The following is a 456,062-nucleotide window of genomic DNA, read 5'->3' on the forward strand; positions in this document are numbered from 1 at the left end:
GTGCGCCGAGGGCGGAGCACAGGACTGCGGCGGCAACGGCGATTTTTTTTAGATTATTCACAAGTAACTCCCAACGTTGATAAGAGATTTTCTCTACGGCATCAAAGACACATCTTGCTACACGTGCTATTGCTAGATATAGACCACACTTCCAGGTGCGCATTCTTGTGATAAATGCACTGCTGTTGGACTAGAGAATACGATTGCAGGTTCAGGTGGTCGGTGCGCTGGCGCACAAAGCATTGCGGTATATCAATAGCGTTGCAGATTCACGACAAAGATTTTGGTGTTGAAAAAAACTAATGTTATTGGTGAAACTTTTACAAGCACGGTCATTTCCTGGCACCGCGGCGACAGGCAATCGTACGACTTGTCACCTGCATGCCACTGTATATTAGCAACAATGATGAGCTTGATAACTAATAATACATTGATGTTGTATTCCTGCCGCGTTCTGTTGTTTTTCCGGGCTTCCGCCAGGCAACTTTTGCGCGCCGCAGCCAGCTCCGCCACTTTTCCTCAAGGAGTCATCCGTGCCTGACCTGTCCCGTGTTCTTACTTCCCCGCTGTCCGGCAAGCTGGGCCCGCTGTGCCTGCTGCTGTCGCTGGGCCTGGCGGCGCCAGCCTGGGCCGATAGCGGCGTGTCCCTGTTTTCACCGAGCGGCACGGTCAAGGCCGTGCGCCAGGTGCGGGCCCAGTTCGCCACGCCGATGGTGCCGTTCGGCGACATGGGCTTGCCCGCGCCGTTCGCCATCGATTGCGGCAAGGCCGAGCCGGACGTCGTGGCGGGCGCGGGGCGCTGGGCCGACGAACGCAACTGGAACTTCGATTTCGAGCGCGATTTGCCGGCCGGCGTGGCCTGCAGCTTTACCTTGAAGCCGGGACTCAAGGACCTGGCGGGCCAGACCCTGCAGGGAAGCACGTCCTACCGCTTTTCCACTGGCGGGCCGGCCATCGTCGAGGCCGTACCGTATGACGGCCAGCCCTACATCGATGAAAACCAGATCTTCGTGCTGGGCCTGGATGCCGCACCGAACGAGGCCAGCGTGGCCGCCAACGCGTATTGCCGCGCCGATGGCATCAATGAAAAGATTCCCGTGCGGCGGCTTGTAGGCAAGGAACTGGAGCAGGTATTGACTTTGCGCAAGAGCTTTCTCGACCGCTACCTGACCGTGTACTTCAAGAAGCGGGGCGTCGTGTGGAAAGCGGGCATGCCCGTCGCGAGCAAGGGCGCGCCGCCTTTGCCTGTCACCGTGCTGCAATGCAAGCGCAGCTTCCCCGCCAACGCCAAGGTGTCGCTGGTGTGGGGCGAGGGCATCGCCAGCGCCAGCGGCATCGCCACGGACAAGGCGCAAACCCTGCAGTTCAAGACGCGTCCCGACTTCACGGCCAAGTTCAGCTGCGAGCGCAGCAATCCGAAGGAGCAATGCATTCCCTTCCTGCCCATGCGCGTGCAGTTTTCCGCGCCCGTGAGCGCGGCGCAGGTGCGCGCCATGACCCTGAAGGGCGGCGGCAAGACCTATGCGCCGACGATTTCAAAAGAGGAAGAAAAGGCGGAATTCCTGTATGGCGCCACCTTCAATGGTCCATTTCCCGTGCAGGCCAGTTTTGTGCTGAACTTGCCGCCGGGCTTGAAGGACGATGCGGGCCGCGCCTTGCTCAACCGCGCGCGCTTCCCCATGACGGTGCGCACGGGCGAACAGCCGCCGCTGCTCAAATTCCCGGCCCCGTTCGGCATCATCGAAGCGAAGGGCGACGGCTTGCTGCCCGTCACCGTGCGCAATATCGAGCCCGTGCTGTCGGGCAAGGAAGTCGTGCAAGCCTCGGCCGCCGCCACGGGCGCCACCTTGCGCGTGCCCGACAATGACGACAAGTTCATCATCGAGTGGATGCAGCGCCTGGCCGGCAATGGCGACGGGGGAGAGTACTGGCAGCCGTATGCCCAGTATGCGGGCAACATGAGCAAATCCGTGCTGGCGGGCGCTGCCGGCACGCGCCCCATCAGCCTGCCGCGTCCCGATGGCAGGAAAACCTTTGAAGTGATCGGCATCCCGTTGCAGAAGCCGGGCTTTTATGTGGTCGAGCTGGCCAGCCCCATCCTCGGCAAGGCGTTGCTGGGCAAACCGACGACCGCGTATATCCGCACGGCCGCGCTGGTGACGAACCTGGCCGCCCACTTCAAGCATGGCGCGCAATCGTCGCTCGTGTGGGTGACCTCGCTGGACAAGGGCGCGCCTGTTGCGAAAGCGCAAGTGGCCGTGCGCGACTGCGCCGGCAAGCTGCTGTGGCAAGGCGCCACGGGCGCGGACGGCGTGGCGCACATTCCCGGCGAGCTGGCCAATTCCAGCTGCAAGAACAATGGCCGCTACTTTATCAGTGCGCGCAGCGGCGGCGACATGACGTTCACCCTGTCGGACTGGGTGGGCGGCATCGAAGCCTGGCGTTTCAACCTGCCCACGGATGACACGCGCGCCGACAACACCTTGCTGGCCACCGTATTCGACCGCACCTTGCTGCGCGCCGGCGAAACCGTGCACATGAAGCACTTTATACGCAAGCACACGGGCGAGGGCATGAGCCTGGTCGACAAGAACAACGGCCCCGGCAGCGCCACGTCCATCGTCATCACGCACCAGGGCAGCGACCAGAATTACCAGTTGCCGCTGCGCTGGTCCGCCGGCGGCACGGCGGAAAGCGACTGGCTCATTCCCGCCGACGCCAAGCAGGGAGAGTACAGCGTGACGATGGCGGGCCGTCCTTCCGGCAGTTTCCGCGTTGAAGCCTTCCGCGTGCCGACCATGAAAGCCGTGCTGCAGGGGCCGAAAGCGCCCGCCGTGCAGGCAAAGCAGCTGGCCCTCGATGCGCAAATCACGTATCTGGCCGGCGGCGCCGCCACCAACGCACCCGTCAAGCTGCGCACGGTGCTGCAGGACAAGAGCGTGACGTTTGCCGACTATCCCGATTTCAGCTTCAGCAACGGCGACGTGAAGGAAGGCCTGGTGAAACAGGGCACGGGCTACGACGACGATGAGGGCGAGTGGCAGGACGAGGGCCGTGGCGGCCACTCCGGCGCCGGCGCGGCTGCCGCGCGCACGCAAAGCTTGACTCTGGACAAGGCGGGCGGCGCGCGCATCGTCATCGACCAGTTGCCGCAGCTGTCCACGCCGCGCGACCTGGTGGCGGAAATGGCGTTCCAGGATGCGAATGGCGAGACGGCATCCGTCGCCACGCGCGTGCCGCTGTGGCCATCGAACTACGTGATCGGCATCAAGCCCGATGCCTGGGCCTTGAGCAAGGATGCCTTCAAGTTCACGGTGGCCGTGCTCGGTACCAATGGCAAGCCGGTGGCGAATGCCCCCGTGGCTGTCGACTTCTTCCAGCGCAACAGCTATTCGCACCGCCGGCGCCTGATCGGCGGCTTCTATGCGTATGAAAACAGCAGCGAAGTGGTCAAGCTGGGCCAAGCGTGCTCGGGCAAGACGGACAACAAGGGCCTCTTGACTTGCGACGTGAAGGCGCCCGCCAGCGGCAATCTGGTGTTGCGCGCCCGCACGCAGGACAGTGCCGGCAATGCGGCCGTCGCCAACCGCGAAACCTGGGTGGCCGGCAGCGGCGACTGGTGGTTCAATGCCAGCGACAACGACCGCATCGACGTCTTGCCGGAAAAGAAACGCTATGAGCCGGGCCAGGAAGCGAGCTTGCAGGTGCGCATGCCGTTCCGTTCGGGCAAGGCGCTGATCACGGTCGAGCGCGAAGGCATCCTCGACACCTATGTGCGCCAGTTGAACGGCCGGGAACCGGTGGTGAACATCCCGGTCAAACCGAATTACGCGCCGAATGTGTATGTGTCCGTGTTTGTCGTGCGGGGGCGTGTCGATGGCGTGCAGCCGACTGCGCTGGTCGACTTGGGCAAGCCGGCCTACAAGATGGGCATCGCGCCGCTGAACGTGGGCTGGCAGGCGCATGAACTGAACGTCATGGTGGTGTCCGACAAGGAAGTGTATAAAACGCGCGACAAGGCGGAAGTGTCCGTGCGCGTGCGCCGCGCTGACGGCAAACCGCTGCCGGCCGGTGCCGAAGTGGCGCTGGCGGCCGTCGACACGGGCTTGCTGGAGCTGATGCCCAACGATAGCTGGAAGTTGCTCGATACCATGATGGCGCAGCGCAGCTTGCAGGTGGAAACGGCGACGGCGCAGATGCAGGTGATCGGCAAGCGCCATTTTGGCCGCAAGGCGTTTCCGGCCGGCGGGGGCGGCGGCAAGGGCGCCAGCCGCGAGCTGTTCGACACCCTGCTGTTCTGGAAAGGCACCGTCAAGCTCGACGCCAAGGGCGAAGCGACGGTGCAAGTGCCGCTCAACGATTCCCTGACGGGCTTCCGCATCGTCGCGATTGCCAGTGCCGGCAAGGAATTGTTCGGCACGGGCAGCACGGATATCCGCAGCTCGCAAGACTTGATCTTGATGTCGGGCTTGCCGTCCCTCGTGCGTGAAGGCGACCAGTTGCGCGCGGGCTTTACGGTGCGCAACACCTCGGCCGCATCCTTGAACGTGGAAATCAATGCCACGGCGGCTGGCAAGGCGCTGCCGCGCCAGAGCTTGACCCTGGCGGCGGGAGAAGCGCGCGAAACGGGCTGGGATTACCAGGTGCCGCTTGGCGCGCAAACGGTCGTGTGGGAGATCAGCGCCAAGGCGGGTAGCGGGCTTGGCAACACCTCCGATAAACTGAAAATCACGCAAAAAGTCGGCCAGGCCACGCCCGTGCGCACGTATCAGGCCACCTTGATGCAGATCGACAAGCCCGTCAATATGTCCGTGCAAATGCCGGCCGGCGCCTTGCCGGGCCGGGGCGGCCTGCAGACCAGCTTTGTCGCCAAGCTGGGCGGCGAGCTGCCCGGCGTGCGCGAGTACATGGCCGCCTACCCGTACACTTGCTTCGAGCAAAACACGTCGAAGGCCATCGCCCTGCAAGACCAGGACGCGTGGAACCGGCTGGCCGCCAGTCTGCCCGCCTACCTCGATGGCGATGGCTTGCTGAAATACTTCCCCATCATGGAGCAGGGCAGCGACAGCCTGACGGCCTACGTGCTGTCGGCCACCAGGGAAGCGGGCTATGCGATTCCGGAACAGACGAAGAACCGCATGGAAGCAGCCTTGACGGCCTTCGTGCAGGGCAAGATCGTGCGCCGTTCCGCGCTGGCCACGACCGACCTGGCCGTGCGCAAGCTGGCCGCGCTGGAAGCGCTGTCGCGTTCGAATAAAGTGCCGCCCGATGCGCTGGAGAGCATCAGCATCAGCCCGAACCTGTGGCCGACCTCCGCCGTCATCGACTGGAGCTTGTTGCTGCAACGCACGCCTGGCCTGGCGCGCCGCGATGCGCTGCTGGCCGAGGCGCAGCAGATCTTGCGTTCGCGCCTGAATTTCCAGGGCACCACCATGGGCTTTTCCACCGAGCGCAAGGATAACTGGTGGTGGCTGATGGTGTCCGGCGACGTCAACGCCAACCGTTTATTACTGGCCGTGATAGACGACCCGGCGTGGAAGGACGACATCGGCCGCCTGGTGCGCGGCAGCATGGGGCGCCAGAAGAAGGGCCGCTGGGATACGACGGTGGCCAATGCCTGGGGCACCCTGGCCATCGCCAAATTCTCGGCCAAGTTCGAGTCCACCCCCGTGACGGGCGCCAGTGCCGTCAAACTGGGCGGCGATACGCAAGCGCTCGTGTGGAATGGCGCGGCGAAAGTCGGCCCCGTGCTGCAGGCGTGGCCGACGGGCACGGATACCCTGGGCCTGGCACACAGCGGCATGGGCAAGCCGTGGGCCACCGTGCAAAGTCTGGCGGCCATTCCGCTCAAGGCGCCCGTGTCCAGCGGCTACACGATCAAGAAAACCGTAACGCCGGTGGAACAGAAAACCACAGGCCAATGGTCGAGCGGCGACGTCTACCGCGTGCGCCTGGAGTTGTCGGCGCAGGCGGACATGAGCTGGGTGGTGGTCGACGACCCGATACCGGCCAGCGCCACGGTGCTGGGCAATGGACTGGGGCGCGACTCGCAGCTGCTGACGGCCGGCGAAAAATCCACGGGCTGGGTCTGGCCCACGTTCGAAGAGCGGGCGTTTGACGCTTTCCGAGCGTATTACGCCTTCGTGCCAAAGGGTAACTGGAGCGTGGAATACACGGTGCGCCTGAACAATGCCGGGGATTTCAGCCTGCCGGCCACGCGCATCGAGGCCATGTATTCGCCCGAGATGTTTGGCGAAGCGCCGAACGCGAATGTGAAGGTGGGGCAGTGAAAGGGTTAGTTTTACTGATGGGCGGCCTGCTGTCCGGCCCGGTCTTCGCCGAGGCGGTCCTGACGCCGGCCCAGGTGCAGGCCGCCTACCGCAGTTCGGAAGCGCAGTTGCTGGACCGCAGCGGCGCGCCGCTGCAATCGTTACGCGTGGACATGAAGGTGCGGCGCTTGCCGTGGGTGCCGCTGGCCGATATTTCTCCCGCCGTGCAGCAGGCCGTGCTGCTGGCGGAAGACCAGCGCTTCATGCGCCATGGCGGCGTGGATGTGTCCGCGCTGGCCACGGCCGCCTGGGACAATCTGTTTTCCAAGAAACCCCGCGGCGCCTCGACCATCACCATGCAGCTGGCGGGCCAGCTCGATGCGGACTTGCAGGCGCAAGCGGGCGGCCGCAGCCTGCGCCAGAAATGGGACCAGATGCGCGCCGCCAAGGCGATCGAAGACAGCTGGAGCAAGGCGCAGATTTTCGAAGCGTACCTGAACCTCGTGTCGTTCCGCGGCGAACTGCAAGGTATCGCCTCCGCCTCGTACAGCTTGTTCGGCAAGGCGCCGTCGGGCCTGAACCAGACGGATGGCATCATCCTGGCCAGCCTGGTGCGCTCGCCGAATGCGCCGCCGGCCACCGTCACGCGGCGCGCCTGCGCGCTGGCAAAGGAATGGCGCATGGACAGCAGCTGCCAGCTGATCGGCCAGCGCGTGCAGACGGCCTTGCAGCGCAATGCGCTGTATGCGGAGCTGGCGCCGGCGCCGCAAGTGGCGCAGCAACTGCTGAAGCAGCCGGGCGCCCAGGTCGCCAGCACGCTCGATGGTCCCTTGCAACGCTTCGCACAGGAAAACCTGCGCCAGCAACTGGGATCTTTGCGCGAGCGCAATGTCAACGACGGCGCCATCATCGTGCTCGATAACCGCAGCGGGGAGATCCTCGCCTATGTCGGCAATGCGGGCGGCAGCCATGTCGATGGGGTGACGGCCCTGCGCCAGGCCGGTTCCACCTTGAAACCGTTTTTATATGAACTGGCCATCGAGCGCCGTCTGATGACGGCCGCCTCCGTCATGGACGACTCGCCGCTGGACGTCGCCACGGCGTCCGGCATGTATGCGCCGCAAAACTACGACCGCAATTTCAAGGGCTACGTCAGCGCCCGCACCAGCCTGGCCAGTTCCCTGAACATTCCCGCCGTGCGCACGGTGCTGCTGACGGGACAGGACGGCTTTTACAACCGCCTCAAGGACGTGGGCCTGTCGAGCCTGACGGAGCCGGCCGAATACTACGGCCCCTCGCTGGCGCTGGGCTCATCGGAAGTAACCCTGCTGGAACTGGCCAATGCCTACCGCGCGCTGGCCAATGGCGGGCTGTACAGCACGGCCAGCCTGCAGCCGGGGCAGGCGGGCAAGGACCGGCGCCGCGTGATGGAGCCGGGCGCCGCCTTCATCGTCAGCGACATCCTGGCCGACCGCGCCGCGCGCAGCATGACCTTTGGCTTGCGCAACGAGCTGGGGACGAATTTCTGGAGCGCCGTCAAGACAGGCACGAGCAAGGATATGCGCGACAACTGGTGCATGGGTTACTCGGAGCGCTACACGGTGGGCGTCTGGGTGGGCAACTTCGACGGCAAGCCCATGTGGGACGTCTCGGGCGTGACGGGCGCCGCGCCCGTGTGGCGCGACGTCATGGATTATCTGCACAAGAACGTGCCCAGCCATGAACCGAAAGCGCCGCCCGGCGTGCTGCAGCAAATGGTGGCGTACCAACCCGCACTGGAAGCGCCGCGTCGCGAATGGTTTATTGCCGGCACGGAAAGTCCCGTCATCGCCGTGCTGGGCGACACCGTGAAGCCGCCCGCCATCGTGTATCCGGCCGAGGACAGCATCCTCGCCATCGACCCCGACATCCCGCCCGCCCTGCAGCGCGTGTTCTTCCAGGCGCAAGGCAGCCACGGCTTGCGCTGGGTGCTCGACGGCAAAGATATGGGCGGTGCAGCCGAGAGCATCAGCTGGCGCCCCGTGCCGGGCAAGCATGCGCTGGCCCTCGTCGACGACGTTGGCAAGACGGTGGCGCGGGTGGCGTTCCAGGTGCGGGGGAATGCCTTGGCGCAGCTTGCCGCACAGGAAAAATAATCAGTTCGATGGATAGTTCGCCGGATCGATGGCCGGCGTGACGTAGTGCCGCAGCACATCGCCGCCGTGCGGATGCTGCTGCGTGCGGCGTTTTTCGTCCGATGGCGGGCTGACCAGCACGATGGTCGCCTCGTCCGGATTGCGCAAATTCACCACGGCGCTGACGCCGCCATCGCGGTAGCTGCCCATCACGGCTATGGCCATCTGTACGAACAGGGTGGCCGCGCCCGTGTTGCCCAGGCGCTGGTCCGTGTCTATCCATTGCGCCACGTTGCCGCTGTCTAGTTCCGTGCCGCCATCTTCCGCATGTTTCAGCAAGGTCTTGTGCAGCGCCACCAGCTGCGCCTGATTGCCGCCTGTGGCGGCGACGAGGCGCGCCGGTGCGGCGGGACGGTCGGTTTCCGGCAAGCTGTGCAAGGCTTGCTGCCAGCCCGCCTGCAGGGCGCGTTCGCGCTGGTCGCGCCGCGTGAGCGGCTTGCCGTGTTCATCCGTCAACCTGATAAAAGTGGGCCGGTGGAGGAAGCCGAAGGTGGGCAGGCGGTCCAGCTGCGCCAGCTGTTCCTTGTTGAACGGCAGGGGAAACCAGGGCGTGGGCTGCCACTCTTTCGGCGGGTGATAAGTCTTGTGCTGGAGCCTGTCGAGCATGCTGAAGCTGCCCGTGCCGCGGATGTCGGGGCGCCGGGCGAATTGCGCGGCGACGGGCAGCCATTCGGCGATGCTGGGCTGGCGCCGGGTGATGGCTGTGGGATCAGTTTCCAGGCGTGCCTGTGGCACGGTTCCCATCAAATCATAGTAGGCCAAATACAAGCGCCGCGCCACGCCGTAGGTATTCAAATCGTCGACGCTGTCCTCTGGCGGCGCATCGTCATACGCAAACTTGCGTACGGCATCGATGCGTTCGCGCCGGGCCAGCACGAACAGGGCGGAGGCGTCGGGCATTTCGGGGATGTAGCGGCCGTCTCTTGTGAGCGGTGGCGAGTTGTCCGGGCTGTACAGATCGCGCGTGGGCATGCTGTCTTCCGAATTGAGCACGATGTAGGGCACGTCGGGATGGGCATCGAAAAATGCAAATACATCTTCCAGGATGCGGTCCGGATGTTCACTGAGGCGGCGCGGACCACTGGCGAACAGATGCCAGTGCAGGCCGGATGACGCAGCGCCACCGGCCAGACCTATGGCCGGCGAGTCGGGGCTGTCCAGCATGTGCGAATTAAAGATCGGCGGTTCGGCATTGAAAACGGGCACGCCAAAATACATGGGAATGTCCCTTGCCCCATTTTCCAGCGTGTCACCGCCGCGGCCACCTGCTATCCCAGCTCTCTGCATGGCATCCCAGGTGTATTTTTCCTTGTCCTGTTCACGGATGCTGGCATAGGCATTTCCCTGCTGCAGCACTTCCCACAGCTTGCCTTGGCGATACTTGTCCAGAGTGACGCCGAGACCGATGACTTCCAGCACATATTCCCGCTTGTCCTGTTCGCTGGGCGCCGCCTGTTGCACTTGCGGCTGTGCGACGGCCACAGGCTTGGACGAATGCAGCCAGCGAGAACCGAGCAATGTAGCCGCGACGATGGGCGGGATCAGCAACAGCCATTGCAGGTGGCGCCATATTTTGCTGCTCATCGTGGACTCCTGTAAATAAGTAGGACTGATCAATACAAACCCAAGCAATAGCAGAGTCATCAATGCGAGGGTTACGCAGAAGGGAGAGAGCAAGTTTGGGAAAAATTTTTTCATCGTGGAATGTCATCGCTGGCTTTATGTACAAAAGGAGTGACGACCGATTCGGTACGCCTGCCATTCACTGTTTCACAAACGACGGTAGACGGCAGGCCTGTTTGCAGTGCGGGCACAAAGGCAGGTAAGTCTCCCGAACTGTAGTAATGTGCATTACCTTCAATGATTTGCTTGCGTTGTAGAGGTTCTGCAGCCCAATAGATTGCAAATTTTTTCATGAAATCCTCCCATCTCAGGATGGATTTTCTTATAGGATTTTTTTTGTCGTTTTGCAGCCGCCAATCCGCCACCGCACACAAATACTGATAAAACTGCGGATCGCTGCTCGCCTTCCCGCTGCCAATGGCCACGTCATACGCCGTCACGTTGCGGTGGTTTTCCGCGTTGCCGATGATGGCGCCGTGGAAGGATTTGGGGCTGACCTCGTTCTGCCAGCGCTTGCGCGCCTCATTCGGGGTCTCTTCGCGGTCGACAATCAGCTTGTCGCCACTGCCCGGATGGCGCGAAACGCGGTCTATCCTGCATTGGTCGCCCGCTTCCTTGCCCAGGTTCAGGGCTTTTTCCACCTGCTCGCGCTCGCCCGCGCCGAACATGCCGGCACCGAATTCGGGGATGCGATGCTGCTTCGGCCGCGGGTCGGCGATGATTTCCTGCTTGCGCATCCGCAAACCTTTCGTGCTGGTCACCGCGATGGCTGCATCGATGGGGTCGACTTCTTCGCACGGTCCTTGCTGGTCGCGCGGCAGCCTGGCCTGGTCGGAATCCTTCGGGAATTGCCCAGGGCGGATCTCGCCGCCGTCCAGCACGGCCGCCCTGGGCGCGCGCAGCGCTTCGCCATTGATCGTGCGCAAGCCTTCACGCCGGCCTGGTTCCGTTGAAAAGATATTCCATTTGCCGGGTTTGACGGGCGGCCATGGTGCCTCGGCATGGCTGCCGCGATGGCCACGATTGGCACCGGCCACATGGGCGTGATCGTCCTCGCCTTCCAGGCGCAGGGCGAAGTCGTGCGGCGGCTGGCCCACCAGCACCGGACCGTTGTTCTTTCCAGTCGCATCGGGACGTTGCTTGTTGGTAAAGACACGCTGGTAAAATCCCTTGCCCAGTTCCGCCAGCGGTTGCCGGCGCTGGAATTCCTTTTCCCAGCAGGTGGGGCCGTCGCCCCAGATGCTTTTGTCCGTCTTGCCCTTGGTCTTGGACAGACGATGGCCGTCGATGTAGTCGGGTATGCCTTGCCAGCCGATGCCCTGCATATTGTCCAGCGCTACCGTCATATCTTCGGGGCAGAAGTACAGGTAGACCTTACCCCGGTTGTCGCGGTCCGCTTCCGCCCGCCATGCCGCGCCCGCCATGCCATGGCAGACGGCGTGATCCTTGATCTGCGCAAAGGCGGGACTGGCATGCTTTTTTGCCACCACGCCCTGCACGATCTGCACCAGCGTCTGCAGGCGCGCATGCAGGGTCTGGCGGTTGTCGATGGCATCGTATTGCTCCTCCATCACCGCATCCCGGCCGCCGCCGAAGATGCGGCTAGCTTCCGCCGCGCCGAAGAACATCGTGGTGTCCTCCACCAGGCTGTAGGGAGGATGCGTGAGGATCAAGGTGTCGGCGGGCCGCTTGCCCTCGTCGAGCAGGAAGGCCTGCGCCAGCAGCGAGATCAAACAGCCCTGGCTGTGCGCGACGATGGAGACCACGTCGTTACTGTCGTAATCGCGGATCATGGCGATGAGGGCTGCCAGGCGCTTGGCGGCCAGTACCATGTACATGCGCCCCGGCGCCGTCTTCAACGGGCGCACGGGGTCGCCGCCCACGTCGTAGGGTGAGAACAGCCCCTTGTTCCACATGTCGGGCAGGGTGTTGGTGGCATTGCCGAACGGGCCGCCGTTCTTCGACATGTCCTTGTCCAGACGGTTGCCGTAGCGGTCCGTGTTCTGGCCGTTGACCACTTTGCTCGCGTTGCTGCGTTCGCGAAAGCCCCAGTAAAACGGGATCACCGGGCTGTACGTGGTCTCATCAGGCTGGCGCTTGAAAAACACGTCGTCCGGGTCGGCCAGGGCTTCCTTCTTGTCGGACGCCTGCGGCATGCGGTAGGCGGCTGGCATGAACACGTGGCCGCCGCCATACATGCGTGCATCGAGTCCCTGGCATAAACCCTTTTCCACGGCGCCGAAACTGGTGCCTACGTCGTTGACGCCATGGATGACGATGACGTTGCCGGGCAGCTCAGGGCGGATGCGCACGATGGCGTCGTTTAAGCGGCCGCAATGGAGCAGGGCGGTGCTCTTGCCGCTGGTGTAGGGAAGTTTGGGATACGCCATCGCCGCTCCATGCTGACCAGTCAGGACAGTGTAGAGAGGCGCGATGGCGGATTAGTTGCGCTTACGCAAACTTTGCGGGAAAGAAGGCAGCGATGCCGTAGGTGCAGGCGCTAGCGGCTGGCCGGCTTGCCCTCGGTCAGCTTGCTGTCCGCCAGCCCCGGCGCGCCCCACAACAGGCCCATCCAGATGCAGAACGACAGGCCGCGGTGCAGCGATGCGAAGCACAGGCCGAAAATCAGGCTGCGCGCGAACAGGTTCGTGTTTGGTACGTTGGCACTGTCGAGCAGAAACAGGGTGGCGACGGCGGCGACCGTCATGACGGGCAGCATGAACCACCATTTGCGTTCGATCGGCGACATGATTTCCTAGTAAGAAGTGTGTCACCGATTCTAGCGCAATATTGTCAAGGCATTTATGGTGCGCTGATAATTTTCGTCAATGCGATGCGGTACGCGGGCTGCACGTCGCCAGCCTGGTCAATCTTGTCCGTCATGATCACGCCGAAACCCTGCGCATACCACACGTATTCGCCGCTTTTGCCTTTGCTTTTGCCGCCCACGTCGTGCAGTTCGAACTTGCAGGCGTCGGGGAAGCGGCGCCCGCCCAGTTCCAGGCGTTCCCAGCCCAGGAAGGTGATCGAGAAATCGCGTTGATCGGTGCGCGTGGAGGTGGTGATCTTGTCGGACAGGCCCGCCAGCGGGTAGTGGGTGCTCGTTTGCGTGTCCGTGAATTGCACGCGCACTTCCTGGCCCGGGCGCATTTTGGCGGGGATGGCGGACTGCGGCGCGTAGACGTTCTTGCTGCGCACTGTGCCGTCTTCGTTGTAATGGATCGTGCCCGTCAGGAAGACCTGGCCGTCGCGGATGTCCTGGTAGGACGTGGCCAGCAAGACGCCGCCGTCGAGGATCAGCTGGATGCCCTTGAGTTTCTTGCCTTCGAAGACTTCCTCGACGTTGACTTGCGCGTCGCCATTGTTCTTGCTGAACTTGACACCCGTCGTCAGTTCCATGCACTCACCGACCGTCGGCGCCGCCTGTACGCTCGCGGCCGCCAATACGCCTGCCGCCACCATCGCTTGCCATGCTGCTTTCATTGTCATCCCGGCTATCTTGTAAAGGCGTGATGATAGCGTGCCTTGGAGCAATGTGGCGCAGCGCTGACCCTATTTCGCAGGGGCGATGGGGATGCTGGGCACAGCGGGTGTGGACGCTGGCGGTGCCGTCGGCTTGCCGCGCCGCGTGCGCTTGTCCGTGCGCGTTTTGGCGGGCTTGGCGTCGTGGATCAGCCTGCCCTTGTTGTCGAGCTTATCGGACTGGTCCGATTGCTGGCCTGGATCGTTGGCATTGTTGGTGTGGTTGCCCGTCTGGTTGAGGTTCGTCGTCGACTGGGCTTGCACCCAGGCGCCGCCGATGGTCATCAGGGTGGCGGCCAGCAAGAGAGCGGCGGTTTTCATGGTGCGTCTTCCTGTGCAAGAGAGTGAGAGGGCGGTGGATACCGCTGTCGAGAATGCATTGTCACACGCGGACCCGTGCGCGCAAGTAGGATTACGCCTCATCCTTGTGTGGGCGTATTGCCAATGTTCAAGCCGCTCTTGCGCCGCTCGCGCGCAGGCGCAGGCGCCGGGCGCCCAGGGCATCGCGCATGCTCCATGTCAGCGATATGGCGCCCATGGCCGCCAGCCAGCTGCCGGGGCCGTCCGCAGGCAGCGCATGCACGCCCGATGGCAGGGCAAGCCAGCCGGGCAGCGCCTGCAGCAGCAGGGTGGCGATCACGCCCAGGTTGATGAACAGCAAAACGTGCAGGATCTGCTCGGGCAGGGGCAGGCGGCGCGTGCGGCCTTCCACGACCGTGTCGCGCAGCGAAACGCCGATTTCCGCCAACAGCAGCAATGCCGGCCACCAGGCCAGCCAGCCCTGCCAGGCAAACAGGCCCAGCGAGGGAAACAGCAGGCCGAAGATGGCTTCGCGCAAGCTGTGCAGGCGCTGCTCGGCCGCCGCGCCGGGACGCGACGGCAAGCGCACGAGCAACTCGTGGTTGAGCAGCACGTCGGCCCCACCCAGTAGCCCGTGCAGAAGCAGCATGGCTTGCAGCGCCGTCATGGCCGGGGCGGGCTGCCCGCGCTTAGCGGCCCGGCGGGCGCGGCGGCACCACGCCGGTGTTGCCAGTATTGCCAGTATTGCCGGTGGTGCCAGCGTTGCCCGGCGTGCCCGTATTGCCTGTGGTACCTGTCGTGCCCGGGGGAACCGTGCCACCCGTATTGCCATTCATGTCTTGCGTGCCGCTGCGCGTGGCGTTAGCTGCGGACTGGCCGGCGCTGTCAGGGGCGCCGCCACCCGAATTCGTGCCGCTGGTCGATTGCCCCGTCGTGTCATGGTTGCGCGATTTTTCCGATTTCTTCGCCTGCTTCTTGTCGTGCTTGCGCGGCTTGGCCTTGTCATTCTGGTTCACTTGCGGATTTTGCTGTGTCGCCGTGTCGGTATTGCCCGTGTTATTCGACGTGGTATTGCTATTGCCGGTCGATTGCGCCTGCGCCAGGACGGCTGCGCTGCCCAGCAGCATGGCCGCGAGCATGAATGCGGATGGTTTCATGGGAACTCCTTCGGATGAAGTGGAGTACCGATTCTGCCACGCGCGGGCTGGCCCGTAAGTAGGAATCCGCCGCCACCCGATGTGGGGGGATGGCTGGCCGTGGCGCAGGCCTTAGCGGAACTGCTCCGTCGAGATATCAAATCGCTTGAGCTTGTCGTACAGGGTTTTCTTCGGGATATTCAGCGCGGCGGCCGCGTCGATGACGTTGCCATTGTGTCGGCGCAAGGCTTCCTCGATGATGGAAATCTCGAAGGTGTCCACCTGTTCCGCCAGCGACGCCTCGCGGCAGCCGGCGGGACTCAGGGTGTCGTCGAGCAGGCCCAGCACGAAGCGGTCGGCCACGTTGTGCAGTTCGCGCACATTGCCGGCCCAGCGCTGCGCCATCAGGGATGCGATCAGTTCGCCGCTGACGAGCGCGGCCGGCTGGCCATAGCGCAGGGCCGCCTGCAGCACGAAAAATTCGAACAGCAGGGGGATATCCTCGCGCCGGTTGCGCAGCGCGGGCAGCGTGAGGCTGGCCACGTTCAGCCGGTAATACAGGTCGGGCCGGAATTTCCCCTGCTCGGCCAGCACATTCAAGTCTTCCTTGGCGGCGGCGATGACGCGGAAATTGACGGATATCAATTTGTTGGAACCGAGACGCTCGACTTGCCGCTCCTGCAGCACGCGCAGCAGTTTCACTTGCAGGGCCAGCGGCATGCTTTCGATTTCATCGAGGAACAGGGTGCCGCCGTTCGCGTACTCGATCTTGCCGATGCGCTGGCGCTGCGCCCCCGTAAACGCGCCTTCCTCGTGGCCGAACAGTTCCGATTCGAAGATCGACTCGGGCAGGGCGCCGCAGTTGATCGCCACGAAGGGGTGGTCGCGCCGCTCGCTGAAGTCGTGCAGGCAACGCGCGATCAGTTCCTTGCCGGTGCCCGTTTCGCCGAGGATGATGATGTCGGCCGACTTCGGCGCCAGGTTCAGCACCAGCTGGCGCACCTTGGCCATGGCCGCGCTGCGGCCCACGATGCGCGCCTCGATGCCGACGCGCTGCTCGAGCTGACGGCGCAAGTTCATGTTTTCCAGCACCAGGTGGCGTTTATCCAGGGCGCGGCGGCACACTTCCACCAGCAAGTCGGCGGAAAACGGTTTTTCGATGAAATCGTAGGCGCCACGGCGCATGGCGCCCACGGCCATCGACACGTCGCCATGGCCCGTGACGAGGATCACGGGCAGGCTGGCATCCTGTGCCACGGCGATATCGAGCAGTTTCAAGCCATCCATGCCGGGCAGCTTGATATCGCTCAATAAAATGCCGGCAAATTCTGGCACCAGGTAAGGCAGCGCTTCCTCGGCCGTGGCAACGGCCGTCACTTGCAGTCCCGCCAGTTCCAGCGATTGCCGGGCGCCCTTGCGCACGACGGCGTCGTCTTCCACCAGCAGCACTTGCATGCCTTCAAAATTATTCTCGTGCATTCCCTATTCCTTCGTCTCTATCTTATTCTCCCCCGGGGCACAGCTCAGGGTGATGGTAAATTGTGCGCCGCCCCCTTCCTGCGCGCTGCGGTTGCGCACGGCCAGGGCGCTGCCGGCCGCGCGCAGTATGCCAGCGCTGATCGACAATCCCAAGCCCAGCCCGTGTTCCTTGGTGGTATAGAAGGGATCGAAGATCTTGTCGAGCGAGGCCAGCGGGATGCCGGGGCCATTATCGGTGATATGCAACACGGCGAGGCCGCCTTCGCGCCGTACCTGGAACCAGATTTGCACGGGCTCGCCTTCCGGCACGGCATCCATGGCGTTCGTGATCAGGTTGGTAAATACCTGTTCCAGGCCGATGGCGTTGCACAGCACGATGATGTCGTCCTCAAGCCAGCTTTCATGCAGGGTCAGGCGCTGCGAGCCCTTGCGCGTGCGGATTTGCAGCATGGTTTGCGCAAACGCCTGGCGCACGCTGACGGGCTTGCGCGCATCGTCGCTGCGCCGCGCAAAGCCTTTCAATTGCGAGGTCACGTAGCCGAGGCGCTTGACGAGGTCGGAAATGGTCGACAGGTTGTCGAGCGCGTCGTCGATCTGGCCGCGTGCCAAAAAGACCTTGGCATTGTCGGAAAACGTCTGCAGGGCGGCCAGCGGCTGGTTCAGCTCGTGCGTGACGCCGGCCGCCATCTGGCCGATGGCCGCCAGCTTGCCGCTTTGTACCAGTTCCGCCTGGGCGTAGCGCAAGGTTTGCTCGGCCCGCTCGCGCTCGGCCACTTCCGCCTGCAGGCGGCCGTTCGCGTGCACGAGGTCGGCCGTGCGCTGCTCGACCTTGATTTCCAGCTGTTCATAGGCACGGGCCAGCGTCTGCTGCGCATTGAGCTTGTCGGCGATGCGGCGCCGGCGCTGGCGCGCATACATCAGGGCCAGCAGCAGCAAGGCCCAGCCCAGCGCGGCGGCGATGGCCGTGTTGCGCGCCGCCTCATCGACCTGGTCGAGTTCGGCCAGCACGGTAATTTGCCATTGCAGCGGGCCCAGCGCGCGGTTCACGGCCAGATAGCTCACCTTGTCGGCACTGCCGGACAGGGCGGGGGAGTCATTCGTCTGCGGGCGTTCCAACGTCATCACGCTGGCGCCATCGGCGAACTGGCGCTGCACCTTGTGCGGCAGGATGGGCAGATTTTCTTGCAGGAACTGGCGCTGTTCGCTGATGTCTTTCTTGGCGGCCGGCGACAAAGGCGCCAGGGTCTTGAACTTGAAGGCGGGGGTGGTGGCCAGGATGATCACGCCATTCGCATCCTTGACCCAGATCTGTTCGCCCGCGCCCGGCGTGCGCCACGATTGCTCGATCCAGTCCAGGTTGACCTTGGCGGCGACGATGCCGATGATGCGTCCGTCGCGCTGCACGGGCTGCGAAATGAAGTAGCCGGCTTCGAAGGTGGAAAAGCCGATGCCGTAGAAGCGGCCGATGCCGCCCGCAATGGCGTTCTTGAAATACGGACGGAAGCCGTAGTTGACGCCCACGTAGGAGCTGCGGTCTTGCCAGTTGCTCGAAGCCAGGGTCGTGCCCTTGTCGTCGAGCACGTAGACGGCAAAGGCACCGGCGCGGCGGTTCATGTCGACCAGGTAGGCATTGATCTGCGTGACTTTATCGGCGCTGGGCTGCTCCAGCAATTGCGCCACGGCATCGCTCTGGGCCACGGCCAGGGGCAGGAATTCGTATTTGTTCAGGGCGCCGCCGATGGACGCCGCATACAGTTCCGCGCGCGAATCTAGCGTGCGGTGCAATTCATCGAGCTGGCGCTGCCTGACCCAGGCATACGAGGCCCACGTCAGCACGACCAGCGAGCCCACGGCCAGCAGGGGGCCGAGCGCGGGTCTCAGGGTCCATTTGCCGAATGCCATGGTGCTCCGTCTATTTGGTTAAGCTTGCGTGTACCGCAAAGAAGGAATTGTAGTGTACGGTGGGATTCACCCGAATGGGCGAATCCAAAGTAATGTCTGACATGCAAACTTGCGGTGCCTGACAAAACCGTAGCGAGCGGAAGGGAGAGGTGGCCGAGAAGCGCAACCGTACTTCTAGTACGGTGAGCATCGCAGGCCGCCTATACCGACGCGCAGTAGGTTTGGTCAGACACCACTAATCTGCGGTGCTGGCCATCGTCTCCGCATTATGATGCCTTTGTTGCTCTTCCATCACCATCTCGCCCAGCATGCGTTTCAGGCGGTTGAACTCGGGGTCGCTCGGGTCGCGCGGGCGGGGCAGGTCGATGGCCACGTCGCGCTTGATGGTGCCGGGACGGTAGGTCATGACGATGGTGCGGTCGGCCAGGTAGATCGATTCCTCGATCGAGTGCGTCACAAACACGATGGTGGTGCCGAAGACTTTCCAGATTTTCAGCAACTCATCTTGCAGGTTGCGCCGCGTCAAGGCGTCCAGCGCGCCGAACGGTTCATCCATTAGCATGATCGGCGAATCGAGGGCCAGCACGCGGGCAATCGCCACGCGCTGGCGCATGCCGCCGGACAAGTCTTTCGGGTAGCGGGTACGGAATTCCGTCAAGCCCAGCATACTCAGCAACATGTCGACCCGTTCCTTGATCTCGGCTGGCGTCTTGCCGGCGATTTCCAGGCCGAAAGCGATATTGCTTTCAATCGTCATCCATGGGAACAGCGCGTATTCCTGGAACACCATGCCGCGGTCGGGACCGGGCTCGGTGATCAGCTTGCCGCCGGCCAGGATCTGGCCCGACGTCGGCTGCGAAAAACCGGCGATGGCGTTGAGCAAGGTCGACTTGCCGCAGCCGGACGGCCCCAGCAGGCAGATGAACTCGCCGCTGGCGATTTCCAGGTTGATGTCCTTCAGGGCGATGACGTCCGCGCCGCCCGTGGTGAAGATTTTATTGACTGCATTGATATTGATCGTGGTCATGGCCGTTCCTCTCAGTGTTCCAGGCCGCGGTGCCACTGCAGCAAATGATTATTCAGGGCATTCATTGCCATGTCGATGGCCAGGCCGAACAGGCCGATGGTAAACATGCCGGCGATAATCTTGTCAGACCAGAAATACTCGCGCGCTTCGAGGATGCGGAAACCGAGGCCGCTATTGACGGCGATCATTTCGGCCACGATCACGACGATGAAGGCCGTGCCCATGCCGATGCGCGCGCCGGCCAGGATATACGGCGTGGCGGCCGGCAGGATGACGCGGCGGAACATGGTCATCTGGCTGGCGCCCAGGTTGCGCGCGGCGCGAATATAAATGCCGTCGACCTGGCGTACGCCGGCGATGGTATTCATCAGCACGGGGAAGAAGGAACCGATGCTGATCAGGAAGAAGGCGGGCGGGTTGCCCAGGCCGAACCACAAAATGGCCAGCGGAATGTAGGCGATCGGCGGAATCGGGCGCAGCACCTGCACTAGCGGGTCGAACAGTTTATAGATTGTCTTGTTGGTACCCATCAGCAAGCCAAGCGGCAAGGCCAGGCCGGCGCCGATGGCGAAGCCGCCCAGCACGCGCGACAGGCTGGCCCAGGCGTCGTGCGGCAATTCGCCGGAGAACATCCACACCAGGTAGTTGCCCGCTTCGGGCGTGTACGCTTGCATCGGCATCAGGTATTCATACCACTTCACCAGCACGGCCACGGGCGAGGGCAGGATTTGCGGGTTGATCCAACCGAAGGTCGACATGGCTTGCCAAAGAAGCAATGCAGCAGCGGGCACGGCGGCGCCGTGCGCGAAGCGTTTCATCATTTGCATATTCATTGTGATACTTTCAGATTAGCGTGGCCGTGGTTAGCGTGGGACATAGGACTTCTTGGCTTTTTCCAGCAGGTCCAGCTTGACCCAATCCTTGGCGGCAGGCGCCTTGGCCATGCGGCCCACGCCGAATTTCACCATGTAGTCGGTGGTCAGCTGCACGTGGCTTTGCGTGATGTCTTCCGTGAAGATGGCGTTGTCGATGGCATCGCGGTAATCCTCGGTCGTGATCTGATTCTTGAACATCGATTCGCGCACGTATTTTTCCGCCAGTTTCGGGTCGGCCAAAAACGCCCGCGTGGCGGCGACGAAGCAATCCATGAAGCGCTGGGCCACGGCCGGCTTTTCCTTGTACATCTTTTCCGTCATCACGAGGGCGCGCACGGGCTCGCCCAGCGGCGTGTCATACGGTTTGATGATGGCCGCGCCGTATTTCTTGTGGATCGCCTGCGTCGAGTACGGTTCGGACTGGCTCATGACGTCGATATCCTTGGTCAGCAGCGCCTGGTTCAGGTCAGGGTAGCCCATGTACAGGATCTGCACGTCCTTGCCCGGCTTGTCGGACCAGGTCAGCTTGGCCTTGGTCAATTCGGCAAACAGCAGGATTTCCTGCGGGCCGCCGCGCGTGACGCCGACTTTCTTGCCTTTCAGGCCAGCAATATCCTTGATGTTCAGGTCGGGACGCCCGACGATCTGCACGCCGCCTTTGGCGAAGCCGCCCACCAGGTACACGGGCAAGCCCGTGGCGCGGCCCGTGATGGCCGCTTCCAGCGCGCTGGCGGACACGTCGATTTCGCCGGCGATCATGGCCGGCACGATGTCGAGGCCCTTGGCGAAGATGCGTTCTTCAATTTTCAGGTCGTACTTCGGCGCGATTTCCTTCATGTAGGCGACGGCGCCGTAATGGGCGAATTTCAGGTTGCCCAGACGGACCAGGTCGGCCGCATGGACGGCCAGCGGGAATTGCGCGGCCAGTGCGACGGCCACGGCCAGTGCCTTGGTGTTGAGGAAGGACGAGATGCGGAAGGTGCGTGCCATGCTGTTGTCTCCAAAAAAAGGTAGATGGTTTTTATATTGGGTAAGGCTGCCGCTCTGGTGGCGGTTATGAAAATATAAAAGCATCTTCCGTGCCAGTGGAGCGCATTTTGGCGTTTATTGCAAGTGATTGTTTATAAAGGTTTAATTTGAATCTATTGAAAATGGGAAATGACGAGATTCCGTCTTTCCGCACGGCGAAGGGAAAGACTGTGCGGATTGCCGCATTTTGATTGGCTGGTCCGGTGCCGGCTTGCGGTGCCGCATGCCGGTGAACCTTCAGGGCGCGGCCGACTCCAATCGTAAAAAAACGCGTTGCAAACAGGCTGGCAACGCGTAACTCCCCCGTGGAGTAGGGGCGGCGCCGCAGGTGCGCCTGATCGGTCGCCTTTGGCGGGCCTTATTTCGGCGCCGTGGCGGGCGGCAGGGCCGGCGCGGTGGCCGGATCGGTCAGCGGGGCAGGCGGCGTCGTGCTGCCCGGGCCCGTTTCCGGCGCGGCTGGCGTGACGGGAGGGGGCATCACTTGTGGGGCGGAAGCAGGGTTGGGCGCCGTTTCAGGCAGCGGTGCTTCGGCCGGTTTTTTGCAGGCGGACAAGGTGATCAGGGCGGCGGCGGCCAGCAGAGTAGGCATGTTCATGATGGTTCCTTTGCAAAGTATCAAGATTGGCGCGATGCGGACGGCGGGTGCCGCGCGCGAAGCTTGAATTTATTGCAAGAATGCCGACGCTTCTGTTCGCTATTTCACTTTGTGCGCGCATCGAGGCACAGCGGTTTAAATGTCTTTTATAGATGCCTCAAGAGAAATAATTCAGCAAGGCAATATTTTTCACTTTCTTGCTTCTAATGTTCGTTAACGCACAGACCAGTGCGGAGCAGGATGGCATTCTGTGCCCAGACGCTCAGGATTCGTGGTGTTCTGGTATAAAAATTGCCAAGAACTTAACAATCCGGGCTACCGGCAATCGTTTAAAAGGAGTATTCAAATGCATGCAATGACTCAGTCTCACGTGAAGAGCGAATTAAAGGCAGCGCACCAGGAACTTCGTAGCCCCGAAAAAGGCTCGCAAATGGTCGAACGCGCAGCACCTATCCCCCCGGAACGCATGAATCCTATTTCCATGGCACCGATCGAGCGCGTGCGCTCGACGTCGGCCACCCTGCGCCGCATCGAAAACATGCAAAAACTGATCGGCGAATTGTCGCTGCACGAGATGCTGGCTGACGAAATCGCCTGGTTCCTCAAGTTTTCGCCATCGGGCGCCCGCAAATACATCCGCGACCTGCGTGAAGCGGGCGTGATCGAACTGGCCCGCTACATCGAAGGCACCGCCACCTACCTGGGCAAGGCAGTGTACCAGCTGACGCCGGATCCCGAGCGCGTGCGCGCCTTCCTGGCCGCCATCGTCCAGCCGAAACGCGAAGGCGCGCCACCGCGCAAGGACCGTCCCGGCTTGCGCGAGCAAAGCATGGCCGGCAGCGGCCGCCACTTCCACATCCTGGCCGATGACACGCATTACGCCATCCGCGTCAACCGCGGTCCCGTGACGCGCGATCCGCTGGTCGCCGCCCTGTTTGGCGCGCCACAGCAAAAATCGGCTGAATAAACCTTGCGCCTGGCAGGCCGCTTGACGGCCGGCAGGCGTGGTTTGTGGTTCGTATGATCAGACACATGTCGAAAGCCGGGTGACAACCCGGCTTTTGGCGTTGGGGCAAGCCCTTTGAGCTGGGCGGATTGAAAAGATATTAATCAACCCCATGTGGGCTGGACTGCTGCCCGCAACGCGCGGGTTCACTTGAAGGAGCTTGTCCTTGTCTGCCTACGCCGCCCTGTTATCGTTCCCGCCATTGCGCTGCCTGAAACGGGCCGCCGCATGAACCCGCTGCTATGGATCGCCCTCGTCACGGCCGCCATCGTCTTTTCATTATGGTTCCCCCGCTGGCGCTTGAAGCGGGCCCTGTCCAGGCCCTTGCCGCCCGAAGGCCTGGCCGTGTTGGAAAAGAATATCCCCGTGTATCCGCGCATGCCGGCCCCGCTGCAGCAGCAGTTGCGCCGTCTGGTCGTGCAATTCCTGTACCAGAAGAAATTCGTCGGTTGCGGCGGCCTGGAGATCACGGACGAGATGCGTTACACGATTGCCGGCCAGGCGTGTTTGCTGCTGCTCAATCGCCAGACCCAGGTGTATCCGGAACTCGACACCATCCTCGTGTATCCCACGGAATTCATCGTTACGCGCGATGAAGTGGGGCCGGGCGGCGTCGTCACGCCATCGGCCAATGGTTTATTGGGCGAATCCTGGGGCGATGGCCGCGTGGTGCTGGCCTGGGACCACGTGCAGCGCGGTGCGGCCGACTGGACCGATGGCCACAACGTCGTGCTGCATGAATTCGCCCACCAGCTCGACAGCGAATCGGGCGCCGCTAATGGCGCGCCCTACCTGCCCAGCGTGTCGAGCTACCGCAGCTGGGCCACCGTGTTGTCGCGCGACTTCGACAACCTGCGCCACGATGCCATCTATCAGCAGCACAGCGTGATGGACCACTACGGCGCCACGAATCCCGCCGAATTCTTTGCCGTGGCGACGGAAACCTTCTTTGAAAAGCCATACCAGATGGCCGAGCACCACGAAGAACTGTACGCGCAATTCTTGCAGTACTACAAGGTCGATCCGCGCGACTGGATGGCGCCGCCCGTGGAAGCCGAACACATGGCCTCGCCGTTTCCCAATTACGCGCCCCACTGGTAGGCGGCAGCGCCTTACATGATTTACTCATAAGCAAGGCTGAAAAGATTCCTTTTTGGAAATAATAACGTTGCGGTCTAATGGCGGCATTCGTTATCCACCAGAGGAATCCCATGCAGACCCGCCTTCATTTCGCAGCGCTTCTTTTCACTTCCATCGCTTTCACGCAAGTGGCGCAAGCGGACCAGCTGGCCGCCATCAAGGCGAAGGGCGAACTGGTCTGCGGTACCCTGGGCACGGACGAGCCGAACAGTTTCATCGACGCCAAGTCGCGCCAGCTGGTCGGCTATGAAGTGGACCTGTGCCGCGCCATCGCCCAGGGCCTGGGCGTCAAGCCCGTGATCAAGCAGCTGGCCGTGGCCGCCCGCATTCCCGAACTGCAGCAGGGCCGCATCGATATCCTGACGGCGTCCTTGACGCACAACAAGGAACGCGAAGCGCTCGTCGATTTTTCGCTGTCCACGTTTTACACGGGCCAGCGCGTGCTGGTGAAAAAAAGCAGCCATATTACGACGGTCGCTGGCTTGGCCGGCAAGAAAGTGCTGACCGTCAAGGGCGGCACGCAGGAACCGAATATCCGCAAGGCCGTGCCCGGCGTGGACGTGGTGACGTTCGAGACGGCGGGCCAGGCTTATCTGGGCTTGCAGCAAGGTAAGGGCGTTGGCTATGTCGACGATGAAGTCTCCCTGCTGAACAATTACGCCAAGCTGGGCGCCGCGCAAAAAGACTATATTGTGCTGCCGCAAAACATCAGCCAGGAAGTGTTTGCCTTCGGCATCCGCAAGGGCGAGACGGGCGTGAAAACAGCCGTCGACCAGATGCTGCGCGGACTGGAAAAATCGGGCGAGGCGGAAAAACTGTTCTTCAAATGGTATGGCCCGACGAGCAATGTGAAATTTCAAAAACGGACCTTCAAGATTGAATCGGACAAGATTGACGCCTGAACCCCGGTTGACGCTGCCGCATGTTTGATCTGACCTTTTTGCTGTCCGGCGACTACCGCGACTGGCTCGTTTCCGGCTTGCTGCTGTCCTTGCAACTGATGGGCATTACCTTGCTCTTGTCTTTGCCGCTGGCCTGCGGCGTGGCCATGCTGCGGCTGGCCCCGTCGCGCCTGCTCAATGGCCTGGGCGCCGCGTATGTCGAGCTGATCCGCAACGTGCCCTTGCTGGCCCACTTCCTGTTCTGGTATTTCGGCGCGCCCGAATTGCTGCCCGATGCGTGGAAGGAGCGTTTGTATGCCGGCAATATCGAAGCCGTCAGCGCCGTCACGGCCCTGACTTTATATACGGCCGCCTACATGGCGGAAGACATCCGCAGCGGCATCCGCGCCATACCCGCCCAGCAATTCGAGGCGGGCCGGGCGCTGGGTTTCAGTTTTCTTGCCACCATGCGCCTGTGCATCGTGCCGCAGGCGCTGCGGCTGGCCGCGCCGCCGCTGCTGTCGCAAACCCTGACCCTGTGGCAAAACACCAGCATCGCCACCGTCATCGGCGTGGCCGAGCTGATGTACCAGACGCAGCGCGTGGAAGCGGCCTCGTTCCGCAGCGTCGATGCCTTCGTCTTCGCCAGCGCGGCCTACCTGGCCGTCTCGCTGCTGATCGCCGGCCTGGCGGCCTTGCTGCAAAAGAAGGTGTCCTGATGCTGGAACTCCTCCATGATTACTGGCTGTATTTCCTCGTGGGACGCTATCCCGAGGGGCCGCTGGGCGGCCTGGCGCTGACGGTCGTGCTGGCCAGCCTGGCGCTGGTGCTGAGCCTGCCCTTCGGCCTGCTGCTGGGGCTGGCGCGCCTGAGTCCCTGGCGCCTGCTGCGCTGGCCCGTCGCCTTACTGATCCACGTGGTGCGGGGCATCCCCTTGCTGCTGGTGATTTTCTGGGCGTATTTCTTCCTGCCCAGCATCACGGGACATGAAAGCGGGCAGTTCGGTACCATGCTGGCCGCCCTCGTCATCTTCGACGGCATTTATCTGGCGGAGATTGTGCGCGCCGGCGTGCAAGCCGTGCCGCGCGGGCAGGTGGAGGCGGCCCGCTCGCTGGGCTTGAACTATCTGGACAGCATGCGCTCGGTGGTGCTGCCGCAGGCGCTGCGCCACATGCTGCCCTCGCTGGTCAACCAGTTCGTCTCGACCATCAAGGAAACCTCGCTCGGGTACATCATCGGCCTGGCCGAGGTATCGTTCATCGCGTCGCAAGTGAACGGCCTCGTGCTGACCAAGCCCGTGCAAGTGTATTTCCTGCTGGGCATGACGTATTTTGTCTTGTGTTTCAGCCTGTCGCGCGCCGCCTTCTGGCTCGAGCGGCGCCAGGCGCGTTTCCTGAAAGCGGCAGCATGATTACCTTTGACAACGTCAACAAATACTATGGCGATTATCACGCCTTGCGCGAGATCAATGAACACGTGGCCAAGGGCCAGGTGCTGGTCGTGTGCGGGCCGTCCGGCTCCGGCAAGTCGACCCTGATCCGCACCATCAACCGCCTGGAGCCGATCGCCTCAGGGCGCATCGCGGTGGCGGGCCAGGATATCCACGCGCCGGGGCTGGACGTGAATGCCTTCCGCTCGCATATCGGTTTTGTGTTCCAGCAATTCAACCTGTTTCCCCATTTATCCGTGCTGGACAATTGCGCGCTGGCGCCGCAGCGCTTGCGCGGCCTCACCCGGCGCGAAGCCGAGGAGCGCGCGCTGGCCCTGCTGGAGCGGGTGGGGCTGGCGCACAAGGCGCGCGCCATGCCGGCGGCCTTGTCGGGCGGGCAGCAGCAGCGGGTGGCGATTGCCCGCGCGCTGGCCATGCAGCCGCCGCTGATGCTGTTCGACGAGCCGACCAGCGCGCTGGACCCGGAAATGGTGGGCGAGGTGCTGCACGTGATGCGCGACCTGGCCCACGGCGGCATGACGATGGTGTGCGTGACGCACGAGATGGGTTTCGCGCGCGAAGTGGCGGACCGCGTCTGGTTCATGGACCACGGGCAAGTGCTGGAACGGGCCGCGCCCGAGGAGTTCTTTGCGCGGCCGCAGCATGTGCGCGCACAGCAATTCCTGGCCGATATCCGCAGCCCATATGGGGCACCGGTCTGAGGATTTCTGGGCTGTGTGCGCAAGCGAACGGTATCTTGGCGTTGTCCGGCGCACGCTATCGGAGTGGCGCACGGGGCGCCCGCAGCCGACCAGGAGGGCCGTATCATGTCACGCATCATCGCAGGTCATTTTCAGTTGCAGGAGCAGATAGACGCCGCGCGCGCCGCCCTGAACCAGGCGGGCTTTCCTGACAGCCGCATCAGCGCCTTCTTTGTCAACCAGCCGGGCCAGCATGATTTGCATGCGCTCGGCGGCGACCGCGACGTCTCGCCGGGCGCCAAGGAGACGCCGGAAGGCGTGGTCGAGGGCGTGGCCGTCGGTGCCGCCGTCGGTGCCGGCATCGGCGCGGCCACCACCCTGGCGACGGGGCCGCTGGGGCCGGTGGTGGGCGCGCTGGTGGGCGCCCATGTGGGCTCACTCTACAGTTTCAACAAGATGAAGGAGGCGGGCGAGCCCGAGAAACATGGCGAAAACCACCGCCAGCCGCGCCATCCGGGCATGCTGATCGCCGTGGCGCTGGGCGGCCTCGAAGAGCGCGAACGGGCGCTCGAGACACTGCACCGGCTGGGCGCCGAGCATATCGAGGAAGCGGAAGGCACGATCGCCAATGGCGACTGGCATGACTTCGATCCGCTCAGCATTCCCGTGCTGGTGGCGTGAATCAACGCCTCTGTGGTGCCATATGCATAAATTCCGCGCTGCACGAAATTTAGGTATGATCCTTGTTAGTATGAGTAATTATTGGTAAACAATGCCGACAGGGATAGTTTCCGCGCGCCCGAAGTGACACTGGACCAAGGTGACTGCCCGTAGTACTTGCCTCGCATGCTAACGAGTATGGATAGGAGGGCGCGTCATGACACAGGCATGGTTCATTCTGACACGGGCCGATGGGCGCGACATCTGCGCGCCCTCACCGGCACAGCTGGCCGATGCGCTGGCCGAGGTGTACCGCGGCGGCGCCGTCACGCCGGATGGCAGCCCGGCCGCCGTCTTGTTGCGCTTTGGCTACGACGATGGCTTGATGTATCAGGTCGAAGTCGCTAGCGGAGGCGAAGTCACTTTCGAGGAATGGTCGGACCGCGATTGCGAAATCGCCCTGGCCAGTCCGCGCCACATGTCGGCCCTGCCGCAGGACGACGCGCTGCAGCTGTGGCAGTGGCTGGCGCAGCGCCAGGTGGCAAAGATCCGCAGCCAGCCCTGGCAGGGCGGCTAGCCCTGCCGTCTTTCCAACGGCCTAGTGCGCCATCAGCACGGGGATCGTCATGCTCTGCAGAATCGTGCGCGTGACGCCACCGAGGATGGTTTCGCGCAGGCGCGAATGGCCATACGCTCCCATCACCAGCAGGTCGGCCGACAGGTCGGCGGCCTGCGACAGCAGCGCTTCGCCGATATCGCCGCGCCGCACGCCACCCCCATCGAGCAAATGCAGCCGCGCTTCCACGCCGTGGCGCGCCAGGTAGTGCACCAGTTCCGCGCCCGGCTGTTCGCCGTGCTCGGCCGCATGCACCTGGGCGTCGAAGATGGCCACGTGGACTTGCCCGGCCCGCTGCAGCAGGGGCAGGGCGGCGGTCACGGCGCGGCTTGCTTCCTTGCTGGCGTTCCAGGAAATGAGCACATTGCGCGCCGCTGCCGGCGGCGCCAGCAGGGGCAGCGGCGGCGCATACGGCACGATCAGCACGGGCCGGCCCGAATGCAGCAGCACATAGGCGGGAAAGTCGCGCATCACGGACGGCGATTTATCCTTGGCATTGTATTGGCTGATGACGACCAGGTCCGCATAGCGGGCCAGCAGGCTGATGCCGCCCGCCGCTTCGTCGTCGACGACGCGCTGTTCGAACGAGGCGACGCCTGCCGCGCGCACCTGTTGCTCGAAACCGTCGAGGGCGCGCGTGGCGCGGTCGCGCAGGAAATTCAGATGCAAGCTCAGGTTCGGATCGGCATCGAGGTCGGGCTGGTGCTGGTACAGCAGGCGCGACACGCCCGTCAGCGCCACGCCCGTCAGGTGGCCGCCGCACGCCTGGGCGATGCTGGCCGCCGCTTCGATGCGGGCGGCGCGCCCGGCGCTGTCGTCGATGTGGAGCAATACGGTCTTGTACGTCATGGCCTGTCCTCTCGCTGTGCAGTAGGGGCCATTCTGGCACAGTCCGGGGCGCCGGCCGCGCACGACTGCATCAGGCTGGGCACTTGATCTGGCGCAAGGCTGGCAATAAAAACTGCTCCTACACTTGATGCCACGCAGAACAACCATAACAAGCGGGGAGAGACAGTCATGAAGGAACAAAAGGTAGCGCTGGTCACGGGCGGCATGGGCGGCCTGGGCACGGCCTTGTGCCGGCGCCTGCATGCGGCGGGCTTTGCCGTCGTGGCGGCGCATACGCCGGGCAACACGCGGGTGGAAAGCTGGCTCGACGAGCAGCAGGCGCAGCAGTATTATTTTCACCCGCTGGCCCTTGACGTGACGGACTTTGCTGCCTGCAACGAAGCCGTCGGCAAGGTGCTGGCGCAGTTCGGCCGCATCGATGTGCTGGTCAATAACGCCGGCATCACGCGCGACCAGAGCATGCGCAAGATGGAGTTGCCGCACTGGTCCGAGGTGATGCGGACCAATCTCGACAGCCTGTTCAACATGAGCAAGCAGGTGCTGGAACCCATGCTGGAAAAGAAATGGGGACGCATCATCAATATCTCGTCCGTCAATGGCCAGAAGGGCGCGTTTGGCCAGTGCAACTACGCGGCCGCCAAGGCCGGTGTGCATGGCTTCAGCAAGGCGCTGGCGCTGGAAGTGGCGCGCCACGGCATCACCGTCAACACCGTGTCGCCCGGCTACCTGCGCACGCAGATGGTGACGGCCGTGCCGGCCGATATCCTGGAAACGAAGATCCTGCCGCAAATCCCCCTGGGCCGCCTGGGCGAGCCGGACGAGGTGGCGGCCCTGGTCGCTTACCTGGCGTCCGACGAGGCGGCATTCGTCACGGGGGCAAACATCGCCATCAATGGCGGACAGCACATGAGTTAAGCAAGCGTACAGCTTGCATAGAGGCAATGGCAGTAGAGGAGACCCGTCCACCCAGCCGGCGCATAGACGCTGGCGGAGGACGGCAGGCAGCATGGTCGTCACGTCGGAAAACAGGGGGGCAGGGCAGCGATGCCTTGCCCTTTGTTGTCGTGCCGCCGTTAAGCTAGGGTCATGGTATGGCGCGCCGGGCCTTTTCCAGCCGCGTCTGGCAATCGATGCACAGGCGCGCTTCGGGGCGGGCGTTCAGGCGCGACAGGCCGATGGCTTCGCCGCAGTTGTCGCACAGGCCGTAGCTGCCGTCGGCAAACTTGGCCAGCGCGTGCTTGATGATGGCCAGTTGCGCCTGATTGTGCTCGGCCGCTTCGCTGACGAGGGCGTTCAAGGTGCGCACGCTGGCGTTGTCGGCCGGCGAGGCTTCGATTTCATTGAGCAGCGAGGCGCGCGCGTCCGCTTCGGCCGCTTCGTTCTCTATCTGTTCCAGCAACGCCAGCTTGCGTTGCTCCAGCACGCCTTGCAGGCGCTGTAGCTGGTCTTGCGGCAATCCATTCATGGCTGTCCCCGATAGGAGTCTCTCCTCTATGGTAGTCCAGGATGGGCGCTTCTGCTTGCGCTACTACCCGCGCCGCGTTTGACGCGGCGCAGGCAGGCGCGGGCCGTTCTATGCTGGCTCTTTCAGGCAGTTGACCATCCAGGCCACGCCGAACTGGTCTTTCAGCATGCCGAAGCGTTTGGCCCAAAACGTTTCTTCCATGGGCATCTGGATGGCGCCGTCACGCGCCAGCGCGGCGAAGGCCAGTTCCGCCTCCTCCGGCGTGTCGACGGTCAGGCAGATCGAGCTGCCGCTCATGCCCTTGGCGCCCTCGTCGCAGCCGCCGTCCGAGCCCATCAGCATGGTGGGACCCAGCTGCACGGAGCCGTGCATGATCTTGTCATACCAGTCTTCCTTGACTTGCTCCTGCATCGGCGTGCCGCGATACGGCATCAGGCACAGGTCTGTGCCATGCAGGTGCTGCCGGTAGTATTCCAGCGCTTGCGCGCAGTTTCCATTGAATTGCAAATACGGTTCGATACGCATGTTGGTCTCCTCTGGCAATCGCCCCGCAGGCACGATTGCCAGGCGGGGACGTCCCAGTATAGGCGCTCGCCGGCCGATTTCAATCAGTCCGGCGCCATCTCTTGCAGCCGCTCACGCACCTTGCCCAGCGTGCTGAGGATGCGCTCGGGATTGCCGGCCAGGACGGCACTGCCCAGATGTAACAAACTCGTCGACAGGCTGATCCAGTGCCGCACATCGTCGTTGCGGGCGATGCGCAGGCGCACCGTGTCGAGCAGGCCGCTGAGCTGGCGCTGCGCCGTTTCCAGGCCCATTACCGTATGCCCGGCGGCATCGGCATACAGCTGGTTGGCTTGCTGGCGCAAGGCTACTTCCAGGGCGAAGACGGCTTGTGCCTGGCTGTGGCTGATGCCGTTTTCTCCCTGGCTGGCGCGCTTGCGGATGGTGCGCATGACGGCGCCGTGCAAGGTGACGGCCGCCTGCGACAGGCTGTCGGCCAGTTGCTCGACGCGCATGGCGCTGCTGAGAGCCGCTTCGCGGCGTTCGCTGCCGCTGCTCCTGCCTACCGATCCGTCCATCTTGCCTCCGTGGTGGTGAGGGCGGCGGCCAGCTGTGCGTGGTCGCGCGCCAGTGCCGCCAGTTGCCGGCGCGCCAGCGTGTGGCGCAAGCCAAGCAGCCGGTATTCTTCGGTTTTACTTTGCTGCATGGTTTTCGCCAGCACGGCCAGCAGGCGCTGCTGCGGCGTGTCGGCAAACGCGATTTCCACGTCGAGCAAGCCGAGCACCATGTCGCGCTCGTTGTCGCCGCTTTTGTCGTACAGCGCCAGCAAGCTGTCGAGCGCTGCCAGCAGGGCTTGCAGCGGCGCGTCGCCGTCGTGCAGCACTTGCGCCAGGTGCGCCTGCTGGCTGGCCGCGCCGCCCAGGCGCGACAGTTGCTGCAGCAACAGGGTGTAGGCGCTGACATGGCGGTCGTCGATGCCGCTGCCGGGCCAGGCGCGGATGGCGGCGCCGGCGCCGGCCAGTTCCGGCTGCACGTCGTACGCATCGGCATTCGCCAGCCGGCCCAGCGCCTGCAGATACAGGCGCACGGCCTGCGCCAGGCGCGCGACGTCCGCTTGTGCGGCGCGGCGCTGCGCATCGAGCAGGCGTTCGCGCGCGTCTTCGGCGGGCGACAGATAGGGGCGGGCGCGCTGGTAGCTGTCCACGTGGCGCTGCGACAGTTCGCCGAAGGCCGTCAAGGCATCGGTGCCGGCGGCCAGGGCGCGCACTTGCGCCAGGTCGGTGCGCGCACTGGCGCAGCCGCACAGCGCGACGGCCAGGAAGAGGCTCAGGTACAGGTTATGGCAAAGGGCGCGGCGATGGCGGGCGGGCAGGGCGGACACGTCACCTCTCGACAGGAAATACTGTATGGATAGGTATTGTCGTGCCGGCCTGCGTTGCCCGCCTTGTGCGGGCGCAAGCGCGCTGCGATCAGGCGCCTGTTGTGCCCGTGGTGGTGGTCAATTGTTCGCGCCAGCCCAGTCCGGCCACGGTGTCGCTGGCGGGACGGTATTCGCAGCCGACCCAGCCCACGTAGCCGACCTGGTCGAGCAGCTTGAACAGGTGGCGGTAATTGATCTCGCCCGTACCCGGTTCGTGGCGGCCCGGCGTGTCGGCGATCTGGATGTGGCGGATCAGGGGCAGCAGGGCGCGGATAGTGTTGCTCAGCTCGCCCTCCATGCGCTGCATGTGATAAATGTCGTACTGCAGGAAGATATTGCTGCGCTGGCAGTCGGCGATGACGTCGGCCGCCTGCTGACTATGGTTCAGAAAGTAACCGGGCATGTCAAATCGGTTGATCGGCTCGATCAGCACGTTGATGCCGTGCGGACGGCAGGCGTCGGCCGCAAATTGCAGGTTGCCGATCAGGCTTTGCCGCGCACGCTCCAGGCTCATGCCGGGCGGCACGATGCCGGACATGCAGTGCAGCTGCTTCGCCCCCAGCGCCAGCGCATAGTCGAGCGCCAGCTGCACATTCGTGCGGAATTCCTCGCCTCGGCGCGGATCGCAGGCGATGCCCCGTTCGCCGTGCTCCCAGTCGCCGGGCGGAAAGTTGAACACGGCCAGCTGCAGATGGTGGCGTTCCAGCCGCATGGCGATCTGCCGCGCCTCGACGGCGTAGGGAAACAGAAACTCGACGGCATCGAAGCCCGCTTCCCTGGCGGCGGCAAAGCGGTCGAGGAAAGGCAGTTCGGTAAACATCATGCTGAGGTTGGCAGCGAAGTTCGGCATGGCGGCACGCAGGTGAGGAAGATGGATACTATCCTAGCCCAAATTGCCAATCAGTGGCGTGCATGAAAAATGCGCCCGCCAACCAGGTTGGGGAGCGCATCTCAAGAAAGATAAGCGGGGTCTGAAAGCGTAGCGAGCGGGAGTGATATTGCGTCGAGTAGCGCAGCCGTACTGGAGTACGGCGAGCAACGCAAACGCAATAGCGCCCCGCGCAGTAGCTTTCAGGCCGCGTTTTAGCGGCCGCGGCCGCCGGAGCGGTGGGAGGCCGCCGAACGCGGCGCATTGCCCGAACGGTTGCCGCCGCCACCGCCGCCCGATGGGCCGGCGCTGCGTGGCTTGGCGCCGCTGCCGCCCGTTTTCACGCGCACCACGGCGCCGGCTGGCGCGCGGCTGTTGTTGCGGTGGCCGCCGGTGCCGCTGCGCAATTGCACAGGCTGGGCGCGGGCGTTCAGGTCCGGCTCGAAGCCCGGGATGACTTCGCGCGGCAGGGTTTGCTTGATCAGCTTTTCGATGTCTTTCAACATTTCGTGCTCGTCCACGCAGACCAGCGACACGGCTTCGCCCTTGGCGCCGGCACGGCCCGTGCGGCCGATACGGTGCACATAGTCTTCCGGAATGTTCGGCAAGTCGTAGTTGACGACGTGCGGCAACTGGTCGATGTCGATGCCGCGCGCGGCGATGTCGGTGGCGACCAGCACTTGCAGGGTGCCATCTTTAAATTCCGACAGGGCGCGCGTGCGTGCCGACTGGCTCTTGTTGCCGTGGATGGCCAGGGCGCCGATGCCGTCCGCGCCCAGCTGCTCGACCAGTTTATTCGCGCCATGCTTGGTGCGCGTAAAGACCAGCACTTGCGTCCAGTTGTTCGACTTGATCAGGTAGGACAGCATCGGGTGCTTCTTGTCGCGGTCGACGGGATGGATCTTTTGCTTGATCACTTCCACGGTCGAATTGCGGCGCGCCACTTCGATCATGGCCGGCTTGTTCAGCAAGCCGTCGGCCAGGGCCTTGATCTCTTCCGAGAACGTGGCCGAGAACAGCAGGTTCTGGCGTTTCGGCGGCAGCACGGCCAGCACTTTCTTGATGTCGCGGATGAAGCCCATGTCCAGCATGCGGTCGGCTTCGTCCAGGATCAGGATTTCCACCTTCGACAGGTCGACGGTGCCCTGGCCCATGTGGTCGAGCAAACGGCCCGGCGTGGCGACGAGGATGTCGACGCCATGCTTGAGCTGCTTGATTTGCGGGTTGATGCCGACGCCGCCGAAGATCACGGTGGAGTTCAGCTTGGTGTACTTGCTGTAGGCGCGCACGCTTTCCTCGACCTGCGCGGCGAGTTCGCGCGTCGGTGCCAGGATCAGGGCGCGGATCGGGCGCGTCGAGGTGTTGCTGGTGATGGCAGCGCCATTCGTGTCGGTCGACAGGCGGTGCAGCACGGGCAGGGTAAAGCCGGCCGTCTTGCCGGTACCGGTTTGTGCACCGGCCAGCAAGTCGCCGCCAGCGAGCACGGCGGGAATCGCCTGCGACTGGATCGGGGTCGGCACGGTGTAGCCGTGTTCGGTAACGGCACGTACGATAGCGTCGGACAATCCGAGGGAGGAAAAGGACATGGTAACTTTATTGTGAGATCGGCCTGTCGCCATCGTGAGGCGCCAGTCGCAGGCAATCAGATTAGGGGTCGAAAGACAGCGGCAAGGGGACTGGTCATATGTGCCGCACACGCGAAGTATAACAGCATGGCAAAAAACCGCCGAGTTTGTTTAAAGTATGCAATGCCACAGGTAAAAGAAATACATGGCCACGGTGCGCCTTTGCATACCGTTTTTCATTATTATTGCCTGTAGCACTCCATGCGCGGGACTCGCCGCGCCGCCGGGGTGTTCACTCCCGGAGGACTATCATGCGTATTGCCGATCTTCGCATCGCCACCCGCCTGTATGGCGGTTTTGCCACCATCGTCCTGTTGCTGGCCGCCCTGGTCACCGTCGCCACATTGAACGTCTCGCGGCTGGCCGACGCCAATGCCATCAATACCCACACTTACCAGGTACTCGCTGAAAACAGCGCGATCCTGGAAAGCCTGATCAATATGGAAACGGGGCAGCGCGGCTATGTGATCACGGGTGCGGAGGCCTCGCTGGAACCGTACAAGGCGGGGCAGGCCGCGTTCGGCGCGCACCTGGACAAGGCGCGCGCCCTGACCAGCGACAATCCTGCCCAGCAGGAGCGCCTGGCGAAGCTCGATGCCGCCAAGCAAGCCTGGCTGGCCGGCGCGCTCGAACCCGTGATCGCCCTGCGGCGCGCCGTGGCGCAGGGCACGGCGGCCATCGAGCCCGTGCTGGCGCTGGAAAAGGAGGGCCGGGGCAAGCAGGGCATGGATGCCATGCGCGCATTGCTGGGCGAGATCGGCCAGGCGGAAACGGCGTTGCTGGCGCAGCGCTCGGAAGCGGCGGCGGCCTTGCAGGCGCGCACGCACTGGACCTTGCTGGGCGGCGGCGCGGCGGCGCTGATCCTGGCCGCCCTGATCGCCTGGTGGCTGGCGCGCAACATCAGCGTGCCGCTGCGTTCGGCCATCGACGTGGCCAGGCAGGTGGCGCAGGGCGATCTGACGGTACAGGTGGAAGTGCGCTCGAAGGACGAGACGGGTGAACTGATGCAGGCATTGAAGGACATGACGGCCAGCCTGCTGCGCATCGTCACCGAGGTGCGCGGCGGCACGCAGGCCATCGCCACGGCCTCGCGCCAGATCGCTTCGGGCAACCTCGACCTGTCGGCGCGCACGGAACAGCAGGCCAGTTCGCTGGAAGAGACGGCCTCGTCGATGGAAGAACTGACCAGCACGGTACAGCAGAATGCGCAGAATGCCCATGAAGCCAACGGCCTGGCCGCGTCGGCTTCCGCCGTGGCGGGCAAGGGCGGCAGCGTGGTGGCGCAGGTGGTCGACACCATGGGTTCGATCAACGACTCGTCGCGCAAGATCGTCGACATCATCGCCGTGATCGACGGCATCGCCTTCCAGACGAATATCCTGGCCCTGAACGCGGCCGTCGAGGCGGCCCGGGCGGGCGAGCAGGGGCGCGGCTTTGCCGTCGTCGCCACGGAAGTGCGCAACCTGGCCCAAAGATCAGCCGGCGCAGCGAAGGAAATCAAGGCCCTGATCAACGACTCGGTGGCGCAGGTGGAGAGCGGCGCGCGCCTGGTCGACGAGGCGGGCCACACCATGCACGAGATCGTCGACAGCGTGCACAAGGTCAGCAGCATCGTCGGGCATATCTCGTCTGCCAGCGATGAGCAGCGGGCCGGCATCGAGCAAGTCAACCAGGCGATCAGCGAAATGGATCATGTGACCCAGCAAAACGCTTCATTGGTGGAAGAGGCCGCCGCGGCTGCGGAAGCCATGCAGGAGCAGGCGGCGCGGCTGGCCGATGCGGTGAGCGTGTTCAGGACGGCGCAGGTGGACGCCATCGCGGCGCCGGCACCCCGGCCTGCCGTGCGCCGTCCCGTGCCGCCCAAGGCGGCGCGCGCGCCTGCCCGCCTGAGCGTCAAGCCCGCAGCGCCCCATGCGCCGCAAGTTCCAGCCGGCAAACAGCGTCCGGGGGACGATGAGTGGGACGAGTTTTAGCACGGGCAACCAGTGCATGCGACAGCTGTCGCAAATACCGCTTGCATGCGTGTGACTGTTGTCGCATAATTGTGTCAATAGTCACTCAAAGGATGCACCATGAGCACGCCCTCCGTCACCGAACTGTCGTTATTGAAAGCCTTGTGGAAAGACCACCCGCTGTCCGCGCGCGAATTGCATGCCCGCGTGGAAGAAGAGCTGGGCTGGTCTTTTTCGTCCACGCGCAAGACGCTTGAGCGCATGCTGGACAAGGGCATGCTGCTGCAGCGCAGCGTGCACGGCGTGCTCGTGTATGAAGCGAACGTGGACAAAGTGGCCACCTTGGCCGCGTTCGCCCACGACTTTGGCCGGCGCGTGATGGAAATCGACAGTCCCTTGCCGGTCAGTATGTTTACGGGCAGCAAACTGGTGGACCAGCAGGAGCTGGCGGCGCTGGAGCTGCTGCTGCAGGACTGGCCGCTCGAGGGAAAGGAATAAGCGATGCTGCTGTTTTCTCTCACGCTGTTGCAGGCCAGCGCCGTCTGTCTCGTGACGGGCCCGCTGCTGTGGGCATTGCTGAGCCTGGCGCAACGGCGCTGGCCCGCGCTGGCGGCTCAGCGCAGCGTGTGGCTGGGCGCTCAGCTGGTGCTGGCCGCCGTGTTTGTGCTGCCGCTGCTGCCCGACACGCGCCAGCTGAGCGTGGTGCCCGAGCTAAGCGTGCCCGTGTTCCTGGCCAGCGCGGCGCCCGACGCGCCGATGGCCGTGGCTGCGCCGGTTGCCGGGCTGCCATCCGCTGCTTCCTGGCTGGCCCTGGTGCCGTCCGCCTGGGGCCTGATCTACCTGCTGGGCGTCGCTTGCGCAGCCTGGCGCTGGCAGCGTGGCCACGCCATGTTGCGCGCCTTGCTGCAGCTGGCGCAGCGCCGCCGCCTGCATGGCATGGACGTGCTGGAAGTGGACGCGCCGATCTCTCCGATGCTGGTGGGCGTGTGGCGGCCGCGTTTGCTGTTACCGGCGCATCTGGCGCAATTTACGCCGGAACAGCGGCAACTGGTGATCGCCCATGAGCTGACCCATGCCCGCCGGCGCGACCCCGTGCTCTTGCTGCTGGCCAATCTGCTGCAGGCGCTGCTGTGGTTCAATCCGGCCGCGCGCTGGCTGGCCGGCCAGCTGGCTTGGGCGCAAGAGCTCGGTTGCGACCGCCAGGTTCTGGCCGGCCGCCCCGCGCGCCAGCGCCAGCAATATGCGGCGGCCCTGGTCCGGCAGCTGGGATTGCAGGCGCAGCCGCTGCCGGGGCTGGCTTTCGGCGGCGGCAGCATGGCCGAGCGCCTGCTGCGCATGCGTGACGGGCAGACACGCCCACCTGCGGCCCTGCGGGTGCTGACGGCGCTGCTGCTGTGCGTGATCGGCGCGGCCAGCCTGGCGCTGCAGCCGGCATTGGCGTGGGCCGTGGCAGCCGCACCGGCAACCATGCGCGCTGCGCCGGCGACGGCGCCAGCGCTCTGGCGCAATCCCCTCGATATCATGCGTGTGACCGGCTTCTTTGGCGTGGTGCGCCAGCTGACGCCGCGGGGCCATCGCGGCATCGATCTGGGCGCCAGGCGCGGCACGCCCGTGCATGCGGCGGCCGACGGCATCGCCAGCGTCAGCGAAGATGCGCGCCTCGGCAAGGCCGTGCGCATCGACCATGGCGGCGGCGTCGAGTCGCTGTATGCCCATCTCGACCGGGTCACGCTCACGACCGGCATGGCCGTCACGGCGGGGCAGGCCATCGGCACCGTGGGCGCCACCGGCCTGGCGACGGGGCCGCATCTGCATTTCGAGGTGATCCGCGACGGGCGCTTGCAGGACCCGCAACAGTGGCTGGCCGGTCTCGATGCCAACGCCACCGCGCGCGCCCTGCGCACGCGCAAGGAGCAGTTCGGCCATTAGCGTGAGCTGGCCGCTGGCCGGGTGAGCGCGGGAACGCGCAAGCCGACACCACCACAACCCTTTCAGGATTCTCCATGCGATTGAGTATCGTATTGTGCAGCCTCGTGCTGCCGTTGACGGCGCACGTCCGTGCCGAAGACATTCTCCCTTCCGTGACGGTCCATGCCGGTAAAGTGGAGCAGCGCCGCAACGACACCGTCGCCGCCATCGTCGTCGGCCACGATGAATTGATACGCCAGGGCGACCGCGTGCTGTCCGATGCCCTGAAGCGCCTGCCCGGCATTTCCATCGGCGGGCCGTCCGGCGCGGCTGCGGGCGCCGCTGGCGGGCAAATCCAGATGCGCGGGCTGGGCCAGGGCTATACCTTGATCATGCTCGATGGCGTGCCCGTGGCGCCCGGCTTTTCGCTCGACGCGCTGGACCCGGAACTGGTCGAGCGCGTGGAAATCATGCGCGCCGCCACGGCGGAATTTTCCACCCAGGCGATCGCCGGTTCCATCAATATCGTGCTGAAAAAGTCGGGCGGGCGGCGCGAACGCACGTTCAAGCTGGGCGCGTCCGCCAGCCACGGCATGCCCGCCGGCAGCGCCACCGTGCAGTGGTCGGACAAGGATGGACGCCGTTCGTACGCGCTGGCCGGCACGCTCAGCCATACGGGACGCGAAGCGTTGCTCGACGAGTGGAGCCGCGAATTCGACGCAGCGGGCGCGCCCACGGTGGTGCGCCACGTGCCGCTCACCGAGCGCGTGACGAGCGACGCCATCGAGCTGGCGCCCCGCGTGCAATGGGCGCTGGCGGGGGAGGGCAGCCTGGCCTGGCAAAGCCTGGTCAACGTGCGCCGCCTGGCCAGCCGCCGCCACGCGCAGGAAACGGCTTACCTGGGCGGCACGACCGCCTATCCGGATAACCAGGCCCATTTCAACCAGGACAGCAGCACCGTGCGCAGCGACCTGCACTGGCTGCGCAAGCTCGGCCATGGCGCCAGTCTCGACGTGAAGCTGGGCGCCAGCATCAATCACCGCGCCAATGATTATCAGTTCCTGGGCCGCGGCACGGCGCCGGGACAGGGCATCACGCGCCTGGTCGATTCGGGCCTGGACGAGGTGGGCGTGCAGGCGAGCGGCACCTACCGCCGCGCGCTGGGCGAATACCACACGCTGGCGGCGGGCTGGGATGCCGGGCACCGGCGGCGCACGGATTTTCGCCGCGAACGCCAGCTGGAGCCGGGCGGGCGGCCCGTGCTCAGCGACGAAGACTATGCGGCCACGGTGCGGCGCCTGGCACTGTTCGCGCAGGATGAATGGGAACTGTCCGCGCATTGGTCGCTGTACCTGGGCTTGCGCTGGGAAACCTGGCGCACGGCCAGCGCCACGGGCGGCGGCGAGCCGGTCGACGTGCGCGCGCAGGTATGGAGCCCCTTGCTGCAAAGCCTGTGGAAGTCCGGCGGCAAGCAGCAGGTGCGCCTGGCCGTTACGCGCACCTACAAGGCGCCGCAGATTTTCGAACTGATCCCGCGCCCGTACACGGTCGACAATGGCAACAGTCCCACGAATCCCGACACCCAGGGCAATCCGGCGCTGCGCCCGGAGCTGGCGTGGGGGCTCGATGCCGCCTATGAATACTATCCGGGCGCTGGCGCCATGCTGGGCGCCAGCGCCTCGCTGCGGCGCATCAGCGACGTGATGCTGGAGCGCCTGTACCAGGACAACGGGCGCTGGGTGAGCACGCCCGTCAACCATGGCCATGCCGGCGTGCGCTCGATCGCGCTGGAAGCGAAGCTGCCCTTGACGGCGCTGTGGGCGGGCGCTCCCGCGCTGGACTTGCGGGCCAACGTGGCGCGCAACTGGTCGAGGCTCGATGCCGTGCCCGGCCCCGATAGCCGCCTCGACAGCCAACTGCCGTGGAGCGCCAACGTGGGAGGAGACTACCAGCTGGCCCGCCTGCCCCTGAGCCTGGGCGCTGACCTGAATTACCAGGCGGGCGGGCGCTCGCGCGAGTCCGGCCAGCTGCTGGCCTGGCAGGGTGGCAAGCGCGAACTCGATATGTACGCGCTGTGGAAAGTCAGCGACAGGCTGCGCCTGCGCCTGTCGGGCGCCAACCTGCTGGGGCAGGATTACCGCACGCGCAGCCTGTATGCGGATGGCGCGCGCAGCCTGCTGCGCACGGTCGATACGGGCAGCTACCGCACCTGGCGGCTGATGCTCGAGGGAACCCTGTAGCCAGCTGTAGCCAGCCTAGTCGTCGATCTCGTCGACGGTGTAGCTGACGCCCTGCGCCTCGAGGTAGCCGCGCACGGCGTCCAGGCCGTGCCACGGGTCGGGGCGCAGGTGCTGGCATATATACAGGCCCGCATCCGTCAGCCTGGCGTCGGTGTCGGGCATGGCGGCGCCGGTTGCGCGCGGTGCCTGCGGCAGTGCCGCCAGCAGCTGTTCGAGATGCTGGCGCTGGCGCGGCGCCAGGCTGGCCGCGATCCTGAATTCAAATCCCATGTTTTCTCCTTGATTGACAGGCCGCCGCAGCGGCTATTTTTCATTATCGAAAAAATTGCACATAGCTTGGCATTCTTTCCGTTTTTATTTTCAAAGTATCTCGTCCATACTGCATAGCACTGGCCCGGCACACACAGCGTGACGCAAGGGCAGGAGCAAAAATGCCGTACAAGGACCTCTCTTTTTTCATATTCAATTATTTTCACTAAGGAAAACATCATGCCGATCGCCATCGCCCAAGCCGCCCACAAACTGCTGACTCCAAACGATCATACCCTGATCATGATCGACCACCAGTCGCAGATGGCGTTCGCCACCCGTTCGATCGACCTGGCCTTGCTGCGCAACAATGCGGCCCTGGTGGCCAAGGCGGCGGCGCAATTCAAGGTGCCGACGATTCTGACGACGGTGGCCGCCAAATCGTTCTCCGGCCCTATTTTTGACGAGATCCAGTCCGTCTTCCCCGAGCAGGCGCCGATCGACCGCACCAGCATGAATACCTGGGAAGACGCGCGCATCGCCGACAAGGTCAATGGCTACGGCAAGGGCAAGATCGTGCTGGCAGGCCTGTGGACATCCGTCTGCATCGTGGGCCCTGCGCTGTCGGCGCTGGAGCAAGGCTTCGAGGTGTACGTGATCGCCGACGCCAGCGGCGACGTCTCCGACGAAGCCCATGCGATGGCCATGCAGCGCATGATACAGGCGGGCGCGCAGCCGATGACGTCCGTGCAATACCTGCTGGAACTGCAGCGCGACTGGGCACGCGGCGAGACTTACAACGAGACGGTGGCGACAGCCGTGGCGCACGGCGGCGGCTATGGCCTGGGCTTGATCTACGCCAAATCCATGTTCAACGCCAGCGAAGGCCATTGATTTTCACTGACTCCGGCTCCGCCGCCCGTCGGCAGAGCCGTGTTTTTACATGATTCGGGAGTTCCCATGCACGCAAACACGATCTTGCTCAATGGCCGTTTCCACACGGTCGACAGGACGCAGCCGCTGGCGTCCGCCGTCGCCATCGCCGATGGCAAATTTCTCGCCGTGGGCGACGTCGAAGACGTGATCCGTCATCGCGGTCCCGCCACGCAGCTGATCGACCTGGGTGGCCGCACGGTGATTCCCGGCCTGAACGACTCGCACCTGCACCTGATCCGCGGCGGCTTGAACTACAACCTGGAATTGCGCTGGGAAGGCGTGCCCTCGCTGGCCGATGCCTTGCGCATGTTGAAGGAACAGGCCTTGCGCACGCCGAACCCGCAGTGGGTGCGCGTGGTGGGCGGCTGGACGGAATTCCAGTTCGCGGAAAAGCGCATGCCCACCCTCGATGAAATCAACGCGGCCGCGCCCGACACGCCCGTCTTCATCCTGCACCTGTACGACCGCGCCCTCTTGAACCGCGCCGCCCTGCGCGCCGTCGGCTACGATAAAAATACGCCGAACCCGCCCGGCGGCGAGATCGTGCGCGATGCATCGGGCAATCCCACGGGCTTGCTGATCGCCCGGCCGAACGCCATGATCCTGTATGCGACCCTGGCGAAAGGCCCGACCTTGCCGCGCGAACTGCAAGTCAATTCCACGCGCCAGTTCATGCGCGAACTCAATCGCTTGGGGCTGACCAGCGCCATCGACGCGGGCGGCGGCTTCCAGAATTATCCCGAGGATTACGCGGTCGTCGACGAGCTGGCGCAAAAAGAGCAGCTGACCATCCGCATCGCCTACAACCTGTTCACGCAAAACAAGGGCGCGGAATTGCAGGACTTCCAGAAGTGGACGGGCATGGTGAAACCCGGCGACGGCACCGATTACTATCGCCACAACGGCGCCGGCGAAATGCTGGTGTTTTCCGCCGCCGACTTCGAGGATTTCCTCGAACCGCGCCCCGAGCTGGCGGCCGGCATGGAGGATGAGCTGGAAAAGGTCGTGCGCCACCTGGTCGAGCAGCGCTGGCCCTTCCGCCTGCACGCCACCTATGACGAATCGATCGGCCGCATGCTCGACGTGTTTGAAAAGGTCAACCGCGACACGCCGTTCGGCGGCCTGCACTGGCTGTTCGACCATGCGGAAACCATCAGCCCGAAAAATATCGACCGCGTGAAAGCGCTGGGCGGCGGCCTGGCCATCCAGCACCGCATGGCGTTCCAGGGCGAGTATTTCGTCGAGCGTTATGGCGCGGACGCGGCCAAGGCGACGCCGCCCGTGCAGCGCATGCTGGACGCGGGCGTGCCCGTCGGCGGCGGCACGGATGCGACCAGGGTCGCCAGCTACAACCCGTGGACGGCGCTGTACTGGCTCGTTTCCGGGCGCACCGTGGGCGGCCTGGCCCTGACGGATGCGGCGGGCAGGTTGTCGCGCGACACGGCGCTGGAACTGTGGACGGCGGGCAGCGCCTGGTTCTCCAGCGAGCAGGGCAAGAAGGGACGCATCCGCGAGGGCATGCTGGCCGACCTGGCCGTGCTGTCGGCCGATTACTTTACGGTGCCGGAAGAGGCGATCAAGTCCATCGAATCCGTGCTGACCATGGTGGGCGGCAAGGTCGTCTACGGCCAGGCGGAATTCACGACCCTGGCGCCGCCGCCCATTCCCGTGCTTCCCGAGTGGTCGCCCGTGCGCACGGTGCCCGGTCATAACCGGCCCGCGGCCAGGCCGGCGCAAGCCATGCTGCCGCACCAGTGCACGGGCGCCTGCGGCGTGCATGCGCATGCGCACGACCGGGCGCGCAAGTCGGCCGTGCCGATCAGCGATTTTTCCGGCTTCTGGGGTACGCTCGGTTGCAGCTGCTTCGCCTTCTAGAGGGCGGCCTGGCCTTATTTGGAAATGCGCAGGATGGCCGAGGCGAGCCGCGTGAAACATGGGCTCAGCTCGCTTTCGGTGGCCGCATAGCAGTACAGGCCCACGGGCTCGGCCGGCTTGCGGCAAGCCGCTTTTGCATCGGTCGTGTTGGCCAGGCAGCGCAGCAAGTCTTCGCCCAGCTCGTTGTCCGGCCCTTCCTTGGTTTTCAGCGAGGCGCCCATGCCCAGAGTAAAGACAAAAATGCCTTCCTGGCGCGCTTTTGCCGCCATCGCTTCAACCAGGTTGCGCGAGGCGCGGTGCACATTCGTCCATTGCGCTTGCGCCGTTGCGGTGGAAGAAGTCACGACGCGGGGCGTATTGGTGACGATGGGAAACTCGCGCAGCGCCGCGTCATTATTCGCGTTATACCATGCGGGAAGTCCGGTGATCTGACTGGCGGCGCAATCGCCGTATTGGAGCGAGTCGCTCACTTTCATCCTGTACAGGCCCGCCAATGCCGGGTTTTGCAGTTTCGGAAAGGTGGCGAGGCCGCCTGCGTCCTTGCATTTGTTGTCCTTGTTGGGAAAGTACGCGGAAAACGCCGCCGGCGAGCCATCGGAAAAAAACACGATGACGCGCAGGCTGGAGCGGTTGACCTGCGCGATGTCGTTCAGCTGTTTGCGCGCCTGGAACATGCCGGCGGAAGAATTGGTGCCGCCGACAAACGAGAATTGATCGATCTTTCCATTTTTCATGGTCATGCTGTCGCGGTCGAAACCGCGCTCGACCTGCCTGATCGGGACGTCGATTTGCGCTTCCGAAGCGAAGTGCAGCAGGCCGACCCGGTCGACCGTGGAGTTGAATTTGTTCAGGAAGGACTTGCCTGCCGCCCGCACGGCGTCCGCATTGTTTTCCAGCGAACGCGACGTGTCCATCACCAGCACCATGTCCAGGTCCTTGCGGATGGTTTGCGCGCTGGCCGCCACGTTCAGGGTCTTGAAGCCGAGTATGCCCATCAGCGAGACGGGCAGCGAGGCAGTGGCCGAGACGTCGATGGTGACGGTGCCTCTGTCGAACACCACGCCGACGGGATCGAGGACCGGCGTCGAGAGCAGGAAGTTGTCCGGATAATTAATGTCGAAAAACTCCCTTGCCGCCTGGCGCGCGCTGTCCCGCTGTTCCGCTTCCGAATTGCCCGCGGTAATGCCGCGCGCCGCCGCCAAGCTGGCCGCGTCGACGGCCGCATTGAGCTTGGCCTTGACGAAGTAGCCGAGGGCGGAATCGACGGCCAGGCCCACCGAGGCGATCAGGACGACGGCCGACAGCGCCACCATGATCAGCACTTGGCCGCCTTGCCGCTTGTGTGGAATGCGCATCAGAATACCGTCATCGAAGTGAGGTTGGGGCCCAGCACGGGCGTCGTGCTGTTGCCAAAGTTCAGGGTGCCGAACAGCATGTCGAAATCGTAGAACGTTTCCACGGCGTAGATCAGTTCGCCATCGGCCAGCTGGTTCTGCATCAATGCCACCGTGGGGGCATGCTCGTCCTTGGCGATGCCGGTGCACGTGCCGTTGCTCCAGCTGCCGCATTGCCATACCTGGCTGGCGGGCAGGTAGCCGCTGGCCCTGGCGCCGGCATCCCAGCGGTATTGTTCCAGCACGATATTGCGCAAGCCGTTCTTTGCCGTGTAGCCCATGATCTTGGTGATGTAGATCATGCCGCGCTTGTTCATGTCCAGCGGCGGCGTGCTGGCGGCCAGCGCATTCATGATGGCCTGGCCCGAGCCGCTCAGGTCTGACGTGGAGCGCGAGGCCAGGTTGGCGCCTTCGCGGCTGATGTTGAGCAGGATGGTCTTGGCCTGGATGGCGCGCGACAGGTCGGCCAGCATGAACAGCAGCAGCGCCAGCAGCGGCAGAACGATGGCAAATTCCACGGCGGCGATGCCGCGCGCGGCGCGCGGCGCAGGAGGGCGGGCGCGCATCACAGGCCGCCAAAGCTTTCATTGCGCATGGTGGCGGCCACCACGAAATGCGCCTGGCCGTCGCGGAACAGGGCCCGGATCATCGGCGTGGCAAACGCCCAGCGGCAATCGACGGAGATGACGACGATATCGCCGGCCTGGCCGAACATGGCGGCGCCGACCGCATCGCTGCCGTTGACGGAGATCACGGGGCTGACCTTGTCATACATGCCCATGGAGCTGTCGCGTATTTTTTGTATCACGGCCTGGTAGCGCTGCTGGTTGGCGCTGTCGGGGTCGAGGTCTTTGGCCCCCGTGACGGCATAGCGCGCGCCTTCGCGCACCGCGTGCTGCATGGTCATATTGGCAAAATACGCCATGCTCATTTCAATGATGCCGATTATCAGCATGAGAAAGACCGGCGTTATCAGGGCCAATTCCAGCAAGGTGGCGCCGCCCTGTCCGCTTTGCTTGCGGAGTATAGGGGAATCGGCCTGTTTTAAACGCATGGGATTAATCCGGTTAGGTGCCACGATGAAGAATGTCGGGCGGATGGTATTACGCCATTTGACTGGCGATTATTCTATATCGATTTTCAAGGGCATGTCTTCCCATTAAATTATTACAGGTCAAGATAATCGTAATTAAGCGCCTTATTTCAAGTGTGCGGCCCCCGTCCCTACAGGGCCGGGAGTAATATGCGCGGGTATGAAAACAGGCTTGGTGTCAGGATTGTCCTGCGTGCAGGCAAAGACTTGTTTTGCAAAGTGATGCAATAAAAATGCTGCAATGTAAGCAACAGCAGCGATGGCAGCAGCGATGGCGCGCCGGCGGCGCGCCCGCCCTGGCCGCGCTGCCCATCCATCGGCACTCGCCCGGCGTGCGGCGACCGCTGGCGTGGGTCACGCACCGCGTTTGCGCGTGCCGGCCCAAGGCCTCTTCCTTCGTGCCCCCATGACTTCCTCCCCTGCGCGCGGCAACAGAGGCGCGCGCGGGCGAGGCTGGCAATCCGATTCGGATCAACAACATTCCCCGAAGGGAATGGGTTACACGTTAAGAGGTAAAGCATGTCAACAAAAAATGTCATACGCGTCATGCTGGTGTCGGACCACAAAACCTGGCTGTGGGGCCTGGAGCAGCTGCTCGCCGGCGCCCAGCCGGCAATGCAGGTGGTGGCCAGCGCCACCGAGATCGACGGCGCGCTGCTGCTGGCCCGGACCCTGTGTCCCGACGTCATCGTGCTTGACGCCGATCTGGGCTGCGGCGGCGCCTGCGCCATCGATTATCTGCCGCAGCTGCTCGGCAATGGCGTCTCGCGCGTATTGCTGTTCAGCGGCACGCAGGACCAGGCCGAGTGCGGACGCGCCGTGCGCAGCGGTGTGCGCGCGGTGGTGGGCAAGGAGACGCCCGTCAAGCAAATGATCGACGCCATCGCCCGCCTGCATCAGGGCGAGTTGTGCCTGGCTCCGGCGCTGCTCGACAGCATGCTGGGGGTGCTCAACAAGCCGGAAGCGGCACCCGATCCGGAAGAGCAGCGGATCGCCAGGCTGACGCTGAAGGAGCGCAAGATCGTTGCCATGATGGTGGAGGGAAATGGCGCGCTGAACCGTGCAATAGCCCAGCGCGCTTTTATCTCGGAGCAAACCTTGCGTAATCATCTGACATCGATCTACAGCAAGCTCGATGTCACCAACCGCCTGGAATTATATGTGTACGCCACCCGCAACCGGCTGGCCGAGTCCCTGCCTGCGGAGGGATAGTACATATGTCCTGAATGTGGACAAAAAATTAAGATGGTTTGTACTGCGCATAAAATGACTTTTCTCTGATTCGATTTAATGTTTGTTTATATAAAATACACGCATCAGAAATTGGCAAATAAAAACAAGGTGAATGTTTTTATTTTCAGACTGTATTTTCAGTTTTTATCATGTTTAAAACTTGACCTGAAAGGGAATAATATGAATTTCATTAAAAACTTTATCGCCGAAGAAGATGGCGTGACCGCCATCGAATATGCGCTGATCGCTGCGCTGGTGGCGGCCGCGCTGGTCACGGCCGTCGGCTATTTCACCACCGGCCTCGATGGCGCCTTCAAGGCCATCGGCACCAAGTTGACGGGCGCGGCGATCTAAGACGCCCGCCCACCGCGCTGCACCCCGGCATGCCAGCTGCCCATGCGCACTGGCCTGCCGGCTTCCCGCCCAACGATGCGCATGCCGTCATGCGCTCGGCTTGCATCAGGTACACGATGGACCCTCATTCTTTCTGGACGTTCAGCCCCGCCATAGTCTTGTGGGGGCTGCTGGCCGCCGCTGTCTGGCATGACGTGCGCCGCCGGCGCATTCCCAACCGGCTGGTCTTTTCCGGCGCCTTGCTCGGCGTGCTGCTCAACAGCCTGGCGTTGCCCGGGCTGACGCCGGCCGGGCCGTGGCTGGCCTTGGGCGGCCTGGCCGTCGGCCTGGGCTTGCTGTTGCCCATGTATGCGCTGAAGGCGCTGGGCGCGGGCGACGTCAAGCTGATGGCGATGGTGGGGGCGTTTCTGGGCCCGCGCCCCGCCGTGTTTGCCGTGCTGTGCAGCCTGCTTGCTGGCGGCGTGCTGGCGCTGGCCGTCGCCCTGTGCCAGGGCACGCTGCGCCAGGCCTTGGCCAATGCCCGGCAATTGCTGCTGCAAGGTTGGCTGCGCGCCGCGGCAGGCGAGGCGCCGCTGGTCGGCGCGCCCGCGCTGCCAAGCGGCAGCCTGCCGTACGCGATCGCCATTGCCGCCGGCACCGCCATCAGCCTGGCCCTGGCGGCCGGCGGCCATGCATGACGCGCCGGGCAGCGATATGGCCGCGTGCGCGCGGAAACCCATGTTTCACCAAGAGGATAAATCATGAGAAATAGCCGCGTTGCGATCGTGCTGCTGCTGGCGTTGCTGATGGCGGGCGGCGCCGTGCTGGCGGCCGCCCGCTGGATGTCAGGGCAGGGCGCGCCGGCCAGCCAGACGGTGATGGTCGCGCTGGTCGATATCGGCGTGGGCGCGAAGGTGACGCCGGCCATGCTGCGCGGCATGGACTGGCCGGCGGGCGCCATGCCGCCGGGGGCGTTTGGCGAGGCCGGCGCGCTGGACGGGCGCATCACGCGCAGCGCCGTCAGCAGGGGCGAGCCTGTGCTGGAAAGCAAGCTCGCGCCGCCCGGCGCCACCGGTGGCCTGTCGGCCATCGTCGCTGCCGGCAAGCGCGCCATGACCGTGCGCGTCAACGATGTGGTGGGCGTGGCCGGCTTCGCGCTGCCGGGCAACTTCGTCGACATTCTCGTGCATACGCAGGATGACCGCGCCAGGCCGGCGGGCGGCGGGCCGCTGGCCATTTCCAAGATCGTGCTGGAACGCATCCTGGTGCTGGCCGTGGCGCAGGAATCCGGCCGCGACGACAACAAGCCCAAGGTGGTCAACGCCGTGACCCTGGAACTGACGCCGGAGCAGGTGGAAAAGCTGGACCTGGCGCGCAGCGTGGGCAGCCTGTCGCTGGTGCTGCGCAACCAGGTCGATCCGGCGCCCGCCGATACGGGCGGCGCCACCAAGGAGTCGCTGCTGGAATTGAAGGCGCTGGCGCCCGCGGCGGCGCCCGTGCGCGCGGCGCGGCGCCAGACGGCGCCGGCACGCGCTGCCGCGCGCGACAGCGTCACCGTCATCAAGGGCATGGATACCAGCGTCCAGCAATTTTAAATCAGCAGGCAAGCAAGGATGATTGATGAATACATTTCGTAAGCACGCCTCGAGTGCGGGCATGCGCCTGGCCCTGGCCTTGGGCGGCGCGGCCACAGGCCTGGCCTGGCCCGGCAGTGCCGGCGCGGCGGCGCCTTCCCGGCAGGCCGTCATGACGCCAGTCGCGGCGCCGCCCATGTCGCTGGGCGCCGATATCGCCCGCCTGGGCGCGCCCGTGCGCATCGCCGTGGGCAAGTCCACCTTGCGCAGCCTGAGCCTGCCGGTGTCGCAGATCGCCGTCAACGATCCGCGCGTGGCCGGCGCCAGGATGCTGGGCTCGTCCAGCCAGCTGTTCGTCTGGGGCCTGGCCCCGGGCAGCACCAACCTGATCTTGTGGGACCGGCAGCAGCGCCCCGTGATCGTCGATATTGAAGTCGAGATCGATGTCGAGGGCTTGCAGGCGCAGCTGGCCTATGTCTTCCCCGGCGAACACGCCGTCAAGGCGGGCGCGGCCGGCGGCAGCATCGTGCTGTCGGGGCAGGTCAGCGACAGCGTCAAGGCCAGCCAGATCCTCGAGATGGCGCAAGCCTATGCCCAGCGCGGCGCGGGCGAAGCGGCGGCGCCGGCCGACGGCGCCGCCAGCGCTGCCAATGCCGGCGGCGGCGTCAAGGTCATCAATATGCTGACGGTCGCGGCGCCGCAGCAGGTCATGCTGGAAGTGAAGATCGCCGAAGTGTCGAAGACCCTGGTCGACCAGCTGGGCGCCAGCGTGGGCATCAGCGGCACGCGCGGCAACTGGAGCTACGGCCTGCTGTCGAACCTGCTCAGCGGCCATCCCAGCCAGCTGGGCGCCGTCAACGGCAAGAATGGCAACGGTCTCACGCTCGATGCGCAAAAGCGCGACGGCCTGGTCAAGGTGCTGGCCGAACCGAACATCATGGCCATCAGTGGCCAGGAAGCCAGTTTCCTCGCGGGCGGCAAGATTTTCATTCCGGTCGCGCAAGACAGCACCACCAACAAGATCACGCTGGAGGAAAAGGAATTTGGCATTGCCGTTAAGTTCACGCCCACCGTGCTCGAAGGCGGACGCATCAACCTGAAGGTGGCGCCGGAAGTGTCGGAGCTGAACCGCGAAGGCATCGGCATCACCACCGGCGGGGGCGCCGCCGCCAACGCGGTGCTGCCGGCCTTTACCACGCGGCGCACCACCACGACGGTGCAGTTGTTCGATGGCCAGAGTTTTGCCGTCGGCGGCTTGATCAAGAACAATGTGACGACCAATATCAAGGCCTTGCCCTTCCTGGGCGAGATCCCCGTGCTGGGCGCGCTGTTCCGCAGCAGTGATTTCCAGACGGACCGCACCGAGCTCGTCTTCATCATCACGCCGCACCTGGTCAAGCCGCTCGATAGTGAGATCGTGCTGCCGACCGATGCCTATGTGGCACCCAGCCGCGGCGAGTTCTTCTTGCAAGGAAAAATGGAAGGCGCCGCCGCGCCACGGCCGCGGCAGGACGCGGCCACGCAGACAGCGCCGGCAGGCGCGGACATTCAATAGGAGCACATCATGCAGCATTCCCTCTTTTTCCCCTTGCTGTTGGCCGCGCTGGCCGCCAGCGGCTGCGCCGCCACGCCGAACCTGGACCGCCAGTTCGGCCACAGCGTCGCGCAGCTGCGCCAGCGCCAAATGCTGTCGCCGCAGGCGGGCGCGAACCGCGACCCCGTGGCCGGCATGGACGGCAAGGCCGCCCAAGCCGCCTACGCGGCGTACCAGAAAAGCTTTGCCGCGCCCGCGCCGCAAGCGGCCGCCTTCACCATCGGCGTCGGGGCGCGCAAGTGAAGCTGGCACCGTCACCACAGAACCAGCAAGGCCTATCGTGAAAATCGCCATCAATTCCAGGGATGAAAAAACACTGTCCGCACTGGGCCAGCTGCTGCGCGGCCGCAACCGGCTCGACGAGATCGATGCGGGCGGCGAAACGCTCGAACCGCTGCAGGCGGCGCAGTCGCCGCCCGACGTGCTGATCTTCGACCGTCCATCGAACGACGGCGCCGACCTGGCCGCCATCGAGCGCCTCAGCAACCTGCATCCGCGCATGGCTTTCATCGTGCTGTGCCACCAGCAGCCGCCCGAATTCCTGCTGCAGGCCATGCGCGCGGGCGTGCGCGACGTGCTGCCGTTTCCCGCCGCGCCAGCCAGCCTGTATGCGGCGCTCGAACGCATCGAGGAAAAGCTGGAGCGGCGCGAGCATGGCAACGGCAAGGTGCTGGCCTTCATCTCGTGCAAGGGCGGCAGCGGCGCCACCTTCATCGCCAGCAACCTCGGTTATGCGCTGGCCGCCGGCGGCCAGCAGCGCGTTGCCCTGATCGACATGAACCTGCATTTTGGCGACGCCTCGCTGTTCGTCTCCGAGAACAAGCCGCTGGCCACGCTGTCGGACGTCACGCGCGACATCCACCGGCTCGATTCCTCGTTCCTGGGATCGAGCATGCTGCACATCCTGCCCAACTACAGCGTGCTGGCCGCGCCCGAGGATCCCGCCCACGCCAGCGAAGTGGCGCCCGAACACATCGACGCCATCATCCGGCAGGCCAGGCGCCAGTACGATTTCATCGTGCTCGACGTGGGCCGCAACCTCGACGCCGTCAGCGTGCGCGCGCTGGACCACGCCGACATGATCTTTCCCGTCCTGCAGGCGACCTTGCCCTACATCCGCGACGGCAAGCGCCTGCTGGGCATGTTCCGCTCGCTCGAATACGCCAGTGACAAGGTGCATATCATCGTCAACCGCCACGACAAGGGCGGCGAGATCCGCCTGCGCGACCTGGAAGCGGCGTATGGCACGGCCGTCTACCGCACCGTGCCCAATCACTACGCCTCGGCGGCCGCCTCGGTCAACCAGGGCGTGCCGATTTTACAGCTCGACAAAGCCAGCCCGATCACGCGCTCGCTGCAGGAATTCGCCGCCAGCCTGGCCGGCGGCGCGGCCGGCACGGCGCGCCAGGGCTGGCTGGGCCGCGTCCTGCGGCGCGCCTGATCCACATCCCAGAACAGGAGCATTTCATGGCTAGTTCCCCCATCGCCGCCTTGTCCATCCGCGAACGGCTCGGCAGCGCCAAGATCGCCGCGCTCGCGCCGCAACGCATGGCGGCCATCGACAACCGCGGCTACCGCGACCTCAAGCTGCGCATCCATGGGCTGCTGCTCGAACGGGTCGACCTGGAAAGCATGCAGCGCCTGTCGCAGGAGCGCATCCGCGAAGAATTGCGCGGCCTGGTCGAGCGCTTGCTGGATGAAGAGGCGGTGGTCATCAACGAGGCCGAGCGCAGGAGCCTGACGCGCGACATCCAGCACGAGATGCTGGGCTTCGGCCCGCTGGAAACCCTGCTGTCGGACACCAGTGTGTCGGACATCCTCGTCAACGGCCACCAGCAGGTCTATGTGGAGCGCGGCGGCCGCCTCGAGCTGACCGACGTGTGCTTCGACGATGACGCCCATCTGATGAAAATCATCGACAAGATCGTCTCGCGCGTGGGCCGGCGCATCGACGAATCGAGCCCCATGGTCGATGCGCGCCTGCCCGACGGTTCGCGCGTCAACGCCATCATCCCGCCGCTGGCCATCGACGGCCCCGTGATGTCGATCCGGCGTTTTTCCGTCGATCCGCTGCGCCTGGCCGACCTGGTCGCCTACCGCAGCATGACGGCGGAAATGGCCGAGGTGCTGCAGGGCCTGGGCAAGGCGAAGATGAATATCCTCATTTCCGGCGGTACGGGCAGCGGCAAGACCACCATGCTGAACGTGATTTCCGGCTTTATCGGCCAGACCGAGCGCATCGTCACGGTGGAAGACGCGGCCGAACTGCAGTTGCAGCAGCCGCACGTGGTACGGCTGGAAACGCGTCCGCCGAATATCGAAGGCAAGGGCGAAGTGAGCCAGCGCGCCCTGGTGCGCAATGCGCTGCGCATGCGTCCCGACCGCATCATCCTGGGCGAGGTGCGCGGCGCCGAGGCGCTCGACATGCTGGGCGCCATGAACACGGGCCATGAAGGCTCGATGGCGACCATCCACGCCAACACGCCGCGCGACGCCATCACGCGGCTGGAAAACATGATCAGCATGGCGGCGGCCAACCTGCCCAGCAAGGCCATCCGGCAGCAGATCAGCTCGGCCGTGTCGGTGGTGGTGCAGGTGTCGCGCCTGATCGACGGCAAGCGCAAGGTGACGTCGATCCAGGAAATCACGGGCATGGAAGGGGAGGTCATCACGATGCAGGAAATCTTCAGTTTCCGGCAGACGGGCGTGGCCGAGGGCGGCGCGGTGGTCGGGCATTTCTCGGCCAGCGGCATCCGCCCGCGCTTTCTCGAACGCCTGAACAGCTTCGGCATCGGCGTGCCGGCCTCGCTGTTCGAACCCACCGCGGCGGGGCGCTGACCCGCCATGCTTTCCTACCTTGTCTATCTGTTTATTTTCCTGGCCGTCCTGCTGCTGGTGGCTGGCGCCTGGCTGGCGTGGCAGGCGGCGCGGGGGCCGGGCGCGGCGCGCGTGGCGCGGCGCCTGCAAGCCATGTATACGGCCAGCGATGGCGAACAGGCGCTGTCGATCACCAAGCAGCGCCCGCTGAGCGTCCATCCGTTTCTGCAAGGCGTGCTGGAAGGCTTGCCCGGCGCGGGGCGCATCGAGCAGCTATTGCTGCAGGCGGGCATGCGCTGGCTCGTGGCCGGTTTCCTCGGCTATTGCGCACTCGGCGCGCTGGCCGGCCTGCTGCTGGCCGGCGCGCTGCCGCTGCCCTGGTATGTGCGCCTGGGCCTGGGCGCGGGCGGCGCCATGCTGCCGTATCTGCTGGTGCGCCGCGCCAGGAGCCGGCGGCTGGTGCGCATCGAGCAGCAGCTGCCGGATGCGCTCGACCTGATGGGCCGCGCCATGCGTGCCGGCCATGCGTTTCCCACCGCGCTGAAAATGGTGGGCGAGGAGATGACGGGGCCGCTGGCCGAGGAATTTCGCGCGGTGTTCGACGAAGTCAGTTTCGGCGTCGCGATGGCCGATGCGCTGGGCAACCTGGCCGCGCGCGTGCCCAGCACGGACTTGCGCTATTTCGTCATCGCCGTGCTGATCCAGCGCGAAACGGGCGGCAACCTGACTGAATTGCTGAGCAGCATCAGCGCCATCATCCGCGACCGCCTGAAATTGCTGGGACAGGTGCGCGTGCTGTCGGCCGAAGGGCGCATGTCGGCCTGGGTCCTGGGCCTGCTGCCGTTCGGCGCGGCGCTGATGATGCAAGTGATGAATCCGCAGTTTATCGCCGTGCTGTACACGGATGGGGGCGGGCGCAAGATGGTCGGCGTGGCGCTGGGCTTGCTGATGGTTGGCGTGCTCTGCATCAGAAAAATTATCCATATCCGGGTGTGACATGAAAGAAAAACCACGATGAGCGGCATGAGCGCGGCGCAGCTGGCTTTGCTGGGCCTGCTGTTCCTGATCGTTTTCGCGCTGGCCTTGCTGGTGCTGCGCATATTCGCCGGCAGCGCCGTGCAGGAGCGGCTGCAGGCGCTGGGCGATGCCGGCGCGGCCGGCGATAGCGGGCGCCATGCCAGGCGGCGCTGGCTGGCGCATGCCGTCAGCCTGACGCGCCCGCTGGCCAGGCTGTCGCTGCCGGACGAGGGCTGGGAAAGTTCGCCCATCCGCAGCCGCTTCGTCCATGCCGGCTGGCGCAGCCAGGCCGCGCCCGCGCTGTTTTACGCGGCCAAGACGGCCTTGTTCGTGGGCTTGCCGCTGCTGGCGTATTTCCTGCTGCGCCACGGCGGGCACAATATGCTGTTGTGGCTGGTCGCGGCCGCCGCCCTCGGCTATTACCTGCCCAATGTCTGGCTGTCGCATTGTCTGCAACAGCGCCAGCGCGAAGTGTTCGAAACCTTTCCCGATGCGCTGGACCTGATGACGGTGTGCGTCGAAGCGGGGCTGGCCATGGATGCGGCGCTGGCGCGCGTGGCGCAGGAAATCGGCTTGAAAAGTGCGGTCCTGGCCGAAGAGCTGCAACTGGTGACGCTGGAACTGCGCGCCGGCAGCGCCAAGGACAAGGCCTTGCGCAACCTGGCCCTGCGCACCGGGGTGGAGGATGTCGATGCGCTGGTGACCTTGCTGATCCAGGCCGAACGCTTCGGCACGAGCATCGCCGCGTCGCTGCGCGTGCAGTCCGATCAGCTGCGCACCAAGCGGCGCCAGCGCGCCGAGGAAACGGCGGCCAGGATCGCCCTCAAGCTGCTGTTCCCGCTGATCTTTTTTATCTTCCCGTCGCTGATGGTGGTGCTGATGGGACCGGCGTTCCTGCAGATTTACCGCGTGCTGCTGCCGGCCATGCGGGGCGGCTGAGGGCTGGCCGGGGCCAAAAAAAGCTGCCGGAGTTTCCTCCGGCAGCTTTTTTACATCAGGGCGCGTCTGGCGATCAGGCGAATGGTGCCAGCAGGGGGATCATCTGGCCGAAGATCTTCGGGCTGGCGGCGATGACGTCGCCCTTGTACAGGTAGTCCGATTCGCCGGAAAATTCACCGACGATGCCGCCCGATTCCGTGATCATCAGGGCGCCGGCGGCGATATCCCAAGGCTTCAAGCCTTTTTCGTAGAAGCCGTCCAGGCGGCCGCAAGCGACGTTGGCCAGGTCCAGCGCGGCCGAGCCGGCACTGCGCACGCCCTGGCTGCGTTCGGCCATGATCTGGTACATCTTCAGGTATTCGTCGAGCGCGCGCGGGCCGGCGCCGTGGCCGGTGCCCAGCATGGCGTTCGAAATGCGGTCCAGCTTGGTGACGCGGATGCGTTTTTCGTTCAGGTAGGCGCCGGCGCCCTTGGTGGCCGTGAACAGGTCGTTGCGGACCGGATCGTAGATGACGGCTTGCGTGATGACGCCACGATGCGCGAGGGCGATCGAGATGCAGTATTGCGGGAAGCCGTGGATAAAGTTGGTGGTGCCATCGATCGGGTCGATGATCCACTGATATTCATTCTCGTCGTGCGAGTTGGCGGAAGCTCCCGATTCCTCAGCCAGGAACGCGTGGTCCGGGTAGGCCTTGGACAGCACCTCGATGATGGCTTGTTCGGCCGCCTGGTCGACGTCGGTGACGAAATCGTTATGTTGTTTTTCCGTGACGACGACGCGGTCGAGGTCAAAAGAGGCGCGATTGATGACGGCGGCGCCGCGGCGGGCGGCTTTGATCGCCGTGTTGAGCATTGGGTGCATGTGAGCTTCCGTTAAAAGCACGCGACCGCCCATGGCCGCCTTGCGGCGCCGGTACGATAGAGTGCAAGAATGAATTAAAGAGCGGAGCGGTGCCGAAGTGGTTAAAATCCCGGCCTGGCGTCAGCGTTTTGTGACTCCGTTTCCCGAAATTTCCTGTATCGATACCGCGCAATAGCGCTATTTTAAATGAATCTGCCCGAAATCAACACGTCTCTTTTCACACGCCTGCGATTTATTCTTGTCGAAACTAGTCGCTCTGGCAACATTGGCGCCGTCGCGCGCGCCATGAAAACGATGGGTTTTTCCGATCTGGTGCTGGTCAATCCCCGCTTTCCCGATGCCTTGACGGATGCGGAAGCGGTGGCCTTCGCCAGCGGCGCGCAGGATATTCTGTCCGGCGCGCGCATCGTCGGCTCGATTGCCGAGGCGCTCGAAGGCTGCAATTACGCGGCGGCCGTGTCGGCCCGACTGCGCGAATTCTCGCCGCCCGTCACGGCCCCGCGCGCCATCGCGGCCCAGCTGGCGGCCAGCGAAGACCTGCACGCGGCCGTCATCTTCGGCAACGAGCGCTTTGGCTTGCCCAACGAGATCGTCGAGCAGTGCAATGTGCTGATCAACATTCCCGCCAATCCCGAGTATTCCTCGCTGAACCTGTCGCAGGCGGCGCAGGTCGTCGCCTATGAATGCCGCGTGGCGGCGCTCGGCGATGCCCAAGCGGCCAGCCCCGTCGGCTTCCATGGCGACGCGGCCACCCTGGCGCAGGTCGACGGCATGTATGCGCACCTGGAGCAGGCGCTGGTCGCCATCGACTTCCTCGACGCGGACAACCCGAAAAAGCTGATGCCGCGCTTAAAACGCCTGTTTTCGCGCACGGGGCTGGAAACGGAAGAAGTCAATATCCTGCGCGGCATCGCGCGGCATATCCTGGCGGTCGCCAAAAAAGGCCCATGATCGAGACGCGGCTGCTGCGCCAGTTCATCGCCGTCGCCGAGGAACTCAATTTCCGGCGCGCGGCCGAACGGCTGCACATGGCGCAGCCGCCGTTGTCGCAGGCGATCCTGCGGCTGGAAGAGGCGCTGGGCTACCCCGTATTCGAGCGCACCAACCGCAAGGTCAGCCTGACGCCGGCAGGGGATGCTTTCCTGGCCACAGCGCGCCAGGTGCTGGCCAGCCTGGAAGAGGGCGTGGCCGCCACGCGCCGCGTGGCGCAGGGCATCGAAGGCTACTTGCGCCTCAGTTTCATCCACATTACGCCGTACGCCCACGTGCTGGACGCCTTGCGCGCCTTCCGCGCCGCTTCGCCCGCCGTGCAATTCACCTTGCGCGAAGCGTCGACGCAGCAGCAGGTCGAGTGGCTGGAACGGGGCGAGGTCGATATCGCCGTGCTGCGCGCGCCCGGCCGCAGCACGCCCGGCCTGCGCTTCGAGCGCCTGTCCGGCGAAGATATCGTGATCGCGCTGCCGTTGCATCACTGTTGCGCGGGCCAGGCGCGCGTGGACCTGGCGGACCTGGCCAGGGACGATTTCGTCGCCTCGCCGCGCGAGCTGGGCCAGGGTTTCCACGACCAGCTGGCCAGCCTGTGCCTGCATGCGGGTTTCGTGCCGCGCGTGGTGCAGCAGGCGCGCCGATTGCAAACGGTGCTGGGACTGGTGGCGGCCGGCTTCGGCGTGGCCCTGCTGCCAGCCAGCCTGGCGGCGTCCAAGCCTGCCGGCGTCGTCATGCTGCCGCTGGCAAGCAGCGCGCCCGCGCCGCTGCGCCAGCTCGACCTGTACATGGCGTGGGACCCGCAGCGCACGTCCGCCGTGCGCGAGCGGCTGCTGGCGCAGCTGCGGCTGTTCGCTGCTCAATAAGACTTTGAGCGTCTCGTTTCAAGATAAATAAGATATTTTACAGATGGTGGTGCAGGGGCCAGCATGGCGTTTTTGATTGTCAGGAATGCCATGTCCAACGTTACGCCGCGCCGCCGCGCGCTACCTTCCTCCATTTATTGGCTGTCCTTGTGCAGCTTCGCCTTCGGCTTGTCTGAATTCATCGCCGCCGGCCTGTTGACCCCCATGGCGCGCGACTTGCACGCGAGCGTGGCGGCGGCCGGCGGCGCCATTGCCGCGTATGCGCTGGGAGCGGCCATCGGCGCGCCCGTCCTGACGGCCCTGCTGGCGCGCCGGCCCGTGCGCCAGGTGCTGGTGGCCACCATGCTCGTGCTGGCGGCCGGCAGCATGGCCATGGCGGCCGCGCCGGCGCTGGGTGCGCTGCTCGGTGTGCGCTTTGCCGTCGGCCTCGCGCATGGCGTGTTCATGGCCGTCGCCTCGCATGCGGCCACCAGCCTGGTCGACCCGTCCCGTGCGGGACGGGCGCTGTCCATCGTCTGGCTGGGCCTGACCCTGGCGCTGGCGGGCGGCGTGCCGCTGGGGACGTGGCTGGGCACCGTCTCGTCGTGGCGCTGGGTCTTTTTCACCATCGGCGTGCTGGCCCTGTGCGGCGGCGCCGGCTTGCGCTGCGCCATGCCCGACGTGCGCCAGCCGCTTGCTGCCACGCCGGCCCTGGCCAGCCTGCGCGCCATCCTGCAGCCGCCCCTGCTGCTGGCGGCCGGCGTGGCGGCGCTGGTCAGCATGGCCACCTTCAGCTTTTTCACGTATGTCTCGCCGTTCCTGCTGCAGCTGGGCGGGCTCGACGCTGGCTGGCTCAGCGCCGCCATGCTGTGCTTTGGCGCGTGCGCCATCGGCGGCAACCTGCTGGGCGGCTGGTGCGCGGACCGCCCCCACGCCCTGCGCTTCACCGTGCTGGCCCTGGCCGCACTGGCGCTCAACCTGCTGGGGTTTTATGCGCTGCGCACGCATCCCCTGGCCATGCTGGCCCTGTGCGGCACCCTGGGCTTGCTGTTCTTTGCCCTCGTCACCCTGTCGACCATGCGGCTGCTGCGCCTGGCGCAGCAGCATTGCCCGGGCAGCGATGCGGTGGCGGCGGGCCTGAATATCGCCGCCTTCAATGCGGGCACGGCTGCTGGCGGGGCGCTGGGCGGTGTGCTGATCGTCGCCTTCGGCTTGCCAGGCATCGCCGTCGGCGGCGCGCTGGCGGCGCTGCTGGCCATGCTGCCGCTGTGGTTACAGTCGCGCAAACTAGACGGCTCGCTCTAGTTTTTGCGCGCGGAAGCGCACTTCCTTTGGCGTACACTGGCCTGCAAAAGGCGGTACAAAACAAGGGGAGACATGGGAATGCGACGCAGATCGTTCTTGAAACTGGGCGTGTTGGGCGCCTGTGCGCTGGCCGCCGGCGGCGGCGCCTACCGCCTGGTGCGCGGGCCGGCGCCTCCTGGCCGTTTCGTGCTCGATGGCGAAGCGCGCGCTGCGCTGGCGGCCATCGTGCCGGCCATGCTGGGCAGCGCGCTGCCGCGGGAAGCCCCCGCGCGGGCCGCGGCGCTCGATGGCGCCATCGCCGGCGTGGACACGGCCATCCATGGCTTGCCCTTGGCGGCGCAGCAGGAAGTGCAGGATTTGTTTGGCTTGCTGGCGCTGGCGCCCGCGCGGCGCTTCGTCGCCGGCGTAAAAGATGGCTGGCACGCAGCCGATCCGGCCCAGGTGGCCGCCTTTCTGCAGGCGTGGCGCACGCACCGCCTGGCCACCCTGCAGACGGCCTATCTGGCCCTGCATGACCTGATCCTCGGCGCCTGGTACGCCGATGCCGCCCACTGGGCCGCCATCGGCTATCCGGGGCCGCTGCCCGAACTGAGCGCATAAGGCATCCATGAGCACATCCCCCATTCCTGATCCCATCGCCGCCGGCATTGCTGCAGGCTGGAACGTCACCGACGCCAGCACCCTGGGCACCGACCGTACCTTCGAGGCGGACGTCGTCGTCATCGGCAGCGGCGCCGGCGGCGGCGTGACGGCGGAAATCCTCGCGCTGGCCGGCTTGAAAGTCTTGATCGTCGAAGAGGGCGGCTTAAAGTCCTCGAAGGACTTCAAGATGCGCGAAGCGCAGGCCTATCCCGCGCTGTACCAGGAATCGGCCGCGCGCAAAACGCGCGACAAGGCCATCAATATCCTGCAGGGGCGCACGGTGGGCGGCTCGACCACCGTCAACTGGACTTCGAGTTTTCGAACGCCGCCCGGCACCCTCGAATACTGGCGCCGGCATTTCGGCTTGAGTGCCTACTCGGTGGATGCCATGGCGCCGTGGTTTGCCATGATGGAGAAGCGCCTGCACGTGAGCGACTGGGCCGCGCCGCCCAATGAAAACAACGACTTATTGCGCCGTGGCGCCATGGCGCTGGGCATCCCCACGGCCGCCATCCGGCGCAACGTGAACGGCTGCTGGAACCTCGGCTACTGCGGCATGGGCTGCCCGACCAACGCCAAGCAATCGATGCTGGTGACGACGATTCCGTCGGCGCTGGCGCTGGGCGCGGGGTTGCTCGTGCATGCGCGCGCCGAGCGCTTCAGCTTCCAGGGCGAGCGTATCGACAGCCTGCAAGTCAGCGGGCTGGACGCGGCCGGGCAGGCGCCCACGGGCGTGCGCCTCACCTTGCGCGCGAAACATTTTGTGCTGGCCGGCGGCGCCATCAATTCGCCGGCCCTGCTGCTGCGCTCGCAGGCGCCCGACCCGCACGGCCTGCTGGGCCGGCGCACCTTCTTGCATCCGACCGTGGTGTCGGCGGGCTTGTTCACGCAGCGCGTCGACGCCTATGCGGGGGCGCCGCAGACGATTTATTCCGACCATTTCCTGCACACGGCGCCCATCGACGGCCCCATCGGCTACAAGCTCGAAGCGCCGCCTTTGCACCCGCTGCTGATGGCCACCACCATGGGCGGCTTCGGCGACGAGCATGCGCGCACCATGCGCGACTTCCCCCATGCACACGCCTTGCTGGCGCTGCTGCGCGACGGCTTTCACCATGAGGCGGTCGGCGGCAGCGTCTCCATCGACAGCTTCGGCGCGCCCGTGCTCGACTATCCGCTCACGCCGTTCATCTGGGATGGCGTGCGGCGCGCGCTGCTGTCGATGGCGGAAATCCAGTTCGCCGCCGGCGCCAGGAGCGTGTATCCCGTGCACGAGATGGCCAGCCACTACACGAGCTGGACGCAGGCGAAGCGGGCCATCGGCGACTTGCCGATGCAGGCGCTGCTGACGCGCGTGGTATCGGCCCACGTGATGGGCGGCTGCGCCATGTCGGACGATGCGCGCCTGGGCGTGACGGGCGCCGACGGCCGCTACCACGGCGTGCGCAACCTGTCCGTGCACGACGGCTCGCTGTTTCCCACGTCGATAGGCGCCAATCCGCAACTGACGATCTATGCGCTGGCCGCGCGCCTGGCCAGCGGCCTGGCGCAGCAATTAACGGGCAAGCCGGCGCCAGTTCCCCTTGCAGGCGCTGCATGATCGCGCGCATCCTCAAGTGGCTGATGCTGCTGCAGGTGCTGGCCGTGCTGGGCTTTGCGTACCTGGCCATGCACGCGTGGGGCGTCGCCTCGCCCGCCATGGCCCTGCTGCTGGCGGGCGCCATGCTGCTGGCCGTGCGCGCGCTGATCGTGGCGCGCAATTTCTGGCAGAGCCGGCGCCTGGGCAGCCCCGTACCAGAGCAATATCAGTTGGGTATCGGGGGTGCCGCGCGCCTGTTTTTCGGCGAGCTGCGCGCTACCCTGCGGTCCTCGTCGTGGGACATGCTGCGTCCGCGCCTGCATGCGGCCGACAACATCGCTGGCCAGGGGCTGCCGGTGCTGCTGGTGCACGGCTATGTGTGCAACCGCGGCTACTGGACGCAGCTGAGCCGGCAGCTGGCGCGCGCCGGCATTGCGCACGACGGCGTCGACCTGGAACCGATAGGCGCCGACATCGAAGACTTCGTGCCGCAGGTCGAGCAAGCGATCGAGGCGTTGTGCGCGCGCACGGGCAGCGACCGCGTCATCATCGTCGCCCACAGCATGGGCGGCCTGGTGGCGCGCGCCTGGCTGCGCCGTTACGGCGCGGCCCGCGTGGCGCGCATCCTCACCATCGGCACGCCGCACCACGGCACGGCGCTGGCCAACCTGGCGGCGGGGACGAATGCGCGGCAGATGAGCCGCATCGACGATGCGCCCAGCGGCTGGCTGGCGCAGCTGGCCGCCAGCGAGACGCCGGAGACGCGCGCGCTGATCACGTCGATGTATTCGCATCACGACAATATCGTCGCGCCGCAAGCGTCCGCGCAGTTGCCGGGCGCGCGCAATCTCGCCTTTGGCGGCATCGGCCACGTGGCGCTGGCCAGCGACGCGCGCGTGCTGCGCCAGCTGCTGGCAGAAATCACTATCAAGAACGAAGTCGCCCAGCCCCCTTCGGCCCCCCATTTCGCCTGAGTCCTGTTGTGTTTTGTCTGCATGGCAAGACTGTCTGTTTTGACTCTGCTGTTGCCCCTGTTTAACAACGCAAGGGGCAGATAATGCTGTTTTCCACTGGCGTACTGTATTAAGCTAGCATCGGAAGACAGGCGGTGGAAATTTGTTCTTGAGGCCGCTTGCCCCGTTCCGCAGCCTGACGACGGCCACCTATTTCTCTGGATATATGGCAAGATGTTGTAGGATTGTTATGGTGGCCGCGCAAGCGGAAAGTTGAACGCAGGCAGAAAATGAGTCCATGCAGTTTTTATTGGGGGCGCTAATTGTCCGCACGTATACTGATTATCGAAGATAACGCCACCAATATGGAATTGATGGTGTATTTGCTGCGTGCCTTCGGGTACACGCCGCTGGCCGCCTATGACGGTGAAGAGGGCGTGCGCATGGCGCGCAGCGAATTGCCCGATCTGATCATTTGCGATGTGCATTTGCCCAAGCTCGATGGCTATGGCGTCGTGGCGGAGCTGAAGAAAGACCCGCTGCTGCGCAAGATTCCTGCCTTGGCCGTGACGGCGCTGGCCATGGTGGGCGACCGCGAACGCCTGCTCGAAGCGGGCTTCAACGGCTACATCGGCAAGCCCATCGAACCCGACCTGTTCGTGGCGGAGCTGGAGTCTTTTTTACCCGGGGCGCCGTCGACGCCAGTTAAAAACGACATAGCCACCATCCTGATCGTCGATGATCATGTGCTGAACCGCGAATTCCTCACCGCGCTGCTGGGCTACGGCGGCCACCGCCTGCTGGAGGCGGCCAATGGCGCCGACGCGCTGGAAATCCTGCGCACCGAGCGGCCGGACCTGATCATCTCCGACATCCTCATGCCGAACATGGACGGCTACGAATTCGTCACGCGCGTGCACGCCGATCCCGCGCTGACCGACGTGCCCATCATCTTTTATACGGCCACCTACCGCGAGCAGGAAGCGATCCTGCTGGCGCAGGCATGCGGCGTGCGCTGGGTGCTGCCCAAGCCGTCCGATCCCGAGGTTATCGTGCGCACCGTCAACGAGGCGCTGGGGCTGATGCCGGCGGCGGCCCAGGCGGCGGCGGGGCCGGGCGCGGGCGGCGGGGCGGCGCTTCCCGTCACGGGCAAGCTGGCCGGCATCGAGCATCAGGTCAGCGGCTACCTCGACGAACTCGAATCGAGCAGCCAGCAGATTTCGCAGCTGGCCAGCCAGCGCGAGGGCCAGGCCGCGCTTCCCGAAGACCTGGGCGTCATGACGGAGCGCCTGTCGCGCTCGCTGTCGAGCCTGCAGGCGGTGAGCCTGCGCCTGACGGCCCTGATCGAACTCGGCATCGAACTGGGCGCCGAACGCGATCCGCGCGCCCTGATCGAGGCGGGCTGCAAGGTGGCGCAGAATATCTGCGTCTCCAAGTACGCCTGCATCGGCGTACTGGAAGAGGGTGCCGAAAAGCTCAGCTATTTTTCCTCGTGCGGCGCCGAGAAAAACCTCGAGCGCATCGCCAGCGCGCCGCGCACGGGCATTTTGAACCGCTTGCTGGAACAGCGCCAGCCCTACCGGGTCAATGGCTTGAAGGGCGATCCCGGCGCGCTGGGCCTGCCCGACACGCACCCGCCCGTGCATTCCTTCCTGGGCGTGGCCATCGCTTCGCGCGAACGCAGCCACGGCTGGCTGTACCTGGTCGACAAGCTGGGGGCGAACGAGTTTTCCGAAGTCGACGAGCGCGTCGCCGCGACGGTGGCGGCGCAGATCGCCGTTGCCTACGACAACCTGCTGCTGTACGACGAGATCAAGCGCCATCACGAGCAGCTGACACTGGACATGGCGGCGCGCATCCGCCTCGATGAAGACTTGCGCCGCTTCCGGCTGGCGATGGATGCCACGGCCGACGCGATTTTCCTCGTCGACCGCGCCGGCATGTGCTTCGTCGACGTCAACCAGACGGCTTGCCGCATGCTCGGTTTCGAGCGCGAGGATTTCCTGCGCGTGGGGCCGGGCCGCGCGCACGAGGGCGAATCCCAGCTCGAAGAACTGTACAACAAGCTGCTGGCCGGCGACCAGGGCGGCCCCATGACGGAATTGCAGCTGCAGCGCAAGGACGGCTCGCCGCTGTCGGTGGAAGTGCAGCGGCGCACCCTGCGCTCGGGGCAGAGCTGGATTCTGGTGGCCGTGGCGCGCGACATCACCGAGCGCAAGGATGCCGAGCAGCGTCTGATGAAGCTGGCCCATTTCGATACTTTGACGGGCTTGCCGAACCGCAGCCAGTTTTTCGCTTCGCTGACCCATTCGCTGTCCCAGGCGGCCGAACACCAGTGGGCCGTGGCCGTGCTGTTCATGGATGTCGACCGCTTCAAGAATATCAACGATACTCTGGGCCACACCATCGGCGACGACCTGCTGCGGCAGTTTTCCAGCCGCCTCGTCGATTGCCTGCGCGTGCGCGACACCATCGGCCGCTTTGGCGGCGATGAATTTGCCACCATCCTGGTGCTGCCTGAAGGCGCACAGCATGCCGTGGGCGTGGTCGACAAGATCCGCGAGGCGATGCGCAAGCCCTTCGACTTGCAGGGCCACGAGGTGACGGTGACGGTCAGCATCGGCATTTCCGTGTTCCCCGAGGATGCGGTCGATGCGGACACACTGATTCAATACGCCGACACGGCCATGTACCGCGCCAAGGAAGCGGGGCGCGACGCCTTCCGCTTCTTCACGGCGGAAATGAATGCGCAATCGATGGCGCGGCTGGACATGGAAAATGCCTTGCGGCGCGCCATCGACAACGAGGAATTCGTGCTGTTCTTCCAGCCCAAGGTGAATATCATCTCGGGGCGCATCAGCGGCGCCGAAGCGCTGATCCGCTGGCGCCGTCCGGGCCACGGCATGGTCTCGCCGGCCCTGTTCATCCCCCTGCTGGAAGAAACGGGCCTCATCGTACGCGTCGGTAACTGGGTGCTCGACGAGGCCTGCAAGAAGATCAGCGAGTGGGGCGCCAGCAGCATCGGCCCCGTGCACCTGTCGGTGAACGTGTCGGGCATCCAGTTCTTCGTCGGGGGCCTGGAAGAGGAGGTGCTCAAGGCCATCCGCAAGTACGATATCGCGCCCGACCTGCTGGAACTGGAGCTGACGGAAAGCTCGCTGATGTCGAACGCCGAGGAGACCATCTCCGTGCTGCGCAACCTGAAGGCGCTGGGCATCCAGATTTCCATCGACGATTTCGGCACCGGCTATTCCAGCCTGGCCTACCTGAAGCGCTTCCCCATCGACAAGCTGAAGATCGACATCGCCTTCGTGCGCGAAGTGACGAGCAATCCGGACGACGCGGCCATCGTGCTGGCCATCATCAGCATGGCGCACAGCATGAAACTGGAGGTGATTGCCGAAGGCGTGGAAAACGATGCGCAGCTGGCTTATTTGCGGCGCCACGGCTGCGACGAGATGCAGGGCTATTATTTCAGCCGCCCCGTGCCGCAGGAAGAATTCGAGCAGATGCTGATGGGTGGCAAGCTGCTGCAGGCGCCGCAGGATGATGGCAGCGAAGAGCAGCAAACCTTGCTGATCGTCGACGACGATGTCTTCATGCTCGACGTGCTCAGCGACTTCCTGGCGCAGGACGGTTACCGCATCCTGACGGCGCAGACGGCCGCTGAGGGCTTCGACATCCTGGCGCGCCACAAGGTACAGGTGATCCTGTGCGACCAGTGCATGCCGCTCATGAGCGGCACCGAATTCATGGAGCGGGTCAAGCACCTGTGCCCCGACACCTTCCGCATCATGCTGTCGGCCTTTGCCGACCTGACCCCCATCATGGCGGCCATCAACCGCGGCGCCGTCGACCGCTTCTACACCAAGCCGTGGAAAGGCGCCGTGCTGCGCGAGAATATCCGCGAAGGCTTCCGCCTGCACAAGCTGCTGCATGGCCCCGTGAAAGCGGCGGCTTAGGCGCTGGCCGCGCGCAAGCGACCGGCCGCCGCGTGCGCTGGCGCACCTTGGGGCGCAGTTCGCTATCGAATTAGACTCCCGTCTCTAGTTTTGCTCACTAGAATAAAAATATCCATGAAGTGGCATGGCCTTTCACATGACGGGAGCTGGCGATGGTGAAGAAATTGAAGGAGTTGACCGAAGACAAGGAATTGGCGAGCGCCGTGCGCTCGTCCGCGCAGCAGATCTGGCAAGCGGGCCTGGGCGCCTTCGCCAAGGCGCAGGAAGAGGGCGGACGCGTGTTTTCCAAGCTGGTCAAGGAAGGCACGGAGTTCCAGAAGCGGGCCGAAGACAAGGTGGCCGATGTCAGCGGCAGCGTCAGCAAGCTGGCCGATGGCGTGGGCAAGCAGGCCAGCGGTTCCTGGGACAAGCTGGAACAGGTGTTTGAAGAGCGCGTGGCGCGGGCCCTGGCCACCATCGGCGTGCCCATGCAAAACGACATTGCCGCGCTGCACGCCAAGATCGATGCCTTGAGCGTGCAGGTGGCGGCGCTGTCGGGCAAGGCCGCGCCGGCGGCCAAGCCGAAGGCCGTTGCCAAGCCTGCCGCGAAGACGGCGCCGAAAACGGCACCGAAAGCCGTACCGCAAGCGGCACCGAAGGCGGCCGTCGCCAAGGCCCCGGGCAAGGCACCGGTCAAGACGACCGCCAAGGCGGTGCCGCGCACCGCCGCCAAGTCCGTGACCAAGCCCGTGACCAAGCCCGTGACCAAGCCAGCCGCCAGCAAGCCAGCCGCCAGGCCGGCCGCGAAGAAAAAAGCGCCGCCGGCCTGAGCTGGCGCAGCATTCCTCCAGCCTGCTCGCGCAGGCTTTTTTTTGCCTGCCTTATTCGCCGCCGCCGTGGGGCGCGGTGTTTCATTACGGCTATCTTAGGTGGTATGCTTGAGGCAGAACACAGAGAGATTGCCCGCCATGCTACAAAAAGCACCACGCCGTACCCGCGAACGCATCCTGGAGTTGTCGCTGCGCCTGTTCAATGAGTTTGGTGAGCCGAATATCACGACGACCGTGATTGCGGAAGAGATGAATATTTCGCCGGGAAACCTGTATTACCACTTCCGTAACAAGGACGACATCGTCAACTCGATCTTCGTCCAGTTCGAGGCGGAAATCGAACGCATCCTGACCGTGCCCGACGGGCGCCGCTCGAATATCGAGGATGTCTGGCTGTACCTGCACCTGATGTTCGAACTGATCTGGCGCTACCGCTTTTTCTATCGCGACCTCAACGATTTGTTGTCGCGCAACCGCAAGCTGGAATTGCACTTCAAACTGATCCTGGCGCACAAGATCAAGGTGGCCACGCAGCTGTGCGAAGATTTGCGCAGCGAACAGTCGCTCGAGGCGTCGGACATGGAAGTGGCCGCCATGGCGACGAATATGGTGGTCGTCGCTACCTACTGGCTGTCGTACGAATACGTGCGCAATCCGCGCAAGTACAGCGAGCAGCAATCGATGTCCGATGCGCTGGCGCGCGGCTGCTACCAGGTGCTGTCCCTGATCGGGCCCTATTTGCGCAATGAAACGCATTTGCTGTTTCGCAAACTGTCGGAAGAGTATGTGACCAAACTCAAGAACGACTGATGCGGCTGTTGGCGCCACGTCGTCAATTACAGGAGAGATATATGGCTTGGAAACAATTTCCCTATCCGGACGCAGCATATGTCTACACCCCGCAAACCCTGGAAGCGGCCTGGTCGCGCCTGCATGCGGGCGACGTGGAACCGTTTCCCACGCATCCTGCGCTGGTGCAAGCCTGGCTGGCCTTCCATGCGGGCGACTTCGAGCGCGCCGTGAAGCTGGGCCTGGCCGTCGGCGTGCCCGGTTATGCGGTGGCGCACAAGGCCACTTGCATCTACGCCACGCACCTGGAAGGCAACGACAGCCAGAAACTCGACATGTACGAGGAAGTGGCCGAGCGCTGCGAGCGCCAGCAGAGCGAGCAGCCGGACAATCCGGCCGGCTACTACTGGCATGCCTACAGTCTGGGCCGCTACGCGCTCGGCACTTCCGTCGTCAAGGCGCTGGCGCAGGGCATGGGGGCGCGCGTGCGCAACAGCCTGGACCGCACGATGACGATCGCGCCCATGCATGCGGAAGCGCATATCGCGTTTGGGATTTATCATACGGAAATTATCGACAAGGTCGGCGTCATGATAGGGGGGCTGACCTATGGCGCCAACAAGGAAGACGGCTACCAGCACTTCAAGACGGCGCTGGCCCTGACGCCGTATTCGGCGCTCGCGCACAGCGAATATGCGCGCGCATTGAATATGCTCGATGGAAAGAAAAAGCTGGCGGAAGCGCTGGCCTTGTATGAAAAGGCGGCCGAGTGCGTGGCACTGGACGCCAAGGAACGCCTCGAAGTCGAGGCGGCGATCGATGAATTGAAAGGGTAGGGACGACTGTGATCAAGGCTTTATGTGTGTACTGTGGCGCCAACGCGGGCGTCTCGCCGGACTATGCCGTGGCGGCGCGCGAACTGGCGCGCGTGCTGGTGGCGGAAAATATTTCGCTCGTGTATGGCGGCGGAAAAGTGGGCCTGATGGGCGTGATCGCCGATGAAGTGCTGCGCCTGGGCGGCGAGGTAACGGGCGTGATTCCCACCCAGCTGGTGGAACGCGAAGTGGGCCACATGGGCTTGACGCGCCAGTTCATCGTGAAGGACATGCATGAGCGCAAGGCGATGATGGCCAGCCTGTCCGATGCCTTCATCGCCATGCCCGGCGGTTATGGCACCCTGGAAGAACTGTTCGAGATGCTCACGTGGGCCCAGCTGGGCTTGCATGCCAAGCCCATCGGCCTGCTCAATGTCGACCGTTTCTATGATGGCTTGATTGCTTTCGTGCAAAACGGCAAGGAGCAGGGTTTCATCCGTCCGCAGCACGCGGCGTTCCTCAATGCCGACGCCGATCCTGCAGCGCTGGTGCAGCGCCTGAAGGAGTGCGCGCCGTAATGCCGTTTTCGCCTGGCGGTGCGTATGCCGCCAGGCAACTATTTTCCCTGCCGCTTGCAAGGGCCATGCAGTACGCACTGCATGGCTTTTTTATTTCCGCATGGGAAAATTGATCGGGCCTGATGAGTTAATTAATAAAAATATGGCAAAAAAATTGCAGTGATAGCATGTTTTTTTGAAAATGAAGATGATTTTTAAGCATGGCTGTGGTCTACTGGCATGGTTCAAAGTTAGGAATATCGGACACCGACGAGCGTTGTACAGACTCCCAAAAAAAGGTGCCGGTCCATTTCAAGTTGCCACAACCACGCTACTTCATCATCTCGAAAGGATGCTATTTTGAAACCTATGACCCTCTTGCGAGCGACCGCTGTCGCCGCCATTCTGGCCAGCGCTGGCGGCGCCCACGCACAAACCACCATCATCGGCTTCGATCCGCTGGAACAACCCGGCTACTTCGGTTCCGTGTTCAAGTCCTACTCCGAAGGCGGCTACAACTTCGACAGCAGTTTCGGGCTGCTGAGCTCGGCACACCAGAATAGCCTCGCCTACGCCGGTTCGGCCGGTCTCGGTGCGACGCTCCTGTCGACGACGACCCTGAGCCGTGCCGATGGCGGCGCTTTCTCGCTGAGCTCGATCAGCCTGGCCGACTTCGTGAGCTTGCCCGGTTCCTTTGACGTGACCTTCGTCGGCCACCAGGTGGGCGGCGGCACGGTGAGCCAGACCTTCACCCTCGGCGGCGGCCACACCTTCGCCGACTACACGTTTACGGGTTTCAGCAATCTGTTGTCGGCAACGTGGAAGGAAGGCGCCTTGCATACCTTCCAGGTCGACAATATCGCCGCCAGCGTGAGCGCCGTGCCGGAACCGGCCACCTACGGCATGCTGCTGGGCGGTTTGGGCTTGCTGGGCTTCATGCTTCGCCGCAAGAACGCCGCCTGAGCCTGAGCATGGTGCCGGCCATGCCGGCGCGCCTGTAAAAAAGCCGCCCGTTTTACCGGGCGGCCATGCTGACTAGCCAGCGCACTCGAACAATGCCGCCCAGTGTATGCCGGGCGGCATTTTCACGTGGACTTCATGCGCAGACCGTCATGCGCAGCAGTTCATGACCACAGGCGCTGGCCTGACAGGTCGAGCTGGGTCAGGTACAGGCGCACGTCGAATTCGTACTGGTGGTACTGCGGTTCCATATATGTGCACAGCTTGTAGAAGGCCTTGTCGTGCTGCTTTTCCTTGACGTGCGCCAGTTCGTGCACGGCGATCATGCGCAGGAATTCCAGCGGCACTTCCTTGAACATGGTCGCCACGCGGATTTCATGTTTGGCCTTGAGCTTGCCGCCCTGCACGCGCGAGATCGAGGTATGCAAGCCCAGCGCATGCTGGATCACATGGATCTTGCTGTCGAACGCCACTTTGTTGATGGGCTCGGCATTGCGCAGGAATTCATTCTTCAAGTCCTGCACATATTGGTACAGCGATTTGTCGTTGCGCACATCGTGCGCGTTCGGGTAGCGTTTTAACAACACTTCGCCCAGCTTGTCTTGCGCGATCAGTTGCTGCACTTGCGCTTGCGTTTGTTCGGAATAGGCGCTCAGGTATTTCAGGGATGGCTGCATGCGGGGAAGGGCGGGACGTGGCGCGGAGGTGTCGGTAAGGCGAGAATGTACCATACCGCCGCGCCCCGCGCTGCGCCACCCCTTGCACGGAGCTGCCAGGGCCGCCCCGTGCCTTCGCGCGCCAAGCCGTGCGTTGCCGGGCTAAGCCGCTCGCTCGTCCCGGCAAGTCCCGCAGCCCGGTCAGCCCTTGTCGTCTTCGTCCTTGCCGCCCTGACGGCCCGTGCCGCCGCTGCGCCCCGCCGTGCTGCTGCGGTTTTCATTGGCGCGCTGAGCCGATTGCCGGCTTTCGCCGCCTTTCCTGCCGATTTCCGCCATGTGTTCGCGGTTGCGGCTGACGGCTTCACCGCCTTTCTGCCCGGCACGGCGTGCTTCTTCCGAGTCGAATTCATGCGCCGTGCCTTTTTGATGGGCTGCCTGGCCGCCCTTGCTGGCAATTTCGCGTTGCTGTTCCTCATTCATGGCGGCGAAACCGCGCTTGCTCGTGCCTTTGGCGCTGCCCGATTCGCTGGCTTTCTGGCTGCTGCCAGTGCCTTTGCCCTGTTCATTACCTTGATTGCTAGCCATGTCGCTCTCCTTGCTGTCGAGTGGGGGTCAAGTGGTCTGTGCAGGCGCTCAATGCGCCTGATCGGATTGCCTGCTGTTATCGTGGCTGCGGCCCGCGCCGTCGCGGTGGCCTATGGCGTGCATTTTTTCGATCATTTCACGCTGGCGCTGCGTGGCTTTTTCCGTTTCTTCCGCTGTCTTGCGCACCACTTCGTCAGCGAAGGCCACGGCCGTGCGGCTCGTTTCGGGCAGGTGGTTCTCTGCCGTGCGGTTCATCTCGACATTGGCGTTGGCGACGAGATTGCCGAGCTGCTGCTGGTATTGGTGCAGCTTGTTACTGCTTGGCTGCAACTGGCCAGCGGCCAGCGACATGAACTCGCCCGTGTCGCGCGCGCCCAGCAGTTGCTGGCTGGCGTTGCTCCACTCGTGCAGCAAGTCCTGCGCCAGCCGCAGATGCAGCTCGCTCAATTGCTGCGCCGTATCGAACATCTTGCGCGATAGTTCCGTGGCGAAATTGCACTGGGCCTCGAGATGGGACTTCAGGGCCGGGCTGAGACTGGGGAAAATACTGTTTGTGAACATGTTCTACCTCAATGAAAAGCTGATCCAGAAAACATCCGGTGCACCGGATGCGGCGTATGGTGAAACAAGCAAAGAGATAGACGCCGGATGGCGTGCCAGGTTCCACGCCAGTTACCGGTTTGGCGCGAGAATGGGAGCTGGCAGGCGCAAAAACGCGATGCCTTTGTGTTAGATCAAATGAACGCCAGTTAGCTCGCTGCTGCTGGCAGCCATGCTGTTTGTGTGGAAAATGCCGGCTTACCGGCCCGGCCGTGCGACAATAGCCGGCTCGCGGCAGCGCAGCCGATGGCCGGCGCGCGTGGCTGAGCCGAGCATCGCCTTACTTTTTTACCTATTTCCGCGACCATGACGCATCCCGAATACATCCTGACCCTGTCCTGCCTGGACCAGCGCGGCATCGTGCACCGCGTGTCCGGCTTCCTGGCCGATCACGGCTGCAACATCCTCGATTCCGCCCAGTTCGGCGACCAGGAATCCCAGCTGTTCTTCATGCGCGTGCATTTCGCGCTGGAAGACGGCGCCGTCAGCGACGCCCAGTTGCGCAGCGACTTCGCCGACTTGTCGCAAGTCATGCAGCGCAATGGCCCCTTCCATGGCCAGTTGCACGATGCGCGCGTCAAGCCGCGCGTGATGCTGATGGTGTCGAAGATCGGCCATTGCCTCAACGATTTGCTGTTCCGCTACAAGAGCGGCTTGCTGAACGTGGAAATTCCCGCCATCGTGTCGAATCACATGGAGTTCTACCAGCTGGCGGCCAGCTACAATATTCCCTTCCACCACTTGCCATTGGCGGCCGGTGCGCCGGAAGCGGCCAAGCTGGCGCAGGAAGCGAAGATCCTCGACCTGATGGACACGCACAAGATCGACCTGGTGGTACTGGCGCGCTACATGCAGATCCTGTCGCCCGGCCTGTGCCAGGCGCTCGACGGCCGCGCCATCAATATCCACCACTCCTTCCTGCCCAGCTTCAAGGGCGCCAAGCCGTATGCGCAGGCGCACCACCGCGGCGTCAAGCTGATCGGCGCGACGGCCCACTTCGTCACGGGCGACCTGGACGAAGGCCCGATCATCGAGCAGGACGTCGAGCGCGTCGACCATGCGATGGATGCGGAAACGCTGACGGCCATCGGCCGCGACGTCGAGTGCGTGGTGCTGGCGCGCGCCGTGAAATGGTTCGTCGAGCATCGCATCCTGAAAAATGGCGACAAGACCGTGGTTTTCCGCTGATACCGGCTTCACTATTTACTTTACCGAGACAGAAACACGATGGCCCTCAAAGCAACAATTTTCAAAGCCGATCTGCAGATCGCCGACATGGACCGCAATTACTACCAGGATCATGCGCTGACCCTGGCGCGCCACCCGTCCGAAACGGACGAGCGCATGATGGTGCGCCTGCTGGCGTTCGCCATCCATGCGGACGAGGCGCTGACCTTCACCAAGGGCCTGTTCGATACGGAAGAGCCCGACCTGTGGCAGAAGGATTTGACGGGCGCCATCCAGCTGTGGATCGAAGTGGGCCAGCCGGATGAAAAGCGCATCCTGAAGGCCTGCGGCCGTTCGGAACAGGTCATCGTCTACAGCTATGGCGCAACCAGCCACATCTGGTGGAAGCAGATCGCGAATAAACTGGAACGGGCGAAGAACTTGACCGTGATCAACTTGCCGTCCGAGGCGGCGCAAGACATGAGCAAGCTGGCGCAGCGCACCATGCAGCTGCAATGCACGATCCAGGATGGCCAGATCTGGCTGACCGACAGCGTCAACACGGTCCTGATCGACCGCGAACCGGTGAAGCCGGCACGCTGATGTTGGCTGTCTGAAACGCAAAAAGCCCGGATCGCTCCGGGCTTTTTGCATTGCGCCGCCGCTTTACGGGGCCGCGTCTTCGTCGTTGCTGACGATGACCAGCAACTGCGCCTGCTGCGCGCCAATGCTGCGCGTGCGGTGCGGAATCAGGGCGTTGAAATACACGGAGTCGCCCGTGTGCAACTGCACGGTTTCCTGGGGAAACTCGATTTCAATCGTGCCCTGGTGCACGAACAGGAATTCCTCGCCCGCATGTTCCTTGAAGGCGGAGGCGGCGAAATCGGCCGCCGGATACACCATGAAGGGCAGCATTTTCTTCGGTGCCACGCCGGCGGCGATGCTGGCGAAATGCGGCAGCGGCGGCATCGCGCCCGCGCTGGCCGGATCGCCGGCGCGGGTGATGGTGACGGCCGCCTGCCGGTGGCTGTCGCTGAACAGCTGCTCCACGTCCACCTGCATCGCGTGCGACAGTTTCAGCGCCACGGCGATTGAGGGCACGCTCAGGCCCCGCTCCACCTTGGACAAGTAACTCTTCGTCAAGCCGCTTTTTTCCGCCAGCTGTTCCAGGGTCCAGCCCTTGTGTTTTCTCAGCAGTTTCAGACGCATAGCCATGGTTGCATCGGTCGATTTAAAAAAACTATTGTACCTCATGACACAAAGTGTCCTAAAATACACTCAGTTTCCTTGGATTGGGTTGCGCGGCTGTTGCCGTGCATGCCGGGAAGCGTAGTCAGCATGAGTGAAGGATCAACGATGCAACACAATACTCAGTATGAAGCAGCGGCACCGGGCGCCAGCCTGGCCTTGTCGAAAGACGAACTGGTGGCCATCGCCGAGCGGCGCCTGGCCAGCGTCACGCAGGACAGTGCCTGGTCGGCGCGGCAAACCCTGGCGCTGTCCTGCCGCATCCTGTTCGATGGCGGACATGATTCCGGCCTGGCAGGGCAGATCAGCTGCCGTGGCGGCCAGGACGCCACGTTCTACACGCAACAGCTGGGCCTGGGCTTCGATGAAATCACGGCCAGCAATCTGCTCGAGGTCGACCATGACCTGCGTGTGGTGCACGGCGAGGGTATTCCCAACCCGGCCAACCGTTTCCACAGCTGGATCTACCGCCAGCGCCCGGACGTGGCCTGCATCATCCACACGCATCCAACGCACGTGGCGGCGCTGTCGATGCTGGAGCAGCCGCTGCAGGTGTCGCACATGGATACCTGCCCCCTGTTCGACGATTGCGCCTTCCTGCCCTCGTGGCCGGGTGTGCCGGTAGGAAATGAAGAAGGCGAGATCATCGCCGGCGCCCTGGGCGACAAGCGCGCCATCCTGCTGGCCCATCACGGCCAGCTGGTGGTGGGCCGCACGGTGGAAGAGGCGTGCATGCTGGCCTTGCTGATGGAACGGGCAGCCCGTTTGCAATTGCTGGCCATGGCGGCCGGCACCATCCTGCCCTTGCCCCCGGCCTTGGCGCGCGAGGCGCACGACTGGATTTCCACGGCCCGGCGCGACACGGTGACCTTCGCCTATTACGCGCGGCGCGCCCTGCGCCAGCACGCCGACTGCCTGGCCTGAACCACACACACACTGATTAAAAGGAAGCAACATCATGCAGACACCATTTCACGGCATCATTGCCTACCCTGTCACCCCCTTCACGGCCGATGGCGGCGACGTCGACCTGCCGCGCCTGCAACAACTGATCGAGCGCCTGATCGCCGACGGCGTGCACAGCATCGCCCCGCTGGGCAGCACGGGCGAGAGCGCCTACCTGCAGGACGCGGAGTGGGAAGCCGTCGCCGCCACCTCGCTGGCCGCCGTCGCCAGGCGCGTGCCCACGGTGGTGGGCATTTCCGACCTGACCACGGCGGGCGCCATGCGCCGCGCCCGCTTTGCGGCAAAGCAGGGCGCCGACGCGGTGATGGTCTTGCCCGTGTCGTACTGGAAATTGAGCGAGGAAGAAATTGTGCGCCACGTGGCGCGCATCGGCGACGCCGTGGGCATTCCGATCATGCTGTACAACAATCCGGCCACCAGCGGCATCGATATGTCGCCCGAGCTGATCGTGCGCATCTGGCGCGAGGTGCCGAATGTGACGATGGTCAAGGAAAGCACGGGCGACATCCAGCGCATGCACCGGCTGGCGCAGCTGAGCGGGGGAGCGTTGCCGTTCTACAACGGCAGCAATACCCTGGCCTTCGCCGCGCTGGCGGCCGGCGCCCGCGGCTGGTGCACGGCCGCGCCCAACCTGCATGCGGGATTGCCGCTGGCCCTGTATGCGGCCGTGCAGGCGGGCGACCTGGCGCGGGCGCGTGAACTGTTCTTCCAGCAATTGCCATTGCTGCAATGCCTGATGAAAGGGGGCTTGCCGCCAACCGTCAAGGCGGGGCTGGCGCTGCGGGGCTTTGATGTGGGTACGCCCCGCGCGCCGCTGCAGCCGCTGGACGAGGCGGCCACGCGCGCGCTTGCCGCCGTGCTGGCCAGCCTCACGGCCTAATTCGGCGCGGCACCCAGGCGCTTGATGCTGCTCGAACGCTGCATGCTGCGGCTGATGCGCGGGTCGCCGTAGTAGCTCACTTCGCCCGAACCGCCGATGCTGATGGTCAAGTCATCCTTGGCCCATACCTGCGCCTCGCCCGAGCCGCCGATGCTCACCTGCACGTCGCGCGCGGCCAGCTTGCCCGCCTGGATATTGCCCGAGCCGCCGATGGAGGCCGTCAGCTGCTCGGTCTTGCCGCTGGCCTTGAAGTTGCCGCTGCCGCCGATGGCCACGGACACCTGGCGGCTGTCGAGCTCGCGCGCGTTGATGGAGCCGGAACCGCCCACGTCGAAGCGCAGATTCTCGGCCCGCAAGCCCGTTGCCGTGATGTTGCCCGAGCCGCCCACGCTGACGCGCTCCACCTGGCGCGCCTGGATGACGATGGTCAGGCTGCTCTGGCGGAAATTCGCGTTGCGCTTGGCGGGGCGGATGCGCAGGGTGCCGTTTTCCACGGCTGTCTCGATCAGCGGCAGGATATTGTCGTCGGCTTCGATGGTGACGCTGTCCGTGTTGCCGATACGCAGCTCGACCGTGCCCGGCACGTTCAGCGCCACGCCATGGAAACTGCCCACTTCGCGCGTCTGTTTTTGCAGCTTGCCGCTGCCCTGGATGCTGTTGCCGGAAATCCAGTCCAGCGGCGAGGCCAGCGCCGGCGCGGCCGGCATGGCCAGTGCGCAGGCGGCCAGCAGCAGGGCGGTCGCGGCGCTGACGCGGCGGCGGTGGAAAAGTGTCGGTGTCATTCTTGCTCCCTGTTTTGAATTGGACTGCAGCCATGGTATGCGAGCCTGCTGCGCCTGCGTAGCGCGTTGCGACAGACTGCGCCGGCAGCGGCATGGAATGCAGGAGGATGCGACAGGATGGCATGAGGTATCATGCCGGTATTGGACATACGACGAGGGGCACGCGCCGCTCACACTACTGGAATTACATGCTGATCATCACCATCAAACAGGGCAAGGAAAAGAGCTTGCTGGGCCAATCGTGGATTTACGCGTCCGCGATTGAAAAAGTCGAAGGCAAGCCGCAGGAAAAAATGAAGCCCGGCTCGACGGCCATCGTGCAGAGTTCTTCGAAACAATTTATCGCCCGCGCCGCCTACAATTCGAAGTCGCAGATCCGCGCGCGCATCTGGAGCTTCAAGGAAGACGAACCGGTCGACCACGCGCTGATCAAGCGCAGGGTCAAGGCCGCCATCGAGAAAAAACTGCCAGCCATCAAGAAGGCCGGCGAAAACCAGCTACTGACCCTGATCAAGGGTGAAGACGAGGGCTTGCCGGGCCTGGTGGTGCAACTGTTTGGCGGCGTGCAGGGCTATCTGATCTGCGAATTCAACGCCGGCGGCGTCGACGCGTGGAAAGTGGCCATCGTGCAATCGCTGATGGCGTCCACCGGCTGCGTGAACGTGTATGAGCGCTGCGACGACCTGATGCGCAAGGGCGAAGGCTTGCCCCTGATCGACGGCGCCCTGGCCGGCGAAGAACCGCCCGATGAAGTCATGCTGACGGACAACGGCGTGCGCTATGCGCTGGACCTCAAAACGGGGCACAAGAGCAAGTTCCGCTGAGAACGGCTGTTTGACATGAAAAGAACCGGCGTGTGAACTGACCCCACATAGTTGGACGGTTTAGTTTGCTGGGTTGCCCAGGGCTGAGTTCTGTATTGCACGGGACTCAGCCCTTTTAGCTTGAGCTTGATGCGGTCGTGATTATAGTAGTGGATGTACTTTTTGATGCCGCGTTGTAGTTCATCGACGCTGCCGAACTTGTTCAGATAGAAGAACTCTGTCTTGAGCACAGCGAAGAAGCTTTCCATGGCCGCGTTGTCAAGACAGTTCCCTTTACGCGACATGCTCTGCACCACTTTTTTTTCTTGCAAGGCACGCTGATAAGCCGGCATTCGGTATTGCCAGCCTTGATCCGAATGCACGATGGGCCTCTCATCGTGCTTGAGCTTTTTCAAAGCCTTCCTGAGCATGCTGCCAACCAATGCGAACTCTGGATGCCTTGAGGTCTCAAATGCAATGATTTCGCCGTTGTACAAATCCATGACCGGCGAGAGTTACAGTTTCTCGCCGCGCACCTTGAACTCCGTCACATCGGTCACCCATTTTTGATTGGCGCCATTGGCCTCGAAGCATCGCTTCAGGATATGCGGCGCTGCTTGTCCGACCTCTCCTTTGTACGACCGATACTTTTTGGGCCGCACCAGCGACTTGAGGCCGAGTTTGCGCATCAGGCTTTGAACGGTCTTGTGGTTGACCTTCTCGCCCAATTGTCTGATGGCCAAAGTGATGCGCCGGTAGCCATACCGCCCCTTGTGGCGAGCATAGATGGCAGCGATCTGCTTCTTCAGTCCTGCATATTTGTCACATGCCTGGGCCGCTTTCTGCTGATAATAGAAGGTACTGCGTGGCATGCCAGCGAGCTCAAGCAATGCGCGCAACGGGAAATACTGCCTTAGCTCAGTAACTACTTGCGTTTTTTGCGCATTGTCGTACTCTGCCGCTTCTGCGCTTGAGCTAAGGCTTCTAACTTTTTTAGGTAAGCTACCTCCATGCGCAATTGGTTGACCTCAGCGACCAATTCGTCGTGGGTGCGTTCCGCGGGATCCGGAAGGGATTCGGACGGCTCTGTAGGTGGTAGTAAGGGCATTTGCTTGGGCTTTCCACGTGTGCGTGGCATCAGGGCTTCTAGACCACCGCTATGATAGCAGCGCTCCCAATGACGGATGATGCCGCGATTGCGGATATTGAATACGGCGGCGACCTGCCAGCAAGACAAATCAGCGGACCACATATGCTGCAACACAGAGAGCTTGAACGCTGCACTGTAATGGCTGAACTTTTTTACCAGACCGTCAATGCCATGCGCTGCATGCAATTTAATCCACAATCTCACAGTTGAATGATGAAGATTGTGCTTGTCGGCAATCTGTTTATACCCCGCAGAACCGGACAAATATTGCTCGATAATGCTGAGCTTAAATTGCTCACTGTACTTCGACATGAAAAACCCCAAAAGTTGGTGTCCAACTTTTGGGGTTCAGTTCAGTGAGCCGGTTTTTTATTGGATTACGCAATAAAAACACTGGGAGGGACGTCGAATCGTTGTGCCAGGGCCTTGATTTGCCGCACATTCAGATCCCGCTTGCCGTTGAGCACTTCAGAGACGACGCCTTGGGTGCCGACTTCCGGTACGTCGGACTGTGTCAGTGCATGTTGTTCCATTAACTGGCGCAGCGTGGCCGCAGGCGAAACAGGGGCAGCCGGGAAATGCTCCTGATCGTAATCGGCTATCAACCGGCCGATACTGTCAACCAACCCCGCCAACGGGTGTTTTTCATCGGCCGCCCCCGCGTCCAATAGCTGATGCAATACGCTGACAGCTTGTTCATAAGCGGGCGCATCAGGAATCGCCTGCAGAGGGACCAGTTTGGACAAGGCCTGATAGTGGACAGTGATTTCTGTAATCATCTCACGATGCATCAAGGTTTCCATGCGTCGTACTCCTGTGCGTCAACACTTCCCGGATGAACAGCAATTGGCGATTGAAGTGAATGGCCGCAATGATCCGGTACTTGTTACCGCCAATATTAAAAACATAGTAATCACCGACGCGATCCGTGGCGTTAAATATCGACTTCAGCACGGCGAAATTGGCAAAAGGCCGCGATTCGATGATCTTGCGCCATGCCTGCATGGGCTCGCCCGCCAGGGGATGTTTCCTGGCGAAATCGATCAAAGCCTTGTTGGCGACGATGCGCATATGCCGAAGCGATGCCGTGACGAAGCGATATCATGAGCGCAGATTATCTCAATTTGAGATAATCGTCAAACGGCATTATTCCAGCGGCACGCTGCGGTATTTGTTTACCTCCAGCGCCGACACCGCCGGCGCATCATTGCCCCACGACGCGCGCAGATACGTGACCACGGCCGCCACTTCCGTATCATCCATGACGGGACCGAACGGCGGCATGCCGTAGGGACGCGGGTTGCCTTTTGTCCCGGGCGCGAAGCCGCCGTTGAGCACGAGGCGGATGGCGTTCACGGCCGACTGCGTCGTCAGCGCGCGGTTGCCGGCCAGCGGCGGGTAGCCGGGCGGCACGCCCTTGCCGTCGGTCTGGTGGCAGCTCGCGCACTGCGCCTCATACAGTTTTGCGCCCAGCGCCAGTTGCTGCCGGGCTTGCTCCGACGTGTCGCGCGGCGCCCGTTGCGCGGGCTGTGCCGGGCCGGGCAGGCTTTTCAGGTAGACGGCCATGGCCTGCACGTCGGCGCCGCTCATGTGCTGCAAGCTTTGCCGCACGACTTCCGCCATGGGGCCGAAGACGGTGGCGCGCGGCGAGACGCCCGTTTGCAGCAATTCCACGATATGCGCCGTGTCCCAGTCGCCCAGGCCCGCTTCCGCGTCCGACGTCAGCGACGGCGCATACCAGCCCAGCACGGGGATCAGGCCGCCCGACAGGCCGTCGTCGCTGCCGCCCAGGGTCGTGCGGCTGCTATGGCAGGCGCTGCAGTGGCCCAGGCCTTGCACCAGGTAGGCGCCCCGGTTCCATTCCATGCTTTTGTTTGTGAGCGGCTGGTACACGCCCGGTTTGAAATACAGGGCGCGCCAGGCGGCCAGCGCGATCTGCTGGTTGTAGGGGAAGCGCAGCGCGTGCGGCGCGTTCGCCTGCTTGTGCGGCGGCACGCTTTGGAAATACGCATACAGGGCGTCGCTGTCTTCGCGCTGCACCTTGGTGTAGCTGGTGTAGGGAAAGGCCGGATACAGCAGCCGGCCGTCTTTCGACTTGCCGTTGTGGATGGCGCGCCAGAAATCGTCGGCCGTCCAGCTGCCGATGCCCGTTTCCTTGTCGGCCGTGATGTTGGGCGAGAGCACCTTGCCGAACGGCGTCTGCAGGGCGCGCCCCCCCGCGTAGGGCACGCCGCCGCGCGTCGTGTGGCAGGCCATGCAATCGCCCGCCTTGGCCAGGTAGGCGCCGCGCGCGACCAGCTGTTCCTGGCTCAGGGTGCTGGCAACGGCGGGCGGGCCCATGTCGTCGTCTGGGTACAGTACGAATCTGGCGCCGGCCGCAACGATGGCAACGCCGGCAATCGCGATCATCCATTTTTTCATGGCGCCACCTGCGCGCCGGAGCCCGGCACGCCGCCGCAATGCAGGGGCAAGGGCAGGGCGATGCTGCTGGCGGGGCGCGCGTCGGCGCTGGCCACTTGCGTGCCCAGCCAGGCCGAGACGGCGCCCACGTCCGCGTCCGACAGGCGCTGCGCCACTTGCGCCATGCAGTCGGGGGCGTGGGCGCGGCGGATGCCGTTCTTCCACGCGCCCAGCTGGGCGTTGATATAGTCGCGCGGCAAGCCCAGCAAGCCGGGGATGGCGGGCGCCACGCCGGCCAGCTTCTCGCCGTGGCAGGCGATGCAGGCGGGAATCTTTTTACTGGTATCGCCGTGCAGCACCAGCTGCTTGCCGCGCTCCAGGGCCATCGTGCCGGCGCCGCTGGGCTGGGCCGGCGGCGGGGCGGGGTGCTGCGCCGCAAAATAGTCGGCAATTTCGCGCAGGTAATCGTCCGGCAAGTGCTCGACCATGTAGTTCATCATCGGATACTGGCGCCGTCCCTCGCGAAAGTTCAGCAGCTGGTTGTACAGGTAGCCTGAAGGCTTGCCGGCGATGCGGGGAAAGAAGGCGTCGTGGCGTTCCTTCGGCGCATGGCAGGCCGTGCACGCCTTGATGCGCTGTTCCAGGCTGTCGTGGCCGGCTGGCAGCGCGGCGGGCGCGGCCAGCCCCATGCCGGGCCAGGCGATAGCCAGGGCCAGCACCAGCACGCGGGGAGAATGCAGTAGCATGGGGAGTTGCATGGGGAAATAACCTGTCTCGTCGGTCGATGTGCCGTGCCGGTGTTGCTGCCCGGATGTTGTTACCCTAGCATATACCGGGTGCTGTCACTGTGACAGGATCAGTTGTGCAATAAAACTACGGATCAGTTTGAGGAGCAGGGTTGAAACGATATGAGGAATTGGCGGAAGAAGTCGCCGCCATGATAGCCACGCAGTTGTTGCTGCCTGGCGATAAATTACCGTCCGTACGCCAGCAGCATGCGCGCAGGGGCGTCAGCCCGTCGACGGTGTTCCAGGCGTATTATTTGCTCGAAGCGCGCGGCATGATCGTCTCGCGTCCCCGCTCCGGCTATTACGTGGCGCCGCAGCGCGCCGCGCTGGCGCCCGAGCCGGACAGTTCCCACCCGCTCGACGCCAGCACCACAGTCGATGTCAGCGACCTCGTGTTCGAGGTGCTGGGCGCCGTCGGCGCGCGCGATATCGTGCCGTTCGGTTCGGCCTTTCCCAGCCCGCAGCTGTTCCCCATGGAAAGGCTGGCGCGGGCCGTGTCGGCCAGCATGCGCCGCCTCGACCCGTGGAGCACCGTCACGGATTTGTCCTTGGGCAATGCCGAGCTGCGCCGCCAGATCGCCCTGCGCTATCAGCTTGACGGCGTGCCCGTTTCCAGCGACGACATCGTCATCACGAATGGCGCGCTGGAAGCGCTGAACCTGTGCCTGCAAGCCGTCACGCGGCCCGGCGACACGGTGCTGATCGAGTCGCCCAGCTTCTATGCCTGCCTGCAGGCGCTGCAGCGGCTGGAACTGAAGGCGGTGGAAATTGCCACCAGCCCCCGTGACGGCGTCGACCTGGCGGCGCTGGAAGAGTTGCTGCAACGCCACCGGCCCAAGGCGTGCTGGCTGATGACGAGTTTCCAGAACCCCCTGGGCAGCCTGATGCCGCCGGAAAAGAAGCGCGCGCTGGTCGAACTGCTGGCGCGCCATGGCGTGCCGCTGATCGAGGATGACGTGTATGGCGAGCTGTATTTCGGCAAGCAGCGTCCCGGCCTGACGAAAAGCCACGACAGCGCGGGCCTCGTCATGCATTGCAGCTCGTTTTCCAAGACCCTGGCGCCCGGTTTCCGGCTGGGCTGGGCCGTGGCGGGCCGCTATGCGCGACAGGTCGAGCGCTTGAAACTGACGACGAGCCTGTCGGCGCCCATCCCCCTGCAGATGGCGCTGGCCGACTACCTGGCGCAGGGCGGCTACGACCGCCATTTGCGCCAGCTGCGCTTGACCCTGGCGGCGCAGCAAAACACCATGCTGCAAGCGATCGCCGTGCATTTTCCGCCCGGCACGCGGGTAACGCGGCCGCAGGGCGGCTATTTCGTCTGGGTTGAAATGCCGGCGGGCATCGATGCGCTGGCTTTGCACCGCAGCGCGCTGGCGGCCGGCATCAGCATCGCGCCCGGCCCTATCTTTTCCGCCACGCGCGCGTTTCGCCACTGCATCCGCCTCAATTATGGCCACCCGTGGAGTCCGCAGCTGGAAGAGGCCATCGCCACCCTGGGGCGGCTGGCGCAGAGGGCGGCAAGCGGCACATGAAAAAAAGTCCTTGCGCCAGCAAGTGTTTCATTCCAAAAGGAAATATTGCTGTTATATTGAAGTATCTATAACGAATGATGGGAATGATAATGGATAACACGCAGCCGGAACTGGGTCGTACGCAAGATACGACGCTGGCCATTCTGTCCCACGTTGGCGGCCTGTTCACCAGCTGGGTGGCGCCGCTGATCATTTACTTGATCAAGAAAGACGATGCGGATAAATTCTCGGCCGAGAACGCCCGCGAGGCGCTCAATTTCCAGATCACCCTGATCATCTGGTATTTCGCCTGCTTCATCCTGTCGTTCGTGCTGATCGGCCTGTTCCTGTTCTGGATCGTGGCGCTGGCCAACCTGGTGTGCTCGATCGTCGCGGCAGTCAAGGCCAGCAATGGCGTCACTTACCGCTATCCCCTGACCTTGCGTCTGGTCAAATAAGGCTGGGCCGGCCGCCGGGTGTCAGCCCGGGCGGCCGGGCAGTATCAGGAATGACGCAAAGTCGGGCGCCACCGTGGTGGCAGCCCCTGTTTCGTGCGACCACAGCACGACCACCGGCTCGCCCGATGGACCCGTTTGCGCATAGTCAAAACAATAGTAATCGCCCGTGCCGAACTGGGCAAAGGGCAGCAGGGATGCGGCATCGCCGTCATCCGCATTCTCGAGCCACTCTTGCCAGTCGGTGCGGTAATGGCGTTCTATCGATTCCCACGTCTTGCGCGCATTAGCCGCGTCGTAGACGGGAAAGATGCTCAAGGCGCCCAGCGCGCGGCCATTGTTGACCAATAACCATTGCACGTAGGACGCGGGCAGCCCACGCCCCAGCGCCTGTTCGGCGGCGGTGATCGCGTCAGGCGTGGTGCCGATGGACTTGTTCTTGCTCATGTTGCAGGAAGGCGCGCCGGCTCAGGCGGCGACTGGCGGCGGGCCAGGCGGCGTACTGGCGCGCGGCGCTTTTTGCGGCGCCACCTTGCCGCCTTCGGCGATCCAGCGGCGATACACGCGCAGGGCCACTTGCGCATCGTCGGCCGCGTACAGGATCTGCTTTTCCGTCAGGCGCGACGTGGCCCAGTTGGTGGTGGAGATCTTTTTCGATTTCTGCAGGTGCAGGCCGAAAAATTTGGCCACGGCCGTCTTCGCGCCCAGGTCGTTGCGCTGGCCGCCGCGCAGGGCGACGGACAGGTCGAGCACCTGGGCTGGCGCGATGCCCAGCTTGTTGCGCAGGCGCTTGACGTCGTCGGACAGGCCAAAGCCCACCTTCAGGGTGGTGGTCGATTCGAGGATGGCTTTGAGTTCGGCCAGGGCCGGCGCCGGCGTGCTGCCCACCTGGAACAGGTAGGCGATGTCGTCGGTAGCCAGCTGGATCAGATGCGGTCCCGTGGAGGACTCGCCCTTCACAAAAGTAGGCTTTGATTCCGTATCGAAGCCGATGGCGTCCGCTGCCAGCAGGGCGGCCATGGCCGCCTGTGCATCATCGCTGGTACGTACCAGCTTGACGTGGTCGAGGGCGATGCCTTGATACGGGGGGAGTGGCGGTACGGCAGCTGTGTCCATGAAACCGGATCAGCCTTTGCGCGAGAATTTCGCGGTCAGCTGATTCAGTTTTTCAAGGCGCAAGCGGTTCGCTTCTTCGGCGGCCGCCGCGTCGCGCTCGGCTTTCTTGCGCTCGGCTTCCTTCTTGAAGCGCTGCTGCAAGACTTGCGTGGCGTGGTCGCGGTGCGTTTGCGTCACTTCCGCGCCGGCGGTGCCGTCGAGGTCGTAGCGGATTTTGGCTTTTTCCATCACGCGCAGGTAGCGCAGCGAACCCGTGTGGATGCCCAGCGCCGTGCGCATCAGCTTGCGGTCCAGGTCCGGCAGGCGCGCCAGGATCTGCTTGTCGATACCGATCGACAAGGGCAGGCAATCGCGGAATGGCGGGAATTGCTCCTGGAACTGCTTCAGCAGCGCGCGTGCGGTCAGGCCGGCAGGCGCCGGCGTGGTCGCTGCGGCCGGTGCCGCCGCTGGGGCTGCATCGACTGGCGTGTCAGGAGTGGTGGCTTGCTGGTCTGGCGTGGAGCTGGTCATCGACATCATTGGTTGGGCTATAAAAGGGGAGCATAGCACGCGCCACAGGCAAGTGCATTGTCTTTTTTGGCAACTTGCGCTGCAACAAGCGGGTCCGCCCTACAGCGGACACAGCGCGAAATACGGGAAATGTGTATAATGTCGGCTTGCGCTGATGACTGGACCCCGTTTTTGATGGTCTGGCTCAGGTGTGCAGGGGATAGGAGCAGTGCGGTGCAGGGCCATCATTATTGATATTTTTGATATCAGATATTTTGCTTATCAATTATCCAGATAACTGGCCTTCGTGCATAATCTTGCTCTCCGCTGTGTCTTCACTGAACAACAATAGATTCAAGCCCGTTCTGGTACGGGCTTTTTTTCATTCCGCAATGTACATCGCTTATTTATCTGACCCGGCTTCGGCCCCGCCGCTCCGCATGACGGATGCGCGGGCTTTGAACGTCCCGATAGACAGGCGCCGCTGCCGTTAACACGGCAGCCGCAACAATACGCTCCATCGAGTCCGGTTTCGCAGGCTTAGGTGGAATCATTCACTTCGCGCCGACACCATCTGGTCTCGCATTAAGAGATATCTCATGAAGAATACGCCAAAAACTTTAACGTTGTCCGCCAAGGCGCCACGCCCAGCCGCGGCGCCACTTGCCGTACCCAAAACGACTTTATCTTACTTCATCGATAATGCGCAAGCGAATCCGGAAGCCACCGTCACGACGGCGCCCACCGTCGTCACCGTGGTGAAGAAAAGCCGCTCGCGCCTGGCTGCCGTTCCGCCGGCCGATGCGGCTGCCGAAGCGCCAGCGGCGGCTGTCGAAGCCGTTGCCGAAGTGGCCGAGGTGGCCGACGCCGCACCGGCCAAAACGCCAAGCGTGAAGGTCGCCCCCGGCGCCAAGGCCCCGGCCGCGCCGCGCAAGGTCAGCGAAAGCGCCGCCACGAACAAGGTGGTGACGGCAGCCCGCTCGAAAGTCGTGCGCGCCAAGCCTGAGGCAGCGCCCGTGACCATCATCACCGGCGCGCAAGTGGTCAGCAAGACCACGGACGCCGATGCCCTGGCCGCCATCGACACCTCGAATTACTTCCTGCCGACCGTCAAGGTGCCAGGCCGCCGCGGCCGCAAGCCGAGCGAATTCACGCCGGAAAACGATGAAGTGGCAGCACTGAACGCCGTCGAGCGCGCCGAACTGAAGGCCGTGTCGAAAGCGCGCGACCGCAAGGCCAAGGGCGGCCTGGCGGACGCGCTGGGCGATCCGGAAGCATCGGCAGCGGACCTGGAACGCCGCCGCAAGCAGATCACGGGCTTGATCAACATGGGCAAGGAACGCGGTTTCCTCACCTACGCCGAGATCAATGACCAATTGCCGGAAAACATCATCGATCCGGAAGCGATCGAAGGCATCATCGCCACTTTCAACGACATGGGCATCGCCGTCTACGAGCGTGCCCCTGATGCGGAAAGCCTGTTGTTGACTGACAACGTCGCCACCGTCACCAGCGACGATGAAGTGGAAGCGGCTGCCGCCACTGCCCTGTCGACGGTCGACTCCGACTTCGGCCGCACCACCGACCCCGTGCGCATGTACATGCGTGAAATGGGCGCCGTGGCGCTGCTGACGCGCGAAGGCGAGATCGAGATCGCCAAGCGCATCGAAGGCGGCCTGAAAGACATGATCCAGGCTATTTCCGCCTGCCCCACCACGATCGGCGAAATCGTTGCGCTGTCGCAAAAAATTGCGCGCGATGAAATCAAGGTCGATGAAGTGGTCGACGGCTTTGTGGATTTGAACGAAAGCAATGCCCCGGCGCCGGCCGCCGCTCCCGCCGCCCCCGCCGCCAGCGGTGACGACGAGGAAGAGGAAGAGGAAGCCGAGGAAGAAGACGGCGACGCCAATGGCGGCGCGGCCGGTTTCTCCAGCGAGCAACTGGCCCAGCTGAAAAAGAATGCGTTGGAGAAATTCAACGTCATTTCCACGCAGTACGACAAGATGCGCAAGGCGCCCGAGGGTTACAACTCGAAAGCCTACATCAAGGCGCAGGAAGCCATTTCGCAGGAATTGCTGGGCATCCGCTTCACGGCCAAGGTCGTGGAAAAGCTGTGTGACACCCTGCGCGGCCAGATGGAAGAAGTGCGCCACATCGAGCGCGCCGTGCTGGAACTGTGCGTGAACAAATGCGGCATGCCGCGCGCCCACTTCATCAAAGTGTTCCCGGGCAATGAATGCGACCTGGAATGGGTCGACCGCGAAGTCGACTGCAAGTACCCGTACAGCGCCATCCTCAGCCGTAACGTGCCTGCCGTCAAGGAACTGCAAAAGAAGATGATCGACCTGCAAGCGCGCGTGGCCCTGCCGCTGGCGGACTTGCGCAAGATCAACAAGCAGATGGCTGCCGGCGAAAAGCGCGCGCGTCACGCGAAACGCGAAATGACGGTCGCCAACTTGCGTCTGGTGATTTCGATCGCCAAGAAATACATCAACCGCGGCTTGCAATTCCTCGACCTGATCCAGGAAGGCAACATCGGTCTGCTGAAGGCCGTCGATAAATTCGAATACCGCCGCGGCTACAAGTTCTCGACCTACGCCACCTGGTGGATACGCCAGGCGATCACGCGTTCGATCGCCGACATGGCCCGCACCATCCGCGTGCCGGTGCACATGATCGAAACGATCAACAAGATGAACCGCATCTCGCGCCAGATCATGCAGGAAACGGGTAGCGAGCCGGACCTGGCGACCCTGGCCGTCAAGATGGAAATGCCGGAAAACAAGGTGCGCGAAATCATGAAGATCGCGAAAGAGCCGATTTCCATGGAAACGCCGATGGGCGAAGATGGCGATTCGCAACTGGGCGACTTCATCGAAGACAACACGACGTTGGCGCCGCTGGACGCCGCGCTGCACGCATCGATGCGCAACGTGATCAAGGAAGTACTCGATTCCCTGACGCCGCGCGAAGCGAAAGTGCTGCGCATGCGTTACGGCGTGGAAATGTCGAACGACCACACGCTGGAAGAAGTGGGCAAGCAGTTCGACGTGACGCGCGAGCGCATCCGCCAGATCGAGGCGAAAGCCATGAGCAAGCTGCGTCAGCCTTCGCGTTCGGACAAGCTGAAGACTTTCCTGACGCAAAACTAAGCGGTCAGCAGGCAATAAAAAAAGAGGCGCAAGCCTCTTTTTTTCGTCCCTACCTGTGCCGATTTACAGAAAATGCGTGCGCTGTCCCAGCAGGCCGGCGCGCACGTGCCGGCGCGCGCGGAACAGGGCTGCGCCGCAGGCGGCGGCGATGACGGTCAGGAAGAACCAGTCCAGCGGGTTGCGGCGCGGCGGCGGCGGCGATGCTTGCGAGGGCACGGCGAAGGCCTGGAATTTATGCCCTGTGTAGACGGCGCCCACCACCAGGCCGGCGTCCGTGATCTTGTTGGTCAGGTACAGGCCGTCGTCGCGGCGGCGTACCGTCATCACGCCTTCCTTGTAGACAAAGGTCATCGGTTCAAAACCGTTGATGTTGACGCTGCCGACGACGTGCCCGGCCGCGTTGACGGCCGTGGCGTAGCTGTCGCCCTGGCCGATCAGGGCGCCCAGGTCCAGCATGCGCTTGCCATCCCAGGCAAACGCGTGCCAGCGGCGTTTTTCCGTTTCCGAGGCGCCCACGATCAGGCCCGCGTCATTGATGGCGGTGGCCGAGCTGATGCGCCCGCCGGGCAGGGTGCCGATTTCCTGCATGCCCGCGCCGGGGTGGTAGACGAAGGCGCGGCGGTAGCCATCGCCGCGCTGGGCCGTGCCCACCACCACGCCATGGCTGTTCAGGCCGCTGGCATAGCTGCTGGCGCCGCCCAGGGTGCCCAGGTCTTGCAGGCTGTGGTCGGCTTTTGTCACAAAGGCGTGGAAATCGCCGCCGCTCGTGTCGGCATAGCCGGCCACCTGGCCGCCTTGTGCGATGGCCGTGGCATAGCTGCTGGTACCGCCCAGGGTGCCCAGGTCGCGCATGCCGCCGGCCACGTCGTAGCGGAAGGCGTGCCAGGCACCGCTGGCCGTTTGCGCCGAACCGACCACCGCGCCATGGATATTGATGGCCTTGGTAAAACCTTCATCGCCGCCCAGGGTGCCCAGCTCGCGGAGGCGGCCATGCTGATACGTCACGGCGCGGCGCCGTCCTTCTTCTTCCATGATGATGCCGGCCACCAGGCCAGCCGGGTTCAGGTCGGATGCGATGCTGCCGTTGCCATCCCTTTCTCCAAAGCCCCGTTCGGCATAAATGGTGGCGCTGGCGCTGGAAACGGCGGCCAGCAGGAGCAGGCCGAGCAATGGGGCGGGGAGGCGGGAGAACCGTGTCAGCATGATAGTTTCCTCTAGGAAAAAACTTACTATACTTTTATTTGCCAAAAATGCATATCTAATTTGTTACTGTTTTTGGTAATGTTTGTGTTCGGGCATGGCCGGCATGGCGCGCCTGGCGGCATGGGGCAGGTAGATGGTCAGCACCGTGCCCCGGCCCGCCTGGCTGTCGATGCGCAGTTCGCCGCCCAGCGCGTGGACACGTTCGCGTATGCTTTTCAGGCCGAAGGCGGCCCGCTTGCCGTCGTCGCCCGGCTGCATGCCGATGCCGTTGTCGCTGATGCGCAGGATGATGGAATCCGCATCTTGCTCCAGCGCCACCTCCACTTCGCTGGCCTGGGCGTGGCGCACGATGTTCGACAGCGATTCCTGCAGCACGCGGAAGATGGCCGAGGTCTGGCGCTGATCGAGGCCCAGGTCCGGCACCTCGCTGTCGAGCGTGAGCCGGTAGCGGATGGCGCCGCGGCTTTCCATCTGGCGGAGCAGCCATTCGGCCGCCGGACCCAGTCCCAGTTCGAGGGTGCTGGGATGCAGGTCATTGATGATGGTGCGCACCGAGCGGATGGTGGTGTCGATGGTGTCGAGCACGCGCTGCGCGTGGCGGTGCAGGCGCGGATGGGTCTTGGCCGTGCGTGCGTGCAGCAGCGACACATCGATGCGCAGCACCATCAGGTTCTGGCCCAGGTCGTCATGAATGTCGAGCGCGATGCGCCGGCGTTCCTCTTCCTTGATCGTTTGCTGGTGGTCGCTCAGTTCGCGCAGCTGGGCCAGGGTGCGCTCCAGGTTTTCCTCGTTGCGCTTGCTGTCGGTGATGTCGATGGCCATGGCGATGATCATCTGCGGCCGCCCTTCGGCATCGAAGATGGGTTTCTTGTGTGTCTGCAGCAGGCGATTTTCCTGCAGCTGCGCATTCCATACCAGTTCTTCGCGTATCACCACCTTGCGGCTGGCAAACGCTTCCTGGTCCGCCGCGTGGAAGCCCACGTTCTGGTCGCTGGGAAAATGCTGCAAGTCGCGCCCTTCGGCAATGTCCTGCTGGTGCACGCCCCATTGCTGCTCGCAGGCCTGGTTCATCAGCACGATGCGCGAATCGGCATCTTTCAGGAACAGCGACAGGGGCATCATGGAGATGATGTCCTGCAGCCGTTCTTCGCTGCGCGCCAGGGCCGCTTCCGTTTGCGCGCGCATGGCGATTTCCGCCGATAGCTGGAGATTGACGTCGAGCAGCTGGGCCGTGCGCAGGGCCACGCGGCTTTCCAGTTCCGCATGGGCGACGCTCAATGCATGTTCGGCCCGCTTTTGTTCGGTGATGTCGCTGGCCAGCACGAGCGCGCCCGTCAGCGCGCCCTGCTGGTCGTACAGGCGGCGGCCGCTGATCATCGCCCAGCGTTCCGAACCGTCGCTGTGCCGGTATTGCAGTTCTCCCATGCAGCTATCCGTGGCTGTCTGGCGCAGCGGACACAGGCGCAGCAAGGTCGCCTCATCGTAGAATTCGCTCATTTTATGGCCCAGCAGCTTTTCCGCAGGCATATCGAGCATGTCGCACAGGCGCTGGTTGAGATGCAATATCGTGCCTTGCGCATCCGTTTGCCACATGCCGTCCTGCGCCGTCTCGCTCAGGTGGCGGTAGCGCATGGTGCTGGCATCGAGCTGCAAGCGCGTGCTGGCGAGGTGGGCGCGCAGCTTGCGCATCAGCCACATGGCCGTGCCGGCGGCTGCCGCCAGCAGCAGCAACAGCCAGATATGTTCCCAGGAGTCGAGCTCCTGCCAGGCCGCGCCGGCCAGCCAGCCCAGCACCACCAGGACGAGGGCGGCGCATGCCGTACTCAGCGTTTCAATCGACCATTTGCTCATACGCGTCCCTGGCGTCATCGTTGGCCGCTGCGGTGCACGTGGCGCCGGAGTGGGAAAAGTATTCGACGCTAGTGTAATACCAAATGTTGTTTTATTGAGAATATTTTTCCATTTGGAAAGCAAAAGGGCCGACCCTTGCGGTGCCGGCCCCTGCTTGCCGAAGGCAATGCGGCGCGATCAGCCCGTGTTGCGCAAGCCTGCCGCCACGCCGTTGATCGACAGCTGGATGCCGCGGTGCACCCGTTCATCGACTTTACTGGCGCTGGACAGGGCGCGGTTGCGCTTGATCAATTCCACCTGCAAATGGTTCAGCGGGTCGAGGTAGGCGAAGCGGTTCTGGATCGAGCGGGCCAGCAGCGGATTGCCCGCCAGGCGCTCGGTATTGCCGGTGATCAGCTCCAGGCAGCGCAAGGTGTTGCCATGCTCTTCCGTGATGCGCTTGTAGATGCGTTCGCGCAAGTCCTGGTCCGCCACCAGTTCCGCGTAGCGCGACGCGATGGCCAGGTCCGTCTTGGCCAGCACCATGTCCATGTTCGACAGCAGGGTGGCAAAGAACGGCCATTCGGCGTACATGGCGCGCAGGGTGGCGATCCTGTCATCCTTCGACGCTGGCTCGCCATCGTTGATCCACGCTTCGATGGCGCTGCCGAAGCCGAACCAGCCCGGCAGCAGCAAGCGGCACTGGCCCCAGGAAAAGCCCCAGGGAATGGCGCGCAAGTCTTCGATGCGCTGGTTGGCCTTGCGCGAGGCGGGGCGCGAACCGAGGTTCAGCTCGGCGATTTCCGCAATCGGCGTGGCCGAGAAGAAATACTCCGTAAAGCCCGGCGTTTCATACACGAGGTGGCGGTAGGCGTGATAGGCGAGGTCCGACAGCTGCGCCATCACGGCTTCGAATTGCGCCAGCTGGCCGTTGCGGGCCGGATTGGCTTCCTGCGGCGCCAGGCTCGCTTCCAGGGTGGCGGCGACCAGCAATTCCAGGTTGCGCCGGCCGATTTCCGCGTTGGAAAACTTCGAGGCGATGATTTCGCCCTGCTCCGTCAGGCGGATCTGGCCGTTGACGGTGCCCGGCGGCTGCGCCAGGATGGCTTCGTAGCTGGGTCCGCCGCCACGGCCCACCGTGCCGCCGCGGCCATGGAACAGGCGCAGCTTGACGCCTGCCTTCTGGAAATCCGCCACCAATGCCAGTTCCGCCTTGTACAGTTCCCAGTTCGACGTGAGAAAACCGCCATCCTTGTTCGAATCGGAATAGCCGAGCATGACTTCCTGCAACTGTCCCTGCTTGGCGATCAATTGCTTGACCAGCGGCAAGGCCATGAGCTGGCTCATGATGCCGGCCGCGCGCTGCAGGTCGGGGATGGTCTCGAACAGGGGGATGACCATCAGCTCGCACGTGCTGTCGCCGTCGCCCCCGGCCTGCCAGTCGGTGCGCAGCAAGCCTGTTTCCTTTTGCAGCAGCAGTACTTCCAGCAAGTCGGACACGGTTTCCGTGTGCGAGATGATGTAGTTGCGGATGGCCCGCGCGCCGTAGCGCTGGCGGATGTCGCGCGCCGCGCGCAGGATGGCCAGTTCGGAATCCGTTTCCGTGGCGTAGGCGATGTAGGGCGAGTACAGCAGGCGCGGCTGGGCCAGTTCGCTCAGCAGCAGCGCCTGCTTGTCTTCCTCGGACAGGGTCGTGTAGTCGGCGGCCACGCCGCTTTTCGCGAACAGGTCGGCCAGCACGCGCTCGTGCACGTCGGAAGTCTGGCGCATGTCGAGCGACGCCAGGTGGAAGCCGAAGATGTCGGCCGCGCGCGCCAGGGTCGCCAGGCGCGGGCGCACGAGGGCCGCGCCGTGGTGCGACTCGAGCGAGGCGACGATGGTGCGCAAGTCGGCCACAAAGGCGGCCGCGTCAGGATAGGGGGCGGCCGCGCCCACTTCCTTGCGCAGGATGTTGGTGGCGCCCAGCGCGCGGGCCGTGGCGGCCAGGCGCGCATAGATGCCGATCAGGGCGCGGCGGTACGGTTCGTCGCTGCGGTGCGGCGAGGCGTCCGGCGACTGGTCGGCCAGCGCCTGCAGTTCGGCGCTCACGCCCACCATCAGGGTCGAGACGGACAGTTCCGCGCCCAGCGCGTGCACTTCGTCGAGGTAAAAGTCGAGGATGGTGGTGGCGTGGCGCGCCAGCGCGTGCTGCATGGTGCCCGCGTTGACGTTGGGGTTGCCGTCGCGGTCGCCGCCGATCCAGCTGCCCATCTGCACGTAGGCGGCATTGATCGGCTCGATCGTGCCGTTGCCGTTCGGGTACTCGGCGGCGATGTCTTCCTCGATGTCGTCGTACAGGCCCGGCAGTTCGCGCAGGAAGGTGATGCGGTAGTAGGACAGGGCGTTTTCGATTTCGTCAGCCACCGTCAGCTTCGAGTAGCGCAGCATGCGCGTCTGCCACAGGGTGGCCACGCGCGAGCGCAGCAGCTGCATGTTGGCCTGCCGTTCCTTCGGCGTCTGCGGCAGGTCGCGCTCGGCCAGCAGGCGGGCGATGTCGTGCTCGGCGTCGAGGATGCTCTTGCGCTGCACTTCCGTCGGGTGGGCCGTCAGCACGGGCGCGATCAGGGCGTCCTGGAAAAAGGTGTCGACGGTCTTGCGCGGCACGCCGGCGGCGCGCAGTTTTTTCAGCGCGAAGCTGACGCTGCCCTTTTGCGCCGGCGAGCCGGCCAGCAGGTGGGCGCGGCGGCGGCGGATGTGGTGCTGGTCTTCCGCGATGTTGGCCAGGTGCGAAAAATAGGAAAACGCGCGCACGACGGAAATCGTCTGTTCGCGGCTCAGTTCCTTGAGCATGGCGTCGAGTTCCAGCGCCGCGTCGGCGTCCGCTTCGCGGCGGAAGCGCACGGAAGTCTGGCGTATGGTTTCCACCACATTGAAGACGGCGTCGCCTTCCTGTTCGCGCAGCACGTCGCCCAGCAGGCGGCCCAGCAAGCGGATATCTTCTTTCAGCGGCGCGTCCTTGTCGGAGCCGGCCGCTGGAACTATTTCTGGTGCTACTGCGTCATTGAGCATAATAAAGAACCAAAGTAAGTGTAAAAGCAAGGGAATGTGGATCGCACCGGGCGTTTGGCCGCAGAGGGGAGGGGGCGCATGATAAAATTTGTGGTCTTCAACATGGACGCTAGCCTGACTTGGCCTTCTAGGCTAAGGGATAACGATTATAGCGAGGCCGGGCGCCATTCCGATACAAATTGATATCGGACGGGCGAATTGGCAACGACAACGACAGCCACAGCGAAAGAACTTGTTTTGAAAGCATCCGAATTGACCCAAAATATTCCTTCCCGCCTGGTGATCGCCACGCGCGAGAGCCGCCTTGCCATGTGGCAAGCCGAACACGTGCGTGCGCGCCTGGCCGCCCTGTATCCGCAGTGTAGCGTTGAAATTCTCGGCATGACCACACGCGGCGACCAGATTCTGGACCGCGCCCTGTCCAAGGTAGGCGGCAAGGGCCTGTTCGTCAAGGAACTGGAAGTGGCGATGGAAGAGGGCCGCGCCGACCTGGCCGTGCATTCGCTCAAAGACGTGCCGATGGAGTTGCCGGCAGGCTTTGCCCTGGCCGCCATCCTCGAGCGCGAAGACCCGCGCGACGCGTTCGTGTCCAACGATTACGCCAGCCTGGCCGAGCTGCCGCACGGCGCCGTCGTCGGCACCAGCAGCCTGCGCCGTCAGTCGCTGATCGCCGCGCGCTACCCGCACCTGACGATTCTGCCCCTGCGCGGCAACCTCGACACGCGCTTGGGCAAGCTGGACCGTGGCGATTACGCCGCCATCATCCTGGCCGCCGCCGGCCTGAAACGCCTGGGCCTGGCGTCGCGCATCCGCGCCGTGCTGGCGCCGGAAGACAGCCTGCCTGCCGCCGGCCAGGGCGCCATGGCGATCGAGGTGCGCGCCGGTCGCGCCGACGGCGTCGACATGACGGCCCTGCTGGCGCCGCTGAACCATATTGATACGGCGCAAGCCGTCACGGCCGAGCGCAAGGTGTCGAAGATCTTCGGCGGCAGCTGCCAGATTCCGCTGGCCGCGTTTGCCACTGTCGAAGGCGACAGCATGCGCTTGCGCGCCATGGTCGCCACGCCGGACGGCGCGCGCATGGCCAGCGCCGAGTTCGAAGGCCCGGCCAGCGCGCCGGAGCTGCTGGGCGAACAGGTGGCCGAGCTGCTGCGCGCACAGGATGCCGCCGGCATCCTCGCCTCGTGCGCCATTACGCCCGACAACCATGAAGGCCTGGCGCCGCATGCCTGACACGGTGGTGATCACGCGGCCCGCGGCGCAAGCGGGGCCGCTGGCCGCCAGGATCGCGGCGCTGGGCTGGCCCGTGACCCTGCTGCCGCTGCTGGAAATCCACGCGCTCGACGGCGCAGATGAATGCGCGCAGCTGCAAGCCGTGCTGGCGCGCCTGGCGGAATATGACCTGGTGGCCTTCGTCTCGCCGAACGCCATCGATTGCGTCTTTGCGCACCTGTCCGCCTGGCCGCCAGGCGTGCCGCTGGCCGTCGTGGGCGAGGGCAGCCGGATGGCCTTGGCCGCGCATGGCGTCACGGATGCGAATGCCAGCATCACCAGTCCGCTCGACACGGCGCGCAGCGATTCCGAACATTTATTGCTGGCGCTGGACTTGCCGGCCCTGCGCGGCAAGCGCGTGCTGATCGTGCGCGGCGACGGCGGGCGCGATTACCTGGCCGAGGGCTTGCGCGCCGCTGGCGCCGAAGTCGAGTTCGTCACAGCCTACCGCCGCCAGGTGCCCAAGCTGACGCCGGCCTTGCGGGCGACCCTGGAAAAGCTGTTGCAGCATAATAATGACTGGATCATCACCAGCTCGGAAGCGCTGCGCGGTTTGCTGGCGCTTCTTGAGGAATTGGATGCTGAAAAGACGGCTGTTGTGAAAATGCAACAGCAACATCTGATCGTGCCGCACGCCCGCATTGCACAAACGGCGGCGGCCCTGGGTTTTGCCCGTGTCACCCTGACAGGATCAGGCGACGCAGGAGTGCTCGCCGCGTTACAATCACGACCATGAACGAAATGCCTACACTCTCCGAACCGAATGCAACGCCTGGCAGCGCCGTGAAGACGGCGCCGCAGGCGGCCGACCAACCTGCCGGCCGCGCGCCGACCTTGCTGGAACAGCTGCAAAAGCCCATGAGCATCGCCGTCATCGTGCTGGCCGTGCTGCTGGCGGCGCAAAGCTGGTCGTCCAGCAAGCAGATCCGCAACCTGCGCGAAGAAGTGGCCAAGCGCCTGCAAAAGGGCGATGTCAGCAACGCCGAAACGGGCGTGCTGGCGCGCACCGTGCAAGAAGGCACGAAAGAGCTGGAAATCAAGGTGGGTGCGCTGGAAAACCGCCAGAGCGAAACGCAAAGCCAGCAGCTGGCCCTGGAACAGCTGTATAACGACTTGTCGAAGAACCGCGACGAGTGGGCGCTGACGGAAATCGAGCAAGTGCTGTCGACGGCCAGCCAGCAGCTGCAACTGGCCGGCAACGTGCCCGGCGCGCTGATCGCCCTGCAAAACGCGGACCGCAGCCTGTCGCGTTCCGACAAGCCGCAATTCATCACCATCCGCCGCGCCATCGGGCGCGACATGGAAAAACTCAAGGCCCTGCCCAGCGTCGATTCGACGGGCGTGGCCCTGCGCCTCGACGCCGTGATCGCCCAGGTCGATTCCTTGCCGATGCTGTCCGACGAAACGCCGGCCTTGCCGGCCGCGCCGGAAAAACCGGGCAAGGCCAAGTCCGTGCGCGATGCCAGCGGCAAGCTGGTGGGTCCGCCGGCGCCGGAACCGCTGCTGCAAAAGGTGCGCGACGGCTTCAATACCTGGAGCGGCGACATGTGGGCCGACGTGCGTCAATTGATCCGTATCCGCCGGGTCGATACGCCGGAAGCGCTGATGCTGTCGCCGACGCAATCGTATTTCTTGCGCGAAAACGTCAAGCTGCGCTTGCTCAATGCCCGCATGGCCTTGTTGTCGCGCAATGAAACGGCGTTCCGCAACGACTTGATCGCCGCGCAGGATGCGCTGGCCAAGTATTTCGACACCCGCGCCAAGAGCACGCAGACGGCGCAAGCCCTGCTGCGCCAGGTGCAGGGCAGCAATCTGGCCATCGAAATGCCAACCTTGTCCGACAGCCTGACTGCTGTGCGCAACTACAAAGCGAAGTCCTGAGCCCATGCGTCTATTTCTCTGGTTACTCGCCCTGATGGCCGCGGCGATCGGTATCGCCGTGACGGCCCGTTTCAACCCTGGCAACGTGGTGCTGTTCTATCCGCCATACCGCATCGATTTGTCGCTGAACTTCTTCCTGCTGCTGCAGGTCGTGCTGTTCGTGCTGCTGTACCTGCTGGTGCGCGCCGTGCGCGCCACCGTGCGCATGCCGGCGCAAGTGGCGGCCTACCGCCAGCGCAAGCGTGAGCGCGATGGCAACAAGGGTTTGCGCGAAGCCTTGAAAGCCCTGTTCGAAGGCCGTTTCGGCCATGCCGAGAAGGCCGCCCTGCGCGCCGCCGAACTGGACGAAAACGCCGGCCTGGCCGCGCTGATCGGCGCGCGCGCCGCGCACCGCATGCGCCAGTCCGAACGCCGCGACAGCTGGCTGGCCCGCGTCGAAGGCGACGCCAGCCTGAAGACGGCCCGTCTGATGACGGTGACGGAATTGCTGGTCGACGACCACCAGCCGGAAGCGGCGCTGGCCGCCGTGCGCGAACTCAACGCCAGCGGCACTCGCCATATCCACGCGCTGCAATGGTCGCTGAAAGCCGAGCAGCAGGCGAAGAACTGGCCGGAAGTGCTGCGCCTCGTGCGTTCGCTCGACAAGCACCGCGCCCTGCATCCGGCCCTGTCGTCGCGCCTGCGCGAACTGGCTTACGACCATTTGCTGTCCGACCCGTCGCATGATGCGGAATCGCTGATGCGTGTATGGTCCACCGTGCCCGGCAGCGACCGGGTCAAGCCGTATATCGCCTGCCGCGCCGCCACGGCCCTGAATGCGCGCGGCCTGCATGACGAAGCGCGCCTCGTGTGCGAAGAGTCGCTGGCCGCCGACTGGGACGAGCGCGTCGTGCGCGCCTACCGCGAAGCGGCGGCCCCGAGCGGCACGCCGGCCCTGCTGCTGCAGATCGAGCATTGCGAGCAATGGCTGAAACAGCGTCCGCTCGATGCGGAACTGGCGCTGACCCTCGGTACCTTGTGCCTCAAGCAAAAACTGTGGGGCAAGGCCCAGCGCCACCTGGAGCAGGCTTTGTCGGACGCCAACGAGCCGCAGATGGTGCGCGACGCCCACCTGAAGCTGGCGCAGATGCACGATGCCTTGCAGCAGACGGAACAGGCCGCCGCCCATTACCGGCAGTGCGCGCTGGCCACCATCCTGTAAGCCTTGTAGGCCATTTCTCCAGACGTAAAAAAGCCGTTCAGTGCAGACTGAACGGCTTTTTTTGCGCTGCTACCTTGCTAATTTACTTCTTCGAGCTTTACTTCTTCGGTACGGCGGTGCCTTCGGGCAGAGCATACGCGATCAGGGTATCGCTCATCTTCGTGCCCAGCGAACCGTGGCCGCCGGCCATGACAACGACGAACTGGCGTCCCGACTTGTTCGACACATAGCTCATCGGCGTAGCCTGGCCGCCGGCCGGCAAGCGGGCTTTCCAGATGACCTTGCCGTTGCTGACGTCGTAGCCGCGGATGTAATAGTCGAGCGTGCTGCTGAGGAAGGTCACGCCGCCGCCCGTGGTGACCATGCCGCCCAGGCTGGGCACGCCCAGCGGCAACGGGATCGGCACGGGACCGCTGTCGCGCGTGGTGCCGTTCTTGTGCATCCACACTTTTTTCATGGTGCGCAGGTCGACGGCGGCCACATAGCCCCACGGCGGTGCCTGGCATGGGAAGCCCAGCGGCGACAAAAAGGCCTTGATTTCCACAGCGAACGGGACGCCCGTCTGCGGCTGCAAGCCCATTTCGCCGCCCGTGCCGCCCTTGGCCGTCGTTTCGGCGCGCGGCACGAGTTTTTCCAGGAAGCCCATGTAGTCAGGGTTGACGATCAACAACTGGCGCACGGGGTCGATGGCCGCGCCGCCCCATTCGAAGATGCCGAGCGGGCCCGGCGAGATGACGGCGCCCTTGCCGGCCGTTTGCGGCGTGAACGGGCCTTCATAGCGGCGTTCCTTGAAGATGATGCGGCAAGCGAGCTGGTCGAACGGCGTCGTGCCCCACATGTCCGCTTCGCTGATATTGCGTTCAGGCAAGAAGGTCAGGGCCGAGAACGGCTGCGTGGGCGACAGGGTGTCGCCGGCGGCAGGATTGCTCGTCGGCACGGGTTTTTCCGGCGCCGGCACGACCAGGCTGCCGTCGCGGCGGTCGATCACATAGATGTCGCCCCGTTTCGTCGTGGCGACGACGGACGGCACTTTGCCTTTCGGCGTGTCGATGTCGACCAGCGAAGGCTGGCCGCCGATATCCATGTCCCAGATATCGTGGTGCACGGTCTGGTAGACCCAGTGCACTTTACCGGTCGCCAGGTCCAGCGCGACGATGGCGCTGTTGAATTTCTCGCCGTTCTTGTTGCGGTTGCCGCCCCAGGTATCGGGGGTTTCATTGCCCATCGGGATGTACACCATGCCCAGCTTTTCATCGATGCTGGCCACGCCCCACGAGTTGGGCGAGTTGTTGGTGTAGTTCTTGCCTTCAGGGAAGGGCTTGGTATCTTCCGGCGTGGCCGGGTCCCAGTTCCACATCAGCTTGCCCGTGACGGGATCGTAGCCGCGGATCACGCCCGACGGCTCTTCCGTCGAATGATTGTCCGTCACGCTGGCGGCGATCACGGCCATTTTCTGCGAGACGGCGGGCGGCGAGGTCGGCATCAGGAAACCGCGCTTGATCATCGCCATGTTTTTATACAGGTTGACGACGCCGTTGTTGCCAAAGCTCTTGCACGACTCGCCCGTATCGGCATTGACGGCGATCATGGTGCCGTCCATGGTCGGCGCCAGGATGCGGCGCGGGCATTCCATGCCGGCCGCTTCGGGGGCCGGGTTGTTCTTGGCGCGGCCCGCGTTGACGTCCCAGTAGGCGACGCCGCGGCAGATCATGTGCTGGTAGCTGGCCGCGTCGCGGTTGATCTTCGGATCGTGGCGCCAGATTTCCTTGCCCGTGTCCGGGTTCAGCGCGATGACGATATTGTGCGGCGTGCACAGGTACAGCATGTCATTGACCTTCAGCGGCGTGACTTCGTTGGCGATCTCGCCCGGGTCGTTCGGTCCCTTGAAGTCGCCCGTATGATAGGTCCAGGCTTCTTTCAGGCCGGAAATATTCGCCGGCGTAATCTGCGCGGCCGGGGCATAGCGGTCGCCATAGCCGGAGCGGCCATACGCGGACCAGTCGTTGTGCTCGACGCCGGGCGCCAGGTCGCCGCTGGCGGTGGCGGCCATGTTTTCGGCCGGCACGTCGCCATGCAGGTCATGGTAGTCCTGGAACAGGGCGATGACGCCGGCGATGACGGTCAGGGCCACGGCGGCGGACAGGGCCGTGCGTCCCAATTGCCCCTGTTTCGTGGCGGCGGGTGGCGCCAGGCGGCGGCTGACGAAGGGCAGCAGCAGCCAGACGGCGGCGGCAAACCAGATGTCGAGGCGCGGCAGCAATTGCCACCAGTCGAATTTCACTTCGATGACGGACCAGATGAGGGTGGCGGTCAGCAAGAAGGCGAGGAAAGCTTGCGCGCTGCGCTTGCCCTGGAATACCAGCACGCCGGCGACGAGCATGCCTATGCCGGCCAGCAAGTAGTACCAGGAGCCGCCGAGCGTGGCCAGCCAGATGCCGCCGCCCAGCAGGGCGAGGCCAAACAGAATGAAAATAACGCCGGTGACCTTTAATAAAGGCCCGGGCCGGAAAGAGGGAATCATCATATTCCTTTTTGCAAGGATTTATCGGTGGCGCGTTGAAAGCGCCATATTGAATTCAGGGAAGGCGTCGATTGCAGAATATACAAAGTTTGGAATCACCAGAATGTGACAGTTTATCAGAATTGATGATTGTCTTCTGGTCGCGCCATTTTTTGGCCAGGCCGTCATTTGAATCAAATAAATGCTTCAAATAAGCGCAAAGATTATGCTGGATGAGGGAGTTTCCGGGCTGGCAGGCTTGATGGCCATCGATGGTGAGACGGCCGCGCCATCACGCGCTGACAGTTCGGGGAGAATAAGCCTGACACAGTTGTTATAAGTGGCTGCAATAAATGCAATGCCGGTTATGATAACCATGTCCGCTGGATGGTGATATTGAAATGAAAATATGACGATATTTCAGGTATTAACTCGGGGTCGACCGTAGTAATGCTTAAGTGTTTCTACTTATTATTCCCAATAGCCTGTTTATTCTCTCGGCAGCAGCTTGCGCGTGCCGGACGGCCGTGCTGGCGAGTGTTGCTGGCTGGACGCGCAAAACGCCGGCGCGCCGCTGCTGCATCGCACAAGCTGCCTGTACTTCGCTATAATTGCGCGGTTAAAACACCATCCGCTAATGAGGAACCCCATGAGTTTGAATAACGTCTCTTCCGGCCGCGACCTGCCGAACGATTTCAACGTCGTCATCGAAATCCCGATGAATGCCGATCCGATCAAGTACGAAGTCGACAAGGAAAGCGGCGCGATCTTCGTCGATCGCTTCATGGGTACCGCCATGCATTACCCGTGCAACTACGGCTACGTGCCGAACACCCTGTCGCCGGACGGCGATCCGGTTGACGTGCTGGTCATCACCCCGTTCCCGCTGATCCCGGGCGTGGTCGTGCGCTGCCGTCCTATCGGCGTGCTGAAAATGACCGACGAGTCGGGCGAAGACGCGAAAGTGCTGGCCGTGCCAGTCGACAAGGTCCTGTCGATTTACAGCCACTGGCAAAAGCCGGAAGACTTGAACGAACTGCGTTTGCGCCAGATCCAGCATTTCTTTGAGCACTACAAAGATCTGGAAAAAGGCAAATGGGTCAAGATCGACGGCTGGTATGGCCCTGACGTGGCCAAGGAAGAAATCCTCGGCGGCGTCGCCGCCTACAAGGCAGATGCTGCAAAAGCCTAACAGCATCAGTTAAAAAACGCTCCTCGCCAGTCATGGCCGGGAGCGTTTTTTTATGCGCGAAACGGACTGTGTTCGTTCAACTCATCGAGATAGGCATCGATGCCGCCCCGTTCGCGCTCGAGGAAGCGCTGCACGGCGTCGGCAAAGGCAGGGTGGGCCAGCCAGTGGGCGGACCAGGTCTTTTGCGGCAGGAAGCCGCGCGCCATCTTGTGCTCGCCCTGGGCGCCGCCTTCGAAGGTGGCGATGCCGTTGGCGATGCAAAACTCCAGCGGCTGGTAGTAGGCCGTCTCGAAATGCAGGCAGGGCACGTGTTCGAGCGCGCCCCAGTAGCGGCCATACAGGGTGTCGGCCGTGTGGATCACCAGCGAGGCGGCAATGGCCCGGCCTTCGCGTTCGGCGATCACCAATAGAATGTTCTGCGGCATGGTCGCGCCTATGCGCCGGAAGAAGTCCAGCGACAGATAGGGCGAGGAGCGGTGTTCCGCATAGGTATTGCTGTAGCAGCGGTGGAACAGCTTCCAGTCCGCGTCCGTGGCGTCCATGCCGCGCACCTGGCGCATGGTCACACCCGCTTCCCGCACCTTGCGCCGCTCGGCGCGGATATTCTTGCGTTTCTTGTGTTCCAGGGTGGCGAGAAATTGCTCGAAATCCGTGTAGCCGGGATTGAGCCAGTGAAACTGCACGCCGCTGCGCATCAGGTAGCCGGCCTCGGCCAGCTGGCGCGCCTCGCTTTCCGGCGGGAACAGAATATGGCAGGACGACACGTCGGCCGCCTGCTGCTGGGCCTGCAGGAAGGCCAGCAGGGCGGCGCGCGCTTCGCCATCGCGGGCCAGCAAACGCGTGCCGCTGACGGGCGTAAAGGGAATAGCGGACAGCAGTTTCGGGTAGTATTCGAGGCCATGCTGCTGATAGGCATCGGCCCAGGCCCAGTCGAACACGTATTCGCCATACGAGTGCATTTTCAGGTACAGGGGCAGGGCGGCGGCCAGCGTGTCTCCTTGCCACAGCACCAGGTAATTCGGTTGCCAGCCCGTGTCCGCGCTGGCGCAGCCGGACTCGTGCAGCGCGTGCAAAAAGGCATACGAGAGGAAGGGATTGCTATCCGCCTGGCGCGCCAGCAGTTCAGACCAGGCCGCTTCGCCAATTTCAGCCAGGGTAGTGACGATAGCCGTGCGATAATTCATTGTTGTAGTGTGCATTCATCACTCTCGGGGCGCCACCATCGGCCTGTGTGCCCCTGTCTTGTTTAATAGAACGAAAATATCCATCATCATGACAGTCAAAGTCGCAATTGCTCAAATGAATAGTACGGTCGGCGATCTGGCCGGCAACCGTGCCAAGATCTTCGACCTTTCCCGCCGCGCCTTTGAAGCGGGCGCCGATATCGTGCTCACGCCGGAACTGTCGCTGGTCGGCTATCCACCCGAAGACTTATTGCTGCGCAATGCATTCTACGCAAAAACGCAGCAGGCGTTTGCCGAGCTGGCCCGCGACCTGGCCCAGTTCAAGGATTTGCACGTGGTGGTGGGCCTGCCCCTGCAGGACGAGAAGGGCGTGCGCCACAATGCCGCCTCCGTGCTGCTCAATGGCGAAGTGCTGGGCACCTACCGCAAGCACGACTTGCCGAACACCACCGTGTTCGATGAAAAACGCTACTTTACGTCGTCCGACCAGGCTTTCGTGTTTGGCGTGAAGGGCGTGCGTTTCGGCATCAATATCTGCGAAGACACGTGGTTCGAGCATGCACCGATGCGCGCCCGCGCGGCCGGCGCGCAAGTGCTGCTGGTGCCGAACGGTTCGCCCTACCATATGAACAAGCAGCATCTGCGCTACGAAACCATGCGCAAGAACGTCAGCGCGCAAGGCATGGCCCTCGTGTACGCCAACCTGGTCGGCGGCCAGGACGAGCTGATTTTCGACGGCGATTCGTTTGTCATGGATGCGGCCGGCACGATTTGCGCTCAGCTGCGCCATTTCGAGGAAGACTTGCAACTGGTCGAGTTCGACGGCGCCACGCCCGTGCCGCAGCCGCTGGCCACGCCGTTGACCACCGAGGCGCAGGTGTACCAGGCGCTGGTGCTGGGCGTGCGCGACTATATAGTCAAGAACGGCTTTCCGGGCGTGCTGATCGGCATGTCGGGCGGCGTCGATTCCGCGCTGACCCTGGCCATCGCCGTCGATGCGCTGGGCGCCGACAAGGTGCGCGCCGTGATGATGCCGTCGCAATTTACGGCCGATATCTCGTGGATCGATTCGCGCGACATGGTAAAACGCCTCAATGTGCGCTACGATGAAATTCCGATCAAGCAAACCTTCGACGCCTTCCGCGCTACCTTGGCCGGTGAGTTCGCGGGGCTGGCGGAAGACGCGACGGAAGAAAACATCCAGGCGCGCATCCGCGGCACCCTGCTGATGGCCCTGTCGAACAAGCATGGCAGTATCGTCTTGACGACGGGCAACAAGAGCGAGATGGCGGTCGGCTATTGCACGCTGTACGGCGACATGGCGGGCGGCTTTGCCGTGATCAAGGATATCGCCAAGACGCTCGTGTACCGCCTGTGTGCCTGGCGCAACAGCGTGTCGGACGTGATTCCCGAGCGCATCCTCACGCGGGGACCGTCGGCCGAGCTGCGCGCCGACCAGCTGGACCAGGATTCCCTGCCGCCATATGACGTACTCGACGGCATCATGCAGCTGTACATGGAAGAAAACCGGCCGATCGCCGAGATTATCGAGGCTGGCTACCCGCCGGCCGATGTGGCCCGGGTCACGCGCCTGATCAAGATCAATGAATACAAGCGGCGCCAGTCGCCAGTGGGCATCCGCGTCACGCACCGTGGCTTTGGCCGCGACTGGCGCTACCCGATTACCTCGAAGTTTTACGAGTAAGGCGGGGTTCCGTTAAGCCAGCTAATGAAGAACTGACGATTATCAATAAGGAGAAAGCCATGAAACAGATTACCGCCATCATCAAACCATTCAAGCTCGACGAAGTACGCGAGGCGCTGGCCGATGTGAACGTGACGGGCTTGACCGTGACGGAAGTGAAGGGCTTTGGCCGCCAGAAGGGTCATACCGAGCTGTACCGTGGCGCCGAGTACGTGGTCGACTTCTTGCCGAAAGTCAAAGTCGAAGTGGTGGTGGACGACAGCGTGTCGGAACTGGTGGTCGACGCCATCATCAAGGCAGCCCGCACGGGCAAGATCGGCGACGGCAAGATCTTCGTGCGCGACGTGGAGCAGGTCATCCGCATCCGCACGGGCGAGACGGGTCCGGACGCGGTGTAAATCCAAGCCAACAATGTTGTCGGATTACGGTCCTTCAGACCTAATCCGACCTACGTGATGTATCGCTTATATGGCCGTAGGTCGGGTTAGCGCGCCAGCGCGTAAGCCGACGCTGCTGAGCTAACAAAGCTGTTGGATTGCGCTTCAGCGCCCCAGCCGCATGTCGAATTTCCAGCAGATCAGGCGCAGTATCGTGATGCCGCTGGCGCTGGTCCATAGCGCGAAGTCGTGTTCGGCGCCGAAGTGCATCTGCAGCAGATAAGCCCAGCAGCCGAAAAACGCGCAGATCGCATACGGTTTGCCGTCGCGAAATACCATCGGCACTTCGTTGCAGACAATGTCGCGCATCACGCCGCCGAAAATCCCCGTAATCACTCCCATCATCGACGCAATGAAGATCGGCATGCCGGCGCGCATGGCTTCGGCCACGCCGGCGATGGCGAACATGCCAAGGCCGATGGCGTCGGCGATGACGATCAGGCGTTCCGAGACGATCTGCCGCAGATGCTGGATCAGGGGCGCGGCCGTCAGGGCCAGCACGAAGATCAGAATCGCGTATTCCTGGTGCGAGACCCAGAACAGAGGCCGCTTGTCGAGCAGAATGTCGCGCAAGGTGCCCCCGCCGAACGCCGTGATGAAGGCCACGACGAATACGCCGACCAGGTCCATGCGCTTGCGGCGCGCTTCGATGAAGCCGGAAAACGCGCCCACCAGGATGGCGATGACCTCAATGATCTTGATCAGCGAGCCAGGCGGCAATTGGGGTGGCATCATGGGTGGAGCGCGTGCACGAGACGCTAAGCAGGAAATAATTGTCACAGGTTAACATGACACGGCCCCGAATGGTGACAAACGGGGCCGTGTGCAGGGTGTAACTTGTTACTGAATTGTAATTTCTTGCTATCTATCCTAGCGGATGGGCTGCAGCGCGGAAGAAAGCAATACCACCAGCGCGCCATCGCCCCCTTCGGAGCGGCGCGCCTGGCAGAAGGCGATGACTTCCTCCTTTTGCACGAGCCAGCTGTGCACCATCGATTTCAAGACCGGTTCCTGGCCTTTCGAGCCAAAACCCTTGCCGTGGATTACGCGCACGCAGCGCAGCTTGCGCCGCGTCGCCTGGTTCAGAAAGGCGCCGATGCCGTCGCGCGCCTCGTCGCGGCGCAAGCCGTGCAAGTCCAGCTCATCCTGGATGGGCCAGTGGCCCTTGCGCATCTTCTTGACCACGTCCGGCCCCACGCCGGGGCGGGCGTAGTTCAGGGCCGGATCGTTTTCCAGATAATGGTCGACCTCGAACAAGTCCGACAGCGACTCGCGCAGCACGGCCGCGTCGTCCTCTTCCGGGGACAACTTGCGCGCGGGCTGCTGGGCGCTTGCCGCGCCCGCCTTGGGCAGGCTGGGCACGTAGCGGTCCGACTCGGGCAGGCGCTTGACGCCGCCGATGCTGGCCTTGAACAGATTGCTTTCCACGGCCTGCACCTTGACCTGTTGCGCGCGCTCAGCCGCGGCTTGCGCGCGCGCATCGGCCTGCTCCTTGAGCTGCTTGCTGACCGCTTTCAGGTCGGCAAAGTCTTTCATCGACGCCATGCGACGCTTACTCCTGGCCTTCCAGGTAGCGCTGGGCGTCCAGTGCTGCCATGCAACCCGTACCGGCGCTGGTGATGGCCTGGCGGTAGATATGGTCTTGCACGTCGCCGGCTGCAAATACGCCCGGTGCGCTGGTGGCCGTGGCCATGCCTTCCAGGCCCGTCTTGGTCTTGATGTAGCCGTTGTGCATGTCCAGCTGGCCTTCGAAGATGCCCGTGTTCGGCTTGTGGCCGATGGCGATGAAGACGCCATGCACGCTCAATGCTTCGACCTTGCCGTCGATGGTCGATTTGATGTTCAGGCCCGTTACGCCGCCTTCGTTGCCCGTCACTTCGTCCAGAGTGTGGTTATATTTCAACACGATCTTGCCTTCGGCAACCTTGGCGTTCAGGCGGTCGATCAGGATCGCTTCGGCGCGGAACTTGTCGCGGCGGTGGATCAGCGTGACTTTGTTGGCGATGTTCGACAGGTACAGCGCTTCCTCGACGGCCGTATTGCCGCCGCCGACGACGGCCACTTCCTGGTTGCGGTAGAAGAAGCCATCGCAGGTGGCGCAGGCGGACACGCCCTTGCCCATGAATTCCGCTTCCGACGGCAGGCCCAGGTATTGCGCGGATGCGCCCGTGGCGATGATCAGCGTGTCGCACGTGTATTCGTGGCTGTCGCCCTTCAGGCGGATCGGCTTTTCATTGAGGAAAGTGGTGTGGATATGGTCAAACACGATTTCCGTATTGAAACGCTCGGCATGCTGCAGCAAGCGCTGCATCAAGTCCGGGCCTTGCACGCCCATCGGGTCGCCGGGCCAGTTTTCCACGTCGGTGGTGGTCATCAACTGGCCGCCTTGTTCCACGCCGGTGACCAGCATCGGGTTCAGGTTGGCGCGGGCGGCGTAGACGGCGGCGCTGTAGCCGGCTGGGCCGGAGCCGAGGATCAAAACGCGGGCGTGTTTGGTAGTGGTCATGGGAGGCTTCTCTATGAGTGGGGTCTATCCGAATTGGGGGCATACGCGCGAAGAACAAGGCTGTATTGCGCTTGCGCAAGCAATCCTCGATTATAGACCAAGCCGCCTGTAGCGACGAATCGTGGGGCCGTCCGGGGCATATATGGCTTAGAATACTTCCTTATTATGGGAAATTCCCTTTCAGAAACATTTTTCACCTTGCAGCGCTTCCCAGAATGACTAAACCAGCCCAGGCCAATCAAAATAGCTACACCCGAAAACCGGTCGAACGCCGGCCCTTGCCCAACCGGCTGGTACGGCTGCTGTCCGAGGCGCGCTGGTTCGCGCTGGCCGCGTTTGCCCTGTATTTCGTGCTGATCCTGGCCAGCTTCAACAAGCTCGACCCCGGCTGGTCGCACGCCACCAATGTCGACAAGGTGGCCAACCTGGGCGGCAAGCTCGGCGCCACCTTTTCCGATCTGTTGCTGTATATCTTCGGCTTTTCCGCCTGGTGGTGGTGCGTGTGGCTGTTGCGCACCGTGTGGAATGGCTATCGCCGGCTGAGTAAGCGCTTCCTGCTGGAAGAGGAAGAGGTGGAGCGCGAGCACCATGTCGAGATGCTGATCCGCATCGTCGGCTTTTCCATCATGCTGATCGGCAGCATGGGGCTCGAATACCTGCGCATGGCGAAAAGCCTGCACGTGCAGCTGCCGCGCGACCCGGGCGGCGTGCTGGGGCAGCTGGTGGGGCATTCGGCCCACGTGGCCTTCGGTTTCACCGGCGCTACTTTATTACTGTTGCTGCTGTTCGGCCTCGGTTTCAGCCTGTTCTTCCACGTTTCTTGGTTGCAAGTGGCCGAACGCATCGGCGGCGCGATCGAAGACGCATTTAATTGGTTCGTGCTGCGCTACCAGGACCGCGAAGACCGCCGTCAGGGCGAAGTGGCCGCCGTGCGCCGCGACGAAGTGGTGGTCATCGAACGGGCCAAGCACGTGGAAAAGCACGTGGCCGCGCCGCCCGTCAAAATCGAGCCGCAGGTGGTGACCGTGGTGAAATCCGAGCGCGTGGAAAAGGAACGCCAGGCGCATCTGTTCGAGAACCTGGGCGATGGCAAGCTGCCGCCTTTGTCGCTGCTCGACGAAGCGCCGCCCGTGGTGGAAACGGTGTCCGTGGAAACCCTGGAATTCACGAGCCGCCTGATCGAAAAGAAATTGTCGGACTTTGGCGTGGATGCCAAGGTAGTGGCCGCTTACCCCGGCCCCGTCGTGACGCGCTATGAAATCGAGCCGGCCACGGGCGTGAAGGGCAGCCAGATCGTGGGTCTGGCGCGCGACCTGGCCCGTTCGCTGTCGCTGACGTCGATCAGGGTGGTGGAAACCATTCCCGGCAAGAATTACATGGCGCTGGAATTGCCTAATAGTAAACGCCAGATCGTGCGCCTGACGGAAATCCTCGGCTCCAAGGTCTACAACGATGGCGTGTCCAGCCTGACGATTGCGCTGGGCAAGGATATCGCCGGCAAGCCCGTCGTGGCCGATCTCGCCAAGATGCCCCACTTGCTGGTGGCCGGCACCACCGGTTCCGGCAAGTCCGTCGGCATCAATGCGACGATTTTGTCGCTGCTGTATAAATCCGACCCGCTCGACGTGCGATTGATCCTGATCGATCCGAAGATGCTGGAAATGTCCGTTTACGAAGGCATCCCGCACTTGCTGGCGCCCGTCGTGACGGACATGCGCCAGGCAGGCCATGCGCTGAACTGGGCCGTGAACGAGATGGAGCGCCGCTACAAGCTGATGAGCAAGATGGGCGTACGTAACCTGGCCGGCTATAACGCGAAGATTGCCGACGCGAAAAAGCGCGAAGAACACATCCCGAATCCGTTCAGCCTGACGCCGGATTCGCCGGAGCCGCTGGAAAAACTGCCGACCATCGTCATCATCATCGACGAGCTGGCCGACTTGATGATGGTGGTGGGTAAAAAAGTCGAGGAATTGATCGCGCGTATCGCGCAAAAGGCGCGCGCCGCCGGCTTGCACTTGATTCTGGCCACGCAGCGCCCATCTGTAGACGTGATCACGGGGCTGATCAAGGCGAATATCCCGACGCGTATCGCCTTCCAGGTCTCGTCGAAGATCGACTCGCGCACGATTCTGGACCAGATGGGCGCGGAAACCCTGCTGGGCATGGGCGACATGCTGTACATGCCGCCCGGCACTGGCTTGCCGATGCGCGTGCACGGCGCGTTTGTGTCGGATGAAGAAGTCCACCGCGTTGTCAGCCATCTGAAGCTGCAGGGCGAACCGAATTACATCGAGGGCATCCTCGAAGGCGGCACCCTGGAAGGCGACGGCGCCGAAGGCGGCGCGCCGGGCGAGGGCGGCGGCGAGGCCGATGCCCTGTACGACCAGGCGGTGGCGGTGGTGCTGAAAAACCGCCGCGCCTCAATTTCGCTGGTGCAGCGTCATTTGCGCATCGGCTACAACCGCGCGGCCCGTCTGCTCGAGCAGATGGAGCAGAGCGGGGTGGTATCAACCATGCAATCCAATGGCAACCGGGAAATCCTGGTTCCGGCGGCGAGTAGTGAACAAGGGTAACGGAATGAAGAATACGACTTTCGCAGCAAAAATGATCCTCGGCGCGGCCAGCGTCGCCTGCAGTATGCTGTTCGCGGCCAGCGCCTCGGCCAGTGCCCTGGAACAGTTCAAGAGCTTTGCGGCCGGCACCAAGTCGGCCAAGGGCGAGTTCGTGCAGCGCCAGGTCAAGAAGGCGGACGCCAGCGGCAAGGCGAAAGTGTCGACGCCAGCCAGCGGCACCTTCGAGTTTGCGCGCCCAGGCAAGTTTATCTGGACCTACCTGAAGCCGTACGAGCAACTGCTGCAGGCGGACGGCGACAAGCTGTATATCTACGACAAGGACCTGAGCCAGGTGACGGTCAAGAAGCTGGGCGACGCGCTCGGTTCCTCGCCGGCCGCCATCTTGTTTGGCAGCAACGACCTGGAAAAGAATTTCACCTTGGCCGAAGCGGGCACGCGCGATGGTCTGGAATGGCTGAAAGCGACGCCGAAAGCGAAGGACACGACCTTCGATGAAATCACCATCGGCCTGCGTAACGGCGTGCCGGAGGCGATGGAATTGCGCGACTCGTTCGGGCAGACGTCGGTGCTGGCGTTCAAGAATTTCCAGAAAAATCCGGCGCTGTCCGCGAACCATTTCAAATTCGTGATGCCTAAAGGCGCGGACGTCATTAATAACTGATTGTTGACGTCTTGCTGTTGACCGGCCTCGCAGCGATGCGGGGCCTTTGCATTCTTACCCGGTACATACTATGGCGGATCTTTTTTCCACCGCACCGCGCCAGCCGCTGGCCGAAGCCTTGCGGCCTGCTACCCTTAACGAAGTCATCGGCCAGACGCATCTGCTGGGCGTGGGCAAGCCGCTGCGCCTGGCCTTCGAGGCGGGCAAGGCCCATTCGATGATCTTGTGGGGGCCGCCCGGCGTGGGCAAGACGACCTTGGCGCGCCTGATGGCGAACGCGTTTGACAGCGAATTCATCGCCCTGTCGGCCGTGTTTGCAGGGGTGAAAGATATCCGCGCGGCCATGGACCAGGCCCGCCACAGCCTGGACCAGTTCGGCAAGCACACCTTGCTGTTCGTCGACGAAATCCACAGGTTCAACAAGTCGCAGCAGGATGCCTTGCTGCCTTTCGTGGAGTCGGGCCTCGTGACCTTCATCGGCGCCACCACCGAAAACCCCAGCTTCGAAGTGAACTCGGCGCTGCTGTCGCGCGCGCAAGTGTATGTGTTGAAGTCGCTCAACGAAGACGAGATGAAGCAGTTGCTGGCCAAGGCGCAAAGTTCTGCGCTGACGCACCTGACATTCGACGAAGCGGCGGCCGACACCCTTATCGGCTATGCGGATGGCGATGCGCGCCGCTTTTTGAACTTGCTGGAACAGGCGGAGACGGCGGCCAGCTCGACGGGCACGACCAAGATCGACGCGGCCTTCGTCGACAATGCGCTGACCCTCAATTCGCGCCGCTTCGACAAGGGCGGCGACAATTTCTATGACCAGATTTCGGCCCTGCACAAGTCCGTGCGCGGCTCGAACCCCGACGCGGCCCTGTACTGGTTTTGCCGCATGATCGACGGCGGCGCCGACCCGCGCTATCTGTCGCGGCGCATCGTGCGCATGGCCTGGGAAGACATCGGCCTGGCCGACCCCCGCGCCTTGACGATGGTCAATGACGCGGCGGAAACGTATGAACGCCTCGGTTCGCCAGAAGGCGAGCTGGCCCTGGGCCAGGCCGTGATCTACCTGGCGATCGCCGCGAAAAGCAATGCCGGCTACAACGCTTTTAATACGGCCATGGCCTTCGTCAAGAAAGACAAGTCGAAGGAAGTGCCCGTGCACTTGCGCAATGCGCCGACGAAGCTGATGAAGGAACTCGGCTACGGCCACGCCTACCGCTATGCGCACGACGAGCCCGATGCCTACGCGGCTGGCGAAACGTATTTTCCGGACGGCATGGCGGAACCGGGCTGGTACCAGCCCGTGCCGCGCGGGCTGGAAAGCAAGATTGCCGACAAGCTGGCGTGGCTGCGCGAGCTTGACAGGAAAGCAGGAAAACCGGCCGGCAAGGGCTGAGGCTACAGGCCCAGCAAGGTAAAACCGTCGTCCTGCGGCGCGTAGCCGACCAGCCGGCGCGTCGCGTCGATGGATAGCCGTTTATAACGGTTGTCCGACACCCCATGCACGACGTGGTAGCCGGCTGGCACGTCCGCCGCGATGCAGCGGGCCAGCAGTTGCACCACGTCGCGCTCGCTGATGAAGGCGGCGATGTCGCGCGCACTGTGTTCTTGGCCTGGCGCAAAGCGGGCCACGTTGGCGATGCGCACGGCGATCGCCGTCATGCCATGCTGGTGCGCGAAGGCCGACGCCACGCCTTCGCCGAAGGCCTTGCTGGCGCCATACATGTTCGCCGGACGCGCGGGCATGCTTTCGTGCACTTGCACGTCCAGCTGATAGCCTTCGACGGCTTGCGCGCTGCTGGCGAATACCACTCTGCTCACTCCCTGTGCCTGTGCCGCGCGGAAGATGTTGTGCGTGCCGATGATGTTCGGCTGCAGCAACTGCGCATCGAAATCGGCGCTGGCGTGCGGCACGCCGGCCAGGTGCAGCACCACGTTGATGTCCAGGCAGGCGGCCAGGCAGGCGGCGTAATCGCTGACGTCGAGCTGCATGGACGGGCAGGGCGCTTGCGCCAGCCCGTCCGTGTGCAGGTCGGCCAGGCGCAGGGAGAATTCCCCGTGCCGGCGCTTCCAGAAAACGGTGCCGATGATGCCGGCGGCGCCCGTGACGAGGACGCGCAAAGGTTGTTGAATCATGTATTCCTTGTATTGAGTGTGTGAGGCAATGCCAGGCTCAGCCAGCGCAGGAGGGCGGGGCGCGGGGCGGCCGTCTCATGCACGCGGATGCGTCCGCTGCCCACGGCTTCGACCAGCACCAGGCCGTCATTCGGGATCGTGTAGCGTTCACCGCTGCGCAGCACGCAATCCTCGAACTGGGCGTAGGCCGTGATCCAGGCCGTGCCGGACAGGCATTCGATGACCCTGGCGCGCGCTTTTTCCAGGCGCAAGGGGCGTTCGCTGCGTAATTCGTGGTCGGTTTGCATGGCATCGCTCCTGTTGTGCGGACAGGAACAGCTTAGGCGCTGGGCTTGAACCATGACAGGTGCAGGAAACCGAAATTGTCATGCATACAGTGTGCTTCGTCGTACACTGTGCTTGTCAAAAAAACGGGCAACTGTATCTGTGCGTGCCGCGCGCGCCAGCCGCATACTGAAGGGATGAACATGAATGCGCCTTTGAATCTGTACGAGCACCTGGCCAACGAGCTGGGCGCCTTGATCGACGCGCGCGTGTTCGCGCCCGGCGACCGCCTGCCGTCGATCCGCCACCTGGCGCAGCAAAAGCGCATTTCCGTCAGCACGGTGATGCAAGCCTTGCGCCTGATGGAAGACCGGGGGCAGGTCGATGCGCGGCCCCAGTCCGGCTATTTCGTGCGCCACCGGGCGCCGCGCCGGCCCTGCAGCGCGGACGCGCAGCACTTGAAGGAGCCGGCCTTTGTCGGCATCAACAACCTGTTGATGCGCGTGCTGAAGGAAAACGAGGCGCCCGCTATCGTGCAGCTGGGCACGGCCTGGCCGCCCGACGAGATATTGCCCATCAAGCGCATGCAGCGCACCATCAGCGCGGTGGCGCGGCGCGAGCCGGCGTTATTGAGCAAGGTCAGCTGTTATGACGTCAGCGAAAGCAACTTCCTGCGCCAGGTCGCGCGCCGCGCGCTGGACTGGGGCAAGCTGGACCCGCGCGAGATCGTCGTGACGAATTCCTGCACGGAAGCGATCAGCCTGTGCCTGCGCGCCGTCGCCAAGCCGGGCGACACCATCGCCATTGAGTCGGCCACGTATTTCGTGTTGCTGCAGATGATAGAAAGCCTGGGCATGAAGGCGCTGGAAATCCCCACCGACCCGAAGACGGGGCCGTCGCTCGATGCGCTGGAGCTGGCCCTGCGCGCCGGCCTCGTGCAGGCGTGCCTGTTCGTGCCGAACGCGAACAATCCCCTGGGCTGCGTCATGCCGGAAGCCAACAAGAAGCGCTTGGCGGGCTTGCTGTCGGAATTTAATATTCCGCTGGTGGAAGACGATGTCTATGGCGACCTGTGCTTTGCGCCGCAGCGCCCGTGGCCTGTGAAGGCTTACGACACGAGCGGCAATGTGCTGCTGTGTTCCTCGTTTTCCAAGGCTATCACGCCCGCGTCGCGCGTCGGTTACGTGCTGGCCGGGCGCTACGCGCAGGAAGTGGCCTTGCTGAAAACCGTGTCGAGCGGCGCCACCAGCCATTTCTTCCAGGCCGTGCTGGCCGACTTTCTGGAAGGCAGCAGCTACGACCAGCAGCTGCGCAAGATGCGGCGCACCCTGGTGCAGCGCATCGCGCGCATGTCCGATGCCGTGGCGGCCAGCTTTCCGGCGGACTGCATGCTGTCCGAGCCGCAGGGCGGTTTCGTGCTGTGGGTGCAGATGCCGCCGCAGGTCGATGCGCTGGCCCTGCATGGCCATGCCATTGCCGACGGCGTGGCGTATATGCCGGGCCAGCTGTTCTCGGCCTCGGGCAAGTTCGGCAATTATCTGCGCCTCAATTGCGGCAATGCGTGGACGCCGCGCATCGAGCAGGCGATCGGCCGGCTGGGCCGCCTGGTGCATGAGGCCTTGTAACTATTTTTTGCGTTTCAGTCCCCGTTTTTCACCGTTCGCTCCCTGTTTTTCGCCGCTGGTCGCAAGCCGGTGGCCTTGTTTGCCGCCGTTGGCTAAAGTAACACCATACCAGCAGCAGTCAACGACGAAAACTAACCAGGAGTCACATCATGCACGTACTGAAAAACATGGAAATCGCCTTTATCGCCGCCGCCGTCCTGGCCATCGGCAGCAGCTTCGCCACCGCCGGCGCCAACACGGTGGAGGTGAGCGCCACGTCGACCCTGATCGCGCAGGCCTCCGACAGCACGATGCCCGTCGTCACCGTCAGCGCCCGCCGCCTGACCGCCGCCGAAAAAGCCGCTTTCATTTAAGTATCCGCCGTAAAGCGGGCGCGAGTGCCCGGCCATGCCGCCATGACGATGGCAGAGCGAGTGCAAAACTCATAAAGAACTGAACGGGTCTTGGTACAATGAGTGCTTTCGATACATCGGCACCGCCATCCACCCATGATAGATATCCAACTTCTCCGTAAAGACATCACCAACGTCGCAGAACGCCTGGCGACGCGCAAATTCCAGCTCGACGTGGCAGGTTTTACCGCCCTCGAAGCCGAACGCAAGGCGATCCAGACGCGCACCGAAGAGCTGCAGGGCAAGCGCAACGCGCTGTCCAAGCAAATCGGCATGTTGAAAGGCAAGGGGGAAGACACCTCGGCCGTGATGGCGCAAGTGGCCGGCCTGGGCGATGAGCTGAAAGCCGATGAAGCGGCCCTGACCCTGGTGCAAGCCAAGCTGAGCGAATTCATCATGGCCGTGCCGAACCTGCCGCACGAATCGGCGCCGGTAGGCACGGACGAGTCGGGCAACGTGGAAGTGCGCAAGGTCGGCACGCCGCGCACGTTTGATTTCGAAGTCAAGGATCACGTCGATGTGGGCGCCCCGCTGGGCCTCGATTTCGAAGTGGCCACCAAGCTGACCGGTTCGCGCTTCTCCGTCATGAAGGGCGGCATCGCCCGCCTGCACCGCGCACTGGCGCAATTCATGCTCAACACGCACGTGGACGAGCACGGCTACACGGAATGCTATACGCCGTACATGGTCAACGCCGATTCGCTGCGCGGCACGGGCCAGCTGCCGAAATTCGAAGCCGATCTGTTCTCGGTGAAAAAAGGCGGCGTGGAAGGCGAGGGCGAGACCTTCTACCTGATCCCCACGTCGGAAGTGTCGCTGACCAACATCGCGCGCGATGAAATCCTGGCGCTCGACCAATTGCCCCTGAAAATGACGGCCCACACGCCATGCTTCCGTTCGGAAGCGGGCAGCTATGGCCGCGACACGCGCGGCATGATCCGCCAGCACCAGTTCGACAAGGTGGAAATGGTGCAAGTGGTGCACCCGGACACCTCGTACCAGGTGCTGGAAGAAATGGTCGGCCACGCGGAAACGATCTTGCAACGCCTGGGCCTGCCATACCGCGTGATGTCGCTGTGCACGGGCGACATGGGCTTTACGGCCAGCAAGACCTTCGACCTGGAAGTATGGCTGCCGGCGCAGAACACCTACCGTGAAATCTCGTCCCTGTCGAACACGGAAGCCTTCCAGACACGCCGCATGCAGGCACGTTTCCGCAACGCCGCCGGCAAGCCGGAACTGGCCCACACCCTGAACGGCTCCGGCCTGGCAGTGGGCCGCACCCTGGTGGCTGTGCTGGAAAACTACCAGCAAGCGGACGGCAGCGTCGAAATCCCGCCAGTGCTGCGCCCGTACATGGGCGGCCTGACGCATCTGAAGGCTTAAAAGCTTAGGGCAGCCGGATGAATGGAAGGCGTAAAATAGTCCTTCCATTTTTTCAATCGGCTGCTATAATCTTGCCTTCTCGCAGCAATGCGGGAAAAGACCGCAGCAAATGGAGAGGTGGCAGAGTGGTCGAATGTACTTGACTCGAAATCAAGCGTACGTTAAATCGTACCGTGGGTTCGAATCCCACCCTCTCCGCCAGAACAAATAGAGAAAGCTCCCGCAAGGGAGCTTTTTTTATTTGTGGCGGCGAAGAGGAGTACGCCCCCTGCGGGGCGTACGCGTGGGATTCGAAGCCCCGCGCATATTTGCGCGGGGCTCTCCGAATCGTCCAATTGGTTTTCACGCGTGCGCCAAGGTGGCGTCTACAAAGGCGAGCCGCGCCTTGCGCGAGGCTCCCCGAATCGCCAAATTGTTTTTCGGGTTGGCGTCCAGCATTGGGTTGCAAATCACCAATAAACCCCTACCCAACCCAACAACACCCATGCTAAAATAGCGCCTCGTTCAAACAGGCATGCCCGTTTGAGCGAATAGACCGCAGTAAACGGAGAGGTGGCAGAGTGGTCGAATGTACTTGACTCGAAATCAAGCGTACGTTAAATCGTACCGTGGGTTCGAATCCCACCCTCTCCGCCAGAATACATAAGAGAAGCTCCCCCCAAGGGAGCTTTTTTTATTTGCGCAACGCCAAAAAATCGTCAGCGTCTCAATGCAGGTAGAAAAACCGCCCAAAGCGCGCAGCGCAAGGCGTTTTTTCCTCCATTCAAGCTCTAATTGCCAGCGCCGCCACGAACGCAAGCTAGTGCACCAGCCGCGCCACCGCAAACACGACGCCCGACATGGCAATTATCGTCCCCACGCACGACAGAATGACAGCCGACTTCGCCTCAGCCACATCGGACTTGGTCGCATAATTGGAACGCACCACCGCCATGTCCAGTTTCAAGCCGCTGACATCCGTCTTTAGAACGGCAACATCCGCTTTTACGTCAGCCATATCTTTTGCCAATGTGGTGACTTGCTCGTCCATGACCAAATCCTCCATGCTTTTCATTTCATGCTCCTCGCTTTTTTCACCGCTGTCAAACAGTGTCCCGAGAGTATCGTCGATAGCCTTGCTATTCCTCGCCAAGTGTTGTGCCAGCGCTGTTGCGCGCTGCAGGTCGGCCATTCTCTCGCCAGCTTGGGTCCAAAGTTTGACGCTACTCCTCACCCTGGATCCCACCTTGACCCCGCTCAGCCTATGTTAATCTACCCCCTCCCATCCCGACCCCACCCATAAAAGCAATGAGCCGATTCTGGAGCAACATCGTCAGCGAGCTGACCCCCTACGTCCCCGGCGAGCAGCCGAAACTGCCCGACCTGGTGAAACTCAACACCAACGAAAACCCCTACGGCCCGTCGCCGCAGGTGCTGGCCGCGCTGCGCGAAGCGGCCAACGACAGCCTGCGCCTCTACCCCGATCCCACGGCCAGCGAACTGAAGCAAACCCTGGCCGCCTACCACGGACTCGACAGCGCGCAGGTGTTCGTCGGCAACGGTTCCGATGAAGTGCTGGCGCTGGCCTTCATGGCCTTGCTCAAGCACGACGCACCCCTGCTGTTCCCGGACATCAGCTACAGCTTCTATCCCGTGTATTGCAAGCTGTACGGCATCGATTACCGGACGGTCGCGCTCGACGACACCATGCGCATCCGCCCGGAAGACTATCAAGGGCCGTGCGGCGCCATCATCTTCCCGAATCCCAACGCGCCCACGGGCGTGGACTTGCCGCTGGCCGGCGTGGAAACCTTGCTGCGCGAGCATCCCGACGCCGTGGTCGTGGTCGATGAAGCGTATGTGGATTTCGGCGGCGAGAGCGCCGTGGCCCTGGTCGACCGGTATCCGAACTTGCTGGTGGTGCAGACGTTCTCGAAGTCGCGCTCGCTGGCCGGCTTGCGCGTCGGCTGCGCCTTCGGCCATGCGGACCTGATCGAGGCGCTGGAGCGCGTGAAGAACAGTTTCAACTCGTATCCGCTGGATAGGCTGGCCCTGGCCGGCGCCGTCGCTTCGCTGCAAGACGAAGCGTATTTCCAGCAGACGCGCCAGGCCGTGATCGCCAGCCGCGAACAGCTGGCGGCGGACCTGGCGGCGCTGGGCTTCGAGGTGCTGCCGTCGGTGGCCAACTTTGTCTTTGCCCGCCACCCGCAGCATGATGCGGCGCAACTGGCGGCCGGCTTGCGCGCCAAGTCGGTGATCGTGCGCCATTTCAATGCACCGCGCATCAGCCAGTATTTGCGCATCAGCATCGGCAACCCGGCCGAGTGCGCCGCCTTGATGGCGGCCTTGCGCGCAGTGCTGTGACGCCATGCTGACCTTCGTCCCAGCCAGCAGCGCCGATGGCGAGGCGCTGGCCAGCCTGCGCGTGGCCGCCATGCGCGACAGCCTGGAGCGCATCGGCCGCTATGATCCGCAGCGGGCGCGCCAGCGTTTCCTGTCCACCTACGACCCCGCCTGCACCTGGCAGTTGCGCCACGGCGGCGCGCTGGCCGGCTTCTATGTGTTGCGCCCGCAAGCGGATTATTTGCTGCTCGACCACCTCTACCTGGCGCCGGAATGCCAGCGGCAAGGCATGGGTGCGTCCGTGCTGGCGCGCGTGTTTGCCGAGGCCGATGCGGCCCGCAAGAGCGTGCGCGTGGGCGCCTTGCGCGGCAGCGAGGCGAACCGCTTCTATATGCGTCACGGCTTCGTGCCGGATGGCGAGGAAGAGTTCGACCTGTATTATCGGCGCGCCCCCGCGCCTTGATGCTGCCGGCGGCGACTGTTTGTGCAACAATAATCGGATTCACACATCGACAGGACGGACAAAATGGCAAAAGTGGCATTCATCGGCTTGGGCGTCATGGGTTTCCCCATGGCAGGTCATCTGGCGGCGGGCGGGCACGACGTCACCGTGTACAACCGCAACCCGGCCCGCGCGGCCGCCTGGCTGGAGCAATACAAGGGCAGCAGCGCCGCCACGCCGGCCGCCGCCGCAGCGGGTGCCGAGTTCGTCTTCACCTGCATCGGCAACGATAACGACCTGTATCAAGTGATCCTGGAAGAGGGCGGCTTGCTGTCCACCATGGCGCCGGGCAGCATCCTGATCGACCATACGACGGCGTCCGCCGAAGCGGCGCGCACCATCCATGCTGCGGCGCAAGAGCAGGGCGTCTTCTTCCTCGACGCGCCCGTGTCCGGCGGCCAGGCGGGCGCGGAAAACGGCAAGCTGACGGTGATGGTGGGCGGCGATGCCGAGGCGTATGCAAGGGCCGAGCCCGTCATCGCCCTGTTCGCGCGCGCCGTCACCTACATGGGGCCATCCGGTTCGGGCCAGCTCACAAAAATGGTCAACCAGATCTGCATCGCGGGCCTGGTGCAAGCCTTGAGCGAGGGTATTGCCTTTGCGGAAAACGCGGGCCTCGACGCGGCCCTGGTGGTGGACGTGATTTCCAAGGGCGCGGCGCAGTCGTGGCAGCTGGAAAACCGGGGCAAGACCATGATAGAGCGCAAGTTCGACTTCGGTTTCGCCGTCGACCTGATGCGCAAGGACCTGGGCATCTGCCTGGCCGAAGCCAAGCGCAACGGCAGCGACTTGCCCGTGACGACCTTGACGGACCAGTTCTATGGCGAAGTGCAGCAGGCGGGCGGCAACCGCTACGACACGTCAAGCCTGATCACGCGCTTAAACAAAAAGTAACTTTTTAACTCTAGAGTAAATAGCGGCGCGTCCCTGCCAGGGCCGCGCCGCTTGTCGTTTACGGTGCTGATACCATTAAAACGTCAGTTTCCGGAACATCTGGTTTCGATTTTCATGGAAAAGCATGGACTTCGCTAGCTCATCGTGTATTATTAAAAAACGAGATGAAATGTCCCAATTTTTAAAACATTATGAGCGGACCCGCATGAAAACCAACTCCTCAGCGATAACACGCGTTGTCGACAAGAACATCCCCTACCTGTCTTCCGCCGTTGCCATCTGGCGTCCCCGCGCCGTGCTGCGCAGCTGGCCCGGCGTGGCCATCGCGCTGGTGATTGCCCTGTCGGCTACCTTTATTTCCAGCAATTACGGCGGCCCGCAGCTGCTGTATGCGCTGTTCTTCGGCCTGGCCTTCCACTTCCTCGCGTCCGACCCCACTTGCAAGCCCGGCATCGAGTTTTGCAGCAAGGTGCTGCTGCGCACGGGCGTGGCCCTGCTGGGCGCGCGCATCACCTTCAACCAGATCGCCTCGGTGGGCGTGACGCCGTTATTGATCGTCGTCGGCGGCCTGGTGGCGACTCTGGGCTTCGGCTATATGCTGGCCAAATGGCTGAAACGCCCGATCACGGAAGGGATTTTGTCGGGCGGCTCCGTCGCCATCTGCGGCGCCTCGGCCGCGCTGGCCATCTCGGCCGTGCTGCCGCAAACCAAGGAAAACGAAAAGTTCACCCTGCTGACGGTGGTGGGCGTGACGTCGCTGTCGACGCTGGCCATGATCGTGTATCCGCTGCTGGTCAAGCTGCTGGGCTTTGACCCGACGGAAGCGGGCGTGTTCATCGGCGGCACCATCCATGACGTGGCGCAAGTGGTGGGTGCCGGCTACCTGGTCAGCAACCATACGGGCGACGTCGCCACCTTCGTGAAACTGACGCGCGTCGCCTGCCTCGTGCCCGTCGTGCTGGGCCTGTCGATCATGTTCAAGCGCAAGGACGGCAAGAGCGAAGTCGATGCGCCGCCGCTGGTGCCGTTCTTCCTGATCGGCTTTGTCTGGCTCGTCATCACGAACAGCCTGGGCCTGATTCCGCAGGAAGTGAATGGCTGGATCAACAATGCCTCGCGCGCCTGCCTCGTCATTGCGATTGCCGCTCTGGGCGTGAAAACTTCGTTCCAGTCGCTGGCCTCGCTGGGTTGGCGTCCCGTGATCATGCTGGTGATGGAGACCGTGTGGATCGCCGCCTTCGTCGCCATCGCCGTCCTGCTGACGCGTTAAGCGCATCGGGCCCGCCATGAAAGTCCTCGTTCTCGGCGCCGGCGTGGTCGGCACGGCATCGGCCTGGTATTTGCGCCAGGCGGGCCATGACGTGCGCGTGCTCGAGCGCCAGGCGGGCGCCGCGCAGGAAACCAGTTTCGGCAACGGCGGGCAGATTTCCGTCTCGCACGCGGAACCGTGGGCCAATCCCGCCACCCTGCGCAAGGTCGTTAGCTGGCTGGGCAAGGACGACGCGCCGCTGCTGTTCCGTCCCCGCCTGGACCCGCTGCAATGGCAGTGGGCCTTGCACTACCTGCGCGAATGCCTGCCGTCCAGGGTGGCGCGCAACATGCGCCAGATCGTCGCCCTGGCCGAGTACAGCCGCCAGAGCCTGCAAGCCTTGCGTCGCGAGACGGGGATTACCTATGATCACCTGGAACGGGGCATTTTGCATTTCTATACGGACGAGCAGGAGTTTGATAAATCGCAAGCGGGCGCCGCGCTCCTGCGCGAACTGGGCTGTCCGCGCAATACCGTCAGCGCCGATGAAGTGATTCGATTGGAGCCGGCCTTGCGCCACGCGCGCAGCCGTATCGTGGGAGGCGACTTCACGGCCAGCGACGAGTCGGGCGACGTGCATCTGTTTACCACGGCGCTGGCCGCCCGCGCGGCGGCGGCCGGCGTGGATTTCCAGTACTGCACGACGGTGACGCGGCTGCTGGAAGATGGTGCGAATGGCGCACGCATCACGGGCGTGGAATGCATCGATGCGCAGGGGCGCCACCGGCTGGAATACGCGGACGCCGTGGTGGTGGCCATGGGCAGCTTTTCCGCACCGCTGCTGCAGCCGCTGGGCATCCGGCTGATGTTGTATCCGGGCAAGGGCTACTCGGCCACGTATCCGATTCTTGATTCCGCCGCCGCACCCAGCGTATCGCTGACGGACGACGGCCACAAACTCGTGTTTTCGCGCCTGGGCGAGCGCCTGCGCGTGGCGGGCACGTGCGAGCTGAACGGCTACACGCGCGAACTCAACCCCGTGCGCTGCGCCGCCATCACGCGCCGCGTGCAGGCGCTGTTCCCCGATGCCTGCGATTACGGCGATCCCGTCTACTGGGCCGGCCTGCGCCCCCTGACACCGTCGAACGTCCCCTACATCGGCGCCACGCGCTACCGCCAGCTGTTCCTCAACACGGGCCACGGCACCCTGGGCTGGACCATGGGCTGCGGCGCGGGCAGGGCGATCGCCGACCTCGTGTCGGGACGGCGGCCGGAAGTCGATTTTGCGTTTTGCGGGCAACGCTTGGCACCGCAGTCTGCGGCAGAGGAGTTCCGGGGTCAGACCCGCCGGGTCTGACCCCAGCTTTAACTTAGGAGATCACGATGAGAGACGACGCCACCCCCCGCCCGCCCGCCAGTGGCCTGACCCTGGCCGGCACCACCTACCAGTCGCGCCTGCTGGTGGGCACCGGTAAATACAAGGATTTCGAGGAGACGCGCCTCGCCATCGAGGAAAGCGGCGCCGAGATCGTCACCGTGACCATCCGCAGGGTGAATATCGGCCAGGAAAAGGGCGAGCCGAACCTGCTCGACTTCATCCCGCCGTCGAAATACACGATCCTGCCCAACACGGGCGGCTGCTACAACGCACGCGATGCCGTCTACACTCTGCAACTGGCGCGCGAGCTGCTGGGCGGCCACCAGTTGTGCAAGCTGGAAGTGCTGGGCGATGAAAAGACCCTGTTCCCGAACATGCCGGAAACGTTAAAGGCGGCGGAGCAGCTGGTGCGCGACGGCTTCCAGGTGATGGTGTATTGCAGCGACGACCCCATCCAGGCGCGCATGCTGGAAGACATCGGCTGCATCGCCGTCATGCCGCTGGCGTCATTGATCGGCTCGGGCATGGGCATTCTCAATCCATGGAACTTGTCGCTGATCATCGAGCAAGCCAAGGTGCCCGTGCTGGTCGACGCGGGCGTGGGCACGGCGTCGGACGCGGCCATCGCCATGGAACTCGGTTGCGACGGCATCTTGATGAATACCGCCATCGCGGCGGCGCGCGAACCGATCCGCATGGCGCGCGCCATGAAACTGGCAGTGCAGGGCGGACGCGAGGCCTATCTGGCCGGACGCATGCCCCGGAGAGCGGGCGCCATGAGCGCTTCGCCCTCGTCGCCGATGGCCGGGCTGATCGCCTGAGTGGCCGCATTTACCGCATTTACCGCAGTTTGCAGCACCGTTGTTGATTCTGTTTGAAGCACCCATAAAAACCACAATACCTGGAGATGACATGAAACACACACTCGTAGCGGCAGCCATCCTAGCCTCCTTCTTCGCCGGCAACGCCAGCGCCCAATCGTCCGTCACCGTGTACGGCTTGCTCGACGCGGGCTTCACGTCCGAGCACGGCGGCGCGGACGGTTCCGTCACCAAGCTAGCCACCGGCGTGCAGTCGGGCAGCCGCATCGGCTTCAAGGGCACGGAAGACCTGGGCAACAACTTGAAAGCCAATTTCCTGCTGGAAAATGGCCTCGACGTGGACACGGGCGCCAACCGCCAGGGCGCCTTGTTCGGGCGCAAGGCCTACGTGGGCCTGTCGGGCGGCTTCGGCACCGTGAACCTGGGCTTGCAGCACAACCCGCTGTTCACGGCGCTGGACAATATCGACCCCTTCGAGACGGGCATGACGGGCGCCTCGATCAACCTGATGAGCGTGGCCAGCCTGCGCACGAAAAATTCCATCATGTATGAAACGCCAAAGGTGAACGGCTTGTCGGCCGCCGTCATGTATGGCCTGGGCGAGAAGCCAGACAGCAATACCCTGGGCCGCACCATCGACTTTTCCATCGACTACGCCAACGGTCCGCTCGTGCTGACCCTGGCGCACGACAACCGCAAGGACACGCCATTGAACACGGCGAAAGTGACCTTGCTGGGCGGCACTTACGACTTCGGCCCCGCCAAGCTGCACGCCGCGTATGAGACGGACAAGGACGATGCGGGCACGGATTTCCGCGATTACATGGTGGGCGTGTCCGCCCCTGTGGGCGCGGCCGGCAGCGTGATGGCCTCGTACATCCGCAAGGATGACCGCACGAATGCGCGCCGCGGCGGGCGCCAGCTGGCCATCGGCTACACGTATGCCTTGTCGAAACGCACGAACCTGTACACCTCGTACGGGCGCATCAGCAACGATGGCGCGGGCACCAACTTTGTCGGCGATGCATCGAGCGGCGGCAGCGTGCCCTTGCCGGGCCATAACTCGAGCGCCTTCACGGCCGGCATGCGCCTGAAGTTCTAAGCGCGGCAGCGCAGGTGGCGATGGCGGCTTGTCTGTTGCGGATAAGCCGCCATTGTTGTTTCAGGAGTGGGCCTAAGTCACGGATTCCGGATTCAGGAATGAAACAGTCCGATTTTTCATGAATTTTCATTGACAGCGCATTTCGCAACCGTTAAATTGAACACGTATTTCAAATATCGGAACAAAATATACCGATTTTTCATAAAACCGTAAGGAGACTGAGCCATGACCGATTTGTCCGACCAAAAAGCCGCCGCCGCAGCGGCCACCCCCACCGGCCCGCAAAAGATGACGCCTTCCGAAGCGTTCGTGGAAACCCTGGCCGCCAATGGCGTGACCGACATGTTCGGCATCATGGGCTCGGCCTTCATGGACCCGATGGACATTTTTGCGCCGGCCGGCATCCGGCTGATCCCCGTCGTGCACGAGCAGGGCGCCGGCCACATGGCCGACGGCTATGCCCGCGTCTCGGGCCGCCATGGCGTCGTCATCGGCCAGAACGGCCCCGGCATCAGCAATTGCGTCACGGCGATTGCCGCCGCCTACTGGGCGCACACGCCCGTCGTCATCATCACGCCGGAAACGGGCACGATGAGCATGGGCCTGGGCGGCTTCCAGGAAGCGAACCAGTTGCCGATGTTCGAGGAATTTACCAAATATCAGGGTCATGTGACCAATCCGGCCCGCATGGCGGAATTTACGGGCCGCTGCTTCGACCGCGCCATGTCGGAAATGGGGCCGACGCAACTGAACATCCCGCGCGACTATTTTTATGGCGAAATCAAGGCGGAAATCCCGAAACCGAACCGCCTGGACCGCGGCGCCGGCGGCGAGCAAAGCCTCAACGATGCGGCCGAGCTCTTGGCCAAGGCCAAGTTCCCCGTCATTATCTCGGGCGGCGGCGTCGTCATGGGCGAAGCCATCGAAGAATGCAAGGCCCTGGCCGAACGCCTGGGCGCGCCCGTCGTGAACAGCTACCTGCACAACGACTCGTTTCCCGCCAGCCACCCGCTGTGGTGCGGTCCGCTCGGCTACCAGGGTTCCAAGGCGGCGATGAAACTGATCGCCCAGGCCGACGTCGTCGTCGCTTTAGGCTCGCGCCTGGGACCGTTCGGCACCTTGCCGCAGCACGGCATGGATTACTGGCCGAAGAACGCGAAGATCATCCAGATCGATGCGGACAACAAGATGCTGGGCCTGGTCAAGAAAATCTCCGTGGGCATCTGCGGCGACGCCAAGGCGGCCGCCAAGGCGATTATTGCCCGCCTCGATGGCAAGACGCTGGACTGCGACGCCACGCGCGACGCGCGCTACGCCACCGTGCAAGCCGAGAAGGCCGCGTGGGAAGAGGAATTGACGAACTGGACGCACGAAAAGGATGCGTACAGCCTGGACATGATCGAAGAGCAGAAGAAGGAGCCGGGCAATTATTTGCACCCGCGCCAGGTGCTGCGCGAGCTGGAAAAGGCCATGCCGGAAGACGTGATGGTGTCGACCGACATCGGCAACATCAACTCGGTGGCCAATAGTTACTTGCGCTTCGAAAAGCCGCGCAGCTTCTTTGCGGCGATGAGCTTTGGCAACTGCGGCTATGCGTTCCCGACCATCATCGGCGCGAAAGTGGCGGCGCCGCACCGTCCCGCCGTGTCGTATGCGGGCGACGGCGCCTGGGGCATGAGCTTGATGGAAACGATGACCTGCGTGCGTCACAACATTCCCGTGACGGCCGTGGTGTTCCACAACCGCCAGTGGGGCGCGGAAAAGAAGAACCAGGTCGATTTCTACAACCGCCGCTTCGTTGCCGGCGAGCTCGACAACCAGAGTTTTGCCGAGATTGCGCGCGCCATGGGCGCCGAAGGCATCACGGTCGACAAGCTGGAAGACGTGGGCCCGGCCTTGAAGAAGGCGATCGACATGCAGATGAATGAAGGCAAGACCACCATCATCGAAATCATGTGCACGCGCGAGCTGGGCGACCCGTTCCGCCGCGATGCGCTGAGTAAACCAATTCGTCATCTGGATAAATATAAAGACTACGTTTGATGTAACGGGTGTTGTTGGATTACGCCTTTCAGGCTAATCCAACCTACCCAACCTACGCAATTTACGCGTGGTGCTGGCGTAGGTCGGATTAGCCGGGCAAAGCCCGGCGTAATCCGACACCACCCGGGCAGTAGCCAGGCCCGGCGTCATCCGACACCACCCCGACCGATCCTTGTATGACCCCGGCTTGCCGGGTTTTATGTGCCGGAACCATCTTTATGCTTCCATGGTTCCGGCACTTTTTTTACCGAATTGGAGTCGCCATGAAAGCCCTGCACCGCATCATCGAGCAAGCCCGCGCCGTGCCGAAAAACATCGTGTTGTGCGAGGGCGGCGATGCGCGCGTGCTGCAGGCGGCCGCGCGGGCTGCCGCCGAAGGTCTGGCGCACATCACCCTCGTCGGCCAGCCGGCCGCCATCCTCGCCCTGGCGCACGAGCACGGGCTCGACCTCGATAGCGTGCGCCTGGTCGACCCGGCAACGTCCGACGAGTCGGAACACTATGCCCAGCAATTGTTTGTGCTGCGCCAAGCCAAGGGCATGACAGTGGAGCAGGCGCGCATCGCCGTGCAAGACCCGTTGTGCTACGCCAACCTGATGGTGCGCCTGGGCGACGCCGACGGCTGCGTGGCGGGGGCCGTGCACACGACGGCCGACGTGGTGCGCAGCGCCATCCAGATCATCGGCGTCGATCCCGCCTTCAAGCTCGTGTCGAGCTTTTTCCTGATGATGCTGTGCGAACCGTTCCACAGCCTCAAAGGCGGTTTTATCTTTTCCGACTGCGCCCTCGTCGTCGATCCGAAAGCCGAGGAATTGGCCGACATCGCCATGGCCGCCGCCGACAGCGCGCAAGCCTTGCTGATGGAAGAACCGCGGGTCGCCATGCTGTCGTTTTCCACCAGCGGCAGCGCCCACCATGCGGCCGTCGACAAGGTGCATGCGGCCACGGACCGGGTCAAGGCCCAGCGTCCGCTGCTGGCCATCGATGGCGACGTGCAACTCGACGCGGCCATCGTGGCCGAAATTTCCCAGAGGAAAGTCAAGGATTCCGTCGTCAACGGCCGCGCCAACGTGCTGGTGTTCCCGAACCTGGACGCGGGCAATATCGGCTACAAGCTGGCCGAACGCATGGGCGGCGCCGTCGCCATCGGCCCCTTGCTGCAAGGCTTGAACAAGCCGGCCAACGATTTGTCGCGCGGCTGCAGCGCCGACGACGTCTACAACGTGATTGCGGTCACGGCCGTGCAGGCCCAGGGTGGGAGCTGAGTTGTTCAGCTTGCCCGTGCTGGCGCTGTTGGGCGTGGTGGCGGCCGGCACGTATTTCCAGACCGTGACGGGCTTTGGCCTGGGCATGATCGTCATGGGCGTGGCCAGCGGCCTCGGCCTGGCGCCCGTGCCCGCGCTGGCGGCCCTCGTCAGTTTATTGTCGCTTGCCAATTGCCTCGTGGCCTTGCCGGGCGCCTTGCACCACCTGGACTGGCGCGCCATCCGCGCTGCCAGCATCGGCTTGCTGCCGGCCATGGCGGCCGGCGTCTTGCTGTTGGGATATCTGGACCAGGCATATGCGCCCGTGCTGAAACTGTTGCTGGGCGCGGCCATCGTGTATGGCGGCGTCAGCATCCTGCTGCAGGCGCCGCCGGGACCGGGCGCGGCGGACAAGCGCAGCTTTTTCATCAGCGGCGTGTGCGGCGGCCTGTTCTCGGGCTTGTTTTCGCTGGCGGGACCGCCGCTCGTGTACCAGTTTTATCGCCAGGAAATGAGTCTGACCACCATCCGCTACAGCCTGATCTTTTTGTTTGCCATCAGTGCGGGCGGACGCTCGCTGATGGCGGGCAGCCAGGGCCAGCTCGATGGGAAAGTCTTGCTGCTGTGCGCGCTGGCCTTGCCCGTCGGCGTGCTGGCCACGATGGCCGGCAAGCGCTACCCGCCGCCGATCGCCCAGCGCGGCATGCGCCGCATCGCGTTTGCCGTGCTGACCGCCATCGGCCTGTCGCTGATGGCGGCGGCCGTGCCGCAATTGCTGCGCTAGGCTTTAAAGGTCAGCAAGGGTTTCAGCCGCGCCACCGATTGCAGCAAGCCCGCTTCCTCCTGCGCGGCGATGACGGGACCGATCTTCTTGTACGCCATCGGCGCTTCCTCGACGCGGCGTTCCTCACGCAGGGTCACGCACTGGAACGCCATCTCGTCGCCGCCCACCGTGGGCCGGATGGCGCGCATGGCTTGCCTGCGGATGCTGCGCCCCGCGCCATGCGAGCACGACCACAGCCAGTCGGGATTGCCCATGCCAGTTGCCACATAAGAATAGTCGCCCATGGAGCCGGGGATCAGCGCCAGGTCGCCTTCGCGCGCCGGCGTGGCACCCTTGCGGTGGATATTCATGCCATGCTCGCGCAGGATGACGTTGTGCGGCACGTCCACCACCAGGCGCGATTGATCCTGCGCAAACACTTGCGACAGGCTGTCGCGCACCAGCTCGGCCAGCACCATGCGGTTGACCCAGGCATAGCGCGAGGCCACGCCCATGGCGCCCATGTATTCGCCGGCCAGTTCGCCCGTCAAGCCGTACAGGCCCGACTGCGGGTGGCGCACGCCTTTCGGCCACGCCTCTTTGGCGCGGTCCATCCAGCGGCTGCCGACAAAAAAGCCCACGTCGCGGCTGCCGCTGTGGATCATGACGACCACTTCGCCCGGCACCAGCCCGTGCCGGTACGCGGCGTGGCGGTCCATGACGGCGTCGACCAGCTGGATTTCCACGAAATGGTTGCCCGATCCCGTCGTGCCCAGGCTGGGGTCGCGTATCACTTCGCGCGTGCCGACCAGCGCCGCGGGCGCATGGCGCAGGCCTCCGCCCAGTTCGCGCAGGGCGATGCAAGCGTCGAGCTCGCGCAACAGCCGCTCCTTGTCGACGCGGGGCCACAAACCATCGTCATGCAGGCTGTCGATGAACGCTTCCGGCCCTGCGTCGAACAGGGCGGCAAACGCCTTCGAGCGCAGCGGCACGTTGCGGCCGTCTTCCAGCAGCACGTGTTTGAGCTTGGCGAGCAGCTGCGGCTTGCGCGCTTCGAACTGCGCCAGGGGCAGGCCCGTCGTGATCAGGCGCATGCCGCAGGCGATGTCCGTGCCGGGGATGGCGGGGATCACCATGTCGGGGCTGGTGGCGACGATGCTGCCGACGGGCGCGATGCTGCCAGGGTGGAAGTCGGGCGTGGCGCACGCCTTGCACACATGGCCATCCTGGCCGGGCACGGCGACGGCGGCAAATTCCATCAGCTGTCGCACGGCTTTTTCCTCGAGGGGAAAGTTATGGGGCAGCAGCACGGACGCCTGGGCGTGCGGATTGCTGAGCGTATAAATACCGTCGGCATAGGCGACGGCGATGCCCTGGCGGCGCAGGGCTTTTTGTAATCTGGATAGGGGAAACACGATTCTGCTCCGGAAATAACGAATGCACGGCCCTTTTGCAAGGGCCATGTTTGTTTTCCACGCAGCAGCGACAGGAAGTGCCGCCAGCTTAGCAAATTTTGCGCAGCCTGCAAAGCGGGGGGGCGTACAAGGTTGCGCACGATACGGAAGAGCCACTTGCAAAATAATCAAACAGCCTTTATATTCCCCGTTCTTTCTCGAACCTCTTCCTTATTGGAGCCAAAAGTGCCTCGCTTCTTCGCCATCACCTGCTAACGCTGACGAAATGCTCTCTGCAGCATCGTTCGGCGCGTTGACGCCCCCGATTGCTGCGGCACTGTTTTTGCTCTTTCCGCGCACGTATCCGAGACCCAGGTCTTGATCGTCCACGCCCGAACACGTCGTCAGCATCCCTGACCCTGTATGGACACGCCCCGGTGAACGCGGCGTGGGACGCTATGTTTTTACAATCTTTGCCTTTATTTAAATACCCGCGCACGCCGCACCTGGAAGGCTCGCGCCTGCAGGACGGCGACGACGGTTCCGACCAGATGCCATTGAAAAAGCTGGCCGGCCAATACGTCGTCATCGAGGAAAAAATCGATGGCGCCAACTCCGCCGTGTCGTTCAGCGATGCGGGCGAGGTGCTGCTGCAGTCGCGCGGCCACTACCTGGCGGGCGGCGGCAGCGAACGCCAGTTCAACCTCTTGAAACCGTGGGCCCATGCGCACGAGCACGCCTTGCTGGGCTTGCTGGAAGACCAGTATGTGCTGTTTGGCGAGTGGTCTTACAGCAAGCATTCCGTGTTTTATGACCGGCTGCCCCATTATTTCAACGAGTTCGACGTGTATTGCCGCCGCAGCCAGATGTTTCTGTCGACGGCGCGCCGCCACGCCATGCTGGCCGGCTCGCCCGTGCTGTCGGTCCCCGTGCTGTACGCGGGCACCATGCCCGCGTCGCCGAAACAGCTGTGGCAGCTGCTGCGCCATTCGCTGGCCAAGTCCCTGCTATGGCGTGAGGCCTTTGAAAACGTGGTGGCGCGCGAACGCCTGCCGCTGGACCTGTGCTGGAAGCAGACGGACAAGTCCGACCACGCGGAAGGCCTGTACCTGAAAGTGGAAGACGACGAGCAAGTGCTGGCCCGCTACAAGCTGGTGCGCCATGACTTTACGCAAACCATCCTCGACAGCGGTTCGCACCACAGCGCGCGGCCATTGATCCCGAACCAGCTGGCCGACGGCGTCGACCTGTATGCGCCGCAGCCGCTCGTGACGTGGGAGAGCCTGGGTTTACACACCTGCAGCTCGCTCGACGAGCTGGCAGCTTACTCAAGGAGTACACAATGATGAACTGGAAAACCCTGCAGCAACTGGTGCCGCCAGCGGGCCAGTCGCCCGATTTCAGCGCCTGCCTGGCCGCCTTCCCGCAGTTGGAACTGGCGAAGACGACGCCGCAAAACCCCGTGTATCACGCGGAAGGCGATGTGTGGACGCATACGATGATGGTGGTGGAATCCCTGCTGGGCATGCTTGAATATCAGCAAGCCACGCGGGCGGAACAGGAAATCGTGTTCCTCGCCGCCTTGCTGCACGACGTGGCCAAGTGCAGCACGACGGTGATCGACCCGGTGACGGGCGCCATCGGCCAGCCCGGTCACTCGCGCAAGGGCGCCCTCGATGCGCGCATTGCCTTGTGGGACTATGACGTGCCGTTTGCCGTGCGCGAGGAAATCTGCCGCCTGATCAATGTGCACCAGGTGCCGTTCTTTGCGCTGGAACAATCGCGGCGCGGCGTGACGCCGGAATTTACCGTGCGCGAACTGTCGTGGCAGGTCGATATCCGCCTGCTGGCCATGCTGGCCGAGGCCGATATCCGCGGCCGCATCTGTCCCGACCCGCAGCGCATCCTCGATGCCATCGAGCTGTTCCGCGAGCTGGCGCGCGAGGAGGGCTGCTATGGCCAGCGCAGGGTCTTTGTCGACGACCACACGCGCGTCAAATACTTTCGCGGCGCCGAGGCGCATCCCGACTACCCGCTGTTCCAGGAGCCGGGTTCGCGCGTGATCGTCATGTCGGGCTTGCCCGCGTCCGGCAAGAATACGTGGGTGGACAAGCACCATCCGCGCCTGCCCGTCGTGTCGTTTGACGATGCGCGGACGGCCTTGGGCTTGAAGCACGGCAAGAACGAGGGGCAGGTGGGCGACTATGCGGAAGAGCGGGCGCGCGAACTGTTGCGTCTGCGTGAACCGTTCGTGTGGAACGCCACGCATCTGTCAAAACTGATGCGCGAAAAGACGCTCAACCTGCTGTACAAATACCATGCGCAGGTGGAACTCGTGTACCTGGAGCAGCCGCGCAAGGAATTACTCAGGCGCAACAGCCAGCGTGACACCTCGCTGAGCAACAAGAAGCTGCAATCGATGCTGTGGAACTGGGAAATCCCGCTGCCGATGGAGGCGCATGCGGTGCGTTACTGCGTCGATTGAGGCGCCCGCCAATGTGTGGCACTGCGTTCGTCCGCTTTTGCGATAGTTGCATGAGCAATCAAAATGTTAATGGTTATTTTTAAAATTGCAACAAACTGAGTATATTGTGACTCTTTCATTTATTACAATGAATTGTCTGGTTAGCTGAATGGCCGGGCTGTGGCGCGAGGGACCTCCCTCGCGCTTCCTGCGTGAATCACTGCGTGAATCACTGCGTGATCCACTCTTCCTCATTGAATGAACAGGAGTCATCGATGCACAAATCTCTCATCGCACTGGCCGCAGCCGCCGTGCTAGGCCTTGGCGCCGCATCTTCCGCGCAGGCGGCCACCCAGACCATCAGCTTCAGCGCCGACCGCTCCCTGGGCGCCACCAACTGGTCAGATACCCTGGGCCTGGGCAAGTTCGACAGCAACCTGGGCACCCTGACGTCGATCAAATTCCATCTGGAAGGCGCCGTGCAGGGCAGCGGCCGGACGGAAAGCCTGGACGCCAGCGCGTCGAATGTGACCCTGAGCCTGGCCTCGCTGCTGACCTTGTACCGTCCCGACAACTCTACCTTGCTGGTGGCCAATCCCTTGTTTACGCAGACATTCGCCCTGAGCGCCTTTGATGGCAGCATCGATTTCGCCGGCACCTCGGGTGCCAGCACGGGCCTGCGCTCGAGCACGGGCTCGAATGGCTACACGAGCGCCAGCGCCAGCGACTTCGCCCTGTTTTCCTCGGCGGGCGGCGGTTTGATTTACCTGGGCTTGAATGCCATCGGCTCCTCGATGGGCAGCGGCGCGGGCAATTTGCTGACGCAGTTCCAGACGTCCGCTTCCGGCCGCGTGGCAGTGACGTATGAATACGTGAGCGCCGTGCCGGAGCCGGAAACCTATGCCATGCTGCTGACGGGGCTGGCGCTGGCCGGCGTGATGGCGCGCCGCCGCAAGCCCCGCGCCTGATCAGCGCCGGCCGCGCCCGGCGATCAGCTGGGCGATCTCGCTGAACAGTTCATTGTTCAGCGAGGCGGGCAGGGTGGTGGCCAGGCTGCGGCTGTAATAAGCGCCCAGGTCCAGGCCCAGGCCCAGCCCGCAAATTTCCACGGCGCCCTGCGCTTCGCGGCGCGCCACCACCTGTTTCAGATGCTGCGCCAGGTAAAACTCGTCGTTGGCCAGATTCGTGGCCGTATCCATCGGGCAACCATCTGACACGACGAGCAGGATGCGCCGCCGTTCCGGCCGCGCCAGCATGCGCGTGCACGCCCAGTCCACGGCTTCGCCATCGACGCCTTCGCGGTACAGGTCCGCCTTCAGCAGGGCCGCGATGTCGGGCCGCGCGCGGCGCCAGTTCGTCTCGCCATCCTTGAACACCATGTGCACGAGTTCGTTCAAGCGGCCCGGGTTGGCGGGCGAGCGGGCGCGCATCCAGTCGCGCTTGACGCGGCCCCCGTTCCATGCGCCCGTCGTAAAGCCCAGCAATTCCGTCGTGATGCCCGCCTGATCCAGTGCGCGCAGCAAGATGTCCAGCAGCACGGCCACGGATTCCGCATGCGTCTTCATGGAACCGGAGCAATCGACGAGAAAGGTGACGAGGCAATCAGCCTGGGGCAGAAATTGTTCCTTGCGGAACAAGCGGCGCTCGGAGGGCGAGCTGATCAGCTGCGCCAGGCGCCGGCCATCGATATAACCTTCTTCCTCGCCGAACGACCAGCCGTCGCGCTGGGGCACGGCCAGCAATTGCGTGAAGCGCCGGGCCAGGCGCGCCGTGTTGATGCCCAGGCTGGCGATGCGCGCATCCATGCGTTCGCGGTACTCGAGCAGCAGGGCGCGGCGCACGAGCTCGCCCGCCTTGTCTTCGCGGTCGTAGGCCGTGGAGTACGCCTTGTAGCCGCCAGCGCCATCGCTGAAGGCGCGGCTCTCGCCCAGCGGGGCGGCATCGGGCAGGTGGTCATTGTCGCTGTCGAAATCGAGCAGCAGCTTGAAGGCTGCCTGCGCCTTGGCGTCGCCTGCCTCGTCCTGGCTGCCGTCGCGCGCCGTTTGCGCCTCTTTCAGCATGGCATCGACGGCATGGGCGATGGCCAGCGCGTGGCGGGCAAAGGCCGCCTGGTCGGCGCGGTGGCGGCGCAGGCCCGCCAGGTCGCCGCTCAGTTGCGAGGAAACGGACCAGCGCGTCGCCTCGATGAAATCTTCCGTCTTTTCCAGCACGGGCCGGGCCGTCAGGCGCGACCAGCACATCTGGAACACTGTATACAAGAGCAAGCCCGATGCGCCTTCGGCCAGGCCGGAATCGTGGAACGCGTGCGACCAGGCCGTGAAACGGTGGCGCAGGTTGGCGATGACGCCGGCATGTTGATCTGACGCAAGCGTTTCCACCCGTAACTGTTCCAGCAGCTCGAAGACGAGCCGCGCCACGGGGTCAAGCGGGCACAGCGACTTGTGCAGGGCCGCATCCGTGTGCAGCAGGCGCAGGGCCACGCTGTCGGCCGCGCCGCGCAGCGAGGGCAAATCCTGCAGCGCCGCATCGGGCTGCAGATGGGCCGCGTGGATGGGCAGGGGACGGTGGCCGTCGTGCAGGCGCCGGCCCCGGTAGCGGACGGAGGCAACGCCGCTCAGTGCGCGGATCGCGCCCGCGCACAACTCGTCCGTTTCCTGTTGTTCGCGCGTGTAGGCGGCGGGCGCCGTCGCTTCGGTACTCATGGCGCCGTCGCCAGCAATTCCTCGTTGAAACAGCGCTGGTAATACTCGGCCACCATGGGCCGCTCGGCCTCGTCGCATTTGTTGAGGAAGGACAGGCGGAAGGCCAGGGCCGGATCGCGGAAGATCTGACAGTTTTCCGCCCAGGTGATTACCGTGCGCGGCGACATCAGGCAAGCGAGGTCGCCCGCCGCATAGCCGTGGCGCGTGAGGCTGGCCACGGCCACCATGCTGCTTGCCAGCTGGCGGCCCGCCTCGTCATTCATGGCGGGGACACGCGCCAGCACGATCTCCGTTTCTTCGTCCTGCGGCAAATAGTTCAATGTGGCAACGATGTTCCAGCGGTCGATCTGCGCGTGATTGAGCACTTGCGTGCCGTGGTACATGCCGTTCAGGTTGCCCAGACCCACCGTGTTCGACGTGGCGAACAAACGGAAGTGGGGATGGGGCGTGATGACCCGGTTCTGGTCGAGCAAAGTAAACTTGCCGTCGCGCTCGAGGATGCGCTGGATGACGAACATCACGTCGGGGCGGCCCGCGTCGTACTCGTCGAAGATCAGGGCCACGGGCCGTTGCAGCGACCAGGGCACGATGCCTTCCTGGAATTCCGTCACTTGCTGCTGTTCGCGCAGCACGATGGCGTCCTTGCCGACCAGATCCAGGCGGCTGATGTGGCCGTCGAGGTTGACCCGCACGCAGGGCCAGTTCAGGCGCGCCGCCACCTGCTCGATATGCGTGGATTTGCCCGTGCCGTGCAAGCCCTGCACCATCACGCGGCGATTATGCGTGAAGCCGGCCAGGATGGCCAGGGTCACGTCCTTGTTGAAACGGTAGGCGGGATCGATGTCGGGCACGTGCGGGTCGCGTTCCGTGAAGACGGGCACGAGCAAGTCGCTGTCGATATGGAACAGGCTGCGCACGGACTGCAAGGTTTGCGCTGCGGCGGCGGGGGGATGTTGGCGTGAATCTGGCACCTTGTTCTCCTGTGAAACCGCAGCGTGGACGCTACGGCGGTTATGAATTACCGGTTTGTAATGCGGCGTCGTCGTCCCCGCCCGTCGTCGGCATGGTTTCCGATTCGATGGCGGCCAGGGCTTGCGCGGCGCGTTGCAATGCTGGCAAGAAATGTAAAGCCTTGTCGTGCGTCAAACGGATGATGGGAGCCTGGATCGCCACGGCCAGGTTCGAGCGGCCGTTCGGGTTCGGCACCAGCACGGCCACGCACAGCAGGCCGGGCAGGAATTCCTCGTCGTCCAGCGCGTAGCCGTTGCGGCGCACCAGTTCCAGTTCGCGCTCGAGCTTGACGGGGTCCGTTTCCGTCTTGTCCGTAAAGCGCGTCAATTCCATGTGGCCCAACAGGCGGCGCCGTTGCACGGGCGTCATTTGCGCCAGGAACAGCTTGCCGCTCGACGAGCAGTGCGCCGGCACCCGCGAACCGGGATGCAGGTAGAAGCGCAGCGGGGCCGCCGTTTCCACGCGGTCCAGGTACACCACTTCGCTGCCGCTGAAGGCCGTCAGGTTGCAGCTTTCGCCCACTTCCTCGACCAGCTGGCGCAAGACCATGCGGCGGGCGCCATGGAAAGTGTTGTTAATCAAGAGGTTAGACGCCAGGCGGCGCAGGCGCACGCCCGTGCTGTAGTGGCGGCCGTCGCTTTCGCGCTGCAGCACGCCCACGCTTTCCAGCTGTTGCAGCATGCGGTGCAGGGTGGGCTTCGGCAGCCCCGTTTCTTCCACCAGCGCTTGCAGCGACAGCAACTGGTCTTTTTCGGCAATCACTTCCAGCAAGGCAAACAAACGCATCGTGGGCGTGTCGCCTTCCAGTTTTTCCGGCTCAAGTTTTGGGGATGAAATCATGTCCATGGTGGCCTCGGTTGGGTATCTGAGTGTTACATCAGCTTATTTCATTTTCGAACTCAAATTGTACCGTTTCCTCGAAATTCTGTTTGACTTTTGATTGCCGAACGCTTAAATTGAATTGTATATCAAATTTCGGAACAAAATATACCGTTTTTTGATAAATAAGTTGATAAATACGCTGCAGTTCATTACCACAGACCAGGAGACACCCATGAATGACATGACCGAGCAAAAAGCCGCCGCCGCAGCGGCCATCCCCACCGGGCCGCAAAAGATGACGCCTTCCGAAGCGTTCGTGGAAACCCTGGCCGCCAATGGCGTGACCGACATGTTCGGCATCATGGGCTCGGCCTTCATGGACCCGATGGACATTTTTGCCCCCGCCGGCATCCGCCTGATCCCCGTCGTGCACGAGCAGGGCGCCGGCCACATGGCCGACGGCTATGCCCGCGTGTCGGGCCGCCATGGCGTCGTCATCGGCCAGAACGGCCCCGGCATCAGCAATTGCGTCACGGCCATTGCCGCCGCCTACTGGGCGCACACGCCCGTCGTCATCATCACGCCGGAAACGGGCACGATGAGCATGGGCCTGGGCGGCTTCCAGGAAGCGAACCAGTTGCCGATGTTCGAGGAATTCACGAAATACCAGGGTCATGTGACCAATCCGGCCCGCATGGCGGAATTCACGGGCCGCTGCTTTGACCGCGCCATGTCGGAAATGGGGCCGACGCAACTGAACATCCCGCGCGATTATTTCTATGGCGAAATCAAGGCCGAGATCCCGAAACCGAACCGCCTGGACCGCGGCGCCGGCGGCGAGCAAAGCCTGAACGATGCGGCGGAGCTCTTGGCCAAGGCCAAGTTCCCCGTGATTATCTCGGGCGGCGGCGTCGTCATGGGCGAAGCGATCGAAGAATGCAAGGCCCTGGCCGAGCGCCTCGGCGCGCCCGTCGTGAACAGCTATCTGCACAACGACTCGTTTCCCGCCAGCCACCCGCTGTGGTGCGGTCCGCTCGGCTACCAGGGTTCCAAGGCGGCGATGAAACTGATCGCCCAGGCCGACGTCGTCGTTGCCTTAGGCTCGCGCCTGGGACCGTTCGGCACCTTGCCGCAGCACGGCATGGATTACTGGCCGAAGAACGCGAAGATCATCCAGATCGACGCCGACAACAAGATGCTGGGCCTGGTCAAAAAGATTTCGGTCGGTATCTGCGGCGACGCCAAGGCGGCCGCGAAAGCCATCCTGGCGCGCCTGGATGGCAAGACGCTCGACTGCGATGCCACGCGCGACGCGCGCTATGCCACCGTGCAAGCGGAAAAGGCGGCGTGGGAAGAGGAATTGACGAACTGGACGCACGAGAAAGATGCGTACAGCCTGGACATGATCGAGGAACAGAAGAAGGAGCCGGGAAATTATCTGCATCCGCGCCAGGTGCTGCGCGAGCTGGAAAAAGCCATGCCGGAAGACGTGATGGTGTCGACCGACATCGGCAACATCAACTCGGTGGCGAATAGTTACCTGCGCTTTGAAAAGCCGCGCAGCTTCTTTGCGGCGATGAGCTTTGGCAACTGCGGCTATGCGTTCCCGACCATCATCGGCGCGAAGGTGGCGGCGCCGCACCGTCCGGCCGTGTCGTATGCGGGCGACGGCGCCTGGGGCATGAGCCTGATGGAAACGATGACTTGCGTGCGCCACAACATTCCCGTGACGGCCGTGGTGTTCCACAACCGCCAGTGGGGCGCGGAAAAGAAGAACCAGGTCGATTTCTACAACCGCCGTTTCGTTGCCGGCGAGCTCGACAACCAGAGTTTTGCCGAGATTGCGCGGGCCATGGGCGCCGAAGGCATCACGGTCGACAAGCTGGAAGACGTGGGTCCGGCCCTGAAGAAGGCGATCGACATGCAGATGAATGAAGGCAAGACCACCATCATCGAAATCATGTGCACGCGCGAGCTGGGCGACCCGTTCCGCCGCGATGCGCTGAGTAAACCAATTCGTCATCTGGATAAATATAAAGACTACGTTTGATGCGCTGAGGTTGTTGGATTACGCCCGTTGGGCTAATCCAACCTACCCAACCTACGCAATTTACGCGTGGTGCTGGCGTAGGTCGGATTAGCCGGGCAAAGCCCGGCGTAATCCGACAAAGCGTTGTGACCAAATTCTCACAGATTGTCACGAAAACATCATAATTTCAATAAAGAAGACAAAGCGTCCCGGTAATTGAATTATTTGATTTGACAAGGCCATGCTTAAGGCTTAAATTCAATAAAAGACAAAAAACGGAACGTAGCGTATCAAAAACGATTTACGGAGACCACCATGAACCACCCTGTACCGCACACCGACGCCGTCACCATCGACTTCCTGCAAGCCTTCGGCGATGCCTGGAACCGTCACGATATCGAGGCCCTGATGGCCGCCATGGCCGACGACTGCGAATTCCACGCCGTGGCCGGCCCTGACTTGCTGGGCAAGAGTTTTGTCGGCCGCGACGCCGTGCGCGCCGGTTTCGAGCTGGCCTGGCAAACCTTTCCCGACGCCGCCTGGCTCAACCCGGAGCACTTCGTCAGCGGCCAGCGCGGCGTGACGGAATCGACCTTTGCCGGCACCAAGGCGGACGGCACGCGCATCGAGGCGCGCATGGTCGACATCTTCACTTTCCGCGACGGCAAGATCGCCGTGAAGAACGCCTTCCGCAAGGATCGCCCACCCGTCGTCAAAGCTTAAGCCAGTACGTTCACCGGGAATGATCATGAACAAACCTGTCGACACTCCATCTGACGTACTGGGCAGCAGCACCGCCGCCCGCACGCCCTACGATCCCGCCTTCGATCCGCTGGTGGCCCAGCGCCCCGGCCACGGCAATGCCTACGCGCCCACCTACTGGATCGGCACGGCCGGCGAGCCGCCCGCCGACGACGGTCCCATCACGCATGACATCGACGTCGACGTGGCCATCATCGGCTCGGGTTTTACCGGTCTCTCCTGCGCCATCTTCCTGGCCCAGGAACACGGCATCAAGGCTACCGTGCTGGAAGCGAACCGGGTCAGCTGGGGCTGCAGCACGCGCAACGGCGGCCAGGCGCAATGCACGACGGGCCGCCTGAAGCGCTCGCAATGGATCGCCCGTTACGGCATGGACACGGCCCTCAAATTGCACACGGAAGTGTGCGACGCGATGGAAACCTTCAAGAAGATCACGGCCGACATCGATTGCGACCCGCAGCCGGGCGGCCACCTGTACATCGCCCACAAGGCGAAAGCCATGCCCGCGCTGGAAAAAGAGGCCAAGGTCATGCGCGAGATATTCAAGTACGACGCGCGCATCCTCGACGCCGACACCGTCAAGCGCGAATTCGTCGACGACAAGGAAGCGGCCGGCGCGCTGCACGAGCCGGAAGGCATCGGCATCCACGCGGGCAAGCTGGCGTTCGGCTACCTGCGCAAGGCGCGCGCGCTGGGCGCCAAGGTGCATCCGTCCAGCCCCGTGATGGGCTGGGAAACGCGCAACGGCGTGCACTACCTGCAAACGCCGGGCGGCGTGGTGCGGGCCCGCTCTGTGGCCGTGGCCACGGGCGGCTACACCTCGCCCCACCTGCATGCGCAAGTGAAGAACCGTTTGCTGCCGATCCTGTCGAATTCCATCGTCACGCGCCCGTTGACCCCGGCGGAAATCGAGGCGTGCAACTTCCGCACCCACCAGGTGATCACGGATACGCGCATCCTGCGCCACTACTACCGCCTGATGCCGGACAACCGCGTGCAGATCGGCAGCCGCAGTGCCATCACGGGCGCCGACGCGCCGGACGACAGATATAAACAGTTTTTGATCAATGATCTGCACCGCAAGTTCCCCGCGCTGACCGGTATTCCCATCGATTACTCATGGTGGGGCTGGGTCGACGTCAGCCACGACATGATGCCGCGCATCGTGCAACCGGACCCCAAGCAATCGATTTTCTATTCACTCGGTTACGGCGGCAACGGCGTCATGTACTCGGCGCAGGCGGGACGTCGCATGGCCGAGCGCATCGCGGGCAAGGCCAGCGACACGGGCTTGCCGATCTTCAATTCGAAATTGCCGTATCCCAACATGATGGAACTGGTCGAGTCGCAAGCGTTCGCCCCGTTCCGCCGCCTGGGCCAGCGTTTCCTGTACCGCTGGTATCACTTGAAGGATGAAGTGTTTTAAATAGCAGTAGCCGTACTAAGCCGCCGCATGGTTGACAAAGAGCAAACAGCGGCGCCTCCCGCAAGGGATGAGATTGCCCGAACGTTCACACATAACAATAAATCTTGGAGTGAGACATGAACACATACACGAGCAAAAACGCGAGCAAAACGGTTTTTTCAACGCTGCGCCGCGCCGTTCTCGGCACCCTGGTGCTGGGCGTGGCGGTCGCATCGAGCGGCACGGCCTTCGCGCAGGGCAAGGAAGTAACGATTGCCTACCAGGAAATCAACGGCCCCTTCCTGGTGGCGATCGCCAGCGGCGAAGTGGAAAAGACCACCGGCTATAAAATCAACTGGCGCAAGTTCGACTCGGGCGCCAAGGTGGCCACGGGCATGGCGTCCGGCGACGTGCAGATCGGCGTCATCGGTTCCAGCCCGTTGACGGCGGCCGTCAGCCGCGGCGTCGACCTGCAGCTGTTCTGGATCATCGACGACATCAACGAAGCCGAAGCGATGGTGGCCCGCAATGGCGCCGGCATCAGCAAACCAACCGACTTGCGCGGCAAGAAGATCGCCGTGCCGTTTGTTTCCACCACGCACTTCCACACCATGTTCGCGCTGGAAACGTGGGGCATCAAGCCCACGGAAGTGAAATTGCTCAACATGCAGCCGAACCAGATCGCCGCCGCCTGGGAACGGGGCGACATCGACGCGGCCTTCGTGTGGGATCCGGCCTTGAGCAAACTCAAGCAAAACGGCAAGGTGCTCGTCACTTCCGGCGAACTGAGCAAGAAGGGCAAGGCCACGTTTGACGGCATGGCCGTCGAGCGCGCCTGGGGTGAGGCGAATGCCGATTTCATGGCCAAGTTCGTCAAGGTGATGGCCGCCGCCGATGCCGACTACCGCGCCAATCCGAAGGCGTGGACCATCGATTCCCCACAAGTGAAAGCCAACGTCAAGCATTCGGGCGCGGCTGCCAAGGACGTGGCCGCTTCCGTGGCCCTGTACGCCTACCCATCCTTGCAGGAACAGGCGTCGCCGGCCTGGCTCGGTGGCGGCGCGAAGGGCGGCGTGGCGCAAGCCTTGCTGGCCACGGCGCAATTTTTGAAAGCTGAAGGCAAGATCGACACCCTGGCTCCCGATTACGCCAAATATGTGACACCCAGGTATGCACAGGCCGCCGGCCTGCTGAAGTAAACGTTGTGCGATGGCGCGCCTCCGGGCGCGCTGACTGAACAGAGTGCGTTGAACAGAACTGTGGGGACACGATGGAAAATCTGTACGTCAAGGATGTCAGCGTGATTTATCCGGGCAAGACGGCCGGTGAACGCGTACATGCCTTAAATAATATCAATCTCACCATCAATAGCGGCGACTTCGTCGTCGCGCTCGGTGCTTCCGGTTGCGGCAAGACAACCTTGCTGAGCCTGATGGCGGGTTTTATCGCCCCATCCAAGGGGGAAATCATGCTCGGCGACAATAAAGTGGAAGGGCCGGGCGCCGACCGCGGCGTCGTGTTCCAGAAACATGCCTTGCTGCCATGGCTGAACGTGATGGAAAACGTGGAATTCGGCCTGAAACTGCAAGGCGTGCCGAAAGCCGTGCGGCGCGAACAGGCGGCCAAGAACCTGGCGCTGGTCGGCTTGAAGGACTTTCACGACAATATGATTTATCAGCTGTCGGGCGGCATGCAACAGCGCGTGGGCATCGCCCGCGCCCTGACCAGCAATCCCGCCATGCTGCTGATGGATGAACCGATGGCGGCGCTCGATGCGCTGACGCGCGAAACCATCCAGGAATTGCTGCTCGATATCTGGGCCAAGTCCAGCACCATGTTCTTCTTCATTACCCACAGCGTCGACGAGGCGCTGTTCCTGGCGAACCGGCTGATCGTCATGTCGCCCCGTCCGGGCCGCATCACGCACACGTATGAACTCGATTTCAACAAGCGCTTCCTCGAATGCCGCGATGCGCGCGCCGTGAAATCGAGCCCGGACTTCATCAAGATGCGCGAAACTGTGCTCAACATCATTTATGGCGACGAGCGCGCCGTCAATAAAGAGCTGGAGGTGTCCCATGCATAGCCCATCCGTCGTGGGATTTCCTCCCGCCAGCGCCAAGCGCGCCGGCTTTTTGGGCCGCCTGTTCGCTCCCCGCTGCGCCATGCCTGGCGAAGCGTTCGGCGCGCCGGGGCAGGGCAATTCCAGCCGCATCGCCACCGTCACCGTCATCGCCGTGCTCTTGCTGTGGTTTGGCGTGACGGCCAGCGGCCTCGTGAAACCGCTGTTCCTGCCGTCGCCGCAAGCCGTCTATGAAAAATTCATCATGGCGGCCACCACCGGTTTCGGCGGCGCCACCTTGTGGGAACATACCGTCGCCAGTCTGGTGCGCGTGTTCGGCGCGTTTGGCCTGGCTTGCCTGTTTGCCATCCCCGTCGGCGTGATGATGGGCGTCAACCGCGTGGCGCGCGGCATCTTCGATCCCTTGATCGAGTTCTACCGCCCGCTGCCGCCCCTCGCTTACTTGCCATTGGTTATCATCTGGTTCGGCATCGGCGAGTTTTCGAAGGTCTACCTGATCTTCCTGGCCATCTTCGCGCCGATGGCCATCGCGGCCCGCGCCGGCGTCAGTTCCGTGTCGCTGGAGCAAATCCACGCCGCGTACTCGATGGGCGCCACCCGTTTCCAGGTGATCGTGCACGTGATCCTGCGCGCAGCGATTCCGGAAATCCTCACCGGCATGCGCATCGGCATCGGCGTGGGCTGGACTACCCTGGTGGCGGGCGAGATGGTGGCGGCCACGCGCGGCCTCGGCTACATGGTGCTGAGCGCCTCCGAGTTCCTCGCCAGCGATGTCGTGATCATGGGCATCATCGTGATCGGCTTCTTCGCTTTCCTGTTTGATTTGATGATGCGCTACCTCGAACGTACCCTCGTGCCATGGAAGGGCAAGGTGTAAGACGTTCCCGGGAGTGGCGCTAATGCCACAAGTGTTGCCGCCGCTCCCATTTTTTAACCAGCAATAACTGAGCCATACCCCGTACGTATCCTCCAGCGCGCTTGCCCCTTGGGCGCCGCGCCGGGCCGCTGCATTTCCAGATTGACTTATGGCATGCAGCCAACCAGACTGATTTGATGATGTATCGATGCTGCTTGACGGTGTTGCCCAAATAAAACAAAGCCGCGCGGCAGGAACCGGCCGCAGCAGGCGAGGGCGCACCGGGCTTCAGAGATTTTCAGGAGACAAAAACATGATTAGCGAATCGCATAACAGTACCGGCTTGCAGCACTCGCTGAAGCAACGCCACATGAGCATGATCGCCATCGGCGGCGTGATCGGCGCCGGCCTCTTTGTCGGCAGCGGCGTCATCGCCAAGGCTGCCGGCCCGGCCGCCATCCTATCCTTCCTGCTCACGGGCGGCCTGGTCGTCCTGATCATGCGCATGCTGGGCGAGCTGGCCTCGTCCCTGCCCGTGGTCGGCTCCTTTTACGAATATGCGCGCCTGGCCTTCGACGACAAGCCGAAGGTCTCGAAATTCCTCGGCTTCATGAGCGGCTGGATGTACTGGTATTTCTGGGTCGTCGTCGTGGCCCTGGAAGCCATCGCCGGCGCCAAGCTGGTCAACTTTTGGCTGCCCGATGTGCCCTCGTGGGCCATCAGCCTGGTGCTGCTCGTGTCGATGACGGTGCTCAACCTGTTCTCGGTGAAAGCCTTCGGCGAATTCGAGTTCTGGTTCGCCTCGATCAAGGTGGTCGCCATCATCGTCTTCCTGTTCGTCGGCGCCCTGTTCATCACGGGCAGCTTGCCTAACAGCATCCCAAGCCTGGGCTTTTTGACCAGCCATGGCGGCTTCATGCCGCACGGCTGGGGCCCCGTGCTCAGCGGCGCCGTCGCCGCCACGGCCTTTTATTCGGGCGCCGAGATCGTCACCATCGCGGCCGCCGAAACGTCGGACCCGGCCAAGGCCATCGCCCGCGCCACCAATTCCGTCGTCACGCGTGTGCTGATGTTCTATGTCGGCTCCATGTTTGTCGTCGTCTGCATCGTGCCCTGGGATTCGCCGGCCATCGCCACGCCTTTCGTCAGCGCCCTGACCGTCATGAACATCCCGTACGCGGCCCACATCATGAACGCCATTATTTTGACGGCCGTCCTGTCGGCCCTGAACTCCAGTCTGTACGCCTCGTCGCGCATGATCTTCGCGCTGACGCGCCGCGGCGACGCACCCACGGGCCTGGTCAAGCTGAGCAAGAATGGCGTGCCGATTCGCGCCATCCTGTTCAGCACCTTGTTCGCCTATTTCGCCATTGCCGTCTCGTATGTATCGGCCGACCTGGTCTTCCCCTTCATCGTGAACTCCTACGGCATCCTGATCCTGTTCGTGTACTTGCTCATTGCGATATCTCAATTGCGTTTGCGCCGCCGCCTGGAACGCGAATGCCCGGAACGCATCAAGGTGCGCATGTGGCTGTTCCCCTATCTGACGTATTTCACCATCTTCGCCATGCTGGTGATCCTGGGCGCCATGAGCGTGTCGTCCGATACGGAGCAGCGCGTGTCGTTCTGGTTCGGCCTGTTGAGCGTGGCCATCATGAGCGTCATGTACTACATCAAGAAACTGGTCAACGATGATCGCAACGGCGGCGAAGCGGCCGACACCAAAGTGGAGCTCAAACATGTCTGATATGACTTTGTTGCCTGCAGGCCGGCGCCGCTTCCTGCGCACGACGGCCGCCCTGGGCGCCGCCGCCGTGGCGGGGCCTGGGTCAGCCTTGGCTGCGTCTGTCACCTTGCCGTTTGAAAACGGCGAGCGCGAACTGGTGGCCTTCCCGCAAAAGCGCCCGCTGATCCTGCTGACCAGCCGCCCGCCCCAGCTGGAAACGCCGTTCAGCGTGTTCAATGAAGGCGCGATCACGCCCAACGACGCGTTTTTCGTGCGCTACCACTGGAGCGGCTTGCCCACCAGCATCGATGGCGGCAGCTACCGTTTGCGCATCGGCGGCCTCGTCAAGACGCCACTGGAACTGTCGCTGGCGGAACTGAAACAGCTGGCCGACCCCGTCGACGTGGTGGCCGTGACGCAATGTTCGGGCAACAGCCGCGGCTTTTTTTCCCCGCGCGCGAATGGCGGGCAGCTGGGCAATGGCGCCATGGGCAATGCCCGCTGGACGGGCATCCCCCTGAAGACCGTGCTGGAAAAGGCCGGCATCGCGGCCAGTGCCGTGCAGGTGGCCTTCAACGGCTTGGAAACGCCGCCCGTGGGCGATGGCCCCGACTTCCAGAAAGCCTTGTCCGTCGAGCACATCATGGCGGGCGACGTCCTGCTGGCCTGGGCCATGAATGGCGAAGACATCCCGTTCCTCAACGGCTATCCGCTGCGCCTGATCGTGCCGGGGTTCTATGGCACCTACTGGGTCAAGCACCTGAGCGACATCACGGTGCTCGACAAACCGTTCGACGGCTTCTGGATGAGCACGGGCTACCGCATCCCGGACAACGGTTCCGGTTTCATCGAGCCGGGGACACCGGTGGGCAAGACGACGCCGATCAGCCGCCTGAACGTGCGCTCCTTCATCACCAGCGTGCAAGATGGCGCGCAAGTGAAGGCGGGGCGCGACCTGGCCATGCGCGGCATCGCCTTCGATGGCGGGCAGGGCATCAGCGAGGTGACCGTGTCGGTGGACGGCGGCCAGACGTGGCAGGAAGCAACGCTGGGCAAGGACCTGGGACGTTTCTCGTTCCGCGAGTGGACGATGGTGATGAAGGCGCCGCGCAAGGGCAAGCATGTGCTGATGGTGCGCGCCGTCAACCGCATCGGCCAGAGCCAGCCGATGAAAGCCCTGTGGAATCCCATGGGTTATATGCGCAACGTGGTGGAAACCACGCGCATTCAGGCAGTGTGAGGAGAACCGGATGCTGATCAGAACACTCGCCACCGCCGTGGCCTTGATGCTTGCCGGCAGCGCCGGCGCACTGGAAATCCAGCTGCCGCCGGAAACGGCGGCCTATAAACCCAGCGAATTGCCCGGCTACCAGCTGGTGCAGCGCAACTGCATGACGTGCCACGCGGCCCAGTATGCATCGAGCCAGCCGCCCGCTTCGCCGCGCGCTTACTGGGAGGCGACCGTCAAGAAGATGAAAAAGCCGTTCGGCGCCCAGTTTGACGACGCGGACATGCCGGCCATGGTCGATTACCTGGTGAAAACCTATGGCGCGGAGCGGGACGCCGCCGCGCCTGCCGCCGCAGTGAAGCCCGCCGCAGCCGCTGTCCCTGCCGCCAGCGGCAAGGATGTGAAAACCTTGCTGGCGGCAAATGGCTGCATGGCATGCCACGCCCTCGACCAGAAGGTGGTCGGCCCCGGCTTTGCGGAAGTGGCCGCCAGATACAAGGGCCAGGACAGCGTCGCTGCCGTGGCGGCCAACATCCGCAATGGCGGTGCCGGCAAATGGGGCCCCGTGCCCATGCCGCCATTCAGCCAGCTTAGTGTAGCCGATGCGGCCACGCTGGCCAAATATGTGCTGTCCAGATAAGACCCGGCCAACGCGGCCGCGTCGCTGATCTTCTCTTCCTTTCCGCCGGCATCCGGCGTGGCCGATGCCTGCCACGCCGGTTTTCCTCGCCGCGATCATATGCGCCGCCCGCTCCCCGCGTGACCGCCAAAAATAAGTTTTCATTCCTAATATTTATTCATTGATTATCTATTTTTTGCAAGAATGTGACATGTTAATTTGCAGCAAAAAAGTGTGTCATCAGATGAACATGCACATATGTAAAAAATAACATTGTTTTATATTGTGATAATGCCAATCTCTTGTTCATTTCGCATCCATGGCGCGCTCATGGAATAGCATGTCGATAGTGACATTGATGCAATTTTGTTGTGTTATGACAACGAATTTCTTGCCGGAAAGGCGCATTTTCACGGTGTTTTGCGAATTTTAAGGGCATCCCAGTCGAGACCGCACCAATGTGGTGAAAGAGCTCATCAGATAGGTATTTTCTCGCCTGATGACGGGCTAAAATGGGTCAATGTTGCTGATGGGAATTTATTTTTTTGTTGTCATTGTATTTGACAATGATGCTAAAAAAATACTTCCTTTGCAGCTCTTGTATTCCCCGTCAGCACAGCCGCCAGCGGCTTGCCTGGCGCGGGCGCGCCGCCTGAAAGGATGACCTTGAACACCAAATTACTTCCATTGACCTTGCTGGCGCTGATCCAGACCGCCTGGGCCGTCGATCCTCCGGGCGCAGGCAGCCAGCTGCAGCAGATTCCCGCCGCGCCCCAGCTGCCGAAAGCGCCGCCAGCCATCCGCGTACAGCAGGGCAATGTGCCGGCCACGACGGTGGGCGATACCACGCGCATCACCGTACAGCGCCTGCGCATCACGGCGCCGCCCGTCTTTGCCGAAAGCGAACTGGTCGCCGCCACGGGTTTCGTGCCCGGGAGCGAGCTGACTCTGGGCGAATTGCGCACCATGGCGTCAAAAATTGCCAGTTATTACCAGAACCATGGCTATTTTCTTGCGCAGGCCTATCTGCCGGCGCAGGATATCGAGGATGGCGTCGTCGCCATCGACGTGCTGCCGGGCCGTTATGGTCAGGTGCAGCTGCGCAATCAGAGTACGCTGTCCGACGGCCTGGCCGGCACGATACTGGCCGGGCTCGACGGGCAAGTGATCGCCACGCCGCCGCTGGAGCGGCGCTTGCTGCTGTTGTCGGACTTGCCGGGCGTGCAGGTGAGCTCGACCCTGGCGCCGGGGGCGTCCTTGGGCGCGTCCGACCTGATCGTCGACGTGCAGCCCGGTTCGCGTTTCAACGGCAGCATCGACCTGGATAACCAGGGCAACCGCTACACGGGCCGCAACCGCATCGGCGCCACCCTGAACATCAACGAGCTGGCCGGCCTCGGCGACGTGGCCACCGTACGCGCCTTCACTTCGGCCGACGGCTTGAACTACGGCCGCCTGGCCTACCAGGGACAGGCGGGCCTGTTGCGCCTGGGCGGCGCCTACACGTATATGGATTACAAGCTGGGCAAGGAATTTGCCGTGCTCGACGCCAAGGGAACGGCGAAGATCGCCAGCGCGTATGCCAGTTATCCGCTGATCCGCTCGCGCAGCAACAATCTGTATGCGCAAGTGAGCTACGACGACAAGAAATTCCAGGACAGGACGGAATCGACGGGCAGCGTCAACGACAAGACAGCCAAGGTGTGGATGCTGAACCTGAATGGCGATGGCAAGGACGGCTGGGGCGGCGGTGGCGTGAGCACGTATTCGGTGACCTACACCACGGGCAAGATCGATATCGAGACGCCGGTGGCCTTGCTGATCGATCAGCTGACGGTGAAAAGCAACGGCCACTTCAACAAGCTTGCCTTCAATGCGGCGCGCGTGCAAAGCCTGGGCGGCGAGACCAGCTTGTTCGGCGTGATCAGCGGCCAGGCAGCCTCGAAAAACCTCGATGTTTCCGAAAAGATGGGCATCGGCGGCGTGGGCGGCGTGCGCGCCTATCCGGGCGGCGAGGCGTATGGCGACCAGGGCTATGTGCTGAATGTGGAATTGCGCCAAAACATCACGGCGTTCACGGCGTTTCCCGGCCAGCTGCAGGTGCTGGCCTTTGCCGACACGGGCACCGTCAAGCTGAACCGCGACGCCTGGGGCGCGGGCGAGAACCGCCGCACCCTGAGCGGCGCCGGCGTGGGCGTGACGTGGACGGGCGCCAATGCGCTCGTCCTGAAGACGTATTACGCGCACAAGCTGGGCAATGCCAAGGCGACTTCCGCACCGGATGCGGCAGGCCGTTTCTGGCTGCAAGCCATTAAATACTTCTAATTAAGACAAGTTAATACAATCAGGACACTGCCATGAACCGCATCTACCGCTCCATCTGGAACCAGGCCACCGGCGCCTACGCCGCCGTTTCCGAAAACGTCAAATCCGCCGGCAAGCGCTCGCTGCCCGGATGCAGCGGGGGCGGGGCGCATTTTGCCTTGACCGGCATGGCGGCGGCGCTGATGCTCGGTTATGGCTCCTTGGCGCTGGCGGGGCCGGCGGGCGGCACGGTGGTGGCGGGCCAGGCAACGATCAATGGCGCACCGGGCGCCACGGTGATCAGGCAGGGCAGCCAGAACGCCGTGATCAACTGGGCCAGTTTCAATATCGGCAAGGGCGAATCGGTGCAGTTCCAGCAGCCCAACAGCAACGCGGTTGCCCTGAACCGCGTGCTGGGCGGCGACGGTACTACCATCCTGGGCAACTTGTCGGCCAACGGCAAGGTGTTCATCGTCAATCCGAACGGCATCCTGTTCGGCCAGGGCGCGTCCGTGAACACGGCCGGGCTGGTGGCGTCCACCCTGGACATCAGCAACGCCGACTTCATGGCGGGCAAGTACCAGTTTTCCGGCAATGGCACGGGGAAAGTCCTGAACCAGGGCAGCATCAGCGCGCCGGGCGGCTATGTGGCCCTGCTGGGCGCGCACGTCTCGAATGAAGGCACGATCCAGGCACGTCTGGGTTCGGTAGCCCTGGCGGCGGGCAAGGCGATCACCCTGGACGTGGCCGGTGACGGCTTGCTCAATGTGGCCGTCAACGCAGGCGCCGTGGGCGCTTTGGTCAACAATGGCGGCCTGATCCAGGCCGATGGCGGCAGCGTGGTGCTCACGGCGCAGGCGGCGGGCGACTTGCTGAAAACCGCCGTCAACAACACGGGCGTAATCGAGGCGCACACGATAGCCACGCGCGGCGGCACGATCAAATTGCTCGGTGACATGCAAAGCGGCACGGTGAACGCGGCCGGCACCCTGGACGCCAGCGCGTCCGACGGCGGCAATGGCGGCTTCATCGATACTTCGGCCGCGCACGTGAAGATCGACGATGCGCTGAAGGTGACGACGGCATCGAGCAAGGGCCTGGCCGGCACCTGGCTGATCGATCCGACCGACTTCAATATCGCTGTTTCCGGCGGCGACATGACGGGCGCTTTCCTGAGCAACTCCTTGAAATCGGGCAATGTGCAAATCCAGAGCGTGTCAGGCGGCAGCGGCACGCAGGGCAACATCAACGTCAACGACAACATCAACTGGACCGCCAACAAGCTGACCCTGACGGCACAGAACAACATCAACATCAACAAGGCCATGCGCGGCGCAGGCACGGCCAGCCTGGCGCTCGAATACGGCCAGAGCGGGGTCGCCGCCGGCAATCTGTCGACGTACAACGTCAAGGCCGAAGTGGATTTGCCATCGGGCAATAACTTCAGCACCAAGCTGGGCAGCAATGGCAGCGTGACCGTGTATCAGGTGATCAACAGCCTGGGCGCCTTCAACAGCACCACCGGCAGCGACGTGCAGGGCATGCAGGGCAATTTGTCCGGCAAGTACGTGCTGGGCAGCAATATCGATGCGCGCGGCACCTCTGGCTGGGATGGCGGCAAGGGATTTGCGCCCATCGGCAGCGATGCGGCGCCTTTCACGGGCACGCTCGATGGCCTGGGCCATGAAATCGTGGGATTGACGATCAACCGCCCTGAAGTGCCTGTTGGGATGTTCGGCAATATCGGCGCTGCAGCTGCCGTGCGTAATATGGGTTTTAGCGGCGTCAGCGTTGCCGGATCGGCCGCCAACTATAGCAGCACCTATGCGGGCATAGGCGCACTGGCTGCCGTCAACAGCGGCAAGATCGATAATGTGTATAGCAGTGGTGCCGTGAGCGGCTCCGGTTATGTCAATCTGGGCGGACTGGTGGGCATCAATGCCGGAACGATCAGCAATAGCCGCGTCTCCGGCACGGTCGTCTCCGCGGGCGATCCCGGGCCGGGCGGCTACGGCGCGGCAGGCGGCTTTGTGGGCCTCAACGCCGTAGGCGGCTTGATCAAGAACAGTTCCAGCTCCGCCACCACCAGCTCCACGCGCTACGTGGCGGCCGGGCTGGTGGTCACCAACTCCGGTGCGATCAGCGATAGCTATGCGACGGGCACCGTGAACGCAGGAGCCAACTATGGCGGCGGCCTGGTCAGCTTTAACAATGGCAGTATCAGCAATAGTTACGCGACCGGCGCGATGAACGCCTCGGGCAGTGCCGGCGGCCTGGTGGGAACCAATAACAGCGGCAGCGCGACCATCAGCAATAGCTACGCGACGGGCAAGGTCACCTCCACCGGCGGCTATGTCGGCGGCCTGGTGGGCCTGTTGCGTGGAACCTTGAGCAACAGCTATGCGACGGGCGACGTGCAGACCACCGGGCTGGCCGGCGGCGTGGTCGGCTACAACGTGGGCGGCACCATCACGAATGTCTATACCACCGGCAAGGTGACGGGCGGCGGCGCCAGCGTGGGCGCCATTGTCGGCGAGCACAATTCGGGCTCCGTCAACCGCGCCTATTTTGACAGCACGATCAATTCCGGCCTGAATGGCATCGGCCAGAGCTTCAATGGCGCCACCTCAAACGCGCAAGGGCTGAGCACGGCGCAGATGCTGGTATCGAGTAATTATGTGGGGTTCAATTTCACGACCACGGGCGGCGCCACCGGCAATAATTGGGTGGCGGTCAGCGCCGACGGCACCCTCAATGGCGCTGCCGGCACGCGCCCCATGCTGGCGTCGGAGTGGTCAAATACCATCAATTCGGCGCACCAGCTGCAATTGATGGCGATGAACAAGACAGCCACCTACACGCTGGGCAGCAGCTTCAGCGCCGCCACGACGGCGGCCAATGGCCAGGATATCTGGGGAACCACTGGCTTCATCCCCGTCGGCACGGCAGGTTCGGCCTTCACGGGCAGCCTCGACGGCACCGGCCATATCATTTCCAGCCTGACCATTGCCAAGGCGGGCGTGAACAACGTGGGCCTGTTCGGCGCCATCGGCAGCGGCGGGGTGGTGGCGAATGTGGGCTTGTCCGGCGGCAGCGTAGCGGGCGGCACGAATGTGGGCGCCCTGGCCGGCAGCAATGCCGGCACGATCAGCGGCAGCTTTGCCACCAGCGGCGTGACGAGCACGTCCACCGGAGGCGGCCTGGTGGGCAGCAATACGGGCACGGTGGCGGACAGCTATGCCAGCGGGGCCGTGAGCGGCACCAGCATCGTCGGCGGCCTCGTCGGCAGCAATGGCGGCAGCATCGCCAACAGTTATGCGAACGGCAGCGTGAGCGGTTCCAGCAATGTGGGCGGCCTGGTGGGCGCCAGTACGGGCAGCACTACGGGCAGCTATTGGGACACGACGGCCAGCGGCCAGGCGAATAGCATGGGCGGTACCGCCATGACGACGGCGCAGCTGAAAAACCTGTCGAATTACACGGGCGCCGGCTGGGAACTGGCGCAGATGTGGGTGGTCTACGACGGACAGAGCGCGCCTTTCCTGCGCTCGTTCATGAAGCAGATCGCCGTGCGCGTTTCCTACGACAGCAAGGTGTATGACGGCGTGGCCTACGCAGGCGGCAGCAATAGCGTCACCTACTCGAACACGGTGGATGGCGCCAGTCTGTTGGGCACGCCCGTGTATGCGGGCAATGCCGCCGGCGCCGTCAATGCGGGCACCTATGGCGTGTCGGCCAGCGGCCTGTACGCTTCGGGCGGCCAGTCCGGCTACGCCATCAGCTATATCGATGGCGGCCTGTTGATCACGCCCAAGTCCGTCACCCTGAGCGGCGCGGCGGTGGGCGACAAAGTGTACGACGGCACCACCGTGGCCGCCATCAGCGGCACCCTGAATGGCGTGCTGGCGGGCGACCTGGCCAATGTCAGTTCGACCGTGAATGGCACGTTTGCCAGCAAGAATGCCGGCAACGGCATCGCCGTGACAGTCAACGCGGCCCTGGGCGGCAGCGCCGGCGGCAACTATGCGCTGGTGCCCGTGAACGGCTTGACGGGCAATATCAGCAAGGCCACCATCAGCGGCGTGAGCGGCATTGTTGCTGGAAATAAAGTATATGACGGCACTGCCACGGCCAGCCTGAACACGGCGGGCGCCACGTTCGCGGGCATGATCGGTGGCGACAGCCTGAGCGTGTCGGGCGCCAGCGGCAGTTTTGCCGACAAGAACGCGGGCACAGGCAAGACGGTCAGCATCAGCGGCATCGTGCTGGGCGGCACGGATGCCGGCAACTACAATTTGACCGGCACCACGGCCAGCGGCACAGCCGATATCAGCAAGGCCACCATCAGCGGCGTGACCGGTATCGTTGCCGGAAATAAAGTGTACGACGGCGGCGTGGCCGCCAGCCTGAACATGGCTGGGGCGTCGTTCACGGGGATGGTGGGCGGCGACAACCTGACGGTCTCGGGCGCCAGCGGCAGTTTTGCCGACAAGAACGCCGGAAATGGCAAGACGGTCAATATCAGCGGCATGGTCCTGGGCGGCACGGACGCTGGAAATTATGATTTTACCAACGCCACGGCCACCAGCACGGCCAACATCAGCCAGGCCACCATCAGCGGCGTGAGCGGTATTGTTGCTGGAAATAAAGTGTATGACGGCAGCACGGCCGCCAGCCTGGATGCGGCGGGCGCCACGTTCGCGGGCATGATCGGTGGCGACAGCCTGAGCGTGTCGGGCGCCAGCGGCATTTTTGCCGACAAGAATGCAGGCACAGGCAAGACGGTCAGCATCAGCGGCATCGTGCTGGGCGGCACGGATGCCGGCAACTACAATTTGACCGGCACCACGGCCAGCGGCACAGCCGATATCAGCAAGGCCACCCTCAGCGGCGTGACCGGTATCGTTGCCGGAAATAAAGTGTACGACGGCGGCGTGGCCGCCAGCCTGAACATGGCTGGGGCGTCGTTCACGGGGATGGTGGGCGGCGACAACCTGACGGTCTCGGGCGCCAGCGGCAGTTTTGCCGACAAGAACGCCGGAAATGGCAAGACGGTCAATATCAGCGGCATGGTCCTGGGCGGCACGGACGCTGGAAATTATGATTTTACCAACGCCGCGGCCACCAGCACGGCCAATATCAGCAAGGCCACCATCAGCGGCGTGAGCGGCATTGTTGCTGGAAATAAAGTGTATGACGGCAGCACGGCAGCCAGCCTGGATGCGGCGGGCGCCACGTTTGCGGGCATGATCGGTGGCGACAGTCTGAGCGTGGCGGGCGCCAGCGGCAGTTTTGCCGACAAGAATGCAGGCACAGGCAAGACGGTCAGCATCAGCGGCATCGCGCTGGGCGGCACGGATGCCGGCAACTACAATTTGACCGGCACCACGGCCAGCAGCAGCGCCGATATCAGCAAGGCCACCCTCAGCGGCGTGACCGGTATCGTTGCCGGAAATAAAGTGTATGACGGCAGCACGGCCGTCAGCCTGAACACGGCTGGCGCCGCTTTCAGCGGCATGGCCGGCGGCGACAACCTGACGGTATTGAACGCGACCGCCTCCTTCAGCGACAAGAACGCGGGCAATGGCAAGACGGTCAATGTCAGCGGCATCGTGCTGGGCGGCACGGACGCAGGCAATTACAACCTGGCCAGCGACACGGCCAGCAGCAGTGCCAATATCAGCGCCAAGGCGCTGACGCTGACGGGCTTGACCGGCAACAATAAAGTCTACGACGGCACAGCCAGTGCGAACCTGACCGGCGGCACCCTGAATGGCCTGGTCAGTTCGGAAACCCTGGCCTTCACTGTCCAGGGGGCAAGCTACAGCGACAAGAACGCGGGCACGGGCAAGGCCATTACGGTGGGCGGCGTGACCTTGAGTGACGGCAGCGGCCTGGCCGGCAACTACACGCTGAGTACGCCAAACGGCATGACGGGCGATATCGCGAAGGCAACGATTTCCAGCATTAGCGGTTTGAGCGCCCTGGACAAGATCTATAACGGCAACCTCAACGTCAGCCTCAGTCCCGGCCAGGCGGTGATCAACGGCAAGATTGCCGGCGACGATGTGCAATTGTTCAGCGCGAGCGGTGCATTCACGGATAAAAACGTGGGCAGCAACAAGGCCGTCAATATCACGAATATCACCTTGTCCGGCAGCGATCTGGTCAATTATGACTTCCTCAACAATACGGCCAGCGCCACGGCCAGTATCACGCCCAAGGCCGTCACGCTCTCCGGCGTGACTGCCGGCAATAAAGTCTACGATGGCACGACAGCGGCAGTCTTGTCGGGCGGTACCCTGACCGGCATGGTCGCGGATGAAACGCTGGGCTTCAGCGGCGGTGTCGGCAGCTTTAGCGACAAGAATGCCGGTACCGGCAAGGTGGTGACCATCAGCGGCGCCAGCTTGCAGGATGGCACTGGCCTGGCCAGCAATTATGCCTTCAGCAGTCCCGCCAACGTGAACGCCGACATCAGCAAGGCGACCATCAGCGGCGTGACGAACGTGGGCGTCAACAACAAGACCTATGATGGCTCGGCCATGGCCACGCTCAACGGCGCGGCGACCTTCAATGGCATGGTGAACGGCGACAGCCTGACCGTGGCCGGCAACGGCGCCTTCAGCGACAAGAATGCGGGCACGGGCAAGACGGTGGCGGTCAGCGGCATCACCCTCGGCGGCGCCGATGCGGACAATTACAACCTTGCCAGCACGGTTGCCAGTGGCACGGCCAGCATCACGCCGGCGTCCATCAGCGCTATTTCCGGCATCGTGGCGGCAAACAAGGTGTATGACGGCGGCACGGCGGCCAGCCTGAATCTGGCGGGCGCCAGCTTCAATGGCATGGTGGCCGACGACGTCCTGAGCCTGGCCGGCGGCCCCGTCCTTGGCGCGTTCAGCGACAAGAATGCGGCAACGGGCAAGGCCGTGAATATCAGCGGTCTGGGCCTGGCCGGCGCCGATGCGGGCAATTACGTATTGGCCAGCAGCCTGGCCAGCACCACGGCCGATATCACGCCGGCGGCCCTGACGGTCAGCGCCACCGGCATCAACAAGGTATACGACGCCACCACGAACGCCGCCGTTTCCTTGCGCGACAACCGTATCGGCAATGATCAGCTCAATATTGCCAGCAATGGCGCCAGTTTCAGCGACAAGAATGCGGGCGCGGGCAAGACGGTGACGGTGGCGGGCATACGCCTGAGCGGGGCGGATGCGGGCAATTACGTGGTCAACACCACGGCCAGCACCACGGCCACGATCTCGCAGGCACTGCTGACGGTGAAAGTCGACAATGTGGCAAAAGACCAGGGACGCGCCAATCCCGACTTCAGCGCCAGCTACAGCGGCTTGCTCGGCGGCGACACGCTGGCCGCCGAAGTGAGCGGTCAGCTGGCCTTCGGCACGCCGGCGACGACGGCTTCCGCGGCAGGCAATTATCTGGTCTCGGCCTCGGGCCAGGCGTCGACCAATTACGCCCTGAATTATGTGGACGGCGTGCTGAAAGTCAATCCGACGGAAGCGCTGCAAAGCGCCGTTGCGAACGTGATCGCGGCTGTTGCCGTGGCGCCGTCGCAGGGCAATATGGTGCAGGCCGACATGATCGTCAGCGGCGAGACGGCGCCAGGCAAGCCTGCCGCCGCGCAGGATGCGCCGCGCGAGGGAGAGAAGGGTGGCTCGGGCAGCGCACCGCTGGTGCAACTGGCCGGCAACGTCGTCAGCAATGTCTTGCCAGGCCTGCGCCTGAGCGTGGTGGACAGCGGCTTGCGCTTGCCGGTTGAGGTTTCCGTCGGTACGCGCCAGGACAGCCAGTAAGGTCCGCCGCGTCACCAGATGCCGGCGCCGGAGTGCCGCTTCGTGTTTCGAGGCGGCATTTTCATGCCTTCGCATCGTCGCAACACTTTTACAATGGCTGCATCATCCTTGTTTTCCGTCAGAGGCGCAGCGCTGAACAGAAAGTACAATCGCATGACATCCCATTTCATCGGCGTGGCAGGCTTGCCACGCGCCGGTTCCACCTTGCTGTGCCAGCTGCTGGCGCAGCATCCCGACTTGCATTGCGAAGGCAATAGCTCGCCCTTGTGCAACGCCTTGCTGGGCATGCGGCGCATGGTCAGCGACGACGCTTTTTTCCTGTCGCAGCTCGACAGCACCTTCGATGCCAGTTACGGCCACCTGAAAACGGCCATGCAGGGCTTTCTGCGCGGCTGGTACCGGGATTGCGGCAAGCAGGGCGTGGTCGACAAGAACCGCGCCTGGCTGCATTGCGTGGAAATGCTGCTGCAGCTGGCGCCGGAAGCGAAGATCATCGTCTGCGTGCGTGAACTGGGCCAGGTCTACGGCTCCATCGAAGCGCAGCACCAGCGCACCATCCTGCTCGATTTTGTCGACCATCTGGCCGACTTCGACCGCCTGGGCCGGGCCGACATGCTGTTTGCCAAGGACCGCACCATCGGCGCTCCCCTGAGTTCCCTGCATGCCGTGCTGGACCTGCCTGCCGAAGTGCAGCAAAAGCTGTATTTCGTGCGCTTCGAAGACTTGATGGCGCGGCCCGTGGAATGCATGTCCCACCTGTACAGCTGGCTGGGCCTGGCACCGTTCCAGATCGACCCGCACGATCTTGCCGTGGGTATCCAGGAAAGCGACAGCCACTACCGCATGAAATACACGCACCGCGAGCAGGCGACGATCAGCGCGCCCGGGCAGCATGCGATTCCGCCGCGCATCCAGGCGCAGATCGAAAGCGCCTATGGCTGGTTTTACGACCTGTATTATCCGCAACACCAACGTGCGGCAACGCCATCGGCCTGAAAACACCTGCGGCAGTGCCAATACCACTTGCCGCAGTGCTGCCGGCGCGGTATTGCCGGCAGTTGTCTTGAAAACGCCTTTTTTCTCTCTTCCCACTCTTCGCTTGCCGCACCGTGGCCGCGCCGCCTGAAGTCACTGGTATTGTAAAAAACACCGTATTATAAAACCACTTGACTACCAATTTTCGGCGTCGCATTCTTGGTGCAGAAAGCCGACGCTTCGCTGTGCTTTCTTTACGTACAACATAAAAAGCTACTTCGATAGTTTTCGTATAACGTTCAGGAGACACTGTGAAGACACGGCAAATTAGCCGGCTGGCCTCGCCCTTGATGGCTGGCCTGCTGGGCAGCGCGCTGCTCGCTTGCGGCGGCAATTCCACCACCGAACCCCCATCGACCCTGCTGGCCGCCACGGCCGCCAGCGACAGTTGCGCAGCCTGGAGCGCCAGCGCCGTCTACACGGCGGGCCAGTGCGCCGTCTACGACGGCAAGGTATACCGGGCCAAATGGTGGGTGCAGGGCACGGCGCCGAACAACGACCAGTGGGGACCGTGGAGTCTCGATACCACCACGCCGACGCCCACCCCGACGCCGACGCCAACGCCAACGCCAACGCCTACACCCACGCCCACGCCCACGCCTACTCCCACGCCGGGCGTGCCCACCAAGGCCCAGGCCGAGGCGAACGAGGCGGCGCTGACGAACAATGATTTCTTCCGCAAGGTCAAGGCGTCGATCCGCACGCTGGGTAATGCGGCCGTCGAAGCCGTCCAGCCTGGACTGGCCGGCAATCCGCTCAACGTCAAGCGCGTCGAACGTCTGCTGCCGGCGGCGAAGTGGGATTATTATTTTGCCGCGCGCGACGCCAGCTACACCTACCAGCGCTTCCTGCAAGCCGTGGCCAAGTTCCCCGCCGTGTGCGACGACTACAGCGACGGGCGCAACGCGGATGCCATCTGCCGCCATAGCCTGGCCACCATGTTCGCCCACTTCGGCCAGGAAACGGGCGACCATAACGCCAGCAGCCCGCTGCCGCAATGGCGCCAGGGCTTGAAGTATTTGCGCGAACTGGGCTGCGACGAGACGGCCGCCGGCTGCGGCTACAACGTCGAGTGCGCCGATCCCGTCTTCAACAAGGTATGGACGTGCGGCAAGAATGCCGACGGCAGCTTCAAGAAGTATTTTGGCCGCGGCGCCAAGCAGCTGTCGTACAACTACAACTACGGCCCGTTCTCGCAAGCCATGCATGACGGCGACCAGTCCGTGCTGCTGAAGAATCCGGACCTTGTCGCCTCGACCTGGCTGAACCTGGCGTCGGCCACGTTCTTCTTTGTCTATCCGCAACCGCCGAAACCATCGATGCTGCACGTGCTCGACGGCACCTGGGTGCCGAACGCGGCCGATACGACGGCAGGCGCGGGCAATAATTTCGCCACCACCATCATGATCATCAACGCCGAATGCGGGCAGGGCACGGAAAAGCAGGCCGCGCAAAACCGTATCGATTACTACAAGCAATTTGCCGCCGACATGGGCTGGGATTATTCCGGCGAACAGCTGTCCTGCGCCAACATGCAACGCTTCACCCCGGCCAGTTCCGCTGCCTACAACATCTATTGGGAAAAGAACTGGAGCGCCGGTGGCGAGAACCAATGCCAGCTGGTCAGCTATCAAACCCCGTACAGCGCCTTGCTGGCCGGGAACTACGTGAAATGCGTGGAAGCCAACTGGAATGTGAAGTTGCAGTAGCAGTCTATGCAGGATAGCCGGCCAGGGATAACAGTTGACAAGAGCCCCTCGAGGGGCCTGCAACGCGCTCTCGATGTACAACCATAATGGAGACCAATATCACATGAAATCGAATGCATTATTGATGGCCCTGCTCAGCGGCGTGCTCGTCGCTTGCGGCGGCAGCCAGGAAGGCACGACCGCCACGCCAAACACCTTGCTCGCCGCCGTGGAAGCGTGCGCCGTCTGGGATGCCGCCACCGTCTACACGGGCGGCCAGTGCGTGCTTTATCAGGGCGTCACCTACAAGGCCAAATGGTGGACGCAAGGCAATGTCCCCAGCGCCGCCGACCAGTGGGGTCCATGGGCCGTGACGGATACGCCGACCCCGACGCCGACGCCGACACCGACACCGACGCCGACACCAACGCCGACACCGACTCCGACGCCAACGCCAACCCCAACCCCAACCCCAACCCCAACCCCAACGCCAACTCCCACGCCAACCCCCACGGCTTGCCGTCCGGACGGCCTGATTTCGGCCGTGCCGAATGTGCCGTATTGCAAGGTATATGACGCGAATGGGCGCGAAGTGCTGGGCAACGGCTTGAACCGGCGCATCGTCGGCTATTTCGCCAGCTGGCGCACGGGCGTCGATGGCAGCCCGACTTACCTGGTGAATAACCTGCCCTGGGACAAGATCACCCACCTGAACTATGCGTTCGCTTCCGTCGATCCGGCCACGTCGAAGATCGCCATCGGCAGCGGCGCGGCCAATCCCGATACGGGCCTGACCTGGCCGAACGTGCCGGCCGCGGCCATGGACCCATCCCTGCCGTACAAGGGCCATTTCAACTTGCTGGCCCAATACAAGAAGAAGTATCCGGGCGTGAAACTGATGATCTCCGTGGGCGGCTGGGCCGGCAGCGGCGGCTTCTACACGGCCACGACGAACGCGGACGGCAGCATCAACACGGCCGGCATCAACACCCTGGCCGACTCGATGGTGGCCTTCGTGCGCCAGTACAACTTCTTCGATGGCGTCGACGTCGATTACGAACACCCGACCACCAACAATGAAGCGGGCAATCCGAACGACTTCGCCGTGTCGAAACCGCGGCTGGCCGGACTGATGACGAGCTACAACGTGCTGCTGAAAGTGCTGCGCCAGAAACTCGACGAAGCGGCCGTGCAGGACAATAAATACTATCTGCTCACCATCGCCGGTTCCGCCTCGGGCTGGGTCTTGCGGGGCGAGGAAAATATGTCGGGATTAAAATATCTCGATTACGCCAGCCTGATGAGCTATGACTTGCACGGTGCGTGGAATCAGTACGTGGGACCGAACGCGGCGCTGTTTGACGATGGCAACGATGGCGAATTGCGTGCCGGTAACGCCTACCAGTTCCAGAACATCGGCTACCTGAACACGGACTGGGCCTACCGCTACTACCGGGGCGCCATGCAGGCGGGACGCATCAATATCGGCGTGCCGTTCTACACGCGGGGCTGGAAGGATGTGACGGGCGGCACCAATGGCTTGTGGGGCACGACGCCGCTGATCAGCTCCACCGTCACCTGCGCCGGCACCAAGACGTGCGGCACGGGCGCCACCGGCATCGACAACGTGTGGTACGACCTCGATACACAAGGCAAGCCCACGCCAGGTGGCGGCAACCCCATCTGGCATGCGTTGAACTTGCAAAACGGCATCGTTCCAAGCTACCTGGACGCGTATAAAGTCACGGACAAGGCGCTGGTGGGCACGTATGTGCCGTACTACAGCAGCACCATGGTGGCGCCGTGGCTGTGGAATGCGACCAAGAAAGTCTTCATTTCCACGGAAACCACGCAATCGATCGCGGCCAAGGCCCAGTACATCGTCAATAACAATATCGGCGGCGTGATGATCTGGGAAATGGCGGGCGACTATGCCTGGGATGCCACGCGCAATGGCGGCAAGGGCGAGTACTTCATGGGCACCACCCTGACGGACGTGCTGTACCAGGCCTTCCGCACGGCTGGAGTGTACGGCAACAAGCGCGCCGAAATCGCCATGCCGGGCACGGCGGCCAACGTCAGCATCACCCTGGGCGGCTGGAAGCTGGGCGACAACAACTTCCCCATCAACCCGGTGATGACCGTGAAGAACAACACGGCGTCGACCCTGCCGGGCGGCACCGTGGTGGAGTTCGACTATCCCGTGTCGGCGCCGTCGGACATGAGCGACCAGTCCGGCTTCGGCTTGACGGTGATCAATGCCGGCTACACGGGGCCGAACAATATCGGCGGCTTCACGAAGAACTACAACCGGGCCCGCTTTGCGATTCCCGCCTGGCAATCGCTGGCGCCGGGCGGCTCCGTGGCGCTGACCCTGAACTACCGCCTGCCGATCTCGGGACCGGCCAACTATACGGTCACCGTGGGCGGTACCAAGTACGCCTTGACGCAGGAGTATCCGGAACTGCCGGTGGCCTTGCCGTAAGTTGAATCCGGCAGGGTAAACAGAAAAGGGCGGAACCGAGGTTCCGCCCTTTTTAATTGCGACCGCAGCCAGGTATTAGAACCAGGTTTCCACCTGGAAACCATACGACGTGCCGCTGGTATTGTTGTTGTAGATCGGGCCGCCGTTGTTCGACGCATTGACCGAGGCGGTGGCCGCATCGTTCCATTTGCCGTAGGTCACGAAAGCGCGCAGTTCAGGGCGCGACCACAGGCCAGGGCCGGCCGAGATCGTCGGGGCGATGGTCAGCTTGGTCAGGCGCTTGGCCGGCAGGCCGCCCGCTTGCGTCACGCGGTCCGTGCCCAGCTCGCCCACCAGCTTGAAGTTATTGGTGAACGCGTACACGGGACGCACGCCGACCGAGGTCCAGGTCGAGGAACCGTTGGCGTTCGATTCGTCTTTTTGCCACAGGGCGACGAATTCCATGCCGAAGTTGGCCATCGGCTGGATCGCCATGTCATTGAAGATGCGCGTGCGTTTCACGTCCGAACCGAAATTGGTGTCGCCTGACGCGCCGAACTGCGCGCCCTTGCCGGTGCCAGGACCGACGCCGTACTGCACGCCGAAGGTATTGCCGCCGCCGAAGACTTTAGCTTGACGGTGGAAGGCCGACAGCTGCCAGCCGTTATGCTTCTGGCCAAACGCGTCGTTGTCCTTGCCTTCGCCGATGATGTAGGTCGCGGCCAGGTCCAGGGTGCCGTTTTCATTGACGGGAATCTCGCCGTAGATGAAGTTCTGGCGCACGGCCGACTTGGTGCTGACGACGCCGGTCTTCGACACGGTGTTGATGTCGTTGTCCTTGAAGAAGGCGTACGAGAATTTACCGGGGCCCGCAGGAATGCGGTCCAGGCCGGCGCCCGTGCCGTTCATGTTGATGTACTGCAAGTCCAGCATGTGGATGTCAGGACGGTAGTAGAAGCGTTTGCCGATCCAGGCCGTGCCGCCGTTCAGGAAATCGAGTCCCTGTGCTTCGACATAGGCCTTGACGATGCCCAGTTTGTTGTCGCCGAAATCCGAGTTGGGCGCGTAGGCGTTGACCCAGATGGTGGCCAGGTAGTTCACGCCGCCGGACTGGGCGACGGACTTGGTGTAGCCGAATTCCGTGTAGGCGTCGCACTCATTGCCCAGACGATATTTCATGGTATTGCCGCCCAGACCGAAGCAGCCTTGCGAACCGCCGCCGCCCGAGGTATTGCTGCCGGCGCCGGCGCGCAGGTAGCCATGGAAGCCTTCGGCGTCGCTTGGGTACATGGGGTCGGCCATGGCGGAAGCGCTGGCAATGGCCAGGAGCAGGGCAGGTAAAGTTTTCAATGCAGTGCGATTCATGCGGTCTCCAGAAGAATGTTGGTGGTAGCGGTGGCGCCCCGGAAGGCCGGTCACCGCACACGGTCTAATGCCGAAAACCAAGTCTAGCAGCGCTTTTTTAACCACCCTGATACAAATCGAACAAGTACCGATACTTTCTTTCAAAGTGTTGTTTTTACTCAATATCGATACTCTGGTGCATGGAGGGGGTGCAAAAGAGTATCGAATTGCGGTTTTGGAGTATCAGAAAGTATCAAAGTCCGGTGCTACATTGTGGTCGTGGTGCTAAGTACCTGAGCATTGCCAACGACAAAAAACACTGGAGACACACAATGAAACGTTCCGCCATTGCCGCGCTGTGCGCCGGCGCGCTCTGCCTCAGCTCGTCCGCTTTTGCCGCAACCGACCTCGTCATCGCCACCGTCAACAACGGCCACATGATCGAAATGCAAAAGCTCAGCAAGTTCTTCGAGCAAGCCAATCCCGACATCAAGCTCAAGTGGGTGACCCTGGAAGAGGGCGTCTTGCGCCAGCGCATGACCACCGATATCGCCACCAAGGGCGGCCAGTTCGACGTGATGACCATCGGCCTGTATGAAACGCCCATCTGGGGCAAGAAAAACTGGCTGATCCCGATCAAGCCGGACGCCAAATACGATATCGACGATCTGCTGCCCGCCATCCGCGAGGGACTATCCGGCGACGGCAAGCTGTACGCGTCGCCGTTCTATGGCGAAAGCTCGATGATCATGTACCGCAGCGACCTGGTCAAAAAGGCGGGCGTGACGATCGAAGACCGCCCCAGCTGGAACCAGCTGCGCGACGTGGCGGCCAAGCTGCACGATCCGGCCAACGGCGTGTACGGCATCTGCCTGCGCGGCAAGCCGGGCTGGGGCGACAACATGGCGCTGATCACCACCATGGCCAATTCCTACGGCGGCCAGCTGTTCGACATGCAATGGAAGCCGCAATTTACCAGCAAGCCGTGGAAGGATGCGGTCACCATGTATGTCGACCTGATGAAGAAATACGGTCCGCCGGGCGCGGCTGCCAACAGCTTCAATGAAAACCTCGCGCTGTTCAACCAGGGCAAGTGCGGCATCTGGATCGACGCGACGATCGCCGCCTCCTTCATCACCGATCCGAAGCAAAGCAAGGTGGCCGACAAGGTGGCGTTCGCCCAGTCGCCCATCGGCGTGACGGAGCGGGGCGCCAACTGGCTGTGGATCTGGTCGCTGGCCATCCCGTCGAGCTCGAAGCATCCGAACGAAGCGCAACGCTTCATCAACTGGGCCACCTCGCCCGATTACGTGAAACTGGTGGCCAAGGAAACGAGCTGGGCGAACGTGCCGACGGGCACGCGCAAGTCGACGTATGCGAGCCCCGAGTTCCAGAAAGTGGCGAAATTTGCCGCCGCCGAAGGCAAGGCCCTGGCCACCACACGCGCCGTGCAAAGCACCTTGCCGCCGTCGCCGTACGTGGGCGTGCAATTCGCGTCGATTCCCGAATTCCAGGTGATCGGCGTGGCCGCCGGCCAGCAGATGGCGGCAGCGCTGCTGGGCAAGGTGACGGTGGAGCAGGCGCTGGAGTTGTCGCAGCAGACGGCGGAACGTGAGATGCGCAAGGGTGGGTACTACAAGTAAGACCTTTCTTGCCGTCTGGTTTATCAACAGGCGAAGAGATTGGTGGCTTAAAACTGGGGTCAGACCCGACGGGTCTGACCCCGGATTTCTGTTGATGATCATTCCCTCACGTCCCAAGAGTATCCTATGAAACGCATTATCCCCCGGACTTTGCTGACGCCGGCCGTGCTTGCCGTCTCCGTCATTTCCGTGATCCCGTTGTTGATCACCCTGTATTACGCGTTCGTGCGCTATTCCATGCTCGATCCGAGCGGCCATCCTTTCCATGGTCTGGCCAATTTCCACTTTTTCTTTACCGATGCCTCGTTCCTGCCTGCCTTGCAGAACACGTTCACCTTGCTGTTTTCCGTCATGCTGATCACGGTGGTGCTGGGCACGGCGCTGGGGTTGCTGATCAATGAAGCGTTCCCGGGGCGCGCCATCGTGCGCGTGCTGCTGATTTCGCCGTTTCTCGTCATGCCGGCCGTCAATGCCCTGATGTGGAAGAACATGCTGCTCAATCCGATCTACGGCCTGTTTGCGCAGATCAGCCTCTTCTTTGGCGCCACGCCCGTTGACTGGCTGTCGGCCCACCCTCTGTTTTCCATCATCATGATGGTCTCCTGGCAATGGCTGCCGTTTGCCTGCCTGATCTTCATGACGGCCCTGCAATCGATGGACCGCGAACAGCTGGAAGCGGCGCGCATGGATGGCGCCACCTATCTGCAGCAACTGCGTTACCTCTACATTCCCCACCTGGGCCGCGCCGTCTCGGTGGTGCTGATGATCGAAATGATCTTCCTGCTGTCGATCTTTGCGGAAATCTTTACCACGACGGGCGGCGGTCCCGGCTTCGACACGACCACGATCACCTTCATGATCTATCAGCAGGCACTGCTGTCCTATGACGTGGGAGCAGCTTCGGCCGGCGCCCTGTTCGCCGTGCTCATCGCCAACATCGCCGCCTTCTTCCTGATGCGCGTCATCGGCAAGAATCTGTCGAAATAAGGAGACCTTGATGCATAGCAAACTCAATCTGTATGGCCGCACGGCCGCCGCCTGGCTGTGCGCGCTGCTGCTGTTCTTTCCCATCTTCTGGCTGGGCCTGATGGCCTTCAAGACGGAAGGGCAAGCCATTTCCACGCCGCCCCTGCTGTTTTTCACGCCGACCCTGGACAGCTTCCGCGAAGTGCTGGCGCGCGACAATTACTTCGGCTACGCGTGGAACTCGCTGTTTACCAGCGTGGTATCGACGGCCATCGGCCTCTTGATCGCCATCCCGGCCGCCTATTCGATGGCCTACTTTCCCACGGGCGGCACCATCGGCTTGCTGAAATTCATGCTCAGCTCGCGCTACATGCCCGGCGTGGGCGCGCTGATGCCCATCTATATCTGCTACCAGTACTTCGGCCTGCTCGATACGCGCATCGGCCTGACCATCATGTTCATGCTGATGAACCTGCCCATCATGATCTGGCTGCTGTACACGAGCATGAAGGAACTGCCGCGCGAAATCCTCGAGGCCTCGCGCATGGATGGCGCCACCGTGTGGGACGAGTTCCGCCACGTTGTGCTGCCCCTGTCCGTGGGCGGCATCGCTTCCACGGCGCTGGTCTGCATGGTGTGGTCATGGAATGAATCGTTCTGGTCGCTGAACCTGGGCGCCTCCAACGCGGGCACCCTGGCCTGGCTCATCGCTTCGTATTCGAGCCCGGAAGGACTCTTCTGGGCCAAATTGTCGGCCGCTTCGCTGATGGCCATCGCGCCCATCATGGCACTGGGCTGGTTCTGCCAGAAACAATTGGTCCAGGGTATGACCTTCGGCGCTGTTAAGTAAACACTATTGGATGACATCATGGCTTACCTTCAACTGAGCAATATCGAGAAATTCTTTGGCGAGCACCGCGCCATCAAGGGCATCGACCTGGAGATCCAACAGGGCGAGTTCGTCGTCTTCGTCGGGCCGTCCGGCTGCGGCAAATCCACCCTGCTGCGCCTGATCGCGGGCCTGGAACCGATCGACGGCGGCAAGTTGTCGCTCGACGGGCGCGACATCACGGCGCTGCCATCGTCCAAGCGCGACCTGGCGATGGTATTCCAGTCGTACGCGCTGTATCCGCACATGACGGTGTTCCAGAACATGTCGTTCGCGCTGAAACTGGCCGGCGTCGATCCGGCCATCATCCGCGAGAAAGTCGACAAGGCGGCCGCCATCCTCGACCTTGGGCGTTACCTGGAGCGCACGCCGAAGGAATTGTCGGGCGGCCAGCGCCAGCGCGTGGCCATCGGCCGCGCCATCGTGCGCGACCCGAAAGTGTTTCTGTTCGACGAGCCGCTGTCGAACCTCGATGCGGCCCTGCGCGTGCAGACGCGCATCGAGATCGCCAAGCTGCACCGCGAACTGGGCGCCACCACCATCTATGTCACGCACGACCAGGTCGAGGCGATGACCCTGGCCGACAGGGTGGTGGTGCTGCGCGACGGGCAGATCGAGCAGCATGGCTCGCCCCTGGAATTGTATGACCGCCCGGCGAACCGCTTCGTCGCGCAATTCATCGGCACGCCCAGCATGAACGTGGTGCCGGCCGACGCCGCGCCGCAGCTGCTGGCGCAGGCGGGCAGCGCGGCGCAGGCGGACGGCTTTGTCGGCATCCGCCCCGAACACGTGCACCTGGGCGCGGCGCAGCCGGGCAGCGTGCCCGTCACCGTCGACCTGGTGGAGTCCTTGGGCGTGGAAACGCTGACCTATGTGCGCTTGCCGAACAATGTGCAGGTGGTGTCGCGCGGCGCGGAGCGCAGCAGCCTGCAGCCGGGCCAGCAGACGCATCTGACGTTCGAGCCGGGCTTCGTCCATTATTTCGACCGTGCCGGCAAGACCTACGCGGCGGCGAAAGGAGCGCTGTAATGGAAGCGATCGCATTGAAGCAATCGAACCTGGCCAAGCTGCCGGCGAACGTCGCCGTGCCTGCGTATGCGCGCGAGACGCTCGTGCCCGGCATCGTGCACATCGGCGTGGGCGGTTTTTTTCGCGCCCACCAGGCCGTGTATCTCGACGATTTGCTGGCCTTGCCAGGCAATGCAGAATGGGGATACTGCGGCGTGGGCTTGCTCGCGCATGACGTGGCCATGCGCGACGCCATGCGGGCGCAGGACGGTTTATATACGGTGGTCGAGCGCAGCGCGGCCGGCGACTCGGCACGTATCATCGGCTGCATCGGCGACTACCTGTATGCGCCCGACGAGCCGCAAGCCGTGCTGGAAAAGCTGGCCGACCCCGGCACGCGCATCGTCGCGCTGACCATCACCGAGGGCGGCTATTACGTCAACCAGGGCACGGGCGAATTCGATGCGCAGCACCCCGACATCGTGCAGGAACTGGCGCACCCGGAGGCGCCGCGCTGTTCGTTCGGCTACCTGGTCGCCGCCCTGGCTCTGCGCCGCCAGCGGGGACTGGCGCCATTTACCATCATGTCCTGCGATAACCTGCAAAACAATGGCGATGTGACGCGCAAGATGCTGCTGGCCTTTGTCGCCTTGCGCGACGCAGAACTGGCGCGCTGGCTGGCCACGCATGGCAGCTTCCCCAACAGCATGGTCGACCGCATCACGCCGGCCACCACGGATGAACACCGGGCGCTGGTGCGCGACAGCTTCGGCATCGTCGACGCCTGGCCCGTCGTGTGCGAGCCGTTCCGCCAGTGGGTCATCGAAGACGAGTTCCCGCTGGGCCGCCCGGTCTGGGAAAAGGTGGGCGCGCAGATGACGCACGACGTGCTGCCGTATGAAAAGATGAAGCTGCGCTTGTTGAATGCCAGCCACCAGGCCCTGTGCTACATCGGCATGCAGCTCGGCTACACGTTTGCGCATGAAGCGATGGAGGATGCGGGCATCCGGCTGCTGGTGCGGCGCATGATGGATGACGAGGTCACGCCCTTACTCGATAGCGTCGAAGGCATCGATCTGGCGCAATACAAGGAAACCCTGATCGAACGCTTTTCGAATCCGGCCGTGCGCGACCAGCTGGCGCGCATCGGCACGGAGGGTTCCGCGCGCATCCCGAAATTCGTGCTGCCGTCCGTGCGCGAAGCGCTGGCCCGGGGCGGCGCCATCAAGCTGCTGGCGTTTACCGTGGCGTGCTGGTTCCGCTACCTGGAAGGCCACGACGAGCAGGGGCGCGAGATGCCCTTGAACGACCCGTACGCGGTGCGCCTGCGCGCGCTGGCGCTGCAGGGCGGGGTGGACGCCGCGGCGCTGCTGTCACTGCGCGAACTGTTCGGCGACCTGTCCGACGCACCCGCGTTCACGCAGGCGGTGGGGCAGTCGCTGGCCAGCCTGTATGGGCTGGGCGCGCGCGCGGCGCTGGAACAGATCGTCGCCTGACGGGGAGGGCGCGCCATGCCACCGTCGTTGCCGCAGATGGAGCTGGAACAGCAGCGCGACGCCACGCCCGGCTTCGAGCCGAAAGGCAGTTTCGGCTTCATCCGCTACCTCGAGCACGGCTTTCCGAATGCGCTGGTGCGTTGGCACTATCACGACGAGTACGAACTGCACCTGATCGTCGAGAGCAGCGGCAAGGTCTTTGTCGGCGACTACATCGGTCAGTTCACGCCTGGCCACCTGGTGCTGACGGGGCCGCGCGTGCCGCACAACTGGGTCTCGCTCGACACGCCGGCCGAGGGCGTGGCCCTGCGCGACATGGTGATCCAGTTCGGCCATGCGCCGCTGGCGTCGATGGCGGCCGCCATTCCCGAATTGAAGGGCATCTTCCCGCTGCTGCAGCGCGCCCTGCACGGCGTGGAATTCTTTGGCGTCAGCGAACAGTCGCTGCGGCGCTTCCGGCGCATCCGCGACACGAGCGGCCTGCCGCGCTTCATCGAATTTCTCACCCTGCTGGGAGAACTGGCGCAGACCAGCGACTACCAGCTGCTGTCGACGGTGCCCATGCAGTCGAGCGACGATGACGTGGCGCTGGCGCGCATCAGCTCCGCCATCAACTTCATCGTGCACAATTACAGCAGCCAGTTCTCGCTGAAACAGCTGGCCGAGCAGGTGGACATGCCAGAGCGGACCTTTTCGCGCTTCTTTCGCAGCGCCACGGGCAACAGCTTCACGGATTTCGTCAACCGCCTGCGCATCAACAAGGCGTGCCAGCTGCTGATGGAGACAGAGCGCTATGTGAGCAACATCTGCTACGAGGCGGGTTTTAACAATGTGGCCAATTTCAACCGGCGCTTCCTGGAATTGAAGGGCATGACGCCGAAGGAGTTTCGCCAGCAGGCGCTGGGCCGTTTTGGCGAGTGAAGCTTTTTGAGGTACATTCGATGGCACGGGCGGGGACAGCCTGAGAGAGACAAGCATGGAACACCTATGGCACAAGGACAGCGAGCGCAAGGCGCCCGAGCTGGAACGCGAAAGCTACGACGGCATCATCAATTACCTGGAACATGGCTATCCCAGCTCGCGCGTGCGCTGGCACTGCCATGAAGAGTATGAGCTGCACCTGATCGTCGCCACCAGCGGGCGCCTGTTCGTGGGCGACTATATCGGCGAATTCTCGCCCGGCCACCTGGTGCTGACGGGCCCGCGCCTGCCGCACAACTGGATTTCCAACGTGATGCCGGACGGCGGCGTGGCCCTGCGCGACATGATCGTGCAGTTCGCCCATGCGCCGCTGGCCGGCGCCGCGCGCGTGATTCCCGAACTGCGCGAGTTGCTGCCGCTGCTCGAGCGCTCCAGCTATGGCGTGGAATTTTTCGACATGGGCCACGAGGCCGAACAGCACCTGGCGCGCATCCGCGCCACGCATGGCGCCGAGCGCTTCGCCGAATTCGTGCAATTAATGAGCAAGCTGGCGCGCACGGCCAACTACCGTCTGCTGTCGAGCGCCTCGCTGCGTTCCTATGACGATGACGCCACCCTGGCCAAGGTCAATTCCGTCCTCAACTACATCACGGACAATTACCGCGAGCCGATTTCGGCGGAAATGCTGGCCGAGCAGGTGGGCATGTCGCTGAGTAAATTCTCGCGCTTCTTCCGCAAGGCGACGGGCAACAGCTTCACGGACTTCGTCAGCCGGCTGCGCATCAACAAGGCGTGCCAGCTGCTGATGGACACCGACCAATACGTGTCGAACGTCTGCTACGACGTGGGCTTCCAGAACGTGGCCAACTTCAACCGCCGCTTCCTGCAGGTGAAGGGCGTCACGCCGAAGGAATTCCGGCGCCAGGCCGATGGCCGCTTCGGCGGCATCGGCGGACCTGTTGCGGATACGCCACTGGCGTGACGGCTGTCATGGGCTTGTCACTTTGAACAGTTACTCTCCACGGCTTCAACCCATCTTAGCCGAGGAATGCATGAACACTGCTGTAACGTCGACCCCGAAACTGACCCTGCTGGCCATCGCCGCCGGCCTGGCCCTGGCCGCTTGCGGCGGCAGCGATAATCCGCCGGCGGAGCCTTCCAAGCCCGTGGCGCAGACGGGTGTGTTCCTCGACGGCGCGGTGGAAGGACTCGATTATGTGGCCGGCAGCGCCCCCAAGGCCAGCACCAATGCCAAGGGCGAATTCATTTGCAACCCGGGCGAGACGGTAGCCTTCAGCGTGGGCGGCCTGGCCCTCGGTTCGGCCCCATGCGGCGCCGTCGTCACGCCGCTGGCGCTGGCCGCCAGCACGAATGTGGCGGATGACAAGGTCGTCAACCGCCTGCTGGCGCTGCAACTGCTCGACGACGACAGCGATCCGTCGAACGGCATCAAGCTGACGGCGGAAGTGAAGGCCGCGCTGGCCGGCAAGACACTGGACTTTGCCACCGCTCCGGCCGTCTTCAACACGGCCCTGGCCGCGCACCTGGCCAGCGTGGGCGGGAAATTCGCCGGCCGCACGGTCGATGCCGAACGCCGCGCCCTCGTGCGCGAGCATTTTGAAGACACGCTGGCCTCGAAAGCGGGCGCGCCCGTCAACGAGGCGCTGACACAGGCCAATCCTGTCGGCGAAGTGAAAGTCACCGTGACGCGCTATCAGATCCAGGCGGCCGACAAATTCTATGTGCCGTACGAAGGCGCGAACGCCAAGATCAAGGGCGAATTCCCGAACGGCTTCCTGCCGTCGTACGGTTCCGGCCTGGCCTACAAGGGCAAGAACGCGGCTGGCGACCTGGAATTCTATGGCTTGACGGACCGCGGCCCGAACGGCGACGGCCCGCTGGTGCCCGATCCATCGGGCAAGGGCACCATCGGCAGCAAGATCTTCCCGTCGCCCAGTTTTACCCCGTCGTTCGGCGTGATCACCGTGGGCAAGAACGGCGCCGTGCTGGGTTCGTCGACGCCGATCAAGGTGTCGGCCACCGTCAACAGCTCGGGCTTGCCCGTGCCCGTGGGCGCGGTCGGCAATTCTGCCGAGATTCCCGTCATGGATGCGATGAAGTTCGATGCGGCTGGCAAGGCCGTCTTCAATGCGGGCGGCCTCGATTCGGAGTCCATCGTCGTCGATGCCAAGCGCAATGCGCTGTGGGTGTCCGACGAATACGGTCCCTTCATCGTCAAGATCGACGCCGCCACCGGTATCATCCAGGCGAAATACGAGCCGGGCAAGGGCTTGCCGGCGCTGTTCGCCAAGCGCCGCGCGAACCGCGGCATGGAAGGCATGACCTTAGACACGAGCAACGACAAGCTGTACGCCTTCCTGCAAAGCCCTCTGTCCGACGGCACGGCACCATATTCTGTGACGAAGAAGAATGAACAGGTCGAGCGCTTTGCCCGCTTCACGCGCTGGATCGAATTCGACCCGGTGACTGGCACCAGCGGCAAGATGTATGCGTATCCGCTCAACGCGGCCGACTACCAGGATGGCCGCACGGGCAACGCCAAGCTGGGCGACATGGTGGCGCTGGGCGGCGGCAAGTTCCTCGTCATCGAGCAGGGCGCCGCGCCGTCGGGCAAGGTCTTCAACAAGCTGATGCTGGTCGAACTGAAGGGCGCCACCGACATCGCGGCCGCCGCCTTCAACGCGACGACCTCGGACCTGGAGAAGAGCAGCATGGGCGGCGCCCCCGTCAATGGCGCCGACTGGGCCGCTGTCACGCCGCTGAAGAAAACGCTGCTGCTGGACTTGAACGCCATCGGCTGGGCGGCGGAAAAGGCCGAAGGCCTGACCCTGATCGACGACTCCACCATCGCGCTGGCCAACGACAATGACTTCGGCCTGAAAACCAAGGTCTTCGACGCGAATGGCGTGGAAGTGGCGGACGCCGACGTGACCAAGTGCACGGTCGATGCCAATGGCACCATCGTCACGAGCAGCGCGGCCGGCTGCAATGCCGCCAACACCATCCGCGTGGCGCGCGGCGACGACCGCGAGCGTCCTAGCCGTTTGTGGATCGTGAAGTTCGCCAAGGCGCTCAATACGTATTGATGTAGTTTGACGGACGTAAAAAAGCCGCAGGCGTGAGCTGTACGGCTAGCGTAGAGCTGGGGTCAGACCCGACGGGTCTGACCCCAGATTTTGCTTTTTGGTTTACTTTTTTGTATAAGTGTTGAGCCAATCGAGCACCGTGTGATGCCACAGCAGCGAATTCGCCGGCTTCAGCACCCAGTGGTTTTCGTCCGGGAAGACCAGCAGCTTGCTCGGGATGCCGCGGCGCTGCAGCGCCGTGAAGGTGCCCAGGCCTTGCGCGGTGGGGATGCGGAAGTCCAGGTCGCCCTGCACCACCAGCATCGGCGTCTTCCAGTTCTTCACGAAGTTGACGGGGTTGAACTGCTCGTGCTTGGCTGGCGCATCGTAATAGGTACCGCCGTTTTCCCACTCGGTGAACCACAGTTCTTCCGTCGCGTATGCCATGCCGCGGTTGTCGAACACGCCGTCGTGGTTGACCAGGCACTTGAAGCCGTCCGGCCAGTTACCGGCGATCCAGTTCATCATGTAGCCGCCGTACGACGCGCCCAGCGCGCAGCTGCGCTCGCGGTCCAGCCACGGGAACTTCTTGGTGGCCGCTTCCAGACCCTTCTGCAGGTCGACCAGCGGCTTGCCGCCCCAATCGCCGCTGATGGCATCCGTGAACTTCTGGCCATAGCCGGTGGAACCGTGGAAGTCGATGAAGACGGTGGCGTAGCCGGCTCCCGCATACACTTGCGGATTCCAGCGGTAGCTCCAGCTGTTGCCGAAGCTGCCTTGCGGGCCGCCGTGCACCAAAAAGGCGATCGGATACTTTTCGCCTGCCTTGGCGTTCCATGGCTTCATGACGTGGCCGTAGACGGTTTCGCCATCCGCGCCCGCGAACGAGAACTGCTCATATTCGCCGAAGCGCACGTTGGCCAGCGCTGCCGCATTCTGTTTCGTCAGCTGCACCATCGGTGCCGATTCGGACTTCGCGTCGAGCTTGCGCGTGTACAGCTGCGCGCCCGAGGCCAGGTTCGCTTGCGTCAGCACGATGGTATTGCCGCGCACGTCGAAGTCGCCCACGGCGCCTTTGCCCGTCAGCGCGTTGACCTTGCCGCTGGCCGCGTCGATGTGGAACAGACGGTGCTGGCCCACGTCATCGGCGGCGACGAGGAAGGCCTTGCCGTCCGGCGTCCAGCGGAAGTCGGCCACGGAACGGTCCCAGTCGTCGGCCAGGGTGCGCTTCTTGCCCGTGGCAACGTCCATCAGCACCAAATGAAAACGGTCCGCTTCGAAGCCCGGCTTGGTCATGGCGACGTAGGCCAGGGTGCGGCCGTCCGGCGAGTAGGTGGCTTTCGCATCCCAGGCCGGATTGTCGGCCGTGAGGTTGCGCGGCGCCTGGCCGCCGGCGGCCGGTATCGTATAGACGTCGAAGTTGGTCGACCACGCTTCCGTGTGGCCAGCCACGCGCACGGAGAAGGCCACCGTCTTGCCGTCCGGGCTGAAGTGGTATTCGCCGTTGTCGCCGAATGGCTTCGATGGCGCGTCGCCATCGAGGGTGCCGCTCAGGCTCACGGGCGCGGCGCTGACCTTGCCGGCCGCGTCGATCGGTGCCGAATACAGCGCATTGCGGCGGCCATCGGCCCAGGTATCCCAGTGGCGCACGAACATCTGGTCGTAGACCATGCCGCTGGCCTTGTTTTTCGCTTTTTCATCGAGGCGCTTTTTCGTGCAGGCGATGTCCGCGCAATCGAGGAAGACGCCCATGCTGAAGGCCAGGCGGTCGCCCTGCGGCGACAGGCGGTAGGTATCGACGTCCAGTGCCAGGTCGGTGACCTTGGCCGCTTCGCCGCCGTTCAGGGGCAGTTGCCACACTTGCGAGGAGCCGGAGCGGCCCGAGAGGAAGTAGATGGCGTCGCCGTTCGGCGACCATTGCGGATCGCTGGCGCTGGCGTCGCCGCGCGTGAGCTGGCGCGGCGCCGCGTTCGGCGCGCGCAGGTCGATCATCCACAGCTGCGTGTTGCCGCGGTTTTTCTCCAGGTTGGTCGTGCGCACCGTGTAGACGACGCGCGTGGCGTCCGGCGACAGCACGGGGCTGCCCACCCGTTCCATGGCGACCATGTCTTCCACGGTGAAGCCGCGCGGCGCGGCCAGCGCCGATTCCGCAGCAACGGCGGTGGTGGCCATGGCGGCACTGAATGCTCCCAAGAGCAGCAGACGTAAACTCATTCAAACTCCCAATGTTATTGCGACGTTGTTGATGTGATATGAACGTGGCCGGCTGTACCGCCGGCAGCCCGACATCATAGCAATAAAGACGCGCCCGCTGCGGGAGTTGACCGCCGGTTAGCCGGCCGGAACTGCCAGTTGGTCGAGCGCCACGTGGCCCAGGAAACCGCCCCGGCTGGCGGCCGGCAAGCCCGCCTCGATGGCGTGGGCAAAGCGGATGCCGGGGTCCTGTTCCAGCGCCGCCAGCACGCGCGCCACGTGCGGATAGTCGCTTAGCCGCGCCAGCTGCAGCGGTTCGGCCCAGCGCGCCGTGGCGGCCAGGTAGGCGTCGGCAATCGTCGGCGCGGCATCGGAAGCGAGCCAGGCGCGGCCTTCAAGCAGGCGTTCCAGGTGCGCCAGGCTTTTGTTGACCTTCTCGACGGCCATTTCGCGCCAGACGGCCGCGCGCGCATCGTTTTCTGCCGCGCGCGACGCCTGGAAGGCGGGCATGAAGGCGGCGTGGAAGGTCGTGTGCAGAAACGACAGCGCGCTGTTCAGGCGGTCGCAGGCGGGCGTGCCCTGCGCAAAGCCCAGGCCGCTGTCCGGCGCGCGGGCGGCGATATGCAGCAGGATCGCCATGCTTTCCAGCAGCGGCGTGCCCGCGTGCGTGAGCAGGGCCGGCGTCTGGCCCAGGGGATTGATGGCGAGAAAGGCCGGATGCTGCTTGCTGGCCGGGTCGCGCGCTTCCACGCGGGCCAGGCGATACGGCAAGCCGCTCCATTCGAGGGCGGCGATGGCGGCAAACGAGCAGCCGAACGGCACGCTGTAGATCAGGGTGGTTTCCATGCTGGAGTTCCATTCAGGTGAGGGAAGGGCAGTCTAGTCGCGATAGTTACTATTTGGAAGAAGGCAGAATAATGTGGTATAGGTACATTTTTTATACCAGATAGGGATCGCCATGAAGGACAATGTCTCCGGCTGCGCCGTGGAAGAAGCCATGCGTTTACTGGGCGGGCGCTGGAGGGCGGTGCTGCTCAGCTATCTGATGGCGGGGCCGAAGCGCTTCAGCGAAATCCGCCGCGCCGTGCCGAATATCTCGCAGCGCATGCTAACCCTGGACTTGCGCGCGCTGGAGGAGGCGGGCTTGCTGACGCGCACGATCTATGCGGAAGTGCCCGTCAAGGTGGAATACCAGCTGACGGACGAGGGCATGCGCTTGCGCGAGCTGGTCGAGATGCTGCGCGCCATCGGCCTGCGCCTGCGCGGACAGGCGGACGGGGGCGGCGCCTTTCTCGCGCCCGAGGCAGGGAACATGTCTGTATAGAAACAGCTGTTTTTATGCAAAGTGCTAGACTGCCGGCCTTTGATCACTACTTTTGACACCCATGCGCCTGACTACCCTCGCCCTGACCGCCGCCGCCCTGTTCGCCGCCTTGCCGGCCCAGGCCGCTACCATGCCCACGCTCGAACACATCCAGGCCGCCGTGCAGGCGGGCGTGGCCAAAACGCAAGCCAGGATGCAATCGTCGATACCGGTTCCCATTCCCGTCAAGGCCACCAGCCTGCAGGGTTGCCAGGATTCGCAGGAAGTGCCGGGCGAGGTGGTGTGTCTGATCGGCATGAGCGCTGGCATGCGCGACGGTTTTATGGTCTTGCCGCTACGTAACGATAACGGCACCTGGGTCGGCGTCGAGCGCAAGGATGCCAAGTTTGCGGGACCGTCGCCGGCCGAGGCGCAAGCGATGATACGCGCCTGGGCCAAGGAAGAAGTGGCGCGCAATCCGGAGGCGGCCAAGGACGTGCAGATGCAGGAAGCGCAAAGCACCATGCAGGTCAAGGCCGTCAACGAGTGCGACGTCAAGCGCAAGACGGGCTACCTCGTGTGCGATACGCAATTGAGCGTGCCGAGCCGTCCGGAAGGCATCAAGACGGAACTGACCTTCATGCTGGAAAACGCCGGCTGGCGCTACGTGCCGCGCTAAGCTGCCGGCCGCCAGCCCGCTCGCCCAGCGGCCTGACATTCCTTTCTGCATAGCGCCAGCCCCACTTCGGGGCGTCTGGCGCTCACGCACTTCCCTCCTGCACGTCCAGCCTGCGTGGCGGCCCACGCGGCCGCCGGCAGGCATATCGCATCCCTCATCAGCACCAGACATACAGTTTAGCGTAGGCAATATGGCTGAATTGATATATTTGTTGATTCAATATTTTATGAAATGAAAATGATAGAATTGGTGATTATTTTTATTTATGTTGTGATTCTGCCATATAAAGCAATATATTTGGTGTAATCGTTATTTTTGGCGTATGATATTGATAATGCGCAAGTAAATGCTGCGATCTGAATGTCTGGAGAACCGCCGTGCTGAAAAAAATAACGAGTAGCGAACTGATGCTGGGAATGTATGTCGAACGTCTGGGCCGTTCCTGGCTCGATACCCCTTTCTGGACGCGTTCTTTCTTGCTGGAGTCGCCGGCTGACCTCGAGCGTATCCGCTCGGCACGCCTGTGCGAAGTGTGGATCGACACGACGCGCGGGCAGGCGCCGCAAGTCGCGCCGCCCGCCGTGCCTTCTGCCGCGCCGCCGGCCGCGGCAGGCGCTCCCGCGGCCGCGCCAGCGAAGGTGTCGGCAAGCAAAACCATCGCCGATCCGGGCCCGCCCCGCTCGCGCGAGGAGGAGCTGGCGCGCGCCCGGCGCCTGATCGAACGCTCGCGCCAGGCCGTGCAGACGATGTTCGACGAGGTGCGCATGGGCAAGGCCTTGTCCGCGGCGCAAGCTTACGAACTGGTCGACGATATTGCCGCCTCGATGCAGCGTGGCGGCGACGTCCTGCTGGGCCTGGCGCGCCTGAAATCCGCCGACAATTACACGTATATGCACTCGGTGGCCGTGTGCGCGCTGATGACGGCGCTGGCCAGGGAGCTGGGCCTGGCGCCCGAGCAGGTGCGCTCGGCCGGCCTGGCGGGTTTGCTGCACGATATCGGCAAGATGGCCGTACCGTCCGCCATCCTCAACAAGCCGGGCAGCCTGAGCGAAGCGGAATTTTCCTCCGTGCGCGCCCATCCGGCCGCCGGCCACCGCATGCTGCAGGAAGTGGGCGAGATCGACCCGGTGGCGCTCGACGTGTGCCTGCACCACCATGAAAAACTTGATGGCAGCGGCTACCCCAAGGGGCTGCGCGGCGAGGAAATCAGCCTGTTTGCGCGCATGGGCGCCATCTGCGACGTGTACGACGCGATCACCTCGAACCGGCCGTACAAGCAGGGCTGGTGCCCGGCCGATTCGCTGCGCCGCATGGCAGGCTGGCGCGGCGGGCACCTGGACGCGCAACTGTTTGCCGCCTTCGTCAAATGCCTGGGCATCTATCCGCTGGGCACCCTGGTGCGGCTGCAGTCGGAGCGCCTGGCCGTGGTGGTGGGACAGTCGCCGGGCAAGCCGCTGACCCAGCCCACCGTGCGCGTGTTTTTTTCCATCCGCGCCGGCACCTGCATCGCCCCGACTCTGCTCGACCTGGCCGCGCCGGGTTGCCAGGAGCGCATCGTTTCCACGGAAAGCGCAGCCCAGTGGCGCCTGCAGGACATCGACCGTTACTGGGCCGGCGAACCTGCCGTGGCATGACGGCCGGCAGGGCCGTAATAAAGTGCATTTTGTTAATAATAAAATATTAAAATAATGGTGCCAGTGCCGTGCCCGCTTTGCTGGCTGGCGACCGTTCCTTGTCCGCAAACCCGTCACCGTACGGGCTACTTTTGAGGATGTGACCATGCGACTCAATCTTCCCGTCAGCGATACCGAAATCACACTGAGCGATAGCGAGACCATCGTCTCGACTACTGACTTGCAAGGCAATATCACCTATGCCAACCCGTATTTCATCGCCGTCAGCGGTTACAGCGCGGAAGAATTGATCGGCGCGCCGCAAAACATCCTCCGGCATCCGGACATGCCGGCCGAAGCGTTCGCCGATTTCTGGGCGACCATCCGCTCGGGACGCTCGTGGAGCGGCATGGTGAAAAACCGCTGCAAGAGCGGCGATTATTACTGGGTGCTGGCGAACGTGACGCCGGTGGTCGAAGACGGCGTGGCCGTCGGCTACATGTCCGTGCGCACCAAGCCGACGCGCCAGCAAGTGGCGCAGGCGTCCGCCCTGTATGCACGCATCAAGGCGGGGCAGGCCGACGGCATCGTCATCAGCCAGGGCGCGGCCGTGCGCACGGGCTGGCTGGCCAGACTGGCGCGCTTGCGCGACCTGCCGCTGGCCCAGCGCATCGGCTGGAACCTGGGCCTGCTGAGCCTGGTATTACTGCTGCAACTGGCGTGGAATGCGGGCGTGTTGCCGGCTGCGGCCCACGGCTGGCTGACGGGCCTGTCCGTGCTGGCTTTGTGCGCGACCCTGTATTTCTGGCACAGCTTGCACCGCGCCGTGCTGCAGCCGCTGCAGCGGGCGCGCCAGGCCTGCGACGTGATGGCGGGCGGCGACCTGACGGGCGAGCTCGACACCACGCGGCGCGACGAGATGGGACAGTTGCTGCGTTCCTTGCGCCAACTGCGCGTGAACCTGCATTCCATCGTTGGCGACGTGCGCGGCAATTTCCTGCGCATCAGCATGGCCAGCCAGGAAATCGCCGCCGGCAATATGGATTTGTCCGGCCGCACGGAAGCGCAGGCCTCGGCCCTGCAGCAGACGGCGTCGAGCATGGAGCAGCTGGCGGCCACGGTGCAGCAAAATAGCGGCAACGCCGTGCAGGCCAGCGACATGGCGGGCAAGGTGCACGGCCTGGCAGGGCGCGGCGGCGAAATCGTCGGGCAGATGGTCCGCATGATGGAGGGCATTAACGTCTCGTCGAAGAAGATCGGCGACATCACGGGCATTATCGAAGGCATCGCTTTCCAGACGAATATTCTGGCCTTGAACGCGGCCGTCGAAGCGGCGCGCGCGGGCGACCAGGGGCGCGGTTTTGCCGTCGTGGCGGGCGAAGTGCGCAGCCTGGCCCATCGCAGCGCGGCGGCCGCCACGGAAATCAAGCAATTGATCACGGCGTCGCTGGAGCAAGTGCAGGCGGGCGCGAAGCTGGCGCAGCAGGCGGGCGTCAGCAGCGCCGAAATGCTGGGCGCCGTGCAGGGCGTGCACGGCATCATGGAAGAGATCGCTTCGGCCTCGCGCGAGCAAAGCCATGGCATCGGCCAGGTCAACATGGCCGTCACGCAAATGGATGAAGTGACGCAACAGAACGCGGCGCTGGTCGAGGAATCGGCGGCCGCCTCGGCATCGCTGCAAGACCAGACCTTGCAGCTGGAACAGGCGATGGCCCTGTTCAAGCTGGAACGCCGGGGTGCTACAGCAGGCGTTCCGACAACGCCTTGAAGGCAACCTTAGGCACGAGGAAGGCAAACGGCTTCGATACGGGCGGCAACTGCCCCAGCAAGCCGCAGTCGGCGCGCAAGGCTGTCAGCGCTTGCACTTGATCCACATCAACGGGCAAGTCGATTTCGCCGAAGACCAGCTTGCCGTTGCGCGGCACGTGCGCGATGGCCGCATCTTGGCAAGCGAGGAAAGCGACGGCGTCGCGCCAGTTGCCGAATAGCGCTTGCCAGTCGGCATCGAGGCCATGCGCCGCCGTGATGGCCGCCTGCACGTCGAGCGCCGGAGCGCTGCCGGCGCCGCTGGCAATGCTGCAGCGGGCCTGCGTGGCCGTGACGTCCAGCGCCATGCCGGCTGCCAGGTGCGTGGGCAGGATATCGCTGAACAGGCGCGTGCCCAGCGCATGCGGCAGGCTGGCCATGATGTTTTTCAAGAAATACACGCAAGGCACATCCGGCGCGCCCGCTGGCGTGCGCTCCAGGTACAGGCGCCAGTTGCTTTGCAGGGGAGACGGCAGCAGACGGCGCAGCGGGCCGAGCAGTGCAGGGCCGAAATGCCCGTGGCGGTACGTCAGCACCGTGAACGGCGTCTTGCCGTCGCGCTGCCACAGGGTCACGCCCGGCGGCAATAATGTCTGCGCCGCAGCGGCATCGACCAGCCAGCTTACGTAGACGACGTCGCGCACGTCGCTGTGCAGGGTCAGGAAGGGCAGGCGCGACATGACGGCCTGGCGCAGTTCGGCGAAATGCGCGCAATTGGCGAGCGCGGCAAACACGCGCCCCGGCCAGCCCGCGCGCGGGTGGCGGTAAGTGTTGTCTTGCAATTGGGAACTTTCGGGGAAAAAACTGAGAGGTAACACTCACGCAACAGCGCCCGTCCACATCATCGCGAGCGGCAGCGATGTGTGGCCGAGACGCGCAGCTGTGCTGGAGCACAGCGAGCATCGCAGGCCGCACAGGGCGCCGCGCAGCCGATGTGGGCGGGCGTCACTATTACTGCATATGCCAGCCGTGGCTGACGACGATCGATTGTCCGCTCAGGGCGTTCGACGGGAAGGCGGCCAGGAAGATGGCCGTTTGCGCCACGTCCTGCGTGGTGGTGAATTCGCCGTCGATGGTGTCTTTCAACATCACTTTCTTGATTACGTCTTCCTCGCTGATGTTCAGCTGGGCCGCCTGTTCGGGGATTTGCTTGTCGACCAGCGGCGTGCGCACGAAGCCGGGGCAGATGACGTTGGCGCGGATGCCGTCTTTCGCGCCTTCCTTGGCCACCACCTTGGCCAGGCCCAGCAGACCGTGCTTGGCCGCCACGTAGGCGCTCTTGAATGGCGAGCCTTCGTGCGAGTGCACGGAACCCATGTAGATGATGGCGCCGCCGCGGCCCGCCTTGATCATTTCGCGCATGCAGGCGCGCGTGGTGAGGAAGGCGCCGTCCATGTGAATGGCCAGCATCTTTTTCCATTGGTCGAACGGGTAGTCGACGACGGGGCTGATGATCTGGATGCCAGCATTGCTGATCAGGATATCGATGCCGCCGAAGTGGGCCACGGCATCGGCCACGCCCTTGTCGACCTGCTCTTCGCTGGAGACATCCATGGCGACGGCAAACGCCTGGCCGCCCGACTGCTTGATTTCCTCGGCCGTCTTGCTGGCCGCTTCCAGGGCCAGGTCGGCGATGACGACCTTGGCGCCCTGTTTCGCGTATTCGATGGCCATTTCCTTGCCGATGCCGCTGGCGGCGCCGGTAATCAGTGCGACTTTGTCTTTGAGTTGCATATTAATCCTTTGCATTGCGGGTTGGAGTGATCGTGGGAAGTCAGACTTTGCCAGTATAGCCAGAAAACGCGTCAGGCATGGCCCGCGCACGCCTGTAAGCCGGCTTGCTTTTCCTGTAATTGCTGCAGGCGCCAGGCGCCGGGATTGGTGCCGGCCCAGACGCGGAACGCGTGGTTGAACGCGCTTTGTTCCTGGTAGCCGAGCAGGAAGGCGATGTCGACCAGCGACAGGTCCGGCTCGCGCAGGTAGTCGCGCGCCAGGCCGTACCTGGCCTGGTCCAGCACGGCCTGGAAGCTGGTGCCCGCGTCGGCCAGCTTGCGCTGCAGGGTGCGCGGCGTGACGGCCAGTGCGGCGGCAACGGTGGCCAGCCGCGCCGAACCCTGACGCAAGCCTCCCACGATGGCCGCGTGCACCTGCGCATCGATGCCGGCGCCCGTGTCCGCTTCGGCCTCGCGCTGCGCCAGCAATTGTTCCGCATGCCTGCACAGCACGGGATACAGGCTGACGTCCGCGTTCGGCACGGGCCAGTCCAGCAATTGCGCGTCGAAGGTGGCCGTGTTGGCGGGGGCGTTGAAGGCGGGCAGGCTGCCCAGCACGCGCACGTATTCGTCGCGGTGCGCCGCATGGCGCAGCAAGTCGCCGCCGCCATCGTGGGTAAAGGCCAGCCGGGCCGGCGGCAGCGGCATGCCCGCCAGCCAGTCGCCGCACACCTTGACGCCGGCAAAGACGCTGTCGACCAGGTGCCGGCCGGCGCCCGGATAGTTGCTGGCCCAGCGGTAATGTGCGATGGCGCCGTCGCGCTGCAGGGTCGAGCGGCCCAGGTCGTGCGCCAGCCGTTCATAGCGGGCCGTCTGTTCCAGCGCCTGGCCCACGTTGCTGCAACTGAGCAAGATCAAGCCATACGCGCTGTACGTGCCCATGCGCACGCGCTGGCCCACGTGCAGGCCGAAATGCGCGTCGCCCGCCAGCAGCGCGCCCGCATCGAGCAGACGCACGTAGTCGCGCGCGGCCAGGCTGGCTGCGGACGCTTCCAGGCCGTGCGGCGCCACGCCGGCGGCCTGCGCCAGGGTGACGCTATCGATGCCGTGGGCGCCGGCCGCTTCCAGCAGCGGCAGCAGATAGGCGCCGGCGACCCGGCCGTCAGTGCTTGTCATGATGGAACAATGCGATTGTCATGAAAAACCAATACCCTTCGTCTGTGGCGGCATATGCTATTGATCTAGCAAGAAAATCAGGCAAGAACAGTATAGCAAGCCGCCGTGGCGCGCAACTGGCCGAATACAGGGGATGTCCATGCAACGCTGGAATGGCTGGGGAGATGAAAGCATCGTGTATGCGCTGAACGAGGATGCGCTGGCATTCCTGCGCGAGCGCCTGGGGCCAGGCAGCGGCATAGCCGACGCCAGCTTCGATGACGCCTGCGCGCAGGTGCCGGCCTCGCGCCTGGCGCCGCATCCGCTGATCGACACCCGGCCTGCCACGCGCGTGCGTCATGCGCTCGGTCAAAGTCTGCCCGACTGGTTTAAATTACGCCACGGCCGCATCGGCGCGGTGCCCGACGGCGTGGCCTTTCCCGACAGCGCGCTGCAGGTGCGCCAGCTGCTCGCGTATGCGCGTCAGGCGTGCGTGACCGTCATTCCTCATGGCGGCGGCACCAGCGTGGCCGGGCATTTGACGGTGGCGGCGGGGCCGCGCCCCGTGCTGTCGATCAGTCTCGTGCGCCTGTGCGCGCTGGGCCACCTGGACCGCGAGGCGCAGCTGGCCACGTTCGGCGCGGGCGTGTATGGCCCCGACCTGGAGGCGCAGCTGCGCGCGCAGGGCTACACCCTGGGCCATTATCCGCAGTCGTTCGAGTATTCCACATTGGGCGGCTGGATCGCCACGCGCTCGTCGGGCCAGCAATCGCTGCGCTATGGCCGCATCGAGCAGCTGTTCGCGGGCGGCGAGGTGGAAACGCCGTCCGGCACCTTGAGCATCCCCACGTTTCCCGCCTCGGCGGCCGGCATCGACCTGCGCGAAATGGTGCTCGGCTCCGAAGGGCGGCTGGGCATCGTGACGCAGGCCACCGTGCGCGTTTCGCCGCTGCCGCCGTATGAGGCGTTCCACGCCGTGTTTTTCGCCGACTGGGGCCAGGCGCAGGCGGCCGTGCGGACGCTGGCCCAGTCGCGCCTGTCCTTGTGCATGCTGCGCCTGTCGAACGCGGTCGAAACGCAAACCATGCTGACCCTGGCCGGGCATAAAAAACTCGTGGGACTGCTGGAGCGCTACCTGTCGCTGCGCGGCTGCGGCGAAGGCAAGTGCATGCTGATGCTGGGCGTCAGCGGCGACGAAAAACCGGCGCGCGCGGCCCTGCGCGGGGCGCTGGCGCTGGCGCGGCGGCACGGGGGCGTGCACGTGGGGCGCCACATGGGCGACAAGTGGAAGCAGGGACGCTTTCGCAACGTCTACCTGCGCAACGGCGCGTGGGAACACGGCTATGTCATCGACACGGTGGAAACGGCCGTCGACTGGCCGCGCGTGGCGCCCATGATGGCGGCGCTGGAGCAGGCGGGCGCCTGCGCGCTGGCGCAGCACGGCGAGCAGGTGCACGCCTACACGCATTTGTCGCACGTGTATGCGCAGGGCGCCAGCGTCTACACCACGTATGTGTACCGGCTGGCGTCCACGTATGAAGACAACATGGCGCGCTGGCGCAGTTTGAAAGACGCGGCCGGCGCCGCCATCGTCGCCAACGGCGGCACCATCAGCCACCAGCATGGCGTGGGCACGGACCACGCGCCGTGGCTGATGGCCGAAAAGGGAGAGCTGGGCATCGCCGCCATGCGTGCGCTGCTGCGCCAGTTCGACCCGCAGGCCATGATGAATCCCGGCAAACTGCTGCCCGAGGCCGGAGGCCCATCGTGAACAGGGCGGATCTGCCTGGCGTCCTGGCGCGCGAGTGGGATGTGCTGATCGTCGGCGGCGGCATCACGGGCGCCGGCATCCTGCTGGAAGCGGCGCGGCGCGGCTTGAAGGCGCTGCTGGTGGAACAGCGCGATTTCGCCTGGGGCACGTCGAGCCGGTCATCAAAGCTGGTGCACGGCGGCTTGCGCTACCTGAAGCAGGGACAGTTCGCCATGACGCGCGAGTCGGTGCACGAGCGGGTAGCCTTGCTGGCGGATGCGGCCGGGCTGGTCGAGCCGCAAGGCTTCGCCTTCGGCGACTACGCGGGCAGGAAGCCGGGGCGGCGCCAGTTCATGCTGGGCCTGGCCATCTACGACGTGATGGCGGGCAAGCGCGCGCGCCGCTATGTCGATGCGTCTGACTTTGCCATGCTGGCGCCGCACGTCCGGCGCGACGGGCTGCGGGGCGGCATGCTGTACCAGGACGCCAAGACGGACGACGCGCGCCTGGTGCTGCGCGTGCTGCAGGAGGCACGGCGTCATGGCGGCGTGGCCGTCAATTACCTGGGCGTGGCATCGCTGCTGCGCGAAGATGGCAAGGTCACCGGCGCCACCTTGAACGATGCGCTCGATGGCATGGCATGCACCGTGCGCGCGCGCCTGGTGATCAGCGCCACGGGCGCCTGGGCCGACGGCTTGCGCGGCCAGGTGGGAGCGCCGCCGAAACTGCGGCCCCTGCGCGGCAGCCATCTGCTGCTGCCGGCCTGGCGCTTGCCGCTGGCGCAAGCCGTCAGCCTGATGCACCCGCACGATGGCCGCCCCGTCTTCGCCTATCCGTGGGAGGGCGTGACCCTGGTGGGCACCACCGATGTCGACCACGGCGCCAGCTTGGAGCTGGAGCCGGCCATTACGCGCGGCGAACTCGATTACCTGCTGGCGGCGCTGCGCTGGCAGTTTCCGCAGCTGGCGCTGGGCGAAGACGACGTGCTGGCCACGTTTGCCGGCGTGCGCCCCGTGATCGACAGCGGCCGGCTTGACCCGTCGAAGGAAGCGCGCGAACATGCGCTATGGCTGGAAAACGGCTTGCTGACGGTGGCGGGCGGCAAGCTGACGACGTTCCGCGTGATTGCCCTCGATGCCTTGCGGCGCGCCGCGCCGCTGCTGCCGGGCTGGCAGGCGGATTTGCGTCCGCTGCCGATTTTCGACGCCACGCCGCCCTTGTCGGGCAAGGCCTTGCTGCTCGACGGCGAGCAGCGCGAACGCCTGCTGGGCCGTCATGGCGCGGGGGCGCAGGCGCTGTGCGATGCGGCGCGGGACGGCGAACTCGAGCCGATTCCCGGTACGCAGACGCTGTGGGCGCAGCTGCGCTGGGGCGCGCGCATGGAAGACGTGCAGCACCTGGACGACTTGCTGCTGCGGCGCACGCGCCTCGGTTTGCAGCTGGCCGGCGGCGCGCTTGCTATCATGCCGCGCCTGCGCGCCATCTGTCAGCATGAACTGGGCTGGGACGATGCGCGCTGGGAGGAAGAACAGCGGCGCTACCTGGCCCTGTGGCGCCGCCATTACAGCGTGCCGCAGGGCGATTGAAAAAACCATAAAAAATAAACAAGAGGAGAACATCATCGACACGACCCTGTTTGGCCAGCCCCTGGCGCTGGGCGACGCGCGCATCACCTACGACAGCCTGTCGCCGCTGGACTTGCGCCAGCCCATCGATACCCTCGTCGACGACCTGGGCGAAGACCTGCTGCAAATCACGTGCGCGAATGGCGACATCGTCGACGTGGGCTGGTATCCGGCCTGGAGCGAACAGGGGCGCTTGCGCGTGGTGGCCGTGCGCGGCCAGGACTGGGAAGCGCCCGTCTTCAGCGCGCAGCCTGAAAAAGATCCGCAGGCGTTGCTGCAGGCGCTGCGCGCCGCGCTGGCCAGCCTGGCATAAGCGATGACCAGCGTCTCCGGCCAGGGGCCGTACATTCTTGCCATCGACAATGGCACGCAAAGCGTGCGCGCGCTGCTGTTCGACCGGGACGGGACATTGGCGGCGAAGGCGCAAGTGTTCCTCGAAGCGTATTACTCGGACCACCCCGGCTGGGCCGAGCATGACGCCGACGGCTACTGGCAAGCCGTGTGCGCAGCATGCCAGCAGCTGTGGCGCAGCACGGACATCAATCAATCCTCGGTGGCCGGCGTGGCGGTGACGACGCAGCGCGGCACGGTGGTCAACGTGGACGAACACGGCGCGCCGCTGCGCCCCGCCATCACCTGGCTGGACCAGCGCAGCACGCGCGACATTCCCCCGCTGGCGCCGTGGTGGCGCGCCGCCTTCCGCGCCACGCGCCTCGACGGCACGATCACGTACTTCCGCCGCGAGGCCGAGATCAACTGGATCGCGGCGCACCAGCCCGACATCTGGCGCCGCACGCACAAATTCCTGCTGCTGTCGGGCTTTTTGAATCACCGCCTGTGCGGAAAATATATCGATTCAACGGGCTCGCAGGTGGCCTACATCCCGTTCGACTACAAGCGCCATGCCTGGGCCGGGCGCTTCGACTGGAAGTGGCAGGCGCTGGCGATACGACGCTCGATGCTGCCGGAACTGGTGACGCCGGGCACGCGCATGGGCGCCATCACGGCGTCGGCCGCCGCGGCGACGGGCATCCCGGAGGGCACGCCCTTGCTGGCGGCGGCCGCCGACAAGGCGTGCGAAGTGCTGGGCGCCGGCTGCGTCGAACCGCACGTGGCGTGCCTGAGCTATGGCACCACGGCCACCATCAACACGACCAGCCGCAAATACGTGGAAGTGACGCGTTTTATTCCGCCGTACCCGGCCGCCATGCCCGGCGCCTACAGCACGGAAGTGCAGATCTTCCGCGGCTACTGGATGGTCAACTGGTTCAAGGAGCAGTTTGGCGACCGCGAACGGGCGGCGGCTGCCGAGGATGGCATGGGCTTGTCTGCCGAAGCGCTGTTCGACCGCCTGGTCGAGGCCGTGCCGCCCGGCTCCATGGGTCTGATGCTGCAGCCGTACTGGAGTCCCGGCATCAAGGTGCCGGGGCCGGAAGCGAAGGGCGCCATGATCGGCTTTGGCGACGTGCACACGCGCGCACACATCTACCGCGCCATCCTCGAAGGCCTCGCGTATGCGCTGCGCGAAGGCAAGGAGCGCATCGAGCGGCGCAGCGGCGTCGCCATCACGGAGCTGCGCATCGCGGGCGGCGGCTCGCAAAGCGATGCGGCCATGCAGCTGACGGCCGACATCTTCGGCTTGCCCGCCGCGCGCGCCCACGTGTATGAAAGTTCGGGCCTGGGCGCGGCCATCGCCGCTAGCGTGGGCCTGGGCTGGCATGCAAACTTTCCCGCCGCCGTGCAAGCGATGACGCGCAGGGGCAAGGTCTTCCAGCCCCATCCCGAGCACCGCAAAATCTATGAGCAGCTGTACCGGCGCGTGTACAGCAAGATGTATGCGCGGCTGCAACCGCTGTACCGCGAGATCGCCGACATCACCGGCTATCCGGAGTAACTACGTCTTCAATGCTATTGCGAATCATTCTCATCCAGTATATGATGTGTTCCGCATTTCACCAAGGCAACGTATCCCGGTGACTGCAGTGCGCCGCCGGCCATGCGCCGGCGGCGTGTCCGCGCGGGCAGGGTTCCGCCGCAACGCTTCCGTCAACGCCGCCGCTTGATCGTGCACCGCCTGTCCTCTGCCCAGCGTTTTTCATTCCACAAGCATCAAGCAAACCCAGGCAAGGATAGCGATGAAGAGCAGCAAACAACGATTGACCCCGCTGGCCGCCGCGCTGGCCCTGGCATTGGGCGGCGCGCACGGCCATGCGTGGGCGGCAGCGAAGGCGGACAAGGCCGATGCGGTACAGATGCCGGCCATCAGCGTGTTTGGCGACGCCATCAGCGCCGGCACGGCCGGACGCTCGTATATCACCAGCGCCGACATCGAACGCCAGCAGGCCGACAATGTCGCGTCCTTGCTCGACACCTTGCCTGGCGTGGACCTGGCCGGTACGGCCCGTCCCAGCGGCCAGAGCCTCAATATCTGGGGCTTCAACAAAGTGCAGGACGTAAAAGTCATCCTCGACGGCGTGCCCAAGGGTTTTGAAAAATACCGCCAGGGTTCCATCTTCATCGAGCCGGAACTGATCAAGCAGATCGAAGTGAACAAGGGCGCGCATACGAGCTTGTACGGCAATGGCGGCTTCGGCGGCGTCATCACGGTCGAGACCAAGGATGCGCAGGACTTGCTCGAAGGCGGCGAGAGCGTGGGCGCCATGCTCAAGTACTCGCGCCACTCGAACAATGCAGAAAACGACGCCACCGTGGCCGTCTACGGCCGCACGCAAGACGGCCGCTTCGACGCGATGGCCTTCACCACGCGGCGCAAGTCCGACGATTTGCGCAAGCCTGACGGCAAGCCATTCCGCTTTTCCGCCATCGACGCGCCATCGAGCCTGGCCAAGCTGAATATCCGGCTGACGCCGGAGCAGCTGCTGACCCTGACGGCGATGAAGAGCGGCAGTTCGGGCTGGGGCCCGTTCGCCGCCATGGGCGAGGACGTGCCCACGCCGACCGAGGCGGAAATCAAAAAATATGGACTGGAAGAGGCGTGGCAGCGCAAGGCCGTCTACCGCGACCAGGACGACGATACGTATTCCGTGAAGTGGCAGTACGCGCCGCAAGATAATCCATGGATCAAGCTGACGGCCAGCGCCGGCTATTCGCACACGGACCAGCATGACAAGCGCCTGCCATCGGCTTCGCCGGGTTCCTACCTGGGCTCTCTGGGCAACGAAAGCTGGGCCTCGTACGTGGACCGCATCGCGGAAGTGCGCAACGAAAGCGTGTTTGCGACGGGCGCCGTGTCGCACGTGCTGCAAACGGGGCTGCAATGGCACAAGAATGTGCGCGACACCCTGATGTACTACCCGTCGTCGACGGCGCTGAAGGACCCCAGCTACAACTACGGCTACTTCCAGCCCTACTACATGCCGGCCGGGCGCCAGGAAACCACGGGCCTGTATCTGCAGGATGCGATGACGTATGGCGACCTGACGCTGACGGCGGCCTTGCGCCACGACCGGGTCGTCTCCGAGGGCGTGCCGAACAAGGCGCCGCGCTACAACAGTCCGCTGGCGGCGGCCGGCCACGACTTCAGCGAAAAGGCGCACGAAGACTGGTCGCCCCGTCTGGGCCTGTTCTGGAAGGCGTCCGGCACGCTGGCCTTGTTCGGCGACTTGAGCCGCACCTGGCGCGCGCCCACGATCGACGAGATGTATTCGAACGAATACTATGTGTCGTCCAGGCTCGGTTCATCGACGCCGGGCACCAGCCGCGATCTGGCCGTCGAGCGCGTGACGGCCGTGCGCGCGGGCGCCATGCTGCACCGCCAGAACGTGTTCATGGAGCGCGACGACGCGCAGTTGCGCCTGACGGTCTACCGCAACCGTGTCAGCGACAATATCGGCCCGCGCCTGGGCGTGCTGGTCGAAGGCTACGAGCCGGGCTCGGGCAAGGTGCCGCCGGCGCTGTCCGACTACCGCAACCTGGCCGGTTTCCATACGCAGGGCGTGGAAGTGGAGTCCTACTACAATTCGCCGCGCTTGTTTGCCAGCGCCTCGCTGTCGAAGCAGCGCGGCACGCGCACCGGTTCCCAGCGCGACCCGTGGGGCCGGGACGAACCCGTGTCGACCATCGCGCCCGATAAATTGATGGCGGGCCTGGGCTGGCGCATGCCCGACCTGGGCGCCAGCATGGGCTGGCAGGGCCGCTTCGTGGCGAAGCAGGAGCGCGTGCTGCCGGTGGGGAATGTCTACCGCCTGCCGCCGTCGAAAGGCTATGCGCTGCATACCCTGTTCGCGTCATGGAATGGCAGGCAGGGCGTGTGGCGCGGCACGGAGGTGCGGCTGACGGTCGATAATGTCTTCAACCGCAATTACATGCCCTACCTGAGCGAAGCGGTCACCGGTGTGGGACGGAATGCGAAGTTGAGCGTGTCGAGGAAGTTTTGATTAATTTTAGGAATAGCGGGCCGGAGACGCGGGCCTGAGAAAATGCCGATGGCAGCGTTGCAGCTTCCTTGCCGTACTTGCGTACTGTCTGCGTCGCTGCGCCTTGCCCTCGACATTTTTCAGGCCCGCTTGGCCCGGGGTGCCTTTTTTGGTGACTTGGGCCTACTCCCGGTCCGTTGCATGTTCCGTTGAACTTCCAACTTCCAACTTCCAACTTCCAACTTCCAACTTCCAACTTCAAACGTCAACGTAAAACGATCGCCTTGACCGTTTCCCAGGCCGTGCTGCCCGAGTGCGTGGCGCGGACCTGGTTGCGGCCCGCTTCCTTGGCCACGTACAGGGCGCGGTCGGCGGCGACGAACAGCGCTTCGCGGTCGTCCAGCTGGTGCGGGCGGATGGTCGCCACGCCGATGCTGACGGTGATCCACGGCGAGGTGCTGGAGCGCGGATGCGGCAGTCGCAGCGCTTCGATGCTGGCGCGGATGGCCTCGGCCAGGTGCAGGGCGCTGGCCGCGTCCGTATCGGCAAACAGCAGGACGAATTCCTCGCCGCCGTAGCGGGCCGCCAGGTCGCCGGAGCGGCTGGCATGCGCATCGATGGCTTGCGCCACCTGCTGCAGGCAGCTGTCGCCGGCCGGGTGGCCCAGGCTGTCGTTGTACAGCTTGAAGTGGTCGACGTCGAGCACCACCAGCGACAGGGCGCCGCCGCCGCGCACGGCGCGCTGCCACTCTTTTTCCAGGAAGCTGTCGAAATGCCGGCGGTTGGCTATTTGGGTCAGCGGATCGAGATAGGCGGCGCGCTGCAGCGCGTCTTCCGACTGCTTGTGGTGCGTGATGTCGTGCAGCAGGCCGATATACAGGGGCTGGCGCAGATACATGGGCGTCAGGGTCAGGTCCATGCTCAGCGCCGCGCCGTTGCGGTGGCGGATCGCCACTTCGCGCGTACCGTGGTTGTGCGCCTTTTCCGGATTGGCCGCGTGCATGGCGAAGTAGTCGAGGTATTCCTGCGTCACGAGGGGGCTGAGCAGCTCGCCGATGAAGCGCCCGGCCAGTTCGTTTTCGCGGTAGCCCAGGTATTGGTCGCAGGCCGGGTTGGTGTACTGGATGCGCCCGTTCGCCTCGATGATCAGCAAGCCCTCGGCCATGTTGTTGACGATGGTGCGCAGGCGCTCGGCCTGTTCCTGCTGGGTTTCATTGTTGCTGCGGATTTGCAGCTGGGCGCGCACGCGCGCGCGCACTTCGGCCATGCGCAGCGGCTTGCTGATGTAATCGACGGCGCCGCAGTCGAAGCCGGCCACCACGTCTTCCGTTTCCGTCCTGGCGCTCATGAAGATGACGGGGATGCGCTGCGTCAGCGGATGCTGCTTGAGGCGGCGGCACGTCTCGATGCCGTCCATGTCCGGCATCATCACGTCGAGCAGGATCAGGTCGGGCTGGGCGCGTTGGGCAATCGCCAGCGCCCGCTCGCCGGACGTGGCAACATAGGTTTGATAACCCTGTTCGCTCATCAGCTTGCGCAGCAGCTCAAGGTTGGCCGGCGCATCGTCGACAATCAAAATGGCGGCTTCATGCCGCTGGGAATGCTCCACACTGCCTGGACTCATTGCTTCCGGCCTTCTCGATGTACTCTGCGCTGCCAGCGTTTGCTGCATTTTCGGTGATGCTGACCGGGCTCAAATCTGATGCAGCGGTCAAATCATACCGCCTCGCCAATTTTTTGGGTGAAAAAATCGATGCTGCGCGAGGCGTGAAAATATTATTTTTATGCTATCTTTAAAAATAAATAAACGCAGTTGCTATCGTGAAAGCTGTTTTTTAAACGGCAAAGATGCGTGCCCGGTGGCGCCGGGGCAGCGGGGGGCACGCCCCGCAGTTGCGGGGCGTGGAGAGTGCGATTACATTTTTGCGGCGATCAGTTTGCCCAGGATGGCGATGCCTTCGCGGATGCGTTCCGGCGGCACCGTCACGAACGACAGGCGCAAGGTGTGCGTGTCCGGCGTGTTGGCATAGAACGGCGCGCCCGGCACGAAGGCGACCTTGTTGGCGATGGCTTCATCGAGCAGTTTCATCGCATCGATGTGTTTCGGCAGGGTGACCCAGATGAACATGCCGCCTTCCGGCTTCGTCCAGGTGACGCCGGCCGGGAAGTGCTCTTCCAGCGCCGACAGCATGGCCTGGCACTGGTTGCCGTACAGGCTGCGGATGCTGGGGATATGCCGCTCCAGGAAGCCATCCTTGATCACTTCATGCACGACCATCTGCGTCAGCTGCGAGGTGTGCAGGTCGGCCGCCTGCTTGGCCAGTTCCAGGCGGCGTACCAGCGGCATCGGCGCCACCACGTAGCCGAGGCGGATGCCGGGCGTGAGCACTTTCGAAAACGAGCCCATGTAGATGACGCCGTCCGGATTCATGTTGATCATCTTCGGATACGGCTCGCCGCTGTAGCTCAGGGCGCCGTACGGATCATCCTCGATCAGCGGCAGGCCGTGGCGGGCGCAAGTTTCCACCAGTTCCACGCGGCGCGCCACGGACAGGCTGCGGCCCGTCGGGTTCTGGAAGTTCGGCAGCGCGTACAACAGGCGCGCGCCATCGGCGACGGGATCGATCGACGACGGCACCAGGCCTTCGTCATCGGTATCGACGGACACGAATTCGGGACGGTAGACGGAAAACGCCTGCAGGGCGCCCAGGTAGCTGGGGGTTTCCACCAGCACGCGGCTGCCTTCGTCGATCAGGACCTTGCCCAGCAAGTCCAGCGCCTGCTGCGAGCCGGACGTCATCAGCACTTGCTCGGGCAGGATGGTGCTGCCATTGCCGGAGAGCGAGTCGGCGATCCACTGGCGCAGCGGCAGGTAGCCGTCGGTGGGGCCGTATTGCAGGGCCACCTTGCCATTGTTCGACAGGACCTTGTCGAAGGCGGTCTTCATTTCTTCCACGGGGAAGGTGGCGGGCGAGGGCAGGCCGCCGGCAAACGAGATGATCTCGGGACGCTGCGTGATCTTCAGGATTTCGCGGATGAACGAGCTTTGCAGCTGTTCCGCACGTTCGGCAAAGCGCCATTGGATCGGATTCGGATTTTCAATTTTCATACGAGTCTCACAGAAGATGCCGAGCTGCGCCGGCTGGATTTGTTGGCCCGCTTGTGGCGGTGCGTGCGCAAGCGGCGCCGGATAGGCGTCGCCATGGTGCTGCGGTATTGTACGGCTTGCACGCCGCCGTGCCCATGCGCACGCGCAACGGCGTTGCAAATGGGCGTCAGGGAACCTTACTTCAGCTTGCGTCCGATGCCCACGACGGCGATCACGGCGCCGGCAAACAGCAGGCTTTCGCCCGTCAATGGCTCATTCAGCAGCACGGCCGCGCCCACCAGGGAAAGGAAAGGTTGCAGCAGCTGCGTCTGTCCCACGCGCGCCACGCCGCCCAGCGCCATGCCACGGTACCAGAAAAAGAAGCCGATAAACATGGAGAACACGGAGATGTAGGCAAAACCCAGCCAGGCCACGCCGCTGGCCTGCGCCATCAGCGCGCGTTGCGGCCAGGCGTTCCACAGCGTCACGGGCAAGACAAAAGGCACGGCCAGCAGCAGCGCCCAGGAAATCACATGCTGGCCCGGCATCGTCTGCGCCAGGCGCCCGCCTTCGGCATAGCCGAGTGCGGCCAGCAGCACGGCGGCAAAGATCAGCCAGTCAGCCAAGTGGAAGCTGCCGCCGCCCTGGCGCAGCGCGAACGCCACCACCAATAGCGTGCCGAGCAGGGCCATCAGCCAGAACCCTGCGGAAGGCCGCTCCTTGCCGCGCAGCACGGCAAATACGGCAGTGGCCAGCGGCAGGATGCCCACCAGCACGGCGCCGTGCGAGGCGGGCAGGCTGCGCATGGCGATTGACGTCAGCCAGGGAAAGCCCAGCACACAGCCCAGCGACACGAGCGCCAGCGGCAGCCATTGTTCGCGGCGCGGCAACGGCGCGCGCTGGTGCCACAGCCACAGGCCGGCCAGGCCGGCCGCCACCAGGGCGCGGCCCAGGGCGACAAAGGTGGGATCGAGTTCGGCGACGGCCATGCGCGTAAAAGGCAGGGTCAGGCTGAAGAGGGCGACGGCGATGAGGCCCAGCAGCAGGCCTTTGCGGTCGGCGCCGAGGCGGGGAGGATGGCTGATGGGGGCGGTACTGGTAGTCGATGGCATGTTTTTCCTGATACTGGCTGATAGGTGTGCGGGGGTGCGCGGCAGGCGTGGATTAATTTCTGCCGTACTGCTATCCTAGGGCGCAATAGCAATACAGTACAAATACACTTTCACGCATAATTTCACATACTGTCATGGCCATATGAGCAATACACTTCCTTTGCTGTCGCGCGCCTCGGGCGAAACCCTGATCGACCAGATCGCGCGCTCGCTGGCGGCGCGCATCGACGACAAGCTGCTGCGCGGCGGCGCGCGCATGCCTTCGATCCGCCAGTGCGCCGCCAGCCTGGATGTGTCGTGCGCCACGGTGGTGGCCAGCTACGACAAGCTGGTGGCGCGCGGCTACCTGGAATCGCGGCGCGGCGCCGGCTTTTTCGTGCGCGAGCGCTCGCCGCTGAACACGCCGGCGCCGCCCCCCGGCGCGCAGGACGCGGCGGCGCAGCCGATGGATGTCGTTTGGCTGATCCGTAACATGTTCCGCCAGACGCCGGTCATCCCCGCGCCCGGCACCGGCATGCTGCCCGCCGAGTGGCTCGATGGCGACCTGGTGGCGCGCGCCCTGCGCGACGTCAGCCGCCAGCCGGGCAGCCTGCTGCTCGGTTACGGATCGCCGCAGGGTTTTTTGCCGCTGCGCCAGCAGTTGCAGCTGAAACTGGCGGGCCTGGAAATCGCCTGTCCGCCCGAGCAGATCGTCACCACGGTGGGCGTGATGCAGGCGCTGGACCTGGTGGCGCGCGAGTTTGCCCGTCCCGGCGACACCATTTTCGTCGACGATCCCGCGTATTGGCTGATGTTTGGCGCCTTTGCCGCCATGGGCATGCAGGTCATCGGCATCCCGCGCCTGGGTGACGGCCCCGATATCGCCGTGCTGGCCGAGCTGGCGGCCCTGCACCGGCCCAAGCTGTACGTGATCAATTCGGTTCTGCACAACCCCAGCTCGACGTCGCTGTCGGCGGCCAAGGCGTTTCAGGTGCTGCGCCTGGCCGAACAACACGATTTCCTCGTCGTCGAAGACGATATCTATTGCGACATGCATCCCGGCGGCGAGGTGCAGCCGGCCACCCGCCTGGCCGCGCTGGACCAGCTGCGCCGCGTGATTTACCTGGGCGGCTTTTCCAAGAGCCTGTCGGCCAACCTGCGCGTGGGCTTCATCGCCACCTCGCCGGAATGGGCGCAGCGCCTGGCCGACCGCAAGATGCTCGCCACCCTGACCACCAGCGACATCGGCGAGCGCGTGGTGTATAAAATCCTCTCGCAAGGTCTGTACCGCAAGCATGCGGAACGGCTGCGCGCGCGGCTCGACAAGGTGCGCGAGGGCACGTACCGCCGCGCCGAGCGGGCCGGCCTGCGTTTCGATCCCGCGCCGGCCGGCATGTTCATCTGGGCCGATGCGGGCTGCGACACGAATGTGCTGGCCGAAAAGGCGCTGGCCGAAGGCCTGGTGCTGGGGCCGGGCAGCCTGTTTTCGCCGCGCCAGCTGCCGTCGACCCGCATGCGCCTGAACCTGGCCACGGTGCAGGACGAGCGCGTCTGGGATTTTTTCGCGCGCGCACTGGGCTAAAACTGCACATTTGCCGGGGGCTCTTGAAATCGCTTGTACCATCCCCAACTCCGTAGAATCCGTCCCATCCACAAGACTATGAGGTAAAAATGGCTGTCTCCGAAAAGCAAACCCTGGGTTTTCAGACCGAAGTGAAGCAAATGCTGCACCTGATGATCCATTCCCTGTACTCGAACAAGGAAATCTTCCTGCGCGAATTGATCTCGAACGCGTCCGACGCGGCCGACAAATTGCGCTTCGAAGCGATCGATAACGACGCCCTGTACGGCAACGATCACGAATTGAAGATCAAGGTCAGCTTCGACAAGGATGCGCGCACCATCACCATTTCCGACAACGGCATCGGCATGACCCGCGACGAGGCGATCTCGCACCTGGGCACCATCGCCAAGTCGGGCACCAAGGAATTCTTCGGCAAGCTGTCGGGCGATCAGCAGCAGGACGCGGCCCTGATCGGCCAGTTCGGCGTGGGCTTCTATTCCGGCTTCATCGTCGCCGACAAGATCACCGTCGAAACGCGCCGCGCCGGCGTGGACGCTTCCGAAGGCGTGCGCTGGGAGTCGGCGGGCGAAGGCGATTACAGCATCGAATCGATCGACAAGCCGTCGCGCGGCACGGACATCATCCTGCACCTGCGCGAAGGCGAGGACGAATTGCTGTCGAGCTGGAAGATCAAGTCCATCATCCGCAAATACTCGGACCATATCTCGCTGCCGATCGTGATGCAGAAGGAAGAGTGGGACGATGAGAAAAAAGAAACCGTCCTGAAGGACGAATTCGAAACCGTCAACCAGGCCAGCGCCCTTTGGGCTCGCAACAAGGCCGACATCACGCCGGAACAGTACGACGAATTCTACAAGCACGTGTCGCACGACTTCCAGTCGCCGCTGACGCACACGCACAACCGCGTGGAAGGCCGCAGCGAGTACACGCAGCTGCTGTACATCCCGGCCAAGGCGCCGTTCGACATGTGGGACCGCAACAAGCGCGGCGGCATCAAGCTGTACGTCAAGCGCGTCTTCATCATGGACGATGCCGAACAGCTGATGCCGACCTACCTGCGCTTCGTGCGCGGGGTGATCGACTCTGCCGACCTGCCGCTGAACGTATCGCGTGAAATCCTGCAGGAGTCGCGCGACGTCAAGGTCATCCGCGAAGGCTCGACCAAGCGCGTGCTGGGCATGCTGGAAGAACTGGCGAACGCGGACGAGCAAGAGAAGAAGGACAAGTACGCCATCTTCTGGAAGGAATTCGGCCAGGTGCTGAAGGAAGGCATCGGCGAAGACGCGGCCAACAAGGAGCGCCTGGCCAAGCTGCTGCGCTTTGCCTCGACGGCCAACGACAGCGACGAGCAAATCACTTCGTTCGCCGACTACGTGGCGCGCATGAAGGAAGGCCAGGACAAGATCTATTACGTCACGGCCGACAACTACGCCGCCGCCAAGAGCAGCCCGCATCTGGAAATCTTCCGCAAGAAGGGCGTCGAAGTGCTGCTGCTGACGGACCGCGTCGATGAATGGATGCTGTCCTTCCTGCAGGATTTCGAAGGCAAGGAACTGGTCTCCGTCGCCAAGGGCGGCCTGGACCTGGGCGCGCTGGAAGACGAGGCGGAAAAGAAAGAGCACGAAGAAACGGAAACTTCGTACGCCGACCTGGTGGGCAAGATGAAGACCGTGCTGGCCGACAAGGCCAAGGACGTGCGTGTGACATTCCGTCTGACCGATTCGCCAGCCTGCCTGGTGGCCGATGAAAACGAATTGTCGGGCAACCTGCTGCGCATGCTGAAGGCGGCGGGTCAGAGCGCGCCGGAATCGAAGCCGATTTTGGAAATCAACCCGAACCACCCGCTGGTGACGCGTCTGAAATACGAGGACGCGGAAGGTGGCAAGTTCGGCGACTGGGCCAACATCCTGTTCGACCAGGCCATGCTGGCCGAAGGCGGCTCGCTGGCCGATCCGGCCAGTTTCGTCAAGCGCCTGAACGAGTTGCTGCTCAATACGGCGAAGTAATCGCTTAGCTGCAAACGTCATCAAGCCGGCCCTTTCTGCACGAAAGGGCCGGCTTTTTTTATGCTACAGTGCGCGATTATTTTATTTTATGGAAATAGCAATGGCGCATTGCCCGGCATGTGACAGTTCCAATATTCAACGTCTCTCCATGGTGCATGCCTCCGGCATTTCCGGCACCTCTACCCATATCTCGGGCAGGATCGATGGTGATTTCATCCACGGTCATGCGCATACGCGCAGCCAGACCTTGTTGTCGCGCCAGGCCGCCGGGCCGACGATGCAGACCCACCAGAAAGTGGGGCTGATCGTGTTGGGCGTGATCATTTTTGTCATCGCCGCCGTCATCTTTTACCAGGCTGGCGCAAATGGCCTGTTCTGGATCTTCGTAGCAGGGGGTGTCGTCTCCGTCGCCTTGTCGCAAACGTCCTTCGTCGCCAATTGGGACAAGGAGGCCGCCGCCTTGCAGGATAAATATGCGCGTACCTTCATGTGCCATGCCTGCGGCCACCGCTTCATTCCTGTACTGAAGCAACCGTGAAAATCCGCCTGATGGCCGGCCTGGGCGCGCATGCGCTGGGCTGCCTGCTGTTTATTGTGTTGAGCTGGCTGGGGTTTTATTTGTACACGCAGCTGTTCGGCAGCCTCGGCTCGCGCGGCGTGGCGGGCGGCCTGGCCCTGCTGCTCGTGTTTTATGTGTATGCGGGCACGAATCTGCTGCTGGCGCTGCTGCCGCCCGGCAGGTGGAAGCCTGCGCTGTGCGGCTTGCTGGGCGCGGCCGTGCTCGCGTATCTGCTGCCGCAGCATCCGCTGCGGGCCATCTACTTCAGCGTGCTGGCGGGCGGCTTGAGCTGGCTGGCCGTGCTGGCCAGCGCGCGTTTAAGCGGATATTTGCGCGGCTGACAGGCCAGCGATAAAGGTGGCGACGGCGACGGCGGCCGCTTCCGGCGCCGCCTGCAGCAGCATGTGCGGCGCGGCGATGTCGACCAGCTGCGCGCCCGCTGCCTGCCGCAGTATCTGCACGGCGTTCGCCGGCGGCACCAGGCGGTCATGGCGGGCGCGCAGATACAGCACGGGCAGGCTGCCGCGCGCGAAGCTGCGCGAGGCGTCGATTTCCAGCACGGCGCGCAGGCGCTGGCGCAGCACGCTGGGCGGCACTTGCGCGAGTGCCGCCGCCAGTTCCGCCTGCAGGGCCGGCGTCGCATACGGCGCCAGCAGCGCCTGGCGCAGGGCGAAGCCGGGCAGGGTGCCAAAGGGCACCAGGCCGAGCAGGTGGCGCAGGGGCGCGAGCATCGGGCGCGGATTGCGCACGAACGAACAGCACAGGATCAGGGCTTGCATGCCGGGCGGCGGATCGGCGCGCAAAGCTGACCCCAGCGGTCCCGAAAACGATTCGGCCAGCACGATGAAAGGGCGGTCCTGCGGCAAGCGTGCGCGCACGAATGCTTCCAGCGCCGCGTAATCGAGCGGCGCGGCCGGGTAGGCGATGGCCTGGGTGTCGATGGTGCTCTGCGCGCGCAAGGCGGCGTCAAAACGGTGGAAGAGCCGGGCCGTGCCATCCATGCCGGGCAGGAGGACAAGCAGTGTCGAGGCGTGGATAGTTGTCGTCATTGCTGCCATCATAACAGCCGCACCGGCGCACCTGCCGTCCGCCTGCCGCACGGCATGGGGACTGGCGCCATGCTAGAATCGCCGGCGCGCCATGTGTGGCCAGTGGCCACTGGTAGCGGCAAAATCCCCCGACAGACAGAATCATGCATATCATCTTTTCGAATTACCGCACCCTGGGCGGCGCCTTGCTGGCGGCGGCCTGCCTCCTTTCCCAGCCTGCCCGCGCCACGGCGGCGCCCTTGGCACCGGCCGGGAAAAGCCTGTCGTCCCTGCTGGCCGGCGGTCCCTTGCCGCGCCTGAGCGAAGACTCGCAAGTGCGCGCGGCCCTGTTCGATTTCTTCGGTTACGCGCGCGGCAGCTACACGGAAAACGATGAATTGCTGCTGGCGCAGGCGCTCGAAGCGATCAGCGAAAAGCGCGACGCCACGCGCGCCGTGCTGGCCGATGGCCGCCAGTTGCTGGCGTCGATGAACGACCGCAAGCAGGGCCGCGAACGGGGCGCCATGCTGCTTGACAAGCGCGGCGTCATCATCGCCTTTGGCCTGGTGAACGGACATTGCCGCCTGGAGGGGCAGCCGCTGGCGAAAGTCTGCAATCCCGATCCGAATGCCGTGCTGACGGTATTCCACCGCAAGGGCATGCTGGTCGGGGATGCTGCACCCCTGCTGGCCTGGGCCCGGCAATTGCCGCCCATGCTGGCGCTGATCGCGGGCGACAAGGAAGCGGGCGCCGATGGGCAGAAGATCGCCAGCGTCGAATACGTGCTGGCGCAGCCGGCCCTGCCGGGCTGGAACCGCGCCCAGCTGCCGCCCGCGTATCCGCCGGCGCTGCTGCCGCTGCTGCTCGATAAATCCACGGTGCTGACGTCGGCCGGCGCCGGCGTGTTTGCCTATCCGCTCACGCTCAAGGGCAAGAAGCAGAACAATATGCTGGACCATGCGGAAGGCCGTCCGCCGCGCGACCTGGAAGTGGCGCTGCGCAGCTATGCCAGTTTCGACACGGTGGTCGAGCGCTACCGCCAGCTGGCCAAGGGCGCCAGGCTGCAGCGCAACGAGCGCACGGCCTACCTCGATGGCGACATGGGACAGGGCAGCTACCGCGTCTACATCCGCAATACGGGCGCGGACGGCGTGATGATCGACGTGGCGCTGTGGCAGCGCAGGCTGGCGGCCAGCCGCTGATTTCAGCGTCGCTTTTAGGGTGCTGAGGTGTAGCCTAGCTCCGCCAACCGCGCGGCGATGGCGTCGTCGCGCGTTTTCCTGCCGGTGCGCAGGCGCGCATGCGTCAGGGATGCGGGCAAGCCATGCGCCAGCAACGCGTCGATGTCGAGCATGGTCTCGGATGCCGACAACTGGCGCAGGGCGGGCAGGATAGCCAGGCCGGGCAGGCTGTCGAGCGTCTTGCACGTGTGCAAGTTCAGGCGTTCGAGCACGGAATTGGCCCCCAGCGCGATCTGCCGCAGCTTGATCTGGTCTTCCACCCATAGCGCCTGCAACAGCGGGAAACGGCCGATATCGCCCAGCGTTTCCAGCCCGCGCACGCGTATCACTTCCAGTTTTCTCAGCAGCGGCGCCTCGATGTGTGCGAGCGATTCGCGGCCGCCCAGTTGCAACAGCAGCCTGTCCAGGCGGCTCATCTCCGAGATGAAATCCAGCGGCACGGTGTTCTTGATGCGGTACAGCGACAGGTCATGCAGCGCCGGCAGGCTGGCCAGGGTCTCGATATGCTGGCTGTGGCCTTCGATGACGAGGCTGGCCAGGTGCGCATACTGGCGCAGGGGCGCCAGGTCGATATTGTTCCTGGCCGATTCGCCCAGGTTCAGGTATTCGAGGGCGCGCAAATTGTCCAGTTGCAGGATGTCGCCTTGCGCCAGCTCGTACACGCCCAGGCTCAGACGCTTCAGGTGCCGCAGTTCGCCCAGCGCTTCCAGATGGATGGCTTGCCGGTGGCAATCGATGGACAGGCTGGCCACATGCGGCAGCGCGCGCAGGATGCGGGCATCGAACACCCTCGGGTCGTAGCCGTAGATGCGGATGGTCAGCGCCGTGCCGCAAGTGGCGGCCAGGGCGTCGAGGTCGGCCAGCAGCGGCGCTGGCTCGGCCAGGGTATTGAACTGCACCAGCACCTCTTGGCCGCCCGCGATAGCGGCGCGGATCGCCCCGGCATCGATGCGCTCGGGATTCTGGATGCGCTGCGGCTGTCTTGCTTGCGTCATCGTCACAGTCCTATCGGGTAGTCGACTTTCCTGGGAGGAGGGCAGCCTTCCGGTCCCGGGAACGTCTGCTTGCCCGTGTCGTCGTAGCGCTTGCCGCACTCGACGAGCACGCGCTTGCGGAAGGTGTAGATGCTGGCCACCTTGCCGTTCGGGTGGTAGCAGATATTGTCGCCATCGCGGTCGGCAGAAGCGTAGCTGATCATGGTCTGGCCATTCACCGTGCGCGTGCTGTGACCGCTGCGCGGTTCCGTGCATTTGAGCTGGCCGCTTTCATAGTATGCGTTGACGACGGAGGTGTCGGCCGCGCGGTCGACCAGCAGTTCATCCTTGCGCTTGCCATTCGGGTAGTTCGAATAGCCTTCCTGGCGCTGGCCGTACTGGAAGGCATAGTAGTACTGCGGCTTGCCGTCCGGGTAGTACATGTGGTGGTACTCGCACACGTCGTCGCGCGTGCTGCCGTACTCCTTGAAGGTGCAGCGGTGGATGTCGTTGAGCAGCTGGCCGTCTTCATAGTATTCGCGCAGGTGCGTGAGCAGCCTGCCCTGGTCGATGACGGCCAGGCGTTCCGGCTTGCCGTTCGGGTAGTAGCGCGCATCGAGGCCCTGCTTCTTGCCGTTGTCCCACAAGGTATCGAGGCGCAGGATCTTGCCGCTGTCGTCGAACGCCTGTTCGCGCCCGTCCAGCTGGCCGTTGCGGTAGGTGGTCGTGTAGACCACGTATTCCTTGCCGGCCGGACCCAGGTAGCGCGTGCGGCTGCCATCGAGCACGCCGGCCTGGTAATGGTCGCGCACGCGCAGCGCGCCTTGCGCATCCGTGTCGATGGCTTCGCCCTGTTTTTTGCCTTTCACGAAAGTGACGCTTTGCGTGACACCGTCCTTGAGCTTGAGCTTCCACGGCCCGTCGCGCAAGCCGTCGATAAAGCTGCCGTCGCCGTCTTCCGTGATCCACGCGCCGTGGCGCGCGCCGTTGACGTAGTTGCCGCGCGTGCGCACTTTGCCGCCCATGCGGCGTTCGTGCGGGCCGTTCAGCTGGCCGTCCGCGTAGGTATCGAAGCCCGTCACTTCCTCTTCATCGGCATAGTTGACGACCGTCCAGCGGCCTTCGCGCTTGCCGGCCCGGTACATGCCGCTCTCGCTCTGTTTGGGATAAGTGAAGTACCACATGCCTTCCTGCAGCCCGTTGACGAAATGGCCTTTTTCGCTGCCTTCGTGCATGCCTTCGCGCACCCACAGTCCCTGGCGCTTGCCCTTCGCGTACTGGCCCCGCTCCACCACCGAGCCGTCGTCCCAGGCCAGGCTGTAGATGACGGACGGACCGTCTTCGCTGCCCGTGAACTGCTGCGGCGCCGTCTCCCATGTCACTTGCCACAGGCGGTAATTGGGCAGGATGCCGGCGCCCGCGTCGCTGTACAGCGTGTAGCTGGCGGTGAGAAAACGCTCGCCTTTTTTCAGGAAGGTTTTCTTGTAGGTGATGGCATCCTTGCCGCCGGGCGCCACGGGCTTGCCGTCATCGCTGTAGTAGCCGACGATCGTGCCTTGCGTATGGTCGATGGCGTCGAAGTCCGCATTGCCGCTCTTGCCGCGCGCGACGCTGTAGTCCATCGGCGCCAGCTTGGCCAGCGCGGCCTTGACCTGGCCCGCGTTGGGAGCGGCGCTTTGCGCCACGATGCGGTTCAGGGCCGGCTGCAAGCCGTCGAGGCGCCGGTACTTGCCGGAGCTGCGGTGGTAGCGGTAGGCGCGCAGGCCGTTCTTGCCGTCCTGGCGGAACAGCACCAGCATGGTTTGCACGCTGGTATCCGATTCCTTGTCCAGCGATGCATAAAAGACGGAGCGGATGACGGCGTTGCCGAACTGGTCGAGCAGGAAGGTTTTCGAAGCGCTGTTCGTGCACTCGCAGTAATAGCCGTTGACGCCCTCTTTTTCCTTGAGAAAAGCGATGTCGAGGCCGCTGTCCTGCGATGCCGTGATGGCGGGATGGGCGAGGGTCTTGCCTTCGTAGAAGGGCGCGCCGTGGGCGAGGGCGGAGCAAAGCAGCAAGGGCAGGAGGACTGGCAAGAGCGGACGTTTCATCGTGAGGCTGGCGCCGGGGCGCCGCAATGGAAAGGCCACGATTCTGCCTGCGTTCTTACTTGTGGGCAAATGCGGGCGCGTCTATCGTGCGCGCGTGCGTGCCCCGGTTCAGGGCTGGTGCGCGGCGCAGAAGTCCAGCAGCAGCTGTTCGCCGTCCGGCCAGGGGCCGTAGCCGGCGTCGCCATTGATATGGCCGGCGTCGCCGATCATGGTGAAGTCGCTGCCCCAGGCGGCGGCAAACGCGCGCGCCCGCGCGAAGCTGACGTAGGGATCATCGCCGCTGGCCACTACCAGGCTGGGAAAAGGCAAGGCTTGCAGCAGCATGGGAGAGAACCCCGTGGTGCCGGACGGGTAGGACGGCGCTTCCACATCGCTGGGGGCGACGAGGAAGGCGCCGGCGATCCTGTGCGGCGAGCCGCTGGCCGCCCAATGGGCCACCAGCGTGCAGGCCAGGCTGTGCGCGGCCAGCACGGGCGCCCGCTCGCAGGCGGCGATGGCGCGGTCGAGCTCCGCCACCCATTCGTCCTTGTCCGGCGTCTGCCATTCCCGGTGCGGCACGCGCGACCATTGCGGGTGGCGCGCTTCCCAATGGGTTTGCCAATGCTGCGGCCCGGAATTCCACAGGCCGGCCAGGGTCAGGACGAGAGGCGACATCATTTCTCCTTTTGAAATTGAAATCAGAGCTCCGTGCGTAAGGCAAACAACTCCGGGAACAATACCACGTCGAGCATCTTGCGCAAATAGCTCACGCCCGCCGTGCCCCCCGTGCCCGTCTTGAAGCCGATGATGCGCTCGACCGTCGTCACGTGGCGGAAGCGCCAGAAGCGGAAGGCCGTTTCCAGGTCGACCAGCTTTTCGGCCAGTTCGTACAGGGCCCAGTGTTTCGACGGGTCGCGGTAGACTTCTAGCCAGGCCGCCTTGACCGAGGCGTCGGAGGCGGTGGGAAGGGTCCAGTCGGCGTCCAGGCGCTCGGGAGCGATATGCAAGCCGCTGCGCGCCAGCAGCTTGATGGCTTCGTCGTAGACGGACGGCGTGCGCAGGGCGGCGTCGAGCACCGTGTAGGTATCGGGCGCCGTCGTGTGCACGTTGAGCAGGGCGGCGTTCTTGTTCCCCAAAATGAATTCGATTTCGCGGTACTGGAAGGACTGGAAGCCGGACGAGGCGCCCAGGTAGGGCCGGATCGCCGTGTATTCGGGCGGCGTCATGGTGGCCAGCACGTCCCAGGCATGGACCAGCTGGTCCATGATGCGCGCCACGCGGGCCAGCATTTTAAACGCGGGCGCCAGGTCGCCGCTTTGCAGGTTGGCGCGCACAGCGTGCATTTCGTGCAGCATCAGCTTCATCCACAATTCGCTGGTCTGGTGCTGCACGATGAACAGCATTTCGTTGTGGTTCGGCGACAGCGGATGCTGGGCCGTCAGGATGCGGTCCAGCGCCAGATAGTTACCGTAGCTCATCGATTCGCTGAAATCCATCTGCGCGCCATGCCACTGCGCATCCTGGCCGCCGGCATGCATGGGGCAGCCGCTGGTGTTTTCCTTGTTCATATTCTTGTCGTCGCTCATGGGATGGTTCAGGTGACGGCATCGCGCTTGGCGGCGATGTCGTAGTCTTGGGTATCGAGGATGTCGCGCAGGATTTCCACCGCGTCCCACACGTCGGCAAAGCTCGTGTACAGGGGCGTGAAGCCGAAGCGCATGATGGCCGGCTCGCGGTAGTCGCCGATTACGCCGCGCGCGATCAGCGCCTGCATCACGGCATAGCCGTGCGGGTGCGTGAAGCTGACCTGGCTGCCGCGCCGTGCATGCTCGCGCGGCGTGACGAGGCCCAGCGGATGGCTGGCGCAGCGCTGTTCCACCAGCGCGATGAACACATCCGTCAGGGCCAGCGACTTGCGGCGGATGGCTTCCATGTTCGTTTGCGCAAAGATATCGAGGCCGCATTCGACGAGTGCCAGCGAGACAATCGGCTGCGTGCCGCACAGGGCGCGCGCGATGCCGTCGGCCGGCGTGTAGCCCGGGTCCATGGCAAACGGCGTGGCGTGGCCCCACCAGCCGGACAAGGGCTGGCGGAAGCGCGCCTGGTGTTTTGCCGGCACCCAGATGAAGGCGGGCGAGCCGGGGCCGCCGTTCAGGTATTTATAGGTGCAGCCGACGGCCAGGTCGGCGCCGGCGCCGTTCAGGTCCAGCGGCACAGCGCCGGCCGAATGGGCCAGGTCCCACAGCGCCAGCGCGCCTTGCGCGTGGCAATGGCTGCTGATGGCGGCCATGTCGTGCTGGTAGCCGGTGCGGTAATTGACGTGCGTGAGCATGGCGACGGCGCAATCGGCATCGATGGCTTGCCCCAGTTCATCCGGACTGTCGACCAGGCGCAGCTGGTAGCCGCGGTCGAGCCAGGCGGCCAGGCCTTGCGCCATGTACAGGTCGGTGGGGAAGTTGCTGCGTTCGCTGACGATGATACGCCGCGCGGCCTGCGCGGGGTCGCTGGCCTGCATCTGCAGGGCGGCGGCCAGGGCCTTGAACAAGTTGACGGAGGTGGTATCGGTGATCACCACTTCGCCAGTCTGCGCGCCGAGCAGCGGGGCCAGGCGGTCGCCCAGGCGCTTGGGCAGGTCGAACCAGCCGGCCGTATTCCAGCTGCGGATCAGGTCCGTGCCCCATTCGGCCGTGATGACGTGCTGGGCGCGGGCCAGCGCCGCTTTCGGCCGCGCGCCCAGGGAATTGCCGTCGAGGTAAATCACGCCTTGCGGCAAGTCGAATTGCTGGCGCAGGGGCGCCAGGGGATCGTCGAGGTCGCGCGCGCTGCAGTCATGTCGAGAAATCATGGTGGCTTTCATGTTGATACTTGTCTCAATGGCGCAATATTGTTTGAAGCTTAAAGTATTGTGCGGGAGCAGGCAGTGTAGCAAATCCGCGCCGGAAAGCGGAATTTCCACCCTGGCTGCAGCGTGAAAAGAGCCTGCCTGCGGGGCGTCAACGAAAAAAATCACGATTTTTAAAAATATTTTCAAATCACCCTAAAGTTTCGCCAGACGCCGCCGTCAACGATTACATGAACGGTGTCAAACCGGCCAAAAAAGAATGCGGGTCTTTGAAATATTTTTCGAAAAAGCCCTAAAGTTCCTGCCAAGGCGGCCGTTATCTAGGTAGACAGGCTTGATTCCGATCAAGTTGTTGTAAAAAAGTGATATTTTTTACAGGCCCAAAGTCGGGTAAACCCGCCGCAGAGCCAACCTCCCACATCCGCGCCGTTGCTGGCGTGCGACCATGATCGAGCAGTGTTTGTCAGACAAACACCTACGATCCCATCCGCTATTGCCCGACCAAAAATACAGCGCTACGCCTCTGTTGCATTTAATGTTGCTCCTGCAGAATGTATCTCACTGGCAACACACAACGCCAGCTGAATTCAACGGATTGAGGAGATGGAAATGACTGCTAACGACATGATGGCTGAGATTCGCGACGCTAACCTGAGCTACCTGATGCTGGCCCAGCAAATGATTCGTGCGGACAAGGTAACGGCCATCTTCCGTTTGGGCATCGCCGCCGACATCGCCGAACTGATCGAAGGCATGAGCAATGCGCAGATCCTCAAGCTCGCTGGCGGCAACATGATGCTGGCCCGCTTCCGCTTTGACGACAGCGCCATCCTGGGCATGCTGACGAACTACAATAAAGACCGCTCGCTGGCCCAGTCGCACGCTGCCATCCTCATGGCCGGCCAAGGCGTCGAAGAAATCGCTTAAGGTTGCCATCAAACGTCCATGGCGGCGTTGCATTGCCCTGAACATTTTGCCGGCAGCCTTTCAGTCAGTATCAGTTAGTCAGTATCAGTCAGTCGCGGAGTACACAGCATGGCCAAGAAAAGTGTCGTATCGGAAGCGCAGGAAATCCAGCTGGCCATCGAATTGATACAGCTGGGCGCACGCCTGCAACTGCTGGAGACGGAAGTCTCGCTGTCGCGCGAGCGCCTGCTGAATCTGTACAAGGAATTGAAGGGCGTCTCGCCGCCCAAGGGCATGCTGCCGTTTTCCACCGACTGGTTCCTCACCTGGCAACCGAATATCCATTCCTCGCTGTTCATCAACATCCATAAATTCCTCGTCGACCACGCGGGCGCCACGGGCATCGAAGCCGTGATGAAGGCGTATAAGCTGTATCTGGAACAGATGCCGCCCGAAGCGGGCGAAGAGCCCCTGCTGTCGCTGACGCGGGCCTGGACCCTGGTGCGCTTTTTCAGCAGCAAGATGCTGGACATGGCGCCCTGCGGCAAGTGCGGCGGCAAGTTTGTCGTCAACTGCCTCGACCTGAACGCCGATTATGTGTGCGGCCTGTGCCACATGCCTTCGCGCGCCGGCAAGACCAAGAAGGCGCGCGATGAAGCGGCCGCTGTTGCGCCGGGCGCGGCTGCCTGAGCCCTGCATAAGACAGTAAATAAGCCGGAGCCGGTCGCCTGACCGCACTCCGGCTTTTTCATGTCGTCATCGCTTACACTGGCGTTTTCCTTCTCTGACTACCCCATGCTGCAACAAATCCTGCGCGCGCCCGCGCTCAAGGCCATCCTGATCCAGGTGCTGGCCTTTCCCTTGATGTTGCTATTGGTATATGGCTTGGCGCGCGCGGGCGTGGCCATGTCGCTGCCGGCCGTGGCGCTGGTGCAGGGCGTGCTGGCGGCGCTTATTACCTGGCGCGCGGGCCTGGCCCGCTGGTGGTGCGCCATCGGCCTGCTGTTTGCGCCCGCCTTGCTGGGCGCCAGCCTGCTTGACTGGCCTCCGGCCGTGTTCCTGGCGGCCTTTGTTTTCCTGCTGAGCCTGTACTGGTCCACGTTCCGCACGCAAGTGCCGTTTTATCCGTCGGGGCCGAAGGTGTGGCAGGCGGTGGCCGAGCTGATCGCGGACTGTCCCGGCGTGCGCCTGGTCGATATAGGCAGCGGCCTGGGCGGCCTGGTGCTGGATCTGGCGCGGCGCCGGCCCGACGGGCAGTTTTCCGGCATCGAGCTGGCGCCGCTGCCCTGGCTGGCCAGCCGCTTGCGCGCGCGGCTGGCAGGCAGCCGCGCGCGCTTCCTGCGCGGCGATTACGAAGCGCTCGACTTCGGCCGCTACGATGCCGTGTTTGCCTACCTGTCGCCGGCGGCGATGGCGGCCCTGTGGAATAAGGCGGAAAAGGAAATGTTGCCCGGTAGCATGCTTCTTAGTTACGAATTCCGGATTGCGGCACGCGAGCCCGATAAGACCATCGCCGCCACAGAGGGTGGTCCTTTGCTTTACATATGGTGCTTTTAAGCAATTGTCTGCGTTATTTGCTTGCCCGTGGGGCAATCTCACGTTATTGTAGTTCCACACGGCATTTTCTCGGATTTGCATTGAAAAGCAGCACATTTCAATTAACTTCCGGTTGCTTTTTTGCCGCAGTCTTTACTGGCGGCGCAGCCGCCAAAAGACAGGAACAGGTTTGAACATGCCGCGCATACAGCCGCGGCCATTATTGGGAGTCAGGGCACTTGTTAGTCATAATCGGATACATCATCGTCTGCGCCTCGGTCTTTGGCGGCTTCGCAATGGCCGGCGGCCATCTGGCGGCGCTGTTCCAGCCGCTGGAGTTGCTGATGATCGGCGGCGCCGCCCTGGGCGCCTTCCTTGTTGGTAACAATAACAAGGCCATCAAGGCAACGATCGCCGCCTTGCCCAGCCTGTTCAAGGGATCGCGCTATACCAAAGACCTGTACATGGAACTGATGTCGCTGTTGTTTGAAGTGCTCAGCAAGGTGCGCAAGGAAGGCTTGATGTCGATCGAAGGCGATATCGACAAGCCGGAAGAGAGCCCGCTGTTTTCCAAGTATCCGGCGGTGCTGGCCGACCACCACATCGTCGAATTCATGACCGATTACCTGCGCCTGATGGTATCGGGCAATATGGATGCCTTCCAGATTGAAAACCTGATGGACAACGAAATCGAGACGCACCATCACGAAGGCGCCGTGCCGGCCCATGTGATCGCCAAGGTGGGCGACGGCTTGCCCGCGTTCGGTATCGTCGCCGCCGTGATGGGCGTGGTGCACACGATGGAGTCGGTGGGCATACCGCCGGCCGAGCTGGGCATGCTGATCGCGCACGCGCTGGTCGGCACCTTCCTCGGCATCTTGCTGGCCTATGGTTTCGTCGGCCCGCTGGCCAGCCTGCTGGAGCAGAAGCTGGAAGAGTCGAGCAAGATGTTCCAGTGCGTGAAAGTGACGCTGCTGGCCAGCCTGAACGGCTATGCGCCGGCGCTGGCCGTGGAATTCGGCCGCAAGGTGCTGTTCTCGACCGAGCGCCCGACGTTCAATGAGCTGGAAGACCACATCAAGAAATCGAAAACGAAGTAAGCAGTGAATATACGCCTGGACACCATGAGTCATTTGCAGCACACGGAAGGGGGACGCCATGGCCGATGAAGGCATGCGCCCGATTATCGTCAAACGTATCAAGAAGACGGCTGGCGGACACCATGGCGGGGCGTGGAAAATCGCCTACGCCGACTTTGTCACGGCCATGATGGCCTTCTTCCTGCTGATGTGGCTGCTCGGCTCCACCTCGAAGGGCGACTTGAACGGCATTTCCGAATTCTTCAAGACGCCGTTGAAAGTGGCCATGGCGGGCGGCTCCGGCAGCGGCGAAAGCAATTCCGTGATCCAGGGCGGCGGCCAGGACCTGTCGCGCCAGGATGGGCAGGTGCGCAAGGCGCAGGAAGAGCAGCAGCGCAAATCGTTCGACCTCAATTCCGCCAAGGCGGCGCTCGAACGCGAGGAAGGCAAGCGCCTGCAGGCGCTCAAGGCGCGCATCGAAGCGACCATCGACGCCAATCCCCTGCTGAAAAAATACAAGAACCAGCTGCTGCTCGATATTACCAGCGAAGGCTTGCGCATCCAGATCGTCGACGAGCAGAACCGTCCGATGTTTGCGCTCGCCAATGCGAACCTGCAACCGTACACCAAGGAAATCCTGCACGCCATCGGCTCCGTGCTCAATGAAGTGCCGAACCGCATCGGCCTGTCCGGCCATACGGATTCGACGCCCTATATGAGCGATGCAGGCTACAGCAACTGGGAATTGTCGGCCGACCGCGCGAATGCGTCGCGGCGCGAACTGGTGATCGGCGGCATGAAGGAAGAAAAAGTCTTGCGCGTGGTGGGACTGGGCTCGGCCGCCCACCTGGACAAGCTCGATCCCTTCAATCCGATCAACCGGCGCATCAGTATCATCGTCATGAACAAGCGCACGGAAGAAAATGTCTTGCGCGATGGTTCGGCGATCGAGCTGCCGGTGACCGATGCCGCTTCCGCCGCTGTCGCTTCAGGGCTGGCTGCCGGTGCGCCGCCCGCGGCGGCGCCAGTCCCGGCCCCGGCAGCGGCGAAAAAATAACACGCAAGGCTGTCGACGCGTGGTGTATTGAAACAATGAGACCTTTATGACAAGAAAGAAAATACTTGGCTCGCATGTAAAACGCCTGCTGTCTGGCGTGTCGGACCATGGCCGCAAGCACTTGACGGAGGTGGAAACCGACCTGGTGCAGACCGGCATCTTGCTGGAAGAGGCGATCGAGAAGCTGTCCTTCAATTTCATGGCGATACACGCAGCCGTCGCTGCGCAGCAAGACACTATCGCGCTGCTGCTCGACGGCGGTATTCCGGCCGAGCAGCAGCGCGAAAAACTGCTGGCGTTGCAGGATGAGGTGGGGGGCTATGTGAATGCCGCCATCACCAGCATGCAGTTCCAGGACATGACCAGCCAGCTGATCGAGCGCACCCTGAAGCGCGTGACGGGCTTGCGCGAGTTCCTCGGGACCCTGGGCGAGCATGGCGCGGAGATGTTGCCGGAGAGCGACAATGAAGAAATTGTCGCCTTGCTGGGTCGGGTCAGCATGGCGCTGGCGATTCAAAGCCTGGAGTTGCGCAGCGTGCTGCGCAAGGCTGTCAGTCAACAGCATTTGGAAAGCGGCGACATCGAGCTGTTCTAGCATGCCAGTGCGGAGCGCTTGTGGTCGCATGGATTGATTAATCAAATACTCGGGCAGGATGCCCGGAATAAGTGGGAGCAAAGATGGCCAAAACGATACTTGCAGTGGACGATTCCAGCTCATTGCGCCAGATGGTGGCGTTCAGCCTGAAAGCCGCCGGTTACCAGGTGGTGGAGGCCGTGGACGGCCAGGACGGACTGGAAAAAGCCAAGCTGCAAACCGTAGACCTGGTATTGACGGACCAGAACATGCCGCGCATGGATGGCCTGGAACTGATCAAGCTGCTGCGTGAATTGCCGACCTACCAGAAGGTGCCCATCCTGATGCTGACGACGGAGTCGTCGGACGAGATGAAATCGAAAGGCCGTGCCGCCGGCGCCAATGGCTGGCTGGTCAAGCCGTTCGATCCGCAACGCCTGATCGAAGTGGTCAAGAAGGTGATCGGCTGATGCCAGCCGCGCAGCGCAATGATGCAATTGACGGAGTCACCCTATGACCATCGATATTAGCCAGTTTTTTCAGGTCTTTTTCGATGAGGCCGAAGAACTGCTGGCTGAAAAAGAACGGCTGTTGCTGGCCGTTGATATTGCGGCGCCCGACGCCGAAGATCTGAATGCCATTTTCCGCACCGCCCACTCGATCAAGGGCGGCGCATCGACGTTCGGCCTCTCCGACATGAGCGAGGTGACGCACATCCTCGAGTCGCTGCTCGACCGCATCCGCCAGGGCCAGATGGCCCTGACGGCGGAACACGTCGACGCCTTTTTGGCGGCCAAGGACATCCTCAAGATGCAGCTCGACGGCCATCGCCTGGGCAGCGCCGTCGACCAGGATGCCGTGGCCAACGTGCGCATGATGCTGCAGTCGTTCTCGCAGGACGTGCCCGTGGCCGCGCTCACGCCCGTCGCGCCAGCCTTCCACACGGCGGAAAAGGCCGCCGTCAGCCATGCCGGCGGCCACCGCATCCGCCTGGAACTGCCGGCCATGGAGCCGCGCGAAGTCGATGCGCTGGCGGCCGAACTGGGCTTGCTGGGCGACGTCGCCGTAACGAGCCTGCCCGACGCGCGCAAGGTGCTGGAAGTGACGACGCATGAAAGCCTGGACGACATCCTGGCCATCTGCTCGTTCGTGCTCAATCCCGACGACATGGTGATCACGCAGGCGCCGCCACTGGCGCCAGGCGAGGCCGAAGCGGCCCGCGCGGCGCAGGAAAAGGCGCAAGGCTACGGTTTCTTCGACCCGCTGCCAGGCACTCCTGGCGCGCCGGGCGCGGTCGATCCCGGTTACGGTTTCTTCCAGCCGATCGAGGATATCCGCGCCGCCGCCGGCGTGCAGAGCGACGCCGAACAGGGTTACGGATTCTTCCAGCCCCTCGAACAGATTCGCGCAGACGCGGCCAAGGCGGGCAACGCCAGCGCTGCCGCCGCGCCGGCCGCGGCGAGCGCCGTGGCCGAAGCGGAGCAGGAAAAGAAACCGGCCAAGAAAGAGGGCGACAAGGCCGGCGCCGAATCGTCGTCGATCCGCGTCTCGATCGAAAAAGTCGACCAGCTGATCAATCTGGTGGGCGAACTGGTGATCACGCAGGCGATGATCGAGCAGCGCGCCAGCGCGCTCGATCCGATGCTGCATGAAAAACTGCTCGACAGCGTCAGCCACCTGACGCGCAACACGCGCGACTTGCAGGAAGCGGTGATGTCGATCCGCATGATGCCGATGGATTTCGTCTTCTCGCGCTTCCCGCGCATGGTGCGCGACCTGGCGACGAAACTGGGCAAGAAGGTCGACTTCATCACGAATGGCGCCGCCACGGAACTGGACAAGGGCCTCATCGAGCGCATCGTCGATCCGCTCACGCACCTGGTGCGCAACAGTATCGACCATGGCGTGGAAATGCCGGCCGCCCGCGTGGCCGCCGGCAAGACCGAGGCGGGACGTCTGTTCCTCTCGGCCAGCCACCAGGGCGGCAACATCATCATCGAAGTATCCGATGACGGCGCGGGATTGAACCGCGAGCGCATCCTGGCCAAGGCTGCGCAGCAGGGCCTGGACGTGTCCGAGTCGATGAGCGACGCCGACGTGTGGCAGCTGATTTTCGCACCCGGCTTTTCCACCGCCGAAGCGGTCACCGACGTGTCGGGCCGCGGCGTGGGCATGGATGTCGTCAAGCGCAATATCAGCGCCATGGGCGGCGTCGTCGACATCCGTTCGGCCAAGGGTTTCGGCACGACGATTTCCATTTCGCTGCCGCTGACCCTGGCCATCCTGGACGGCATGTCGATCCGCGTTGGCGACGAGGTGTATATTTTACCGCTGGGCTTTGTCATCGAATCGCTGCAGCCAGCCGTTGAGGACATCAAGGACATCAGCGGCAAGGGGCAGGTGGTGAAAGTGCGCGGCGAATATCTGCCCTTGATTCCGCTGTACCAGATGTTCGACATCGCGCCGCGCTTTACCAGTCCCTCGGAAGGCATCTGCGTGATCCTCGAGACGGAAGGACGCAAGGCGGCCCTGTTTGTCGACGACCTGGTGGGGCAGCAGCAGGTCGTGGTGAAAAACCTCGAATCGAATTACCGCAAGGTGGTGGGCATTTCCGGCGCCACCATCCTGGGTGATGGCGGCGTGTCGCTGATTCTCGATGTCGCCGCCCTCATCCGTTCCTCTCGCCAGCTGGCCGACGAGTCCATTTTTTCGTAATACCGATAGATAAAGATAGGAAAACGCACCATGTCAGATACTCAACAAACATCCGGAAGCAATGCGGGCGACGGCAAGGACATCGCCGGCCGTGAATTCCTGGCCTTCACCCTGGGCTCCGAAGAGTACGGCATCGATATCCTGAAGGTCCAGGAGATTCGTGGTTACGAAGCGGTCACCCGCATCGCCAACGCGCCTGAATTCATCAAGGGCGTGATCAACCTGCGCGGCATCATCATCCCGGTGGTCGACATGCGCATCAAGTTCAACCTGGGCACGCCCGTGTACGACCAGTTCACGGTGGTGATCATCCTGAACATCGGCGGCCGTATCGTCGGCATGGTGGTCGACAGCGTTTCCGACGTCACCACCCTGACGCCGGAGCAGGTCAAGCCGGCGCCGGAAATGGGCACAGCCTTCTCGACCGATTACATGATCGGCCTGGGCACCATCGACGAGCGCATGCTGATCCTGGTCGACATCGACAAGCTGATGTCGAGCAGCGAGATGGGCCTGATCGACAAGCTGGCGGCTTAAGCGGCAGTTTTACCACGCAAAGAATCACTACAGATATGCATGTACCGGCGCGGGAAAGTAATCCTCTGGAAATTATTGTGAATTTATGACGAACAGAACCGGATGCTGTGCAAGGCGCCCGCAGCGACGCAGTGCGAGCACTGCTAGCTGCGGGCAACACCGCACAGCGCCGGTTATGGAAGTCAGAAATCATAATAATTTATTGGGGGTTACTTGCCAGAGGCGCGCCGGCAGGCTGCAAGGTCCGACAGAGACCCGGCCACAACACGGCGCCGTCCGGTTGAACGGGCGCCGTTCACATAAATATTGGAGACTGTAATGAGTTTGCGCGATTTCAAGATAGGCACCCGGCTGGGGATAGGTTTTGGCAGCATCCTCGCCATCCTGGTGGTGGTGATCGTTTCGGCGAATGCACTGAATTACCGTAACAAGGCCCAGCTGCTCACGGGGCTGGAGCTGGCAAGCGAAAAGAATACGCAGGCGTCGCAGATGAAAAGCGCGATGCTGGAAACCGGTATCGCCATGCGCAATATCGGCCTGCAGGGCGATGTGAGCCTGATGCAGGCGGAAGAGGGCAAGGTGCGCGAGCAGCGCAAGCTGTACGACGGCGCCCGCGGCAAGCTGGCCACCTTGGGCCTGTCCGATGGCGAGAAGGCGCTGCTGGCCAATATCGCCAAGGTCGACGGCGAAGTCGATGCCGCCTTCAAGGAAGCGATGGGACAGGTGCTGGCGTTTAACAGCGAGGGCGCGGCGAAGGTGATCGCCACCCGCATCGATCCCTTGAACAAGACGACCCTGGCCGATATCAACAAGCTGCTCGATTTGCAGCACGTGGCGCAGCAAAGCTTCATGGACGACTCGCTGGCGGCCGATGCGCGCCTGATGATGGTACTGTTCATCCTGGGCGGCGCGGCCGTGGCGATCGGCGCCTGGTGCGCCATCTTCATCACGCGCTCGATCACGGTGCCATTGTCCGGCGCAGTGGCCGTGGCGCAGAAGGTGGCGGCCGGCGAGCTGACCTCGCGCGTGGTGGTCGAAGGCAAGGATGAAACGAGCGCGCTGCAGCAGGCGCTCAAGGACATGAACGAGAGCCTGGTGCAGACGGTCAGCGACGTGCGCACCGGGACGGACACCATCACCGTGGCGTCGCGCGAGATCGCCAGCGGCAATGCGGACCTGTCGGCGCGCACGGAAACGCAGGCCAGTTCGCTCGAAGAGACGGCGTCGTCGATGGAAGAGCTGACATCGACCGTGAAGCAGAACGCGGACAACGCGCGCCAGGCCAACCAGCTGGCAGTGTCGGCGTCGTCGGTGGCGGAGCAGGGCGGCAAGGTGGTGTCGCAAGTGGTCGACACCATGGGTTCCATCAAGGACAGTTCGCGCAAGATCGTCGACATCATCGGCGTCATCGACGGCATTGCGTTCCAGACGAATATCCTGGCGCTGAATGCGGCCGTCGAAGCGGCGCGCGCAGGCGAGCAGGGACGCGGTTTTGCGGTGGTGGCGTCGGAAGTGCGCAATCTGGCGCAACGATCGGCCGGCGCGGCGAAGGAAATCAAGGGCTTGATCGGCGACTCGGTCGACAAGGTCGATGCCGGCAGCCGCCTGGTGGACGAGGCGGGGCAGACCATGGGTCTGATCGTCACGTCGATCCGGCAGGTGGCCGACATCATGGGCGAGATCACGGCGGCGACGCAGGAGCAGAGCCACGGCATCGAGGAAGTGAACCAGGCCATCGCGCAGATGGACCAGATGACGCAGCAAAATGCGGCGCTGGTCGAGGAAGCGGCGGCGGCCGCCGAAAGCATGCAGGACCAGGCGCAGAAACTGGCCGATGCCGTCAGCATCTTCAAGCTGGACGGCGAGAGCGCGGCGCAGGCAGCCATGCCCGCGCCCGTGGTCAAGGCGGCACGGCCGGTACCGGGTGTGGCGGCAACTACACGGCGGGTGGCAACGGCGGCGCAGGCCGGCACGCCACCGCCCGCGAAAAAGCTGGCGGCGGCCGGCGGCGACGATTGGGAAGAGTTCTGACGCCAACCCGGTCCCGCTAGTTATACTTGCAAAGGCATTGGTCAGAGTAGTCATAGAGAGGTAAAAACAAAATGCCGCAAACTAAAACGGATTCGGTCAAGGAATTTGATTTCACTGGCAAGGACTTCGAACGGGTCCGCGCCATGATTTACAAGCGGGCCGGCATCGCGCTGGCCGACAGCAAGCAGGAGATGGTCTACAGCCGCCTGGCCAGGCGGCTGCGCGCGACCGGCATCTCCTCGTTCGTCCGCTACCTGGACGACCTGGAAGCGGGCCGCATGGGCGACGAGTGGGAAGCGTTCACGAATGCGCTGACGACCAACCTGACGTCGTTCTTCCGCGAGGCGCATCACTTCCCGCTGCTGGCCGAGCATGTGAAAAAACTGAGCGGGCCGATCACCATCTGGTGTTCGGCCAGTTCCACCGGCGAGGAGCCGTATTCGATCGCCATGACGGTGTGCGAGGCGTTCAATACGCTCACGCCGCCCGTCACCATCATCGCCACGGACATCGACACGAATGTGCTGGCCACGGCTGCCAATGGCGTCTACAACCTGGACCGGCTCGACAAGATGCCGGCCGACCGTGCGCGGCGCTTTTTCTTGCGCGGCAAGGGTGACCGCGAAGGGCAGGTGCGGGTGCGTCCTGAACTGCGCCAGATGATCACCTTCAAGCCGCTCAACCTGCTGGCCGACGGCTGGCCATTGACGGGCCAGTTCGACGTCATCTTTTGCCGTAACGTGATGATTTATTTTGACAAGGCGACGCAGCGCAAGATCCTCTCGCGCTTTGTGCCGTTGATGAAACCCGATGCCCTGCTGTTCGCGGGCCATTCGGAGAATTTTCTGTACGTGTCGGATTCACTGAAGCTGCGCGGTAAAACAGTCTATGAGCTCGACCAGCCTCGGGGCGCCGCGCCCAAGGCACCGTCGCATCGTACATGAGAGTGAAATATGAGCCTGGAATCCAAAGAGCAATTCGCCACTAACGTCTATTACGACAGGACGTTCAACTGTGACGCCGCCAAGATCTTGCCTGGTGAGTATTACTTTACCAACAAGGACATGCTGATCGTCACCGTGCTCGGCTCCTGCGTCTCGGCCTGCATCCGCGACCGTGTCACGGGCCTGGGAGGCATGAACCACTTCATGCTGCCCGATGGCGGCAGCGATCCGAACAGCCCGATTTCCGCGTCGATGCGCTATGGCACCTACGCCATGGAAATCCTGATCAACGATTTGCTGAAGGCGGGCGCGCGGCGCGAGAACATGGAAGCGAAAGTGTTCGGCGGCGGCGCCGTGCTGCGCGGCTTCACGGCGATCAACGTCGGTGAGCGCAACGCGGCTTTCGTCATTAATTATCTGAAGGCGGAAAAGATGCGCGTGGTGGCGGAAGACCTCAACGACATCCACCCGCGCAAGGTGTATTTTTTCCCCCGCAGCGGCAAGGTGCTGGTGAAAAAGCTGATGCAGACGCATAACGATACGCTGGTACGCCGCGAACTCGATTACGCCAGCCGCCTTAAGGTCGCGCCGGTGGGCGGCGAGGTCGAGCTGTTCTGATACATATCGGACCAAACCTGCTGCGCATCGCGTTGTGCGGCTTGCGGCAGTGTGGTCCGGGTACTAATTTAATAAGAAACAAGGGCCGCAAGGCCTGGAAGGATAACTATGAAGATCAAAGTATTGATCGTGGATGATTCGGCGCTGATTCGCAGCGTCATGACGGAAATCGTAAACAGCCAGCCCGACATGGAAGTGGTGGGCGCGGCGCCCGATCCGCTGGTGGCGCGCGAGATGATCAAGCAGACCAACCCCGACGTGCTGACCCTCGATGTCGAGATGCCGAAGATGGACGGCCTGGACTTCCTGGAAAAGCTGATGCGCTTGCGCCCGATGCCGGTGCTGATGGTGTCGTCGCTGACCGAGCGCGGTTCGGAAATCACCATGCGCGCGCTGGAACTGGGCGCCGTCGATTTCGTCACCAAGCCGAAGATTTCCATCCAGAGCGGCATGCGCGAGTACACTGACATGATCGCCGACAAGATCCGCGCCGCCTCGAAGGCGCGCATCCGCGCGCGCACCCTGCCGTCGGCCGGCGACAAGGTGGCCGCGCCGCTGCCTGCGCTGCGCAGCCCATTGACGTCGAGCGAAAAGCTGATCATCGTGGGCGCGTCGACGGGCGGCACGGAAGCGATCCGCGAATTTCTCATGCAGATGCCGTCCGATTGTCCCGGCATCCTGATCACGCAGCACATGCCGGAAGGCTTTACGCGTTCGTTCGCGCGCCGCCTCGATTCGCTGTGCAAAATCTCGGTGCAGGAAGCGGCGGGCGGCGAACGCGTGCTGCCTGGCCACGCCTACATCGCGCCCGGCCATTCGCACCTGACCCTGACGCGCAGCGGCGCCAACTACATGACCAAGATCGACCAGGGTGAACCGGTCAACCGCCACCGTCCGTCGGTCGATGTGCTGTTCCGTTCGGCCGCGCAATCGGCCGGTAAAAATGCCGTCGGCGTGATCCTCACCGGCATGGGCAAGGACGGCGCACAAGGCATGTTGGAGATGAAGGCCGCAGGAGCGTATAATTTTGCGCAGGACGAAGCCAGTTGCGTGGTGTTCGGCATGCCGCGCGAGGCGATCGCTGTCGGCGCTACGCATGAGGTCGGTGCTCTGACGGCGCTGCCTGGCATGGTACTGGGACACCTGGCGGCGCATGGTATGCGTGCTTTGCGCGTGTAAGCCACGTTTTATATGATCTGAGGCAAGTTTGTTCGCCTAAAAGCAACGAAAATGCTATCCTACAACTTGCTGCCGTAGTGTCGACCATAATGTCGGCATTCATGTCGATATTATTAACAAACCGCTACAGAAACAACGGAGTTATTCATGGCTGATCCAAAGATGAAATTTTTAGTCGTTGACGATTTTTCGACGATGCGCCGCATTGTCCGGAATCTGTTGAAGGAACTGGGTTATGCCAACGTCGATGAGGCGGAAGACGGCGTGATGGGCCTGGCCAAGCTGCGCGCGGAATCGTTCGATTTCGTCGTGTCGGACTGGAACATGCCGAACATGGATGGCCTGACGATGCTGCAGCATATCCGCGCCGATCCCGCACTGGCCAAGCTGCCCGTGCTGATGGTCACCGCCGAAGCGAAGAAGGAAAACATCATCGCCGCCGCGCAAGCTGGCGCCAGCGGTTATGTCGTCAAGCCGTTCACTGCAGCGACCCTCGATGAAAAGCTGAACAAGATTTTCGAGAAGCTGGAAAAAGCCGGCGCCTGATCACGGCTTGATACCGATCAAGAAAAACGCTGCCCGTGCAAACCGGCGGCGTTTTTTTCGTCGGCTTGCGCCGCGCTTACGCCCAGCCCATCCCGCGTGTCCTTCGCTCTGACTGGATGAAATTGCGTAAGGGAATGAAATATTTCCCAGAGTTAACTTTACACGTCAAATGATTTGGCCCATGATCGCTGCAGTATTCCCCCTTTGTCCCCGACCCCGACAAGAAGGAGCGCACGATGCGCCGAGCACCCGTATTATTTTTCGCCCTGAGCACGGCCCTGTTGGCGGCCTGTGGCGTGAGCCTTGAGCAAACCGCCGTTGCGCCTGTCGCGTCTGTCGAAATGCAGTCGCCGCCCGCGCAGTCGCCTGCCGAAGCGGATGGCCGGCATGCCTATCTGCACCGCGTGGGCGGCCAGGATTATGTCAGCCTGAGCCAGCACGGCTCCGAGGGCGGCTTGCCGATCCTCACGGGCACGCAGCGCCATGCGCGCGCCATCCGCCTGCTGGCGGCCGATCCGGCCCAGGTGCGGGCCATCCTGCGCAGCCTGAGGCTGCCTGCGAACCAGCGCAAGCTGTGGGCGGGCGAGGAAATCGTGCTCGACGCGGCCAGCTATGACATGTTGCAAGCGGCACGCGGCACGCGGCAGCAACAAGCCGCTGTTTGCCGAGCTCAAGCTGGTAGGGATGGAGAAGTAGGTAAAGCAACGGGGCCGAATGGCCCCGCTGTGACTGCATTTAAAACATCTGACAAAACCGTAGCGAGCGGCAGAGAGTTGTGGCCGAGAAACGCAACCGTGCTGAAGCACGGTGAGCATCGCAGGCCGCAAATCGCGACGCGCAGCAGGTTTTGTTGTATGTTAAATTTCCAGGTTGTCGATGAGTCTAGTCTGCCCCAGCTTGGCGGCGGCCAGCACCACCAGCGGTTCGCCCGCGGCCAGTTCGGCGGCGCTCGGCGCCTGCAGGTTGGCGCGCTTGCGCACGGCGATGTAGTCCGATTTCCAGCCGCGGCTGTTCAATAGCTGCATGCTGGCCTGTTCCAGTTCGCCCACGGCCAGGTTGCCCTTGCGCACTTCCTCGGCCACGAAATTAAGACCCTTGAACAGTTCCGGCGCTTCCGCGCGTTCGCTTTCCGACAGGTACATATTGCGCGAGGACAGGGCCAGGCCGTCGTCGGCGCGGTAGGTTTCGGCGGCGATGATTTCCGTCGGCAGGGCGAACTGGCGCGCCATGTTGCGGATGATCATCAGTTGCTGGTAATCCTTCTTGCCGAACACGGCCACTCGCGGACCCACGCACGAAAACAGCTTGGTGACGACCGTGCACACGCCTTCGAAGAAGCCGGGGCGGAATTCGCCTTCCAGGGTATTGCCCAGGTCATCGGGCGGGCGCACGCGGTATTCCTGCGGCTCCGGGTACAGTTCCTTTTCCGTCGGCGCGAACAGCACGTACACGCCTTCCTTTTCCAGCTTGGCGATGTCGGCCGCCATGGTGCGCGGATATTTCTCGAAGTCTTCATTCGGCCCGAATTGCAGCCGGTTCACGAAGATCGAGGCGACGACGGGGTCGCCATGCTTGCGCGCCAGGCGCATCAGTGACAGATGGCCTTCGTGCAGGTTGCCCATGGTGGGGACGAACGCCGTGCGCAGCTGTCCGCTGAGCTGGTCGCGCAATTCTTCAATGTCGGAAATAATTTTCATGGATTGCTTTCGCTAAAACCCCGTTGTACGGTGGTCAGTGACAAAGGGAAGGGGTCAGGCGGGCGAATACGCCAGCCGGACGTAGATGGGGGCAAACGGTTCTGCCTGCGTGATTTCGATCAGGGTTTCCTTGGCCAGTTCCAGCAAGGCCACGAAGTTGACCACCACCACGGGTACGCCGCCGGCAATGTCGAACAGATCGCTGAATTCGACGAAACGCGACGATTGCAAATGGCGCAAAATGCTCGACATGTGCTCGCGCACGGACAGTTCCTGGCGGCTGATGCGGTGATGCTGGGTCAGCTTGGCGCGCTTCAGCACGTCGAGCCACGCCTGCTGCAGGTCCACCGGTTCCACGTCGGGCCAGGTGGGCGTCAGGCTTTGCTCGATGAAAATCTGCGTGCGCACGAAATCGCGCTCGAACTGCGGGATGGCGTTCAGGTCGTAGGCGGCCAGCTTGATCTGCTCGTACTCGAGCAGGCGGCGCACCAGTTCGGCGCGGGGGTCGCCGCCATCTTCCTCGACGTCGCTCTTGCGCGATGGCAAAAGCATACGCGACTTGATCTCGATCAGCATGGCCGCCATCAGCAGATACTCGGCGGCCAGTTCCAGGTTGCGCACGCGGATCTGGTCAACATATTTCAGATATTGCAGGGTCACCTGCGCCATCGGAATATCGAGAATGTTGAAGTTTTGCTTGCGGATCAGGTAGAGCAGCAAGTCGAGCGGGCCTTCGAAGGCTTCGAGGAAGATTTCCAGCGCGTCCGGCGGAATGTACAAATCCGTCGGCATGCGCATCATGGGCTCGCCATACAGGCGGGCGATGCCCAGCGGGTCGGCGGCGGGCGCCGCATCCGTTACCGTCGTTGCAGATGCTGCAGGGTCGCCGCTGCCGTCGCCATCAGCGACAGGTTCGGGCGACTCGATGACTGCGCCGGCACCGGAAGCGTCGGCTTCCGGCGTGACTGCAGACTCTTCAGGCAACATCGTGCCGGTTCCAGATCTTAGTTCTTGTTCTGGTAAACGTAAGCCTGTTGCTTGACGGCCGACGCCAGCTGGCGCTCCTGCTCATCGATGCTGACGGCCGGCTTGTCCCACAGCAGGGCGCGGCCCGCTTGCTGGCCCGCTTCCATGCCAGGGTTCTTGGCCTTCAGTTCGGCGATGAACAAGGTGTGGTCGGATACGTAGTTGTTGTGTTTTGCAGGCAGTTTCATATTCTCTTCTGAGTGTCTTATGGGTAAGGTCAGCCGGCCGTATTTTACCGCGCCGTGCCGCTTGGCGGGTTGTTGTATCGGCAAGTCCGGGGCGAAATTGCTAAAAATCAATAACGCAGCAGGCGCCGCATCACCATCGGCGCCGGTTCGGCGGGGTTGGCGTGCGAATATTCCAGTTCTTCGGCCAGCTCGAATTCGAAGGCCGCATAAAAATCGATCAGCTTGCGCTGGTCGCGCCGCACGGCCAGGCGCAATTCCTCGGCCTGGCACGACAGGCCGTGATGAATGATGGCTTCCAGCAAGTGCTGCGAGACGTGGCTGCCCCGGTAGGCGGGCAGCACGCCCATGCGTGAAATCTTCCAGATGGCGGGGTCGCTGTCGAGCGGCATCCAGCGCAGCGAGCCGGCTGGAATGTCGTCGATCAGCAACAGAAAACCGCCGCCGTGGCGCAACTGCGCTTCCACCTGCTGTGCCGTCTCGTGGTGCCCGCTGGACGAGGCCGCCACCTTGCCGGCCCACGCGGCGCGGGTCAGCTCGGCCATCAGTTGTGCATCGGCATTTGTTGCTTCGCGCACCACGATATTCATCATCGGTCCTTGTGGTGGCTTAACGGATGCGCATGCCAGGTTCGGCGCCCGGCCACGGGTTCAGGATGTAGATGCCCGGATTGGCCTTTTCGTCGGCGGCGGAGGCGGCCATGACCATGCCTTCGGAAATGCCGAACTTCATCTTGCGCGGCGCCAGGTTGGCCACCAGCACCGTCAGCTTGCCGATCAGTTCTTCCGGCTGGTACGCCGAGCGGATGCCCGAGAACACATTGCGCAGGCGGCCTTCGCCCGCGTCCAGGGTCAGGCGCAGCAGCTTGTCCGAGCCGTCGACCAGTTCGCAATTGACGATTTTCGCGATGCGCAAGTCGACCTTGAGGAAGTCGTCGATCTTGATCTCGGGCGCCAGTTCCTCGATGGCGGCAGCGGCGGCAGCAGGGGCCGCGGCGTCGTTCGCGGCGTCGCCAGCCGGTGCGGCGATGGCGGCGGCTGTTTGCGGCGCGTCAAACAGCGCTTCGATCATCTTTGCATCCATGCGCGTCATCAAGTGGCTGTAGGCACCGATGGTGCGGCCCAGCATGCTGTTCGAGACGGCGTCGCCGAACACCTGTGTATCGGCCCAGGTGAACTCGGCGTCGTTGAGGAACGATGCCACGTTCTTCGCCACGCCCGGCAGGACCGGCGACAGCAAAATCGTCAGCTGGCGGAACAGGATCAGGGCCGTGGTGCACACGTCGTGCAGGTCAAACGTCTTGTCCGCATCCTTGGCCAGGATCCATGGCTTGTTTTCATCGACATACTGGTTCGTGATGTCGGCGATTTCCATGATTTCGCGCAAGGCCTTGCCGAATTCGCGGTTCTCGAAGTGCGCGGCGATGCTGGCCTGGCGCTCGACGATGACGCCGTTGACGTCCACCGTCAGCGCGCGGTTGATCCAGCTTTGCGCGCCTTCCGACAGTGTGGATGCCAGCTTGCCGTCGAAGCGCTTGGCAATGAAGCCGGCGCAGCGGCTGGCGATGTTCACGTACTTGCCGATCAGGTCGCTGTTCACGCGGGCGACGAAATCTTCGCCGTTGAAATCCAGGTCTTCCACTTTCGAGTTCAGCTTGAACGCGATGTAGTAGCGCAGCCATTCCGGGTTCATGCCCAGGTCCAGGTAGCGCAGCGGCGAGATGCCCGTGCCGCGCGACTTCGACATCTTTTCGTTGTTGACCGTCAGGAAGCCGTGCACATTGACTTTCAGTTTGTCGATCACCGGGTGATCGGCGAACTTCAGCATGGCAGGCCAGAACAGTAAATGGAAGGACACGATGTCCTTGCCGATGAAATGGATCTGTTCCGTCGTCGGGTCGTTCAGGAAGGCGTCGAAATCGATGCCTTTCTTGTCGCAATAGTTTTTCAGGCTGGCCAGGTAGCCGACGGGCGCGTCCATCCACACATAGAAGAACTTGCCCGGTGCATCGGGAATCGGGATGCCGAAGTAGGGTGCATCGCGCGAGATATCCCAGTCAGCCAGCTTTTCGCCCGCCTCGCCCAGCCATTCGCTGACCTTGTTGACCATTTCAGGCTGCAAGCGGCCTGGCGTGTTGAGCCAATCCTTGAGGAATTCGAAGCAGCGCGGGTCGGACAGCTTGAAGAAATACTGCTCCGACGGCTTCATCACGGGCGTCGCGTTGGTGAACACCGAGAACGGGTTGACCAGGTCGGTCGGCTGGTAGGCCGCGCCGCACACTTCGCAATTGTCGCCGTACTGGTTCTTGGCGCCGCATTTCGGGCATTCGCCCTTGATGTTGCGGTCGGCCAGGAACATGCCCTTGACCGGGTCAAAGAAGCGGTCGACGGTTTTCGTGACGATCAGGCCCGTATCGCGCAGCTTGCGGTAGATCGATTGCGACAGATCAACGTTTTCCGGCGAATCGGTCGAATACCAGTTGTCGAAGGCGATATGGAAGCCATCGAGGTACTGGGCGCGGCCGGCGGCGATGTTGGCGACGAATTGCTGCGGCGTGATGCCTTCCTTTTCGGCGGCGATCATGATGGGCGTGCCATGCGTATCGTCGGCGCCCACAAAGTGCACTTCACGGCCGGCTGCGCCATCGCGTTGCATTCGCTGGAACCGGACCCAGATATCGGCCTGGATGTATTCCATGATGTGGCCAATGTGAAAAGCGGCGTTTGCGTAAGGCAGGGCAGTGGTGACGAACAGCTTGCGAGTCATGATTGATGCACTTTTGGGATGGATAATAGGACATTTTAACAGCGGAAAGGCAATATGAGCAGATGCAGCGCCGGCAAGTGATGCTTTTGCCGCCATCGCGCCATGCAAATTTGCGCTAGACTGCGCGTATTGCACATATGTAGTACACACGGAGATTTACATGAGCATCACAGTAGAAGACGTCAAGGCCGCGCTGGCCCAGGTTATTGATCCAAATACACATAAAGATTTCGTTTCCAGTAAAACCGTCAAGAATCTGAAGGTCGATGGCAGCGACATTTCGCTCGACATCGAACTGGGCTACCCCGCCAAGAGCCAGATTGACCTGATCCGCAAATCCGTGCTGGCCGCGTTGCGCGTGCTGCCGGGCGTGGGCAACGTCAGCGTGGGCGTGTCGTCGAAGATCATTTCGCACACGGTGCAGCGCGGCTTGAAGCCGATGAGCAACGTGAAAAACATCATTGCCGTCGCTTCCGGCAAGGGTGGTGTTGGCAAATCGACCACGGCCGTCAACCTGGCCCTGGCTCTGGCGGCCGAAGGCGCCACCGTCGGCATGCTGGACGCCGATATCTATGGCCCGTCGCAGCCGATGATGCTGGGCATCAGCGGCCAGCCGAAGACGCTGGACGGCAAGAGCATGGAACCGATGGAAAACCACGGCCTGCAAGTATCGTCGATCGGTTTCATGATCGACCCGGACGAGCCGATGGTGTGGCGCGGCCCCATGGTCACGCAAGCCTTGCAGCAGTTGCTGGACCAGACCAACTGGCGCGACCTCGATTATCTGATCGTCGACATGCCGCCAGGCACGGGCGACATTCAATTGACCCTGTCGCAGAAAGTGCCCGTCACGGGCGCCGTCATCGTCACGACGCCGCAGGACATCGCGCTGCTGGACGCGCGCAAGGGTCTCAAAATGTTCGAGAAGGTCGGCATCCCGATCCTCGGCGTGGTGGAAAACATGAGCACGCACATCTGCTCGAACTGCGGCCATGCGGAAGAAATCTTCGGCGCCGGCGGCGGCGCGAAGATGTGCGCGGACTTCGGCGTGGAATTCCTCGGCGCCTTGCCGCTGACCATGGCGATTCGCCAGCAGACGGATTCCGGCACGCCGACCGTCGTGGCCGAGCCGGAAGGCCCCGTCGCCGTGATCTACAAGCAGATCGCCCGCACCATCGCCATCAAGGTGGCGGAAAAGGCGAAGGATATGACCAGCAAGTTCCCTAGCATCGTCATCAAGAACGACTAGTGGCTGGGTGGCCTTGCAAACCTACTGCGCAGCTCACTTTCGGGTCGGCGTTACTCACCGTACTAAAGTACGGTTGCGTTACTCAACCCGACATTGAGCTTGCTCGCTACGGTTTTCAAGGCCACCAGTGGCACCATTGGCTTAACTCGTCCCCGGCGCCATTACCGCCAGGAATATGGTTTCATGCAGTCCGTGTTGTTATTAACAAGAGGAGACATCATGCAATTGACTACCGTATTCCTGCGCCAGGCCGCAGTCCTGCTTGCCGGCAGCCTGCTGGCCGCCAGCGCCTTCGCCCAATCCGTTTCCTTCGTCGAGCCAGTCGATGGCGCGACGGTGACGAGCCCGTTCAAAGTGAAATTTGCCGTCAGCGGCATGGACGTCAAGCCGGCCGGCGACATGACGGCCAAGACGGGCCACCATCATTTGCTCATCAATACAGGGCCGATGAAGGCGGGCGAGATGATCCCCATGGACGAAAAGCATTTACATTTCGGCAAAGGTCAAACGGAAACGGACGTCACCTTGCCGCCGGGCCAGTACACGCTCACCATGCAGTTCGCCAATGGCGCGCACCAGTCGTATGGGCCGGAGTTAAGCAAAAGCATTAAAGTGACGGTCAAGTAAGTCAGATATATTGTCTGTGTCGGCAAAGGCCGGGTTCCAGCGATGGAGCCCGGCCTTTTCATATTGTTGCTTCTTGTCATTGTTGTGTCATATAGTCGGCGTATGCTGCCCGGTGGCCTAACTTTTGATGAGTGGATATGACGAAACATTTCTCCCTTTCCCGGCAACTGGCGCAGGCGCTGCTGCTGGTCACTAGCGTGGCGGCTTGCCAGGCATATGCGGCCAAGGCCGTACCCATGACTGCGGCGCAGCCGAAGCTGGTCGTGGTGCTGGTGGTCGATGGCTTGCCGCAAGAGCAGGTAACGCGCTACCGCGAGCAGTTCGGCCAGGGCGGCTTCCGCCGCCTGCTGGAACAGGGCGCGTGGTTCAGCGATGCGCACCAGGCGCATGGCATCACGGTTACCGCCATCGGCCACTCGGCCGTGCTGTCGGGTGCCTACCCCTACCAGCATGGCGTGATCGGCAATAACTGGATCGATCCCGTTACGAAAAAATCCGTGTATTGCACCGAAGATGGCAATTTCCATTACATCGGCGAAGAGACGAAGCCGGACGACGGCACCGCGCCGACCAAGCTGCGCGTGAGCACCCTCGGCGACGAGCTGCGCTATGCCACGGGCGACAAGGCCAAGGTCGTCACCGTGTCGGGCAAGGACCGCGGCGCCATCCTGCTGGCCGGGAAAACGGGCACGGCCTATATGTACATGGAAAAGACGGGCAACTTCGCCAGCAGCACCTATTACATGCAGCAGCACCCGCAATGGGTGCAGCGCTACCAGGCGGCCAAACCGCAGGACCGCTACTACGGCAAGAGCTGGACGCCGCTGCTGGCCGACGGGGCTTATGTCAACGATGCGCGCGACGATCTGGTGGCGGCCAAGCCGGGCACGCGCAATACCTTCCCGTTCGCCTACTACAGCGACAGCGGCCAGCTCGATGGCGAATACTACAGCCGCTTGAAGTCCGGTCCCTTCCTCGATGAGCTGACCCTGGAATTTGCCCGCGCCGCCGTCGATGGCGAGAACCTGGGCCGCAACCCGGCCGGCGTGCCCGACATCCTGGGCGTGAGCCTGTCCGCGCACGACTACGTGAACCATGCCTACGGCCCGGAAAGCAAGATGTCGCACGACCACCTGCAGCGCCTGGACCGCATGCTGGCCGGCTTCTTTCTTGATCTCGATAAAAAAGTCGGCATGGACAACGTGCTGGTGGTGCTGACGGCCGACCATGGCTTTGCCAACGTGCCGGAATTTACGGAAGCGCGCGGCGGCTTTACGGCCAAGCGCATCGACGGCGACAAGCTGGTCGCAAGCCTGAACCAGCACCTGGCGACAAGCCTGGGCGTGGATAAGCTGGTGACGACGTCGTCGCTGCCGAATATCTATCTCGATTACGCGCTGGCGGAAAAGGGCGGCGTCCATCGCGCTGCGCTGGAAGACGCAGCGGCCCGCTTCCTGCTGCAGCAGGACGGCCTGGCGCAAGTCTACACGCGCACGCAGATGGAAACAGGCGCCGTGGCCACGCGCATGGATACCCTGATGCGCCGCGCCTGGAACCGCCAGCTGTCGGGCGACCTGATGGTCGTCACAAAACCGGCCTGGTACTTCGGCAAGGGCGTCGGCGGCACTTCGCACGGCACGCCGTACACGTATGACACCAACGTGCCGCTGATGGTCTTCGGTCCCCGCTGGATCAAGCCGGGTGCCTATGGCCAGTACGCGGAAGTGGTCGACATCGCGCCTACGCTCGCCCATTTGCTGCGCATACGCCAGCCGTCGGCGTCGGAAGGGCGGATTTTGACGGAGGCGGTGCGGTAAGGGGCGGTGCTGCGCGCTTGTCGGCTTACGCGCTTTGCGCTAACCCGACCTACGATGACCTTGTAGGTCGGATGACGCGGGGCGCAGCCACGCGTCATCCGACAACATCGTCGGCAAAACCGCTTACAGCAGCCAGTCTATCGGCAGCACCGACAGAATCGCCACCCCCATGCGCTTCCACACGCTGGTGCCCGGTTCCGTGTCGTAGCGCGTGGCGGCGCCGCTGGCGTCGCGGGCGATCCAGTACAGTGCGCCGTCGTCGCCAAGCAGCACCTGGTAGGCGCGCTGCGGGATGGTGGTGCGCATGGCTAGCCCCAGCTGGCTGGCCAGCGCGGGGCTGTCGATGACGAGGCCCATTTCCGTATTCAATTCGATCGAGCGCGGATCGAAATTGAACGAGCCGACAAAGATGCGCCGGTCGTCGACGGCAAAGGTCTTCGCATGCAGGCTCGATGCGGAGCTGCCGAAGCGGCCCGGCTGTTCGCGCGCGTCGCCGGCCTCCCACGAGCGGCGCGACTCGTACAGCAGCACGCCCGCTTCCAGCAGCGGTTTACGCCATTTTGCATAACCCGCATGCACGGCCGCCACGTCGGTCGCTTCCAGCGCGTTCGTCAGGATGCGCACGCCCACGCCTTTTTTCGCCAGGTCGGCAAAGGCTTGCGTGCCGGACTTGCCGGGCACGAAATACGGCGATACCAGATCCACTTCCTTTTCCGGCACACCGAGCAGGTTTTGCAGGTTTTCCGCCACGCGCGTGCCGGGCCTGGCCTGGTCCAGCACCTTGGCCGGGTCGTCGCTGACCATGCGCGTCCTTGCCCATTCGAAGGGCAGGGTGCGTTCCATCATCTGCTTGACGAAGGGCGAGGTGCGCAGCGCCTGCACGTATTCTTCGGCCGCCCTGGTGTCGTCGATGCGGTCCGCCTCGGCGGCGATGGTGGCCGCGTCGCCATCGACAGGGCTGGTCAGCAGCATTGCGGCCGGGTAGGCCGAGGCGCTGTTCCAGTAGCGGTCGAAATCCTGCGAGACCTCGCCGACGACGGGGCCGATGGCCAGCACGTCCAGGTCGGCGAACAGCACATCGCCGGCCGCGCCGAAGTATTCATCGCCCACGTTGCGCCCGCCCACGATGGTGGCGTGGTTGTCGGCCGTGAACGATTTGTTGTGCATGCGCCGGTTGAGGCGCGAAAAATCGGTGGCGAAGGCCAGCGCGCGCGGCGCGCGGGGCACGAAGGGATTGAACAGGCGGATTTCCAGGTTCCGCTGCTTGCCCAGCATGGACAGGGTCTGGTCCAGGCCCGCCGTGTTGTTATCGTCGAGCAGCAGGCGCACGCGCACGCCTCGTTCGGCCGCCTGGCGCAAGGCATCGAACAGCAGGGTGCCCGTGATGTCCTTGTGCCAGATGTAGTACTGCACGTCCAGGCTGCGCTGGGCGGCGGCGGCCAGCAGGGCGCGCGCGGCAAAGGCGTCGCGCCCGTCGACCAGCGGGTAAATGCCGGACACGCCGGGATGCTGCGCCACCATGGGCGCAATGGCCGTGGCCAATTGGGTGTGGTGTGTGTCGGCGATGACGCTGGAGGAGATGCGGCCGTCCAGCGAGGGCAGGGAAGCGCAGCCGGCGAGGACGGCGGACAGCAGCAGCGGCAGAAGCAGCCGGGTGGCGCTGCGGAAGGGAAGTGCTTGGGCGGGCATGGCGGGCTTTCATCGAGTTGCCCCGATGTTAGCAGATGCGCATGCCCGCACGCGGGCGAGGATTTACAGTTGTTCCAGCGCGATCAGCTCGGCAACCGTCTGGCGCCGGCGGATCAGGCGGGATTGCGCCCCATCGACCAGGTATTCGGCCGCATGCGGGCGGCTGTTGTAGTTCGACGACATCGACGCGCCATACGCGCCCGCGCCTTCGAAGACCACGTAGTCGCCCACCTGCGCTGCCGGCAGCTGCCGGGTTTCCACCACGCCGCCATCGCGCTGGGTGAAGACGTCGCCCGATTCGCACAGGGGGCCGCCGACGACGGTGGCGTGTTGCTCATCGAGAGCGCGGCCGTCGTGCGCGATCACCGACATTTCATGGTAGCTGCCGTACATGGCGGGGCGCATCAGTTCATTGAAGCCCGTATCGAGCAAGGTGAAGTGGTTGCCGCCCATTTGCTTGGTGGCGCGCACTTCGGCCACCAGCAGGCCCGCATCGGCCACGAGGAAGCGGCCAGGTTCGATTTCCAGGTGCACGCGATGGCCCAGGTGCGCCTCGATCTGCTTGCGCGCCGCATCCCACAGCTGGAAGTAGTGGTCCGTGTCGACTGGTTGCTCGCCTTCGCGGTACGGCACGGACAGGCCGCCGCCCGTGGAAATGGCTTCGATGTCGTGGCCCATGTTCTTGACCAGGTCGACCATGGTGCCGCAGACGGTTTCCAGGTGGCTGTAATCGACGCCCGAGCCGATGTGCATGTGCAGGCCCACCAGGTGCAGTCCGTGGGCGCGAATGACGGCCAGCGCCTCCGGCAGCTCTTCGTACCAGATGCCGTGCTTGCTGTTTTCGCCGCCCGTATTCGTCTTGTTGCTGTGGCCATGGCCATAGCCGGGATTGATGCGCAGCCAGACGCGGTGGCCGGGCGACACGGGGCCCAGCTGGCGCAGCATGTCGACGGAGCCGCAATTGACTTCAATTTTTGCCGCCGCCACGCGCGCCAGGGTGGCGCGGTCGAACAGGTCGCAGGTGAACACCAGGCCGGCGGCGCCGTTCGTTTGCGCCGGCGTAAAGCCTGCCTGCAGCGCGCGCTCGATCTCGCCCAGCGAGACGGCGTCCACGTGCACGCCTGCTTCGCGCATCAGGGTGAGCAAATGGATGTTCGAGTTGGCCTTTTGCGCGAAGCGCACGGTGTCAAATTGCGCCAGCTGCGCGATGCGCGCGCGGATGGTGGCCGCGTCATACACCCACAGGGGCGTGCCGTGTTCCTGGGCGAGTTGGGCGAGGGTGGCGTCTGGCACTGGTTTCATGGCGGTGGTCTTTGTCATTTTATGGAGGGGTGTCGGATTACGCGCTTTGCGCTAATCCGACCTACGTTCCGATCATGATGGGGGTTTTCTGTGTAAACATAAAATATCCATTTAAGGTGACCTTATTCATTTATGATATGGCTATGACCATCTCATTGCGCCACATCGAGGTTTTTCGGGCCATCATGACGACGGGCAGCGTGACGGCCGCCGCCGCCATGCTGCACACCTCGCAGCCCACCGTCAGCCGCGAGCTGGCGCGCCTCGAGCACTTGACGGGCCTGACCCTGTTCGAGCGCGAACGGGGGCGTCTGCGCCCCACGGCCCAGGCGCTGCAGCTGTTCGAGGAGGTGCAGCGCGCGTATTTCGGCCTGGAGCGCATCGTCAGCACGGCGGCGGCCCTGCGCCAGTTCGACCAGGGACAGTTGTCGATCGCCTGCCTGCCCGTGTTTTCCCAATCCTTGCTGCCGCAGGCGTGCAAGCGCTTCGTCGCCGACTTTCCCAAGGTGAGCATCAGCATCACGCCGCAGGAGTCGCCGCTGCTGGAAGAATGGCTGTCGGCGCAGCGCCACGATATCGGCCTGACGGAAGTGGGCAATGCGCCGCCCGGCACCGTGCTCGATGCCTTGATGTCCGTCGACGAAGTATGCGTGCTGCCCGACGGTCATGCGCTGGCTGGCAAAACCGTGCTGGCGCCGGCGGACTTCGCGGGCCAGCCTTTCATCAGCCTGGCCGCCGTCGACCCGTACCGCCAGCAGATCGACGCCATCTTCGCGCAGGCGGGCGTGGAGCGGCGCATGGCGCTCGACACGCACAGCGCCGCTTCCGTGTGCGCCATGGTGCGCGAAGGCGTGGGGCTGGCCATCGTCAATCCGCTCACGGCGCTCGACTATGCGGGGCAGGGCTTGCAGATCCGCCGCTTTGCCGTGTCCCTGCCGTTCACCGTGAATCTCGTGAAACCGTTGCACCGGCCCTTGTCGCAGCTGGTCGCCCTGTTCGAGCAGGCGCTGCATGCGCAGGCGGACGAGGTGAAAAGGCGCTTGCTGCAGCTGTGACGGCGCTTGTGGAGCGGCGGCGGTCAACAGAGTAAAATGGCGTTTTACTTATTCAAGCCTGATTACTTCGATGACTACAAACGCTACTCCCGTCCGTACCCGTTTCGCTCCCAGCCCGACCGGCTATCTGCACTTGGGCGGCGCCCGCACCGCTTTATACAGCTGGGCGTATGCCCGTCACTTCGGCGGCACTTTCGTGTTGCGCATCGAAGACACGGACGTGGAGCGTTCCACGCCGGAAGCCGTGCAAGCCATCATCGAAGGCATGAAGTGGCTGGGCCTGGACCATGACGAAGGCCCGTTCTACCAGATGCAGCGCATGGACCGCTACCGCGAAGTGGTGGCGCAGATGCTGGCCGAAGGCACGGCCTACCATTGCTATTCGTCGCCGGAAGAAGTCGAAGCGATGCGCGAGCGCATGCGCGCCGCCGGCGAAAAGCCGCGCTACGACGGCACCTGGCGCCCGGAACCGGGCAAGACACTGCCTGCCGTGCCAGCGGACCGCAAGCCCGTCGTGCGCTTCAAGAATCCGCTCGATGGCGACGTGACGTGGGACGATGTGGTCAAGGGCACGATCACGATCTCGAACCGCGAACTGGACGACCTGGTGATCGCCCGTCCTGACGGCACGCCGACGTACAACTTCTGCGTGGCCGTCGATGACTGGGACATGGGCATCACGCACGTGCTGCGCGGCGACGATCACGTCAACAACACCCCGCGCCAGATCAACATCCTGCGCGCCATCGGTGCACCGCTGCCGCTGTATGGCCACCTGCCGATGATTTTGGGTTCGGACGGCCAGAAGATGTCGAAGCGCCGCGATGCCGTCAGCGTGATGGATTATCCGGCGCAGGGCTTCCTGCCTGAATCGATGCTGAATTACCTGGCGCGCCTGGGCTGGAGCCATGGCGACGATGAAGTCTTCTCGGTGGCGCAGTTCTGCGAGTGGTTCAACCTCGAGCACCTGACCAAGTCGGCCGCGCAGTTCGACCTGGAAAAGCTCAAGTGGCTCAATAATCAGTACATCAAGCAGGCCGACAATACCCGCCTGGCCGACCTGGCGCGTCCGCACATGGTCGCCGCCGGCGCCGTCTTCGAAGGCGCGCCGGATCTGGCGCAAGTGCTGGGCATGATGAAAGAGCGCGCCAACACCGTCAATGAACTGGCTGACGCTTCGATGCTGTTCTTCCGCGAGCCGCAGCCGGAAGCGGAACTGGCAGCGCAGCACATCACGGATGCCATCAAGCCCGTGCTGGCGCAGTTTGCCGAGCGCATCGCCACGGTGGAGTGGAGCAAGGAAGCCGTGGCCGCCATGATCAAGGAAGTGCTGGCCGCCAACACCATCAAGATGCCGCTGCTGGCCATGCCTTTGCGCCTGATTCTGACGGGCCAGCTGCAGACGCCGGCCATCGATCAGGTGGTGGTCATGTTCGGCCGCGACACCGTGCTGGCGCGCCTGGCAAAGTGGCTGTAATCGCTGTTCTGAAATAAGCGCTGGAATAGCCGTAAAAATAGCGTGCGGAAACCGCCCCTATGAAAAGTTGCTCATAGACGAAAAAGGGTATTTGCAGAGTGAAACTTCTTTGCTATACTCTTGTTTCTGCACCAACGGGGGTATAGCTCAGCTGGGAGAGCGCTTGCATGGCATGCAAGAGGTCAGCGGTTCGATCCCGCTTACCTCCACCAGCAGCAATGATGTTGCTTGTTGAAGTGGTGCAGATGTTGTTTGGAAGTTCCGCGGTCCCCATCGTCTAGAGGCCTAGGACATCACCCTTTCACGGTGAGTACAGGGGTTCGAATCCCCTTGGGGACGCCAGGTAGTTGTGGTATAGTAGTGGCAGTTGTTTGTACTGATTGTTGTAAGTTCAGGCCCGTAAAAAACGGAATCTGGATGGAAAGCAAGTAGTGGAACAAAGTCGCCAAGTGCGGCTTTTATTATTTCTGCGCCCGGGGGGTATAGCTCAGCTGGGAGAGCGCTTGCATGGCATGCAAGAGGTCAGCGGTTCGATCCCGCTTACCTCCACCAACAGCGCAGAAGTAAGGTAGTAAACTGTAGTTCCTTGGTCCCCATCGTCTAGAGGCCTAGGACATCACCCTTTCACGGTGAGTACAGGGGTTCGAATCCCCTTGGGGACGCCAGTTCAGTCTGGTGTTGTAGTAAGAAGTAGCAGTGTTTCTGCGCCCGGGGGGTATAGCTCAGCTGGGAGAGCGCTTGCATGGCATGCAAGAGGTCAGCGGTTCGATCCCGCTTACCTCCACCAACAGCGCAGAAATCACGTGATAATCAAAGTCGCCTCGGGCGGCTTTTTTTATTTCCGCAACACTTCCCGCCATACCCGACAGGGGAGTGTGGCGTAGGTCGGATTAGCGTAGCGTAATCCGACAGCACCATCTTCTGAAGCCAGCATCCGTATCCATGCCGCCTCCACCAACAGCGCATAAATCACGTGATAATCAAAGTCGCCTTGGGCGGCTTTTTTTATTTCCGGACTCTTTTCCGCCATACCCGACAGGGGAGTGTGGCGTAGGTCGGATTAGCGTAGCGTAATCCGACAGCACCATCTTCTGAAGCCAGCATTCGTATCCATGCCGTCTCCACCAACAGCGCATAAATCACATGATGACCAAAGTCGCCTCGAGCGGACGAGGTGGCCAGCGGGCGGCGCATGGCCGGCAGTTATCAGCGTTCCGTTATGCTGCCCAGCGGTCGCGATAGATCGGCAGTGAAGTCGACATATTGGGTGGAAAGCCCGCGTAGCTGGTCGAGCAGTGGACGGTTGTCTCCGCGCCGCCACTGAAAAGAATAGATTACCGGTGCTGGCATTTCGGCGGCGGCGAGCGGGAGCAGCAGACCCTGGTCAACCAGCTTTTGACTCCAGCCAGTGGGCAGTATGCCGATCCCGACAGAGGCAATCAGCATGCCGGCAATGGCCCCCCAATTATTGCAACTTATACGCTCAACGGCAGCGATGCCGTGAGCCAGTAGCCAGTCATCAATCAGTCGCGTGGTGCCAGCTGATGGCGGTAAGGCAACGATGGGCTGTCCAGCGTCAAGTAAATCGGCGGCACCACGTAAGCCAGGCGGGCTGTCAGATACAGCCAGGGTTGGCGCGGCAAGCCAGATGAATTGTGCTTGGCTGACTGGTTGCGACAGGATGCCGTGGTGCGATGAGCGTCCGGCAATGATCGCAAAATCGAGCTCGCCCTTGGCGACACGGCTTTCCAGAACTGAGCCCACGTCGACATAGGGTTCGAGCGTCAATTTGGGATGCAGTGCCCGGACTTGCGCAATGAACTGCGGTAGCCAGGTCAGCGCGCTGAGTTCGCCAACACCAAAGGTGCAACGGCCAACTAGCCCGGCAGAGGGTGTGAAGGCGGTACGTATTGCGGCGGCGTCATCGAGCAGCGCCAGCGCGCGTGGCAGCAATGCCTGGCCTGCATCGCTGAGTACGGCGCGGTGGCCACTCCGGTCGAACAGATTGATGCCAAGCGCTTCCTCCAGTTCTGAAATGCGCTTGGAGAGAGACGATACGGACAAATGCAGGCGTTCGGCGGCAATCGCAAAGTTGGCGCAGGTGGCGGCCCAGTAGAACGCTTCGAGTTGCTTTAAGGTCATGGACATCACTTGTTCTCTTTTTTCGAAATTAATTGTACATAATTTTTCGCTTTTATCTAAATTGTGCTTGATCAAAAATGCTTGACAGGGCAAATCGCGTCGGTGCCAGGCGTTGGGCGGGCGGCTTATGCAGGCCCTCGCCCTTCGCCAAAGTGATGCATGTAGCAGTGAAATGACGAGTTTGCTATTTTTTTGAGAGGCGCAATGAACAAGAAGCGTTATGCAGTTATCGGCGGGGGGATAAATGGCCTCGCAGTCGCACGTCAGTTATTGTTGGATTTTCCCGACGCCACGGTGGTGCTGTTCGAAAAGGAGGCGAGTGTCGCCAGTCATCAGTCCAGCCACAATTCGGGTGTGGTCCATGCCGGTCTGTACTATGAGCCGGGGGGGCTCAAGGCACGACTTTGCAGGCGCGGGGGCGAATTGATTGGCAACTATTGCCGCGACAATGCGATCCCCTACGACGAGTGCGGCAAAGTTGTCGTCGCGCTACAAGAGGAAGAGTTGCCTCGCCTGGAGGCGATTTATCGGAAAGCGCAGGCCAACGGTGTGCCTGGCGTGCGGCTGATCGGCTCAAATGAGCTGCGCGAAATCGAGCCCAACTGCATCGGCCTGGGCGCCTTGCATTCACCGAAAACGGCGATTGTCAGTTACGGTCAAATTGCGGCCCGAATCGCCGATGAAATCAGGGAACGTGGCGGGCGCATTTGTCTGAATTCGCCGGTTGAGCGCCTGCTTGAGCAAGGCGGCGAAGTACGGGTTGAGCTTGCAGACGGAGAGGTCTTCGATACGGTATTCGATCAGGCAATTGCCTGCGCGGGTTTGCAGTCAGATCGCCTGGCAGAGCGTTCGGGCGATCAGGACACGCCACGCATCGTACCGTTCTTCGGCCAGTATTACGTGATCGACGAGGCTTTCAAGTCGCATGTCAAAGGCTTGATCTACCCGGTGCCGGACCCGCGCTTTCCTTTTCTCGGGGTGCATTTCACAAAGCGTATCGACGGACAGATGACGATCGGCCCGAATGCTTTCATATCCTTCGGTCGCGAGAACTATGACGGCCGCAGCATGAACCTGGCCGACATCTTCAATTTTGCCAGCTACCCCGGCTTTTGGAAGTTTGCTGCCCGTAACCTGCCGGCGACGCTTCGGGAACTGAAGACTGTGGTCAGCGAGGCGAGCTTTGTCCGCGAGGCGGCGCGCTATGTGCCGACGCTTGCCTCGGTCGGTATTGTTCCGGCGGTTCGTGGGATCCGTGCCCAGGCAATGGAGGCCAATGGTGCGCTGGTTGACGATTTCGTGATTCGCCAACACGGCAACATTACCCACATCCGCAATGCACCGTCACCAGGGGCGACATCGTCGCTAGCCATTGCTGAATACATTGTGCGTGAAGTGATGAGGCGCTGAGTTTGCGTAGCGGACAACGTACGGTTGTCTGTCGCCCCCCAGCCAGCCCCAACTCGAACGCTCTAGGCGAAAAATAAAAAAATTAATTCATGAAGGAGACATTTTGAACATTCAAAAAACGGAACAGGAAACCCCGGCACAGACAAAAAGTCGTTTGCGCAAAGTGGCGGCAGCGACCATCGTCGGCTCAATGCTGGAGTGGTATGACTTTTATCTTTACGCGACGATGGCGTCGATTGTCTTCAGCAAGGTCTTCTTCGATACCTCGGACCCGGCGAATGCATCGCTGCAAGCCTTTGCCACCTTCGCCATCGGCTTTGTGGCGCGACCGATCGGGGGGCTGTTCTTCGGCTACTTCGGCGACCGCTACGGGCGCAAGAAAATGTTGTTCGTTACTTTCTGTATGATGGGCTTGTGCACGACCGCCATTGGCCTGGTTCCTTCCTACGCCAGCATCGGCGTTTGGGCGCCCCTGTGCCTGGTGCTGATCCGCATTGTGCAGGGCCTGGGCGCCGGTGCTGAACTGGCGGGAGCGGCGGTAACTTCCTACGAACATGCGGCCGACAACAAGAAGGGACGACAAGGTGCGTGGCCTGCATTGGGGCTGAACCTTGGCCTGTTACTGTCGTCGCTGACCGTTTATCTGCTGACCTTCAATGGCGACAAGTTTTTGCTTGCCGGCGGCTGGCGCATTCCCTTCATCCTCAGTTTCGTGCTGGTACTGGTTGGGCTCTGGGTGCGTGGGAGTCTGCCGGAAACGCCAGAGTATCACCACTTCGAGGAAAGCCATCGCCAGAAGAGGCCGTTCCGCGAATTGTGGAAAACCAATCTCAAGGGCCTGGGCGTCGTCTTCTTTGTCGCCATCGGTTACAACGCACTGAGCTATGTCTTCAAGACCTTCTCGCTGGCCTACCTGACCCAGTTCAAAGGCATTTCGGCCAGCGTGACATCGCTATCGGTGACACTGGCCAGTCTGGTCGCAATCTTTACCGTCCCGCTCTTCGGCTATCTGTGTGACAAGTTCAGCAGCAAGAAGCTGCTGATCGTCGGCGGCCTGCTGTCAGCATTGTTCGCGTACCCGTTCATGCAGTTGCTCGACAGCGGCGAGAACAGGCTGATTTACCTGGCGCTGATCGTCGGCACCGGGGTGCTGGCGCCGATGATGTTCGCCCCACAGGGGTCTTTCCTCAGTCGCCAGTTTGCCGTGCAAAACCGCTCGACGGGGGTCGGTTCGGGGCGTGAAATCGGCACTGCCATTGCCGGCGGTATTGCCCCGTTGTGGGCGTTATCAATGGTTGCCCAGTCCGCGACTCGTGACACGAGCGCCGTGGCCTTGATGCTCACGTGCTCCGGAGCGATCGTCGCATTGGCAGCATACTTCGACCAAGGTTATCGCTTCAGCCATTACAAGAACTGATGGTCAACGCGGCGGGCCAGGCTTGCTCAGCTCCTCCCGCCGCCCAACCCTTGTATGACGCGGGTTTGGGCCAGTGCAAACGAAGGGGGGGGGGGCAAGAGGCTTTCCTTTTGCTGGCCTGGCTGCTGTTGCCGAGGACCTGTACCTCGCCCGCGCAGCCGATCGATTGCACATTGAGCAATCGCCGCCGGGAACGGTTTCCTCCATGGAAAATAAGATGCGCCTGCGGTTGATTTTATGAATGGCCCCGTGCTATACTTCGCGCACGCTTTTTTGAGGGGCTAAGCAAAGCCTTCAACGAAGAGTCCGCTGAGAGTAAAGCCAGCACAGGTCCCCATCGTCTAGAGGCCTAGGACATCACCCTTTCACGGTGAGTACAGGGGTTCGAATCCCCTTGGGGACGCCAGGATTTAGTTGTAAAGCAAGAGTGCAGTGCTGAACGGGCCTGACAAGTCAGGCCTTTTTTGTTTCTGCGATTGCTGCAGTACCGGGTCAGGATGCGAAGTAATGCATTCAGGACAGATTTCTGTCCCCATCGTCTAGAGGCCTAGGACATCACCCTTTCACGGTGAGTACAGGGGTTCGAATCCCCTTGGGGACGCCAGATTCGCACGCAGTCAGCAAGTAAAGTAACAGGTCGGGATGCAACGCAGCGCATCCAGGACAGATTTTCTGTCCCCATCGTCTAGAGGCCTAGGACATCACCCTTTCACGGTGAGTACAGGGGTTCGAATCCCCTTGGGGACGCCAGACCGGCTGAATCAGCCAACAAAAAAGCCGCCTGGTAACAGCGCGGCTTTTTTGTTATTGGTCGCCATGCCCACGTTTTTCTCTTCCCCTTGACTATGCCACTACCTACCGATCGCGCACCATCTCTCGCCATCTTCTGCAAAGTCGTCGACAACTACGGCGATATCGGCATTTGCTGGCGCTTGGCGCGGCAGTTGAACGGCGAGCACGGCGTCGCCGTCACCCTGTGGGTCGATGATTTATCCAGTTTCCGGCGCATCTGCCCCGAAATCGACGTGGCGGCCGAAGCGCAGCAGGTGTCCGGCGTCACGGTCCGCCACTGGCGCGGCCAGGATGGCGCGTTTGCCCCCGCCGATATTGCCGACATCGTCATCGAGTTTTTTGCCTGCGACATTCCGCCCGGCTATATCGCCGCCATGGCCCAGTGTTCGCCGCAGCCCGTATGGCTGAATCTGGAAGGATTGACGGCGGAAGAGTGGGTCGAGGGCTGCCATGCGCTGACGTCGCCGCGCCACGGCATGATCAAGCATTTCTTCTTTCCCGGTTTTACCGATAAGACGGGCGGCTTGCTGCGCGAAGCGGCGCTCGATGAAAAAAGGCTGGCGTTCCAGTCCGATGCGCCCGCCATGGCGGCATTCCTCGGGCAGTTCGGCGTCACGGCGGCGGAAATGTGCGCCGTGAAAGTATCGCTGTTCTGCTATCCGTCCGCGCCCGTCGCCGAGCTGTTCGCGGCCTGGCAGGCGGGTGAGCAAGCTGTGGTATGCCTGGTGCCGGAAGGCGTCGCGTTCGATGCCGTTCAAGCGTTTATCGGCGACGATGCGGCGCTGCCTGGTGCGGCGCGCACGCGCGGCGCGCTCACCGTGTGCGTGCTGCCTTTCGTGCCGCAGGACGATTACGACCGCCTGCTGTGGGCTTGCGACGTGAACCTGGTGCGTGGCGAGGATTCCTTCGTGCGCGCCCAATGGGCGGGCCAGCCGTTTCTCTGGCATATCTACTTGCAGGACGAAAACTTGCATCACGTGAAATTGCGCGCCTTCCTGCAGCGCTATGCGGTCGATGCGGACGGCGCCATCGACAGCCTGGTGCAGGCGGCGCTGGCCTGGAATGGCGCCAGCGCGGACGCCTTGCCGTGGGCGCAGCTGTGGCCCGCATTGCAGGCTGATCTGCCGCGCATCCGGGCGCGCGCGCAAGCCTGGCAGCGGCAGATGCAGGCGCATGGCGATCTGGCAAGTAACTTGCTGGTGTTCGCCGGCGCGACGAGATAGGCGCTTGCCCAAAATTAAGGTAAAATGCCCGGTTATTTCTAACGTATTTTTAACCGATCAAACGCAAGCTTGCGGCGCTGATGGCGCACAGGCGGCAGATGGTCTTCATGCAACCCACTTTTTACGTACATTCCTATGAAACCCGCAAAAGAAATTCGTGTTGGCAATATCATCATGGTCGACAGCAAGCCAATGATCGTGTTGCGTTCTGATGTCAACGGTTCGAGCCGCACGGGCTTCACCTACAAATGGAAGATGAAAAATCTTCTGACGAACACCCCGATGGAAAACGTGTTCCGCGGCGACGACAAGTTCGACGTGGTTGTTCTGGATAAAAAGCCAGTGACGTATTCGTACTTCGCCGACCCGCTGTTCGTTTTCATGGACACCGAGTACAACCAGTACGAAATCGAAGAAGAAAACCTGGGCGATGCACTGCATTACCTGAAAGATGGCATGGAATGCGAAGCCATTTTCTACGACGGCAAGGCTATCTCCGTTGAACTGCCGACGACCATCGCCCGTCAAGTGGTGTACTCGGAGCCTGCGGTCAAGGGCAACACGTCGGGCAACGTCCTGAAAGAAGCCAAGATCGAAAACGCCATCGACGCGCACCGCCACACCGTGCAAGTGCCGCTGTTCGTGGCGCAGGACGACGTCATCGAAATCGACACCCGTACCAACGAATACAAGCGTGTCGTGCGCAACTGATACGCGCCAGTGCTTGACCATCAAGAAACGCTGCCTTCGGGCGGCGTTTTTTTTTGCTTGAAAAATAATTCCTTTCAACAACAATTGAGTTGCAAGGACTGCTATGCTACGGCTAGCACATTATTGCGTTAGAAACACTGAGGTTTCCTGGAGATACGATGCAGCGCAGTCAGATGTTACGCAGTGGCGCGTCCCGGGGCGTGTCGCGCCCCGTATTGGCCCGTGCCACGGCGCCCGCCAGTCCCATGGCCCATTTGCTCGACGCAGGGGTCTTGCCGCAACAGCAGATGATGCAGGCAGGCAAACTCAGTTCCCATGCGCTGACGTCGCAGTACCTGGCGCGCATCCGCTCCCTGTGCAGCATCGGCGCGCGCGCCTATCCCGGCATTGAAATCAATCCCGACGCGCTGAAAATTGCGCTGGAAATGGACCGCGAGCGGCAGGTGCACAAGGTGCGCGGCCCCTTGCATGGCATCCCCGTCGTCTTGCGCGACAATATCGCCACGGGCGACCGCATGAAGACGCGCACGCAGGCACCCCTGGCCACGCATGCCAGCTGCGATTCCTTTGTGGCGGCGCGCTTGCGCGCGGCCGGCGCCGTCATCATTGGCAAAAGCAATTTGCGCCAGTGGGCCGCCGTCAGCGTGCCGCATGCCAGTGCCAGCTGGGCCGGCCTGACTATCCTGGCCGTCGACAGCGCGGCGGACGGCTCCATCGTCGCGCCTGCTTCAAACTGCGGCCTGGTCGCCATCAAGCCCACCGGCAGGACCGCTGGCGGGCAGGGCGGTGAGCCAGCCACGGCAGGACCGATGGCGCCCAGCGTGCGCGAGGCTGCCTGGCTGCTCGCCGCCCTGACGGGCGAGCGCCTGGCCGATGGCTTGACGCTCGACCTTGCCGGCTTGCAAGGGCGCCGCATCGGCGTGGCGCGCAGCCTGTTCGGCCTGTGCGCCGGGACCGATGCCGTGATCGAGCAGGCGCTGCTGGTGTTGCGCGAACAGGGCGCCGAACTGATCGAGCAGCCGCCCGCGTCCGGGTCTGGCGGCATTGAAGCGCTGCTGCGTTCGCATGCGCTCGATGCGCTGGTGGGGCCGACCTGCCATGGCGTATCGCCGCAGTCCGACTTGCCGCATATTACAGTGCCTGCCGGCATGGTCGGGGGCTTGCCGGTCGGCTTGTCCTTCATCGGCCCAGCCCACGGCGACATGGCGCTCATTGCAATGGCGTATGCCTACGAGCAGGCGACTTTGCACCGGCGCACGCCCGCACTGCCATCGAGCATCACCCTGGCGCTGCGTTGACCATGATGATTCCTTTCGTTTTCTTTCGATAAACTATGCTTGCAAGCTTGCTGCTGAGTGCGGCCGTGGCCGCCACCCCGACTCCTTTTGACGCCGAGCAACTGTCCGGCAGCTGGTCCGACAGCGTGAATACGAATAGTGTGTGCGAAGAAGCGCGGCACTTTACGCGCATGCAGTTGTCTGACGATCATCAGCGGCTGGCGATCTTCAACGACCGCACGTGGAAAAGCAAGCTGGGCGAAACCAACCGCTTTGCCGCGACGGTGGTGGCGGAAACGGAGCGCAGCCTGACGTTGCGCTATGACAATGAGACCCGCCTCAATGCCGCTGGCAAGCTGGTGGAATGGCAGTTGATCATCGTCGCGCCCGGCGTGTACCGCTGGCGCGAGACGGGCTGGCCGGAAGGCAAGGTCAACGGCGTGGTCGGCATCCGCTGTTCTCCCTGAGGCGCGCGCACAAGCATGCCATTCTGTTATGCTTCCGGCATTACATTATGCTTTTAGGAGTTTGCATGTCTGTACGTTTGCTTTTACCCGTATTCCTGGGCGCCGCCGTGGCGCTGGCCGCCGTGCCGGCACAAGCGCGTACGCCCAGACTGTCGCTGATCGAGCAGGCGCAAAGCTGCGACGGCGGCCATACCTGTCCGTATTTCCCCGATGTCTACAAGGCGGACTACGCCTTTCGCAAGGCCTTCAATGAGGGCTTGAAAAAGGCGGGCCTGAAGCGGCAGCGCTGGGTGCCCGATGGCGTGGCCAGCCCGCTCAAGCCCGTCGAGATCGACGGCAAGGCACGCCTGCTGAGCAGCGTCTGCGAACCGCACAATTGCGGCCACCGCTATTCCATTTTGTACGACCCCGTCGCGCGCAGCATGACGGGCGTGTACATGGGCAGCGATGCCAAGGGCGGCTTGCGCACCGTGTATTTCGGCGAGCCCAGCATCGCCGAAGCCGACTTGCTGTACAAGAACTGATGCACGCGCCGCTACGCATTTCCAGCGAGCGCGGCGAGCTGGACGTGCCCATGATCCACCGCTACCTGAGCGAGCAGTCGTACTGGAAGCGCGGCGTGGCGATCGAAACGGTGCGCAAGGGGATCGCCAACGCGCTGTGTTTCGGCGGCTATGTGGATGGCCAGCAAGTGGCGTTCGCCAGGGTCATCACCGACTACACGGATTTTGCCTACCTGCGCGACGTGTTCGTGCTGCCGTCCTACCAGGGGCGCGGCTACGGCAGGCAGATGGTGGCCGCCGTACTTGGTGATGCGCGCTTGCGCGATGTCGCCTGGATGCTGGGCACCGATGACGCGCATGGCCTGTATGCGGGCTTTGGCTTTGCGCCGCTGGAGGCGCCGGAAAAGTACATGCGCCGCCCCGCGCCATGAGAATTATCAAAACAACCTTTAGGTGTCAAGAGAACTATTAGCATTATTGTACGCAATAATGTTGCATTGATAATGACGTCGTGTCATTATGCGCGCTCTGCAGCGTGCGTTGCTGGTGCTGTGCTTTGCTGTCGCCCTTGGGCGCGGGCAAAGGTGGTGAGCGGTCCGATTGGTCGTCCCTGGCACGTTTTCTCGTCACTTTAAAGGAATACATCATGAAACAATATGGCGCCGAATTTCTCGGCACGTTCTGGCTGGTACTGGGCGGTTGCGGCAGCGCCGTCCTGGCCGCCGCCTTTCCCGGCCTCGGCATCGGCTTTGTCGGCGTAGCGCTGGCGTTTGGCCTGACGGTGCTGACCATGGCTTACGCCATCGGCCACATCTCGGGTTGCCACCTGAATCCCGCCGTCTCGATCGGCCTGTGGGCGGGCGGCCGCTTTCCCGCCAGCCAGTTACTGCCTTACATCATCGCGCAAGTGCTGGGCGCCATCGTGGCTGGCGGCGTACTGTACGTGATCGCCAGCGGCCAGGCCGGTTTCGACGTCAGCAAGGGCTTTGCCTCGAACGGCTTTGGCGCCCATTCGCCGGGCGGTTATTCGATGCTGTCGGCGCTGGTCATTGAAATCGTGCTGACGATGTTCTTCCTGATCGTCATCCTGGGCGCCACCGACAAGCGCGCGCCGGCCGGCTTCGCCCCGCTGCCGATCGGCCTGGCGCTGACCCTGATCCACCTGATCAGCATCCCCGTCACCAATACCTCCGTCAACCCGGCCCGCAGCACGGGCGTGGCCCTGTACGTAGGCGATTGGGCCACCAGCCAGCTGTGGCTGTTCTGGCTGGCACCGATCATCGGCGCCTTGCTGGGCGCGCTGGCCTACCGCTTGATTGCTGGCGAAAAAGAGTAGGTCGGCTTAGCCCGCAGGGCGTAAGCCGACAATGCCGACAGCTTAGCTTGTCGGCTTACGCGCGGCTGCGCCGCGCTAAGCCGACCTACGACGCTGGTTTGGCGGCTGCCGGTGAACAATCAAGTTGTAGGTCGGCTTAGCCCGCAGGGCGTAAGCCGACAATGCCAACAGTGCAGCTTGTCGGCTTACGCGCGGCTGCGCCACGCTAAGCCGACCTACGCGGCGCGCCACTCGCTCAGGTAGTGCTGCGGCGTGCGGCCCAGGATGCGGCGGAACATGGCGCTGAAGGCGCTGGGGCTGGCGTAGCCCAGCGCGTAGGCGATGGCGGCCACGCCTTCGCCCCGGTCCAGGCGGCAGAATGCCTCGGCCAGGTGGACTTGCTGCAGCCATTGGCGGTAGTGCAAGCCCGTTTCCTTCGGGAATAAGCGGATCAGGGTGCGCGCGCTGGCGCCCGCATCCTGGGCCCAGTCCTCGATGCTGCGCCGGCTGCCGGGCGCGTCCATGATGGCCGAGCAGACGGCCACCAGGCGCCGGTCGCGGGGCCAGGGGATGGCGAGGGGCACGGTGTCGGCCGCCGCCAGTTCCGACAGGATCAAATGCGCCAGCCAGTCGCCGCGCCCCGCCAGCGCATATTCGATCGGTTCGGCCAGCAAGGCCAGGATCAGCTCGCGCAGCAGCCGGCTCACTTCCAGCACCTTGCAATCGGCGCCATACGGGGCCGCCACCTGCGCATCGATGTACACGGTGCGCATGCTCAATTCGCTCAAGATATGTACTTCGTGCACGACGCCCACGGGTATCAGCAGGGCGCGCCGGGGCGGCAATATCCACACGCCATGTTCGGTGGAGACGCGCATCACGCCTTCCGTCGCATACAGCAGTTGCGCCCGCACGTGGCTGTGCGGCGCCGTGTAGTCGCCGGCCGCATATTGCCTGGACATGGCCGTCACCGGGCGCGGTACATGCTGGTAGTCGTGCGAGCTGGTGCTGCGGCTGAACGGCACGCCATCGGGGTGGGTCTGGGCTGGTGGGTGGGTGTACATGTCGGTCGTTGGCTTGTCGCCTGATTGTCACTCAGTTGTCACTTGGGCGACGATTATTGGAAGTTATCAGTTCAGTGACCATACTATACTGGCTTCTTTGCCGGGCCGCCCGCCGTGCCCGATTATTGCGGAAGACACATGCATACAACCACAACTGCCCCGCCATTGGCCAAGTCCGTGCCGGCGGCTCCCTCGCTTCATAGTTCCCAACAACAATCCGGTCTGGCCATGCACATCCTGGGCGCCGTCGCCTTCGTGCATTTGCTCAATGACTTGATCCAGGCATTATTGCCGTCGATTTATCCGATGCTGAAAGCCGAGTTTTCACTCAGTTTTACCCAGGTCGGCCTCATAACCCTGACGTTCCAGTGCACGGCATCGTTGCTGCAGCCCTGGATCGGCTTGTATACGGACCGCCGTCCGCTGCCATTCCTGCTGCCGGTCGGCATGTGCTTCACCCTTGCCGGCGTGCTGATGCTGTCCGTCGTCTCGACCTTTCCGACCCTGCTGCTCGCCGCCGGCCTGATCGGCGTTGGTTCCTCGACTTTCCACCCGGAAGCGTCGCGCGTGGCGCGCATGGCCTCGGGCGGGCGCTACGGCTTTGCCCAGTCCCTGTTCCAGGTGGGCGGCAATGTCGGTTCCGCCCTGGGACCGCTGCTGGCGGCCGCCGTCATTGTGAACCGTGGTCACGGCAATGTCGCCTGGTTCAGCTTGCTGGCCGTGCTGGCCATCGGCGTGCTGTACAAGGTCAGCCACTGGTATAGCGGCCACCTGGCCAGCTTCAAGCCGAAGGCGGGCGGCCATGGCCCGAACTTGTCGCGCAACAAGGTGATTGGCGCGCTGGGCGTGCTGGCGCTGCTGGTGTTCTCGAAGTACATCTACATGGCCAGCCTGTCGAGCTATTACACCTTCTATCTGATCGACAAATTCCATTTGTCGCTCGGCGATGCCCAGCTCTATCTGTTCCTCTTCCTTGCCGCCGTCGCGGCCGGCACCTTCATGGGCGGCCCCATCGGCGACCGCATCGGCCGCAAGCGCGTGATCTGGATTTCCATCCTGGGCGCCGCGCCATTTACCTTGCTGCTGCCGTACGTCGACCTGTTCTGGACGGCCGTCCTGACGGTGATCATCGGCTTCGTGATTTCATCCGCGTTTTCCGCCATCGTCGTTTTCGCGCAGGAACTGGTGCCGGGCAAGGTCGGCATGATCGCAGGCATCTTCTTTGGCCTGATGTTCGGCGTGTCCGGCATCGCGGCCGCCGCCATGGGCCACCTGGCTGATATCTCCGGCATCGCCTATGTGTATAAAATCTGCTCCTATCTGCCGCTGCTGGGCATTCTGACGGTGCTGCTGCCGCAGATCGAGCAGGTGAAAAAATAAGCGGGTGACGCGGGAGGGCTTGACGGCCCGCCCGCGTACATGCGATATTCGTCCCATGATCACTTTCATCCTCCCTCCAGTTTCTGCATCCGGCGCCGCTGCTGCGCTGTGTCCGTGCGCCTGGCCCCGTGAGGATGCGGCTGCGCGCCGCTGACGTTTTACTCCTCATTCGATGGCCACAGTGTTGAAAAACCTGTGGCCATTTTCTTTTTCCGCAGCGTTAATGAAAGCCCCGCATGACACTTCATCTGTACGATACCTATGCGCGCAGCCTGCGCCCGTTTGAACCCATCGCCCCGGGCCAGGCGGGCCTGTACGCTTGCGGGCCCACGGTCTACGATTACGCGCACATCGGCAACCTGCGCACCTACCTGTTCGTCGACGGCTTGCGCCGCGCGCTCGCATTCAACGGTTTGCAGGTGCGCCACGTGATGAACATCACGGACGTGGGCCATTTGACGTCGGACGCGGACAGCGGCGACGACAAGGTCGAAGCGCGCAGCGCCCGCAGCGGCGAGTCGGCCTGGGACATCGCCCTTGAATTTACCCGCGCGTTCGAGGACGATCTGCGCCAGCTCAATATCCTGCCGCCCACCGTCTGGTGCCGCGCCACCGACCACATCGCGGAACAGATCGCTTTCATCCTCGACCTGGAAGCGAAGGGCTATACCTACCGCACGGACGACGGCATCTATTTCGACACGACGCGCCAGGACAGCTACGGCAAGCTGGCGCGCCTGAACCGCGACGGCCTGCAGGCGGGGAAACGCGTGGACTTGGGACAGAAGCGCGACATCTGCGACTTCGCGCTGTGGAAGTTCAGCGGCGTGCCGGGACAGCGGCAGATGGAGTGGGACAGTCCGTGGGGCCTGGGTTTCCCCGGCTGGCACATCGAATGCTCGGCCATGGCGGAAAAGCACCTGGGCGCGTATTTCGACATCCATTGCGGCGGCGAAGACCACGTGGCCGTCCACCACAGCAACGAGATCGCGCAAACGGAAGCGCGCCATGGCACGCGCCTGGCCAACTTCTGGCTGCACGGCGCCTTCCTCAAGACGCAGGAGGCGAAGATGTCGAAATCGTCGGGCGACTTTTTGCGTTTGCAAAGCCTGGTGGAGCAGGGCGTCGATCCGCTGGCCTACCGCTACCTGTGCCTGGGCGCCCACTACCGCAGCAGCCTCAATTTCACGGATGAAGCCCTGCGCGCCGCCAGCAGCGGCCTGGCGCGCCTGCGCGTGGCCGTGCATGCCTTGAGCGAAGAGCAGGGCCAGGCGGATGGCGAGGCCGATGCGACATGGCTGGCGCGTTTTAGGACCTGCATCAACGATGACCTGAATTATCCGCGCGCGCTGGCCGTCGCCTGGGAGCTGCTGAAAAGCGGCCTGCCGGACGCCGTCAAAAAGGCCACCATGGCCCGCTTCGATATGGCGCTGGGGCTCGATCTGCTGGCCTGGCAGCCGGCGCAGGTGGACGTGCCGCAGCCGGTGCTGGCGTGGCTGGCGGAGCGGGCCAGCGCCCGCGCGCAGCGCCAGTGGGCCGAGGCGGACCGCTTGCGCGAATTGGCGCGCGCGGCCGGCTACGACATCGACGATACGCCGCAGGGGCAGCAGGCGCGCGCTTTGTGACACACTGTGAGCGTGTGGCCGTATCCGCGGCGGCCATGCATAATGACCGCCTGATGAAACTGGAGATGCCGTGAAGCGTGCTGTGTTGTTACTCAGTTGTTGCCTGGCCTTTTCTGCCGCCCGCGCGGCCAGCGAGTGTCCGGGCTTTCCCGTGCTGGCCACGTCCGGCGAAGCGCTGCTGGCGCAAGTGCGCGCGCTGCCGCCCGTCGGCATCGACCGCGAGCGGCAGGCGTGCGCGCCGGCGACCGTCATCGACTTCGCCTACAGCGGCGGCACCTTGTGCCGCTTTGGCGGCGACGAGGGGACGGCCGATGCCGCGACGGCCGCCGTCACGCGCCTGGCCGATGGCGGCGAACTGGTCGAATACCTGTATCTGTTCCCGTACGCACCGGCCACGCACGCGCGTTTGCTGGCGCTGCTGGTCTCGCGTTTTGCGCCAGTCGACAAGGCGGCCTGGCCGGCCTTCCTGCAACGCGCCGCGCCAGGCAAGGAAACCACGGCCCTGTTCACGCATGGCGGCTACTATATTTCGCTGGGCAAGCCCACCGCAGGCGATCCTGCAGAATGGTATTCGAACGTGATCTTTGAAAAGATGGATCAACCTGCGCTGGGCGTGCGCAAGGTATGCCGGGAGGAGCGCGATGGCTGAAGCGGATGCCTTTCCGGCGGCCTTGGCCGGCACTGTGGCGCAGCTGCTGCCCGCGCTGGGGAGCGGCCGGACACACCCGCCATTTGCCGTGTGCCAGGATGGCGAGGCCTTGCTGATCCCGGCGCGCACTTACTACGACAGTGAGCGGCTGCTGGCCTGCACACGGCTGCCCGGCGACGCGGGCGTGATCGCCCTGTGCCTGGGCACGCGCCACCATGACGGCCATCTGCGCGAAGCGTGTGCAAGGCAGTTGCTGCTGCAGGAACGGGCGTGGACGGTGCCCTTCGTCGTGCACCTGTGCGGCGAATACGTGCTGGAGATTATCGAGGTCATTGGCGCGGCGCTGCCGGCCTGGAATGCCGATGCACTGGCGCGCTACCTGCGGGAGAATCCCGCATATCTCGATACGCTGGAGCGGCGCAGCATCAGCTACTGGAGCTGTTATTACCGCCGGGAGTATCCCGTGTGGGACAGCTATCCGGGACGCAGGACCATGGCGGCCCTGCGTACCTTGCAAGGCCTTAGGCCTCGATAAAGCGCATCTTGAAGCTGCGGCCCTTGATGTTGCCGAAGTCGCGGCCCAGGGTATTGCCTGCGTTCAGGCGCTTGAAGGCCGCTTCGGCCACCTTGCGGTCGAGCGCCACGTAGGTCATGAACTCGAACACGTTGATCTTGCCCACCTGCTCCTTGGTCAGACCAGCATCGCCCGTCAGCGCGCCCAGCAAGTCGCCCGGACGCAGCTTGTCCTTCTTGCCGCCCATGATGCACAGGGTGACCATGGGCGCCGGCAGCGCCTCGATCCCGTCATCTTCCGCCAGTTCCTTCAGGTCGTGCCATTCGGCGGCGCTGTTCTGGTATTGCTCGATCAGCTTGACCCATTTCTTCTCGTTCGGCGCGCACAGCGACAGGGCCAGGCCCTTCTTGCTGCCGCGGCCCGTGCGGCCGATGCGGTGGATGTGCACTTCCGTGTCTTTCGAGACGTCGACGTTGATCACGGCGCCCAGGTCGGAAATATCGAGGCCGCGCGCGGCGACGTCGGTGGCCACCAGCACGGAGCAGCTGCGGTTGGCGAACAGCACGAGGATTTCATCGCGTTCGCGCTGTTCCAGCTCGCCGTACAGGGCCAGAGCGGAAAAGCCTTGCTGGCGCAGTTCCTCGGCCAGCTCGCGGCAATGCACCTTGGTGTTGCAGAAAGCCAGGGTGGACTCCGGCTTGAAGTGTTTTAACAGCTTGCCGACGGCGCTGTTGCGCTCGTCGAAGCCGATTTCATAGAAACGCTGCTCGATCTTGTCGTTGTCGTGCTGCGCCTCGACCGTCACTTCCAGCGGATTGACGAGGAAGGACGCCGTGGCGCGGCGGATGTCTTCCGGATACGTGGCCGAGAACAGCAGGGTCTGGCGGCGCGCCGGGCAGGCGCTGACGATGCCCGCGATTTCCTCGTAAAAGCCCATGTCCGTCATGCGGTCCGCTTCATCGAGCACCAGGGTCTGCACATGATTCAGATTGATGGTGCCGCGGCCCAGGTGGTCGCGCAAACGGCCCGGCGTGCCGACGACGATGTGGGCGCCGTGTTCCAGCGAGGCGATTTGCGGGCGCATCGGCGCGCCGCCCGTCAGGGTCAGGATCTTGATGTTGCCCGCCGCGCGCGCCAGGCGGCGCAGCTCATTGGCCACCTGGTCGGCCAGTTCGCGCGTGGGGCACAGCACCAGGCCCTGCACGGCAAACCAGGCCGGATTGAGCTTGTGCAGGATGCCGATGCCGAAGGCGGCCGTCTTGCCGCTGCCCGTTTTCGCTTGCGCGATCAGGTCGCGGCCATCGAGCACCGCCGGCAGGCTTTGCGCCTGGATGGTGGTCATCTCGTGGTAGCCGAGCGAGTCCAGGTTGGCCAAAAAGGCGGGCGTCAGCGGCAGGCTGGAAAAAGAGGTGGTGGCAGTGGTGGTGTTCATAAAGGGCGGAGCCGGTAAAAAGCGGGTGGATGGGCACAGTCTACAGGCGTTCTACGCCCTTGTGCGGATGGTGGTGTGGAAGCCGGCGGCAAACGGCCGCCGGCGTGGGTACTAATTATCTGGCGCCCAGATGGGCAAGCCGGTGAGATCGAGGCCGGCGTCGCGCGTCCATACGGGCAAGCCCGTGGCGTCGGTCGGCTCCAGCAATTCGAGCTGCACCTGCTTCAGCGCCGCCTTGCGCACGCGCGCGCGGCGCTGCGGCTCCGGCGCCGGCTCTGGCGCCTCGAGCACTGGCGGCGGGCCGAAACCGGGCAAGTCGATGGTGGCGTTGTCTTTTTTATCTCTCATTTCTGAACCTCTGGCCCCTGGCAGCGAAAAAACGGCGCCGGGGAGCGGGCAAAAAGCTGTCCGCTGTGTGAATACGCTTTAACTTCATCCACAAAACAAAAGCCCGGCTACTGGAGTCGGGCTCATGGTTGGGATAACCTGCAGGAAAACTTGTCCTGCGGATTTAAGTGCGGCACGCAGTGTATCACAGGCGTGCCGCACCGTGGGTGGCTTATAACGCCTGACAAAACCGTAGCGAGCGGCAGTGAGTTGTGGCTGAGAAGCGCAACTGTGCTTTAGCACAGTGAGCATCGCAGGCCGCAAATCGCGACGCGCAGCAGGTTTTGGATGGCGTTTAGCGGAAGCTCAGGGCGCCCGTCAGGTCACCCGGCGGCAACGCGCCCCGTGCCGCGAAGGCATCGTTGCGCACTTTCAGGCCTTCGAGCAGCGGCAGGTCGTGCAGGCGCGTGATCAGGCGCAGGATCGACGTCGTGTCGTAGAAACTGTGGTCGACGGCGCCTTTCTTCGCGTACGGCGAGACGACGATGGCGGGAATGCGCGTGCCCGGACCCCAGCGGTCGCCCTTTGGCGGCGCCACGTGGTCCCACCAGCCGCCGTTTTCGTCGAACGTGATCACCACGATCATGTCCTTCCACTGCGGCGATTCCTTCAGATGCTGGATGACGTTGGCCACGTGCTGGTCGCCCGACTCGATGTCCGAATAACCCGCGTGCAGGTTCAGATTGCCCTGCGGCTTGTAGAAGGTCACGGCCGGCAGCTTGCCTGCCACGGCGGCGGCGAGGAATTTGTTCGAGATCGGGCTGTCGCCCGTGCCGCCGTCGCGCAAGTGCTCGGCGCGCGCGGCCGTGCCGGGGGCGAACTGCTTGAAGTAGTTCAGCGGCTGGTGGTGGAACTGGAAGTTCGGCTTGCTGCCGCCGCCCTTGTGGTCGAGCGCCGCTTGCCAGCCGCCGCCATACCACGCCCAGCTGACGCCCTTGCGCGACAGCAGGTCGCCGATGGTGTCATAGGTTTGCGGCGGCAGGGTATTCGCGTCGGCCGGGTCGGCGTGCAGCGGGTCGCCGTCGAAGGCAGGGCGAATGTAGCTGGGCTGGTAGGGCGGCGCCATGGTGTTGACGGCATAGCCGTCCGGCGTGATGGCGCCGTCGTTCACGTATTTCGGCTTGCCGTCCAGCGCCGAGGCGGGGCACTCGGGAGACAGGGCCAGGCGCACGCCTTGCGGGCCGTCGGCCAGCACGGCGATCTTTTTCTTCGCTGCCGTCTCGGCAGCATTGAAGTATTCGTTGGCGCGGCCCGTGACGAGGAACTGGTGGTTCATGTAGGAGCCGCCGAAGGCCGCCATGAAGAAGTTGTCGCACAAGGTGTACTGCTCGGCGATCTGCCACAGGTTCAGGTTTTTCGACGTTTCGCCATAGTGGCCCATCACCAGGCCGCCGCTGTCGGCCCACGCGGCGAAGCCGTCGTTCTTGCCGCCGTTGATCTGCATCTGGTTGTTATAGAAGCGGTGCACGAGGTCGCGCGTGACGATGCTCTCGGGCAGGGGCTTGCCGGCCGCGTCGCTCAGTTTGTAGGGAGCGTTGGGCAGGCCGGAAATCTGCTCTTCCTTGATCAGGTAATCGATGCCGCCGATATTTTGCTGATTCGGCACCAGGCCGCCCCAGATCTTCGGCAGGGTTGCCAGCGGCTTGCCGTCGCGGTCCAGCTGCTGCGCCTGTTCCGCCGTGACGGCGGACAGGGGCGCGCTGGTACCGGGGAAGTTGGCGAACAGGTTGTTGAAGCTGCGGTTTTCCAGGTAGATCACGACCACGTTCTTGACGTGCGCCTTGAGTTTCGCGTCGAGCGAACCCTTGGCGATGGTCTTCCTGGCTGGCGCGGCGTCGGCCAGCGCCGGCAGGCTGGCGGCCAGGCCGACTGCGGAAGCAGCCTGGAACATGCGCCGGCGCGAGGGATTGGCGGGTTGGTCGGCCGGATCGGCTGGCAGGGCGGGGGCGAGGTCCTTCACACATTCTCCTTGGGTGTCTCTATGGGCACGGGCGTTGGCGGCAATGGCCGGCAACGCCCGTGAAGCGGGAAAATTGTATCACCGGCCCTGCGGCCCTGTGAAATATTCGGCTTTGTCCTGGTCCTGGCGCTAGAACTGGTAGCGCACCTTCAGTGCCACCTTGCGCGCCGGGCCATGCATGCCCGAGTACCACCAGTCCGACACGGAAGCCGTGTACTGCTTGTCGAACAGGTTGGCCACGTTCACGGTGGCAGAGAGCTTGTCGTTGACGTCGTAGCGCGCCATCAGGCTGGCCACCGAGTACGCCTTCTGTTCCCAGTGCAGGGTACTGTTGATCTGCCACGCGTCGATGTCGGAATACACGCGGCTTTGCCAGTTCACGCCGCCGCCCACCGTCAGGCGATTGAACTCGCCGGGCAGGCGGTAAGTGGTCCACAGTTTCACCAGGTGGCGCGGGAAGGTGGTCAGGATCGCCTTGCCGGCATTGTTTTCCGTCTGGCTGTAAGACCACGCAGCCGAGATGTTCCAGTCCGGCGTCAGCGCGCCCGTCGCTTCCAGATCCACGCCCTGGGTCTTGGCGCCCTTGATGGTGCGGTTGGCGGGATTGTTCGTGCCCGGGACGGTGTAGCCGGGGTCCGATTCGGCCAGATTGCTCTGGCGGATCTGGTACAGCGCGGCGGCCGTGTTCAGGCGGCCATCGAACCAGCCGCTCTTGATGCCCGCTTCAAAGGTCTTGCCCTCGCGCGGCGCCAGCAGCTTGCCGTAGCGGTCTTGCTGGGCTTGCGGCTGGTAGATGGTGGAATAGCTGGCGTAGGCGCTGTGCATGGCGTCGATGTCGAACACCAGGCCGCCATACGGCGTGAAGACGCGGCTTTCCGAGGCTGGCGACGCGCTGTAAAACGGCACGGAAGGCGCGTCCGAGATGTAGTTCTCGCTGTAGCGCAGCACCTTGGCGCCGGCGATCAGTTTCAGGCGCTCGGACAGGTTGAGGCGCGTGGCTGCATACGCGCTGGCCTGGCGGCGCGTGCTGTCGTAGGTGACGTAGGTATCGCCAAACACGGGCGTTGCCAGGCGATTCCAGCGGTACAGGTTGACGCCGCTGCCCTGGATGCTCCAGTCGAAGCGGCCATCCGTCTTGCTCTGGAATTGGCTGTAGTCCATGCCCAGCACCAGTTCGTGCTGGCGGCCGAAGGCGCTGAACGGCCCGCGCACGTTGACGTCCACGCTGTTGACCTTCAGCTGGTAATCGCGGTAGTCGGCGCTCAGGCCCAGGCCATCGCCCGTGGCCTGGTCGGGGAAGCCGGCGCTCACGTTCATGTAGACGGCGCGCTCCTCCTGCGACGACTGCACGCGGTTGGCCGAGATTTTCAGCTTCCAGTCGTTCGCCAGCGCGTGTTCCAAGGTGACGAAGATGTCGGTTGAATTGGTGTTGAAGCGATTCGACCTGGCCGCCGGGCTGAAGGAGCGGGGCAGGTCCGTCATGACGCCATTGCTGTAGAACAGGGGGAAGCCCAGGTAGGAGAGGGAACCGTCCGAGCGCTTGCGCTGGTGCGTCACGCCGGCCGTCAGTTTCGTGTCGCTGGACAGGTCCGCCTCGACCACGCCGTAGACCACTTTCTTGTCGCGGCTGTAGCCGTCGATGATGCTGTCGCCTTCCTCGTACACGGTCACCAGGCGGCCGCGCACCGTGCGCGCCTCGTTCAGCGGACCCGAGATGTCGGCCATGGCGCGCCGTTCATCGTAGGAGCCCAGCTCGCCCTCGACGGCGGCCTGGAACTGCGCCGTCGGTTTCTTGCGCACCATGTTGATGGCGCCCGACGCGTCGCCCGCGCCCGTCATCAGGCCCGAGGCGCCGCGCAGCACTTCGATGCGGTCGTACAGCGCCATGTCGGCCAGGCTTTGCGACGGTATCGCGTCGAGGCCCAGGTTTTCCGAATGCGTGCTGACGCCGTCGAGCTGGTAATTGGTGATCGAATAGCCGCGCGAGGTAAAGCCCGTGCGCTCGCTGCCCAGCGAGAACAGGGTGATGCCCGGCGTTTGCGCCATCACTTGCGCGATCGTGCTCAAGCCCTGGTCCTGCATGCGCTGCTGCGTGATGACGCTGACCGACTGCGGCGTTTCCCTGATCGACAGGCCCAGCGGCGTGGCCGTGGCGATCGGCAGGGTGGAGACATACGCGCCCGAGCCTTCGGTGGCGTCCTGCTGCGCCTTGACCGATACTTCCGGCATCATGGCGATGGCCTCCGCGCCGGAATCCGCCTGGGCCTGGGCCGGGCGCAGCACGTAGCTGCCATTCGCGCTGCGCTCGGCCTTCAGGCCCGTGCCGCGCAGCACGCCGTTCAGGGCGGCCAGCACGTCGTGGCGGCCGCTCAAGCCGGCCGACGTCCTGCCGCGCGTCTGCTCCGGCGTGAAACTGAGGATGACCCTGGACTGGCTGGCGACCTGGCGCAGCGCCGCCGCCAGGTCGCCGGCCGGCACCTGGAAGTCGAGACTGGCCGCAGCGGCGGCCGCGCTTTCCTGCGCCAGGGCTGGCGCGGGAATATTCAGCAGCAGGGCCGAACCGATGAAGACGAATTGGATGGCATACGCCATGGGTTTGATACGCGGCTTGGAATGAATGGCAGGAGACATGGTTACCTTGTGGTGTAGTCGTCAAAAAGAACGTTGCCTACACAGGTCACGCGAGAATCGAAAACGGGTACCTTTTTTTTGCACTGGCGTCAAAATACATGTTCAGCGCTGCCGCCGCGCCTCCACCTGCACCCAGTAGCGCGTGCGCAGGCGCACGTCCACCGGCAGGGAATCGGGCAGCGACAGCAGCACGGCGTCCAGGTCGGCCAGCGGGAAGACGCCGGAGATGCGCAGGCCGGCCACCGCGTCGTCGCAGCCCAGCAAGCCGTGGCGGTAGCGGCTCAACTCATGCAGGAAGTCGCGCAGCGGCATGGCGTCGGCCAGCAGCAAGCCCTGCCGCCAGGCCCAGATGTCGGGCGAGACGGCGTGCGCGGGCACGATGCTGCGCGCGGTCATGCCGCCGCCCTGGCCGGCCTGGATCACGAGACTGCCATCGCCCTGGCACGGCATCAGCCGCACGGCGCCTTCCTCGACGGCGACCAGCGTGCTGCCCTCGGCCTGGCGCACCGAGTAGCGCGTGCCCAGCGCCTGCGCGTGGCCGTGCGCCGTTTCGACGAGGAAGGGGCGGTAAGGCCGGCCCGTTTCGCGGGCGGTGGCGATGAAGACTTCGCCCCGCACCAGTTGCAGCAGCCGCTGCGTGTCCGTGTAGCGGATGTTGACGGCGCTGCCGCTGTTCAGATGCAGGCGACTGCCGTCGGCCAGGGTCAGCTCGCGGCGTTCGCCCACGCCGGTGGACAGGTCGGCCAGCGCGGCGCGGGCCATGCCGGGCGCATATTCCGAGCGTGCGCCGAACCAGCCCGTGATGCCGATGGCCGATACCCACGCCAGCAGCCGCAGGCTGCCGCGCCGCGAGACGGAACGCGAGAGGGGACTTTGCAGCAGCGCCTGGCGGCTGGCTGGCCCATCGAGTTCGCGCAAGCCGCCGCTGACGCTTTCGATGTGACGCCATGCCCGTTCATGGTCCGGGTGCGCCTGGCGCCACTGCTGCCAGGCCGTTTTTTCCGCCGGCGTCGTTTCGCCGCTCATCAGGGTGGTCAGCCATTCGGTCGCTTGCATGGCGACGGCCAGGTCGATGGGCTGGCCCTGGGCGTAGACGGTGGCGCCGCGCATGTCAGGGCGCGGCAAAATCGGGCACGGCAAAAAAGCACAGCAAGTTGGCCTTGCTCAGGTATTTTTTGACGGAATGCGTGGTGGTGCCCAGTTCGGCGGCGATCTGGGCATAGCTCATGCCGTCCAGGTGGGCCAGCAGGAAGGCGGCCCTGGCCTTGGCGGAGAGCCGGTCCAGCGCGCGGTCGATCAGTTGCAGCGATTCGAGCAGGATGGACATCGCTTCCGGCGACGGTGTACTCGCTTGCGGCTGGTGCAGCAGGGCGTCGAGGTAGGCGCGTTCCAGTTCTTCGCGCCGGCAGTGGTTGGCCAGCAGGCGCTTGGCGATGGTAGCCAGGAAGGGGCGCGGCTGCGCGATCCCGGCACTGCTGCGCGCAACGAAGATCTTGAGGAAGGTATCCTGCGCCAGGTCGCCCGCCAGCCCCGCATCGTGCAGGCGGCGCTTTAGCCAGTGCAGCAGCCACGAGTGGTGCTCGGCGTACAGGGCCTGGAATTCGGACGGCGGGGAAGGGGCGGACAGCATGCGGACGGGATGGAATATCTTAATCTAAATGAGAATTGTTCTCATAATAGCGCAGCGGCGCGCACCAGGCAATCAGGAAAACGCGGCGTTGCTGAAATGCGACTGCGGGCCCGGGCCGCGCGTGGCGCGGGCTTTGCGCCTGCGCACGGCAGATGTAAAAGTTTCCTTGGCGCAAGCTTTCATGTGAGAAAATGCGGGCTGTCGATGTGGTGCGGAGCAAAAAAAATGATGTGGATGGTTGGCGGTGTCCTGGTTCTTCTGGTCGCCAGATTTTTATGGTTGGCCTATTTCCATCGGGTCAACGCGATGTCGCGCCAGGCGGAAGTGATGAACTGGATCGACATCGGCCGGGTGTCGAATGCCGATGGCGGCAAGGATATTCTGTTGGCGAGAAACGAGCGCGGTGCCCGGATCGACTGGCGCACGGGCGAAGTCTGGCTGATGAACCCCAAGGTGGGCGAGCCGTTTGCCGATTTTCTCGCCGTCGAGCGCTGGCTGACGATGCGCGACATGCCGGCGGCGAACAAGCCGGCCGCCGCTGCGCCTGCGCCAGTGGCGCCGGAGCCGGAAGCGGCGCCCGACGCCGGCCCCGTGCGCGATACCTTGCCTGCTTTCCAGCAAAAGGTCGATGCATGTTTGGCCAAGGCCGAGGGCGGACAGGAATTGCTGGAAACGAAGCAGGCGTTCGAGGCGGGCAGCGAGCCTTATCTCGAGGCGTCGACGGAATTGAGCAAGACCGCGCTGGAGCTGGAAGTGTCGCCGGCCATGGTGGCCACGTTTCATATCAGCGCGTTTGCCGCCCTGGCTGAAACGGCTGGCGCCGACAAGCTGGAACGGGTGGCGGCCAGCCTGCATGCGGCGGCCAGGCAGATCAGGGCCAGCGTCACCGCGTAACAGCATGGGCCCGGCCCGGAATGAAAAAAACCGCTGACTCCCTTGCAGGCATCAGCGGTTTTTTATGTATTGGTTGCGGGGACAGGATTTGAACCTGTGACCTTCGGGTTATGAGCCCGACGAGCTGCCAGACTGCTCCACCCCGCAGGCGAATTATAACCGAGTTTGCTGCATTGCGAAAGAGCGGATGGAAATGAAGGATATTTGGCTTGCAGGATGGCCATTGAGATACTGCGCCGCAATGGGAAAAACCGCTGATTCTCTTGCAAGAATCAGCGGTTTTTCGGTATCTGGTTGCGGGGACAGGATTTGAACCTGTGACCTTCGGGTTATGAGCCCGACGAGCTGCCAGACTGCTCCACCCCGCAGGCGAATTATAGCGGGGTTTGCTGCAATGCGCAATGGCCGGGTTTCAGACCCTCGATTACGCCGCCGCCAGACGCCACAGCGAGGTGATTTCCTGCGAGCGGGCCGCGTGCAGGCTGTCCGTGGCGTCCTGCGCGCGCGGGTGCGTGGGTTTCACGTCCAGGCGGTCGACGACCTTCAAGCCTGCCTGCGCTATCCATTCGAGCAATTGCGCGCGCGGGCGCAGACCCAGGTGCTCGGCCAGGTCCGACAGGATCAGCCAGCCTTCACCGTTGGCTTCCAGGTGTTCCGCCAGGCCGGAAAGGAAGCCGCGCAGCATGCGGCTGTCCGGATCATAGACGGCGTATTCGATCGGCGAGCTTGGGCGGGCCGGCAGCCATGGCGGATTGCACACGACCAGCGGGGCGCGTCCGGCGGGGAACAGGTCGGCCTGCACCACCTCGACCTTGTCGATCAAGTCGAGGCGGGCCAGGTTTTCGCGCGCGCAGGACAGGGCGCGCGGGTCCTGGTCGGTGGCGACGATGCGCTTGACGCCGCGCTGCGCCAGCACGGCGGCCAGCACGCCCGTGCCGGTGCCGATGTCGAAGGCCAGGCTGGCGCGCGCGGGCAGCGGCGCTTCCGCCACCAGGCCCACGTATTCGCCGCGGATGGGCGCGAACACGCCGTAATGCGGGTGGATGCGCTGGCCCAGGGCCGGCAGGTCCACGCCCGTGCGGCGCCATTCATGCGCGCCGATCAGGCCCAGCAGTTCGCGCAGCGAGGCGACGAACGCTTCCTCGCCGCGGCCGTATGCTTCATTGCAAGCCAGTTTCACGTCCGGCGCGCGGCGCAGCGGGATCGTGTAGTCGGCGTCAAAAGGCAGCAGCAGCATGGCCAGGGTGCGTGCGCGCTGCGACTGCGCCTGGCGGTGCAAATGGAAGGCTTCCGTGGCCGATGGTTCGGGTTTCGCCAGCTTGGCGGCCTTGGCCTTTTTGCTTGGTTTGTCGTTCTTGTGGTCGGCGCGCCGCGCCAGTGCCTGCAGCAGCTGGCGCGCGTTCTGGAAGTCGCCGCGCCACAGCATGGCCGTGCCTTCGCAGGCCAGGCGGTAAGCCTGGTCGGCCGTCGTGCGGTCATCGGCGATGACGACGCGCTTGGGCGGCGGCATGCCGCTTTCCGAGCGCCAGCGGGCCGAATGCTCGGCGCCGTTTTCGCTCCAGTGGATCTGCGGATGAACGGTAGGGGAAGAAGTGTCGGACATGGGTTTCAATCGATAGAAGGGGGCGCGCGGCATGGTCGCCTGCGCAGGCCGTCTTCCATTATACGTCGCTGGCCGTGCCGTCAGCAGTGTCCGTGCCATAGGCGAGTGCCAGCGCGCGGGCGCGCGCCTGGTCTTCCGGCGTCGTTTCCACGGCTTTCCTGTCGTCTTTGGCGGTCTCGGTGGCATGGTCCGGCTGCACCAGCTTGAGCAAACGCAAGCTCAGGCTGCCTGCCAGGTCGCCATCCTTGCCGCTGGCGCTGGCGCCATCGGCCTTGCTGTTGACGTTGCTATTAAAAATGTTGCTTTGCAATTGCTGGCCCAGCAGCTTGAACAGGTCGTGCAGATTGCCGGCGAAGGTCGTGGCGGGCAGCTCCTTGGCGGGCAGGGCGCCGTCTTCGGAGGATGTGGCTTCCGGCGTTTCGCCTTGCGTTTGCTCAAGGACGCCCGCGCTGATGTTCGATTGATATTGCACTTCCACTTCGAAGTCGAAGGTTTGCCCATCGGCCGTCGTGATCTTGCCCTTGCCGATGAAATGGGCGTTTTCATCGAGGCTGAAGGCGGCCGCGCGGCTGCTGCCTCCGGTGCCCGAGACGCTGGCGCTGCCGCTGCTGAAACTGGAACCGGCTTGCAAATCGACGGAATCGAAGGAGATGCTGGCGCCGTCGCCGAACAGCTGGCGCGTCATGTTGGAGAGAAAATCCTGCGCCACGTCGACGGTGGCGTTGCCCAGCGCATCGGTCCGTTGCGACAGCCCCTTGGCCGACAGGTCCAGGCCATTCTTCGACAGCGCGACCACGTCTTGCGCCGTGCGCTGCATCAGGGGCGAGCCGGCCAGGCCCGTGGCGCTGCTGCCCGTGCGGGACGGTTGCTGGCCAGCCAGCGTAGTCGAGGCGGGTTGACGGCTGGCGAGGGCGGGAAGCTGGGACATGGTCGGTTCTATATGGGCTGTGTACCGTATTTAACGGCAACAATCGCCCAGACTTTAACCATTAGTGGTGGTGCGACCAGCTACCGTCCGCCGACTCCAGGTAAGACTTGACGGCATCGGCCTGGCCCGTGGCGTGGCGCTTGAGTTCGCCGCATGCGCAAATGCCCTGGTAGGGCTGGATATGCGAGCAGGCGGAGACTTTTTGCAGGTAAACCTGCATGGATTTGTGACATTTGACGCACTTGAAGGTGAGGCTGCGGGCGGCTTTCATGGGGCTCCTTGAACTGTTGCGGGGCGTAGCGGGTAGTTACGCGAAGGCGGCGATTTTAACGCACTCCGTCCATCGTTACACGTTGTTGCATCTGCGCCACGCGCAGGTCAACTGAATCCGTGCCATGACGTTGAGCGTATATAGGAGGTCGTCTGACCGCCATTGAAGAGGTAGCACCATGGACAAGCATGACAAGGAAAAGCCTGTACAGCCCGCCAAGGAGCTGGTCAGGAAGTGGCTGAAAGCGGAGCTGGAACAGCGCCGCCCCCCGCCCGACCCCGAGCAGATCCGCCGCGAACTGGGCTGGGATATGCTCAGGCTGTGCCGGGAGCCGGCCAGCCGTTAGCGGTTTACAACGCCTGACAAAACCGTAGCGAGCGGAAGTGGGTTGTGGTTGAGACGCGGAACTGTGCTAAGCACGGGGCCGCCGAGGCAGTGAGCATCGGAAACCGCGACCCGAGACGCGCAGTAGGTTTTGACAGGTGTTCTTAGCGCACCGTCACCACGCTCTTACCGCCTGAACCGGGCTGCACGAGGATGCGGGTGGCGATGCGCTCCGTCATTTCCTGTACGTGCGAGATGACGCCCACCTTGCGGCCCATCGCTTGCAAACCGTCGAGCGCGTCCATGGCCACGCGCAGGGTTTCCGTGTCGAGGCTGCCGAAGCCCTCGTCGATGAACAGCGATTCGACGCGCACGCGGTTCGAGGACAGCGAGGCCAGGCCCAGCGCCAGGGCCAGCGAGACGAGGAACGATTCGCCGCCCGACAGCGAATGCACGGAGCGCAGTTCGCCGCCCATGTCCTGGTCGCGCACCATCAGGCCCAGCGACGGATTGTTCGCGTTGTCGATGCGTTCGAGCTGATAGCGGCGCGCCAGGTGGTTCAGGTGCGCGTTGGCATAGCCAAGCAGCACTTCCAGGGTGAATTGCTGCGCGTAGTTGCGGAATTTCTTGCCGTCGGCCGAGCCGATCAATTCATTCAGGCTGGCCCAGCGCCGCTCGATGACGGCTTGCGCCTCGATCTGCGCCAGCATCGCTTGCGCGCCGTGGCGCCGCGCGTCGTCCTGCGCGATCGCCAGCCGCAGCCGGGTCGCTTCCTGGTTGGCCGCCTGGCGTTCCAGCAGCAGCGCGTCGAGCGCATCCTGCAGCGCCGCCTCGTCCATTTCCAGGGTTTCCGGCGGCTGATGCACATGCGCCGTCAGCTGCTGCCGGCGCTCGGCCAGCACGGAAACGGCCGCCGTGTGGCGGTCGGCGATCGCTTGCAGGGCGTCGCGTTCGGCGCGCATGGCGTCCGGTGCGATGGCCAGATGCGCGCGCAAGGCGTCCATGTCGGCGGGCGCACGGGCCGGATGGGCATCCTGGAACTGGCGCAGCCAGCCGTTAAGGGCGGCGCTGGCGCCGTGTTCCTGTTCACGCAGGGCAGCCAGGCGCTGCGACAGCTGCGCGCACGCTTCTTCCAGGCGCGTGCGCTGATGGCTGGCCGATTGCGCCGCCGTTTGCTTCTGCGTCAGCAGCTCTTTGGCTGCCGCGATGGCGCCTGCCAGCGCGCGTTCGACCTCGGCCACGCTCCGGCCCTGCCATAGCGCGTTGCGTTCCGCCTGCATTGCCGTGCGCTGCTTGTCGGCGGCGGCAAAGACGGCGTGGGCTTCCTGCGCCGCTTGCTGCGCCTTGGCGGCGGCCAGCTGCGCCGCTTCCAGCTGCGCTGCCAGGGTCGCCAGCGCATGGCCGCGGTGGTCCTGGTCCGCCTGCTGCTTCAGCCATTGCCGGCTTTCCGTTTCACGCGCCGCGCGGAAGGCGGCCGGGCCGGCGCGCCAGCTGTCTTTCCAGTCCTCGGCGCCGTCGGCGTCGGCGAACGCGCCATCGAGCTGCGCCAGCAAGGCGTCGAGCGCGGCGCGCGCCGTCTCGCCCTTGTCGGCGTTGCCCGCTTGCTGCGCTTGCAGCTGCGCCAGCCGCGCCTGCGTCTCGGCGACGGTGCTTGTGCAGCGCGCATGGTCGTTTGACGCCAGTTCATGCGCTGCCTGCGCCTGTTCGCGCCGCGCGCTGGCCTGGCGCAGCGCCGCCTCCTGCTGCGCCAGTGCCTGTAAACCGGCCGTATTGGCCGCCAGCTGCCGCGCGAACCAGTCCGCGCGCTCATTTGCCGGCGGCAGTTCCAATGTGTCCGCGTGCGGCTGCCACTGCGCGAGCAAGCTGTCGATGGCGGGCGGCAGGGCCGCCAGTTCGGCCTCCGTTTGCGCCTGCTCGCGTGCCGTCGCGGCCAGGGCCGCCTTGTGCGTGGCCAGCCGCTCCAGATTGCCGCGCGCCTGCGCGCGGCAGGCCAGTACTTCATCCTGCAAGCTGGCCAGCATCGCCTGCAAGGCGTGGTCGGCGTGGCTGTACGGGTGTTCCAGCGCGCCGCAGACAGGGCAGGGCTGCCCGTCCTGCAAATTGGCCCGCAGCTGCTCCACGCTGGCCGCGCATGCCGCCTCCGCGCCTTTCAAGGATTTTTCCGCCTGCGCCAGGCGCGCTTCCAGCAGCGCCGTTTGCGCCGCTTCCGCCGCCAACGCCGTGTTTTCCGTCTGCGCGGCCTGCGCCAGCTGGGCCGCCCTCGCTTGCCAGTGCGCCAGCGCCTGCTGCTGGCGCGCCAGTTCGCTCCAGGTCTTTTCCGCGCTGGTCAACGTGCGCGCGTGCGTCTCGATCCGGCCGCGCTGTTCCTGCAGCCCCTGGCCATCGATGGCTTGCACGGCCGCCAGCGCCGCGCGCCGTTCGACATCGCGCGCCGTCAGCACGGCAGCGGCGCTGGCCAGCGCCGCTTGCGCCGCCTGCGTGGCGTCCGAGGCCTGGCGCAGCTGCTGTCTTGACTCGGCCATGCTGGCGTCGGCCGCATCGGCTTGCGCTGCCGCCTGGCCGGCCTGGGCAAACAGTTGATCCCACAACTGCCACGATTGCGCCAGCGCCTGCCACTGCTGGTGCGCTGCCAGCCACTGGCGGCCCGCTTCCTGTTCCGCTTGCGCGGCGTGCTGGCGCTGCTGCAACGCGTGCAGCGCGGCGCGCGCCGCCTCGTTGGCCTGGTCGGCGGCCAGGGCCCCATCTTGCGCCTGGCGATGCGCGGGCATGTGCGCCGCAATGCCGGCGTCGAGCGCCTTGGCCTGGTCGAGCAGGGGCGCGGCATCGCGCTGCGCCGCTTCCGTGGCAAGCAAGGCCGCTGCCGCCTGCTGCACGGCCTGCGCCAGCTGCGCTTCGCTGGCCACGGCTTGCGCCGCCTGCGTGCGTGACGCTTCCAGCGCGGCGCCCGTGCCGGCGATGTCGCCGGCCAGGCGCGCCACGTCGTCGATCAGGGGCCGCGCCGGCTGCAGCAATTCCCACTGCGCCAGCGCCGCGCGGCGTTCCTCCGCGGCGGTCCGTTCGGCATCGGCGTTATCGAGCGTCTCTTGCGCGGCCGTCACCTGGGTTTGCAGCTTGTGCGTCTCCTGGTGCCAGCGCTGCTGCAATTCCAGCACGGCCTTGCGCAGGTCGATGGTTTGCAGGGCGGTTTCAGCCGCGCCGCTTGACGCTTCGGTCTCGCTGCGCTCTTCCGGCGACAATGGCCGCTGGTCCGCCAGTTTTTCGCCCAGCCGTTCGAGCACCTGCTTTTCCTTTTTCGCCCGCTCGAAGGCGCGCATGGAAATGTCGGTATAGATGCTGCTGCCCGTCAGGGTTTCCAGCAATTCGCCCCGTTCATTGTCTTCCGTCTTGAGGAAGGTGGAAAACTCGTTTTGCGCCAGCAGCACGGCGCGCGTGAACTGGTCGAAGGACAGGCCGATGCGTTTTTCGATCTCTTCCTTCACTTCCGTCTTGGTGCCGCCGATGGGCTGCAGCGCGGGCAGCTGGTGCAAGCTCATGGCGGTCGCCTGCAGCGCCCCTTCCGCTTTGGTACGCGAGCGGCGCACGCTCCAGCGCGCGCGGTAGTGACCGCCATCGTTGCCGACGAAGTCCACCTGCGCGTAGCCGTCCGGCGTGCCGCGGCGCAGCAGGGTGCGCGTATCCTGCGCGTTGACGGTTTCCTTGCCCACGTCGGGCAGGGCGCTGCCCCGGCCCAATACCTTCAGCAGGCGCGGCGTGGCGTCGTACAGGGCCAGGCACAGCGCGTCGAGCAGGGTGCTCTTGCCCGCGCCCGTGGGGCCGCTGATGGCGAACAGGCCGGAGGACGCCAGCGGTTCCTGCTGGAAGTCGACTTCAAATTCGCCGGCCAGCGAAGCCAGGTTCTTGCCGCTGATTTTCAGGATTTTCATGCTGTTCTTTATGCTGATGCAGTCGCCCGACGGGTGCGCTTACAGATCTTTTTTCGCCTTGGCTTCTTCGGCCGCGTGCTTTTCGGCGGACGCCGCCGCTATGGCGGCTTCGCGTTTGGTTTCAAGGCCGGCATCGACCAGCGTCAGTTTGGTGGTGAAGAACAGGGCTCTGGCGGACCACAATTTGTTGATCATCTCTGTGTCATACGGAGAGAGGGAATGAATGCGCAATATTTGATCGGCATGATACACAATGCAGTTTTCATCGACGATTCTCAAGTTGTCGAGTGCGGGGAGGCGGCGGTACGCCCGGTTGCAGCTGAATGTGACGGGATGCCCTTCTTCCTTGCTGTATTTTTCCTCAAGCTCTTTCTGGAGCTGGTATGAGTCAGACCCTTCCAGCAAGACCGTGATGGCCGTCACTGTGCCGTCAGCCAGCTGCTCGGTGGTGACGACGCGCGGTTTGCCGAAATAGCTCCATTTACCCAGATAGCCATCGGCCACCGATTTCCCCGCCTTGATGCCGGTGCTCAGGTCCTTGAGCATGATGGGTTTCGACAGTTGCGACGCTGCTGTCTTTTCGGCCGGCATCGGGGGCGGGTACTCGGCGCTTGGGCCGCAACCGGCAAGCGATATGAGCAACGAAACGCCCAGCAGGGGGAAATGACGGATTTTCTTCATAAAACCTTTCAAATGGTACCGTGGGAGAATGGATGGTGGGCGTAATGCCCCTGGAAGTCAGGCGCCGGGCAGCAGCAATTCGGCCAGGGCCGAGAGGAGTTCGGGCGGCGCTTCCTTCGCGTATTTTTGCTGGTACAGGCGGCGGAAGATGTCGTCGGGCTGCAGCTGGCCCAATTGGTCTAGCGTCATGTTCTCGGGCGCGCTGCTGCGCGCGGCGCTCGACGTTTCGATCTTTGCCAGGCGCACGCTCTTGCCGTCGAGCGCCGTCTCGATGCGCGTGCGCAGGCCCGGTTCGGGCGCGTCGAGGCGCACGCGCACTTCCAGGAACGGCTGCGCCTCGGCCGGAGCGTCCGGCACGTCGAGGGCGGCCAGCTGTTCCAGCACTTCGGCTATGGGCGCCGGTGCGGCGGGCACGCGCAGCAAGGGCACGGCGCGCGGCACGGCGATGGCGCGCACGGATTGCAGCGCTTCGCCGTCGATATCGAGGCACAGCACCTGGTGGCGGTAGTTCACTTCGGCGAACGACAGGGGTATCGGGCTGCCGCAATAGCGGATGTGCTCCTGGCCGCCCACGGCCTGCGCCTTGTGCAGATGGCCCAGCGCCGCATACGCGATGGACGTATCGAAAATCCCCGAGGGCAGCATTTCCGTGCCGCCGATGACGATGCGCCGTTCGGAATCGTTCGACATTTCGCCGCCCACCATGTGACAGTGGCCCATGGCAACGATGGCTTGCCCGGGCCGGCGGCGCGCCAGCGCCAGGTCCGCCAATTGGCGGTACAGCAGGGCGATGCCGCCCAGGTAGGCGTCCTGGGTGTCGCCGGCCGGCAGTTTCGGCACGTCGCCGGGGCGCAGGAACGGTACGGCCAGGCACCAGGCTTGCACTTGCCCATCGTTGCCGGTAAGCGGCAGCAGCAGGCGTTCCAGGTCGATCTGGCCATCGTCGCCGCGCAGCACATGGCCGATCACGTGCGTGCCATGCGCGGCCAGCAGGGGGCCGGGTGCTTCCAGCCGTCCCGCCGAATCGTGGTTGCCGGCGACGACGACGAGTTGCAGCGCCGGCAGGCGCGCGCGCGCCTGCTGCAGGAAGACATACAGTTGCTTTTGCGAGGCGGCGGACGGGTTGGCATTGTCGAACACGTCGCCCGCCACCAGCAGCACGTCGACCTGCTCCATCACGAGCGTGTCGAGCAGCCAGTCGAGGAAGCGCTGGTGTTCGTAACCCCTTTCAAAATTGTGCAGGGTCTGGCCCAGATGCCAGTCGGAAGTGTGCAGCAGGCGCATGGTGTGGCAAGGGTAGGGAAGACAGGCGCCAATATAGCTGAAATGAGGCAGGTACTGGAGAATTGAACGAATTTCGAAGAGCGTTTTCGATTTTTATCGATACATCCAGAGTGCCTGAAAAACGTTCAGGGCAAGGCGTAGTGCCGTAGGCAGTACGAATAGTACGGCAAGGCACTGCAACGCAGCCATGGACGTTTTCTCAGGTGCTCAAGTCGTCAGCGCGCCGGCCCTGTAGGTATTTCGCCCATCCTGCTTGGCCTGGTACAGCAGCACGTCGGCCCGCTGCAGCAGCACGGCGGGGGAAATGTCTTCGTCGCGGTAGAAGGCCAGGCCGATGCTGGCGGAAATGCGCACGGTGATGCCGTCGAGTTCGAACGGCTGCCGCATGGCGGCGACGATTTTTTCCGCCAGCACGGCCGCGTCGTCGGGCCGGGCGATCTGTTCCATGATGATGGTGAATTCGTCGCCGCCCAGGCGGGCGATGATGTCGGTGGCGCGCATGGTCTGCGTCAGGCGCTGAGCGAAGGCGCGCAGCAGGGCGTCGCCCGTGCCATGGCCGTGCGTGTCGTTGACGGGCTTGAAGCGGTCGATATCCATGTACATGACGGCCATCAGGTGCTGCTGCCGGCGGCTCGCGTGCATGGCGTCGCTGAGCTTTTGCTGGAAGCCGGCGCGGTTCGACAATCCTGTCAATGCATCGACCTGGGACAGCTTCAGCAGCCGCTGTTTTTCGCGCTTTTGCACCGTGATATCCTGGCGCATCACGTGAAAACCCACGACCTGCAGCCTGTCTTCGCCGATCTGCGGGATGTAGATCACTTCCATGCAGCGCTCTATGCCTTCCTTCTCGTCCTCTTCCTCGAAGCTCAAGGTTTCGCCGGCCAGTACTCTTTCGATATATGGCGCCACCGTGCCGTAGCGCGCCTCGCCCACCGTGTCGCGCACGCTCTTGCCCAGCGCCTGCCGCCCCGTCAGGCCGAATTCGCGTTCATAGGCGATATTCAGGAAGCGGTAGACCTGGTCGGCGTCGATGTAGGCGATCATGGCCGGCAAGGTGTCGGCGATGGTGCGCAGCCGCGCTTCGCTTTCCAGCAGCGCCACTTCCGATTCGCGCAAGGTGGTGATGTCGTCCAGGCTGCCCACGTAGCCGTCGATCTGGCCGTCGATGAGGATGGGGGCAATTTTGACGGAGACCCAGACCAGCCTGCCGTCGCGCTGCAGGCAGCGCAGGGTGGACTGGAATGGCGCGTGGCTGCGCGTGAGCTGTTCCAGCGCCACGTGCATCAGCGGATAGTCGTCCGGGTGCAGGGCGCTGGTCCAGCCGGCGCCCAGCGCGGCGGCGCGCGGCAGGCCCGTGATGGCTTCGAAGGTGCGGTTGACGTAGGTGCAGCGGCGCTGGCGGTCCAGGCGCACCAGCCCGAGCGGAGAGGCGTCGTTGACGGCGGCCAGTTCGGCCTGTTTCTGGCGCAGTTCCAGTTCCTGCTGGCGGCGCTGCGAGATATCCTCGGCGATGCACAGGATATGCTCGACCTGATGGCGCTCGTCGAACACGGGCACGGAGACGGAGCGCAGGTAGCGCAGGCTGCCGTCACGCAGGCGCAGCGGCTTTTCCGTATGGTCGATGACACCGTGCTCGGCCAGGATGGCGCGGTCGTCCTCGGCATCGTGCAGGCCGAAGTCGGGCGGAAAGGCCTGGCAATCGGTCTTGCCGATGACGTCGGCGGCCAGGTGGCCCGTGATGTCCTCGGCCGCCTTGTTCCACACTTCCATCCGACCGAAGTTTTCCGGGCGCGCGCTTTTCACGTACACCAGCACGGGCAGGTGGTCGATCAGCGACTGCAGGAAGCTGCGGTTGTCCTGCAGCGCCAGTTCGTCGTGCTTGCGCGCGCTGATGTCGCGCGAGGTGACGGCCACGCCGTCGGCGATCGGCACCACCTGGTGGCGCAGCCAGCGCGTGCCGCCCGACGCCAGTTTCAGCTCGAATTCATCCTCCAGCGGCTGGCCCGTTTCCATCACCAGCACGAAGCGCTTGAAAAAGCGCTCGCCGCGCAGCAGCGGCACGCGCGGCAGCACGCGCTGGCCCAGCAGTTCGGAGCGCGGCTTGCCCAGCATATCGGCGGCCCGCTCGTTGATGTCGGCAAAGGTGAAATCTTCCACCGGCTTGCCCGGCGCGGGGCGCCAGGCTTTGAGCAGCAGCACGGCATCGAGGCTGGCCTGGTGCGCCGCGCGCAGCAGCGCCTGTGTTTCCTTGGCCTGGCGGATGCTGCGGCGCAGGCGCGCGCTCTGGCGCATCAGCAGCGCCGTAAAGCCGGCGATGAGCACGCTGGCGGCGAGCAGGGCGCCGATATACGCCAGGCGGCGGTGTTCGAAGCGCGTCAGGGCAACGGCATGGCTCACGCCCACCACCGCCAGCAGCGGGTAGCGCGGCAGCTCGCGGTAGCTGTAGATGCGCGCCGTCGCATCGACGGGCGGTTCGATCAGCAATTCCTCGGGCGCGTGCTGCGGCGGGCCCGGCATGCGGAAGTCGATGCGGTCGCTGAGGATCAATTGCTCGCCGATGCGCCCCACCGTCAGGCCGCTGTCGCGCGCCACCAGCATCAGCGCGCCATGCTCGTCGAGGTTCAGGCGGTCGTAGTCGTCGACAAAATACGTAGGGTCGACGTGGATGACGATGGCGCCCGCAAAGCGGCCCTGGCCATCGTTCAGGCGGCGCGCCAGGCGGATGGTCCAGTGCTTGCTGCCCGCGTCGAGCATGGGCGTGTCGACCAGGGCCGTGTCGGACGCATTGGCGGCCAGCGCCTTGAAAAATGCCTGGCTGGCCAGGTTTTCCGGCAGATACGCGTTGGCGCTGTCGATCACGTCGCCGCGCGCGTCGACGAGGGCGATCGGCAGTTCCAGCTTCGATGGCAGCACGCTGTCGAGCAAGCCCTGGCGGCGCGTGAATTCATTGAGGCGCAGGGCGCCGTCCGTTTCCTCGTATTTGAGCTTGAACAATTGCGTGGCGTGATCGGTCTGGCGCAAGGTGAAACTGGTGTGGTCGGCCAGGGTACGGGCCAGCGACTGGCTGACGGCCACGGCGTCGCGCACGGCGCCGGCCCGTTCCTGGCCCACCTGGTACAAGACGGCCGCCCACAGCGCCAGCAGCAAGATAAGCGCGAACAGGGGTACCAGGCTGAGACGGTACAGGCGGCGGGCAAGGCGTTGCAGGGGTCTTGTTATCGCTATCACGGGCGCTTGCAGGCTAGGGTCATGGAAAGGTGAAGGGCGGCGTGGCGCGCATCATAGCCGAAATATGCTGACCTGCGCGCTGCCTGCTGCCCTAGCGTCTGTTCGTGGTCTGTCGCTGGGCTTATTTTGCGTTAAATCAAGAACCTGTGGTGCCGCGCACGCTAAAAAAAGCACGCCGGGGGCGGCACGGGCTGGCGCCGTGGCAGAAAAAGTACAATTGCGCCCCCATCCTCATTAAAATGGATGCTTCTTCCTCCCATATCGAAAGTTGTCATGCAGAGTAAAAAGCCCGACGCGGCAAGACTGGACAAGATCGTGGCCGAAGCGCGCCGCGCCGCCGACCAGCGCGAGAGCGGCTACCGCGAGCGCTCGCTGAAGATGTATCCGTGGGTCTGCGGCCGCTGCATGCGCGAATTTACGCGCGCCAACGTGCAGCAACTGACGGTGCACCACCGCGACCACAACCACGACAACAATCCGCCCGACGGCAGCAACTGGGAACTGTTGTGCCTGTATTGCCACGACAATGAGCACTCGCGCTATCTGGAAGCGGACCGTGGCGCCGGCCTGCTGTCGGCCGAGGTGGCGCCCGCCACGCACAATCCGTTTGCCGCGCTGGCCGGCCTGATCAAGAAGAAGGACTGAGCGGATCGCCGCTTCTCCATGCGCATCCTGCTGACCGAAGACGACCCGCAGCTGGGCCGCGCCACGCAAATCGGCCTGGAACAGGGCGGCTATGCCGTCGACTGGGTCACGAGCGCCGAACACGCGCACACGGCCGTGCGCCTGCACGACTACGGCTGCATCCTGCTCGATCTGGGCTTGCCGGGGCAGGACGGCATGCAGGCGCTGGGCATGCTGCGCGACAATGGCTACAGCGGCGCCGTGCTGGTCGTCACGGCGCGCGACCAGGTGGGCGAGCGCATCGCCGGCCTCGATGCGGGCGCCGACGACTTCATCGTCAAACCGTTCGACCTCGACGAGCTGGCCGCGCGCATCCGCAGCGCCTGCCGGCGCGCCGCGGGCCGCCTGCGCGAGCAGCTCGTGCACGGCGACCTGGTACTCGATATCGCGGACCGGCAGCTGACGCAAGGGGGCGTGCCCGTGATGTTAACCGTGAAGGAATTTCGCATCCTGCAACTGCTGCTGGAACATGGCGGCCGCGTGCTGAGCCGGGAACAGCTGGAGAAAAACCTGTACAGCTGGGGCGATGAAGTGGAAAGCAACGCCGTGCAAGTGCACATCCACCACCTGCGCAAGAAGCTGGGGCGGGACTTGATACGCACCGTGCATGCGGTCGGCTATTGCATCGACAAGCCCAAAGCGGCCTGACGAAGGCGGCCGGGAGGCCGCCTCCCTTGATCAGAAATCGACGGTGGCCGACAGCCACAGACGGCGGCCGTCCAGGCTGTTGACATAGCGGTTCGCGTAGTTCAAGGCCGGTGCGCGGTAAGGCTGGTAGTCGATGAAGTCCTTGTTGAGCAGGTTGTACACGGCCGCGTTCAGGGTCACGCGCTTGCTCAGCTGGTAACTGGTGCCCAGGTGCAGCATGGCGTAGCCCTGGTAGTCGCCCAGCGCGGCCTTGGCGGCGCGCGTGGAAGCCGAGGTGCCCGGATCGCGGAAGCGCTCGCTGCGGTATTCGGCGCGCAGCCAGCCGTTCCACTCGCGCGAAATATCCCAGCTCAGGCGCGCGTTGACGGCGTGCTTGGGCGTGTCGCTCAGCGGCTTGCCCGCATTGCTGCCGCTCTTCTGTTCGCTTTCCGTGTACGTGTAGTTGGCGCTGGCCGACAAGCTTTTTCCCAGCGGGAAGCGCGTGTTCAGCTCGACACCGCGTGTGACGGCCTCATCCACGTTGACCGACTGGCCAAACGCATCGACGTTGGGCCAGTTGCCGAAGCTGACGCAGCCGGGACGGTTCGGCGATGGACGGTAGCTGCAGTTGACGAGGCCCGTGCCCGTCGTGATCTTGTCCTTGAATGCATTGTTGAACAGCGAGCCGCTGGCGGTCCAGCCGGCCAGGTTGTCGAAGTAGGCGCCGATTTCCGTTGTCGTGCTCGTTTCCGGCTTCAGGTCCGGGCTGCCGACGAGGGGGATCGTGCCCTGGCCGCCGAAACCGTTGATGCCTGGGGACAATTGTTCCACGCGCGGCGTCTTGTAGCCCTTGCTGACGCCGCCCTTGACGGTCCAGCTCGGTGTCGCGTTCCACACGGCATACGCGCGGGGGCTGGTCTGGCCGCCGAAGATGCTGTGGTCGTCATAACGGGCGCCGAAGGTCAGGGCGATATTTTCCAGCACCTGCCATTCGTCTTCCACGAACAGGGCTTTTTGCGTGAATTCGAATGTCTTTGGCGCCACGCCATCCGTCATGTCCGCTTTCCACCATTGCGCGCCGATGGTGGCCATATGCTTGCCCAAAGGCATGACCAATTTGGTGTCGAACACCTGGCTTTCCACTTCCAGCGTGCGCGCGCTGCCGGCCACGGCACCGGGCGTGCCTGGCGGAATCGTGCGCCCCAGGGTTTCCGTCTTGTTCACCATGTAGCTGCTGTCGAGGGTGCCGAAGCCGAAGCGGCCCGTGTGCGACAGGGTCCACTGGTCGCGCTGGTATTTCTGCTCGGGACCGTAGCCGCCCTGCAAGCCCAATGTGCCCAGCTGCTGTTTCGAATTGTCGTAGGTCTGGCGGCCCGCGTCCGCGTCGAGGATGACGGTGTGGTAACGGTTTGGCGTCAACGCCAGGCGCGCGCCGAAGTTGGCGATGTCCGCGCGCACGGGATTGGCGCCCATGCTGGCGGGCACTTCCGCGCCGGCCGCGTTGGGGACGCGGATGTCGGCCGCATCGCGGCGCTGCTTGCTGCCGCGCAGGGACAGGCCCAGCAGGTCGGCGGCGATGGGGCCGCTCAGGTAGAAGCGGCCGCTTTTCACGTCGCCGAAGTCCGATTCCTGCTGCGCGGTATAGTCGGCCGAGACGGAACCCATCCACTGCTTGCCCACCTTGCGCGTGATGATGTTGATCACGCCGCCCATGGCGTCCGAGCCGTACAGGGTCGACATGGGGCCGCGGATGATCTCGATGCGCTCGATGGCGGCCAGTGGCGGCATGAAGCTCGTCTGCGTGCCGCCGAAGCCGTTCGGCGTGACGTTGCCGGCCGCATTCTGGCGGCGTCCGTCGATCAGCACCAGGGTGTAGTCGCTGGGCATGCCGCGGATGCTGATGTTCATGCCGCCCGTCTTGTCGCCCGCCGCGCCCACGTCGATGCCTTCCACGCTTTCCAGCGCCTGCGTCAGATTGCCGAAGCGTTCCTTCGACAGCTCCTCGCGCGTCAGCACGGTGATCGAGGCGGGCGCCTGTTTGATGTCCTGCTCGAAACCGGAGGCGGACACGACCACTTCCGGCATGCTGGCCGGCGTGCCCGTCTGGGCGTGAGCCGGCAGGCATGACAGGGCGGCCAGAGTCAGGGCCAGGGTGGTGGGACGCGGCAGGGGCGCGCGGCGGGTGCGGTTGGACATGCAAACTCCTGAAGGGTGAATGAATAATTGCGCTGTATTAACGAGGGAATGGGAATCATGAAAGCAATAAGAATCATTTACAATTGCGGCCATGGCTACCCAGAAAATATTTCGCTCCGGATCTTGCGCAGAAGTTCTTAAGAGATTCTTAACTGCCGGCCGCGGCGTGCAAACCTGGTCGCTGCGGCGCACCCTGCTGACGGTCCTGCTGGGCCTGACTCTGGCCCTGTGGGTGGGCAGCGCCGCCATCGTGTATGTGGAAGCGCGCCGCGAAAGCCAGGAATTGTTCGACCAGTCGCTGACCGAGACGGGGCATCTGCTGCTGTCGCTGGTGGCAAAGGAGGCGCGCGAACACGGCTTGACGGGGCCCATCGACCTGCCCCTGCGCGGCCAGCACAATCCCCACCAGTATTTGCTGTTCAAGGTGCGCGACGCGCAGCAGCGCGTGCTGTACCGCAACGATGCGGCGTCCGACATCGCCCTGTCGCGCAGCGCGCCCGATGGCCTGTCGTGGACCACGATAGGTGGCCAGCGCTGGCGTCTGTTCTCGCTGTGGGACCCGCAGCGCACTTTGCAACTGCTGGTGGCCGAGCCGACCAGCCACCGCGACGACATCAGCCGCGGCTTCTTTTACCGCGTTGCGCTGTTCGGCCTGCTGCTGGCGGCGCTTGCCACCGTCGCCATCTGGTGGGCCGTCCACCGCGTGTTTCGCGTGCTGCAAGCGTGCGCCGATGAAGTGTCGGCGCGTACGCCCGATGAACTGGCCGACGTCGGGCTCGCTGGCGCGCCGGACGAACTGCATCCGCTGCTGCTGGAAATTAACCGCCTGTTCGGCAGGGTGCGGCACAGCCGCGACAACGAACAGCGCTTCACGGCCGATGCGGCGCACGAACTGCGCACGCCGCTGGCCGCCATCAAGACGAATCTGCAAGTGCTGCAGCGGGCCCGCAGCGCGGACGAGCGCGAGGAATTCATCGCCGCCCTGGGTGCCAGCGTGGAGCGCGCCACGCGCCTCGTCAACCAGCTGCTGGCGCTGGCCCGGCTCGATCCGCAGGCGCAAGCCCAGGTGGCGCTGGCGCCGGGCGACCTGGCGCAGCTGCTGGCGCAGCAGGCCGCGCAGTGGCAGGCGCTGGCCGCGCCGTACCGGCTGTCGCTGGCCGTGAACCTTGCGCCGGCACCGTGCGCGCTGCATGCGGACAGCCTGCAGATGCTGCTGCGTAACCTGGTCGACAATGCGCTGCGCTACACGCCGGCGCCGGGCGCCGTCGAGATCAGTTGCGGCGTGGAAGCGGGACGCAGCTATGTGCGCGTGGCCGATACGGGACCGGGCATCGCGGAAGACATGCATGAGCGCGCGTTCGAACGCTTCGTGCGCCTGGGGCAGGCGGAAAGTGCGACGCAGCTGCCCGGCAGCGGGCTGGGCCTGTCCATCGTGCGGCGCATCGCCGAGCGGCATGGCGCGGCCATCGTGCTGGGCGCCGGCTTGCAGGGCAGGGGGCTGGCGGTGACGCTGGTGTTTCCCGCCGCATAGCGTGGCTGCCGGCTGCGCGATCCGATAGCGATAAAACGCACAAGGCGCGTCCGGAATGCGGTATCTTTCTGTTATGCACAGACCTGACAAGCACCCGCCTTCCGACCTCCCCCCGCTCTCGCTGGCCGCCGCGCGCGCCCTGCACCTGGCCGCGCAGGGCTTGCTGCAGGCGCGGCGTAAAAAAGCCGTGAAGGCTGACGTGCTGGCCGCCATCCGCCAGATGGGCGTGCTGCAGATCGACACCATCCACGTGGTGGCGCGCAGCCCCTACCTGGTGCTGTGGAGCCGGCTGGGCGACTATCCGCAGCCGTGGCTCGAGCAATTGCTGGCCGAGGGCGCGCTGTTCGAATACTGGGCGCATGAAGCGTGCTTCGTCCCCATCGAAGACTATGGCTTGTACCGTCACCGCATGCTGGATCCCGCCGCCATGGGCTGGAAGTATTCCGTCAAATGGATGGCCGAGCAGGGCGACGCCGTCGCTTCGGTGCTCGACCACATCCGCGTCAACGGCGCCGCGCGCTCGGCCGATTTTGAGCGCACGGATGGCCAGGCGGGCGGCTGGTGGAGCTGGAAGCCGGAAAAGCGCTCGCTTGAAGTGCTGTTTACGTCGGGCGTGCTGATGATCGCCAAGCGCCATCAGTTCCAGCGCTATTACGACCTGGCCGAACGGGTGCTGCCTGGCTGGCACGACGGCTTGCTGCCGCCCGAGGACCAGGTGCGCCGCCGTTTGCTGCTGGCCAGCGTGAAGGCGCTGGGCCTGGCGCGGGCCGGCTGGATCAGCGACTATTTCCGCACCAAACAGCCGCGCGCCAGCCTGGCGCACGATCTGCAGGCGCTGGTGGACGAGGGCGCGCTGCTGCGCTGCGCGGTGGCCGGCTGGAGCGACGCCGTCTACGTGCATGCCGAGCATGGGGAGTTGCTGCGCGCGGCCGCCGCCGGCAAGCTGGCGCCCACCTTGACGACGATCCTGTCGCCGTTCGACCCCGTCGTCTGGGACCGGCGCCGCGCGCTGGAACTGTTCGACTTCGACTACCGGCTCGAATGCTACACGCCCGCTGAAAAACGCCGCTATGGCTACTTCACGTTGCCGATCTTGCGGCGCGGCGCGCTGGTGGGGCGCCTGGACGCCAAGGCGCACCGCGCGCAGGGGCGCTTCGAGATCAAATCGCTGGCGCTGGAAGAGGGCGTGCGCGTCAGCCCCCGCCTGGTGCAGGACGTGGCCGGCGCCGTGCGGCGCCTGGCGCTCTGGCATGCCTGCCCGCAGGTCGAGATAGCCCAGGCGCAGCCGGCCGCCTTCGGTGCGCTGCTGGCCGCCGCCCTGCACGACGGCGGCGCTGCCGCAAGGCAGGCCGCATGATGCTGCCGCCCGCGCCGTCATCCCTGCTCGCCGCCGGTGGCCAGCCATGTTTCGGCCGCTACACGGGCCAGCTGGACGCTTTCGAGTGGGCCGCGCTGGCGTCGCCGCATGCACGGGGCGCCCTCTGGCGCCTGTTCCACCACAAGCGCTGGCATTACGTGGCCCTGTCGACGCCGGCCGTATTCTGCGGCGTGGCCATCGTCGACCTGGGCTGGACCAGCACGGCCTTCGCCTATGCCTTCGACCGCCACAAGGGCAAGATCGTGGCCAGTTTTTCGCAGGATGGCATTCCTGGCCTGTGCGCCACGCTGGCGCCGCATGCGGGTGCTTCCAGCCGTTTCCGTTTTTTGTCGCAGAAAATCAGCATCGAGGCGCAGCCGCAGCAGCGCTACCGATTGCGGCTCGATTGCGGCCATTTCGGCATCGATGCGGAATGCGGCCCGCCCGTGGCGCCCACCTTGCTGGCCATCGGCCCTGTGGGCGAGGGCGGCAGCGTGCATGCGACGCAAAAATCGGGCGGCTTGCCCTTGTGGGGCAGCGTGCGCTGCGGCGCCGTCGGCTACAGCCTGGACGACGGCGTGGCCAGCTTCGATTATTCGAACGGCTTGCTGGCGCGCGAGACGGAATGGCGCTGGGCTTCGGCGCACAGCCTGGACCTCGGGTTCAACCTGCAGGCCGGCTATTTCGGCGCGCATGAAAACGCGCTGTGGCTCGATGGCCAGCTGTATCCGCTGGGCCGCGCGCATTTCGACTTCAATCCCGACAACCCGCTGGCGCCGTGGCACGTATGGACGGACGACGATCTGCTGGACTTGCACTTCAAACCGGAAGGAGCGCGGCGCGAGGATAAAAACCTGTGGATCGCCGCCAGCCGCTACATCCAGCCCATCGGCACGTTCAGCGGCTGGGTGCGCACCAGCGCGGACTCACCCAAGCGCATCGTGGCGCAACTGGCGGGCGTGACGGAAAGCCACCGTTCGCGCTGGTAGGCGCGTGCGGGTTTTTCGTGAAACGCTACGCAAAGTCAAATTTTTTTGGCAAGGCATCCGATACACTGGGGAGTACCTTTAGCCACTCCGGCAAACCATGAGGCCAGAACATGAGTATCCGTAATCTCGACAAGCTCTTCAAGCCGGCCTCGGTGGCCCTGATCGGTGCCACGGCGCGCGAGCGCAAGCTGGGCGCCATCGCCCTGTACAACCTGCTGGGCGGCGGCTACCAGGGAGAGATTTGGCCCGTCAACCCCAAGTACGACGAGCTGATGGGCCTGAAATGCTACCGCAAGCTGGCGCACTTGCCCAAGGCGCCGGACCTGGCCATCATCTGCACGCCGCCCGCCACCATCACGGCGCTGATCCGCGAACTGGGCGCGCTGGGCACGCGCGCGGCCATCGTCATGACGTCGGGCCTCGATCCCGTGCGCGAGCAGTCGCTGCGCCTGGCCATGCTGAAGGCGGCCAAACCGCATTTGCTGCGCATCCTCGGCCCCAACAGCATGGGGTTGCTGGTGCCCAAACTGGGCTTGAACGCCAGCTTCGCCCACGTCGGTGCGACGAGCGGCAAGATCGCCTTCGTCTCGCAATCGGGCGCGCTGGTGTCGGGCGTGCTCGATTGGGCCAACGCACACGGCGTGGGCTTTTCCAAGTTCATTTCGCTGGGCGCCAGCTACGACATCGATTTCGGCGACCTGCTCGACTACCTGGCCGGCGACATCGACACGGCCGCCATCCTGCTGTACATGGAAGACATCCAGGCGGCGCGCAAATTCATGTCGGCGGCGCGGGCGGCTGCGCGCAGCAAGCCCGTGATCGTCCTGAAAGCGGGGCGCGAGGCGGAAGGTGCGGCCATGGCGGCCTGGCATACGGGCGCGCTGGCCGGTTCCGACGCCGTCTACGACGCGGCCATCCGCCGCGCCGGCATGCTGCGCGTGTACTCGGCCGAAGAGCTGTTCGACGCCGTGGAAACGCTCACGCACATCCGTTCGCAGCGCGGCGAGCGCCTGGCGATTTTGTGCAACGGCGGCGGCCTGGGCGTGATGGCCACCGATGCGCTGGTGAGCAGCGGCGGCAAGCTGGCCGAGCTGTCGCCGGACACCGTGATCGCGCTGGAAAAGGCGCTGCCACGCGGGTGGTCGCACGACAACCCCGTCGGCTTGCCCGGCGACGCGGCCGTCCAGCGCTATGCCGACGCCATCAAGCCCCTGCTCGACGAGCCGCAGGCGGACGCCTTGCTGCTGCTGCACGCACCCACGGCCATGGTCTCGTCGATCGACATCGCCGAAGCCGTCACGCCGCTGATCAAGGCCACCTCGCGCACGGTGCTGTCGTGCCTGCTGGGCGGCACCACCGTGGCGCCCGCGCGCCAGGTTTTTAATCGCGCCGGCATTCCCACCTATGACACGCCGGAAAAGGCCGTGCATGGCTTCATGCAGATCGTGCAATACCGGCGCAACCAGGAAACCCTGATGCAGGTGCCGGCGCAGCTGCCCATGTCGGCCACGCCGCGCCGCGCGAGGGTGCGCGAAATCGTCGCCGCCGCGCTGGCGGCCGGCCAGACGGTGCTCGGCGAATGCCGTTCGAAGGAGATTTTGGCCGCCTACGGCATTCCCGTCGCGACCACGCGCATGGCGGCCGACGTGGAAGAGGCGCTGGCCGTGGCGGCCGACATCGGCTATCCCGTCGCGCTGAAAATCCATTCGCCCGACATCGCCCATAAATCCGACGTGGGCGGCGTGGCGCTCGACCTCGACACGCCCGACATCCTGCGCACGGCCGCCGCCGCCATGCTCAAGCGCGTGCGCCGCATGCGGCCCGACGCGCTGATCGACGGTTTTACGGTGCAGCAGATGGCGCGCCGGCCGCAATCGCATGAATTGATCGTCGGCGTCACGACGGACGCCGCCTTCGGCCCCGTGATCCTGGTGGGGCAGGGCGGCATCGCCGTGGAAGTGACGGCCGACCACGCGATCGGCCTGCCGCCGCTGAACATGGTGCTGGCGCGCGACATGCTGGCGCGCACGCGCGTGTCGAAATTGCTGGCCGGCTACCGCAACCAGCCGCCGGCCGACATCGACGCCATCTGCTACACGCTGATCCAGGTGGCCGAACTGGTGGCCGACATCGGCGAGCTGGCCGAACTCGACATCAACCCGCTGGTGGCCGACGCCGACGGCGTGATCGCGCTCGACGCCCGCATCCGCCTGCAGCCGGGCCAGCAGCGCGACCGCCTGGCCATCCGCCCGTATCCGCAGGAGCTGGAAGAGCAGGTGACGTGGATGGACCAGTCCATCCTGCTGCGCCCCATCCGCCCCGAGGACGCGCCGCAGCACATGGATTTGTTCCACGCGCTGGACCCGGACGACGTGCGCCTGCGCTTTTTTACCTCCATGCGCGAGCTGCCCGTGTCGCAGCTGGCGCGCCTGACGCAGATCGATTACGACCGCGCCATGGCCTTCATCGCCACGCACACGGGGCCGGACGGCAAGCCGGAAACCCTGGGCGTGGTGCGCGCCGTGGCCGACCCGGACAATATCCACGCCGATTTCGCCATCGCCGTGCGTTCGGCCCTGAAGGGCAAGGGCCTGGGCCATATCCTGTTCGAGAAGCTCGTCGACTACTTCCGCAGCCGGGGCACGGAAGCGCTGGTGGGCGAGGCGATGGCGCGCAACAAGGGCATGCAGCGGCTGGTAAAGAGCTTTGGCGGCGAAGTCACGCCATCGGAAGAGCCCGGCGTCGTCAACCTGCATATCGGCTTGCGCGCGCCGTAAAAGAAAGCGCGGCTGGCCCGCTGCGGGTTTGTGCAGGATCAAGCCCATCGCTGTCGGTAGTCTTTACACTTTCACTTCCAGGATCAGACATCCAGCGCATTTTCGGGAGTGAGTGCATGCTTACGGCAACATATATATTGGTTTCCCTGTCGGTGGAACAGGCCAGCATCCGCATGAGCCTGCTGGCCTTTCAGAAGTACATGCATGTGCAGCTGCGTCACCAGAGCAGACTCAGCCTGGCGCAGCTGCAGTATGCGGGCGACTGGCTGAGCCGGCTGTACCAGGGCGGCTACTGGCGCAAGGTGGAAATGTATCTGGTGCCCGCCATTCGCCAGGCCGCACCGCATGCCGACGGCTTGCTCGACGAGCTCAATGGCTTGAACCGCGTGGCGCTGGAAAGCATCAATGCGGTGCAGCAGCGCGCGGGCGCCGCCATCGACCATTCCGAATTGCAGGCCGAGCAGCTGTGCGCGGCCATCGATGCCTTTTGCGCGGCCTTGCTGCAGCGCCTCGAAAAAGAGGAGCGCGAACTGTTCGCGCTGGCGCGCAAGGTCATCGTGGGCGAAGCGTGGTTTGCCATCGCCTACCAGTTCCTCGCCCACGACGCGCGCGCGCAGGAGGCGCGCCGTGGCAAGGCGCAGGTGCTGCCCTTTGTTTTGCCGGCGCCTGTGCCGACATCCTTGCCGGCGCCGGGCACGCCTGCCACCGACGGGGAAAACGCCGAGGCCGGCGGCGCGGCGGCGCAGCTTGCACCGTCACCGCCGCTGCGCGCGCAGGCTTGAACGGGTAGCGAGCGCACACCCCGGCAGGCCCGCCTGTGCCAGGGTGGTTTTATCGCCGGGCACATGGCGCCGTCATAGGGAAAAGATTCATTTTAGTCATTTGATAACTTGTTCAGCCCTGTCCGATGCAATACCCCGGGCTTTGTTATGATGGTGGTTTTGATCCACGCGAAACCCGTCATGTTCGAATTTCTCTTCAAGCGTTCTGCCAGCAAGACTGCCGTCCCCGATCCTGTCGTGGCAGAACAGGCCGCCGCTTCGGCGCAGAGCGCATCGCGCCGCGCCGAACAGGTTGCGCGTGCCCATGCCGTGGCGGGCGACGAAGCCGCCGCCTGTGAATTCATCGTGTCCAGCGAATTTGCCGATGCCCGCCTGATCGCGGCCGAACACGTCCATAGCTTGCCCCTGCTGGAAAAAGTCCACCACGCCATGCGCAATACGGACCGCCGCGTTGCCAAGCTGATGCAGGGCCGCATCGACCTGATCCGTCATCAGGCGGCCGAGACGCAACGCGCCCAGGCCAGCATCGCCACGGCGCAGCGCCTGTTGAACGATGACAAGCTGAGCCCGAACCAGGTAGCCGAGCTGGACCGTCAATGGCAAGTCATCAAGGCCACGCCCGAGCTGGAGAGCGCCTTTGCCGCCGCGCGCGCCGCGCTGGCCGCCCGCCTGGAAGCGCAAGTGGTGCTGCAGCGCGCCGTGATCGACACCGTCGCCGCCGCGCGCGCCTTGGCTGCCAGTGGCCAGTCCTCCGATGAGCTGGCCCAGGCGCTGGCCCGCCTCGACGCGGCACATGCGCAGCATGCGCAATCGCCCGAACGCGCTTCCTTGCCGAAACACCTGGAAACCGATTTCACGCAGGCGCGCGAGCAGGCGCAGTCCGCCTTGCAGGCGCTGCAGCAGTACCAGGCCGTGTTCGACGCACGCCAGCTTGCGCTGGCCGCATGGCAGGCGCAGGACGCCGCCACGCTCGATGCAGACACCTTGAAACGCGCGTGGCAAGCCTTGCCGCGCCTGCCCGAGTCGCCATTGTCCGACAGCCTGCAGCAGCAATTTGCGGCCCTGCTGGCCAGCGCCCCGGCACCGGTCGTCCCTGCCGCAGCCGTGGACGCGCCAGCGCATGCGGAACCGGCGCCGCGCAAGCCGCGCCAGGAACACGCGCCCGTGTCGAAGGAAGCGACGGAGCAGTTCTTCAAGGTGCTCGACGCCATGGAAGCGGCGCTGCAGGATGGCTTGTTGCACGTGGCTTCCGAACATGACAAGACCTTGCGCGATAGCAAGCACGGCCGTTTGACGCCTGCGCAAGCGGATCGCCTGGCCCATGTGCGCGGCGAGTTCAAGCGCCTGGCCGACTGGGCGCGCTGGGGCGGCAATGTCTCGCGCGAGGAACTGGTCAAGGCGGGCGAGGAATTGCCGGCGCAACAATTGCCGATGACCGAGCTGGCCAAGAAAGTGGGCAGCCTGCGCGAGCGCTGGAAGTCGCTCGACACCTTGTCCGGCCCCGCACCGAAATCCCTGTGGGAGCGTTTCGACGCCGCCTGCAGCGTGGCGTATGCGCCGGCGGCCCAGCATTTCAAGCAACTGGCCGAAGAGCGCCACGGCAATGCAGCCAAGGCCCAGGAACTGATCGCGGAAACGGCGGCCCTGGCGGCCGAAGAGAGTACCGACTGGAAACATGTCGCTTCCGCCTCGCAGCGCTTGCGCCAGGCGTGGACGCGCCTGGGCACCATCGACCGCAAGGAAAAGAAACGCCTGGATACGGAGTTCGGCGCCGCGCTGGACGCCCTGTCCAAGCCGCTGGACACGCAGCGCCAGATCGAGACGGCCCGCCGCGAGCAATTGATCGTCGAAGTGGGCCTGCTCAAACCATCGGAGCGCAACACGGTCGACATGCTGAAAGCCTTGCAGGACAAATGGCAGGAACTGGCGAAAGCCCTGCCGCTGGAACGCCGCGCGGAACAGGCGCTGTGGCAGCGTTTCCGTGCCGCCTGCGACGATATCTTCGCCAGGCGCAAGGAAACGGCCCACGCGGCCGACCACGAGCGCCGCGAACACCTGCATGCGCGCGAAGCGCTGTGCGCCGCGCTGGAAACGGCCGTCGTGCCCGAGGGCGACGACAAGGCCCGCAGCGCCTTCATCAACCACTTGCTGCGTGACACGCGCGCCGCCTGGAACGCCACGGGCCCCGTGCCGCGCGCCAGCGAAGCGAAGATCGAACAGCGCTACCAGGCGGCGGTCGCCGGCGTGCAGGCGCAGGCGGACGCCATCGCCGAACGGGCTGGCGCGGCGCAGGCCAACGCCCTGCGCGACAAGCTGCGCCTGGTGCAATCGCTGGAAGCCGCACTGGCCGATGGCGGCGACGGCGCCGACGCGCAAGCGTGGAGCGAGCGCTGGAGCGCCTTGCCGCCGCTCGACGCCCAGTACGAACGCAGCCTGCAGCAGCGCTTTGCCGCCGCTCAGGCCGCGCTGGGCGAGGGCAGCGCCGCCTACGTGCAGCAATTGCAGGCCAATCAGGAGCGCCTGCTCGGTGAAGTCCTGCGCCTGGAAATCGTCGCCGGCGTCGACAGCGGCGCCGAATTTGCCCGTGACCGCCTGAAAATGCAGGTGGAAGTGCTGCAATCGTCGCTCAAATCGGGCCAGAAGCCGCTCACGCAAGTGTCGCAGCTGATGCAGCTGTGCGCGATCGCCGCCACCACCGATGCGCGCACGGCCAGCCGCATCGAAACCCTGCTGCGCCGCATCGGAGGCAACGCGAAATGAGTACATCCGTCCGCATCCAGCACGCCGATTTTGACTTGAGTCAAGAAATCGCACAATTGCGTGCAGGCAACCCCAAGGTGGGCGCCGTCGTCGGCTTCGTCGGCACGGTGCGCGACATGAACGAAGGGCTGGACGTGGCCGCGATGGAGCTCGAGCACTATCCGGGCATGACGGAAAAGTCCATTGCAGCCATCGTGGAGCAGGCGCGGGGCCGCTGGCCCCTGTCCGGCGCGCTGGTGATCCACCGCGTGGGGCCATTGCTGCCGCAGGAGCAGATCGTGCTGGTGGCCGTGTCGTCCGCCCACCGGGGCGAGGCGTTTGCCGCCTGCGAATTCATCATCGACTACCTGAAGACGGAAGCGCCGTTCTGGAAGAAGGAAGACACGCCCGAAGGGGCGCGTTGGGTCGATGCGCGCGACAGCGACGAGACGGCCCTGGACAAGTGGGCCGCAAAAGCAAGCGCCATTTGAAGCGAACGCGCCGCGCACGCTAGCATTTGCCAAAATGCATCAGTTTTCTGCTTTGTGTATGCTTGAAAAGTACTGCCTCACCCCAATTTGGTTAACAACTAATTAACCGGGAGCGCTTTTCATGCGACAAGATAAACTGACTACCAAGTTACAGGAAGCCCTGGCCGACGCGCAAAGCTTGGCCGTGGGCAACGACAACCCCTATATTGAACCAGTCCACCTGCTGACGGCCCTGTTGAACCAGGACGATGGCGGCGCCCGCTCGCTCTTGCAGCGTGCCGGCGTCAACGTGGGCGGCCTGTCCAAGGCCCTGGGCGCGTCCATCGAACGCTTGCCGAAGGTCTCGGGCACGGGCGGCGACGTGCAGGTCAGCCGCGAATTCGTGGCCCTGCTGAACCTGGCGGACAAGGAATCGCAGAAGGCGGGCGATCAGTTCGTGTCCAGCGAAATGGTCTTGCTGGCCATGACGGACGACAAGTCCGACTGCGGCAAGCTGGCGCGCGAAAACGGCCTGACCCGCAAGGCCCTGGAAGCGGCTATCGACGCCGTACGCGGCGGCAACAAGGTCGATTCGCAGGAAGCCGAAGGCCAGCGCGAAGCCTTGAAAAAATACACCTTGGACCTGACGGAGCGGGCGCGCAAGGGCAAGCTCGATCCCGTGATCGGCCGCGACGATGAAATCCGCCGCACCATCCAGATCCTGCAGCGCCGCAGCAAGAACAATCCCGTGCTGATCGGCGAGCCGGGCGTGGGCAAGACGGCCATCGTCGAAGGCCTGGCGCAGCGCATCGTCAATGGCGAAGTGCCTGAATCGCTGAAAGGCAAGCGCGTGCTGGCGCTGGACATGGCCGCCCTGGTTGCCGGTGCCAAGTTCCGCGGCGAGTTCGAAGAGCGCCTGAAGTCCGTGCTCAAGGAACTGGCCATGGATGAAGGGCAAACCATCGTCTTCATCGACGAGATGCACACCATGGTGGGCGCGGGCAAGGCCGACGGCGCGATGGATGCCGGTAATATGCTCAAACCGGCACTGGCGCGCGGCGAGCTGCACTGCGTGGGCGCCACCACGCTCGACGAATACCGCAAATACATCGAAAAGGATGCCGCGCTGGAACGCCGCTTCCAGAAAGTGCTCGTCGACGAGCCGACCGTGGAGGCGACGATCGCCATCCTGCGCGGCTTGCAGGATAAATATGCGCTGCATCACAAGGTGGAAATCACGGACGCGGCCATCATCGCGGCCGCCGAGCTGTCGCACCGCTACATCACGGACCGTTTCCTGCCCGACAAGGCGATCGACCTGATCGATGAAGCGGCGGCGAAGATCAAGATCGAGATCGACTCCAAGCCGGAAGTGATGGACAAGCTGGAACGCCGTCTGATCCAGCTGAAAATCGAGCGCGAAGCCGTCAAGAAGGAAAAAGACGAAGCATCGCTGCGCCGCCTGGGCCTGATCGAGGAAGAGATCGTCAAGCTGCAGCGCGAATACAATGACTTCGAGGAAATCCTGAAGGCGGAAAAGGCCGTGGTGCAGGGCAGCACGCACATCAAGGAAGAGATCGAGCAAGTCAAGCTGCAGATGGAGCAGGCCACGCGCGAGAGCAACTGGCAGAAAGTGTCGGAGCTGCAGTATGGCAAGTTGCCGCAGCTGGAAGCCCAGCTCAAGCAGGCTGACAGCGGCATCCCGAAACTCGACCCCGACCAGCCGAAATTGCTGCGCACGGAAGTGGGCGCCGAGGAAATCGCCGAAGTGGTGTCGCGCGCGACGGGCATTCCCGTGTCGCGCATGATGCAGGGCGAGCGCGACAAGCTGCTGCACATCGAAGAGAAGCTGCATGAGCGCGTCGTGGGCCAGGATGAAGCGATTACGGCCGTGGCTGACGCCATCCGCCGCTCGCGCGCCGGCTTGAGCGATCCGAACCGTCCCTATGGTTCCTTCATGTTCCTGGGACCGACGGGCGTGGGTAAGACCGAGCTGAGCAAGGCGCTGGCGACCTTCCTGTTCGATACGGAAGAATCGATGATCCGCATCGACATGAGCGAGTTCATGGAGAAGCATTCCGTGGCCCGTCTGATCGGCGCGCCACCGGGCTACGTGGGCTACGACGAAGGCGGCTACCTGACGGAAGCCGTGCGCCGCAAGCCGTACAGCGTGATCCTGCTCGACGAAGTGGAAAAGGCGCATGCCGACGTCTTCAACGTGCTGCTGCAGGTGCTCGACGACGGACGCATGACGGACGGCCAGGGCCGCACGGTGGACTTCAAGAATACCGTCATCATCATGACCTCGAACCTGGGTTCGCATAAAATCCAGGCGATGGAAAGCGATGATCCCGGTGTCGTGAAGCTGGCCGTGATGGCCGAGGTACGCTCGCACTTCCGTCCCGAGTTCGTCAACCGTATCGACGAAATCGTCGTGTTCCACGGCCTCGACGAGAAGAATATCGGCGCGATCGCGAAGATCCAGCTGAAGATCCTTGAAGAACGCCTGGAACGCATGGACATGCAGCTGAGCTTGACGGACGCTGCGCTGCAGCAGATCGCCGAAGCGGGCTACGACCCGGTGTATGGCGCCCGTCCGTTGAAACGGGCGATCCAGCAGCAGATCGAAAATCCGCTGTCGAAGCTGATCCTCGAAGGCCGCTTCGGTCCGAAAGACGAGATCCGCATCGACGCCCAGAACGGCAACCTGGTGTTTACAGGGGCGCAAGTGGGGCTGGACAAGGTGTAATGCTGGCTGGTCAGTCCCTGCGGGATTGGAAGCTATTTCATTGGGGCAGCTTCCCCCGTCGGGTCTGACCCCAGTTTTACGGCATTTGCAGTGAGGAAGATGTGCGACGATTTGCGACGTCTAACAAAACCGTAGCGAGCGGCAGTGATTTGTGGCCGAGAAGCGCAACCGTACTCTAGTACGGTGAGCATCGCAGGCCGCAAAGCGCGACGCGCAGTAGGTTTTGTTAGACGTCCTCAGGCAGGGCGCGATCGGGCTAGACCTGATCGCGCCCTTCTTGCTATCATCGTCACTATTTTCTGACTAATTTTCGGAGGCGGTACGATGGCAAACACATGGCAAGCAGGACGGCGCATTGGACTGGGACTGACCTTGGCGGCGGCCGTGCTGGCCTTGCCTGCGCACGCCCAGGAAGAAAAAGTCCTGAACATCTACAACTGGTCGGACTATATCGGCGACGATACGATCAAGAATTTTGAGAAGGAAACGGGCATCAAGGTGCGCTACGACGTTTTCGACAATAACGAAATCCTCAATGCGAAACTGGTGGCGGGCAAGTCCGGCTACGACATCGTCGTGCCGACGGCCCAGTGGGCGCGGCTGCAGATCGATGCGGGCCTGCTGCGCAAGCTCGACAAGAGCAAGCTGACCAACCTGGGCAACCTCGATCCGAACCTGCAGGCGAAATTGTCGAAGATCGACCCGAACAACGATTACCTGGTCGACTGGCTGTGGGGCTACACGACGGTGGGCATCAACGTCAACAAGGTCAAGGCCGCGCTGGGCGGCATGCCCATGCCCGACAACGCGTGGGACCTGATCTTCGACCCGAAATATGCATCGAAGCTGAAATCGTGCGGCGTGTCCTTCCTCGACTCGCCGTCGGAAGTGCTGCCGGCCGCCCTGCAATACCTGGGCAAGCCCGCGTACTCGAAAACGGCCGCCGACTACCAGGAAGCGGGCAAGGTGCTGCAGGCGATCCGCCCCTACGTAACCTTGTTCAGCTCCTCAGGCTACATCAATGACATGGCCAACGGTTCCGTCTGCGTCGCGCTGGGCTGGTCGGGGGACATCAATATCGCGCGCCAGCGCGCCATCGACGCGAAGAATGGCAATGTGATCCAGGTGCTGGTGCCGAAGACGGCCGCCCTGATGTTCGACACCATGGCCATTCCCGCCGACGCGCCGCATCCGAACAATGCGCACCTGTTCATCAACTACATCCTGCGTCCGCAAGTGCATGCCAGCCTGAGCAACAAGGTCTTTTACGCGAATCCGAATCCGGCCAGCATCAAATATGTACGCAAGGACATCGGCGAGAACAAGGCCATCTTCCTGTCGGACGCCGACAAGCAGCGCATGGCGGCGCCGGAAGCGACCACGGCCGATATCCGCCGCTTGATGACGCGCATTTATACGAAGTTCAAGACGGGAGTGTAATACGGGGGCGTAAGACGGGAGCGTAAAAACAAGGATGGCGCGAGGGACGGGCCTGTTGGCCGTCGCTGGCGCCATGCGATAGTGCCGAGGTGAACGCTACTCGTGATAGCGGTCCATCAGCTTATGGTGGCTGCCGCGCATTTCTTCGACCAGTTCAAAGGCGACAAAGCCGATGATGGCGGCGAAGATGGCGATGAAGAGAAAAACGAGGAAGGTGATTAACATGGTCTTTCAGCCGCCGTTGGACGGCCGTCCGCTGGGTTGCTCAATGTGCCGGAGCAGCGCTCCAGCACGTAGTTGATGCAATTAAACTCTAGCAGATCGGCAGCGCTTTACAAGGCTGCTGAGTTGTGAACTCCACCAGTATTTGTCCCAGCGCACTTTTTGCGCATTTCAATCTGGGGTCAGACCCGGCGGGTCTGACCCCGTGGCCTATTTCACCACCAGATCATGCGCCATCACGGCCTTCAAATAGACGCTGACAGGGTCGCCTGGCTCGGGCTGGGAGAACCTGTCCATCCTGCGCTGGCCTTGCGCATTTCTCTGTTTTAGTATTTTATTTCACCACCAGATCATGCGCCATCACGGCTTTCAAATAGACACTGACGGGGTCGCCTGGCTCGCGCTGGGAGAACCACCACGCGCTGGCCTTGCGCATTTCCCATTCCTGCTCTTCGCCCGTCAACAGCAGGGCGGCTGCCTGGCCCAGGGTGGGTTGGTGGCCGACGATGAGCACGGTTTCCTTGCCGCCGGGCCAGTTGGCCGCCTTCAGGATGTCTTCCGCCTCGGCGCCGGGCGCAAGTTCCGGCATCAGCTTGAACTTGCGCCCCAGCGCCTCCGCCGTTTGCAGGGTGCGCAGGGCGGGGCTGACGAGGATGCGGCAATTTTCCGGTAGTTGCGAGGCCAGCCACTCCCCCATGCGGCGCGCCTGTTTCTGGCCTTTGACGGTCAGGGCGCGTTCGAGGTCGGGGAGGCCCGGCTCGGCTTCTGCGTGTCGCCACAAGATGAGATCCATGCTGTACTCCTGTGTGTAGAGTTGCCTATTCGCCGACCTCCGCGCCCGGCGTGCCCAGTGTGTGCATCAGGTATTGCTGGGCGCTGAACGGCATCTGCTTGCCGCGCGGCTTGCGGCGCGCATAATGGCCCGTTGGCTCCAGCTCCCATGCATTGGTATTATCCTTCAAATATGGGTTCAAGCCCTCGGCGATCACGCGCCGTTTCAGCGCCCGGTCCAGCACGGGGAAGGCCACTTCCACCCTGCGGAACAGGTTACGGCTCATCCAGTCGGCGCTGGCCAGGTAGACATCGTGCGCCAGGTCGTTGCGGAAATAGTAAATGCGGCTGTGCTCGAGGAAGCGGCCGATCACGGAGCGCACCTTGATGTTTTCCGACAAGCCCGGCACGCCCGGCTTCAGGGTGCAGGCGCCGCGCACGATCAGGTCGATCTTCACGCCATCGGTCGAGGCAGCATACAGGGCGCGGATCACGGATTCATCGACGAGCGCGTTGACTTTCACGATGATGCGACCGCGCCGGCCGGAACGGGCGATCTTCGCCTCGTTGCGGATGGCCTTGATGATTTCGCTTTGCAGGCCGAACGGCGCCAGCCACAAATGGTTCAGATTGTGCGGCTTGGTCAGGCTGGTCAGGTGGATGAACACCTCATTGACTTCCACGGCCAGGTCCTGGTTCGCCGTCAGCAAGCCGAAATCCGTGTACAGCTTGGTGGTCGTGGGGTGGTAGTTGCCGGTGCCCAAGTGGGCATAGAAGCGCAGCGCGCCTTCTTCGCGGCGGATGACGAGCGCCACCTTGGCGTGGGTTTTCAGGCCCACCACGCCGTACACGACTTGCGCGCCCGCCTGTTCCAGCTTGTCGGCCCAGTTGATATTGGCTTCTTCGTCGAAACGCGCCATCAATTCCACGATGACCGTCACTTCCTTGCCCATCTTCGCCGCCGTGATCAAGGACTCCATCAGGTCCGAGTTCATGCCCGTGCGGTAGATCGTCTGCTTGATGGCGACGACGGACGGGTCGTAGGCGGCGCTGCGGATGAAGTCGATCACCGTCTGGAACGATTGATACGGGTGGTGCAGCAGGATGTCGTGCTTGGTCAGTGCGGCAAAGATGTCGTTGCCGATGGCTTTGTGCGCGAGGCCGGGGAAGAACGGCGGGAAGCGCAGCTCGGGCTGCTTGACGTGGTCGATCATTTCCGACAGACGCACGAGGTTCACGGGGCCGTTGACGCGGTAGAGGCGGCTTTGATCCAGATTAAACTGGTCGAGCAGGAATTGTGACAATTCTGGCGGGCAATTGCGCGCCACTTCCAGGCGCACCGAGGTGCCGAACTGGCGCCCCACGAGCTCGCCCTTCAGGGCCTGGCGCAGATTCTTGACTTCGTCCTCGTCCACCCACAGGTCGCTGTCGCGCGTGACGCGAAATTGCGAATAGGCAATTACTTCGCGCCCGGCGAACAAGTCCGAGATATGCGCATGAATCACGGAAGACAACAGGCAGAAGGACACGCCGTCGCCGGAAATGTCGTCCGGCAGCTTGATGACGCGCGGCAAGACACGGGGCGCCTTGACTATGGCGATGGCCGTGCCGCGGCCGAACGCATCCTTGCCGCTCAGCGAGACGATGAAATTGAGGCTTTTATTCACCACTTGCGGGAACGGGTGGGCCGGGTCCAGGCCGATAGGGGTCAGCAGGGGGCGCACTTCGCGGTCGAAATACTGCTTGACCCAGGCGCGCTGCGCATCGTTGCGGTCGTTGTCGCGCAGCAAATGCACGCCCGCTTCGCGCAGGGCCGGCAAGACTTCGCTATTTAATATCTCGTACTGGCGTTCCACCAGCGCATGGCATTCCTTGCCGATGCGCTCCAGATTGGCCGCCAGGGCAGGGTGGCCGGCCAGCGAACCGCCGATGCTGCCGGCCGCCAGCAGACTGGCCACGCGCACTTCGAAGAACTCATCCATGTTGCTGCTGACGATGCACAGGTAGCGCAGGCGCTCGAGCAGCGGAATGTTCGGGTCTTCCGCCTGGGCCATCACGCGCCGGTTGAAAGTCAGTTGCGACAGTTCGCGGTCAAGCAGGATGCCCGATTTGGTCACTTCCGTGTGCAGTTCAGGTTTCATATTCTTTTGTCTTTGCAGATAGTTAATTCTAGCCGTATTTCATCCGTATTTCATCGCGTATGACGCGTTGTGAGTGTAATCATGAAATATGACGTAAGCGTGACATAAGCTGTCATAAAGCGTCGCCCGCCCTGTCATTTTTCGCGCCGAAAAGGGCGGTTCGCGGGGCGTAGCCAATTATTTCAGGATTTTTTGCCCATGTCATAAACCTGTCATATTCGCTTGCTAGACTGCGCAGCATTCAACCGGGACTTTGAGCCCTAACAACCCTGAGGACTTGATATGCAAATGAAGCAAATGTTCAAATTTATCGTCGTGGGTGCTTCGGCAGCGATGGCATTTTCTTCCGCTTCCGTCATGGCGGCAGATATGACAGGTGCTGGTGCAACCTTCCCGTACCCGATCTACGCCAAATGGGCTGAAACGTACAAAGCCAACACGGGCAACGGCCTGAACTACCAGTCCGTCGGTTCCGGCGCCGGCATCAAGCAAATCAAGGCCAAGACTGTCGAATTCGGCGCTTCGGACATGCCTTTGAAGGCGGAAGAGCTGGAAGAAGCGGGCCTGATGCAGTTCCCGGCCATCATGGGCGGCGTGGTCACCATCGTCAACCTGGACGGCGTGACCCCAGGCCAGCTGAAAATGACGGGTAAAGTCGTTGGCGACATCTACCTGGGCAAGATCACCAAGTGGAGCGCGCCTGAAATCGCCGCACTGAACAGTGGCGTCAAGCTGCCGGACACGGAAATCACCGTGGTGCACCGCGCCGACGGTTCGGGCACCTCGTTCCTGTTCACCGACTTCCTGTCGAAAACCAACCCGGAATTCAAATCGAAAATCGGCGCTGGCTCGGCCGTGAAATGGGCCGTCGGCGTGGGCGGCAAGGGTAACGAAGGCGTCGCCGCCAACGTACAGCGCATCAAGGGTTCGATCGGCTACGTCGAGTGGGCTTACGCCAAGAAAAACAAGATGTCGCACACCCAGCTGCAAAACAAGGACGGCAACTTCCTGCAGCCTGACGACGAAAACTTCAAGGCCGCCGCCGCTTCGGCACCCTGGACGCAAACCCCAGGCTTCGGCGTGGTCCTGACCGACCAGGCTGGCAAGAACAGCTGGCCTATCACGGGCGTGTCGTTCATCCTGATGCACAAAGTCCAGGCTGACCCAGCCAAGGCAAAAGAAGTCCTGAAATTCTTCGACTGGGCCTACAAGAACGGCGGCCCTGCTGCCGTCGAACTGGACTACGTGCCGATGCCGGCATCGGTCGTGAAACTGGTGCAGGAATCGTGGAAAGCCAATTTGAAAGATGCATCGGGCAAGTCGATCTACTAATCGCATAGCCTGAGTCATTCATCCTTGCCCCGCCGGCAGTATAGCGGGGCAGGGAGTTAGCCAGGACCGCCCGCAAGCCCTTGCAGACGGTCCTGGCTAAAAGAATAAAAGTAGCTGAAAGAATAAAAGCAACGACGCCTGACAAAACCGTAGCGAGCGGAAGGGAGTTGCGGTCGAGAAGCGCAACTGTACAAAGGTACAGTGAGCATCGCAGGCCGTAAATCCCGACGCGCAGTAGGTTTTGACAGGCGTATTAAAACAGCAGCACCGGCAGTACCACCCACATCTGGCACAATATGAGCGCACAATCTACCTCCTCCACGATCCCCCTGCCAGGCGGCACCATGACCGATTCCATCAGTCACGCGCAAATGCTTTCCACCATGCGCAAGCAGCGCTTCCAGGATTTCATGTTCCACAAGGTGACGATGCTGTTCGCCCTGTCGGTGCTGATCGTCCTGGTCGGCATCATCATTTCGCTGATCATGGAATCGATACCGGCCTTCAAGACCTTCGGCCTGCATTTCATCGTGTCCGCGGAATGGGACCCCGTCAATGATCAGTACGGCGCCCTGATCCCCATCATCGGCACCCTGGTGACGTCCGTCATCGCCTTGCTGATCGCCTTTCCCGTCAGCTTCGGCATCGCCCTGTTCCTCACGGAAATCTGCCCGGCCTGGCTGCGCCGCCCGCTGGGCACGGCTGTCGAGCTGCTGGCCGGCGTGCCATCGATCATCTACGGCATCTGGGGCCTGTTCGTGTTTGCCCCCCTGTTCGCCGACCACGTCCAGCCCCTGCTGAAAGCCACGCTGGGCAACGTGCCCGTCATCGGCCAGCTGTTCAGCGGCCCCATGATGGGCATCGGCTTGCTGACGGCCGGTCTGGTGCTGGCCATCATGATCATCCCCTTCATCGCTTCCGTGATGCGCGACGTGTTTGAAATCGTCCCTGCCGTGCTGAAGGAATCCGCCTACGGTCTGGGCTGCACGCGCTGGGAAGTGGTGCGCAAGATCGTCTTGCCATACACCAAGACCGGCGTCGTCGGCGGCGTCATGCTGGGCCTGGGCCGCGCGCTGGGCGAGACCATGGCCGTGACCTTCGTCATCGGCAACGCGAATAAACTGTCGTGGTCGCTGTTTGCCGCCGGTAACAGCATCACCTCGCTGCTGGCGAACGAATTCGGCGAAGCGCAATCGGCGCTGCACGTATCGTCGCTGTTCTCGCTGGCCCTGATCCTGTTTGTCATCACCTTTATCGTCTTATCCGCCGCCAAGCTGATGCTGGCTGGCATGTCCCGCAAGGAAGGCACGAAATGAGCCAGCTCAGCCAAGTTAGCACCCTCGACGTTCCGGCCAAGCCGGCCATGAACCCCGTCTACCGCAAGCGCCTGCTGATGCACCGCGTCGGCATCGCCCTGTCGGTGGCCGCCATGGCCCTGGGCCTGGCCGTGCTCGTGTGGATTTTGTTCACGCTGGTGATCAAGGGTTTCGGCGCGCTGTCCGTCGATCTGTTCACGCAAACGACGCCGGCTCCCGGCAGCGAAGGCGGCGGCTTGATCAACGCCATCGTCGGCAGCGCCCTGATGGTGGGCCTGGCCACCGTCGTCAGCACCCCGATCGGCATCCTGGCCGGCATCTATCTGGCCGAATACGGCGAAGAAAACAAGCTGGCGCAAGTGACGCGTTTCGTCACCGACATCATGCTGTCGGCGCCATCGATCGTCATCGGCCTGTTCGTGTATGCGCTGTACGTGGCGCACGTGAAACACTTCTCCGGTTACGCCGGTGCCATCGCCTTGTCCCTGATCGCCGTGCCCGTGGTGGTGCGCACGACGGACAATATGCTGCGCCTGGTGCCGAACAGCCTGCTGGAAGCCGCGTTTGCCCTGGGCGCGCCGCGCTGGAAGGTCGCCACCCTGGTGCGCTTGCGCGCTGTAAAAGCTGGCGTGATCACCGGCGTACTGCTGGCCTTGGCCCGCATCGCCGGCGAAACGGCGCCGCTGCTGTTCACGGCCCTGAATAACCAGTTCCAAAGCTTTAACATGAATGCGCCGATGGCCAACTTGCCGTCCGTCATCGCATCGTTTGCAATGAGCCCGTACGACAACTGGCGCTCGCTGGCCTGGGGCGGCGCACTGCTGATCACCTTCAGCGTGCTGGCCCTGAATATCCTGTCGCGCACCGTGTTCAGCCAAAAAGTCCCACATTAAACAGATACCGAGCGAAGCGAACCCATATGAATACGCAAATGAATCCAGCCCAAGACTTGGCACCAAAGAAAAAAACCATCGAGATTTCGGGCCTGAACTTTTTTTACGGCAAAACGCAAAGCTTGCATAACGTCAACCTGGACATTCACGAGAAGAAGGTCACGGCCTTCATCGGCCCGTCCGGTTGCGGCAAGTCGACCCTGCTGCGCACCCTGAACCGCATGTACGACCTGTATCCGGGCCAGCGCGCGGAAGGCTCCATCCTGTACCGCGGCCGCAACGTGCTCGACGCCGACCAGGACGTCAACATGCTGCGCGCCAAGGTCGGCATGGTGTTCCAGAAGCCGACGCCGTTCCCCATGTCCGTCTACGACAACATCGCCTTCGGCGTGCGCCTGTATGAAGACCTGTCGAAGGGTGAAATGGATGAGCGCGTCGAGTGGGCCCTGAAGAAGGCCGCGCTGTGGGGCGAAGTCAAGGACAAGCTGACCAAGAGCGGCCTGTCGCTGTCGGGCGGCCAGCAGCAGCGCCTGTGCATCGCGCGCGGCGTGGCCGTGAAACCGGACGTCTTGCTGCTCGACGAGCCGACCTCGGCGCTGGACCCGATCTCGACCTCGAAGGTGGAAGAGCTGATCAGCGAACTGAAACAGGATTACACGATCGCCATCGTGACGCACAATATGCAGCAGGCGGCGCGCTGCTCCGACTACACGGCGTATATGTATCTGGGCGAGCTGGTGGAATTCGGCGAAACGGACCAGATTTTCATGAATCCGGCCCGCAAGGAAACGCAGGATTACATCACGGGCCGCTTCGGCTGATCCGCCCAGAATAACGATATACAAGACTACTGAATACGGAGAGACAGCATGATAGGCGAACATTCATCCAAGCAATACGACAACGAACTCGAAGCGATCCGCTCGAAAGTGCTCCTGATGGGCGGCATCGTTGAAACCCAGTTCCTCGACGCGATGACATGCTTTCGCATCGGCAACCCGGAACGCGCCGACCGCGTGATGCGCGAAGACGACGTCGTCAACCAGCTGGAAGTGTCGCTGGACGACGCCTGCAGCCATTTGATCGTGCGCCGCCAGCCGGCCGCCAACGACTTGCGCACCATCATGGCCACTATCAAGGTGATTACCGACCTCGAGCGCGTAGGCGACGAGGCGACCAAAATCGCCCGCGTGGCGAAGAACTTGCACAAGCGGGGCAACGCCGTCGTCAACCATTACGAGATGGTGCGCGGCATCGCCAACACGGCCACCGACATGCTGCACGACGCGCTGGACGCCTTCGCGCGCAACGATGGCAAGCAGGCATTACAATTAATTGCACAAGACGCCATCATCGACCATGAGTTTCGGTCTATCATGCGCAACCTGATTACCTTTATGATGGAAGACCCGCGCACGATTTCGGCGGCGCTCGATACCCTGTGGGTGGCCAAGGCCATCGAACGGATCGGCGACCATGCGAAAAACATCGCCGAATACGTGATTTACGTGGTTGAAGGCAAGGACATCCGCCACACCAAGGTGGCTGCTCCCGCCATTTCCGAGGAGCTCCCTGAGTAAGCTTTATGGCATCTGATAAAACCACGGTATTGATTGTTGAAGATGAGCCGGCCATCGTTGAACTGGTGACCTATTCGCTGCGCGAATCCGGCTGGAATTGCTGTTCCGTACAAAACGTCGCCGATGCCTGGGAATTCATCCAGCACCGCACGCCGCATCTGATCCTGCTGGACTGGATGCTGCCGGACCAGACGGGCTTGCGCCTGCTGTCGCGCATCCGCGCCGACCGCAATTTCGCCGCCATCCCCGTCATCATGCTCACCGCCAAGAGCATGGAAGAAGACAAGCTGGCCGGACTGAACAGCGGGGCCGACGATTACGTCACCAAGCCGTTCTCGCCGCGCGAGCTGCTGGCCCGCGCCAAGGCCCTGTTGCGACGCAAGAGTCCGGAACACGCGCAGGCGCCCATGCGCGCCGGCAACGTGGCCCTGGACCCCGTCAGCTGCACCGTCATGATGGATGAACAGAAGATCGATATCGGCCATGCCGAATACAAGCTGCTGAAATTCCTGCTGGCCCATCCGGAGCGCGTGTTTTCGCGCAGCCAGCTGCTCGACAAGGTGTGGGGCGACCATGTGGTGATCGAGGAACGCACGGTCGATGTCCACGTATTGCGCTTGCGCAAAGCCTTGAAAGAGGCGGAAAGCCTGATCAAGACCGTGCGCAGCGTCGGCTACATGTTGTCTGAAAAGTAAAGCCTCACTCTATGAATCCGAAATTGCTGTTCTGGGTACCGGCCGCCCTGCGCATGTTGCTGGCGCTGCTGGGCGTGGCCGTCGTCTGGTATCTGTTCGGCGCCACGTATGCGCTGGGCATCGCCTTCGTGCTGATGGCCATGATGGTGTTCGTGCAGCTGTCGTATCTGTTCCAGCTGAGTAACTGGCTGGACAATCCGCAAAGCGCCAAGCTGCCCGACGGCTGGGGCGCCTGGACCAGCATCTTCGCGCGCCTGTACCGCATGCGCCGCGATGACGAGAAAAACCAGGCCGAGCTGACGGAATGGCTGGCGCGTTTCCGCCAGGCCATGCATCTGTTGCCCGACGGCGTAGTCATCATGGACGACGTGCTGTTCCTCGAATGGTGCAATCCTGCCGCCGAGAAACACCTGGGCCTCACGCACGAGCGCGACAAGGGCATGCGCGTGACGAATTTGATCCGCAGCCCCGAGTTCATGGATTACATCATCCTGGGGCGCTACGACCAGCCGCTGACGATTACCTTCCGCAACCGCAAGCTGATCGTGCAAATCATCCCGTTCGAGAACCGCCGCCAGATCCTCGTCACGCACGACGTGACGGAGACGGAACGCATCGAAATGATGCGCCGCGACTTCATCGCCAACGCCTCGCACGAATTGCGCACGCCGCTGACGGTCATCGTCGGCTTCCTGGAAATCGCTTCCGCCGAGCTGGACCTGGATGCCGCCACGCGCGCCGCCCACCTCAAGCTGATGACGGAGCAGGGCCACCGCATGCAGCATCTGATCGAGGACATGCTGACCCTGTCGCGCCTGGAATCGGTCGACTATCCGCTGCGCCCCGAGCCCGTGGACATCAAAAAGCTCATGCAGCAAGTCTTGCGCGACGCCAAGGGCTTGTCGGCCGGCAAGCATGAAGTGACCATGGAATGCGACGGCCCCGACGTGCTGGGCAGCTACGATGAACTGTACAGCGCCTTCGGCAACCTGGCCTCGAACGCCGTGCGCTACACGCCGGCCGGCGGCACCATCACCCTGCGCTGGCAGGATGGCCCGGCCGGACCGCAATTCATCGCGCAAGACACGGGCATCGGCATCAGCCAGGAACATATTTCGCGCCTGACGGAACGTTTCTACCGCGTCGACAAGAGCCGCTCGCGCGAAACGCAGGGTACGGGTCTGGGCCTGGCCATCGTCAAGCACGTGCTGCTGCGCCACGGCGGTACCCTGGCCATCCAGTCCGTGGCCGACAAGGGCAGCAGTTTTATCGTCAGCATGCCCAAATCCGTCGTCACGCCGCTGCAGGGCGAGTTGCTGGTCAAGTAGGCCGGGGAGGGGAGCATCCCCTGCCTGTTTCCCGTGCGACTAGTGCAAAGTTGGCATAAGTCGTTACAATCTGGCTATGACTTTAATCAACGCCTCTTTTCGCCAAGCCGGCGCGCAGCAACTGGCCCAGTCGCTGCTGGCCGCGCGCCAGGACACCCTTTCCCTGTTCGACTGTTACGTCACTGCCGGCCTGGACGTGGTGGCGGGCCTGCCCCGTCATCCGCGCCTCAATCCGCCTTTATGGCAACTGGCGCAGATCGCCTGGTTTGCCGAATGGTTCATCCTGCGCGAAGCGGCGTCCAGCCATCCGGCCGATGCCATTTATAACTCCCTGCTGACGCGCGGCGACGACTTGTTCGACGCCAACATGGTGCAGCAGCGCGCACGCTGGACGCTGGAACTGCCCAGTCCCGGCGCCGTCAAAACGTATTGCCACGAAGTACTCGACAGGGTCCTCGATAAACTGTCGCGCGAAGCCAATGTCGACAGCGCGCTGGCGCCGTACCGGCTGGCCCTGGCCCATGAAGACTTGTGTGGCGAGGAAATGCTGGCCGGCCTGCAATGGCTGGGCCTGGAAGCACCCGAATCCCTCGCCGCCAGCCCGGCCTTGCCGCCCGGAGCGGGCCAGATCGCTCTCCCTGGCGGTACCATTGCACTGGGCTCGCCGCGCGATGCCGGATTTGCCTTCGACAATGAATCGCCGCCCCACAGCTGCTACGTGGCGCCGTTTTCCATCGATGCCTGCGCCGTATCCAATGCCCAGTTTGCCGACTTCGTCGCCGATGGCGGTTACCAGAACCGCCAGTTCTGGAGCGCGGCCGGCAGCGCCTGGCTGATGCGGCAGGAGCGTTCGTCGCCGCTGTACTGGCTGCGCGAAGCGACGCAGTGGCGCACCATGCGTTTCGGCCAGCGCACGACCTTGCCGCCGAACGAAGCCGTGCGCCACATCAACCTGTATGAAGCGCAGGCCTACTGCGCCTGGGCCGGGCGCCGCCTGGCGACCGAGGCGGAATGGGAGTATGCTGCGCTGTCCGGCCATCCGCGCTTTCACTGGGGCCAGGTGTGGGAGTGGACGGCGACGCCGTTCGAGCCGTATCCGGGCTTTGCGGTGGATGCCTGGCGCGAATATTCGGCGCCGTATTTCATGCAGCACCAGGTGCTGCGCGGCGCCTCCTTCGCCACGCCGCCGCGCCTGCATTCGGCCCGCATGCGCGCCTTCCATGCGCCCGAACGGGGCGACATCTTTGCCGGCTTGCGCACTTGCGCCTGGTAGCGCGCCGAGAACAGACATCATTTCAGGATACCCTTGAGTACAGATAACGCCCCGCAGTTCATTCCCAAACGCATCACGCCCACGCCGGAGCAGGTCGCCATCCAGACGGCGCAAAAGAAAGTGGTCTTGATCGACGCCAATGCCGGCGCGGCCAAGACGACGACCCTGGCCCTGCGCCTGGCCGAAGCCCTGCACCGGGGCCGCGCGCCCGAACGCATGCTGGCCCTCGTCTTCACGGAAGCGGCGCGCGTGGCCCTGCGCCAGCGCCTGCTGGAAGTGGGCGTGCCGCTCGGTGTCGTCAAGCGCCTGACGGTCGACACCTTCGACGCCTTTGCCGCCAAGGTGCTGTTACAGCTGGAAAACATGCAGGTGGCCTCCATGCGCAGCGATGAAGAGCTGCGCCCCGTGGCCTGGGAAGCGCTGGAAGTGGTCTCCGAGAAATACGCTCACCGCTATCCGCTGGAAATCAACACGACGAATGGCGCCATCGCCGAATTCCTGAAACTGCAATTGCGCACCAAGGCGCGCCTGGATTTCCAGAATCCTGACTTCGAGAGCAATTCCCTGGACGACAACCTGGAAATGCTGGGCATGTCGCGCACGCATTATTTGTGGCTGCGCGAATATGAAGGCTTGCGCGGCGCCGACACGGGCGATATCCAGTTCCGCGCGCCCTTCGACGCCACCTACGACCTCGTGCGCATGCTCGACGGCGACGAACCGTTGCGCCAGCAATTGCCCGCGTTCCAGATCATCGTGGCCGATGAATTGCACGACCTGAACGAGGCATCGTTCCGCCTGCTGACCATGCTGATACGCCGCGGCAACGCGTTTTTCTGCGGCGCCGGCGACAAGGATCAAGTGATCTACACGTGGTCGGGCGCCGACCACCGCTTCCTGCGTCAGCGCTTCGAGCAGGAATTCCCCGCCTTGCAGCGCCTGCCGCTGACGGCGTCCTACCGCTACGGCCCGCAACTGGCGCAGGCTGTCGGCGTGCTGAAGAACAAGCCCAGCGTGTCGGCCCTGTCGCGCGCCACCCACATCGAGCTGCTCGAGTACGACCACGCGCAGCCGCAGGCGTGCAGCGCCCAGTTGATCGCCGCACTCGAACACGCACATGCGGGCACGACGGCCATCTTGCTGCGCGACCGAGACCAAGCGATCCGCGTGGAAACGGCCCTGTTCCAGAGCGGCATCGCGTATGGCCTGGTGGACATGAACAGTTATCTGCTGAGCCTGGAAGTGCTGATGCTGCGCGGCATGGTCGCCATCGCCCGCAAGGATTTGCACGCGATCAAGAGCGGCCCGCGCCGCGGCGAAATCCTCGAAGCCCTGGTGGCCTTCGCGGAAATCCCTTTTACACGCGCGGAATTGCAGCAAGCCAAGGCCGACGTGGCCAATTACCCTGACTTGCTGGAAGGCTTCTTGACGAACCAGCTGGCCAAGTCGCAGAACCAGGACAAGGCGGCGCTGACCCTGGCCGCCGTCGACTACCTGCGCGCGCTGCCCCCCGACGCCCTGGCCGGCGACGCGCTGCAGCACATCTTTGGCCTGATGCAGCTGGAACAGACGGCGCGCCGCATCTATGTCGACCCTGCCCAGGCGCGGGTCGTCGCCCGTTCCCTGCATGGCTTTATCGCCGTGTGCCGCGAAGCGGGCGTGGCGCTGGGCGGCTTCGCCGGCTGGCTGGGCGAGATGGAAGACGCCGTGACGGTCTCGACTGGCAAGGCCAAGCTGGTCATCGCCTGCATCGACCAGATCAAGGGCCTCGAATACAACCACGTGATCCTGCCTTACCTGGCCGTCGACGAATTCCCGCGCAGCAAGACTGATCCGCTGGAAGAAGAGAACCGTTTTTATGTGGCCGCCACGCGCGCACGCGACAGGCTCAGCTTGCTGACGCCGGAAGACCCCGCCTACCGGAGCCGCTACATCGCCGCCCTGCAGCTGAAAAACAAGACTGTTGCGTCCAAGGCATAAATCTTTTGCCGCGCGGCCGCTTTTTGCGAAAGACGAAAGCGGGCATACTTTGTTGCTGTGATTGATTGCAATCTGAACCAACAAAGGAGTAATGATGCGAGTATTCTTGACAGGTGCGGCAGGTTTCATCGGCAGTTCCATCGCGGCGGGCCTCGTGCGCGCCGGCCATCAGGTCACGGGCCTCGTGCGCAAGCCGGAGCAGGTGGCCGAGCTGGCCACTATCGGCGTGCAGGGTATCGTCGGTACCTTGAACGACCGCGAGCTGATCATCGAGCAAGCGAAGGCGGCGGACGCCGTCATCAATGCGGCCAGCAGCGACCACCGGGGCGCCGTGGAAGCCATCATTGAAGCGCTGGCCGGCAGCAACAAGCCTTTCCTCCACACCAGCGGCTCGTCCATCGTGGGCGACGCGTCGGGCGGCGAGGGCACGGAACAGATCTATTATGAAGACAAGCTGCCGGCGCCGACGGCCGACAAGGCGGCCCGCGTCGCCATCGATGAGCTGGTGCTGGCCAGCGCAGGCCAGGGCGTGCGCGCCAGCGTGTTGTGCAACACCCTGATCTACGGCCATGGTGCCTTGCCGCGCGACAGCGTGCAGCTGCCCCGTTTGCTCAAGCAGGCGCGCAAGAGCGGCATCGTGCGCCACGTGGGGCCGGGCCGCAACATCTGGTCCAACGTGCATATCGACGATGTCGTCAGCCTGTATTTGCTGGCGCTGGAAAACTCGCCGGCCGGCACCTTTTACTTTGTCGAGTCGGGCGAAGCGGCTTTCCGCGACATGACGGCCGCCATCGCCCAGGCACTGGACCTGGGACCTGCGCAGGACTGGCCGCTGCCGGAAGCGATTGCCGAATGGGGTTACGAGATGGCTTCCTACGGCCTCGGCTCCAACAGCCGCGTGCGCGGCGAGCGGGCGCGCAAGCTGCTGGGCTGGCAGCCGCAGGGACCGTCCGTGCTGGCATGGATCGGGAACGACATGCTGCGTTCGCCGCGCGCCACGACTGCTTGATGCAGCTCAGCAAATCCGCATCTGTGTGCGCTAGCGAACGGTGCTTTTGCCCGATCGGGAGTATGATGCCTTTGCTTGGTTGAGACGCACTGCCGTGAAGTTGGCGGCATGTTCGATCTTCCAGCAGGTCAGCCGGTCGCCTCAAGGATCGGCACCAGATTTCCGCTGCCGGCGCGCTTGCGCCAGGCAGCCATGCACTGCAACTCCAGGTCGCGGTGTGAACTGCGAACCCCTTCAAGGCCGGCCCTAGCCGGTCTTTTTTTTGCCTGTTTTTTGCCCGTTATTCCCGCCGCCGCGCCATTCACCGCTGCCCGTCCGCCATTCGCCGAAGCGCTGTTTTCGCGCGGCCGAAATCCGCGTATCTTTACGATCAATTCACTTCAAGGGACGACCGTGAAACCTGAACCCGCTTATTACCGCCGTACCCAGCTGCTGTGGGGCGTGCTGCTGATCGCCATCGGCGCCGTCATCCTGCTGGACCGGCTCGATGTGATCCATCTCCATGATTACTATGCACTATGGCATTATTGGCCGCTGATACTGGTCGTCTTCGGCCTTAACAAGCTGCTCACGCCCGTGTCCGCCAAGCAGGTATTGAGCGGCTTGTGGCTGATCTTCTTCGCCGCCTGGTGGTATGTGTCGTATGAAGAACTGTGGAACTTGAATTTCTACAATAGCTGGCCAGCCTTGCTGATCGCCTGGGGCGTGGGCCTCGTGCTGGAGCCGCTGTTGAACAAACATTTTATTGCCTATCGGGAGTCCGAGCATGAAAAATAGACCGCCGCTGCACTCGCCATCGCAGATCGTGCTGGGCGTCATCGTCATCGGCCTGGGGCTGCTGTTCCTGCTCGACAACCTCGGCTTCATCAACGTGCGCTACACCTTCCGTTTCTGGCCCACCATCCTGATCATTTTCGGCTTGCTGAAAATATCGCAAAGCCATAACCGCTCCGGCTACATACTCGGCGGCGTGATGGTCTTGCTGGGCTTGAGCTGGACCCTGAAAGCCATGGGCTTGTTTTATATCAACTGGAGCATGCTGTGGCCGCTGCTCATCATCGCCGCCGGCGTGGCCGTGGTGTCGAAATCCTTGCCCGGCGCACAGCAGCGGCAGCGCCGCCGGCATTTTGCCGCGCCGCCCGATGGCAGCGCTGCGCCTGACGCCTTCGTCCAGCCCAGGAATGGCGCCGTGTCGCTCGACAAGGAACCCGCCGATGCCGATGCCGCTGCAGCACCCGGCACGGGCGGCCAGGCCGACGACGACAGCATCATCGAAGTGACGGCCATCCTCGGCGGCTACGTGCGGCGCGTGTCGTCGCAGCGCTTCAGGGGCGGCGATATCAACGTCATCATGGCCGGCTGCGAAATCGACTTGCGCCAGGCATCGATCGACGGCGAAGCCGTGCTCAACGTGTTTGCCCTGTGCGGCGGCGTCACCATCAAGATTCCGCCCGACTGGAGCGTCGTGCTGCAAGGCACGCCCATCCTTGGCGGCTTCGAAGAAAAGACCATCGTGCCGCCGAACCAGAACAAGCGCCTGTACGTGACGGGTTACGCCATCATGGGCGGCCTGGAAATCCGCAACTAGGCGCGCATGTCCGGACCCTTGTCGAAGCGGCGCGGCGCCGTGGTGGTGTTCCTGGTGTGCATCGCGCTGGGCCTGGCCCTGGCCTCCCTCCTGGCCAGGGTGGCGCACGCGCCTTGGCTCAATGCCGTCCTGCTGGTGGTGCCCGCCACGCTCGTGTATGCGATCGGTTCCGGCTTTTCCGCGTTTTACCTGTGCCGCGCCTACCCCTTGCACGCGCGCCATCCGCTCGCCATTGCCGGCGTGATGGGCGTGGCGGCGCTGTTCGCGGGCTTGCTGTGGGCAACCCTGCTGCAATTTCTGAACAGCGTCAGCCTGTTGCCGGACGTGCGCTGGCTGGGCGTGGACCTGACGCAGTCGCTGCTGGCCCTGTTCTTCGGCCTGGGCGCGCTGCTGTATTGCCTGGCCGCCGCCGTGCATTATCTGCTGCTCGAATTCGTGCGCGCCAGCATGGCCGAGCAACGGGGCCTGGAAGCGCAGCTGATGGCGCAGGAAGCACAACTGCGCATGCTGCGCACGCAAATCGATCCGCATTTCCTGTTCAACAGCCTGAACTCCATCAGCGCCCTGACGTCTATCGATGCGGCGGGCGCGCGCCAGATGACGGTGCAGCTGGCCAGTTTCTTTCGCCAGAGCCTGAGCCTGGAAGCGCACAAGCACATTACCGTGCAAGAGGAGCTGGTGCTGATCCGCCACTTTCTCGCCATCGAGCAAGTGCGCTTCGGCGAACGCCTGCAAGTGGCGGAAAGCATCGACACTGCCGCGCTGGCCTGTTTGCTGCCGCCCATGCTGATACAGCCGCTGGTGGAAAATGCCGTCAAGCACGGCATCTGCGGCTTGACGGAGGGCGGCCTGATCGCCATCGAAGTCCGGCGCGTGGGCAGCCTGTTGCAGATTGCCGTGCGCAATCCTGTTGATGCGTATCAGGGGCCAGCGCGCGGTAATGGCGTGGGCCTGGAAAATGTACGCCAGCGCCTGGCCGGCGCGTATGGCCACAAGGCCGGCGTGCACTGGACGCGGCACGGCGCGACGTTTGAAGTAACCTTATCGATGCCGGCGCAGACCGGTGGCACGGAGGAAGCATGATGCAGGCAAGAATGCGGGTGGCCATCGTCGATGATGAATTACTGGCGCGCAGCGTGCTGCGCGAATACCTGGCGCGCCATGACGATATCGACATCGTGGCCGAGTGCGCCAACGGCTTCGACGCCGTCAAGGCCATCGCGGAACTGGAACCGGAACTGGTGTTCCTCGACATCCAGATGCCGCGCCTGGACGGTTTCGAAGTGGCCGAGCTGATCGGCGCGAAGACTAAGCTGATCTTTGTCACGGCCTACGACCAGTACGCCTTGAAGGCGTTCGAATGCCATGCGCTCGATTACCTGCTGAAACCGTTCAGCGAACAGCGCTTCGACCAGGCGCTGGCCCATGCGCGCGCCAACCGCAGCACGCCGGACACTGTGCAAATGGTGGCGCGCGAGGCGGCCACGCGCGCCGCGCCCCTGGATCGCGTGCTGATACGCGATGGCGCCAAGGTCCACGTCATCGCCAGTGCCCGGATCGACTACATCGAGGCGCAAGACGACTACATCAGCATCCGTTCCGAGGGCAAGTCCTACCTGAAAAGCCAAACCTTGGCGGAACTGGAAACCCAGCTCGACCCCGCCAAGTTCCTGCGCGTGCACCGCTCGTACCTGCTCAATATCGACGGCATCCGCCGCATCGAGGCGGCCACCAAGGACAGCCACGTGGCCATCTTGCGCGACGAGACGAGGATACCCGTGAGCAAGGCGGGGTATCAGAAACTCAGGTTACTGGTGGGCTAGCATGTTCTATGGCATAGATGCTTAATCATCTAAGCGTGATATCATCAGGAGATGATAAATGAATGCGCCGAAGACTTGGCCGGTCACGTTTCACGATGACTTCGATGCGGAATTCGATGCTCTGCCGATAGATGTCCAGGATGAATTGCTGGCGAGTGCCGATGCACTGTCGAAGCTGGGTCCGGCTGCCGGGCGTCCTCATGTCGGGACGTTGAAGCATCCTAAACACCCGAATATGAAAGAGCTGCGTTTCAAGGCCAATAACGGGGCAGAGGTGTGGCGCGCGGTCTTTGCTTTCGATACACGGCGAGAGGCGGTCATTCTGGTTGCGGCAGCCAAGCAGGGTGTCGACGAGGACAGGTTTTACAGGGATTTGTTGTTCAAGGCAAATGCGCGCTACGAGCAACACCTCAAAAACCTGACCACGGCGACAGCAAGGCAGGGCAAAGGCAGGAGATGATTTCAGGAACAGGAGCTAGCCATGGGAAGAAATCTGAATGACGTGATCCACAGTTTGCCGGCCGAGCGTCAGGCAAAAATTGCGGCTCTGTCCCAGGAGAAAATGCAGGAAATGATAGCGCATGCCGCCACGCTGACGGATTTCCGCAAGGCCGTGGGCAAGACCCAGGCGGAGGTTGCCAGGGAACTGGGGATTCAACAGCATGCCGTTTCCCAGCTGGAAAAGCGTACCGACACCTATGTCTCGACCTTGCGCCGCTTCCTGCAATCGCTGGGCATGACATTGGAATTGTCGGTCGTCGCGCAAAACGGCGTTCGTATCGAACTGCAGAATTTTCTGCGTAGCCAGGAAGTTGATGCCGATGTCCATGACAGCGCACTTGCTGCATCTGCGACGCCCCCCCGAAAGCGGAAGGCCAGTGTGCCGCGCAAGCGGGCTGGCAACACCTGAAGAGATTAACCGCGTGCTATCCGCCAGCCAGCTGCACATCCCACCACGTGGGCAAGAGCTGGCGGATTTCCGGGCGTGAAAAACGGTCGTCGATCAGGTAGACGACGCCCTTGTCCGACTGGGTGCGGATGACTCTGCCGGCCGCCTGCACCACCTTCTGCATGCCCGGATACAGATACGTGTAGTCGTAGCCGGCGCCGAAGATGTCGCCCATGCGCTGGCGGATCTGCTCGTTGACGGGATTGATCTGCGGCAAACCCAGGGTGGCGATGAAGGCGCCGATCAGCCGGGCACCGGGCAGGTCGATGCCTTCGCCGAAGGCGCCGCCGAGCACGGCAAAGCCGATGCCGCGTGTTTCCAGGCCGAAACGGCCAAGGAATTTCGCGCGGGCCGTATCGTCCATGCGGCGCGGCTGCTGCCAGATGGGCACGTCGGGGTGATGCTGGGCGAACAGGGTGGCCGTCTTTTCCATGTAATCGAAGCTGCTGAAGAAGGCCAGGTAGTTGCCCGGCGTTTCCGCGTATTGCTTTGCCATCAATTGGGCAATGGGCAGCAGCGAGGCGGCGCGGTGCTGGTAGCGCGTGGAAATGGTATCGGCCACGCGCACGGACAGTTGTTCCGCCTGGAATGGCGATTCCACGTCGACCCAGGCCGTGTCGGCCGGCATGCCCAGGGTATCGCTGTAGTAATTCCACGGACTCAGGGTGGCGGAAAACAGGGCCGTGCTGTGGCTGGCCGCGAAGCGCTCTTTCAAGAACGGTGCCGGCACGATGTTGCGGATGCAGACGGTGGAGCCCGTCTCCGTCTTGCTGACGTCGAACAGCGAATGCTCGCCAAAGCTTTCCGCCAGGCGGTTGATCAGCAGCACGTCGAAATAGAAGCGCTGCAAATCTTCGTCCAGAGCCGTGGCATGTTCGGCCATGTAGTCGCCGATGGCTGTCGCCACGCCTTGCAGGGCGCCAAAGAATTTATCGGGCAAGGCCGCATGCACGAGGTAATCGCCATCCTGCTCTTTCAACAAGGCCGTCCACTGGCGCGAGAGGCGGTCCAGCGGCTTTTTCAGCCCTTCGGGCGCGAACTTGCGCAGCATTTTCAGGTCGATCTGCGCCAGTTCGGCCGAATACATGCTGCGCGCGCGCGACACCATATTGTGCGCTTCGTCGACCAGCACATTGACTTTCCAGTCGTGGGCCAATGTCATGCCATACAGCATGGCGCTGAGGTCGAAATAATAATTGTAGTCGCCGATGACGACGTCGCTCCAGCGTGCCAATTCCATGCCCAGGTAATACGGGCAAATACCCTGCTGCAAGGCGACGGCGCGCACGGCTTCCTTGTCGAGGATCAAACCGCTGGCCAGCGCCACCTCGCGCGCCAGCGGCAGGCGGTCGTAAAAACCCTTGGCCAGCGGACACGATTCGCCGTGACAAGCCTTGTCGGGATGTTCGCAGGCACTGGTCTTGGCGCTCAGTTCCAGCACGCGCAAGGGCAGCAGCGGCGCGCTCTCCTTGAGGATGGCGCAGGCGTCGAGCGCCATTTGCCGGCCCGGCACCTTGGCAGCCAGGAAAAACAGTTTGTCGAGGCCATGCGCGGCCGTCGCTTTCAACATGGGGAACAGGCTGCCCACCGTCTTGCCGATGCCGGTCGGCGCCTGCGCCAGCAAGCCGCAGCCGCGGCTGCTGGCCTTGTACATGGCTTCGGCCAGCTGGCGCTGTCCCGGGCGGAAGTTTGCGTGGGGAAAGGCCATGGCCGTGAGCTGTGCGTCGCGGCTGGCCCGGTGCGCCATTTCCTGCTCGGCCCATTCCAGGAACAGCGCGCAATGCTGCTCGAAGAACAGGCGCAGCGCCTCGGCCGTGCATTCCTCGTGCATGACGGTTTCCTTCTGGCTGGCGATGTCGAAATACACGAGTGCCACGCGCAGCATGGGCAGGTTCAGCTGCTGGCACAGCAAGTGGCCGTAGATGCGCGCTTGCGCCCAGTGCAGCTGGCGGTGGTTGGCGGGCATCGTGTCCAGTTCGCCCCGGTAGGTCTTGATTTCTTCCAGCTGCCGCCGCGCCGGGTCGTAGCCATCGGCGCGGCCCCGCACGTGCAGGGGGCCGAAGTCGCCGCACAGGCTGATTTCGCGCTGGTAATCGTCGTCGCGCCGGCCCGTGACGGTGGCGTGGCCGGCCATGCCTTCCTGCGCCGTGGGCGAGGGCGTGAAACGCAGGTCCAGGTCGCCCACCTTGGCCGTGAATTCGCACAGGGCGCGCACGGCGATCGTGTACCTCCTGGCGCTCATGCCGCCGCCTGCCATTGCAGATAGCACACGCTGACGGGCATGGCGTGCTGGGCGCAATACGCGATCCAGCGCAGCTGGTTGTCTTGCAGGCGGTCGCCCGGACCCTTGACTTCGATCATTCGGTAGCGCCGTTCTGCCGGCCAGAACTGGATCAGATCAGGCAAGCCGCTGCGGTTGCTTTTGATATCGAGCAAGATGCGCTCGAACGCCTTCTTCAGGTGCGCGGCGGGCATGCAGGCCAGCGCCAGGTCCAGCAAGCCGTCGTCCAGCGCCTCCCAGCTGACGAAGGGCGAAACGATGCCGTGCTTCGCGGCAAAGGTGGCGCGGATGGCGGCGTGGTAGCTGTCGTCGTCCAGTTGCGCCAGGCAGGCGGCGAAGTCCGTACTGCGGCGCTGGTAAAAATCGGCGCTGTGCAAGTCGGCCGGGCCACGGTGAAACGGGTGGAAGAAAGCGCCCGGCATGGCCTTGAAGATGGCGGGCCAGCACAGCAGGCCGAACAGCGAGTTGATCAGAGTGTTTTCCACGTAATACACGGGCGCGTCATCGCGCATCAGGTGTTGCTGCACCACCGCTTCCACGTAGCACGCCTGTTCCGGGAAGGGCAGCTGCAAGTCGATGCGCTCGACGCTGGCGGGGGCGCTGGCCGCCTGCTTCGCATGGCCCAGCTTGCGCCGCAAGCGGGGGGCCATGCGCAGCAGCAATTGTTGTTCCGCCTCGCTTTCCGGCGCCGCCAGGGCAATCATCAGGCGTTCATAGGCCGCTTGCGGCTGCTCGTCTTTTTCCAGCACGCGGATGGCGCGGCCCCGCGCGCCCGGATAGCGGCAATCGGCATAGGCGCGGTAGGCGGCCGGCCAGTCCTGGCATTTTTCCAGGTGCTGGGCGATCTGGAAACGCAGCTTGTCGCGCCGGCTGGCCAGCCAGGTATTGTCTTCTGGCAATGGCAGCGCCGCCAGTTCCTGCAGCACCTCGTCCGCCGGTGCGCTGTCGTTGTAGCGTTCCCGGCACTGGTGCAGCACTTCATAGTGCTCGATATCCTGGCGCGTGCGAAAGCCGCGCGACTCGGGCGAAAAATCCACTCTTTCATATTGATACACGCCCAGGTCGGACAGCACGAATTCCGACCAGTCCTGATGATAGTTGCCAAAGTAAATCAGGCGCAGGCGGTCGCACAGGGGCTGCAAACCGATGCGGTACAGCACGTCGCTGCAGGCCGGATGCCAGGCGGAAAACGGTCTGTTTTCCCCATGCTGTTCGCGCAAGACCTCCAGCTGCTCGGCCTTGCGCGCCGCTTTCAGGGACGGGGCGAGATCGAAAGCCTGGGCGATTTCCGCTTTCAGCAATTGCTCGAACAGCTCGTCGAGTGCAATGACGGGATCGACTTCCACCCATGCCAGGGCCAGCAAGGGCAGGGCGGCCGCGCGCGTGTCGCCGATTTCCGGATACTTGAGCTTACTGGCGCGAAACAGGCAGCCTTTGCGCATGACGAGGCGCACGAACAGGGCGCGCGACGGCTGCGGCAGTGCGCCGAAGTCGGCGATGAAGCGCGTTTCTTCAGGGCTCAGCAGATCGGCGTAACGGGCGCTGATCCAGCTCAGCACGTCCTGGAAATTATCCAGATAGTACAGGGGATTTTCCAGGACTTTCAACATGGGGATGGCAATAGGGCAAGATGCAAGATGATCGGTTTTACTGTGTTTATATACAGTTTAAACCTTCATCCGCCGCTTGCCCAGCGATTTTATGCTCAGCCAGCCGTGCTGTAGGCAAAACAGCTGTCGAACTTTTCGTAGGGAATGCATTCTTCGCGCAGGCGGGCCAGTTCGATGTCGGTCAGCAAGCCCCGGTGCGCCTGCTTGCGTCCTTTCGGCAAGGTCACCTCGTAATCGAGGATGTCCCTGGCCAGCGAGGTTTGCAGCACTTCGGCTTGCCGCGCCGTCAGGTAGCGCGCATGCGTGCCCAGGGTGTTGGCCAGCTGTTCCCTGAATGCCTCGTCGCTGACCTCGTTATAGGTATCCTGATCCGCCATGCTGTTCAACAACATGTGGAACACGAAATCCTGCAGGTTTTTCGCCAGGTACTGCGCTTCATTCTGGTCATGCCACAGCAGCACGACGGGCATGTCGCCGTCCTGCTGGCCGGAGGCGAAAAAGCAGTAGTGATCGCCCGCGCCCGTTTGCGCGAACGGGATGAAGCGGAAGGCGGGATCAATCTGCCGGTAATCGTCCGCGTCGCGCAAGGTGTCCGCCTCTTCGGCCACGGCCTTGATGTTGAGCAATTCGAAATCATCGGCATGCAACAGCAGGGTAGGGCGCTCCGTCAAGGTGGGATAGACCAGCTTGTACCAGTCGGGCCCGTATTCGCCCACGGCGAGCATGCCGTCGCGCTCCAGTTGCCGGTACAGCGCAGGATAGGTGAAGCCGTGTTTGCTTTCAATTTCTGGCAGGGTCATGTTTATCCTGTTCAACGTGGGTCATGGCGGCATGATAGCCGAGGCCTTGTCTGGCACGCTTCACGGCGGCAATGATGAGCATGATTAATAAACATTTAAGTTTGCTTGTGTGGAATGGTCAACGTATGCTTGCCAGACTAAAATTCGCCGAGCCCGCATGAAAAACGTCATCCTGATTTCCGCCGCCTGCCTGCTGGCGCTGCTGTCGACCATCGGCGCCTCCTTGCCATACCCGATCCTGCCGCCGCTGTTCGCGGCCGAGGCGCCGAATGCCTTCAACAATTTCCTTGGCTTGCCGTCCAAGCTGCTGTTCGGCCTGGCGCTGACGATCAACCCGCTGGGCTTGCTGATCGGTTCGGCCCTGCTGGGCCCCTTGTCCGACCGCTACGGCCGCCGTCCCTTGCTGATGCGCACGGCCGTGGGCGCCGCCATCGGCCATGCGATCACGGCCTGGGCACTGGTGATCCAGTCCTATCCGCTGTTCATCGTCGCCCGTTTCATCACGGGTTTGCTGGAGGGTAACGGCGCCGTGGCGCGCGCCATGTTGGCCGACCAGCTGACGGGAGCGCTGCGCCTGCGCGCCATGTCGTGGCTGAACGGCGCGTTTTACCTGGGCTGGCTGGTGGGCCCGATCCTGGCGGGCGCCACCTTGCATTGGGGCGTGACGGTGCCGTTCTGGATCGCCGCCGCCGCGCTGATGCTCGTCGCCGTGCTGGTGGCTGTCGGCTTGCCGCGCGAAACGCCCTCGCTATTGACGACGTCGTGGTGGCAAGTGGCGCGCGACCGCCATTCGCTCAATTTGCTGCGCCATGAGGAGCTGCGCACCCTGTTCATCGTGCAACTGGCGTTCACCTGCGGCGTGGCCAGTTTTTATGAGTTCTACCCGCTGTGGCTGGTTGAGACGGCCCATTATCATGCGCAGGAGATTGCCTGGGTGAATGTGGGCCTGTGCGGCACGATGACGATTACGTCCTTGCTGGCGGGCGGTCCCAGCCGCCATGCGCCGCTGCTGCGCGCCTGCTGGTATGCGTGCGGCGTGGCGCTGGCCGTGGGGATATTGGCGCTGGGTAATATCTGGGTGGGCATCGCCGCCATCGTGCTGTTCGGCATTCCGAATGCGCTGTACAACACGGTGATACAGGGCTGGTGCGCCGAGCGCTTCAGTGCGCACGGACAGGGCGCCGTGATGGGCTTGCTGGCCACCACCTTTTGCATCGCCAACATCGTCGTGGCCCTCAGCGGCTCCGTGCTGACCCTGATCGACACGCGGCTGATCCTCGTCGCCGGCGCCTTGTCCGCCGCCTGGGCCGCATGGCGCATGGCGGCCTGGCGCCGCCAGCTGGCCGGAACCGTCGAGGCGAAGGCTCGCCAGGATTTCTGCAGCTAGGCTCAGGCTATTTCTGGGGTGTGGGAGGGGGGGCGAATACCGGACCCTGCCGGTGAATTCTTGTAGGTCGGGTAGGCCGGATTAGCGCGCAAGCGCGTAATCCGACATCACCATGAGCGCCAGCAGTGCGTCGGATTACGCGCGGCCTTGCCGCGCTAATCCGACCTACGGCTTACTTTTTGGCAGCCTTCGGTTTGGCCGCCGGTGCTGCTTTTTCAGGTGCGGCCGTGGCTTTTTCCGTGGCCTGCGCCACTTGCGCGCTGGCCTTGGCGATCTGCTCTTCCACGGTCTTCACGGCCTGTTTCGTGGCCTTGGTCACTTGTTCGTAGCCGAGGAAGGCGTTGTCGATGGCGGCCTTGACGATGGCGACGGCGTTTTCCGAGCCTGGCGGCACGTTTTTCGTGACGTCGTAGATCAGGGCGCTCAGATTGCTTTTCGCTTCGGCCACATGGGCTTCGGCGGCCGTGGTGAATTCCGTGTGGATTTCCTTGATGATGTCGTCGAGTTGCTGTTTATACGCTTTTGCGCCGGCCACGCCCGGTTGCAGCTGGGCGGCGGCGGCGGCCATGGCGGCCTTCGGATCCTTGGCCTGGCTGATTTCCTTGCCGGCGGCAAGGCCATCCTCGATGCCGGACTTGGCGGTGGCCATGTTCAATGCCAGCACCTGTTCCACGCCTTGCACGGCCTTGGACGTGAGGGTGTTGAAGGTCATCAGCTGGAATTCAAACAGGGCCTTGGTGGCCGATGCGAATTGTTCGGGATTCGTAAACATGTGGTCTCCTCGGTTTGAATAGATACGTTCTTATCGTTCCATACTCTTTCGACGCCGCATTGCCATCGCTTGATCTCAAGCCGGTGCCCCGTGTGGTCATGGCCCCATTATTTAACAAGCGCCGGTTTTTCGCAACGGCTATCTTTGTACGGTCCCGAGGCCAGTTCCCAGCCAAATCCGAGGGTGGACTGGGCGCACGACAGGGTGCCGTCGATCTTGCTGCGCCATTTGTACCAGGGCGCCGGTCCGGCCGTGGCGTACCCGCAGGCGGCCAGCAGGGCCGTGGCGATCAGGTATTTCATAAGTACTCCGAAAGAAAAGCCTGCCGGCATTGTAGCGTGCCTGCCGTTCAGGGGGCGGGCGATTGCGGCGCCACGGCGGGCAGCTGCAGGGTGAAGGTGGTGCCGCTGGCGTCGCCGATGCTGCTGGTGGCGTCGATATGCCCGCCCAGCACGCCCGTGACGATGTTGTGCGCCACATGCAAGCCCAGGCCCGAACCACCGGAACCGAGCTTGGTCGTGAAGAAGGGGTCGTAGACATGCACGAGGTCGTCGGCGGCGATGCCCACGCCCGTGTCGGCGATGGACATGGTGATCGTCTTCCCGTCGTCGCTGCCGCGCGCCCTGACGTTTATGGTGCCGCCGCTGCGGCCCTCGAAGGCGTGGCGCAGGCAGTTTTCCAGCAGGTTGCTCAGCACCTGGCCCAGCGGACCGGGATAGCTGTCCATCGCCAGGCCCTCCGGCACGTCCTGCGTCAGGCTCAGGCCGGCGGCCTTGAGCTGCGTGCACAGGGGCAGCATCAGCTCGGCCACGAACTGGCGCAGCAGGAAGTGGCGGCGTTGCGAACTGGCGCGGTCGACGGCGATCTGCTTGAAGCTCGAAACGAGGTCGGCCGCGCGCTGCAGGTTGCGCAGCATGATGGCGTCCGCCTCGCTGGCCTGGGTCAGGTAGGCGCCCAGTTCGGAGCGGCGCAGGCCATCGAGAAAGCTGGCCTGGATTTCGCGCGTGCGTTCGGCCATGGTGGTGGCCACCACCAGACCGTTGCCGATCGGCGTATTGAGTTCATGCGCAATGCCGGCGACGAGCGCACCGAGCGCGGCCAACTTGTCGCGGCGCACCAGTTCTTCCTGCGTGATGGACAGGTTTTCCAGCGCGGCGGCCAACTCGCGGTTCGTCTGCTCCGAGTGTTCCTTGGCCTGCGTCAGGGCCGCCGTGCGTTCGGCCACCAGCTCTTCCAGGTGGGTGCGGTGGCGTTGCAGCTCGCGTTCATGGCGCATGCGGCCAATCGCGATGCCGGCCAGGTCGGTGGCCGTGTCGATCAGTTCCAGGTCGCGCGCATCGGGCTGGCGTACTTCGCGGTAGTACATGGCGAAGGAACCGAGCACGGCGCCATCCTGGCCGAAAATGGGTTGCGACCAGCACGCGCGCAAGCCGAACGGCGCGGCCAGCTCGCGGTAGGGCGCCCACAGCGGATCGCGCATGATGTCGCTGACCACCACCTGTTCGCGCAGGAACATGGCGGTGCCGCAGGAGCCCACGCCGGGGCCGATGGCCACGCCTTCTAGCAGGGCCATGTACTCGGTCGGCAGGCTGGGACCAGCCGCGCTGTGCATGTGGGTGCCGTCGTCGTCGAGCAGCATGATGGAGCACAGCACGCCGCGCGACTGGCCTTCGATCAAGAGCAGCAGCTGGTTCAGCGTGGGGATCAGGGGCGCGCCCTTGGCGACCATTTCCAGCAGGGCGCTCTGGCCCGAGCGCATCGCTTCGGCGAGGTTGCGTTCGGTCAAGTCGATGATGCGCGCATGCACGAGCTGGCGGCCCGGCACGGACAGGCGCATCAGGCGGATTTCGCAGGCGATCGGGTGGCTGTCGCGGTGGCAGCAGCTGGCGCGGAAGACGACGATCTTGCCTTGCAGGGTATCGCGGATCTTTTCTTCCAGCAGCTGCGGCGAGGCGCGGCCATCGCTCTGATGTTTGGGGAACAGCGGCTCCATGCCGCCTTGCAGCAGCTCGGCCAGCGGCATGCCGAACAGTTCTTCGGCCAGGTGGTTGGCGTCGATCAGCAGCTCGTTGTCGATATCGAACAGCAGCACGGCGTCGGGTGAACCGGCCAATATCGAGTGGTAATTGACTTCCAGCGTTTGCGGATGCACGGGGCGCGGCGGCGTGGCGGCATGCGGCGCGGAAGCTTCGGCCTTGTGCAAGGCCAGTTCCATGAGGATTTTTTCCGCCACGTCGCGCGCATTGAAGGGCATCTTGATGTAGTCGGAAGCGCCGGCGCCCACGCTGCGGCCCTGCTCCTCGGCGCTGGGCGTGGCCGACATCAGCAGCAGGGGCACGCTGTGGCGTCCGCCCGCATTGCGCAGACGCATGCAGGTGGCGCCGATATTCGAGCCCGCCAGAGCCGCGTCGAGCAGGATCAGGTCCGTGCCGCCGGCCGCCAGTTCCACGCCTTCGTCGATATCGCCCGCCAGCCCCGTGCCCAGGTTATGCCGGTCCAGCACATACAGCAGTTCGCGCACTTCGTTCGGCGAATTGCTGACCAGCAGCACATTGGCCCGGTCGGTGATGGAAGAAATCAACTGATTCATGGTGTCGCGCCCTTACGCGGTTCATGGGCCTAGTATTACATCAAGGCAAGTAGGAGTAAACGATAATTCTTGATGATCAAAAGCAATCTGCTCAAGCCGCATTTTGCGCTGGCGGTGCCGCATCCAGGGCCGCGCGCGCCTGTTCGATGCGCGGGTAATTGTCTTCGATCCAGTCGACCAGCACGGCCAGGCGTTCGGCCGCCTCGCGCCCCAGCGGCGTGAGGCTGTATTCCACCTTGGGCGGGATCACCAGATACGCCTGGCGCAGCACGAAGCCGTCGCCCGCCAGCGCTTCCAGGGTTTGCGCCAGCATTTTTTCGCTGACGCCGCCCACTTCGCGGCGCAGTTCGCTAAAGCGCCGCGTGCCGCTCAGCAGCAGTACCAGCACCAGCACGGCCCAGCGGCTGGTCAGGTGGCTGAGCACGGCGCGCGACGGGCAGGTGGCCGCCAGCAGGTGTGCCTCCTGATTCTGGCGGGCGAGGGCGGCGCGCAGGCTGGCGCCGGGAGTGTCTGTGGGCATGATAGTTGGTCTTCAATGTGAGGGTAATCCATACTTACCAAAAGGTACGTACTTACAATAAGTAAGTAATAGTCCTATTATAGGGTTTTACCAGCCACCCTCCAAGGAGAAATCATGATCGTCATCACCGGCGCCACAGGCAATCTGGGCCAGCACGTCATTGCCAGCCTGCTCGCATCCGTTCCCGCAGCCAACATCATTGCCGCCGTGCGCAACCCGGCCAAGGCCGCCGGCCTGGCCGCCAAGGGCGTGCAGGTCCGCCAGGCCGATTACAACGACGGCGCCAGCCTTGATGCGGCCTTCAAGGGCGCAACGAAAATCTTGCTGATTTCGTCGAGCGAAGTGGGCCAGCGCGCGCAGCAGCACCAGAACGTCATCGATGCTGCCAGGCGCGCCGGCGTTTCCCTGCTGGCCTATACCAGTGTCTTGCGCGCCGATACGTCGCCGCTGGGCCTGGCCGCCGAGCACGTGATCACGGAAGCGGCCATCCGCGCGTCCGGCCTGCCGTACACGTTCCTGCGCAACGGCTGGTATCTGGAAAACCATACGGAACACCTGGCACCCGTGCTTGAGCATGGCGTCGTGCTGGGCGCGGCGCAAAACGGCCGCTTCTCGTCGGCCGCGCGCGCTGATTATGCCGCCGCCGCCGCTGCCGTGCTGACGGCGGACCAGCCGCAAGCGATCTATGAACTGGCTGGCGACCACGGTTTTACCCTGGCCGAGTACGCGGCCGAAGTGGCGCGCCAGTCGGGCAAGGCGATCGTCTACAAGGATTTGCCGCAGGCGGACTTCAAGGCGGCGCTGGTGGGCGTGGGCGTGCCGGAAGGGTTTGCCGAGTTGCTGGCCGATTCCGACGCGGGCGCGGCCAAGGGCGGCCTGGAAGACCATGGCAAGCAATTGAGCGCGCTGACAGGCCGTCCGACGACGACGCTGCTTGACGCCGTGAAGGCGGCGCTGGGCAAATAAGGGGAGGGAGGGCGCCATGGCAACACATGGCGTTCTGTGTCCAGTCCTAAAATAGGTTGACAGTATTTATTGCTGCACAAACGCCCGATGCACCGCATCGGGCGTTTTGTACTTCAAGGCCGTATGTGGTCGTTCCTGGTTGTATATCCGCACCGATTGCGCCACCATTTTGCTCGCCTGTTTCAGGTCTGCAGGCCGATTCAGCAAGAACTCGCCTTTCAGGATGCCGTTGATACGTTCGGCCAGCGCATTCTGATAGCAGTCGTAGCCGTCGGTCATGGAGCAAGTCAGTCCATGACGACGATGAATTTCTTGATAGTAAGTCGAGCAGTACTGGATGCCCCTGGCTGAATGATGGATCAGCGGCGTCTTGCGCTGTCGTGCTCGCAGGGCCATCTTCAAGGCCTCGCTGACCTCTTCGGTTTGCAGGCTTGCGTGCACGTGATAGCCCACGATCTTGCGCGAATACGCATCCGTTACCAAGCTCAGATAGACGAATTTTCCGGCGGTCGGGAGATACGTGATATCGGCTACCCACACCTGCTCCGGCCGCGTGGCGAGCACTTGTCCCGGCCCCTCCTTGAGTAAATTGGGATGGCGCCGGAAGCGGTGATGGCTATTCGTGGTCTTATGATAGGCCCGCTGTGGTTGCACCAGCAGCCGCTCCTGGCGCAAGATATCAAAGAGTCCATCGCGTCCCAATTTGATTTTTGCACCGGAAAAGGCTGCACCGAGCATGCTGTGCAGCTTGCGCGTGCCGATGCGTGGCTGGCGCAGGCGTATCGGCTGCACCAGCTTGACGACAGTTTGCGCCCTGTCCAGGCAATGTCGCTCGCGCTGACGGCGCTGGTAATACGCTTGGCGGCTGATGCCGACACAGCGGCAGGCCCGTTCGACGCTTAATCCTTCGACTTGCTTGCGCGCGATGACCTGCCCAAAGGCTTTTTTACCGGCACCCCGTATTCGTCACGCAGGACGTCGAGAACCGCCTCGAACAGCGCGGATTTCTGTTTTTCTTCCTTGAGCTGACGCTCCAGCTCCTTGATGCGCTGCTCTGGCGTCAGTGGCCTGGCTGGTGTGTCTGTCATGCTCGCTCTCCGTTCGCTTCGGCCCCTGGGATGCGTCCAATCCTGCAGGCCGTGTTTGCGACACCATACCAAAACTGTCGACCGACCCTGTATTCCGTAGCGCGTTTGCGCCTGCTTGTACGTCATCTCGCCTTTTTCAACCTGCTCGACAACGCTCAATTTAAAAGCCAGGCTGTAATCTCGCTGACTGCGTCGAAACCCTTGTTCCATCGGACACTCCTTCTCTGTAACGAAAAAGTGTCAACTTATTCCAGGACGGGTCACTGCAATGAAAAAAGCCGCAAACTCGTGAAAGTTTGCGGCTTTTTTGCGAATTAGGTAATGGTGCCCACGAAGGGACTCGAACCCCTACACCCGAAGGCACATGGACCTGAACCATGCGCGTCTACCAATTCCGCCACGTGGGCACTGATGCTGCTTGTTGCTTACTGCTGTATCTCACTACTGTACTGCGGACCACAACGAAAACAACTCGTTGCTGGTGGTGCCCACGAAGGGACTCGAACCCCTACACCCGAAGGCACATGGACCTGAACCATGCGCGTCTACCAATTCCGCCACGTGGGCATTGTGCTGCGTTTTGCTGCTGCTTGCTGTCTGCTGCGTGTTCTGCAGCGACGGACAAAATAATAAGGGTTGGCGGCCATTCGGTCAATGAACATTTTGCTCTTTTCTTCAAGAAACCCCCTTTTCCGCTGAAAAAAGGGTTTTCCCTATGAGAAATGGCATAAAGCTGCCTGTTTTTTCAGCGTAGTCAGCGTCGTTGCTGCCATGCCAGCAGCATCAGTGCCAGACATAACAGTGGGAAGGTGCCCGGCGCCGGGATGGCGTTCGGGGCGATATCCCAGCCGATGGCGTCGAGGGCGATCAAGTCGTTCCAGCGCAGGCGCAATAATTCGCCGTATGCCACCGCCGGGTCCATGATGCCCAGGTCTAAATTGTCGCGCCAGTGGCTGGCCTGGTCGCCGTCGCCGTGAAAGCTGCCGTTGGCAAACAGCGGACCGCGCGTCGCGCCGCCATCGAGCGAGAAATACTTGTCGCGGTTGTCGGCCGTCCAGTCGATCACGCCGGCCGCGGCGCTTTCTGCCGAGTAGCGGAACAGGTCCAGTCCCGAGATGTAGGTAAATTCCGTGTCGTCATAGGGGCCGCCCAGCGGCGGCGAGTTGTAGTCGAGGATATCCACGCCGCTGAGAAAGCCCAGTGCGTGGCCGATTTCATGCATGGCCACGCCGATGAAGTCGATGCTGTGGGCGCCGATGCCATTGCCGGGATCGAAATCGAAGTTGAAATCGCTGTTGAACTGGATGAAGCCGTCGCAATTGCCGATGCAGCCGTCCAGCGATTGCGGCGGCGGCGCCAGGCCGACGGCCTTGGCTTCGGCATTGCTCAGGGATAAATACTGATTGTTGGCGTCGCCATTGTTGTCGAGATAGGGCAGGGCGCTGCCGGGGCCGTTGGGGCTGTTGGCCGTGCGGTTGATCAGCATGCCGAAGCTGTCGCCCGTTGGCAGGTGCGCCAGCGCCCGCTGGTCGATGGTGGACGTGGCGTCGGCGGCCAGGGCGCCGCGAAAGTCGCTGTAGCGGTAAAACGCTTCCGACGAGCCCGTTTGCCCCAGGATGTTGCCGCCCAGCGAATTGAAGCCCACCGTCAACTCGATGGTGACATTGTCTTTCAGGACGCGCGACCAGCGCGCGGCCGCCGCCTGGAATCCCTGCTGCGCCTGCAGCGAAGTGCCGGGTACGTATTGCAGATTGAACAGGGGCGAGGCGATAGTGCTGATAGGTAACATCAAGGCGAGGACGGCGACGAGGCTTTTCATGGCGGCGCTCCAGCAATGGCGATGCCATCGTGCAGGCAAGAAGCGTGCTCACTCGTAAAATCAAGGACTTGGCGCGTGCGCAGCCGTCAACTGTCAAGAATGCCGACAGGGTTTGCTGAGGCTGGAAATGAAAAAAGCCGCAAACTCGTGAAAGTTTGCGGCTCTTTTGCGAATTTTGGTAATGGTGCCCACGAAGGGACTCGAACCCCTACACCCGAAGGCACATGGACCTGAACCATGCGCGTCTACCAATTCCGCCACGTGGGCACTGATGCTGCTTTGCTGCTTTCTTTGCGTGTTCTGCAGAGAAGGCAGGATCATAGAGGCTGCCAGCGTGGAGGTCAATGAAAAAATATGGAAAGTGGTAAATAAATGCGGGGGCAGACTCCGGCAGGGGAGCTGCAATGAAAAAAGCCGCAAACTCGTGAAAGTTTGCGGCTTTTTTGCGAATTAGGTAATGGTGCCCACGAAGGGACTCGAACCCCTACACCCGAAGGCACATGGACCTGAACCATGCGCGTCTACCAATTCCGCCACGTGGGCACTGATGCTGCTGTGACTTATTACTTTACTGCTCGAGTACTTGTTGCAAAATAACTTTACAGCAATTCTGCTATTATAGCGACTTGAAGAGTTTTGCGCCAGATGAGCTTTCGCTCCATACTGCACATCAACCCTGTACCGCTTTCCTGCAACTGCATTCCCGTGAAGGTTTGTCGCTGCAAGAGACCGAGATTATAGAGCAATATTTGCCGAAGTCAAATGCATTGCGCAGCTTTTCTCCTTTTTTTCATCGGCGGGGCACTTGTTCGGTTTCCGCTACGCTGTGCGTTAGGCAAACCAAGGCGTCCTCCGGTACACTACCGCACATCACCGTGTCAATATTGACGGTGATGTCATCGGTCTTTGTCTTCCGTTTGATCACTGTCAATAACAACTATAGAAATACTTTTGAGCCAAAATACCCACACCATCCCCAGCCGGGAGGACATTCTCGGCATATTCCGCAGCGTCAACGCGCCTCTCGACCCGCAGTCTCTCGGGAAAACGCTGCAAGTGCATGCCGATTCCATGGATGTCCTGGTCCGTCGCCTGAAGGCGATGGAGCGCGACGGCCAGCTCAAGTCTGACGCCAGCGGTGTTTTCAGCCTGGCCGACCAGAGCGCGCTTGTCGCCGGTCGCGTCATGAGCCACCGCGACGGCTTCGGCTTTGTCATTCCCGACGACGCCAGCGCCGACCTGTTCCTGCCAGAGAAAGAAATGCAGAAAGTTCTGCATGGCGACAAGGTCATGGCCCGCATCGTCGGCACGGACCGCCGCGGCCGCCCGGAAGGCACGATCGTTGAAGTCACGCAGCGCGCCAATACCCACGTCATCGGCCGCCTGATCCAGGAAAACGGCACCTGGGTCGTGGCGCCGGAAGACCAGCGCATCGGTCAGGACATTCTCGTCACCGGTTCGGTGGGCAAGGCGAAAGCCGGCCAGATCGTCAGCGTCGAGCTGACCGAGCAGCCGATGCGCTTCAAGCAGCCGGTCGGCAAGATCGTCGAAGTGCTCGGTGCCCTGGATGATCCCGGCATGGAAATCGAGATTGCCGTGCGCAAATTCAATGTGCCGCACATCTTTTCCGCCGCCGCCCTCAAGCAAGCTGAAAAACTGCCGTTCGAAGTGCGCGCCGCCGATCTGAAAGACCGCGTCGACCTGCGCGACGTGCCGCTCGTCACCATCGACGGCGAAGACGCGCGCGATTTCGACGATGCCGTGTATTGCGAACCCGTCAAGATCGGCCGCGCCAACTGCTTCCGCCTGATCGTGGCGATTGCCGACGTCAGCCATTACGTGAAACCGAACGACGCGCTCGATATCGACGCGCTCGAACGCAGCACGTCCGTCTACTTCCCGCGCCGCGTGATCCCGATGCTGCCGGAAAAACTGTCGAATGGCCTGTGTTCGCTGAACCCGGCCGTCGACCGTTTGACCCTCGTCTGCGACGCCGTCGTCAGCGACAAGGGCGAACTGAAAGCCTACCAGTTCTACCCGGCCGTGATCCATTCGGCCGCGCGCCTCACGTATGACGAAGTCGCCGCCGTGCTGGGCAACACCAAGGGACCCGAAGCGGCACGCCGCGCGGACATCCTGCCGCACCTGCAGAACCTGGAAGCCGTCTACCGCGCCTTGCTGAAAGCACGCACGGAGCGGGGCGCCATCGATTTCGAGACGACGGAAACGTATATCGTCTGCAATAGCGCGGGCAAGATCGAAAAGATCATCCCCCGCACGCGCAACGAAGCGCACAAGATTATCGAAGAGTGCATGCTGGCGGCCAACGTCTGCGCAGCCGATTTGTTGCTGCGTAACAAGCATCCAGGCACCTACCGCATCCACGCCAGCCCGACCAAGGAAAAGCTCACGCAAGTGCGTACTTTCCTGAAACAGGTTGGCTTGAACCTGACGGGCGGCGACACGCCGTCGGCATCCGATTACCAGACCCTGATGCAGCAGATCAAGCAGCGTCCCGATGCGGCCCTGCTGCAAACGATGCTGCTGCGTTCGATGCAGCAAGCCGTCTACAGCCCGGACAATATCGGTCACTTCGGCCTGGCCTACGAGGCGTATGCCCACTTCACCAGTCCGATCCGCCGCTATCCCGACCTGCTGACGCACCGCGCCATCAAGGCGATTCTGCAAGGCAAGAAATACGAGCCGAAACTGTCCGATAAGGTCGTGCTGAACACCAACGTGTCGAACGCCACGCGCAAGCAGCAGGCGAAGGACAAGGCCGACGGCAAGCCGAAGAAGACGGACCTGACCATCTGGGACGCGCTGGGCGTGCATTGCTCGGCCAACGAGCGCCGCGCCGATGAAGCGTCGCGCGACGTGGAAGCCTGGCTCAAGTGCTACTTCATGCAAGACAAATTGGGCGAAGAATTCACCGGCACCATCACCGGCGTGACCACCTTCGGCGTGTTCGTGCAACTCGACACCCTGTTTGTCGAAGGCCTGGTGCACGTCACCGAGCTCGGTACCGATTACTTCCAGTACGACGATGCGCGCCATGAATTGCGCGGCGAACGCACGGGCAAGCGCTACCAGCTGACCGACCGTTTGACGGTGCAAGTGGCGCGTGTCGACCTGGAAACGCGCAAGATCGACCTGCGTCTGGTGACCGATGCGGAACTGGCGGGCGACGAAGCGCCGGCCAAGCAGTCTGGCGGCAAGCGCAAGGGCGAAAAGAAGTCGATGGTCAAGCCCGGTCCCGCGACCGAGCAGCGCCATGAAATCAAGGCCAGCGGCAACAACGGCGGCAAATCCGGCAATGGTTCCGGCGGCCGTGCCAATGGCGCCAAACCTGCCGCCAAGGCGCAAGCCAAGGCAGCGCCGCAAGCAGCAGCCCCCAAGGCCGCCGCGCCGAAGCGCAGCAAGAAACCAGCCGCGGCACCCGCTGCGGCGGCACCACGAGCAGCAAAAACTGTATCAAAATCAAGCAAGAACAAGCGATAAAAGAAACGATAACAAATGAAGAATAAAATGATTTTCGGCTTCCACGCCGTCACTTCGCGTCTGCGTCATGAAGCGTCGTCCGTGGAAGAAATTTTCGTCGATGCCAGCCGCGTCGACGGCCGCATGAAGGACATGATCGCCGCCGCGAAAGCGGCCAACGTGCGCGTCATGCCCGTCGATTCGTCGCGTCTGGACAAGATCGTCGGCACGCGCCGCCATCAGGGCGTGATCGCGTTTGCGTCGCAGCTGTCGCTGGCGCGCAATCTCGACGAGTTGCTGGACGCCATCGATGGCCCGCCGCTGCTGTTGATTCTCGACGGCATCACCGACCCGCACAACCTGGGCGCCTGCCTGCGCGTGGCCGACGGTGTCGGCGCGCATGCCGTCATCGTGCCGAAGGACCGCGCCGTGGGCTTGAATGCCACGGCCGCCAAGGTTGCCAGCGGCGCCGCCGAAACCGTCCCGTACATCACCGTGACGAACCTGGCGCGCACCATGCGCGAACTGAAGGACCGCGGCATCTGGCTGATCGGTACCTCGGACGACGGCGAAAAAGGCTTGTACGAAGCCGATTTCACGGGCCCGACGGCCCTCGTCATGGGTTCCGAAGGCGAAGGCATGCGCCGCTTGACGCGCGATACATGCGACATCCTCGTCAGCATCCCGATGTTCGGCTCCGTCGAGAGCCTGAACGTATCGGTCGCCTCCGGTGTGTGCCTCTATGAAGCCCGCCGCCAGCGCATCGCGCTGGAAGCCTAAAAAACGTCCATGGCGGCGTTGCATTGCCTCGCCGTACATTCGTACTGTCTTCGGCAATGCGCCTTGCCCTGAACGTTTTGTAGCGCTTCCAGAAAATCAGCCGCCGCCCTTGAGGCGGCGGTTGTTTATCTGCCTCTCCGGCAGCACGTCGCCGAATACGCTACCATTTGCGTTCCACCTTATCCATTTTCATTATGTTCCACCACCTGCGCGAAGACATCAACAGCATCATCGAACGTGACCCCGCCGCCCGCAATGGCTGGGAGGTGCTGACCTGTTATCCGGGCCTGCACGCCATCGTCATGCACGGCTGGGCGCACTGGTGCTGGACGCGGCACATGAAGTGGGTGGGGCGCTTCATTTCGTATATCGCCCGCATCATCACGGGCATCGAGATCCATCCGGGCGCCGTCATCGGCCGGCGCGTCTTCATCGACCATGGTTTCGGCGTGGTGATCGGCGAGACGGCCGTCGTCGGCGACGACTGCACCATCTACCAGGGGGTTACCTTGGGCGGCACTTCGCTGCACAGCGGCGCCAAGCGTCATCCGACCCTGGAGCGCGGCGTCATCGTCGGCGCCGGCGCGCAGGTGCTGGGGAGCTTCACGGTGGGCGAATACGCCAAGGTGGGCTCGAACGCGGTGCTATTGAAACCCGTGCCGTCCGGCGCGACGGCCGTCGGCAACCCCGCGCACATCGTGCAAAAGGATGTCAGCGCCTTGCGCGAAGGCAGCACGGCGCATTTGTTTGCCGCGTACGGCGTCACGCCCAACGGCGACGATCCGCTGTCGAAAGCCCTGCAAGGCCTGATCACGCACGCCGTGGCGCAGGAGCAGCGCATCGAAACCATACTCGCCACCCTGAAGGCGGCGGGCATCTGCTGCCAGGGCGTGCCCGAGTGTGATAAATTCGATTCCGAGCAAATGAACAAGCTGGTTGATTAAGGATACAGGCATGAATACTGATGTGACGGCAGGCGAAAAAAGCAATGACAATCCGAATCTGCTCGACCCCTTCGAGATCCGCGTGCTGGCCGTGCTGGCCGAAAAGGAAGCGCTGACGCCGGACAGCTATCCGCTGTCGCTCAACGCGCTGACGAACGGCTGCAACCAGCTGTCGAGCCGCGACCCCGTCATGGCCCTCTCCGAGGAAACCGTCTACGACGTGCTGCAGCGCCTGATGCAGCGCAAATTCGTCAACGGCATCACGCAGGCGGGCGCGCGCGTCGCCAAGTACGAACACCGCATGCGCATCAAGTGGTCGCTGGAACAGGACAAGCTGGCCATCCTGACGATCCTCATGCTGCGCGGCTTGCAGACGGCGGGTGAAATCCGCAGCCGCAGCGGCCGCGTGCATGAATTCAAGTCCGTCGCCGAGGTGGAATCGGGCCTGCAATTTTTGATCGACAAATACCCGCCGCTGGTGGCGAAACTGGCCGTCGCCCCCGGCGCCAAGGAACCGCGCTACGGCCATCTGCTGGGCGGCGAGGAAGCGCTGGCGCAGATCGAGACGGCGGCAGGTTACGCTGGTGCCGTCAGCGCGCCGCAGCAGGGCAGCAGGGTGGCCCAGCTGGAACAGGAAGTGCTGCAATTGCGCAGCGACTTCGATGGCCTGGCGGCGCAGTTCGAGGCGTTCCGTAAGCAGTTCGAATAAGCAGCCTTCACGCATGCGTTTTTCCTTCCTGTGCCGCGCCTGCGGCGAGACTCACACGGGCATGCCCAGCTTCGGCGCCGATGCGCCGTGGCTGGTTGAGCAGATGGCGCCCGCCGAGCGCGAAACGCGCTGCCAGCTCGACAGCGACGCCTGCATCGTCGATGAAGAACACTGCTTCGTGCGCGCCACCATCGACATCCCCGTGCATGGCTCGGATGAACCATTCAGCTGGGGCGTGTGGGTGTCGCTGAGCAGCGAGAGCTTCGATGCGTGGGATGCCTGTTTCAATGACGCCAGGCGCGCGCACATCGGCCCCTTCTTCGGCTGGCTCAGCACGCAGCTGCCCGTGTATCCGGCTACCCTGAACCTGAAAACCCGCGTGCACCTGCGCGACGACGGCATGCGTCCGTACCTCGAGCTGGAGCCGACCGGCCATCCGCTGGCGGTGGAACAGTGCGACGGCATCACGGCCGAGCGGGTGGCCGAGCTGTATGTGCGGCTCGTGCATGACGCGTGACAGGAGCCGCTCCCTGTCAGTCCGCCCGCGTTTCCGGTATCATTCGGCATGAATAATATTTCCTTCCAACCGTTTGTTATTGGTGTCGCTGGCGGAAGCGGCAGTGGCAAGTCAACCGTATCACAGCAGGTGCTGGCGTCGTTCGGTGCCGACATGGTCTCGGTCGTGATGCAGGACGACTATTACTGCGACCAAACCCATCTCTCCCCTGAAGTCCGGCGCCAGCAGAATTACGACCATCCGCAGGCGTTCGAGTGGCCATTGCTGGTGCAGCACATCCAGGCCTTGCGCAATGGCGAAGCGATCGAGATGCCGGAGTACGACTTCACGCTGCACAACCGCTCCAACAGGACCATTCCCGTCAAGCCGGCGCCGGTGATCGTGATCGAAGGCCTGTTTGCCCTGTATGACGAAGACTTGCGCAACATGATGTCACTGAAGATCTTTGTCGACACGGCTTCCGACGTGCGCTTCATCCGCCGCATGCAACGCGATATCACGGAACGCGGCCGTTCCGTGGAAAGCGTCATCGAGCAGTATCTGGAAACGGTACGCCCGATGCACAAGCAATTCATCGAACCGACCAAGCGCAATGCCGATGTGATCTTGCCGCACGGCGCCAACGGTCCCGCGGTCGACATGATCACGGCCAAGGTGGCCAGCGTGATCGGCCGGTTGACGCGGGCCTGATCCCCGCCGGTCCGCTGCGCGTATGCCGGGCCGGCATACGCGTTACGCGTGCAGGGCGCCGCCCAAATCCGCCCATGGAAGAGGGGGCTCAGCCTTCCTCGCGCCAGCGGCGCAGGCGGATGGCGGCGTAAATCAGCGCCGCGCCTGCCGCCGCACCCAGCCACACGGCTGGCGAGGCCAGGCTGGACCAGGAGTTGCTGAACACATCAGTGCGCGTCGCGTGCGATCCCCCCTCTGCCAGCGCGTGCATCTGCGGCAGCAGGTCCGGCTCGAACAGATACCAGCTACCGGGGAGGGTGCCCAGCAGGGCGCGTCCGATGACGTTCATCTGTATCCAGTCGACGCCGCTTTCCGTCTGCGTCAGCTTGACGGCCCAGACGGCCAGGATGAGCAGCAGCAGCGGCACGCCGACGGCCCACAGGAAGACTTTCGACTTGGCCCAGCTCGACACCATCAGCAGCCATCCGACCGTCGGCAAGGCCCACAGGCAATACACGGGCAGCAAGCCGAACACGCGCAGCGGTCCCAGATACAGGCCGGGCGTGGCGAGCAGTTCGGCGAACACATGGATGCCGTTGACCGCCAGCACGCCGCTCAGGATCAGCACGAGCAGCAGCGAGGTCACGCTGGCGGCGGCGGCCACGATCAGCGGCGCGACGAGCAGGGCGATGGCCGCTTTCGACAGCACCGTCTGGGCATCCGAGATGGGCAGCGACTTCCAGAACAGCACGCTGCGGTCGCGGCGGTCTTCATGCAGGGCGCTCAGGCAATAGAAAAACACGAGAAAGCCCAGTGCCAGGAACAGCGGCGCGGCCGCGTACGTGTAGTTGTTGGCGACGGCGTCGATGATTTCCGTGCGGCGCGGGCCGAAGGTGCGGGTATTGAAGACCGTGCTCCAGGACACTTCTTCGCCATTGACGATCAGCGCCGTGCGCATCTTGGTCTTGGCGATGGTGGCTATCGTCACCAGGGCGCCCAGCACGGTCATGACGACGCCGATCAGGGCGGGCGTCCATACCAGCATGCCCTTGTGTTCCCACAATTCACGCCGGATCAGCCATTGCATCTTGTTTGCAGGGGAAATACTCATTGGTACGATCCTTTCATGGTCGCGACAAACAGGTCAGCCAGGCTGGGCGTGCGGACTTCGCCGAGGGCCGCCAGCTGGGTGCGGGCGACGCCGTCGAACAGCATCACCGACTTGCCGAACACGCTGCGTTCGCTGATCGGCTGCAGCGCGCGCGCCGGATTGACGTGCTGCGGTCCCACCATCACCTCGATGTAGCGCTCGCCCACCTCTTCCATGGTCGATGCCAGTACGATCTTGCCGTCGCGAATAAACATCAGGTCGCTCAGGATGTGTTCCACTTCCTCGATCTGGTGCGTGGTGATGACGATGGTCTTGTTTTCATCGAAATAGTCTTGCAGCAGGTTCTGGTAGAACTGCTTGCGGTACAGAATGTCCAGCCCCAGGGTCGGCTCGTCGAGCACCAGCAGTTTGGCGTCGATGGCCATCACCAGCGCCAGGTGCAGCTGCACCACCATGCCTTTCGACATGGACTTGACCTTCATCTTCGGCGCCAGCTTGGTGTGGGCCAGATAGCGCTCGGCCTTGCTGCGGTCGAAACGTGGATGCACGCCGGCAACGAAATCGATGGCGTCGGCCACGCGCAGCCAGCCCGGCAGGATGGCCACGTCGGCGATGAAGCATACGTCGTCCATCAGCGCGTCGCGCTGCAGGCGCGGATCGCGTCCCAGCACCGACAGCTGGCCTTCGAAGCCCGTCAGGCCCAGGATGGCTTTCAGCGTGGTGGTCTTGCCCGAACCGTTCGGCCCGATCAAGCCGACGATGCGCCCCGGCGCGATATCGAAGCTGATGCCGTCGATGGCGACTTGCTTGCCATACTGCTTGCGCAGGCCGCGGGCGCTGATGACGCTGTCCTTGTTCAATGCATTCATGCGCTCTCTCCGTGTGCGCCACTGTCGCGGCTCGCCTGCAGTAGTTGCTCGAGGTTAAGGTCCAGTTGCGTGATGCGTTCCAGCATCGCCGGCCATTCTTCGCGCATGAAGCGCTCGCGTTCACTGGCCAGCAATTTGTCGCGGGCGCCTTCCAAGACATACATACCGAGTCCTCTGCGTTTTTCCACCAGGGCATCGTCGACCAGTTCCTGATAGGCGCGCGAAACCGTGATGGGGTTCAATTGATAATCGGCCGCCACCTGGCGTACCGACGGCAGGGCGTCGCCGGACTGCAGCACGCCATCGAGCATCATGCCCACCACCCTGGCCTTGAGCTGGCGGTAGATGGGGCTATTGTCATTCCATTCCGTGCTCATGGGATGCGCTCCGACAAGGGCGGGGCCGTGCGGCGCGTGAAAAATGCTGTAGGCATCGAAGCTCCGTGATGTAGTTGATCGGTGTTGTAGTTAACTATAACACTAAGTCTCAAAAAATCAACACGTATTTTCAGGCCAGCCGCGCATGCAGGTCCAGCGCATTGAACAGGGCTGCGCCGGCCGCCGTGTTGTCGAAGATGCACCAGCTGCCCGCCTGCGCCGATGTGTGCAAGTCGGCGGCCAGCGCCGCCAGGTAGTCGGCCGGGTAGTCCGAGTAATAAATCTTTGGGCTGCCGTGCAGGCGCAGGTAGGCCACGCTGGTCGTCGGTATGTGCGGCCCCGGCTGTCCCGCAGGCGGATCGGCCCGCACGCGCGTGATGCCTTGCAGCGTCAATAGTTCGGTCGCGCCCGCCTCGAACCAGCTGGGGTGGCGCGCTTCGCAGGCGAGCATGCCGTCGAAGCGCTGGCGCAGCGCATGGAAAAATGCGCTGGCCACGTCGGCCTCGAAACGCAGGCTGGGCGGCAGCTGCACCAGCACGCAGCCCAGTTTATTCCCCAGTTGCATGACTTCTCCCGCAAAACGGTCCAGTTCGTCCGCACAGTCGCGCAAGCGCCGTTCGTGCGTGATGCTTCGCGGTAATTTCACGCTGAAGCGGAAATGCTCGGGCACGCTGGCGGCCCAGCGCGCGTACGTGGAGGGCTGGTGCGGACGGTAGAACGAGCTGTTGATTTCCACGCAGTCCAGTACCTGGGCATAGCGCTGCAGGTGGCTGCCATCGAGAGGAAAGTGGCTGGCGGCGGCGCTGGAGATGCTCCAGCCGGCCGTGCCGATGTAAACAGTGGGCATGGCGTCATTACAGCAAGGCCAGGCGGGCGCGGCTATCGGACAAACACCCGTGCGGCCGTCGGCGCAGGCCTAGTCGACGATCTCGCCGTTCAGGTCGTGGCGCGTGATGTTGCCGCGCGTATCGATGGCGATCCAGCCGCCGCGCGGCTGTTGTGGCGGCGTCACGTCGCATTCCCAGTCGGGCAGGACATAGCGCAAGGTATTGTCGACCTGGTGCAGGGCGGGGCGGTGCGTATGGCCGTGGATCATGACGGTGCTCGCATGTTCGGCAAACACTTGCGCGACAGCATCGGGGGTGACATCCATGATGTCCATGGATTTTTCGCCATTATGCTCGCGGCTGCTCTGACGCAAACCATCGATGATGGCCTTGCGCTGCGCCAGCGGCATGGACAGGAACTGTTTTTGCCAGGCGGGCTGGCGCACCATGGCGCGAAACTCCATGTAGCTGACGTCTTTCGTGCATTCGGCGTCGCCATGCAGCAAGACGATGCGCCGGCCGGCAATCGTGGCCACGTGCGGTTCGCTGAGCAGCGTAGCGCCGGCGGCGGCGGCAAAGCCGGAGCCGACAAGAAAGTCGCGGTTGCCGGCGATCCAGTAGACGTGCACGCCAGCATCGCTGACGGCGCGGATGGCGGCCGTCATGCGCGCATTGAACGGGTCTTCCAGGTCATCGTCGCCGGCCCAGTATTCGAACAGGTCGCCTAATAGATACAGCGCTTGCGCATATTGCGCATGATGTTCCAGGAAAGAAAGAAACGCCGCGCTGGTGCGCGGGTGCGAGCTCTGCAGATGCAGGTCGGAAATAAAGAGTGCGGCAGGCATTGTCATCGTTCAACGCTCCCAAAAAGTGATGTAGATGGAGAGGCGCCAACGCGGCAATGCCTGTGATTCATGATGCCTGAGCCGAATTACGCGGCTTCTACCTTCTCGATGATGACGTCGGTCACTGGCACATCGGCGAACATGCCGGCGCGCGAGGTTTTCACGGCGCGGATGGCGTCGACGACTTCCTTGCCGTCGGTAACTTTACCGAACACGGCGTAACCCCAGCCGTCCTGGCCTGGGTAGTCGAGGAAGCTGTTGTTCTTGATGTTGATGAAGAACTGGGCCGATGCCGAGTGCGGGTCCGACGTGCGGGCCATGGCCAGGGTGTAGGTATCGTTTTTCAGGCCGTTCTTGGCTTCGTTTTCCACGGTGGTGTCGGCAGGCTTCTGTTTCATGCCTGGCTCGAAACCGCCGCCCTGGATCATGAAGCCGTCGATGACGCGGTGGAAGATCGTGTTGTCGTAGTGGCCGGCTTTCATGTAGGCCAGGAAGTTGGCAACCGTTTTCGGCGCTTTTTCGGCGTCCAGTTCAGCGGTGATCTTGCCCAGATTGGTGGTGATGATGACGGAGGTCATGATGATCCTTAATAAATTGGATGAATAATTGATTCAGCGGCGCCAGGCAGGCCGGCGCCGCAAAAACGCTATTTTACAGTTTTGCGGGCGCGGACTTGAGTAAAGTCGCCGATTCGATCACCACGGGGGTGACGGGCACGTTCTGGTGCGGTCCCTTGTCGGCAACGGGCACGGCCTTGATCTTGTCGACCACGTCCATGCCTTTGATGACTTTGCCGAACACCGTGTAGCCGAAGCCGTCGCGGCCAGGGTAGTCGAGTGCGCCATTGTCGTTGACGTTGATAAAGAATTGCGCGGTGGCCGAATGCGGGTCGCCCGTGCGCGCCATGGCGATGCTGTAGGTGACGTTTTGCAAGCCGTTCTGCGCTTCATTCTGGATCGGCGCCTTGGTGGCTTTCTGCTTCATGTTCTTGTCGAAGCCGCCGCCCTGTATCATGAAGCCGTCGATGACGCGGTGAAACACGGTACCCTTGTAATAACCGCTTTTGACATACTGCAAGAAGTTGGCCACGCTTTTCGGCGCTTTTTCCTGATCCAGCTCCAGCACGATCTCGCCCATGCTGGTTTTCAGGGCCACATGGGGCGTGGGGTCGAGGGCGGTTGCCGGTGCGGCCGCCACGACGGCGCTGCCCAGGGTCAGGCCGGCAAACAGGGTGCAAAAGCGGGCCAGGAAAGACAGGCGTTTCGATTTGGTTTCTTGCATGAAGGCGTCCTTGATCGTTATTTTTCTCTAAACTTGCTTTAATTGTAAAGAACTGAAAATTCGGTTGAACATCGTAAAAACCTGATTCATATCGGGCCAGTATGGTTTTTATCAATGTTATACTTGACCGCTAACGCCCCAATTCTAACAAACAAGAACAACAATATAGCGGGTCGACAGTTTTCGGCGCACACGGCAGTTCAGTGGCGCGGCACCCCCGGTGTCCGCGCCTGTCTGTCGTTTTGCCAGGCTGGCGGCCGCTTCACTTGCAAAGTACGATGAGCAATCTAAAGATTTACAACACCCTGGCGCGCGAGAAGCAGGTATTCGTCCCGATGGAAGCGGGCAAGGTACGCATGTACGTCTGCGGCATGACCATCTACGATTATTGCCATATTGGCCATGCGCGCATGATGATGGCCTTCGACGTCATCTACCGCTGGCTGAAGGCGTCCGGTTTCGACGTCACCTATGTGCGCAACATTACGGACATCGACGACAAGATCATCCGCCGCGCCGTGGAAAACGGCGAGACGATTTCCCAGCTGACGACGCGCTTCACCCAGTACATGGATGAAGACACGGCCGCGCTGGGCATTTTGACGCCCGACCACACGCCGCGCGCCACCGAGTACGTGCCGCAGATGCTGCGCCTGATCGAGCAGCTCGAAGCGAAGGACCTGGCCTACCAGGGGGCCGACGGCGACGTCAATTACGCCGTGCGCAATTTCCCCCACTACGGCAAGCTGTCGGGCAAGTCGCTCGACGACCTGCGCGCGGGCGAGCGTGTCGACGTCAACACGGGCAAGCGCGATCCGCTCGACTTCGTGCTGTGGAAGTCGTCGAAGGAGTCCGAGCCGGAAGAAGTCAAATGGGATTCGAAGTGGGGCAAGGGCCGCCCGGGCTGGCATATAGAGTGCTCGGCCATGTCCTGCGCCTTGCTCGGTGAACAATTCGACATCCATGGCGGCGGCGCGGACCTGCAATTCCCGCACCACGAAAACGAGATCGCCCAATCCGAAGGCGCGTTCGGCCACACCAGCGTCAATTACTGGATACATAACGGCTTCGTGCGCCTGGACAATGAAAAAATGTCCAAGTCGCTCGGTAACTTCTTCACCATCCGCGAAGTGCTGCAAAAGTTCGATGCCGAAGTGATCCGCTTCTTCATCCTGCGCGCGCACTACCGCAGCCCCCTGAATTACTCGGACGTGCACCTCGATGATGCGCGCCTGTCGCTGACGCGCCTGTACACGGCGCTGGCCGACATGGCGGTGGAAGAGGGCGCCATCGACTGGAACGAAGCGCATGCCGTGCGCGTGCGCGAAGCGATGGACGACGATTTCAATACGCCGCTGGCCGTGGCTGCCCTGTTCGACCTGGCAACGGAAGTCAACAAGAGCAAATCGCCCGCCCTGGCGCGTCAATTGAAAGGCCTGGCGGGCGTGTTCGGCTTGCTCGAGCGCACGCCGCAGCAATTCCTGCAAGCGACCGTCGGCGCCGCCGCCGGCGGCGTCGATGAGGCGGCCGGCATCGAAGCGGCCATCGCGGCGCGCAGTGCGGCGAAAAAGGCGCGCGACTTTGCCCAGTCCGACAAGATCCGCGCCGAATTGCTGGCGGCGGGCATCATTCTTGAAGACAAGCCTGACGGCTCGACCAACTGGCGCCGCGCATGATGGCGACGTCCAGGGAAAACGGGGAAGCGCCAGTAATCGCTGCGCAGGTGATCCAGGTGCCGCATTACTGGGAAGAGGCGAAGATCGAGCTGATGAAGCGCGACCGCATCATGAAAAAACTCATCCCGCAATTTGGCGACCTGCACCTGGTCGGCCATAGCGACCCGTTTACCACCCTGGCCCGTTCGCTGGTGGGGCAGCAGATCACGCCCAAGGCGGCCGATGCCGCCTGGAAAAAGCTGCTGCTGGCTTGCCCGAAATGCACGCCTTCGCAAGTATTGAAGGCTGGCGCCGAGCAATTGTCCGCCTGCGGTTTGTCCAAACGCAAGACCGAATACATCCTCGACCTGGCCGACCATTTCAAGGCCAAGCGCGTGCACGCGAGCCAGTGGGACCAGATGGATGACGAAGCCGTCATCGCCGAACTGGTGCAGATCCGCGGCATCGGCCGCTGGACAGCCGAGATGTTTCTGATATTTAATCTGCTCCGGCCGAATGTCTTGCCGCTCGACGACCCCGGTCTGATCCAGGGTATCAGCGTCAATTACTTCTCCGGCGAACCCGTTTCCCGCAGCGATGCGCGCGAAGTTTCTGCCAATTGGGAACCGTGGCGCACCGTGGCGACGTGGTATTTGTGGCGCAGTCTCGACCCTGCAGCCGCCCCTGCCGCATCCGATACAGCCCCCGGCGCACCAGCCGGTACGGTAAAATAAACATAGATGACGCCGCGCGCCCTGGCGCCGTGGCCGGTAAAACCTGGAGGTACAATGACTAAAACGACTTTCCTCAATTTTGAACAGCCGATCGCGGAACTCGATTCCAAGATCGAAGAGTTGCGCTTCGTGCAAGACGATTCGGCCGTCGACATCTCGGAAGAGATCGACCGCCTGGCCAAGAAGAGCCAGCAGCTGACCAAGGATATCTACGCCAAGCTGACCCCTTGGCAAGTGGCGCAGATCGCGCGCCACCCGCAACGCCCCTACACCATGGATTACGTGAATGAAATCTTTACCGATTTCCACGAATTGCATGGCGACCGCAGCTACGCGGACGATCTGTCCGTCGTCGGCGGCCTGGCCCGCTTCAACGGCCAGCCGTGCATGGTCATCGGCCACCAGAAGGGCCGCGACACGAAAGAGCGCGCCATGCGCAATTTCGGCATGCCGAAACCGGAAGGCTACCGCAAGGCCATGCGTCTGATGAAAGTGGCGGAAAAGTTCAACCTGCCCATCTTCACCTTCGTCGACACGCCAGGCGCCTTCCCCGGCATCGACGCGGAAGAGCGCGGCCAGTCGGAAGCCATCGGCCACAACCTGTATGTGATGGCCGAACTGAAAGTGCCGCTGATCGCCACCATCATCGGTGAAGGCGGTTCCGGCGGCGCGCTGGCCATTGCCGTGGGCGATGCCGTGCTGATGCTGCAATACTCGACCTACGCAGTGATCTCGCCGGAAGGCTGCGCCTCGATCCTGTGGAAGAGCGCCGAGCGCGCCTCCGACGCGGCCGAAGCGCTGGGCCTGACTGCCCACCGCCTGAAAGCGATGGGCCTGATCGACAAGATCATCAACGAACCGCTGGGCGGCGCCCACCGCGATCCGAAGCAGATGGCCACCTTGCTAAAACGCGCACTGGCCGACACCCTGCGCCAGTTCCAGGGCATGAAAACCAAGGACCTGCTGGCCGCGCGCCACGAAAAACTGCTGAGCTACGGCAAGTTCAAGGAAACCACGCCGAGCGAGTAAGCCAGCGCAAGTCGGCGTAGGTCGACGTGGGTCGACGTAGGTCGGCGTAGGTCGGCTTAGCGCAGCGTAAGCCGACAAGACGTAATCCGACAAAATATCAAGAGTTACCAGGGACAGTCCGCTAAACGACACCATCCGTTTAGCCGCCTGTCCCTCTTTGCATTCCCGGAGTCCGAATGAAAAAGCAACAAACCGCCACCGTGCCCGACATCTTCGCCCGCGCACTGGACGCCTGCGCACCTGCACCCGGCAGCACCGTCGGCATCGCCCTGAGCGGCGGCCTCGATTCCGCGGCCCTGCTGCACCTGGCGCATGCCTGGGCGCAAGAGCAGGGCGTGTCCCTGCACGCGTTTCACGTGCACCATGGCCTGAGCCCGAACGCGGATGCCTGGCTGGCCCACTGCGCGCAGGCGTGTGCCGGCATGGGTATCGCCTTCGAGGCACGCAAGGTCACCCTGGAAAAGAATGCGAAGACGGGCACGGAAGAGGCGGCCCGCAAGCGCCGTTACGCGGCCCTGGGTGAATTGTGCGCCGCGCACGGCGTGCGCCTGCTGTTGACTGCCCACCACCAGGACGACCAGGCGGAAACGGTGCTGCTGCAGCTGCTGCGTGGCTCCGGCACGGCAGGCCTGTCCGGTATGGATGGCGCCAACAGCGCGCCCGAGCTGCTGGGCAATCCGGACCTGGTGATGGCGCGCCCGCTGCTTTCCGTGTCGCGCAAACAACTCGAAGCGTATGTGGCGAAGCATGCGATCGCGCACATCCACGACGAGTCGAACGACGATCCCCGCTTTGCCCGCAATGCCCTGCGGCACCAGGTGATGCCCGTGCTGGCGCAGGCCTTTCCCGGTTTCCAGGAACGCTTCGCCCGCAGCGCCCAGCACGCGCAATCGGCGCAGCGCCTGCTGACGGAGCTGGCGACGCAGGATCTGGCGGCGTGCCTCGATGGCGACTGCATCGAACTGGCGAAATTGCGCGCGCTGAGCGCGGACCGTTGCTACAACCTGCTGCGCCACTGGTTCGGCACGCGCGGCTTGCGCATGCCGTCGACGGCATGGCTGGCGGAAATGCTGGCGCAACTGCTGGAAGCGCGGCCCGATGCGCAACTGCTGGTCACGCACCCCGAATGCCACGTGCGGCGCCACCGCGACCGTTTATATCTGACGCCGAAGCTCGATGATCTGGCCGGCATGCGCGAGCGTGACGACGCCGGTATTCCCGGCCTGGAAAAGGCCGGCCAGCAATTTACGTGGCAGGGCGAAGCGAGTCTGGCCTTTCCCGCGTATGGCGGCGTGCTGCATTTCGACGCGGTGGAAGAGGGCGGCCAGGGTATTGATATTGCCTGGCTGCAAGCACAGACACTGACCATCGATTTTCGCCAGGGGGGCGAGCGCCTGAAGCTGGCCCTGAACCGTCCCACCAAGAGCTTGAAATACCATTACCAGGCGTTCGACGTGCCCGCCTGGGAGCGCGAACGCCTGCCGCTTGTCTGTGCGGCGCAACAATTGCTGTACGCGGCCGGTATCGGCCTCGACTGCCATTGTCTGAGTCTGCTGGACCGTCCTCGCGTGACCTTGCGCTGGCTCTCCTGCTGAGCGCAGGGGCAGCCTCCACGGCCACTCCCGGGGCGGTCGCCAGGTGGCTGCTCCAGCCGGCTGGACTGCATGGATTGGTTATTTCCATATGTACAATCGGTATGAGCTAATGCGCTTTTTAGCTTGTTATTTTGCATTGCGGCATGTAGAGTAAAGCCCTCCTTTTTTATTCTTCTTGAGCGGAAACTTCACTCTTATGGCTTTAATCGTCCACAAATATGGCGGTACGTCGATGGGCTCGACTGACCGTATCAAGAATGTCGCCAAGCGCGTTGCCAAGTGGCACGACGCCGGGCATCAAATCGTGGTGGTGCCATCCGCCATGTCGGGCGAAACCAACCGCCTGATTGGACTGGCCAAGGAAATCATGGATCAACCCGATCCCCGTGAACTTGACATGATCGCCTCGACAGGCGAACAGGTGTCCGTCGGCCTATTGTCGATGGCACTGCTGGCGATCGGCAAACAAGCCGTATCCTATGCTGGCTGGCAAGTCGCGATCAAGACCGATTCCGCCTTTACCAAGGCACGCATCCAGTCGATCGATGACGAAAAAGTCAAACGCGACCTCGATGCGGGCAAGATCGTCATCATTACCGGTTTCCAGGGCGTCGACGAACACGACAACATCGCGACCCTGGGCCGCGGCGGTTCCGATACGTCGGCCGTGGCGATCGCCGCCGCCATGAAGGCGTCCGAATGCCTGATCTTCACGGACGTCGACGGCGTCTACACGACCGACCCGCGCGTGGTCTCCGAGGCGCGCCGCCTGAAGACCATCACCTTTGAAGAAATGCTGGAACTGGCTTCGCTGGGCTCCAAAGTGCTGCAAACGCGTTCGGTGGAATTTGCCGGCAACTACCGCGTTCCCACGCGCGTGCTGTCGTCGCTGACCGACCCGATGTTGCCGCTGGAAATAGAAGCCAATTCAGGCACCCTGATTTCGTTTGAGGAAGATACAAACATGGAACAAGCAGTCATCTCCGGCATCGCCTTCAACCGCGATGAAGCCAAAATCACCGTGCTCGGCGTGCCCGACCGTCCAGGCGTGGCCTACCACATCCTGGGACCGGTGGCGGACGCGAATATCGAAGTCGACATGATCATACAGAATCAGTCGGTCGACGGTAAAACGGACTTCACCTTCACCGTCTCGCGCGGCGAATACACGCGCGCGCTGGCCGTGCTGGAAGCGAACCGCGAAGCACTGGGCGCGGCCAGCATCACGGGCGACGCGAAAGTGTCGAAACTGTCCGTCGTCGGCGTGGGCATGCGCAGCCACGTGGGCGTCGCATCGCAAATGTTCCGTACCTTGTCGGAAGAGGGCATCAACATCATGATGATCTCCACTTCCGAGATCAAGATCTCCGTGCTGATCGATGAAAAGTACATGGAACTGGCCGTGCGCGCGCTGCATAAAGCGTTCGAGCTGGAAAAAGCTTAAATATCCAAAAATATTGCCCCACGCCCTTGACCAAAGGGGGGGCAATCGATATTATGACGTTCGTCGCTGCAGCGCAGTTAGCTACAGAGACATAGTTGAGTAATCAGCTAGGAGACGTGGCCGAGTGGCCGAAGGCACATCCCTGCTAAGGATGCATACGGCTTATACCTGTATCGTGGGTTCGAATCCCACCGTCTCCGCCAGAATCAAATAAAAAAGCCTCCCCTGCGGGAGGCTTTTTTATTTGTCTGGACGGAACGGTGGGATTCGAAGACGGAGCGCCCTGAAGGGCGCGCAGGCTCTCCGAATCGCCCATCTGCCGCGCCCGCGCGGCCCCGTTGGCCGCTGCGCGGCCAACGCCGTCCCCTCATCTCAGGCAGTAGCGGCCAGCGCCTGCGCCGGCCTCTGCGGGCGCCTGCGCCAGCCTTTGCTCAGCAAGAGATTCTTTTTCACCGCATTCAGCCCAATCCCCTTAAAAAGTTGCATAATCCACAAATGCCGCGCAGAAATTTCATACTGGCCAGCGCGGCCTATGCCGGCGGCATTGACGGCATGGTCCGGATAAACGAGGGGGTACGCACATGCAGCTGCTTCGCCAAGTCAAACTGTCGCGCCGGCTGGCCTTGTTGGTCGCCATCTTTTCGCTGGGCCTGATCGTGTATGGCGGCTGGTCGCTGCGCGTGTTGCACGAACTGAAGGTCAACGGTCCCGTATATCACCGCATCGTACAGGGCAAGGACCTGGTGGCCGACGTGCTGCCGCCGCCGGAATACATCCTCGAATCGTATCTGGTCGCCTTCCAGCTGATGGCGTCCGAAGACAGAAGCGCGCAAGACAAGCTGGTCGAACGCCTGAAAACCTTGAAGGCCGAGTACGACACGCGCCATCAGTTCTGGCGTACCCAGGATCTCGATCACGATATCGCCGAAGCCCTGCTGACGCAGGCGCATGCCCCTGCCGTGGCATTCTATGAGACGGCATTCACGCGCTTCATCCCGGCGCTGCAGGGGCAGGACAAGGCGGGCGTCGCCACTGCCATGGCGGCCATGGCCGCCAGCTACGACAACCATCTGGCGGCCATCAACCGCGTGGTCGACATGACCAGCAAGCGCTCGGCCGCGTTCGAGACCGAATCGGCCGACAAGGCACGCTCGGCAACCGTGCTGCTGGCGGGCTTGCTGCTGGCATCACTGGGCGTCAGCATCGCCGGCGCCGTGCTGATCAGCCGCAGCATTACCGGCCCCTTGCAGGAGGCGCTGCGTGCCGCGCAGAGGGTGGCGGCCGGCGACTTGAGCAATCGTGTCGACAAGCGTTTTTCCGACGAGCCTGGTCAATTGCTGCAGGCCCTCGAAGCGATGAATGGCAGCCTGTCGCACACCGTGGGCCAGGTGCGCAGCAGCACGCAAAGCATCACTATTGCTTCGCGCGAAATCGCGGCCGGCAATTTCGATCTGTCGTCGCGCACGGAGGCGCAAGCCAGTTCGCTGGAAGAAACGGCTTCCGCGATGAAGGAGCTGACCAGCACGGTAAAGCAGAATGCCGACAATGCGCGGCAGGCGAATCAGCTGGTGGTGTCGGCGTCGGAATTTGCCGTGCAGGGCGGACAGGTGGTCGGGCGCGTGGTCGATACCATGGGCGCCATCAATGCCAGCTCGCGCAAGATCGTCGATATCGTCGACGTGATCGACAGTATCGCTTTCCAGACGAATATCCTGGCCTTGAACGCAGCGGTAGAGGCTGCCAGGGCGGGCGAGCAGGGACGCGGCTTCGCCGTCGTCGCCAGCGAAGTGCGCAGCCTGGCGCAACGTTCGGCCAGTGCCGCGCGCGAAATCAAGGCCATGATCGGCGATTCGGTCGAGCGCGTCGACGCGGGCAGCAAGCTGGTGGACGAGGCGGGCGCCACGATGGACAAGATCGTGGCATCCGTGAAGCAGGTGGTCGACTTGATGAGCGAAATCGCCGCCGCCAGCCAGGAGCAGAGCCTGGGCATCGAACAGGTCAACCAGGCCATCACGCAGATGGACGAGGTCACGCAACAGAATGCCGCCCTGGTCGAGGAAGCGGCGGCCGCTGCCGGCAGCCTGGAAGAGCAGGCGGCCAACCTGGTGCGGGAAGTGGGCGTGTTCAAGCTCGATGCGGGCGCCGCTGCCAGCGCGCTGGCGGCGCCCGCGCATCCGGGCCGCTGACAGGCTGGCTGGCGGTCAGGACGCCGTTCGGCTTGGCGTTTCCTGGACGTGGCTGCGCTATGGCGCGCGCGCCGCTGCCGTGGCTTGCTTGTCGCACGTTGCCAAGGTACCTGTGCATGCGGAAAACGTTTCCAGATAGGTGATGGTTTTCTCGTACTCGTCGATCAGGTAGCGCAGCTGATATGCCATCTCGACAGATTCGCCCGTGCCTTTGTCCCGCAGCCTGTACATATCTTTCAAGAAGCGTTTTCTTCGCGCCAGTTCCGCAGCCAGGCGCGCCTTGCGCTCGGCGGCCGGTGGCAGCGGATACGGCTTGCCATTGATGGATTTGACGCCCTCGGGCGTCAGATCCAGGTCCTTGCCGGGGGCGTGAAATTCCACGCCCATTGTTCCATCCGCCTGCACCAGTATCAGCAGTTCGTCGGCGTCGCTGTTGGCTGGCAAGGTCACGGCCAGCACTTCAGGCTTGCCCTTGGGCAGCCAGCGATATTCGAGCTTGACCTGCAACGGCGCTGCGGCCTGCGCCGGCAGGTAGAAGCAGCAGCTGGCGGCGCTGCTCATGTAAGGACTCAGTGGATCGGTATCGACAGCGTTGTCGGGATCGCCGACGGAACTGATGCCCACCTGTATCATGCGCGGACTGTAGTTCAAGGTACTGACCGATACCTTGCGCTCACCGGCGCCGGGCGTGTACGCGTGCAAGCCCCGCTCACCGCGCTCGTTGCCGCCCGCAAGCAGGGGCCGGTGGAACAGGGGGGTAATGCCGAAGCTCGCGATACTGCTGATATAGCCGGTATCGGACGGGCCGACGCGCGAGTCGCTGTTGCCCGGCGTGTGGTAGAGGTAGCCGATCTCGTCCAGCGATAGCGCGCTGACCATGCGGTCTTGCTGAAACAGTGGCGGTGACGCGTAGCTGTCGCCGTTGCCCATGACTTTGGCGTAGATGGGGCCCGTCCATGGACCATGGCCGCCAAAGCGCGCGAGTACCACGTACTCGCCCAGCAGCGATTTTACTTTCAGGACATCCTTGGTCTCGCCAGTGACGGGGTCGTTGATGGCGTAAATGCCCGGAAAGGGATCGGTGGCGACAGACGACTGCTTGGGCAGGGCGAAGCAGAGTCCGGCAGCCACGGTGACGGCGGTGGCGATGCTGGCGCTGGCAGCTTTCATGCGCCGGGACCTTTCCCTTGCCTTCTGCAGAACGCCACCAGGTCGGCTGGATAGAGGGGCGTGCCGCGATAGCCGCTGTCATCGATATCGAGCACGCGGGTGATGGCGGCCGCTTCCCTGCGCCGGGCCCAAAAATCCCGTTCGTTCAGCGTCTGCATCCTTGCCCCTTGCTGATTATGGTTGCGGCCATGTAACTTCGCTGGTGTAGCGGCCTTCCTTGCGTAGCCGTCGCGCATAGTCGACCAGATCCCTGGGGTACACCAGATGCGCGGCCTGGCTATCTTCCAGGTCGAGCAGGAAAACCGTCGCCCCCGCTTCGAATGCCCAGTAGCCGTAGTAGCCGGCATAGCCTTCCTCGCTGATATTGAGATGCTCGTTGTACCAGCGCGGATGATGTCGCATGGCCGGATACCACTGTTTCAGGTATTTCTGGAGCAGGGCCAAGGTAGCGTCCTCATCCTCCTCATAGAACACTTGCAGCAGGGTGTCATAGGGCCTGGCGATGATGCAGGCGTCGAGTGCTTGTCCATCCTCCACATACCCGTCGATCAATTGCTCGAACAGGCCATCGCGGCCACGGTGGCTGCGCAGCACGTGGATGATGCGCAGCACCGAACGGTGATCGCGCAGCAGGATGGCAATGCTGAGCAGTTGCAAGGTGTCCTCATAGTCGGACAGGACGTAAAACTCTGGTGCTCCCTCATATTCGTAGGGCCCAAACTCTGGAAACTCAAGCGCCGCATCCTGCTGATAGAGTTGATCGACCGCATTCCATTCTTCAAACTTATCCACGATGCCCGCGATGCGCGGCGCCAAGGCCTCGATGGACTCGCCCGCCGTATAGTCGAGCATCCAGATCCAGAGTTCTTCTAAATACAAAAAATGATGGACGGAAGCATTTTCCTGCGCTGAGTCGGCGACCTTTTTGTTTTCCAGTCCTCCTGCAATCAGCGCAAATTGATTGCTGCGCGTTTTGACATACAGTTCTTCATCCAGAAATTGCTGGCGGCGCCGCTCAGTGAATGGACGATTGTTCATCTTGTCTGGCTGCCGTCGTGATCGACGCGTAAGGAAGATGCGTTTACATGGAAAAATGCGGACATTGCCTGGGACTCCGTGTGATGAGGGAAACGTACTGGCAGTTGATGTAATGACTTGTTTGCAAGATTACATACTAGAAATAGTGATTCAACAAGCGCGATTCAATTGAATCGTGTGCCAGAAAGAAATATTCAAAATAGCTACCATGAGCGACTCGATGGCGTGCCGCAGGTATTTTTCGGCCGTCATCGTCTTTTACGTGAACCGGAGCAAGCATGAGCAAGATCAAATACGCGGCCGCAGCGGCCTTATGGGCCAGCCTGTCGCCCGCCATGGCGGCGTCCACCCCGGCCGCACCACCATTCCTCGATGTGCTCGCCTATCAGTACGCCAATTGCGTCAAACCTGCCTACCATCAGGCCGACCTGTTGGTACAGGACGGGGCGGGGCGCTACCAGATCGACGTCAAGGGGGAGGCCTACACGGTCGAACTGCAGGAACGCATGGGCTTTTCGCTGCAGGCGGGCACAGGCGGTCCCGTGGCGGCCGTCGTCAAGCTGGACCGGCCGCCACAGGGACAGTTCGCGGAGCAGGCGCGCTGGCGCGAGCGCTGGCTGCGCGACGTGGCCGAGCGCAGCGGCGTGGCGCTGGACGAGCGGGCGCTTGCGGGCGGCGCGCGCCTGCTGGCCGTCAACAAGGGTGAGATCAAGGGGAACTATGTGGGGCAGTCGCTGCTGATCGATCCGGCACGGCAGTTGTTCATCGATATCGCGTGGCCGAACACGCTGGATATCTATCGCGGCCCCGATGCCCTGCGGCAGGTGCGGCAAGTGCAGGACGATGTCTGGAAACGCATGCTGTCCTGCCCGCCGGCCGCGTGAAGCCGGTCGCCTTCGCATATCCCTGCTGCGTGCACGTGCATACACAAATAATAATGATTCTCATTTATAATTCAGCGCTATGGGGATGCAATGGGCTGGCGCCATAGCGCCACGGGTGGTGAAGGAGGGCATGATGGGCAGTGTGTATGGCAACGAGGACGCGATCGCGCACGAGCATCGCGTACTGATGGGCGAATATGGGCGGGCGCAGGCGCGTTGCAGTGCGCAGCTGGCGGCGCAGGCGGCCCGCATCACGCAGCTGGAGTCGGAATTGATGCGCGCGCGGGCGCAGGTGGTGATCCGCGATTCCAGGCTGGCGCTGGCGCGCGATGAACTGGCCGAACTGGCGGCCAGCGTGCCGGGCTTGCCGACGCGAGCCCGGCTGGCCCGCCGGGTCGAGTGGCTCAGCGAGCGCGTGCAGGACCTGATGCGCGAGCTGCTGCGCCTGCAGTGGCTGCCGGCGCCATCCTTGCAGGCCGACGTGCGCGAAAAAGCCGTGCTGTATGTGGGCACTTATTCAAGTCTGGCGCCGGGACAGCACGCGGCTGGCGCCAACGTGGCGCAGCTGGCCATCGAGCAGGCCGGCGGGCGCTTCCTGCATCACGCTGGCGGCGATGACGGCGCCGACGACGCGGCGGCGCTGGAAGCCGGTCTGGTGGCGGCCGACCTGGTGATTTGCCAGACGGGCTGCGTCAGCCACGATGCCTACTGGCGCGTGCATGACCATTGCAAGCGCACGGGCAAGCAGTGCGTGCTGGTGGACCAGCCGCAAGCCATGCATTTCGTGCGCAAGGAAGCGCTGGCCGATTTTTGATGCCGGATTAACGCCTGCTTAATCCGCATGGGGCAGAATGGCCACCCATTCGATGTCATAGCGAGCGCCCATGCTGTCCCTGCAAATCGGTCCCCTGGCCCTGCCCACGGGCCTGGTCCTGTTGTTCGTTTCCCTGTGCGTCGCCTACGGCGCGGCGTGGTGGCTGCGGAAGCACCGCCGGCTGCCGGACGCCGGCCCCCTCGTTTCCGACATGCTGATCGCCGGCCTGCTGGGGGCGCGCGTGGCGTTCGTGCTGCGCTGGCACGAACAGTATCTGGCCGCGCCCGCGTCCATCCTCAATATCCGCGACGGCGGCTTCCTGGCGCCGGCTGGCATCGCGGCCGCGCTGGCCATCGCCGCGTGGCGCTGCCGGCGTCCCGCCATGGCGCTCATGCGCCGGCCGCTGGCCATCAGCGTGGCCTGCGGTGCGCTGGCCTGGGGCGTGTCGAGCGCAGGGCTGGGGCTGGCGTACGACAAGCCGGCGGCCTTGCCGGCCGTGGCCCTGCATGCGCTCGACGGCACCTCCACCAGCCTGGCGGCGCTGGCCGGTGGCAAGCCCATGGTGGTCAACTTGTGGGCCAGCTGGTGCCCGCCATGCCGGCGCGAGATGCCCGTGCTGGCCGCCGCACAGCAGGCGCGCGCCGATATCGTCTTCGTGTACGCGAACCAGCGCGAGGATGCGACCGCCGCCATCGCTTTCCTGGACAGGAGCGGCGCGACCCTGCGCAATGTGGTGCTCGACGACGAGGCGGCGCTGGGCAAGGCGGCCGGTTCCTCGGCCCTGCCCACCACCCTGTTTTATGACGCGCAGGGGCGGCTGGCCGACACCCACCTGGGCGAATTGTCCGACGCTTCGCTGGCCAGCAAGCTGCAGAAGATCGCACCCGTTCCCTGAGGCGGGTATGCCTTGTTGACGTAGCCGTGGCGTTCTCTGATAGTATACCCCCCTATAGTATTTATCGGAGTGAATTATGGGCCACACGGCACACAACAAGACCAGGCTGCTCAATCGCGTCAAGCGCATCCGTGGCCAGGTGGAAGGCCTGGAGCGGGGACTGGAAGAGGGCCGCGACTGCGGCGAAGTGCTGCAGCTGATCGCCGCCGTGCGCGGCGCCGTCAATGGCCTGATGGCCGAAGTCATCGAAGAGCATTTGCGCGAGCACGTGGCCAGTCCCGATATCTCCGGCGAAGAGCGGGCCAGAGGCGCCGACGACATCGCGGGCATCCTGCGCACCTACCTCAAATAAGGAGAACGTCATGAAAACGCAATCCCTCAATGAAGACCTCTCCGCCTGGCAGCACGAACACGTCTTCGGCGCCGCCAGCGACAAGGCCGAGCGCCGCGCGCGCATCGTCATGTGGATCACCTTGGCCACCATGGTGCTGGAAATCGTCGCCGGCTGGTGGTACAACTCCATGGCCCTGCTGGCCGATGGATGGCATATGAGTTCGCACGCGCTGGCCATCGGCCTGGCCGCATTTGCGTATGCGGCGGCGCGCCGCTATGCGCGCGACCCCCGCTTTGCCTTCGGCACGTGGAAGATCGAGGTGCTGGCCGGCTATACGAGCGCCATCCTGCTGCTGGGCGTGGCTGTGCTGATGGTGGCCGCTTCCGTCGAGCGCCTGTTCTCGCCGCAGCCCATCCACTATCCGCAGGCGATGGCGGTGGCGGCCTTCGGCCTGGCGGTCAACCTCGTGTGCGCGCTGATCCTCGGCGGGCACCACGACCATGACCACCATGATGGCCACGATCACCATGACCATCATGGGCACCACGACCACCATGGCCATGGCGAAGACCTGAACATGAAGGCCGCCTACATCCACGTGCTGGCCGACGCCGCCACGTCCGTGCTGGCCATCGTGGCGCTGGCCGGCGCGTGGGCTTACGGCTGGCAGTGGCTCGATCCCGTGATGGGTATCGCGGGCGCCGTGCTGGTGGCGCTGTGGGCGAAAAAGCTGATGCTGGACACGGGCAAGGTCTTGCTGGACCGCGAGATGGACCACCCCGTGGTGGATGAAATCCGCGAAGCGGTGGAAGTGGAAAGCGCCGGCGACACGCCGCGCATCGTCGACCTGCACGTGTGGCGAGTCGGCAAGCAGCTGTATTCGTGCGCCTTGTCCGTCGTCAGCCGCGACGCCGCATTGACGGCCGCCGAACTGCGCGCGCGCATCGGCATCCACGAGGAAATCGTCCACAGCACCATCGAGATTATTCGCCGGCCTTGATAATGATGGGGAAAAAAGCCCGTTGATGCGGGGCGTAGGCCGTATAATGTCGGCTTTTACAGCACGCGCTGTTCACCAGACAGAGAAGAAAATGAGCACATTACCACCATGCCCGCAATGCCAATCCGAATTCACGTACGAAGACGGCAGCCAGTTGATCTGCCCTGAGTGCGCGCATGAATGGTCGGCCACGGCTGGCGAAGCCGTGGAAGAGGGCGCCCGTGTGTACCGCGATTCGGCCGGCAATATCCTGCAGGACGGCGACACGGTCAGCGTCATCAAGGACTTGAAATTGAAGGGCGGCGGCGGTGTCGTCAAGATGGGCACGAAGGTCAAGAACATCCGTTTGGTCGACAGCGACCACGACATCGACTGCAAGATCGACGGCTTCGGTTCCATGAGCTTGAAGACGGAATTCGTCAAGAAAGTGTAAGACTTTTCCTTGCCATTCGCGGCGCGCCTCGCATTGTTGCCGGCGCGCCGTTTTTTATTTCAGACCCCATGCAAATCGACCATCTCCGCCAGCGCCTGCGCGCCTTGGGCGCCAAGCCCCTGCACGAACAGCGCGTGCTGCGCGACTGGATACAGGGCCAGCCGCACGACCAGGGCCGGCGCCGCGCCGAAGACTTTTTGCCGCTGCCCGTGCGCGACGCCTTGCCTGCGCTCGACCTCGAACTGCAGGGCATGCTGAAACTGCTCAGCACCCATCCGGGTGCCGACGGTTCCGCGCGCCTGCTGGTGGGGCTGCACGACGGCCAGACGGTGGAAAGCGTGCTGCTGCCGCGCGACGGCCTGTGCGTGTCGAGCCAGGTGGGCTGCGCCGTCGGCTGCCAGTTCTGCATGACGGGCCGTGACGGCTTGATCCGGCAAGTGACCAGCGGCGAGATCGTCGCCCAGGTGGTGCTGGCGCGCACCTTGCGCCCGGTGAAAAAAGTCGTCTTCATGGGCATGGGCGAACCGGCGCATAACCTGAACAATGTGATGGAAGCGATCGAGCTGCTGGGCACGGAGGGCAATATCGGCCATAAGAACCTCGTGTTCTCCACCGTAGGCGACCCGCGCGCCTTCGAACGCCTGCCGCAGGGGCGGGTCAAGCCGGCGCTGGCCCTGTCGCTGCACACGACGAAGCCGGCGCTGCGCGAACAGCTGCTGCCGCGCGCACCCAGGCTCACACCGCGCGAGCTGGTGGACTTCGGCGAAGCGTATGCGCGCCTGACCGGCTATCCGGTGCAGTATCAGTGGACGCTGATGGAAGGCGTCAACGATGGCGACGACGAGATGGACGGCATCGTCGCGCTCTTGCAGGGCAAGTACGCGGTGCTCAACATGATCCCGTATAACACCATCGATGACTTGCCGTTCAGGCGTCCCAGCTGGGACAAGGCGCGCGCCATCGCCGCCGCCCTGCACGCGCGCGGCGTGCTGACCAAATTGCGCGATTCGGCCGGTCAGGACGTGGAGGGGGGCTGCGGGCAGTTGCGGGCGCGCGAAGCGAAGGGCAAGGTCATTGCCATCCGTGCCAGCGTGACGGCGTAGGTCGGATTAGCGGAGCGTAATCCGACATTCGCCCATACGCCTACAATGATGTCGGATTACGCGGTGCCCGCTAATCCGACCTTGTATTATTCCCCTCATGCCGTTCGTGGTATTGCGAACGGTATCGACCGCTGTCAAAATCTTGGTAGGCATATCAAGACCGGGTAACTGGATGCCGTATCCGCCCTTAGGCCCCGAGCCAGCTCCGTAGATCTCGCACCAGTTACCCATCCTCCATGTCAAGATCGGACAGTATCTTTGGCACCGGCATGCCGGTTAGCCCGCATTTGCAAGGTAGATCGCAAGAGGACCACAGCATGTTTAATTTAGGAATCGACGTTGCCAAGGCCAAGCTCGACTGCGCGCTGCGCCTGCCCAACGGCAAGCATCGTAACAAGGTTGTCGAGAACAACCGTCAAGGATTCACCGCGCTCCACGCATGGCTGCTGAAGCATGCTGCCGGCAGCCCCAGGGTGTGCATGGAAGCGACGGGCACGTATTGGGAAGGGGTTGCCGAATATCTCGCTGGACTTGGCATGGTGGTCAGTGTCATCAATCCAGCCCAGATCAAGGCCTTCAGCGCTTCACGCCTGGTGCGCACCAAGACCGACAAGGTCGACGCACAGCTGATCGCCGACTTCGCCCATGAACGCCAGCCAGAGCCCTGGCAGGCGCCATCGCCGGCCGAGCAATCGCTGCGCGCGCTGGTGCTGCGCCTCGATGCCTTGCAAGCGATGCGCCAGCAGGAAAGCAACCGGCTTGAAGTGGCGCGCGCGGCGGTACGCCAGGGTATCGAGGATCATATTGCCTGGCTCGACGCCGAGATCAAGGCGCTGATCCTGGCGATCCGCCGTCATATCGATGACGACCCGGATTTACGCGGCAAGCGCGAATTGCTCGATAGCATCCCTGGCCTGGGCGAGCGCACGATTCCCGTGCTGCTGTCCTACTACGCCAATCCTGAGCGCTTCGACAGCGCCAAGCAGGCGGTGGCGTTTGCGGGCCTCGATCCGCGCCAGCACGAGTCAGGTTCCAGCGTGCGTGGCAAGCCACGCATGTCGAAGGTCGGCCACAGTTTCCTGCGCAAGGCACTGTACATGCCGGCCATGGTGGCAGTGCATAAGACGCCTTGGGGCAAGCGCTTCGGTCAGCGTCTGCGTGACGCCGGCAAAGCGCCCAAGCTGATCATCGGCGCCATGATGCGCAAGCTGGTGCACGTGGCATTCGGCGTGCTCAGGTCGGGAAAAATATTTGATCCGGCCTTGCACGCCGCTTGACGGGGATAACAGTATCTACTCGGCTCACACCCCACCGAGCAAATCGTTTTCATTCAATATCGCAAACGCGATCTCGGGATGCGCTGCCAGACAGCGGCGCACGGCGGCGGGAATGGCGGCGCGCGTCTTGCGGCACAGGCCGGGCCGCTCCTGCAGGCGGATCTGGAAGCCGCGCACGGTGCGCACTTCGCCGCTGCCCGGCACGATCTGCAATTCCACGCCCAGGTTGCTCTTCAACAGCCGCTGCAGCTTCTGCAGCTGTGCATACGTGGCGATGCCCTCGATGTGCGCCAGCAGGCGCTTTTCTTCCGTCAGGTTCAGGCGCAGGATGGACAGGTCCGCCTGCGGATCGTCGAGCAGGCGCTCGCGCTCGCAGTCGCACAGCTGCGGCGGGCACTCCTTGCGGACTTCAAAATCGACGATGCGCATGCTGGTGTTCCAGTGACGTTCCAATGGCGATCCGGGATCAATCAAGTATCGTCCGCCGCCTGGCGCATGTCAATCAGCGCGGGCTGACGATCAGGCGCCAGCGGATGGCGCCTTGCTCGCTGCTGTGCTGGTGGTGGTTTTGCGGCGGCATGACGTGGCCTTCCGTCGAGACGATCTCGTGCGCGCAGCCGTCGCAGCGGTAGATGCCCGAATACGGCACGGCTTCGCCGGGCGAGGTCAGTTCATCGAAACGCGGGTGCATGGAGCGCGCCACGTAGCTGGGGTTTTTGTAGTCGGCCATGGATTCCTCTGGATGTGGGCAGGTCCCCATTCTGGCACACAATCGTGCACGGCCTTGACCGCGTGTCTTGGCGCGCGCGCCGCCCTGTGTTGTAATGTTGATCATCCCGACGGAGTACGCAAGGCCATGAGAACCCGCATCAAGATCTGCTGCATCGCTTCCATCGACGAAGCGCAACTGGCCATTGCCGCCGGCGCCGACGCGCTGGGCCTGGTGGCCGCCATGCCGTCCGGCCCCGGCCCGATTCCCGACGCGCGCATCGCGCAGATCGCCGCCTGGACGCCGCCGCCCGTGGCCACCTTCCTGCTGACGTCCGAGACGACGGCGGCAGCCATCGCCGAACACGTGCGCGCCACGCAGCCGTCCACCGTGCAGATCGTCGGCCATATCGACCCCGGCGAAGTGGCGCAGCTGGCGCGCTTGCTGCCGCACGTGCGGCGCGTGCAGGTGATCCACGTGGAGGGACCGGAGGCGTTGGCGCTGATCCCCGCCTACGCGCCCCATGTCCACGCTTTTTTGCTCGATTCGGGACGCCCCGGCGCGGCTGTGCCGGAGCTGGGCGGCACGGGCCGCACGCATGACTGGTCCGTCAGCGCGCGCTTCGTGCGCGCCAGCCCCCGTCCCGTCTTCATGGCCGGCGGCCTCGATGCGAACAATGTGATGGAGGCGCTGCGCCAGGTACGCCCCTACGGCATCGACCTGTGCTCGCGCGTGCGCACGGACGGCCAGCTCGATGTCATGAAGCTGGCCTTGCTGATGGCGGCCGTGCGCGACGTGGATGCGGCGCTGTATGCGGAAGGCTAAGCCGCCGTTGCCGACGCGTTCATCTCGCGCACGAACGCTTCCGTAAACGCGGCCACCATGCCGCTGGCTGCGCGCGGCGAGATCAGGCCCACGACGGAGTGCGATTCCTCGTCCGGCAGGGCGATAAAACGCACGCCGGGCGGCGCCACCAGGCGCATGCTGTCGGGGACGATGGCGATGCCCATATTGGCCTCGATCAGGTTCAGCTGCGACGTCTTGCGCGACAGGGCGCGCGCCGCCTTCGGGAAGAATCCCTGCGCCAGGCACAGGCCCGCCACCAGGTAGCTGAGGCCCCCCCGGTCCTTGTGCGGGATCGAGACGAACGCTTCGTCGCGCAGGGCGGCGATCGTCGTGCGCTCCAGCGCGGCCAGCGGCGACATCGCCGACACGGCCACCACCAGTTTTTCCGCAAACAGTTCGCGCACGACGATGTTGGCGTGCTTGCGCAGGGTGGGCAGGCGCACGAGGCCCAGGTCGGCGCGGCCTTCTTCGATATCAAACGCCTGGTTTTCCGACGAGCCTTTCGACACGTCGAGCGAAACGCCGGGGAATTGCGCCAGCAGCCGGTTCAGCACGGCGCCGATGGCGGGCGTGAGGGTGACGGAACTCGAATGCAGCAGGCGGATGATGCCTTGCGCGCCTTGTCCCACGTGGCGCGTCTGGCGCACGGTTTCCTCGATGTCGTCGAGGATGCGCCTGGCGCGTTCATAAAACAGCTGTCCCGCGGGCGTCAGCTCGATATGGCGCGCGTCGCGCGTGAGCAGCAGGGCTTGCACCTCGCCCTCGAGCTCCTTGATTTGCCGGCTCAGGGCCGACTGCGCGATATACAGCTTTTCCGCCGCGCGCGAGTAGCTGCCCGCATCGACGACTTCGACAAAGTAGCGGAACTGTCTGATGGAAATCAATCGTATGCCTTTTCGAGATCGGAGACTGCCTGATTTGATATTGGCCTGGCCCCGGCGTTCAGGCTACAGTGCATTGGTCCGCTGTCACTGCAAAGGAAAGACCATGCTGGAATTGATCGGGGTGCTGGGACTGCTCGTCAGTATTATCGTAAAACTGATTTTCGTCCAGATCGGCGGCGCGGCCGAGGGCAAGGAGGACTAATATGCCAGCGTCGCCACATACGGTGCCGACAACGCCAGCGTTTTCAGGCGGCAGGCCGGTGCGGCCCCATCCCACTCCGCCAACTGCTTGCCCGCGCACTTGAGCGCCGCCTCGCGCGCCGTCCACGCCTGCGCCAGGCGCCGCGGGCGTTGCGCATCGGGGCCGGCGGCCAGTTCCTGCGCCACTTGCGGCCCCAGATAGTCGCGTGCCAGATGGAACCAGTCGGCAATGTCCTGCACCCGCATCACGTCGATGCCAACGGGACCGTGCAGGCCGATGGCAGCCAGCGACAGTCTCTCGTCATGGCTGAACGACAGGCCCGCCGGGCGGCCAGCCAGCAGCAAGCGGGGAGGGGTGCCCGGCGTCGACTCCACGGAAATCGCCTCGATGCCCAGGTTTTGCCACTGCGCCGCCGCTTCCCGCACGGCCTGGCGCAGGTGCGCGCGTGCTTCGATGCGGGATGGCGGCGGCACAATGCCGATCACCAGCACGCCGTCTCTTGACAAGAGCACCGTAAAATCCATCAGCTGCAATCAGCTACGCAAAGGCGCGGCCGGGCAGCCCGCCCAGTTGCTGCCGGCGGGGATGTGCTCGCCCTTCATCACCAGGGTCAACGGTCCCAGGCGCGCATTGTCGCCCACCTTGGCGCTGTACAGCACGGAGCTGCGCGGCCCCATGTAGACGCGCTGGCCGATTTCCACGTGGTCGATCTTCATCACGCGGTCTTCGAACAGATGCGTTTGCGGGCAGGTGAGCGCATTCAATTCGCTGTAGTCGCCGATGTGCACGCAGTCGAACTCCGTAATGTCCGTCGTGTCCATGTAGACGCCGCGGCCGATCTTGCAGCCGAACAGGCGGAAAGCCAGCGGCAGCCACGGCGTGCCGCGCAGGTAGCGCATGAAGTTGGGCACGGCGATGCCTTCATACAGGTTGGTCACGCCTTCCGAAATCCACACGAAAGGCGTCCACATGGGCGCCGCGTGCTTGCGGTAGCGTCCCAGCAGCAGCCACTTGAACAGCACGACCACCAAAAAATTGCCGATGCCATAGGCGATGCCGGCAATTGCCAGGTCGCTCACCACTTCGCCCCAGCGCCCGGCGCCCGCGATGGGCATCACGTCCAGCACCAGCGTATAGCCGACGGCGATCACCACGGCGTGCGGCGCGACGATGCGGAACGCTTCGATCAGGCTGCGGCCCAGGCGGCGCAGCAGCGACGGCTTGAACGTCAGGTGCTCGGCAAAGCCGCTGACCTGTTCGCGCGCGGGCAAATGCATGGGCGGGGAACCCAGCCAGGTGTCGCCGCTGTGCATCTGCTCATTGCGCGGCGCGTGCGTGTGCACGCCGATCAGCACGTGCTCGGGCAGCACGGTGCCGTCCGGGATATAGCTGCCGTTGCCGACAAAGCTGCGGTGCGAGACGACGGTGGGGCGCATGGTCATCCAGCCGCCGTCGATCTGCTCGTCGCCCAGCATGACGGCGTCGGCGATGAAGGTGTCGTCGCCCAGTGTCAGCATGTCGGGCACGACGCCCAGCGCCGTGGAAATCTCCGCGCCCTTGCCCACCTTGGCGCCCAGCAGGCGGTACCAGTACGGCGCGTACACGGTGGCGTAGATGCCGTGCAGGACGTTCAAGCTCGATTCCTGGATATGGCTGACCAGCCACTTGGCGCAATAGATATTGCTGTGCACGGGCGAGCTGCCCGGTTTCAGGCGCGGCAGCGCGCCCCAGCGGATGGCGGCCGACAGCAGGGCCGTGAGCACGATCAGCACGGCGCTGGCGGGGAAGGCCAGCAGGAAGTAGCGGGCCAGCTGGGTCGTCACGTCGCGCCCCTGCAGCCACGGCATCATTTCGCGCTCGTCGAACCAGTCGATCAGCACGAAGCTGGGGAAGACGGGCATGAAGAACAGCACGGCGATGAGGACCATGCCGAAGCAGAAGAACACGGTTTCGCCCGTCAGGCGCAGGCGCGAGACGGCGGGGCGCGGCGGCTGGCTGGCCCGGTCATAGGGGCCGATTTCGCGCGCGGGCGATCCCGTCCAGACGCGCCCGGCCGGCACCGAAGCGCCGTCGGCCAGTGCCGACTGGCCCTCGAGGTGACCGAAGGCGCCTACTTGCGTATTGCCTTCCAGGATAGCGTAAGAGCTGATGCAGGCATCGTCGCCGATGCTGATCTGCCCCAGCAGCAAACGGCCCCGTTCCACGCGGGCGTTTTCAAAGTTGACGGCATTGCCCACGCTGACGTTGTCGCCGATGGACAGCAGGTCGGGCGCGCGCAGGGTCATCGAGCCGATGACCACTTCCTTGCCCACTTTCGCGCCCAGCGCGCGCAGCCACCAGCTGTTCAGGGATGAGCCGCTGAGCAGGTAGGCGGGCGCCGATTCGACCAGGCGGTCGGCCAGCCACCAGCGGTAATAGGTGACGCCCCACAGCGGATAGCTGCCCGGTTTCAGACGCCCGGCGATCAGCCACTTGCCGGCAATCGCAATGGCAAATTCGGCCAGGGTCGCCAGCAAGAACACGCCGATCGAGGCGGCGATGGCGCGCGGCACGGTGTCGCCCGTGTCGCCCGTGAAGAAGTGGTAGGTGAAGAACGGCGCCATCCACTGCGCCATGCGCAGGGTGACGAGGCCCGGCACGGCCGCCGCCTGCGCCGCGCCGCAGATCCAGCGCTTCCAGGCCGACGGCGGCGTCCAATCCGCTTCCGGCGTGGCCAGCGCGGGCGCTTCGTTCAGCACGGCGGCGATCTTGCCGATCTGCCGGTTCTGATAAATGTCGCGTACCGTCATGTGGGCGTAGGCCGGATCGGCGCGCAGGGCGGACGCCAGGCGGGCGGCCAGGAAGGAGTGGCCGCCGAGGTCGCTGAAGAAGTCCAGCTGGCGCAAGATGGCCTGACCGGGGAACAGCTTGGCCAGGGCCGCGAACAGGGCCGCTTCGGCCGGCGTTTCCGGCACGTCCGAGATCCCCGCCTCGCCGGCCGGCGGGGCAGACAGGGGCATGGCTTTCAAGGCTTTTCTGTCGATTTTTCCCGAGGTCAGGCGCGGCATCAGCGGCAGCAATTCAAAGCGGCCCGGCACCATGTAGGGCGGCAGGTGCAGGTTCAGGGCCGCGCGCAGGGTTTTCGCCGCCAGGGCGTCGCCGGGCGCCTCGTCGCTGCCGACGATGTAGGCCACCAGCTGGTCAATGCCGTCATCCTTGCGCAGCAGGACGGCCACCGTGCCCACGCCCGGCTGCTGCGCCAGCACGGCTTCGATCTCGCCCAGTTCCACGCGGAAGCCGCGTATCTTCACCTGGTCATCGGCGCGGCCCAGGCACAGCACCTGGCCGTCCGCATCGATGCGGGCCAGGTCGCCCGTGCGGTACAGGCGCGCGTCATCGTCGCTGGTCGCCCACGGGTTGGGCAGGAATTTTTCCACCGTCAGATCGGGCCGGCCCAGGTAGCCCTCGGCCAGGCCGGGGCCGATGATGCACAGTTCCCCCGTTTCGCCGCGCGCCAGCAATGTCAATGGGCGGTTTTCACCCGGCTCGGCCACCTGCAGCACCAGCAAGCCGTAGTTGGGCAGCGGCGTGCCGATGGTGACGGGTTCGCCGGGGCGCAGCCGCGCCAGGCTGCACGAGACGGTCGCTTCCGTGGGGCCGTAGGTGTTGAACATGGCGCGGCCCGGGCGCGACCAGCGCTCGACCAGGGACTCGGGGCACATCTCGCCGCCCAGGTTGATCAGGCGCAGGCTCGGTACTTCCTCGGCGAACAGGGCCAGCAGGGTCGGCACGGCATGGAGAACGGTGACGTGGTTGGCGGCCAGCGCGCGCGGCAAGGCTTCCGGGTCGCCCGAGATCTCCTTGGGACCCAGCCACAGGGTGGCGCCCACCAGGTAGGCGATCCAGATTTCCTCGAACGACATGTCGAAGGCAACGGAAAAGCCCTGGTAGACGGTGTCGCTTTGCGTCACTTCCAGCACGGCGTTTTCGCTGCGCAGGAAGTGGCAGATGCTGCGCTGATTGATCAATATGCCCTTGGGCTTGCCCGTGGAGCCGGACGTGTAGATCACGTATGCCGGGTGTTCGGGCAAGACTGTGCCGCGCGCGGGCAGCAGTTCGCCCGGCGCGGCGGGGGCCAGCAGGCTTTCCGCGGTCCACACGGGACGCTGGACGCCAGCCTGCTCCAGGCGCGGCGCGAACTGCGCGCAGCTGACGACGCCAGCGCCATTGGCGTCGTCGAGGCACACTTGCAGGCGCTCGACGGGCGTGTCTTCATCGACGGGCAGCCAGGCGGCGCCCGCCTTGGCGATGGCCGCCTGCATCAGCAGCAGAGGGGCGCCGCGCGGCAGCCACAGGCCCACGATGTCGCCGGGCTTGACGCCGGCCGCCACCAGGCGCGAAGCCGCCAGGCCCGCCTGCGCATCGAGTTCGGCATACGTGATGCTGCGCGCGCCATCGATCAGGGCGATTTGTTCGGGACAGCGGCGCGCCGTCGCTTCCAGCAGGTCGGCCAGCACTTCCTCGCGCAGCAGATCCGGTCGCGGCGGGCCGTACAGGATGTCGGCGTGGGTGGAAGGGATGTCTGGGCTGACTGCGGTGAAATCGTTCATGGATGACGCTTATCTGTAATGCGGTGTGAGGAATCTGACGGGCTGCGCATGGTGCGCGGCACAGTTGATACATTACAGCACACAAGACATTTCAGCGTTGCAGAACGGGGAATTTTGCGGGACTTTCAATAATTATGTGGCTGCACGATCAACTGCCATGATTACGGAATGTAAAACGGGGAAACATGGCGCCGATTTGCGCCACAGTAGCCGCCGCCGGATAGCCGTGCAGGGGGCGGCCGGACAGCGCCGCGTCCGCGCAGCCTTCGGCGCGGAACTGCTGCAGCACGTAGTTGTCGACGCCGTTGGCGGCCAGGGTGGCGGCCAGGGCCAGCAGCTGTTCGTCCGGCAGCAAGTCCGGATGGGTGGTGGTGCGGCATTCGTAGGCGACGCCGCTGGCGAGGATGGCGTCCAGGCAGGCGCGCGCCGGGTCGCCGCTGCCGGCCACGCGGGTCACATGACGATAGTCGGCAAACGGCGCCTTGATGTCGAAGCCGACCCAGTCGACCAGGGGCAGCACTTCCTGCAGGCGCTGCGGATAGATGCAGGCCGTGTGCAGGCCGATGCCGAAACCCAGCGCCCTGACGTCCAGCATGGCGCGCGCCAGCGCCGGGTCCATGCATGCCTCGCCGCCGCTGAAGACGACGGCGTCGACGAGGCCCACGCGGCGCCGCAGCCAGGTCAGTACGTCCTGCCACGGCATGGCGCCTTCGGGCGTGCGCGCCTGCAAGTGCGGATTGTGGCAATAGCCGCAACGCCAGGGGCAGCCCTGCACGAACACCACGGCAGCCAGCTTGCCCGGGTAGTCGGTGGCGGAAAAGGGCGTCAGGCCGCCCACTTTCAACTCAGCCATGGCAGGCCGGCTGGCCAACCCGGGCGCTCGCTTCCGTAAAATACTGGCGCTCGTGGAATTCGCCCTGCTTGCCGATGTTGAACGAGGCGACGGGGCGGTGATAGCCCATCACGCGCGTCCAGATTTCGCAGCGCTGGCGTTCGCTGTCGAGCAGGGTGATGGCGGGAGTGAAGTCGGGACGTGCGTTCATGGCGTTTCCTCAAGTGATGGAGCAATGTGGGCCTGCTTGCGGGCGATCAGCTCCGCGTCGCAGGTGGGGCAAAATTCATGTTTGCCGGCCAGGTAGCCGTGGCGCGGGCAGATGGAAAACGTGGGCGTGACGGTGATGTAGGGCAGCGAGAAGCGGCTCAGGGCGCGTTTGACCAGCTCGCGGCAGGCGTTCGCGTCCGACAGCGCTTCCGTCATGTACAAATGCAGCACCGTGCCGCCCGTGTATTTGCGCTGCAGCGCGTCCTGCAATTCGAGCGCCTCGAACGGGTCGTCCGTGTGGCCGACGGGCAGTTGCGACGAGTTCGTGTAATACGGATTGTCGACGGTGCCGGCCTGCAGGATGGCGGGATAGCGCTTGCGGTCTTCGCGGGCGAAGCGGTACGTCGTGCCTTCGGCCGGCGTCGCTTCCAGGTTGTACATATGGCCCGTCTCTTCCTGGAAGGCCACCATGCGGGCGCGCACGTGGTCGAGCAGGCGGATCGCCAGCGCATGGCCCTCGGCGGACGTGATGTCCCAGGCGTCGCCGCTGAAATTGCGGATCATCTCGTTGATGCCGTTCACGCCCAGGGTAGAAAAGTGGTTGCGCAGGGTACCCAGGTAGCGCTTCGTGTACGGGAACAGGCCCTGCTGCATCAGTTCCTCGATGGTGCGGCGCTTGATTTCCAGGCTGGTCTTGCCCAGTTCCAGCAGGCGGTCCAGGTCCGCCATCAAGGCCGCTTCGTCGCCGCGCCACAGGTGGCCCAGGCGCGCGCAGTTGATCGTCACCACGCCCAGGGAGCCCGTCTGCTCGGCGGAACCGAACAGGCCATTGCCCCTTTTCAGCAGTTCGCGCAAGTCCAGCTGCAAGCGGCAGCACATGGAGCGGATCATGTTCGGCTTGAGTTCCGAATTGATGAAGTTCTGGAAGTAGGGCAGGCCGTAGCGGGCCGTCATTTCGAACAGGCGTTCCGCGTTTTCGCTATGCCAGTCGAAATCCTCGGTGATGTTATAGGTGGGGATGGGGAAGGTGAAGACCCTGCCCTTGGCGTCGCCCGCCATCATGATCTCGATGTAGGCGCGGTTGATCATGTCCATCTCCGCCTGCAGCTCGCCATAGCTGAAGTCCATTTCCCGGCCGGCGATGACGGGAATCTGCTCGCGCAGGTCGTCCGGGCAGACCCAGTCGAAGGTGAGGTTGGTGAACGGCGTCTGCGTGCCCCAGCGCGATGGCACGTTGAGGTTGAAGATCAGCTCCTGCATGTACTGGCGCACGTCTTCGTAGCGCAGGCTGTCCTTGCGGATGTAGGGCGCCATATAGGTATCGAAGGAGCTGAACGCCTGCGCGCCGGCCCACTCGTTTTGCAGGGTGCCGAGGAAGTTGACGATCTGGCCGATGGCGCTCGACATGTGCTTGGGCGGGCCCGATTCGATCTTGCCCGGCACGCCGTTCAAGCCTTCGTGCAGCAGGGTGCGCAGCGACCAGCCGGCGCAATAACCGGCCAGGATGTCGAGGTCGTGGATGTGCAGGGCCGCTTCGCGGTGCGCCGCGCCCACTTCCGGCGGATACACCTGGTCCAGCCAGTAGTTGGCGATGACCTTGCCCGATACATTGAGTATCAGGCCGCCCAGCGAGTAACCCTGGTTGGCGTTGGCGTTGACACGCCAGTCGCGCCGGTCCAGATATTCATTGATGGACGCGGCGACATCGACCTGGCCGCGTGTGGGGGAAACTGCATTTGTCGTCATGAAACCTCCAATAAACACAACATGCGGTGTTTTTATGGAGATTAATCACTAAATATAGTGGCGTCAAAGGGCGCGTGCAGTTGCGTGACGAATCCTTGATGCAGGTGAAAAATCCACGTCAGCCGCTTTTGTTCCAGCGCGTTTCGCGCAGGATCAGCCAGCTCGCGCAAAAGAACGCGGCGCCGCAGGCGGCCACGCTGGCGACGGAGGCGGGCAGCACGTGCGTCCAGATTTCCAGCGGCGTGTAGGTGCTCCAGCTGGCCACGCGCGCGTCGAAGGTGACGTAGTTCGCCAGCAGCCAGTAGACGGCCAGCAGGCCCGTGCAGATGGCGGCCTGACGCAGCAGCGGCATCTTGCGGCGCGCGAACACGGCCAGCAGGAACAGCAGCAGCACGCCCGGATACGCGCCCAGCACTTCCGGCGACAGCACGGAGATGGTCCCTGCGTCATAGCCATCGGGCGGGCCGGCCCACTGCACCTGCAGCGCGGTGAGGAACAGGGTGAGCAGGAAAATCAGCAGCGGTTTGCGGGTCATGGCGGGCAATCGGATAGGGAAAAAGTGGGGCATTTTACAGCCAGGTCAAGCAAGTTGAACGCGCGCCAGCCATGCATGCATTCCTTCACCTGTGTCAAGGACTGGGCGGTATGGGCGGGGCTATAGTCTGCACCCTGAGCCGATACAGGACTGTGAACACCATGATGCTTGAATCAACCACCGCCACCCGCGTGGCCGGACCGCTGGAACTGGTCTGCCCCGCCGGCAGCCTGCCCGCCTTGAAAGCGGCCGTCGACAATGGCGCCGACACCGTGTACCTGGGTTTTCGCGACGCCACCAATGCACGCAATTTCGCCGGCCTCAATTTCGACGAAAAGGCCATCGCCGAGGGCGTGCGCTACGCCCACCAATATGGACGCAAGGTGCTGCTGGCGCTGAATACCTATCCGCAGCCGCACAACTGGGCCGTGTGGCGCAGCGCCATCGACCGCGCCGCGCAAGCCGGCATCGACGCCATGATCGTCGCCGATCCGGGCTTGATGGCGTATGCAAGCGAGCATCACCCGCAGCTGCGCCTGCACCTGTCCGTGCAAGGCTCGGCCACCAACTACGAAGCGATCAATTTTTACCAGGAACACTTCGGCATCGCCCGCGCCGTGCTGCCGCGCGTGCTGTCGATGGCGCAGGTCGAGCAACTGATCAGCAAGACGGACGTCGAGATCGAGGTCTTCGGCTTCGGCAGCCTGTGCGTGATGGTCGAAGGGCGCTGCGCGCTGTCGTCGTATGCGACGGGCGAGGCGCCGAACACGCACGGCGTGTGCTCGCCGGCGAAATCCGTGCGCTGGCTGGAAACGCCGAACGGCCTCGAATCGCGCCTGAACGGCGTGCTGATCGACCGCTACGCACCGGGCGAAAACGCCAGCTATCCGACCCTGTGCAAGGGGCGTTTCGAAGTCAACGACGAAGAGTATTACGCCATCGAGGAGCCGGCCAGCCTGAACACGCTGGCGCTGCTGCCGCAGCTGATCGCCATGGGCGTGCGCGCCGTGAAGATCGAAGGGCGCCAGCGCAGCCCTGCGTATGTGGCGCAGGTGACGCGCGTGTGGCGCGAGGCGATCGACGCCTGCCGCGAAGGCAATGCGCGCTACGCCGTCAAGCCGGGCTGGATGGCGGCCATGGACAAGCTGGCTGAAGGCCAGCAGCACACGCTTGGCGCCTATCACCGCTCCTGGAAATAGCAAAACCTGCTGCGCTTCTCGGCCCCGCCGCGAGCCGCTCGCTACGGTTTTGTCACTTAAAAAAATATTGGAAAAGGCATGCTAAAACTCTCTTTGGGTCCCTTGCTGTACTACTGGCCGCGCGCCACCGTCTTCGAGTTTTACCAGCAGATCGCCGGCACCGCCGTCGATATCGTGTACCTGGGCGAAACCGTCTGCTCGCGCCGGCATGAGCTGCGCCTGGCCGACTGGCTCGATATCGCCGACATGCTGGCCGCCGCCGGCAAGGAAGTGGTGCTGTCGACGCAGGCGCTGATCGAGGCGGGCGCCGAACTGGCCACCCTGCGCCGCATCACGGGCAATGGGCGCTACGGCGTCGAGGCCAACGACATGGGCGCCGTGCATTGCATGGAAAAGGGCGCATCCTTCGTCGCCGGCCCCCATTTGAACCTGTTCAATGGCCCCAGCCTGCAACTGATGGCGCGCCTCGGTGCGCGGCGCTGGGTGATGCCGCTGGAAATGGGACAGACGGCGCTGGCCGAGATGCAGCGCCAGAAACCGGAAGGGCTGGAGACGGAAGTGTTTGCCTACGGACGCATGCCGCTGGCGTTTTCCGCGCGCTGCTTCACGGCGCGCAACCGCAACCTGCCGAAGGACGACTGCGGCTACAGCTGCCTGGAAGAGCCGGACGGCCTGCTGCTGCGCACGCGCGACGAAGTGCCCTTCCTCGTACTCAATGGCACGCAGACGCAGTCGGCGCTCGTCTACAACCTGGTGCGCGAACTCGACGCCATGCGCGACATGGGCGTGTCGGTGGCGCGCATCAGTCCGCAAGCCATGCATACGGAACAGGTGATCGCCATCTTCGACCGCGCCCGCCGGGGGCAGGTCAGCGGCATCGGCGCCCAGGCCCAGCTGGCGGCCTGCCAGCCGGCCGGCGCCTGCGACGGCTATTGGCACGGCCAGCCCGGCATGGAACAGCACGCCGCCCATTGAACGCATCGAAAGGAAGAACATGCAAGATCAACTGGAAAGATTGCCGGTCCCGGTCCCGGCCAAGCCTGCCATGAGCAAGCCCGCCGTGTCGTACCGGCTGCCCGAACCGCTGGCCGAATTGCTGTCCAAGCTGCCGCCGTATCCCGCCTCCTGGCTGTTCGTGCAAGGCTTGAACCGCCTGCTGGCGCCGCAATTGCCCGACGACGTGCGCTGCAGCCTGGAGGGGCGCAGCCTGCGCTTGCGCTTGCTGGACGCCGGTATCGCCTTCGATTTTGAGTGGCAGGGCACGGTGTTCGTGGCCGAACGCTATGTCGACGTGCCGGACCTGTGCATCGCCGCCAGCGTGCATGACTTGATGCTGCTGGCCCGGCGCCAGGAAGATCCGGACACCTTGTTCTTCAGCCGCCGTTTGAGCCTGGAAGGCGATACGGAGCTGGGCTTGCTGTTCAAGAATACGCTCGATGCCATCGAATTGCCGCCGTTCGACCTGCAGTCGCTGGGACCGCGTCGCGTGCTGGCGCATTTGCGCGACCGGGGCGCGCGGGGAGGCTGAGCGGAAAAGGGGAGGCGGGCGCTCAGTGGCGGCAGTGGCCGCAGGCGCCGCTGCACGATGGCAATTGTTCTTCATCGGACGCCTCGCCCATGAAGCCGGCGTCGTTGACGGCGGTCAGCAAACGTTCCTGCGTGGCCAGGCGTTCGTCGAATTGCACCGTGGCGCCGTGGCGCGCCAGCGAGACGCAGACGGTGGCCACGCCTGTGACGGCCTCAAGTGCGCCCGTCAATCTGTCGGCGCAGCCTTCGTGATCCATTCCAATAATATTCAAGCGCGCTGTCTGCATGTGGTCCTCTTGTTTTTCAGATAAAAAAACAGCGTAGGCGAGGGGCGCGCATGCCGTCCAGAGCAGCACGCAAGATTTATTTTCTATTTACGGTTTTATTGATCTGGATTAATTTGCACCGCTCCACTTCCGCCTGAATTGCTGTTGTTTTGTACACAGTTTCCATAATCCAGTCGACAAGCGTGCCCTGCTGCGCGATACTGTCATTCTGATAAGAACGCTGATGAAAGCGCTGGAAAGGAGGGGCCATGCAGCGCCGCCCCCTGCTCAAGCTTGCCGCCCTGTGGCCGTTGGGCGCTGCCGCCGCCGGCACGTCGCCGCCGCTGCAGCTCGTGTATCCGCGCCACCAGGCGCTCGATGATCCGCAGCAAGGTTATGTGACGGCCTTGCTGCAAATGGCGCTGTCGCGGTCGGGCCATGCCTATGCCTTGCGCCGCTCCGCACTGCGCATGGTGCAGACGCGCGCCATGCAGGAAATCGCCATGGCGTCGGGCAGCGTCGATGTCGTCTGGGCCATGACGAGCCGGGCGCGCGAAACGCAATTGCTGCCGGTGCGCATACCGATCGACCGCGGCCTGATCGGCTGGCGCGTGGCCCTGATCCATGCCCGCCAGACGCAGCTGCTGCGCGGCGTGCGCAGCGTCGCCGCCCTGGCGCGGCTGTCTGCCGGCCAGATGCGCGACTGGCCCGACTGCGCCATCCTGCAGGCGAACGGCTTGCGCCTCGATACCTCGAGCACCTACGAAGGCCTGTTCCAGCAGCTCGCGGCGGGGCGCATCGACTACTTTCCCCGCTCCGTGATCGAGGCCCAAAGCGAGCTGGCCAGCCACGCGCAATTGCCGCTGGCGCTAGACACCCATCTGGTCATCCGTTACCCGGCCGCACTGTACTTTTTTGTCGGCAAGCACCGGCCGGAACTGGCGCGCCACATTGAACTGGGACTGGAAACCATGCTGGCCGATGGCAGCTTTGCGCAGCTGTTCCAGCGCCATTTCGGCCGTCTCGCGCAGGGCCTGAATCTGTCCCGGCGTTACGTACTGGAGCTCGTCAATCCGGACCTGCCGGAGGAGACGCCGCTGGCGCGCAAGGCACTTTGGTATCGTCCAAATCATTACTAATGGTTTAGTTGAGCTATGTCAAACGACTGCTTCAATCGTGCGCAGGATGTTTGAGGAAACGCAAAGCGAGTTCAACAGAACACCTGTTGACACTTATAAAATTTTCGCCGAACATCATTCTACTTTGCAACACTTTGCAATACTTTCCCAGCGATAGCCGCCATGGCGGCTGTCGTGCGGACCCGTGCGCCCGTTCAACGGCAAGCCGCCGCCAGCCACCGAACGCTGTGCTCCCTTGTAACCATCCGTTATCTTTTCGAAGGTTTGCCCATGCTCGATTCGATCGCGTCGGTATTGCACCAGGTGCCGGAATTGGCCCTGTTCCTGGCGCTGGCGCTGGGCTACGCGGTAGGGCAGATACGCTTCGGCCCGATCCAGCTCGGCGGCGTGTGCGGCACCCTGATCGCCGCGCTGCTGATCGGCCAGCTTGGCATTACCCTGGACGCCAGCGTGAAAAACGTTTTCTTCATGCTGTTTATCTTTGCCCTCGGCTACGCGGGCGGTCCCCAGTTCTTTGCCAACCTCAATGCCAAGGGTTTGCGCCTGGGCATACTTTGCCTGATCGAAGTGGTGGTGGTGCTGGCGCTGGTGCTGCTGGCCACGCGTTTCCTGGGCCTGGACCAGGGCACGGCAGCCGGCATGATGGCGGGCGCGGCGACGGAATCGGCCGTCGTCGGCACGGCCACGGACGCGATCTCGAAGCTGGCGCTGCCGGCGGCCCGCATCGCCGAGCTGCAAGCCAATGTGGTCACCGCGTATTCCATCACATATATCTTTGGCCTGATCGCCATCGTCATCGTCACCAGCCAGATTTTTCCGCTGTTGTTGCGCGTCAATCTGCGCGAGGAAGCGGACAAATTATGGGAAAAAATGGGCGGCGCGCAGGCGGGCGCCGACGATTTGCAGGCGACGCCGGAAATGGTCGGCCGCGCTTACCGCATCAGCCGGGGCGCGGGACGCCGCCTTGATGCCTTGCAGCATATTTTTGCGGGCCGCGCCAGCATCACGCGCGTGCGCCGGCACGGCAAGGTATTACCGTTGGAGCCGGCACTGCGCCTGCGCAATAACGACGAAGTGCTGGTGATCGGCCACCGTCCCGCGCTGGTGGCGGCCGAAGCCATCCTGGGCGAGGAATTTGCCGACACGACGGGCTTGAACATGGCCGTCTCCGCCGTCGAAGTGGTGCTGCAGCAAGCCGCGCTGGTCGGCCAGCCCTTGCGCCAGCTGGCCTTGCCCACCGGCGTGCATGTGGCGGCCGTCATCCGCGGCGAGCACAGCATGCCGCCCTTGCCCGACCTTGCCCTGCAGCGCGACGACGTGCTGCGCCTGTACGGCACGACGGAAGGACGCGAACTGAACACGGCGCTGGCCGCCATCGGCAAGCGCGTGCCCACGGGCGACCGCAGCAATATCGTCTACGCCAGCATCGGCATCGTGCTCGGTGTGTATATCGGCGGCTTTACCGCCAGGCTGGGCGGCATTCCGTTTTCGCTGGGCACGGGCGGCGGGGCCTTGCTGACGGGCCTCGTATTCGGCTGGTACCAGGCGCGAAAACCTGGCATGCCGGGCATCCACCCCAGCGCGCTCGACATGATGAAGGATATCGGCCTGGCCACCTTCATCGCCTGCGTCGGCCTGGCGTCGGGACCGCAGGCAATCGAGCTGGTGCGCCAGTACGGCTTGTCGCTGCCGCTGATGGGCGTCTTGATCGCCGTCATCCCCGCCTCGCTGTCGTTGCTGGTGGGCCACTTTTTCCTCAAGCTGGAAGCGCCCGTGCTCTTGGGCGCCATCGCCGGCCAGCAGTGCAGCACCCCAGCCTTGTCGGCCGTGCAGAACGCGGCCGGCAATTCCACGCCCTTGCTGGGCTACACGATTACCTATGCCATCTCGAACGTGGTGCTGCCTCTGCTGGGGCCGCTCATCGTGGCCCTGGCCGGGTCCGTCCATGCATGAGCAGCTTGCAAGAGCACAGGCAGTAAAGAATTCCTTCAACACGAAAGGCGGTCCGCATGGAATGGTTGCATGAGTTATTCAAGAAGTCGCCCGAAATTGCCTTGTTTCTCTCCCTGGCAGTGGGCTACTACATCGGCAAGATCAAGTTCGGCTCGTTTCAGCTGGGCGGGGTCGCCGGTTCACTGCTGGTGGCGGTCCTCGTCAGCCAGGTAGGCGTGGCCATCGATCCCGGTGTCAAGTCGGTGCTATTTGCCCTGTTCATTTACGCGGTCGGTTATGAAAGCGGACCGCAATTCTTCAATTCGCTGGGGCGCCAGTCCGTGCGCGAAATCATCCTGGCCGTCGTGCTGGCCGTGACGGCGCTGCTGACGGTGGTCATCATGGCCAAGGTGTTCGGCCTGGACAAGGGCCTGGCGGCGGGCGTGGCGGCGGGCGGCTTGACGCAGTCGGCCATCATCGGCACGGCGGGCGATGCGATCACCAAGCTGGGCCTGGCGGCCGACGAGGTGGCGCGCCTGCAGGGCAACGTGGCTGTCGGCTATGCCGTCACCTATGTGTTCGGCTCGTTTGGCGCCATCATCGTCTGCGTCAATATCTTGCCTAAACTCATGGGTCGCACCATCCGCGAAGATGCGATCAAGGCGGAAACGGCGCTGCAGGCGGGCGTGCAGGTGCTGGGACCTGGCCAGACGCCGGCCGCGCCCGACTTGATCGGCCGCATCTACGACGTGGGTCCCGGTGCCGGCCGCACCGTGGAAGAGATTGAAAGCGCTCATCCGAACACGGCCATCACCATCGAGCGCGTGAAACGCAATGGCCAGATCATCGACGTCAGCCCGGACCTGGTGCTGGCCGCCGACGATATCGTGCTGCTGGTGGGCCGCCGCGAAGCGATGCTCAGCGTGTCTTCCCAGCTGGGCAAGGAATTGCTGGCCGTCGAAGGCATGGAACTGGTGATGCAGCGCCGCGACATGGTGCTGACCAACAAGGCTTACCACAACAAGACGGTGGGTGAAATCCGCAGCGCGACGGCGCCGGGCGTGCGTCACGGCATCTTTGTCGTGCAGCTGAGCCGCATGGGCAAGATCCTGCCCATGCAGCCGGAAACCGTCGTGCAGACGGGCGACGTGGTGACCATCTATGGCGCTGAGCAGGACGTCAAGCGCGTGGCGGCCGAAGTGGGCTACATGATCGTGCCGAGCGCCAAGACGGATTTCGTCTACATGGGCGCCGGCCTCGTCGTCGGCCTGCTGGTGGGCTTGCTGGTGGCGCGCATCGGTTCGATTCCGCTGACACTGGGCAGCGGCGGCGGCGTGCTGCTGTCGGGTCTCGTGTTCGGCTGGTTCCGCGCCAAGCGCCAGACCTTCGGTTACATGCCCAGCGGCGCCGTGCAAATCCTCAAGGATCTGGGCCTGGCCGGCTTCGTTGCCGTCGTCGGCCTCACGTCCGGCCTGCAAGCCGTGCAAACCGTGCGCGAACACGGCCTGACCCTGTTCGGCGTGGGCGTCGTGGTGACCATCCTGCCGATGATACTGACCATGCTGATCGGCCGTTACATCTTGCGCTATGACAACGTTGCCGTGTTTGCGGGCGCCTTGTCCGGCTCGCGCAGCGCCAATCCCGCGTTCGGCGAAGTGCTGAACGCGGCACAAAACTCGATTCCCACCGTACCGTTTGCCATCACATATGCCCTGGCCAACGTTTTCCTGACCTTGCTGGGGCCGCTGATTGTGGCCTTCGTCTGAGTCTGCATGTATGTGCAAGCACCTTTGCAAGAACCCTCAAAATTATCAGTCTGATAAGGAGTAGCAAAAATGGATTTCAGTAACCCAAGCAAACTCGCCCTGTTGAGCCCCTTCGAATTGAAGGATGCGCTGATCCAGACGGCCAAGCAAAGCAACCGCCTGATGCTCAATGCGGGTCGCGGCAACCCGAATTTCCTGGCGACCACGCCGCGTCACGGCTTCTTCCAGTTCGGCCAGTTCGCCATGACGGAAGCGGAGCGCTCGTATGTGTACATGGACGACGTGGGCGGCTTTCCCACGCGCGAGGGCATCGAGGCGCGCTTTGAAATCTTCGTGCGCAAACATGAGGGCAACCCGGGCGCGCATTTCATCGAGGCGGCCGTGTCGTACGTGCGCGACCAGCTGGGCCTGAGTGCGGGCGACTTCATCTATGAGATGTGCGAAGCCATCCTCGGCTGCAACTATCCCGTGCCGGACCGCATGCTGCGCCTGTCCGAGAAAATCGTCGGCCAGTATATCCACCGCGAAATGATCGGCGACCATCCGTTTGTCGGCAACTTCGACATGTACGCGGTCGAGGGCGGCACGGCGGCCATGACCTATCTGTTCGCCAGCCTGAAATCGAACCACATCATCCAGGAAGGCGACACGATCGCCCTGGGCATGCCGATCTTCACGCCCTACATCGAGATTCCCCAGCTGAACGACTACAAGCTGAACACCGTGCACATCGATGCGCCGCAATCAAACAACTGGCAATTCACCAAGAAGGAACTGGACAAGCTGCTCGACCCGAAAGTGAAAGCTTTCTTCCTCGTCAACCCCAGCAATCCGCCATCCGTCAAGATCGACGACGAGACCCTGGAATACATCGCCAAGATCATCAAGAAGCGCCCGGACCTGATCATTTTGACCGATGACGTGTACGGCACCTTCGCCGACAATTTCGTCTCGCTGTTCGCCATCTGCCCGTTCAACACCATCCTCGTATATTCGTTCTCGAAATACTTCGGCGCGACGGGCTGGCGCATGGGTGTGGTGGCCACGCATGAAAACAATGTGCTCGACGACAAGATTGCGAAGTTGCCTGAAACCATCAAGAAGCAGCTCGATGCGCGCTATCACTCCATCACGACGGAACCGCGCCAGCTGAAATTCATCGACCGCCTGGTGGCCGACAGCCGCACGGTGGCGCTGAACCACACGGCCGGCCTGTCCACGCCCGTGCAGGCGCAGATGACCCTGTTCTCCTTGTTCTCGCTGATGGATGAAGAGCAAAAGTACAAGCAATCGATGAAACGCATCGTGCTGCGCCGCAAGGAAGCGCTGTACCGCGAACTGGGCTTGCCGATGGTGCACGACGCCAATTCGGTGCGCTACTACCATCTGCTGGACATGGAATCCTTGGCCGCGCAGATGCATGGCGTGGAGTTTTCGCAGTGGCTGCTGAAAAAACTCAAGCCGAACGAAGCGCTGTTCCGCCTGGCCGAGGAAACGGGCGTCATCCTGCTGCCGGGCCGCGGCTTCGGTACCACGCATCCGTCCGGCCGCGTCTCGCTGGCCAACCTGAACGAATACGACTACGCCAATATCGGCCGCGCCATCCGCAGCATGGCGTCCGAGTTCTTTGCCGTATTTGAAAAGGAAAAGGAGAAGGAAAAGGAAAAGGGCGGCAAGAAGGCGAAGAAGTAAGCCGCTAGCCGTGTAGTCTGACAAAAACGGGCGCCCCGCATGAGGCGCCCGTTTTTGTCTGTCAGCTTGCGTAACCAATAGTGCAGGCTGGAATGGACATCCGTGGATATAATTGCTATTGTGAAAGTATAAACATGGCAACCCCGTGCTTTCCCCTCATTCATTGACTGGACGCTACATGGGCAGATTGCAAGGACATTTATCATTATTGCTGGCGAGCGCGCTGGGCGCGGCCATGCCGGCCCTGGCGGAACCTCTGACATTCAGCGAAGCGCTGCAGCAAGCGGCAGCCGCTTCGGGCGCCGTGCAGGGCGCCGCGCTCGACGTGCGCGCGAAGACCCTCAAGGCGGAGGCGCTGTCGAATATCGACGGCCCTTCCGTGGACTTGACGGCGTTTCGCGGCCGCCTGTCGACGGACTTGAACATCGATACGAGCGGCTTGTCCGGCGTGGTGGGCGGCATCGAGTCCGTGCTGCCATCGATTCCCGGCTTGCCCAAACCACAGATTCCCAATTCCCTGAGCCGCGAAGTGGTGACGGACCTGACCTCGTTCGGCTTGCTGGGCATGTGGCCCATCTACACGGGCGGGCGCCTGGACGCCGTCAAGGGCCTCGCGTCGAGCCTGACCCTGGCCGCGCAGGCGGAGCGCACGGAAGCGGAAGAGCAGCTGGCCACCCTGGTGGCGCAGCGCTATTTTCAATTATTGCTGGCGAAGCGGGTGGTGGCCGTGCGGGCCGAAGTGACGGCCGGCGTGACGCAGCACCAGCGCGACGCGGCCAAGCTGGAAAAGGGCGGCCTGATTTCGCGCGCGGAACGCCTGCGTGCCGACGTGGCCCTGGACAGCGCCCGCAGCGACGAGGCGCAGGCGCGCAGCGATGAGGAAATCGCCCAGGTGGCGCTCGACCGTTTGCTCGCCGTCAACACGCAAGTGCTTCCCAGCACGCCCCTGTTCGTCAACAGCCTGCCCGTCGGCACCTTGCAATCGTTCATCAGCACGGGCATGCGCGAAAATGCGAACTGGAAAAAGATCGACAGCAAGCGCGTGCAGGCCGAGCAAGCCTTGAAGCTGCACGGCAAGGAATATGCGCCCACCGTCTTTGCCATCGGTAACTACAACTTGAATCGCGGCAACGAAAAACTCGTGCGGTCGAACTGGGCCATTGGCCTCGTCGTGGCCGTGCCGCTCGTGCACCGCATCAACACGGGCAAGATGATCGCCGCCGCCAAGCTGGACCAGGAGCGCGTGGAAGTGGTGGCGCGCCAGGCCGAGCGCGACATTCCTACCCTGATCGAAAAGAATTGGCGCGCGCTGGAAAACGCCCGCATCCAGTACCTGTCCACGGCGTCGTCGGTGGAGCTGGCGCGCGAAAATATCCGTTTGCAAACGGTCGCCTTCCAGCAAGGACAAGTGACGTCGCTGGAAGTGGTCGACGCGCGCCTGAACCTGGCCAAGGTCGAGACCCAGCGCGCGCAGACTGCCTATAACTATGTGATGGGCCTGGCGCAATTGCTGGAAGCGACGGGCGAGACGCAGCGCCTGGGCAGCCTGGCCGCTGCGGCCGATATCCAATTACCTGTGGACAAATAATAATGAGCACCTCCAAAAAACCATTGGCCATAGTCGCCGCCATCCTCGTCCTGGGCTTCGTGGGCTGGGGCTTGTACCAGGCGTTCCAGCCGCAGCGCCTGCCTTTGCAGGGACAGATGGATGCGCAGGAAGTCAATGTCTCGTCGAAAGTGCCGGGCAGGGTGGGCGAGCTGTACGTCAAGCTGGGCCAGACGGTGCCGAAAGGCGAGCTGCTGTTCCAGCTGACGAGTCCTGAAGTGGATGCCAAGGTCGCGCAAGCGACGGCCGCCACGCAGGCAGCCGATGCCGTGGCGCAAAAGGCGCAAGCGGGTGCGCGTCCGGAAGAAATCGCCGCCGCGAAAGCCAACTGGGAGCGGGCGCAAACGGGCGCCACCATCGCCAAGACCACGTACACCCGCGTCAACAATATGTACGAGCAAGGCGTGATCGCGCAGCAGAAACGCGACGAGGCGCAAGCGCAATGGCGCGCCGCCGACCAGCTGGCGCAAGCGGCCCGCGCGCAATATGACATGGCGCAAAAGGGCGCCCGTCCGGAAGACAAGACGGCCGCCGCCGCCCAGGCGCGCCAGGTGGGCGCCGTGCTGACGGAAGCGCAGGTCGCCCTGGCGGAAACGAAGATCGCCGCGCCCGTGGCCGGGCAGGTCAGCAAGATCCAGATACAGCCCGGTGAACTGGCGCCGCAAGGCTTCCCCGTGATCACCCTGGTGAACCTCGATGACGCCTGGGCCGTGCTGCAGGTGCGCGAAGATGAAATGGCCGCGTTTGCCATGGGCAGCACGCATACGGCCAATGTGCCGGCCTTGAAGCAGCAAGTGAGCTTCAAGGTCAGTTCCGTGGCCGTGCTGCCCGATTTCGCCACGTGGCGCGCGGCCCGCCCGGGCGGCACGGACTTGCGCACGTTTGAAATCCGGCTGCGCCCCGCCATCAAGGTCGAGGGCTTGCGCCCGGGCATGTCGGTCGTGTTTCCACCGCTCTGATACGCGATGAACGAAGCGGATAAGGGGCCGGTTTCTGCGCTGGCGCGCGAGTGGGCGCGGCTGCGCGGCGATTTCTGGGACTTCGGCATGCTCAGCTGGATTCCCGTCGTGCTGTGCGGCATGCTGTGGCTGGTGTTTTCCGCCGGCATCGCGCGCGACTTGCCCATCGTCGTCATCGATAACGACAACTCGACCTTGTCGCGCCAGCTCACGCGCTGGCTCGACGCTTCGCCCGGCATCGCGGTGGCGGCGAAAGTGGCCTCCAGCGACGAAGCCCTGCATCGCTTGCGCGAGCGTACGGCGTTCGGCTACCTGCTGATCCCGAACGATTTCGAACAGAAACTGCTGGGCGGCAGGCAAGCCACCGTGCAATGGCTGTACAACGCGCAGTTTTCCTCGCATGCGGGCGCCTTGCTGCGCGACGTGCGCACGGTCAGCACGACCTTGTCGGCCGGCATCGAGATGACGGCGCGCGCAAAAAAGGGCATGTCGGGCGTGCAGGCGGCGGCCCAGTTCGAACCGATCCGCACGACACTGAACAGTTTATATAACGAGAACATCAGCTATGAAGCATTTTTAACGTTGGCCCTGATGCCGGCCATGCTGCAGATCTTCATCGTCGTTGCCGTCGTCACGTCCATCGGACGCGAGTTGCGCGACGGCACGGTGCCGCAATGGCTGGCCTCGGCCAAGGGCAGCTGGCTGCGTGCCGTCGGCGCCAAGCTGCTGTTTCCCGTGATCGCCTACTGCGCGCTGGCGCTGCTGTATCTGCTGTTCTTCAGCCTGGCGCGTGGCTGGGCCGTGGCGGGCAGCTTGCCGGCCTTGCTGCTGAGCATGCTGCTGCTGGTGCTCGCGTATTGCGGCATGGCCACCTTGCTGATCGGCGCCACCCTGTCCCTGCGCCTGGCCCTGTCGGGCGCGGCATTTATTACCGCACCGGCCTTCGCGTTCGCAGGCCAGGCCTTTCCCCTGATGGCCATGCCGGCACCGGCGCGCGCCTGGGCGGAAGCCTTGCCGCTCACGCATTATCTGCAATTGCAAACGAAATACTGGCTGGCCGGCGCACCGTGGCGCTATGGCGTGCAGGAAATGCTGATCTTGGCCGGCTTTGCCATCGGCTGCGGCGCCGTGGGCGTATTCCTGCTGGCGCGCCGCGCGAATATGCCTGCGGCCTGGGGGCGCGCATGATCTGGCCGGCTTTTATCGCCACCTGGCGCGCCATGCTGACGGACAAGGGGGCGCTGACCTTGCTGTTTATCGGCGGCATCATCTATTCCTTCTTTTATCCGCTGCCATACTCGACGGAAATCGTCCAGCGCGTGCCCGTGGCCGTCGTCGACCAGGACCGCAGCGCCATGTCGCGCCAGCTCACGCGCTTCGCCATGGCTCACCCCTCGCTGCAAGTCGTGGCCGTCACGCCGGACTTGTCCGTCGCGCAGGATTTGCTGTGGCGCGACAAGGTCATGGGCGTGCTGATCCTTCCCGACGGTTTGCAGACGGACGTGCTGGCCGGCCGCGCCGCCCATGCGCAGGTGGCGGGCAATGGCCTGTACTTGATGCTCAACAAGGTGGCCTTGAACGGCCTGGCCGAAGTGGTGGGCACGGTGTCGGCCGGTATCGAACTCAAACGCCTGGGGGCGGGCACGCCATCGACCGTGCAGGCCAACCAGCAGCGCTCGCCCATTGCCTTCGATGCCGTGCCCCTGTTTAACGTCAAGGAAGGCTATGGCGCGTATGTCGTACCAGGCGTGGCTACTCTTATTGTGCAGCAGACCTTGCTGATCGGCATGACCATGCTGTTCGGCACCTGGTACCAGCGCAAGAGCTTTCCGCTGGCCGGCCGGCGCACGGCGGGCGGCTATGCGGGCATGCTGCTGGCGTTTGCCTGCGTGGCTTTCCTCAATTGCTGCTATTTCTTCGGCTTCGTCTTCTGGTTCCAGGATTACCCCCGTGGCGGCAACTTCGGCGGCATGCTGTTGCTGCTGGTGCTGTTCTCGCTGGCGGAGGCGGCGTTCGGCATGCTGCTGGGCATGCTGTTCCGCACGCGCGAACGGGGCACGCAGCTGATGATCGCCACCTCGATGCCGGTGCTGTTCCTCGCGGGCCTGACCTGGCCCGTATCGTCCATGCCCGTCGTGCTGCAATGGCTGCGCTGGCTGCTGCCGTCCACGGCTGGCATCCAGGGCTTTGTTGCGCTCAACCAGATGGGCGCGTCGCTGTATGAAATCCGCCATGAAGTGGCGGGCTTGCTGGCCTTGCTACTGGCCTGCGTGGCGCTGGGCTGGTGGCGCTGGCGCAAGCTGGAGGAAACCGTTGTTGATTTGAACAAGGCCGAAGGCACTTGATATGCAATAATTTCATTTCCGTAACCCCAGCGAAATGCTGGGGTCGGACCCTGAGGGTCCGACCCCGGTCCTTGGCTTTAGGGGTTGATTCGATGCCTTTTTGATGATTTCTATGTCTGCATTCAATTTGTTCCAGCGCTTGTCCCAAGCCCCCACCAAGCCCAAGGCCGCGCCCGCCGTGCGGCAGTTCGATGTGGCGGACCTGTACCAGGGCCCCATCGCGCTGGGAGCGGAAGGCGAGGCGCAAGCGCGGCCTTTCGATGAAAAGCTGCGCCAGGCGTATTTCTGGATCGTCAACCATGCCATCATCAGCCCCCACTACGACATCGAGTACAACGACGGCCCGTCGCAGACGTATTCCGTGGGCGACAGCCGCCGTACATTGAATTTGCCGTCGGCGCAAAGCTATTCGAGTTTTATTTTGCTGCCCCTGCTGACGTTCGCCACGCGCCGCAAATGCCTGTTTGTGGGCGGGCCGGGGCGGGGCAAGACGGCCAGCGCCCTGCTGATGGGCGTGCTGGCCGGTTCCACCGTCAAGGAAGTCAAACGCGCGATGCAGCATGGCCACCCGCAGATGACGGTGGCCGATTTGCTCGGCAATCCCTTACCGGCCGACCTGGTCAACGCGCAAAGTATGGACGATATCCGCATCGCCTGGCGCGCCTGGCTGGGCATGCGCGTGAAGATCGTCGATGAATACAACCGCATCCCCACGCGCACGCAAAGCGCGCTGCTCACCGTCATGGGCGACAATTACGCGGAAGTGCTGAACCATATTTACGAGTGCCCGGAAGCGGCCTGGTATCTGACGGCCAACGACGACCAGGGCGGCGGCACCTACCAGGTGATCGAGGCGCTGCGCGACCGGGTCGACGTGACGGTGCAGGCGCTGGCCTTCAACCCGCGCTTCCTGAACGAGCTGCTGCTGCGCGTGGAAGAAAACGTGCGTCCCGAAGAGCTGGTGCCGCCCGATATCATCTTCACGGAAGGGGAGGTGGACCAGATCGGCGAAGCGATCCGCCAGGTGGGCATACCCGACGCCGTGCGCCGCCGCCTGGAATTTTTTGCCAGCCAGTTCGAGCTGTTCGAGACGGCCGGCGGCCAGTTCGAATACATGACCAAGGACACGGCCCGTTTGGCCGGTGCCGACCGGGGCGCCGCGCAGGCGGCCGACAATGGGCGCGACCGTTTGAAGGATCTCGGTTGCCAGACCTTGAACGGCATCTCCGTGCGCACCCTGATGGCGCTCATGATCTACGCCAAGGCCATGGCGTATTTCCGCGGCAATGGCGAGGTGGCGCTGGAAGACTTGCGCCAGGTGCTGCCCTTCGTCCTGCATAACAAGCTGCAGCCGGACCCGGACGCGCCATTTTTCGCGCTGCCGGAAAACGCCGCCTACCGCAGCGACAGATTGGGCTGGCTGCGCCGCCTGTTCGACCTGTCCAACGATGAATTCAACCGCCTGGACCTGGACCGTGACGATCCCGTGGGCGTGCTGTCGGCCGAATTCGACCTGGGCCTCGACGGCGTCAGCGAACGTGAAACCCTGGCGCGCCTGAACCGCATCGAAAAGCTGATCGGCGAACGCACGAAGGGGCGCAAGCTGTACGGCCCCCTGTACGACGACCTGCTGAAATTGAAATACCTGCATCAGCGCTACACCAACTATCGCAGCTGGCTGCGTTCGCAATGAGCGTGCCGCACTGTCAAGGCTTCCTGGAAGCGCTGGCCATGCTTAATGGCGAAGCGAGCGACCTGTGCGCGAGCTACGAATTATCACGCCTGCCCGACGCGCCGGACCTTGCCACGGCGCTGGGCTTGCGCGTGGAAGACCATGCCTTGCACGTCATCGAGCCGGCACGCGACTTGCCGGCCGCCTTGTGGCACATCAAGGCGGCGCCGTGCGGACGCGCGCAGCTGGAACAAGTGTGCCAGCGCTGGTTTTTCTCGTCGCGGCACATGCAGGCGGCGCCGCCGACACGCTTCCGCGCGCAGCTGGTGGCCGCCTTCCTCGAATCGCTCGACGAGGCGCTGGGCGGTTTTTCCACGTATGCCGTGACGATGACGCCGCCCGCCGGTTTCTGGTACGCCATCCACTGGGACGAGATCGCGTTCGAACTGGGGAATGAACGCTATCTGCTGCACTTTTCGCACAGCGACTGAGGGGCCGCGATGATCTCTCCTGCCTTTGCCTCGCTACTTGCCGGCGGCCGCGCCCAGTTCAATGCGCGCGCGGCGGAAGCGCGCCGGCGCTTTCCCTCGCTCGACATGGCCGCCTTCGGCGCCTTCTTGCTCGACGGCGTCGATCCGCTGGTGGTCGCCGTGGCCGCCGCCGCGCCCGAGCGAGCGGGCGGCGTGACCCTGGCCGCCTACGACATGGCCCTGGAACTGGTGGGCCATGGCCTGGCCGGTCCGGCCGCGAAAAATCCCTTCCTCAATACCGTCTGGCGCGAGCTGGCGCCGCAGCTTTCCACGCTGCTGGCGACGGCGCCCATCGACGTGCTGGGCATGCTGAGCAACGCCGCCGTCCACATCGCCTCCGTGGCGGGGGCGCGTCCCACGCAGTGGCAGCGCGAGCTGGCCGCCCTGGCGCCGAAGATCGCCACGCTGGCGCAGCTGCGCGCCGTGGGCCAGGTGCTGGCCTGGCGCGCCGGCGTCGCGCATTTCCGCCAGGGCGCGCTGGCCGCCGCCGATACATTGCCGCCCGCCTTGGCGCTGGCCGCTTTCGATGAAGCCGGTGCGCCATGGCCGCAGGTGCATGCGCAGCTGATGGAGTACCCGTGGCGCGGCAATGCTGACGGCAGGGAGTTCGGCAGCTTCACAGGCCTCGGTGGCGACTTCGGCGCGCCGCCGCAGGTGCGCGCTGCGGCGGATGGTTTTATCGTGCGCAGCGGCGAGCGCCATTACCTGCTGGTGGCCGACGCCTTTGGCGCCGTGCTGCACAGCGCCACGGCGCAGGAGTTCGAGCAGGGGCAAACGGGCATGCCGGCGGCCGTGCGGCTCGATAGGACGACCCTGCAGATCGGCGCGCGCCGCATCGAACTCGATGTGCCGGCCGGCGACATCGCCATCGCCGCCAATGCGCATACGGTCGCCGTCACGTCGCCATGGACGCACGCGATCCGCCTGCTGCCGCTCGCATGAACAAGATCACCGACACGGCCCTGATCGAGGCCTGGCGCGCTGCCTGGCCCGAGGCCCTGGCCGTATGGAGCAAATTTACGCGCCTGCGCGACCCCAGCCTGTGTGCCAGCCGCGTCGAGGCCAGCAAGCAGGGCCTGTCCGGCAGCTTCGCCATGATCCGGCTGCTGGACCAGAGCGTGGTGGTGGACTTGCCGCTGGTGACGGAACTGGGGCTGGACGGCTATGCGCTGGAAATCCTCGCCCATGAAATCGGCCACCATATCCTCGCGCCGGGCAGCGCCGGCGACCAGTTCCGTTTGCTGGCGCGCATGCGCCGCGCCTTGCCCACACTGGAGCAGCACGCGCCCATGGTGGCCAATCTGTACACGGACCTGTTCATCAACGACCGCTTGCAGCGCCAGGCGAATCTGCGCATGGCCGACATCTACCGCAAGCTGCAGCAGGGGCGCACGGTGGAAGCGCGCGCCAAGGGCAGCGGCGGCGTATGGACCTTGTACATGCGCATCTATGAAAACCTGTGGCAGCTGGAAAAGGGAGAGCTGGGCGGAGCAGGGGCTGAGCACGAGGCGGACGAACGCCTGGACACGGACGCCTGGCTGGGCGCGCGCCTGATACGCGTGTATGCAAACGACTGGATGCTGGCGGCGGGCCGCTTCGCCACCTTGCTGCTGCCCTATCTGGTCGACGATACGGATGCTCTGGGCCCGAGCCGTTATCTGCAGGACACGCGCGACGCGGCCCGGGGCTGCCAGACGTATGGCGCGCAGCAGATCGAGGATGACGAGGAGGGCGGCGCCATCCACCCGGTGCACGACAAGCGCATTTCCGGCCTCGATGGCGAGGAGCCGCAAGGCGAGGCGCCGGCAGGGCAGGGCGGCGGCCAGCTGCGCGAACCGTTCGAGCTGGGCGACATTCTGAAGGCCTCGGGCATCGATCTGAGCGACCATGAAATCGCCATCCGCTACTACCGCGAGCGCGCCTTGCCGCACCTGGTAGCGTTTCCCAGCCGCCCCGCGCCCGAGTCGCAGGAGCCGCAGATGGAAGGGCTGGAAGCGTGGGAAATCGGCGATCCGCTTGAGGAAATAGACTGGCTGCAATCCGTGATGCAGTCGCCGCGCCCCGTGCCCGGCGTGACGACCGTGCGCCGCGTGTATGGCCGCGAACCGGCGCGCGCCGTCGACGCCGTGCCCGTCGACCTGGACATGTACGTGGACAGTTCCGGCTCCATGCCGAACCCGCAGGCGCACACCTCGTTCCTGACCCTGGCCGGCGCCGTCATCGCCTTGTCCGCCCTGCGCGCCGGCGCGAAAGTGCAGGTGACCCTGTGGAGCGGCAAGAACGAGGTGATGCAGACGCCCGGCTTCGTGCGCGATGAAGACCTGATCCTGGGCGTGCTGACGGAGTTTTTTGGCGGCGGCACCTGTTTCCCCATCCACTGTCTGCGCAAGACCTATGCGGGCAAGCGCGAACGGCCCGCGCACATCCTGATGATTTCCGACGATGGCATCACCTCCATGTTCGACAAGGATGAACTGGGCAACAGCGGCTGGGATATTTCCGCCAAGGCGCTGGCCCAGGGCGGCGCGGGCGGCACCATGGCCCTGAACCTGGCGCGCGACTGGGATGGCGCGGCGAGCCACAAGTGGCTGCAGCAGACCTATGACGACCTGAAACGCGCGCGCCGCGAGCAGGGCTGGGATATCCACGCCGTCGAGCGCTACGAGGACTTGCTGGACTTTGCGCGGGCGTTCAGCCGGCGCCACTATGTTTAAATCCGGGGTCAGACCCGCCGGGTCTGACCCCAGCCTTTGCTTTTCGGGCTAAATTTGCACATCACTGTATAAGAAAAGGCCCATGAATATCTCTGGTCCCCACCTCGAAACCTTAACCCACCGCCTGGCCGACACGCCCGTCGAATTCCTCGCCGAGCCCCGTATCGCCGGTGTCGCCAATGCGCAGGCCGTGGCGGTGGCCGCGCTGGTCAACGACATTGTGCTGCTGCATGGCGCGCGTGCGCCGGCCGTGTCACTGCAGGGTTTTGTCGGCGCGCAAGTGAAGGCCGACCGCAACCGGCTGGCGCTGGCCATGATCCTGTGCTGGCTGCTGGCCGACGAGTGGTTCATCGCACAGCGGTTGCCGCAGCATGACCTGCTGCAGGTGCTGGGCGAGGCGGCGCGCGAACTGGCCGCCAGTACGCCGGCACACCAGTTCACGCAAGACCCGGAGCGGCGCGAGGAACTGGCGCGCATCGTGCTGGCACGCCTGGGTTTTCGGCCCCGCGATGAAAGCGTGGCGCAGGCGACGGACAGATTGTCCGCCATCAGCGGCACGGAGCGCCGCCGCCTGCTCGAAGCGAGCCGCCTGGCCGAGCAGCGTTCGCGCGAGATCCGCGAGGCGCTGGCGAAGAAGGCGGCCGAGGAATCGGCCGACAAGTGGTCGCGCGAATGACGCTCGCTGGCAAACCTGACGTCAACCTGCCGGGCGGTGCCTGGGAATCGGACCGCGACTATTGTCCCACCCTGACGCCGGCGGGGGCGCGCATGCTGGAAAAGCTGCGCAGCCATCCGTGCGCACCCCGGTACCGCAACCGCAGCGGCAACAAGCTGCTGGCGGCGGAGGTCGAAGCGCTGCGCGCCTATGAACAGGACGTCATGGATGCCGCGATCGGCTGGAGCGCCGCCGCGCCGCCGCCCTGGCTGGCGGATTTTCTCAGGACGACCTACGCCACGGTGCCGTATTATCGTGCCTGCGGCTCGCCCCCCGCGCGCCTTGCGGACGTGGCGCCCGTCAGCCGCGCCGAACTGGCCCACGACATCGCCGCCTTCGTGCCCGACGATGCGGACCTGGCGCGCATGATCAATTTCCAGACGACGGGCACCACGGGCCATCCGCTGCTGATCGCCTCGCATCCGCTGGTGGCGGGGCGCTACCTGGCCTTCCACAAGCGCGCGCTGCGCCGCTTCGGCGTGACCCTGCGCCATGGCGCGGGCCAGGTGGGCGTGATGCTGCTGGGGCACCAGCGCCGCTGCTTCACCTATGTCTCCGTCACGCCGACGATGAACGAATCGGGCCTGGCGAAGATCAACCTGCACGTGGACGACTGGCGCCAGCCTGAAGACCGCTCGCGCTACCTGGACGCCATGGCGCCCGAGCTGATCGCGGGCGACCCCATCTCGTTTGCCGAGCTGCTGACCTTGTCAATGACGCACAAGCCTGCCGCGCTGCTGTCCGTCTCGATGATGTTGTTGCCCGGCATGCGCGCGCGGCTGGAAGCGCGTTTCGGCTGCCCCGTGCTCGATATCTATTCGCTCAATGAAGTGGGACCCGTCGCCGTGTACGACGAGCGGGCGGGCGGCCATGTGTTGCTGCAGCACCGCTTGTACGTGGAAATCCTCGATGCTGCGGGACAGCCCGTGCCCGATGGCGCGCGCGGTGAAATCACCGTGACGGGCGGTTTTAACTTTTGCCTGCCCCTCGTGCGCTACCGCACGGGCGATTACGCGTCGCTGCTGCATGGCCCGCATGGCCCCGTGCTGGTGGGCCTGGCTGGCCGCAGCCCCTTGCGCTACAGGACGGTCAACGGCGACTGGATCAACAATATCGACATCACGCATGCCCTGAAACCGCTGGCCATCGCCCTGTTCGGCGTGCATCAGCATGGCGACGGCGCCGTCGCGCTGCGCCTGGCGCCGAACGCCATGCCGCAGGCTGACCGTGCGCGCGCCTTGCTCGCGCCCTTTTTCGGCGACATCGCGGTCGAGACCTTGCTGGCGGAAGACAAGATCATTCAATACACCTCGGATTTGCGGGAAGCGGCAGCATGAAGCTCCATAAACGCGGCCTTGTGGTCGGCAAATTTTGCCCGCTGCATCAGGGCCATGAACTGTTGATCAACCGTGCGCAAGACGCCTGCGAAGAGCTGCTGGTGGTCAGCTACACCAAGCCCGAATTTCCCGGCCTGGAACCGGCGCGCCGGGAACGGTGGCTGCGCGCGCAATTCCCGCAAGCGCACATCGTGGTGCTCGACGATGCGCGCCTGGCCGCCCTGTGCGCGGCGCGCGGCGTGCCGGCGCGTGCGCTGCCGCACAACGACGCCGATGGCGACGACCATCGCCACTTCATGGGCTGGCTGTGCTGGACGGTGCTGGACTTGCCCGTCGATGCCGTGTTTAGCAGCGAAGAGTATGGCCCCGGCTTTGCGCAGGTGCTGGAACGGCATTATGCAGCTGGCGCGGTGGCGCACGTGAGCGTGGACCAGGCAAGAACCCTGGTGCCCGTGTCCGGCACTGTGGCACGGCAAGACCCGCATGCGCACAGCGCCTTCCTGTCGCCCGTTGTGCGCGCCGATTTCGTCACGCGCGTGTGCGTGCTCGGCGGCGAGTCGAGCGGCAAGACGACTTTGACGCAAGCGCTGGCGCGGCATTTCGAGACGGCCTGGGTGGCTGAGTACGGCCGAGAGTTATGGGAGCGCCAGGATGGCGTATTGCACTATGACGATCTGCTGAAGATCGGCCGGGAACAGCTGCGCCGCGAAGCGCAGGCGCTGTTGGCTGCGCGGCGCTGGCTGTTTTGCGATACCTCGCCCATAACCACGTATTTTTACTGCGTCGAGATGTTCGGCAGGGCCGAGCAGGAACTGGCCCAGCTGGCCGAACACCGCTATGACCTTATGCTGCTGTGCGCGCCCGATTTCCCCTTCATTCAGGACGGCACCCGCCGCGACGAGGATTTCCGCGCGCGCCAGCATGCGTGGTATCAGGCCGAGCTGGCGCGGCGGGGGATCGCCTATGTCAATGTGTCAGGTTCCGTGGATGACAGGGTCAGGCAGGTGGCGCAGGTGCTGACGGGACCTTAATGGCGGATGCGTGGCGTACGCGGCGGTGTCGGATTACGCTGCGCTAATCCGACCTACGCAGTTACCGCCAAGGCCGCGCGGCACGAAGCCGTGCCTGCCGCGTAATCCGACGAGATTGTTACAGCGGCTGCACGGGGATGCAGATCTCGCAAGAGAATTCGCCGGTGGCCGGGTCCATCGCCGTGGCGGCGGCAAAGCGCTCGAAGCAGGGGCGCTCGTCCCACTGCAGGCCGCTGGCCGGCAGCCATTCGCGCGCCATGCGCGTCCACGCGTCGGGGATGGCGCTGGACGGTCCCTTGAACTGCGCCACCGCATAGCGCCCGCCTGGCAGGGTGGCGAGGCTGGCGCGGCCGCCTGACTGGAAGCCGTCGGGCACGGCGACGCAGGCGTCGTAGCGGCATTTTTCCGGCGGCGTGATGCTGGGATCGTCTAGGCCGATGCCGTAGCAGGTGGCGTCGCCCAGGCCGTGCGACTGCATCCACGGTGATACGGTGTCGCGCCAGAAGGCGCTGATGGCGGGGCCGTAGGGGCCGATATGGCGCTGGCACGCGACGGTGGCGGGCGGCAGGTCGAGGATGGTGACTTGCATGGGACTCTCTCTATCAAGTGGATTGGAGTGCCCATGGTGCTGGAAGTTCGGTCCGTATTCCTGATCGGTATTGCGCATGGCCTGATCCGGATTGCTATCTTGCCGGCGCAGGCGCATGGCCGCGAGCATGGCGGCGTTTTTCGCGGCAATGCCGGCGCGCCAGGCTGTCGGCGTGCAGCCGAATTTCAGCTTGAAGGCGCGCGCAAAAGCTTCGCCGGAACCGAAGCCCGTCGCCAGCGCGATGTCTAGTATCGACTCGCCGGGACGGCAGGCCAGCCGCAAGGCGGCCGATTCCAGGCGCCGGCGGCGCGCATAATCGCCCAAGGTTTCGCCCATCCAGGCGGCGAATACGCGGTGAAAGTGAAAACGCGAAAAGTGCGCGACGTCGGCCAGTTGGGCCAGGTCCAGCGGCGTGTCCAGGTGGCGGTCGATATGGTCGAGCACGGCGTTCATGCGGCGCGCATATTCGGCGCGGAACTGGCCGGATACCGGCTGCTCCGGCGAAGAGGAAGGGGAGTTCATACCGTCAATTATGGCATGAACTCCCCAGGGGAACGGCGCGAAAAAAAGCCTTACGCCGCGTTCAAGGCCTGTTCCAGGTCTTCGCGCAAGTCGTCGATATGCTCGATGCCGACGGACAGGCGCAGCATGTCTTCGGACACGCCCGCCTTGGCCAGTTCCTCGGGATTGAGCTGGCGGTGCGTGGTCGATGCCGGATGGGTGGCCAGCGACTTGGCGTCGCCGATGTTGACCAGGCGCGTGAACAGCTGCAGGGCGTCGAGCACGCGGGCGCCGGCAGCGCGCGGATCTTCTCCGGCGGCCAGTTTCAGGCCGAAGGACAGGATGCCCGAGGCGCGGCCGTGCATGTATTTTTTCACCAGCGCGTGGTCCGGGTGGTCTTCCAGGCCCGCGTAATTGACCCACGCGACTTTCGGATGCTGCTTCAGGTGCTTGGCCAGGGCCAGCGTATTGTCGCAGATGCGGTCCATGCGCAGGGCCAGCGTCTCGATGCCCTGGATCAGCTGGAAGGCGGAGAGCGGCGAAATGGCCGCGCCCATGTTGCGCAGCGGGACGACGCGCGCGCGGCCGATGAAGGCGGCGGGGCCGAACGCTTCCGTGTAGACGACGCCGTGGTAGGACACGTCCGGCTCGTTCAGGCGCTTGAAGCGCTGCTTGTGCTCGGCCCACGGAAATTTGCCGCTGTCGACGATGGCGCCGCCCACGGTGGTGCCGTGGCCGCCCAGGTATTTGGTCAGCGAATGGACGACGATGTCGGCGCCATGCTCGATGGGGCGGAACAGATAGGGGCTCGGTACCGTGTTATCGACGATTAGCGGGATGCCGTGCGCATGCGCGATTTCGGCCAGTTTCGCCACGTCCGTCACGTTGCCCAGCGGGTTGCCGATCGATTCGCAGAAGATGGCCTTGGTGCGCGCGTCGATCAGGGCGGCGAAGGTCTCGGGCTGGCGCGCGTCGGCGAAGCGCACTTCGATGCCGATCTGCGGCAGGGTGTGGGCAAACAGGTTGTAGGTGCCGCCATACAGCTGGCTGGCGGAGATGAAATTGTCGCCCGCTTCGGCGATGGTCTGGATCGCGTAGGTGATCGCCGCCATGCCCGATGCGACGGCCAGCGCGGCCACGCCGCCTTCCAGCGCCGCGACCCGCTTTTCCAGCACGTCCTGCGTGGGGTTCATGATGCGCGTGTAGATGTTCCCGGCGACCTTGAGGTCGAACAGGTCGGCGCCATGCTGGGCATTGTCGAAGGCGTAGGCCACCGTCTGGTAGATGGGGACGGCGGCGGCCTTGGTGGTCGGGTCGGGGGTGTAGCCGGCGTGCACGGCCAGGGTTTCGATTCTCATGTGGTCTCCGGTTGCTATGGTATGCGTTGGTGAAGCGTTTGAAATTCGCAGCCATTGTGCCATGCGTCCGTTATCCCGTTGCTACGCTTGATAGAATATTAAGTCATAAGCTAGTGCTGTCTTGATATAAGTCATCCAGCTCTGCCTGGCCGATGAACCGTTCATGCGTGCCATGCTGGGCGCAGGCAAACGCGCCGCCGATGGCGCCGCGGCGCATGGCGTCCTCCAGCGGCAGTCCTGCCAGCCAGGCGTGCAGGAAGGCGGCGACGAACGAGTCGCCGGCGCCATTCGTGTCCACCACGGGCAGCTTCAATCCCGCCGTCGGAGTGTGGCGCACGGACGCGCTGCCCCGTTCCAGCAGGAAGGCGCCGTGCGCGCCGGCCATGGCGATCACGGCCTGCGCGCGGCCTTGCGAAATAATTTCGCGCATGACGTCGTCCCGACGTTCGCCCAGCGCCGCCGTGCTGAGAAACACCAGGTCGGCGCGCAGGGCAAAGACCTTGTGGTGCGGGTTGACGCCATCCCAGTCGTGCAGATCGGTCGACACCGTCGTGCCGCACGCTTGCGCGTCGTCAAATAGTGCGGCCACCCAGCCCATGATGGAAAAGTGCGCGTGGCGCGCCGGTCCCAGGTAGGGAAGATAGAAAGCGGCCGGCATGCGCAGGTCTTCCGGGTGGCGGCCGTCGTACAGCGACAGCCGGCGCCCCTGCGGGTCGACCAGGTTGACGCTGCGCCGCGTGCCCGACGGTTCGACTAGGTGTGAAAAATCGAGCCTGGTCTCTTTATAGCGCTGCAGGATGGCCGCGCCTTGCGCATCGTCGCCGATGAAGTCGATGAACTTGCAGCGCAGGCCCAGCGCGTGGCAACCGAGCGCCACGCCATTGCCCGTGTGCGCCACGTAGTCGCGGATGGGGGGCACGTGCAGCGAATCGGCCACGGGCAATTGCAGGTCGGGGACGCGCACGATCGTGTCGATGCCGGCGCCGCCAACTACTAAAATGTCATAGGTACTCATGGTGCAGCCTTTTCTAACAGGACGGTGCCGGCCGCGTTCACCGCGACGGCGCCATTTTTTACCAGGTAGGTTTGATTTGTATAAGCGTCGCGCAGCTTGGCGCCATCGGCGAACACGCCGTGTACCTTCAGTGAGAGCGCGCCTTGCGCTTCGGGCACGGCGATGACGGCGCCACCATCGATCACGCGGGCGAAGGCATACGGTTTTTCATCGATCAGGCGATGCTCGCCGCGCGCCAGCGCGGGGTGGCGCAGCCGGAACTGGCCCAGCTTGCGCGCATGCGCGAGGGTGGCTGCATCGAGCGAGCCCCAGTTCATGTCGGAGCGCGTGGCCTGCTGTTCGTCGCCGACGGGCGCCGCGCCGGGCTGGCGCGCGCTTTCATCGCCATAGAACAGCTGCACGCCGCCCGGCGCCAGCAGCAGGGCGGACAAGCCGTGCTTCAATTGATCGCGCGGGAACAGGCTGGTGTCGTGCGAGGAGATGTACGACAGGATGTCGTAGCGTGGCCCTTTCGCCAGCAAGCCCGCGTACTGGCGGTACACGCCGTCGATGCTTTTCCAGTCGCCGCCCGCGCGGTGTTGAAAGTCGAAATTGATCATCGAGTCGAAGCCGGCATCAAACCAGCTGCTGCGCTCGGGGCCATGGCCCCACGCTTCGCCCGTCATCCAGAATGGCGCATCGTCGATCTTCTGTTCGGGATGGCGCGTCTTCCAGTCGGCCAGGGCCTCGGTGGCGGCCGCGCGCAGGGCCAGCCAGCTGGCCGGCTCCACGTGCTTGACGGTGTCGGCCCTGAAACCGTCGACGCCGAATTCGCGCACCCAATCGGCCAGCCAGTGCACCAGATAACCGCGCACCGTGGTGCCGGGCAGGGCCACGGCACGCGTGTCCGTCTTGCGCTGCAAAATCGGCGGCAAACCCACGGCCTTGCCGCTTTCCGTGCGGAAGTCGGGCAGGTAGGCCAGCTGCATCGTGTAATCGTCCTTGCCGCCATCGGAATAGCCGGGCAGGCCGGCGCGTACCCAGTCCGGCCCCCACCATTGCTTGAATTCGAAGTTGTTGTAGTCGATGAAGCTGTGATAGTCGCGCAGCGCAGCCTTGTCATGGCCAGCCCACAGCACGGGCACCTTGTATTCGGCCAGGGTGCGCAAGTCCGCATAGCCGGGGTGGTTCAGCACCACGTCGAACAGCACGCGGATGCCTTGCGCGTGCGCCGTGGCGATCATCTCGCGCAATTCGTCGCGCGTGCCCATGTTGGCGTCCATGGTCGTGTAGTCGAGCGCCCAGTAGCCGTGGTAGGCGTAGTGGCGGAATTGCTGCTTGCCGCCCACCACCCAGCCGTGGATCTGCTCGTACGGCGCCGTGATCCACAGGGCGTTGACGCCCAGTTCCTTGAAATAGCCGGCTTTGAGCTGCTGCGTGATGCCGGCGATGTCGCCGCCGTGAAAGCTGCCCACGTCGCCGCCTTGCGGGTCGGCGGCGCGGCCGTAACTGTGGTCGTTGCCGGGATTGCCGTTGGCGAAACGGTCCGTGACGGCAAAGTAGACGATGGGGTTGTCAGCGAAGCTGAAGCTGCCTGCCTGCGCCGAAGCGCTGAGTAACAGGGCGGCCAGCGTGGTCAGGGAGCGTCGCATGGTCAGCCCTTCACGCCGCCGGCCGTCAGGCCGGAAATCATCCATTTTTGCGCCAGCAGGAATACGGCCGTGATGGGCAGGCCGGACAAAATGGCCGCCGCGGCGAAGTCGCCCCACAGGTATTTTTGCTCGTACAGGAACAGTTTCGAGCCGACGGCCAGGGTCAGGTTGTTCTGCTCATGCAGCAGCACGGACGCGATCGGGTATTCGATGATGGCGCCGATGAAGGACAACAAAAACACCACCATCAGGATGGGCACCGTCATCGGCAGCAGCACGTAGACGAAGGCCTGCCATTGCGTGGCGCCGTCGACCTTGGCCGCTTCCTCGATCTCGACGGGGATGGTTTGATAATAGCCTTTGATGGTCCAGATATGCAGGGCGATGCCGCCCGTGTAGGCCAGCACCAGGCTGCCGTGGTGGTCGATGCCCAGCCACGGCACGTAGCTGCCCAGCACGTCGAAGATGGCGTAGATGGCTACCAGGGCCAGCACGGCGGGGAACATCTGCAGCAGCATCAGCGCGGACAGCGTCTGCGACTTGAAGCGGAACTGCATGCGCGCGAACGCATACGCGCAGGTGGTCGACAGCAGCACGGTGACGGTGGCGCTCATGCTGGCCACCTTGATGGAGTTCCACAGCCACAGCAGCACGGGGAAGTCCGGTTCGACCAGGGCGCCGTTGGGCGCCTGGTAGGACATGCCCAGCGCCAATCGCCAGTGCTCGAAGCTGATCTCGGGCGGGATCAAACTGCCCGAGGCGAAGTTGCCTGGGCGTAATGAAATCGACAAGATCATCAGGAAGGGGAACATCACCAGCGCGATCAGCGCGATCACGGCGACATGGGCCGCCAGGATGCGCCAGCGGTTGGAACGGTCGACAACGATAGCCATTACTGTCCTTTATGCTTTGTTCATGCGCGTCAGGCGCATGTTGACCAGCGAAATCGCGGCCACGAGGAAGAAGATCAGGGTCGAGATGGCGGCGGCCAGGCCAAAGTTCTGGCCGGAATCCTCGAACGCGATGCGGTAGGTGTAGGACACGAGCAAGTCCGTCGTACCGGCCGGTAACGTTGTATCGAGGAAATCGGGACGTCCGCCCGTCAGCAAGCTGATCAGCACGAAATTATTGAAGTTGAAACCCAGGCTGGCCACCATCAGCGGTGTCAGCGGCTTGATGATCAACGGCAGGGTGATCTTGAAGAAATTCGTCAGCGGTCCCGCGCCGGCCAGGGCCGACGCTTCGTACAGGTCCGACGGGATCGCCTTGATCAGGCCCATGCACACGACCATCATGTAGGGGTAGCCGAGCCAGGTGTTGACGATCAGGATCATGGCCTTGGCCAGCGTGGTGTCCGAGAACCAGGCGGGCTTGATGCCGAACAGGGCGTCGAGCACGAGGTTGATTTCGCCGAAGTTGTTGTTGAACAGCCCCTTGAAGACCAGGATGGAGATAAAGCCCGGCACGGCGTAGGGCAGGAACAGCAGGGTGCGGTACAGGCCGCGGAAGCGCAGCGCATCCCAGTTCAAGAGCACGGCCAGCACCATGCCCAGGCCCGTCGTGGTGGCCACGCTGATCAGGGCGAAGACGATGGTCCAGACGAAAATGCGCAGGAAGGGGCCGCGGAACGCTTCATCGGAGAAGATTTTCACGAAGTTGGCAAAGCCCACATTGACCTTGAAGCCCGGTTCCAGTTTGCTGCCGTCCGGCATTTCATAAAAGCCCGTCTTGAAGTTCGGCGTCACGAGTTCGCCCGTGGCGACTTTTTTGAGGGTCTTGTCCGGCAATTGCTTGTAGACATGCGCGACGGGGCCGAATTCGCGCAAGCCCACCATGCGCAGCTCGATCCTGTTCGGCAGGATAAGCGTCAGCAGCTTCAAATCCTTTTGCAGGGCGATGATGTCCTTGATAGGCAGGGCAGGGGCCAGCACGGGCGCCTGCACGGGGTCAGCCGGCGCCACGTCCACGTTCAGCGGGACGGCGCGCTTCAGGGCCAGCGGCGGCGTCAGCAGCACTTCGCCCGTGTCCGGGCTTTCCAGGCGCAAGCGGTATTCCTTGTTGTCGGCATGCACGGTCATGGCATAGCCGGCGCTTTCCACGCGCTGCGTCTCGTCGAGCAGGTATTGCGTGGCCCTGTCATAGGTGAGCAGGTTGCGCGAACTGAAATTGGTAAAGCCGATCGACACCGTGTACACCATCGGCAGCAGCACGAAGACGATGACCGCCGTGATGCCGGGAAACAGGTAACGGTAGGCATAGGCGCGCGGCGACGTGAAGACAAACGTCGTCAGGGTCAGCAAGCCGAGGAAAACGGCGGCCAGCATGGTCTGGCCGGAAATGTACAACATGAAGAGCAGATACAGACCCAGCGCCATGCTGATGGTCAATACCGTAGGGCCGATAAACTTGCGCACGATGGGATACCTGTGAAGATGGATGCTGGATGTCAAGCGTGGTGGCGTAGGTCGGATTAGCGGCTGCGCCGCGTAATCCGACATCAGCCGCCAACAATGTTGTCGGATTACGGCCCTTCGGGCCTAATCCGACCTACCTAAAGCTAATTAATTGGCGGTCGTAATCCGCTTCGCCGCCGCATCCAGGCCATCCTTGGTCGTCTGGCGGCCCTGGGTGATGTTTTCCAGCGCCGATTGCATCGACGACCAGAAGCGGCCCATTTCCGGATTGTTCGGCATCGGGCGGCCCGCTTGGGCGCTTTCCATCGTCGCCTGGATGTTCGGATTGGCTTTCAATTCCGCGAACAGCACTTTATTAGCTGGCGTGCCCAGCGGGACGTCGGCGTTGATGGTTTTCAGGCCATTGAGCTGCAGCATCTGGTTTTCCAGAAATTCCGTCGCCAAGTCCTTGTTCGGACTGGCTTTCGAAATCATCGCACCCAGCACGCCCACGAATGGGGTGGCCGTCTTGCCTGCCACGGTAGGAATCGTTGCCACGCCATAATTGATCTTCGATTTGCGCGCATTGTCCCACGACCATGGGCCGTTGATCATCATGGCGATCTTGCCTTGGTTGAAGCCCGCTTCCATCTCGGCGTAGCCCGCGCCCTTCGGCATGGCGCCGCTGTTGATCAGAGTCATCAGCGCATTCACGCCCGCCTGCGAACCGGCATTGTTCACGCCCGTTTTCGCTGCATCGTAGCGGCCGTCGGACTTGACTTCAAACGGGAAGCCGCCGCCCGCGCCCAGCAAAGGCCACGTGAAATAGGTATTCGTGTAATCCCACAGGATGGCTTTCTTGCCTTGTGCGGAGAGTTTCTTGTCCAGCGCGGCGATTTCCTCGAAGGTTTTTGGCGGGGTCGGCACCAGGTCCTTGTTGTAGACGAGGGCGACGGCTTCGATCGAGATCGGGTAGCCCCAGGTCTTGCCGCCCACGGTAAAGGCATTCCAGGCCAGCGGCAGGATGGCGGCGCGCGCTTCCTTGCTTGGCGTCACTGGTTGCAGCAAGCCTGCGTCGATCCAGCCTCCGATGCGGTCATGCGGCCAGATCCAGATGTCCGGGCCCTTGCCGGCGGCGGCCGCCTGCTGGAATTTGTTCGGCGCATCTTCCGGGTGTTCGACGACGACCTTGACGCCCGTTTTCTTGGTGAATTCTTCGCCGACCTTGGCCAGGCCCTTGTAGCCTTTGTCGCCATTGATCCAGATCAACAGGGTGCCTGCTTCGGCCGCGTTCGCCATGCTGACGGCGGCCAGGTTGCCGATGCCGGCCAGGGCGGCGGCGATCAGGGTGGTTTTGATGAAGCTGCGTTTCGGGTGCGTGAAGGACATGTCAATCTCCAGTATCTTTTTTTATGCTAAGTTTATGTTGAGTATCAAGGCTGAAACGATGCAACCAGGCCAGGCGGCGCCTGTAGCGCCTGGCCCCTAAAGCGGATAGATCAGGTGCGGGTCTGGCCGTGCTCGTCGAACACGTGGACGCGGGCGGGCGCCACCTGCAGCGATACGGACTGGCCAATCGCCCAGTCCGTATCCGCATCGGCGCGCACCACCAGCGGCTCGTCGCCGCCCGGGACGTGCACATACAGATAGCTGATGTCGCCCAGTTTTTCCACCGCCTGCACGGTGGCCGTGATGGCGGCAGCGGCACCGGGCGCGCATGCCTGCACGTGCTCGGGGCGCGCGCCGACGGTGACGGGCATACCGCTGGCCAGCGGCTGCGTCAACGCCGCCTGCAGCATGCCGCCCGCGTTGGTGGCGATGGTGGCCACGCCGTCGATATAGCTGTGGATCTTGCCTTTGAGGAAGTTCATGCGGGGCGAACCGAGGAAGCCGGCCACGAACAGGTTGGCGGGATGGTGGTACAGCTCGAGCGGTGCGCCCACCTGTTCGATGCGTCCCGCGTTGAGCACGACGATGCGGTCGGCCAGGGTCATCGCCTCGACCTGGTCATGCGTGACGTAAATCATGGTCGAGCGCAATTCGCGGTGCAGATTCGCCAGTTCGATGCGCATCTGCACGCGCAAGGAGGCGTCCAGGTTGGACAGCGGCTCGTCGAACAGGAAGACGTCGGGTTTGCGCACGATGGCGCGGCCGATGGCCACGCGCTGGCGCTGGCCGCCCGACAGGTCTTTCGGCTTGCGTTCGAGCAAAGGTTCGATGCGCAGGATTTGCGCGGCGCGCTGCACGGCGTCGGCAATTTGTACCTTGCTCATGCCGGCCAGTTTCAGGCCGAAGGCCATGTTCTGTGCCACGCTCATGTGCGGGTACAGGGCGTAGCTCTGGAACACCATGGCGATGCCGCGCTTGGCGGGCGGCACGTCGTTCATGCGCGTCTTGCCGATGAATAAGTCGCCGCCGCTGATTTCTTCCAGGCCGCAGATGCTGCGCAGCAAGGTCGATTTGCCGCAACCCGACGGGCCCACGAAGACCATGAATTCGCCATCGGCGATCTCCAGGTCGATGCCGTGCAGGGTTTGCACGTCGCCATATGCCTTCTTCAGGCCTGTTAACTTCAGTCCAGCCATGTCGTCCTCGTTCTCTCAATTTGGCCCCGCTGATGCGCGGGGCTCGTTATTGTAATTGGCGGCATGGCCGCCAATGCCTGCGATTTACGCCAGGGTACCGAACCAGCCGCCATGCGGGGGCAGGCTGATCTGCTGGCCATCTTTACTGCCTGGCAAGCCGTGACCGGCCAGGCCGGCTGCTGGCGCCGCGTCAGGCCAAGTGAAGGTGACCGCCTCCGTGCCCAGGTTGAAGGCGGCCAGCACGGACGGCTGTCCCGGCAAGTCGCGGCGCACGGCCAGCACGGGTTCCGGCGCATCGAAGAAGACGATGTCGCCGCGCAGCAACTGCGGCAAGGTACGGCGCCAGGCGAGGATATTTTGCGCAAAGCGCAGCGGCGAGCCGGCATCGTTTTCTTCCACATCGACGGCGCGCGCCAGGTGTTCGGGCGGCACGGGCAGCCAGGGTTTTGCCGAACTGAAGCCGCCATGCGGCGCATCGGCCACCCATGGCATCGGCGTGCGGCAGCCGTCGCGGCCCTTGAACTGGGGCCAGAACGGGATGCCGTACGGGTCTTGCAGCGCTTCGAAAGGAATGTCCGCTTCCGTCAGGGCCAGCTCGTCGCCCTGGTACAGGCAGGGCGTGCCTTTCAAGGCCGCCTGCACGGCCAGCACCACCTTGGCCAGCGACGGCGACGGGTTCTGGCCGCCCCAGCGCGTCATGACGCGCACGCTGTCGTGGTTGCCCACGGACCAGGAAGCCCAGCCGTCGGCCACTTGCGCCTCGAATTCTTCCACCTGCTTGCGGATATGCGCGGCGGAAAACTCGGCCGTCAGCAGGTTGAAACTGTAAGCCATGTGCAGCTTGTCCGCGCCCGTGTAGGCGGCCATCGTGGCCAGCGCATTGTCGTCGCCCACTTCGCCGATGGAAATGGCCTGGTATTCATCAAGGATGGCGCGCACGCGCTGCAGGTAGGCGATGTTTTCCGGCTGCGTCTTGTCGTACATGTGCGCCTGCATGCCGTACGGGTTGATGGCCGACACGCTGCTCGCATCGCGCTGCGCGGCGGGCGGATTGTCGCGCAGCAACTGGTCGTGGTAGGGGAAATTGCAGGAATCGAAGCGGAAACCGTCGACGCCGCGCTCGAGCCAGAAACGCAGATTGTCCAGCTGCGCTTGCTGCACGGCCGGGTTGTGGAAGTTCAGGTCGGGCTGGCTGACGAGAAAATCGTGCAGGTAGTACTGGCCGCGGCGCGGCTCCCATTGCCAGGCGGAACCGCCGAACACGGACAGCCAGTTGTTCGGCGGCGTGCCGTCCGGTTTCTGGTCGGCCCACACATACCAGTCGGCCTTGGGATTGTCGCGGCTGGAGCGGCTTTCCACGAACCACGGGTGGACGTCGGACGAGTGCGACAGCACTTGGTCGATCATCACTTTCAGGCCCAGTTCATGGGCGCGCGCCACCAGGCGGTCGAAATCGGCCAGGGTGCCGAACATGGGATCGACGTCGCAGAAGTCGGCCACGTCGTAGCCGAAGTCCTTCATCGGCGATGTGAAGAAGGGCGAGATCCAGACGATGTCGGCGCCCAGGGCGGCGATGTAATCGAGCTTGGAGGTAATGCCGGGCAAGTCGCCGATGCCGTCGCCATTGCTGTCGAGGAAGCTGCGTGGATAGACCTGGTAGATGACGGCGCTGCGCCACCAGTCGGCGGGCAGGTGGGCGAGATTGTTCTGAATGGTCGGCATGAATGATTTCTTAAAAGTGCCTGTAGCCGTGGCTATCAGGGCGGCGCTGCTGGTTGGTAGGCGAACGTCTTATTTTAAAATTCAAAGCGCTTTGGGTATGAAATGAGTATAGTTCAAAGCGCTTTGAAAAGTAAAGCGATACACGCGCCAGACATGCGATTTTTTTATGAGGGTGATTCAGGAGGGCAAAACAGAGCGGAAGAGGGCGTTTTACGAAACCCCAAGCGGAGGCTGGGGTCGGACCCTGAGGGGGAATGCGTCCAATGGGATGCATTCCAATGCAGTGTCCGACCCCTGTAGTTTGCTCTAGGGGTAAATCAGGCGTGGATTACCGGCCCCGCCGATTCCCCCGGCAACAGTTCGCATGGCCACAGTTCCTGCAGGTCGGTGACGGGCGTGCCGTCCATCAGGGCCAGCAGCATGTGGATCATCTTCGCGCCGGCGCCGCGCGGGTCGGGCTGGACGACGGTGGTGACGTTGTGGCCGGCCAGGGAATCTTCCATCACGCCCCAGACGATCAGCGACATTTCGCGCCCGATGGCGATGCCCGCGTCGAGCAGGGCGCGCACGGCGCCCACGCCCGACATGTGGTTGTCGACGATGACGGCGGTGGGGCGCGGCGAGCGGGCCAGAAGGCGCTGCATGGCCTGGTAGCCGGCGCGGCGGTCGTGCGCATTGTCGACCAGGTTGTCGGGATCGACGGCCAGGCCGCCCGCCTGCATGGCGTGCTGGAAACTCTCGACGCGCTGGCGCACGAAGTTCAGGTCCGGCGTGGCGCTGATCAGGCCGATGCGCTGGTGGCCCAGCTGCGCCAGGCGCTCGACGGCCAGGCGCATGCCCGCTTCGTTGTCGTAGTCGAACCACGCATGCGGCTGGTTCAGCTGCGTGCGGCCATGCGCGACGAACGGCATGCCCTGCTGCGCCAAGTAGGCGATGCGCTCGTCGAACGGTTTCGTGCGCCCGACGATCAAGCCATCGATGCGGCGGCCCTTGACCATGCGTTCATACGTGTGGAATTCGTTGGTGGCCGAGGCGGGCGCGATCATCATGTCCATCTGCTGCGCTTCCAGCGCTTCGGACATGCCGCCGACGATGTCGATGAACATGGGGTCGGCCAGGTCGTTCGGCATCAGCGGGTAGATGATGCCGACGATGTTCGTGCGCCCCACGGCCAGGCTGCGCGCCATGGGATTGGGGCGGTAGCCGGCCGCCTGCGCGGCGGCCAGCACCCGCTCGCGCGTGCGTTCGCTCACTTCCGGATAGCCATTCAAGGCGCGGCTGACGGTGGTTTCGGATATTCCTAGCGTTCTGGCGAGATTTTTGAGGTTCATGAATGCTGCGTATGGGGTGGGTCGGGAGCGATGCGGTGCGATGAAGGGTAGTTTATCTGATAAATGCCGGAATGATCAGGGGTATGACCTGCGGCGGCGGCGCCCAAAAAAATACGCGGGCAAACCCAGGGGCGCCCGCGCTAAAAGAGGATACTGCTGAATCACTACATTGAAGCTGCCGGCCATCGCGTGCAGCGGCGAAATGGTGGGTCCGGTTACTGCCTGCCCCGAAATGCGGGCGGTGTTGCTGCCACCGGCAAGCGTCCGGGGACGCTTGCCGACGTTCTAGATGCCGGCGATTACCACCAGCTTTCCACCTGGAAGCCCATCGAGCTGCCATTGGTCTTGCCACCGAACACGCCCGTCGACGACAGCGCCGATTCCGCCGCGGCGGCCGACTGGGCTGCCTTGTTCCATTTGGCGTAGGTGTAGAAGGCGCGCAGCACGGGGCGCGACCAGAAGCTGTTGCCGGCCGACAGTTGCGGCGCGAAGGTCAGCTTGGTCAGGTTGCGGCTTTCGCCGCCTTCCGGCTTGACGATGTCGTGGCCCAGTTCCACGGCCAGGCTGTAGTTGTCCGTGAAGTGGTAGACGGGGCGCGCGCCGATCGACGTCCACTTGCTGCTCACGCCTGCCGTTTCCTTGTCTTCGTAGACGAAGGTACCCATGCCCGACCAGGAACCTTTGGGCTGGATCATGATTTGTTCCGTCAGGCGCACGACCTTGTCATCCTTGCTGGCGCCCAGGCTGAAGCCGCCCGTGTTGGCCGCGCTGCCTTTGCCGTACTGCAGTGCCACCTTGTTGAAGCCGCCCAGCAGATTGCCTTGCGTATGCATGATGGTCAGCAAGTGGCCGCTGGCGATGGGGGCCGCGCCTTGCGCGTTGCGTTTCTGGTTGAACTGCAGGCCCAAGGTCAGTTCGCCGTCCGGGTTGACCTTGATGCCGGAAAAGCGCAAGTCGTGGGACAGGCCCATGCGCTTGCTGTCGCCGTCGTCGGCCGTGCGCACGATGGCGTAGGCCAGCTTGGCCGCGCCCAGGTCGATGTTTTCCAGGCCGGCGCCAGGGCCGCTGTTATTCCAGAAGTAGTAATCGGTGATGTGCACGTCCTGGCGGTCGTAGTAGCGCTTGCCGACCCAGGCGCGCGCTTCGGCGAAGGCGCCCGTGCCGATCTTGTCGGCCACCACGTTCATTTCGCGCCACGACGGGTCCGATTGTTCCCAGTCCTGGTTCTGGTTCACGGAGAACGCCACCAGGGTATTGATGCGGAAGGTGGTGCCGTTCGCTGCCTTGAAGGCTTCGCCGCCGAATTTCAGCTCGCCGTAGGTTTCGCACTCATTGCCCAGACGATATTTGGACGAGGCGCCGGCCAGGCCGAAACACGCTTCCTTGCCGCCTTCGCTGCTGGTGCCGATGCCCGAGCGGATGTAACCGCCGAAGTCGATCGGCAGGGCCGCCTGGGCCGACGCGCTCAAGGCCATGAGCACTGCCGCTGGCAACGCTTTCAAGAAAAATTTGTTCATTGTGTCTCCAGTGTTTTTATAGGTGTGGGATCGGTGCGCATCACTTTGCACAACCAAAGCGCTTTAACTATGCCTCAAAGCGCTTTGAGTATAGTTCAAAGCGCTTTGATAAGTAAACCCGTTTTGTTCTTGGCGTCGTTCGGAAACTTTGTGGGTGTTGCGGAGAAACATCAAAGGCGGGCGACGGCGCGTGGGCGCCGTCGTGTATGGCAGGAGGAGATCAGGAGGGAGTGTCGCAGGCGGGCAGGGTGGTCGAGTCCGTTGCGGCAAGGGCAGGATGCCGCAGGAAGACCAGAATCAGCAGGGCCGAGGTCGTCGTAATGCTGGCCAGCACATACAGCAAGTGGCGGAAGGCCGTGCCGTACGCTTGCGCCAGTTCGGCGGCGCCAGCCTGCGGCAGCAGGGTGGCCGCATGGCGCAGCTCGCCCAGCGCCAGGAAGGAGCCCGCGTGCGCCGCCTGTTCCGCGCCGATGCCGGCAAGGTCGGCGTGGCCCAGCGCCGCGACAGTAAACGTGCCCAGCAGCGCGCTGACGATGGCCAGCGCCAGGCCTTCGCCCGCCACCCTCGTCGTATTGAAGATGCCGGCCGCCATGCCGGCCCGTTCGACGGGCACGACGCTGATGGCCAGACCATCCATCAAGCCCCAGGGCAGGCTGATGCCGCAACCGATCAGCAGCAGCGGCCCGATCAAGGTAGTGGGCGACTGGCCCGGCGCACACGTCGACAGCCACAGCAAGCCGCCCGCCGCCAGCAGCAGGCCGCTGGCGCAAATGTGCGCGGCGGCAAGGCGCTGCGCCGCCAGGCCGGCCAGGACCGGCAGCACCAGCATGGGCGCGGACAGGGCGATCATCATGCGTCCCGCCTCCAGCGCGCTGTAGCCTTCGATGCCGATGAAGCGGGCCGGCAGCAATACGAGCAGCACGACGAAGGAAAACGCGGGCGCGGCGGCCAGCAATTGCACGCCGGCAAAGGCGGGCAGGCGGAACAGGGTCAAGTCCAGCATGGGCCGCGCGGCGCGCCGCTCCACGCGGATGAACGCAGCCAGCAGCAAGGCCGCGCCACCGAGCAGCGCCAGGCTGGCGGCGCTGGCCCAGCCTTTGTGCGGCGCCTGCAGCAAACCATAGGTAAACAGGGACAGCGCGCCCGTAAACGTCAGGGCGCCGGGCCAATCGACGCCTTGCGCCTGCGGGTCGCGCGATTCGCGCATGGCGCGCGCGGCGGCCAGCAGGGCGGCCAGGCCGGCCACGGCCGTGACGATGAAGATGGCGCGCCAGCCCGTGTGCGTGATCAAGGTGCCGGCCAGGAAGGGGCCGAAGGCCAGGCCCGTGCCGAAGGCCGTGCCGATCAGGCTGAAGGCGCGCGCGCGGGCCGGGCCGTCGAATTCCTGCGCCAGGGCCGCCAGTCCGCTCGACAGGGCCATGGCGCAGCCCAGGCCCTGGACGGCGCGCAGCACGTCGAGCCACAGGATGGCGGGCGCGGCCGCCAAGGCCAGCGCGGCGGCGGAAAACACAGCCATGCCCAGCAAGAACACGCGCTTGCGGCCATAACGGTCGGCCAGCGCGCCGGCCACCATCAGGCAGCCGCCAAAGCTGAGCATGAAGGCATTCGTGATCCAGGCCAGCGCCAGCGGCGTGCCGCGCAGCTCGGCGGCGATGGCGGGAATGGCGATGGCCGGTCCCGTAAAACTGAGCGGCATGCACAGCGCAGCGAGGCAGACGGCGGCCAGCACGAAGGCGCGCCGGGACGCGGAGGCAGGCTGCATGCGGTGATTCGTATCCATGGGAATGATTCCAGAAAGAGGGAATCCGATGATAATATGGATGCAATCCATGAAAAAGTGGCTGAAAATCCACTCATAACGGACAAATATTCCCTAATTGAGGTCGCATGGATAATTTGAACGGCATAGCCGCCTTCGTGCGCGCGGCGGAAACTTCCAGTTATGTGGCGGCCGGGCGGCTGCTCGGCGTGTCGGCTTCGGCCGTGGGCAAGAGCGTGGCGCGGCTGGAAGAAAAGCTGGGCGTGCGCCTGCTCAACCGCAGCACGCGGCGCATCAGCCTGAGCAACGAGGGCGCGCTGTTTTACGAGCGCTGCCAGCGCATCCTGGCCGACCTGGGCGATGCCGAGGCGGAACTGTCGCACCTGGCCGAGGCGCCGCGCGGCAAGCTGCGCGTCAGCCTGCCCGTGATCGGCTACCGCATCATCCTGCCCCTGCTGGCGGACTTTACGCGCAAGTACCCGGAGATCGAACTGGACCTCGATTTCAACGACCGCCTGGTCGACGTGGTGGCCGAAGGCGTCGACGTGGCCGTGCGCAGCGGAACGCTCACCGATTCGCGGCTGATGGCGCGCGAACTGGGGCCGTTTGCCTTTGCCATCGTCGGTTCTCCCGCGTACTTCGCCCGCCATGGCGTGCCGGCCACGCCGCGTGCGCTGGAAGGGCACGCCTGCGTGCGCTATAAATTCCCCACCACGGGCAAGTTGCAGGAATGGGCGCTGCAGCGCGCCGAGGGCGACAGCGGCGGCGAGCTGCGCTTGCCGACCGCATTGACCTGCAACAATATCGAAGCCTTGATCGGTGCCGCCACGCAGGGCGTGGGCCTCGCCTATTTACCCGACTTTATCGTGCGCGACGCCATCGCACGCGGTGAACTGCAAGCCGTGCTGGCCGACAGCTTGCTGTACTCGAGCAAGTTCTGGGTGCTGTGGCCGTCGAGCCGCCACCTGTCGCCCAAAATCCGTGTCTTTGTTGACCATCTGTGTACCCACCTGCATTTTTCCGCGTCCCCTCCCGACCCTGCATCTATCGCCTGATACCCCTGGCCCCCGCGCTGGCGGCGGGTTGGGGAATATTCCTACCCCAAAGCGATTAATCCTAATCCGCTAAATTTATATTTGCTGCGCCGCATCAAGCAATGCCGCACAGCATCAGCTTATGCCCTTCCTGAATATCAGTCATACGTTATTGAAATTGCCATAAGGAATTTATTTATGTTAATTTCATATCTGTTTCTGCAACATTGCATCGCTTCGGCGGTTGCCGGGACATGTGCAGGATTAGGCGCCATAAGCGTGTAGTAACCAACAATTAAGGGGTGACTGCCCCGTTCCGTTCAGGGAGTGTGCATGAAGACAGTGATGACGACGCCGCCGGATCCGGCGCCAGCCGCGACCGCGAAACCGGCCCGCAAAACGGGTTTGCTGCTGGGTGGCGGTGCACCAAATTCCACCCTGATCGCCGGCGCGCTGGCCGCTTTCCTCGATGAGGGCATCGAGTTCGACGTCATTTCCGCGTCCGGCGCGGGAGTGCTGATGGGTTTGCTTTACACGACGCCGCACGAGGCCACGCCGCGCCAGGCCTTGCAAAGCTGGGCCGACACGGGCGTGGCCGACAGCATCTACAAGATGATCCCGATCAACTACAAGGTATTCCAGAAGCCGGGCATGCACGCGAGCACCTTCCGCGACGCTTTCCAGCCGCCGGCCAACAATCCTTTTTTTCAGGCGTTCCAGCAAACGTTTGCGGGCGTGCCCACGGCCTGGTCGGACTGGGGCAAGCTGATGGTGTCGTCGCTGTCGCCATCGGACCTGTCCGCGAAAAGCCTGGGCCTGTGCGCGCATTTGCCCTTCCTGGAAAAAGCCGTCGACTTCGCGGGCGTGGCGCGCATGCGCCCCGATTTCTACATCAATGCCTACAACCTCAGCGAGCACCGCATGCAAATCTGGGGCAAGCACGAGATCGAACCCATCCACGTGCGCGCCGCGCTGTCGTTTCCCTTCCTGTATGCGCCGACGACCATCGACGGCGACGACTACATCGAAGGCGCGGCCCTCGACACGCTCAATTTCGACCCGTTTATCGAAGGCAAGGGCGAGCACCATGACGCCGACACCCTGGTCATCCTCGACATCCTCGGCGACGAGCGCCTGTTGCGCAAGCCGCGCAACCTGTACGACGCCTGGGTGCGCTCCATCATCACGCCGCTGGTGAAAATTTCCAAGAGCGAGCTGCGCCTGTTTGAGCTCGAGCACAACACGGATGCGCGCACGGGCCAGCCCAAGCGGCGTCTGCTGAAGCTCGACTTGATGGGCGGCATCCCGGAACAGCACTGGCCCGACACCCTGGACTGGTCCAGCTCGAACATGCAGCTGCTGTTCGACGTGGGCCACAAGGCGGGCCTGGCGTTTTGCCGCCAGCACGGCGACTTGCTGCGCCGCACGCCTGACGCAGCCCCGCTGGCGGCCTAAGCCCGCGCCGCCTGCAGCCGGTCCTGGCCACCTGATCGGCAGCTACTCATCCCGCCTGGCCTTGCCAGGCCACCTTTTTACTGTGAAACACCATGAATATCACCAAGCAACTCATTCTGACCCTCACCATCGCCTTGCTGGCCCTGCTATTGCTGGGCGCCGGCGGCGCCATCCAGCTGCAGCGCGCCCAGGAACGTTTCGACACCGTGCAAAACCGCATCATTCCCAGCATCCAGGGCTTGAATGCGGCCAAGGGTTTCCTGGCCGATTCGCGCCTGGCCGGCTATCGCCTGTCCGTGTTCTCGAATCTGGCCGACAAGACGGCGCTGGACAAGGCCGTGGCCGACGCCAACACGAATTTCGACAAGGTCATCGCCACCTACCGCGCCGAGCGCCTGTACGATGCGACGGACAGCAAGATGCTCGACGCCGACCAGGCCGCCATGGAAGCGTACCGCCGCGCGCTCGTGCCATTCTTTGCCGCCGCCTACGCGGGCGACATGGATGGCGTGCGCGCCACCTTGCTGGCCGGCACGCCGCTGGCCATCACGGCCGCCGCCGCGAAAAAGAGCATGGATGACCATATCGCCTACAACAACAAGCTGGTCGACGATGTCAAAGCGGAAAGCCTGGCCGCCTACGACACGGCGTTCAACACCATGCTGGCCGTGCTGGGCGTAGCCGTGCTGCTGACGGGCGCGCTGGCCTGGCATATCTACCGCACCATCAGTGGCGGCCTGGGCAATATCGAACATACGCTGGAGCGGGTCAGCGCCTCGCTGGACCTGTCCGCGGCCATGCCCGTCGAGCGCATGGATGAAGTGGGCCGCACGGCCACCGCCTTCAACAAGTTTCTGGAGCGTATCGTCGGCGTGATCGCCACCGTGCGCGCCTCGGCCGATACGGTCAGCGTGGCGGCCGCGCAGATTTCCGCCGGCAATGCGGACTTGTCCGTGCGCACGGAGCAGCAGGCGTCGTCGCTGGAAGAAACGGCCTCCAGCCTGGAAGAGCTGACCTCGGCCGTGCGCCAGAATACGGACAATGCGCGCCAGGCGAACTCGCTGGCCGTGTCCGCCTCGGACGTGGCCCGCAAGGGCGGCGCCGTGGTGGCGCAAGTGGTCGGTACGATGGGCTCGATCAATGAATCGGCGAAGAAGATCGCCGACATTATCGGCGTGATCGACGGCATTGCCTTCCAAACCAATATTTTGGCGCTGAATGCGGCCGTCGAGGCGGCCCGCGCGGGCGAGCAGGGCCGTGGCTTCGCCGTGGTGGCAACGGAAGTGCGCAACCTGGCGCAGCGTTCGGCAGCGGCCGCCAAGGAAATCAAGGGCTTGATCGAGGATTCCGTGGATAAAGTCAACACGGGCAGCGCGCTGGTCGACCAGGCGGGCGCGACAATGGAAGAAATCGTCGCCAGCATCCGCCGCGTGACGGACATCATGGGCGACATCGCCAACGCCAGCCACGAGCAAAGCGCCGGCATCGAGCAAGTGAACCAGGCCATTTCGCAAATGGACCAGGTCACCCAGCAAAACGCGGCCCTGGTGGAAGAGGCGGCCGCCGCCGCATCCTCGCTGCAGGACCGCGCCGTCGAACTGGTCGATGTGGTGGCCGTATTCCGCCTGCGCGGCGATGCCAAGGAAAAATCATTGAAGGTGGCGGGCGGCTTGCCGGCTCCCGCAACGGCCCCGCGCCGCGCTGCGCAACCGGCGCGCCGCATGCTGGGATGAACTCGGGCATGCCGTATGTCAAAGCAGGTGCTGGAAGGCTTCCACACCTGCTTTGACGCATCGACGCCATATTCCCAAGTAAACGTTTTTTCTATTTATTAATCAATAATATAAATGGGATTTTGAAAAAGCTGGAAATGGCCTCGCCAAACGGTTTGGAGGGAAATTCAACGATGTTCCTCCCTGTTTTTTGACGAATCTGGTTCGCCAAATCGTGAATATCGCTGGCCTCATTTCCATGCAGGCGTCTGCCGTTTACTCCCCCCATCATGCCCGCAGAATGGATGGTTTCGAGGTCGTCTATATATGCCTGTCGTTGGACGTTGTTCATGTAGAGCGTCTGCTTATAGATTGATGACTTTGCAGCTTGTTCGTTTTCCGCATCCCAATCGAAGTCAACAAAGGCCAGAGCGGAGCAGAAGGTCAGATAAATAAGGAAAGCAGTTGATATTCTTTTCATTGAGAGGATGGTTTTAATCAGATTCAATCTGAAGATAAGGAAGGAATGCCATCAACGATAGCAAATTTTCCACATGGAAACATCACACATTGTCACATTCGCGTAAGCGCCAGGGTGCAAGCTTGGGTTATTCAAGCTGATGTGGAAATAAATATGGTGCCATGCCAAAGTTTCAGATATCGGTATCGCATTACGGTTGGCGGACCATTTTTTGAAAAACAGCTAACAGGCATGTTATATTATATAAGTTGCCTCTTGGAAATTTTATCCTCGGCCACGTTATATCAATTAACCACTTTTCTTTTCGGCCGCCGATGACCTGCCCAGTGTGTAATGCCCAAAATTCAGCCATGAGTGCACGTTGCCTCGAATGTGGAACCATCCTTATACAGGAAGCAATTGCCCGTCCTGAAGCGTTGCAACAAACCGTGGACAATCTGGATCGGCGCATGTACATCGGCTACGGCGGCTTGGCAGGTTTCGTCGTTGGCATGGGCAGTTGGATGGTTATTTCTCAGGATGAGGCAGAGGTCAAAGGCTGGCTTTTGATCTCGGTCATGACGGGCGCCGCACTGGGCCGTTTTATTGCATGGCGCAGGCGCAATACGCTTGAGTAAATTCGAGCGAACTACCTGCGGCTGTTCTTGACGGGTAGCGGCGATGTCGTGAAACGTAATAAGCAAACGTAATAAGCAAACGTAAGAAGCAAACGGCTTGTCGGCAATTTCTAAGTAATCCTCGGGAAATTAGTGTGAATTTATGACGAACAGAACCGGATGCTATGCAAGGCGCTCGCTGCGACGCAGTGCGGGCACTGCTAGCAGTGAGCAACGCTGCAGAGCGCCGGTTATGGCAGTCAGAAATCACAATAATTTATTGGGGGTTACTTAGCGCGTCGGCATGGCCTTCCTGATCAGACACGGCGTTCGCTGTTCATGCGGACGACGCTGCGCCATTCGCTGCCCCAAGTCAATTCCTCGCAAACTGCCGCGTCAAATTAACGTGCCCTTCCTGTCATGATGGAATACAATTCCTGCGTGGCAGCCAGCTTGCCTGGCAAGGCCGGGCACGGCGCCTTTGACCTCGGAAAGATGTTGGCTTATGACTCTGCAGTTCCCCCAGCGAACGGCGCCGTGTGCGCCATCCACGCTCCGTATTTCACGCAAGCCCCTCGTTTCCCTGTTCGTCCTGACGTTGTCGGCTCTGCTGGGCACGGCGCCCGTCATGGCTGCCGCTCCTGCCGGTAGCAGCGTCATGCTGGAAGAACTGACCAGCACGGAGTTGCGCAGCCGTATCGACCACGGTGCCACCACGGTGCTGGTGCCGATCGGCGGCGTCGAGCAGAGCGGGCCGTATATCGCGCTGGGCAAGCACAATGTGCGCGCCGGCTTGCTGGCGCGCCAGATCGCACAGCAGCTGGGTAACACCATCGTCGCCCCCGTCGTGTCCTACGTGCCGGAAGGCGCGATTTCGCCGCCGGCCGGCCACATGCGCTTTGCCGGCACGATTTCGATACCGCCGGCCGCCTTCGAAGCCGTGCTGGAAGGCGCCGCCGCCAGCCTGCGCCAGCATGGCTTCCGCGACATCATTTTCCTCGGCGATCACGGTGGTTACCAGAAGAACGAGCAAAACGTGGCGAATAAACTCAACCGCGCCTGGGGCAAGACACCTGCGGGCAAGGAAGCGCGCGCCTACGCCTTGCTCGATTACTATGACATCACGCAATCGGCCTATATTGCCGAACTGCAGAAGCGCGGCCACAGCAGCGCCGAGATCGGCCTGCATGCGGGCTTGGCGGACGCGGCCTTGATGCTGGCGACGGACCCGTCGCTCGTGCGCAGCGAGGCCATGGCGCACGGACCGAAGCCCGGCGTAGCGGACGGCGTGCGCGGCGACGCGACGCGGGCAACAAAGGAGCTGGGCCAGATCGGTATCAAGCTGCAGGTGGACACCTCGGTGGCCGCCATCAAGCAATTGCTGCAACGAAATAAGTAAATCTTCCGCTGGAAGTGCTGAACTTCCGGCTTTTGCAACGAAACGACGCGAAAAAACATGAAAAAATCTCAACGACGCACCATCGTCACCTTGTCCGCCCTGGCTGCCGCACTGGCCGGCCTGGGCGTGGCCAGCCAGGTCATCGGCGCCAGCACGCCGGCCCCGGCCGCTGTCGCCGCGGCGCCGGCGGCCGCCTATTCGCCGCTGCCGGGCATGCCGCCGCTGGTGGACCCGAAAAACGTGTATGGCAGCATCGCCAGCAGCAATATGAGCCCCGTCGTCAAGGATCACTTGCGCCGGGTCTATGTGCCGAACCTGCGCTCGAACGACGTCTACGTGATCGACCAGGACAGCCTGAAAGTGGTCGACAAGTTCAAGGTCGGCAGCGGCCCGCAGCACGTCGTGCCGTCGTGGGACTTGCGCACCCTGTGGGTGGCGAACAATGCCGAGCGCACGGACAAGGGCAGCCTGACGCCGGTCGACCCCTTGACGGGCAAGCCGGGCAAGGAAGTGCCCGTCGATGATCCCTACAATATGTATTTCACGCCGGACGGCAAGTCGGCCATCGTCGTGGCCGAAGCGCGCCACCGCCTCGATTTCCGCGATCCGAAAACCATGGCGGTGCAGTATTCGATCGATACGCCCCAGTGCGGCGGCATCAACCATGCGGATTTCTCGAACGATGGCCGCTACGCCATGTTCACCTGCGAATTCGACGGCACCATCGCCAAGATCGACCTGGTGGGCCGCAAGGTCGACGGTTACCTGAAATTGCAGATGCCGGCCAAGCGCTTTGCCGAGTCCGGCCCCGTGGGCGGCCCCGCGAATGAAATCTGCAGCGTCAAGAAGGGCATGCCGCAAGACATACGCATCTCGCCGGACGGCAAGAAATTCTTTATCGCCGACATGGACGCCGACGGCGTGCACATCGTCGATGGCGCCACCCTGAAGGAAATCGGCTTCATCCAGACGGGCGTGGGTGCGCACGGCCTGTACCCGAGCCGCGATGGTAAAAAGCTGTACGTGGCCAACCGCGGCACGCACCGCATCCACGGCAAGCCGAAGGGCAAGGGCAGCGTCAGCGTGATCGATTTCGCCACGGAAAAAGTCGTGTCGAACTGGCCGATTCCCGGCGGCGGCAGCCCCGACATGGGCAATGTGAGCGCCGACGGCAAGTATCTGTGGCTGTCCGGCCGTTTTGACGACGTGGTGTACCGCATCGATACGAACAGCGGCGACGTGTCCAAAGTGAAAGTCGGCCAGGAACCGCACGGTCTGACCGTCTGGCCGCAGCCGGGCCGCTATTCGCTGGGCCATACGGGCAATCTGCGCTAAGCGGGGGGCGCATGGAAATCGATTCGCTGGAGCAACTGCGCGCGCATTATCCGCCCGCGCAGGGGCGGGCGCTGAGCAAGCAGCTCGACCACCTCGACCCGCATTGCGTCGCCTTCATCGGGCTGTCGCCGTTCGCCGTGCTGGCCACGGGCGGGGCTGGCGGCCAGCTCGACGCCTCGCCACGGGGCGGCGCGCCCGGTTTCGTGCATGTGCTCGATGCCCATACCCTGCTGCTGCCCGATGCCAAGGGCAATAACCGCCTCGACAGTTTCAGCAATATTGCCGAGACGGGCAAGGCGGGACTGCTGTTCATGATTCCCGGCGTCGATGAAACCTTGCGCGTGAATGGCGAGGCCAGCCTCAGCGACGATGCGGCGCTGCTGGCGTATTTTGCCGGCGAGCGCAACCCGCCGCGCCTGGTCATGCGCCTGCGCGTGGCCGAAGCTTATCTGCACTGCGCCAAGGCCCTGATGCGTGCTTTCCTATGGGATAGCACGGCCCAGGTAGAACGCTCCGTCTTGCCGACGATGGGCCGGATGATCGGGGACCAGACGGGAAGTATTGGCCCGCTGGAAACACAGGAGCAGATGCTTGCCCGCTACGCGCAGGATCTGTAGCTTTGCTTGCTTAAAAGGCAATGCTGGCGCATACTGCGCTTCCTTTCCCACTACCTGCAAGGAGCGCCATCATGATTCTTGATCACATCGGTTTGACTGTCAGCGATGCACAGGCCAGCAAGGCTTTCTTTTCCGCCGCTCTGGCGCCCCTGGGCGTCTCGGTGGTGATGGAAGAGCAGGGCTGGGTTGGCATGGGTAAAGATGGCAAGCCCGATTTCTGGTTCGGCGTGGGCGGCGCGGCGCATGCCGGCATGCATCTCGCCTTCGCGGCGGACAACCGCGCCCAGGTGGACGCGTTCTACAAGGCCGCGCTGGAAGCGGGCGGCAAGGACAATGGCGCGCCCGGCATCCGCGCCATCTATCACCCGAATTACTATGGCGCTTTCGTGCTGGGGCCCGATGGCCACAATGTCGAAGCCGTCTGCCACCGTCCCGAGCCTTGATGCCGGGCATTCCCTGAAGAGAGCAGCATGAAGCACAGCGCCACCCTGTTTGCCGATGATGCCGGCCGCTATGCCTACGTCAAAGCGGGTTTCTCCTGGCCGGCCCTGTTCCTGGGTTCGTTCTGGGCCGTCGCCAAGCGCCGCTGGTGGCTGGTGCTGCTCATGTTGGCAATGGATGTGTGCCTGTGGTTTGGCAGCCATCTCGCCACCGAAATGCGCATCGGCCCGATGATGCTGCTGATGGCCGGCGCGGAACTCAGTTACCTGCTGGCGCGCGGCTGGTACGGCAACCGCTGGCTGGAAGCGTCGCTGCGCAGCCATGGCTACAAGCCCGTCGTGCCGGGCACGGGCGCCGCTGGCTGAGCTTGCCTGACACAGATTTCCCTTTCCGTTACTGACGTTTGCCAAGAGCAAGCCGTCCAGCCCAAACTTTTTGCGCAGCCTGGCGCACCTTTGATCCAGATCATGCCTCACCTGCGGTGCTCACGTAGCCTTGGGACTCGCGTTGCAAAGCATCTTCCCACCAATCGGATATGTTTTTTCGCGTTTCGTGGCGTAGCCCGGCTGTCTGTCTCACCGTTCGACAGCCGGTGGTGTCGCCATCTGTTTATGTCCACCCAACCGCTATTAATGAGGAACTCCATGTATCCATATTCCCGTAGTGTTACCCCCGCCGCCAAAAATCACCTGGAAGCGCAGCTGGCTTTCTTCAATGGCCTGTCGAAGTCGCTGTTTCAATCGATGCAGCATTTCAGTGACCTGAACATGCAACTGGCGCAAGGCTTGCTGGAAGAAAGCACGGTCACCAGCCAGAACCTGTTGACGGTCGAGCGCGCCGAAGATGTATTCCAGGTGGCCGCCGCCTCGGGCCAGCCAGCCGCCGAGCAACTGCGCAAGTATCAGCAACAGGTGTCGCGCCTGGCTGCCGATACGCAGGTCGAACTGGCCAATGTGGCAGAGCGTCATGTGAATGAAACGAGCCGTACCGCCAAGGCCCTGGCTGAAGAAGTGGCCCGCACCGCTTCGGAAGAAACGGAGAAAAACGTGCGCAAGCAGCAGGAAGCGATGCAGCGCATGGCCGAACCGTTCCAGGCCTATCAGCAAAACGGCGCTAACCGCGACCAGCAGCGCGGTGCGCAAAGCCGTGACGGTCAAAGCCTGCAAAGCGCCAGCCACCAGGGCAGCCAGCAGTCGTCCGGCAGCGAAAGCTCGGCCAGCGGCAGCGCATCGCAAGCGGGCTCCGCTCAAAGCAAGAGCAGCAGCGCCAGCCGTAAAGAGTAAGTACGAAGCTGCTTGCAGCTGAGCCGCATCGCGAGGGCCGAGCCTTGCTCTGCGGCCAGCCGGCACGCGGCATTGTGCGTATTGGTTTGGGCAGAGCGCCCGCCCTTCACGGGGCGGGCGTTTTGTCGTATGCGTGCAGCTCCGGGGCTGGCGTGCCTGAGCCAGGTGAGCGGGGCGGCAAGGCTGGCCCTGCCGGCGAGCCGGTATCTGACACGACTGCGGGCAAGACCGCCGACGAGACCGCGTTGCCGGCGCCACTGTTCGCATCGATGAAGGCGCTGACGGCGTCCAGCGTGGGCGCCAGCCTGCGCAACGGGGCGGCCAGCGTGGCGACCAGGGTGGCGTGGCCCACATGGTCGAAATAGGTTTCCGTCACGGACCGGTGCAGCGCGCGCAAGGCACTGGCCAGGCCGCCTGTGTTGCGTTGTGGATCGACCAGCTTGTCCTTGCCGGGCTTTGGAGCGATCAGCAGGGCGGGCGGGGCGTCGGCCGTCACGTGATGAATGGGCTGCGAAGCGGCGGGCGTGTCCGGGTAAAAGAACACGGGCCGGGTGATGGTGTTTTCGATCGGCAGGAAATCATAGGGGCCGGCCAGACCTATCCAGCCCCGCAAGTCGTGCGGACGCATGCCATGGCGCGCCAGCAGGCTGGCGTCGAGCGCCAGCATGGCCGCATTGTAGGCGCCGGCGCTATGGCCCATGACAAACAAACGCGTCGGGTCGCCGCCATGGCGGCTCGATTCCATCGCGGCCCAGGCCACGGCGCGGGCCGCATCCTGCAATATCTCGGGGTAGTGCACGTCCGGATACAGCCGGTAGTCGGCGATCACGGCCAGGTAGCCGCGCGCCGCGAGCGCGTGGCCGACGAAGGCATAGTCGGCGCGCTCGCCCGTCGTCCAGTTGCCGCCGTAAAAGAACACGACCACGGGCACGGGGCCCGTACGGATCTTGGGCGCGTACACATCGAGTTTCTGCCGTGGCAGGGGGCCGTAGGCCAGGCCGCGCGTCACTTGCGAGGCGCTGCCGGATGACAAGACATTGATGGCGGTCAAGGGCGAGCAGGCGGCCAGGCCGGCAGCGAGCGGGATGGCCGCCAGCAAACCGAGCAGGGTGGTGCGCAGGATCGTCATGCGGGCTCCCGATGGTGATGGTGGATGCTTGCAGTGTAGGCCAGGCTGGGCAGGGTGCACACGGGGAAGTTGCTGTTTGGTATAGATAAATGTTGCATGCGTCAATCAATCCTGTAACAGCCATTTGCGCGCCGTGGCGATGACGGCGTCCGACAGGGTGCGCGTGAGGGGGGTCTGGATATCCCAGGCATGCCAGGTCAGGGGCACGTCGAGCGCCTGCCCGGCCGCCACGTCGACCAGCCTGCCGGCGGCCAGCGCCGTTTCCGCCTGCAGCAAGGGCACCATGCCATAAGCATAGCCCGCTTCGATGAAGCGTACGAAGTCGCGCGCCGAACCGAGCACATGGTGCGGATAGCGGCCCGTGTAGCCGAGGCGGTGCTGCAGGTAGCGCTCGTGCAGCGCATCCTTGCTGCCAAAGGTGATGGCGGGCGCCTGGCTGACGGCTTCCACCGTAAAACCATGGGGAAACCACTGCTGCGCGAATGCGGGCGAGGCCACGCACAGATAGCGCATGCCGCCCAGCGGCGTGGCCGTGGTGCCCGCCACCAGGTCGTTGGCGCTGGTGACGCAGGCAAACACACGCCCTTCGCGCAGCTGGCTCAAGGTATGGTCCTGGTCGTCGAGGCGGATATCGAGCAGGCACGACGGCGGCGACAGCAGCGGTCCCAGCGCTTCCGGTATCCACGTGGCGGCGCTGTCGGCATTGACGGCGATGGCCAGTGCCGGCAATTGCGTCGTGGGGCCGGGCTGAGCGTCGAGCGCCGCTTCGAGCAGCTTGACTTGCCGGTAGTGGGCGATCAGGCGCTGGCCCGCTTCCGTCGGCAGGGGCGGGTGGCTGCGGATGATCAATAACGTGCCTTCCAGGTTTTCCAGGGTGCGGATGCGCTGCGACACGGCCGGCTGGCTGATCGCCAGCGCCTGCGCGGCCTTTTCAAAGCTGCCCAGGCCGATCACGGCGTCGAGGGCTGCCAATCCACGGTAATCGACGACGCGCATAAGTTTCTCTTATATATGTTTAGAATCATTCATTATACTTATATTTACTTTTTCTTTACACTGTTGAAATAGGGTAACAACTCCACTCTCCCGCGCGGTCCCCCTGGTTCCGCACCACCCTCCACCTACCTCTGATGACTTTGCCGTTGCCGGCAGAGCGTGGGCGGCCGTGCGCGTGATGGAAAGCAATGGAAAGGAATCGATATGGACAGCGCAATTTTCTTGAAAGGCATGGGGCTCGGCGCGAGCCTGATCGTGGCCATCGGCACGCAAAACGCCTTCTTGCTCAAGCAGGGCTTGAAGCGTCACTACGTGCTCACCTGCATTCTTGTATGTTTGCTGTGCGACGCCATCCTGATCACGGCCGGCGTGGCCGGCATGGGCACCTTCATTGCCGACAACCCCAATTTCCTGCTGTGGGCCAAGGCGGGCGGCGCCACTTTCCTGATCGCCTACGGCTTGCGCGCGGCCAAGTCGGCCTGGCGCCCGACGGCCCTGACGGTATCGGCCGCCAAGGCGCCCGAAGGCTATTGGGCCGTGATCGGCGCGGCGCTGGCGTTCAGCCTGCTGAACCCGCACGCCTTCCTCGATACGGTGATTTTGCTTGGCTCGATCGGCGGCCAGCATGAAGGCGTGGGACGCTTTTACTTCGCCGGCGGCGCCATCATGGCTTCGGCCCTGTGGTTCTTCCTGCTGGGCTTTGGCGCCCGCTACCTGGCGCCCGTGTTTGCCAAGCCCATGGCATGGCGCGTGCTCGACGGCATCATCGCCCTCGTCATGTGGGCCATCGCCGCCTCGCTGTTCCTGTAATCAGCGGGTCAGGAAGTTCAATACGCGGCTGGCCAGCTTGCCGTATGGCGGCCGCAGCAGCGTCAAAGGGCTGTGGCGCGCCTGGTAGAACACGGGCCGCAGCTTGCTGAAAGTGTGAAAACCTTCGACGCCGTGGTAGTGGCCCATGCCGGACTCGCCCACGCCGCCGAAGGGCAGATCATGCTGGCCCACGTGGAACAGCGCGTCGTTGACGGACACGCCGCCCGACATTACCGTGTCGATCAGCATCTGCACGGTCTGCTTGTCGTTGCTGAACGGATAGATGGCCAGCGGGCGCGGTCCGCCGTTGATGCTGGCGACTACGGTCTCCAGCTTCGCATAGTCGCGCAGGGGCAGGATGGGGCCGAAGATTTCCCGTGTCAGCAGCAGGCTGTCTGCGGGCGCGCCGAGCACGATGTGCGGCGCGATCTTGCGCGTGGCCCGGTCATACGCTGGCCCCGGCAGCAGCGAAATCACTTGCGCGCCCCGTTCCCGCGCTTCATCCAGGGCCTGCAGCAGGCGCTCAAAGGCGGCCTCGTCGATGATGGAGGTGTAGTCGGGCGTGTCCAGCCGCGGGTAGCGCGTGGGCATGATGCGGCGCGCATGCTCGACGAAGGCGGCGATGCTGGCTTCGGGCAGCCAGGCGTGGTCGACGCTGGTGCAGATTTGCCCCGCATTCAGGTACTTGACGAACAGGATGCGCTCGGCAGCCGTGCGCACGTCGAAATCGGCGCAGACGATGGCCGGCGCCTTGCCGCCCAGCTCCAGCGTGACGGGGCACAGATTGCGTGCGGCCGCCGCCATGACGGCCCGGCCCGTCTGGCCGGAACCCGTAAATAGCAGATGGTCGAACGGCAGTTGCGAAAACGCCATGCCCACGCCGCCCGTTTCGTCAACAAACTGCAGCTTTTCCGGTGGAAAATAGGCGGGCATGGTCTCGATCAGCAGCCGCGCCAGGTGGCGCGAGTTCTCGCTCATCTTGACCATGGCGCGGTTGCCGGCGGCAAAAATGTAAGTCAGAGGCACCAGACTCAGGTTGACGGGGAAATTCCACGGCACGATGACGCCTACCACGCCCAAGGGCTGGGGCAGCACGCGGTTGCGGGCGCCCGGAAAATTGCGCCAGTCCACGCTGCGGCGCTGCGGTGTCATCCACTTTTTCAACTTTTTCAGTACGTGGTCAATGCCGTCGATGGCGGGGAATATCTCCGCCAGCAAGGTTTCATGGTGGGAACGGTTGCCATAGTCGGCGCTGATCGCCTCGCACAATGCCAGCTTGTGGTCGCGGATGTAGCGCTGCAGGGTTTGCAGGTCGCGCTTGCGCTCGGCCAGGGTCGGCGCGGGGTGGGCCAGACAGGCGGCGCGCTGCAAGGCCAGGGCGGCAGCGAGTTCGGCGTGCTTCAGTTCCATGTTGTTTGCGACATCAGGCATGTTGCTCCTTGGCCGGCCGGGCAATACGCGCGCCGTTCCAGCGCACTATAGGCGAGTATTGGCAAATGTGCCGCCAGCGAGCCGACGCTGCCGCACGATACCCCGTAAAATGTCCGTCAACTTGACGCTACGCTTTCCAGGAATGCCATGACCTCGACCACGCCAGACTCCCTGCACATCGTGTGCCCCCATTGCGACGCCGTCAACCGCCTGCCGGCGGCCCGGCTCACGGAACAGCCCACGTGCGGCAAGTGCCAGAAGGAGCTATTCACGGGCCAGCCAGTGGACCTGGCCAGCGCCCGTTTCCTCAAGCATATCGAACGCAGCGACATTCCCGTGCTGGTGGACTTTTGGGCGCCATGGTGCGGCCCGTGCCGCAGCATGGCGCCATTCTATGTGCAAGCCGCCAGGACCCTGGAACCGGCGTTTCGCGTCGTCAAGGTGAATACGGAAGCGTCGCCGGACCTGGGCAGCCGTTTTAATATCCGCAGCATTCCCACCCTGGCCCTGTTTTTGCGCGGCGTGGAAGTGGCGCGCCAGCCCGGTGCCATTGATGCCAACGCCATCATCGCGTGGGCGAGGGACAAGGCGCGTTTCTAGGCACAAGGGAAAGCCGTTCAGGTTTTCCATTTGACATTTAGTATGGCGCCATATTATATTGCACCATATGATAAAACTCGAACAGAAATACACGGCCTTGCTCGGTGACGTGCAGCGCCGCGCGCTTGGCCCCGACATGCCGGCATCCGTCGGACGCCTGCGCCTGTGTTTTGAAGTGCTGGGCCTGGCGTCCGCCATCGATGGCGATTGCGCCGCGCGCCTGGGCCGGCATGGCTTGTCGGAAGGCAAGTTCGTGCTGCTGGCCCTGCTGCGCGACGTGCCTGATGGACTCTCGCCGCACGCACTGGCCGAGCGGGCCGGCGTGACGCGCGGCACCATCACGGGCTTGCTCGACGGCCTGGAGCGCGACGGCTTCCTGGCGCGCCACGCGGACCAGGTCGACCGGCGCAAGCTGCTGGTGCGCCTCAGTGCCAAGGGAGACGCGGCGGCCGCCACCCTGGTCGATGAACACGCGCAATGGATCGCCAGCCTGTTTGCCGATTTCACGCCGGACGAGATGCAGTTGTTGAGTGGACTACTGGAAAAAGCCTGGCGCAAGACGGATAAGGGTGAAATGCAGGGTGTTGCATGAGCCGTGGCGTCGCCGACATCGCGCCCGCGCGCCTGGCCCTGCTGAACCAGGGAACGGTGGCCAGCGCCACCCTGACGGAAGGGCTGGCCATCGATTTTGCCCAGCTGCTGGCTGCAGCCGTGCCCGCTATCGGTGTGGCCCGCCTGGAGCGGATGCGCGCGCAGGCCGCCGCCGGCATCACCGGGCGCATGGCGCTGGCGGCGCAATTGCTGCTCGATGCCGGCACCGACCTGGCGATGCTGCAAGCGCACCCGTCCGACACGGTGCGGGGCTGGGTCTGCTTTGCCATCGCCGCCCAAGCGGGCTTGACCTTGCCGCAGCAGCTGGCCGCCATGCGGCCGCTGGCCGACGATGGCCATTTCGGCGTGCGCGAATGGGCCTGGCTGGCGCTGCGTCCCCGGCTGGCCGAGCATTTGCTGGATGCCATCGCGCTGCTGGCGCCATGGACGGCGGACCCGTCGGAAAGAGTGCGCCGCTTTGCCTGCGAAGCGCTGCGCCCGCGCGGCGTGTGGTGCGCGCATATCGCCCGGCTAAAGGAAGAGCCGCAGCTGGCCTTGCCCCTGCTGCAAGCCTTGCGCGCCGACCCGGCCGTCTACGTGCAGGATTCCGTGGCCAACTGGCTCAACGATGCGGCCAAGAGCCAGCCGGACTGGGTGCGCAGCCTGTGCGCGCAATGGCTGCTGGACAGCCCCGCTGCCGCCACGGCACGCATTTGCAAGCGGGCGCAGCGTTCGCTTACTTGATTCTTTGGAGGACAAACATGCATTACCTGTTAGAACTGTACAGCCCGAAACCGGCCTGGCTGGCCCTCGACGGCGCCGCGCGCCAGGCGTATTTCGCCACGGTGGGCGCCGGCATGGCGGCCTTGTCGGGCAGCGGCGCCGAAGCGCTGGCCATGGGCGCCATCAACGGCGGCAAGCTGCATGCGGCACCCCAGCAATTCTATGCCGTCTGGCGCTTCCCGGACGAGGCGGCACTGGACGCCTTGCTGGCCGGCATCGCCGCCACGGGCTGGCATGATTATTTCGACACCGTCAATGCGGCCGGCCCGGCCGTGGATTTTCCCGCACACCTGGCGCAGCTGGCCGCCGTCTAAGCGTACGGCGTTTTCCTTGCCGCTGCGGTAAAGTTGGCATTTCCATCTGATTATCGACGTTGATGCCAATCAAACTGTTCTCCCTCCTGATGCTTGCCCTGGCGCCCATGCTGGCGTCGGCAGCCCCTGCCACCCCGCAAGCGCTCGTCGCCGCCGCCCGCAGCCAGGTGGGCGTCACCGTGCAGTACGACCCGCGCTACGAGCGCCTCGCCTATCCGGGCGGCGACGTGCCGCCCGAACGCGGCGTGTGCACGGACGTGGTCGTGCGTGCCTACCGTAAACTTGGGCAGGATTTGCAGGTGCTCGTGCACGAAGACATGCGCAAGGCGTGGCAGGTGTACCAGCAGCAGGGACGCTGGCAGATGAAGGGGCCGGACCGCAACATCGACCACCGGCGCGTGCCGAACCTGGGTACGTATTTTGCCCGCCACGGCACCAGCTTGCAGCCAAGCAAGGAAGCAAACGCTTACCGCGCGGGCGACATCGTCACCTGGCGCCTGCCGCGCAACCTGACCCACATCGGCATCGTCAGCGACAAGCAGTCGTGGGGCGGCGTGCCGCTGATCATCCACAACATCGGCGAGGGCGCGCGCGAGGAAAACATTTTATTCAGCTATCCGATTACGGGGCACTATCGTTGGCAACCCCGTTGAGAGGCAGGGGCGCGATCTCTTGCAGGATCGCCAGCACCCTGGCCAGCGCCGTGTCGATATCGAGCTTGTCGATGGCGCCATAGCCGAGGAACAGGCCTTCATGGCGGGCTGGACCGTGGTAAAAACCGGCCAGCGCATACAGGCTGACGTCGGCCAGGCGCGCGCGGCGCAGCAATTCCGCGATATCGAGCGGCGCCTGCGCCAGCGCCGCCACGTGGAAGCCGGCGCTGGCCGGCACCAGGCGGAACCATGGGGCCAAGGGGCCGTTGAACCAGTGCTGCAGCCGTTCGCGCCGCCCCGCATAGATGTCGTGGCAGCGGCGGATATGGCGCAGCAAATGGCCATCGCCGATGAACTTGGCAAGCGCATGCTGGCCCAGGCTGGCCGTATGGCAATCGCTCAGGTATTTCACCGTCTGCATGGCGGCCACGATGGCTTGCGGCAGCACGACATAGCCCAGGCGCAATTCCGGCAGCATGATCTTGGAAAAGCTGCCCACGTGCGCGACGATGCCGTAGCGGTCCATGCTTTGCAGGGCATCCTCGGGCCGGCCCTCGTAGCGGAAGGCGCTGTCGTAATCGTCTTCGATGATGATGGCGCCCAGCTGCTGCGCCCGCTCCAGCAAGGCATGGCGGCGCGCCATGCTCATCGGCATGCCAAGCGGAAATTGATGCGCGGGCGTGACGTAGATCAGCCGCGTGCCGTCCGGGATTTGCGCGACGATGATCCCATCCTCGTCCACTTCGACGCCCACCACGCGCGCGCCCTGGCTGGCGAACACGGCGCGCGCCACGGGGTAGCCGGGTTCTTCCACGGCAACCGTGTCGCCCGGCTCGAGCAGGGTCAGCGCGAGCAGGTGCAAGGCTTGCTGCGCGCCGCTGGTGACGAGCACCTGCTCCTCGGTGCAATGGATGCCGCGGCTGAAGGCGGCATGGCCGGCGATCGCCGCGCGCAAGGCGGGCAAGCCTTCCGCGGGGCCATAGCGGCCGCGCGCCTGGCCGCCCTGGCGCAGTGCATGCAGCATGCAGGCGCGCCATTCATCCTGCGGGAAATGCGCGGGCGTGGCACGTCCGCCGATGAAGGCGTAGCGTGCCGGCGTTTCCTGGCTGGCGCGGCGCAGGGGCGTGGGTGTCGCTTCCCAGCGGGCGATGCGCTGCGCGCTGGCCAGCGGCGTGCTCGCATGGCGGCGCTGCGGTGAGGCATGCGGCGTCTGCACGAAGCTGCCCACGCCCACTTTGCCGACCAGCAGCTTTTCATAGCCGAGCTTTTCATATACGTCGGACACCGTCTTGCGCGACAGGCCCAGCTGGCTGGCCAGCAGGCGCGAGGGCGGCAATTGCTGCCCATCCGTCAGCCGGCCCGAGCGGATGGCTTCGCTGAGCTGGCGGTACAGCTGGCCGCCCAGGTCGCGCGTGCCGTCGATCAGGATGTGTAATTCCATGGAGTATCTGTTGGTGGTCTGCTGTTTTTCGGGGGGATTGGCCTGCCGCGCGTACTTCCTGCGCTTCTACAATGATGCATCTCTCATTATCAAGGAATGCATCATGACACAGCAACGACTCGATTTCACGCAAGCCTCGCCCGACGCCGTCAAGGCCATGTATGCGCTGGAAGCGGCCATCGCCAAACTGGGCGTGGAACACTCGCTGCTCGAGCTGATCCGCCTGCGCGCCTCGCAAATCAATGGCTGCGCCTTTTGCGTGGACATGCACACGAGCGATGCGCGCAAGGCGGGCGAAACGGAGCGCCGTCTGTATGCCGTCTCCGTCTGGCGCGAAACGCCGTTCTTCACGCCGCGCGAGCGGGCCGTGCTGGCCTGGACGGAGGCGCTGACCCTGCTGCCGCAAAATCATGCGTCCGACGAAGACTATGCGGCGCTGGCGCAGCAATTGACGTCGGCCGAGATGGTCAACGTCACTCTGGCCATCGGCTCCATCAATACCTGGAACCGCCTGGCCGTGGGCTTTCGCAAGATGCCTGAATAAGCTCTTTGTTCGTTCGCGAACAGACGCCTGGCTGCTGCCTGCGTAGGCTGGCAGGACGATTGATCAGCCAGGGAGCAGCCATGCAAGTACATATCGGGGAAGGCGCCGAAAAGACGCCGCAGCAGGAGGAAGAGGCGCGCCGCGAATTCATCGCCGAACTGTGGCGGCGCTTCGAAGCCTTGCAGGAATGGGCCGTCAGCCACTGGCCGGACCAGCAGCACCCCTTGAGTTCCGCCGACTTCGTCGAGACGCGCAAGGAAATCTTGAGCTTGCGTTCGCCGGCAGGTTCCTTGAACCAGCCATCGCTGAACAATGAAGCAGAACCGGAGCAGGGCGGGGCGCAATACCAGGATGTGACGCCGGCACCGTGGCCGTAACCTTGGCCGTCATCGTGCCTCTATCTTGGTTGTAGGTCGGATTAGGACCGAAGGGCCGTAATCCGACAACATGGTTGGCAGATGCAGTCGGATTACGCGCTTGCGCGCTAATCCGACCTACGCTTCTGCCTTCCCTTGCGCAAACAACCAGCAAACCAAACTCACCAGCAGCCCTGCCATCACGCCATACGCCAGGTTCAGCGCGCTGTCGAACAGCAGCGGCGCCACCAGGCCCGAGACCAGCGCGAACAGGCCGTAGGTCGGCTTAGGTCGTAGGTCGGATTAGTGCTTGCGCGTAATCCGACGTCACCCGCCAACAATGTTGTCGGATTACGCGCTTTGCGCTAATCCGACCTACGTTTCGGCTTTGCCCTGCGCAAACACCCAGCAAACCAAACTCACCAGCAGCCCCGCCATCACGCCATACGCCAGGTTCAGCGCGCTGTCGAACAGCAGCGGCGCCACCAGTCCCGACACCAGCGCGAACAGGCCGTAGGTCGGCTTAGGTCGTAGGTCGGATTAGCGCTTGCGCGTAATCCGACGTCACCCGCCAACAATGTTGTCGGATTACGCGCTTTGCGCTAATCCGACCTACGTTTCGGCTTTACCCTGCGCAAACACCCAGCAAAGCAAACTCACCAGCAGCCCCGCCATCACGCCATACGCCAGGTTCAGCGCGCTGTCGAACAGCAGCGGCGCCACCAGGCCAGACACCAGCGCGAACAGCAGCATCTGGATGAACGACTGCATCGACGACGCCAGGCCGCTGTTGTTGGGGAAGTGGTTCAGGGCCATCAGGGTCATCGGCGGCATGGCGATCGACAGGGCGAACGAGTAGAAGAACAGCGGCAGCACGGCCCATGGCACTTCGGCGGCAAACACATAGTTGTAGCCGATGTTGGCCAGCGCGGCGACCAGCATCAAGATGAAGCCGGCCCAGATCATCTGGCGCTGGCTGTAGCGGTGGGCGATTTTCGCCGACAGGGCCGAGCCGAACACCATGCCGCTGATCAGGGGAATGAACAGCCAGGCGAAGGCCGTTTCCGGCAAATGCAGGATGTTGATGATGAAGTAGGCGGCCGAACCGATGTACAGGGCGAAGCCGCCAAACGCGGCGCCGATGGCCGTCGACAGCAGCAGGAACTGGCGGTGGCACAGCACTTTCCAGTAATTGACGGCGATGCCGCCCAGGTGGAAGGCGTGGCGCTGCTCCTTCGGCAGGCTTTCGGGCAGCGCGCGCCAGACGACGACGAACATCAGCACGCCGAAAGCAGTGAGGAACCAGAAAATCCAGCGCCAGCCCAGGCTGACCTGCAGCCAGCCGCCCAGCACGGGGGCGATGGCCGGCGCCAGTGCGAACACCATCATGATGTGCGAGAGGATTTTCTGCGCGGCGGCGCCGGAATAGCGGTCTTGCACGATGGCGCGGCCGATCACGGAACCGGCGCCCGCCGAGAGGCCCTGCAGCACGCGCCAGGCCAGCAGCCAGCCCAGCGACGGCGCCAGCGCGGCGCCCACGGAAGCGATCACGTACAGCACCAGCGAGACGAGGATCACGGGACGGCGGCCGAACGAATCGGACAGGGTGCCGTAAAACAGCATCATGAAGGCGAACGTGAACAGGAAAAAGCTCAGGGTCTGCTGCACCAGCAGGGGGCTGGCATTGAAATCTTGCGTGATGGCGGGGAAAGACGGCAGATAGGTGTCAATTGCAAGCGGTCCGACCATCGCCAGGCCCGCCAAAATCCAGGTTAATAATTTAGTCATGTTGAAGAGTGTTTTTGTTAGTCCGTCATTTTACGCTAGCGGCGGGAATCGGGTCCGGTGCTGCGGCGGCCTGCCATCCATATGCGATTTTCGTATATGGAACCTTGAAATTCTTCGTTTGCACCGCTTGCCGTCACCGTTAAGCTGGGGCGACCCGGCTTGTTGGCCATTTTCTGGAAGTGATACGCCATGCACAGTATTTATCCCGCGGCGCCCGCCGACGACACGGCCCAGTGGAACCTGGGACCCGTGATCCAGGCCCTGCGCAGCTCGCGCGAAGACAAGCACAAGATCCGCCATAACGGCAGGGTGCGTGAACTGCCGTCGCGCGAAGCGCTCACCACCATCGTCAACGGCCTGTCGGCGGCCCTGTTCCCCACGCATTACGGGCGTCCGAATCTGACCGATGAAAGCATCGACTATTTTGTCGGCGACACGCTGAACACGACTCTGAACCGACTCAGCGAGCAGGTGCGGCGCGGCTTGCTATTTTCCATACCAGCTGGCGATGAACAGAACGGCGCCAGCGATGATGCGGTGCTGGCGCAGCAGGCGCGCGACATCACGCGCGCGTTTGCCGCCAGCCTGCCCGACATCCGCGCCCTGCTGGTGTCGGACGTGCAGGCCGCCTATGCGGGCGACCCGGCCGCCACCTCGGTGGCCGAGATCATGCTGTGCTATCCGGGCACCATCGCCATTCTGTACCACCGCCTGGCCCACCAGCTGCACGCGCTCGGCGCGCCTTTCCTGGCGCGCCTGATCGCCGACATCGCGCACACCCTGACGGGCATCGACATCCACCCGGGCGCGCACATCGGCGCATCGTTCTTCATCGACCACGGCACGGGCGTGGTGATCGGCGAGACGGCCATCATCGGCCAGCGCGTGCGCCTGTACCAGGCCGTCACCTTGGGCGCCAAGCGCTTTCCCGCCGATGCTTCCGGCGCGCTGATCAAGGGCACGCCGCGCCACCCCATCGTCGAGGATGACGTGGTGATTTACGCGGGCGCGACCGTGCTGGGGCGCATCACCATCGGCGCGGGATCGACTATCGGGGGGAATGTGTGGCTGACGCAGAGCGTGCCGCCTGAGAGTAACGTATCGCAGGCGCAGATGCGCAACGATTGAGAAGAATGAAAGGAAAAACGAACCCCAGCGCAGAAACTGGGGTCGTACCCTCAGGGTACGACCCCGGTATTTGCGGTTGGGTTTACTTCACCGCCAGCGCTTCATAGCGGGCCACGGGCACGCCATCCTTCAGCAGCAGCAATTCCTGGTCCGCGTAGCGGTAGCCATTGACTTCGCCCAGGGTGGTCAAGAGCTCGCGTTCGAGGTCCATGTCCTGCGGCTGGCACATCATCATGGTGCCGGCCAGCTGCGAGAAGGCCAGGGTGCTGACGCCATCGCTGGTATAGCCGCCCATCATCTGGTTGCAGCCGCTGTGGCCGCTGGCGCGGCCTTCGGCCAACTGCAGGGTCACGTCGCGCTGCTCGGGCGCCTTGCGCACCACTTGCTTGCCCTTCAATTCCTTCAGCTTCCACTGCGTGCCCGTCAGCTTCGGCGCCGGCTTGGCGGGCGAGGTGGCGCCGGGCGCCGCGGCGGCAGCGTCGCTGCGCACGGGCGTTTGCGCGCAGCCGGCCGTGATGGCGACAATGGCGGCGAGTGGAATCAGTCTGGCAATCTTGAACATGGCATTTCCTTCTTCAAATGAATGACGTCAGATTAGCAGATACGCGCCGCGCCGGCGTGCACGGTTGACAAGTCTACCGCTCCTGCTCCAGCCGCGCCTCGAGCAAGGTGCGCGCCGCCGCCACGTAGGCGCGGCAGGCCTGCGGGTCGACAAAGGCTTCGCTGCCGGCCGTGGCACTCGCTTCCAGCCGTTCCCACAGTTGCGACGCTTCCGGGTGGGCCGAGATCAGCACGTCGCAAGGCAGCTTTTCCAGGGTCTCGAAGCTGTGGCGCAGGTCCGCCACCGCGTTCGGATACTCGCTGCTGGCGCTGAACTTGAAGCCGGGGCGCGAGACGGCGTTGAGGCTGTCCGCGTAGACCATGTTCAGGCAGCGGGGGCCGTCGCACGATTGCCACGTCCAGCTCAGGCCTCCGGGCGTGTGGCCCGGCGTGGCGTGCGCCGTCAGTTTGATGGGGCCGACATTGAACTGGCCGCCGTCGCGCGCCAAGCGCATGTCCTTGACGGGCGGATACTTGGGCAGCGCGTGGTATTGCGGGTCGTCCGGCCCCACTTCGCCCGACGCCAGGTCCAGCGCGGCCGACGGGCTGGCGGCCACCAGCGCATTGCTGCGCCGCTGCAGCTCGGCCAGGCCGCCCGCGTGGTCGATATGGCCGTGCGAATTGAGGATCAGCTTGACGTCCTCGATGCGAAATCCCAGCGCGCCGATATTGGCGATGATCTTCGGCGCCGATTCCGGCAAGCCGCCGTCGATCAGCACATGGCCCTGCGGCGAGGTGATGAGCACGGAACTGAGGCCTTTCACGCCCACATAATAGGTATTGCCGAAGATGCGGAACGGCGTCTGGTCCTCGTTCCAGGCGGCACAGACTTCGCAGCCAGGCGTCGGCGGCGTGGCTGGCGCAGATGTTTGTGCCTGGGTGGCGGGGCTGCCCAGCAGCATTGCCAGGACCAGCGCGCGTGGTGGTGTGAGGGGCATTGCGATCCTTATCCGTGTTGCCAGGGTGGCATATGCTGACACGGAACGGGGCGCGATGCAAACGCTGGCAGTCATGCCGGCCAGGGCGTCGTCTGGCTAGCAGGCGCTCAGGCGGCGGCCAGCGTGGCGCCGGGCGGGGCCAAAGGCGCGATGCTGACCTGGCGGCCCGCGTGACTGGCGGGCAGGCGCGGGCCCTGGCCGAAGACCTTGTGGCGCAAGCTGCCTTGCTCGTAGCGGGTGCGGTAGCGGCCGCGCCGCTGCAGTTCCGGCACGATGTGTTCCACCACGTCGGCCATGCTGTCGTGCGCCACGGCGAAGGCGAGATTGAAGCCGTCGATGCCCGTCTCGTCCAGCCAGCTTTCCAGCTGGTCGGCCACCTGGCGCGCGTCGCCCACGAGCACGGGGCCGCGCCCGCCCAGGCCGATGTATTCGGCCGCCTCGCGCACCGTCCACGTGCGGTCCGGGTCGGCCTGGCTGAACGAGGCCAGCGCCGAGCGTCCGGCCGGGGAATCGATGTAGTCGATGGTGGCGTCGAGCGGATAGCGGCTGAAATCGACGCCCGTCCAGCCCGACAGCAGCACCAGCGCCGCCTCGATGTTGATGTGGCGCAAGTAGTCGGCGTGTTTGGCGCGTGCTTCTGCCTCCGTGGCGCCCGTGATGACCAGCGCCTGGGCGTAGATCAGCAGCGCTTCGCCATCGCGCCCGCTTTGCCGCACGGCGGCGCGCAAGTCGTCGGCGTAGCGCTTGACGACCGTCTTGCTGGGACCGCTGACAAACGTCGCTTCCGCATGGCGCGCCGCGAAGCGCGTGCCGCGCGGCGAGGTGCCCGCCTGGTACAGCAGCGGCGTGCGCTGCGGCGACGGCTCGCACAAATGGATGCCGGGCACCTGGTAGTGGCGCCCGGCATGGTTGATCGGATGGACCTTGGCCGGATCGGCGTAGATGCCGCGCGCCTTGTCGTTGACGACGGCGTCGTCGTCCCAGCTTTTTTCCCACAGCTTGTAGACGACGTCGAGGTACTCGTCGGCCAGATCGTAGCGCTCGTCGTGGCCCAGCTGCTGGTTCAAGCCCAGGTTGCGCGCCGCGCTGTCGAGGTAGCCGGTGACGATATTCCAGCCGATGCGCCCGCCGGTCAGGTGGTCGAGGGTGGAAATGCGCCGCGCGAACGTGTACGGATGTTCGTAGGTGAGGGCGCAGGTGACGCCGAAACCCAGGTGCGTGGTGGCTTGCGCCATGATGGGCACGAGGGCCAGCGGGTCGTTCAGCGGCACCTGCACGCCGTGTTCCAGGGCCGCATCGAGGCTGCCCCGGTAGACGTCATACACGCCCAGCACGTCGGCGAGAAAAACCGCGTCGAACAGGCCCGCTTCCAGCAGCCGCGCCAGTTCCGTCCAGTGTGCAGGATCGGTATAGCGGTGGCTGCGGTCGCGCGCATGCGTCCACAGGCCCGGCGACTGGTGGCCGACGGTATTCATCTGGAAGGCGTTGAAGCGTATCGTCTTGGCCATGGCTTATTTGGCTGCCGTCTGCAAGGCTTGCTGGTAGTCGGGTTTCGAGTAGCCGGCAAAGTGCTTGTTCGTGATGTCGAGGAATTCGCGCGAGCGGTAGGCGGCCGCCAGGTCCTTGGCGAACTGCTTGTCCTTGTCGGCCGTGCGGATGGCCACCAGGTTGATGTAGTTGGGCGAGATCTTCTCGGCCACCAGCGCCTCCGTCAGTTTCAGTCCCGAGGCCAGCGCGTAATTGCCGTTGATGAAGGAGTAATCGGTGTCGCCCAGCGAGCGTGGCAGCTGCGCCGCTTCCAGCGGCAGCAGCCTGATTTTCTTCGTGTTGACGGCGATATCCTTTTCCGACGCGCGCACGGGGTCGAAGCTGGCGCGCAGCTTGATCCATCCCAGCTGGTCGAGCAGCACCAGCGCGCGCGCCTGGTTGGTCGGATCGTTCGGCAAACCCACGGTCGTGCCTTCCTTCACGTCGTCCAGCGTCTTGTGCTTCTTGCTGTAGATGGCGATCGGCGCCGTGGGGATCGTGATCAGGTCCGTCAGGGCCAGCTTGTGCTCGAGCGCGAATTTCTTCAGGTAGACGATGTGCTGGAACACGTTGGCGTCCAAGGAACCCTCGGCCAGCGCGAAGTTGGGCTGGATGTAATCGTTGAACTCGACCAGCTTGACCTTGTAGCCCTGTTTTTCCAGGATAGGCTTGATGCCCAGCTTGATCTGGTCCGCATACGGCCCGGCGCTGGTGCCGATGGTGATGTCTTTCGGGTCCTTGGCGTGGGCGAAGCTGGCCGTCAAGGCCAGGGTCAGGGCGGTGAGGACGATGCTGCGGCGGGCGATGGTCATGTTAACTCCTGCTTAGTGAAGAACTGGGGTCAGACCCGCCGAGTCTGACCCCGGAAGTCCGTTAAATTGCCTGCGGCGCAAATGTATCGATTCGCCCAGGCCGTGGTTTTACGAGTACGCGGTTGGCTCAGGTACCGTGCCGGTCAAGGCAAAGCGTCCCAGGTCGCGCAGCTTGTAGTCGATGGGGTCGTGCAGGGTATGCACGCGCACGTTGCGCCAGTAACGGTCGAAGCCGTATTGGGCCGAGGTGGAACGGGCGCCCGTCAGTTCGAACATCTGGCTGCTGATTTCCAGGCCCGCCTTGTGCGCCAGACACTTGGCTTCGGCCACGGCCACGGCCAGCAAGCCCCGTTCGCGCGCCGTCACCAGCGCGCCCTTGCGGAATACGGCTTCCAGTTCCTGCGCCGCCGCATCGGCCAGCACCTGCGCGGGGCGCAGCAAGAGCCACAGCTGGCCGTAGCGGTGCTGGAGCAAAGGGTCATCCGTCGCTTGCGCCACGCCCGAGGCAAACCAGGCTTTCGCCTGCTCGCCCGTGTAGCGGCGCGCCGCCTCGAACGCGCCTTCGGCGATGCCCAGGTATAAATTCGCCATGATCAGCTGCGCGATCTGCGAGCGCACGGTGGCTTGCGGCGTGGCGGCCTGCGCGGGTGCCTGCAGCACCAGTTCGCGCGGCAGGGCGACTCCTTCAAAGCGGACATTGCCGCTGTCCGTCTGGCGCTGGCCGAAGGCGTCCCAGTCCGCCTGCACGGTCACGCCATCCTGGCGCGTGGGCAGGGCGCCGATCAGCGCCGTCTGCGTGGGCGCGTGCCAGGCGGAGACGGTCAGCCAGTCGGAGCCCACGGAACCGGAAGAAAAGCTCTTGATGCCGTCGAGGACGTAGCCGTCACCGCTGTCGCTGGCCGCGACCCGTTTGTCGAGGGGGTTGAGGGCATTACCCCAGAACAGGCGCTCGTCGACGGTCAGGGTGAGCAGGCGGCGCTGCTGCTGCGCGCTGCCGTACAGCTGCAGGCCCGCCAGTTGCAGATGGTGGAAGCCGAAGACATGCGCCAGCGCGCTGTCGGCCCGGGCCAGGATGCGGATCACCTGGTACACGAGGGGCCACGACGCGCCCTGGCCGCCGAATTCCACGGGAATCGACAGGGTCAGCAAGCCTGACTCGCGCAGCCATTCGCGTTCCTGCGCCGCATGGCCGCCGGCCTGGTCGCGGGCATTGGCCGTTTCGGCCAGGCGCGCGGCCAGCAACGTGGCGATGCTGATGGCGTCCTGCAGGGGTTCCGGCACAGGCGGCTGAGGACGGGCGGCATGGAGAAAAACGCTAGACATGGGTGACATTCCAGAAAGACGATGAGACCGATATTGCACCGCCGGGCGCGCGCCGTACACGAAGAAAACCGCGCATGGATATGCGAAAAAAGCCATGCGGGGAGGAGCGTCTTCGCTTGCGGGGCGTCAGGCCCGGATAGACAAAAAACGCATATCGAAGCGCGAAAGCATTCGTTTTATCGGGCCGCTGATGGCGATAGGCTGCAAGCATCCAAGTAGCCAAATCAAACCATCACGTACAGGGACGGGCATCACATGAGCATCTTGTTATTGGGCGGCAGCCCGCAACTCCCATCGAGTTCCAGCCGTTTGCTGCTGCATATCGGCGAACAGCTGGCGCTGCAGGGCCACAGCTACGCCAAGCTGCATGTGCGCGACTTGCCGGCGCGCGCCCTGCTGCTGGCCGACTACGACGACGCGGCGATCGCCCGCGCCGTGCGCGCCGTGGCCGATGCCGACGCCATCGTGATCGCCACGCCCATCTACAAGGCGTCGTATACAGGCTTGCTGAAAGCCTTCCTCGACCTGCTGCCGCAAGATGGCCTGGCCGGCAAGCTGGTGCTGCCGCTGGCCACGGGCGGCGGCCACGCCCACACCCTGGCGCTCGACTATGCGCTGCGCCCCGTGCTGCATGCGCTGGGCGCCAAGCAGGTCTTCACCAGCATTTATGCGAATGCGCAGCAGCTGGCGTGGCACGAAGAAGGGGGCTTGAGCCTGGACGCGCCGATTGCCGCGCGCGTGCAGGCCGGCATCGAGGAGCTGTCCACCGGCCTGTTCGTGCTGCAGGGGCGGCGTCCGCCCGCGCCAGTCGATATCTCGTTACCCGTGCGTTCGCTGCAAGACCAGCCTTACGCCCCCCAGTATCAAGCCGCCTGATTATTCACCGACCAAGGAACCGCCATGACACACCGCCACGCACAACGCCTCTCGCGCCGTACCACTCTGGGCCTGCTGTTTGCCGCCGCTGCCGGCGTGATGGCGGCCGGCATGCCGGCCACGGCGCAGGCGCAGGCCAAGGGGGAGGTCCAGGTGCGTATCGGCTACCAGAAATACGGCACCCTGACCTTGTTGAAGGGGCGTGGCACCCTGGAAAAACGCCTGGCCGAGCAGGGCGTGGGCGTGAAATGGACGGAGTTCCCGGCCGGCCCCGTGCTGCTGGAAGGCTTGAACGTGGGGAGCATCGATTTCGGTACCGTGGGCGAGGCGCCGCCGATCTTTGCGCAGGCGGCCGGCGCCAACCTGGTGTATGTCGGCAATGAGCCGGCGTCGCCCGCCAGCGAAGCCATCGTCGTGCCCAAGGGTTCGGGCTTGCGCACCCTGGCCGACTTGAAGGGCAAGAAAATCGCTCTGAACAAGGGCTCGAACGTGCATTACCTGCTGTTGAAGGCATTGGAAAAGGCAGGCGTCGCGTACGCCGACATCCAGCCCGTGTTCCTGCCGCCGGCCGATGCGCGCGCCGCTTTCGAGCGGGGCAGCGTGGACGCGTGGGCCATCTGGGACCCGTTCCTGGCCGCCGCCGAAAAGCAGCTGGGCGCCCGCGTGCTGGCCGACGGCAAGGGCCTGGTGGCGAATTACCAGTTTTATCTCGCCTCGCGCACGTATGCGGAAAAGCATCCCGAGATCCTGCGCATCGTGCTCGATGAAGTGGCCAAGGTCGATGACTGGGGCCGCAACAACCCGGACGAGGTGGCGGCGATCCTGTCGGCGCAGACTGGCCTGGGCAAGGATGTGGTGGCGCTGGCCGCTACGCGCTATGCGTATGGCGTCAAACCCGTGTCGCCCGACGTCATCGCCTCGCAGCAAAGGGTGGCCGACGCGTTTTCCGCTCTGAAGCTGATTCCGAAACCCATCCTTGTCAAGGATGCGCTGCTGCCGGCGCGCCAGCTGGCCACCAGCGCAAAATAAGGAATAAATATCATGTCATTGAATGTCTTCTGGTTTATTCCGACCCATGGCGACAGCCGCTACCTGGGCACGTCGCAGGGCGCGCGCCCCGTCGATGCCGATTACTTGCGCCAGGTGGCCGTGGCCGCCGACACGCTGGGCTACGATGGCGTGCTGCTGCCGACGGGCCGCTCCTGCGAAGACGCGTGGGTGGTGGCGTCGTCGCTGATCAGCGTGACGCAAAAGCTCAAATTCCTGGTGGCCGTGCGCCCCGGCCTGTCCACGCCCGGCCTGGCCGTGCGCATGGCGTCCACGTTCGACCGCCTGTCGAACGGGCGCCTGCTGATCAACGTCGTCACGGGCGGCGACCAGGGCGAGCTGGAAGCGGACGGCCTGTTTGCCGACCACGCCAAGCGCTACGAGATTTCCGATGAATTCATCAAGGTGTGGCGCGCCACCCTGGCGGGCGAGGGCGGCGCGGCCGGCTACGATTTCGAGGGCAAGCATATCCAGGTGAAGGGCGCGAAAACCCTGTATCCGCCCGTGCAGAAACCGTATCCGCCCTTGTATTTCGGCGGCTCGTCGGAGCCGGCGCACGAACTGGCGGCCGGGCAGATGGACGTGTACCTGACGTGGGGCGAGCCGCCCGCCGCAGTCGCCGAGAAAATCGCCGACATCCGCGCGCGTGCCGCAAAAAAAGGCCGCACGGTACGGTTTGGCATCCGATTGCACGTGATCGTGCGCGAGACCAACGAAGCGGCCTGGCGCGCGGCTGATGAATTGATCAGCCACCTGGACGACGACATCATCGCCAAGGCGCAGGCGGCGTTCGGCAAGATGGATTCCGTGGGCCAGCAACGGATGGCGGCGCTGCATGGCGGGCGGCGCGACAAGCTCGAAGTGTCGCCCAACCTGTGGGCCGGCGTGGGCCTGGTGCGCGGCGGCGCTGGCACGGCCCTCGTGGGCGACGGTCCGACCGTGGTGGCGCGCATGCAGGAATACGCGGACCTGGGTATCGACACCTTCATTTTCTCGGGCTACCCGCACCTGGAAGAGTCGTACCGTTTCGCCGAACTGGTGTTCCCGCTGCTGGGCAAGGGCAAGGCCGTGGGCGAACAGTCCTTGAGCGGCCCCTTCGGCGAAGTCATGGCCAGCAATATCGTACCGGCCGCGCCGCAGAAAAAGGCGGCCTGAGATGGCGACGGCCGCCGTCAAGCGCCTTTCCGGCACGCCCTGGCGGAATGTCTTGGCGCCATGGGCCTTGCCCGTGGCGCTGCTGCTGGCCTGGCAGCTGGCGGCGCAGTGGGGCTGGCTGTCGAGCCGTATCCTGCCCGAGCCGTGGGCCGTGGCGAAGGCTTTCTGGCATCTGGCCGTGTCGGGCGAATTGTGGCTGCACCTGAAGACGAGCTTGTGGCGCGCGACCGTCGGTTTCGCCGTGGGCGCGGGACTGGGCTTGCTGCTGGGCCTATTGACGGGCAGCTTCCGCCACGCGGAAACCCTGCTCGACACGACATTGCAAATGGTGCGCAACATCCCGGCATTGGCCCTGATTCCGCTGGTGATCCTGTGGTTCGGCATCGACGAGACGGCGAAACTCTTTCTGCTGGCCGTCGGCGTGTTTTTTCCCGTCTACCTGAACACCTTCCACGGCATCCGTTCTGCCGACCAGGGCTTGATCGAAATGGCGAAAAGCTATGGCTTGTCCGGCTGGCCTTTGTACCGCGACGTGATCCTGCCGGCCGCCATGCCCTCCATCTTGGTCGGCGTGCGCTTTTCGCTGGGACTCGTGTGGGTGCTGCTGATCGTCGCCGAAACCATCTCGGCGCAGGCCGGCATCGGCTACATGACCATGAATGCGCGCGAATTCTTGCAAACGGACGTGGTGCTGGTGGGGATTTTGCTGTACGCCTTGCTGGGCAAGCTGGCCGATATGTTCTCGCGCCGGCTGGAGCGCCACTGCCTGCGCTGGAATCCCGCTTACCGCTAATGATTGAAGAGGACACCATGCTGCTTGCCCCCATCCAGATCGAAACGGACTTTTTGTCGCACTTCGTGCAATACGACCCGGCCAGCGCGCCGCCGCAGGCGAAGACGGCGCCACCCACCCCTTTGCAACGGCGTGGCGTCCCCCTGGAACTGGCAAACCTGAGCAAATCCTACACCAGCCGCCCCGTGCTGAAAAACGTTGACCTGCAGCTCGAGGCGGGAGAATTTGTCGCCATCGTGGGACGCAGCGGCTGCGGCAAGAGCACCTTGCTGCGTTCGATCGCGGGGCTGGAAAGCATCGATGAAGGCAGCGTCGCCATCGGCAGCGGTGTCGGGGCGCCCGACATCCGCATCATGTTCCAGGAATCGCGGCTGCTGCCGTGGAAGACGGTGCTCGACAACGTGGCCCTGGGCCTGCCCCGTTCCGTCGGCGCGGCGGCCGCCTCGCTGTGGACGGTGGGCCTGGCCGAGCGGGCGGACGACTGGCCGTCGGCCCTGTCGGGCGGGCAGAAGCAGCGCGTGGCGCTGGCGCGCGCGCTCGTGCACGAGCCGCAGTTGCTGCTGCTCGACGAACCCCTGGGCGCGCTCGACGCCCTGACGCGCATCGAGATGCAGCAGCTGATCGAGTCGTTGTGGCTGGCGCGGGGCTTTACGGCCGTGCTGGTGACGCACGACGTGGCCGAAGCGGTGGCGCTGGCCGACCGCGTGCTCTTGATCGAGGATGGCCAGATCACGATGGACGTGCAGGTGGACTTGCCGCGCCCGCGTCAGCGCGGCCATGCGGCCTTCGCCGCGCTGGAGCAGGCTATCTTGTCGCGGGTGCTGCAGCCGCAGGGTCAGATGACTGCGCCAGCACGATGAAGCCGTCGCCATCGACGGTCGCCACGATGCCCTCGTAGCTGGCGATGGCCGGGTGGCGCGTGGCCAGCGGCTGCGCATGCGTGGCAGTGACGACGATGACCTTCGCGCCGGCTGCCTCGCCCGCTTCGATGCCGACCGAGGCATCCTCGAAGACCAGGCAATCCACGGGCGCCACGCCCAGTTTTTCCGCTGCCAGCAGGTAGCAATCGGGTTTTGGTTTGCCAGCCTTGACGTCTTCCGCCGTCACCATGATGGCGGGTATCGGCATGCCGGCCGCCTTCAGGCGCGCCGTGGCCAGCGCGCGCGGCGCCGAGGTGACGATGGCCCATTGCGCGGGCGGCAGCGACGTCAAAAAACGCAGCGCGCCCGCGATTTCAATAATCCCTTCCACATCGATGATTTCCGCATCCGTGATGCCCTGCGATTCGCGCTGCGCGTCGACGCCGGGCAAGCGCAGCTTGGCGATGGTGTCGACCGAGCGCGCGCCATGGATCGTGGGCAGAAAGGCAGCCACGTCGAGGCCCTGGCGCTGCGCCCAGGTGCCCCAGATGCGTTCGGCGGCGGCGATGGAATTGATGACGGTGCCGTCCATGTCAAAAAGAAAAGCCCGGTAGCGGCCGGCGGCCGATGGTGTTGGGGATGACGACGGCGAGGGCAGTGCGGACATGGCTTCCTTCCAATTGATGGGCTGGAAGCCATTGTAACGGCAGCCGGTTTTTATTTCACAGGTAGACCGATTCAAAGCGGGCCACGGGCGCGCCATCCTTTAGCAGAATCAGGTATTCGCCATCGAAACGGTAGCCCGTCACGCTGTTCAAATTGGCCAGCACGGCGCTTTCCAGCTGCATCAGCGGCGGCGGGCAGGCCATGCGGGTGCCGGCCAGCTGCGTGAAGCGCAGGGCCGTGCCGGCCAGCGTGTAGCCGCCCATGACCTGGTTGCAGCCCGTAAAACCATGGACCTTGCCATCGTCGGTGAGCGTGATGCGCACTTCGCGCTCCTGCCCGGGCGCCATCGTCACGGGGGCGCCATCGAGTTCCGTCAGCTTCCAGTAGGTATTCGTCAGGCTGTACGTGGGCGTCAGGCCCGTGTCCGGCCTGGCGCTGTCGGCTGTGGCGGCGCAGCCGCCGGCCATGGCGATGGCGGCGGCGAGGCACAGGTATTTGAAACGATGCGTCAGGCGATGCAGCATGGGATGCTCCTGTGATGGGTGGTATGTCTGCAGCCTAGCAGATTTTTCGCGCCGACCGGCGTACCGCAGCGGCGTTTGTTTCCATTTTGCCAGTCCTGGCATTACACTCATGCTTTCCATTGTTTTAACCTTGATCGGGGAGCCGGGCCGATGCTGGAAGCGCAAGCGCTGGATAACCGACTGGTCGCCACCACTGGCGACGACGTGCTGATCGACCGCATTGTGCCCGGCGCGCCGCTGGTCATCGCCTTCGGCTTCGTCTCGTGGACGACGCGTCCCGCCTTCGATTTTTACGGGCGCCTGAGAAAGCTCGAGCAGGCCAGCGGGCAGCATCTGAACAAGATACTCGTGCGCGATTCGGGCAACGCCTGGTACCACCGCCGCATCGCGGGGCTGGGAAATCATGTCGATGAAACCGCGCAAGCCTTGCGCGATCTCGTGCGCCGCATCGCGCCAAGTACCGTCACCACCCTCGGCCAGTCCATGGGCGCGTACGCGGCCGTCATGTATGGCTTGCTGCTCGAGGCGCAGCAGATCGTCGCCTTCGGGCCGCTGTCTTTTCTCGACGTGCAGCAGGCGCGTTTGTATCACGAGCTGCGCTGGCTGCCCGTGATGGAGTCGCTGGCGCAGGACCCGCCGCTCTCGGGTTATTACGACCTGGCGGCCCTGTGCCGCGCCAGGGCCACCGAATATACGCGGATGCACCTGCTGTTCGGCACGCGGCCTGACGTGGCCAATCCCGGCACCAGCGCCAGCGAATCGGTGAACCTCGACGCCATGCACGCACAGCGCCTGGCCGCCTTCGGCCGCTGCACCCTGCATCCGTTCCCCCACTCGGGCCACGCGGTGGTGCAGCACCTGATCGACACGAAGCGCATCAACGGCTTGCTGGCCAGCTGCATACTCGGTCTCACCTTGGACGATGAACCGATGCCGGACATCAGCCGCGAATGGCAGGACTGGGTGGCGGAAAACCTGCGCCTGGGCTGCGCCGGCGAACAGCTGGTGGCGGTGCTGCAGCAGCACGGCTTTTCGCTGGCCAGCAGCATGGCGGCCGTGGATGCGGCGCGCGCCAAGGCCATATGACGCCGCAGTTCGAACTCGACACCCTGAAAATCCGCATTGCCGCTCCCGGACTGGCGGCGCTCGACCTGCGCGTGCGCGTGCAGCGCGCGCTGCGCCAGCTGATACTCGACGGCGTGCTGGCGCCCGGCGTGCGCCTGCCGGCCACGCGCACGCTGGCGCAATCGCTGGGCGTGTCGCGCGACACGGTGGAAATGGCGTATGCGCAGCTGCGCCTCGATGGCTATCTGCGGCGCCAGGCGGGATCGGGCAGTTTCGTCTCGCCGACGATAGGCGCGAGCTTGCTGGGCAAGCCTGCGACGACGCTGCCGCCCTTGTCCGCGCAGCCGGTGGCGCTCAGCGCGCGCGGCGCGCAGATACTCGCCAGCGGCGGCGTGGCCGACCAGCAAAGCGTGAAGGCGTTTGCCACGGGCTTGCCGGAAACGCGGGCCTTTCCGCTCGACGTGTGGGAGCGCTTGCGGCGCCAGGCGGCCGGCGAACACCATGCGGGCATGCTGCTGCACGGCGACCCGCAAGGGGCCGAGCCGCTGCGGCAGGCCATCGCCGACTATGTGAACCTGGAGCGGGGCGCGCGGGCCACGGCCGGCCAGGTGCTGGTGCTGAGCAGCACGCGCCAGGCCCTGTACCTGTGCGCGCAGGTGCTGGCCGACGCGCATGGCCCCATCCTGATGGAAGATCCCGGCTATTTCGGCGCGCGCAAGGCGTTCGAGATGGCGCAATTGCAGATCGTGCCCGTGCCCGTCGATGCGCATGGCCTGTCCATCGACCACCTGCGCGCGGACCGCAGCGGAGCCAACACGATTTATGTCACGCCGTCGCATCAATACCCGACGGGCGCCACCCTGGCGCTCGAGCGCCGCCTCGCGCTGACTGCCTGGGCGGCCGAGCGCCAGGGCTGGATCATCGAAGACGATTACGACAGCCAGTTTCACTACGCGGGCTTGCCGACGGCTTGCGTGCAGGGGCTCGACGCACAGCAGCGCACGATTTACCTGGGCACCTTCGCCAAGTCGCTGTATCCCGGTCTGCGCATCGGCTACATGGTGCTGCCGCCGGCGCTGGTGAAACCGATGACGTATGCGCGCAGCATTCTCGATGGTCATACGCCGCAGCTGGACCAGCTGACACTGGCCCGTTTCATCGCCGATGGCCATTTCGCGGCCCATGTGCGCGCCATGCGCAAGGTCTACGCCGTGCGCCGCGATGCGATGGCGCAGGCCGTGCAGCGGCATTTGCCGCACGTCGTCACGGCGCAGCTGCCGCCGGGCGGCTTGCAGATGCCATGTCTGTTGCACGAGGGCAGGGACGAGCTGGACACGCTGCGCCTGGCGGCGCAGGCGGGCATCGTGCTGCCTGGCCTGAGCCGCTTGTACGCGACGCCGCCGGAACGCGGCGGCTGGCTGCTGGGCTTTGCGGCGCTCACGCCGCACGAGATCGACAGCGGCATCGTCCGCCTGGCCCGCGCGCTGGGGTGAGCGCTGGGGTGAGCGCGCAAGTGGTCTGCCGTATGTGAAGAAATTGGCCTGCCTGAGCAGTCCATGTGACCATTAAGATGCTCCCTTTCAATGGCAGGGGCATACACATGACAGCAACCACCACCACCACCGCGATGGCCGACCGGACGCGCTGGCGCGACCTGGCGTCCCCCGCCATGGCGGCCTTCATCTCCGTCCTCGTCAACTATGGCGGCACCTTCGTGCTGGTGTTCCAGGCCGCCCAGCTGGCCCAGCTGAGCGCTGCGCAGACGGCGTCCTGGGTCTGGTCGCTGAGCATCGGCGTGGGCGTGACGGGCATCTGGCTCAGCTACCGCTACCGCGCTCCCATCATCACGGCCTGGTCCACGCCCGGCGTGGCTTTCCTGGCCACCGTCATGCCGCATACGCCGTATGCCGAGGTGATCGGCGCCTATATCGTGTCCGCCATCGCCTTCATTTTGCTGGGCATGTCCGGCGCCTTCGAGCGCCTGGTGCGGCTGATACCGGGCGGCATCGCGGCGGGATTGCTGGCCGGCATCTTGCTGCAGTTTGGCGTCAACGCGTTTGGCGGCGCCAGCGCCGACCCGGTGCTGGTCGTCGTATTGCTGCTGTCGTACGCCGTGCTGCGCCGTTTCACGGCACGTTTTGCCGTGGTGGGCATCATGCTGATCGGCCTGGCCCTGCTGCTGGCGCAGGGGCGCATCGATGCGCAAGGCATCGAACTGGCCCTGGCCGCACCCGTGTTCGAGATGCCGCGCTTTTCCGTGGCGTCGCTGCTGGGCGTGGCGCTGCCGCTGTTCCTGATTACGCTGACGGGGCAATACATGCCCGGCATGCTGGTGCTGCGCAATGACGGCTACGCCGTCAGCGCCAATCCGATTTTGACGGTGACGGGCCTCGGTTCGCTGCTCATGGCGCCGTTCGGCGCGCACGCCTTCAATGTGGCCGCCATCACGGCCGCCATCTGCATGGGCAAGGATGCCCATGCGGACCCGTCGAAGCGCTATGTGGCGGGCCTGGCGTGCGGCGTGCTGTACATCCTCGTGGGCATCTTTGGCGTGACCCTGGCCAGCCTGTTCATGGTCTTGCCGCGCCCCTTCATCACGGCGCTGGCGGGCCTGGCCCTGCTGGGCGCCATCGGCAACAGCCTGGCGCAGGCGATGGCGGACGCGCGCATGCGCGAAACGGCCCTGATTACTTTCCTGGCCACGGCCGCGAACGTGACCCTGCTGGGCGTGGGCGGCGCCCTGTGGGGACTGGCGGCGGGGCTGGCGGCGCATGGGCTGATGCATGGCTGGCGCAAGGCGGCATAGCAAGACAGGTTGCCCATGTTGCCAGCCGGCGCATACAATTGCTGCGCCCGTGCCCGTTGGCACCGTACTTTTCCCGATGTGAACGATGGACGACCTGACTTCCCTGGCGCAGTATCTGCTGGCGATCACGCCCGCCTTCCTCGTCTGCGCCGCCTTGCTGCTGGCCATTCCCCGGACGGTACCGCTGCTGCGCGTGCTCGTGCATATTCTGTTTTTCGTGCTGGCGCGCGACGCGATGACGGCGCACGGTTACTGGCAGGTGGCGGCGGGCGGCTTGCGTTTCACGGCGCCGCCGCCGGTCTTGCTGGCGCTGGGCGCCATGTCACTGGGGCTGGTGGCAAGTACTTGTTGGCTGGAAAGCGAGGCGCGCGGCCAGATCCGCTGGCTGGGCATGCGGCCAGCCCTGTCCGTGCTGCTCGCCGTGGCGGGCGCGTGCGTGATCGTTGCGCTGGCGATGGGCTTGAAAGCCGCGTTCGGCTTGCCGTCCTTGCCGCCCGTCGCGCCATCCACGCTGCCCTTGCTGCTGGGTTTTGCGCTGGCGGCCAACTGTTATGAGGAATTGCTGTTCCGCGGCTTGCTGCAGCAGCAATTGCGCGCCTGGCTGCCCGCCTGGCGCACGGCGCTGGTGTCGGGCATGCTGTTCGGCCTGTGCCACGCCTTTCTCGCCACCACCGTCACGCAGGTGGGCGCGCCCATCCTCGTGTTCACCGTGATCGAAGGCGTGGTGGCGGGGCTGGTATATTGCCGTGCCGGCTTGTTGGGCGCATCGCTGGCCCATGGCCTGGCGATTTTTGCGCTGGCGGCCGGCTGGGTGTGAATGTCTACTAATTAATGAAAAGCGAGAAAGCGATGCCTGTCAGTTCCTACCTGAATACCCGCCCCGTGCTGGGCGAAAGAGTCTACCTGCATGACACGGCGCAAGTGATTGGCGATGTGCAGATCGGCGACGACTGTTCCATCTGGTGCAACAGCGTGCTGCGCGGCGACGTCAACCGCATCGTCATCGGCGAGGGCAGCAATATCCAGGACTTTTCCATGGGCCATGTGTCGCACAGGAATGCGGCCAAGCCCGATGGCTCGCCCTTGACCATCGGCAAATACGTGACCATCGGCCATTCCGTGATTCTGCACGGCTGCACGATTGGCGACGAATGCCTGATCGGCATGGGCAGCATCGTCATGGATGACGTGGTGGTGGAAAAGCACGTGATGCTGGGCGCTGGCAGCCTGGTGTCGCCGGGCAAGGTGCTGGAAAGCGGCCATCTGTATGTGGGCCGGCCCGCCGCCAAGGTGCGCGCACTGACCGAGGCGGAGATCGCCTACCTGCGCTATTCGGCCGAGCATTATGTGCGCGTCAAGAACAATTATCTGGCCGGCGGCGGCGACGCCTGACCGCCAGCCAGCATTATGTGCGCGTCAAGAACAATTATCTGGCCGGCGGCGGCGACGCCTGACCGCCAGCGCCATCAAGGCGGCGCAGTTCCGGCCGCGGCGCCAGGTCGTGCGGCAGGCGCAGGCCTGACACGAGGCCCAGGCGCCGCAAGAGCAGCAGCATCCACCAGCCCGGGTCCCATTCGCCCGGCAGCAGGCCCAGCCTGGCTGAGCCCGGATACGCATGATGGTTGTTGTGCCAGCATTCGCCCATGGTCAGCAGCGACGTCAGGCGGATATTCCTGCCTTGTACGGCGGCGCCGTCGACATGAAAGTGCATGTGCCCATGGTTGTGGGCGAAGTAGCCGATCAGCCAATGGCCGAGCACGCCGGCGCTGACCCGCGCGCAGACACCCCAGCAGACGAAGCCCCAGCCGCCCCAGGCATAGAACAGCACGGCCCACGGCAATTGCTGCAGCATCCAGCTTCTTTCCAGGAAACGGTAAAAGCGGTCGAGCGCGATGCGCGGCTCGATGGCGATGTGGGGCGGGTGGTCGAGTTCCAGGCGGCAGAATAATTGCCACCAGGCATCACGCCAGAAGCCGGCGCCGTGGCGCAGATAGGGATGGCAAGCGGGCAGGCGCTGCGCATAGTCGCGCAGCTCGTGCTGGCGCAGCAGGCCCAGCGGGCCGCTGAGGCCCACCAGCACGCCCAGGTAGACGAGTACATATTCCAGCCATGGCGGGCATGCAAAGCTGTTGTGGATCAGCTTGCGGTGGCTGCCCAGCGAGTGGCCGAACAGCAGGACGACGGCCGTGCCGGCCGCGAACAGCAGCAGGCCGGCCCAGCTGAAGAAGCACAGGGCGCCCGTCACGGCGCCGGCCAGCATGACTAGCAGCCACAGCGATTGCACTGGTGCATAGCGCACCGTGCCGTCCAGTACGCTGCCGGCATGGGTGGCGCGGGCGCGGTGGCCGTCCAGGCTGGCTGCGGACATCAGCCCTTGGGGGCCGACGACGGTTGCGTGTACTTGTCGAAGTTGGTGATGTAGTCGTTGAAGTTGTCGGTCAGCATGCGCTTGTACTGTTCCGTGAAGAAGGCCACGGCGCCTTCCTTCTCTTCCTGCATCTTGGCCACGTCGTTGCTCTTGCTGGCGACGAGGAAGGCGTTGAAGCGGGCGGCCGCGTACAGCAGCGAGGTGGCCACTTCATTGCCGCCGCTGTGCATGCATTGTTCATTGGCCAGGGCGATGACCTGGTCGGCGCGTTCCCAGAATTCCGGGCCCGGTGCTGGTTTTGTCGTTGGTGTGCTCATAGAAATCCCTCATGAAAGTGCGCGCCAGTCTACACAGGGGGGCGCGGGCTGTCCAGCCGCGCGGCTGCCTGTCAGGGCGCTTGCAGGATCTGTGCGACCAGCACGGCCAGCGGCTGGCGGATGTCGAGCACCATGCCGGCTTCGTCCGGCAGCAGCGGCTGCAGGGTGGCCAGCTGGCTGTCGAGCAGGCTGGCCGGCATGAAATGGCCGGGGCGCTGCAAGCGGCTTTCCAGCACGGCGCGCGGGCCGTCCAGGTGGGCAAAGCGCAGGGCAGGATCGCCTTCGCGCAGCACGTCGCGGTAGGCGCGCTTCAGGGCCGAGCAGGAGACGACGAGGCCGCTGCCTTGCGCGCGGGCCGTGGCGATCCGGTCGCGCAGGGCGGCCAGCCAGCCGGCCCGGTCGGCATCGTCGAGCGCGATGCCGGCGGCCATCTTGGCCACGTTTTCCGGAGAATGCACGTCGTCGCCTTCCACGTAGGGCACGTGCAAGGCGTCGGCCAGCAGGCTGCCGACGGCGCTCTTGCCGCAGCCGGACACACCCATCACGACCCAGCGCACGGCGGGCACGCCCATGGTCAAGGGGCCGAGACGATGACGGTGACGCGGCGGTTTTCCGCCTTGCCCGTCTTGCTGGCATTCGAGGCCACCGGTTTGCTCATGCCCAGGCCCTTGACGCTGATGTTATCGCGTGGAATGCCCGATGCGCTCATGGCGTCGGCCACCACGTTGGCGCGCGCCAGCGACAGCTTGTTGTTGTACGCTTCCGTGCCTTCGTTGTCCGTATGGCCTTCCACGCGCATGTGCGTGATGCCCACTTTCAGCAGGGCGGCACTGATTTTCTGGATGGCCATGCGGCTCGGCGGCGTCAGCTTGGCGGCGTCGAATTCGAACAGCAGCTTGTCGGTAAAGCTCAGTTCCCAGCCTTCGTCGGTCTGGTTGAAGCCTTGCTCCTTCAGGGTGGCGACTTGCTCGGGGCTGAACAGCGGCTTGGTCTCGGGCGTGCTTTGGCAGGCGGCCAGCAGGCCCAGCATGAACAGGCCGAGTAAGCCGCGGCGTAATTGCTTGTAGATGAATTGCATGGTGTTGCTCCTTGGTTCAGGGGTGAATATGGGGTTGCGGCAGGCGCGCCACCTGGCGCGTGCCGCGCTGCGCCTGCTTCGCGCGGTACATGGCTTCGTCGGCCGCGCCGACCAGCGAGATGGCGTCGATGGCGTGATCGGGGAAGACGGCCACGCCGATCGTCAGCGAGCTGACGATGCTGTTGCCGGTGGGCAGTTCAATGGCTTGCGCCATGGCGGCGATGATGTTGTCGGCGATGTGCATGGCGTCGCTGCTGTTGCGCAGCGGCTTGAGCACGATGGCGAATTCGTCGCCGCCCAGGCGCGCCACCAGGTCGCCCTCGCGCAATTGCTGCTTGATGCGCGCGGCGATCGTCACCAGCACGCGGTCGCCCGAGGCATGGCCGAAGGTGTCGTTGATGTACTTGAACCGGTCGCTGTCGAGGAACAGCACGGCCACCTTGCCATTGCCGACCCGCGCTTCGAGGATGGCGCGTTCCAGTTCCGCTTCCATGAAGGCGCGGTTCGACAGGCCCGTCAGGCTGTCGTGGTTGGCGCGGTGCGACAGCGAAGCGTGTTCCTTCTGCAGGTGGCTTTGCCACGCTTCCAGTTCGTCGAGCAGGGCGTTGAAGTCGTCATTGATCTGGTTCAGCTCGGCAATATTGGCGGGCGGCACGCGCAGTTCGAACGAGCGGTCGCGCCGCACGCGGTGGGCCGTTTCCGCCAGGTGGCGCAGCGGCGACGTGATCTCCGTTTCCATGCTGCGCGACAGGCGCACGGCGACGACCAGGCTCAGCACCAGGCAAGCGAGCAGGCAGGTCAGGCCGCTGAGCAGGAAGGGCAGCAGGCTGCGGCTGTGCGGTACCAGTCTGATGCTGCCGATCGCCTGTTCGTTGCGCGTGATGGGGAAGGTCAGCGAATCGGGCAGCATCCAGCCCGTCAGCGCGCGTTCGATGTAGTAGCGCGTGCCGTGCTCGCCCCGTTCCCAGCGGGCCAGCACCTTGCCGGCCTGGTCGCTCACCTGCGCCTGGTCGATATCTTCATTGACGCCGATCAGGGCCAGCGCTTCCCTGGCGGCGAAGGAGTCGCCAAAGACGACGGCCCCTTCCACCGTATAGCTCATCGAACGGGCCACCAGGCGCAGGTTCTGGTCCGAATACACGCGCAGGGCCAGCAGCGCCACGGCCGTCAGGGTCAGGCCGGCCGCCAGCACGGCGATCAGCGACACGCTCAGGTGGGCGCGCCGCAGCACGCTGTCGAGCGTGGGGCGGGGCTTGCGGGCAGGCTTGTTGCTCATGCGGGCGCTCATGGCGGCGGTCCCTTGCGACGTGCAATTTGCAAGGCGTTCGGATGCACGCGCAGACCGCTGCGGGCGATGGCGTCGAGGTTGACGTCAAAGCCGATCTGCCCCTCGGCCAGGCGCAGGCAGAACATGGTGCCCACAGTGCAGGCCGTGCCCGGTTCGGCGACCGATAAAATCGGCTTGCCGATGATCTGCGTCAGCAGATGCTCGCGTTCGCCCTCGGGCAGGCTGCCCAGGTAGACGACGTCGCATTCGCTCGCGGCGCTTGCCAGCGCGGGGATTTTCACGCGGATGCGCTGGCCCAGGCTGGAGGCTGGCGTGTCGACGATGGCCGCGCCGTAGTGGGGCGCACCGAGCATGCACACGCGCACTTCCTGGCGCGCCACGGGCCAGCGCACATAACTGATGATGCCAAACAGGACCTGGGCCACTTCGGCCGGACGCCTGGCGTCGGCCGCCGCGCCCGCTTGCGCCCACGCCGCGCACGGCGCCAGCGCAGCGCAGGCGAGCAGCGCGGCCAGCAGCACGACAGCGGGCAGGACGGACGGCGCGGAGCGCTGCCGGTGGCGGGGGGAGGAGGGCACGGCGTCGGTGTCTTTATGCAGGTCGGTGGCTATTCAAATAGTTACTCAGCAACACAGACTCTACGGAAGTCCGTGTTGAAAGTAAATCACGGCATGACGCCATAAACCTTGCATTATAAACACGAATGTGAAAACTTGCATTCTTTACCATGAGAATTACTTATCAACACTGCCGTGGCGCGCTAAAGTGTTGCTATTCTTCCAGTGTCGCTTCCAGCAAGTCGATTTCGCGCAGCAGGCGCAAATGGATGGTGTCGTCCAGTTCGCCCGAGATACGGCGGCGGAACAGCTCGTCGCGCTCGGCATTGAGCGCTTCCAGGCGCAGCGCCCGTTCGGCCTTGGCCAGTTCCTGCAAGCGCATCGCCTCGTCGTTGCTGCTTTCGCCATAGGCGAGGCGGCGCCGGTAGGCTTCGATCAGGCGGTTGGCCGCCTCCGTGACGACTTGCTGCTTGTCATTCTTGTCGATGCCTTCGCACACTTTTTCCAGCCGCGCGATGGCCGCTTCAGCGGCGGCGGCGCGGGCATTGCGCTCTTCCGTCGAACGGCGCGCGGGCGGCGCGAATACGAGGCCCTTGGTCAGCAGGGGCAGGGTGACGCTGGCCAGCAGCAGCGACAGCAAAATCACGCCCATGGCCAGGAAGATGACGAGGTCGCGCGCGGGAAAGCGCGTGCCGTCGGGCAGGAACAAGGGCAGGGTCAGTATGCCGGCCAGGGTCAGCGCGCCGCGCACGCCCGCGAACGACGCCACCAGCAGCAATCGCAGGCTGGGGCGCGCCAGCAGCGCCGCGTCCTTCGGCTCGCCCGCCACCTTCTTGTGGTGCTTGAACAGGGTCAGTTTCATCGAGATGAAGACCCAGAGGAAGCGCATGAAGGTCAGCCCTACCGTGATGGCGATGACGAACAGCGGTAGTTTCCAGGCGCTGCCGGCGCCGATTTCGGCCGATGCGGCCGGCAAGCCGGCCACGGTGGCGGGCAGTTGCGCGCCCAGCATGACGAAGATCACGCCATTCAAGACCAGTTGCACGGTATCCCAGACGGCCTTGCGCTGGGTGCGCGTGGCGGCCAGCGGACGGCCGATCAGGTCGGCATAATGCATGGACACGCCCGCCGTGGCGGCGGCCAGGATGCCGGAGCCGTGGATTTGCTCGGCGCCCAGGTAGGCGGCGAACGGGATCAGGATGCTGATGAGGATTTGCAGGCCAGGCTCTTCGCCAACCTTGCTCACCAGCCATTTATTCGCCAGGCCCACGCCCCAGGAGATGCCCAGGCCGATGACGATGCCGCCGCCCGCTTCCTGCAGGAAACTCAGCGAGGCGGCGCCGATGGAAAAGCCGCCCGTCATCATGGCGCCCACGGCAAACGTGAAGCAGACCAGGCCCGAAGCGTCATTGAGCAAGGATTCGCCTTCGAGGATGTGCATTAGGCGCGGCGGGATGGGATTGCCTGCCGCGATGGCCGAGACGGCCACGGGGTCCGTCGGCGACAGGATGGCACCGAGCGCGAAGGCGACGGCCAGCGGCACGCTGGGGATCAGCCAGTCGATAAAGAAACCCATGCCCAGCACGGTAAACAGCACCAGGCCGATGGCCAGCATCAGGATCGAGCGCGCGTCGGAAAAGAAGGCGCCCTTGGGAATGCGCCAGCCATCGAGAAACAGCAGCGGCGGAATGAAGAGCAGGAAGAAGATGTCGGGATCGAGCGGCACTTGCACGCCAAACAGGGCCAATCCCGTACCGCCGGCGATCTGGATCAGCGGCAGCGGCAGCTTGACCCAGCGCGAGCGGGCGAGAAAGCCGCACAGGACGACGGTCAACACGAGGATGAGGATGATGGTAACGGTATGCATGAAGAAGCGGCGGCGTGCTGAAACGCTGATTATAAGGCGCAGCCCGCCTGCGGCACGACCTCCGTGTCATTGCGTACATACAACAAGTCACAATCGCGGTAAGATTGTCACCGTGGCCTTGTTGCGGCCGCCATTGGCTGGCGGTCCGTGCGCCTTGCTTTTACCCTGGCCTTTACTTTTCATTGGTTCCTGTTTTGCTCAAGAAAATCCTCACCGGCCTGCTGCTGTCGCTGGCATTGCTCATCGTCGCGGCGCTGGCCGCCTACCTGTATTACTGGCGCCCCGCGCTGGCGCCCATCGATCCGCCCGCCGCCACGGCTTTTTCCCCGCAAGTGGTGGAGCGGGGCCGCATCCTGGCCGGCATGGGCAATTGCGCCGCCTGCCATACGGCCAGGGGCGGCGCCGAGTACGCGGGCGGGCACGGCCTGGCCACGCCGTTCGGCACGATCTATGCGACGAATATCACGCCCGACAGGCAGACGGGCATCGGCCGCTGGTCGCTGGCCGCCTTCCAGCGCGCCATGCGCGAAGGCGTGGGCCGCGATGGCGCGCATTTGTATCCCGTCTTTCCGTACACCCATTTCAACCTCGTTTCGGACGCCGACCTGACGGCCCTGTACGCGTATTTCATGACGCGCCCGCCCGTGTACGCGGCGGCGCCCGCCAACAGCGTGCCGTTCCCCTTGAACCTGCGCCCCTTGCAGGCGGGCTGGAAGCTGCTGTTTTTCAAGCCGACCAGCTATCGACTGGACCCCGCGCAAGGGCTGGACTGGAACCGGGGCCGCTATCTGGCCGAGGGTCTCGCCCATTGCGCCGCCTGTCACACGCCGCGCAATGCGCTGGGCGCCGAGCTTGCCGGTTCGGCCTATCTGGGCGCGTCCATCGACCACTGGTATGCGCCGGCCTTGACCAGCGCCAACACGGCGCCCTTGCCGTGGACGCAGGACGAGCTGTACGCCTTTTTGCGCACGGGGGCGACGGCCTTGCACGGCGTGGCGGCAGGTCCCATGTCGGCCGTCGTGCACGAAGGCATGGGCGCGTCGCCCGACAGCGATATCCGTGCCTTGTCCGTGTATTTTGCCGGCGTGGCCGGGGCCGAGCAGCGCAAGGTGGATGCGGAGGCCGTGGTGAAAGCCGGCATCGAACGCTCGCAGCGCGTCAGCCTGGTCGACAACGACCGTGGCGCCAGCCTGTACGTGGCCGCCTGCGCGTCGTGCCATTCGAACAGCGATGGAAAACCCGCGGCCTTGCGCCCGGAACTGAGCCTGAACAGCGCCGTCAGCGCGCCCGATCCCGCCAACCTGATCCAGGTGATATTGCATGGCATCGGCAAGGACGAAGCCATGTCCGGCGTGCTGATGCCGGGCTTTGCCGCCTCGCTGACGGACAACGACGTGGCCAACCTGGCCGCCTATCTGCGCCGCAGCCGCAGCCACCAGCCGGCCTGGACGAACCTGGAAGCGGCCGTGGCACGCGCGCGCGCCGGCAAGTGATACTTGAAAGTGTCTTAAATATTTATGTATAACATTACCGTCAATGGCCAGCCCTTCGGCACCGAGGCCGACGCCGAAACACCGCTGCTGTGGGTACTGCGCGACGAAGCCCATTTAAAAGGCACGAAGTTTGGCTGCGGCATCGGCATGTGCGGCGCCTGCACCGTGCACGTCGATGGGCGCGCCATGCGCTCGTGCATCACGCCGATTGCCGCCGTGGCCGGTTGTGCCATCACCACCATCGAAGGCCTTTCGCCGGACGGCACGCATCCGCTGCAGCGGGCGTGGCTTGCCACGCAGGCGCCCCAGTGCGGCTATTGCCAGTCGGGCCAGATCATGCAGGCGGCTACCTTGTTGAAAGACTATCCGCAGCCGACCGATGCGAATATCGATGCCGTCATGAGCGGCAACCTGTGCCGCTGCATGGCGTATGTACGCATCCGCAAGGCGATCAAGCTGGCGGCCGGCATGCAGGAGGCGCCCGGTGTTTAAGTTGCCGAAAGAAAATTCAGGGGCCCGTGCTCCTTCGCCGGGCCGGCGCGGCTTCCTGATCGCCGCCGCCGGCACTGGGTTTACCCTGGCCTTCCTGCGCGCGGACAGCTCATCGGCCGCCGGCAAGG

At 63.6% G+C, this 456,062-nt stretch carries 401 protein-coding genes, 17 tRNA genes and 1 pseudogene (2 of these 419 only partly in view); 254 read left to right on the plus strand and 165 right to left on the minus strand.

What is annotated here, in order from left to right:
- Together AC3RCG_RS09695 and AC3RCG_RS09700 are read right to left on the minus strand one after the other, a co-directional pair.
- On the minus strand, positions 1–61 hold the 5' portion of the coding sequence (locus AC3RCG_RS09695; RefSeq protein ID WP_070224923.1) for an OmpA family protein. It extends 965 nt beyond the left edge of the window; 61 of the gene's 1,026 nt are visible here — the first part of the coding sequence; it begins with the start codon at positions 59–61; the stop codon falls past the left edge of the window.
- Positions 62–252: 191 nt separating this feature from the next.
- Positions 253–513 (minus strand): hypothetical protein, encoded by a 261-nt coding sequence (locus AC3RCG_RS09700; RefSeq protein WP_492404371.1) that lies wholly within the window; start codon positions 511–513, stop codon positions 253–255.
- 20 nt (positions 514–533) lie between these two features.
- Between AC3RCG_RS09700 and AC3RCG_RS09705 the strand changes: the two genes are divergently transcribed.
- Both AC3RCG_RS09705 and pbpC read left to right on the plus strand, forming a co-directional pair.
- Positions 534–6,290 (plus strand): alpha-2-macroglobulin family protein, encoded by a 5,757-nt coding sequence (locus AC3RCG_RS09705; protein WP_492404373.1) that lies wholly within the window; start codon positions 534–536, stop codon positions 6,288–6,290.
- A gap of 17 nt (positions 6,291–6,307) precedes the next feature.
- On the plus strand, positions 6,308–8,404 hold the full coding sequence (gene pbpC, locus AC3RCG_RS09710; protein ID WP_492404453.1) for a penicillin-binding protein 1C: 2,097 nt from the start codon (positions 6,308–6,310) through the stop codon (positions 8,402–8,404).
- On the opposite strand, the gene AC3RCG_RS09715 is transcribed toward pbpC, so the two are convergent.
- The 13 genes from AC3RCG_RS09715 to AC3RCG_RS09775 form a co-directional block, all read right to left on the minus strand.
- Complete coding sequence (locus tag AC3RCG_RS09715; RefSeq protein WP_492404375.1) at positions 8,405–10,027, minus strand: type VI lipase adapter Tla3 domain-containing protein; 1,623 nt, start codon at positions 10,025–10,027, stop codon at positions 8,405–8,407.
- Positions 10,028–10,137: 110 nt separating this feature from the next.
- A complete protein-coding gene (locus tag AC3RCG_RS09720; RefSeq protein WP_121668912.1) occupies positions 10,138–12,456 on the minus strand; it encodes a T6SS effector phospholipase Tle3 domain-containing protein in 2,319 nt (772 codons plus the stop codon).
- Between the two features lie 110 nt (positions 12,457–12,566).
- The gene (locus AC3RCG_RS09725; protein WP_070224926.1) at positions 12,567–12,815 is read right to left on the minus strand and encodes a hypothetical protein; all 249 of its coding nucleotides are present in this window, start codon (positions 12,813–12,815) and stop codon (positions 12,567–12,569) included.
- A gap of 53 nt (positions 12,816–12,868) precedes the next feature.
- A complete protein-coding gene (locus AC3RCG_RS09730; RefSeq protein WP_492404378.1) occupies positions 12,869–13,555 on the minus strand; it encodes a hypothetical protein in 687 nt (228 codons plus the stop codon).
- A 63-nt stretch (positions 13,556–13,618) separates the two neighbouring features.
- The gene (locus AC3RCG_RS09735; RefSeq protein ID WP_492404380.1) at positions 13,619–13,909 is read right to left on the minus strand and encodes a hypothetical protein; all 291 of its coding nucleotides are present in this window, start codon (positions 13,907–13,909) and stop codon (positions 13,619–13,621) included.
- A gap of 127 nt (positions 13,910–14,036) precedes the next feature.
- Positions 14,037–14,537 (minus strand): hypothetical protein, encoded by a 501-nt coding sequence (locus tag AC3RCG_RS09740; protein WP_492404382.1) that lies wholly within the window; start codon positions 14,535–14,537, stop codon positions 14,037–14,039.
- Positions 14,538–14,577: 40 nt separating this feature from the next.
- Entirely contained in the window at positions 14,578–15,045 is a 468-nt protein-coding gene (locus AC3RCG_RS09745) for a hypothetical protein (protein ID WP_492404384.1), read from the minus strand.
- Positions 15,046–15,156: 111 nt separating this feature from the next.
- Complete coding sequence (locus tag AC3RCG_RS09750) at positions 15,157–16,503, minus strand: sigma-54-dependent transcriptional regulator (RefSeq protein WP_070224931.1); 1,347 nt, start codon at positions 16,501–16,503, stop codon at positions 15,157–15,159.
- Positions 16,504–16,506: 3 nt separating this feature from the next.
- Positions 16,507–18,405, minus strand: coding sequence for a sensor histidine kinase (locus AC3RCG_RS09755; RefSeq protein ID WP_492404386.1), 1,899 nt, complete (start codon positions 18,403–18,405; stop codon positions 16,507–16,509).
- 235 nt (positions 18,406–18,640) lie between these two features.
- Positions 18,641–19,432, minus strand: coding sequence for an ABC transporter ATP-binding protein (locus AC3RCG_RS09760; RefSeq protein WP_307780313.1), 792 nt, complete (start codon positions 19,430–19,432; stop codon positions 18,641–18,643).
- 11 nt (positions 19,433–19,443) lie between these two features.
- Positions 19,444–20,265 carry an ABC transporter permease gene (locus AC3RCG_RS09765; protein ID WP_070224934.1) on the minus strand — a complete coding sequence of 274 codons (822 nt, stop codon included), beginning with the start codon at positions 20,263–20,265 and terminating at the stop codon, positions 19,444–19,446.
- A 30-nt stretch (positions 20,266–20,295) separates the two neighbouring features.
- Positions 20,296–21,297, minus strand: coding sequence for an ABC transporter substrate-binding protein (locus AC3RCG_RS09770; protein WP_070224935.1), 1,002 nt, complete (start codon positions 21,295–21,297; stop codon positions 20,296–20,298).
- Positions 21,298–21,694: 397 nt separating this feature from the next.
- Positions 21,695–21,931, minus strand: coding sequence for a hypothetical protein (locus AC3RCG_RS09775; protein ID WP_070224936.1), 237 nt, complete (start codon positions 21,929–21,931; stop codon positions 21,695–21,697).
- A 466-nt stretch (positions 21,932–22,397) separates the two neighbouring features.
- Here AC3RCG_RS09775 and AC3RCG_RS09780 point away from each other — a divergent pair, with 466 nt between their 5' ends.
- From AC3RCG_RS09780 to AC3RCG_RS09815, 8 genes are all read left to right on the plus strand, one after another.
- Entirely contained in the window at positions 22,398–22,898 is a 501-nt protein-coding gene (locus AC3RCG_RS09780; RefSeq protein ID WP_223278908.1) for a winged helix-turn-helix domain-containing protein, read from the plus strand.
- Positions 22,899–23,165: 267 nt separating this feature from the next.
- Entirely contained in the window at positions 23,166–24,038 is an 873-nt protein-coding gene (locus tag AC3RCG_RS09785; protein WP_070224937.1) for a M90 family metallopeptidase, read from the plus strand.
- Positions 24,039–24,148: 110 nt separating this feature from the next.
- Positions 24,149–24,979 (plus strand): transporter substrate-binding domain-containing protein, encoded by an 831-nt coding sequence (locus AC3RCG_RS09790; protein ID WP_492404391.1) that lies wholly within the window; start codon positions 24,149–24,151, stop codon positions 24,977–24,979.
- A 20-nt stretch (positions 24,980–24,999) separates the two neighbouring features.
- On the plus strand, positions 25,000–25,677 hold the full coding sequence (locus AC3RCG_RS09795) for an amino acid ABC transporter permease (RefSeq protein WP_492404393.1): 678 nt from the start codon (positions 25,000–25,002) through the stop codon (positions 25,675–25,677).
- Positions 25,677–26,369 carry an amino acid ABC transporter permease gene (locus AC3RCG_RS09800; protein WP_492404395.1) on the plus strand — a complete coding sequence of 231 codons (693 nt, stop codon included), beginning with the start codon at positions 25,677–25,679 and terminating at the stop codon, positions 26,367–26,369. Before AC3RCG_RS09795 ends, AC3RCG_RS09800 begins: the two co-directional genes overlap by 1 nt.
- The gene (locus tag AC3RCG_RS09805; RefSeq protein ID WP_492404397.1) at positions 26,366–27,109 is read left to right on the plus strand and encodes an amino acid ABC transporter ATP-binding protein; all 744 of its coding nucleotides are present in this window, start codon (positions 26,366–26,368) and stop codon (positions 27,107–27,109) included. The genes AC3RCG_RS09800 and AC3RCG_RS09805 overlap by 4 nt, the downstream gene beginning before the upstream one ends.
- A 105-nt stretch (positions 27,110–27,214) precedes the next feature.
- Positions 27,215–27,769: a glycine zipper domain-containing protein gene (locus AC3RCG_RS09810; protein ID WP_070224942.1), complete on the plus strand. Its 555-nt coding sequence runs from the start codon at positions 27,215–27,217 to the stop codon at positions 27,767–27,769.
- Between the two features lie 196 nt (positions 27,770–27,965).
- Positions 27,966–28,325, plus strand: a complete 360-nt coding sequence (locus AC3RCG_RS09815; protein WP_070224943.1) for a hypothetical protein — start codon at positions 27,966–27,968, stop codon at positions 28,323–28,325.
- Positions 28,326–28,346: 21 nt separating this feature from the next.
- Here the strand turns inward: AC3RCG_RS09815 and AC3RCG_RS09820 are convergent, their stop codons facing one another.
- Complete coding sequence (locus AC3RCG_RS09820) at positions 28,347–29,213, minus strand: universal stress protein (RefSeq protein ID WP_121668921.1); 867 nt, start codon at positions 29,211–29,213, stop codon at positions 28,347–28,349.
- 168 nt (positions 29,214–29,381) lie between these two features.
- Here AC3RCG_RS09820 and phbB point away from each other — a divergent pair, with 168 nt between their 5' ends.
- The gene (gene phbB, locus AC3RCG_RS09825; protein ID WP_492404400.1) at positions 29,382–30,128 is read left to right on the plus strand and encodes an acetoacetyl-CoA reductase; all 747 of its coding nucleotides are present in this window, start codon (positions 29,382–29,384) and stop codon (positions 30,126–30,128) included.
- Between the two features lie 169 nt (positions 30,129–30,297).
- Here the strand turns inward: phbB and AC3RCG_RS09830 are convergent, their stop codons facing one another.
- From AC3RCG_RS09830 to AC3RCG_RS09855, 6 genes are all read right to left on the minus strand, one after another.
- A complete protein-coding gene (locus AC3RCG_RS09830; protein ID WP_070291327.1) occupies positions 30,298–30,678 on the minus strand; it encodes a TraR/DksA family transcriptional regulator in 381 nt (126 codons plus the stop codon).
- A 108-nt stretch (positions 30,679–30,786) separates the two neighbouring features.
- Positions 30,787–31,203 (minus strand): VOC family protein, encoded by a 417-nt coding sequence (locus AC3RCG_RS09835; RefSeq protein WP_492404402.1) that lies wholly within the window; start codon positions 31,201–31,203, stop codon positions 30,787–30,789.
- A gap of 83 nt (positions 31,204–31,286) precedes the next feature.
- A complete protein-coding gene (locus AC3RCG_RS09840) occupies positions 31,287–31,760 on the minus strand; it encodes a hypothetical protein (protein WP_492404404.1) in 474 nt (157 codons plus the stop codon).
- Positions 31,745–32,563 (minus strand): hypothetical protein, encoded by an 819-nt coding sequence (locus AC3RCG_RS09845; protein WP_409026838.1) that lies wholly within the window; start codon positions 32,561–32,563, stop codon positions 31,745–31,747. Before AC3RCG_RS09845 ends, AC3RCG_RS09840 begins: the two co-directional genes overlap by 16 nt.
- Positions 32,564–32,651: 88 nt before the next feature.
- Positions 32,652–33,452 (minus strand): 2-oxo-tetronate isomerase, encoded by an 801-nt coding sequence (gene otnI, locus AC3RCG_RS09850; RefSeq protein ID WP_121668923.1) that lies wholly within the window; start codon positions 33,450–33,452, stop codon positions 32,652–32,654.
- A 233-nt stretch (positions 33,453–33,685) separates the two neighbouring features.
- Positions 33,686–35,056, minus strand: a complete 1,371-nt coding sequence (locus AC3RCG_RS09855; protein WP_070291324.1) for a DEAD/DEAH box helicase — start codon at positions 35,054–35,056, stop codon at positions 33,686–33,688.
- 290 nt (positions 35,057–35,346) lie between these two features.
- Here AC3RCG_RS09855 and AC3RCG_RS09860 point away from each other — a divergent pair, with 290 nt between their 5' ends.
- The 4 genes from AC3RCG_RS09860 (at position 35,347) to AC3RCG_RS09875 (ending at position 41,195) form a co-directional block, all read left to right on the plus strand.
- On the plus strand, positions 35,347–37,068 hold the full coding sequence (locus AC3RCG_RS09860; RefSeq protein ID WP_492404407.1) for a methyl-accepting chemotaxis protein: 1,722 nt from the start codon (positions 35,347–35,349) through the stop codon (positions 37,066–37,068).
- A gap of 99 nt (positions 37,069–37,167) precedes the next feature.
- Positions 37,168–37,545, plus strand: coding sequence for a BlaI/MecI/CopY family transcriptional regulator (locus AC3RCG_RS09865; protein WP_099409880.1), 378 nt, complete (start codon positions 37,168–37,170; stop codon positions 37,543–37,545).
- Positions 37,546–37,548: 3 nt separating this feature from the next.
- On the plus strand, positions 37,549–38,976 hold the full coding sequence (locus AC3RCG_RS09870; protein WP_492404410.1) for a M56 family metallopeptidase: 1,428 nt from the start codon (positions 37,549–37,551) through the stop codon (positions 38,974–38,976).
- Between the two features lie 74 nt (positions 38,977–39,050).
- Positions 39,051–41,195 (plus strand): TonB-dependent receptor plug domain-containing protein, encoded by a 2,145-nt coding sequence (locus tag AC3RCG_RS09875; protein WP_492404412.1) that lies wholly within the window; start codon positions 39,051–39,053, stop codon positions 41,193–41,195.
- 15 nt (positions 41,196–41,210) lie between these two features.
- On the opposite strand, the gene AC3RCG_RS09880 is transcribed toward AC3RCG_RS09875, so the two are convergent.
- On the minus strand, positions 41,211–41,465 hold the full coding sequence (locus AC3RCG_RS09880; RefSeq protein WP_070291319.1) for a hypothetical protein: 255 nt from the start codon (positions 41,463–41,465) through the stop codon (positions 41,211–41,213).
- Between the two features lie 219 nt (positions 41,466–41,684).
- Here AC3RCG_RS09880 and AC3RCG_RS09885 point away from each other — a divergent pair, with 219 nt between their 5' ends.
- Positions 41,685–42,338, plus strand: a complete 654-nt coding sequence (locus AC3RCG_RS09885; RefSeq protein WP_230505918.1) for a hydrolase — start codon at positions 41,685–41,687, stop codon at positions 42,336–42,338.
- Positions 42,339–42,404: 66 nt separating this feature from the next.
- A complete protein-coding gene (locus AC3RCG_RS09890; RefSeq protein WP_492404414.1) occupies positions 42,405–44,255 on the plus strand; it encodes an amidohydrolase in 1,851 nt (616 codons plus the stop codon).
- 14 nt (positions 44,256–44,269) lie between these two features.
- Here the strand turns inward: AC3RCG_RS09890 and AC3RCG_RS09895 are convergent, their stop codons facing one another.
- From AC3RCG_RS09895 to AC3RCG_RS09905, 3 genes are read right to left on the minus strand one after another with little or no spacing between them, the layout of a single operon-like run.
- Positions 44,270–45,610, minus strand: a complete 1,341-nt coding sequence (locus AC3RCG_RS09895; protein WP_230505920.1) for a vWA domain-containing protein — start codon at positions 45,608–45,610, stop codon at positions 44,270–44,272.
- A complete protein-coding gene (locus tag AC3RCG_RS09900) occupies positions 45,610–46,215 on the minus strand; it encodes a TadE/TadG family type IV pilus assembly protein (RefSeq protein WP_070312945.1) in 606 nt (201 codons plus the stop codon). The genes AC3RCG_RS09895 and AC3RCG_RS09900 overlap by 1 nt, the downstream gene beginning before the upstream one ends.
- Positions 46,215–46,703 carry a TadE/TadG family type IV pilus assembly protein gene (locus AC3RCG_RS09905; RefSeq protein WP_070312944.1) on the minus strand — a complete coding sequence of 163 codons (489 nt, stop codon included), beginning with the start codon at positions 46,701–46,703 and terminating at the stop codon, positions 46,215–46,217. Before AC3RCG_RS09905 ends, AC3RCG_RS09900 begins: the two co-directional genes overlap by 1 nt.
- Before the next feature lie 558 nt (positions 46,704–47,261).
- Here AC3RCG_RS09905 and AC3RCG_RS09910 point away from each other — a divergent pair.
- The 10 genes from AC3RCG_RS09910 (at position 47,262) to AC3RCG_RS09955 (ending at position 56,249) form a co-directional block, all read left to right on the plus strand.
- Positions 47,262–47,954 carry a LuxR C-terminal-related transcriptional regulator gene (locus AC3RCG_RS09910; protein ID WP_492404417.1) on the plus strand — a complete coding sequence of 231 codons (693 nt, stop codon included), beginning with the start codon at positions 47,262–47,264 and terminating at the stop codon, positions 47,952–47,954.
- Between the two features lie 201 nt (positions 47,955–48,155).
- Complete coding sequence (locus AC3RCG_RS09915; protein WP_071650303.1) at positions 48,156–48,329, plus strand: Flp family type IVb pilin; 174 nt, start codon at positions 48,156–48,158, stop codon at positions 48,327–48,329.
- A 116-nt stretch (positions 48,330–48,445) separates the two neighbouring features.
- The gene (locus AC3RCG_RS09920) at positions 48,446–49,006 is read left to right on the plus strand and encodes an A24 family peptidase (RefSeq protein WP_492404419.1); all 561 of its coding nucleotides are present in this window, start codon (positions 48,446–48,448) and stop codon (positions 49,004–49,006) included.
- Between the two features lie 63 nt (positions 49,007–49,069).
- Positions 49,070–49,903, plus strand: coding sequence for a Flp pilus assembly protein CpaB (cpaB, locus tag AC3RCG_RS09925; protein ID WP_070312942.1), 834 nt, complete (start codon positions 49,070–49,072; stop codon positions 49,901–49,903).
- 25 nt (positions 49,904–49,928) lie between these two features.
- A complete protein-coding gene (locus AC3RCG_RS09930) occupies positions 49,929–51,437 on the plus strand; it encodes a type II and III secretion system protein family protein (protein WP_492404422.1) in 1,509 nt (502 codons plus the stop codon).
- 9 nt (positions 51,438–51,446) lie between these two features.
- Positions 51,447–51,719, plus strand: a complete 273-nt coding sequence (locus AC3RCG_RS09935; protein WP_492404424.1) for a hypothetical protein — start codon at positions 51,447–51,449, stop codon at positions 51,717–51,719.
- A 37-nt stretch (positions 51,720–51,756) separates the two neighbouring features.
- Positions 51,757–52,917: an AAA family ATPase gene (locus AC3RCG_RS09940; RefSeq protein WP_070312939.1), complete on the plus strand. Its 1,161-nt coding sequence runs from the start codon at positions 51,757–51,759 to the stop codon at positions 52,915–52,917.
- Positions 52,918–52,967: 50 nt separating this feature from the next.
- On the plus strand, positions 52,968–54,314 hold the full coding sequence (locus tag AC3RCG_RS09945; RefSeq protein WP_070313014.1) for a TadA family conjugal transfer-associated ATPase: 1,347 nt from the start codon (positions 52,968–52,970) through the stop codon (positions 54,312–54,314).
- A gap of 6 nt (positions 54,315–54,320) precedes the next feature.
- Positions 54,321–55,289 carry a type II secretion system F family protein gene (locus AC3RCG_RS09950; RefSeq protein WP_492404426.1) on the plus strand — a complete coding sequence of 323 codons (969 nt, stop codon included), beginning with the start codon at positions 54,321–54,323 and terminating at the stop codon, positions 55,287–55,289.
- Positions 55,290–55,307: 18 nt separating this feature from the next.
- A complete protein-coding gene (locus AC3RCG_RS09955) occupies positions 55,308–56,249 on the plus strand; it encodes a type II secretion system F family protein (protein WP_492404428.1) in 942 nt (313 codons plus the stop codon).
- A gap of 73 nt (positions 56,250–56,322) precedes the next feature.
- On the opposite strand, the gene AC3RCG_RS09960 is transcribed toward AC3RCG_RS09955, so the two are convergent.
- On the minus strand, positions 56,323–57,102 hold the full coding sequence (locus AC3RCG_RS09960; protein ID WP_492404456.1) for an inositol monophosphatase family protein: 780 nt from the start codon (positions 57,100–57,102) through the stop codon (positions 56,323–56,325).
- A 195-nt stretch (positions 57,103–57,297) separates the two neighbouring features.
- Here AC3RCG_RS09960 and AC3RCG_RS09965 point away from each other — a divergent pair, with 195 nt between their 5' ends.
- From AC3RCG_RS09965 to AC3RCG_RS10020, 12 genes are all read left to right on the plus strand, one after another.
- Positions 57,298–58,062 carry an RNA methyltransferase gene (locus AC3RCG_RS09965; RefSeq protein WP_492404430.1) on the plus strand — a complete coding sequence of 255 codons (765 nt, stop codon included), beginning with the start codon at positions 57,298–57,300 and terminating at the stop codon, positions 58,060–58,062.
- Positions 58,059–58,961, plus strand: a complete 903-nt coding sequence (locus tag AC3RCG_RS09970; RefSeq protein ID WP_492404432.1) for a LysR substrate-binding domain-containing protein — start codon at positions 58,059–58,061, stop codon at positions 58,959–58,961. The genes AC3RCG_RS09965 and AC3RCG_RS09970 overlap by 4 nt, the downstream gene beginning before the upstream one ends.
- A gap of 90 nt (positions 58,962–59,051) precedes the next feature.
- Entirely contained in the window at positions 59,052–60,245 is a 1,194-nt protein-coding gene (locus AC3RCG_RS09975; RefSeq protein WP_121668934.1) for an MFS transporter, read from the plus strand.
- A 72-nt stretch (positions 60,246–60,317) separates the two neighbouring features.
- Complete coding sequence (locus tag AC3RCG_RS09980; RefSeq protein WP_121668935.1) at positions 60,318–60,845, plus strand: hypothetical protein; 528 nt, start codon at positions 60,318–60,320, stop codon at positions 60,843–60,845.
- Between the two features lie 7 nt (positions 60,846–60,852).
- Entirely contained in the window at positions 60,853–62,487 is a 1,635-nt protein-coding gene (locus AC3RCG_RS09985) for a GMC family oxidoreductase (RefSeq protein ID WP_492404435.1), read from the plus strand.
- Positions 62,484–63,440, plus strand: a complete 957-nt coding sequence (locus tag AC3RCG_RS09990) for an esterase/lipase family protein (RefSeq protein WP_492404437.1) — start codon at positions 62,484–62,486, stop codon at positions 63,438–63,440. Before AC3RCG_RS09985 ends, AC3RCG_RS09990 begins: the two co-directional genes overlap by 4 nt.
- Before the next feature lie 302 nt (positions 63,441–63,742).
- A complete protein-coding gene (locus AC3RCG_RS09995; RefSeq protein WP_492404439.1) occupies positions 63,743–67,381 on the plus strand; it encodes an EAL domain-containing protein in 3,639 nt (1,212 codons plus the stop codon).
- A gap of 152 nt (positions 67,382–67,533) precedes the next feature.
- Positions 67,534–68,190, plus strand: a complete 657-nt coding sequence (locus AC3RCG_RS10000; RefSeq protein WP_492404441.1) for a phasin family protein — start codon at positions 67,534–67,536, stop codon at positions 68,188–68,190.
- 138 nt (positions 68,191–68,328) lie between these two features.
- On the plus strand, positions 68,329–69,000 hold the full coding sequence (locus AC3RCG_RS10005) for a TetR/AcrR family transcriptional regulator (RefSeq protein ID WP_034758777.1): 672 nt from the start codon (positions 68,329–68,331) through the stop codon (positions 68,998–69,000).
- A gap of 41 nt (positions 69,001–69,041) precedes the next feature.
- Positions 69,042–69,815 (plus strand): tetratricopeptide repeat protein, encoded by a 774-nt coding sequence (locus AC3RCG_RS10010; RefSeq protein ID WP_070224976.1) that lies wholly within the window; start codon positions 69,042–69,044, stop codon positions 69,813–69,815.
- A gap of 11 nt (positions 69,816–69,826) precedes the next feature.
- A complete protein-coding gene (locus tag AC3RCG_RS10015) occupies positions 69,827–70,372 on the plus strand; it encodes an LOG family protein (protein ID WP_046682536.1) in 546 nt (181 codons plus the stop codon).
- Positions 70,373–70,720: 348 nt separating this feature from the next.
- A complete protein-coding gene (locus AC3RCG_RS10020) occupies positions 70,721–71,314 on the plus strand; it encodes a PEP-CTERM sorting domain-containing protein (protein ID WP_070224977.1) in 594 nt (197 codons plus the stop codon).
- A gap of 161 nt (positions 71,315–71,475) precedes the next feature.
- On the opposite strand, the gene AC3RCG_RS10025 is transcribed toward AC3RCG_RS10020, so the two are convergent.
- From AC3RCG_RS10025 to AC3RCG_RS10035, 3 genes are all read right to left on the minus strand, one after another.
- Positions 71,476–71,988, minus strand: a complete 513-nt coding sequence (locus AC3RCG_RS10025) for a YgjP-like metallopeptidase domain-containing protein (protein WP_070304061.1) — start codon at positions 71,986–71,988, stop codon at positions 71,476–71,478.
- Between the two features lie 180 nt (positions 71,989–72,168).
- Entirely contained in the window at positions 72,169–72,552 is a 384-nt protein-coding gene (locus AC3RCG_RS10030) for a KGG domain-containing protein (RefSeq protein WP_070224979.1), read from the minus strand.
- 48 nt (positions 72,553–72,600) lie between these two features.
- Positions 72,601–73,113 carry a phasin family protein gene (locus AC3RCG_RS10035; RefSeq protein WP_070224980.1) on the minus strand — a complete coding sequence of 171 codons (513 nt, stop codon included), beginning with the start codon at positions 73,111–73,113 and terminating at the stop codon, positions 72,601–72,603.
- 345 nt (positions 73,114–73,458) lie between these two features.
- Between AC3RCG_RS10035 and purU the strand changes: the two genes are divergently transcribed.
- On the plus strand, positions 73,459–74,340 hold the full coding sequence (gene purU / locus AC3RCG_RS10040; RefSeq protein ID WP_070224981.1) for a formyltetrahydrofolate deformylase: 882 nt from the start codon (positions 73,459–73,461) through the stop codon (positions 74,338–74,340).
- Positions 74,341–74,379: 39 nt separating this feature from the next.
- Complete coding sequence (locus tag AC3RCG_RS10045; RefSeq protein ID WP_070291303.1) at positions 74,380–74,922, plus strand: YaeQ family protein; 543 nt, start codon at positions 74,380–74,382, stop codon at positions 74,920–74,922.
- Positions 74,923–74,985: 63 nt separating this feature from the next.
- Here AC3RCG_RS10045 and AC3RCG_RS10050 read toward each other — a convergent pair whose 3' ends face one another.
- A complete protein-coding gene (locus AC3RCG_RS10050) occupies positions 74,986–75,534 on the minus strand; it encodes a helix-turn-helix domain-containing protein (protein WP_492404446.1) in 549 nt (182 codons plus the stop codon).
- Between the two features lie 141 nt (positions 75,535–75,675).
- Here AC3RCG_RS10050 and AC3RCG_RS10055 point away from each other — a divergent pair, with 141 nt between their 5' ends.
- Positions 75,676–76,491 carry an aldolase gene (locus tag AC3RCG_RS10055; RefSeq protein WP_070291302.1) on the plus strand — a complete coding sequence of 272 codons (816 nt, stop codon included), beginning with the start codon at positions 75,676–75,678 and terminating at the stop codon, positions 76,489–76,491.
- Positions 76,492–76,525: 34 nt separating this feature from the next.
- Positions 76,526–77,413, plus strand: coding sequence for a dihydrodipicolinate synthase family protein (locus AC3RCG_RS10060; protein WP_121668940.1), 888 nt, complete (start codon positions 76,526–76,528; stop codon positions 77,411–77,413).
- Here the strand turns inward: AC3RCG_RS10060 and AC3RCG_RS10065 are convergent.
- Complete coding sequence (locus AC3RCG_RS10065) at positions 77,410–78,195, minus strand: head GIN domain-containing protein (protein WP_121668941.1); 786 nt, start codon at positions 78,193–78,195, stop codon at positions 77,410–77,412. The two genes, AC3RCG_RS10060 and AC3RCG_RS10065, sit on opposite strands and share 4 nt — an antisense overlap.
- Before the next feature lie 188 nt (positions 78,196–78,383).
- On the opposite strand from AC3RCG_RS10065, the gene AC3RCG_RS10070 reads away from it, so the two are divergent.
- The gene (locus AC3RCG_RS10070) at positions 78,384–79,019 is read left to right on the plus strand and encodes a class I SAM-dependent rRNA methyltransferase (protein WP_070224987.1); all 636 of its coding nucleotides are present in this window, start codon (positions 78,384–78,386) and stop codon (positions 79,017–79,019) included.
- Positions 79,020–79,099: 80 nt separating this feature from the next.
- On the opposite strand, the pseudogene AC3RCG_RS10075 reads toward AC3RCG_RS10070, so the two are convergent.
- The 5 genes and pseudogenes from AC3RCG_RS10075 to AC3RCG_RS10095 all read right to left on the minus strand — a co-directional run.
- Positions 79,100–80,460 (minus strand): annotated as a pseudogene (locus AC3RCG_RS10075) (IS3 family transposase); the annotation flags it as partial.
- Positions 80,461–80,525: 65 nt separating this feature from the next.
- A complete protein-coding gene (locus AC3RCG_RS10080; RefSeq protein ID WP_083287837.1) occupies positions 80,526–80,951 on the minus strand; it encodes a helix-turn-helix domain-containing protein in 426 nt (141 codons plus the stop codon).
- The gene (locus tag AC3RCG_RS10085; protein WP_070224988.1) at positions 80,929–81,219 is read right to left on the minus strand and encodes a type II toxin-antitoxin system HigB family toxin; all 291 of its coding nucleotides are present in this window, start codon (positions 81,217–81,219) and stop codon (positions 80,929–80,931) included. Before AC3RCG_RS10085 ends, AC3RCG_RS10080 begins: the two co-directional genes overlap by 23 nt.
- Positions 81,220–81,294: 75 nt before the next feature.
- The gene (locus AC3RCG_RS10090; RefSeq protein WP_492405575.1) at positions 81,295–82,569 is read right to left on the minus strand and encodes a c-type cytochrome; all 1,275 of its coding nucleotides are present in this window, start codon (positions 82,567–82,569) and stop codon (positions 81,295–81,297) included.
- Positions 82,566–83,294: a c-type cytochrome gene (locus AC3RCG_RS10095; RefSeq protein WP_492405577.1), complete on the minus strand. Its 729-nt coding sequence runs from the start codon at positions 83,292–83,294 to the stop codon at positions 82,566–82,568. Before AC3RCG_RS10095 ends, AC3RCG_RS10090 begins: the two co-directional genes overlap by 4 nt.
- A 152-nt stretch (positions 83,295–83,446) precedes the next feature.
- Between AC3RCG_RS10095 and AC3RCG_RS10100 the strand changes: the two genes are divergently transcribed.
- Together AC3RCG_RS10100 and AC3RCG_RS10105 are read left to right on the plus strand one after the other, a co-directional pair.
- On the plus strand, positions 83,447–84,868 hold the full coding sequence (locus tag AC3RCG_RS10100; protein ID WP_121668944.1) for an aminotransferase-like domain-containing protein: 1,422 nt from the start codon (positions 83,447–83,449) through the stop codon (positions 84,866–84,868).
- 89 nt (positions 84,869–84,957) lie between these two features.
- Positions 84,958–85,305: a DUF4870 domain-containing protein gene (locus AC3RCG_RS10105; protein ID WP_070291296.1), complete on the plus strand. Its 348-nt coding sequence runs from the start codon at positions 84,958–84,960 to the stop codon at positions 85,303–85,305.
- 21 nt (positions 85,306–85,326) lie between these two features.
- On the opposite strand, the gene AC3RCG_RS10110 is transcribed toward AC3RCG_RS10105, so the two are convergent.
- From AC3RCG_RS10110 to AC3RCG_RS10120, 3 genes are read right to left on the minus strand one after another with little or no spacing between them, the layout of a single operon-like run.
- Complete coding sequence (locus tag AC3RCG_RS10110) at positions 85,327–85,749, minus strand: SMI1/KNR4 family protein (RefSeq protein ID WP_492405579.1); 423 nt, start codon at positions 85,747–85,749, stop codon at positions 85,327–85,329.
- 21 nt (positions 85,750–85,770) lie between these two features.
- Entirely contained in the window at positions 85,771–86,418 is a 648-nt protein-coding gene (locus AC3RCG_RS10115; RefSeq protein ID WP_099410702.1) for a 3'-5' exonuclease, read from the minus strand.
- Between the two features lie 9 nt (positions 86,419–86,427).
- Positions 86,428–86,937, minus strand: a complete 510-nt coding sequence (locus AC3RCG_RS10120; protein WP_070224995.1) for a ProQ/FINO family protein — start codon at positions 86,935–86,937, stop codon at positions 86,428–86,430.
- Positions 86,938–87,506: 569 nt separating this feature from the next.
- Here AC3RCG_RS10120 and rpoD point away from each other — a divergent pair.
- The gene (rpoD, locus tag AC3RCG_RS10125; protein ID WP_492405582.1) at positions 87,507–90,059 is read left to right on the plus strand and encodes an RNA polymerase sigma factor RpoD; all 2,553 of its coding nucleotides are present in this window, start codon (positions 87,507–87,509) and stop codon (positions 90,057–90,059) included.
- A 63-nt stretch (positions 90,060–90,122) separates the two neighbouring features.
- Here the strand turns inward: rpoD and AC3RCG_RS10130 are convergent, their stop codons facing one another.
- From AC3RCG_RS10130 to ppc, 3 genes are all read right to left on the minus strand, one after another.
- Positions 90,123–91,262, minus strand: a complete 1,140-nt coding sequence (locus tag AC3RCG_RS10130) for an HAF repeat-containing protein (RefSeq protein ID WP_492405584.1) — start codon at positions 91,260–91,262, stop codon at positions 90,123–90,125.
- Positions 91,263–91,325: 63 nt separating this feature from the next.
- Positions 91,326–93,113, minus strand: a complete 1,788-nt coding sequence (locus AC3RCG_RS10135) for a PAS domain-containing sensor histidine kinase (RefSeq protein WP_492405586.1) — start codon at positions 93,111–93,113, stop codon at positions 91,326–91,328.
- Positions 93,114–93,290: 177 nt separating this feature from the next.
- Positions 93,291–96,140 (minus strand): phosphoenolpyruvate carboxylase, encoded by a 2,850-nt coding sequence (gene ppc, locus AC3RCG_RS10140; RefSeq protein ID WP_492405588.1) that lies wholly within the window; start codon positions 96,138–96,140, stop codon positions 93,291–93,293.
- Positions 96,141–96,377: 237 nt separating this feature from the next.
- Between ppc and hemC the strand changes: the two genes are divergently transcribed.
- Genes hemC through AC3RCG_RS10160 form a run of 4 tightly spaced genes read left to right on the plus strand, consistent with a single transcriptional unit; the run spans position 96,378 to position 100,494 of the window.
- A complete protein-coding gene (gene hemC, locus AC3RCG_RS10145; RefSeq protein ID WP_409026811.1) occupies positions 96,378–97,373 on the plus strand; it encodes a hydroxymethylbilane synthase in 996 nt (331 codons plus the stop codon).
- The gene (locus AC3RCG_RS10150; RefSeq protein WP_492405620.1) at positions 97,366–98,148 is read left to right on the plus strand and encodes a uroporphyrinogen-III synthase; all 783 of its coding nucleotides are present in this window, start codon (positions 97,366–97,368) and stop codon (positions 98,146–98,148) included. Before hemC ends, AC3RCG_RS10150 begins: the two co-directional genes overlap by 8 nt.
- A complete protein-coding gene (locus AC3RCG_RS10155) occupies positions 98,145–99,293 on the plus strand; it encodes a uroporphyrinogen-III C-methyltransferase (protein WP_070224999.1) in 1,149 nt (382 codons plus the stop codon). Before AC3RCG_RS10150 ends, AC3RCG_RS10155 begins: the two co-directional genes overlap by 4 nt.
- A 4-nt stretch (positions 99,294–99,297) precedes the next feature.
- Positions 99,298–100,494 (plus strand): heme biosynthesis protein HemY, encoded by a 1,197-nt coding sequence (locus AC3RCG_RS10160; protein WP_492405591.1) that lies wholly within the window; start codon positions 99,298–99,300, stop codon positions 100,492–100,494.
- A 97-nt stretch (positions 100,495–100,591) separates the two neighbouring features.
- Here the strand turns inward: AC3RCG_RS10160 and AC3RCG_RS10165 are convergent, their stop codons facing one another.
- Complete coding sequence (locus AC3RCG_RS10165) at positions 100,592–103,018, minus strand: membrane-bound PQQ-dependent dehydrogenase, glucose/quinate/shikimate family (protein WP_492405593.1); 2,427 nt, start codon at positions 103,016–103,018, stop codon at positions 100,592–100,594.
- 625 nt (positions 103,019–103,643) lie between these two features.
- Between AC3RCG_RS10165 and ppa the strand changes: the two genes are divergently transcribed.
- Positions 103,644–104,186: an inorganic diphosphatase gene (ppa, locus tag AC3RCG_RS10170; RefSeq protein WP_070225002.1), complete on the plus strand. Its 543-nt coding sequence runs from the start codon at positions 103,644–103,646 to the stop codon at positions 104,184–104,186.
- Positions 104,187–104,236: 50 nt separating this feature from the next.
- Here the strand turns inward: ppa and AC3RCG_RS10175 are convergent, their stop codons facing one another.
- On the minus strand, positions 104,237–105,370 hold the full coding sequence (locus AC3RCG_RS10175; protein WP_070225003.1) for a GNAT family N-acetyltransferase: 1,134 nt from the start codon (positions 105,368–105,370) through the stop codon (positions 104,237–104,239).
- Positions 105,371–105,458: 88 nt separating this feature from the next.
- On the opposite strand from AC3RCG_RS10175, the gene AC3RCG_RS10180 reads away from it, so the two are divergent.
- Complete coding sequence (locus tag AC3RCG_RS10180) at positions 105,459–107,075, plus strand: NAD+ synthase (RefSeq protein WP_492405595.1); 1,617 nt, start codon at positions 105,459–105,461, stop codon at positions 107,073–107,075.
- Between the two features lie 59 nt (positions 107,076–107,134).
- Complete coding sequence (locus AC3RCG_RS10185) at positions 107,135–107,473, plus strand: P-II family nitrogen regulator (protein ID WP_034758685.1); 339 nt, start codon at positions 107,135–107,137, stop codon at positions 107,471–107,473.
- A 144-nt stretch (positions 107,474–107,617) separates the two neighbouring features.
- Here AC3RCG_RS10185 and AC3RCG_RS10190 read toward each other — a convergent pair whose 3' ends face one another.
- The 3 genes from AC3RCG_RS10190 to trxB form a co-directional block, all read right to left on the minus strand.
- Positions 107,618–108,247: a trimeric intracellular cation channel family protein gene (locus AC3RCG_RS10190; protein WP_034786156.1), complete on the minus strand. Its 630-nt coding sequence runs from the start codon at positions 108,245–108,247 to the stop codon at positions 107,618–107,620.
- A 135-nt stretch (positions 108,248–108,382) separates the two neighbouring features.
- Entirely contained in the window at positions 108,383–109,057 is a 675-nt protein-coding gene (locus AC3RCG_RS10195; RefSeq protein WP_070225005.1) for a Smr/MutS family protein, read from the minus strand.
- 7 nt (positions 109,058–109,064) lie between these two features.
- Positions 109,065–110,018 (minus strand): thioredoxin-disulfide reductase, encoded by a 954-nt coding sequence (gene trxB / locus AC3RCG_RS10200; protein WP_034758671.1) that lies wholly within the window; start codon positions 110,016–110,018, stop codon positions 109,065–109,067.
- A gap of 215 nt (positions 110,019–110,233) precedes the next feature.
- Between trxB and AC3RCG_RS10205 the strand changes: the two genes are divergently transcribed.
- The 3 genes from AC3RCG_RS10205 (at position 110,234) to AC3RCG_RS10215 (ending at position 114,645) form a co-directional block, all read left to right on the plus strand.
- A complete protein-coding gene (locus AC3RCG_RS10205) occupies positions 110,234–112,594 on the plus strand; it encodes a DNA translocase FtsK (RefSeq protein WP_070225006.1) in 2,361 nt (786 codons plus the stop codon).
- Between the two features lie 31 nt (positions 112,595–112,625).
- A complete protein-coding gene (lolA, locus tag AC3RCG_RS10210; RefSeq protein ID WP_139143741.1) occupies positions 112,626–113,255 on the plus strand; it encodes an outer membrane lipoprotein chaperone LolA in 630 nt (209 codons plus the stop codon).
- A gap of 70 nt (positions 113,256–113,325) precedes the next feature.
- Positions 113,326–114,645, plus strand: coding sequence for a replication-associated recombination protein A (locus AC3RCG_RS10215; RefSeq protein WP_092613692.1), 1,320 nt, complete (start codon positions 113,326–113,328; stop codon positions 114,643–114,645).
- Positions 114,646–114,647: 2 nt separating this feature from the next.
- On the opposite strand, the gene AC3RCG_RS10220 is transcribed toward AC3RCG_RS10215, so the two are convergent.
- Positions 114,648–115,385: an NAD-dependent epimerase/dehydratase family protein gene (locus tag AC3RCG_RS10220; RefSeq protein WP_492405600.1), complete on the minus strand. Its 738-nt coding sequence runs from the start codon at positions 115,383–115,385 to the stop codon at positions 114,648–114,650.
- Entirely contained in the window at positions 115,382–115,672 is a 291-nt protein-coding gene (locus tag AC3RCG_RS10225) for a DUF2917 domain-containing protein (protein ID WP_409026806.1), read from the minus strand. The genes AC3RCG_RS10220 and AC3RCG_RS10225 overlap by 4 nt, the downstream gene beginning before the upstream one ends.
- Positions 115,673–115,852: 180 nt before the next feature.
- Here AC3RCG_RS10225 and AC3RCG_RS10230 point away from each other — a divergent pair, with 180 nt between their 5' ends.
- From AC3RCG_RS10230 to AC3RCG_RS10250, 5 genes are all read left to right on the plus strand, one after another.
- Complete coding sequence (locus AC3RCG_RS10230) at positions 115,853–117,274, plus strand: aminotransferase-like domain-containing protein (protein WP_492405603.1); 1,422 nt, start codon at positions 115,853–115,855, stop codon at positions 117,272–117,274.
- A 149-nt stretch (positions 117,275–117,423) separates the two neighbouring features.
- The gene (locus AC3RCG_RS10235; RefSeq protein WP_492405605.1) at positions 117,424–117,627 is read left to right on the plus strand and encodes a hypothetical protein; all 204 of its coding nucleotides are present in this window, start codon (positions 117,424–117,426) and stop codon (positions 117,625–117,627) included.
- Positions 117,628–117,762: 135 nt separating this feature from the next.
- Entirely contained in the window at positions 117,763–119,052 is a 1,290-nt protein-coding gene (gene serS, locus AC3RCG_RS10240; RefSeq protein ID WP_492405607.1) for a serine--tRNA ligase, read from the plus strand.
- Positions 119,053–119,163: 111 nt separating this feature from the next.
- Positions 119,164–119,253: transfer RNA gene (locus tag AC3RCG_RS10245), tRNA-Ser, on the plus strand.
- A 345-nt stretch (positions 119,254–119,598) separates the two neighbouring features.
- Positions 119,599–119,688: transfer RNA gene (locus AC3RCG_RS10250), tRNA-Ser, on the plus strand.
- A gap of 163 nt (positions 119,689–119,851) precedes the next feature.
- Here the strand turns inward: AC3RCG_RS10250 and AC3RCG_RS10255 are convergent.
- A complete protein-coding gene (locus AC3RCG_RS10255) occupies positions 119,852–120,223 on the minus strand; it encodes a hypothetical protein (protein WP_492405609.1) in 372 nt (123 codons plus the stop codon).
- A 116-nt stretch (positions 120,224–120,339) separates the two neighbouring features.
- Between AC3RCG_RS10255 and hisC the strand changes: the two genes are divergently transcribed.
- The 10 genes from hisC to AC3RCG_RS10305 all read left to right on the plus strand — a co-directional run bounded on the left by hisC (position 120,340) and on the right by AC3RCG_RS10305 (position 131,391).
- Complete coding sequence (gene hisC / locus AC3RCG_RS10260; RefSeq protein WP_070291279.1) at positions 120,340–121,395, plus strand: histidinol-phosphate transaminase; 1,056 nt, start codon at positions 120,340–120,342, stop codon at positions 121,393–121,395.
- 4 nt (positions 121,396–121,399) lie between these two features.
- On the plus strand, positions 121,400–121,837 hold the full coding sequence (locus tag AC3RCG_RS10265) for a GNAT family N-acetyltransferase (protein WP_070291278.1): 438 nt from the start codon (positions 121,400–121,402) through the stop codon (positions 121,835–121,837).
- Positions 121,838–121,900: 63 nt separating this feature from the next.
- Positions 121,901–122,770 (plus strand): NAD(P)-dependent oxidoreductase, encoded by an 870-nt coding sequence (locus AC3RCG_RS10270; protein ID WP_492405611.1) that lies wholly within the window; start codon positions 121,901–121,903, stop codon positions 122,768–122,770.
- Positions 122,771–122,975: 205 nt separating this feature from the next.
- Positions 122,976–124,040 (plus strand): YeiH family protein, encoded by a 1,065-nt coding sequence (locus AC3RCG_RS10275; RefSeq protein ID WP_305053436.1) that lies wholly within the window; start codon positions 122,976–122,978, stop codon positions 124,038–124,040.
- Between the two features lie 16 nt (positions 124,041–124,056).
- Positions 124,057–125,376, plus strand: coding sequence for a D-amino acid dehydrogenase (locus tag AC3RCG_RS10280; RefSeq protein ID WP_070291276.1), 1,320 nt, complete (start codon positions 124,057–124,059; stop codon positions 125,374–125,376).
- A 26-nt stretch (positions 125,377–125,402) separates the two neighbouring features.
- Positions 125,403–126,218 carry a thiazole synthase gene (locus AC3RCG_RS10285; RefSeq protein ID WP_492405614.1) on the plus strand — a complete coding sequence of 272 codons (816 nt, stop codon included), beginning with the start codon at positions 125,403–125,405 and terminating at the stop codon, positions 126,216–126,218.
- Positions 126,219–126,309: 91 nt separating this feature from the next.
- Complete coding sequence (locus tag AC3RCG_RS10290; RefSeq protein WP_492405616.1) at positions 126,310–127,320, plus strand: porin; 1,011 nt, start codon at positions 126,310–126,312, stop codon at positions 127,318–127,320.
- 225 nt (positions 127,321–127,545) lie between these two features.
- Positions 127,546–129,363 (plus strand): sulfoacetaldehyde acetyltransferase, encoded by a 1,818-nt coding sequence (gene xsc, locus AC3RCG_RS10295; protein ID WP_492490426.1) that lies wholly within the window; start codon positions 127,546–127,548, stop codon positions 129,361–129,363.
- Between the two features lie 263 nt (positions 129,364–129,626).
- Positions 129,627–130,628: a phosphate acetyltransferase gene (gene pta, locus AC3RCG_RS10300; protein ID WP_409026796.1), complete on the plus strand. Its 1,002-nt coding sequence runs from the start codon at positions 129,627–129,629 to the stop codon at positions 130,626–130,628.
- A 1-nt stretch (position 130,629) separates the two neighbouring features.
- On the plus strand, positions 130,630–131,391 hold the full coding sequence (locus AC3RCG_RS10305) for a sulfite exporter TauE/SafE family protein (protein WP_240453579.1): 762 nt from the start codon (positions 130,630–130,632) through the stop codon (positions 131,389–131,391).
- On the opposite strand, the gene AC3RCG_RS10310 is transcribed toward AC3RCG_RS10305, so the two are convergent.
- A complete protein-coding gene (locus AC3RCG_RS10310; protein ID WP_492405148.1) occupies positions 131,388–132,785 on the minus strand; it encodes an RtcB family protein in 1,398 nt (465 codons plus the stop codon). The two genes, AC3RCG_RS10305 and AC3RCG_RS10310, sit on opposite strands and share 4 nt — an antisense overlap.
- Positions 132,786–133,222: 437 nt before the next feature.
- Between AC3RCG_RS10310 and AC3RCG_RS10315 the strand changes: the two genes are divergently transcribed.
- From AC3RCG_RS10315 to AC3RCG_RS10325, 3 genes are all read left to right on the plus strand, one after another.
- On the plus strand, positions 133,223–134,110 hold the full coding sequence (locus AC3RCG_RS10315; RefSeq protein WP_492405146.1) for an RNA ligase family protein: 888 nt from the start codon (positions 133,223–133,225) through the stop codon (positions 134,108–134,110).
- Positions 134,107–135,249 (plus strand): AAA family ATPase, encoded by a 1,143-nt coding sequence (locus tag AC3RCG_RS10320; RefSeq protein ID WP_492405144.1) that lies wholly within the window; start codon positions 134,107–134,109, stop codon positions 135,247–135,249. Before AC3RCG_RS10315 ends, AC3RCG_RS10320 begins: the two co-directional genes overlap by 4 nt.
- Positions 135,250–135,503: 254 nt before the next feature.
- Entirely contained in the window at positions 135,504–136,196 is a 693-nt protein-coding gene (locus AC3RCG_RS10325) for a choice-of-anchor E domain-containing protein (protein WP_492405142.1), read from the plus strand.
- Here AC3RCG_RS10325 and AC3RCG_RS10330 read toward each other — a convergent pair whose 3' ends face one another.
- Genes AC3RCG_RS10330 through AC3RCG_RS10340 form a run of 3 tightly spaced genes read right to left on the minus strand, consistent with a single transcriptional unit; the run spans position 136,197 to position 139,781 of the window.
- Positions 136,197–137,930: a cobaltochelatase CobT-related protein gene (locus AC3RCG_RS10330; protein ID WP_492405140.1), complete on the minus strand. Its 1,734-nt coding sequence runs from the start codon at positions 137,928–137,930 to the stop codon at positions 136,197–136,199.
- Entirely contained in the window at positions 137,927–138,901 is a 975-nt protein-coding gene (locus AC3RCG_RS10335; protein ID WP_492405138.1) for an AAA family ATPase, read from the minus strand. The genes AC3RCG_RS10330 and AC3RCG_RS10335 overlap by 4 nt, the downstream gene beginning before the upstream one ends.
- A gap of 40 nt (positions 138,902–138,941) precedes the next feature.
- On the minus strand, positions 138,942–139,781 hold the full coding sequence (locus tag AC3RCG_RS10340) for an IclR family transcriptional regulator (protein WP_492405136.1): 840 nt from the start codon (positions 139,779–139,781) through the stop codon (positions 138,942–138,944).
- A gap of 223 nt (positions 139,782–140,004) precedes the next feature.
- On the opposite strand from AC3RCG_RS10340, the gene xsc (AC3RCG_RS10345) reads away from it, so the two are divergent.
- The 14 genes from xsc (AC3RCG_RS10345) (at position 140,005) to AC3RCG_RS10410 (ending at position 165,803) form a co-directional block, all read left to right on the plus strand.
- The gene (gene xsc, locus AC3RCG_RS10345; protein WP_409028763.1) at positions 140,005–141,813 is read left to right on the plus strand and encodes a sulfoacetaldehyde acetyltransferase; all 1,809 of its coding nucleotides are present in this window, start codon (positions 140,005–140,007) and stop codon (positions 141,811–141,813) included.
- Positions 141,814–142,107: 294 nt separating this feature from the next.
- Positions 142,108–142,515, plus strand: a complete 408-nt coding sequence (locus AC3RCG_RS10350) for a nuclear transport factor 2 family protein (RefSeq protein ID WP_070290384.1) — start codon at positions 142,108–142,110, stop codon at positions 142,513–142,515.
- A gap of 25 nt (positions 142,516–142,540) precedes the next feature.
- Positions 142,541–143,980 (plus strand): NAD(P)/FAD-dependent oxidoreductase, encoded by a 1,440-nt coding sequence (locus AC3RCG_RS10355; RefSeq protein ID WP_070290394.1) that lies wholly within the window; start codon positions 142,541–142,543, stop codon positions 143,978–143,980.
- Positions 143,981–144,096: 116 nt separating this feature from the next.
- Entirely contained in the window at positions 144,097–145,158 is a 1,062-nt protein-coding gene (tauA, locus tag AC3RCG_RS10360; protein WP_070219221.1) for a taurine ABC transporter substrate-binding protein, read from the plus strand.
- A gap of 71 nt (positions 145,159–145,229) precedes the next feature.
- Positions 145,230–146,045 carry a taurine ABC transporter ATP-binding protein gene (locus AC3RCG_RS10365; RefSeq protein WP_070219220.1) on the plus strand — a complete coding sequence of 272 codons (816 nt, stop codon included), beginning with the start codon at positions 145,230–145,232 and terminating at the stop codon, positions 146,043–146,045.
- 79 nt (positions 146,046–146,124) lie between these two features.
- Positions 146,125–146,919: an ABC transporter permease subunit gene (locus tag AC3RCG_RS10370; RefSeq protein ID WP_070219225.1), complete on the plus strand. Its 795-nt coding sequence runs from the start codon at positions 146,125–146,127 to the stop codon at positions 146,917–146,919.
- Between the two features lie 292 nt (positions 146,920–147,211).
- The gene (locus tag AC3RCG_RS10375; protein ID WP_070313152.1) at positions 147,212–148,645 is read left to right on the plus strand and encodes an amino acid permease; all 1,434 of its coding nucleotides are present in this window, start codon (positions 147,212–147,214) and stop codon (positions 148,643–148,645) included.
- A gap of 1 nt (position 148,646) precedes the next feature.
- Positions 148,647–149,864 carry a SorA family sulfite dehydrogenase catalytic subunit gene (gene sorA, locus AC3RCG_RS10380; RefSeq protein WP_492405151.1) on the plus strand — a complete coding sequence of 406 codons (1,218 nt, stop codon included), beginning with the start codon at positions 148,647–148,649 and terminating at the stop codon, positions 149,862–149,864.
- Between the two features lie 10 nt (positions 149,865–149,874).
- Positions 149,875–150,492: a SorB family sulfite dehydrogenase c-type cytochrome subunit gene (gene sorB, locus AC3RCG_RS10385; protein WP_099410671.1), complete on the plus strand. Its 618-nt coding sequence runs from the start codon at positions 149,875–149,877 to the stop codon at positions 150,490–150,492.
- Positions 150,493–151,137: 645 nt separating this feature from the next.
- Positions 151,138–152,796 carry a ShlB/FhaC/HecB family hemolysin secretion/activation protein gene (locus tag AC3RCG_RS10390; protein WP_257218108.1) on the plus strand — a complete coding sequence of 553 codons (1,659 nt, stop codon included), beginning with the start codon at positions 151,138–151,140 and terminating at the stop codon, positions 152,794–152,796.
- Between the two features lie 32 nt (positions 152,797–152,828).
- Complete coding sequence (locus tag AC3RCG_RS10395; protein ID WP_492405132.1) at positions 152,829–160,595, plus strand: YDG domain-containing protein; 7,767 nt, start codon at positions 152,829–152,831, stop codon at positions 160,593–160,595.
- Positions 160,596–160,748: 153 nt separating this feature from the next.
- Entirely contained in the window at positions 160,749–161,591 is an 843-nt protein-coding gene (locus AC3RCG_RS10400) for a sulfotransferase family protein (RefSeq protein WP_492405131.1), read from the plus strand.
- A gap of 290 nt (positions 161,592–161,881) precedes the next feature.
- On the plus strand, positions 161,882–163,339 hold the full coding sequence (locus AC3RCG_RS10405; protein ID WP_492405129.1) for a glycoside hydrolase family 19 protein: 1,458 nt from the start codon (positions 161,882–161,884) through the stop codon (positions 163,337–163,339).
- A 103-nt stretch (positions 163,340–163,442) separates the two neighbouring features.
- A complete protein-coding gene (locus AC3RCG_RS10410) occupies positions 163,443–165,803 on the plus strand; it encodes a chitinase C-terminal domain-containing protein (RefSeq protein ID WP_492405127.1) in 2,361 nt (786 codons plus the stop codon).
- Positions 165,804–165,878: 75 nt separating this feature from the next.
- Here the strand turns inward: AC3RCG_RS10410 and AC3RCG_RS10415 are convergent, their stop codons facing one another.
- Entirely contained in the window at positions 165,879–167,147 is a 1,269-nt protein-coding gene (locus tag AC3RCG_RS10415; protein WP_099410665.1) for a maltoporin, read from the minus strand.
- 311 nt (positions 167,148–167,458) lie between these two features.
- Between AC3RCG_RS10415 and AC3RCG_RS10420 the strand changes: the two genes are divergently transcribed.
- The 8 genes from AC3RCG_RS10420 (at position 167,459) to AC3RCG_RS10455 (ending at position 177,156) form a co-directional block, all read left to right on the plus strand.
- Positions 167,459–168,769, plus strand: a complete 1,311-nt coding sequence (locus tag AC3RCG_RS10420; RefSeq protein WP_070312311.1) for an ABC transporter substrate-binding protein — start codon at positions 167,459–167,461, stop codon at positions 168,767–168,769.
- Between the two features lie 126 nt (positions 168,770–168,895).
- A complete protein-coding gene (locus AC3RCG_RS10425) occupies positions 168,896–169,756 on the plus strand; it encodes a carbohydrate ABC transporter permease (RefSeq protein ID WP_070219872.1) in 861 nt (286 codons plus the stop codon).
- Positions 169,757–169,766: 10 nt separating this feature from the next.
- Positions 169,767–170,585: a carbohydrate ABC transporter permease gene (locus AC3RCG_RS10430; RefSeq protein ID WP_492405124.1), complete on the plus strand. Its 819-nt coding sequence runs from the start codon at positions 169,767–169,769 to the stop codon at positions 170,583–170,585.
- An 18-nt stretch (positions 170,586–170,603) separates the two neighbouring features.
- Positions 170,604–171,653: an ABC transporter ATP-binding protein gene (locus AC3RCG_RS10435; protein ID WP_070288875.1), complete on the plus strand. Its 1,050-nt coding sequence runs from the start codon at positions 170,604–170,606 to the stop codon at positions 171,651–171,653.
- Complete coding sequence (locus tag AC3RCG_RS10440) at positions 171,653–173,128, plus strand: mannitol dehydrogenase family protein (RefSeq protein WP_492405121.1); 1,476 nt, start codon at positions 171,653–171,655, stop codon at positions 173,126–173,128. The genes AC3RCG_RS10435 and AC3RCG_RS10440 overlap by 1 nt, the downstream gene beginning before the upstream one ends.
- A 15-nt stretch (positions 173,129–173,143) precedes the next feature.
- A complete protein-coding gene (locus AC3RCG_RS10445) occupies positions 173,144–174,049 on the plus strand; it encodes a helix-turn-helix domain-containing protein (protein WP_070312312.1) in 906 nt (301 codons plus the stop codon).
- Positions 174,050–174,104: 55 nt separating this feature from the next.
- The gene (locus AC3RCG_RS10450; protein WP_070288842.1) at positions 174,105–175,031 is read left to right on the plus strand and encodes a helix-turn-helix domain-containing protein; all 927 of its coding nucleotides are present in this window, start codon (positions 174,105–174,107) and stop codon (positions 175,029–175,031) included.
- 70 nt (positions 175,032–175,101) lie between these two features.
- Positions 175,102–177,156 carry an esterase-like activity of phytase family protein gene (locus AC3RCG_RS10455; RefSeq protein ID WP_492405118.1) on the plus strand — a complete coding sequence of 685 codons (2,055 nt, stop codon included), beginning with the start codon at positions 175,102–175,104 and terminating at the stop codon, positions 177,154–177,156.
- A gap of 102 nt (positions 177,157–177,258) precedes the next feature.
- Here the strand turns inward: AC3RCG_RS10455 and AC3RCG_RS10460 are convergent, their stop codons facing one another.
- Complete coding sequence (locus AC3RCG_RS10460) at positions 177,259–179,349, minus strand: S9 family peptidase (RefSeq protein WP_492405116.1); 2,091 nt, start codon at positions 179,347–179,349, stop codon at positions 177,259–177,261.
- A gap of 117 nt (positions 179,350–179,466) precedes the next feature.
- A complete protein-coding gene (locus AC3RCG_RS10465; RefSeq protein WP_492405114.1) occupies positions 179,467–180,174 on the minus strand; it encodes a glutathione S-transferase family protein in 708 nt (235 codons plus the stop codon).
- A 112-nt stretch (positions 180,175–180,286) separates the two neighbouring features.
- On the opposite strand from AC3RCG_RS10465, the gene AC3RCG_RS10470 reads away from it, so the two are divergent.
- The 4 genes from AC3RCG_RS10470 (at position 180,287) to AC3RCG_RS10485 (ending at position 184,691) form a co-directional block, all read left to right on the plus strand.
- The gene (locus AC3RCG_RS10470) at positions 180,287–180,652 is read left to right on the plus strand and encodes a winged helix-turn-helix transcriptional regulator (RefSeq protein ID WP_492405112.1); all 366 of its coding nucleotides are present in this window, start codon (positions 180,287–180,289) and stop codon (positions 180,650–180,652) included.
- A 61-nt stretch (positions 180,653–180,713) separates the two neighbouring features.
- Entirely contained in the window at positions 180,714–181,310 is a 597-nt protein-coding gene (locus AC3RCG_RS10475; RefSeq protein WP_121668978.1) for a hypothetical protein, read from the plus strand.
- Positions 181,311–181,687: 377 nt separating this feature from the next.
- Complete coding sequence (locus tag AC3RCG_RS10480; RefSeq protein WP_492405110.1) at positions 181,688–182,944, plus strand: HD-GYP domain-containing protein; 1,257 nt, start codon at positions 181,688–181,690, stop codon at positions 182,942–182,944.
- Between the two features lie 145 nt (positions 182,945–183,089).
- The gene (locus tag AC3RCG_RS10485) at positions 183,090–184,691 is read left to right on the plus strand and encodes a methyl-accepting chemotaxis protein (RefSeq protein WP_492405108.1); all 1,602 of its coding nucleotides are present in this window, start codon (positions 183,090–183,092) and stop codon (positions 184,689–184,691) included.
- On the opposite strand, the gene AC3RCG_RS10490 is transcribed toward AC3RCG_RS10485, so the two are convergent.
- The 3 genes from AC3RCG_RS10490 to AC3RCG_RS10500 all read right to left on the minus strand — a co-directional run bounded on the left by AC3RCG_RS10490 (position 184,663) and on the right by AC3RCG_RS10500 (position 187,617).
- Positions 184,663–185,511, minus strand: coding sequence for a DUF2071 domain-containing protein (locus AC3RCG_RS10490; protein WP_492405106.1), 849 nt, complete (start codon positions 185,509–185,511; stop codon positions 184,663–184,665). The two genes, AC3RCG_RS10485 and AC3RCG_RS10490, sit on opposite strands and share 29 nt — an antisense overlap.
- Before the next feature lie 169 nt (positions 185,512–185,680).
- Positions 185,681–186,463, minus strand: coding sequence for a 3-hydroxybutyrate dehydrogenase (locus tag AC3RCG_RS10495; RefSeq protein WP_070312327.1), 783 nt, complete (start codon positions 186,461–186,463; stop codon positions 185,681–185,683).
- Between the two features lie 71 nt (positions 186,464–186,534).
- A complete protein-coding gene (locus AC3RCG_RS10500; RefSeq protein WP_492405104.1) occupies positions 186,535–187,617 on the minus strand; it encodes an AraC family transcriptional regulator in 1,083 nt (360 codons plus the stop codon).
- A gap of 139 nt (positions 187,618–187,756) precedes the next feature.
- Between AC3RCG_RS10500 and AC3RCG_RS10505 the strand changes: the two genes are divergently transcribed.
- The 5 genes from AC3RCG_RS10505 (at position 187,757) to AC3RCG_RS10525 (ending at position 195,368) form a co-directional block, all read left to right on the plus strand.
- Complete coding sequence (locus tag AC3RCG_RS10505) at positions 187,757–189,367, plus strand: FAD-binding oxidoreductase (protein ID WP_492405102.1); 1,611 nt, start codon at positions 187,757–187,759, stop codon at positions 189,365–189,367.
- A complete protein-coding gene (locus AC3RCG_RS10510) occupies positions 189,364–190,932 on the plus strand; it encodes a glycerol-3-phosphate dehydrogenase/oxidase (protein WP_230506169.1) in 1,569 nt (522 codons plus the stop codon). Before AC3RCG_RS10505 ends, AC3RCG_RS10510 begins: the two co-directional genes overlap by 4 nt.
- Entirely contained in the window at positions 190,856–191,284 is a 429-nt protein-coding gene (locus tag AC3RCG_RS10515) for a hypothetical protein (protein ID WP_070312332.1), read from the plus strand. Before AC3RCG_RS10510 ends, AC3RCG_RS10515 begins: the two co-directional genes overlap by 77 nt.
- Positions 191,285–191,287: 3 nt before the next feature.
- Positions 191,288–192,865, plus strand: a complete 1,578-nt coding sequence (locus tag AC3RCG_RS10520; protein ID WP_492405099.1) for an FGGY-family carbohydrate kinase — start codon at positions 191,288–191,290, stop codon at positions 192,863–192,865.
- Positions 192,866–193,106: 241 nt separating this feature from the next.
- Positions 193,107–195,368, plus strand: a complete 2,262-nt coding sequence (locus AC3RCG_RS10525) for a TonB-dependent hemoglobin/transferrin/lactoferrin family receptor (RefSeq protein WP_492405097.1) — start codon at positions 193,107–193,109, stop codon at positions 195,366–195,368.
- Positions 195,369–195,612: 244 nt separating this feature from the next.
- Here the strand turns inward: AC3RCG_RS10525 and AC3RCG_RS10530 are convergent, their stop codons facing one another.
- The 3 genes from AC3RCG_RS10530 to AC3RCG_RS10540 all read right to left on the minus strand — a co-directional run bounded on the left by AC3RCG_RS10530 (position 195,613) and on the right by AC3RCG_RS10540 (position 199,547).
- Positions 195,613–196,971, minus strand: a complete 1,359-nt coding sequence (locus AC3RCG_RS10530) for a diguanylate cyclase (RefSeq protein WP_492405095.1) — start codon at positions 196,969–196,971, stop codon at positions 195,613–195,615.
- Positions 196,972–197,262: 291 nt separating this feature from the next.
- Complete coding sequence (locus AC3RCG_RS10535) at positions 197,263–198,456, minus strand: aminotransferase-like domain-containing protein (RefSeq protein ID WP_070288853.1); 1,194 nt, start codon at positions 198,454–198,456, stop codon at positions 197,263–197,265.
- Between the two features lie 176 nt (positions 198,457–198,632).
- Positions 198,633–199,547, minus strand: a complete 915-nt coding sequence (locus AC3RCG_RS10540; protein WP_070312337.1) for a DMT family transporter — start codon at positions 199,545–199,547, stop codon at positions 198,633–198,635.
- A 142-nt stretch (positions 199,548–199,689) separates the two neighbouring features.
- Between AC3RCG_RS10540 and AC3RCG_RS10545 the strand changes: the two genes are divergently transcribed.
- From AC3RCG_RS10545 to AC3RCG_RS10560, 4 genes are all read left to right on the plus strand, one after another.
- Positions 199,690–201,108 (plus strand): aminotransferase-like domain-containing protein, encoded by a 1,419-nt coding sequence (locus AC3RCG_RS10545; RefSeq protein WP_070288855.1) that lies wholly within the window; start codon positions 199,690–199,692, stop codon positions 201,106–201,108.
- Positions 201,109–201,197: 89 nt separating this feature from the next.
- A complete protein-coding gene (htpG, locus tag AC3RCG_RS10550; RefSeq protein WP_492405092.1) occupies positions 201,198–203,117 on the plus strand; it encodes a molecular chaperone HtpG in 1,920 nt (639 codons plus the stop codon).
- A gap of 148 nt (positions 203,118–203,265) precedes the next feature.
- A complete protein-coding gene (locus tag AC3RCG_RS10555) occupies positions 203,266–203,655 on the plus strand; it encodes a hypothetical protein (protein WP_070219819.1) in 390 nt (129 codons plus the stop codon).
- A complete protein-coding gene (locus AC3RCG_RS10560; RefSeq protein ID WP_070312340.1) occupies positions 203,652–204,017 on the plus strand; it encodes a hypothetical protein in 366 nt (121 codons plus the stop codon). Before AC3RCG_RS10555 ends, AC3RCG_RS10560 begins: the two co-directional genes overlap by 4 nt.
- Here AC3RCG_RS10560 and AC3RCG_RS10565 read toward each other — a convergent pair.
- A complete protein-coding gene (locus AC3RCG_RS10565; protein WP_409026765.1) occupies positions 203,994–204,725 on the minus strand; it encodes an alpha/beta fold hydrolase in 732 nt (243 codons plus the stop codon). The genes AC3RCG_RS10560 and AC3RCG_RS10565 overlap by 24 nt on opposite strands.
- 143 nt (positions 204,726–204,868) lie before the next feature.
- Here AC3RCG_RS10565 and AC3RCG_RS10570 point away from each other — a divergent pair, with 143 nt between their 5' ends.
- Entirely contained in the window at positions 204,869–205,906 is a 1,038-nt protein-coding gene (locus AC3RCG_RS10570; RefSeq protein ID WP_492405089.1) for a hypothetical protein, read from the plus strand.
- 14 nt (positions 205,907–205,920) lie between these two features.
- Here AC3RCG_RS10570 and AC3RCG_RS10575 read toward each other — a convergent pair whose 3' ends face one another.
- From AC3RCG_RS10575 to kynU, 5 genes are all read right to left on the minus strand, one after another.
- A complete protein-coding gene (locus tag AC3RCG_RS10575; protein WP_099410639.1) occupies positions 205,921–206,940 on the minus strand; it encodes a hypothetical protein in 1,020 nt (339 codons plus the stop codon).
- Between the two features lie 2 nt (positions 206,941–206,942).
- A complete protein-coding gene (locus AC3RCG_RS10580; RefSeq protein ID WP_492405087.1) occupies positions 206,943–209,048 on the minus strand; it encodes a toxin-antitoxin system YwqK family antitoxin in 2,106 nt (701 codons plus the stop codon).
- 69 nt (positions 209,049–209,117) lie between these two features.
- Complete coding sequence (locus tag AC3RCG_RS10585) at positions 209,118–209,666, minus strand: RBBP9/YdeN family alpha/beta hydrolase (protein WP_492490428.1); 549 nt, start codon at positions 209,664–209,666, stop codon at positions 209,118–209,120.
- A gap of 20 nt (positions 209,667–209,686) precedes the next feature.
- Positions 209,687–210,574, minus strand: a complete 888-nt coding sequence (gene kynA, locus AC3RCG_RS10590) for a tryptophan 2,3-dioxygenase (protein WP_083287277.1) — start codon at positions 210,572–210,574, stop codon at positions 209,687–209,689.
- An 8-nt stretch (positions 210,575–210,582) separates the two neighbouring features.
- Positions 210,583–211,833, minus strand: coding sequence for a kynureninase (gene kynU / locus AC3RCG_RS10595; protein ID WP_492405084.1), 1,251 nt, complete (start codon positions 211,831–211,833; stop codon positions 210,583–210,585).
- Between the two features lie 606 nt (positions 211,834–212,439).
- Here kynU and flhD point away from each other — a divergent pair.
- The 14 genes from flhD to cheY all read left to right on the plus strand — a co-directional run bounded on the left by flhD (position 212,440) and on the right by cheY (position 225,552).
- Positions 212,440–212,757: a flagellar transcriptional regulator FlhD gene (gene flhD / locus AC3RCG_RS10600; RefSeq protein WP_010396649.1), complete on the plus strand. Its 318-nt coding sequence runs from the start codon at positions 212,440–212,442 to the stop codon at positions 212,755–212,757.
- Between the two features lie 108 nt (positions 212,758–212,865).
- Positions 212,866–213,426 (plus strand): flagellar transcriptional regulator FlhC, encoded by a 561-nt coding sequence (flhC, locus tag AC3RCG_RS10605; RefSeq protein WP_070288862.1) that lies wholly within the window; start codon positions 212,866–212,868, stop codon positions 213,424–213,426.
- A 105-nt stretch (positions 213,427–213,531) separates the two neighbouring features.
- Complete coding sequence (locus AC3RCG_RS10610; protein ID WP_492490429.1) at positions 213,532–214,293, plus strand: SAM-dependent methyltransferase; 762 nt, start codon at positions 213,532–213,534, stop codon at positions 214,291–214,293.
- A 218-nt stretch (positions 214,294–214,511) separates the two neighbouring features.
- Positions 214,512–215,372, plus strand: coding sequence for a flagellar motor stator protein MotA (motA, locus tag AC3RCG_RS10615; protein ID WP_070219712.1), 861 nt, complete (start codon positions 214,512–214,514; stop codon positions 215,370–215,372).
- Between the two features lie 58 nt (positions 215,373–215,430).
- A complete protein-coding gene (gene motB / locus AC3RCG_RS10620; protein ID WP_046684787.1) occupies positions 215,431–216,408 on the plus strand; it encodes a flagellar motor protein MotB in 978 nt (325 codons plus the stop codon).
- Between the two features lie 46 nt (positions 216,409–216,454).
- On the plus strand, positions 216,455–217,003 hold the full coding sequence (locus AC3RCG_RS10625) for a chemotaxis protein (RefSeq protein WP_070219714.1): 549 nt from the start codon (positions 216,455–216,457) through the stop codon (positions 217,001–217,003).
- A gap of 83 nt (positions 217,004–217,086) precedes the next feature.
- Entirely contained in the window at positions 217,087–217,452 is a 366-nt protein-coding gene (locus AC3RCG_RS10630; RefSeq protein WP_034758362.1) for a response regulator, read from the plus strand.
- A 43-nt stretch (positions 217,453–217,495) separates the two neighbouring features.
- Positions 217,496–219,697 (plus strand): chemotaxis protein CheA, encoded by a 2,202-nt coding sequence (cheA, locus tag AC3RCG_RS10635; RefSeq protein WP_492405077.1) that lies wholly within the window; start codon positions 217,496–217,498, stop codon positions 219,695–219,697.
- 30 nt (positions 219,698–219,727) lie between these two features.
- Entirely contained in the window at positions 219,728–220,234 is a 507-nt protein-coding gene (locus AC3RCG_RS10640) for a chemotaxis protein CheW (RefSeq protein ID WP_034758356.1), read from the plus strand.
- 318 nt (positions 220,235–220,552) lie between these two features.
- Positions 220,553–222,265 carry a methyl-accepting chemotaxis protein gene (locus AC3RCG_RS10645; RefSeq protein ID WP_492405075.1) on the plus strand — a complete coding sequence of 571 codons (1,713 nt, stop codon included), beginning with the start codon at positions 220,553–220,555 and terminating at the stop codon, positions 222,263–222,265.
- 71 nt (positions 222,266–222,336) lie between these two features.
- Entirely contained in the window at positions 222,337–223,209 is an 873-nt protein-coding gene (locus AC3RCG_RS10650) for a CheR family methyltransferase (RefSeq protein WP_070219720.1), read from the plus strand.
- 9 nt (positions 223,210–223,218) lie between these two features.
- Complete coding sequence (gene cheD, locus AC3RCG_RS10655) at positions 223,219–223,827, plus strand: chemoreceptor glutamine deamidase CheD (protein WP_034758343.1); 609 nt, start codon at positions 223,219–223,221, stop codon at positions 223,825–223,827.
- A 108-nt stretch (positions 223,828–223,935) separates the two neighbouring features.
- Positions 223,936–225,006, plus strand: a complete 1,071-nt coding sequence (locus AC3RCG_RS10660) for a protein-glutamate methylesterase/protein-glutamine glutaminase (protein ID WP_035826603.1) — start codon at positions 223,936–223,938, stop codon at positions 225,004–225,006.
- A gap of 147 nt (positions 225,007–225,153) precedes the next feature.
- Positions 225,154–225,552, plus strand: a complete 399-nt coding sequence (gene cheY, locus AC3RCG_RS10665) for a chemotaxis response regulator CheY (RefSeq protein WP_026132837.1) — start codon at positions 225,154–225,156, stop codon at positions 225,550–225,552.
- Positions 225,553–225,806: 254 nt separating this feature from the next.
- Here cheY and AC3RCG_RS10670 read toward each other — a convergent pair whose 3' ends face one another.
- The 6 genes from AC3RCG_RS10670 to metG form a co-directional block, all read right to left on the minus strand.
- Positions 225,807–226,226: a hypothetical protein gene (locus AC3RCG_RS10670; protein ID WP_492405071.1), complete on the minus strand. Its 420-nt coding sequence runs from the start codon at positions 226,224–226,226 to the stop codon at positions 225,807–225,809.
- A 183-nt stretch (positions 226,227–226,409) separates the two neighbouring features.
- Positions 226,410–227,249, minus strand: coding sequence for a pantoate--beta-alanine ligase (gene panC, locus AC3RCG_RS10675; protein WP_070219724.1), 840 nt, complete (start codon positions 227,247–227,249; stop codon positions 226,410–226,412).
- A gap of 54 nt (positions 227,250–227,303) precedes the next feature.
- Positions 227,304–228,236 (minus strand): segregation and condensation protein A, encoded by a 933-nt coding sequence (locus tag AC3RCG_RS10680; protein WP_070312349.1) that lies wholly within the window; start codon positions 228,234–228,236, stop codon positions 227,304–227,306.
- Between the two features lie 17 nt (positions 228,237–228,253).
- Positions 228,254–228,463: a DUF3460 family protein gene (locus AC3RCG_RS10685; RefSeq protein WP_034778041.1), complete on the minus strand. Its 210-nt coding sequence runs from the start codon at positions 228,461–228,463 to the stop codon at positions 228,254–228,256.
- A gap of 107 nt (positions 228,464–228,570) precedes the next feature.
- Positions 228,571–229,050 carry a GNAT family N-acetyltransferase gene (locus AC3RCG_RS10690; protein WP_070219744.1) on the minus strand — a complete coding sequence of 160 codons (480 nt, stop codon included), beginning with the start codon at positions 229,048–229,050 and terminating at the stop codon, positions 228,571–228,573.
- Between the two features lie 19 nt (positions 229,051–229,069).
- Positions 229,070–231,226 (minus strand): methionine--tRNA ligase, encoded by a 2,157-nt coding sequence (gene metG, locus AC3RCG_RS10695; protein WP_492405068.1) that lies wholly within the window; start codon positions 231,224–231,226, stop codon positions 229,070–229,072.
- Between the two features lie 160 nt (positions 231,227–231,386).
- Between metG and apbC the strand changes: the two genes are divergently transcribed.
- The 3 genes from apbC (at position 231,387) to AC3RCG_RS10710 (ending at position 234,919) form a co-directional block, all read left to right on the plus strand.
- Positions 231,387–232,475, plus strand: a complete 1,089-nt coding sequence (apbC, locus tag AC3RCG_RS10700) for an iron-sulfur cluster carrier protein ApbC (RefSeq protein WP_070219730.1) — start codon at positions 231,387–231,389, stop codon at positions 232,473–232,475.
- 219 nt (positions 232,476–232,694) lie between these two features.
- Positions 232,695–233,102 carry a DUF4399 domain-containing protein gene (locus AC3RCG_RS10705; RefSeq protein ID WP_492405066.1) on the plus strand — a complete coding sequence of 136 codons (408 nt, stop codon included), beginning with the start codon at positions 232,695–232,697 and terminating at the stop codon, positions 233,100–233,102.
- Between the two features lie 137 nt (positions 233,103–233,239).
- A complete protein-coding gene (locus tag AC3RCG_RS10710) occupies positions 233,240–234,919 on the plus strand; it encodes an alkaline phosphatase family protein (RefSeq protein ID WP_492405064.1) in 1,680 nt (559 codons plus the stop codon).
- A gap of 123 nt (positions 234,920–235,042) precedes the next feature.
- Here the strand turns inward: AC3RCG_RS10710 and AC3RCG_RS10715 are convergent, their stop codons facing one another.
- Complete coding sequence (locus AC3RCG_RS10715; RefSeq protein WP_070288871.1) at positions 235,043–236,608, minus strand: phospholipase D family protein; 1,566 nt, start codon at positions 236,606–236,608, stop codon at positions 235,043–235,045.
- Between the two features lie 63 nt (positions 236,609–236,671).
- Complete coding sequence (gene lysA / locus AC3RCG_RS10720; RefSeq protein WP_492405062.1) at positions 236,672–237,910, minus strand: diaminopimelate decarboxylase; 1,239 nt, start codon at positions 237,908–237,910, stop codon at positions 236,672–236,674.
- 143 nt (positions 237,911–238,053) lie between these two features.
- On the opposite strand from lysA, the gene AC3RCG_RS10725 reads away from it, so the two are divergent.
- From AC3RCG_RS10725 to AC3RCG_RS10755, 7 genes are all read left to right on the plus strand, one after another.
- Complete coding sequence (locus AC3RCG_RS10725) at positions 238,054–238,965, plus strand: LysR family transcriptional regulator (RefSeq protein WP_492405060.1); 912 nt, start codon at positions 238,054–238,056, stop codon at positions 238,963–238,965.
- A 70-nt stretch (positions 238,966–239,035) separates the two neighbouring features.
- On the plus strand, positions 239,036–240,442 hold the full coding sequence (gene gltX / locus AC3RCG_RS10730) for a glutamate--tRNA ligase (protein ID WP_070288874.1): 1,407 nt from the start codon (positions 239,036–239,038) through the stop codon (positions 240,440–240,442).
- 136 nt (positions 240,443–240,578) lie between these two features.
- Positions 240,579–240,654: transfer RNA gene (locus AC3RCG_RS10735), tRNA-Ala, on the plus strand.
- Positions 240,655–240,708: 54 nt separating this feature from the next.
- Positions 240,709–240,784 (plus strand) — tRNA-Glu (locus AC3RCG_RS10740).
- Positions 240,785–240,918: 134 nt separating this feature from the next.
- Positions 240,919–240,994, plus strand: a tRNA-Ala gene (locus tag AC3RCG_RS10745).
- 37 nt (positions 240,995–241,031) lie between these two features.
- Positions 241,032–241,107, plus strand: a tRNA-Glu gene (locus AC3RCG_RS10750).
- A 46-nt stretch (positions 241,108–241,153) separates the two neighbouring features.
- Positions 241,154–241,229, plus strand: a tRNA-Ala gene (locus tag AC3RCG_RS10755).
- Positions 241,230–241,648: 419 nt separating this feature from the next.
- On the opposite strand, the gene AC3RCG_RS10760 is transcribed toward AC3RCG_RS10755, so the two are convergent.
- A complete protein-coding gene (locus AC3RCG_RS10760; RefSeq protein ID WP_409028762.1) occupies positions 241,649–242,584 on the minus strand; it encodes a LysR family transcriptional regulator in 936 nt (311 codons plus the stop codon).
- 204 nt (positions 242,585–242,788) lie between these two features.
- On the opposite strand from AC3RCG_RS10760, the gene lhgO reads away from it, so the two are divergent.
- From lhgO to aqpZ, 12 genes are all read left to right on the plus strand, one after another.
- Entirely contained in the window at positions 242,789–243,994 is a 1,206-nt protein-coding gene (gene lhgO / locus AC3RCG_RS10765; protein WP_070290416.1) for an L-2-hydroxyglutarate oxidase, read from the plus strand.
- 103 nt (positions 243,995–244,097) lie between these two features.
- On the plus strand, positions 244,098–245,411 hold the full coding sequence (locus AC3RCG_RS10770; protein WP_492405057.1) for an MFS transporter: 1,314 nt from the start codon (positions 244,098–244,100) through the stop codon (positions 245,409–245,411).
- 330 nt (positions 245,412–245,741) lie between these two features.
- Positions 245,742–245,817, plus strand: a tRNA-Glu gene (locus AC3RCG_RS10775).
- Positions 245,818–245,939: 122 nt separating this feature from the next.
- Positions 245,940–246,015, plus strand: a tRNA-Glu gene (locus AC3RCG_RS10780).
- A 70-nt stretch (positions 246,016–246,085) separates the two neighbouring features.
- Positions 246,086–246,161, plus strand: a tRNA-Glu gene (locus AC3RCG_RS10785).
- 95 nt (positions 246,162–246,256) lie between these two features.
- Positions 246,257–247,426, plus strand: coding sequence for an elongation factor P maturation arginine rhamnosyltransferase EarP (gene earP, locus AC3RCG_RS10790; protein ID WP_492405689.1), 1,170 nt, complete (start codon positions 246,257–246,259; stop codon positions 247,424–247,426).
- A 135-nt stretch (positions 247,427–247,561) separates the two neighbouring features.
- Positions 247,562–248,137, plus strand: a complete 576-nt coding sequence (locus AC3RCG_RS10795; RefSeq protein WP_070223695.1) for an elongation factor P — start codon at positions 247,562–247,564, stop codon at positions 248,135–248,137.
- Between the two features lie 158 nt (positions 248,138–248,295).
- Complete coding sequence (locus tag AC3RCG_RS10800) at positions 248,296–249,435, plus strand: amidase family protein (RefSeq protein WP_492405687.1); 1,140 nt, start codon at positions 248,296–248,298, stop codon at positions 249,433–249,435.
- Positions 249,436–249,470: 35 nt separating this feature from the next.
- Positions 249,471–249,881: a hypothetical protein gene (locus AC3RCG_RS10805; RefSeq protein ID WP_070223698.1), complete on the plus strand. Its 411-nt coding sequence runs from the start codon at positions 249,471–249,473 to the stop codon at positions 249,879–249,881.
- Between the two features lie 65 nt (positions 249,882–249,946).
- Positions 249,947–250,405 (plus strand): Ivy family c-type lysozyme inhibitor, encoded by a 459-nt coding sequence (locus AC3RCG_RS10810; protein WP_409026750.1) that lies wholly within the window; start codon positions 249,947–249,949, stop codon positions 250,403–250,405.
- Positions 250,405–250,815: a GNAT family N-acetyltransferase gene (locus AC3RCG_RS10815; RefSeq protein WP_070312216.1), complete on the plus strand. Its 411-nt coding sequence runs from the start codon at positions 250,405–250,407 to the stop codon at positions 250,813–250,815. The genes AC3RCG_RS10810 and AC3RCG_RS10815 overlap by 1 nt, the downstream gene beginning before the upstream one ends.
- A gap of 215 nt (positions 250,816–251,030) precedes the next feature.
- Positions 251,031–251,720: an aquaporin Z gene (gene aqpZ, locus AC3RCG_RS10820; protein ID WP_034758233.1), complete on the plus strand. Its 690-nt coding sequence runs from the start codon at positions 251,031–251,033 to the stop codon at positions 251,718–251,720.
- Positions 251,721–251,935: 215 nt separating this feature from the next.
- Here aqpZ and AC3RCG_RS10825 read toward each other — a convergent pair whose 3' ends face one another.
- The gene (locus AC3RCG_RS10825) at positions 251,936–252,763 is read right to left on the minus strand and encodes an AraC family transcriptional regulator (protein ID WP_193725212.1); all 828 of its coding nucleotides are present in this window, start codon (positions 252,761–252,763) and stop codon (positions 251,936–251,938) included.
- 228 nt (positions 252,764–252,991) lie between these two features.
- Here AC3RCG_RS10825 and AC3RCG_RS10830 point away from each other — a divergent pair, with 228 nt between their 5' ends.
- The 4 genes from AC3RCG_RS10830 to AC3RCG_RS10845 all read left to right on the plus strand — a co-directional run bounded on the left by AC3RCG_RS10830 (position 252,992) and on the right by AC3RCG_RS10845 (position 256,952).
- Positions 252,992–254,143: an MFS transporter gene (locus AC3RCG_RS10830; protein WP_492405683.1), complete on the plus strand. Its 1,152-nt coding sequence runs from the start codon at positions 252,992–252,994 to the stop codon at positions 254,141–254,143.
- Positions 254,144–254,379: 236 nt separating this feature from the next.
- Positions 254,380–255,768, plus strand: a complete 1,389-nt coding sequence (gene cysS / locus AC3RCG_RS10835; RefSeq protein ID WP_492405682.1) for a cysteine--tRNA ligase — start codon at positions 254,380–254,382, stop codon at positions 255,766–255,768.
- 70 nt (positions 255,769–255,838) lie between these two features.
- Complete coding sequence (locus AC3RCG_RS10840) at positions 255,839–256,417, plus strand: hypothetical protein (protein WP_162995610.1); 579 nt, start codon at positions 255,839–255,841, stop codon at positions 256,415–256,417.
- Positions 256,410–256,952 (plus strand): hypothetical protein, encoded by a 543-nt coding sequence (locus tag AC3RCG_RS10845; RefSeq protein WP_121669016.1) that lies wholly within the window; start codon positions 256,410–256,412, stop codon positions 256,950–256,952. Before AC3RCG_RS10840 ends, AC3RCG_RS10845 begins: the two co-directional genes overlap by 8 nt.
- Here the strand turns inward: AC3RCG_RS10845 and dbpA are convergent.
- From dbpA to AC3RCG_RS10875, 6 genes are all read right to left on the minus strand, one after another.
- Entirely contained in the window at positions 256,939–258,363 is a 1,425-nt protein-coding gene (gene dbpA / locus AC3RCG_RS10850; RefSeq protein WP_121669017.1) for an ATP-dependent RNA helicase DbpA, read from the minus strand. The genes AC3RCG_RS10845 and dbpA overlap by 14 nt on opposite strands.
- Positions 258,364–258,474: 111 nt before the next feature.
- Complete coding sequence (locus AC3RCG_RS10855; protein WP_121669018.1) at positions 258,475–258,711, minus strand: hypothetical protein; 237 nt, start codon at positions 258,709–258,711, stop codon at positions 258,475–258,477.
- Between the two features lie 334 nt (positions 258,712–259,045).
- Entirely contained in the window at positions 259,046–260,710 is a 1,665-nt protein-coding gene (locus AC3RCG_RS10860; protein WP_492405679.1) for an acid phosphatase, read from the minus strand.
- Positions 260,711–260,839: 129 nt separating this feature from the next.
- Entirely contained in the window at positions 260,840–263,302 is a 2,463-nt protein-coding gene (locus AC3RCG_RS10865; protein ID WP_492405677.1) for a TonB-dependent siderophore receptor, read from the minus strand.
- A gap of 141 nt (positions 263,303–263,443) precedes the next feature.
- Positions 263,444–264,451: a FecR domain-containing protein gene (locus tag AC3RCG_RS10870; protein WP_121669021.1), complete on the minus strand. Its 1,008-nt coding sequence runs from the start codon at positions 264,449–264,451 to the stop codon at positions 263,444–263,446.
- A 1-nt stretch (position 264,452) separates the two neighbouring features.
- Positions 264,453–264,971: a sigma-70 family RNA polymerase sigma factor gene (locus AC3RCG_RS10875; protein ID WP_070310476.1), complete on the minus strand. Its 519-nt coding sequence runs from the start codon at positions 264,969–264,971 to the stop codon at positions 264,453–264,455.
- 327 nt (positions 264,972–265,298) lie between these two features.
- On the opposite strand from AC3RCG_RS10875, the gene AC3RCG_RS10880 reads away from it, so the two are divergent.
- On the plus strand, positions 265,299–265,865 hold the full coding sequence (locus AC3RCG_RS10880) for a hypothetical protein (protein ID WP_492490432.1): 567 nt from the start codon (positions 265,299–265,301) through the stop codon (positions 265,863–265,865).
- Positions 265,866–265,935: 70 nt separating this feature from the next.
- Here the strand turns inward: AC3RCG_RS10880 and AC3RCG_RS10885 are convergent.
- The 5 genes from AC3RCG_RS10885 to AC3RCG_RS10905 form a co-directional block, all read right to left on the minus strand.
- Positions 265,936–266,012: transfer RNA gene (locus AC3RCG_RS10885), tRNA-Met, on the minus strand.
- A gap of 144 nt (positions 266,013–266,156) precedes the next feature.
- Positions 266,157–266,233 (minus strand) — tRNA-Met (locus AC3RCG_RS10890).
- A gap of 56 nt (positions 266,234–266,289) precedes the next feature.
- Positions 266,290–267,468 carry a methyltransferase gene (locus tag AC3RCG_RS10895; protein WP_070310478.1) on the minus strand — a complete coding sequence of 393 codons (1,179 nt, stop codon included), beginning with the start codon at positions 267,466–267,468 and terminating at the stop codon, positions 266,290–266,292.
- 58 nt (positions 267,469–267,526) lie between these two features.
- Positions 267,527–268,396, minus strand: coding sequence for a hypothetical protein (locus tag AC3RCG_RS10900; RefSeq protein WP_492405487.1), 870 nt, complete (start codon positions 268,394–268,396; stop codon positions 267,527–267,529).
- 61 nt (positions 268,397–268,457) lie between these two features.
- A complete protein-coding gene (locus AC3RCG_RS10905; protein ID WP_034755039.1) occupies positions 268,458–268,667 on the minus strand; it encodes a hypothetical protein in 210 nt (69 codons plus the stop codon).
- A 178-nt stretch (positions 268,668–268,845) separates the two neighbouring features.
- On the opposite strand from AC3RCG_RS10905, the gene AC3RCG_RS10910 reads away from it, so the two are divergent.
- The gene (locus AC3RCG_RS10910; protein WP_162835746.1) at positions 268,846–269,013 is read left to right on the plus strand and encodes a hypothetical protein; all 168 of its coding nucleotides are present in this window, start codon (positions 268,846–268,848) and stop codon (positions 269,011–269,013) included.
- 142 nt (positions 269,014–269,155) lie between these two features.
- On the opposite strand, the gene AC3RCG_RS10915 is transcribed toward AC3RCG_RS10910, so the two are convergent.
- From AC3RCG_RS10915 to AC3RCG_RS10930, 4 genes are all read right to left on the minus strand, one after another.
- Positions 269,156–272,914 carry an AAA family ATPase gene (locus AC3RCG_RS10915; protein ID WP_492405490.1) on the minus strand — a complete coding sequence of 1,253 codons (3,759 nt, stop codon included), beginning with the start codon at positions 272,912–272,914 and terminating at the stop codon, positions 269,156–269,158.
- 39 nt (positions 272,915–272,953) lie between these two features.
- The gene (locus AC3RCG_RS10920; RefSeq protein ID WP_070290759.1) at positions 272,954–273,595 is read right to left on the minus strand and encodes a hypothetical protein; all 642 of its coding nucleotides are present in this window, start codon (positions 273,593–273,595) and stop codon (positions 272,954–272,956) included.
- 57 nt (positions 273,596–273,652) lie between these two features.
- Positions 273,653–274,879 carry an exonuclease SbcCD subunit D C-terminal domain-containing protein gene (locus AC3RCG_RS10925; protein ID WP_492405492.1) on the minus strand — a complete coding sequence of 409 codons (1,227 nt, stop codon included), beginning with the start codon at positions 274,877–274,879 and terminating at the stop codon, positions 273,653–273,655.
- Positions 274,880–275,086: 207 nt separating this feature from the next.
- Positions 275,087–278,107 (minus strand): PAS domain-containing protein, encoded by a 3,021-nt coding sequence (locus AC3RCG_RS10930; protein WP_492405494.1) that lies wholly within the window; start codon positions 278,105–278,107, stop codon positions 275,087–275,089.
- A gap of 273 nt (positions 278,108–278,380) precedes the next feature.
- On the opposite strand from AC3RCG_RS10930, the gene AC3RCG_RS10935 reads away from it, so the two are divergent.
- Both AC3RCG_RS10935 and AC3RCG_RS10940 read left to right on the plus strand, forming a co-directional pair.
- Positions 278,381–278,752, plus strand: coding sequence for a YajD family HNH nuclease (locus AC3RCG_RS10935; protein WP_034755042.1), 372 nt, complete (start codon positions 278,381–278,383; stop codon positions 278,750–278,752).
- Positions 278,753–278,770: 18 nt separating this feature from the next.
- Positions 278,771–279,439, plus strand: a complete 669-nt coding sequence (locus AC3RCG_RS10940; protein WP_492405497.1) for a response regulator — start codon at positions 278,771–278,773, stop codon at positions 279,437–279,439.
- Between the two features lie 30 nt (positions 279,440–279,469).
- On the opposite strand, the gene AC3RCG_RS10945 is transcribed toward AC3RCG_RS10940, so the two are convergent.
- Positions 279,470–281,614 (minus strand): TonB-dependent receptor domain-containing protein, encoded by a 2,145-nt coding sequence (locus AC3RCG_RS10945; protein ID WP_492405499.1) that lies wholly within the window; start codon positions 281,612–281,614, stop codon positions 279,470–279,472.
- A gap of 166 nt (positions 281,615–281,780) precedes the next feature.
- On the opposite strand from AC3RCG_RS10945, the gene AC3RCG_RS10950 reads away from it, so the two are divergent.
- The 9 genes from AC3RCG_RS10950 to AC3RCG_RS10990 all read left to right on the plus strand — a co-directional run bounded on the left by AC3RCG_RS10950 (position 281,781) and on the right by AC3RCG_RS10990 (position 296,448).
- Positions 281,781–283,145 carry a sensor histidine kinase gene (locus AC3RCG_RS10950; RefSeq protein WP_492405501.1) on the plus strand — a complete coding sequence of 455 codons (1,365 nt, stop codon included), beginning with the start codon at positions 281,781–281,783 and terminating at the stop codon, positions 283,143–283,145.
- A 73-nt stretch (positions 283,146–283,218) separates the two neighbouring features.
- Positions 283,219–284,502, plus strand: a complete 1,284-nt coding sequence (locus tag AC3RCG_RS10955; RefSeq protein WP_492405503.1) for a winged helix-turn-helix domain-containing protein — start codon at positions 283,219–283,221, stop codon at positions 284,500–284,502.
- Entirely contained in the window at positions 284,499–285,491 is a 993-nt protein-coding gene (locus AC3RCG_RS10960) for a DUF2804 domain-containing protein (RefSeq protein ID WP_409026737.1), read from the plus strand. Before AC3RCG_RS10955 ends, AC3RCG_RS10960 begins: the two co-directional genes overlap by 4 nt.
- A 110-nt stretch (positions 285,492–285,601) precedes the next feature.
- Positions 285,602–288,268, plus strand: coding sequence for a bifunctional acetate--CoA ligase family protein/GNAT family N-acetyltransferase (locus AC3RCG_RS10965; protein WP_070221396.1), 2,667 nt, complete (start codon positions 285,602–285,604; stop codon positions 288,266–288,268).
- Between the two features lie 116 nt (positions 288,269–288,384).
- Positions 288,385–289,050, plus strand: coding sequence for a hypothetical protein (locus tag AC3RCG_RS10970; protein ID WP_492405506.1), 666 nt, complete (start codon positions 288,385–288,387; stop codon positions 289,048–289,050).
- A 180-nt stretch (positions 289,051–289,230) separates the two neighbouring features.
- Entirely contained in the window at positions 289,231–291,810 is a 2,580-nt protein-coding gene (locus AC3RCG_RS10975; protein ID WP_492405508.1) for a DUF349 domain-containing protein, read from the plus strand.
- Positions 291,807–292,280: a molybdopterin synthase catalytic subunit MoaE gene (gene moaE, locus AC3RCG_RS10980; protein ID WP_070221394.1), complete on the plus strand. Its 474-nt coding sequence runs from the start codon at positions 291,807–291,809 to the stop codon at positions 292,278–292,280. Before AC3RCG_RS10975 ends, moaE begins: the two co-directional genes overlap by 4 nt.
- Positions 292,281–292,401: 121 nt before the next feature.
- Positions 292,402–295,008: an ATP-dependent chaperone ClpB gene (clpB, locus tag AC3RCG_RS10985; protein ID WP_070290769.1), complete on the plus strand. Its 2,607-nt coding sequence runs from the start codon at positions 292,402–292,404 to the stop codon at positions 295,006–295,008.
- Between the two features lie 324 nt (positions 295,009–295,332).
- On the plus strand, positions 295,333–296,448 hold the full coding sequence (locus AC3RCG_RS10990) for a polyamine ABC transporter substrate-binding protein (RefSeq protein ID WP_230506214.1): 1,116 nt from the start codon (positions 295,333–295,335) through the stop codon (positions 296,446–296,448).
- Between the two features lie 96 nt (positions 296,449–296,544).
- On the opposite strand, the gene AC3RCG_RS10995 is transcribed toward AC3RCG_RS10990, so the two are convergent.
- From AC3RCG_RS10995 to ppk1, 3 genes are all read right to left on the minus strand, one after another.
- Complete coding sequence (locus AC3RCG_RS10995; RefSeq protein WP_256267160.1) at positions 296,545–296,673, minus strand: hypothetical protein; 129 nt, start codon at positions 296,671–296,673, stop codon at positions 296,545–296,547.
- Between the two features lie 331 nt (positions 296,674–297,004).
- Entirely contained in the window at positions 297,005–297,463 is a 459-nt protein-coding gene (sixA, locus tag AC3RCG_RS11000; protein WP_070290771.1) for a phosphohistidine phosphatase SixA, read from the minus strand.
- Positions 297,464–297,488: 25 nt separating this feature from the next.
- On the minus strand, positions 297,489–299,582 hold the full coding sequence (ppk1, locus tag AC3RCG_RS11005) for a polyphosphate kinase 1 (protein ID WP_070218042.1): 2,094 nt from the start codon (positions 299,580–299,582) through the stop codon (positions 297,489–297,491).
- A 282-nt stretch (positions 299,583–299,864) separates the two neighbouring features.
- Between ppk1 and pstS the strand changes: the two genes are divergently transcribed.
- From pstS to AC3RCG_RS11085, 16 genes are all read left to right on the plus strand, one after another.
- Positions 299,865–300,914: a phosphate ABC transporter substrate-binding protein PstS gene (pstS, locus tag AC3RCG_RS11010; RefSeq protein ID WP_070218044.1), complete on the plus strand. Its 1,050-nt coding sequence runs from the start codon at positions 299,865–299,867 to the stop codon at positions 300,912–300,914.
- A 344-nt stretch (positions 300,915–301,258) separates the two neighbouring features.
- A complete protein-coding gene (gene pstC, locus AC3RCG_RS11015; RefSeq protein WP_227742171.1) occupies positions 301,259–302,230 on the plus strand; it encodes a phosphate ABC transporter permease subunit PstC in 972 nt (323 codons plus the stop codon).
- Entirely contained in the window at positions 302,227–303,123 is an 897-nt protein-coding gene (gene pstA, locus AC3RCG_RS11020; RefSeq protein ID WP_070218049.1) for a phosphate ABC transporter permease PstA, read from the plus strand. Before pstC ends, pstA begins: the two co-directional genes overlap by 4 nt.
- A 38-nt stretch (positions 303,124–303,161) precedes the next feature.
- Positions 303,162–303,944, plus strand: a complete 783-nt coding sequence (pstB, locus tag AC3RCG_RS11025) for a phosphate ABC transporter ATP-binding protein PstB (protein ID WP_373631409.1) — start codon at positions 303,162–303,164, stop codon at positions 303,942–303,944.
- A gap of 48 nt (positions 303,945–303,992) precedes the next feature.
- Complete coding sequence (gene phoU, locus AC3RCG_RS11030; RefSeq protein WP_070218051.1) at positions 303,993–304,703, plus strand: phosphate signaling complex protein PhoU; 711 nt, start codon at positions 303,993–303,995, stop codon at positions 304,701–304,703.
- A gap of 5 nt (positions 304,704–304,708) precedes the next feature.
- Positions 304,709–305,398, plus strand: coding sequence for a response regulator (locus tag AC3RCG_RS11035; protein WP_034755074.1), 690 nt, complete (start codon positions 304,709–304,711; stop codon positions 305,396–305,398).
- A gap of 11 nt (positions 305,399–305,409) precedes the next feature.
- Complete coding sequence (gene phoR, locus AC3RCG_RS11040) at positions 305,410–306,726, plus strand: phosphate regulon sensor histidine kinase PhoR (RefSeq protein ID WP_492405514.1); 1,317 nt, start codon at positions 305,410–305,412, stop codon at positions 306,724–306,726.
- A 76-nt stretch (positions 306,727–306,802) separates the two neighbouring features.
- Positions 306,803–307,999 carry a selenoneine synthase SenA gene (gene senA, locus AC3RCG_RS11045; RefSeq protein ID WP_256267161.1) on the plus strand — a complete coding sequence of 399 codons (1,197 nt, stop codon included), beginning with the start codon at positions 306,803–306,805 and terminating at the stop codon, positions 307,997–307,999.
- A 33-nt stretch (positions 308,000–308,032) separates the two neighbouring features.
- Positions 308,033–309,979, plus strand: a complete 1,947-nt coding sequence (locus AC3RCG_RS11050) for a UvrD-helicase domain-containing protein (RefSeq protein ID WP_121669033.1) — start codon at positions 308,033–308,035, stop codon at positions 309,977–309,979.
- Between the two features lie 94 nt (positions 309,980–310,073).
- Positions 310,074–310,988, plus strand: a complete 915-nt coding sequence (locus AC3RCG_RS11055; protein ID WP_409028761.1) for an NAD-dependent epimerase/dehydratase family protein — start codon at positions 310,074–310,076, stop codon at positions 310,986–310,988.
- 393 nt (positions 310,989–311,381) lie between these two features.
- A complete protein-coding gene (locus AC3RCG_RS11060; protein ID WP_070290776.1) occupies positions 311,382–311,765 on the plus strand; it encodes a LiaF transmembrane domain-containing protein in 384 nt (127 codons plus the stop codon).
- The gene (locus AC3RCG_RS11065) at positions 311,755–312,576 is read left to right on the plus strand and encodes a LiaI-LiaF-like domain-containing protein (protein WP_121669035.1); all 822 of its coding nucleotides are present in this window, start codon (positions 311,755–311,757) and stop codon (positions 312,574–312,576) included. Before AC3RCG_RS11060 ends, AC3RCG_RS11065 begins: the two co-directional genes overlap by 11 nt.
- Positions 312,577–312,582: 6 nt before the next feature.
- Positions 312,583–313,659 carry a sensor histidine kinase gene (locus AC3RCG_RS11070; protein ID WP_070290778.1) on the plus strand — a complete coding sequence of 359 codons (1,077 nt, stop codon included), beginning with the start codon at positions 312,583–312,585 and terminating at the stop codon, positions 313,657–313,659.
- A gap of 11 nt (positions 313,660–313,670) precedes the next feature.
- Entirely contained in the window at positions 313,671–314,399 is a 729-nt protein-coding gene (locus tag AC3RCG_RS11075; RefSeq protein ID WP_070290779.1) for a LytR/AlgR family response regulator transcription factor, read from the plus strand.
- A gap of 58 nt (positions 314,400–314,457) precedes the next feature.
- The gene (locus AC3RCG_RS11080) at positions 314,458–314,859 is read left to right on the plus strand and encodes a type II toxin-antitoxin system RelE/ParE family toxin (RefSeq protein ID WP_409026731.1); all 402 of its coding nucleotides are present in this window, start codon (positions 314,458–314,460) and stop codon (positions 314,857–314,859) included.
- A 21-nt stretch (positions 314,860–314,880) separates the two neighbouring features.
- Complete coding sequence (locus tag AC3RCG_RS11085) at positions 314,881–315,309, plus strand: XRE family transcriptional regulator (RefSeq protein WP_492405517.1); 429 nt, start codon at positions 314,881–314,883, stop codon at positions 315,307–315,309.
- Positions 315,310–315,325: 16 nt separating this feature from the next.
- Here the strand turns inward: AC3RCG_RS11085 and AC3RCG_RS11090 are convergent, their stop codons facing one another.
- The 3 genes from AC3RCG_RS11090 to AC3RCG_RS11100 all read right to left on the minus strand — a co-directional run bounded on the left by AC3RCG_RS11090 (position 315,326) and on the right by AC3RCG_RS11100 (position 320,039).
- Positions 315,326–317,590, minus strand: a complete 2,265-nt coding sequence (locus AC3RCG_RS11090) for an ATP-dependent DNA helicase (RefSeq protein WP_492405520.1) — start codon at positions 317,588–317,590, stop codon at positions 315,326–315,328.
- Entirely contained in the window at positions 317,587–319,239 is a 1,653-nt protein-coding gene (locus AC3RCG_RS11095) for a VRR-NUC domain-containing protein (protein WP_492405522.1), read from the minus strand. The genes AC3RCG_RS11090 and AC3RCG_RS11095 overlap by 4 nt, the downstream gene beginning before the upstream one ends.
- A 95-nt stretch (positions 319,240–319,334) precedes the next feature.
- Complete coding sequence (locus AC3RCG_RS11100) at positions 319,335–320,039, minus strand: SMI1/KNR4 family protein (RefSeq protein WP_492405524.1); 705 nt, start codon at positions 320,037–320,039, stop codon at positions 319,335–319,337.
- 157 nt (positions 320,040–320,196) lie between these two features.
- Here AC3RCG_RS11100 and AC3RCG_RS11105 point away from each other — a divergent pair, with 157 nt between their 5' ends.
- A complete protein-coding gene (locus AC3RCG_RS11105) occupies positions 320,197–321,426 on the plus strand; it encodes an MFS transporter (RefSeq protein WP_492405525.1) in 1,230 nt (409 codons plus the stop codon).
- 172 nt (positions 321,427–321,598) lie between these two features.
- Here the strand turns inward: AC3RCG_RS11105 and phaP are convergent, their stop codons facing one another.
- The 4 genes from phaP to AC3RCG_RS11125 all read right to left on the minus strand — a co-directional run bounded on the left by phaP (position 321,599) and on the right by AC3RCG_RS11125 (position 325,308).
- Positions 321,599–322,198 (minus strand): TIGR01841 family phasin, encoded by a 600-nt coding sequence (gene phaP, locus AC3RCG_RS11110; RefSeq protein WP_070310500.1) that lies wholly within the window; start codon positions 322,196–322,198, stop codon positions 321,599–321,601.
- A 107-nt stretch (positions 322,199–322,305) separates the two neighbouring features.
- Positions 322,306–322,500 carry a hypothetical protein gene (locus tag AC3RCG_RS11115; protein ID WP_409026725.1) on the minus strand — a complete coding sequence of 65 codons (195 nt, stop codon included), beginning with the start codon at positions 322,498–322,500 and terminating at the stop codon, positions 322,306–322,308.
- A 47-nt stretch (positions 322,501–322,547) separates the two neighbouring features.
- Positions 322,548–324,788, minus strand: coding sequence for an ATP-binding protein (locus tag AC3RCG_RS11120; RefSeq protein WP_121669041.1), 2,241 nt, complete (start codon positions 324,786–324,788; stop codon positions 322,548–322,550).
- A gap of 91 nt (positions 324,789–324,879) precedes the next feature.
- A complete protein-coding gene (locus tag AC3RCG_RS11125) occupies positions 324,880–325,308 on the minus strand; it encodes a winged helix-turn-helix transcriptional regulator (RefSeq protein ID WP_070218077.1) in 429 nt (142 codons plus the stop codon).
- A gap of 114 nt (positions 325,309–325,422) precedes the next feature.
- Between AC3RCG_RS11125 and AC3RCG_RS11130 the strand changes: the two genes are divergently transcribed.
- Positions 325,423–326,274 carry an SDR family oxidoreductase gene (locus AC3RCG_RS11130; RefSeq protein WP_492405528.1) on the plus strand — a complete coding sequence of 284 codons (852 nt, stop codon included), beginning with the start codon at positions 325,423–325,425 and terminating at the stop codon, positions 326,272–326,274.
- Between the two features lie 66 nt (positions 326,275–326,340).
- Here the strand turns inward: AC3RCG_RS11130 and AC3RCG_RS11135 are convergent.
- The 6 genes from AC3RCG_RS11135 to AC3RCG_RS11160 all read right to left on the minus strand — a co-directional run bounded on the left by AC3RCG_RS11135 (position 326,341) and on the right by AC3RCG_RS11160 (position 329,724).
- A protein-coding gene (locus tag AC3RCG_RS11135) for an IS3 family transposase (protein ID WP_492490433.1) occupies positions 326,341–327,572 on the minus strand; the annotation gives its coding sequence in 2 pieces (ribosomal slippage) (positions 326,341–327,204 and positions 327,207–327,572; 1,230 coding nt in all).
- 112 nt (positions 327,573–327,684) lie between these two features.
- Positions 327,685–327,769: transfer RNA gene (locus AC3RCG_RS11140), tRNA-Leu, on the minus strand.
- 75 nt (positions 327,770–327,844) lie between these two features.
- Positions 327,845–327,929 (minus strand) — tRNA-Leu (locus tag AC3RCG_RS11145).
- A 187-nt stretch (positions 327,930–328,116) separates the two neighbouring features.
- Positions 328,117–329,181, minus strand: coding sequence for an NF038122 family metalloprotease (locus tag AC3RCG_RS11150; RefSeq protein WP_492405698.1), 1,065 nt, complete (start codon positions 329,179–329,181; stop codon positions 328,117–328,119).
- Positions 329,182–329,363: 182 nt separating this feature from the next.
- Positions 329,364–329,448 (minus strand) — tRNA-Leu (locus AC3RCG_RS11155).
- Between the two features lie 191 nt (positions 329,449–329,639).
- Positions 329,640–329,724: transfer RNA gene (locus AC3RCG_RS11160), tRNA-Leu, on the minus strand.
- A 408-nt stretch (positions 329,725–330,132) separates the two neighbouring features.
- Between AC3RCG_RS11160 and rnr the strand changes: the two genes are divergently transcribed.
- The 6 genes from rnr to udk all read left to right on the plus strand — a co-directional run bounded on the left by rnr (position 330,133) and on the right by udk (position 336,301).
- The gene (rnr, locus tag AC3RCG_RS11165; protein WP_409026719.1) at positions 330,133–332,682 is read left to right on the plus strand and encodes a ribonuclease R; all 2,550 of its coding nucleotides are present in this window, start codon (positions 330,133–330,135) and stop codon (positions 332,680–332,682) included.
- Between the two features lie 15 nt (positions 332,683–332,697).
- Positions 332,698–333,441 carry a 23S rRNA (guanosine(2251)-2'-O)-methyltransferase RlmB gene (gene rlmB, locus AC3RCG_RS11170; RefSeq protein WP_058048541.1) on the plus strand — a complete coding sequence of 248 codons (744 nt, stop codon included), beginning with the start codon at positions 332,698–332,700 and terminating at the stop codon, positions 333,439–333,441.
- A gap of 194 nt (positions 333,442–333,635) precedes the next feature.
- Positions 333,636–334,385, plus strand: a complete 750-nt coding sequence (gene cysE / locus AC3RCG_RS11175) for a serine O-acetyltransferase (RefSeq protein ID WP_034784004.1) — start codon at positions 333,636–333,638, stop codon at positions 334,383–334,385.
- A gap of 10 nt (positions 334,386–334,395) precedes the next feature.
- Complete coding sequence (locus AC3RCG_RS11180; RefSeq protein ID WP_070221306.1) at positions 334,396–335,094, plus strand: YceH family protein; 699 nt, start codon at positions 334,396–334,398, stop codon at positions 335,092–335,094.
- Positions 335,095–335,107: 13 nt separating this feature from the next.
- Entirely contained in the window at positions 335,108–335,611 is a 504-nt protein-coding gene (locus AC3RCG_RS11185; RefSeq protein WP_492405625.1) for a DUF2199 domain-containing protein, read from the plus strand.
- Between the two features lie 48 nt (positions 335,612–335,659).
- A complete protein-coding gene (gene udk / locus AC3RCG_RS11190; protein ID WP_070221308.1) occupies positions 335,660–336,301 on the plus strand; it encodes a uridine kinase in 642 nt (213 codons plus the stop codon).
- Positions 336,302–336,389: 88 nt separating this feature from the next.
- On the opposite strand, the gene AC3RCG_RS11195 is transcribed toward udk, so the two are convergent.
- The 7 genes from AC3RCG_RS11195 to AC3RCG_RS11225 form a co-directional block, all read right to left on the minus strand.
- Positions 336,390–337,391, minus strand: coding sequence for a hypothetical protein (locus tag AC3RCG_RS11195; protein WP_492405627.1), 1,002 nt, complete (start codon positions 337,389–337,391; stop codon positions 336,390–336,392).
- A complete protein-coding gene (locus tag AC3RCG_RS11200) occupies positions 337,388–338,260 on the minus strand; it encodes an ABC transporter ATP-binding protein (RefSeq protein ID WP_492405629.1) in 873 nt (290 codons plus the stop codon). The genes AC3RCG_RS11195 and AC3RCG_RS11200 overlap by 4 nt, the downstream gene beginning before the upstream one ends.
- On the minus strand, positions 338,257–338,637 hold the full coding sequence (locus AC3RCG_RS11205) for a GntR family transcriptional regulator (protein ID WP_070289838.1): 381 nt from the start codon (positions 338,635–338,637) through the stop codon (positions 338,257–338,259). The genes AC3RCG_RS11200 and AC3RCG_RS11205 overlap by 4 nt, the downstream gene beginning before the upstream one ends.
- Before the next feature lie 130 nt (positions 338,638–338,767).
- Positions 338,768–339,484: a DUF72 domain-containing protein gene (locus AC3RCG_RS11210; protein ID WP_492405632.1), complete on the minus strand. Its 717-nt coding sequence runs from the start codon at positions 339,482–339,484 to the stop codon at positions 338,768–338,770.
- A gap of 69 nt (positions 339,485–339,553) precedes the next feature.
- Entirely contained in the window at positions 339,554–340,309 is a 756-nt protein-coding gene (locus AC3RCG_RS11215; protein ID WP_070221313.1) for a UDP-2,3-diacylglucosamine diphosphatase, read from the minus strand.
- An 86-nt stretch (positions 340,310–340,395) separates the two neighbouring features.
- Positions 340,396–340,887: a peptidylprolyl isomerase gene (locus tag AC3RCG_RS11220; protein WP_071326571.1), complete on the minus strand. Its 492-nt coding sequence runs from the start codon at positions 340,885–340,887 to the stop codon at positions 340,396–340,398.
- A gap of 73 nt (positions 340,888–340,960) precedes the next feature.
- Complete coding sequence (locus AC3RCG_RS11225; RefSeq protein WP_492405634.1) at positions 340,961–341,590, minus strand: peptidylprolyl isomerase; 630 nt, start codon at positions 341,588–341,590, stop codon at positions 340,961–340,963.
- Between the two features lie 278 nt (positions 341,591–341,868).
- Between AC3RCG_RS11225 and cysS (AC3RCG_RS11230) the strand changes: the two genes are divergently transcribed.
- The 7 genes from cysS (AC3RCG_RS11230) to AC3RCG_RS11260 all read left to right on the plus strand — a co-directional run bounded on the left by cysS (AC3RCG_RS11230) (position 341,869) and on the right by AC3RCG_RS11260 (position 350,233).
- A complete protein-coding gene (cysS, locus tag AC3RCG_RS11230) occupies positions 341,869–343,266 on the plus strand; it encodes a cysteine--tRNA ligase (protein ID WP_492405636.1) in 1,398 nt (465 codons plus the stop codon).
- The gene (locus AC3RCG_RS11235) at positions 343,266–343,979 is read left to right on the plus strand and encodes a DNA-3-methyladenine glycosylase family protein (protein WP_070221359.1); all 714 of its coding nucleotides are present in this window, start codon (positions 343,266–343,268) and stop codon (positions 343,977–343,979) included. Before cysS (AC3RCG_RS11230) ends, AC3RCG_RS11235 begins: the two co-directional genes overlap by 1 nt.
- Before the next feature lie 54 nt (positions 343,980–344,033).
- Positions 344,034–345,008 (plus strand): acetyl-CoA carboxylase carboxyltransferase subunit alpha, encoded by a 975-nt coding sequence (locus AC3RCG_RS11240; protein ID WP_034784047.1) that lies wholly within the window; start codon positions 344,034–344,036, stop codon positions 345,006–345,008.
- 176 nt (positions 345,009–345,184) lie between these two features.
- On the plus strand, positions 345,185–346,603 hold the full coding sequence (gene tilS / locus AC3RCG_RS11245) for a tRNA lysidine(34) synthetase TilS (protein ID WP_492405638.1): 1,419 nt from the start codon (positions 345,185–345,187) through the stop codon (positions 346,601–346,603).
- A 196-nt stretch (positions 346,604–346,799) separates the two neighbouring features.
- The gene (locus AC3RCG_RS11250) at positions 346,800–348,047 is read left to right on the plus strand and encodes an aspartate kinase (protein ID WP_070221317.1); all 1,248 of its coding nucleotides are present in this window, start codon (positions 346,800–346,802) and stop codon (positions 348,045–348,047) included.
- A gap of 110 nt (positions 348,048–348,157) precedes the next feature.
- Positions 348,158–348,250 (plus strand) — tRNA-Ser (locus tag AC3RCG_RS11255).
- Positions 348,251–348,628: 378 nt separating this feature from the next.
- Complete coding sequence (locus AC3RCG_RS11260; RefSeq protein WP_492405640.1) at positions 348,629–350,233, plus strand: methyl-accepting chemotaxis protein; 1,605 nt, start codon at positions 348,629–348,631, stop codon at positions 350,231–350,233.
- A 57-nt stretch (positions 350,234–350,290) separates the two neighbouring features.
- Here AC3RCG_RS11260 and AC3RCG_RS11265 read toward each other — a convergent pair whose 3' ends face one another.
- The 3 genes from AC3RCG_RS11265 to AC3RCG_RS11275 are packed head-to-tail and all read right to left on the minus strand — an operon-like array spanning position 350,291 to position 352,441.
- Positions 350,291–351,403 (minus strand): hypothetical protein, encoded by a 1,113-nt coding sequence (locus tag AC3RCG_RS11265; RefSeq protein ID WP_492405642.1) that lies wholly within the window; start codon positions 351,401–351,403, stop codon positions 350,291–350,293.
- Complete coding sequence (locus tag AC3RCG_RS11270) at positions 351,400–351,561, minus strand: hypothetical protein (protein ID WP_492405644.1); 162 nt, start codon at positions 351,559–351,561, stop codon at positions 351,400–351,402. The genes AC3RCG_RS11265 and AC3RCG_RS11270 overlap by 4 nt, the downstream gene beginning before the upstream one ends.
- A 16-nt stretch (positions 351,562–351,577) precedes the next feature.
- Positions 351,578–352,441 carry a PoNe immunity protein domain-containing protein gene (locus AC3RCG_RS11275; RefSeq protein ID WP_492405646.1) on the minus strand — a complete coding sequence of 288 codons (864 nt, stop codon included), beginning with the start codon at positions 352,439–352,441 and terminating at the stop codon, positions 351,578–351,580.
- Positions 352,442–352,719: 278 nt separating this feature from the next.
- On the opposite strand from AC3RCG_RS11275, the gene AC3RCG_RS11280 reads away from it, so the two are divergent.
- From AC3RCG_RS11280 to AC3RCG_RS11315, 8 genes are all read left to right on the plus strand, one after another.
- Entirely contained in the window at positions 352,720–353,325 is a 606-nt protein-coding gene (locus AC3RCG_RS11280) for a hypothetical protein (RefSeq protein WP_070289815.1), read from the plus strand.
- Between the two features lie 133 nt (positions 353,326–353,458).
- Complete coding sequence (locus AC3RCG_RS11285; protein WP_492405653.1) at positions 353,459–354,139, plus strand: DUF2325 domain-containing protein; 681 nt, start codon at positions 353,459–353,461, stop codon at positions 354,137–354,139.
- Between the two features lie 70 nt (positions 354,140–354,209).
- Positions 354,210–355,034 (plus strand): TlpA family protein disulfide reductase, encoded by an 825-nt coding sequence (locus tag AC3RCG_RS11290; RefSeq protein ID WP_492405648.1) that lies wholly within the window; start codon positions 354,210–354,212, stop codon positions 355,032–355,034.
- A gap of 76 nt (positions 355,035–355,110) precedes the next feature.
- The gene (locus AC3RCG_RS11295; RefSeq protein ID WP_070311924.1) at positions 355,111–355,386 is read left to right on the plus strand and encodes a metal/formaldehyde-sensitive transcriptional repressor; all 276 of its coding nucleotides are present in this window, start codon (positions 355,111–355,113) and stop codon (positions 355,384–355,386) included.
- A 10-nt stretch (positions 355,387–355,396) separates the two neighbouring features.
- Positions 355,397–356,368 carry a CDF family Co(II)/Ni(II) efflux transporter DmeF gene (dmeF, locus tag AC3RCG_RS11300; protein ID WP_492405650.1) on the plus strand — a complete coding sequence of 324 codons (972 nt, stop codon included), beginning with the start codon at positions 355,397–355,399 and terminating at the stop codon, positions 356,366–356,368.
- 91 nt (positions 356,369–356,459) lie between these two features.
- On the plus strand, positions 356,460–356,801 hold the full coding sequence (locus AC3RCG_RS11305) for a zinc ribbon domain-containing protein YjdM (RefSeq protein ID WP_070218308.1): 342 nt from the start codon (positions 356,460–356,462) through the stop codon (positions 356,799–356,801).
- 68 nt (positions 356,802–356,869) lie between these two features.
- Positions 356,870–357,904 (plus strand): RNA methyltransferase, encoded by a 1,035-nt coding sequence (locus AC3RCG_RS11310; protein WP_121669056.1) that lies wholly within the window; start codon positions 356,870–356,872, stop codon positions 357,902–357,904.
- Positions 357,905–358,221: 317 nt separating this feature from the next.
- On the plus strand, positions 358,222–359,181 hold the full coding sequence (locus AC3RCG_RS11315; RefSeq protein WP_083289991.1) for an IS110 family RNA-guided transposase: 960 nt from the start codon (positions 358,222–358,224) through the stop codon (positions 359,179–359,181).
- A gap of 24 nt (positions 359,182–359,205) precedes the next feature.
- On the opposite strand, the gene AC3RCG_RS11320 is transcribed toward AC3RCG_RS11315, so the two are convergent.
- Together AC3RCG_RS11320 and AC3RCG_RS11325 are read right to left on the minus strand one after the other, a co-directional pair.
- A complete protein-coding gene (locus tag AC3RCG_RS11320; RefSeq protein WP_492404032.1) occupies positions 359,206–359,610 on the minus strand; it encodes a hypothetical protein in 405 nt (134 codons plus the stop codon).
- Positions 359,611–359,683: 73 nt separating this feature from the next.
- A complete protein-coding gene (locus AC3RCG_RS11325; protein WP_070218305.1) occupies positions 359,684–359,911 on the minus strand; it encodes a hypothetical protein in 228 nt (75 codons plus the stop codon).
- Between the two features lie 126 nt (positions 359,912–360,037).
- Here AC3RCG_RS11325 and AC3RCG_RS11330 point away from each other — a divergent pair, with 126 nt between their 5' ends.
- Complete coding sequence (locus AC3RCG_RS11330) at positions 360,038–360,715, plus strand: phosphoribosylanthranilate isomerase (RefSeq protein ID WP_492404014.1); 678 nt, start codon at positions 360,038–360,040, stop codon at positions 360,713–360,715.
- Here the strand turns inward: AC3RCG_RS11330 and AC3RCG_RS11335 are convergent.
- The 7 genes from AC3RCG_RS11335 to AC3RCG_RS11365 form a co-directional block, all read right to left on the minus strand.
- On the minus strand, positions 360,712–361,620 hold the full coding sequence (locus tag AC3RCG_RS11335) for a LysR family transcriptional regulator (RefSeq protein ID WP_492404012.1): 909 nt from the start codon (positions 361,618–361,620) through the stop codon (positions 360,712–360,714). The genes AC3RCG_RS11330 and AC3RCG_RS11335 overlap by 4 nt on opposite strands.
- Positions 361,621–361,818: 198 nt before the next feature.
- Positions 361,819–362,334 (minus strand): 4'-phosphopantetheinyl transferase family protein, encoded by a 516-nt coding sequence (locus AC3RCG_RS11340; protein ID WP_492404010.1) that lies wholly within the window; start codon positions 362,332–362,334, stop codon positions 361,819–361,821.
- Positions 362,335–362,355: 21 nt separating this feature from the next.
- Positions 362,356–366,411 (minus strand): Pls/PosA family non-ribosomal peptide synthetase, encoded by a 4,056-nt coding sequence (locus AC3RCG_RS11345; RefSeq protein WP_492404008.1) that lies wholly within the window; start codon positions 366,409–366,411, stop codon positions 362,356–362,358.
- Positions 366,412–366,559: 148 nt separating this feature from the next.
- Positions 366,560–367,264, minus strand: a complete 705-nt coding sequence (locus tag AC3RCG_RS11350) for an anaerobic ribonucleoside-triphosphate reductase activating protein (protein ID WP_099408750.1) — start codon at positions 367,262–367,264, stop codon at positions 366,560–366,562.
- Positions 367,257–367,454: an anaerobic ribonucleoside-triphosphate reductase gene (nrdD, locus tag AC3RCG_RS11355; RefSeq protein ID WP_070218300.1), complete on the minus strand. Its 198-nt coding sequence runs from the start codon at positions 367,452–367,454 to the stop codon at positions 367,257–367,259. Before nrdD ends, AC3RCG_RS11350 begins: the two co-directional genes overlap by 8 nt.
- Complete coding sequence (locus AC3RCG_RS11360; protein WP_409026700.1) at positions 367,451–369,199, minus strand: ribonucleoside triphosphate reductase; 1,749 nt, start codon at positions 369,197–369,199, stop codon at positions 367,451–367,453. Before AC3RCG_RS11360 ends, nrdD begins: the two co-directional genes overlap by 4 nt.
- A gap of 118 nt (positions 369,200–369,317) precedes the next feature.
- Positions 369,318–369,734 (minus strand): hypothetical protein, encoded by a 417-nt coding sequence (locus AC3RCG_RS11365; protein ID WP_070289792.1) that lies wholly within the window; start codon positions 369,732–369,734, stop codon positions 369,318–369,320.
- Positions 369,735–369,895: 161 nt separating this feature from the next.
- Between AC3RCG_RS11365 and ubiU the strand changes: the two genes are divergently transcribed.
- The 3 genes from ubiU to ubiT all read left to right on the plus strand — a co-directional run bounded on the left by ubiU (position 369,896) and on the right by ubiT (position 372,461).
- Positions 369,896–370,933, plus strand: coding sequence for a ubiquinone anaerobic biosynthesis protein UbiU (gene ubiU, locus AC3RCG_RS11370; protein WP_492404005.1), 1,038 nt, complete (start codon positions 369,896–369,898; stop codon positions 370,931–370,933).
- Between the two features lie 78 nt (positions 370,934–371,011).
- Positions 371,012–371,908, plus strand: a complete 897-nt coding sequence (gene ubiV, locus AC3RCG_RS11375; protein ID WP_070218297.1) for a ubiquinone anaerobic biosynthesis protein UbiV — start codon at positions 371,012–371,014, stop codon at positions 371,906–371,908.
- 70 nt (positions 371,909–371,978) lie between these two features.
- Positions 371,979–372,461: a ubiquinone anaerobic biosynthesis accessory factor UbiT gene (gene ubiT, locus AC3RCG_RS11380; RefSeq protein ID WP_070218324.1), complete on the plus strand. Its 483-nt coding sequence runs from the start codon at positions 371,979–371,981 to the stop codon at positions 372,459–372,461.
- A gap of 22 nt (positions 372,462–372,483) precedes the next feature.
- Here the strand turns inward: ubiT and AC3RCG_RS11385 are convergent, their stop codons facing one another.
- Positions 372,484–372,747 (minus strand): heavy-metal-associated domain-containing protein, encoded by a 264-nt coding sequence (locus AC3RCG_RS11385; protein WP_070218296.1) that lies wholly within the window; start codon positions 372,745–372,747, stop codon positions 372,484–372,486.
- Positions 372,748–372,995: 248 nt separating this feature from the next.
- Between AC3RCG_RS11385 and AC3RCG_RS11390 the strand changes: the two genes are divergently transcribed.
- The 15 genes from AC3RCG_RS11390 (at position 372,996) to AC3RCG_RS11460 (ending at position 392,164) form a co-directional block, all read left to right on the plus strand.
- Positions 372,996–373,865, plus strand: coding sequence for a substrate-binding periplasmic protein (locus tag AC3RCG_RS11390; RefSeq protein WP_070218295.1), 870 nt, complete (start codon positions 372,996–372,998; stop codon positions 373,863–373,865).
- Between the two features lie 270 nt (positions 373,866–374,135).
- The gene (aspT, locus tag AC3RCG_RS11395) at positions 374,136–375,818 is read left to right on the plus strand and encodes an aspartate-alanine antiporter (protein WP_492404001.1); all 1,683 of its coding nucleotides are present in this window, start codon (positions 374,136–374,138) and stop codon (positions 375,816–375,818) included.
- Between the two features lie 56 nt (positions 375,819–375,874).
- Positions 375,875–377,563 carry an aspartate-alanine antiporter gene (gene aspT / locus AC3RCG_RS11400; protein WP_070289786.1) on the plus strand — a complete coding sequence of 563 codons (1,689 nt, stop codon included), beginning with the start codon at positions 375,875–375,877 and terminating at the stop codon, positions 377,561–377,563.
- 69 nt (positions 377,564–377,632) lie between these two features.
- The gene (locus tag AC3RCG_RS11405; RefSeq protein WP_492403999.1) at positions 377,633–379,255 is read left to right on the plus strand and encodes a bifunctional aspartate transaminase/aspartate 4-decarboxylase; all 1,623 of its coding nucleotides are present in this window, start codon (positions 377,633–377,635) and stop codon (positions 379,253–379,255) included.
- Between the two features lie 178 nt (positions 379,256–379,433).
- Entirely contained in the window at positions 379,434–380,843 is a 1,410-nt protein-coding gene (locus tag AC3RCG_RS11410; RefSeq protein WP_492403997.1) for a TolC family protein, read from the plus strand.
- Positions 380,844–380,845: 2 nt separating this feature from the next.
- On the plus strand, positions 380,846–381,820 hold the full coding sequence (locus AC3RCG_RS11415) for an HlyD family secretion protein (RefSeq protein ID WP_492403995.1): 975 nt from the start codon (positions 380,846–380,848) through the stop codon (positions 381,818–381,820).
- Between the two features lie 6 nt (positions 381,821–381,826).
- Positions 381,827–383,008 (plus strand): ABC transporter permease, encoded by a 1,182-nt coding sequence (locus AC3RCG_RS11420; protein WP_492403993.1) that lies wholly within the window; start codon positions 381,827–381,829, stop codon positions 383,006–383,008.
- Positions 383,005–384,165, plus strand: coding sequence for an ABC transporter permease (locus AC3RCG_RS11425; protein WP_492403991.1), 1,161 nt, complete (start codon positions 383,005–383,007; stop codon positions 384,163–384,165). Before AC3RCG_RS11420 ends, AC3RCG_RS11425 begins: the two co-directional genes overlap by 4 nt.
- A 112-nt stretch (positions 384,166–384,277) precedes the next feature.
- Complete coding sequence (locus tag AC3RCG_RS11430) at positions 384,278–385,858, plus strand: AAA family ATPase (protein WP_409026692.1); 1,581 nt, start codon at positions 384,278–384,280, stop codon at positions 385,856–385,858.
- Between the two features lie 2 nt (positions 385,859–385,860).
- Complete coding sequence (locus AC3RCG_RS11435; RefSeq protein WP_162995613.1) at positions 385,861–386,328, plus strand: hypothetical protein; 468 nt, start codon at positions 385,861–385,863, stop codon at positions 386,326–386,328.
- A gap of 9 nt (positions 386,329–386,337) precedes the next feature.
- Positions 386,338–387,309 carry a hypothetical protein gene (locus AC3RCG_RS11440; protein WP_492403989.1) on the plus strand — a complete coding sequence of 324 codons (972 nt, stop codon included), beginning with the start codon at positions 386,338–386,340 and terminating at the stop codon, positions 387,307–387,309.
- Complete coding sequence (locus tag AC3RCG_RS11445) at positions 387,306–389,081, plus strand: VWA domain-containing protein (protein ID WP_492403987.1); 1,776 nt, start codon at positions 387,306–387,308, stop codon at positions 389,079–389,081. Before AC3RCG_RS11440 ends, AC3RCG_RS11445 begins: the two co-directional genes overlap by 4 nt.
- Before the next feature lie 82 nt (positions 389,082–389,163).
- Positions 389,164–389,757 carry a hypothetical protein gene (locus AC3RCG_RS11450; RefSeq protein ID WP_492403985.1) on the plus strand — a complete coding sequence of 198 codons (594 nt, stop codon included), beginning with the start codon at positions 389,164–389,166 and terminating at the stop codon, positions 389,755–389,757.
- The gene (locus AC3RCG_RS11455; RefSeq protein ID WP_492403983.1) at positions 389,754–391,133 is read left to right on the plus strand and encodes a phenylacetate--CoA ligase family protein; all 1,380 of its coding nucleotides are present in this window, start codon (positions 389,754–389,756) and stop codon (positions 391,131–391,133) included. The genes AC3RCG_RS11450 and AC3RCG_RS11455 overlap by 4 nt, the downstream gene beginning before the upstream one ends.
- A complete protein-coding gene (locus tag AC3RCG_RS11460) occupies positions 391,130–392,164 on the plus strand; it encodes an AAA family ATPase (protein ID WP_492403981.1) in 1,035 nt (344 codons plus the stop codon). The genes AC3RCG_RS11455 and AC3RCG_RS11460 overlap by 4 nt, the downstream gene beginning before the upstream one ends.
- 118 nt (positions 392,165–392,282) lie before the next feature.
- Here AC3RCG_RS11460 and AC3RCG_RS11465 read toward each other — a convergent pair whose 3' ends face one another.
- The 12 genes from AC3RCG_RS11465 to AC3RCG_RS11520 form a co-directional block, all read right to left on the minus strand.
- Positions 392,283–393,275 carry an AraC family transcriptional regulator gene (locus AC3RCG_RS11465; protein ID WP_492403979.1) on the minus strand — a complete coding sequence of 331 codons (993 nt, stop codon included), beginning with the start codon at positions 393,273–393,275 and terminating at the stop codon, positions 392,283–392,285.
- A 50-nt stretch (positions 393,276–393,325) separates the two neighbouring features.
- Positions 393,326–394,612, minus strand: a complete 1,287-nt coding sequence (locus AC3RCG_RS11470) for an O-acetylhomoserine aminocarboxypropyltransferase/cysteine synthase family protein (protein ID WP_409026688.1) — start codon at positions 394,610–394,612, stop codon at positions 393,326–393,328.
- Between the two features lie 103 nt (positions 394,613–394,715).
- Positions 394,716–395,627 (minus strand): carbohydrate kinase family protein, encoded by a 912-nt coding sequence (locus AC3RCG_RS11475; RefSeq protein WP_492403977.1) that lies wholly within the window; start codon positions 395,625–395,627, stop codon positions 394,716–394,718.
- Entirely contained in the window at positions 395,624–397,258 is a 1,635-nt protein-coding gene (locus AC3RCG_RS11480; RefSeq protein WP_492403975.1) for an alpha-amylase family glycosyl hydrolase, read from the minus strand. The genes AC3RCG_RS11475 and AC3RCG_RS11480 overlap by 4 nt, the downstream gene beginning before the upstream one ends.
- Before the next feature lie 2 nt (positions 397,259–397,260).
- Positions 397,261–398,151 carry a maltose ABC transporter permease MalG gene (gene malG / locus AC3RCG_RS11485; RefSeq protein WP_070218276.1) on the minus strand — a complete coding sequence of 297 codons (891 nt, stop codon included), beginning with the start codon at positions 398,149–398,151 and terminating at the stop codon, positions 397,261–397,263.
- A gap of 9 nt (positions 398,152–398,160) precedes the next feature.
- On the minus strand, positions 398,161–399,672 hold the full coding sequence (gene malF / locus AC3RCG_RS11490) for a maltose ABC transporter permease MalF (protein WP_492403972.1): 1,512 nt from the start codon (positions 399,670–399,672) through the stop codon (positions 398,161–398,163).
- Positions 399,673–399,819: 147 nt separating this feature from the next.
- Positions 399,820–401,040, minus strand: a complete 1,221-nt coding sequence (gene malE / locus AC3RCG_RS11495; protein ID WP_070218275.1) for a maltose/maltodextrin ABC transporter substrate-binding protein MalE — start codon at positions 401,038–401,040, stop codon at positions 399,820–399,822.
- Positions 401,041–401,150: 110 nt separating this feature from the next.
- The gene (locus AC3RCG_RS11500) at positions 401,151–402,236 is read right to left on the minus strand and encodes an ABC transporter ATP-binding protein (protein ID WP_070218274.1); all 1,086 of its coding nucleotides are present in this window, start codon (positions 402,234–402,236) and stop codon (positions 401,151–401,153) included.
- Between the two features lie 84 nt (positions 402,237–402,320).
- Positions 402,321–403,958 carry an alpha-amylase family glycosyl hydrolase gene (locus tag AC3RCG_RS11505; protein ID WP_492403969.1) on the minus strand — a complete coding sequence of 546 codons (1,638 nt, stop codon included), beginning with the start codon at positions 403,956–403,958 and terminating at the stop codon, positions 402,321–402,323.
- A gap of 317 nt (positions 403,959–404,275) precedes the next feature.
- Positions 404,276–405,289: a substrate-binding domain-containing protein gene (locus AC3RCG_RS11510; protein WP_070218272.1), complete on the minus strand. Its 1,014-nt coding sequence runs from the start codon at positions 405,287–405,289 to the stop codon at positions 404,276–404,278.
- Positions 405,290–405,588: 299 nt separating this feature from the next.
- A complete protein-coding gene (locus tag AC3RCG_RS11515) occupies positions 405,589–406,806 on the minus strand; it encodes a maltoporin (RefSeq protein WP_070218271.1) in 1,218 nt (405 codons plus the stop codon).
- Between the two features lie 220 nt (positions 406,807–407,026).
- Positions 407,027–408,586: an MFS transporter gene (locus AC3RCG_RS11520; RefSeq protein WP_492403967.1), complete on the minus strand. Its 1,560-nt coding sequence runs from the start codon at positions 408,584–408,586 to the stop codon at positions 407,027–407,029.
- 107 nt (positions 408,587–408,693) lie between these two features.
- Between AC3RCG_RS11520 and AC3RCG_RS11525 the strand changes: the two genes are divergently transcribed.
- The 3 genes from AC3RCG_RS11525 to AC3RCG_RS11535 all read left to right on the plus strand — a co-directional run bounded on the left by AC3RCG_RS11525 (position 408,694) and on the right by AC3RCG_RS11535 (position 412,787).
- Positions 408,694–409,620, plus strand: coding sequence for a LysR family transcriptional regulator (locus tag AC3RCG_RS11525; RefSeq protein ID WP_070289741.1), 927 nt, complete (start codon positions 408,694–408,696; stop codon positions 409,618–409,620).
- A gap of 312 nt (positions 409,621–409,932) precedes the next feature.
- A complete protein-coding gene (locus AC3RCG_RS11530) occupies positions 409,933–411,054 on the plus strand; it encodes a patatin-like phospholipase family protein (RefSeq protein WP_492403964.1) in 1,122 nt (373 codons plus the stop codon).
- Positions 411,055–411,146: 92 nt separating this feature from the next.
- Complete coding sequence (locus AC3RCG_RS11535) at positions 411,147–412,787, plus strand: methyl-accepting chemotaxis protein (RefSeq protein WP_070311955.1); 1,641 nt, start codon at positions 411,147–411,149, stop codon at positions 412,785–412,787.
- A gap of 91 nt (positions 412,788–412,878) precedes the next feature.
- On the opposite strand, the gene AC3RCG_RS11540 is transcribed toward AC3RCG_RS11535, so the two are convergent.
- Positions 412,879–413,247: a hypothetical protein gene (locus AC3RCG_RS11540; RefSeq protein WP_070289735.1), complete on the minus strand. Its 369-nt coding sequence runs from the start codon at positions 413,245–413,247 to the stop codon at positions 412,879–412,881.
- A 350-nt stretch (positions 413,248–413,597) separates the two neighbouring features.
- Between AC3RCG_RS11540 and AC3RCG_RS11545 the strand changes: the two genes are divergently transcribed.
- The 7 genes from AC3RCG_RS11545 (at position 413,598) to AC3RCG_RS11575 (ending at position 418,918) form a co-directional block, all read left to right on the plus strand.
- Positions 413,598–413,864: a hypothetical protein gene (locus AC3RCG_RS11545; RefSeq protein WP_162995614.1), complete on the plus strand. Its 267-nt coding sequence runs from the start codon at positions 413,598–413,600 to the stop codon at positions 413,862–413,864.
- Between the two features lie 607 nt (positions 413,865–414,471).
- A complete protein-coding gene (locus tag AC3RCG_RS11550; protein ID WP_492404031.1) occupies positions 414,472–415,242 on the plus strand; it encodes a creatininase family protein in 771 nt (256 codons plus the stop codon).
- 57 nt (positions 415,243–415,299) lie between these two features.
- Positions 415,300–416,577, plus strand: a complete 1,278-nt coding sequence (locus tag AC3RCG_RS11555; RefSeq protein WP_070218263.1) for a YncE family protein — start codon at positions 415,300–415,302, stop codon at positions 416,575–416,577.
- An 11-nt stretch (positions 416,578–416,588) separates the two neighbouring features.
- Positions 416,589–417,194 carry a pyridoxamine 5'-phosphate oxidase family protein gene (locus AC3RCG_RS11560; RefSeq protein WP_492403961.1) on the plus strand — a complete coding sequence of 202 codons (606 nt, stop codon included), beginning with the start codon at positions 416,589–416,591 and terminating at the stop codon, positions 417,192–417,194.
- 71 nt (positions 417,195–417,265) lie between these two features.
- The gene (locus AC3RCG_RS11565) at positions 417,266–417,637 is read left to right on the plus strand and encodes a VOC family protein (protein ID WP_205602343.1); all 372 of its coding nucleotides are present in this window, start codon (positions 417,266–417,268) and stop codon (positions 417,635–417,637) included.
- Positions 417,638–417,664: 27 nt separating this feature from the next.
- On the plus strand, positions 417,665–418,000 hold the full coding sequence (locus AC3RCG_RS11570) for a hypothetical protein (RefSeq protein WP_070218261.1): 336 nt from the start codon (positions 417,665–417,667) through the stop codon (positions 417,998–418,000).
- Between the two features lie 279 nt (positions 418,001–418,279).
- The gene (locus AC3RCG_RS11575; RefSeq protein ID WP_070218260.1) at positions 418,280–418,918 is read left to right on the plus strand and encodes a phasin family protein; all 639 of its coding nucleotides are present in this window, start codon (positions 418,280–418,282) and stop codon (positions 418,916–418,918) included.
- Positions 418,919–419,024: 106 nt separating this feature from the next.
- Here AC3RCG_RS11575 and AC3RCG_RS11580 read toward each other — a convergent pair whose 3' ends face one another.
- A complete protein-coding gene (locus AC3RCG_RS11580) occupies positions 419,025–420,047 on the minus strand; it encodes an alpha/beta hydrolase (RefSeq protein ID WP_083293616.1) in 1,023 nt (340 codons plus the stop codon).
- Positions 420,048–420,152: 105 nt separating this feature from the next.
- Positions 420,153–421,043, minus strand: coding sequence for a LysR family transcriptional regulator ArgP (locus AC3RCG_RS11585; RefSeq protein WP_035817600.1), 891 nt, complete (start codon positions 421,041–421,043; stop codon positions 420,153–420,155).
- A 204-nt stretch (positions 421,044–421,247) separates the two neighbouring features.
- Here AC3RCG_RS11585 and AC3RCG_RS11590 point away from each other — a divergent pair, with 204 nt between their 5' ends.
- A complete protein-coding gene (locus AC3RCG_RS11590; RefSeq protein ID WP_070218259.1) occupies positions 421,248–421,853 on the plus strand; it encodes a LysE/ArgO family amino acid transporter in 606 nt (201 codons plus the stop codon).
- Here AC3RCG_RS11590 and AC3RCG_RS11595 read toward each other — a convergent pair whose 3' ends face one another.
- Positions 421,854–423,284 (minus strand): coniferyl aldehyde dehydrogenase, encoded by a 1,431-nt coding sequence (locus tag AC3RCG_RS11595; RefSeq protein ID WP_492403957.1) that lies wholly within the window; start codon positions 423,282–423,284, stop codon positions 421,854–421,856.
- Between the two features lie 147 nt (positions 423,285–423,431).
- Between AC3RCG_RS11595 and trxC the strand changes: the two genes are divergently transcribed.
- From trxC to AC3RCG_RS11620, 5 genes are all read left to right on the plus strand, one after another.
- On the plus strand, positions 423,432–423,884 hold the full coding sequence (gene trxC / locus AC3RCG_RS11600) for a thioredoxin TrxC (RefSeq protein ID WP_070218257.1): 453 nt from the start codon (positions 423,432–423,434) through the stop codon (positions 423,882–423,884).
- A 70-nt stretch (positions 423,885–423,954) separates the two neighbouring features.
- On the plus strand, positions 423,955–424,476 hold the full coding sequence (locus tag AC3RCG_RS11605) for a MarR family winged helix-turn-helix transcriptional regulator (RefSeq protein WP_492404029.1): 522 nt from the start codon (positions 423,955–423,957) through the stop codon (positions 424,474–424,476).
- Positions 424,473–425,219, plus strand: coding sequence for a HEAT repeat domain-containing protein (locus AC3RCG_RS11610; protein ID WP_492403955.1), 747 nt, complete (start codon positions 424,473–424,475; stop codon positions 425,217–425,219). The genes AC3RCG_RS11605 and AC3RCG_RS11610 overlap by 4 nt, the downstream gene beginning before the upstream one ends.
- Positions 425,220–425,236: 17 nt before the next feature.
- Positions 425,237–425,572 (plus strand): DUF6616 family protein, encoded by a 336-nt coding sequence (locus tag AC3RCG_RS11615; protein ID WP_070218254.1) that lies wholly within the window; start codon positions 425,237–425,239, stop codon positions 425,570–425,572.
- 62 nt (positions 425,573–425,634) lie between these two features.
- Positions 425,635–426,225: a DUF1287 domain-containing protein gene (locus AC3RCG_RS11620; protein WP_492403953.1), complete on the plus strand. Its 591-nt coding sequence runs from the start codon at positions 425,635–425,637 to the stop codon at positions 426,223–426,225.
- Here the strand turns inward: AC3RCG_RS11620 and pdxR (AC3RCG_RS11625) are convergent.
- Complete coding sequence (gene pdxR, locus AC3RCG_RS11625; RefSeq protein ID WP_492403951.1) at positions 426,194–427,666, minus strand: MocR-like pyridoxine biosynthesis transcription factor PdxR; 1,473 nt, start codon at positions 427,664–427,666, stop codon at positions 426,194–426,196. The genes AC3RCG_RS11620 and pdxR (AC3RCG_RS11625) overlap by 32 nt on opposite strands.
- A gap of 103 nt (positions 427,667–427,769) precedes the next feature.
- Between pdxR (AC3RCG_RS11625) and AC3RCG_RS11630 the strand changes: the two genes are divergently transcribed.
- Together AC3RCG_RS11630 and AC3RCG_RS11635 are read left to right on the plus strand one after the other, a co-directional pair.
- The gene (locus AC3RCG_RS11630) at positions 427,770–428,210 is read left to right on the plus strand and encodes a carboxymuconolactone decarboxylase family protein (protein WP_121671016.1); all 441 of its coding nucleotides are present in this window, start codon (positions 427,770–427,772) and stop codon (positions 428,208–428,210) included.
- Positions 428,211–428,290: 80 nt separating this feature from the next.
- Complete coding sequence (locus AC3RCG_RS11635; RefSeq protein WP_070218319.1) at positions 428,291–428,587, plus strand: hypothetical protein; 297 nt, start codon at positions 428,291–428,293, stop codon at positions 428,585–428,587.
- 354 nt (positions 428,588–428,941) lie between these two features.
- Here the strand turns inward: AC3RCG_RS11635 and AC3RCG_RS11640 are convergent, their stop codons facing one another.
- Together AC3RCG_RS11640 and AC3RCG_RS11645 are read right to left on the minus strand one after the other, a co-directional pair.
- Positions 428,942–429,064, minus strand: coding sequence for a hypothetical protein (locus tag AC3RCG_RS11640; RefSeq protein ID WP_275528013.1), 123 nt, complete (start codon positions 429,062–429,064; stop codon positions 428,942–428,944).
- 114 nt (positions 429,065–429,178) lie between these two features.
- The gene (locus AC3RCG_RS11645; protein WP_492403948.1) at positions 429,179–430,354 is read right to left on the minus strand and encodes a multidrug effflux MFS transporter; all 1,176 of its coding nucleotides are present in this window, start codon (positions 430,352–430,354) and stop codon (positions 429,179–429,181) included.
- A gap of 189 nt (positions 430,355–430,543) precedes the next feature.
- On the opposite strand from AC3RCG_RS11645, the gene epsC reads away from it, so the two are divergent.
- Positions 430,544–431,482 (plus strand): serine O-acetyltransferase EpsC, encoded by a 939-nt coding sequence (epsC, locus tag AC3RCG_RS11650; protein ID WP_492403946.1) that lies wholly within the window; start codon positions 430,544–430,546, stop codon positions 431,480–431,482.
- Positions 431,483–431,564: 82 nt separating this feature from the next.
- Here epsC and AC3RCG_RS11655 read toward each other — a convergent pair whose 3' ends face one another.
- The 5 genes from AC3RCG_RS11655 to AC3RCG_RS11675 form a co-directional block, all read right to left on the minus strand.
- Positions 431,565–432,044, minus strand: coding sequence for an META domain-containing protein (locus AC3RCG_RS11655; protein WP_492403944.1), 480 nt, complete (start codon positions 432,042–432,044; stop codon positions 431,565–431,567).
- A 73-nt stretch (positions 432,045–432,117) separates the two neighbouring features.
- The gene (gene bla / locus AC3RCG_RS11660) at positions 432,118–433,020 is read right to left on the minus strand and encodes a subclass B3 metallo-beta-lactamase (RefSeq protein WP_099408700.1); all 903 of its coding nucleotides are present in this window, start codon (positions 433,018–433,020) and stop codon (positions 432,118–432,120) included.
- 107 nt (positions 433,021–433,127) lie between these two features.
- Positions 433,128–434,528, minus strand: a complete 1,401-nt coding sequence (locus AC3RCG_RS11665) for an LLM class flavin-dependent oxidoreductase (protein WP_492403942.1) — start codon at positions 434,526–434,528, stop codon at positions 433,128–433,130.
- 3 nt (positions 434,529–434,531) lie between these two features.
- Positions 434,532–435,359, minus strand: a complete 828-nt coding sequence (locus AC3RCG_RS11670; protein ID WP_121669098.1) for a MetQ/NlpA family ABC transporter substrate-binding protein — start codon at positions 435,357–435,359, stop codon at positions 434,532–434,534.
- 108 nt (positions 435,360–435,467) lie between these two features.
- Positions 435,468–436,682, minus strand: a complete 1,215-nt coding sequence (locus AC3RCG_RS11675; protein ID WP_492403939.1) for an acyl-CoA dehydrogenase family protein — start codon at positions 436,680–436,682, stop codon at positions 435,468–435,470.
- Positions 436,683–436,937: 255 nt separating this feature from the next.
- On the opposite strand from AC3RCG_RS11675, the gene ssuE reads away from it, so the two are divergent.
- The 5 genes from ssuE to AC3RCG_RS11700 are packed head-to-tail and all read left to right on the plus strand — an operon-like array spanning position 436,938 to position 441,413.
- Positions 436,938–437,558 (plus strand): NADPH-dependent FMN reductase, encoded by a 621-nt coding sequence (gene ssuE / locus AC3RCG_RS11680; RefSeq protein WP_230505357.1) that lies wholly within the window; start codon positions 436,938–436,940, stop codon positions 437,556–437,558.
- A 24-nt stretch (positions 437,559–437,582) separates the two neighbouring features.
- Positions 437,583–438,587: a sulfonate ABC transporter substrate-binding protein gene (locus AC3RCG_RS11685; protein WP_492403937.1), complete on the plus strand. Its 1,005-nt coding sequence runs from the start codon at positions 437,583–437,585 to the stop codon at positions 438,585–438,587.
- A gap of 12 nt (positions 438,588–438,599) precedes the next feature.
- Complete coding sequence (gene ssuD / locus AC3RCG_RS11690) at positions 438,600–439,760, plus strand: FMNH2-dependent alkanesulfonate monooxygenase (protein WP_070289709.1); 1,161 nt, start codon at positions 438,600–438,602, stop codon at positions 439,758–439,760.
- A 1-nt stretch (position 439,761) separates the two neighbouring features.
- Positions 439,762–440,553, plus strand: a complete 792-nt coding sequence (ssuC, locus tag AC3RCG_RS11695; protein ID WP_070289708.1) for an aliphatic sulfonate ABC transporter permease SsuC — start codon at positions 439,762–439,764, stop codon at positions 440,551–440,553.
- Between the two features lie 17 nt (positions 440,554–440,570).
- Positions 440,571–441,413: an ATP-binding cassette domain-containing protein gene (locus tag AC3RCG_RS11700; protein WP_492403935.1), complete on the plus strand. Its 843-nt coding sequence runs from the start codon at positions 440,571–440,573 to the stop codon at positions 441,411–441,413.
- Here AC3RCG_RS11700 and AC3RCG_RS11705 read toward each other — a convergent pair.
- Both AC3RCG_RS11705 and AC3RCG_RS11710 read right to left on the minus strand, forming a co-directional pair.
- Positions 441,358–442,080, minus strand: a complete 723-nt coding sequence (locus tag AC3RCG_RS11705) for an HAD-IA family hydrolase (protein ID WP_492403933.1) — start codon at positions 442,078–442,080, stop codon at positions 441,358–441,360. The two genes, AC3RCG_RS11700 and AC3RCG_RS11705, sit on opposite strands and share 56 nt — an antisense overlap.
- Positions 442,081–442,135: 55 nt before the next feature.
- Positions 442,136–442,603: an META domain-containing protein gene (locus AC3RCG_RS11710; RefSeq protein WP_492403931.1), complete on the minus strand. Its 468-nt coding sequence runs from the start codon at positions 442,601–442,603 to the stop codon at positions 442,136–442,138.
- A 150-nt stretch (positions 442,604–442,753) separates the two neighbouring features.
- Between AC3RCG_RS11710 and AC3RCG_RS11715 the strand changes: the two genes are divergently transcribed.
- The 5 genes from AC3RCG_RS11715 (at position 442,754) to AC3RCG_RS11735 (ending at position 447,866) form a co-directional block, all read left to right on the plus strand.
- The gene (locus tag AC3RCG_RS11715; protein WP_492403929.1) at positions 442,754–443,689 is read left to right on the plus strand and encodes a hypothetical protein; all 936 of its coding nucleotides are present in this window, start codon (positions 442,754–442,756) and stop codon (positions 443,687–443,689) included.
- Positions 443,686–445,161, plus strand: coding sequence for a MocR-like pyridoxine biosynthesis transcription factor PdxR (gene pdxR / locus AC3RCG_RS11720; protein ID WP_492403927.1), 1,476 nt, complete (start codon positions 443,686–443,688; stop codon positions 445,159–445,161). Before AC3RCG_RS11715 ends, pdxR (AC3RCG_RS11720) begins: the two co-directional genes overlap by 4 nt.
- Positions 445,162–445,295: 134 nt before the next feature.
- Complete coding sequence (locus AC3RCG_RS11725) at positions 445,296–446,474, plus strand: benzoate/H(+) symporter BenE family transporter (protein ID WP_492404027.1); 1,179 nt, start codon at positions 445,296–445,298, stop codon at positions 446,472–446,474.
- Positions 446,475–446,559: 85 nt separating this feature from the next.
- The gene (locus tag AC3RCG_RS11730; RefSeq protein ID WP_492403925.1) at positions 446,560–447,291 is read left to right on the plus strand and encodes a CPBP family intramembrane glutamic endopeptidase; all 732 of its coding nucleotides are present in this window, start codon (positions 446,560–446,562) and stop codon (positions 447,289–447,291) included.
- A gap of 32 nt (positions 447,292–447,323) precedes the next feature.
- Complete coding sequence (locus AC3RCG_RS11735) at positions 447,324–447,866, plus strand: gamma carbonic anhydrase family protein (RefSeq protein ID WP_492403923.1); 543 nt, start codon at positions 447,324–447,326, stop codon at positions 447,864–447,866.
- A 34-nt stretch (positions 447,867–447,900) separates the two neighbouring features.
- On the opposite strand, the gene AC3RCG_RS11740 is transcribed toward AC3RCG_RS11735, so the two are convergent.
- From AC3RCG_RS11740 to AC3RCG_RS11770, 7 genes are all read right to left on the minus strand, one after another.
- Positions 447,901–448,842: an acyl-CoA desaturase gene (locus AC3RCG_RS11740; RefSeq protein WP_492403921.1), complete on the minus strand. Its 942-nt coding sequence runs from the start codon at positions 448,840–448,842 to the stop codon at positions 447,901–447,903.
- Positions 448,842–449,159, minus strand: a complete 318-nt coding sequence (locus AC3RCG_RS11745) for a DUF3144 domain-containing protein (protein ID WP_034782889.1) — start codon at positions 449,157–449,159, stop codon at positions 448,842–448,844. Before AC3RCG_RS11745 ends, AC3RCG_RS11740 begins: the two co-directional genes overlap by 1 nt.
- Before the next feature lie 71 nt (positions 449,160–449,230).
- Positions 449,231–449,731: a gluconokinase gene (locus AC3RCG_RS11750; protein WP_492403918.1), complete on the minus strand. Its 501-nt coding sequence runs from the start codon at positions 449,729–449,731 to the stop codon at positions 449,231–449,233.
- Positions 449,732–449,733: 2 nt separating this feature from the next.
- Positions 449,734–450,237: an outer membrane lipoprotein YfiB gene (gene yfiB / locus AC3RCG_RS11755; protein ID WP_083287130.1), complete on the minus strand. Its 504-nt coding sequence runs from the start codon at positions 450,235–450,237 to the stop codon at positions 449,734–449,736.
- A gap of 16 nt (positions 450,238–450,253) precedes the next feature.
- A complete protein-coding gene (dgcN, locus tag AC3RCG_RS11760; RefSeq protein ID WP_492403916.1) occupies positions 450,254–451,513 on the minus strand; it encodes a diguanylate cyclase DgcN/YfiN in 1,260 nt (419 codons plus the stop codon).
- 8 nt (positions 451,514–451,521) lie between these two features.
- Positions 451,522–452,103 (minus strand): regulatory sequestration protein YfiR, encoded by a 582-nt coding sequence (gene yfiR / locus AC3RCG_RS11765; protein WP_492403914.1) that lies wholly within the window; start codon positions 452,101–452,103, stop codon positions 451,522–451,524.
- A 193-nt stretch (positions 452,104–452,296) separates the two neighbouring features.
- Positions 452,297–453,949: a Na+/H+ antiporter gene (locus AC3RCG_RS11770; protein ID WP_070218232.1), complete on the minus strand. Its 1,653-nt coding sequence runs from the start codon at positions 453,947–453,949 to the stop codon at positions 452,297–452,299.
- 194 nt (positions 453,950–454,143) lie between these two features.
- Between AC3RCG_RS11770 and AC3RCG_RS11775 the strand changes: the two genes are divergently transcribed.
- The 3 genes in view from AC3RCG_RS11775 to AC3RCG_RS11785 are tightly spaced (at most 24 nt apart) and all read left to right on the plus strand, a layout consistent with a single transcriptional unit that may run on beyond the window.
- Positions 454,144–455,442: a cytochrome c gene (locus AC3RCG_RS11775; RefSeq protein ID WP_070311467.1), complete on the plus strand. Its 1,299-nt coding sequence runs from the start codon at positions 454,144–454,146 to the stop codon at positions 455,440–455,442.
- A 24-nt stretch (positions 455,443–455,466) separates the two neighbouring features.
- Positions 455,467–455,934 (plus strand): (2Fe-2S)-binding protein, encoded by a 468-nt coding sequence (locus tag AC3RCG_RS11780; protein ID WP_070218230.1) that lies wholly within the window; start codon positions 455,467–455,469, stop codon positions 455,932–455,934.
- A protein-coding gene (locus AC3RCG_RS11785; RefSeq protein ID WP_492403911.1) for a xanthine dehydrogenase family protein molybdopterin-binding subunit crosses the window boundary here: on the plus strand, positions 455,927–456,062 show its beginning. The gene runs 2,183 nt beyond the window's last position; 136 of the gene's 2,319 nt are visible here — the first part of the coding sequence; its start codon is at positions 455,927–455,929; the stop codon falls past the right edge of the window. Before AC3RCG_RS11780 ends, AC3RCG_RS11785 begins: the two co-directional genes overlap by 8 nt.

Source organism: Janthinobacterium sp. GW823-FHT01H08, from assembly GCF_058797855.1.

What these genes read in the sequence shown, in the direction of transcription:
- pbpC (WP_492404453.1), top strand. Translation starts at nt 6,308, where the DNA reads ATGGGCGGCCTGCTGTCCGGCCCGGTCTTCGCCGAGGCGGTCCTGACG.
- AC3RCG_RS09715 (WP_492404375.1), bottom strand. Translation starts at nt 10,027, where the DNA reads ATGAGCAGCAAAATATGGCGCCACCTGCAATGGCTGTTGCTGATCCCG.
- AC3RCG_RS09720 (WP_121668912.1), bottom strand. Translation starts at nt 12,456, where the DNA reads ATGGCGTATCCCAAACTTCCCTACACCAGCGGCAAGAGCACCGCCCTG.
- AC3RCG_RS09725 (WP_070224926.1), bottom strand. Translation starts at nt 12,815, where the DNA reads ATGTCGCCGATCGAACGCAAATGGTGGTTCATGCTGCCCGTCATGACG.
- AC3RCG_RS09730 (WP_492404378.1), bottom strand. Translation starts at nt 13,555, where the DNA reads ATGACAATGAAAGCAGCATGGCAAGCGATGGTGGCGGCAGGCGTATTG.
- AC3RCG_RS09735 (WP_492404380.1), bottom strand. Translation starts at nt 13,909, where the DNA reads ATGAAAACCGCCGCTCTCTTGCTGGCCGCCACCCTGATGACCATCGGC.
- AC3RCG_RS09740 (WP_492404382.1), bottom strand. Translation starts at nt 14,537, where the DNA reads ATGCTGCTTCTGCACGGGCTACTGGGTGGGGCCGACGTGCTGCTCAAC.
- AC3RCG_RS09745 (WP_492404384.1), bottom strand. Translation starts at nt 15,045, where the DNA reads ATGAAACCATCCGCATTCATGCTCGCGGCCATGCTGCTGGGCAGCGCA.
- AC3RCG_RS09750 (WP_070224931.1), bottom strand. Translation starts at nt 16,503, where the DNA reads ATGCACGAGAATAATTTTGAAGGCATGCAAGTGCTGCTGGTGGAAGAC.
- AC3RCG_RS09755 (WP_492404386.1), bottom strand. Translation starts at nt 18,405, where the DNA reads ATGGCATTCGGCAAATGGACCCTGAGACCCGCGCTCGGCCCCCTGCTG.
- AC3RCG_RS09760 (WP_307780313.1), bottom strand. Translation starts at nt 19,432, where the DNA reads ATGACCACGATCAATATCAATGCAGTCAATAAAATCTTCACCACGGGC.
- AC3RCG_RS09765 (WP_070224934.1), bottom strand. Translation starts at nt 20,265, where the DNA reads ATGAATATGCAAATGATGAAACGCTTCGCGCACGGCGCCGCCGTGCCC.
- AC3RCG_RS09770 (WP_070224935.1), bottom strand. Translation starts at nt 21,297, where the DNA reads ATGGCACGCACCTTCCGCATCTCGTCCTTCCTCAACACCAAGGCACTG.
- AC3RCG_RS09775 (WP_070224936.1), bottom strand. Translation starts at nt 21,931, where the DNA reads ATGAACATGCCTACTCTGCTGGCCGCCGCCGCCCTGATCACCTTGTCC.
- AC3RCG_RS09780 (WP_223278908.1), top strand. Translation starts at nt 22,398, where the DNA reads ATGAATCCTATTTCCATGGCACCGATCGAGCGCGTGCGCTCGACGTCG.
- AC3RCG_RS09785 (WP_070224937.1), top strand. Translation starts at nt 23,166, where the DNA reads ATGAACCCGCTGCTATGGATCGCCCTCGTCACGGCCGCCATCGTCTTT.
- AC3RCG_RS09790 (WP_492404391.1), top strand. Translation starts at nt 24,149, where the DNA reads ATGCAGACCCGCCTTCATTTCGCAGCGCTTCTTTTCACTTCCATCGCT.
- AC3RCG_RS09795 (WP_492404393.1), top strand. Translation starts at nt 25,000, where the DNA reads ATGTTTGATCTGACCTTTTTGCTGTCCGGCGACTACCGCGACTGGCTC.
- AC3RCG_RS09800 (WP_492404395.1), top strand. Translation starts at nt 25,677, where the DNA reads ATGCTGGAACTCCTCCATGATTACTGGCTGTATTTCCTCGTGGGACGC.
- AC3RCG_RS09805 (WP_492404397.1), top strand. Translation starts at nt 26,366, where the DNA reads ATGATTACCTTTGACAACGTCAACAAATACTATGGCGATTATCACGCC.
- AC3RCG_RS09810 (WP_070224942.1), top strand. Translation starts at nt 27,215, where the DNA reads ATGTCACGCATCATCGCAGGTCATTTTCAGTTGCAGGAGCAGATAGAC.
- AC3RCG_RS09815 (WP_070224943.1), top strand. Translation starts at nt 27,966, where the DNA reads ATGACACAGGCATGGTTCATTCTGACACGGGCCGATGGGCGCGACATC.
- AC3RCG_RS09820 (WP_121668921.1), bottom strand. Translation starts at nt 29,213, where the DNA reads ATGACGTACAAGACCGTATTGCTCCACATCGACGACAGCGCCGGGCGC.
- phbB (WP_492404400.1), top strand. Translation starts at nt 29,382, where the DNA reads ATGAAGGAACAAAAGGTAGCGCTGGTCACGGGCGGCATGGGCGGCCTG.
- AC3RCG_RS09830 (WP_070291327.1), bottom strand. Translation starts at nt 30,678, where the DNA reads ATGAATGGATTGCCGCAAGACCAGCTACAGCGCCTGCAAGGCGTGCTG.
- AC3RCG_RS09835 (WP_492404402.1), bottom strand. Translation starts at nt 31,203, where the DNA reads ATGCGTATCGAACCGTATTTGCAATTCAATGGAAACTGCGCGCAAGCG.
- AC3RCG_RS09840 (WP_492404404.1), bottom strand. Translation starts at nt 31,760, where the DNA reads ATGGACGGATCGGTAGGCAGGAGCAGCGGCAGCGAACGCCGCGAAGCG.
- otnI (WP_121668923.1), bottom strand. Translation starts at nt 33,452, where the DNA reads ATGCCGAACTTCGCTGCCAACCTCAGCATGATGTTTACCGAACTGCCT.
- AC3RCG_RS09855 (WP_070291324.1), bottom strand. Translation starts at nt 35,056, where the DNA reads ATGTCCTTTTCCTCCCTCGGATTGTCCGACGCTATCGTACGTGCCGTT.
- AC3RCG_RS09860 (WP_492404407.1), top strand. Translation starts at nt 35,347, where the DNA reads ATGCGTATTGCCGATCTTCGCATCGCCACCCGCCTGTATGGCGGTTTT.
- AC3RCG_RS09865 (WP_099409880.1), top strand. Translation starts at nt 37,168, where the DNA reads ATGAGCACGCCCTCCGTCACCGAACTGTCGTTATTGAAAGCCTTGTGG.
- AC3RCG_RS09870 (WP_492404410.1), top strand. Translation starts at nt 37,549, where the DNA reads ATGCTGCTGTTTTCTCTCACGCTGTTGCAGGCCAGCGCCGTCTGTCTC.
- AC3RCG_RS09875 (WP_492404412.1), top strand. Translation starts at nt 39,051, where the DNA reads ATGCGATTGAGTATCGTATTGTGCAGCCTCGTGCTGCCGTTGACGGCG.
- AC3RCG_RS09880 (WP_070291319.1), bottom strand. Translation starts at nt 41,465, where the DNA reads ATGGGATTTGAATTCAGGATCGCGGCCAGCCTGGCGCCGCGCCAGCGC.
- AC3RCG_RS09885 (WP_230505918.1), top strand. Translation starts at nt 41,685, where the DNA reads ATGCCGATCGCCATCGCCCAAGCCGCCCACAAACTGCTGACTCCAAAC.
- AC3RCG_RS09890 (WP_492404414.1), top strand. Translation starts at nt 42,405, where the DNA reads ATGCACGCAAACACGATCTTGCTCAATGGCCGTTTCCACACGGTCGAC.
- AC3RCG_RS09895 (WP_230505920.1), bottom strand. Translation starts at nt 45,610, where the DNA reads ATGCGCATTCCACACAAGCGGCAAGGCGGCCAAGTGCTGATCATGGTG.
- AC3RCG_RS09900 (WP_070312945.1), bottom strand. Translation starts at nt 46,215, where the DNA reads ATGCGCGCCCGCCCTCCTGCGCCGCGCGCCGCGCGCGGCATCGCCGCC.
- AC3RCG_RS09905 (WP_070312944.1), bottom strand. Translation starts at nt 46,703, where the DNA reads ATGCGTTTAAAACAGGCCGATTCCCCTATACTCCGCAAGCAAAGCGGA.
- AC3RCG_RS09910 (WP_492404417.1), top strand. Translation starts at nt 47,262, where the DNA reads ATGTCAACAAAAAATGTCATACGCGTCATGCTGGTGTCGGACCACAAA.
- AC3RCG_RS09915 (WP_071650303.1), top strand. Translation starts at nt 48,156, where the DNA reads ATGAATTTCATTAAAAACTTTATCGCCGAAGAAGATGGCGTGACCGCC.
- AC3RCG_RS09920 (WP_492404419.1), top strand. Translation starts at nt 48,446, where the DNA reads ATGGACCCTCATTCTTTCTGGACGTTCAGCCCCGCCATAGTCTTGTGG.
- cpaB (WP_070312942.1), top strand. Translation starts at nt 49,070, where the DNA reads ATGAGAAATAGCCGCGTTGCGATCGTGCTGCTGCTGGCGTTGCTGATG.
- AC3RCG_RS09930 (WP_492404422.1), top strand. Translation starts at nt 49,929, where the DNA reads ATGAATACATTTCGTAAGCACGCCTCGAGTGCGGGCATGCGCCTGGCC.
- AC3RCG_RS09935 (WP_492404424.1), top strand. Translation starts at nt 51,447, where the DNA reads ATGCAGCATTCCCTCTTTTTCCCCTTGCTGTTGGCCGCGCTGGCCGCC.
- AC3RCG_RS09950 (WP_492404426.1), top strand. Translation starts at nt 54,321, where the DNA reads ATGCTTTCCTACCTTGTCTATCTGTTTATTTTCCTGGCCGTCCTGCTG.
- AC3RCG_RS09955 (WP_492404428.1), top strand. Translation starts at nt 55,308, where the DNA reads ATGAGCGGCATGAGCGCGGCGCAGCTGGCTTTGCTGGGCCTGCTGTTC.
- AC3RCG_RS09960 (WP_492404456.1), bottom strand. Translation starts at nt 57,102, where the DNA reads ATGCTCAACACGGCGATCAAAGCCGCCCGCCGCGGCGCCGCCGTCATC.
- AC3RCG_RS09965 (WP_492404430.1), top strand. Translation starts at nt 57,298, where the DNA reads ATGAATCTGCCCGAAATCAACACGTCTCTTTTCACACGCCTGCGATTT.
- AC3RCG_RS09970 (WP_492404432.1), top strand. Translation starts at nt 58,059, where the DNA reads ATGATCGAGACGCGGCTGCTGCGCCAGTTCATCGCCGTCGCCGAGGAA.
- AC3RCG_RS09975 (WP_121668934.1), top strand. Translation starts at nt 59,052, where the DNA reads ATGTCCAACGTTACGCCGCGCCGCCGCGCGCTACCTTCCTCCATTTAT.
- AC3RCG_RS09980 (WP_121668935.1), top strand. Translation starts at nt 60,318, where the DNA reads ATGGGAATGCGACGCAGATCGTTCTTGAAACTGGGCGTGTTGGGCGCC.
- AC3RCG_RS09985 (WP_492404435.1), top strand. Translation starts at nt 60,853, where the DNA reads ATGAGCACATCCCCCATTCCTGATCCCATCGCCGCCGGCATTGCTGCA.
- AC3RCG_RS09990 (WP_492404437.1), top strand. Translation starts at nt 62,484, where the DNA reads ATGATCGCGCGCATCCTCAAGTGGCTGATGCTGCTGCAGGTGCTGGCC.
- AC3RCG_RS10000 (WP_492404441.1), top strand. Translation starts at nt 67,534, where the DNA reads ATGGTGAAGAAATTGAAGGAGTTGACCGAAGACAAGGAATTGGCGAGC.
- AC3RCG_RS10005 (WP_034758777.1), top strand. Translation starts at nt 68,329, where the DNA reads ATGCTACAAAAAGCACCACGCCGTACCCGCGAACGCATCCTGGAGTTG.
- AC3RCG_RS10010 (WP_070224976.1), top strand. Translation starts at nt 69,042, where the DNA reads ATGGCTTGGAAACAATTTCCCTATCCGGACGCAGCATATGTCTACACC.
- AC3RCG_RS10020 (WP_070224977.1), top strand. Translation starts at nt 70,721, where the DNA reads ATGACCCTCTTGCGAGCGACCGCTGTCGCCGCCATTCTGGCCAGCGCT.
- AC3RCG_RS10025 (WP_070304061.1), bottom strand. Translation starts at nt 71,988, where the DNA reads ATGCAGCCATCCCTGAAATACCTGAGCGCCTATTCCGAACAAACGCAA.
- AC3RCG_RS10030 (WP_070224979.1), bottom strand. Translation starts at nt 72,552, where the DNA reads ATGGCTAGCAATCAAGGTAATGAACAGGGCAAAGGCACTGGCAGCAGC.
- AC3RCG_RS10035 (WP_070224980.1), bottom strand. Translation starts at nt 73,113, where the DNA reads ATGTTCACAAACAGTATTTTCCCCAGTCTCAGCCCGGCCCTGAAGTCC.
- purU (WP_070224981.1), top strand. Translation starts at nt 73,459, where the DNA reads ATGACGCATCCCGAATACATCCTGACCCTGTCCTGCCTGGACCAGCGC.
- AC3RCG_RS10045 (WP_070291303.1), top strand. Translation starts at nt 74,380, where the DNA reads ATGGCCCTCAAAGCAACAATTTTCAAAGCCGATCTGCAGATCGCCGAC.
- AC3RCG_RS10050 (WP_492404446.1), bottom strand. Translation starts at nt 75,534, where the DNA reads ATGGCTATGCGTCTGAAACTGCTGAGAAAACACAAGGGCTGGACCCTG.
- AC3RCG_RS10055 (WP_070291302.1), top strand. Translation starts at nt 75,676, where the DNA reads ATGCAACACAATACTCAGTATGAAGCAGCGGCACCGGGCGCCAGCCTG.
- AC3RCG_RS10060 (WP_121668940.1), top strand. Translation starts at nt 76,526, where the DNA reads ATGCAGACACCATTTCACGGCATCATTGCCTACCCTGTCACCCCCTTC.
- AC3RCG_RS10065 (WP_121668941.1), bottom strand. Translation starts at nt 78,195, where the DNA reads ATGACACCGACACTTTTCCACCGCCGCCGCGTCAGCGCCGCGACCGCC.
- AC3RCG_RS10070 (WP_070224987.1), top strand. Translation starts at nt 78,384, where the DNA reads ATGCTGATCATCACCATCAAACAGGGCAAGGAAAAGAGCTTGCTGGGC.
- AC3RCG_RS10080 (WP_083287837.1), bottom strand. Translation starts at nt 80,951, where the DNA reads ATGGAAACCTTGATGCATCGTGAGATGATTACAGAAATCACTGTCCAC.
- AC3RCG_RS10085 (WP_070224988.1), bottom strand. Translation starts at nt 81,219, where the DNA reads ATGCGCATCGTCGCCAACAAGGCTTTGATCGATTTCGCCAGGAAACAT.
- AC3RCG_RS10090 (WP_492405575.1), bottom strand. Translation starts at nt 82,569, where the DNA reads ATGAAAAAATGGATGATCGCGATTGCCGGCGTTGCCATCGTTGCGGCC.
- AC3RCG_RS10095 (WP_492405577.1), bottom strand. Translation starts at nt 83,294, where the DNA reads ATGCTACTGCATTCTCCCCGCGTGCTGGTGCTGGCCCTGGCTATCGCC.
- AC3RCG_RS10105 (WP_070291296.1), top strand. Translation starts at nt 84,958, where the DNA reads ATGGATAACACGCAGCCGGAACTGGGTCGTACGCAAGATACGACGCTG.
- AC3RCG_RS10110 (WP_492405579.1), bottom strand. Translation starts at nt 85,749, where the DNA reads ATGAGCAAGAACAAGTCCATCGGCACCACGCCTGACGCGATCACCGCC.
- AC3RCG_RS10115 (WP_099410702.1), bottom strand. Translation starts at nt 86,418, where the DNA reads ATGGACACAGCTGCCGTACCGCCACTCCCCCCGTATCAAGGCATCGCC.
- AC3RCG_RS10120 (WP_070224995.1), bottom strand. Translation starts at nt 86,937, where the DNA reads ATGATGTCGATGACCAGCTCCACGCCAGACCAGCAAGCCACCACTCCT.
- rpoD (WP_492405582.1), top strand. Translation starts at nt 87,507, where the DNA reads ATGAAGAATACGCCAAAAACTTTAACGTTGTCCGCCAAGGCGCCACGC.
- AC3RCG_RS10130 (WP_492405584.1), bottom strand. Translation starts at nt 91,262, where the DNA reads ATGCTGACACGGTTCTCCCGCCTCCCCGCCCCATTGCTCGGCCTGCTC.
- AC3RCG_RS10135 (WP_492405586.1), bottom strand. Translation starts at nt 93,113, where the DNA reads ATGAGCAAATGGTCGATTGAAACGCTGAGTACGGCATGCGCCGCCCTC.
- ppc (WP_492405588.1), bottom strand. Translation starts at nt 96,140, where the DNA reads ATGCTCAATGACGCAGTAGCACCAGAAATAGTTCCAGCGGCCGGCTCC.
- AC3RCG_RS10150 (WP_492405620.1), top strand. Translation starts at nt 97,366, where the DNA reads ATGCCTGACACGGTGGTGATCACGCGGCCCGCGGCGCAAGCGGGGCCG.
- AC3RCG_RS10155 (WP_070224999.1), top strand. Translation starts at nt 98,145, where the DNA reads ATGAACGAAATGCCTACACTCTCCGAACCGAATGCAACGCCTGGCAGC.
- AC3RCG_RS10160 (WP_492405591.1), top strand. Translation starts at nt 99,298, where the DNA reads ATGCGTCTATTTCTCTGGTTACTCGCCCTGATGGCCGCGGCGATCGGT.
- AC3RCG_RS10165 (WP_492405593.1), bottom strand. Translation starts at nt 103,018, where the DNA reads ATGATGATTCCCTCTTTCCGGCCCGGGCCTTTATTAAAGGTCACCGGC.
- ppa (WP_070225002.1), top strand. Translation starts at nt 103,644, where the DNA reads ATGAGTTTGAATAACGTCTCTTCCGGCCGCGACCTGCCGAACGATTTC.
- AC3RCG_RS10175 (WP_070225003.1), bottom strand. Translation starts at nt 105,370, where the DNA reads ATGAATTATCGCACGGCTATCGTCACTACCCTGGCTGAAATTGGCGAA.
- AC3RCG_RS10180 (WP_492405595.1), top strand. Translation starts at nt 105,459, where the DNA reads ATGACAGTCAAAGTCGCAATTGCTCAAATGAATAGTACGGTCGGCGAT.
- AC3RCG_RS10185 (WP_034758685.1), top strand. Translation starts at nt 107,135, where the DNA reads ATGAAACAGATTACCGCCATCATCAAACCATTCAAGCTCGACGAAGTA.
- AC3RCG_RS10190 (WP_034786156.1), bottom strand. Translation starts at nt 108,247, where the DNA reads ATGATGCCACCCCAATTGCCGCCTGGCTCGCTGATCAAGATCATTGAG.
- AC3RCG_RS10195 (WP_070225005.1), bottom strand. Translation starts at nt 109,057, where the DNA reads ATGGCGTCGATGAAAGACTTTGCCGACCTGAAAGCGGTCAGCAAGCAG.
- trxB (WP_034758671.1), bottom strand. Translation starts at nt 110,018, where the DNA reads ATGACCACTACCAAACACGCCCGCGTTTTGATCCTCGGCTCCGGCCCA.
- AC3RCG_RS10205 (WP_070225006.1), top strand. Translation starts at nt 110,234, where the DNA reads ATGACTAAACCAGCCCAGGCCAATCAAAATAGCTACACCCGAAAACCG.
- lolA (WP_139143741.1), top strand. Translation starts at nt 112,626, where the DNA reads ATGATCCTCGGCGCGGCCAGCGTCGCCTGCAGTATGCTGTTCGCGGCC.
- AC3RCG_RS10215 (WP_092613692.1), top strand. Translation starts at nt 113,326, where the DNA reads ATGGCGGATCTTTTTTCCACCGCACCGCGCCAGCCGCTGGCCGAAGCC.
- AC3RCG_RS10220 (WP_492405600.1), bottom strand. Translation starts at nt 115,385, where the DNA reads ATGATTCAACAACCTTTGCGCGTCCTCGTCACGGGCGCCGCCGGCATC.
- AC3RCG_RS10225 (WP_409026806.1), bottom strand. Translation starts at nt 115,672, where the DNA reads ATGCAAACCGACCACGAATTACGCAGCGAACGCCCCTTGCGCCTGGAA.
- AC3RCG_RS10230 (WP_492405603.1), top strand. Translation starts at nt 115,853, where the DNA reads ATGAATGCGCCTTTGAATCTGTACGAGCACCTGGCCAACGAGCTGGGC.
- AC3RCG_RS10235 (WP_492405605.1), top strand. Translation starts at nt 117,424, where the DNA reads ATGCACGTACTGAAAAACATGGAAATCGCCTTTATCGCCGCCGCCGTC.
- serS (WP_492405607.1), top strand. Translation starts at nt 117,763, where the DNA reads ATGATAGATATCCAACTTCTCCGTAAAGACATCACCAACGTCGCAGAA.
- AC3RCG_RS10255 (WP_492405609.1), bottom strand. Translation starts at nt 120,223, where the DNA reads ATGGCCGACCTGCAGCGCGCAACAGCGCTGGCACAACACTTGGCGAGG.
- hisC (WP_070291279.1), top strand. Translation starts at nt 120,340, where the DNA reads ATGAGCCGATTCTGGAGCAACATCGTCAGCGAGCTGACCCCCTACGTC.
- AC3RCG_RS10265 (WP_070291278.1), top strand. Translation starts at nt 121,400, where the DNA reads ATGCTGACCTTCGTCCCAGCCAGCAGCGCCGATGGCGAGGCGCTGGCC.
- AC3RCG_RS10270 (WP_492405611.1), top strand. Translation starts at nt 121,901, where the DNA reads ATGGCAAAAGTGGCATTCATCGGCTTGGGCGTCATGGGTTTCCCCATG.
- AC3RCG_RS10275 (WP_305053436.1), top strand. Translation starts at nt 122,976, where the DNA reads ATGAAAACCAACTCCTCAGCGATAACACGCGTTGTCGACAAGAACATC.
- AC3RCG_RS10280 (WP_070291276.1), top strand. Translation starts at nt 124,057, where the DNA reads ATGAAAGTCCTCGTTCTCGGCGCCGGCGTGGTCGGCACGGCATCGGCC.
- AC3RCG_RS10285 (WP_492405614.1), top strand. Translation starts at nt 125,403, where the DNA reads ATGAGAGACGACGCCACCCCCCGCCCGCCCGCCAGTGGCCTGACCCTG.
- AC3RCG_RS10290 (WP_492405616.1), top strand. Translation starts at nt 126,310, where the DNA reads ATGAAACACACACTCGTAGCGGCAGCCATCCTAGCCTCCTTCTTCGCC.
- xsc (WP_492490426.1), top strand. Translation starts at nt 127,546, where the DNA reads ATGACCGATTTGTCCGACCAAAAAGCCGCCGCCGCAGCGGCCACCCCC.
- pta (WP_409026796.1), top strand. Translation starts at nt 129,627, where the DNA reads ATGAAAGCCCTGCACCGCATCATCGAGCAAGCCCGCGCCGTGCCGAAA.
- AC3RCG_RS10315 (WP_492405146.1), top strand. Translation starts at nt 133,223, where the DNA reads ATGTTTTTACAATCTTTGCCTTTATTTAAATACCCGCGCACGCCGCAC.
- AC3RCG_RS10320 (WP_492405144.1), top strand. Translation starts at nt 134,107, where the DNA reads ATGATGAACTGGAAAACCCTGCAGCAACTGGTGCCGCCAGCGGGCCAG.
- AC3RCG_RS10325 (WP_492405142.1), top strand. Translation starts at nt 135,504, where the DNA reads ATGCACAAATCTCTCATCGCACTGGCCGCAGCCGCCGTGCTAGGCCTT.
- AC3RCG_RS10330 (WP_492405140.1), bottom strand. Translation starts at nt 137,930, where the DNA reads ATGAGTACCGAAGCGACGGCGCCCGCCGCCTACACGCGCGAACAACAG.
- AC3RCG_RS10340 (WP_492405136.1), bottom strand. Translation starts at nt 139,781, where the DNA reads ATGATTTCATCCCCAAAACTTGAGCCGGAAAAACTGGAAGGCGACACG.
- xsc (WP_409028763.1), top strand. Translation starts at nt 140,005, where the DNA reads ATGACCGAGCAAAAAGCCGCCGCCGCAGCGGCCATCCCCACCGGGCCG.
- AC3RCG_RS10350 (WP_070290384.1), top strand. Translation starts at nt 142,108, where the DNA reads ATGAACCACCCTGTACCGCACACCGACGCCGTCACCATCGACTTCCTG.
- AC3RCG_RS10355 (WP_070290394.1), top strand. Translation starts at nt 142,541, where the DNA reads ATGAACAAACCTGTCGACACTCCATCTGACGTACTGGGCAGCAGCACC.
- tauA (WP_070219221.1), top strand. Translation starts at nt 144,097, where the DNA reads ATGAACACATACACGAGCAAAAACGCGAGCAAAACGGTTTTTTCAACG.
- AC3RCG_RS10365 (WP_070219220.1), top strand. Translation starts at nt 145,230, where the DNA reads ATGGAAAATCTGTACGTCAAGGATGTCAGCGTGATTTATCCGGGCAAG.
- AC3RCG_RS10370 (WP_070219225.1), top strand. Translation starts at nt 146,125, where the DNA reads ATGCCTGGCGAAGCGTTCGGCGCGCCGGGGCAGGGCAATTCCAGCCGC.
- AC3RCG_RS10375 (WP_070313152.1), top strand. Translation starts at nt 147,212, where the DNA reads ATGATTAGCGAATCGCATAACAGTACCGGCTTGCAGCACTCGCTGAAG.
- sorA (WP_492405151.1), top strand. Translation starts at nt 148,647, where the DNA reads ATGACTTTGTTGCCTGCAGGCCGGCGCCGCTTCCTGCGCACGACGGCC.
- sorB (WP_099410671.1), top strand. Translation starts at nt 149,875, where the DNA reads ATGCTGATCAGAACACTCGCCACCGCCGTGGCCTTGATGCTTGCCGGC.
- AC3RCG_RS10395 (WP_492405132.1), top strand. Translation starts at nt 152,829, where the DNA reads ATGAACCGCATCTACCGCTCCATCTGGAACCAGGCCACCGGCGCCTAC.
- AC3RCG_RS10400 (WP_492405131.1), top strand. Translation starts at nt 160,749, where the DNA reads ATGACATCCCATTTCATCGGCGTGGCAGGCTTGCCACGCGCCGGTTCC.
- AC3RCG_RS10410 (WP_492405127.1), top strand. Translation starts at nt 163,443, where the DNA reads ATGAAATCGAATGCATTATTGATGGCCCTGCTCAGCGGCGTGCTCGTC.
- AC3RCG_RS10415 (WP_099410665.1), bottom strand. Translation starts at nt 167,147, where the DNA reads ATGAATCGCACTGCATTGAAAACTTTACCTGCCCTGCTCCTGGCCATT.
- AC3RCG_RS10420 (WP_070312311.1), top strand. Translation starts at nt 167,459, where the DNA reads ATGAAACGTTCCGCCATTGCCGCGCTGTGCGCCGGCGCGCTCTGCCTC.
- AC3RCG_RS10425 (WP_070219872.1), top strand. Translation starts at nt 168,896, where the DNA reads ATGAAACGCATTATCCCCCGGACTTTGCTGACGCCGGCCGTGCTTGCC.
- AC3RCG_RS10430 (WP_492405124.1), top strand. Translation starts at nt 169,767, where the DNA reads ATGCATAGCAAACTCAATCTGTATGGCCGCACGGCCGCCGCCTGGCTG.
- AC3RCG_RS10435 (WP_070288875.1), top strand. Translation starts at nt 170,604, where the DNA reads ATGGCTTACCTTCAACTGAGCAATATCGAGAAATTCTTTGGCGAGCAC.
- AC3RCG_RS10440 (WP_492405121.1), top strand. Translation starts at nt 171,653, where the DNA reads ATGGAAGCGATCGCATTGAAGCAATCGAACCTGGCCAAGCTGCCGGCG.
- AC3RCG_RS10445 (WP_070312312.1), top strand. Translation starts at nt 173,144, where the DNA reads ATGCCACCGTCGTTGCCGCAGATGGAGCTGGAACAGCAGCGCGACGCC.
- AC3RCG_RS10450 (WP_070288842.1), top strand. Translation starts at nt 174,105, where the DNA reads ATGGAACACCTATGGCACAAGGACAGCGAGCGCAAGGCGCCCGAGCTG.
- AC3RCG_RS10455 (WP_492405118.1), top strand. Translation starts at nt 175,102, where the DNA reads ATGAACACTGCTGTAACGTCGACCCCGAAACTGACCCTGCTGGCCATC.
- AC3RCG_RS10460 (WP_492405116.1), bottom strand. Translation starts at nt 179,349, where the DNA reads ATGAGTTTACGTCTGCTGCTCTTGGGAGCATTCAGTGCCGCCATGGCC.
- AC3RCG_RS10465 (WP_492405114.1), bottom strand. Translation starts at nt 180,174, where the DNA reads ATGGAAACCACCCTGATCTACAGCGTGCCGTTCGGCTGCTCGTTTGCC.
- AC3RCG_RS10470 (WP_492405112.1), top strand. Translation starts at nt 180,287, where the DNA reads ATGAAGGACAATGTCTCCGGCTGCGCCGTGGAAGAAGCCATGCGTTTA.
- AC3RCG_RS10475 (WP_121668978.1), top strand. Translation starts at nt 180,714, where the DNA reads ATGCGCCTGACTACCCTCGCCCTGACCGCCGCCGCCCTGTTCGCCGCC.
- AC3RCG_RS10485 (WP_492405108.1), top strand. Translation starts at nt 183,090, where the DNA reads ATGCGACTCAATCTTCCCGTCAGCGATACCGAAATCACACTGAGCGAT.
- AC3RCG_RS10495 (WP_070312327.1), bottom strand. Translation starts at nt 186,463, where the DNA reads ATGCAACTCAAAGACAAAGTCGCACTGATTACCGGCGCCGCCAGCGGC.
- AC3RCG_RS10500 (WP_492405104.1), bottom strand. Translation starts at nt 187,617, where the DNA reads ATGACAAGCACTGACGGCCGGGTCGCCGGCGCCTATCTGCTGCCGCTG.
- AC3RCG_RS10505 (WP_492405102.1), top strand. Translation starts at nt 187,757, where the DNA reads ATGCAACGCTGGAATGGCTGGGGAGATGAAAGCATCGTGTATGCGCTG.
- AC3RCG_RS10515 (WP_070312332.1), top strand. Translation starts at nt 190,856, where the DNA reads ATGCGCGCTGGGAGGAAGAACAGCGGCGCTACCTGGCCCTGTGGCGCC.
- AC3RCG_RS10520 (WP_492405099.1), top strand. Translation starts at nt 191,288, where the DNA reads ATGACCAGCGTCTCCGGCCAGGGGCCGTACATTCTTGCCATCGACAAT.
- AC3RCG_RS10525 (WP_492405097.1), top strand. Translation starts at nt 193,107, where the DNA reads ATGAAGAGCAGCAAACAACGATTGACCCCGCTGGCCGCCGCGCTGGCC.
- AC3RCG_RS10530 (WP_492405095.1), bottom strand. Translation starts at nt 196,971, where the DNA reads ATGAGTCCAGGCAGTGTGGAGCATTCCCAGCGGCATGAAGCCGCCATT.
- AC3RCG_RS10535 (WP_070288853.1), bottom strand. Translation starts at nt 198,456, where the DNA reads ATGAAAATTGAAAATCCGAATCCGATCCAATGGCGCTTTGCCGAACGT.
- AC3RCG_RS10540 (WP_070312337.1), bottom strand. Translation starts at nt 199,547, where the DNA reads ATGCCATCGACTACCAGTACCGCCCCCATCAGCCATCCTCCCCGCCTC.
- AC3RCG_RS10545 (WP_070288855.1), top strand. Translation starts at nt 199,690, where the DNA reads ATGAGCAATACACTTCCTTTGCTGTCGCGCGCCTCGGGCGAAACCCTG.
- htpG (WP_492405092.1), top strand. Translation starts at nt 201,198, where the DNA reads ATGGCTGTCTCCGAAAAGCAAACCCTGGGTTTTCAGACCGAAGTGAAG.
- AC3RCG_RS10555 (WP_070219819.1), top strand. Translation starts at nt 203,266, where the DNA reads ATGGTGCATGCCTCCGGCATTTCCGGCACCTCTACCCATATCTCGGGC.
- AC3RCG_RS10565 (WP_409026765.1), bottom strand. Translation starts at nt 204,725, where the DNA reads ATGACGACAACTATCCACGCCTCGACACTGCTTGTCCTCCTGCCCGGC.
- AC3RCG_RS10570 (WP_492405089.1), top strand. Translation starts at nt 204,869, where the DNA reads ATGCATATCATCTTTTCGAATTACCGCACCCTGGGCGGCGCCTTGCTG.
- AC3RCG_RS10575 (WP_099410639.1), bottom strand. Translation starts at nt 206,940, where the DNA reads ATGACGCAAGCAAGACAGCCGCAGCGCATCCAGAATCCCGAGCGCATC.
- AC3RCG_RS10585 (WP_492490428.1), bottom strand. Translation starts at nt 209,666, where the DNA reads ATGATGTCGCCTCTCGTCCTGACCCTGGCCGGCCTGTGGAATTCCGGG.
- kynA (WP_083287277.1), bottom strand. Translation starts at nt 210,574, where the DNA reads ATGAGCGACGACAAGAATATGAACAAGGAAAACACCAGCGGCTGCCCC.
- kynU (WP_492405084.1), bottom strand. Translation starts at nt 211,833, where the DNA reads ATGATTTCTCGACATGACTGCAGCGCGCGCGACCTCGACGATCCCCTG.
- flhD (WP_010396649.1), top strand. Translation starts at nt 212,440, where the DNA reads ATGACTGCTAACGACATGATGGCTGAGATTCGCGACGCTAACCTGAGC.
- flhC (WP_070288862.1), top strand. Translation starts at nt 212,866, where the DNA reads ATGGCCAAGAAAAGTGTCGTATCGGAAGCGCAGGAAATCCAGCTGGCC.
- AC3RCG_RS10610 (WP_492490429.1), top strand. Translation starts at nt 213,532, where the DNA reads ATGCTGCAACAAATCCTGCGCGCGCCCGCGCTCAAGGCCATCCTGATC.
- motB (WP_046684787.1), top strand. Translation starts at nt 215,431, where the DNA reads ATGGCCGATGAAGGCATGCGCCCGATTATCGTCAAACGTATCAAGAAG.
- AC3RCG_RS10625 (WP_070219714.1), top strand. Translation starts at nt 216,455, where the DNA reads ATGACAAGAAAGAAAATACTTGGCTCGCATGTAAAACGCCTGCTGTCT.
- AC3RCG_RS10630 (WP_034758362.1), top strand. Translation starts at nt 217,087, where the DNA reads ATGGCCAAAACGATACTTGCAGTGGACGATTCCAGCTCATTGCGCCAG.
- cheA (WP_492405077.1), top strand. Translation starts at nt 217,496, where the DNA reads ATGACCATCGATATTAGCCAGTTTTTTCAGGTCTTTTTCGATGAGGCC.
- AC3RCG_RS10640 (WP_034758356.1), top strand. Translation starts at nt 219,728, where the DNA reads ATGTCAGATACTCAACAAACATCCGGAAGCAATGCGGGCGACGGCAAG.
- AC3RCG_RS10645 (WP_492405075.1), top strand. Translation starts at nt 220,553, where the DNA reads ATGAGTTTGCGCGATTTCAAGATAGGCACCCGGCTGGGGATAGGTTTT.
- AC3RCG_RS10650 (WP_070219720.1), top strand. Translation starts at nt 222,337, where the DNA reads ATGCCGCAAACTAAAACGGATTCGGTCAAGGAATTTGATTTCACTGGC.
- cheD (WP_034758343.1), top strand. Translation starts at nt 223,219, where the DNA reads ATGAGCCTGGAATCCAAAGAGCAATTCGCCACTAACGTCTATTACGAC.
- AC3RCG_RS10660 (WP_035826603.1), top strand. Translation starts at nt 223,936, where the DNA reads ATGAAGATCAAAGTATTGATCGTGGATGATTCGGCGCTGATTCGCAGC.
- cheY (WP_026132837.1), top strand. Translation starts at nt 225,154, where the DNA reads ATGGCTGATCCAAAGATGAAATTTTTAGTCGTTGACGATTTTTCGACG.
- panC (WP_070219724.1), bottom strand. Translation starts at nt 227,249, where the DNA reads ATGAAAATTATTTCCGACATTGAAGAATTGCGCGACCAGCTCAGCGGA.
- AC3RCG_RS10680 (WP_070312349.1), bottom strand. Translation starts at nt 228,236, where the DNA reads ATGTTGCCTGAAGAGTCTGCAGTCACGCCGGAAGCCGACGCTTCCGGT.
- AC3RCG_RS10685 (WP_034778041.1), bottom strand. Translation starts at nt 228,463, where the DNA reads ATGAAACTGCCTGCAAAACACAACAACTACGTATCCGACCACACCTTG.
- AC3RCG_RS10690 (WP_070219744.1), bottom strand. Translation starts at nt 229,050, where the DNA reads ATGAATATCGTGGTGCGCGAAGCAACAAATGCCGATGCACAACTGATG.
- metG (WP_492405068.1), bottom strand. Translation starts at nt 231,226, where the DNA reads ATGACTCGCAAGCTGTTCGTCACCACTGCCCTGCCTTACGCAAACGCC.
- apbC (WP_070219730.1), top strand. Translation starts at nt 231,387, where the DNA reads ATGAGCATCACAGTAGAAGACGTCAAGGCCGCGCTGGCCCAGGTTATT.
- AC3RCG_RS10705 (WP_492405066.1), top strand. Translation starts at nt 232,695, where the DNA reads ATGCAATTGACTACCGTATTCCTGCGCCAGGCCGCAGTCCTGCTTGCC.
- AC3RCG_RS10710 (WP_492405064.1), top strand. Translation starts at nt 233,240, where the DNA reads ATGACGAAACATTTCTCCCTTTCCCGGCAACTGGCGCAGGCGCTGCTG.
- AC3RCG_RS10715 (WP_070288871.1), bottom strand. Translation starts at nt 236,608, where the DNA reads ATGCCCGCCCAAGCACTTCCCTTCCGCAGCGCCACCCGGCTGCTTCTG.
- lysA (WP_492405062.1), bottom strand. Translation starts at nt 237,910, where the DNA reads ATGAAACCAGTGCCAGACGCCACCCTCGCCCAACTCGCCCAGGAACAC.
- AC3RCG_RS10725 (WP_492405060.1), top strand. Translation starts at nt 238,054, where the DNA reads ATGACCATCTCATTGCGCCACATCGAGGTTTTTCGGGCCATCATGACG.
- gltX (WP_070288874.1), top strand. Translation starts at nt 239,036, where the DNA reads ATGACTACAAACGCTACTCCCGTCCGTACCCGTTTCGCTCCCAGCCCG.
- AC3RCG_RS10760 (WP_409028762.1), bottom strand. Translation starts at nt 242,584, where the DNA reads ATGACCTTAAAGCAACTCGAAGCGTTCTACTGGGCCGCCACCTGCGCC.
- lhgO (WP_070290416.1), top strand. Translation starts at nt 242,789, where the DNA reads ATGAACAAGAAGCGTTATGCAGTTATCGGCGGGGGGATAAATGGCCTC.
- earP (WP_492405689.1), top strand. Translation starts at nt 246,257, where the DNA reads ATGCCACTACCTACCGATCGCGCACCATCTCTCGCCATCTTCTGCAAA.
- AC3RCG_RS10795 (WP_070223695.1), top strand. Translation starts at nt 247,562, where the DNA reads ATGAAACCCGCAAAAGAAATTCGTGTTGGCAATATCATCATGGTCGAC.
- AC3RCG_RS10800 (WP_492405687.1), top strand. Translation starts at nt 248,296, where the DNA reads ATGCAGCGCAGTCAGATGTTACGCAGTGGCGCGTCCCGGGGCGTGTCG.
- AC3RCG_RS10805 (WP_070223698.1), top strand. Translation starts at nt 249,471, where the DNA reads ATGCTTGCAAGCTTGCTGCTGAGTGCGGCCGTGGCCGCCACCCCGACT.
- AC3RCG_RS10810 (WP_409026750.1), top strand. Translation starts at nt 249,947, where the DNA reads ATGTCTGTACGTTTGCTTTTACCCGTATTCCTGGGCGCCGCCGTGGCG.
- AC3RCG_RS10815 (WP_070312216.1), top strand. Translation starts at nt 250,405, where the DNA reads ATGCACGCGCCGCTACGCATTTCCAGCGAGCGCGGCGAGCTGGACGTG.
- aqpZ (WP_034758233.1), top strand. Translation starts at nt 251,031, where the DNA reads ATGAAACAATATGGCGCCGAATTTCTCGGCACGTTCTGGCTGGTACTG.
- AC3RCG_RS10825 (WP_193725212.1), bottom strand. Translation starts at nt 252,763, where the DNA reads ATGTACACCCACCCACCAGCCCAGACCCACCCCGATGGCGTGCCGTTC.
- AC3RCG_RS10830 (WP_492405683.1), top strand. Translation starts at nt 252,992, where the DNA reads ATGCACATCCTGGGCGCCGTCGCCTTCGTGCATTTGCTCAATGACTTG.
- cysS (WP_492405682.1), top strand. Translation starts at nt 254,380, where the DNA reads ATGACACTTCATCTGTACGATACCTATGCGCGCAGCCTGCGCCCGTTT.
- AC3RCG_RS10845 (WP_121669016.1), top strand. Translation starts at nt 256,410, where the DNA reads ATGGCTGAAGCGGATGCCTTTCCGGCGGCCTTGGCCGGCACTGTGGCG.
- dbpA (WP_121669017.1), bottom strand. Translation starts at nt 258,363, where the DNA reads ATGAACACCACCACTGCCACCACCTCTTTTTCCAGCCTGCCGCTGACG.
- AC3RCG_RS10855 (WP_121669018.1), bottom strand. Translation starts at nt 258,711, where the DNA reads ATGAGAGATAAAAAAGACAACGCCACCATCGACTTGCCCGGTTTCGGC.
- AC3RCG_RS10865 (WP_492405677.1), bottom strand. Translation starts at nt 263,302, where the DNA reads ATGGCGTATGCCATCCAATTCGTCTTCATCGGTTCGGCCCTGCTGCTG.
- AC3RCG_RS10870 (WP_121669021.1), bottom strand. Translation starts at nt 264,451, where the DNA reads ATGCGCGGCGCCACCGTCTACGCCCAGGGCCAGCCCATCGACCTGGCC.
- AC3RCG_RS10875 (WP_070310476.1), bottom strand. Translation starts at nt 264,971, where the DNA reads ATGCTGTCCGCCCCTTCCCCGCCGTCCGAATTCCAGGCCCTGTACGCC.
- AC3RCG_RS10880 (WP_492490432.1), top strand. Translation starts at nt 265,299, where the DNA reads ATGAACTGGATCGACATCGGCCGGGTGTCGAATGCCGATGGCGGCAAG.
- AC3RCG_RS10895 (WP_070310478.1), bottom strand. Translation starts at nt 267,468, where the DNA reads ATGTCCGACACTTCTTCCCCTACCGTTCATCCGCAGATCCACTGGAGC.
- AC3RCG_RS10900 (WP_492405487.1), bottom strand. Translation starts at nt 268,396, where the DNA reads ATGTCCCAGCTTCCCGCCCTCGCCAGCCGTCAACCCGCCTCGACTACG.
- AC3RCG_RS10905 (WP_034755039.1), bottom strand. Translation starts at nt 268,667, where the DNA reads ATGAAAGCCGCCCGCAGCCTCACCTTCAAGTGCGTCAAATGTCACAAA.
- AC3RCG_RS10910 (WP_162835746.1), top strand. Translation starts at nt 268,846, where the DNA reads ATGGACAAGCATGACAAGGAAAAGCCTGTACAGCCCGCCAAGGAGCTG.
- AC3RCG_RS10915 (WP_492405490.1), bottom strand. Translation starts at nt 272,914, where the DNA reads ATGAAAATCCTGAAAATCAGCGGCAAGAACCTGGCTTCGCTGGCCGGC.
- AC3RCG_RS10920 (WP_070290759.1), bottom strand. Translation starts at nt 273,595, where the DNA reads ATGAAGAAAATCCGTCATTTCCCCCTGCTGGGCGTTTCGTTGCTCATA.
- AC3RCG_RS10925 (WP_492405492.1), bottom strand. Translation starts at nt 274,879, where the DNA reads ATGCGCCTGCTGCACACTTCCGACTGGCATCTGGGCCAGACCCTGCAC.
- AC3RCG_RS10935 (WP_034755042.1), top strand. Translation starts at nt 278,381, where the DNA reads ATGCAGAGTAAAAAGCCCGACGCGGCAAGACTGGACAAGATCGTGGCC.
- AC3RCG_RS10940 (WP_492405497.1), top strand. Translation starts at nt 278,771, where the DNA reads ATGCGCATCCTGCTGACCGAAGACGACCCGCAGCTGGGCCGCGCCACG.
- AC3RCG_RS10945 (WP_492405499.1), bottom strand. Translation starts at nt 281,614, where the DNA reads ATGTCCAACCGCACCCGCCGCGCGCCCCTGCCGCGTCCCACCACCCTG.
- AC3RCG_RS10955 (WP_492405503.1), top strand. Translation starts at nt 283,219, where the DNA reads ATGCACAGACCTGACAAGCACCCGCCTTCCGACCTCCCCCCGCTCTCG.
- AC3RCG_RS10960 (WP_409026737.1), top strand. Translation starts at nt 284,499, where the DNA reads ATGATGCTGCCGCCCGCGCCGTCATCCCTGCTCGCCGCCGGTGGCCAG.
- AC3RCG_RS10965 (WP_070221396.1), top strand. Translation starts at nt 285,602, where the DNA reads ATGAGTATCCGTAATCTCGACAAGCTCTTCAAGCCGGCCTCGGTGGCC.
- AC3RCG_RS10970 (WP_492405506.1), top strand. Translation starts at nt 288,385, where the DNA reads ATGCTTACGGCAACATATATATTGGTTTCCCTGTCGGTGGAACAGGCC.
- AC3RCG_RS10975 (WP_492405508.1), top strand. Translation starts at nt 289,231, where the DNA reads ATGTTCGAATTTCTCTTCAAGCGTTCTGCCAGCAAGACTGCCGTCCCC.
- moaE (WP_070221394.1), top strand. Translation starts at nt 291,807, where the DNA reads ATGAGTACATCCGTCCGCATCCAGCACGCCGATTTTGACTTGAGTCAA.
- clpB (WP_070290769.1), top strand. Translation starts at nt 292,402, where the DNA reads ATGCGACAAGATAAACTGACTACCAAGTTACAGGAAGCCCTGGCCGAC.
- AC3RCG_RS10990 (WP_230506214.1), top strand. Translation starts at nt 295,333, where the DNA reads ATGGCAAACACATGGCAAGCAGGACGGCGCATTGGACTGGGACTGACC.
- AC3RCG_RS10995 (WP_256267160.1), bottom strand. Translation starts at nt 296,673, where the DNA reads ATGTTAATCACCTTCCTCGTTTTTCTCTTCATCGCCATCTTCGCCGCC.
- sixA (WP_070290771.1), bottom strand. Translation starts at nt 297,463, where the DNA reads ATGGATCTCATCTTGTGGCGACACGCAGAAGCCGAGCCGGGCCTCCCC.
- ppk1 (WP_070218042.1), bottom strand. Translation starts at nt 299,582, where the DNA reads ATGAAACCTGAACTGCACACGGAAGTGACCAAATCGGGCATCCTGCTT.
- pstS (WP_070218044.1), top strand. Translation starts at nt 299,865, where the DNA reads ATGCAAATGAAGCAAATGTTCAAATTTATCGTCGTGGGTGCTTCGGCA.
- pstC (WP_227742171.1), top strand. Translation starts at nt 301,259, where the DNA reads ATGACCGATTCCATCAGTCACGCGCAAATGCTTTCCACCATGCGCAAG.
- pstA (WP_070218049.1), top strand. Translation starts at nt 302,227, where the DNA reads ATGAGCCAGCTCAGCCAAGTTAGCACCCTCGACGTTCCGGCCAAGCCG.
- pstB (WP_373631409.1), top strand. Translation starts at nt 303,162, where the DNA reads ATGAATCCAGCCCAAGACTTGGCACCAAAGAAAAAAACCATCGAGATT.
- phoU (WP_070218051.1), top strand. Translation starts at nt 303,993, where the DNA reads ATGATAGGCGAACATTCATCCAAGCAATACGACAACGAACTCGAAGCG.
- AC3RCG_RS11035 (WP_034755074.1), top strand. Translation starts at nt 304,709, where the DNA reads ATGGCATCTGATAAAACCACGGTATTGATTGTTGAAGATGAGCCGGCC.
- phoR (WP_492405514.1), top strand. Translation starts at nt 305,410, where the DNA reads ATGAATCCGAAATTGCTGTTCTGGGTACCGGCCGCCCTGCGCATGTTG.
- senA (WP_256267161.1), top strand. Translation starts at nt 306,803, where the DNA reads ATGACTTTAATCAACGCCTCTTTTCGCCAAGCCGGCGCGCAGCAACTG.
- AC3RCG_RS11055 (WP_409028761.1), top strand. Translation starts at nt 310,074, where the DNA reads ATGCGAGTATTCTTGACAGGTGCGGCAGGTTTCATCGGCAGTTCCATC.
- AC3RCG_RS11065 (WP_121669035.1), top strand. Translation starts at nt 311,755, where the DNA reads ATGAAAAATAGACCGCCGCTGCACTCGCCATCGCAGATCGTGCTGGGC.
- AC3RCG_RS11070 (WP_070290778.1), top strand. Translation starts at nt 312,583, where the DNA reads ATGTCCGGACCCTTGTCGAAGCGGCGCGGCGCCGTGGTGGTGTTCCTG.
- AC3RCG_RS11075 (WP_070290779.1), top strand. Translation starts at nt 313,671, where the DNA reads ATGCGGGTGGCCATCGTCGATGATGAATTACTGGCGCGCAGCGTGCTG.
- AC3RCG_RS11080 (WP_409026731.1), top strand. Translation starts at nt 314,458, where the DNA reads ATGAATGCGCCGAAGACTTGGCCGGTCACGTTTCACGATGACTTCGAT.
- AC3RCG_RS11085 (WP_492405517.1), top strand. Translation starts at nt 314,881, where the DNA reads ATGGGAAGAAATCTGAATGACGTGATCCACAGTTTGCCGGCCGAGCGT.
- AC3RCG_RS11090 (WP_492405520.1), bottom strand. Translation starts at nt 317,590, where the DNA reads ATGAGCGCCAGGAGGTACACGATCGCCGTGCGCGCCCTGTGCGAATTC.
- AC3RCG_RS11095 (WP_492405522.1), bottom strand. Translation starts at nt 319,239, where the DNA reads ATGTTGAAAGTCCTGGAAAATCCCCTGTACTATCTGGATAATTTCCAG.
- AC3RCG_RS11100 (WP_492405524.1), bottom strand. Translation starts at nt 320,039, where the DNA reads ATGACCCTGCCAGAAATTGAAAGCAAACACGGCTTCACCTATCCTGCG.
- AC3RCG_RS11105 (WP_492405525.1), top strand. Translation starts at nt 320,197, where the DNA reads ATGAAAAACGTCATCCTGATTTCCGCCGCCTGCCTGCTGGCGCTGCTG.
- phaP (WP_070310500.1), bottom strand. Translation starts at nt 322,198, where the DNA reads ATGTTTACGAATCCCGAACAATTCGCATCGGCCACCAAGGCCCTGTTT.
- AC3RCG_RS11115 (WP_409026725.1), bottom strand. Translation starts at nt 322,500, where the DNA reads ATGAAATACCTGATCGCCACGGCCCTGCTGGCCGCCTGCGGGTACGCC.
- AC3RCG_RS11120 (WP_121669041.1), bottom strand. Translation starts at nt 324,788, where the DNA reads ATGAATCAGTTGATTTCTTCCATCACCGACCGGGCCAATGTGCTGCTG.
- AC3RCG_RS11125 (WP_070218077.1), bottom strand. Translation starts at nt 325,308, where the DNA reads ATGCCCACAGACACTCCCGGCGCCAGCCTGCGCGCCGCCCTCGCCCGC.
- AC3RCG_RS11130 (WP_492405528.1), top strand. Translation starts at nt 325,423, where the DNA reads ATGATCGTCATCACCGGCGCCACAGGCAATCTGGGCCAGCACGTCATT.
- AC3RCG_RS11150 (WP_492405698.1), bottom strand. Translation starts at nt 329,181, where the DNA reads ATGAAAAGCCTCGTCGCCGTCCTCGCCTTGATGTTACCTATCAGCACT.
- rlmB (WP_058048541.1), top strand. Translation starts at nt 332,698, where the DNA reads ATGAAGAATAAAATGATTTTCGGCTTCCACGCCGTCACTTCGCGTCTG.
- cysE (WP_034784004.1), top strand. Translation starts at nt 333,636, where the DNA reads ATGTTCCACCACCTGCGCGAAGACATCAACAGCATCATCGAACGTGAC.
- AC3RCG_RS11180 (WP_070221306.1), top strand. Translation starts at nt 334,396, where the DNA reads ATGAATACTGATGTGACGGCAGGCGAAAAAAGCAATGACAATCCGAAT.
- AC3RCG_RS11185 (WP_492405625.1), top strand. Translation starts at nt 335,108, where the DNA reads ATGCGTTTTTCCTTCCTGTGCCGCGCCTGCGGCGAGACTCACACGGGC.
- udk (WP_070221308.1), top strand. Translation starts at nt 335,660, where the DNA reads ATGAATAATATTTCCTTCCAACCGTTTGTTATTGGTGTCGCTGGCGGA.
- AC3RCG_RS11195 (WP_492405627.1), bottom strand. Translation starts at nt 337,391, where the DNA reads ATGAGTATTTCCCCTGCAAACAAGATGCAATGGCTGATCCGGCGTGAA.
- AC3RCG_RS11200 (WP_492405629.1), bottom strand. Translation starts at nt 338,260, where the DNA reads ATGAATGCATTGAACAAGGACAGCGTCATCAGCGCCCGCGGCCTGCGC.
- AC3RCG_RS11205 (WP_070289838.1), bottom strand. Translation starts at nt 338,637, where the DNA reads ATGAGCACGGAATGGAATGACAATAGCCCCATCTACCGCCAGCTCAAG.
- AC3RCG_RS11210 (WP_492405632.1), bottom strand. Translation starts at nt 339,484, where the DNA reads ATGCCCACTGTTTACATCGGCACGGCCGGCTGGAGCATCTCCAGCGCC.
- AC3RCG_RS11215 (WP_070221313.1), bottom strand. Translation starts at nt 340,309, where the DNA reads ATGCCTGCCGCACTCTTTATTTCCGACCTGCATCTGCAGAGCTCGCAC.
- AC3RCG_RS11220 (WP_071326571.1), bottom strand. Translation starts at nt 340,887, where the DNA reads ATGACCTCCGTCATCATCACCACCAATCTGGGCAAGATCACCGCTGAA.
- AC3RCG_RS11225 (WP_492405634.1), bottom strand. Translation starts at nt 341,590, where the DNA reads ATGCAAGAAACCAAATCGAAACGCCTGTCTTTCCTGGCCCGCTTTTGC.
- cysS (WP_492405636.1), top strand. Translation starts at nt 341,869, where the DNA reads ATGAGCAATCTAAAGATTTACAACACCCTGGCGCGCGAGAAGCAGGTA.
- AC3RCG_RS11235 (WP_070221359.1), top strand. Translation starts at nt 343,266, where the DNA reads ATGGCGACGTCCAGGGAAAACGGGGAAGCGCCAGTAATCGCTGCGCAG.
- AC3RCG_RS11240 (WP_034784047.1), top strand. Translation starts at nt 344,034, where the DNA reads ATGACTAAAACGACTTTCCTCAATTTTGAACAGCCGATCGCGGAACTC.
- tilS (WP_492405638.1), top strand. Translation starts at nt 345,185, where the DNA reads ATGAAAAAGCAACAAACCGCCACCGTGCCCGACATCTTCGCCCGCGCA.
- AC3RCG_RS11250 (WP_070221317.1), top strand. Translation starts at nt 346,800, where the DNA reads ATGGCTTTAATCGTCCACAAATATGGCGGTACGTCGATGGGCTCGACT.
- AC3RCG_RS11260 (WP_492405640.1), top strand. Translation starts at nt 348,629, where the DNA reads ATGCAGCTGCTTCGCCAAGTCAAACTGTCGCGCCGGCTGGCCTTGTTG.
- AC3RCG_RS11265 (WP_492405642.1), bottom strand. Translation starts at nt 351,403, where the DNA reads ATGAAAGCTGCCAGCGCCAGCATCGCCACCGCCGTCACCGTGGCTGCC.
- AC3RCG_RS11270 (WP_492405644.1), bottom strand. Translation starts at nt 351,561, where the DNA reads ATGCAGACGCTGAACGAACGGGATTTTTGGGCCCGGCGCAGGGAAGCG.
- AC3RCG_RS11275 (WP_492405646.1), bottom strand. Translation starts at nt 352,441, where the DNA reads ATGAACAATCGTCCATTCACTGAGCGGCGCCGCCAGCAATTTCTGGAT.
- AC3RCG_RS11280 (WP_070289815.1), top strand. Translation starts at nt 352,720, where the DNA reads ATGAGCAAGATCAAATACGCGGCCGCAGCGGCCTTATGGGCCAGCCTG.
- AC3RCG_RS11285 (WP_492405653.1), top strand. Translation starts at nt 353,459, where the DNA reads ATGGGCAGTGTGTATGGCAACGAGGACGCGATCGCGCACGAGCATCGC.
- AC3RCG_RS11290 (WP_492405648.1), top strand. Translation starts at nt 354,210, where the DNA reads ATGCTGTCCCTGCAAATCGGTCCCCTGGCCCTGCCCACGGGCCTGGTC.
- AC3RCG_RS11295 (WP_070311924.1), top strand. Translation starts at nt 355,111, where the DNA reads ATGGGCCACACGGCACACAACAAGACCAGGCTGCTCAATCGCGTCAAG.
- dmeF (WP_492405650.1), top strand. Translation starts at nt 355,397, where the DNA reads ATGAAAACGCAATCCCTCAATGAAGACCTCTCCGCCTGGCAGCACGAA.
- AC3RCG_RS11305 (WP_070218308.1), top strand. Translation starts at nt 356,460, where the DNA reads ATGAGCACATTACCACCATGCCCGCAATGCCAATCCGAATTCACGTAC.
- AC3RCG_RS11310 (WP_121669056.1), top strand. Translation starts at nt 356,870, where the DNA reads ATGCAAATCGACCATCTCCGCCAGCGCCTGCGCGCCTTGGGCGCCAAG.
- AC3RCG_RS11315 (WP_083289991.1), top strand. Translation starts at nt 358,222, where the DNA reads ATGTTTAATTTAGGAATCGACGTTGCCAAGGCCAAGCTCGACTGCGCG.
- AC3RCG_RS11320 (WP_492404032.1), bottom strand. Translation starts at nt 359,610, where the DNA reads ATGCGCATCGTCGATTTTGAAGTCCGCAAGGAGTGCCCGCCGCAGCTG.
- AC3RCG_RS11325 (WP_070218305.1), bottom strand. Translation starts at nt 359,911, where the DNA reads ATGGCCGACTACAAAAACCCCAGCTACGTGGCGCGCTCCATGCACCCG.
- AC3RCG_RS11330 (WP_492404014.1), top strand. Translation starts at nt 360,038, where the DNA reads ATGAGAACCCGCATCAAGATCTGCTGCATCGCTTCCATCGACGAAGCG.
- AC3RCG_RS11345 (WP_492404008.1), bottom strand. Translation starts at nt 366,411, where the DNA reads ATGAACGATTTCACCGCAGTCAGCCCAGACATCCCTTCCACCCACGCC.
- AC3RCG_RS11350 (WP_099408750.1), bottom strand. Translation starts at nt 367,264, where the DNA reads ATGGCTGAGTTGAAAGTGGGCGGCCTGACGCCCTTTTCCGCCACCGAC.
- nrdD (WP_070218300.1), bottom strand. Translation starts at nt 367,454, where the DNA reads ATGAACGCACGTCCCGACTTCACTCCCGCCATCACCCTGCTCGACAGC.
- AC3RCG_RS11360 (WP_409026700.1), bottom strand. Translation starts at nt 369,199, where the DNA reads ATGACGACAAATGCAGTTTCCCCCACACGCGGCCAGGTCGATGTCGCC.
- AC3RCG_RS11365 (WP_070289792.1), bottom strand. Translation starts at nt 369,734, where the DNA reads ATGACCCGCAAACCGCTGCTGATTTTCCTGCTCACCCTGTTCCTCACC.
- ubiU (WP_492404005.1), top strand. Translation starts at nt 369,896, where the DNA reads ATGATGCTTGAATCAACCACCGCCACCCGCGTGGCCGGACCGCTGGAA.
- ubiV (WP_070218297.1), top strand. Translation starts at nt 371,012, where the DNA reads ATGCTAAAACTCTCTTTGGGTCCCTTGCTGTACTACTGGCCGCGCGCC.
- ubiT (WP_070218324.1), top strand. Translation starts at nt 371,979, where the DNA reads ATGAGCAAGCCCGCCGTGTCGTACCGGCTGCCCGAACCGCTGGCCGAA.
- AC3RCG_RS11385 (WP_070218296.1), bottom strand. Translation starts at nt 372,747, where the DNA reads ATGCAGACAGCGCGCTTGAATATTATTGGAATGGATCACGAAGGCTGC.
- AC3RCG_RS11390 (WP_070218295.1), top strand. Translation starts at nt 372,996, where the DNA reads ATGCAGCGCCGCCCCCTGCTCAAGCTTGCCGCCCTGTGGCCGTTGGGC.
- aspT (WP_492404001.1), top strand. Translation starts at nt 374,136, where the DNA reads ATGCTCGATTCGATCGCGTCGGTATTGCACCAGGTGCCGGAATTGGCC.
- aspT (WP_070289786.1), top strand. Translation starts at nt 375,875, where the DNA reads ATGGAATGGTTGCATGAGTTATTCAAGAAGTCGCCCGAAATTGCCTTG.
- AC3RCG_RS11405 (WP_492403999.1), top strand. Translation starts at nt 377,633, where the DNA reads ATGGATTTCAGTAACCCAAGCAAACTCGCCCTGTTGAGCCCCTTCGAA.
- AC3RCG_RS11410 (WP_492403997.1), top strand. Translation starts at nt 379,434, where the DNA reads ATGGGCAGATTGCAAGGACATTTATCATTATTGCTGGCGAGCGCGCTG.
- AC3RCG_RS11415 (WP_492403995.1), top strand. Translation starts at nt 380,846, where the DNA reads ATGAGCACCTCCAAAAAACCATTGGCCATAGTCGCCGCCATCCTCGTC.
- AC3RCG_RS11420 (WP_492403993.1), top strand. Translation starts at nt 381,827, where the DNA reads ATGAACGAAGCGGATAAGGGGCCGGTTTCTGCGCTGGCGCGCGAGTGG.
- AC3RCG_RS11425 (WP_492403991.1), top strand. Translation starts at nt 383,005, where the DNA reads ATGATCTGGCCGGCTTTTATCGCCACCTGGCGCGCCATGCTGACGGAC.
- AC3RCG_RS11430 (WP_409026692.1), top strand. Translation starts at nt 384,278, where the DNA reads ATGTCTGCATTCAATTTGTTCCAGCGCTTGTCCCAAGCCCCCACCAAG.
- AC3RCG_RS11440 (WP_492403989.1), top strand. Translation starts at nt 386,338, where the DNA reads ATGATCTCTCCTGCCTTTGCCTCGCTACTTGCCGGCGGCCGCGCCCAG.
- AC3RCG_RS11445 (WP_492403987.1), top strand. Translation starts at nt 387,306, where the DNA reads ATGAACAAGATCACCGACACGGCCCTGATCGAGGCCTGGCGCGCTGCC.
- AC3RCG_RS11450 (WP_492403985.1), top strand. Translation starts at nt 389,164, where the DNA reads ATGAATATCTCTGGTCCCCACCTCGAAACCTTAACCCACCGCCTGGCC.
- AC3RCG_RS11455 (WP_492403983.1), top strand. Translation starts at nt 389,754, where the DNA reads ATGACGCTCGCTGGCAAACCTGACGTCAACCTGCCGGGCGGTGCCTGG.
- AC3RCG_RS11460 (WP_492403981.1), top strand. Translation starts at nt 391,130, where the DNA reads ATGAAGCTCCATAAACGCGGCCTTGTGGTCGGCAAATTTTGCCCGCTG.
- AC3RCG_RS11465 (WP_492403979.1), bottom strand. Translation starts at nt 393,275, where the DNA reads ATGAACTCCCCTTCCTCTTCGCCGGAGCAGCCGGTATCCGGCCAGTTC.
- AC3RCG_RS11470 (WP_409026688.1), bottom strand. Translation starts at nt 394,612, where the DNA reads ATGAGAATCGAAACCCTGGCCGTGCACGCCGGCTACACCCCCGACCCG.
- AC3RCG_RS11475 (WP_492403977.1), bottom strand. Translation starts at nt 395,627, where the DNA reads ATGAGTACCTATGACATTTTAGTAGTTGGCGGCGCCGGCATCGACACG.
- AC3RCG_RS11480 (WP_492403975.1), bottom strand. Translation starts at nt 397,258, where the DNA reads ATGCGACGCTCCCTGACCACGCTGGCCGCCCTGTTACTCAGCGCTTCG.
- malG (WP_070218276.1), bottom strand. Translation starts at nt 398,151, where the DNA reads ATGGCTATCGTTGTCGACCGTTCCAACCGCTGGCGCATCCTGGCGGCC.
- malE (WP_070218275.1), bottom strand. Translation starts at nt 401,040, where the DNA reads ATGTCCTTCACGCACCCGAAACGCAGCTTCATCAAAACCACCCTGATC.
- AC3RCG_RS11500 (WP_070218274.1), bottom strand. Translation starts at nt 402,236, where the DNA reads ATGGCTGGACTGAAGTTAACAGGCCTGAAGAAGGCATATGGCGACGTG.
- AC3RCG_RS11505 (WP_492403969.1), bottom strand. Translation starts at nt 403,958, where the DNA reads ATGCCGACCATTCAGAACAATCTCGCCCACCTGCCCGCCGACTGGTGG.
- AC3RCG_RS11510 (WP_070218272.1), bottom strand. Translation starts at nt 405,289, where the DNA reads ATGAACCTCAAAAATCTCGCCAGAACGCTAGGAATATCCGAAACCACC.
- AC3RCG_RS11515 (WP_070218271.1), bottom strand. Translation starts at nt 406,806, where the DNA reads ATGAACAAATTTTTCTTGAAAGCGTTGCCAGCGGCAGTGCTCATGGCC.
- AC3RCG_RS11520 (WP_492403967.1), bottom strand. Translation starts at nt 408,586, where the DNA reads ATGGATACGAATCACCGCATGCAGCCTGCCTCCGCGTCCCGGCGCGCC.
- AC3RCG_RS11525 (WP_070289741.1), top strand. Translation starts at nt 408,694, where the DNA reads ATGGATAATTTGAACGGCATAGCCGCCTTCGTGCGCGCGGCGGAAACT.
- AC3RCG_RS11530 (WP_492403964.1), top strand. Translation starts at nt 409,933, where the DNA reads ATGAAGACAGTGATGACGACGCCGCCGGATCCGGCGCCAGCCGCGACC.
- AC3RCG_RS11535 (WP_070311955.1), top strand. Translation starts at nt 411,147, where the DNA reads ATGAATATCACCAAGCAACTCATTCTGACCCTCACCATCGCCTTGCTG.
- AC3RCG_RS11540 (WP_070289735.1), bottom strand. Translation starts at nt 413,247, where the DNA reads ATGAAAAGAATATCAACTGCTTTCCTTATTTATCTGACCTTCTGCTCC.
- AC3RCG_RS11545 (WP_162995614.1), top strand. Translation starts at nt 413,598, where the DNA reads ATGAGTGCACGTTGCCTCGAATGTGGAACCATCCTTATACAGGAAGCA.
- AC3RCG_RS11550 (WP_492404031.1), top strand. Translation starts at nt 414,472, where the DNA reads ATGGCTGCCGCTCCTGCCGGTAGCAGCGTCATGCTGGAAGAACTGACC.
- AC3RCG_RS11555 (WP_070218263.1), top strand. Translation starts at nt 415,300, where the DNA reads ATGAAAAAATCTCAACGACGCACCATCGTCACCTTGTCCGCCCTGGCT.
- AC3RCG_RS11560 (WP_492403961.1), top strand. Translation starts at nt 416,589, where the DNA reads ATGGAAATCGATTCGCTGGAGCAACTGCGCGCGCATTATCCGCCCGCG.
- AC3RCG_RS11565 (WP_205602343.1), top strand. Translation starts at nt 417,266, where the DNA reads ATGATTCTTGATCACATCGGTTTGACTGTCAGCGATGCACAGGCCAGC.
- AC3RCG_RS11570 (WP_070218261.1), top strand. Translation starts at nt 417,665, where the DNA reads ATGAAGCACAGCGCCACCCTGTTTGCCGATGATGCCGGCCGCTATGCC.
- AC3RCG_RS11575 (WP_070218260.1), top strand. Translation starts at nt 418,280, where the DNA reads ATGTATCCATATTCCCGTAGTGTTACCCCCGCCGCCAAAAATCACCTG.
- AC3RCG_RS11580 (WP_083293616.1), bottom strand. Translation starts at nt 420,047, where the DNA reads ATGACGATCCTGCGCACCACCCTGCTCGGTTTGCTGGCGGCCATCCCG.
- AC3RCG_RS11585 (WP_035817600.1), bottom strand. Translation starts at nt 421,043, where the DNA reads ATGCGCGTCGTCGATTACCGTGGATTGGCAGCCCTCGACGCCGTGATC.
- AC3RCG_RS11590 (WP_070218259.1), top strand. Translation starts at nt 421,248, where the DNA reads ATGGACAGCGCAATTTTCTTGAAAGGCATGGGGCTCGGCGCGAGCCTG.
- AC3RCG_RS11595 (WP_492403957.1), bottom strand. Translation starts at nt 423,284, where the DNA reads ATGCCTGATGTCGCAAACAACATGGAACTGAAGCACGCCGAACTCGCT.
- trxC (WP_070218257.1), top strand. Translation starts at nt 423,432, where the DNA reads ATGACCTCGACCACGCCAGACTCCCTGCACATCGTGTGCCCCCATTGC.
- AC3RCG_RS11610 (WP_492403955.1), top strand. Translation starts at nt 424,473, where the DNA reads ATGAGCCGTGGCGTCGCCGACATCGCGCCCGCGCGCCTGGCCCTGCTG.
- AC3RCG_RS11615 (WP_070218254.1), top strand. Translation starts at nt 425,237, where the DNA reads ATGCATTACCTGTTAGAACTGTACAGCCCGAAACCGGCCTGGCTGGCC.
- AC3RCG_RS11620 (WP_492403953.1), top strand. Translation starts at nt 425,635, where the DNA reads ATGCCAATCAAACTGTTCTCCCTCCTGATGCTTGCCCTGGCGCCCATG.
- pdxR (WP_492403951.1), bottom strand. Translation starts at nt 427,666, where the DNA reads ATGGAATTACACATCCTGATCGACGGCACGCGCGACCTGGGCGGCCAG.
- AC3RCG_RS11630 (WP_121671016.1), top strand. Translation starts at nt 427,770, where the DNA reads ATGACACAGCAACGACTCGATTTCACGCAAGCCTCGCCCGACGCCGTC.
- AC3RCG_RS11635 (WP_070218319.1), top strand. Translation starts at nt 428,291, where the DNA reads ATGCAAGTACATATCGGGGAAGGCGCCGAAAAGACGCCGCAGCAGGAG.
- AC3RCG_RS11645 (WP_492403948.1), bottom strand. Translation starts at nt 430,354, where the DNA reads ATGACTAAATTATTAACCTGGATTTTGGCGGGCCTGGCGATGGTCGGA.
- epsC (WP_492403946.1), top strand. Translation starts at nt 430,544, where the DNA reads ATGCACAGTATTTATCCCGCGGCGCCCGCCGACGACACGGCCCAGTGG.
- AC3RCG_RS11655 (WP_492403944.1), bottom strand. Translation starts at nt 432,044, where the DNA reads ATGTTCAAGATTGCCAGACTGATTCCACTCGCCGCCATTGTCGCCATC.
- bla (WP_099408700.1), bottom strand. Translation starts at nt 433,020, where the DNA reads ATGCCCCTCACACCACCACGCGCGCTGGTCCTGGCAATGCTGCTGGGC.
- AC3RCG_RS11665 (WP_492403942.1), bottom strand. Translation starts at nt 434,528, where the DNA reads ATGGCCAAGACGATACGCTTCAACGCCTTCCAGATGAATACCGTCGGC.
- AC3RCG_RS11670 (WP_121669098.1), bottom strand. Translation starts at nt 435,359, where the DNA reads ATGACCATCGCCCGCCGCAGCATCGTCCTCACCGCCCTGACCCTGGCC.
- AC3RCG_RS11675 (WP_492403939.1), bottom strand. Translation starts at nt 436,682, where the DNA reads ATGTCTAGCGTTTTTCTCCATGCCGCCCGTCCTCAGCCGCCTGTGCCG.
- ssuE (WP_230505357.1), top strand. Translation starts at nt 436,938, where the DNA reads ATGAGCATCTTGTTATTGGGCGGCAGCCCGCAACTCCCATCGAGTTCC.
- AC3RCG_RS11685 (WP_492403937.1), top strand. Translation starts at nt 437,583, where the DNA reads ATGACACACCGCCACGCACAACGCCTCTCGCGCCGTACCACTCTGGGC.
- ssuD (WP_070289709.1), top strand. Translation starts at nt 438,600, where the DNA reads ATGTCATTGAATGTCTTCTGGTTTATTCCGACCCATGGCGACAGCCGC.
- ssuC (WP_070289708.1), top strand. Translation starts at nt 439,762, where the DNA reads ATGGCGACGGCCGCCGTCAAGCGCCTTTCCGGCACGCCCTGGCGGAAT.
- AC3RCG_RS11700 (WP_492403935.1), top strand. Translation starts at nt 440,571, where the DNA reads ATGCTGCTTGCCCCCATCCAGATCGAAACGGACTTTTTGTCGCACTTC.
- AC3RCG_RS11705 (WP_492403933.1), bottom strand. Translation starts at nt 442,080, where the DNA reads ATGTCCGCACTGCCCTCGCCGTCGTCATCCCCAACACCATCGGCCGCC.
- AC3RCG_RS11710 (WP_492403931.1), bottom strand. Translation starts at nt 442,603, where the DNA reads ATGCTGCATCGCCTGACGCATCGTTTCAAATACCTGTGCCTCGCCGCC.
- AC3RCG_RS11715 (WP_492403929.1), top strand. Translation starts at nt 442,754, where the DNA reads ATGCTGGAAGCGCAAGCGCTGGATAACCGACTGGTCGCCACCACTGGC.
- pdxR (WP_492403927.1), top strand. Translation starts at nt 443,686, where the DNA reads ATGACGCCGCAGTTCGAACTCGACACCCTGAAAATCCGCATTGCCGCT.
- AC3RCG_RS11725 (WP_492404027.1), top strand. Translation starts at nt 445,296, where the DNA reads ATGGCCGACCGGACGCGCTGGCGCGACCTGGCGTCCCCCGCCATGGCG.
- AC3RCG_RS11730 (WP_492403925.1), top strand. Translation starts at nt 446,560, where the DNA reads ATGGACGACCTGACTTCCCTGGCGCAGTATCTGCTGGCGATCACGCCC.
- AC3RCG_RS11735 (WP_492403923.1), top strand. Translation starts at nt 447,324, where the DNA reads ATGCCTGTCAGTTCCTACCTGAATACCCGCCCCGTGCTGGGCGAAAGA.
- AC3RCG_RS11740 (WP_492403921.1), bottom strand. Translation starts at nt 448,842, where the DNA reads ATGTCCGCAGCCAGCCTGGACGGCCACCGCGCCCGCGCCACCCATGCC.
- AC3RCG_RS11745 (WP_034782889.1), bottom strand. Translation starts at nt 449,159, where the DNA reads ATGAGCACACCAACGACAAAACCAGCACCGGGCCCGGAATTCTGGGAA.
- AC3RCG_RS11750 (WP_492403918.1), bottom strand. Translation starts at nt 449,731, where the DNA reads ATGGGCGTGCCCGCCGTGCGCTGGGTCGTGATGGGTGTGTCCGGCTGC.
- yfiB (WP_083287130.1), bottom strand. Translation starts at nt 450,237, where the DNA reads ATGCAATTCATCTACAAGCAATTACGCCGCGGCTTACTCGGCCTGTTC.
- dgcN (WP_492403916.1), bottom strand. Translation starts at nt 451,513, where the DNA reads ATGAGCAACAAGCCTGCCCGCAAGCCCCGCCCCACGCTCGACAGCGTG.
- AC3RCG_RS11770 (WP_070218232.1), bottom strand. Translation starts at nt 453,949, where the DNA reads ATGCATACCGTTACCATCATCCTCATCCTCGTGTTGACCGTCGTCCTG.
- AC3RCG_RS11780 (WP_070218230.1), top strand. Translation starts at nt 455,467, where the DNA reads ATGTATAACATTACCGTCAATGGCCAGCCCTTCGGCACCGAGGCCGAC.